The sequence below is a fragment of the Erwinia sp. HR93 genome, assembly GCF_034555055.1.
Classification (GTDB): Bacteria; Pseudomonadota; Gammaproteobacteria; order Enterobacterales; family Enterobacteriaceae; genus Apirhabdus; species Apirhabdus apintestini.
In genome coordinates this window covers 625,753-1,087,125 of record NZ_JAXUDP010000001.1, presented here as the reverse complement: position 1 = coordinate 1,087,125, position 461,373 = coordinate 625,753, and the positions used below count along the sequence as shown (strand labels likewise).

General features: G+C 51.1%; 398 protein-coding genes, 4 tRNA genes, 6 rRNA genes, 16 pseudogenes and 2 riboswitches (2 of these 426 cut by a window edge). Of the genes and pseudogenes, 163 read left to right on the top strand and 261 right to left on the bottom strand.

What is annotated here, in order from left to right; genetic code table 11:
* A protein-coding gene (gene alr, locus SFA31_RS05155) for an alanine racemase (RefSeq protein WP_322837009.1) crosses the window boundary here: on the bottom strand, nt 1-299 show its start. Its footprint begins 781 nt before the window's first position; only the first 299 of its 1,080 coding nucleotides appear in the window; the start codon lies at nt 297-299; its stop codon lies off the left edge, out of view.
* Between the two features lie 77 nt (nt 300-376).
* Nucleotides 377-1,783, bottom strand: coding sequence for a replicative DNA helicase (gene dnaB, locus SFA31_RS05150; protein ID WP_322837008.1), 1,407 nt, complete (start codon nt 1,781-1,783; stop codon nt 377-379).
* A 73-nt stretch (nt 1,784-1,856) separates the two neighbouring features.
* Between dnaB and SFA31_RS05145 the strand changes: the two genes are divergently transcribed.
* Entirely contained in the window at nt 1,857-2,840 is a 984-nt protein-coding gene (locus SFA31_RS05145; RefSeq protein ID WP_322837007.1) for a quinone oxidoreductase, read from the top strand.
* A gap of 306 nt (nt 2,841-3,146) precedes the next feature.
* Here the strand turns inward: SFA31_RS05145 and pspG are convergent, their stop codons facing one another.
* Together pspG and dusA are read right to left on the bottom strand one after the other, a co-directional pair.
* A complete protein-coding gene (gene pspG / locus SFA31_RS05140; protein ID WP_322837006.1) occupies nt 3,147-3,428 on the bottom strand; it encodes an envelope stress response protein PspG in 282 nt (93 codons plus the stop codon).
* A 129-nt stretch (nt 3,429-3,557) separates the two neighbouring features.
* Nucleotides 3,558-4,595 carry a tRNA dihydrouridine(20/20a) synthase DusA gene (gene dusA, locus SFA31_RS05135; protein WP_416208347.1) on the bottom strand — a complete coding sequence of 346 codons (1,038 nt, stop codon included), beginning with the start codon at nt 4,593-4,595 and terminating at the stop codon, nt 3,558-3,560.
* Nucleotides 4,596-5,561: 966 nt separating this feature from the next.
* On the opposite strand from dusA, the gene zur reads away from it, so the two are divergent.
* The gene (gene zur, locus SFA31_RS05130) at nt 5,562-6,083 is read left to right on the top strand and encodes a zinc uptake transcriptional repressor Zur (RefSeq protein ID WP_322837004.1); all 522 of its coding nucleotides are present in this window, start codon (nt 5,562-5,564) and stop codon (nt 6,081-6,083) included.
* Between the two features lie 77 nt (nt 6,084-6,160).
* Here the strand turns inward: zur and SFA31_RS05125 are convergent, their stop codons facing one another.
* Complete coding sequence (locus SFA31_RS05125; protein ID WP_322837003.1) at nt 6,161-6,370, bottom strand: CsbD family protein; 210 nt, start codon at nt 6,368-6,370, stop codon at nt 6,161-6,163.
* A 291-nt stretch (nt 6,371-6,661) separates the two neighbouring features.
* Nucleotides 6,662-7,990, bottom strand: a complete 1,329-nt coding sequence (dinF, locus tag SFA31_RS05120; RefSeq protein WP_322839296.1) for an MATE family efflux transporter DinF — start codon at nt 7,988-7,990, stop codon at nt 6,662-6,664.
* Nucleotides 7,991-8,536: 546 nt separating this feature from the next.
* Between dinF and SFA31_RS05115 the strand changes: the two genes are divergently transcribed.
* Complete coding sequence (locus SFA31_RS05115) at nt 8,537-8,752, top strand: hypothetical protein (protein WP_322837002.1); 216 nt, start codon at nt 8,537-8,539, stop codon at nt 8,750-8,752.
* A gap of 131 nt (nt 8,753-8,883) precedes the next feature.
* On the opposite strand, the gene lexA is transcribed toward SFA31_RS05115, so the two are convergent.
* Nucleotides 8,884-9,492: a transcriptional repressor LexA gene (gene lexA / locus SFA31_RS05110; protein ID WP_322837001.1), complete on the bottom strand. Its 609-nt coding sequence runs from the start codon at nt 9,490-9,492 to the stop codon at nt 8,884-8,886.
* Between the two features lie 108 nt (nt 9,493-9,600).
* A complete protein-coding gene (locus SFA31_RS05105) occupies nt 9,601-9,969 on the bottom strand; it encodes a diacylglycerol kinase (RefSeq protein ID WP_322837000.1) in 369 nt (122 codons plus the stop codon).
* Nucleotides 9,970-10,100: 131 nt separating this feature from the next.
* Between SFA31_RS05105 and plsB the strand changes: the two genes are divergently transcribed.
* A complete protein-coding gene (gene plsB / locus SFA31_RS05100) occupies nt 10,101-12,539 on the top strand; it encodes a glycerol-3-phosphate 1-O-acyltransferase PlsB (RefSeq protein WP_322836999.1) in 2,439 nt (812 codons plus the stop codon).
* A gap of 398 nt (nt 12,540-12,937) precedes the next feature.
* Here plsB and ubiA read toward each other — a convergent pair whose 3' ends face one another.
* The 3 genes from ubiA to SFA31_RS05085 form a co-directional block, all read right to left on the bottom strand.
* Complete coding sequence (gene ubiA, locus SFA31_RS05095; protein WP_322836998.1) at nt 12,938-13,810, bottom strand: 4-hydroxybenzoate octaprenyltransferase; 873 nt, start codon at nt 13,808-13,810, stop codon at nt 12,938-12,940.
* A gap of 11 nt (nt 13,811-13,821) precedes the next feature.
* On the bottom strand, nt 13,822-14,322 hold the full coding sequence (ubiC, locus tag SFA31_RS05090; RefSeq protein ID WP_322836997.1) for a chorismate lyase: 501 nt from the start codon (nt 14,320-14,322) through the stop codon (nt 13,822-13,824).
* A 266-nt stretch (nt 14,323-14,588) separates the two neighbouring features.
* Nucleotides 14,589-15,005, bottom strand: a complete 417-nt coding sequence (locus tag SFA31_RS05085; protein ID WP_322836996.1) for a hypothetical protein — start codon at nt 15,003-15,005, stop codon at nt 14,589-14,591.
* A gap of 70 nt (nt 15,006-15,075) precedes the next feature.
* Here SFA31_RS05085 and SFA31_RS05080 point away from each other — a divergent pair, with 70 nt between their 5' ends.
* Nucleotides 15,076-15,333, top strand: coding sequence for a hypothetical protein (locus SFA31_RS05080; protein ID WP_322836995.1), 258 nt, complete (start codon nt 15,076-15,078; stop codon nt 15,331-15,333).
* A gap of 572 nt (nt 15,334-15,905) precedes the next feature.
* Here the strand turns inward: SFA31_RS05080 and psiE are convergent.
* The 5 genes from psiE to yjbE form a co-directional block, all read right to left on the bottom strand.
* Nucleotides 15,906-16,319: a phosphate-starvation-inducible protein PsiE gene (gene psiE, locus SFA31_RS05075; protein WP_322836994.1), complete on the bottom strand. Its 414-nt coding sequence runs from the start codon at nt 16,317-16,319 to the stop codon at nt 15,906-15,908.
* A 265-nt stretch (nt 16,320-16,584) separates the two neighbouring features.
* Nucleotides 16,585-18,681: a YjbH domain-containing protein gene (locus SFA31_RS05070; RefSeq protein ID WP_322836993.1), complete on the bottom strand. Its 2,097-nt coding sequence runs from the start codon at nt 18,679-18,681 to the stop codon at nt 16,585-16,587.
* A complete protein-coding gene (locus SFA31_RS05065; protein WP_322836992.1) occupies nt 18,681-19,418 on the bottom strand; it encodes a capsule biosynthesis GfcC D2 domain-containing protein in 738 nt (245 codons plus the stop codon). The genes SFA31_RS05070 and SFA31_RS05065 overlap by 1 nt, the downstream gene beginning before the upstream one ends.
* Nucleotides 19,415-20,053, bottom strand: coding sequence for a YjbF family lipoprotein (locus tag SFA31_RS05060; protein WP_322836991.1), 639 nt, complete (start codon nt 20,051-20,053; stop codon nt 19,415-19,417). The genes SFA31_RS05065 and SFA31_RS05060 overlap by 4 nt, the downstream gene beginning before the upstream one ends.
* Nucleotides 20,054-20,117: 64 nt before the next feature.
* Nucleotides 20,118-20,369: an exopolysaccharide production protein YjbE gene (gene yjbE, locus SFA31_RS05055; RefSeq protein ID WP_322836990.1), complete on the bottom strand. Its 252-nt coding sequence runs from the start codon at nt 20,367-20,369 to the stop codon at nt 20,118-20,120.
* A 660-nt stretch (nt 20,370-21,029) separates the two neighbouring features.
* Here yjbE and SFA31_RS05050 point away from each other — a divergent pair.
* Nucleotides 21,030-22,451 carry an L-fucose/L-arabinose isomerase family protein gene (locus tag SFA31_RS05050; RefSeq protein WP_322836989.1) on the top strand — a complete coding sequence of 474 codons (1,422 nt, stop codon included), beginning with the start codon at nt 21,030-21,032 and terminating at the stop codon, nt 22,449-22,451.
* A gap of 117 nt (nt 22,452-22,568) precedes the next feature.
* On the opposite strand, the gene pgi is transcribed toward SFA31_RS05050, so the two are convergent.
* Both pgi and SFA31_RS05040 read right to left on the bottom strand, forming a co-directional pair.
* On the bottom strand, nt 22,569-24,224 hold the full coding sequence (gene pgi / locus SFA31_RS05045; protein WP_322836988.1) for a glucose-6-phosphate isomerase: 1,656 nt from the start codon (nt 24,222-24,224) through the stop codon (nt 22,569-22,571).
* 45 nt (nt 24,225-24,269) lie between these two features.
* Nucleotides 24,270-24,512, bottom strand: coding sequence for a hypothetical protein (locus SFA31_RS05040; protein WP_322836987.1), 243 nt, complete (start codon nt 24,510-24,512; stop codon nt 24,270-24,272).
* A 192-nt stretch (nt 24,513-24,704) separates the two neighbouring features.
* Nucleotides 24,705-24,897, top strand: a riboswitch (Lysine riboswitch).
* Between the two features lie 117 nt (nt 24,898-25,014).
* On the opposite strand from SFA31_RS05040, the gene lysC reads away from it, so the two are divergent.
* Together lysC and SFA31_RS05030 are read left to right on the top strand one after the other, a co-directional pair.
* Nucleotides 25,015-26,376 carry a lysine-sensitive aspartokinase 3 gene (lysC, locus tag SFA31_RS05035; RefSeq protein ID WP_322836986.1) on the top strand — a complete coding sequence of 454 codons (1,362 nt, stop codon included), beginning with the start codon at nt 25,015-25,017 and terminating at the stop codon, nt 26,374-26,376.
* Between the two features lie 248 nt (nt 26,377-26,624).
* Nucleotides 26,625-26,906: pseudogene (locus tag SFA31_RS05030) on the top strand (hypothetical protein); the annotation flags it as partial.
* Between the two features lie 253 nt (nt 26,907-27,159).
* Here the strand turns inward: SFA31_RS05030 and SFA31_RS05025 are convergent.
* The 8 genes from SFA31_RS05025 to SFA31_RS04990 form a co-directional block, all read right to left on the bottom strand.
* Complete coding sequence (locus tag SFA31_RS05025) at nt 27,160-28,791, bottom strand: Na/Pi cotransporter family protein (protein WP_322836985.1); 1,632 nt, start codon at nt 28,789-28,791, stop codon at nt 27,160-27,162.
* 234 nt (nt 28,792-29,025) lie between these two features.
* A complete protein-coding gene (locus tag SFA31_RS05020; protein WP_322836984.1) occupies nt 29,026-29,310 on the bottom strand; it encodes a hypothetical protein in 285 nt (94 codons plus the stop codon).
* A gap of 225 nt (nt 29,311-29,535) precedes the next feature.
* The gene (gene metH / locus SFA31_RS05015; protein WP_322836983.1) at nt 29,536-33,219 is read right to left on the bottom strand and encodes a methionine synthase; all 3,684 of its coding nucleotides are present in this window, start codon (nt 33,217-33,219) and stop codon (nt 29,536-29,538) included.
* Between the two features lie 285 nt (nt 33,220-33,504).
* Nucleotides 33,505-34,434 (bottom strand): homoserine O-acetyltransferase MetA, encoded by a 930-nt coding sequence (gene metA, locus SFA31_RS05010; protein ID WP_322836982.1) that lies wholly within the window; start codon nt 34,432-34,434, stop codon nt 33,505-33,507.
* A 736-nt stretch (nt 34,435-35,170) separates the two neighbouring features.
* Nucleotides 35,171-35,286, bottom strand: a 5S ribosomal RNA gene (gene rrf, locus SFA31_RS05005).
* Between the two features lie 99 nt (nt 35,287-35,385).
* Nucleotides 35,386-38,296 (bottom strand): 23S ribosomal RNA (locus SFA31_RS05000).
* Nucleotides 38,297-38,486: 190 nt separating this feature from the next.
* A tRNA-Glu gene (locus SFA31_RS04995) sits at nt 38,487-38,562 on the bottom strand.
* 171 nt (nt 38,563-38,733) lie between these two features.
* A 16S ribosomal RNA gene (locus SFA31_RS04990) occupies nt 38,734-40,275 on the bottom strand.
* 480 nt (nt 40,276-40,755) lie between these two features.
* On the opposite strand from SFA31_RS04990, the gene SFA31_RS04985 reads away from it, so the two are divergent.
* Complete coding sequence (locus SFA31_RS04985) at nt 40,756-41,322, top strand: gamma carbonic anhydrase family protein (RefSeq protein WP_322836981.1); 567 nt, start codon at nt 40,756-40,758, stop codon at nt 41,320-41,322.
* On the opposite strand, the gene SFA31_RS04980 is transcribed toward SFA31_RS04985, so the two are convergent.
* The 6 genes from SFA31_RS04980 to dprA are packed head-to-tail and all read right to left on the bottom strand — an operon-like array spanning nt 41,286 to nt 45,070.
* Nucleotides 41,286-41,534, bottom strand: coding sequence for a DUF1488 domain-containing protein (locus SFA31_RS04980; RefSeq protein WP_322836980.1), 249 nt, complete (start codon nt 41,532-41,534; stop codon nt 41,286-41,288). The two genes, SFA31_RS04985 and SFA31_RS04980, sit on opposite strands and share 37 nt — an antisense overlap.
* Complete coding sequence (gene aroE / locus SFA31_RS04975) at nt 41,531-42,349, bottom strand: shikimate dehydrogenase (RefSeq protein ID WP_322836979.1); 819 nt, start codon at nt 42,347-42,349, stop codon at nt 41,531-41,533. Before aroE ends, SFA31_RS04980 begins: the two co-directional genes overlap by 4 nt.
* An 8-nt stretch (nt 42,350-42,357) precedes the next feature.
* The gene (tsaC, locus tag SFA31_RS04970) at nt 42,358-42,930 is read right to left on the bottom strand and encodes an L-threonylcarbamoyladenylate synthase type 1 TsaC (RefSeq protein ID WP_322836978.1); all 573 of its coding nucleotides are present in this window, start codon (nt 42,928-42,930) and stop codon (nt 42,358-42,360) included.
* A gap of 7 nt (nt 42,931-42,937) precedes the next feature.
* Nucleotides 42,938-43,480, bottom strand: coding sequence for a topoisomerase DNA-binding C4 zinc finger domain-containing protein (locus SFA31_RS04965; protein WP_322836977.1), 543 nt, complete (start codon nt 43,478-43,480; stop codon nt 42,938-42,940).
* Between the two features lie 23 nt (nt 43,481-43,503).
* Nucleotides 43,504-43,977, bottom strand: coding sequence for a DUF494 family protein Smg (gene smg, locus SFA31_RS04960; RefSeq protein WP_322836976.1), 474 nt, complete (start codon nt 43,975-43,977; stop codon nt 43,504-43,506).
* Nucleotides 43,949-45,070 carry a DNA-protecting protein DprA gene (dprA, locus tag SFA31_RS04955; RefSeq protein ID WP_322836975.1) on the bottom strand — a complete coding sequence of 374 codons (1,122 nt, stop codon included), beginning with the start codon at nt 45,068-45,070 and terminating at the stop codon, nt 43,949-43,951. Before dprA ends, smg begins: the two co-directional genes overlap by 29 nt.
* Before the next feature lie 129 nt (nt 45,071-45,199).
* On the opposite strand from dprA, the gene def reads away from it, so the two are divergent.
* From def to mscL, 5 genes are all read left to right on the top strand, one after another.
* Complete coding sequence (gene def / locus SFA31_RS04950) at nt 45,200-45,709, top strand: peptide deformylase (RefSeq protein WP_322836974.1); 510 nt, start codon at nt 45,200-45,202, stop codon at nt 45,707-45,709.
* 13 nt (nt 45,710-45,722) lie between these two features.
* Nucleotides 45,723-46,670, top strand: a complete 948-nt coding sequence (gene fmt / locus SFA31_RS04945; protein ID WP_322836973.1) for a methionyl-tRNA formyltransferase — start codon at nt 45,723-45,725, stop codon at nt 46,668-46,670.
* Nucleotides 46,671-46,716: 46 nt separating this feature from the next.
* Nucleotides 46,717-47,994: a 16S rRNA (cytosine(967)-C(5))-methyltransferase RsmB gene (rsmB, locus tag SFA31_RS04940; RefSeq protein WP_322836972.1), complete on the top strand. Its 1,278-nt coding sequence runs from the start codon at nt 46,717-46,719 to the stop codon at nt 47,992-47,994.
* A gap of 21 nt (nt 47,995-48,015) precedes the next feature.
* On the top strand, nt 48,016-49,392 hold the full coding sequence (gene trkA / locus SFA31_RS04935) for a Trk system potassium transporter TrkA (RefSeq protein ID WP_322836971.1): 1,377 nt from the start codon (nt 48,016-48,018) through the stop codon (nt 49,390-49,392).
* 147 nt (nt 49,393-49,539) lie between these two features.
* Nucleotides 49,540-49,950 (top strand): large-conductance mechanosensitive channel protein MscL, encoded by a 411-nt coding sequence (gene mscL, locus SFA31_RS04930; RefSeq protein ID WP_322836970.1) that lies wholly within the window; start codon nt 49,540-49,542, stop codon nt 49,948-49,950.
* A gap of 239 nt (nt 49,951-50,189) precedes the next feature.
* On the opposite strand, the gene zntR is transcribed toward mscL, so the two are convergent.
* From zntR to fkpA, 41 genes are all read right to left on the bottom strand, one after another.
* Nucleotides 50,190-50,612: a Zn(2+)-responsive transcriptional regulator gene (zntR, locus tag SFA31_RS04925; protein ID WP_322836969.1), complete on the bottom strand. Its 423-nt coding sequence runs from the start codon at nt 50,610-50,612 to the stop codon at nt 50,190-50,192.
* Nucleotides 50,612-50,983 (bottom strand): DnaJ family domain-containing protein, encoded by a 372-nt coding sequence (locus SFA31_RS04920; protein WP_322836968.1) that lies wholly within the window; start codon nt 50,981-50,983, stop codon nt 50,612-50,614. The genes zntR and SFA31_RS04920 overlap by 1 nt, the downstream gene beginning before the upstream one ends.
* A gap of 87 nt (nt 50,984-51,070) precedes the next feature.
* On the bottom strand, nt 51,071-51,457 hold the full coding sequence (gene rplQ, locus SFA31_RS04915; RefSeq protein WP_322836967.1) for a 50S ribosomal protein L17: 387 nt from the start codon (nt 51,455-51,457) through the stop codon (nt 51,071-51,073).
* 40 nt (nt 51,458-51,497) lie between these two features.
* A complete protein-coding gene (locus tag SFA31_RS04910; protein WP_322836966.1) occupies nt 51,498-52,487 on the bottom strand; it encodes a DNA-directed RNA polymerase subunit alpha in 990 nt (329 codons plus the stop codon).
* 25 nt (nt 52,488-52,512) lie between these two features.
* Nucleotides 52,513-53,133 carry a 30S ribosomal protein S4 gene (gene rpsD / locus SFA31_RS04905; protein ID WP_322836965.1) on the bottom strand — a complete coding sequence of 207 codons (621 nt, stop codon included), beginning with the start codon at nt 53,131-53,133 and terminating at the stop codon, nt 52,513-52,515.
* A gap of 31 nt (nt 53,134-53,164) precedes the next feature.
* Entirely contained in the window at nt 53,165-53,554 is a 390-nt protein-coding gene (rpsK, locus tag SFA31_RS04900) for a 30S ribosomal protein S11 (RefSeq protein ID WP_025902031.1), read from the bottom strand.
* A gap of 16 nt (nt 53,555-53,570) precedes the next feature.
* Entirely contained in the window at nt 53,571-53,927 is a 357-nt protein-coding gene (gene rpsM, locus SFA31_RS04895) for a 30S ribosomal protein S13 (RefSeq protein WP_322836964.1), read from the bottom strand.
* Between the two features lie 146 nt (nt 53,928-54,073).
* Nucleotides 54,074-54,190 (bottom strand): 50S ribosomal protein L36, encoded by a 117-nt coding sequence (gene rpmJ, locus SFA31_RS04890; protein ID WP_000868187.1) that lies wholly within the window; start codon nt 54,188-54,190, stop codon nt 54,074-54,076.
* Between the two features lie 28 nt (nt 54,191-54,218).
* Complete coding sequence (secY, locus tag SFA31_RS04885) at nt 54,219-55,550, bottom strand: preprotein translocase subunit SecY (RefSeq protein ID WP_322836963.1); 1,332 nt, start codon at nt 55,548-55,550, stop codon at nt 54,219-54,221.
* Nucleotides 55,551-55,557: 7 nt separating this feature from the next.
* Nucleotides 55,558-55,992 carry a 50S ribosomal protein L15 gene (rplO, locus tag SFA31_RS04880; protein ID WP_322836962.1) on the bottom strand — a complete coding sequence of 145 codons (435 nt, stop codon included), beginning with the start codon at nt 55,990-55,992 and terminating at the stop codon, nt 55,558-55,560.
* A 3-nt stretch (nt 55,993-55,995) separates the two neighbouring features.
* The gene (rpmD, locus tag SFA31_RS04875) at nt 55,996-56,175 is read right to left on the bottom strand and encodes a 50S ribosomal protein L30 (RefSeq protein ID WP_004846568.1); all 180 of its coding nucleotides are present in this window, start codon (nt 56,173-56,175) and stop codon (nt 55,996-55,998) included.
* Between the two features lie 6 nt (nt 56,176-56,181).
* Nucleotides 56,182-56,682, bottom strand: coding sequence for a 30S ribosomal protein S5 (rpsE, locus tag SFA31_RS04870; protein ID WP_238715162.1), 501 nt, complete (start codon nt 56,680-56,682; stop codon nt 56,182-56,184).
* Between the two features lie 14 nt (nt 56,683-56,696).
* On the bottom strand, nt 56,697-57,050 hold the full coding sequence (rplR, locus tag SFA31_RS04865; RefSeq protein WP_322836961.1) for a 50S ribosomal protein L18: 354 nt from the start codon (nt 57,048-57,050) through the stop codon (nt 56,697-56,699).
* A gap of 9 nt (nt 57,051-57,059) precedes the next feature.
* On the bottom strand, nt 57,060-57,593 hold the full coding sequence (gene rplF / locus SFA31_RS04860; RefSeq protein ID WP_322836960.1) for a 50S ribosomal protein L6: 534 nt from the start codon (nt 57,591-57,593) through the stop codon (nt 57,060-57,062).
* A 12-nt stretch (nt 57,594-57,605) separates the two neighbouring features.
* Nucleotides 57,606-57,998: a 30S ribosomal protein S8 gene (gene rpsH / locus SFA31_RS04855; RefSeq protein ID WP_322836959.1), complete on the bottom strand. Its 393-nt coding sequence runs from the start codon at nt 57,996-57,998 to the stop codon at nt 57,606-57,608.
* Between the two features lie 33 nt (nt 57,999-58,031).
* The gene (rpsN, locus tag SFA31_RS04850) at nt 58,032-58,337 is read right to left on the bottom strand and encodes a 30S ribosomal protein S14 (RefSeq protein ID WP_322836958.1); all 306 of its coding nucleotides are present in this window, start codon (nt 58,335-58,337) and stop codon (nt 58,032-58,034) included.
* A 14-nt stretch (nt 58,338-58,351) separates the two neighbouring features.
* Nucleotides 58,352-58,891, bottom strand: a complete 540-nt coding sequence (rplE, locus tag SFA31_RS04845) for a 50S ribosomal protein L5 (protein WP_322836957.1) — start codon at nt 58,889-58,891, stop codon at nt 58,352-58,354.
* 14 nt (nt 58,892-58,905) lie between these two features.
* Nucleotides 58,906-59,220: a 50S ribosomal protein L24 gene (gene rplX, locus SFA31_RS04840; RefSeq protein WP_000729187.1), complete on the bottom strand. Its 315-nt coding sequence runs from the start codon at nt 59,218-59,220 to the stop codon at nt 58,906-58,908.
* Nucleotides 59,221-59,229: 9 nt separating this feature from the next.
* Nucleotides 59,230-59,601, bottom strand: a complete 372-nt coding sequence (gene rplN / locus SFA31_RS04835; protein WP_035344535.1) for a 50S ribosomal protein L14 — start codon at nt 59,599-59,601, stop codon at nt 59,230-59,232.
* 163 nt (nt 59,602-59,764) lie between these two features.
* Complete coding sequence (rpsQ, locus tag SFA31_RS04830; protein WP_322836956.1) at nt 59,765-60,019, bottom strand: 30S ribosomal protein S17; 255 nt, start codon at nt 60,017-60,019, stop codon at nt 59,765-59,767.
* Complete coding sequence (gene rpmC / locus SFA31_RS04825; protein ID WP_008457158.1) at nt 60,019-60,210, bottom strand: 50S ribosomal protein L29; 192 nt, start codon at nt 60,208-60,210, stop codon at nt 60,019-60,021. The genes rpsQ and rpmC overlap by 1 nt, the downstream gene beginning before the upstream one ends.
* Nucleotides 60,210-60,620: a 50S ribosomal protein L16 gene (rplP, locus tag SFA31_RS04820; protein WP_032116388.1), complete on the bottom strand. Its 411-nt coding sequence runs from the start codon at nt 60,618-60,620 to the stop codon at nt 60,210-60,212. The genes rpmC and rplP overlap by 1 nt, the downstream gene beginning before the upstream one ends.
* A 12-nt stretch (nt 60,621-60,632) precedes the next feature.
* A complete protein-coding gene (gene rpsC, locus SFA31_RS04815) occupies nt 60,633-61,334 on the bottom strand; it encodes a 30S ribosomal protein S3 (protein ID WP_322836955.1) in 702 nt (233 codons plus the stop codon).
* 17 nt (nt 61,335-61,351) lie between these two features.
* Entirely contained in the window at nt 61,352-61,684 is a 333-nt protein-coding gene (gene rplV, locus SFA31_RS04810; protein ID WP_000447529.1) for a 50S ribosomal protein L22, read from the bottom strand.
* 14 nt (nt 61,685-61,698) lie between these two features.
* A complete protein-coding gene (gene rpsS, locus SFA31_RS04805) occupies nt 61,699-61,977 on the bottom strand; it encodes a 30S ribosomal protein S19 (protein ID WP_004929772.1) in 279 nt (92 codons plus the stop codon).
* Nucleotides 61,978-61,993: 16 nt separating this feature from the next.
* Nucleotides 61,994-62,815 (bottom strand): 50S ribosomal protein L2, encoded by an 822-nt coding sequence (rplB, locus tag SFA31_RS04800; RefSeq protein WP_322836954.1) that lies wholly within the window; start codon nt 62,813-62,815, stop codon nt 61,994-61,996.
* Nucleotides 62,816-62,832: 17 nt separating this feature from the next.
* Nucleotides 62,833-63,135: a 50S ribosomal protein L23 gene (gene rplW, locus SFA31_RS04795; protein WP_322836953.1), complete on the bottom strand. Its 303-nt coding sequence runs from the start codon at nt 63,133-63,135 to the stop codon at nt 62,833-62,835.
* Nucleotides 63,132-63,737, bottom strand: coding sequence for a 50S ribosomal protein L4 (gene rplD, locus SFA31_RS04790; RefSeq protein ID WP_322836952.1), 606 nt, complete (start codon nt 63,735-63,737; stop codon nt 63,132-63,134). The genes rplW and rplD overlap by 4 nt, the downstream gene beginning before the upstream one ends.
* Before the next feature lie 10 nt (nt 63,738-63,747).
* Nucleotides 63,748-64,377, bottom strand: coding sequence for a 50S ribosomal protein L3 (rplC, locus tag SFA31_RS04785; protein WP_322836951.1), 630 nt, complete (start codon nt 64,375-64,377; stop codon nt 63,748-63,750).
* A gap of 32 nt (nt 64,378-64,409) precedes the next feature.
* Nucleotides 64,410-64,721 carry a 30S ribosomal protein S10 gene (gene rpsJ, locus SFA31_RS04780; RefSeq protein ID WP_001181005.1) on the bottom strand — a complete coding sequence of 104 codons (312 nt, stop codon included), beginning with the start codon at nt 64,719-64,721 and terminating at the stop codon, nt 64,410-64,412.
* Nucleotides 64,722-65,040: 319 nt separating this feature from the next.
* Nucleotides 65,041-65,520 (bottom strand): bacterioferritin, encoded by a 480-nt coding sequence (gene bfr / locus SFA31_RS04775; RefSeq protein WP_322836950.1) that lies wholly within the window; start codon nt 65,518-65,520, stop codon nt 65,041-65,043.
* A gap of 118 nt (nt 65,521-65,638) precedes the next feature.
* Entirely contained in the window at nt 65,639-65,833 is a 195-nt protein-coding gene (bfd, locus tag SFA31_RS04770) for a bacterioferritin-associated ferredoxin (protein WP_322836949.1), read from the bottom strand.
* Nucleotides 65,834-66,797: 964 nt separating this feature from the next.
* Nucleotides 66,798-67,982: an elongation factor Tu gene (gene tuf / locus SFA31_RS04765; protein WP_322836948.1), complete on the bottom strand. Its 1,185-nt coding sequence runs from the start codon at nt 67,980-67,982 to the stop codon at nt 66,798-66,800.
* A 73-nt stretch (nt 67,983-68,055) separates the two neighbouring features.
* Nucleotides 68,056-70,164: an elongation factor G gene (gene fusA / locus SFA31_RS04760; protein WP_322836947.1), complete on the bottom strand. Its 2,109-nt coding sequence runs from the start codon at nt 70,162-70,164 to the stop codon at nt 68,056-68,058.
* Nucleotides 70,165-70,260: 96 nt separating this feature from the next.
* A complete protein-coding gene (gene rpsG, locus SFA31_RS04755; protein WP_003861706.1) occupies nt 70,261-70,731 on the bottom strand; it encodes a 30S ribosomal protein S7 in 471 nt (156 codons plus the stop codon).
* A 96-nt stretch (nt 70,732-70,827) separates the two neighbouring features.
* Nucleotides 70,828-71,202: a 30S ribosomal protein S12 gene (rpsL, locus tag SFA31_RS04750; RefSeq protein ID WP_322836946.1), complete on the bottom strand. Its 375-nt coding sequence runs from the start codon at nt 71,200-71,202 to the stop codon at nt 70,828-70,830.
* Nucleotides 71,203-71,327: 125 nt separating this feature from the next.
* Nucleotides 71,328-71,615, bottom strand: a complete 288-nt coding sequence (tusB, locus tag SFA31_RS04745; RefSeq protein ID WP_322836945.1) for a sulfurtransferase complex subunit TusB — start codon at nt 71,613-71,615, stop codon at nt 71,328-71,330.
* Nucleotides 71,616-71,622: 7 nt separating this feature from the next.
* A complete protein-coding gene (gene tusC, locus SFA31_RS04740; RefSeq protein ID WP_322836944.1) occupies nt 71,623-71,982 on the bottom strand; it encodes a sulfurtransferase complex subunit TusC in 360 nt (119 codons plus the stop codon).
* Nucleotides 71,982-72,356 (bottom strand): sulfurtransferase complex subunit TusD, encoded by a 375-nt coding sequence (tusD, locus tag SFA31_RS04735; protein ID WP_322839295.1) that lies wholly within the window; start codon nt 72,354-72,356, stop codon nt 71,982-71,984. The genes tusC and tusD overlap by 1 nt, the downstream gene beginning before the upstream one ends.
* Before the next feature lie 11 nt (nt 72,357-72,367).
* A complete protein-coding gene (locus tag SFA31_RS04730) occupies nt 72,368-73,081 on the bottom strand; it encodes a transcriptional regulator (protein WP_322836943.1) in 714 nt (237 codons plus the stop codon).
* A 404-nt stretch (nt 73,082-73,485) separates the two neighbouring features.
* Nucleotides 73,486-74,316 (bottom strand): FKBP-type peptidyl-prolyl cis-trans isomerase, encoded by an 831-nt coding sequence (gene fkpA / locus SFA31_RS04725; RefSeq protein WP_322836942.1) that lies wholly within the window; start codon nt 74,314-74,316, stop codon nt 73,486-73,488.
* Between the two features lie 231 nt (nt 74,317-74,547).
* Here fkpA and SFA31_RS04720 point away from each other — a divergent pair, with 231 nt between their 5' ends.
* The gene (locus tag SFA31_RS04720; RefSeq protein ID WP_322836941.1) at nt 74,548-74,766 is read left to right on the top strand and encodes a SlyX family protein; all 219 of its coding nucleotides are present in this window, start codon (nt 74,548-74,550) and stop codon (nt 74,764-74,766) included.
* A 206-nt stretch (nt 74,767-74,972) separates the two neighbouring features.
* Here SFA31_RS04720 and slyD read toward each other — a convergent pair whose 3' ends face one another.
* From slyD to kefG, 4 genes are all read right to left on the bottom strand, one after another.
* The gene (slyD, locus tag SFA31_RS04715; RefSeq protein WP_322836940.1) at nt 74,973-75,551 is read right to left on the bottom strand and encodes a peptidylprolyl isomerase; all 579 of its coding nucleotides are present in this window, start codon (nt 75,549-75,551) and stop codon (nt 74,973-74,975) included.
* Between the two features lie 228 nt (nt 75,552-75,779).
* Complete coding sequence (locus tag SFA31_RS04710) at nt 75,780-75,980, bottom strand: YheV family putative zinc ribbon protein (protein WP_322836939.1); 201 nt, start codon at nt 75,978-75,980, stop codon at nt 75,780-75,782.
* Nucleotides 75,981-75,992: 12 nt separating this feature from the next.
* Nucleotides 75,993-77,801: a glutathione-regulated potassium-efflux system protein KefB gene (kefB, locus tag SFA31_RS04705; RefSeq protein ID WP_322836938.1), complete on the bottom strand. Its 1,809-nt coding sequence runs from the start codon at nt 77,799-77,801 to the stop codon at nt 75,993-75,995.
* A complete protein-coding gene (gene kefG, locus SFA31_RS04700) occupies nt 77,788-78,351 on the bottom strand; it encodes a glutathione-regulated potassium-efflux system ancillary protein KefG (RefSeq protein ID WP_322839294.1) in 564 nt (187 codons plus the stop codon). Before kefG ends, kefB begins: the two co-directional genes overlap by 14 nt.
* Nucleotides 78,352-78,487: 136 nt before the next feature.
* Between kefG and SFA31_RS04695 the strand changes: the two genes are divergently transcribed.
* The 7 genes from SFA31_RS04695 to SFA31_RS04665 all read left to right on the top strand — a co-directional run bounded on the left by SFA31_RS04695 (nt 78,488) and on the right by SFA31_RS04665 (nt 85,734).
* A complete protein-coding gene (locus SFA31_RS04695) occupies nt 78,488-80,407 on the top strand; it encodes an ABC transporter ATP-binding protein (protein ID WP_322836937.1) in 1,920 nt (639 codons plus the stop codon).
* Between the two features lie 556 nt (nt 80,408-80,963).
* A complete protein-coding gene (locus SFA31_RS04690; RefSeq protein WP_416208319.1) occupies nt 80,964-81,263 on the top strand; it encodes a 5-bromo-4-chloroindolyl phosphate hydrolysis family protein in 300 nt (99 codons plus the stop codon).
* Between the two features lie 50 nt (nt 81,264-81,313).
* Nucleotides 81,314-82,306 (top strand): 5-bromo-4-chloroindolyl phosphate hydrolysis family protein, encoded by a 993-nt coding sequence (locus SFA31_RS04685; protein ID WP_322836936.1) that lies wholly within the window; start codon nt 81,314-81,316, stop codon nt 82,304-82,306.
* A gap of 382 nt (nt 82,307-82,688) precedes the next feature.
* Nucleotides 82,689-82,916, top strand: coding sequence for a hypothetical protein (locus SFA31_RS04680; RefSeq protein ID WP_322836935.1), 228 nt, complete (start codon nt 82,689-82,691; stop codon nt 82,914-82,916).
* A gap of 607 nt (nt 82,917-83,523) precedes the next feature.
* The gene (locus SFA31_RS04675) at nt 83,524-84,546 is read left to right on the top strand and encodes a hydrolase (RefSeq protein WP_322839292.1); all 1,023 of its coding nucleotides are present in this window, start codon (nt 83,524-83,526) and stop codon (nt 84,544-84,546) included.
* The gene (locus SFA31_RS04670; protein ID WP_322836934.1) at nt 84,543-84,761 is read left to right on the top strand and encodes a YheU family protein; all 219 of its coding nucleotides are present in this window, start codon (nt 84,543-84,545) and stop codon (nt 84,759-84,761) included. Before SFA31_RS04675 ends, SFA31_RS04670 begins: the two co-directional genes overlap by 4 nt.
* A gap of 103 nt (nt 84,762-84,864) precedes the next feature.
* Nucleotides 84,865-85,734, top strand: a complete 870-nt coding sequence (locus SFA31_RS04665) for a phosphoribulokinase (RefSeq protein WP_322836933.1) — start codon at nt 84,865-84,867, stop codon at nt 85,732-85,734.
* Nucleotides 85,735-85,769: 35 nt separating this feature from the next.
* Here SFA31_RS04665 and SFA31_RS04660 read toward each other — a convergent pair whose 3' ends face one another.
* On the bottom strand, nt 85,770-86,174 hold the full coding sequence (locus SFA31_RS04660; RefSeq protein ID WP_322836932.1) for an OsmC family protein: 405 nt from the start codon (nt 86,172-86,174) through the stop codon (nt 85,770-85,772).
* 296 nt (nt 86,175-86,470) lie between these two features.
* Here SFA31_RS04660 and crp point away from each other — a divergent pair, with 296 nt between their 5' ends.
* Both crp and SFA31_RS04650 read left to right on the top strand, forming a co-directional pair.
* Nucleotides 86,471-87,103 carry a cAMP-activated global transcriptional regulator CRP gene (crp, locus tag SFA31_RS04655; RefSeq protein ID WP_322836931.1) on the top strand — a complete coding sequence of 211 codons (633 nt, stop codon included), beginning with the start codon at nt 86,471-86,473 and terminating at the stop codon, nt 87,101-87,103.
* Between the two features lie 57 nt (nt 87,104-87,160).
* Nucleotides 87,161-89,278, top strand: a complete 2,118-nt coding sequence (locus SFA31_RS04650; protein WP_322836930.1) for a YccS/YhfK family putative transporter — start codon at nt 87,161-87,163, stop codon at nt 89,276-89,278.
* On the opposite strand, the gene argD is transcribed toward SFA31_RS04650, so the two are convergent.
* The 5 genes and pseudogenes from argD to ppiA all read right to left on the bottom strand — a co-directional run bounded on the left by argD (nt 89,275) and on the right by ppiA (nt 92,532).
* Nucleotides 89,275-90,495 (bottom strand): bifunctional acetylornithine/succinyldiaminopimelate transaminase, encoded by a 1,221-nt coding sequence (gene argD / locus SFA31_RS04645; RefSeq protein ID WP_322839291.1) that lies wholly within the window; start codon nt 90,493-90,495, stop codon nt 89,275-89,277. The two genes, SFA31_RS04650 and argD, sit on opposite strands and share 4 nt — an antisense overlap.
* A gap of 86 nt (nt 90,496-90,581) precedes the next feature.
* On the bottom strand, nt 90,582-91,145 hold the full coding sequence (pabA, locus tag SFA31_RS04640; RefSeq protein ID WP_322836929.1) for an aminodeoxychorismate synthase component 2: 564 nt from the start codon (nt 91,143-91,145) through the stop codon (nt 90,582-90,584).
* Nucleotides 91,146-91,175: 30 nt separating this feature from the next.
* Nucleotides 91,176-91,695: pseudogene (locus SFA31_RS04635) on the bottom strand (putative adenosine monophosphate-protein transferase Fic).
* Nucleotides 91,685-91,855, bottom strand: a complete 171-nt coding sequence (locus tag SFA31_RS04630) for a YhfG family protein (RefSeq protein WP_322836928.1) — start codon at nt 91,853-91,855, stop codon at nt 91,685-91,687. Before SFA31_RS04630 ends, SFA31_RS04635 begins: the two are co-directional and overlap by 11 nt.
* A gap of 107 nt (nt 91,856-91,962) precedes the next feature.
* Nucleotides 91,963-92,532, bottom strand: a complete 570-nt coding sequence (gene ppiA / locus SFA31_RS04625; RefSeq protein ID WP_322836927.1) for a peptidylprolyl isomerase A — start codon at nt 92,530-92,532, stop codon at nt 91,963-91,965.
* Between the two features lie 325 nt (nt 92,533-92,857).
* Here ppiA and tsgA point away from each other — a divergent pair, with 325 nt between their 5' ends.
* The 4 genes from tsgA to cysG all read left to right on the top strand — a co-directional run bounded on the left by tsgA (nt 92,858) and on the right by cysG (nt 99,224).
* Entirely contained in the window at nt 92,858-94,045 is a 1,188-nt protein-coding gene (gene tsgA, locus SFA31_RS04620; protein WP_322839290.1) for an MFS transporter TsgA, read from the top strand.
* A 486-nt stretch (nt 94,046-94,531) separates the two neighbouring features.
* Complete coding sequence (gene nirB / locus SFA31_RS04615) at nt 94,532-97,075, top strand: nitrite reductase large subunit NirB (RefSeq protein ID WP_322836926.1); 2,544 nt, start codon at nt 94,532-94,534, stop codon at nt 97,073-97,075.
* Nucleotides 97,072-97,398, top strand: a complete 327-nt coding sequence (gene nirD, locus SFA31_RS04610) for a nitrite reductase small subunit NirD (RefSeq protein ID WP_322836925.1) — start codon at nt 97,072-97,074, stop codon at nt 97,396-97,398. The genes nirB and nirD overlap by 4 nt, the downstream gene beginning before the upstream one ends.
* A 452-nt stretch (nt 97,399-97,850) precedes the next feature.
* Entirely contained in the window at nt 97,851-99,224 is a 1,374-nt protein-coding gene (gene cysG, locus SFA31_RS04605; RefSeq protein WP_322836924.1) for a siroheme synthase CysG, read from the top strand.
* 86 nt (nt 99,225-99,310) lie between these two features.
* On the opposite strand, the pseudogene tnpA (SFA31_RS04600) reads toward cysG, so the two are convergent.
* Nucleotides 99,311-99,774: pseudogene (gene tnpA, locus SFA31_RS04600) on the bottom strand (IS200/IS605 family transposase).
* Nucleotides 99,775-99,928: 154 nt separating this feature from the next.
* Here tnpA (SFA31_RS04600) and SFA31_RS04595 point away from each other — a divergent pair.
* Nucleotides 99,929-100,054, top strand: a complete 126-nt coding sequence (locus SFA31_RS04595; protein ID WP_322836923.1) for a hypothetical protein — start codon at nt 99,929-99,931, stop codon at nt 100,052-100,054.
* Between the two features lie 253 nt (nt 100,055-100,307).
* A pseudogene (gene tnpA, locus SFA31_RS04590) lies at nt 100,308-100,696 on the top strand (IS200/IS605 family transposase).
* Nucleotides 100,697-100,808: 112 nt separating this feature from the next.
* Here the strand turns inward: tnpA (SFA31_RS04590) and trpS are convergent.
* The 12 genes from trpS to SFA31_RS04530 form a co-directional block, all read right to left on the bottom strand.
* Nucleotides 100,809-101,813, bottom strand: a complete 1,005-nt coding sequence (trpS, locus tag SFA31_RS04585; protein ID WP_322836922.1) for a tryptophan--tRNA ligase — start codon at nt 101,811-101,813, stop codon at nt 100,809-100,811.
* Entirely contained in the window at nt 101,810-102,535 is a 726-nt protein-coding gene (locus SFA31_RS04580; RefSeq protein ID WP_322836921.1) for a phosphoglycolate phosphatase, read from the bottom strand. The genes trpS and SFA31_RS04580 overlap by 4 nt, the downstream gene beginning before the upstream one ends.
* Nucleotides 102,528-103,205 (bottom strand): ribulose-phosphate 3-epimerase, encoded by a 678-nt coding sequence (gene rpe / locus SFA31_RS04575; protein WP_322836920.1) that lies wholly within the window; start codon nt 103,203-103,205, stop codon nt 102,528-102,530. Before rpe ends, SFA31_RS04580 begins: the two co-directional genes overlap by 8 nt.
* Before the next feature lie 46 nt (nt 103,206-103,251).
* Nucleotides 103,252-104,070, bottom strand: coding sequence for an adenine-specific DNA-methyltransferase (gene dam / locus SFA31_RS04570; protein WP_322836919.1), 819 nt, complete (start codon nt 104,068-104,070; stop codon nt 103,252-103,254).
* Between the two features lie 63 nt (nt 104,071-104,133).
* Entirely contained in the window at nt 104,134-105,372 is a 1,239-nt protein-coding gene (gene damX, locus SFA31_RS04565; protein WP_322836918.1) for a cell division protein DamX, read from the bottom strand.
* A gap of 90 nt (nt 105,373-105,462) precedes the next feature.
* Nucleotides 105,463-106,560: a 3-dehydroquinate synthase gene (gene aroB, locus SFA31_RS04560; protein WP_322836917.1), complete on the bottom strand. Its 1,098-nt coding sequence runs from the start codon at nt 106,558-106,560 to the stop codon at nt 105,463-105,465.
* 33 nt (nt 106,561-106,593) lie between these two features.
* Nucleotides 106,594-107,115 carry a shikimate kinase AroK gene (gene aroK, locus SFA31_RS04555; RefSeq protein WP_322836916.1) on the bottom strand — a complete coding sequence of 174 codons (522 nt, stop codon included), beginning with the start codon at nt 107,113-107,115 and terminating at the stop codon, nt 106,594-106,596.
* 337 nt (nt 107,116-107,452) lie between these two features.
* Nucleotides 107,453-108,706: a secretin N-terminal domain-containing protein gene (locus tag SFA31_RS04550; RefSeq protein WP_322836915.1), complete on the bottom strand. Its 1,254-nt coding sequence runs from the start codon at nt 108,704-108,706 to the stop codon at nt 107,453-107,455.
* Nucleotides 108,636-109,031: a HofP DNA utilization family protein gene (locus SFA31_RS04545; RefSeq protein WP_322836914.1), complete on the bottom strand. Its 396-nt coding sequence runs from the start codon at nt 109,029-109,031 to the stop codon at nt 108,636-108,638. The genes SFA31_RS04550 and SFA31_RS04545 overlap by 71 nt, the downstream gene beginning before the upstream one ends.
* Nucleotides 109,032-109,514: a hypothetical protein gene (locus SFA31_RS04540; protein ID WP_322836913.1), complete on the bottom strand. Its 483-nt coding sequence runs from the start codon at nt 109,512-109,514 to the stop codon at nt 109,032-109,034.
* On the bottom strand, nt 109,495-110,052 hold the full coding sequence (locus tag SFA31_RS04535) for a PilN domain-containing protein (protein WP_322836912.1): 558 nt from the start codon (nt 110,050-110,052) through the stop codon (nt 109,495-109,497). Before SFA31_RS04535 ends, SFA31_RS04540 begins: the two co-directional genes overlap by 20 nt.
* Nucleotides 110,049-110,840 (bottom strand): hypothetical protein, encoded by a 792-nt coding sequence (locus SFA31_RS04530; protein WP_322836911.1) that lies wholly within the window; start codon nt 110,838-110,840, stop codon nt 110,049-110,051. Before SFA31_RS04530 ends, SFA31_RS04535 begins: the two co-directional genes overlap by 4 nt.
* A gap of 119 nt (nt 110,841-110,959) precedes the next feature.
* On the opposite strand from SFA31_RS04530, the gene mrcA reads away from it, so the two are divergent.
* A complete protein-coding gene (gene mrcA / locus SFA31_RS04525; RefSeq protein WP_322836910.1) occupies nt 110,960-113,515 on the top strand; it encodes a peptidoglycan glycosyltransferase/peptidoglycan DD-transpeptidase MrcA in 2,556 nt (851 codons plus the stop codon).
* A gap of 37 nt (nt 113,516-113,552) precedes the next feature.
* Here mrcA and nudE read toward each other — a convergent pair whose 3' ends face one another.
* Complete coding sequence (gene nudE, locus SFA31_RS04520; protein ID WP_322836909.1) at nt 113,553-114,110, bottom strand: ADP compounds hydrolase NudE; 558 nt, start codon at nt 114,108-114,110, stop codon at nt 113,553-113,555.
* 327 nt (nt 114,111-114,437) lie between these two features.
* Here nudE and SFA31_RS04515 point away from each other — a divergent pair, with 327 nt between their 5' ends.
* The 4 genes from SFA31_RS04515 (at nt 114,438) to pckA (ending at nt 120,097) form a co-directional block, all read left to right on the top strand.
* Complete coding sequence (locus tag SFA31_RS04515; protein ID WP_322836908.1) at nt 114,438-116,576, top strand: IgaA/UmoB family intracellular growth attenuator; 2,139 nt, start codon at nt 114,438-114,440, stop codon at nt 116,574-116,576.
* 309 nt (nt 116,577-116,885) lie between these two features.
* Entirely contained in the window at nt 116,886-117,287 is a 402-nt protein-coding gene (hslR, locus tag SFA31_RS04510) for a ribosome-associated heat shock protein Hsp15 (RefSeq protein WP_322836907.1), read from the top strand.
* An 18-nt stretch (nt 117,288-117,305) separates the two neighbouring features.
* Nucleotides 117,306-118,184, top strand: coding sequence for an Hsp33 family molecular chaperone HslO (gene hslO / locus SFA31_RS04505; protein WP_322836906.1), 879 nt, complete (start codon nt 117,306-117,308; stop codon nt 118,182-118,184).
* Between the two features lie 293 nt (nt 118,185-118,477).
* Nucleotides 118,478-120,097: a phosphoenolpyruvate carboxykinase (ATP) gene (gene pckA, locus SFA31_RS04500; RefSeq protein WP_322836905.1), complete on the top strand. Its 1,620-nt coding sequence runs from the start codon at nt 118,478-118,480 to the stop codon at nt 120,095-120,097.
* 318 nt (nt 120,098-120,415) lie between these two features.
* Here pckA and envZ read toward each other — a convergent pair whose 3' ends face one another.
* The 4 genes from envZ to greB all read right to left on the bottom strand — a co-directional run bounded on the left by envZ (nt 120,416) and on the right by greB (nt 124,219).
* Nucleotides 120,416-121,786 (bottom strand): two-component system sensor histidine kinase EnvZ, encoded by a 1,371-nt coding sequence (gene envZ / locus SFA31_RS04495; protein ID WP_322836904.1) that lies wholly within the window; start codon nt 121,784-121,786, stop codon nt 120,416-120,418.
* Nucleotides 121,783-122,502, bottom strand: a complete 720-nt coding sequence (ompR, locus tag SFA31_RS04490; RefSeq protein WP_322836903.1) for a two-component system response regulator OmpR — start codon at nt 122,500-122,502, stop codon at nt 121,783-121,785. The genes envZ and ompR overlap by 4 nt, the downstream gene beginning before the upstream one ends.
* Nucleotides 122,503-122,817: 315 nt before the next feature.
* A complete protein-coding gene (gene bla, locus SFA31_RS04485; RefSeq protein WP_322839289.1) occupies nt 122,818-123,753 on the bottom strand; it encodes a class A beta-lactamase in 936 nt (311 codons plus the stop codon).
* Nucleotides 123,734-124,219 carry a transcription elongation factor GreB gene (gene greB, locus SFA31_RS04480; RefSeq protein ID WP_322836902.1) on the bottom strand — a complete coding sequence of 162 codons (486 nt, stop codon included), beginning with the start codon at nt 124,217-124,219 and terminating at the stop codon, nt 123,734-123,736. The genes bla and greB overlap by 20 nt, the downstream gene beginning before the upstream one ends.
* 311 nt (nt 124,220-124,530) lie before the next feature.
* Here greB and SFA31_RS04475 point away from each other — a divergent pair, with 311 nt between their 5' ends.
* The 3 genes from SFA31_RS04475 to SFA31_RS04465 all read left to right on the top strand — a co-directional run bounded on the left by SFA31_RS04475 (nt 124,531) and on the right by SFA31_RS04465 (nt 133,373).
* Nucleotides 124,531-126,858: a Tex family protein gene (locus tag SFA31_RS04475; protein ID WP_322836901.1), complete on the top strand. Its 2,328-nt coding sequence runs from the start codon at nt 124,531-124,533 to the stop codon at nt 126,856-126,858.
* An 827-nt stretch (nt 126,859-127,685) separates the two neighbouring features.
* Complete coding sequence (locus SFA31_RS04470; protein ID WP_322836900.1) at nt 127,686-132,146, top strand: autotransporter outer membrane beta-barrel domain-containing protein; 4,461 nt, start codon at nt 127,686-127,688, stop codon at nt 132,144-132,146.
* Nucleotides 132,147-132,479: 333 nt separating this feature from the next.
* Nucleotides 132,480-133,373 (top strand): SDR family oxidoreductase, encoded by an 894-nt coding sequence (locus SFA31_RS04465; RefSeq protein WP_322836899.1) that lies wholly within the window; start codon nt 132,480-132,482, stop codon nt 133,371-133,373.
* Nucleotides 133,374-133,714: 341 nt separating this feature from the next.
* Here the strand turns inward: SFA31_RS04465 and SFA31_RS04460 are convergent, their stop codons facing one another.
* The 5 genes and pseudogenes from SFA31_RS04460 to SFA31_RS19055 all read right to left on the bottom strand — a co-directional run.
* Nucleotides 133,715-133,879 carry a hypothetical protein gene (locus tag SFA31_RS04460; protein WP_322836898.1) on the bottom strand — a complete coding sequence of 55 codons (165 nt, stop codon included), beginning with the start codon at nt 133,877-133,879 and terminating at the stop codon, nt 133,715-133,717.
* A 107-nt stretch (nt 133,880-133,986) separates the two neighbouring features.
* Nucleotides 133,987-134,490, bottom strand: a complete 504-nt coding sequence (locus SFA31_RS04455; protein ID WP_322836897.1) for a hypothetical protein — start codon at nt 134,488-134,490, stop codon at nt 133,987-133,989.
* Between the two features lie 72 nt (nt 134,491-134,562).
* Nucleotides 134,563-134,871, bottom strand: a complete 309-nt coding sequence (locus SFA31_RS04450; protein WP_322836896.1) for a type II toxin-antitoxin system RelE/ParE family toxin — start codon at nt 134,869-134,871, stop codon at nt 134,563-134,565.
* Nucleotides 134,871-135,131, bottom strand: a complete 261-nt coding sequence (locus SFA31_RS04445) for a type II toxin-antitoxin system ParD family antitoxin (RefSeq protein ID WP_322836895.1) — start codon at nt 135,129-135,131, stop codon at nt 134,871-134,873. Before SFA31_RS04445 ends, SFA31_RS04450 begins: the two co-directional genes overlap by 1 nt.
* Before the next feature lie 127 nt (nt 135,132-135,258).
* Nucleotides 135,259-135,366 (bottom strand): annotated as a pseudogene (locus tag SFA31_RS19055) (hemolysin); the annotation flags it as partial.
* A 10-nt stretch (nt 135,367-135,376) separates the two neighbouring features.
* Here SFA31_RS19055 and SFA31_RS19050 point away from each other — a divergent pair.
* Nucleotides 135,377-135,457: a SymE family type I addiction module toxin gene (locus SFA31_RS19050; protein ID WP_416208346.1), complete on the top strand. Its 81-nt coding sequence runs from the start codon at nt 135,377-135,379 to the stop codon at nt 135,455-135,457.
* Nucleotides 135,458-135,523: 66 nt separating this feature from the next.
* Here the strand turns inward: SFA31_RS19050 and SFA31_RS04435 are convergent, their stop codons facing one another.
* The 3 genes from SFA31_RS04435 to SFA31_RS04425 are packed head-to-tail and all read right to left on the bottom strand — an operon-like array spanning nt 135,524 to nt 147,683.
* Complete coding sequence (locus SFA31_RS04435) at nt 135,524-135,895, bottom strand: immunity 8 family protein (RefSeq protein ID WP_322836894.1); 372 nt, start codon at nt 135,893-135,895, stop codon at nt 135,524-135,526.
* On the bottom strand, nt 135,892-145,953 hold the full coding sequence (locus SFA31_RS04430; protein ID WP_322836893.1) for a hemagglutinin repeat-containing protein: 10,062 nt from the start codon (nt 145,951-145,953) through the stop codon (nt 135,892-135,894). Before SFA31_RS04430 ends, SFA31_RS04435 begins: the two co-directional genes overlap by 4 nt.
* 59 nt (nt 145,954-146,012) lie before the next feature.
* Nucleotides 146,013-147,683 (bottom strand): ShlB/FhaC/HecB family hemolysin secretion/activation protein, encoded by a 1,671-nt coding sequence (locus SFA31_RS04425; protein WP_322836892.1) that lies wholly within the window; start codon nt 147,681-147,683, stop codon nt 146,013-146,015.
* Nucleotides 147,684-148,384: 701 nt separating this feature from the next.
* Between SFA31_RS04425 and feoA the strand changes: the two genes are divergently transcribed.
* The 3 genes from feoA to feoC all read left to right on the top strand — a co-directional run bounded on the left by feoA (nt 148,385) and on the right by feoC (nt 151,295).
* On the top strand, nt 148,385-148,609 hold the full coding sequence (gene feoA / locus SFA31_RS04420; RefSeq protein ID WP_322836891.1) for a ferrous iron transporter A: 225 nt from the start codon (nt 148,385-148,387) through the stop codon (nt 148,607-148,609).
* A 48-nt stretch (nt 148,610-148,657) separates the two neighbouring features.
* Nucleotides 148,658-150,979, top strand: coding sequence for a Fe(2+) transporter permease subunit FeoB (gene feoB / locus SFA31_RS04415; RefSeq protein ID WP_322836890.1), 2,322 nt, complete (start codon nt 148,658-148,660; stop codon nt 150,977-150,979).
* A gap of 79 nt (nt 150,980-151,058) precedes the next feature.
* On the top strand, nt 151,059-151,295 hold the full coding sequence (feoC, locus tag SFA31_RS04410) for a [Fe-S]-dependent transcriptional repressor FeoC (RefSeq protein WP_322836889.1): 237 nt from the start codon (nt 151,059-151,061) through the stop codon (nt 151,293-151,295).
* Between the two features lie 191 nt (nt 151,296-151,486).
* On the opposite strand, the gene bioH is transcribed toward feoC, so the two are convergent.
* A complete protein-coding gene (bioH, locus tag SFA31_RS04405; protein ID WP_322836888.1) occupies nt 151,487-152,263 on the bottom strand; it encodes a pimeloyl-ACP methyl ester esterase BioH in 777 nt (258 codons plus the stop codon).
* A gap of 35 nt (nt 152,264-152,298) precedes the next feature.
* Between bioH and SFA31_RS04400 the strand changes: the two genes are divergently transcribed.
* The 3 genes from SFA31_RS04400 to SFA31_RS04390 all read left to right on the top strand — a co-directional run bounded on the left by SFA31_RS04400 (nt 152,299) and on the right by SFA31_RS04390 (nt 154,451).
* Nucleotides 152,299-152,871 carry a phosphoribosyltransferase family protein gene (locus SFA31_RS04400; protein WP_322836887.1) on the top strand — a complete coding sequence of 191 codons (573 nt, stop codon included), beginning with the start codon at nt 152,299-152,301 and terminating at the stop codon, nt 152,869-152,871.
* A 58-nt stretch (nt 152,872-152,929) separates the two neighbouring features.
* The gene (nfuA, locus tag SFA31_RS04395) at nt 152,930-153,505 is read left to right on the top strand and encodes a Fe-S biogenesis protein NfuA (protein WP_322836886.1); all 576 of its coding nucleotides are present in this window, start codon (nt 152,930-152,932) and stop codon (nt 153,503-153,505) included.
* 64 nt (nt 153,506-153,569) lie between these two features.
* A complete protein-coding gene (locus SFA31_RS04390; RefSeq protein WP_322836885.1) occupies nt 153,570-154,451 on the top strand; it encodes a hypothetical protein in 882 nt (293 codons plus the stop codon).
* Nucleotides 154,452-154,480: 29 nt separating this feature from the next.
* Here the strand turns inward: SFA31_RS04390 and SFA31_RS04385 are convergent, their stop codons facing one another.
* The 3 genes from SFA31_RS04385 to glpE form a co-directional block, all read right to left on the bottom strand.
* Complete coding sequence (locus tag SFA31_RS04385; protein WP_322836884.1) at nt 154,481-155,239, bottom strand: DeoR/GlpR family transcriptional regulator; 759 nt, start codon at nt 155,237-155,239, stop codon at nt 154,481-154,483.
* A 108-nt stretch (nt 155,240-155,347) separates the two neighbouring features.
* On the bottom strand, nt 155,348-156,178 hold the full coding sequence (gene glpG, locus SFA31_RS04380) for a rhomboid family intramembrane serine protease GlpG (RefSeq protein ID WP_322836883.1): 831 nt from the start codon (nt 156,176-156,178) through the stop codon (nt 155,348-155,350).
* A gap of 76 nt (nt 156,179-156,254) precedes the next feature.
* The gene (gene glpE / locus SFA31_RS04375) at nt 156,255-156,587 is read right to left on the bottom strand and encodes a thiosulfate sulfurtransferase GlpE (protein WP_322836882.1); all 333 of its coding nucleotides are present in this window, start codon (nt 156,585-156,587) and stop codon (nt 156,255-156,257) included.
* Nucleotides 156,588-156,845: 258 nt separating this feature from the next.
* On the opposite strand from glpE, the gene glpD reads away from it, so the two are divergent.
* Nucleotides 156,846-158,351, top strand: a complete 1,506-nt coding sequence (glpD, locus tag SFA31_RS04370; protein ID WP_322836881.1) for a glycerol-3-phosphate dehydrogenase — start codon at nt 156,846-156,848, stop codon at nt 158,349-158,351.
* Between the two features lie 268 nt (nt 158,352-158,619).
* Here glpD and asd read toward each other — a convergent pair whose 3' ends face one another.
* Nucleotides 158,620-159,729 carry an aspartate-semialdehyde dehydrogenase gene (gene asd / locus SFA31_RS04365; protein ID WP_322836880.1) on the bottom strand — a complete coding sequence of 370 codons (1,110 nt, stop codon included), beginning with the start codon at nt 159,727-159,729 and terminating at the stop codon, nt 158,620-158,622.
* A gap of 292 nt (nt 159,730-160,021) precedes the next feature.
* Between asd and SFA31_RS04360 the strand changes: the two genes are divergently transcribed.
* Nucleotides 160,022-160,615 (top strand): YhgN family NAAT transporter, encoded by a 594-nt coding sequence (locus SFA31_RS04360; RefSeq protein ID WP_322836879.1) that lies wholly within the window; start codon nt 160,022-160,024, stop codon nt 160,613-160,615.
* Nucleotides 160,616-160,695: 80 nt separating this feature from the next.
* Here the strand turns inward: SFA31_RS04360 and gntU are convergent, their stop codons facing one another.
* From gntU to SFA31_RS04335, 5 genes and pseudogenes are all read right to left on the bottom strand, one after another.
* On the bottom strand, nt 160,696-162,036 hold the full coding sequence (gene gntU / locus SFA31_RS04355; RefSeq protein WP_322836878.1) for a gluconate transporter: 1,341 nt from the start codon (nt 162,034-162,036) through the stop codon (nt 160,696-160,698).
* Nucleotides 162,033-162,569: a gluconokinase gene (gene gntK, locus SFA31_RS04350; protein ID WP_322836877.1), complete on the bottom strand. Its 537-nt coding sequence runs from the start codon at nt 162,567-162,569 to the stop codon at nt 162,033-162,035. Before gntK ends, gntU begins: the two co-directional genes overlap by 4 nt.
* A 268-nt stretch (nt 162,570-162,837) precedes the next feature.
* Nucleotides 162,838-163,833 carry a gluconate operon transcriptional repressor GntR gene (gene gntR, locus SFA31_RS04345; protein WP_322836876.1) on the bottom strand — a complete coding sequence of 332 codons (996 nt, stop codon included), beginning with the start codon at nt 163,831-163,833 and terminating at the stop codon, nt 162,838-162,840.
* Between the two features lie 134 nt (nt 163,834-163,967).
* Nucleotides 163,968-164,663, bottom strand: coding sequence for a pirin family protein (locus SFA31_RS04340; protein WP_322836875.1), 696 nt, complete (start codon nt 164,661-164,663; stop codon nt 163,968-163,970).
* Nucleotides 164,664-165,256: 593 nt separating this feature from the next.
* A pseudogene (locus SFA31_RS04335) lies at nt 165,257-165,364 on the bottom strand (fimbria/pilus outer membrane usher protein); the annotation flags it as partial.
* A gap of 189 nt (nt 165,365-165,553) precedes the next feature.
* Between SFA31_RS04335 and SFA31_RS04330 the strand changes: the two are divergent.
* The gene (locus SFA31_RS04330; RefSeq protein ID WP_322836874.1) at nt 165,554-166,066 is read left to right on the top strand and encodes a GNAT family N-acetyltransferase; all 513 of its coding nucleotides are present in this window, start codon (nt 165,554-165,556) and stop codon (nt 166,064-166,066) included.
* 99 nt (nt 166,067-166,165) lie between these two features.
* Here SFA31_RS04330 and ggt read toward each other — a convergent pair whose 3' ends face one another.
* A complete protein-coding gene (gene ggt, locus SFA31_RS04325) occupies nt 166,166-167,884 on the bottom strand; it encodes a gamma-glutamyltransferase (protein WP_322836873.1) in 1,719 nt (572 codons plus the stop codon).
* A 179-nt stretch (nt 167,885-168,063) separates the two neighbouring features.
* On the opposite strand from ggt, the gene SFA31_RS04320 reads away from it, so the two are divergent.
* The gene (locus SFA31_RS04320; protein ID WP_322836872.1) at nt 168,064-168,396 is read left to right on the top strand and encodes a DUF2756 domain-containing protein; all 333 of its coding nucleotides are present in this window, start codon (nt 168,064-168,066) and stop codon (nt 168,394-168,396) included.
* 100 nt (nt 168,397-168,496) lie between these two features.
* Here SFA31_RS04320 and SFA31_RS04315 read toward each other — a convergent pair whose 3' ends face one another.
* Nucleotides 168,497-168,721, bottom strand: coding sequence for a hypothetical protein (locus SFA31_RS04315; RefSeq protein ID WP_322836871.1), 225 nt, complete (start codon nt 168,719-168,721; stop codon nt 168,497-168,499).
* A 46-nt stretch (nt 168,722-168,767) separates the two neighbouring features.
* Nucleotides 168,768-169,508 carry a glycerophosphodiester phosphodiesterase gene (ugpQ, locus tag SFA31_RS04310; RefSeq protein WP_322836870.1) on the bottom strand — a complete coding sequence of 247 codons (741 nt, stop codon included), beginning with the start codon at nt 169,506-169,508 and terminating at the stop codon, nt 168,768-168,770.
* 1,053 nt (nt 169,509-170,561) lie between these two features.
* Between ugpQ and SFA31_RS04305 the strand changes: the two genes are divergently transcribed.
* On the top strand, nt 170,562-172,190 hold the full coding sequence (locus SFA31_RS04305) for a methyl-accepting chemotaxis protein (RefSeq protein WP_322836869.1): 1,629 nt from the start codon (nt 170,562-170,564) through the stop codon (nt 172,188-172,190).
* Between the two features lie 421 nt (nt 172,191-172,611).
* Here SFA31_RS04305 and rpoH read toward each other — a convergent pair whose 3' ends face one another.
* The 4 genes from rpoH to ftsY all read right to left on the bottom strand — a co-directional run bounded on the left by rpoH (nt 172,612) and on the right by ftsY (nt 177,154).
* Nucleotides 172,612-173,469 (bottom strand): RNA polymerase sigma factor RpoH, encoded by an 858-nt coding sequence (gene rpoH / locus SFA31_RS04300; protein WP_322836868.1) that lies wholly within the window; start codon nt 173,467-173,469, stop codon nt 172,612-172,614.
* 262 nt (nt 173,470-173,731) lie between these two features.
* A complete protein-coding gene (gene ftsX / locus SFA31_RS04295) occupies nt 173,732-174,814 on the bottom strand; it encodes a permease-like cell division protein FtsX (protein ID WP_416208318.1) in 1,083 nt (360 codons plus the stop codon).
* On the bottom strand, nt 174,792-175,460 hold the full coding sequence (gene ftsE, locus SFA31_RS04290) for a cell division ATP-binding protein FtsE (protein WP_322836866.1): 669 nt from the start codon (nt 175,458-175,460) through the stop codon (nt 174,792-174,794). The genes ftsX and ftsE overlap by 23 nt, the downstream gene beginning before the upstream one ends.
* 2 nt (nt 175,461-175,462) lie before the next feature.
* Nucleotides 175,463-177,154: a signal recognition particle-docking protein FtsY gene (ftsY, locus tag SFA31_RS04285; protein WP_322836865.1), complete on the bottom strand. Its 1,692-nt coding sequence runs from the start codon at nt 177,152-177,154 to the stop codon at nt 175,463-175,465.
* 510 nt (nt 177,155-177,664) lie between these two features.
* On the opposite strand from ftsY, the gene rsmD reads away from it, so the two are divergent.
* Together rsmD and SFA31_RS04275 are read left to right on the top strand one after the other, a co-directional pair.
* Entirely contained in the window at nt 177,665-178,261 is a 597-nt protein-coding gene (gene rsmD / locus SFA31_RS04280) for a 16S rRNA (guanine(966)-N(2))-methyltransferase (protein WP_322836864.1), read from the top strand.
* A complete protein-coding gene (locus SFA31_RS04275; protein WP_322839287.1) occupies nt 178,251-178,514 on the top strand; it encodes a DUF1145 family protein in 264 nt (87 codons plus the stop codon). The genes rsmD and SFA31_RS04275 overlap by 11 nt, the downstream gene beginning before the upstream one ends.
* Here SFA31_RS04275 and SFA31_RS04270 read toward each other — a convergent pair.
* A complete protein-coding gene (locus SFA31_RS04270; RefSeq protein WP_322836863.1) occupies nt 178,511-178,861 on the bottom strand; it encodes a DUF2500 domain-containing protein in 351 nt (116 codons plus the stop codon). The two genes, SFA31_RS04275 and SFA31_RS04270, sit on opposite strands and share 4 nt — an antisense overlap.
* A gap of 138 nt (nt 178,862-178,999) precedes the next feature.
* Here SFA31_RS04270 and SFA31_RS04265 point away from each other — a divergent pair, with 138 nt between their 5' ends.
* Nucleotides 179,000-179,626, top strand: coding sequence for a lysoplasmalogenase (locus tag SFA31_RS04265; protein ID WP_322836862.1), 627 nt, complete (start codon nt 179,000-179,002; stop codon nt 179,624-179,626).
* 111 nt (nt 179,627-179,737) lie between these two features.
* Nucleotides 179,738-181,957: a zinc/cadmium/mercury/lead-transporting ATPase gene (locus SFA31_RS04260; RefSeq protein ID WP_322836861.1), complete on the top strand. Its 2,220-nt coding sequence runs from the start codon at nt 179,738-179,740 to the stop codon at nt 181,955-181,957.
* A 13-nt stretch (nt 181,958-181,970) separates the two neighbouring features.
* Here the strand turns inward: SFA31_RS04260 and tusA are convergent, their stop codons facing one another.
* Nucleotides 181,971-182,216, bottom strand: a complete 246-nt coding sequence (gene tusA, locus SFA31_RS04255; RefSeq protein WP_322836860.1) for a sulfurtransferase TusA — start codon at nt 182,214-182,216, stop codon at nt 181,971-181,973.
* 323 nt (nt 182,217-182,539) lie between these two features.
* On the opposite strand from tusA, the gene SFA31_RS04250 reads away from it, so the two are divergent.
* The 6 genes from SFA31_RS04250 (at nt 182,540) to SFA31_RS04225 (ending at nt 189,676) form a co-directional block, all read left to right on the top strand.
* On the top strand, nt 182,540-183,205 hold the full coding sequence (locus tag SFA31_RS04250) for a 7-cyano-7-deazaguanine/7-aminomethyl-7-deazaguanine transporter (protein ID WP_322836859.1): 666 nt from the start codon (nt 182,540-182,542) through the stop codon (nt 183,203-183,205).
* 69 nt (nt 183,206-183,274) lie between these two features.
* Complete coding sequence (locus SFA31_RS04245; RefSeq protein ID WP_322836858.1) at nt 183,275-183,841, top strand: DcrB family lipoprotein; 567 nt, start codon at nt 183,275-183,277, stop codon at nt 183,839-183,841.
* 198 nt (nt 183,842-184,039) lie between these two features.
* A complete protein-coding gene (locus SFA31_RS04240) occupies nt 184,040-185,089 on the top strand; it encodes an AI-2E family transporter (protein ID WP_322836857.1) in 1,050 nt (349 codons plus the stop codon).
* Nucleotides 185,090-185,204: 115 nt separating this feature from the next.
* The gene (locus SFA31_RS04235) at nt 185,205-186,233 is read left to right on the top strand and encodes a nitronate monooxygenase (RefSeq protein WP_322836856.1); all 1,029 of its coding nucleotides are present in this window, start codon (nt 185,205-185,207) and stop codon (nt 186,231-186,233) included.
* A gap of 123 nt (nt 186,234-186,356) precedes the next feature.
* Entirely contained in the window at nt 186,357-186,497 is a 141-nt protein-coding gene (locus SFA31_RS04230; protein WP_322836855.1) for a hypothetical protein, read from the top strand.
* A gap of 161 nt (nt 186,498-186,658) precedes the next feature.
* A complete protein-coding gene (locus SFA31_RS04225) occupies nt 186,659-189,676 on the top strand; it encodes an autotransporter outer membrane beta-barrel domain-containing protein (RefSeq protein WP_322836854.1) in 3,018 nt (1,005 codons plus the stop codon).
* Nucleotides 189,677-190,135: 459 nt separating this feature from the next.
* On the opposite strand, the gene SFA31_RS04220 is transcribed toward SFA31_RS04225, so the two are convergent.
* Nucleotides 190,136-191,332, bottom strand: coding sequence for an NAD(P)/FAD-dependent oxidoreductase (locus SFA31_RS04220; RefSeq protein WP_322836853.1), 1,197 nt, complete (start codon nt 191,330-191,332; stop codon nt 190,136-190,138).
* A 229-nt stretch (nt 191,333-191,561) separates the two neighbouring features.
* Here SFA31_RS04220 and pitA point away from each other — a divergent pair, with 229 nt between their 5' ends.
* Complete coding sequence (pitA, locus tag SFA31_RS04215) at nt 191,562-193,061, top strand: inorganic phosphate transporter PitA (RefSeq protein ID WP_322836852.1); 1,500 nt, start codon at nt 191,562-191,564, stop codon at nt 193,059-193,061.
* 388 nt (nt 193,062-193,449) lie between these two features.
* On the opposite strand, the gene uspB is transcribed toward pitA, so the two are convergent.
* Nucleotides 193,450-193,785: a universal stress protein UspB gene (uspB, locus tag SFA31_RS04210; protein WP_322836851.1), complete on the bottom strand. Its 336-nt coding sequence runs from the start codon at nt 193,783-193,785 to the stop codon at nt 193,450-193,452.
* 384 nt (nt 193,786-194,169) lie between these two features.
* Here uspB and uspA point away from each other — a divergent pair, with 384 nt between their 5' ends.
* Nucleotides 194,170-194,607, top strand: a complete 438-nt coding sequence (uspA, locus tag SFA31_RS04205) for a universal stress protein UspA (protein ID WP_322836850.1) — start codon at nt 194,170-194,172, stop codon at nt 194,605-194,607.
* 458 nt (nt 194,608-195,065) lie between these two features.
* Here uspA and rsmJ read toward each other — a convergent pair whose 3' ends face one another.
* Both rsmJ and prlC read right to left on the bottom strand, forming a co-directional pair.
* Nucleotides 195,066-195,818, bottom strand: coding sequence for a 16S rRNA (guanine(1516)-N(2))-methyltransferase RsmJ (gene rsmJ / locus SFA31_RS04200; RefSeq protein ID WP_322839286.1), 753 nt, complete (start codon nt 195,816-195,818; stop codon nt 195,066-195,068).
* Between the two features lie 7 nt (nt 195,819-195,825).
* Nucleotides 195,826-197,868, bottom strand: a complete 2,043-nt coding sequence (gene prlC / locus SFA31_RS04195; protein ID WP_322836849.1) for an oligopeptidase A — start codon at nt 197,866-197,868, stop codon at nt 195,826-195,828.
* A 178-nt stretch (nt 197,869-198,046) separates the two neighbouring features.
* Here prlC and SFA31_RS04190 point away from each other — a divergent pair, with 178 nt between their 5' ends.
* Both SFA31_RS04190 and gorA read left to right on the top strand, forming a co-directional pair.
* Complete coding sequence (locus SFA31_RS04190) at nt 198,047-198,889, top strand: 23S rRNA (adenine(2030)-N(6))-methyltransferase RlmJ (protein ID WP_322836848.1); 843 nt, start codon at nt 198,047-198,049, stop codon at nt 198,887-198,889.
* Between the two features lie 113 nt (nt 198,890-199,002).
* Nucleotides 199,003-200,355, top strand: coding sequence for a glutathione-disulfide reductase (gene gorA, locus SFA31_RS04185; protein WP_322839285.1), 1,353 nt, complete (start codon nt 199,003-199,005; stop codon nt 200,353-200,355).
* A gap of 219 nt (nt 200,356-200,574) precedes the next feature.
* On the opposite strand, the gene SFA31_RS04180 is transcribed toward gorA, so the two are convergent.
* Together SFA31_RS04180 and SFA31_RS04175 are read right to left on the bottom strand one after the other, a co-directional pair.
* A complete protein-coding gene (locus SFA31_RS04180) occupies nt 200,575-201,459 on the bottom strand; it encodes a siderophore-interacting protein (RefSeq protein WP_322836847.1) in 885 nt (294 codons plus the stop codon).
* Nucleotides 201,459-202,667, bottom strand: coding sequence for an MFS transporter (locus SFA31_RS04175; protein ID WP_322836846.1), 1,209 nt, complete (start codon nt 202,665-202,667; stop codon nt 201,459-201,461). The genes SFA31_RS04180 and SFA31_RS04175 overlap by 1 nt, the downstream gene beginning before the upstream one ends.
* Nucleotides 202,668-202,803: 136 nt before the next feature.
* On the opposite strand from SFA31_RS04175, the gene SFA31_RS04170 reads away from it, so the two are divergent.
* The 5 genes from SFA31_RS04170 to SFA31_RS04150 all read left to right on the top strand — a co-directional run bounded on the left by SFA31_RS04170 (nt 202,804) and on the right by SFA31_RS04150 (nt 211,034).
* Entirely contained in the window at nt 202,804-204,549 is a 1,746-nt protein-coding gene (locus SFA31_RS04170) for an IucA/IucC family protein (protein ID WP_322836845.1), read from the top strand.
* Entirely contained in the window at nt 204,549-205,496 is a 948-nt protein-coding gene (locus SFA31_RS04165) for a GNAT family N-acetyltransferase (RefSeq protein WP_322839284.1), read from the top strand. The genes SFA31_RS04170 and SFA31_RS04165 overlap by 1 nt, the downstream gene beginning before the upstream one ends.
* Nucleotides 205,496-207,238 (top strand): aerobactin synthase IucC, encoded by a 1,743-nt coding sequence (gene iucC / locus SFA31_RS04160; protein WP_322836844.1) that lies wholly within the window; start codon nt 205,496-205,498, stop codon nt 207,236-207,238. Before SFA31_RS04165 ends, iucC begins: the two co-directional genes overlap by 1 nt.
* The gene (locus SFA31_RS04155; RefSeq protein ID WP_322836843.1) at nt 207,235-208,611 is read left to right on the top strand and encodes a lysine N(6)-hydroxylase/L-ornithine N(5)-oxygenase family protein; all 1,377 of its coding nucleotides are present in this window, start codon (nt 207,235-207,237) and stop codon (nt 208,609-208,611) included. The genes iucC and SFA31_RS04155 overlap by 4 nt, the downstream gene beginning before the upstream one ends.
* Nucleotides 208,612-208,844: 233 nt before the next feature.
* The gene (locus tag SFA31_RS04150) at nt 208,845-211,034 is read left to right on the top strand and encodes a TonB-dependent siderophore receptor (protein ID WP_322836842.1); all 2,190 of its coding nucleotides are present in this window, start codon (nt 208,845-208,847) and stop codon (nt 211,032-211,034) included.
* 258 nt (nt 211,035-211,292) lie between these two features.
* Here SFA31_RS04150 and SFA31_RS04145 read toward each other — a convergent pair whose 3' ends face one another.
* The 3 genes and pseudogenes from SFA31_RS04145 to SFA31_RS04135 all read right to left on the bottom strand — a co-directional run bounded on the left by SFA31_RS04145 (nt 211,293) and on the right by SFA31_RS04135 (nt 214,797).
* On the bottom strand, nt 211,293-212,270 hold the full coding sequence (locus SFA31_RS04145; protein ID WP_322836841.1) for a nucleoside hydrolase: 978 nt from the start codon (nt 212,268-212,270) through the stop codon (nt 211,293-211,295).
* An 8-nt stretch (nt 212,271-212,278) separates the two neighbouring features.
* Nucleotides 212,279-213,286: pseudogene (locus SFA31_RS04140) on the bottom strand (LacI family DNA-binding transcriptional regulator); the annotation flags it as partial.
* Nucleotides 213,287-213,401: 115 nt separating this feature from the next.
* Nucleotides 213,402-214,797 (bottom strand): annotated as a pseudogene (locus tag SFA31_RS04135) (MFS transporter).
* A gap of 880 nt (nt 214,798-215,677) precedes the next feature.
* On the opposite strand from SFA31_RS04135, the gene SFA31_RS04130 reads away from it, so the two are divergent.
* A complete protein-coding gene (locus tag SFA31_RS04130; RefSeq protein WP_322836840.1) occupies nt 215,678-217,333 on the top strand; it encodes a methyl-accepting chemotaxis protein in 1,656 nt (551 codons plus the stop codon).
* A 221-nt stretch (nt 217,334-217,554) separates the two neighbouring features.
* On the opposite strand, the gene SFA31_RS04125 is transcribed toward SFA31_RS04130, so the two are convergent.
* Nucleotides 217,555-218,310 (bottom strand): SDR family NAD(P)-dependent oxidoreductase, encoded by a 756-nt coding sequence (locus SFA31_RS04125; RefSeq protein WP_322836839.1) that lies wholly within the window; start codon nt 218,308-218,310, stop codon nt 217,555-217,557.
* A 121-nt stretch (nt 218,311-218,431) separates the two neighbouring features.
* On the opposite strand from SFA31_RS04125, the gene SFA31_RS04120 reads away from it, so the two are divergent.
* The 3 genes from SFA31_RS04120 (at nt 218,432) to SFA31_RS04110 (ending at nt 222,003) form a co-directional block, all read left to right on the top strand.
* Complete coding sequence (locus tag SFA31_RS04120; RefSeq protein WP_322836838.1) at nt 218,432-219,331, top strand: LysR family transcriptional regulator; 900 nt, start codon at nt 218,432-218,434, stop codon at nt 219,329-219,331.
* Between the two features lie 59 nt (nt 219,332-219,390).
* A complete protein-coding gene (gene yhjD / locus SFA31_RS04115) occupies nt 219,391-220,422 on the top strand; it encodes an inner membrane protein YhjD (protein WP_322836837.1) in 1,032 nt (343 codons plus the stop codon).
* Between the two features lie 258 nt (nt 220,423-220,680).
* Nucleotides 220,681-222,003 carry an MFS transporter gene (locus SFA31_RS04110; RefSeq protein ID WP_322836836.1) on the top strand — a complete coding sequence of 441 codons (1,323 nt, stop codon included), beginning with the start codon at nt 220,681-220,683 and terminating at the stop codon, nt 222,001-222,003.
* A gap of 216 nt (nt 222,004-222,219) precedes the next feature.
* On the opposite strand, the gene SFA31_RS04105 is transcribed toward SFA31_RS04110, so the two are convergent.
* On the bottom strand, nt 222,220-224,262 hold the full coding sequence (locus tag SFA31_RS04105; protein ID WP_322836835.1) for an AsmA family protein: 2,043 nt from the start codon (nt 224,260-224,262) through the stop codon (nt 222,220-222,222).
* A 245-nt stretch (nt 224,263-224,507) separates the two neighbouring features.
* On the opposite strand from SFA31_RS04105, the gene SFA31_RS04100 reads away from it, so the two are divergent.
* Entirely contained in the window at nt 224,508-225,440 is a 933-nt protein-coding gene (locus tag SFA31_RS04100; RefSeq protein ID WP_322836834.1) for a sugar kinase, read from the top strand.
* A gap of 269 nt (nt 225,441-225,709) precedes the next feature.
* Here SFA31_RS04100 and SFA31_RS04095 read toward each other — a convergent pair whose 3' ends face one another.
* The 10 genes from SFA31_RS04095 to eptB all read right to left on the bottom strand — a co-directional run bounded on the left by SFA31_RS04095 (nt 225,710) and on the right by eptB (nt 239,272).
* Complete coding sequence (locus tag SFA31_RS04095) at nt 225,710-227,185, bottom strand: pitrilysin family protein (RefSeq protein ID WP_322836833.1); 1,476 nt, start codon at nt 227,183-227,185, stop codon at nt 225,710-225,712.
* Between the two features lie 172 nt (nt 227,186-227,357).
* Complete coding sequence (locus SFA31_RS04090; RefSeq protein WP_322836832.1) at nt 227,358-228,644, bottom strand: dicarboxylate/amino acid:cation symporter; 1,287 nt, start codon at nt 228,642-228,644, stop codon at nt 227,358-227,360.
* 152 nt (nt 228,645-228,796) lie between these two features.
* The gene (locus SFA31_RS04085) at nt 228,797-230,320 is read right to left on the bottom strand and encodes an EAL domain-containing protein (RefSeq protein ID WP_322836831.1); all 1,524 of its coding nucleotides are present in this window, start codon (nt 230,318-230,320) and stop codon (nt 228,797-228,799) included.
* Nucleotides 230,321-230,797: 477 nt separating this feature from the next.
* A complete protein-coding gene (dppF, locus tag SFA31_RS04080) occupies nt 230,798-231,826 on the bottom strand; it encodes a dipeptide ABC transporter ATP-binding subunit DppF (protein WP_322836830.1) in 1,029 nt (342 codons plus the stop codon).
* Nucleotides 231,823-232,806, bottom strand: a complete 984-nt coding sequence (dppD, locus tag SFA31_RS04075; RefSeq protein WP_322836829.1) for a dipeptide ABC transporter ATP-binding protein — start codon at nt 232,804-232,806, stop codon at nt 231,823-231,825. The genes dppF and dppD overlap by 4 nt, the downstream gene beginning before the upstream one ends.
* Nucleotides 232,807-232,816: 10 nt before the next feature.
* Nucleotides 232,817-233,725 carry a dipeptide ABC transporter permease DppC gene (gene dppC / locus SFA31_RS04070; protein WP_322836828.1) on the bottom strand — a complete coding sequence of 303 codons (909 nt, stop codon included), beginning with the start codon at nt 233,723-233,725 and terminating at the stop codon, nt 232,817-232,819.
* Nucleotides 233,726-233,735: 10 nt separating this feature from the next.
* Nucleotides 233,736-234,755 carry a dipeptide ABC transporter permease DppB gene (gene dppB / locus SFA31_RS04065; RefSeq protein WP_322836827.1) on the bottom strand — a complete coding sequence of 340 codons (1,020 nt, stop codon included), beginning with the start codon at nt 234,753-234,755 and terminating at the stop codon, nt 233,736-233,738.
* 213 nt (nt 234,756-234,968) lie between these two features.
* Nucleotides 234,969-236,558, bottom strand: a complete 1,590-nt coding sequence (dppA, locus tag SFA31_RS04060; RefSeq protein WP_322836826.1) for a dipeptide ABC transporter periplasmic-binding protein DppA — start codon at nt 236,556-236,558, stop codon at nt 234,969-234,971.
* Between the two features lie 867 nt (nt 236,559-237,425).
* Nucleotides 237,426-237,502: transfer RNA gene (locus SFA31_RS04055), tRNA-Pro, on the bottom strand.
* 93 nt (nt 237,503-237,595) lie between these two features.
* Entirely contained in the window at nt 237,596-239,272 is a 1,677-nt protein-coding gene (eptB, locus tag SFA31_RS04050; RefSeq protein ID WP_322836825.1) for a kdo(2)-lipid A phosphoethanolamine 7''-transferase, read from the bottom strand.
* A gap of 277 nt (nt 239,273-239,549) precedes the next feature.
* Between eptB and SFA31_RS04045 the strand changes: the two genes are divergently transcribed.
* Nucleotides 239,550-240,143, top strand: a complete 594-nt coding sequence (locus SFA31_RS04045; protein ID WP_322836824.1) for an HD domain-containing protein — start codon at nt 239,550-239,552, stop codon at nt 240,141-240,143.
* Here SFA31_RS04045 and SFA31_RS04040 read toward each other — a convergent pair.
* The 25 genes from SFA31_RS04040 to SFA31_RS03920 all read right to left on the bottom strand — a co-directional run bounded on the left by SFA31_RS04040 (nt 240,134) and on the right by SFA31_RS03920 (nt 262,447).
* Nucleotides 240,134-241,339, bottom strand: a complete 1,206-nt coding sequence (locus SFA31_RS04040; protein WP_322836823.1) for an MFS transporter — start codon at nt 241,337-241,339, stop codon at nt 240,134-240,136. The two genes, SFA31_RS04045 and SFA31_RS04040, sit on opposite strands and share 10 nt — an antisense overlap.
* Nucleotides 241,340-242,093: 754 nt before the next feature.
* Nucleotides 242,094-243,488: a YadA-like family protein gene (locus tag SFA31_RS04035; protein WP_322836822.1), complete on the bottom strand. Its 1,395-nt coding sequence runs from the start codon at nt 243,486-243,488 to the stop codon at nt 242,094-242,096.
* Nucleotides 243,489-243,773: 285 nt separating this feature from the next.
* Nucleotides 243,774-244,268: a response regulator transcription factor gene (locus SFA31_RS04030; RefSeq protein ID WP_322836821.1), complete on the bottom strand. Its 495-nt coding sequence runs from the start codon at nt 244,266-244,268 to the stop codon at nt 243,774-243,776.
* A 159-nt stretch (nt 244,269-244,427) separates the two neighbouring features.
* A complete protein-coding gene (locus SFA31_RS04025) occupies nt 244,428-244,934 on the bottom strand; it encodes a hypothetical protein (RefSeq protein ID WP_322836820.1) in 507 nt (168 codons plus the stop codon).
* Between the two features lie 15 nt (nt 244,935-244,949).
* The gene (locus SFA31_RS04020) at nt 244,950-245,870 is read right to left on the bottom strand and encodes a hypothetical protein (protein WP_322836819.1); all 921 of its coding nucleotides are present in this window, start codon (nt 245,868-245,870) and stop codon (nt 244,950-244,952) included.
* A gap of 3 nt (nt 245,871-245,873) precedes the next feature.
* Nucleotides 245,874-246,593, bottom strand: coding sequence for a hypothetical protein (locus SFA31_RS04015; RefSeq protein ID WP_322836818.1), 720 nt, complete (start codon nt 246,591-246,593; stop codon nt 245,874-245,876).
* Nucleotides 246,580-249,144, bottom strand: a complete 2,565-nt coding sequence (locus SFA31_RS04010) for a TcfC E-set like domain-containing protein (RefSeq protein ID WP_322836817.1) — start codon at nt 249,142-249,144, stop codon at nt 246,580-246,582. Before SFA31_RS04010 ends, SFA31_RS04015 begins: the two co-directional genes overlap by 14 nt.
* A gap of 25 nt (nt 249,145-249,169) precedes the next feature.
* Nucleotides 249,170-249,700: a hypothetical protein gene (locus SFA31_RS04005; RefSeq protein ID WP_322836816.1), complete on the bottom strand. Its 531-nt coding sequence runs from the start codon at nt 249,698-249,700 to the stop codon at nt 249,170-249,172.
* Between the two features lie 62 nt (nt 249,701-249,762).
* Nucleotides 249,763-250,311: a hypothetical protein gene (locus SFA31_RS04000; protein ID WP_322836815.1), complete on the bottom strand. Its 549-nt coding sequence runs from the start codon at nt 250,309-250,311 to the stop codon at nt 249,763-249,765.
* Nucleotides 250,312-250,576: 265 nt separating this feature from the next.
* Nucleotides 250,577-251,914: a TadE/TadG family type IV pilus assembly protein gene (locus SFA31_RS03995; protein WP_322836814.1), complete on the bottom strand. Its 1,338-nt coding sequence runs from the start codon at nt 251,912-251,914 to the stop codon at nt 250,577-250,579.
* A complete protein-coding gene (locus SFA31_RS03990; protein ID WP_322836813.1) occupies nt 251,890-252,276 on the bottom strand; it encodes a hypothetical protein in 387 nt (128 codons plus the stop codon). The genes SFA31_RS03995 and SFA31_RS03990 overlap by 25 nt, the downstream gene beginning before the upstream one ends.
* A gap of 8 nt (nt 252,277-252,284) precedes the next feature.
* The gene (tadF, locus tag SFA31_RS03985) at nt 252,285-252,866 is read right to left on the bottom strand and encodes a tight adherence pilus pseudopilin TadF (protein WP_322836812.1); all 582 of its coding nucleotides are present in this window, start codon (nt 252,864-252,866) and stop codon (nt 252,285-252,287) included.
* Nucleotides 252,829-253,314 (bottom strand): TadE family protein, encoded by a 486-nt coding sequence (locus SFA31_RS03980; RefSeq protein WP_322836811.1) that lies wholly within the window; start codon nt 253,312-253,314, stop codon nt 252,829-252,831. The genes tadF and SFA31_RS03980 overlap by 38 nt, the downstream gene beginning before the upstream one ends.
* 1 nt (nt 253,315) lies before the next feature.
* Entirely contained in the window at nt 253,316-254,056 is a 741-nt protein-coding gene (locus tag SFA31_RS03975; protein ID WP_322836810.1) for a tight adherance operon protein, read from the bottom strand.
* Nucleotides 254,043-254,876, bottom strand: a complete 834-nt coding sequence (locus SFA31_RS03970) for a type II secretion system F family protein (protein ID WP_322836809.1) — start codon at nt 254,874-254,876, stop codon at nt 254,043-254,045. The genes SFA31_RS03975 and SFA31_RS03970 overlap by 14 nt, the downstream gene beginning before the upstream one ends.
* Entirely contained in the window at nt 254,873-255,736 is an 864-nt protein-coding gene (locus SFA31_RS03965) for a type II secretion system F family protein (RefSeq protein ID WP_322836808.1), read from the bottom strand. The genes SFA31_RS03970 and SFA31_RS03965 overlap by 4 nt, the downstream gene beginning before the upstream one ends.
* 4 nt (nt 255,737-255,740) lie before the next feature.
* Complete coding sequence (locus tag SFA31_RS03960) at nt 255,741-257,021, bottom strand: CpaF family protein (protein WP_322836807.1); 1,281 nt, start codon at nt 257,019-257,021, stop codon at nt 255,741-255,743.
* Nucleotides 257,022-257,025: 4 nt separating this feature from the next.
* Nucleotides 257,026-258,138: a tight adherance operon protein gene (locus SFA31_RS03955; RefSeq protein WP_322836806.1), complete on the bottom strand. Its 1,113-nt coding sequence runs from the start codon at nt 258,136-258,138 to the stop codon at nt 257,026-257,028.
* Nucleotides 258,139-258,153: 15 nt separating this feature from the next.
* Complete coding sequence (locus tag SFA31_RS03950) at nt 258,154-258,624, bottom strand: hypothetical protein (protein WP_322836805.1); 471 nt, start codon at nt 258,622-258,624, stop codon at nt 258,154-258,156.
* Nucleotides 258,621-259,955 carry a type II and III secretion system protein family protein gene (locus SFA31_RS03945; RefSeq protein WP_322836804.1) on the bottom strand — a complete coding sequence of 445 codons (1,335 nt, stop codon included), beginning with the start codon at nt 259,953-259,955 and terminating at the stop codon, nt 258,621-258,623. Before SFA31_RS03945 ends, SFA31_RS03950 begins: the two co-directional genes overlap by 4 nt.
* 51 nt (nt 259,956-260,006) lie before the next feature.
* A complete protein-coding gene (locus SFA31_RS03940) occupies nt 260,007-260,882 on the bottom strand; it encodes a hypothetical protein (RefSeq protein WP_322836803.1) in 876 nt (291 codons plus the stop codon).
* A gap of 13 nt (nt 260,883-260,895) precedes the next feature.
* Nucleotides 260,896-261,366 (bottom strand): A24 family peptidase, encoded by a 471-nt coding sequence (locus SFA31_RS03935; protein ID WP_322836802.1) that lies wholly within the window; start codon nt 261,364-261,366, stop codon nt 260,896-260,898.
* A gap of 36 nt (nt 261,367-261,402) precedes the next feature.
* A complete protein-coding gene (locus tag SFA31_RS03930) occupies nt 261,403-261,636 on the bottom strand; it encodes a Flp family type IVb pilin (protein ID WP_322836801.1) in 234 nt (77 codons plus the stop codon).
* Nucleotides 261,637-261,808: 172 nt separating this feature from the next.
* On the bottom strand, nt 261,809-262,126 hold the full coding sequence (locus SFA31_RS03925; protein WP_322836800.1) for a hypothetical protein: 318 nt from the start codon (nt 262,124-262,126) through the stop codon (nt 261,809-261,811).
* Between the two features lie 75 nt (nt 262,127-262,201).
* Entirely contained in the window at nt 262,202-262,447 is a 246-nt protein-coding gene (locus tag SFA31_RS03920) for a hypothetical protein (protein ID WP_322836799.1), read from the bottom strand.
* Between the two features lie 998 nt (nt 262,448-263,445).
* Between SFA31_RS03920 and SFA31_RS03915 the strand changes: the two genes are divergently transcribed.
* The 6 genes from SFA31_RS03915 to ghrB all read left to right on the top strand — a co-directional run bounded on the left by SFA31_RS03915 (nt 263,446) and on the right by ghrB (nt 269,742).
* Nucleotides 263,446-264,009 carry a DNA-3-methyladenine glycosylase I gene (locus SFA31_RS03915; RefSeq protein WP_322836798.1) on the top strand — a complete coding sequence of 188 codons (564 nt, stop codon included), beginning with the start codon at nt 263,446-263,448 and terminating at the stop codon, nt 264,007-264,009.
* Between the two features lie 429 nt (nt 264,010-264,438).
* The gene (locus SFA31_RS03910) at nt 264,439-265,467 is read left to right on the top strand and encodes a LacI family DNA-binding transcriptional regulator (protein WP_416208317.1); all 1,029 of its coding nucleotides are present in this window, start codon (nt 264,439-264,441) and stop codon (nt 265,465-265,467) included.
* A gap of 125 nt (nt 265,468-265,592) precedes the next feature.
* Nucleotides 265,593-266,333, top strand: coding sequence for a sugar phosphate isomerase/epimerase (locus tag SFA31_RS03905; protein WP_322836796.1), 741 nt, complete (start codon nt 265,593-265,595; stop codon nt 266,331-266,333).
* Nucleotides 266,330-267,265 (top strand): sugar kinase, encoded by a 936-nt coding sequence (locus SFA31_RS03900; RefSeq protein WP_322839283.1) that lies wholly within the window; start codon nt 266,330-266,332, stop codon nt 267,263-267,265. Before SFA31_RS03905 ends, SFA31_RS03900 begins: the two co-directional genes overlap by 4 nt.
* Before the next feature lie 91 nt (nt 267,266-267,356).
* Nucleotides 267,357-268,646: an MFS transporter gene (locus tag SFA31_RS03895; RefSeq protein ID WP_322836795.1), complete on the top strand. Its 1,290-nt coding sequence runs from the start codon at nt 267,357-267,359 to the stop codon at nt 268,644-268,646.
* Nucleotides 268,647-268,764: 118 nt separating this feature from the next.
* Nucleotides 268,765-269,742, top strand: a complete 978-nt coding sequence (ghrB, locus tag SFA31_RS03890; protein WP_322836794.1) for a glyoxylate/hydroxypyruvate reductase GhrB — start codon at nt 268,765-268,767, stop codon at nt 269,740-269,742.
* A 106-nt stretch (nt 269,743-269,848) separates the two neighbouring features.
* On the opposite strand, the gene SFA31_RS03885 is transcribed toward ghrB, so the two are convergent.
* A complete protein-coding gene (locus tag SFA31_RS03885; RefSeq protein ID WP_322836793.1) occupies nt 269,849-270,559 on the bottom strand; it encodes a DUF3053 domain-containing protein in 711 nt (236 codons plus the stop codon).
* Nucleotides 270,560-270,762: 203 nt separating this feature from the next.
* Nucleotides 270,763-270,832: riboswitch (Fluoride riboswitch) on the top strand.
* A 194-nt stretch (nt 270,833-271,026) separates the two neighbouring features.
* On the opposite strand from SFA31_RS03885, the gene crcB reads away from it, so the two are divergent.
* Nucleotides 271,027-271,407: a fluoride efflux transporter CrcB gene (crcB, locus tag SFA31_RS03880; RefSeq protein ID WP_322836792.1), complete on the top strand. Its 381-nt coding sequence runs from the start codon at nt 271,027-271,029 to the stop codon at nt 271,405-271,407.
* 151 nt (nt 271,408-271,558) lie between these two features.
* Here the strand turns inward: crcB and glyS are convergent, their stop codons facing one another.
* Together glyS and glyQ are read right to left on the bottom strand one after the other, a co-directional pair.
* Entirely contained in the window at nt 271,559-273,628 is a 2,070-nt protein-coding gene (gene glyS, locus SFA31_RS03875) for a glycine--tRNA ligase subunit beta (RefSeq protein ID WP_322836791.1), read from the bottom strand.
* 9 nt (nt 273,629-273,637) lie between these two features.
* Nucleotides 273,638-274,549: a glycine--tRNA ligase subunit alpha gene (gene glyQ / locus SFA31_RS03870; RefSeq protein ID WP_322836790.1), complete on the bottom strand. Its 912-nt coding sequence runs from the start codon at nt 274,547-274,549 to the stop codon at nt 273,638-273,640.
* A 399-nt stretch (nt 274,550-274,948) separates the two neighbouring features.
* Between glyQ and SFA31_RS03865 the strand changes: the two genes are divergently transcribed.
* The gene (locus SFA31_RS03865) at nt 274,949-275,947 is read left to right on the top strand and encodes an acyltransferase (protein ID WP_322836789.1); all 999 of its coding nucleotides are present in this window, start codon (nt 274,949-274,951) and stop codon (nt 275,945-275,947) included.
* 545 nt (nt 275,948-276,492) lie between these two features.
* Nucleotides 276,493-277,410, top strand: coding sequence for an endonuclease/exonuclease/phosphatase family protein (locus SFA31_RS03860; RefSeq protein WP_322836788.1), 918 nt, complete (start codon nt 276,493-276,495; stop codon nt 277,408-277,410).
* 187 nt (nt 277,411-277,597) lie between these two features.
* On the opposite strand, the gene SFA31_RS03855 is transcribed toward SFA31_RS03860, so the two are convergent.
* Complete coding sequence (locus SFA31_RS03855; protein WP_322836787.1) at nt 277,598-278,428, bottom strand: protein bax; 831 nt, start codon at nt 278,426-278,428, stop codon at nt 277,598-277,600.
* Nucleotides 278,429-278,818: 390 nt separating this feature from the next.
* On the opposite strand from SFA31_RS03855, the gene avtA reads away from it, so the two are divergent.
* On the top strand, nt 278,819-280,072 hold the full coding sequence (gene avtA, locus SFA31_RS03850; protein WP_322839282.1) for a valine--pyruvate transaminase: 1,254 nt from the start codon (nt 278,819-278,821) through the stop codon (nt 280,070-280,072).
* Between the two features lie 373 nt (nt 280,073-280,445).
* On the opposite strand, the gene SFA31_RS03845 is transcribed toward avtA, so the two are convergent.
* From SFA31_RS03845 to SFA31_RS03825, 5 genes are all read right to left on the bottom strand, one after another.
* Nucleotides 280,446-281,987: an aldehyde dehydrogenase family protein gene (locus tag SFA31_RS03845; RefSeq protein WP_322836786.1), complete on the bottom strand. Its 1,542-nt coding sequence runs from the start codon at nt 281,985-281,987 to the stop codon at nt 280,446-280,448.
* A gap of 56 nt (nt 281,988-282,043) precedes the next feature.
* Complete coding sequence (gene yiaY, locus SFA31_RS03840) at nt 282,044-283,195, bottom strand: L-threonine dehydrogenase (protein WP_322836785.1); 1,152 nt, start codon at nt 283,193-283,195, stop codon at nt 282,044-282,046.
* 280 nt (nt 283,196-283,475) lie between these two features.
* Nucleotides 283,476-285,323, bottom strand: coding sequence for a selenocysteine-specific translation elongation factor (gene selB / locus SFA31_RS03835; RefSeq protein WP_322836784.1), 1,848 nt, complete (start codon nt 285,321-285,323; stop codon nt 283,476-283,478).
* Nucleotides 285,320-286,702, bottom strand: coding sequence for an L-seryl-tRNA(Sec) selenium transferase (gene selA, locus SFA31_RS03830; protein ID WP_322836783.1), 1,383 nt, complete (start codon nt 286,700-286,702; stop codon nt 285,320-285,322). Before selA ends, selB begins: the two co-directional genes overlap by 4 nt.
* Nucleotides 286,703-286,949: 247 nt before the next feature.
* A complete protein-coding gene (locus tag SFA31_RS03825; RefSeq protein ID WP_322836782.1) occupies nt 286,950-287,549 on the bottom strand; it encodes a glutathione S-transferase in 600 nt (199 codons plus the stop codon).
* 800 nt (nt 287,550-288,349) lie between these two features.
* Here SFA31_RS03825 and SFA31_RS03820 point away from each other — a divergent pair.
* The 4 genes from SFA31_RS03820 (at nt 288,350) to SFA31_RS03805 (ending at nt 292,621) form a co-directional block, all read left to right on the top strand.
* Nucleotides 288,350-290,263, top strand: a complete 1,914-nt coding sequence (locus tag SFA31_RS03820) for a PTS mannitol transporter subunit IICBA (RefSeq protein ID WP_322836781.1) — start codon at nt 288,350-288,352, stop codon at nt 290,261-290,263.
* Nucleotides 290,264-290,458: 195 nt separating this feature from the next.
* Nucleotides 290,459-291,604 (top strand): mannitol-1-phosphate 5-dehydrogenase, encoded by a 1,146-nt coding sequence (gene mtlD, locus SFA31_RS03815; protein ID WP_322836780.1) that lies wholly within the window; start codon nt 290,459-290,461, stop codon nt 291,602-291,604.
* A 50-nt stretch (nt 291,605-291,654) separates the two neighbouring features.
* Entirely contained in the window at nt 291,655-292,188 is a 534-nt protein-coding gene (mtlR, locus tag SFA31_RS03810; protein WP_322836779.1) for a mannitol operon repressor MtlR, read from the top strand.
* Nucleotides 292,189-292,258: 70 nt separating this feature from the next.
* Nucleotides 292,259-292,621 carry a YibL family ribosome-associated protein gene (locus tag SFA31_RS03805; RefSeq protein ID WP_322836778.1) on the top strand — a complete coding sequence of 121 codons (363 nt, stop codon included), beginning with the start codon at nt 292,259-292,261 and terminating at the stop codon, nt 292,619-292,621.
* A gap of 83 nt (nt 292,622-292,704) precedes the next feature.
* On the opposite strand, the pseudogene yiiM reads toward SFA31_RS03805, so the two are convergent.
* Nucleotides 292,705-293,387 (bottom strand): annotated as a pseudogene (gene yiiM, locus SFA31_RS03800) (6-hydroxyaminopurine reductase).
* A gap of 70 nt (nt 293,388-293,457) precedes the next feature.
* On the bottom strand, nt 293,458-294,078 hold the full coding sequence (gene sodA / locus SFA31_RS03795; RefSeq protein ID WP_322836777.1) for a superoxide dismutase [Mn]: 621 nt from the start codon (nt 294,076-294,078) through the stop codon (nt 293,458-293,460).
* 293 nt (nt 294,079-294,371) lie between these two features.
* Here sodA and rhaT point away from each other — a divergent pair, with 293 nt between their 5' ends.
* Nucleotides 294,372-295,406, top strand: coding sequence for an L-rhamnose/proton symporter RhaT (gene rhaT / locus SFA31_RS03790; protein WP_322836776.1), 1,035 nt, complete (start codon nt 294,372-294,374; stop codon nt 295,404-295,406).
* On the opposite strand, the gene rhaR is transcribed toward rhaT, so the two are convergent.
* Both rhaR and rhaS read right to left on the bottom strand, forming a co-directional pair.
* Nucleotides 295,403-296,254 (bottom strand): HTH-type transcriptional activator RhaR, encoded by an 852-nt coding sequence (rhaR, locus tag SFA31_RS03785; RefSeq protein WP_322836775.1) that lies wholly within the window; start codon nt 296,252-296,254, stop codon nt 295,403-295,405. The genes rhaT and rhaR overlap by 4 nt on opposite strands.
* A gap of 71 nt (nt 296,255-296,325) precedes the next feature.
* Nucleotides 296,326-297,162 carry an HTH-type transcriptional activator RhaS gene (gene rhaS / locus SFA31_RS03780; RefSeq protein WP_322836774.1) on the bottom strand — a complete coding sequence of 279 codons (837 nt, stop codon included), beginning with the start codon at nt 297,160-297,162 and terminating at the stop codon, nt 296,326-296,328.
* A 335-nt stretch (nt 297,163-297,497) separates the two neighbouring features.
* On the opposite strand from rhaS, the gene rhaB reads away from it, so the two are divergent.
* From rhaB to rhaM, 5 genes are all read left to right on the top strand, one after another.
* Entirely contained in the window at nt 297,498-298,967 is a 1,470-nt protein-coding gene (gene rhaB, locus SFA31_RS03775) for a rhamnulokinase (RefSeq protein ID WP_322836773.1), read from the top strand.
* Entirely contained in the window at nt 298,964-300,223 is a 1,260-nt protein-coding gene (rhaA, locus tag SFA31_RS03770) for an L-rhamnose isomerase (RefSeq protein WP_322836772.1), read from the top strand. Before rhaB ends, rhaA begins: the two co-directional genes overlap by 4 nt.
* A gap of 219 nt (nt 300,224-300,442) precedes the next feature.
* Nucleotides 300,443-301,267 (top strand): rhamnulose-1-phosphate aldolase, encoded by an 825-nt coding sequence (rhaD, locus tag SFA31_RS03765; RefSeq protein ID WP_322836771.1) that lies wholly within the window; start codon nt 300,443-300,445, stop codon nt 301,265-301,267.
* Nucleotides 301,268-301,328: 61 nt separating this feature from the next.
* The gene (gene fucO / locus SFA31_RS03760; RefSeq protein WP_322836770.1) at nt 301,329-302,477 is read left to right on the top strand and encodes a lactaldehyde reductase; all 1,149 of its coding nucleotides are present in this window, start codon (nt 301,329-301,331) and stop codon (nt 302,475-302,477) included.
* The gene (gene rhaM, locus SFA31_RS03755; protein ID WP_322836769.1) at nt 302,474-302,788 is read left to right on the top strand and encodes an L-rhamnose mutarotase; all 315 of its coding nucleotides are present in this window, start codon (nt 302,474-302,476) and stop codon (nt 302,786-302,788) included. Before fucO ends, rhaM begins: the two co-directional genes overlap by 4 nt.
* Before the next feature lie 125 nt (nt 302,789-302,913).
* Here rhaM and hha read toward each other — a convergent pair whose 3' ends face one another.
* From hha to fdhD, 5 genes are all read right to left on the bottom strand, one after another.
* A complete protein-coding gene (hha, locus tag SFA31_RS03750) occupies nt 302,914-303,117 on the bottom strand; it encodes a hemolysin expression modulator Hha (protein WP_322836768.1) in 204 nt (67 codons plus the stop codon).
* Between the two features lie 132 nt (nt 303,118-303,249).
* Nucleotides 303,250-303,762, bottom strand: a complete 513-nt coding sequence (locus SFA31_RS03745; RefSeq protein WP_322836767.1) for an OmpH family outer membrane protein — start codon at nt 303,760-303,762, stop codon at nt 303,250-303,252.
* A gap of 60 nt (nt 303,763-303,822) precedes the next feature.
* Nucleotides 303,823-310,848: an autotransporter outer membrane beta-barrel domain-containing protein gene (locus tag SFA31_RS03740; RefSeq protein WP_322836766.1), complete on the bottom strand. Its 7,026-nt coding sequence runs from the start codon at nt 310,846-310,848 to the stop codon at nt 303,823-303,825.
* 88 nt (nt 310,849-310,936) lie between these two features.
* The gene (locus SFA31_RS03735) at nt 310,937-311,530 is read right to left on the bottom strand and encodes a helix-turn-helix transcriptional regulator (RefSeq protein WP_322836765.1); all 594 of its coding nucleotides are present in this window, start codon (nt 311,528-311,530) and stop codon (nt 310,937-310,939) included.
* Between the two features lie 726 nt (nt 311,531-312,256).
* Complete coding sequence (gene fdhD / locus SFA31_RS03730) at nt 312,257-313,081, bottom strand: formate dehydrogenase accessory sulfurtransferase FdhD (RefSeq protein WP_416208316.1); 825 nt, start codon at nt 313,079-313,081, stop codon at nt 312,257-312,259.
* A 156-nt stretch (nt 313,082-313,237) separates the two neighbouring features.
* On the opposite strand from fdhD, the gene fdnG reads away from it, so the two are divergent.
* The 5 genes from fdnG to SFA31_RS03705 all read left to right on the top strand — a co-directional run bounded on the left by fdnG (nt 313,238) and on the right by SFA31_RS03705 (nt 319,499).
* Nucleotides 313,238-316,285 carry a formate dehydrogenase-N subunit alpha gene (gene fdnG, locus SFA31_RS03725; protein WP_322836763.1) on the top strand — a complete coding sequence of 1,016 codons (3,048 nt, stop codon included), beginning with the start codon at nt 313,238-313,240 and terminating at the stop codon, nt 316,283-316,285.
* 12 nt (nt 316,286-316,297) lie between these two features.
* The gene (gene fdxH, locus SFA31_RS03720; protein WP_322836762.1) at nt 316,298-317,200 is read left to right on the top strand and encodes a formate dehydrogenase subunit beta; all 903 of its coding nucleotides are present in this window, start codon (nt 316,298-316,300) and stop codon (nt 317,198-317,200) included.
* Entirely contained in the window at nt 317,197-317,832 is a 636-nt protein-coding gene (gene fdoI, locus SFA31_RS03715; RefSeq protein WP_322836761.1) for a formate dehydrogenase cytochrome b556 subunit, read from the top strand. The genes fdxH and fdoI overlap by 4 nt, the downstream gene beginning before the upstream one ends.
* Nucleotides 317,833-318,126: 294 nt before the next feature.
* The gene (gene fdhE, locus SFA31_RS03710) at nt 318,127-319,056 is read left to right on the top strand and encodes a formate dehydrogenase accessory protein FdhE (protein ID WP_322836760.1); all 930 of its coding nucleotides are present in this window, start codon (nt 318,127-318,129) and stop codon (nt 319,054-319,056) included.
* A 348-nt stretch (nt 319,057-319,404) separates the two neighbouring features.
* Nucleotides 319,405-319,499, top strand: a tRNA-Sec gene (locus tag SFA31_RS03705).
* Nucleotides 319,500-319,680: 181 nt separating this feature from the next.
* Here SFA31_RS03705 and ligB read toward each other — a convergent pair.
* On the bottom strand, nt 319,681-321,381 hold the full coding sequence (gene ligB, locus SFA31_RS03700) for an NAD-dependent DNA ligase LigB (RefSeq protein WP_322836759.1): 1,701 nt from the start codon (nt 321,379-321,381) through the stop codon (nt 319,681-319,683).
* A gap of 301 nt (nt 321,382-321,682) precedes the next feature.
* Between ligB and gmk the strand changes: the two genes are divergently transcribed.
* The 5 genes from gmk to recG are packed head-to-tail and all read left to right on the top strand — an operon-like array spanning nt 321,683 to nt 327,547.
* Nucleotides 321,683-322,306 (top strand): guanylate kinase, encoded by a 624-nt coding sequence (gene gmk / locus SFA31_RS03695; protein ID WP_322839281.1) that lies wholly within the window; start codon nt 321,683-321,685, stop codon nt 322,304-322,306.
* Between the two features lie 55 nt (nt 322,307-322,361).
* Nucleotides 322,362-322,637 carry a DNA-directed RNA polymerase subunit omega gene (gene rpoZ, locus SFA31_RS03690; RefSeq protein ID WP_322836758.1) on the top strand — a complete coding sequence of 92 codons (276 nt, stop codon included), beginning with the start codon at nt 322,362-322,364 and terminating at the stop codon, nt 322,635-322,637.
* A gap of 20 nt (nt 322,638-322,657) precedes the next feature.
* Nucleotides 322,658-324,769 carry a bifunctional GTP diphosphokinase/guanosine-3',5'-bis pyrophosphate 3'-pyrophosphohydrolase gene (gene spoT, locus SFA31_RS03685; protein WP_322836757.1) on the top strand — a complete coding sequence of 704 codons (2,112 nt, stop codon included), beginning with the start codon at nt 322,658-322,660 and terminating at the stop codon, nt 324,767-324,769.
* Between the two features lie 3 nt (nt 324,770-324,772).
* The gene (gene trmH / locus SFA31_RS03680) at nt 324,773-325,462 is read left to right on the top strand and encodes a tRNA (guanosine(18)-2'-O)-methyltransferase TrmH (protein ID WP_322836756.1); all 690 of its coding nucleotides are present in this window, start codon (nt 324,773-324,775) and stop codon (nt 325,460-325,462) included.
* A 3-nt stretch (nt 325,463-325,465) separates the two neighbouring features.
* A complete protein-coding gene (gene recG, locus SFA31_RS03675; protein ID WP_322836755.1) occupies nt 325,466-327,547 on the top strand; it encodes an ATP-dependent DNA helicase RecG in 2,082 nt (693 codons plus the stop codon).
* An 18-nt stretch (nt 327,548-327,565) separates the two neighbouring features.
* On the opposite strand, the gene SFA31_RS03670 is transcribed toward recG, so the two are convergent.
* Nucleotides 327,566-329,023, bottom strand: a complete 1,458-nt coding sequence (locus tag SFA31_RS03670) for a GGDEF domain-containing protein (protein WP_322836754.1) — start codon at nt 329,021-329,023, stop codon at nt 327,566-327,568.
* Nucleotides 329,024-329,492: 469 nt separating this feature from the next.
* On the opposite strand from SFA31_RS03670, the gene SFA31_RS03665 reads away from it, so the two are divergent.
* Nucleotides 329,493-330,884, top strand: a complete 1,392-nt coding sequence (locus SFA31_RS03665; protein ID WP_322836753.1) for a uracil-xanthine permease family protein — start codon at nt 329,493-329,495, stop codon at nt 330,882-330,884.
* A 111-nt stretch (nt 330,885-330,995) separates the two neighbouring features.
* Nucleotides 330,996-332,693 (top strand): AsmA family protein, encoded by a 1,698-nt coding sequence (locus SFA31_RS03660; RefSeq protein ID WP_322836752.1) that lies wholly within the window; start codon nt 330,996-330,998, stop codon nt 332,691-332,693.
* Between the two features lie 231 nt (nt 332,694-332,924).
* On the opposite strand, the gene fabY is transcribed toward SFA31_RS03660, so the two are convergent.
* From fabY to ibpA, 5 genes are all read right to left on the bottom strand, one after another.
* Nucleotides 332,925-333,866, bottom strand: a complete 942-nt coding sequence (gene fabY, locus SFA31_RS03655) for a fatty acid biosynthesis protein FabY (protein WP_322836751.1) — start codon at nt 333,864-333,866, stop codon at nt 332,925-332,927.
* A gap of 32 nt (nt 333,867-333,898) precedes the next feature.
* A complete protein-coding gene (gene dtd / locus SFA31_RS03650) occupies nt 333,899-334,336 on the bottom strand; it encodes a D-aminoacyl-tRNA deacylase (protein ID WP_322836750.1) in 438 nt (145 codons plus the stop codon).
* A gap of 54 nt (nt 334,337-334,390) precedes the next feature.
* Complete coding sequence (yihX, locus tag SFA31_RS03645) at nt 334,391-335,008, bottom strand: glucose-1-phosphatase (RefSeq protein ID WP_322836749.1); 618 nt, start codon at nt 335,006-335,008, stop codon at nt 334,391-334,393.
* A gap of 596 nt (nt 335,009-335,604) precedes the next feature.
* A complete protein-coding gene (ibpB, locus tag SFA31_RS03640; protein ID WP_322836748.1) occupies nt 335,605-336,030 on the bottom strand; it encodes a small heat shock chaperone IbpB in 426 nt (141 codons plus the stop codon).
* Nucleotides 336,031-336,175: 145 nt separating this feature from the next.
* Nucleotides 336,176-336,586: a small heat shock chaperone IbpA gene (ibpA, locus tag SFA31_RS03635; protein ID WP_322836747.1), complete on the bottom strand. Its 411-nt coding sequence runs from the start codon at nt 336,584-336,586 to the stop codon at nt 336,176-336,178.
* Between the two features lie 360 nt (nt 336,587-336,946).
* Here ibpA and SFA31_RS03630 point away from each other — a divergent pair, with 360 nt between their 5' ends.
* From SFA31_RS03630 to SFA31_RS03615, 4 genes are all read left to right on the top strand, one after another.
* Entirely contained in the window at nt 336,947-337,273 is a 327-nt protein-coding gene (locus tag SFA31_RS03630; RefSeq protein ID WP_322836746.1) for a YceK/YidQ family lipoprotein, read from the top strand.
* Nucleotides 337,274-337,602: 329 nt separating this feature from the next.
* Nucleotides 337,603-337,848: a YdgH/BhsA/McbA-like domain containing protein gene (locus SFA31_RS03625; protein ID WP_322836745.1), complete on the top strand. Its 246-nt coding sequence runs from the start codon at nt 337,603-337,605 to the stop codon at nt 337,846-337,848.
* 150 nt (nt 337,849-337,998) lie between these two features.
* On the top strand, nt 337,999-338,784 hold the full coding sequence (locus SFA31_RS03620) for a glucose-1-dehydrogenase (protein ID WP_322836744.1): 786 nt from the start codon (nt 337,999-338,001) through the stop codon (nt 338,782-338,784).
* A gap of 54 nt (nt 338,785-338,838) precedes the next feature.
* Nucleotides 338,839-339,696, top strand: a complete 858-nt coding sequence (locus tag SFA31_RS03615) for a GRP family sugar transporter (protein ID WP_322836743.1) — start codon at nt 338,839-338,841, stop codon at nt 339,694-339,696.
* An 8-nt stretch (nt 339,697-339,704) separates the two neighbouring features.
* Here the strand turns inward: SFA31_RS03615 and SFA31_RS03610 are convergent, their stop codons facing one another.
* Nucleotides 339,705-340,970, bottom strand: coding sequence for a DUF3748 domain-containing protein (locus tag SFA31_RS03610; RefSeq protein ID WP_322836742.1), 1,266 nt, complete (start codon nt 340,968-340,970; stop codon nt 339,705-339,707).
* A 296-nt stretch (nt 340,971-341,266) separates the two neighbouring features.
* Between SFA31_RS03610 and SFA31_RS03605 the strand changes: the two are divergent.
* Nucleotides 341,267-342,325, top strand: a pseudogene (locus tag SFA31_RS03605) (FAD-binding protein).
* Nucleotides 342,326-342,344: 19 nt separating this feature from the next.
* Here the strand turns inward: SFA31_RS03605 and yidA are convergent.
* Nucleotides 342,345-343,163: a sugar-phosphatase gene (gene yidA / locus SFA31_RS03600; RefSeq protein ID WP_322836741.1), complete on the bottom strand. Its 819-nt coding sequence runs from the start codon at nt 343,161-343,163 to the stop codon at nt 342,345-342,347.
* A 551-nt stretch (nt 343,164-343,714) separates the two neighbouring features.
* Here yidA and SFA31_RS03595 point away from each other — a divergent pair.
* From SFA31_RS03595 to SFA31_RS03585, 3 genes and pseudogenes are all read left to right on the top strand, one after another.
* Complete coding sequence (locus tag SFA31_RS03595) at nt 343,715-344,059, top strand: hypothetical protein (RefSeq protein WP_322836740.1); 345 nt, start codon at nt 343,715-343,717, stop codon at nt 344,057-344,059.
* An 80-nt stretch (nt 344,060-344,139) separates the two neighbouring features.
* Nucleotides 344,140-344,427, top strand: a complete 288-nt coding sequence (locus SFA31_RS03590) for a hypothetical protein (RefSeq protein WP_322836739.1) — start codon at nt 344,140-344,142, stop codon at nt 344,425-344,427.
* A 199-nt stretch (nt 344,428-344,626) separates the two neighbouring features.
* Nucleotides 344,627-345,121: pseudogene (locus SFA31_RS03585) on the top strand (Hcp family type VI secretion system effector).
* Nucleotides 345,122-345,231: 110 nt separating this feature from the next.
* Here SFA31_RS03585 and SFA31_RS03580 read toward each other — a convergent pair.
* From SFA31_RS03580 to dnaA, 6 genes are all read right to left on the bottom strand, one after another.
* Entirely contained in the window at nt 345,232-345,636 is a 405-nt protein-coding gene (locus SFA31_RS03580) for a YidB family protein (protein ID WP_416208315.1), read from the bottom strand.
* A 54-nt stretch (nt 345,637-345,690) separates the two neighbouring features.
* Nucleotides 345,691-345,978 (bottom strand): hypothetical protein, encoded by a 288-nt coding sequence (locus tag SFA31_RS03575; RefSeq protein WP_322836738.1) that lies wholly within the window; start codon nt 345,976-345,978, stop codon nt 345,691-345,693.
* Nucleotides 345,979-346,031: 53 nt separating this feature from the next.
* On the bottom strand, nt 346,032-348,446 hold the full coding sequence (gene gyrB, locus SFA31_RS03570) for a DNA topoisomerase (ATP-hydrolyzing) subunit B (RefSeq protein WP_322836737.1): 2,415 nt from the start codon (nt 348,444-348,446) through the stop codon (nt 346,032-346,034).
* Between the two features lie 27 nt (nt 348,447-348,473).
* Complete coding sequence (recF, locus tag SFA31_RS03565; RefSeq protein ID WP_322836736.1) at nt 348,474-349,547, bottom strand: DNA replication/repair protein RecF; 1,074 nt, start codon at nt 349,545-349,547, stop codon at nt 348,474-348,476.
* A 189-nt stretch (nt 349,548-349,736) separates the two neighbouring features.
* Nucleotides 349,737-350,837, bottom strand: a complete 1,101-nt coding sequence (dnaN, locus tag SFA31_RS03560) for a DNA polymerase III subunit beta (RefSeq protein ID WP_322836735.1) — start codon at nt 350,835-350,837, stop codon at nt 349,737-349,739.
* Nucleotides 350,838-350,841: 4 nt separating this feature from the next.
* Nucleotides 350,842-352,227 carry a chromosomal replication initiator protein DnaA gene (dnaA, locus tag SFA31_RS03555; RefSeq protein ID WP_322836734.1) on the bottom strand — a complete coding sequence of 462 codons (1,386 nt, stop codon included), beginning with the start codon at nt 352,225-352,227 and terminating at the stop codon, nt 350,842-350,844.
* Between the two features lie 609 nt (nt 352,228-352,836).
* Between dnaA and rpmH the strand changes: the two genes are divergently transcribed.
* From rpmH to tnpA (SFA31_RS03515), 8 genes and pseudogenes are all read left to right on the top strand, one after another.
* Complete coding sequence (gene rpmH, locus SFA31_RS03550; protein ID WP_004906236.1) at nt 352,837-352,980, top strand: 50S ribosomal protein L34; 144 nt, start codon at nt 352,837-352,839, stop codon at nt 352,978-352,980.
* Nucleotides 352,981-352,994: 14 nt separating this feature from the next.
* Complete coding sequence (gene rnpA / locus SFA31_RS03545) at nt 352,995-353,354, top strand: ribonuclease P protein component (protein ID WP_322836733.1); 360 nt, start codon at nt 352,995-352,997, stop codon at nt 353,352-353,354.
* The gene (yidD, locus tag SFA31_RS03540) at nt 353,318-353,569 is read left to right on the top strand and encodes a membrane protein insertion efficiency factor YidD (RefSeq protein WP_322836732.1); all 252 of its coding nucleotides are present in this window, start codon (nt 353,318-353,320) and stop codon (nt 353,567-353,569) included. The genes rnpA and yidD overlap by 37 nt, the downstream gene beginning before the upstream one ends.
* Nucleotides 353,570-353,571: 2 nt before the next feature.
* A complete protein-coding gene (yidC, locus tag SFA31_RS03535) occupies nt 353,572-355,215 on the top strand; it encodes a membrane protein insertase YidC (RefSeq protein WP_322836731.1) in 1,644 nt (547 codons plus the stop codon).
* Nucleotides 355,216-355,507: 292 nt separating this feature from the next.
* Entirely contained in the window at nt 355,508-356,872 is a 1,365-nt protein-coding gene (gene mnmE / locus SFA31_RS03530; protein WP_322836730.1) for a tRNA uridine-5-carboxymethylaminomethyl(34) synthesis GTPase MnmE, read from the top strand.
* Nucleotides 356,873-357,269: 397 nt separating this feature from the next.
* Nucleotides 357,270-358,538, top strand: a complete 1,269-nt coding sequence (locus SFA31_RS03525) for a hypothetical protein (RefSeq protein WP_322836729.1) — start codon at nt 357,270-357,272, stop codon at nt 358,536-358,538.
* A 191-nt stretch (nt 358,539-358,729) separates the two neighbouring features.
* Nucleotides 358,730-359,302, top strand: coding sequence for an NADPH-dependent FMN reductase (locus SFA31_RS03520; RefSeq protein WP_322836728.1), 573 nt, complete (start codon nt 358,730-358,732; stop codon nt 359,300-359,302).
* Between the two features lie 209 nt (nt 359,303-359,511).
* Nucleotides 359,512-359,867: pseudogene (gene tnpA / locus SFA31_RS03515) on the top strand (IS200/IS605 family transposase).
* A 276-nt stretch (nt 359,868-360,143) separates the two neighbouring features.
* Here the strand turns inward: tnpA (SFA31_RS03515) and SFA31_RS03510 are convergent.
* A complete protein-coding gene (locus SFA31_RS03510; protein ID WP_322836727.1) occupies nt 360,144-361,481 on the bottom strand; it encodes an NCS2 family permease in 1,338 nt (445 codons plus the stop codon).
* A 169-nt stretch (nt 361,482-361,650) separates the two neighbouring features.
* On the opposite strand from SFA31_RS03510, the gene yieH reads away from it, so the two are divergent.
* Nucleotides 361,651-362,316, top strand: coding sequence for a 6-phosphogluconate phosphatase (yieH, locus tag SFA31_RS03505; protein WP_322836726.1), 666 nt, complete (start codon nt 361,651-361,653; stop codon nt 362,314-362,316).
* A 105-nt stretch (nt 362,317-362,421) separates the two neighbouring features.
* Here the strand turns inward: yieH and SFA31_RS03500 are convergent, their stop codons facing one another.
* From SFA31_RS03500 to pstS, 9 genes are all read right to left on the bottom strand, one after another.
* A complete protein-coding gene (locus SFA31_RS03500; RefSeq protein WP_322839279.1) occupies nt 362,422-363,561 on the bottom strand; it encodes an ABC transporter permease in 1,140 nt (379 codons plus the stop codon).
* Nucleotides 363,542-364,465, bottom strand: a complete 924-nt coding sequence (locus SFA31_RS03495; RefSeq protein WP_322836725.1) for an ABC transporter ATP-binding protein — start codon at nt 364,463-364,465, stop codon at nt 363,542-363,544. Before SFA31_RS03495 ends, SFA31_RS03500 begins: the two co-directional genes overlap by 20 nt.
* Nucleotides 364,458-365,417, bottom strand: coding sequence for an HlyD family secretion protein (locus SFA31_RS03490; RefSeq protein ID WP_322836724.1), 960 nt, complete (start codon nt 365,415-365,417; stop codon nt 364,458-364,460). Before SFA31_RS03490 ends, SFA31_RS03495 begins: the two co-directional genes overlap by 8 nt.
* A 50-nt stretch (nt 365,418-365,467) precedes the next feature.
* On the bottom strand, nt 365,468-367,174 hold the full coding sequence (locus SFA31_RS03485; RefSeq protein WP_322836723.1) for a lysophospholipid acyltransferase family protein: 1,707 nt from the start codon (nt 367,172-367,174) through the stop codon (nt 365,468-365,470).
* 570 nt (nt 367,175-367,744) lie between these two features.
* Nucleotides 367,745-368,479, bottom strand: coding sequence for a phosphate signaling complex protein PhoU (gene phoU, locus SFA31_RS03480; protein ID WP_322836722.1), 735 nt, complete (start codon nt 368,477-368,479; stop codon nt 367,745-367,747).
* 44 nt (nt 368,480-368,523) lie between these two features.
* A complete protein-coding gene (gene pstB, locus SFA31_RS03475; protein ID WP_322836721.1) occupies nt 368,524-369,297 on the bottom strand; it encodes a phosphate ABC transporter ATP-binding protein PstB in 774 nt (257 codons plus the stop codon).
* A gap of 16 nt (nt 369,298-369,313) precedes the next feature.
* Complete coding sequence (gene pstA, locus SFA31_RS03470; RefSeq protein ID WP_322836720.1) at nt 369,314-370,198, bottom strand: phosphate ABC transporter permease PstA; 885 nt, start codon at nt 370,196-370,198, stop codon at nt 369,314-369,316.
* Nucleotides 370,195-371,145, bottom strand: coding sequence for a phosphate ABC transporter permease PstC (pstC, locus tag SFA31_RS03465; protein ID WP_322836719.1), 951 nt, complete (start codon nt 371,143-371,145; stop codon nt 370,195-370,197). The genes pstA and pstC overlap by 4 nt, the downstream gene beginning before the upstream one ends.
* 56 nt (nt 371,146-371,201) lie before the next feature.
* Nucleotides 371,202-372,242 carry a phosphate ABC transporter substrate-binding protein PstS gene (pstS, locus tag SFA31_RS03460; RefSeq protein WP_322836718.1) on the bottom strand — a complete coding sequence of 347 codons (1,041 nt, stop codon included), beginning with the start codon at nt 372,240-372,242 and terminating at the stop codon, nt 371,202-371,204.
* 215 nt (nt 372,243-372,457) lie between these two features.
* On the opposite strand from pstS, the gene SFA31_RS03455 reads away from it, so the two are divergent.
* Entirely contained in the window at nt 372,458-372,880 is a 423-nt protein-coding gene (locus SFA31_RS03455; protein WP_322836717.1) for a hypothetical protein, read from the top strand.
* A 280-nt stretch (nt 372,881-373,160) separates the two neighbouring features.
* On the opposite strand, the gene SFA31_RS03450 is transcribed toward SFA31_RS03455, so the two are convergent.
* From SFA31_RS03450 to SFA31_RS03435, 4 genes are all read right to left on the bottom strand, one after another.
* Complete coding sequence (locus SFA31_RS03450) at nt 373,161-373,943, bottom strand: YadA C-terminal domain-containing protein (RefSeq protein ID WP_322836716.1); 783 nt, start codon at nt 373,941-373,943, stop codon at nt 373,161-373,163.
* 1,150 nt (nt 373,944-375,093) lie between these two features.
* A complete protein-coding gene (gene glmS / locus SFA31_RS03445) occupies nt 375,094-376,923 on the bottom strand; it encodes a glutamine--fructose-6-phosphate transaminase (isomerizing) (RefSeq protein ID WP_322836715.1) in 1,830 nt (609 codons plus the stop codon).
* A 213-nt stretch (nt 376,924-377,136) separates the two neighbouring features.
* Nucleotides 377,137-378,507 carry a bifunctional UDP-N-acetylglucosamine diphosphorylase/glucosamine-1-phosphate N-acetyltransferase GlmU gene (glmU, locus tag SFA31_RS03440; RefSeq protein WP_322836714.1) on the bottom strand — a complete coding sequence of 457 codons (1,371 nt, stop codon included), beginning with the start codon at nt 378,505-378,507 and terminating at the stop codon, nt 377,137-377,139.
* A 54-nt stretch (nt 378,508-378,561) separates the two neighbouring features.
* Nucleotides 378,562-378,750, bottom strand: coding sequence for a hypothetical protein (locus SFA31_RS03435; RefSeq protein WP_322836713.1), 189 nt, complete (start codon nt 378,748-378,750; stop codon nt 378,562-378,564).
* A gap of 1,086 nt (nt 378,751-379,836) precedes the next feature.
* Between SFA31_RS03435 and SFA31_RS03430 the strand changes: the two genes are divergently transcribed.
* On the top strand, nt 379,837-381,822 hold the full coding sequence (locus SFA31_RS03430; RefSeq protein WP_322836712.1) for a methyl-accepting chemotaxis protein: 1,986 nt from the start codon (nt 379,837-379,839) through the stop codon (nt 381,820-381,822).
* A gap of 329 nt (nt 381,823-382,151) precedes the next feature.
* Here SFA31_RS03430 and SFA31_RS19045 read toward each other — a convergent pair.
* The 15 genes and pseudogenes from SFA31_RS19045 to asnC form a co-directional block, all read right to left on the bottom strand.
* Nucleotides 382,152-382,337: pseudogene (locus tag SFA31_RS19045) on the bottom strand (IS200/IS605 family transposase); the annotation flags it as partial.
* Nucleotides 382,338-382,381: 44 nt separating this feature from the next.
* Nucleotides 382,382-382,549: pseudogene (locus SFA31_RS19040) on the bottom strand (transposase); the annotation flags it as partial.
* Nucleotides 382,550-382,707: 158 nt separating this feature from the next.
* Entirely contained in the window at nt 382,708-383,127 is a 420-nt protein-coding gene (locus SFA31_RS03420; RefSeq protein ID WP_322836711.1) for a F0F1 ATP synthase subunit epsilon, read from the bottom strand.
* A 20-nt stretch (nt 383,128-383,147) separates the two neighbouring features.
* A complete protein-coding gene (atpD, locus tag SFA31_RS03415; protein WP_322836710.1) occupies nt 383,148-384,530 on the bottom strand; it encodes a F0F1 ATP synthase subunit beta in 1,383 nt (460 codons plus the stop codon).
* A 26-nt stretch (nt 384,531-384,556) separates the two neighbouring features.
* Nucleotides 384,557-385,420, bottom strand: coding sequence for a F0F1 ATP synthase subunit gamma (gene atpG / locus SFA31_RS03410; RefSeq protein ID WP_322836709.1), 864 nt, complete (start codon nt 385,418-385,420; stop codon nt 384,557-384,559).
* Between the two features lie 51 nt (nt 385,421-385,471).
* Nucleotides 385,472-387,013 carry a F0F1 ATP synthase subunit alpha gene (atpA, locus tag SFA31_RS03405; RefSeq protein ID WP_322836708.1) on the bottom strand — a complete coding sequence of 514 codons (1,542 nt, stop codon included), beginning with the start codon at nt 387,011-387,013 and terminating at the stop codon, nt 385,472-385,474.
* A gap of 12 nt (nt 387,014-387,025) precedes the next feature.
* Nucleotides 387,026-387,559, bottom strand: a complete 534-nt coding sequence (atpH, locus tag SFA31_RS03400) for a F0F1 ATP synthase subunit delta (protein WP_322836707.1) — start codon at nt 387,557-387,559, stop codon at nt 387,026-387,028.
* 14 nt (nt 387,560-387,573) lie between these two features.
* The gene (gene atpF / locus SFA31_RS03395; RefSeq protein WP_322836706.1) at nt 387,574-388,044 is read right to left on the bottom strand and encodes a F0F1 ATP synthase subunit B; all 471 of its coding nucleotides are present in this window, start codon (nt 388,042-388,044) and stop codon (nt 387,574-387,576) included.
* A 68-nt stretch (nt 388,045-388,112) separates the two neighbouring features.
* Entirely contained in the window at nt 388,113-388,352 is a 240-nt protein-coding gene (atpE, locus tag SFA31_RS03390) for a F0F1 ATP synthase subunit C (protein WP_000429386.1), read from the bottom strand.
* 48 nt (nt 388,353-388,400) lie between these two features.
* The gene (gene atpB, locus SFA31_RS03385; RefSeq protein ID WP_322836705.1) at nt 388,401-389,219 is read right to left on the bottom strand and encodes a F0F1 ATP synthase subunit A; all 819 of its coding nucleotides are present in this window, start codon (nt 389,217-389,219) and stop codon (nt 388,401-388,403) included.
* 8 nt (nt 389,220-389,227) lie between these two features.
* The gene (gene atpI, locus SFA31_RS03380; protein WP_322836704.1) at nt 389,228-389,608 is read right to left on the bottom strand and encodes a F0F1 ATP synthase subunit I; all 381 of its coding nucleotides are present in this window, start codon (nt 389,606-389,608) and stop codon (nt 389,228-389,230) included.
* A 612-nt stretch (nt 389,609-390,220) separates the two neighbouring features.
* Nucleotides 390,221-390,844 carry a 16S rRNA (guanine(527)-N(7))-methyltransferase RsmG gene (gene rsmG / locus SFA31_RS03375; RefSeq protein WP_322836703.1) on the bottom strand — a complete coding sequence of 208 codons (624 nt, stop codon included), beginning with the start codon at nt 390,842-390,844 and terminating at the stop codon, nt 390,221-390,223.
* 49 nt (nt 390,845-390,893) lie between these two features.
* Nucleotides 390,894-392,783 carry a tRNA uridine-5-carboxymethylaminomethyl(34) synthesis enzyme MnmG gene (mnmG, locus tag SFA31_RS03370; RefSeq protein WP_322836702.1) on the bottom strand — a complete coding sequence of 630 codons (1,890 nt, stop codon included), beginning with the start codon at nt 392,781-392,783 and terminating at the stop codon, nt 390,894-390,896.
* A gap of 376 nt (nt 392,784-393,159) precedes the next feature.
* Complete coding sequence (mioC, locus tag SFA31_RS03365; protein ID WP_322836701.1) at nt 393,160-393,609, bottom strand: FMN-binding protein MioC; 450 nt, start codon at nt 393,607-393,609, stop codon at nt 393,160-393,162.
* Between the two features lie 181 nt (nt 393,610-393,790).
* Nucleotides 393,791-394,249 carry a transcriptional regulator AsnC gene (gene asnC, locus SFA31_RS03360; protein ID WP_322836700.1) on the bottom strand — a complete coding sequence of 153 codons (459 nt, stop codon included), beginning with the start codon at nt 394,247-394,249 and terminating at the stop codon, nt 393,791-393,793.
* A gap of 149 nt (nt 394,250-394,398) precedes the next feature.
* Here asnC and asnA point away from each other — a divergent pair, with 149 nt between their 5' ends.
* On the top strand, nt 394,399-395,391 hold the full coding sequence (gene asnA, locus SFA31_RS03355) for an aspartate--ammonia ligase (RefSeq protein WP_322836699.1): 993 nt from the start codon (nt 394,399-394,401) through the stop codon (nt 395,389-395,391).
* 6 nt (nt 395,392-395,397) lie between these two features.
* Here asnA and viaA read toward each other — a convergent pair whose 3' ends face one another.
* Nucleotides 395,398-396,849: an ATPase RavA stimulator ViaA gene (gene viaA, locus SFA31_RS03350; protein ID WP_322836698.1), complete on the bottom strand. Its 1,452-nt coding sequence runs from the start codon at nt 396,847-396,849 to the stop codon at nt 395,398-395,400.
* Nucleotides 396,843-398,339, bottom strand: a complete 1,497-nt coding sequence (ravA, locus tag SFA31_RS03345; protein ID WP_322836697.1) for an ATPase RavA — start codon at nt 398,337-398,339, stop codon at nt 396,843-396,845. Before ravA ends, viaA begins: the two co-directional genes overlap by 7 nt.
* 228 nt (nt 398,340-398,567) lie before the next feature.
* Between ravA and kup the strand changes: the two genes are divergently transcribed.
* From kup to rbsR, 7 genes are all read left to right on the top strand, one after another.
* Nucleotides 398,568-400,436 (top strand): low affinity potassium transporter Kup, encoded by a 1,869-nt coding sequence (gene kup / locus SFA31_RS03340; RefSeq protein ID WP_322836696.1) that lies wholly within the window; start codon nt 398,568-398,570, stop codon nt 400,434-400,436.
* A gap of 677 nt (nt 400,437-401,113) precedes the next feature.
* Complete coding sequence (gene rbsD, locus SFA31_RS03335; protein ID WP_322836695.1) at nt 401,114-401,533, top strand: D-ribose pyranase; 420 nt, start codon at nt 401,114-401,116, stop codon at nt 401,531-401,533.
* Between the two features lie 7 nt (nt 401,534-401,540).
* Nucleotides 401,541-403,055 (top strand): ribose ABC transporter ATP-binding protein RbsA, encoded by a 1,515-nt coding sequence (gene rbsA, locus SFA31_RS03330; protein WP_322836694.1) that lies wholly within the window; start codon nt 401,541-401,543, stop codon nt 403,053-403,055.
* Nucleotides 403,052-404,020 carry a ribose ABC transporter permease gene (gene rbsC, locus SFA31_RS03325; RefSeq protein ID WP_322836693.1) on the top strand — a complete coding sequence of 323 codons (969 nt, stop codon included), beginning with the start codon at nt 403,052-403,054 and terminating at the stop codon, nt 404,018-404,020. Before rbsA ends, rbsC begins: the two co-directional genes overlap by 4 nt.
* Before the next feature lie 21 nt (nt 404,021-404,041).
* On the top strand, nt 404,042-404,932 hold the full coding sequence (gene rbsB, locus SFA31_RS03320; RefSeq protein ID WP_322836692.1) for a ribose ABC transporter substrate-binding protein RbsB: 891 nt from the start codon (nt 404,042-404,044) through the stop codon (nt 404,930-404,932).
* A gap of 56 nt (nt 404,933-404,988) precedes the next feature.
* Nucleotides 404,989-405,918 carry a ribokinase gene (gene rbsK / locus SFA31_RS03315; protein ID WP_322836691.1) on the top strand — a complete coding sequence of 310 codons (930 nt, stop codon included), beginning with the start codon at nt 404,989-404,991 and terminating at the stop codon, nt 405,916-405,918.
* A gap of 4 nt (nt 405,919-405,922) precedes the next feature.
* The gene (gene rbsR / locus SFA31_RS03310) at nt 405,923-406,915 is read left to right on the top strand and encodes a ribose operon transcriptional repressor RbsR (protein ID WP_322836690.1); all 993 of its coding nucleotides are present in this window, start codon (nt 405,923-405,925) and stop codon (nt 406,913-406,915) included.
* Here the strand turns inward: rbsR and mdtD are convergent.
* Together mdtD and SFA31_RS03300 are read right to left on the bottom strand one after the other, a co-directional pair.
* Nucleotides 406,912-408,306: a multidrug transporter subunit MdtD gene (mdtD, locus tag SFA31_RS03305; RefSeq protein ID WP_322836689.1), complete on the bottom strand. Its 1,395-nt coding sequence runs from the start codon at nt 408,304-408,306 to the stop codon at nt 406,912-406,914. The two genes, rbsR and mdtD, sit on opposite strands and share 4 nt — an antisense overlap.
* 17 nt (nt 408,307-408,323) lie before the next feature.
* Nucleotides 408,324-409,019 (bottom strand): FadR/GntR family transcriptional regulator, encoded by a 696-nt coding sequence (locus tag SFA31_RS03300; protein WP_322836688.1) that lies wholly within the window; start codon nt 409,017-409,019, stop codon nt 408,324-408,326.
* 461 nt (nt 409,020-409,480) lie between these two features.
* Here SFA31_RS03300 and SFA31_RS03295 point away from each other — a divergent pair.
* From SFA31_RS03295 to rrf (SFA31_RS03280), 4 genes are all read left to right on the top strand, one after another.
* Nucleotides 409,481-411,022 (top strand): 16S ribosomal RNA (locus SFA31_RS03295).
* Between the two features lie 171 nt (nt 411,023-411,193).
* Nucleotides 411,194-411,269 (top strand) — tRNA-Glu (locus SFA31_RS03290).
* 190 nt (nt 411,270-411,459) lie between these two features.
* Nucleotides 411,460-414,370: ribosomal RNA gene (locus SFA31_RS03285) — 23S ribosomal RNA — on the top strand.
* Nucleotides 414,371-414,469: 99 nt separating this feature from the next.
* Nucleotides 414,470-414,585: ribosomal RNA gene (gene rrf / locus SFA31_RS03280) — 5S ribosomal RNA — on the top strand.
* Between the two features lie 133 nt (nt 414,586-414,718).
* Here the strand turns inward: rrf (SFA31_RS03280) and SFA31_RS03275 are convergent.
* From SFA31_RS03275 to mobA, 3 genes and pseudogenes are all read right to left on the bottom strand, one after another.
* Complete coding sequence (locus tag SFA31_RS03275) at nt 414,719-415,138, bottom strand: hypothetical protein (protein WP_322836687.1); 420 nt, start codon at nt 415,136-415,138, stop codon at nt 414,719-414,721.
* A gap of 241 nt (nt 415,139-415,379) precedes the next feature.
* A pseudogene (gene mobB / locus SFA31_RS03270) lies at nt 415,380-415,889 on the bottom strand (molybdopterin-guanine dinucleotide biosynthesis protein MobB); the annotation flags it as partial.
* Nucleotides 415,890-415,904: 15 nt separating this feature from the next.
* Nucleotides 415,905-416,483: pseudogene (gene mobA, locus SFA31_RS03265) on the bottom strand (molybdenum cofactor guanylyltransferase MobA); the annotation flags it as partial.
* A gap of 69 nt (nt 416,484-416,552) precedes the next feature.
* On the opposite strand from mobA, the gene SFA31_RS03260 reads away from it, so the two are divergent.
* The 3 genes from SFA31_RS03260 to dsbA all read left to right on the top strand — a co-directional run bounded on the left by SFA31_RS03260 (nt 416,553) and on the right by dsbA (nt 418,533).
* Nucleotides 416,553-416,822 (top strand): YihD family protein, encoded by a 270-nt coding sequence (locus SFA31_RS03260; RefSeq protein ID WP_322836686.1) that lies wholly within the window; start codon nt 416,553-416,555, stop codon nt 416,820-416,822.
* A gap of 75 nt (nt 416,823-416,897) precedes the next feature.
* Entirely contained in the window at nt 416,898-417,884 is a 987-nt protein-coding gene (locus SFA31_RS03255; RefSeq protein WP_322836685.1) for a serine/threonine protein kinase, read from the top strand.
* Nucleotides 417,885-417,909: 25 nt separating this feature from the next.
* A complete protein-coding gene (gene dsbA / locus SFA31_RS03250; RefSeq protein ID WP_322839278.1) occupies nt 417,910-418,533 on the top strand; it encodes a thiol:disulfide interchange protein DsbA in 624 nt (207 codons plus the stop codon).
* Nucleotides 418,534-418,775: 242 nt separating this feature from the next.
* On the opposite strand, the gene SFA31_RS03245 is transcribed toward dsbA, so the two are convergent.
* Complete coding sequence (locus SFA31_RS03245; RefSeq protein WP_322836684.1) at nt 418,776-419,690, bottom strand: acyltransferase; 915 nt, start codon at nt 419,688-419,690, stop codon at nt 418,776-418,778.
* Nucleotides 419,691-420,122: 432 nt separating this feature from the next.
* Here SFA31_RS03245 and polA point away from each other — a divergent pair, with 432 nt between their 5' ends.
* On the top strand, nt 420,123-422,906 hold the full coding sequence (gene polA / locus SFA31_RS03240) for a DNA polymerase I (protein WP_322836683.1): 2,784 nt from the start codon (nt 420,123-420,125) through the stop codon (nt 422,904-422,906).
* A gap of 532 nt (nt 422,907-423,438) precedes the next feature.
* Here the strand turns inward: polA and yihA are convergent.
* On the bottom strand, nt 423,439-424,071 hold the full coding sequence (gene yihA, locus SFA31_RS03235) for a ribosome biogenesis GTP-binding protein YihA/YsxC (protein ID WP_322836682.1): 633 nt from the start codon (nt 424,069-424,071) through the stop codon (nt 423,439-423,441).
* Nucleotides 424,072-424,700: 629 nt separating this feature from the next.
* Between yihA and yihI the strand changes: the two genes are divergently transcribed.
* Nucleotides 424,701-425,207: a Der GTPase-activating protein YihI gene (yihI, locus tag SFA31_RS03230; RefSeq protein ID WP_322836681.1), complete on the top strand. Its 507-nt coding sequence runs from the start codon at nt 424,701-424,703 to the stop codon at nt 425,205-425,207.
* Between the two features lie 194 nt (nt 425,208-425,401).
* Nucleotides 425,402-426,775 (top strand): oxygen-independent coproporphyrinogen III oxidase, encoded by a 1,374-nt coding sequence (hemN, locus tag SFA31_RS03225; RefSeq protein ID WP_322836680.1) that lies wholly within the window; start codon nt 425,402-425,404, stop codon nt 426,773-426,775.
* A 45-nt stretch (nt 426,776-426,820) separates the two neighbouring features.
* Here the strand turns inward: hemN and SFA31_RS03220 are convergent, their stop codons facing one another.
* From SFA31_RS03220 to glnA, 4 genes are all read right to left on the bottom strand, one after another.
* Nucleotides 426,821-426,943, bottom strand: a complete 123-nt coding sequence (locus SFA31_RS03220) for a YshB family small membrane protein (protein WP_322836679.1) — start codon at nt 426,941-426,943, stop codon at nt 426,821-426,823.
* 113 nt (nt 426,944-427,056) lie between these two features.
* Entirely contained in the window at nt 427,057-428,469 is a 1,413-nt protein-coding gene (glnG, locus tag SFA31_RS03215) for a nitrogen regulation protein NR(I) (RefSeq protein ID WP_322836678.1), read from the bottom strand.
* Entirely contained in the window at nt 428,454-429,527 is a 1,074-nt protein-coding gene (gene glnL / locus SFA31_RS03210; protein ID WP_322836677.1) for a nitrogen regulation protein NR(II), read from the bottom strand. The genes glnG and glnL overlap by 16 nt, the downstream gene beginning before the upstream one ends.
* A gap of 208 nt (nt 429,528-429,735) precedes the next feature.
* On the bottom strand, nt 429,736-431,145 hold the full coding sequence (gene glnA, locus SFA31_RS03205) for a glutamate--ammonia ligase (protein ID WP_322836676.1): 1,410 nt from the start codon (nt 431,143-431,145) through the stop codon (nt 429,736-429,738).
* Between the two features lie 384 nt (nt 431,146-431,529).
* Between glnA and typA the strand changes: the two genes are divergently transcribed.
* Nucleotides 431,530-433,350, top strand: a complete 1,821-nt coding sequence (typA, locus tag SFA31_RS03200; protein ID WP_322836675.1) for a ribosome-dependent GTPase TypA — start codon at nt 431,530-431,532, stop codon at nt 433,348-433,350.
* A gap of 308 nt (nt 433,351-433,658) precedes the next feature.
* On the opposite strand, the gene SFA31_RS03195 is transcribed toward typA, so the two are convergent.
* Nucleotides 433,659-434,534 (bottom strand): helix-turn-helix transcriptional regulator, encoded by an 876-nt coding sequence (locus tag SFA31_RS03195; protein WP_322836674.1) that lies wholly within the window; start codon nt 434,532-434,534, stop codon nt 433,659-433,661.
* A 167-nt stretch (nt 434,535-434,701) separates the two neighbouring features.
* Here SFA31_RS03195 and SFA31_RS03190 point away from each other — a divergent pair, with 167 nt between their 5' ends.
* Genes SFA31_RS03190 through SFA31_RS03170 form a run of 5 tightly spaced genes read left to right on the top strand, consistent with a single transcriptional unit; the run spans nt 434,702 to nt 439,779 of the window.
* Nucleotides 434,702-436,414: a solute:sodium symporter family transporter gene (locus SFA31_RS03190; RefSeq protein WP_322836673.1), complete on the top strand. Its 1,713-nt coding sequence runs from the start codon at nt 434,702-434,704 to the stop codon at nt 436,412-436,414.
* Entirely contained in the window at nt 436,414-437,913 is a 1,500-nt protein-coding gene (locus SFA31_RS03185) for a sulfatase-like hydrolase/transferase (protein ID WP_322836672.1), read from the top strand. The genes SFA31_RS03190 and SFA31_RS03185 overlap by 1 nt, the downstream gene beginning before the upstream one ends.
* 48 nt (nt 437,914-437,961) lie before the next feature.
* The gene (locus SFA31_RS03180; protein WP_322836671.1) at nt 437,962-438,309 is read left to right on the top strand and encodes a YidH family protein; all 348 of its coding nucleotides are present in this window, start codon (nt 437,962-437,964) and stop codon (nt 438,307-438,309) included.
* On the top strand, nt 438,299-438,658 hold the full coding sequence (locus SFA31_RS03175; RefSeq protein WP_322836670.1) for a DUF202 domain-containing protein: 360 nt from the start codon (nt 438,299-438,301) through the stop codon (nt 438,656-438,658). Before SFA31_RS03180 ends, SFA31_RS03175 begins: the two co-directional genes overlap by 11 nt.
* A 17-nt stretch (nt 438,659-438,675) precedes the next feature.
* Complete coding sequence (locus SFA31_RS03170) at nt 438,676-439,779, top strand: anaerobic sulfatase maturase (RefSeq protein ID WP_322836669.1); 1,104 nt, start codon at nt 438,676-438,678, stop codon at nt 439,777-439,779.
* Here the strand turns inward: SFA31_RS03170 and emrD are convergent.
* From emrD to SFA31_RS03155, 3 genes are all read right to left on the bottom strand, one after another.
* Entirely contained in the window at nt 439,776-440,960 is a 1,185-nt protein-coding gene (gene emrD / locus SFA31_RS03165) for a multidrug efflux MFS transporter EmrD (RefSeq protein ID WP_322836668.1), read from the bottom strand. The genes SFA31_RS03170 and emrD overlap by 4 nt on opposite strands.
* A 1,250-nt stretch (nt 440,961-442,210) precedes the next feature.
* Nucleotides 442,211-442,603, bottom strand: a complete 393-nt coding sequence (locus SFA31_RS03160; RefSeq protein WP_322836667.1) for a type II toxin-antitoxin system death-on-curing family toxin — start codon at nt 442,601-442,603, stop codon at nt 442,211-442,213.
* Nucleotides 442,600-442,821: a type II toxin-antitoxin system Phd/YefM family antitoxin gene (locus SFA31_RS03155; RefSeq protein ID WP_322836666.1), complete on the bottom strand. Its 222-nt coding sequence runs from the start codon at nt 442,819-442,821 to the stop codon at nt 442,600-442,602. Before SFA31_RS03155 ends, SFA31_RS03160 begins: the two co-directional genes overlap by 4 nt.
* Nucleotides 442,822-443,052: 231 nt before the next feature.
* Between SFA31_RS03155 and SFA31_RS03150 the strand changes: the two genes are divergently transcribed.
* Nucleotides 443,053-443,664, top strand: a complete 612-nt coding sequence (locus SFA31_RS03150) for a hypothetical protein (RefSeq protein ID WP_322836665.1) — start codon at nt 443,053-443,055, stop codon at nt 443,662-443,664.
* 9 nt (nt 443,665-443,673) lie between these two features.
* Nucleotides 443,674-444,801 carry an XRE family transcriptional regulator gene (locus tag SFA31_RS03145; protein WP_322836664.1) on the top strand — a complete coding sequence of 376 codons (1,128 nt, stop codon included), beginning with the start codon at nt 443,674-443,676 and terminating at the stop codon, nt 444,799-444,801.
* A 49-nt stretch (nt 444,802-444,850) separates the two neighbouring features.
* Here SFA31_RS03145 and SFA31_RS03140 read toward each other — a convergent pair whose 3' ends face one another.
* From SFA31_RS03140 to SFA31_RS03130, 3 genes are all read right to left on the bottom strand, one after another.
* Entirely contained in the window at nt 444,851-445,585 is a 735-nt protein-coding gene (locus SFA31_RS03140; RefSeq protein ID WP_322836663.1) for a hypothetical protein, read from the bottom strand.
* Nucleotides 445,582-446,717 (bottom strand): IS3 family transposase gene (locus SFA31_RS03135; RefSeq protein WP_322836662.1). Its coding sequence is split into 2 segments (ribosomal slippage): nt 445,582-446,471 and nt 446,471-446,717, totalling 1,137 coding nucleotides; the frame shifts between segments, so codons are not numbered across the junction. Before SFA31_RS03135 ends, SFA31_RS03140 begins: the two co-directional genes overlap by 4 nt.
* Nucleotides 446,718-446,891: 174 nt before the next feature.
* The gene (locus SFA31_RS03130) at nt 446,892-447,755 is read right to left on the bottom strand and encodes a YicC/YloC family endoribonuclease (RefSeq protein WP_322836661.1); all 864 of its coding nucleotides are present in this window, start codon (nt 447,753-447,755) and stop codon (nt 446,892-446,894) included.
* Between the two features lie 125 nt (nt 447,756-447,880).
* On the opposite strand from SFA31_RS03130, the gene rph reads away from it, so the two are divergent.
* Together rph and pyrE are read left to right on the top strand one after the other, a co-directional pair.
* Nucleotides 447,881-448,597, top strand: coding sequence for a ribonuclease PH (rph, locus tag SFA31_RS03125; protein WP_322836660.1), 717 nt, complete (start codon nt 447,881-447,883; stop codon nt 448,595-448,597).
* A 91-nt stretch (nt 448,598-448,688) separates the two neighbouring features.
* Nucleotides 448,689-449,330, top strand: coding sequence for an orotate phosphoribosyltransferase (gene pyrE / locus SFA31_RS03120; protein ID WP_322836659.1), 642 nt, complete (start codon nt 448,689-448,691; stop codon nt 449,328-449,330).
* A 174-nt stretch (nt 449,331-449,504) separates the two neighbouring features.
* Here pyrE and slmA read toward each other — a convergent pair whose 3' ends face one another.
* The 3 genes from slmA to coaBC form a co-directional block, all read right to left on the bottom strand.
* Complete coding sequence (slmA, locus tag SFA31_RS03115) at nt 449,505-450,101, bottom strand: nucleoid occlusion factor SlmA (protein ID WP_322836658.1); 597 nt, start codon at nt 450,099-450,101, stop codon at nt 449,505-449,507.
* Between the two features lie 125 nt (nt 450,102-450,226).
* Entirely contained in the window at nt 450,227-450,685 is a 459-nt protein-coding gene (gene dut / locus SFA31_RS03110; RefSeq protein ID WP_322836657.1) for a dUTP diphosphatase, read from the bottom strand.
* Nucleotides 450,663-451,877: a bifunctional phosphopantothenoylcysteine decarboxylase/phosphopantothenate--cysteine ligase CoaBC gene (gene coaBC, locus SFA31_RS03105; protein ID WP_322836656.1), complete on the bottom strand. Its 1,215-nt coding sequence runs from the start codon at nt 451,875-451,877 to the stop codon at nt 450,663-450,665. The genes dut and coaBC overlap by 23 nt, the downstream gene beginning before the upstream one ends.
* A 164-nt stretch (nt 451,878-452,041) precedes the next feature.
* On the opposite strand from coaBC, the gene radC reads away from it, so the two are divergent.
* The 4 genes from radC to mutM all read left to right on the top strand — a co-directional run bounded on the left by radC (nt 452,042) and on the right by mutM (nt 454,847).
* Nucleotides 452,042-452,713, top strand: a complete 672-nt coding sequence (gene radC / locus SFA31_RS03100) for a RadC family protein (RefSeq protein WP_322836655.1) — start codon at nt 452,042-452,044, stop codon at nt 452,711-452,713.
* A gap of 214 nt (nt 452,714-452,927) precedes the next feature.
* The gene (gene rpmB / locus SFA31_RS03095; protein ID WP_322836654.1) at nt 452,928-453,164 is read left to right on the top strand and encodes a 50S ribosomal protein L28; all 237 of its coding nucleotides are present in this window, start codon (nt 452,928-452,930) and stop codon (nt 453,162-453,164) included.
* 13 nt (nt 453,165-453,177) lie between these two features.
* On the top strand, nt 453,178-453,345 hold the full coding sequence (rpmG, locus tag SFA31_RS03090; RefSeq protein WP_002436700.1) for a 50S ribosomal protein L33: 168 nt from the start codon (nt 453,178-453,180) through the stop codon (nt 453,343-453,345).
* Between the two features lie 692 nt (nt 453,346-454,037).
* The gene (gene mutM, locus SFA31_RS03085; protein ID WP_322836653.1) at nt 454,038-454,847 is read left to right on the top strand and encodes a bifunctional DNA-formamidopyrimidine glycosylase/DNA-(apurinic or apyrimidinic site) lyase; all 810 of its coding nucleotides are present in this window, start codon (nt 454,038-454,040) and stop codon (nt 454,845-454,847) included.
* Here mutM and coaD read toward each other — a convergent pair whose 3' ends face one another.
* Both coaD and waaA read right to left on the bottom strand, forming a co-directional pair.
* Nucleotides 454,848-455,330, bottom strand: coding sequence for a pantetheine-phosphate adenylyltransferase (gene coaD / locus SFA31_RS03080; protein ID WP_322836652.1), 483 nt, complete (start codon nt 455,328-455,330; stop codon nt 454,848-454,850).
* A gap of 8 nt (nt 455,331-455,338) precedes the next feature.
* On the bottom strand, nt 455,339-456,616 hold the full coding sequence (gene waaA, locus SFA31_RS03075) for a lipid IV(A) 3-deoxy-D-manno-octulosonic acid transferase (RefSeq protein WP_322836651.1): 1,278 nt from the start codon (nt 456,614-456,616) through the stop codon (nt 455,339-455,341).
* A 400-nt stretch (nt 456,617-457,016) separates the two neighbouring features.
* On the opposite strand from waaA, the gene rfaQ reads away from it, so the two are divergent.
* The 5 genes in view from rfaQ to SFA31_RS03050 are tightly spaced (at most 17 nt apart) and all read left to right on the top strand, a layout consistent with a single transcriptional unit that may run on beyond the window.
* Nucleotides 457,017-458,114: a lipopolysaccharide core heptosyltransferase RfaQ gene (gene rfaQ / locus SFA31_RS03070; protein WP_322836650.1), complete on the top strand. Its 1,098-nt coding sequence runs from the start codon at nt 457,017-457,019 to the stop codon at nt 458,112-458,114.
* Nucleotides 458,111-459,235: a glycosyltransferase family 4 protein gene (locus SFA31_RS03065; protein WP_322836649.1), complete on the top strand. Its 1,125-nt coding sequence runs from the start codon at nt 458,111-458,113 to the stop codon at nt 459,233-459,235. The genes rfaQ and SFA31_RS03065 overlap by 4 nt, the downstream gene beginning before the upstream one ends.
* The gene (gene rfaP, locus SFA31_RS03060; RefSeq protein ID WP_322836648.1) at nt 459,228-460,025 is read left to right on the top strand and encodes a lipopolysaccharide core heptose(I) kinase RfaP; all 798 of its coding nucleotides are present in this window, start codon (nt 459,228-459,230) and stop codon (nt 460,023-460,025) included. Before SFA31_RS03065 ends, rfaP begins: the two co-directional genes overlap by 8 nt.
* A 17-nt stretch (nt 460,026-460,042) precedes the next feature.
* Complete coding sequence (locus tag SFA31_RS03055; protein WP_322836647.1) at nt 460,043-461,065, top strand: glycosyltransferase; 1,023 nt, start codon at nt 460,043-460,045, stop codon at nt 461,063-461,065.
* 15 nt (nt 461,066-461,080) lie between these two features.
* Nucleotides 461,081-461,373 carry the beginning of a glycosyltransferase family 8 protein gene (locus SFA31_RS03050; protein ID WP_322836646.1) on the top strand. It continues 703 nt past the right edge of the window, so only the first 293 of its 996 coding nucleotides appear in the window; the start codon lies at nt 461,081-461,083; its stop codon lies off the right edge, out of view.

Here is a 461,373-nt window from a genome sequence, read left to right as displayed (position 1 = left end):
TGCACGGTGGTCTGAAGATTATCCGCTGCCAGCGCGCGCAGGCAGTTCGGGCTAAAAAATCCTTCCAGCAATAAAATAGGCTGGCTGATACCGCCTGCCCGCAGGCGCTGCGCTTCTTCCAGACGGGCCACGCCAAAGATATCGGCATCGCTTAAAGTACGCGCCGTTTCAAGTAAACCGTGGCCGTAGGCATTCGCCTTAACCACGGCCACGATCCGCGCGCCTGGCGCCAGCTCTCGCAGGCGCTGCAGATTGTGGCGCAGAGCGCCGCGGTGAATCACAGCGGTAGCCGCTTGCATGTCATTTCCTTGCATGAATGAGGTAGATGAATTACTGCAGTCAGATTCCAGCGCCGATAAGCGATGCCTGGCATAGTTTATTCTTCGTCATAAGCGGGGCCGGCATAGTTATCAAACCGCGACCACTGACCATTAAAGGTCAGCCGTACCGTGCCGATAGGCCCATTACGCTGTTTACCGATGATAATTTCCGCGATGCCTTTTAAATCGCTATTTTCGTGATACACCTCATCACGGTAGATAAACATAATCAGGTCGGCGTCCTGTTCGATAGAGCCAGATTCACGCAAATCCGAGTTGACCGGGCGTTTGTCCGCACGCTGCTCCAGCGAGCGGTTAAGCTGTGACAGCGCAACAACCGGCACCTGAAGCTCTTTCGCCAGCGCTTTCAGGGAGCGGGAGATTTCTGCAATTTCCAGCGTACGATTATCTGACAGCGACGGCACGCGCATCAGCTGCAGATAATCGACCATGATGAGGCTCAGGCCGCCGTGCTCGCGATAAATACGCCGGGCGCGGGAGCGGACTTCCGTCGGTGTCAGGCCAGAAGAGTCATCGATGTACATATTTTTCTTTTCCAGCAGGATGCCCATCGTGCCGGAAATCCGCGCCCAGTCTTCATCGTCCAACTGGCCGGTGCGAATGCGCGTTTGATCCACGCGCGAAAGCGAAGCCAGCATACGCATCATTATCTGTTCCGCGGGCATCTCAAGGGAAAAGATAAGCACGGGCATTTGCTGAAGCATGGCCGCGTTTTCACACAGGTTCATGGCAAAGGTGGTTTTCCCCATGGAAGGACGCGCTGCCACAATTATCAAATCAGAACGCTGTAATCCCGCCGTTTTCTTGTTCAGATCCTGATAGCCAGTATCCACGCCCGTGACGCCATCGTGCGGTTGCTGATACAGCGTTTCAATACGCGACACCGTCGCTTCCAGAATTTGATCGATACTTTTAGGGCCATCATCTTTATTAGCCCGCTTTTCGGCTATCTGAAACACGCGGGATTCAGCCAGGTCGAGAAGATCTTCGCTGGAACGCCCCTGCGGATCGAACCCCGCATCAGCGATTTCATTCGCCACGGAAATCATTTCACGTACTACGGCGCGCTCGCGCACGATATCCGCATAGGCGCTAATATTGGCGGCGCTCGGGGTATTTTTCGAAAGCTCAGCTAAATAGGCGAAACCGCCGGCGCTTTCAAGCTGCCCAAGTCGTTCCAGTGATTCTGATAATGTGATCAGATCAATGGGGTGCCCCGTTTCCTGGAGACGGTGCATTTCAGTGAAGATTAGACGGTGCGGACGCGTATAGAAATCTTCCGCGACCACGCGCTCTGCAACGTCATCCCAGCGCTCGTTATCCAGCATTAATCCGCCCAGCACCGACTGTTCAGCCTCCACCGAATGGGGCGGCATTTTCAGCGCATCAATCTGCGGGTCGCGGGACTCAGCGGATTTGTTGAAGGGGGTTTTTCCTGCCATAGTGAGTGGGGCACCAAATCATTAAAAGACGGGCCAGTATACCCTTCACGCTACTACGACAAAAGGAGTTCCCATGGCGACGCGTATCGAATTTAATCAGCCTGGCGGGCCGGAGGTGTTGCAAGCCACCACTTTTACGCCACGGCCTCCGGCAGAGAATGAAGTACAGGTCGAAAACAAAGCCATTGGCATCAATTATATCGATACTTATATCCGCAGCGGATTGTATCCCACCGCCTCGCTCCCCAGCGGACTGGGAACCGAAGCGGCCGGCGTGGTAGCTCAGGTGGGTAGCGCAGTAACGCACCTCAGGCCAGGCGATCGGGTCGTTTACGCGCAAGCCTCGCAGGGCGCATACAGCACCGTGCATAACGTCCTCGCTGATAAAGTCATCCGCCTCCCCAATGCTATCTCTTTCGAGCAGGCGGCCGCCTCTTTTTTGAAAGGGTTAACCGTTTTTTATCTGCTGAGAAAGACGTATGTTATCAAGCCGAATGAGCCGTTTTTGTTTCATGCCGCCGCGGGCGGCGTGGGGCTGATTGCCTGCCAGTGGGCAAAGGCTCTTGGCGCCAAACTGATTGGCACCGTTGGCTCAGACCAAAAGGCCGAGCGTGCCAGAGCCGCCGGTGCCTGGCAAACCATTAATTATCACCGTGAAGATATCGCTCAGCGCATAGAAGCGCTCACCGACGGGAAGAAAGTCTGCGTGGTATACGATTCCGTAGGAAAAGCGACCTGGGAAGCCTCGCTTGACTGCCTGCAACGCCGCGGGCTGATGGTCAGCTTCGGTAACGCATCCGGGCCGGTGACCGGCGTTGACCTTGGCATTTTGAATCAAAAAGGCTCGCTCTATGTGACTCGCCCTTCGCTCAACGGTTATATGACCACGCGCGAGGCGCTGGAAGAAGCGAGCAATGAACTATTTTCTTTGCTGGCGAGCGGGGTTATTCACGTCGACGTTCCCCCCGAACAGCAATTTCCGCTTAGTGAGGCAGTCCGCGCTCACCGAACGCTGGAGAGCCGCCAGACGCAGGGCTCTAGCCTGCTGATCCCTTAAAGCGCCGACAGGATTGCGCCCGGACGTGGCTCGCAATCTCAGGCAAATACCGGGCAGCGGTAAAACGCCAGGGCAGATTATATTTAGCGAGTGAGCAGGCGTGCGGCTATCACCGGAAATAATACGGGCTCCCCGCAGGGAGCCCGTTTTTTAGTTCGCGACGTAGTGTAGGGTACAGCGCGAAAACGTGTGCGTTAGCCTTCTTAAAACGCCTGTTTATTTTATATGACAAATAGAGAAAATGGCGCAAAAAAAACAGTATTACACTGCTTTTCGCATAATTTGGTAAACCCCGGCGGTTAGCAGTTAGAAACGCCGGCGCATACGCCGCCAGCGCGCGCGGTCCTGAATCAACTCCGCATAGAGCGGCTGCGCTACCGCGCGCTTTTTCTGTTTCCAGCTGCGAATCATCCAAACTGCAACAATCGCCAACAGCAGCCACGGCAGCATTTTAATCAGCATCACTAGCATGCCGCCAGCCAGCGCCAGGATAAAACCAACGGCCATTGCCGCCAGTATTCCCAGCACCGAGACTCCCATTACCATTAGGATACAAAAGAAGCTAAGTACAAAGAGTAATTCCAGCATGTTTCATTCCTCAGCAAGCAGATGCTTATTAATGCAAAGGATGTGCCAACACATAACGCATTGATCTTGTAAAATATCCGCCCAAACAAAGATTGGGGATTAGCGGAATTCACTATAAAGTGGTTAAATTCATCGGCGGCTGGCCACAAATTCCAGCGCCTTTTCAACCACAGCGGTATCCGCACCGGGACGATGGGCATTCTCACTTAAATGTCGTCGCCACTGTCGCGCGCCCGGGATCCCCTGAAACAACCCCAACATATGGCGCGTTATATGCCCAAGCCACGTGCCATGGCTCAGCGCATCCTCAATGTAAGGATACATCACGCGCACCACCTCTATCGGATCGCGGTCCTGCGTTTGCATATTAAAAACGAGCCTGTCTACGCCCGCCAGCAGACCGGGGCTTTGATAAGCTTCACGCCCGACCATTACGCCGTCCATATGCTGCAAATGCATCTGCACTTCTTCCAGCGTTTTTATCCCACCATTAATGGACATCGTAAGCTGCGGAAAATCGCGTTTTAACTGCCAGACACGCGGATAATCCAGCGGCGGAATTTCCCGGTTTTCTTTTGGACTTAGCCCGGAAAGCCAGGCTTTTCTGGCATGAATAATAAAGGTATCGCAGCCGCCCTCGTCAGAGACTCGCTCAATAAAATCGCACAGGAAACCGTAGCTATCGCGATCGTCGATGCCAATGCGCGTTTTTACCGTAACCGGAATAGAAACGGCGTCGCGCATAGCCTTAATGCAATCAGCCACTAGCTGCGCCTCGCCCATGAGACAAGCGCCAAAGCGTCCGTTTTGAACGCGATCTGACGGGCAGCCGACATTCAGGTTTACTTCATCGTATCCACGTTCCTGAGCAAGTTTCGCACAGTGAGCCAACTGCGCCGGGTCGCTGCCGCCAAGCTGCAAGGCAAGCGGGTGCTCTGCGTCATTAAATGCCAGATAATCCCCTTTGCCGTGAATAATTGCCCCCGTGGTGACCATTTCGGTATACAGCAGCGCGCGCTGGGAGAGCTGGCGGTGAAAATAACGGCAATGTCGATCGGTCCAGTCAAGCATCGGGGCAACGCTAAAACGTCCAGCCCAGTCATTATGAGATGTTGTACCCTGAGGACGGGTGTTATCAGTTTCAATCATTTCAGGGTTACCGTGAATCGTTGGAGAGCGGCCGGGCAAGACTGATAAGTAATGTGCCGGGCAATAGAGTAGTAATAAAGCGGCGCATTATAGCATCGCCTTGCATTAAGAAAACCAAACCACAGGGTTGTATCCTGAATAAGGTTTCGCATCACTGAAGGCACAGGCCGCGTATTTTAAGCACACAATGCGTTATTCACCGAGTTGCCTGCCCCGGCAAGTTAAACGCGCGGCTATTGCGCTTTTGTTTGCATCCAGCCTTTACGGTACATGCAACCCTTCACGAAAACCTGCCGTGCAAGTTCGTTCGCATTGCTGGTGGTATAGCTGCCATCTCCGCTTTTAGGCTCGCTAACGTACTTCTGCTTAGATTCTTTAGAGATATATTTCCGGCTCACAGCGTTAACTAACGGTAAAATTTGTAATACCCGTATCCGGCGCGCCGTTTGGATGATATCTTCCTGCCGGTTGGCTGCGCCAGATTTAACTCATTGTTCCTGGAAACATTCCGTTAGATCTAACGCGCGTTAAAAATAAGGATATCCTTCATATAGATAACCCCTATCTTAATATTATCGCCTGAATCTTAATATGCGCCTTAGCGACTCTATAACGCGAATATAGCGGCATTTAGCGTTAAGCAATGACCGTTATTAAGCGCGAGCTGGCTGCGGTTTAGGCAAATAATGGCGCCTTCACCTTCTTATTATCAGCCCTTTTTGATTCACACATAGCGGCTCACAAATATTCGCATGGAATATAAGCCGCGCGCGCCTTTCGTGAGCATCACCTACGGCAAAGCCGGGGAGCGCTCAGGTGATAAAAAGGAATGTCATCCCCATACGCCCTTTATCAATCATGATGAATCAGGATCCTTTTACCTTTCTAAACCGAGCCGCTGGATTCAGAATGCTGAACCCATATTTCAGCGTTGCGCGCAGATCGTGTTACAGTTTCTCCACCCCACTCTTTTAAAGGATGCAGATGGAGATGACTACCCCGCAGGACCTACTCGCTCGTGCAGAAAATCTCTGTCTGCAACGTAATGTACGTCTGACGCCGCAGCGGCTGGAAGTGCTACGCCTGATGGCGCAGCATAATAGTGCCATTAGCGCATATGATCTTCTCGATCTTCTAAAGGTCAGTGAACCGCAGGCCAAACCGCCAACAATATACCGAGCGCTGGATTTTTTACTGGAACAGGGATTTGTTCATAAAGTGGAATCCACCAATAGTTATGTGGTGTGCCATCATTTTGATGAGCCAACGCATACATCCGCAATGTTTATCTGCGATCGCTGTGGCCAGGTAAAAGAAGAGAGCGCCGAGGGAGTGGAAGATATTATGCATCTGCTGGCGGCAAAAAAAGGGTTTGCGCTTCACCATAATGTTATTGAAGCTCACGGGCTGTGTGTCTCATGCGCCGAGATTGAAGCCTGTCGTAACCAAAATACCTGCCGCCACGATCATAGCGCGATGCAAAAGAAGCGCGGGCGAAAAGGATAAATATAGCGCGGGGTAAGTGCGGTACGTCCTTGTACCTGAGGGTGCCTCATGATGAGGCCGCACATTGAGAGAAAAGGTTACCAGTGATAATCGTTACGCTTTTCCCAGTCAGAAACTTCTTTTTCTGCCTGATCTTTCTGATAGCCGTAACGCCCCTGGATTTTACCGACGAGCTGATCGCGTTTACCTTCCACCACGGTGAAATCGTCGTCTGTCAATTTGCCCCATTGTTCTTTCACTGAGCCTTTGAACTGCTTCCAGTTACCACCGATTTGATCTTTATTCATTACAAACTCCTTATCGTTCGGTTTATCAAGCCAGAAATTCAATACTCTGCAAAGTGGCATACTCTTTGTCGTACGGTAAAGCTGGCAATCGGTAACATAACGTCTGCTACACAGGCTCAACCGTCGCATTGAGCCTTAAGTTTAGACAAGGATTTTATATTCAGCGGTGTTTTAAGAGTTTTTACCTAAAAAATACTTGGCAGCCGACTATCCCGCTTCTGACGGAAAGATTTTCAGGATGGCGACGCATCAATAGTAAAGGCCGACTATTACGCTGCTGGGCAAGCACCGTCACTCTACATCCGCAAACCAGGAACGGTTGCGCCAATGCTGGCGCCAGAACCACCCCAGCGACAGGCCACGAAGCGCTAAAAAAACCGCCAGCGCCAGCCATAGGCCATGGTTGCCTAAAACAGGTACGGTTAACAGCGTAAGACCAAACCCGGCCGCCGCAATCGCCATACTGTTACGCATTTCAGCGCCACGGGTAGCACCTACAAACATACCATCCAGCAAATAGCACCAGACGCCAATCACCGGTAACAGAACCTGCCAGTACAGGTAGTGATCGGCCAGCGTTCGTAACTCAGGCAGCGAAGTTAACACTGCAATGATATAGCGCCCAAAGCAGGCATAAATAACGGCAAAGCACAGCGCGACAAGCCCCGCCTGCCGACAGGCAGCGTGCCACAGGTTAAGTAGCTGCCCACCGTTGCGCGCCCCGTAAGCCTGCCCGGAATACGCCTCCACCGCATAAGCAAAGCCGTCAAGCGCATAGGCCGTAAACGTCAGTAGCGTCATTAACACCGCATTGACCGCAACAATATCGTTCCCTAGCCTGGCACCATAGATGGTCAGCGACGCGAAACATATCTGTAATAGCAGCGAACGCAGCATGATATCGCGATTCAGCGCCAGTAAACGGCGCAGATTGCCGCGCCACGCGCCTTTGAGTAGCTGGATATCTATACCGCGCAGGCGCATCACTCGAAATACCATAATTAGTCCCACCAGCAGCGTGCCATATTCTGCTATTACCGTTGCCAGCGCTGCCCCCCGCACGTTCATGCCAAGTCCCATAACGAACCAAAGGTCGAGTGTGATATTCAACACATTCCCCACCACCAGCAAAATAACCGGAGCCCGCGCATACTGGACGCCCAATAACCAACCTAATAGCACCAAATTCGCCAGCGAGGCCGGCGTGCTAAGCCAGCGGATCTCCAGAAAACGACGCGCCTGATATAAAACATTTTCATTGCCGCCCACCGCATGCAAAGCCAGGTCAATCAGTGGAGTACGTAACGCAACGATAGCAACCCCTGCGCTTAACGCCAGCATCATAGGCTGAGCTAAAGCGCGCGCCAGCGCCGGGATATCTTTAGCCCCCCACGCCTGAGCGGTCAGCCCCGTCGTGCTCATACGTAAAAAAAGCAGCAGCATAAACAGGAAGCTGGTCGTGGTTGCTCCCACGGCTACGCCGGCCAAATAATCTGGCGAATCAAGATGGCCGATAACGGCGGTATCCACCAGCCCCAGCAGCGGTACAGTGATATTGGAAAAAATCATCGGCAGCGCCAGCCGCCACAGTGCTTTATCTGTTTTATGGAAAAAAGGCATCGTCCAGCCCATTTATAATGATTTATCTTCTCCTGCTGCGAACAGCAGGCTTCATGGTTCTAAACTACCCGATCGGGCGTAGCGCAGGCGTAACATGGCAAATGATTGCGCGCGCTTTAGTGCCCCTGCATTCAGCCAGATATTCACAAGTTAGCGTGGTGCTCTCAATAAAGCTAAATAGACCGGGCCGCAAAGTGTATCCAATTTAACGGCAAATAACGTTCTTAAGTTCAGGCAGCATTGTTGAGATGAATATTAAAAAGCTTAAATAGAGGTCAGTAACGCCTCGGACACTGAAACAACCTGTGAATAAGCGGGATAAGGTAAGTATGATGGCTCTATCAAATACATCACCAGCGCTTTCTTCCTGACAAGAAAAGCGACCGGCTAATAAGATAAGCATCTGGCAGGCACGGAAGATATACGCATCCGGAAGATATGTACATTAATCCCAGACGAATGCGTATATCAGAGCACCTTCCACCGTATAAGCTGGAGCGCAGGCTAAAACTATTGTGCAAAGGAATTACCGGGCGAAGGCCGTGCGTGCAGGCAAATAACCTGCCACACACCGCCATAATTTACCTGCTTCAGTTAACCCGCATCCCTTTGCTTATCGACTCTGCATCGGCCGGCTATGTTTCCCTTCCCCTGTCGTTTTCATCTCAGCGCAGCGCTGAAAAAGTAGAGTTCGCCGCGCAGCATCCTGCCCTGAAATTACGGTGCGCCTGGCAACGTCTGACGTTGAGGAAACTACTCTGATTGTAATAGCTGACACACTGCGCGCCGCCTGTGGGCTGGCAGCACGCGAATAAAAGCGCCGACAGGATGGCTGGCGCTTAATCCAAATATACCGCAGATAATAGCCAGGAAGGCTTAGTGTTTTAAAACGGTTAGAGCCATTCGCCGTTGCGAATAACGCCGACGGCCAAGCCCTCAATGCTAAAGTTTTGCGAACGCAAATCCACTTCAATCGGCTCGAAGTCACTGTTTTCTGGCAGTAGCCAGACAACATTTCCCTGTTTTTTTAACCGCTTCACCGTGACCTCGTCTTCAATACGAGCAACTACTACCTGACCATTGCGTGCTTCCTGGGTTTTATGTACGGCAAGTAAGTCACCGTCCATAATACCGATATCTTTCATCGACATACCGCTCACGCGCAGGAGAAAATCAGCGCCAGGCCTGAATAAAGAAGGATCAACCTGATAGTGCCCTTCAATATGCTGCTGCGCCAGCAGCGGCTCTCCGGCGGCAACGCGCCCTACCAGCGGAAGGCCTGCTTCTTCTTCCACCATCAGTCGAATACCACGGGAGGCACCAGAGACGATTTCAATTACGCCTTTCCGCGCCAGCGCCTTTAAATGCTCTTCCGCGGCATTCGGAGAACGAAATCCAAGCTGCTTAGCAATCTCTGCCCGCGTTGGCGGCATACCCGTCTGGCTAATATGCTCCCGGATGAGGTCAAAAACCTCCTGCTGTCTGGCCGTTAACGCTTTCATTTCGCCCCCTGGTTGTATATACAGTTATGCTGTGAGTATATACAGCGCAATACGTTAAGGGAACCATAATTCAGCAAAAACCAGCGACTTATCGCAATACCGGGCGAATCAATAAAAGCGTTGCCACAATAATGAGATCCAGACAAAAGCGGCGAGCAGCATCGCAATGAATACCGCCGCCGATCCCATATCCTTCGCGCGGCCAGAAAGTTCATGCTTTTCAGTACCGATACGATCAACCACTGCTTCAATGGCGCTATTAAGAATTTCAACGATCATAATAAGTACCACGGATCCAATAAGCAGCACGCGCGTTAACGCATCAATATCCAGCCAGCAGGCGATGATTATGCCCGCGACCGCCAGTAATGTTTCCTGACGAAAGGCCGCCTCATTGCGCCATGCGGCGCGAAGCCCCTTCCAGGAATAGCCGGCAGCCTTGATAATACGGGTAATACCGGTGGTACTATTAGCCATGAAAAAACCCTTTTTTAAAATTTGCGTCCTGGCGAAAAAGCCGTAAATACAGCAATGTCGCAGAATTTATATGCTATTTCTGGTATGCTGCGCCGTAATGACGCTCTTCACTCAGAGGCTTAACATTGTCTATGGTAGACTGGCCCCACTTTTTCTATAAGTTGCTTAATTTACCACTAAGTTTGCTGGTAAAAAGTAAATTAGTTCCTGAAGATCCCTGCGCTGAGCTGGGGCTCGATATCTCCAGACCGATAATTTATGTCTTACCGTACAATTCAAAAGCGGACATTCTGACGCTTCGTGAACAGTGTCTGGCGCACGATCTGCCCGATCCCTTCGATCCGCTTGAGGTTGATGGCATTGTTTTACCGCGCTACGTATTTGTCCACGACGGACCGCGCGTATTTACTTATTACACGCCAAAAGAAGAGTCGATAAAACTGTTTCATGATTATCTGGATCTTCACCGGCGCAACCCTAATCTGGATATCCAATTGGTGCCGGTTTCCGTTATGTTCGGGCGCTCGCCCGGGCGTGAAAAAGGAGAATCAAATCCTCCTTTACGCATGCTTAATGGTATTCAGAAATTTTTTGCGGTGCTGTGGCTGGGCCGCGATAGCTTTGTCCGTTTTTCCACGCCCGTCTCGCTGCGCTGGATGGCCACGGAACACGGCACCGATAAAAGCATCGCGCAGAAACTGCTGCGCGTTGCGCGTATGCACTTCGCCCGCCTCCGTTTAGCCGCCGTAGGGCCGCGCCTTCCTGCTCGCCAGGATCTGTTTAATAAACTCCTTTCATCCCGGGCTATCGCTCGGGCGGTCGAGGATGAAGCTCGCAGCAAAAAAATTTCGCATGAAAAAGCGCAGCAAAATGCCATTGCACTAATGGAAGAGATTGCCGCCAACTTCTCCTATGAGGCCATTCGCATTACCGACCGCGTACTTGGTTTCACCTGGAACCGGCTTTATCAGGGGATTAACGTTCATAATGCTGAACGGGTGCGCAAGCTGGCGCATGAAGGGCATGAGCTGGTGTACGTTCCCTGCCACCGCAGCCATATGGATTATTTATTGCTGTCGTACGTGTTATACCATCAGGGTTTAGTGCCACCGCACATTGCCGCCGGTATCAATCTGAACTTCTGGCCCGCCGGCCCAATATTCCGCCGCCTCGGCGCTTTCTTTATCCGCCGCACCTTCCGCGGAAACAAGCTTTACTCAACCGTGTTCCGTGAGTATTTAGGCGAACTTTTTAGCCGCGGCTATTCCGTGGAATATTTTGTTGAAGGCGGGCGCTCCCGCACCGGGCGCCTGCTAGAGCCGAAGACGGGTACGCTCTCGATGACACTACAGGCAATGCTGCGCGGCGGCTCCCGCCCGATAACCCTGGTGCCTATTTACATCGGCTATGAACACGTGATGGAAGTTGGCACCTATGCGAAAGAGCTGCGCGGGGCCACGAAAGAAAAAGAGAGCCTGCTTCAAATGCTGCGCGGCCTTAGCAAACTGCGCAATCTTGGCGAAGGCTACGTCAATTTCGGCGAACCCATTCCGCTGAACAATTGGCTGAATCAGCGCGTGCCTGAATGGCGCGAAGACATTGATCCTATTGAAGCCGTGCGTCCGGCCTGGCTAACGCCCGCCGTAAACGAAATCGCCGCCACGTTAATGGTGCGTATTAATAACGCCGCCGCCGCTAATGCCATGAACCTGTGCTGTACGGCGCTGCTGGCCTCACGCCAGCGCTCGCTTACCCGCGAGCAGCTTCTTGAACAGCTAGATTGCTATATAGATCTGCTGCGCAATGTGCCCTACGCGCCGGACACTACCGTGCCGTCCGCCAGCGCTAGCGAACTTATCGATCACGCATTACGCATGAATAAGTTTGAAGTTGAGCAGGACACCATCGGCGAGATTATTATCCTGCCGCGGGAACAGGCAATATTAATGACTTATTATCGCAACAATCTGATGCATATGCTGATTCTGCCATCCCTGCTGGCCCAGATGGTGACTCAGCGTCGGCATATTACTCGCGATGAACTACTGCGCCAGGTAACGCTACTGTATCCCATGCTGAAAGCTGAGCTTTTCCTGCACTGGGATACCCCGGCGCTGGCAGCCGAAGTCGATGCGTTACTGGCAGAGATGCAGCGCCAGGGCCTGTTGCTAATTAATGGTGATACGGTACAGCTTAACCCCACTCGTTCACGTACGCTGCAGCTACTGGCGGCCGGCGCGCGGGAAACTATTCAGCGCTATGCCATCACATTCTGGCTGTTGAGCAATAACCCCACCATGAACCGCGGCACGCTGGAGAAAGAAAGCCGCACTCTGGCCCAGCGCCTGTCGATGCTGCACGGCATTAATGCCCCGGAATTTTTCGACAAAGCGGTCTTCTCAACTCTGGTGCTGACGCTGCGCGATGAAGGCTACCTGAGCGACACCGACGATGCGGATCGGGAAAAAGCGCTGCTTGCATGGCGGCTGCTCTCCGATTTGCTGGCGCCGGATGTGCGTCTGACCATTGAAAGCTCCGTAGCACAAAGCGGCCTTCCGGAAAAAGCATAGCGGCCTGACGCCCGCCTGCAGCCCTCTTACCGCCTTGCAAAAGGCGGTAAATTTTCACCCTTCCCAAGCTCGTCATAAGGCGCCTAACGCCATGCCGTTTTACTGCCCCCGATGCCAGGGCTCCGACAAATCAAATGCAGCCCGTATCTATGTTCGTATTTTCCATAAGTAATCCACCACTGGCTGGCAAAAAGCGATACTAATTGATACTCAAATGGGCATTATAGCCGCGCATCTCACGCCCAGCCGGCGCGCTTTTTAACGCCTTCTCATCAAGAGTCGCCATATCTCACCTCAACCCTCGCCAATTACGCAGAAATAATAAGCTAGAGCTAAAGCGTAATAAAAAAATGCCCGCACGGGGCGGGCAGCGTTGAATACTGGCTATCTCGGCGAGATTAAAACGGCAGGAAACTCAGCATCAGACCGCCGAATAAAATCAGCCCGACATAATTATTATTCATAAAAGCGCGGAAACAGGCATCGCGATCGCGGCCAACCATCAGCTTTTGTTGATAGACAAACAGCCCACCCGCCAGCGCCAGAGCGCAATACCATGCCAGATTGAGGTGATTAAGCTCGCCAATCAGCGCCAATAGCGCCAGCATCGCCACCTGCAGCAGCCCGATAATCACCGTGTCGTAGCGCCCAAACAGAATCGCCGTTGATTTTACGCCAATCTTCAGATCATCATCCCGGTCTACCATAGCATATTCCGTATCGTATGCCACGGCCCAGACAATATTCACCAGAAACATCAGCCAGCAGGAAAGCGGCACGCTTTCACTCACCGCGGCGAACGCCATCGGAATGGACCAGCCAAACGCCGCGCCCAGCACCACCTGCGGCAGGTGGGTATAGCGCTTCATAAACGGATAGACCCACGCCAGCGCCAGCCCAATCACGGAAAGCAGGATGGTCATTGTATTGAGCGTTAACACCAGCAGGAACGAGAGCACCACCAGCACCACAAATAGCGTGCGCGCCTCTCTGCCGGTAACCGCGCCGCTGGGCAGCGGGCGATTAGCCGTGCGCTTAACGTGCCCGTCAAATTTCCTGTCGGCATAATCATTGACTACACATCCCGCCGCGCGCATTAACCAAACGCCGGCGATAAAAACGAGCAGAATGGAAAGCGGTGGCGCCCCCGGCGTTGCCAGCCACAAAGCCCACAGCGTGGGCCAAAGCAGCAATAGCGCGCCAATGGGTTTGTCAGTACGCATCAGGCGGTGATACGCCAGCAGTTTACTCTGCTTCAGACTCCACTCCATTTTTCATCCTCTCAATACAGCGGTGACGCAGGCAGGAATAGCTCCGTCAATAATAGTGGTTTTCCTGACAATTTCAGGCGGGAACGCCTTCCCCATAGCGCATCGTGCCGCCCTACTTCAATAAAGTCGCGCGTTAAATTTGAAGAGGTAAACAGATAACGCCCCAGCGGCGTCGTCCCGAGGTTACGCAGCGCCAGTTCAGGGCCATTCAGGGTGGATTCTGGCACCAGGGTGCGCCCGGCAAGCCAGGGGGCACCGTCCCCACACAGTAAAATTTCCCGCAGCCAGTAACGTTCATCTGCCGGGAGCAGCGCTGCTTCTTGCGGTAACAGCGCCTGCGCGGAGACAAAATCTTCAAATAGCAGCGTTACGCTTACCCGCTCGCAGCAGCCCTCAAAACGGCGGGTCATTGAATCCTCAAGAAGCAGCCATTCGCGCAGCGCGGGCGTAATCTCCGGCGGGCGCTGAAAGTAGCGAATGGCTCGCAGCTGCTTTAATGCGGGGTGAGACATAGCGCATTCTCCAAACCTGGCTCTGGACGCAGCATTGTACCCTGGAAGCCATGAGGCGTGGACGTTAACCTACAGATTCTCGATCGTTTGGATAACAAAGCTGCAACGACGGCCGCGCTCGCTTTGGCTGCCAGACAATACATACCCCTTTCAAGATTAGAGTTAATAATGCATAACGCACAATAAAATTGTGCATTAACCTGTAACGTCCGCACGCCCGCGCAGGGGCGGAGCCATACTCAGCGATAGAAGTGAAGGCGGGGGATTTACTCTTCTTCGTAATCCTCCATCATCAGCCTTTTATCCAGCTCTTCAGAGTGTTTTTTCATCCATGAAAGCGAGATAGGGCATGATGCAAAAGATATATATTTCAATTTCACAGTCTGTTTTTTATTTCCAAAGTCATCATGTTCCTGAATAACCACCAAATACCGTTTCAACACCTCAACTTTAGTGGTTGTGCGGGTGAGCTGTTTTTTTATCCTTTCAGTGACTGTGTCAATAAGCTCCCTGGGGGCATCGTAATCTTCCCCATCATTTTCCGGGTTAAAACGACTGTAACACCATTCCTCAGCCAGTTTGCCCCATGACCAGTTCAGCTCACCTAACGCTTTCTTTATCTCTACCTGTAATTGCTGCGTTTGTGCTTTTGCACTTTCCGATACCCGCTTTGATGTCCCCATTTGTCCCCATCACGGTTGATATAGTCATTCTCGCTCACAGTGAGCAAGCTAATTTAATAAGGAGTTTAAAATGAGTAATACACTTGAGAATGCCCCAAGTCAGCGGCCACACCACGAGTCAGGCAAGCGTCGTGGCAATAATCCCCCTAAAAAGATTAATGAGGAATTTAATGTGCATAACATTTTACTAGCTTCCCGAAAAATACAGGAAATTATCCTGCTAGTGACCGTGACAATAACTCTTATAAAGGAAAGTAAATTAAGTTGTGCCGTGGGTAATCTTCCCTCGGTGCTTTTTATCAGCATTATTTCAATAGGGTATAATTAACAACTTTTGATATTCTTACTGAACTCTCTCTTTAATGCTGCATCGTCGGATTCATCAAATTCTATATTCTTCATGGTTCTTTCCAGAGCACAGATACACTTCTCTCGTTTTTTATCGAGTAAACGATAGGTAATATCGTTCCCGGAAGAGGTTACGCAGGAATCAATGATTGCGTATTCGATATTTACAGGATACCGGGCTTCTTTCGCCTTATGAAATCCCATACCACCGCCCACCGCCCACCGCCCACCGCCCACCGCCCACCGCCATCACTACTGCCACTTTTAATAAAGTCGAACGGAACTTTATCTTATGAAACTCACTGTGACACTTACTGCATTTCAATGTTTCTTTATCAACATTGTCAGCAGCGCTTAAGCACTTAGGACATACAATTTCCATATTTATACGTCACCCCTTGGTATTGAAATTGTCGATTTATCTCCAGAAACCATTAATACTATAATAATCGTTGTATCAATATCATTAAGCCATCGACAAAAAGCACCGCATTAAGAAAAAAACCAAATAAAAATAAATACATCCGCTCTTATCCTATAATATACGGCTTATTACTCCCGCTTTAACAGGCTGGTATTACATAACCACAGGGTAATCACTAATAACAGAATTGCGCCGGAATAAATAAAAACATCCAGCGGCGATTTGTGATCGACAATAATCAGCCGCACAATGGCCGTGATGCCAATATAAACAAAATAGCGTAGCGGGAAGTGATAGCCGGTCTGGAAATACTTCACGATCAGGGCAATAAATTCAAAGTAGAGGAACCATACTAATAGCCCTTCTACCAGTTGATACTTGGTGACGGCTTCAGACTGGGTAAACAGAACGTGCGCTAAATGAAAGGTCTCTTTGCCCAGGAATACCACCAGAATCACTGCCAGCCCCAGCAGCCCCAGGTTTAAAACGCTCTGCAGCGCAGAAGCGACCAGCGCTGCGCGACGACGGACGGGTTCGGACATGGTTTTCTCTTCACGTTGCTTGCCTGTCGCCAGTTATAGTGCAAAAACGTGATATTGATCCAGTTTTTTACTTATTTGTTAACTTTTATCGGCTCAGATTCCATGCCCGCCACCGGCCAGGCGAACAAAAAATTCCACCGCGTTACAGCCGCCCGTTTAAAAGAAACGGGTAACAGGCTTAATGAACGCGGCGTCTCTCAGAAATTAAAATCGCCGCACAAAGCGCCGTGGCTCCGGGTAGCTATTAACTATGCGGCAAGCGGGATCAGCGAAAACGCACGTTGCGATCGCTGGTCATACCGTAAAGATCGAATTTTCTGCCCAGCATCTGGCCGCCGTCGCGGGTTAATGGCGTCCAGCCAACCTGCGCGCGGCTGCGCGTTGGGCCGGAAGAGAAGAGATCGAGCGGCACAGAAACGTATACGCCCTTGGTAAATTCACCTTCGCCATACTCTTCGGCAGAAACGTTGGTCAAGGTCGCATAGCCGCCGACCACAACGCCGCTGTCAAAGTGTTTCGAGATATCCAGCGTCCCGCCTTTATCGCCTGCCAGATACTGGCCCACGCTGGCCTTCACCAATACGCCGTGCGCAAACGGCGGCGTCCAGTAAGCGCTCAGATGCCCGGTTTTCACGCTGTAATCGGTGAACTTCATCATATCCTGCGCGCTGCGCCAGTCGCGCTGCTTCACGTAGTTAGCGTTCAGGCCGAACGCCCAGTTGCTGTCGAGCGGCCGATACAACACTTCACCGCCCACGCCGCCGAACATGGTTTCCAGATAGCCGCCATAAAGCTGGCCATACCAGCCTTTTCCTAAGTACTGGAAATAGTTCGCCTGAAGATTATTCACATACACATTATTCTTCACGTACTCACGCACTTGGGTACGCACGCGCGGCAGATGGGAGTCTTTTGGCGGATTGGTGTAGTTGAATTTATCGTAGTTATTCTTCAGGTTGGCAAAGACGCTGCCGGTAGTTAACAAACGATCCGTCAGCCATAAATCACCGGTGCCCATTACCCCAAGCTGATACATATAAAAACTTTCGGCACCGCCAAACGACTGATTCAGAACCGGATCGAGCGACACGCCGTAGCGGGGTTTATCGATATACCAGCCTTGCTCGGTAGTTTCCGGCGCCTCGGGGTTAATCCGCCTTTGCGCCAGCGGCGTTTCATGGCCGAGCGGCTCGCCCGCAAGGTGGCGACGCAGACTGTCCACCTCCGTTTCTGTGGTGACCTGCGGAATATGCAGGCGGTTTTCCGTAATACGTATTGTGCGCACGCCCTCGGGAAGATCGTTCATAATGATGCGATTTGCCCGCGCCACGCCCTCGCGGGAGTCCCGATATTTTATCTGCTCGCCGGAGACATAGAGCGTATCACCCTTAGTCTGGATCTTCGGCGCATCCAGCCCCGCATTATATTTCAGCGCCGTTAATTGGTTGGCCGCCACCGCGTGCTGCATAATGGCGTCCTGCGGCTGGGGTCGATAATCTGGTGCGCGGTTGTCCGCATAGGCAGGTTTCAAGTCATTAAAGTTGGTGCGCAGCGTAAAGCCGAAAGTAACGGTATTGCCGCGCTCATAGCCAAGGTTAATGTCCGCCCAGTCGGTAACGCGATAAATCGCTCCAACGTTAAATTTGCTCTTCTGGTCCAGCTTCCCGGCGAAATCACCGGTGTAGTCATTACCTTCGTACTCCAGCTTCAGGCGCAGCGGCTGCCATGGCGTCTGATATTCAATGCCGCCAAACAAAGATGTCGGCCCGTGAAACATATCCCCGGAATTAAACGAGCCCGCTTTCTTGTTGCTGTTATCGCGATAGCAATACTTATCGCTGGCACGGCACAGCGGATTGGTTACGTTGCCCGCGGTGCCTAAATATCCCCATCCCAGCCCCAGCGTGAAATCAAACGGTCCCCAGGCTTTGCTGGCAGTGAGGTATTCGCTATCGAACAGCCCGGTGCCGCCAAGATCGCGCAGCCCAAGCGCCACCTGCGGCGTCCAGTAGCCTTCCTGCAACAGACGTAGCTTGAGGTCGAAAGACTTATCTTTGTAGGTTTGATCGCCAGAGAAGGCTTCGACGCTGGAATAATTGCGGGTACGCACGTCGGTATAGCGTAATGTGGTCTCCAGCCACGGCATTAACTGCATGGATGCCGAGTAAAAACGATATTGATCGTTATCGCGATAGTTAAGGCTAAACTCACCGTCGCGCGCCATACGCGCGGTGGGCATTTGCAGTAATCCAGCGCCGCCAAAATCCGATTGGGAAGGCCCGATGGGTGCCGGATAGCTTTCGGCATGGCAGGCACCGGCAACGGCCAGCGCTAAAAAACTGTAGAAATAGCGTGTCTTCATCAATCCGGTATCCGATGGGTCAGGGAGTACAGAATCTGCTCGTTCAAGCCATCCCGGGCGGAAGAGAAGAGAGCGTCAGCAAAGCCGATGAAAATAAGACTTCCCGGCGTGGGTTCAATGTGTCGGTGGTTCCAGTACGCTATCGGCGCTTTGAGCGTGCGCCCGTCGGGATAAATGACCCAGGCGTAACTGCGCTCCGCGCCCCGAAGCCGGCTAATGCCATCCAGGTAGGCATCTACGCTGCGCCCAGGCACCCAGACTTTTTTCCCCGGCGCGCTCGTAAGCCCCAGTAGCGTCACGCTGGCAGGCTGCGCGCCCGCCCACAGCGTATAGTGACCGTCCAGCGGCAGATTATTTTCGGCGTGTACGCGCACCCAGTCAGGGTCGAGATTTACGCGCAGCCGGCCGGTTATTCGCATGTCCGCAAGCTGGCGGCGCAGTTGTTCAAACGCCGCGCCGGTCTCGCCGGGATTCTCTGAGGCCAGCGCCGCCAGGCGCTGCAGTAACGCCCGATGGCGCCGCTGCGCGACCGCGCTGGCATTGGGTTCAGCAATCACCGCACCGGGCCACCAGCTCTGCGCCAGCGCTGGCTGCGTCACCAAATCGGCAAGCCGTTCCACGCCGGAGAGTTTCAGCGGCGCAGCGCCGCCCGCCAAATGAACGGTCACATCGCCGGCGCCGTAGCTGATGCCGCTTAGCGCCAGAAGCAAAGAAAAGCAGGTCAGGATCGTTCTCATTCTTTCCCCGCTTTCAGCATCAATGTGGTGATGGGGTAGTAGTTCGGGCCGAGCAGCTGAGTTGATTTGCGAATTTGCCCTTCGTTATCCACCCAGTAGCGGTTTTCCCAGCGCCCACGCTCGCTAATAACGTTTTCTTTCAATACGCGAACCGCCGTGCTGGCAGGCCCGACGCTCAGCGTGTCTTTACCTTCCCAGTGAAAACTGGAGCGCAGCGTGGCAGCGCGAATTTGCTGATGTTCGGTCCACATCGCCTGGCGCGCCCACCGGGCACCATTGGTAATCTGCGCGGGCTGCCTGAGCGGGTCATCTTCGGTATCCGTCACGCTTATCAGGTTATCGCCAAGCCCAAGCGTCTTCACCAGGCGCCCTCGCTGTGTGATTAACATGGCTTCGTCCTGAGTCACCCATTTTTGGCGTCCGTTTTCCGCGTAGGCCAGTACCACGAAAATCTGCGGTCCGCCATTAAGCGTCACATACTGGCTGGCATACGGCATATTTTCGATTTCGTTATCCGTTAGCCTGACGCCTGAGGTCCCAAACAGGCTATTCCAGAGCGATTTCCCCGGCCCCGGCGTGTCCGAAGCACAGGCCTGCAAACACAGGCAAAGCATCACAATCGCAAGTCGCTGCACGACATATCCCCAAGGTCAAAATAACCACACCGCAGTGTGGTTATGGTTACAGCCCTCATCGCATTTACTGAGGGGTGGTGCTGGTCGTGGTGGTTGTGGTGGTTCCGGTATTTGAACCGTTACCACCGCCGGTGGCCGCAAGAGCAACCCCCACCGCAGACCCTACCGTGCTGGAACTGGTTGCCGTAGAGCTCCCTGTCGAAACAGAGGTCGCCGCGCTACCAGCCGCCTCTCCAACCGAAATCGGATCAGCATTTGCCGCACTAGCGGCAGCCAGCGTCAGTATGGCCATAGCGCCATAAAGCACTTTTTTCATAACAATTTCCCTTCAATGAATGAATGGAGATGTACCTGGAAAATTCCAGGCGCAGCGAGTATACACAACAAAAGAAAGCCCCTTACAGTGGGATATATATAAACTCAGACGAGGAGAAATATTAATGAAAGCAAATTCATCATTAAAAATAAGGATTAAAAATCATTAATAATTATCATGTTAGCAACACTCAATATAAAGATATTCTTAAATAAAAGACGATAACCAGAGAATATGAAAAATATTTTAGGATGAATCCCACAATCCTAAATAAATAGAATAACTCCACAGAAAAAGTAATCTTTTTAATAATTGTAAGAGGCCCTTATTTAATTTCCACGTTATTTCATGTATGAATAAAGCGATATATTTCCACACTCTTCCTGTAACAACTGTGCGCCGTGGGGAATTATTCCGGCAAACGCGATCGGCGCTGCCCGCAGGCGATTCACAGATCCTGCCGCTGCTTTAGCTCTTACCGGCAGCGCATATCCCCAGAACCAATAACGCGGCCCCGGTCGGGATAAATTCTAAATGTGAAGCTCGCAGCCCCAATCTCAGCGGCACTGCCAGAAAACGCCGACCCGTGTCACTTTACGGCAGGTTTTCCTGTTCTGAATCCTCTAAGGTTGTACATTCTCTGCGCAACAGGAGCGATGTATGTCTACGCTAACACTGGGCCTCTTTGGTATTGGACTGGATACCTACTGGCCGCAATTTCCCGCGCTGAAACCCCGGCTTGAAGGCTATCTGGAGCACGTCGCCGTGGGGCTAAGCCGCGATAATTACGCGATTATTAACGGCGGTTTAGTCGACAATGAAGAGGCGATGGAGCGCGCAATATCACGCTTTGAAACTGCGCGCGTCGACGCGCTGGTGCTCTACATTACCACCTATGCGCTTAGCGCTACGGTCCTGCCGCTGGTTCAAAAACTGAAAGTGCCGGTGTTAGTCCTCGCGCTGCAGCCAGAAGTCAGCATCCCCTGTGCCGCTATCAATCAACTTCCCGATCGCGGCGCCCGCACCGGCCAGTGGCTCGAACACTGCCAGGCCTGCAGCGCTCCGGAACTCATCAATGTATTTCAGCGCAGCGATATCGGGTATGAGCTTATTATCGGCCACCTGAAGGATGAGCAGGCCTGGCGAGAAATTCACCTTTGGCTGGCTGCAATGCATACGGCTAAAGCGCTGGCCGCAACCAATATCGGTATTTTGGGTCACTATTATGACGGCATGTACGATGTTTATTCGAATATAACCAATCTGTCGGCGCGGCTTGGAGTGCGCTTTAAAATCCTTGAAATGTGTGAACTGGCGACGATACGAGAAAAGGTAGAAACCGAACAGCTTGCCCGCAAATACGCTGAAGTTATCCACGCGCTGGACGTCGATAGCGCCTGCGAAGAAGCGGAGATAAAAAGGGCATTAACCACGGCCACCGCGCTGGACTCGCTGGTTGAAAAGCACCAGTTGGGAGGAATGGCTTACTACTATGAAGGCGCGCCCGGTTCCGCCCATGAAAACATTATTACCTCAGTGATCCTCGGCAATACGCTGCTCACCGCGCGCGGCATTCCCGTTGCCGGAGAGTGCGAAATAAAAAACGTCATCGCGATGAAAATACTTAGCCTGCTTGGCGCTGGCGGATCGTTCGCCGAGCCTTATGGTATTAACTTCACTGATGATACCGTGCAGTGGGGGCATGACGGTCCGGCGCATCTGCGGATGTCGGCAGAAAAAGTGAAACTGGTGCCGCTTCCGCTTTATCACGGTAAACCGGGAAAAGGCGTGTCGATTCAAATGACCGTCGCGCCCGGCCCGGTAACGTTCCTCTCCGTTATTGAGCATCGCGACGGCACTATCACATTGCAGTACGCGGAAGGTGAAGCGGTTAACGGAGAAACGCTGGATATCGGAAATACGAACAGCAACTACCGGTTCCCCGGCGGCGCAAAAGCGTTCACTCAGCGCTGGTGCGAGGGCGGCCCCGCGCATCACTGCGCCATCGCCACGGGCCACGTCGGCGATGCATTGCAAAAACTGGCTAAAATTCTAGGCGTGCGCAGCGCCAACATTTGTTAATTCACCGCCGCAGAGACAAAGGGCGTAAATATAACGGGGCGGAGAAACCAACGTTTCTCCGCCCCGGCTATTTTTGCCTTCAGGATAACCGCCCTGACGGGCCGGGATAACGCACCGTTAGTCCGCTTTTCGCCAGCTTTTATAGCGATTAATCAGCCCATTGGTGGAACTGTCGTGGCTGGTTACCGCGCTGTCATTGTTCAACTCCGGCAAAATACGGTTCGCCAGCTGTTTACCCAGTTCCACGCCCCACTGATCGAAGGTGAAGATATTCAGAATAGCGCCCTGGGTAAAGATTTTGTGCTCATAGAGCGCAATCAGTGCGCCAAGGCTAAACGGCGTTATTTCACGCAATAATATAGAGTTGGTTGGGCGGTTTCCTTCAAACACTTTGAACGGTATCACGTACTCCAGCGTCGCCGGATCTTTTCCCCGATCGCGATATTCCTGCTCAACCACCTCGCGGGATTTTCCGAATGCCAGCGCTTCAGTCTGGGCAAAAAAGTTAGACAGCAGTTTCGGGTGATGATCGGATAGCGGATTATGAGAAAGAGAAGGCGCGATAAAATCGCAGGGGACCAGCTTAGTACCCTGGTGAATTAATTGATAGAACGCGTGCTGCCCGTTAGTGCCCGGCTCGCCCCAAATGATTGGCCCGGTCTGGTAATCAACGGGATTACCGTTACGATCGACATACTTACCGTTCGACTCCATGTTTCCCTGCTGGAAATAGGCTGCAAAGCGGTGCATATATTGGTCATACGGCAGAATCGCTTCGGTTTCGGTGCCAAAGAAGTTGTTGTACCAAATTCCAATCAGCGCCAGCAGCACCGGCAGGTTTTTTTCAGGCGCGGTGGTCGAGAAGTGTTTATCCATCGCGTGGGCGCCGGAAAGCAGCTCGACGAAGTTATCAAACCCGACGGACAGAACAATCGACAGGCCAATCGCTGACCACAAAGAGTAACGGCCGCCAACCCAGTCCCAAAACTCAAACATGTTTGCCGTATCAATGCCAAACTCGCTCACCGCCCTCGCGTTGGTAGAAAGCGCCGCAAAATGTTTAGCAACGTGTTTTTCATCGCCAGCGGTTTCCAGGAACCAGTCGCGCGCGCTGTGGGCGTTGGTCATCGTTTCCTGGGTGGTGAAGGTTTTGGACGCCACCAGGAAAAGCGTGGTTTCCGGATCTACTTTTTTCAGGGTTTCGGCAATATGCGTGCCGTCGACATTAGAAACAAAATGCATATTGAGGTGATTTTTATACGGGCGCAGCGCCTCAGTCACCATAAACGGCCCAAGATCCGAGCCGCCAATCCCGATATTAACAACGTCCGTGATAGGTTTGCCGGTATAGCCTTTCCAGCTACCGGAAATAATAGCCTCGGAGAAATGCTTCATCTTCTCCAGCACGGCGTTAACTTCCGGCATGACATCCTTGCCATCAACCAAAATTGGCGTATTGCTGCGGTTACGCAGCGCCACGTGCAGCACCGCCCGATCCTCAGTACGGTTAATTTTTTCACCCGAAAACATTGCGCGGATAGCGCCGGTAAGATCGGCCTCTTTTGCCAGATCCTGCAGTTTCGCCAGGGTTTCTTCAGTAATGCGGTTCTTAGAAAAATCAACCAACATTAAATCGTCAAACGTCGCAGAAAACTTCTGAAAACGATCGCTATCATCGGCAAAAAGCTCAGAGATAGTGACATCTTTCATTGTATCGTAATGTTTTTGCAGCGCCTGCCAGGCGGCGGTACGCGTGGGATTAATATTTTTCATGGCAAATACTCTTATGATCTTGTGATAGGAGAACTGCAACTGGGGTCAATTGTAGCGCCACACGCGCTGAATCGTGATGATTTTTATGCCCTTTAAAATAACGTTTGTTCGGTAATCCTTGCCCTGCCCGACGTGCGATGCCTGAATCAGCGGCGTTAAGAAAGAGCGATAAGGCATTACGTTAAGGCGACTTTCTGGGATTGTTGCCGCCCAATTAACGGCAACAATCCGCTGCATAATTTTGCCCCCCTGCGCGCCACCACGGTTTTTTGTCGCGTTAAAAATCATGTCGTGCCCCAGATTTAGTAGTATGCCGCGCGCTTAAAAAAAGCGGTTTACAGGTGCGATTGAGTGCAGACTGCTGAGCGTAAAGCGTTATCGCCTAAAAAAATATGACGCGCGCACAGCATCGGCAAAGTGATTGACAGCCCCCCTGCCCGCGGGTTACACCTATCGGTGCAACTTATGCGCAATAGCGCGTAAGCCAGAAGAGGTGCGTCGCCCAGGTAGTGTGTCCGAGGAGCCTATCCAATGAAGACACAGGAGGGGGAGCAACGCCGAGGAAATTTGCGCGTCGGCCGCGAAAGTTTCCGACCGCAGGGGCTGAATCCCCTGGGTTGTCACCCGGAGCGCCGCAGTGCAGCGTTTCGCAAGGTGGAGCGCTTCTGGGTAAACCGTAGCGCATGCCTTATTCTCGCTTCTACGTCTGCCCCGTTTCCCGCTCTTACTTTGTACCAGGGTATTTCATGATGATGGCCATCCAGGATGGCTCCCTGACACGAGGTTATTCATGACGCAAGTTACTTTCCCTACCGTTGTCGCAAAGTTTGGCGGCACCAGCGTTGCTGATTTTGACGCCATGGACAGAAGCGCCGATGTCGTTTTATCTGATACTGATACCCGGCTGGTGGTGCTCTCCGCTTCCGCAGGCGTCACCAATTTGCTGGTCGCCCTGGCTGAAGGGTTGCAGGACGCGGAGCGCTACATAAAACTCGATGCCGTTCGCGCTATCCAGTACGCCATTCTTGACCGGCTAAGCGATCCCCATACGATTCGTGAAGAAATCGACCGCCTGCTGGATAATCTGACCACGCTGGCGGAAGCCGCCGCGCTGGCTCCTTCTCCCGCCCTTACCGATGAACTGGTCAGCCATGGCGAATTGATGTCCAGCCTGCTGTTTGTCGAAGTGCTACGTGACCGTGGCGCCGAGGCGCAGTGGTTTGATGCGCGTAAAATTATGCGCACCAGCAATCGCTTTGGACGCGCCGAGCCAGATATCAATGCGCTGGCCGAACTGGCGCAGCAGCAACTGGCTCCGCGCCTGGCGCAATCACTAATTATTACGCAAGGGTTTATCGGCAGCGACGTAAATGGCCGTACGACGACGCTCGGTCGTGGCGGAAGCGACTATACCGCAGCGCTGCTGGGCGAGGCGCTTAGCGCCTGCCGAGTCGATATCTGGACCGACGTGCCGGGTATTTATACCACCGATCCGCGCATCGTCCCGGCGGCGAAACGTATTGATCGCATCGCCTTTGAAGAAGCGGCGGAAATGGCGACATTTGGCGCCAAGGTGTTGCATCCGGCCACGCTTTTACCCGCCGTTCGCAGTGATATTCCGGTGTTTGTTGGCTCCAGCAAAGATGCGCGCGCGGGTGGAACGCTGGTGTGCAAAAAAACCGAACATCCGCCGCTATTTCGAGCGCTGGCGCTGCGTCGAAAACAAACGCTGTTAACGCTGCACAGCCTCAATATGCTGCATTCACGCGGTTTTCTGGCGGAAGTATTCAGCATTCTGGCTCGTAACAATATCTCGGTAGATTTAATCACTACGTCAGAGGTTAATGTAGCGCTCACGCTGGATACCACCGGCTCCACATCCACCGGCGATACCTTGCTCACCAGCGCGCTACTAACCGAGCTATCTTCTCTGTGCCGGGTCGAAGTGGAAGAAGACCTGGCGCTCATTGCGCTGATTGGTAATTCCCTTTGCGCCGCCAGCGGTGTAGGAAAAGAGGTGTTCGGCGTACTGGATCCATTTAATATTCGTATGATTTGTTACGGCGCTTCCAGTCACAACTTATGTTTTCTGGTGCCCGGCAGCGAGGCCGAACAGGTCGTGCAAAAGCTGCACCGCAATTTGTTTGAATAGCCTCTGGCGAAATCGCATTTTACTTCGCGCCCGGGCAACCGGGCGCTACGCTTCGGCAATAAGCGCTCCGCGCATCATAAAAGCCCCCACCAAAATACTGCGTATTAAAAGACCGCCCTGTTACCCCGGCTTTGCGGCAGGACGTGATTTACATCAGAGCAAAATATTTAGGCCCGCCCATTCTGGAGTGAGGTTACCATCAGTGTCTGATATACCAGCCGGTCGAGGTCTTCCTCTCAACCCCAAGGCTAGGTGGTTACCGGGGCGGGCGGCTGTTTGGGTTTGATGAGTCCACGCATCGAACGCCTGCGATTAAAGTCGGGATGCAAAATTCAGGGCTTGCCGCGACGCTGGGCAAACGCTATTTCTCACCGTTAACGGCGCTGCCGGGCGCGCTGTTTTCGGTGCGGCACAAGATAGCCGACTCATTACTGGCAGGATACCGGCCGGGGAAAGCCGTAGCGACCCAGTGCACTGTCGCGCGCGGCATACCGTTATCTTTCAGCCAGCCCCGGCCCCGTGCGAAGTAATTGCGGGCGACGCAAGATAATCCGTTACATTTTAGTGGCCTTCCGCCCGCGCGGGGTAAGAGCAGGCCGCTATTCTGACGAAAATAGCGTTTGGCCGATACTCGCGCGCTGCCGCGCAGCGGGCGAACGGTTTTAATCTCAAGGAATGGATTATCTCTGGCCGGACAGAAAAGTTTTTATGAAGGGAAACCGCTGGCGACCCGCTATTCCGTTTACAGAGAGGTATCTGGTCGCCAGCGCTGTTATTCAAACATCAATATTCATCACGCTCATCGTCGTCATTCGGCTGTTCCAGCACGCTGTAAGCCACGGCGCAAAACAGTGAATTTAACCGCTTCATATCGCCCAGCAGCCCAAGATGCAGCGAACTGGTTTCAATACTTTGCACGTTCTGCTGATGCAACCTGTCAACATGCGCGTGCGCGTAGCGCCGATCCAGAATACGAAAGCGGTGTTTACTGCGACGCAGGCGACGAGCGCTGGCAACATCGCTGGAAAAAAAGACCGACAGCGCCAGACGCAAATTACTGAGCAAGAGCTGCAGCAGATTATCCAACTCTTTCAACCCTTCCGGAGAAAACGCGCGCCGCGCCGCCAGCGATTTATGCGCGACTTCGCCTCCCATACGCTCAATGATATCCGCCGCCTGCTGGAGATTAAGCGACATTTCGATTATCTCCGCCCAGCGCCGGGACTCCTCTTCCGCCAGCTCTTCCTTCGGCATGCGCGCCAGGTAGAGCTTTATTGCGGTATGCAGCACGTCCACATCGTCTGCCAGCTTACGCAACTCTTTTGCCTGGCGCGGCTCACCGTGCATCACCTTATTCCAGATTTCCAGCATATGCTCCAGCACGTCGCCCATACGCAGTGCCTCCCGCGCCGCGTTCGCCAGCCCCAACGCTGGCGTATCCAGCGCGCTGGCGTCGAGATGCTTCGGCTTCATGCGGTTTCCCACTTCCGGCGCTTCCTGAATGATTCGCTGGCAAAAGCGCGCCATCACGCCGGCAAACGGCACCATTGCAAGGCAGCGGATCAGGTTATAGAACACGTGAAAATAGATAACCAGCTCAGATTCCGGGAGCGCCAGCCGACGCATTTCACCGGCCAGTAGATGCACGAAGGGTAATACCAGCAGGCTACCAATTAATTTAAATAGCAGACTGCCCAACGCCACGCGCCGGGCGGCGGCATTCGCTGCGCTGTTGTTTAACATCGCCAGCAATCCGGAGCCAAGATTGGCGCCAATGACCAGGCAAAGCGCCACATCGAAAGAGATAACTCCGGTGGACGTTAAAGTCGCCGTCAGTAGCACCGCCGCCAGGCTGGAATAGCTGATAATGGCGAACATAGCCCCAATCAGTGCATCCAGCATAATATCGCCGGTCAGCGAGGCAAAAATGACTTTTACACCGGCGGCCTGGGTGATGGGCGTGACGGCTTGCACAATCAGTTCCAGCGCCAATAATATTAGCCCAAGGCCAATGCCTACTCGCCCTAGCTGCCCGGCACGCGTCTGTTTACGCCCGAGGAAAAAAATCACGCCGATAAAAATTAGCAGCGGCGACACCCATGAGAGGTCAAAAGTTAATACGCGCGCCATTAACGCGGTGCCGACATCGGCTCCCAATACGATGACTAACGCAGGCGTTAATGCCACTAAATCCTGAGCGACAAAAGATGTCACTAGCATCGTCGTCGCATTACTGCTTTGTACCAGCGCGGTAACGCCAATGCCGGCGCAAAATGCGAGCGGTTTTTTTTCAACGCTGCCACTTAACACGCTGCGCAAACGCGCGCCAAATACGCGCATAACGCCGGTGCGCACAATGTGCGTTCCCCAAACCAGCATCGCCACCGCTGATAGCAGATGTAACAGAGTTAACACACCTTCTCCTTAATCTTTATTTTACGTTTCCCTGGTAGCAACCGTGATTGTTACCCAACTGGCCGCCGCGCCAGCGATAGAAAATTCAATTCTGCGCTCATTAGGCTGATAGTGCCGCACGCTGTGAAACGATAATGGTATCTGCCTGTCAGGATGTTCAGTCATACGCTCCGGGCGTCCAGGCAGCGCCGGTATGAGGTACGCCCACCGTCGGCATCGGCGTATTGAACGCACCTAAAGACGATAATGCTCAACGATCCCAACGGGCTTAAGTATAAGCACTCTCGCTAAATCTCCCCCGTTTTGGGAGCCGGAACAGATTTTATCGTAAGTCCCCCCCAGCCGCAGCGGCTGGGGCATGCACGGGTAACAATGATTTGAGCCATCGACGGTAACGCCGCTTTCCGCTTTCCGCTTTCCGCTTTCCGCTTTCCGCTTTCCGCTTTCCGCTTTCCGCTTTCCGCTTTCCGCTTTCCGCTTTCCGCTTTCCGCTTTCCGCTTTCCGCTTTCCAAAGCCATCTGACAGCCACCGCTGGAATTTAGCATCACCTTTTTAAGCAATAGTTTTGCGTTTACTCATTTTCAGAAGCGTCGACTCTGCCAAGAGACAGATTTTACGCTGCCCCATTAACGGCAATCGTTTACCTACGGCACACTCATCGGCGGAAGTGCTGCCTGCGCAGGCGTTTCACCGCTAATGCAAAATAGCAGCCCACCCGCAATCAAGCGTTACGGGTTAGTGCGTTACTCAGCATCATAGCCCAAATTCGGTGCCAGCCAGCGTTCTACGTCCTCTACAAGCATGCCTTTGCGGCTCGCATAATCTTCCACCTGATCGCGCTGAATTTGCGCTACGGCGAAATATTTACTGTCCGGGTGACTAAAATACCAGCCCGCAACCGATGCTCCCGGCCACATCGCGAACGACTCCGTTAGCGACATTCCGGTATTCTTTTCAACCTCCAGCAACCGCCAGATTACGCCCTTTTCCGTATGTTCAGGGCAAGCGGGATAGCCAGGCGCCGGGCGAATACCCTGATAATTTTCCCGGATCAGTTCCTCGTTACTGAGCGCCTCATCGGGCGCAAATCCCCAGAACGCTTTACGCACTCGCGCATGCAGGTATTCCGCAAACGCCTCTGCCAGCCGATCGGCCACGGCTTTTACCATTATTTTATTATAGTCGTCATGCTGTGCTTCCCAGGCGCTGGCCAGTGCGTCTTCTTCCAGCCCGCCGGTGACGGCAAAAGCGCCGATATAATCAGCTTTCTCGCTTTGTTTCGGTGCCACAAAATCCGCCAGGCAATAGTTGGCGAAACCCGATTTTTCCGTTTGCTGACGAAGATGATGACTGACGGCTATCACCTCAGAGCGCGATTCATCCCGATAAATTTCAATATCATCCCCTACCCGGTTAGCCGGAAACAGGCCGACTACGCCGCGCGGAGTCAGCGAACCTTGCGCATCTAAACGATCCAACATCGCGTTGGCGTCATCAAACAGACGGCGTGCTTCTTCACCGACGACGTCATCGGTGAGAATGCGCGGATGTTTTCCGGCAAGCGACCAGGTGAGAAAAAACGGCGTCCAGTCAATATAGTGACGCAGCGTTTCAATGCTGGCGCTAATCGCCTGAACTCCGAGCTGACGCGGTACCGGCGGCGTATAGTTCGCCCAGTCAAAAGACAATGCGTTTTGGCGCGCGGCTGCGAGCGTTACCGGCGGAGTGCGCGGTTTTTTCCGGGCGTGCTGCGTACGTACGGTGTGATACTCTTTACGCGTTTTTTCTACAAACGCCGGGCGCAGGGAGTCCGAGAGCAGCGAGGAGACCACGCCGACGGTGCGTGAAGCATTCTGCACGTAGACGGTTGGCGCGCTGTAATGCTGTTCGATTTTCACAGCCGTATGCGCTTTGGAGGTCGTGGCTCCGCCTATCAGCAGCGGCAAAGTGAAGCCCTGACGCTCCATTTCTTTAGCTACGTTCACCATCTCATCCAAAGAAGGCGTTATTAGCCCGGAAAGCCCGATGATATCAGCGTTAACTTCGCGCGCGGTTTTAAGGATTTTATCGCACGGCACCATCACGCCCAGATCGATAATTTCATAGTTATTACATTGCAATACAACGCCGACGATGTTTTTGCCGATGTCGTGGACATCACCTTTGACCGTCGCCAGAACAATTTTTCCGTTGCTGCGCCCGGCGCTGCGGCTTGCCTCGATATAGGGTTCCAGGTACGCTACCGCCTGCTTCATGACGCGCGCGGATTTTACTACCTGCGGCAGAAACATTTTCCCGTCACCGAATAAGTCGCCGACCACGTTCATGCCCGCCATTAACGGGCCTTCAATAACATCGATGGGTTTTGCAGCCTGTTGACGCGCTTCCTCGGTATCCTGCCTGATAAATTCGGTAATGCCTTTTACCAGCGAATATTCCAGCCGTTTATCCACCGCCCAGCCGCGCCACTCTGCCTGCTGAGGCTGATTGTCTTCACCGGCCTTGCTGGCGCGGTAGCGTTCCGCCAGTTCTAGAAGGCGCTCGGTGGCGTCATCGCGTCGATTCAGAATGACATCTTCCACCGCATCGCGCAGATCGGTTGGGAGATCGTCGTAGATAGCAAGCTGCCCGGCATTAACGATTCCCATATCCAGCCCGCTGCGGATGGCGTAATACAGGAATACAGCGTGGATTGCTTCACGCACCGCGTCATTACCCCGAAACGAAAAAGAAACGTTGGATACGCCGCCGGAAATCAGCGCATGCGGCAGTTCGCGCTTAATGTCTTCACAGGCACCGATAAAATCCTGCGCATAATTGTTATGTTCTTCAATGCCGGTAGCGACCGCAAAAATATTGGGATCAAAAATGATATCTTCCGGTGGGAATCCTACTTCCTGAGTCAGGATGTGATAGGCGCGCCGGCAAATTTCAATCTTACGCGCGCGGGTATCCGCCTGGCCCGTTTCATCAAAAGCCATTACCACCATCGCTGCACCGTAGCGCCGCACCAGTTTTGCGTGCTGGATAAACGCCCCAACCCCTTCTTTCATGGAAATAGAATTGACGATGCCTTTCCCCTGGATGCACTTGAGCCCTTGCTCAATAACCTCCCATTTAGAAGAGTCAATCATGATGGGAACGCGCGCAATATCCGGTTCGCCGGCAATTAAATTCAGGAAGCGCACCATCGCCGCCTCGGCGTCGAGCATCCCTTCATCCATATTGATATCAATAATCTGCGCGCCATTTTCTACCTGCTGACGTGCGACATCCAAAGCTTCGGCATAGTTTTCTTCTTTAATAAGCCGCTTGAATTTCGCCGAACCGGTCACGTTGGTGCGTTCACCGACATTCACGAACAAACTATTCTGCTCAATGGTCAGCGGCTCCAGCCCGGACAGACGGCAGGCTACCGGGATCTCAGGCAATGGACGCGGGGCAAGCCCTTCAACCGCCCGGCTGATAGCGGCAATATGCGCCGGTGTGGTACCGCAGCATCCACCAACGATATTGAGAAAACCCGCCTGCGCCCACTCGCGGATTTGGCTGGCCATCGCATCGGCGTCTAAATCATATTCGCCAAATGCGTTAGGCAATCCGGCATTGGGATGCGCACTGACATAACACGATGCCACGCGTGAAAGCTCAGCGACATACTGACGCAGTTCATCCGGCCCAAGCGCACAGTTGAGGCCAAATGCCAGCGCGTCCGCGTGGCGCAGGGAGTTATAGAATGCCTCGGTCGTCTGGCCGGATAAGGTGCGCCCTGAGGCATCGGTGATGGTCCCGGAAATCATGACCGGCAGCGTAACGCCCAGTGCTTCAAACTCCGTCTGCGCGGCAAAGAGCGCGGCTTTTGCATTCAGAGTGTCAAATACCGTTTCAATCAGGATAAGATCCGCGCCACCTTCAATGAGCGCGCGCGTAGATTCCCGGTAGGCGGCCACCAGACCATCAAAGGTAATATTACGGAATGCGGGATCGTTAACATCAGGTGAAATCGATGCCGTGCGGTTGGTGGGGCCGAGTACCCCCGCCACATAGCGCGGTTTATCCGGCGTTTTGGCGCTCCATATATCGGCACAGGCACGCGCCAGCCGGGCCGCCTCCCGGTTAATTTCAGCCGACAGCGATTCCATTTGATAATCCGCCATCGCAATCGGCGTAGAGTTAAATGTGTTGGTTTCGATGATGTCAGCGCCCGCTTCCAGGTAGGCATCATGAATGGCACTAATAATTTCCGGGCGCGTTAGAGACAGCAGATCGTTATTGCCTTTCACATCGCAGGGCCAGTCCGCAAAGCGCGCACCGCGGTAATCCGCCTCCTGTAAACGGTAGTTCTGGATCATCGTGCCCATGGCGCCATCCAGAATTAGAATTCGCTCAGCCATCTGCTGACGCAGTTTTTCAACGCCTTTACCCACGCTCGCCTCTCTGTTTTGTTATATTGCTGATAACACCCGCCGTGTTGGCCTTTTCGTTATTTTGCGGCTGGCCGTTAATCCTGACACAGGTTAATAAAAGGTTAAAGTTTACCGCCGTTAAAGCCCTTCAGTCTGAGTACCCGATGCGCGTCGAAGGATGAGTTATGCAATTTATCGCCTGAATGGCCATTAATGGCTATTTGGTTGCGCTATAGCGTATTGAATATCACGGCCTGCCAGTCTCCGGCGCGCGGGCACCTGAAATTGCCAGGCAAGCGGGCAGGGCTATTCCAGCGTAGGATTCATATGCCGCAGGTCGTACGGCGTTATCTGGTAAACGTAATAGTTGAGCCAGTTGCTAAACAGCAAATGCCCGTGGCTGCGCCAGCTCGCCCGCGGGGTTTGCGTTGGATCGTCCCGTGGGAAATAGTTTTCAGGAAGCACCGGGGATAGCCCGGCTTCTCTGTCACGAAAATATTCATTCGCAAGCGTGGAGGCATCATATTCCGGATGCCCGGAAACAAATGCGATGCGCTTATCTTTGCTGGCAAACAGATAGGCATCTCCCTGTACCGTTTCAGCTAAAATTTCCAGATCGGTATAGTCGCGGATTGTCGCCGCCGGAAAATCAGCGTTACGCGAGTGGGGTGCCAAAAATGTGTCATCGAAGCCCCGGGTGAGTAAAGCATGCGGCTGCGTCGTATGGTGCTCATATACCCCGGAAAGTTTCGTTCTACGCGTCTGGCGGGGAATGTTATACAAAATATTGAGCGCGGCCTGCACCGCCCAACACACGCACAGCGTTGAAGTAACATGAGCCTGCGCCCAAATAAGAACGCGTCGGATTTGCTCCCAATAGACGATATCGTTGAATTCCACTAACCCCAGCGGCGCGCCCGTGACGATAAGACCATCAAAGTTTTCCTCGCTGATATCAGCAAAATCGCAGTAAAAGTTGTTGAGATGCTGTGCGGGTGTATTGCGCGATTCGCGGCTGTCAATACGCAGAAGCTGGATATCGACCTGTAAAGCGGAGTTGGAAAGTAACCTGAGAAACTGGTTTTCCGTTTCAATTTTTTTCGGCATCAGGTTGAGGATGAGCACTTTTAAAGGGCGGATTTCCTGTACGCGCGCCCGGGAGCTTGTCATTACAAAGACATTTTCCTGACGCAAAAAACTCACGGCCGGTAACTCGTCGGGTACCCGAATTGGCATAACCTTCCATCCTCTCTATATACGTTTACACGTTTAGACATCCAGATGCCTGAAGATAGCGTGCCTGAGTACAAATGTCGAGGCGGGATCGGATAAGTGAAAAAGTTTCAGGCAGGTTAGCGGCATTTTGCTGCTGATACGGAGATACGCCATCGCTTTTGCACTGAGGGCTATGAAAAAGGGCTGCCTGCGCTGGCCGGACGGGATGGATGGCATGTGAGACGCGCGGCCGGGCGCGTGACGTTATGGTCCGGCATTCAGTAAAGGCCGCAGGGCCTGCGACAGCGGCCGTTCCGCTGGCGTGGCAGAATAGCCGCGCGTCCGCTGCGGGGAAATTGCCGGGATCACCGCCCCGCGGCGCCTCTCCCGCAGCCTGTAAACACTGCGCGGGCCGGCGGGCGGTTACCCAGGCAAAGCCGCGCCCGGCGCAAACACGCGATGATATTCTGGCTCATTGCGACAGCGCCAGGCTAAAGCATTACAGCGGCGGGCCGGCGCCGCAGGCGTCAGGGGGCAGATATTATTTTACCCTCAGACGCGGTCAGTGGCAGGGCAAACAGGATAAACAGGATAAACAGGATAAACATAATCCGGCGCGGTGATAACCGGCCAGTGCGGCTACCGGCCGCGGGGCTTACGGCGTGAGCCTGTCCGGATGTGGCCGGACCCGGTATCGCGCTGTTTTTCGCATAAAAAAAAAACCCGGCCAGATGACCGGGGTTCTTCCTGTATAAAAGCCTGGCAGTTCCCTACTCTCGCATGGGGAAGCCCCACACTACCATCGGCGCTACGGCGTTTCACTTCTGAGTTCGGCATGGGGTCAGGTGGGACCACCGCGCTGTCGCCGCCAGGCATATTCTGTCACCCGCCGCCGCACTCTCGCGCCGCCACGGGTCTTATCCGTCACAAACTGAAAATACTCTCAACCCCTCAAAACACCTTCGGCGTTGTAAGGTTAAGCCTCTCGGTTCATTAGTACCGGTTAGCTCAACGCATCGCTGCGCTTACACACCCGACCTATCAACGTCGTCGTCTTCAACGTTCCTTCAGGAGACTTTAAGTCTCAGGGAGAACTCATCTCGGGGCAAGTTTCGTGCTTAGATGCTTTCAGCACTTATCTCTTCCGCATTTAGCTACCGGGCAGTGCCATTGGCATGACAACCCGAACACCAGTGATGCGTCCACTCCGGTCCTCTCGTACTAGGAGCAGCCCCCCTCAGTTCTCCAGCGCCCACGGCAGATAGGGACCGAACTGTCTCACGACGTTCTAAACCCAGCTCGCGTACCACTTTAAATGGCGAACAGCCATACCCTTGGGACCTACTTCAGCCCCAGGATGTGATGAGCCGACATCGAGGTGCCAAACACCGCCGTCGATATGAACTCTTGGGCGGTATCAGCCTGTTATCCCCGGAGTACCTTTTATCCGTTGAGCGATGGCCCTTCCATTCAGAACCACCGGATCACTATGACCTGCTTTCGCACCTGCTCGAGCCGTCACTCTCGCAGTCAAGCGGGCTTATGCCATTGCACTAACCTCCTGATGTCCGACCAGGATTAGCCCACCTTCGTGCTCCTCCGTTACTCTTTGGGAGGAGACCGCCCCAGTCAAACTACCCACCAGACACTGTCCGCGACCCGGATTACGGGCCTGCGTTAGAACACCAGCCATTAAAGGGTGGTATTTCAAGGATGGCTCCGTGCAGACTGGCGTCCACACTTCAAAGCCTCCCACCTATCCTGCACATCAAGGACCAGTGTTCAGTGTCAAGCTATAGTAAAGGTTCACGGGGTCTTTCCGTCTTGCCGCGGGTACACTGCATCTTCACAGCGAGTTCAATTTCACTGAGTCCCGGGTGGAGACAGCCTGGCCATCATTACGCCATTCGTGCAGGTCGGAACTTACCCGACAAGGAATTTCGCTACCTTAGGACCGTTATAGTTACGGCCGCCGTTTACCGGGGCTTCGATCAGGAGCTTCTCGCAACGCGATAACCCCATCAATTAACCTTCCGGCACCGGGCAGGCGTCACACCCTATACGTCCACTTTCGTGTTTGCAGAGTGCTGTGTTTTTAATAAACAGTTGCAGCCAGCTGGTATCTTCGACTGGCTTCAGCTCCGTCAGCAAGTGACTTCACCTACGCACCAGCGTGCCTTCTCCCGAAGTTACGGCACCATTTTGCCTAGTTCCTTCACCCGGGTTCTCTCAAGCGCCTTGGTATTCTCTACCTGACCACCTGTGTCGGTTTGGGGTACGATTTGATGTTACCTGATGCTTAGAGGCTTTTCCTGGAAGCAGGGCATTTGTTACTTCATCACCGTAGTGACTCGTCATCGTGCCTCAGCGTTAAAGCAGACCGGATTTGCCTGGTCCACACGCCTACACACTTAAACCGGGACAACCGTCGCCCGGCTAACATAGCCTTCTCCGTCCCCCCTTCGCAGTAACACCGAGTACAGGAATATTAACCTGTTTCCCATCGACTACGCCTTTCGGCCTCGCCTTAGGGGTCGACTCACCCTGCCCCGATTAACGTTGGACAGGAACCCTTGGTCTTCCGGCGAGCGGGCTTTTCACCCGCTTTATCGTTACTCATGTCAGCATTCGCACTTCTGATACCTCCAGCAGACCTCACAGTCCACCTTCGACGGCTTACAGAACGCTCCCCTACCCAACAACACTTAGTGTCGCTGCCGCAGCTTCGGTGCATGGTTTAGCCCCGTTACATCTTCCGCGCAGGCCGACTCGACCAGTGAGCTATTACGCTTTCTTTAAATGATGGCTGCTTCTAAGCCAACATCCTGGCTGTCTGGGCCTTCCCACATCGTTTCCCACTTAACCATGACTTTGGGACCTTAGCTGGCGGTCTGGGTTGTTTCCCTCTTCACGACGGACGTTAGCACCCGCCGTGTGTCTCCCGTGATAACATTCTCCGGTATTCGTAGTTTGCATCGGGTTGGTAAGCCGGGATGGCCCCCTAGCCGAAACAGTGCTCTACCCCCGGAGATGAATTCACGAGGCGCTACCTAAATAGCTTTCGGGGAGAACCAGCTATCTCCCGGTTTGATTGGCCTTTCACCCCCAGCCACAGGTCATCCGCTAATTTTTCAACATTAGTCGGTTCGGTCCTCCAGTTAGTGTTACCCAACCTTCAACCTGCCCATGGCTAGATCACCGGGTTTCGGGTCTATACCCTGCAACTTAGCGCCCGGTTAAGACTCGGTTTCCCTTCGGCTCCCCTATTCGGTTAACCTTGCTACAGAATATAAGTCGCTGACCCATTATACAAAAGGTACGCAGTCACCCTCCATAAAGGAAGGCTCCCACTGCTTGTACGTACACGGTTTCAGGTTCTGTTTCACTCCCCTCGCCGGGGTTCTTTTCGCCTTTCCCTCACGGTACTGGTTCACTATCGGTCAGTCAGGAGTATTTAGCCTTGGAGGATGGTCCCCCCATATTCAGACAGGATACCACGTGTCCCGCCCTACTCATCGAGCTCACAACAGGTGCATTTTCATGTACGGGGCTGTCACCCTGTATCGCCGGACTTTCCAGACCGTTCCATTAACACACCCGCTGATTCAGACTCTGGGCTCTTCCCCGTTCGCTCGCCGCTACTCAGGGAATCTCGGTTGATTTCTTTTCCTCGGGGTACTTAGATGTTTCAGTTCTCCCGGTTCGCCTCATTAACCTATGGATTCAGTTAATGATAGTGCAACGAATTGCACTGGGTTTCCCCATTCGGACATCGTCGGTTATAACGCCTCATATCAGCTTACCGACGCTTTTCGCAGATTAGCACGTCCTTCATCGCCTCTGACTGCCAGGGCATCCACCGTGTACGCTTATTCGCTTAACCTCACAACCCGAAGATGTCTTCGGACTGCAGGCTTGAGAGACCCATTAAACGGTTATTCCGTTTATGGATTTTCAATTTTCAGCTTGTTCCGGATTGTTAAAGAGCAAATATCTCAGACCTGACTCCGCCTTCACGGCAAAATCAGCTTTGAGATACAGTGGCCGGTGACTTTCACTCACAAACCAGCAAGTGGCGTCCCCTAGGGGATTCGAACCCCTGTTACCGCCGTGAAAGGGCGGTGTCCTGGGCCTCTAGACGAAGGGGACACGAAAATTGTCTGTCACACATTGTGTGACATTTTCGTGTAGGGTGAGCTTTCGTTAACAGAAAGCGAACGGCTATATCCCGCCCTTACTCACGCCCAACGCGTAAACGCCTTGCTTCTTTTCTTTCATCAGACAATCTGTGTGAGCACTGCAAAAGACCGTATCTTCAGGTAAGGAGGTGATCCAACCGCAGGTTCCCCTACGGTTACCTTGTTACGACTTCACCCCAGTCATGAATCACAAAGTGGTAAGCGCCCTCCCGAAGGTTAAGCTACCTACTTCTTTTGCAACCCACTCCCATGGTGTGACGGGCGGTGTGTACAAGGCCCGGGAACGTATTCACCGTGGCATTCTGATCCACGATTACTAGCGATTCCGACTTCACGGAGTCGAGTTGCAGACTCCGATCCGGACTACGACGCACTTTATGAGGTCCGCTTGCTCTCGCGAGGTCGCTTCTCTTTGTATGCGCCATTGTAGCACGTGTGTAGCCCTGGTCGTAAGGGCCATGATGACTTGACGTCATCCCCACCTTCCTCCGGTTTATCACCGGCAGTCTCCTTTGAGTTCCCGACCGAATCGCTGGCAACAAAGGATAAGGGTTGCGCTCGTTGCGGGACTTAACCCAACATTTCACAACACGAGCTGACGACAGCCATGCAGCACCTGTCTCACAGTTCCCGAAGGCACTTCTCCGTCTCCGGAGAATTCTGTGGATGTCAAGACCAGGTAAGGTTCTTCGCGTTGCATCGAATTAAACCACATGCTCCACCGCTTGTGCGGGCCCCCGTCAATTCATTTGAGTTTTAACCTTGCGGCCGTACTCCCCAGGCGGTCTACTTAACGCGTTAGCTCCGGAAGCCACGGTTCATGACCACAGCCTCCAAGTAGACATCGTTTACGGCGTGGACTACCAGGGTATCTAATCCTGTTTGCTCCCCACGCTTTCGCACCTGAGCGTCAGTCTTCGTCCAGGGGGCCGCCTTCGCCACCGGTATTCCTCCAGATCTCTACGCATTTCACCGCTACACCTGGAATTCTACCCCCCTCTACGAGACTCAAGCCTGCCAGTTTCAAATGCAGTTCCCGGGTTGAGCCCGGGGATTTCACATCTGACTTAACAGACCGCCTGCGTGCGCTTTACGCCCAGTAATTCCGATTAACGCTTGCACCCTCCGTATTACCGCGGCTGCTGGCACGGAGTTAGCCGGTGCTTCTTCTGCGGGTAACGTCAATCTGATGGCGTATTAAGCCACCAGCCTTCCTCCCCGCTGAAAGTACTTTACAACCCGAAGGCCTTCTTCATACACGCGGCATGGCTGCATCAGGGTTTCCCCCATTGTGCAATATTCCCCACTGCTGCCTCCCGTAGGAGTCTGGACCGTGTCTCAGTTCCAGTGTGGCTGGTCATCCTCTCAGACCAGCTAGAGATCGTCGCCTAGGTGAGCCTTTACCCCACCTACTAGCTAATCCCATCTGGGTTCATCCTATGGCGTGAGGCCCGAAGGTCCCCCACTTTGGTCTTGCGACGTTATGCGGTATTAGCCACCGTTTCCAGTGGTTATCCCCCTCCATCGGGCAGATCCCCAGACATTACTCACCCGTCCGCCGCTCGCCGGCAAAGAAGCAAGCTTCTTTCCGCTGCCGCTCGACTTGCATGTGTTAGGCCTGCCGCCAGCGTTCAATCTGAGCCATGATCAAACTCTTCAATTAAAGTTTGATGCTCAAAGAATTAAACTGTTAGTTCGTAATGAATTAACTGTTGTTCACTCTTGAGACTTGATAATCATTTTTCGTCCGAAGACGTTGATATCAGTGCTTTCGAGTGCCCACACAGATTGTCTGATAAATTGTTAAAGAGCAGTTGCGCCGGGCTTTCGCCCCGGTCGCGAGGTGGCGTATATTACGCTTTCCTCTTTCAGAGTCAACCCCATTTTTCAGGCGTTTTCTCTATTTATTTCGTATCATCAACATCGCGAAATATTCGGATTGTTGTCTCAACGGAGGCGCATTATAGGGATCCGAAATTTTTGCACAAGGCTTTTTTTGATCTTTTTCTTCAAGTGTTGTTTTTTCACACTTTCCGCCGTAATTCTAATAGGATCCTTTCAATTCTTATTGCATTGCGAGCTGGATAGATTTTCTACCAGCACATCTTTTTATTGCCTATAACGCTACGAATTGGAGATAGCTATGCCAAATAACCTTCGCTCTTATCAAAACCATATTCCTAAACTCGGCAACAAGGTCATGGTAGATGAAGCAAGTGTAATTATCGGTAACGTGAGAATTGCTGATGACGTTGGGATTTGGCCGTTAGTTGTAATTCGCGGCGACGTAAATCTCATCACAATTGGGGCTCGCAGCAACATTCAAGATGGCAGTGTTTTGCATGTCACACATAAAACGGTGAATACTCCTGAGGGCCATCCACTGATCGTCGGCGAAGAGGTTACCGTAGGCCATAAAGTGATGCTGCATGGATGCACTATAGGCAATCGAGTTCTTGTTGGAATGGGATCAATTTTATTAGACGGTGCGATTATTGAAGATAACGTGGTTATTGGCGCAGGGAGTCTTGTTCCTCAGAATAAGCGCCTTACCAGCGGTTATCTTTATTTAGGCAGTCCGGTAAAACAAATACGCCCTTTAACTGAGATGGAAGTAGCGAATCTGAAATATTCAGCTGACAATTACGTGAAATGGAAAAATGATTATCTGGCTCAGGATAACCAAATCCAGCCTTGCTCATCTTCCTGACAGGAAAGGATCAGATCGCTGGCTTCCTCTTCCAGATCCCAGCGATTTGCGCAGAATACGGCAACAGGATCCGTTCCCCCAAAGCGTAAAAGCAAATTCTGACCTTTGATGGCACATACTAGCTGGACACCATTAACCAAAACGGGGAAGCAAACTGAAGAAGTATTAATATCCCAAGTCTGACGATCCGGGAAATGAATGGATTGATTCATGCTGAAAGTTCCTGCCTGAGTACCTCAATAACAGGTTCAATTTCCGGTAAAACATCGTGCCATAACTTCGCTGCGTGCGCAGCCTGCCCCACCAACATACCTAAGCCGTCAGCAATGCGCGTTGCGCCATGCGATTCGCACCAAAGGAGGAACGGTGTTTTCCCCGCCTGGTAAAATAAATCATAGCAACGGACTTGGGAATTAATAATAGAAGATGGGATCGCCGGAACTTCTCCAAATATTCCGCTGGAAGTGGCATTAATAATGAGATCAAACTTCATGCCTGTGAGATCGCTGAACTCTACGGCATTGATTATACCAGCATGCGAAAAAGATGTACTCAGGTCTTCTGCGCGTTTAAATGTGCGGTTCACAACTGTAACGCAACATCCTTTTGACAATAATGGGAGCAAGACACCACGCGATGCACCGCCAGCGCCGATGAGTAAAATACGATACGTCGGTTTAATAAAACACAATCGCTCTAAATCGCTTAATAAGCCTACGCCATCGGTGTTATCCCCCAGTAAACGTCCATCTTCCAGACGTTTAAACGTATTTACAGCTCCCGCCAGTTCTGCACGCTGCGTTAATTCATCCGCCCGCAAAAAGGCCTGCTCTTTGAAAGGCACAGTAATATTCGCGCCTTCTCCGCCTGAGCCAAAAAAATCATTTATCGTATTGATAAATTCGTCTTCAGGCGTAAGAACGCGCCCATATAAATAGTTCAGGTTTTCCTGCCGGGCGAATAACTGATGAATGCGTGGTGACTTACTATGTGCTATCGGATTACCAAAAACCGCATAGGTTTCCATATATTATTTTACCCTTGCCGAAAAAGTTCATCCGTTAATGCGTCTCGTATTTCGGATGGATTTAAACGCCCACTCGTGTAACCCTGAACGACCGGAAAATCATTGCCAAATTGCGACTTAACTTCATCGATTGAACGACAGGGAAGTTGCCCGCTTAAATTAGCGCTAGTTGAAACCAACGGTTTACCGAAAGCATTACATAACTCAATAACTTCTGGATGGTCAGACACACGCACTGCCAGAGAGGTAAACCGGCCAGTTAACCAACGCGGTGTTTCAGGACGCGCGGGAAATACAAAGGTTACCGGCCCAGGCCAACGGATAAAAATCCTCCGCCGCTGTTCTGCAGTAAGCGTACTATCGTCAATATATGGTTTAAGCTGCTCGAAACAAGAAGCTATCAGAATCAACCCTTTATCAATCGAACGCTGCTTAAGATGAAGTAGACACTGTACAGCAATTTCGCTATCCGGATCGCAACCAAGGCCAAAGACGGCCTCTGTAGGATACGCAACGACACATTGCTGACGAAGAAGGGAAACTATTTCAAAGAGCGGTTTCTCATACTGATGCTTTTTCACAAATATTTTACCCAGCTATTACCGGTTTTCCGCATTGCTTACTGGCACAAAATAATTTATTGCCTTGCGCCGTTTTCTTTTCAAGAAGCAGAGGATAATGGCATTCCGAACACTCACCAGCAACCGGCTTAAAATTCACCGCAAACTGACACCCTGGGTAGCGATCGCAGGCGTAGAAGATTTTGCCATATCTGGATCGGCGCTGTACCAGCCGTCCTCCTCCGCACTGTGGGCATGCGATATCCGATTCATCAGGTTTATCAATGAGCTCTGTATGCTCACAGGCCGGATATTGGCTGCAGCCAATAAACATGCCAAATCTTCCTTGTCTTAGTACTAATACACCGCCACATTCAGGGCATAATTGGCCATCCAGTTCCTTGACGATGTGACCATCAGCCTGCCCTTTAAGCGGTCGAATATATTCACAATCCGGGTAACGCGAACATCCTAAAAACGGGCCGTGTTTACCAGAACGGATTACCAACTCGGCCCCACAGTTAGGGCAGGGTTCATGCTTACGCATCTCAAATAGGGCTTCTTTCGCCATATAGATAACTTACGATGCACTGCTCAGTGCACTATGCCCTCATCAATTTCAAACAACAATTCTTCCATCTGCTGATATGCGTTTTCACAGCCGGGTATGTTAAATAACACCATCAGCACAACCCATTTAAGATCCTCAAGATCAAATTCATCGGTATCCAACGCCATCACGCGATCAATGATCATTTCCCGCGTTTCAAGGTTTAACACTTGGATTTGTTCAAGGAAGAGCAAAAAGCCCTGACAGCTAGTATCAAGACGAATGCGCTCTTCTTCCGTATAAATTCGCAGTGATAGCGGATCCGTAGCCAATTGCATCGGTACAATCTGCCCATCACGGTAATCAGCCAATTTTTCAAGCCATAACAACGCGCTGTGGATATCTGCTCGTTCAAATCCAGCTTCTGTTAAATCACGCGTCAATTTATCCTGATCGACGCGCATTTCCACCTCATTATGAATATAGGTTTCAAATAAATACATTAGTACGTCGAACATGGCTTGCCCTCCTCAACCGGACATAGCCGCCGGGTACAGCTGCGATCCATCCTGCTAACTCCAGTTCGAGTAGCTGCGCTACCGTCAATGGTACAGGTTGGCCGGCACGTTCAGCGACGACGTCAACAGGTGTAACCTCATCACCTACGTTAGCCAACAGGTGAGGAAATGGCAATGGCGCTTCTTCCAGTTCTACAAAAGAATTATTCGTTTCAGAAGTCAAAGGCGGTAAACCGGGAATATTTCCTAAGTGCTCAATAATATCTTCAGGTGACGTGACGGGAATAGCACCTTGTTTAATCAACCAATGAGGCCCTTCACTTCCGGGGCTCCCTATGGCGCCGGGCAAAGCAAAAACATCCCTTCCCTGCTCGATAGCGTATCGCGCCGTAACTAAAGATCCACTGCGTAGGCCTGCTTCCACTACTAAAACCCCTCGTGATAAACCGCTAATAATCCGATTCCGACGAGTAAAATTGCCGGGCCACGGCGGTGTCAGCAGGGGAAACTCCGAAACAATCGCTCCTCCCATCTCTATTATTTGATGCGCTAGCGCTTTATGTCGACGCGGATAAATATCACCAAGCCCATTCCCTAATACCGCAACCGTCTTACAACTGGCCTCCAGCGCAGCACGATGCGCTATCCCATCAATCCCTAATGCCAACCCACTGCTTATAGTCAACCCATGCTTAGCCATTAGATAAGAAAAATAATGTCCCCATCGTTTCCCATACCAGGAGTGACTACGACTTCCTACGACTGCAAGTTGAGGCGTTACCAGGGCTTCAGGATCTCCCCAAACGAATAATGCGCCAGGGAACCAAGATATTGCCCGAAGTAGCGGCGGATACCATGCCATATCTGCGGAAATAAGATACCGATGAGGCGCTTCCAGCCAACGCTGACTAAATGTCAGATCCTTGTGAGTTACGGAAAAAAATTGCTTTTGCTGTTTTTCTGCGATACCAGCCCTCTGTAACGCAGCGGATATTCCAACGCCCGAGTGATATAAACCTGCAGCTTTTAGCATCTTCTCGCCACTTAACCCGGTAACGGTCATTAAACGTAACCAAAGCTCGGTTGAATCCATGCAGAACCTCCCGTTCCCGATAGGAAAAGCAATCTTTGTGATTGGTCAACGATGCTGTCAATCAGGCGGGGAAATGTCTAGAATAGAGGCAATAGACCGATCAACATTTGAAGACAACTCTGGAACGCTATGGCTGTTTTACAGGTATTACATATTCCCGACGAGCGCCTTCGCAAAGTTGCGGAGCCGGTAATAGACGTTAATGATGATATACGGCGTATTGTCGACGATATGTTCGAGACAATGTACGTCGAAGAAGGTATTGGGCTTGCTGCAACGCAGGTAGATATCCATAAGCGCATTATCGTTATTGACGTCTCAGAAGATCGCGAGGGTCGTCTGGTTCTCATTAATCCAGAGCTGGTTGAAAAAAGCGGTGAGACCGGAATCGAAGAAGGATGTCTTTCTATTCCCGAGCAGCGGGCGCTTGTGCCTCGCGCAGAACGTATTAAAATCCGTGCGCTCAATCGTGAAGGCCAATCTTTTGAACTAGAAGCCGATGGATTGCTGGCTATCTGTATTCAACATGAAATGGATCATTTGGTTGGCAAACTGTTTATTGACTATCTATCTCCGCTTAAGCAGCAGCGTATCCGCCAAAAAGTTGAAAAGCTGGATCGTTTAAAAACGCGCACTTAAGAGTAAAACTAACGTGGCTCATTCACTCCGTATTGTTTTCGCCGGCACACCCGATTTCGCAGCGCGTCATCTTGACTCGCTTATAGCTTCTGAACATCAGGTTGTGGGCGTATTTACCCAGCCTGACCGCCCGGCCGGTCGGGGCAAAAAATTGATGCCCAGCCCGGTTAAGTTACTGGCGCAGGAAAATAATTTACCCGTTTTTCAGCCAGCCTCGCTGCGCGCGCCGGAGAATCAGGCAATGCTCGCTGAGCTTAACGCCGATATTATGGTTGTCGTTGCGTATGGGTTAATTCTTCCTAAAGCGGTATTAGATATGCCGCGCCTGGGTTGTATCAATGTTCATGGTTCTTTGCTGCCGCGCTGGCGTGGCGCAGCGCCGATTCAGCGCGCACTTTGGGCGGGCGATCAACAGACCGGAATCACAATCATGCAAATGGACGTTGGTCTGGATACAGGCGATATGCTGTATAAACTCTCCTGCCCCATTTGCGCAGACGATACCAGCGCAACGTTATATAGCAAACTGGCTGAATTAGGCCCTCAGGCCCTTCTTGAAACGTTAGCGATGATCGCTGAAGGTGAAGCGAAGCCCGAACAGCAAAGCGATCAACTCGTCACATACGCTGAAAAACTCAGTAAAGAAGAGGCGCGCGTTGACTGGACGCTATCTGCTATACAGTTAGAGCGCTGCATTCGCGCTTTCAACCCCTGGCCTATGAGTTGGCTGGAAATTGAACAACAACCGGTGAAAATTTGGAAGGCATCAGCAATGAGTCAAGGCTCATCGGCAGCGCCAGGCACTATCATTGCGGCAAATAAACGCGGTATTCAGGTAGCGACAGGTGACGGTGTCCTGAACCTGGAATCGCTACAGCCAGCGGGGAAAAAGGCCATGAGTATTCAAGACTTACTCAATTCTCGTAAAGAATGGTTTATCCCCGGCACTCGCCTTTCCTAACATAACTCGATTTTATAGCCCGGCGATGCCGGGCATTTTTATTTCTATGAAAAAACAAATTAATTTACGAGCTGTAGCAGCCCAGGCCATTGAGCAAGTCGTTGAACACGGCCAATCGCTGAGTCAAATATTGCCTCCCCTGCAGCATAAAGTCGGCGATAAAGATAAGGCGCTGCTACAGGAACTCTGTTTTGGCGCACTACGCGTATTGCCTCAGCTAGAATGGCTGATTAACAAGCTGATGGCGCGCCCAATGACGGGCAAACAGCGCACGGTTCACTATTTGATTATGGTTGGGCTTTACCAACTGTTACACACGCGTATCCCTCCACACGCGGCGCTGGCGGAAACCGTCGAAGGAACGGTCGCCATCAAACGCTCTCAGTTTAAAGGGCTGGTTAATGGCGTATTGCGTCAGTTTCAGCGGCAGCAGGAAACTTTACTCACCGCATTTGCGCAGTCGGAAGAGCGCTACCTTCATCCACAATGGTTAATCCAGCGAATTAAAAAGGCGTGGCCGCAGCAGTGGGAAGCCATTATTGATGCGAATAATCAGCGCCCGCCGATGTGGCTGCGAGTCAACCGTAACCATCATTCCCGGGATGCATGGCTGACACTGCTTCAGGAGGCGGGATTTACGGGATACACAGACAATCAATACCCGGATGCCATAAGAATGGCGGCTCCCGTCCCTGTACACGCCTTACCGGGTTTTGAATTAGGCTGGGTAACCGTGCAGGATGCCTCCGCACAGGGTTGCATATCCAGGCTAGAGCCCCAAAATGGCGAAAATATTTTAGACCTGTGTGCGGCACCCGGCGGGAAAACCACACATATTCTCGAAGCAGCACCGTTGGCAAATGTCACCGCTGTAGATATCGATCAACAGCGCCTCGCTAGAGTTCATGAAAATTTGAAGCGGCTGGGAATGTCAGCCAAAGTTATACAAGGGGACGGTCGATCGCCATCTCAATGGTGCGGCTCTGAAGCATTCGATCGCATACTCCTGGATGCCCCTTGCTCGGCTACCGGCGTCATTCGACGACACCCAGATATAAAATGGCTTCGCCGTGACCGGGATATCCCTGAACTGGTTAGGCTGCAGTCAGAAATACTTGATGCTATCTGGCCGCACTTAAAGCCGGGCGGCACGTTAGTTTACGCCACCTGTTCTATTTTGCCGGAAGAAAACAGTCTCCAAATCGCCAATTTTTTAAAACGGACGCCAGATGCAAAAATCAGCGCTCTCGATACAGGCGAGCAAAATTTCCCGGGCGCAGAAAAAGGCGATGGCTTCTTCTACGCAACATTAGTTAAACAGTAACAGTATGATGGACAGCTACGGATGAAAATTATCATTCTGGGTGCAGGGCAGGTTGGAGGCACGCTAGCCGAGAATTTAGTTGGAGAAAACAATGATATTACGATCGTGGATACTAACGGCGATCGTTTACGCATCCTTCAAGACAAATTTGATCTACGCGTTGTCCAGGGACACGGATCCCATCCACGTGTTCTTCGCGAAGCCGGAGCGGACGATGCCGATATGCTCGTCGCTGTAACCAGCTCCGATGAAACAAATATGATCGCCTGCCAGGTCGCTTACTCGCTGTTTACGACGCCAAACCGTATCGCGCGTATTCGCGCCCCAGAATACGTCCGCGATGCAGAGCGCCTGTTTATGCCTGATGCCGTGCCAATCGATCATCTTATCGCTCCAGAACAGCTTGTTATCGACAATATCTGGCGGCTGATTGAATATCCGGGAGCCTTACAAGTCGTCAATTTCGCGGAAGGTAAAGTCAGCCTCGCGGTAGTAAAAGCCTACTATGGGGGGCCGCTTGTAGGTAACTCACTGGCAACCATGCGTGAACATATGCCGCATATTGATACGCGAGTAGCGGCAATATTTCGCCACGATCGCCCCATTCGACCACAGGGTTCAACTATCGTAGAAGCCGGTGACGAGGTTTTCTTCATTGCCGCCTCTCAGCACATACGTGCCGTAATGAGTGAACTGCAGCGCCTTGAGAAGCCCTACAAGCGCATTATGCTGGTAGGTGGAGGTAACATTGGCGCTGGCCTGGCACAGCGGCTGGAGAAAAATTACAGCGTTAAACTCATTGAACGCAATCAACAACGCGCTGCTGAACTTGCTGAGATGCTGCAGGATACCATCGTATTTTATGGGGACGCATCCGATCAGGAGCTTTTAGCCGAAGAACACATTGAGCAAATTGATCTCTTCATTGCTGTCACAAACGATGATGAAGCGAATATTATGTCTGCCATGCTCGCTAAACGTATGGGTGCAAAAAAAGTGATGGTGCTTATTCAGCGCCGGGCGTATGTGGACTTAGTTCAAGGCAGTGTGATTGACATTGCTATCTCACCGCAGCAGGCGACAATTTCCGCCCTTTTAAGTCACGTGCGCAAAGCCGATATTGTTGGCGTCTCTTCGCTACGCCGTGGTGTGGCAGAAGCCATCGAAGCCGTCGCGCATGGTGATGAGACAACCTCACGCGTCGTTGGGCGCGTAATTAGTGAAATCAAACTTCCTCCCGGAACCATCATCGGTGCAATCGTCCGCGGTAATGATGTCATGATCGCCAATGACGATTTACGTATTGAGCAAGGCGATCATGTTGTTATGTTTTTAACGGATAAGAAATTTGTATCCGATGTGGAAAGGCTATTCCAGCCAAGTCCATTCTTCCTTTGATTTAAGTTGGGCGAAGTTGATTCGCCCTATTTACTTCGAAATGTATTAAAGCCTTATAGGTTCAATCAGATAAGAGTTATGTCATTTAATGGCAATCAGAGCATCATTTGTTAAACTTAGCCTATTAGCCTGCACAGGAGCATTTAAATGAGCTTTATTAAAGAATTTCGCGAATTCGCGATGCGTGGAAATGTCGTTGATCTGGCCGTGGGTGTCATCATCGGCGCAGCCTTCGGCAAAATTGTTTCATCTCTGGTTGCCGATATTATTATGCCACCGCTGGGGCTACTCATTGGCGGTATCGATTTCAAACAGTTTGCGTGGACAATGCGCCCTGCACAAGGCGATATTCCTGCGGTAGTGATGCATTATGGCGTTTTCATTCAGAATATCTTCGACTTTATTATTGTGGCTCTGGCTATTTTCCTCGCCATCAAATTAATGAATAAATTGCGCCGGAAAGAAGATGAACCCGAAGCAGTTGCAGAACCGACAAAAGAAGAAGTGCTTTTGAGTGAAATTAGAGATTTATTGAAAGAGCAAAATAATCGCCCTTAATTAGAAAAGGCAGTGGGAACAGTAGAGTTTCTCTCTTTTTCCACTGTCTTATCTTTCTCTAATACTCACATTTTTCTCCTCTAATTGCTTCCCTTTTTACTTCTCTATGCTAGCGAAATAACGAATCGTACGCTAATACGCATAGAGTATTATTAATAATCCACCTTTTTATGCCGATAATAACTCATGTATGCCTCCGCCCATTAGCCACCATTTCGTATTTCCATCCTTTACCAATATCAAGTTGATGTAATACCGCTCGCACCTTGCTCAAGGGCTTCGAGTATGGAACAAGACACGCTGCTATGTGCACTGCCACAACATGCCGCATGCAAGTTATCTAATGAATTTCGCATCATTTGTAGTTCTGCAATTTTAGCGTCAACCTCAGCCAACCGACTCTGCACTATATGTTTAGATTGCTGGCATGTATGGCGCTCCGGATCAATTCGGATAGACAAAAGTTCTTTAATAGCATCAAGCGTAAAACCTAATTTCTTCGCATATCGAATAAACCGCAGACGTTTCAGGTCATCATCATTGTAAAGACGAAACCCGCCTTCAGTTCTAATATCATGAGACATAAGCCCTTGCTTCTCGTAATACCGTACAGTGTCAGCTGTGACACCGGCTTGTTTAGCCAATTCTCCAATACGATACATTAGCGCCCATCTCCCATTTTCTTCACTAAATGACACCTGTATTCGCCGTGCAGGAAATCCGTATTTTGCCCAGAGAGCTTTAAACGTAGCTCTAGCAGTCGCAGTTGGCGAGTTAAGATCACATAATCAGGACCTTCTTTATGTATATTTTCTAATAAATCATTTAGCTCCACCGCTTGTTTACGTAGTTCTAATTCTGCCGGCAAGTAGCCTGTATTTTTTAGAATCCGATATGCAGTGCGCAGCTCTGAGGGTATATGTGAATCATCATCAAGGGTAATAGGCTGCCCTACACTAGGAAGATCATCAAACCCACCTTTGCGTTGAGCATCCAGGATGCGGCGCTCGGCTTTCCCGTCATAAAAACTCATATCGTTCTCTACAGGCTATACACGAAGCATCAAAAGCTATTGATATAAAAAAACCCGCCGAGGCGGGTTTTTCTACACTACTGCAGATTATTCTGCAGCGGCTTCTGCTTTCAGCTCAGGGCGATCAACGAGTTCGATGTATGCCATCGGCGCATTGTCACCTGCACGGAAACCACACTTCAGAATGCGAGTGTAGCCACCTGCGCGGCTCGCGAAACGCGGGCCAAGCTCATTAAACAGTTTTGCCACGATCTCATTATCACGAGTACGGGCGAATGCCAGACGACGATTAGCTACGCTGTCGGTCTTGGCAAGAGTAATCAGCGGCTCAACTACGCGACGCAGCTCTTTCGCTTTTGGCAGGGTCGTCTTGATTATCTCGTGACGAACCAGGGAGCCAGCCATGTTACGAAACATTGCCTGGCGATGGCTGCTGTTGCGGTTCAGTTGACGACCACTCTTACGATGGCGCATGACCTTATCCTTCTCAGTAAAACCTTAACCTGCGATCTGGTTACTCATCTGCAATACTAGCAGGCGGCCAGTTTTCCAGGCGCATACCCAGAGACAGACCGCGAGATGCCAGTACGTCTTTAATCTCAGTAAGAGATTTCTTACCCAAGTTAGGTGTTTTAAGTAGCTCAACTTCGGTACGCTGTACCAGATCACCGATGTAGTGGATAGCTTCTGCCTTGAGGCAGTTAGCAGAGCGGACAGTCAATTCCAGATCGTCAACAGGGCGCAGCAGGATCGCATCGAATTCTGGTTTCTCTTCTTTGACTTCCGGCTGACGCACATCACGCAGGTCAACGAAAGCTTCCAGTTGTTCAGCCAGAATGGTTGCCGCACGGCGAATCGCCTCTTCAGGATCGATTGTACCATTGGTTTCCATTTCGATGACCAGCTTGTCCAGGTCGGTACGCTGTTCTACACGCGCAGCTTCAACATTGTAGGCTATGCGCTCTACAGGGCTGTAGCAGGCGTCGACCAGCAGGCGGCCGATTGGGCGCTCATCTTCTTCCGAATGAATTCGGGCAGAAGCCGGCACATATCCACGACCGCGCTGAACTTTGATACGCATGCTAATAGACGCGTTCTCATCAGTCAGGTGGCAGATCACGTGCTGCGGCTTGACGATTTCGACATCACCATCATGGGTAATGTCGGCTGCAGTCACAGGGCCAATGCCAGATTTATTCAGAGTAAGAATAACTTCATCTTTGCCCTGAACTTTCACCGCCAGCCCTTTCAGGTTGAGCAGAATCTCCAGGATATCTTCCTGAACGCCTTCTTTGGTGCTGTACTCATGAAGTACACCATCAATCTCAACCTCAGTCACCGCGCAACCCGGCATCGATGAAAGCAGAATACGGCGCAGTGCGTTACCCAGAGTATGGCCAAAGCCACGCTCTAAAGGCTCAAGGGTCACCTTGGCGTGCGTCGAACTCACTTGCTCGATATCGACCAGGCGCGGTTTAAGAAACTCTGTCACAGAACCCTGCATTGTGTCCTCTCTTTGGTGCTAAGCTTTACTTAGAGTAAAGCTCGACGATCAGGTGTTCGTTAATGTCCGCAGACAGGTCAGAACGCTCCGGCTTACGCTTAAACGTACCTTCCATTTTGCCAGCATCAACTTCGAGCCAGGTTGGCTTTTCACGCTGTTCAGCCAGCTCCAGAGCGGCTTTCACGCGAGACTGCTTTTTGGCTTTCTCACGAACGCTGACAACGTCGTTCGGTTTAACCTGATAAGAAGCGATATTAACAACACGACCGTTTACCATAACCGCCTTATGGCTAACCAACTGACGTGCTTCTGCACGAGTGGCGCCAAAGCCCATACGGTATACAACGTTGTCCAGGCGGCCTTCCAGCAGAGCCAGCAGGTTTTCACCAGTGTTGCCTTTCAGACGCGCTGCTTCTTTATAGTAGTTACGGAACTGACGTTCCAGTACACCGTACATGCGACGTACTTTCTGTTTTTCACGTAACTGTACGCCATAGTCAGATAGGCGTGGCTTGCGCGCACCATGCTGACCAGGAGCTTGTTCAATTTTACACTTGGTATCAATCGCGCGAACGCCAGACTTAAGGAACAGGTCTGTACCCTCGCGACGGCTCAGCTTGAGCTTAGGACCCAAATATCTTGCCATTTTCTTTCTCCAACATTCCTAAAAACGAGCGTTATACGCGACGTTTTTTCGGCGGACGACAACCGTTGTGAGGGATCGGAGTCACATCAGTAATATTAGTGATGCGGAAACCAGCGGCGTTCAGAGCACGAATAGTAGATTCGCGGCCCGGACCCGGTCCCTTAACCATAACTTCCAGGTTCTTAATACCGTAGTCTTTCACGGCTTCAGCGCAGCGCTCTGCTGCAACCTGAGCTGCAAAAGGCGTGGATTTACGTGAACCACGGAAACCGGAACCACCGGCAGTTGCCCAACCCAAAGCGTTACCTTGTCTATCAGTAATGGTAACGATTGTGTTGTTGAAAGAAGCATGGATATGAGCCACGCCGTCAGAGACTTGTTTTCTTACACGCTTACGTGCACGAACTGGTGCCTTTGCCATTATTCAATCACCCCGATTATTTCTTGATCGGTTTGCGCGGACCCTTACGGGTACGGGCGTTGGTCTTGGTACGCTGACCGCGAACCGGCAGACCACGACGATGACGCAAACCACGATAGCAACCAAGGTCCATAAGGCGCTTGATGCTCAGGGTAACTTCACGGCGCAGATCACCTTCAACGACGAATTTACCAACTTCGTCACGCAGCGTCTCGATCTGTTCTTCAGACAGCTCACTGATCTTAACATTTTCAGCAATTCCCGCTGCGGCACAAATAGCCTGAGAACGAGTTTTGCCTACACCATAAATCGCGGTTAACGCGATAACAGCATGTTTATGATCAGGAATGTTAATGCCTGCTATACGGGCCACTATGCACTCCTATAAATTGATTATGTGCCCCATGCTGAAAAGCCCGTTTTCAGGATACTCAAATGGGAACACATAGGCATATAAAAGGTTGGCTGGCTAATCTAGCCAGCTCACCTCAACTTTGCAAGAAAAATATGCGAGATAAATCAGCCTTGACGCTGTTTATGCTTCGGCTCGGCACTGCAAATTACGCGGATGACGCCATCACGCTTAACAATTTTGCAATTACGGCATAATTTCTTGACGGAAGCACGAACTTTCATTTTTACTCTCCGTAACTTCTCAGGCGCCTTAACGGCCGTAGCCTTTCAGGTTCGCCTTCTTCAATGCAGACTCATACTGACTTGACATCATCAGAGTTTGCACTTGAGCCATAAAGTCCATGATAACGACAACGACAATCAATAGCGACGTTCCACCAAAGTAGAACGGTACTTTCATCGCATCACGCATGAACTCCGGGATCAGGCAAATAAAAGTAATATATAGGGCACCAACCAAAGTCAGGCGCGTCATTACTTTATCGATATACTTCGCCGTTTGTTCTCCCGGACGAATTCCTGGTACAAATGCACCGGACTTCTTCAGGTTATCTGCTGTTTCTCGCGGATTGAAAACCAATGCCGTATAAAAGAAACAGAAGAAAATGATTGCAGACGCATAGAGTAACACATAAAGCGGTTGCCCTGGCTGCAAATACAGCGAAATTGTTGTCAGCCAGTTCCAACCGGTACCACCCCCAAACCAGGATGCAATCGTGGCCGGGAATAGAATTATGCTGGAAGCGAAGATTGCTGGGATTACCCCGGCCATATTCACTTTCAACGGTAAATGTGTGCTCTGCGCAGCATATACACGACGTCCCTGTTGACGTTTAGCGTAGTTTACAACGATGCGACGTTGGCCACGTTCAACAAATACAACAAAAAAGGTAACGGCGAATACCAATACTGCAACCAATAGCAACAGAAGAAAGTGCAGGTCGCCCTGCCGAGCTTGCTCGATAGTGTGGGCAATTGCAGGGGGAAGCCCAGCAACGATCCCAGCAAAGATTATGATTGAGATACCGTTACCGATACCACGCTCAGTAATCTGCTCACCCAACCACATCAGGAACATAGTCCCGGTAACCAGGCTGACAACAGCAGTAAAGTAGAATGCAAAGCCTGGATTCATCACCAGTCCTTGCATTCCAGGCATATTCGGTAAACCAGTAGCTATACCAATCGACTGAAATATTGCCAATACCAAAGTGCCGTACCGGGTGTACTGGCTAATCTTACGACGGCCAGACTCCCCTTCTTTCTTCAATTCAGCTAACGCGGGGTGAACCACTGTCAGCAACTGGATAATAATAGATGCCGAGATATACGGCATAATACCCAATGCGAAAATTGAAGCACGGCTAAGAGCACCACCAGAGAACATATTAAACATTTCAATGATGGTGCCACGCTGTTGATCAAGCAACTTAGCAAGAACAGCGGCATCAATACCAGGGATTGGAATAAAAGAGCCAATGCGGAATACAATCAGCGCACCGATTACAAACAGCAGTCTGCGTTTCAGCTCGCCAAACCCGCCTTTAGCACTTTGAAAATCTAATCCCGGTTGTTTTGCCATCTGCTACTTATTCCTCGATTTTACCGCCAGCAGCTTCGATTGCAGCACGCGCGCCTTTCGTCACGCGTAAACCACGAATGGTCACAGGACGAGCGACTTCACCAGCGAGAATCACTTTCGCGAACTCCATCTGGATGCCGATAATATTAGCCGCTTTCAGCGTATTCAGGTCTACGACATCACCTTCAACTTTAGCCAGGTCAGAGAGGCGAACCTCTGCAGTGACCATAGCTTTACGAGAGGTGAAGCCAAATTTCGGCAGACGGCGATACAGAGGCATCTGACCGCCTTCGAAACCGCGACGCACGCCACCGCCAGAACGAGATTTCTGACCTTTGTGACCACGACCGCCGGTTTTGCCGAGGCCTGAACCGATACCACGTCCCAAACGCTTACCTTCACGTTTAGACCCTTCGGCCGGAGACAGAGTATTTAAACGCATCTCTTACTCCTCAACTTTAACCATGTAGGAAACCGCGTTGACCATACCGCGTACAGCAGGAGTATCCTCACGCTCTACGGTGTGACCAATACGACGCAGACCCAGGCCAAGCAGCGTTGCCTTATGTTTCGGCAGACGACCGATTGCACTGCGGGTTTGAGTAATTTTAATAGTCTTTGCCATGGTTAATTACCCCAGAATTTCTTCAACGGATTTACCACGCTTGGCAGCGACCATTTCCGGGGATTTCATGTTCTCAAGACCATCAATTGTTGCACGAACCACGTTAATTGGGTTAGTGGAACCATAAGCCTTGGCTAGAACGTTATGTACCCCAGCGACTTCAAGAACGGCGCGCATAGCACCACCGGCAATGATACCAGTACCTTCTGAAGCCGGCTGCATGAACACACGGGACCCTGTATGCACGCCTTTAACCGGGTGCTGCAGCGTGCCGTTATTCAGCGCGACGTTAATCATATTGCGACGAGCTTTTTCCATCGCTTTCTGGATCGCTGCTGGAACTTCGCGGGCTTTACCGTAACCAAAACCGACGCGACCATTACCATCACCAACTACAGTCAATGCTGTGAAGGAGAAAATACGGCCACCTTTAACGGTTTTCGATACGCGATTTACCGCGATCAGCTTTTCCTGCAGTTCGCCAGCTTGTTTTTCGATGTGAGCCATCTTACACCTCTACCTTAGAACTGAAGGCCAGCTTCACGGGCAGCATCTGCCAGTGCCTGGACACGACCATGATATTGGAAACCGGAACGGTCAAAAGAAACACCTTTGATGCCTTTTTCCAGAGCGCGTTCTGCTACAGCTTTACCCACTGCTGCAGCGGCGTCTTTGTTACCGGTATACTTCAGTTGTTCAGCAATAGCTTTTTCTACAGTAGAAGCGGCTACCAGAACTTCAGAACCGTTCGATGCGATTACCTGGGCGTATATATGACGCGGGGTACGATGTACCACCAGGCGAGTCGCACCCAGCTCCTGGAGCTTGCGACGTGCGCGGGTCGCACGACGGATACGAGCAGATTTCTTATCCATAGTGTTACCTTACTTCTTCTTAGCCTCTTTGGTACGCACGACTTCGTCGGCGTAACGAACACCCTTGCCTTTATAAGGCTCAGGACGACGGTAGGCGCGCACGTCAGCAGCAACCTGGCCGACCAGCTGTTTATCCGCGCTTTTCAACACGATTTCAGTCTGAGACGGACATTCAGCAGTAACGCCTGCCGGCAGCTGATGCTCAATAGGATGCGAAAAACCTAATGACAGGTTTAAAGCATTCCCCTTGACCGCTGCACGATAACCTACACCAACCAGCTGAAGCTTCTTAGTGAAGCCTTCGGTAACACCAATAACCATTGAATTCAGTAAAGCACGGGCGGTACCCGCCTGCGCCCAACCATCTGCATATCCGTCACGCGGACCGAAGTTCAGCGCATCGTCTGCATGTTTAACTTCAACAGCATTGTTGATAGTACGAGTCAGCTCGCCGTTTTTACCTTTGATCGTAATAACCTGACCGTTGAGTTTAACGTCAACGCCGGCAGGAATAACGACCGGTGCTTTAGCAACACGAGACATTTTTTCCTCCGATTAGGCTACGTAGCAGATAATTTCGCCACCAAGACCAGCCTGGCGCGCTGCACGATCGGTCATAACACCTTTTGAGGTAGAAACGACAGCAATACCCAGTCCGGCCATAACTTTCGGCAGCTCATCTTTTTTCTTATAGATGCGCAGACCAGGACGGCTGACACGCTGAATGCTTTCTACCACAGCTTTACCCTGGAAATACTTAAGCGTAACTTCCAGTTCCGGCTTAGTGTCGCCTTCAATTTTAAAATCTTCGATATAACCTTCTTCCTTCAGCACGTTGGCAATTGCCACTTTCAGCCTGGAGGAAGGCATGGTGACCGCAACTTTGTTCGCGGCCTGACCGTTACGGATACGGGTCAGCATATCCGCGATCGGATCTTGCATGCTCATCTGTCTTTACTCCCGTGATTCAATTGGTGACAATTACCAGCTAGCCTTTTTCAGACCCGGGATTTCACCGCGCATGGCGGCTTCACGGACCTTGATACGGCTCAACCCGAACTTCCGCAGGAAAGCATGCGGACGACCAGTTTGACGGCAGCGATTACGCTGACGGGACGGGCTGGAATCACGCGGCAGAGTCTGCAGCTTGAGAACAGCGTTCCAACGATCTTCGTCGGTTGCGTTCACATCAGAAATGATAGCTTTCAGTTCAGCGCGTTTAGCGAAGAACTTTTCAGCCAGAGCAGCGCGTTTTACTTCGCGTGCTTTCATTGATTGCTTAGCCATGAAGTAACCCTACCTTACTTGCGGAACGGGAAGTCAAAGGCAGCCAGCAGAGCACGGCCTTCATCATCAGATTTCGCAGTAGTGGTAATGGTAATATCCAAACCACGAACGCGATCGACTTTATCGTAATCGATTTCTGGGAAGATGATCTGCTCACGGACACCCATGCTGTAGTTACCACGACCGTCGAAAGACTTAGCGGACAAACCGCGGAAGTCACGGATACGCGGTACAGCAATAGCGATCAGACGCTCAAGAAACTCCCACATGCGTTCGCCACGCAGAGTTACTTTACAGCCGATCGGATAGCCCTGACGGATTTTGAAGCCTGCAACAGATTTGCGTGCTTTGGTGATGAGCGGTTTTTGACCGGAGATAGCTGCCAAATCAGCTGCTGCGTTATCCAGCAGTTTTTTGTCAGCGATCGCTTCACCAACACCCATATTCAGGGTGATCTTCTCGACCCGAGGGACTTGCATGACAGAATTGTAGTTAAACTCGGTCATGAGTTTCTTAACTACTTCGTCTTTGTAGTAATCATGCAGTTTCGCCATCGTACTACTCCAAATTACTTGATAGTTTCGCTATTAGACTTGAAGAAACGGACTTTTTTTCCATCTTCGAATCTAAAGCCTACACGGTCAGCCTTACCGGTTGCCGTATTGAAGATTGCAACGTTAGAAACCTGAATAGCTGCTTCTTTTTCAACGATGCCACCCGGTTGGTTCAGAGCCGGAACCGGCTTCTGGTGTTTCTTAACCAGGTTGATACCTTCAACAATGACCTTACCAGAAGACAGGACATTTTTTACTTTACCGCGCTTACCTTTATCTTTGCCGGTTAGCACGATAACTTCGTCATCACGACGGATTTTCGCTGCCATGTTCGCTCCTTAGAGTACTTCTGGTGCCAGGGAGATTATTTTCATAAACTTCTCAGAACGAAGTTCACGAGTAACCGGCCCAAAAATACGCGTACCGATGGGCTGCTCGCTGTTGTTGTTCAGAAGAACACAAGCATTGCCATCGAAGCGAACGACAGAACCGTCAGGGCGACGAACACCCTTCCTGGTGCGCACCACTACCGCCTTCAGCACATCACCTTTTTTGACCTTACCACGCGGAATTGCTTCTTTGATGGTGATCTTGATGATGTCGCCTACGCCTGCGTAGCGACGGTGCGAGCCACCCAGAACCTTGATACACATTACGCGACGCGCGCCGGAGTTGTCGGCGACGTTCAGCATAGTCTGTTCCTGGATCATTTAGTGCTCCGCTAATGTCAACTACTACTTCGGGACCCGATATACAGGTCGTTAGAAAACCCCATAAACGAGGGCGCGGCATTATAACACCGCTTACTGTTCATGGATAGAAAAATAAACGGCCCATCGCTGGGCCGTTTATTGGTCGAGAGGCAAGTCTGTATTACAGAACCGCTTTCTCTATAACGCGAACCAAAGCCCAAGACTTGGTCTTAGACAGCGGACGAGTTTCGCGGATTTCAACCACGTCACCGATGCCGCATTCATTGTTCTCGTCATGGATGTGCAGTTTCGTCGTACGTTTAATGAATTTACCGTAGATCGGGTGCTTCACGAAACGCTCGATAGCAACAACAGCAGATTTCTGCATTTTGTCACTAACAACACGACCCTGCAGAGTACGGATTTTATCGGTCATTACGCACCCGCCTTCTGAGTCAGTAAAGTCTTAACGCGTGCGACATCACGACGCACTTGCTTCAACAGGTGAGTCTGCTGTAGCTGACCACTTGCAGCCTGCATACGCAGGTTGAACTGCTCGCGCAGCAGATTAAGCAGCTCGGTGTTCAGCTCTTCAACACTCTTTTCACGCAGCTCTTTTGCTTTCATTACATCACCGTCTTAGTTACAAAGGTGGTTTTGATCGGCAGTTTCGCTGCTGCCAGCTTGAATGCTTCACGGGCCAGCTCTTCCGGTACACCGTCCATTTCATACAGGACTTTACCCGGCTGGATCAAGGCAACCCAATACTCCACGTTACCTTTACCTTTACCCATACGCACTTCAAGTGGCTTTTCGGTGATTGGTTTGTCCGGGAATACTCGGATCCAGATCTTACCCTGACGCTTAACTGCACGGGTCATTGCACGACGTGCTGCTTCGATCTGACGGGCAGTCAGACGACCACGACCAACAGCCTTCAGACCGAAGGTGCCGAAGCTGACATCCGTACCGGCAGCCAGACCACGGTTGCGGCCTTTGTGCATTTTACGGAATTTTGTACGCTTTGGTTGTAACATCAGCGACGCTCCTTATTTACGGCCTTTGCGCTGCTGCTTTTTAGGTTGCGCAGCCGGTTTTTCCGCCTGTTCAACAGCAGCCATACCACCCAGGATCTCACCTTTGAAGATCCACACTTTAACGCCGATTACACCATAAGTGGTGTGCGCTTCAGAGGTGTTATAATCGATGTCAGCACGCAGCGTATGCAGCGGTACACGGCCTTCACGGTACCATTCGGTACGTGCGATTTCCGCGCCGCCCAGACGGCCGCTAACTTCAACTTTAATACCTTTCGCGCCCAGACGCATTGCGTTCTGAACAGCACGCTTCATCGCACGACGGAACATCACACGACGCTCCAGCTGTGAAGTAATGCTGTCAGCTACCAATTTTGCGTCCAGTTCAGGCTTACGCACTTCGGCGATATTAATCTGTGCAGGTACGCCAGCGATATCCGCTACGACCTTACGCAGTTTTTCTACGTCTTCACCTTTTTTACCGATAACGATACCCGGGCGAGCGGTGTGAATAGTCACACGAATACTCTTGGCAGGACGCTCGATAACGATACGAGATACAGACGCTTTTGCCAGCTCTTTAGTCAAGAACTGACGCACTTTAAAATCGCTGTCCAGGTTGTCAGCGAATTCTTTGGTGTTCGCAAACCAGGTAGAGTTCCATGGTTTTACAATACCCAGGCGAATACCATTAGGATGTACTTTCTGACCCATTGCTAGTCTCCAGAGTCTCAGCGATCGGACACAACCACAGTAATGTGGCTGGTGCGCTTCAGGATGCGATCTGCACGACCTTTAGCACGCGGCATAATGCGCTTCATGCTAGGGCCTTCATCTACGAAAATTTTCGTAACTTTCAGATCGTCGATATCAGCGCCATCGTTGTGTTCAGCGTTAGCAATGGCAGATTCCAGAACCTTCTTGACCAGTACAGCCGCTTTCTTATTGGTGTAGGTCAGGATGTCCAGAGCCTGCGACACTTTCTTACCGCGAATCAGGTCAGCCACAAGGCGAACCTTCTGAGCAGAAGAACGAGCATGGCGATGTTTAGCGATAGTTTCCATCTCTTCCTCCTCTCTTAGCGTTTCTTGGCTTTTTTATCAGCCGCGTGGCCGCGGTAAGTACGGGTCGGCGCGAATTCACCTAATTTGTGACCGACCATTTCATCGGAAACAAAAACTGGAACGTGCTGACGACCATTATGGACAGCGATGGTCAAACCGATCATGTTAGGAAAGATCGTTGAACGACGGGACCAAGTGCGCAGGGGCTTCTTGTCTCCGCTTTCCACCGCTTTCTCTACCTTCTTCAGCAAGTGCAGGTCAATAAAAGGACCTTTCTTGAGAGAACGTGGCATGGCTTATCCTCTAAAATTATTTGCTACGGCGACGTACGATAAATTTATCAGTACGTTTGTTGCTGCGAGTCTTCTTACCTTTGGTCTGAACGCCCCATGGAGAAACCGGGTGCTTACCAAAGTTACGACCTTCACCACCACCATGTGGGTGGTCTACCGGGTTCATCGCAGTACCGCGAACGGTAGGGCGAACACCACGCCAGCGGCTGGCACCAGCTTTACCCAGAACGCGCAGCATATGCTCAGCATTGCCAACTTCGCCCAGAGTTGCACGGCATTCAGCCTCTATCTTACGCATCTCACCAGAGCGCAGGCGAAGGGTGACATAAGCACCATCACGCGCAACGATCTGTACATATGCGCCAGCAGAACGTGCAAGCTGACCGCCTTTACCCGGCTTCATTTCTACGTTATGCACAGTAGAACCTACCGGGATATTGCGCATCGGCAGGGTGTTACCCGCTTTGATTGCAGCATCAACGCCAGACTGAATCTGGTCGCCAGCTTTCAGGCCTTTCGGGGCTAGGATATAACGGCGCTCACCGTCTTTGTACAGAACCAGTGCGATATTCGCAGAACGGTTCGGATCGTACTCAAGACGCTCAACAACTGCCGGGATACCGTCTTTGTTGCGTTTAAAGTCAACAATACGATAAGCCTGCTTGTGGCCACCACCGATGTGACGCGTGGTGATACGGCCATTGTTGTTACGGCCACCGGATTTGCTGTTTTTTTCCAGCAACGGAGCAAAAGGTTTGCCCTTGTGCAGCTCAGGGTTAACCACTTTAACGACGTGGCGACGACCCGGAGATGTCGGTTTACACTTAACAACTGCCATTGTATTACTCCTCCGACTTACTCAGCGCCGCCAATGAAGTCCAGATTCTGGCCTTCCTTCAGGGTGACGTAAGCTTTTTTCCAGTCGCTACGACGACCGATACGCTGCCCATGACGCTTAACCTTACCCTTAACAATCAGAGTACGTACGTCATTGACTTCGACTTCAAACAGTTTCTGAACAGCAATTTTGATTTCTGCTTTAGTCGCGTCTTTAGCAACTTTGAGAACGATGGTGTTATTTTTTTCCATCGCAGTAGACGCTTTCTCAGAAACGTGTGGTGCATGCAGCACCTTCAGCAGACGTTCTTCACGAATCATGCCAGCATCTCCTCAACTTGCTTAACAGCGTCAGCCGTCATAACAACTTTATCGAAGGCGATCAGGCTTACCGGATCGATACCTGCTGCATCGCGAACATCAACCTTATGCAGGTTGCGTGCGGCCAGGAACAGATTTTCGTCCAACTCACCGGTAACGATCAGCACATCTTCCAACGCCATATCTTTCAGTTTCTGTGCCAGCATCTTAGTCTTCGGTGCTTCAACAGAGAACTTCTCAACGACAATCAGACGTTCCTGGCGAACCAGTTCGGACAGGATGCTTTTCAGCGCGCCGCGATACATCTTTTTGTTAACTTTCTGACTGTGGTCCTGCGGACGTGCAGCGAAGCTTACGCCACCTGAACGCCAGATCGGGCTCTTAATGGAGCCAGAACGTGCGCGACCGGTGCCTTTCTGGCGCCACGGTTTTTTACCGGAGCCAGTAACTTCAGCACGAGTCTTCTGAGCACGTGTACCCTGACGGGCACCTGCTGCATAAGCAACAACAACCTGGTGAACCAGCGCTTCGTTGAAATCACGACCGAAGGTAGTTTCGGAAACAGTCAGCGCGCTCTGCGCGTCTTTCAATACTAATTCCATTGCTATCTCCTCACGCCTTCACAGCCGGTTTAACGATCAGGTCGCTACCGGTTGCACCCGGAACCGCACCTTTAACCAGCAGCAGGTTACGCTCAGCGTCAACACGTACTACGTCCAGGCTCTGAACAGTAACGCGTTCGTTGCCTAGCTGGCCTGCCATTTTCTTGCCTTTAAATACCTTGCCCGGAGTCTGGTTCTGACCGATAGAACCCGGAACGCGGTGAGACAAGGAGTTACCGTGGGTAGCGTCTTGGGTACGGAAATTCCAGCGCTTAACGGTACCAGCGAAGCCTTTACCTTTTGAGGTGCCAGTTACGTCGACTTTCTTCACATCAGTGAAGAGTTCAACGTTAATGCTCTGACCTACGGTAAATTCTTCGCCTTCTGCCAGGCGGAATTCCCACAGACCGCGGCCTGCTTCAACACCAGCCTTAGCAAAATGACCCGCTTCAGGTTTCGTTACGCGGTTCGCTTTTTTCGCACCGGTAGTAACCTGGACTGCGCGATAGCCATCGTTCGCCAGGTCTTTAACCTGGGTAACGCGGTTTGCTTCAACTTCAATAACGGTTACAGGGATTGAAACGCCTTCTTCAGTGAAGATGCGAGTCATGCCCACTTTTTTACCGACTAAACCAATCATTGTTTCAACCTCTCAATCGTTCAATGACCTGATTAACCCAGGCTGATCTGCACGTCTACACCGGCAGCCAGATCCAGACGCATCAGAGCATCAACGGTTTTCTCGGTTGGCTCAACGATGTCAACCAGACGCTTATGAGTGCGGATTTCATACTGATCGCGCGCATCTTTATTGACGTGCGGAGAGATCAGAACGGTAAAGCGCTCTTTGCGGGTCGGCAGCGGGATTGGACCACGTACCTGCGCACCAGTGCGCTTAGCGGTCTCAACGATTTCCGCGGTTGATTGATCGATCAGGCGATGATCAAACGCTTTAAGACGGATACGGATTCTTTGGTTCTGCATGAGACCAGAGCTCCAAATTATTTATAGACAAAAAGAATTACTCCTCGAACCCATTACGATTGATGGGAGAGTGTAATCGTTTAGTTGCATAGCCCCGCAATTGGGGGCATTGTTCGGCGGCAAAATGCACCGCCCAGGATTCAGATGAACCCACCGTCAATACAGACAGCCCGCGCATTATACGGGAATCTCGCCACGAAGCAAGGGACGCCTATAATTTAATCAAAAGCGCAAGTTCTCAATATAAATCACCGCATGCAAGAAGGTATCGATAGCAGCCTAACTGCAACAACAATTTAGATAAGCTGCGCTCTGGCGTTTACTGTGCCGCTTCACGAAGCTGTGACTGGATATAGTTCTGTAGCCCTATTTTTGTTACAAGCTCCAGCTCTGTTTCCAGCCAGTCTATATGATGTTCTTCGTCGGCAAGGATAGTAATTAGCATATCGCGACTTACATAGTCATGTACGCTATCAGCATACGCAATAGCCTCACGGAGATCTTTGGCTCCGTCCAGTTCTAGCTGTAAATCAGATTGCAACATCTCTTCGACATCTTCACCAATACGCAACTTACCAAGATCCTGAAGGTTCGGAATTCCTTCAAGGAATAAAATACGTTCGATATATTTATCAGCGTGCTTCATTTCATCTATTGATTCATGATACTCAATATCATTCAATCGCATCAGCCCCCAGTTTTTAAACATGCGTGCATGTAAAAAGTACTGGTTAATCGCTACCAGCTCATTCCCCAATAATTTATTGAGGTAATTTATAATCTTCGGATCGCCCTTCATTATGTCTACCCTCCGCTTCATCTCATTAGAGAGTAGATGCGCTGGAGCGTAAGTCAAAAAAAGAGGCGCTTACTTGCCGGTTTATTATCTAAACCTCAATAGCCTCCCATCTGTGCATTCAGGCAATTTCTTTTAGCTCAGGGAGTTGAATCAACTCTTCCTGCATGATCTCACGCGCTGCGCGCACACATTTACCGCACTGGTTACCGATTAACACAAACTTGCGCAGTTGTTGAAAAGATTGTGGCTGAAACTGACGTACGGCCTGGCGCAGTTTTTTATCACTAATACCATTACACAGACAAACGTACATAATTTCTCCCGTTACTAAAAAGATGCTATTGAAGAATGATAACTATTATTATTACAATATAGTTTTACAGGAATTATCTCAACAATAGTAGAAAACATTAAATTGGCGGTTTTAACATTAAGAGTAACTAAATGATTAACTCTTTGAATTAGATAAATAATATCCTCTTCGTATGTGAATATATGCAGCTTTATTAATTAACCTGAATTCACACTCTTCTTTTTCTCTGATATGAAATAGTACTCCCTAAATAACTGCCGCAAATAATCTCCAGTTCATCGCTGTTTTCACACAATTATCTGTTTAAAAAGAATTTTCGAAGCGTCTTTTAAGTGCGTAACTTCCAGTATGACACTGACAATATGCCCTTTCCGAATATGCGGTTTTTCTGTGCCCTACACAGATGTATCTGACCAATCCATCGGCATCAAAAGATTCCTTTGAGATGGTAGTGTTTTGAGAAAAGCAATCGGTGTGGGCTTTCCAATATATCTTTAGATAAGTATTTAGGTTTTTATTACTGTGTGACACTCTGGCTGAGTACTTGAACCTAGCACTCAGCAATCTTTTATTGAGAGTAGAATTTGCACTACTCACCTAACCTTAAAGCTCTGTCTTAATTGTTTATAGGGGAATATTTACGGCACTGAGGCATAGGCCGAGGATGCCTTATTGCCCTAAGCATGTGTGCTTTTGAGGTGGGGTATACGCAGCATTTTTTCTGGCGGGCTCAATAAAGAGGGTAAAAATAAGGTCAAGAAAAGGAGTGGAAGTATGTTGAGAACTAAAATCTACCGCTTAATGAAGTTACCCTCCGAGGGATAAATAGCCTTCTCAATCAAGGTTGGAAATCATTAAAGTGAGTCACTGTTTGTAATGGTTACACCAACCAGATGAGAGCTTAAACCAGCAATAAGAAAGGGCGCCGCAGCGCCCTTTAAGATTACGAAAGTTTTAGCAATAATTAGCTAAGAACTTTAGCAACCACGCCCGCGCCAACGGTACGGCCGCCTTCGCGAATTGCGAAACGCAGACCGTCGTCCATCGCGATCGGGTGGATCAGGGTCACAACCATTTTGATGTTGTCGCCCGGCATTACCATCTCTACGCCTTCCGGCAGTTCGATGGTGCCCGTTACGTCCGTTGTACGGAAGTAGAACTGCGGACGGTACCCTTTGAAGAACGGAGTATGACGGCCGCCTTCGTCTTTAGACAGAATATACACTTCTGATTCGAATTTGGTGTGCGGCTTGATTGAACCCGGCTTCGCCAGTACCTGACCACGTTCGATTTCTTCACGTTTGATACCGCGCAGCAGTACGCCAACGTTCTCACCTGCCTGACCCTGGTCCAGCAGTTTGCGGAACATTTCAACGCCGGTACAGGTTGATTTCGCCGTATCTTTGATACCAACGATTTCTACTTCATCACCCACTTTGATGATCCCGCGCTCTACACGACCGGTAACAACGGTACCACGGCCTGAGATGGAGAATACGTCTTCGATTGGCAGCAGGAACGGCATGTCGATAGCACGCTCCGGCTCCGGGATATAGTTATCCAGGTGGCCTGCCAGCTCGATGATTTTCTCTTCCCACTGCGCGTCGCCTTCCAGCGCTTTCAGCGCAGAGCCGCGTACGATCGGCGTATCATCGCCCGGGAAATCATACTGAGTCAGCAGGTCGCGAACTTCCATCTCAACCAGTTCCAGCAGCTCTTCGTCATCAACCATGTCACATTTGTTCAGGAACACGATGATGTACGGAACGCCTACCTGACGACCCAGCAGGATGTGCTCACGCGTCTGAGGCATCGGGCCATCAGTCGCTGCAACAACCAGAATCGCGCCATCCATCTGAGCAGCACCGGTGATCATGTTTTTCACGTAGTCGGCGTGCCCTGGGCAGTCAACGTGCGCGTAGTGACGGGTCGGGGTTTCATACTCAACGTGTGACGTGTTGATGGTGATACCGCGCGCTTTTTCTTCCGGTGCGTTATCGATCTGATCGAATGCGCGAGCCGCGCCGCCGTAGGTTTTAGCCAGTACGGTGGTGATTGCTGCGGTCAGAGTGGTTTTACCGTGGTCAACGTGGCCGATAGTACCTACGTTTACGTGCGGTTTATTACGCTGAAATTGTTCTTTCGCCATGGCGATATTCCTTAACTGTAACTGTTATGCCCCCACTACACGCGGGGGCACTGATCACTATTATACCGTAGCCTTATTTGCCACGAGCTTCAATAACGGCTTGAGCGACGTTGTTCGGCGCTTCTGCGTACTTCAGGAACTCCATGGAGTAAGAAGCACGGCCCTGGGTCTGGGAACGCAGATCGGTCGCGTAACCAAACATTTCGGACAGAGGAACCTGCGCACGTACGGTTTTACCCGTTGCAGTATCATCCATACCTTCGATGATGCCGCGACGACGGTTCAGGTCACCAATAACATCACCCATGTTCTCTTCCGGCGTTTCAACTTCAACCTTCATGATAGGCTCAAGCAGAACAGGTTTTGCTTTCTTAAACCCATCTTTAAAGGCAAGAGAAGCAGCCAGTTTAAACGCCAGTTCAGAGGAGTCAACGTCATGGTAAGAACCGAAGTGCAAACGCACACCGAGATCAACTACCGGGTAACCAGCGAGCGGGCCTGATTTCAGCTGCTCCTGAATACCTTTATCAACGGCAGGGATGTATTCACCTGGGATTACACCGCCTTTGATTTCGTTGACAAACTCGTAGCCCACGCCGCCCGGCTCCAGCGGATACATGTCAATAACGACATGACCGTACTGACCGCGACCACCAGACTGTTTAGCGTGCTTACCTTCGACATCTTTAATGGTATCGCGGATAGTTTCACGATAAGCAACCTGAGGTTTACCGACGTTCGCTTCAACGTTGAATTCACGCTTCATACGGTCAACGATGATATCAAGGTGCAGCTCACCCATACCGGCGATAATGGTCTGGTTAGATTCTTCATCAGTCCATACGCGGAACGAGGGATCCTCTTTCGCCAAACGGCCCAGAGCCAGACCCATTTTTTCCTGGTCAGCTTTGGTTTTAGGTTCGACGGCGATAGAAATTACCGGCTCAGGGAATTCCATACGTTCCAGAATGATAGGCGCACTTTGATCGCACAGCGTATCACCCGTAGTTACGTCTTTCAGGCCGATAGCTGCTGCGATATCGCCTGCGCGAACTTCTTTAATCTCTTCACGTTTGTTAGCGTGCATCTGAACGATACGGCCAAAACGCTCACGAGCGGATTTAACGGAGTTCAGCACAGTATCCCCGGAGTTAACCACGCCAGAATACACGCGGAAGAACGTCAGGTTACCCACAAACGGGTCGGTAGCGATTTTAAACGCTAGTGCAGCAAATGGCTCGCTATCGTCAGAACGACGCTCTGCCGGGGTATCTTTACCATCATCCAGAATACCTTTAATAGAAGGTACATCTGTCGGAGACGGCAGATAATCGATAACCGCATCCAGCATCGCCTGTACGCCTTTGTTCTTAAATGCAGAACCACAGGTTACCAGAATGATTTCGTTGTTCAGAACGCGCTGACGCAGAGCCTTTTTAATCTCTTCTTCAGTCAGTTCTTCACCGCCGAGGTATTTCTCCATCAGCTCTTCAGAAGCTTCCGCCGCAGACTCGATCAGATTCTGGTGCCATTCTTCAGCCAGATCCTGCATATCTGCCGGGATATCTTCATACGTGAAGGTCACACCGTTATCAGCGTCATTCCAGTTGATAGCCTTCATTTTTACCAAGTCAACAACACCGGTAAATGCATCTTCGGCGCCAATTGCCAACTGCAGCGGAACCGGGTTCGCGCCAAGGCGGCTCTTGATCTGGCCAACAACTTTCAGGAAGTTCGCACCCATACGGTCCATTTTGTTAACGAACGCGATGCGCGGAACATGATATTTATTCGCCTGACGCCATACGGTTTCAGACTGCGGCTGAACACCGCCAACGGCACAGTAAACCATGACCGCGCCATCCAGCACACGCATAGAACGTTCTACTTCAATGGTGAAGTCAACGTGCCCTGGGGTGTCGATGATATTAATGCGATGCGGTTCATACTGCTTGGCCATGCCCTGCCAGAACGTGGTGGTCGCAGCAGAAGTAATGGTAATACCGCGTTCCTGCTCCTGCTCCATCCAGTCCATGGTTGCGGCGCCGTCGTGAACTTCACCGATCTTATGGTTTACACCGGTGTAGAACAAAATACGTTCGGTAGTCGTCGTTTTACCGGCGTCGATGTGCGCACTGATACCGATATTACGATAGCGTGCGATAGGGGTTGTACGAGCCATTTGATTCCTCGTTTATTTCTTTAGGCGTTCTAATTAAGAACCAGAGCGAACGCTTTATTTATTACGCTCGCCTGGTAGCTACTACTGCCGAAGGAATTACCAACGGTAGTGAGCGAACGCCTTGTTGGCTTCTGCCATACGGTGAACGTCTTCACGTTTCTTAACTGCAGTACCTTTGTTTTCTGCAGCATCAGAAAGTTCGTTCGCCAGGCGCAGAGCCATGGATTTATCACCGCGTTTACGAGCAGCTTCAACGATCCAACGCATTGCCAGAGCATTACGACGAACCGGACGAACTTCAACCGGAACCTGATAAGTCGAACCACCTACGCGGCGAGACTTAACTTCGACGGTCGGGCGCACGTTATCGAGCGCGACTTCGAAAGCTTCCAGTTCATTTTTACCAGAGCGCTGAGCCAGGGTCTCAAGCGCACTGTATACAATTGCTTCAGCGGTAGATTTTTTACCATCTACCATCAGGATATTTACAAACTTAGCCAGCAGTTCTGATCCGAACTTCGGATCCGGCAGAATTTTACGCTGACCAATGACGCGACGACGTGGCATGGAAATACTCCGTTGTTAATTCAGGATTGTCCAAAACTCTACGAGTTTAGTTTGACATTAAAGTTAAAATGTTTGGCCTTACTTAACGGAGAACCATTAAGCCTTAGGACGCTTCACGCCATACTTGGAGCGAGCCTGCTTACGGTCTTTAACACCAGAGCAGTCAAGCGCGCCGCGAACGGTATGATAACGAACACCCGGAAGGTCTTTAACACGACCGCCACGGATCAAAATAACGGAGTGTTCCTGCAGGTTATGGCCTTCACCGCCAATGTAGGAAGTCACTTCATAACCGTTAGTCAGACGCACACGGCAAACTTTACGCAGTGCGGAGTTCGGTTTTTTCGGAGTGGTGGTATATACACGAGTACATACGCCACGTTTTTGCGGGCATGCTTCCAGCGCCGGCACGTTGCTCTTTGCAACTTTGCGCGCGCGCGGTTTGCGTACCAGCTGGTTAACTGTTGCCATTAAATAGCTCCTGGTTTTTGCTTTTGCTTCGTAAACACGTAATAAAACGGCCTCATATAATATGAGGACGCGAAATTTTAGGGCCGGGCTGAAAGGGTGTCAAGAAATATACAGCATCCGGCGACCTACCAGGCCACCTGATTGCGCTGCTTTACCGTAAGATTAACGAAATCAGTATAATCTATCTGCGCTATTCTGCTCGAAATTTGCCCGCTAAGCCCACGCGCTTCAATATCATCACGCAGCGCGCTCACCGAGACCGGCAGTGCCAGCAGCAGCGCTAGCGCGGCAGTATCGGCAATACCGGCAATAACTCCGTCCTGTAATAATAGAATATCGTCACCGGGCGTTACGGTGCGTATCAGCGCGGTTAAATCGCACTGAAATGGAGAGTGCATCAGCGTGAATAGCATTGCGTCCTCAAAACGTCAAAATGACATCATAATCTTCAAGCCGGGCTCTTAATGCAGCCGGTTCGAGTAGCGTTGCATCAAGTACCAGCGGCTGTTGCATTGCAATCCCCCGCTCTTGCAGCGAGGCGGCACATACCCAAAGCTGGTCAATATCATAGAGAGGGAGTATGCCAAATGTTGAAATGTAGTCTCGCGCCAAAATTTTTTCTGGCCGTTGCTCGGGTAAAAGTTGAAAGATACCGTCACCAATAAAAAAAGCCGCAACGCTGTCTGTCAGCGCAGAGATGGCCAGTAGCGCATCCAGCCCTTCACGGCCACCGGCGCTGCCGTGCGGCGCATGCGTAAACACGATGGCAATTCGCTTCATCAGAACTGCACCACGCGATCGCAAGTTAACGCTGCTTCGGCGAGCGCACCTAATCCGCTCAGCGTGAACCCGGTTTGAATATTACCGATATTTCCCTCTGGGTCTGCGTCGCATAACCCGCGCCTCAGGCCAGCGGAAACACAAAGATGCAACGCTACGCCGCGTTCTTGATGTAATTGTTGCCACGCGCGCACAATATCAACCTCATCGCTCGCCGGTGCCGTTAGCCGGTTAGCGTTGTATACGCCTTCGCGATAAAAAAAGACGCTTTCTAGCAGATGCCCTTCCGCCAGGAGCGCCTGCGCGAACAGTAGCGCTGAACTTGCCTGCTGCGTGCCATACGCAGGCCCGGTTACCATCAACGCAAAGCGCAGTTTTGTTCCGGTCACGCCAGCTCACCGCTTTTAAACTGGCGGATATATAAATAAACCGTGTGTTTGGAAATATTCAATCTGTCAGCAACCTGATTAATCGCATCTTTGATATCGAAGATGCCTTTTTCATACAGATTCAGGACAATCTGGCGGTTTTTCGCATTATTCGAGACGGCCCGATCGGCATTCACTTCTTCAATAGTAAATTCAAGCGTTTGAGTCACCAAATCTTCCACTGAAGAAGCAAAATTCACCGACGGCGCGGCCTCATCCTGGGTTTCTGGCGGAATAAAAGTGCCCATTATTTGGGAAAAAGGCACATCAAGATTCATATTAATACACAGCAAGCCAATGACGCGCTGTTCACGATTACGAATGGCAATCGTCAGCGATTTCATTAATACGCCGCTCTTGGCACGCGTGAAATAACATTTTGAAACGCTGCTATCCGCACCGGTCATATCATGTAACATACGCAGCGCCAAATCCGTAATAGGGGAACCGATTTTACGCCCCGTGTGTTCGCCATTCGCGATACGAATAGCCGAACACTTTAAATCCTGCAAAGAGTGCAGCACTATCTCGCAGTATGGTCCTATCAGCATTGCAAGACCATCTACTACGGCTTCATAAGATTTCAAGATATCGAAGTCGGTCTGTTCAAAGGGGCGCTGGTCCAGCAAATCAAGTTCGCTGGTTTCGTTCGTTAAGAGCGACCTGGACATGAAAAAATACCACTCCTTTACACACGCCAGCCGAACAACATGTCTGGCTGGCAATGACATAAACCCATAAGGTAATACACCCGACGCCGCGCTTTCCAGTTTTATTATTAGAGCAGTCTAGCGATAACTTATTGAGATTCCTTCAACGTTATCGCTGAAATAGTATTTTTAGCGAATTCACTCCGCTACTTTTACGTCTCCCGAATCGCTGAAAACTCTGCTTTACGCCCTGGCAGATAACTGACTTATCATTGCACAGGGGAAAGACAGTTATCATTTATCGATAACGCTCCCACCGTATTAAACTCACGTTCAACGCTATAACAGGCGTGCAAAGAGTGATGCTAAATGTATAAAAAAAAGCCGCCCTGATGGACGGCGTTTTTTTATTAATCGCGAACTTGCTATTTAGTTTCCGCTTTTTTCTCGTCGGCTTGAGCCGCCGGTTTTACCGCTGCCGGCTTTTCTTCGCCCGCTTTCGGTGCAGATTTTATATCCAGAAGTTCCACATCGAAAACCAGCGTTGAATTAGCCGGGATCCCAGGTACACCCGTTTTGCCGTAAGCCAGCTCCGGTGGGATGACCAGCTTGATTTTCCCGCCTTTCTTCACATGCTTGAGGCCTTCGGTCCAACCGGGAATTACGCCATCAAGGCGGAAAGAAAGCGGTTCACCGCGCGAATAAGAGTTATCAAATTCTTTTCCGTCAGTCAGCGTACCTTTGTAATTCACAACAACCGTATCGCTATCCTGCGGCACTGCGCCAGTACCTTCTTTCTCTACTTTATACAGCAAACCGGTAGAGGTTTTTTTCACGTCCTGTTCTTTAGCAAAAGCGTCGCGATATTTCTGCCCTGCTTCTGCATTTTCTTTGGCGTCTTTTTCCATCTGGGCCTGCGCCGCCTGTTTCACGCGCGCTTCAAACCCCTGTAGCGTCTGCTCTATTTCTGTATCAGACAGTTTGCTTTTATCCGCAAATGCATCCTGGACGCCGGCAATCAGGTGGCTTTTATCCAGCTTGATACCTAACTTTTCCTGCTCTTTCAGGGAATTATCCATGTAACGGCCTAGAGATGCCCCCAGCGCGTAGGCCGCTTTCTGATCGTCATTCTTAAAAGATGACGCAGAGGCTTCGGTAGTTGCTGGTTTAGCAGCCTCGGCGGCAGAAGCCAGCGGGGCCTGAAAAGCGACAGCCATGGTAGTTGCAAGCAGCGTAAATTTAAACAGTGATTTCATCCATTATCTCCAGGACCGGGGCCTCACGCCCCTGATTTTTATATAGCAGACTTCGTACTATAACGTCAGCCGGGAAGGCTTCACAATCTTCAGCCAACGTATTACGTCAAATTAGGACTATGATTGCGCCAGAAAATTCATTCTTGAAAGAATAATGGGCTGTGCTCTGCGCCTTGTTTCAGTAGAATCAGATAAATGCAAACAGCCGCGCCCTGCCGCCCGGGAGAAAATATGCAACAGAAATCGACTGAAGAACGTCTGGCTGAGCTGGAAAGCCGACTGGCATTTCAGGAGTTAACCATCGAAGAGCTCAATCATACGGTCACCGCTCACGAACTGGAAATGGCGAAATTACGCGAACATTTACGCCTGCTGGTCGAGAAAATTAAGGCGAGTCAGCACTCGCTGCTTGCGCACCCCTCGGAAGAAACGCCACCGCCGCATTATTAATGCCTGGCGGTAGATTACCGACGGACGGGAAACGATAAACACAGCATTGGCGAGCCTGATATCTTTAAAACTAACGTGCCTTTGCTTACAGTTAAAGTCGCTGTTTAACCCGTGGCATTTTAAATGCGGGGCCGACGAAACACCTGCGGCAGGTAATGAAAAAACAAAGGCGGGCCTTAGCCCGCCTTAACGTTATAAAACGCGAATCAGTGGCAGCCGCAACCGCCATTACCGCCGCAGCCGCCTTTACCGTGTTCATGATCGTGGCCGTGACCATGACCACCACAGCAGCCTTCACCGTGATCGTGATGATGATCGTCAGCGCCGTGAACATGACCATGCTCCAGCTCTTCCGCCGTCGCTTCACGAATCGCGATAACTTCAACGTGGAAGTTCAGGTTCTGGCCAGCCAGCATATGGTTACCATCAACCACAACGTGCTCATCGCCCACTTCGGTAATTTCTACCGGAACAGGTCCCTGATCGGTTTCAGCCAGGAAACGCATCCCAACCTGAAGTTCATCAACGCCCATAAACACATCTTTGGGAACGCGTTGCACCAGGTTCTCATCATACTGACCATAAGCGTCGTTTGAAGCTACGTTGACATCAAACTTATCGCCCACCTCGTGACCTTCCAGCGCCTTTTCCAGGCCTGAAATCAGCGAGCCGTGACCATGCAGATAGTCAAGCGGCGCACTCACCGGAGACTCATCAACCAATACACCGTCTTCTGTACGTACCTGATAGGCCAGGCTAACCACCAGGTCTTTTGCTACTTTCATGATATCTCCTGCGCGAGGTAAAAAGACTGGCGTCGATTGTAGCGGAATTCAACGCCGGTGTCCCTTCGACGCATAAGCGCCGAAGCCACGCCCCACGCATGACGATATCGTGGATGGAAAAGTTTCACATCCCGCGGGGCCGAACGGGCATTTTAGCACATCACATCATTGTCACGCTGCCCCGGTAGAAGCAAAAATACAACGTAGCGCAAAACCGCATCGCTTCGCTTACTCAGGTGAAAAGAGGCCAATCAACTGCTCGCGACTGCGAATATGTTCGTTTGACACTTTATCCGCTTCACGCATGTGATAACCGCACTTCACGCATACCACAATATCGACGCCGTTTTCCTGCCACATCGCCAGCGCATCCTCGCTCTGGCATTCGGGGCAAACCGCTCCGGCAATGAATCGTTTACGCTCTGCCATAACAACCCGCCTTTATTCAAATTCATCCCAGCCGTTAGGCTGGCTTCTTTCCAGCTGCATTTCCCGCTCGAAAATTTCTTCCAGCTCGCGTCTCGCCTCACGGACGCGCGACACTTGTTCACTATCAGTATAAGTTGGCATCAACTCCCGCAGCATTCGCATATCCAGCCGCCGAAAATGCTGCTGCGCTCGATATGCCTGATGGGGATGCATCCCCAGGGACATTAGCGCTTTGCGTCCCAGCTCCAGCGCGCTGGAAAACGTCTCACGGCTGAATTGTTGCACGCCGGCCTGCAATAATTCATGCGCCTCTACGCGGCCGCGCGCGCGCGCCAGAATATGTAAACGGGGAAAATGCTGCTGGCATAGCCGGACTATTTTCATAGTATCTTCCGGCTCATTACAGGTAATAATGATGGATTGCGCCGTTTCCGCGCCAGCGGAGCGCAGCAGCTCCAGCTCGGCGGCATCGCCGTAATACACTTTATAACCATACTGGCGCATTAGATTAACGGCACTGATATCCCGTTCCAGCACCGTAATTCGCTTTTTATTTGCCATCAGCAGGCGCCCAATCACCTGCCCAAAGCGCCCGAATCCCACGATGATAACCTGCGGACTATCATCCTCAACCCAGGGCGCTTCCTGCTGCGCCTCGCCGGTCTGTTGCGTGCGCCTTATTAATAGCGTATCCACCGCCTTCATCAGTAGCGGCGTTGTCATCATCGATAGCGTCACGGTAACCAGCAAAAGCGCCATTTGATCGTTATGAAACAGTTTTTGAGACGACGCGGTTGAGAACAGCACAAAGGCAAATTCACCGCCCTGGCTTAATACGGCGGCAAACTGTAGCCGCTCAGAGCGAGGAACGCCGTGCAAACGCGCCAGGGTATACAGAACCAGCGTTTTTACTGCCACCAGCACCATAACGCTTGCGATAACCCAGGCTATATGGGAATACAGAATGCCAAGGTTTAATGCCATACCCACCGAAATAAAAAACAGCCCCAGAAGCAGCCCTTTAAAAGGTTCAATGGCAATCTCAAGCTCATGACGATACTCACTTTCAGCCAGCAGCACGCCCGCCATAAATGTTCCCAGCGCCATCGAAAGCCCTAATGCATCCATCAACAGTGCAGAACCCAAAACCAGCAGCAGAGCGGCGGCGGTAAAAATTTCCCGCACGCCGGAGGCAGCAATAAAGCGAAATAATGGGCGTAGCAGGTAACGACCGCCGAGCAGCATGATAGCGAATGCCAGCACTTTAAATCCCACTTTAATCCAGTCGAAGTGCTCGTCACCATTGCCAGCGAGCAGCGGCACCAGCGCCAGCGCCGGGATCACGGCTAAATCCTGAAATAGAAGCACCGAGAATCCCAGCTGCCCGGCCTCATTGCGGTTCATGCCTTTATCGCGCATAAGCTGGAGAGCCATTGCGGTTGAGGACATCGCCATCCCGATTCCGCCTACCAGCGCGGCCTGCCAGCTAAAATCCGTTTGCATCAATAAAATTGCCAGAATCAGCGCACTTACCAGCACCTGGCCGGTTCCAACGCCGAAAATCGAACGACGTAATTGCCAAAGCTTGGCAGGATTAAGTTCGAGACCAATAATAAACATCAAAAATACAACGCCCATCTCCGAAAAATGGAGAATCTCATCAACGTCGCTAATAAAACCGAGTCCCCATGGGCCAATGGAAATGCCCGCCAGTAAATAGCCTAAAACAGCTCCGATGCCGAGACGCGCGGCTATCGGCACCGCCACAACGGCAGCAATCAGGAACAGCACCCCCGCCAGCAAAAAATCATAGCCTTCCATCTGCGCCTCCTAATGACAGCGGTGATGATAGCCAGTCGCCGTAGGCGCTGGCATAATGCGCCAGCGCCTGAGGCTTTTGCCTGCGCGCCCAGTAAATAATCATCGGTGACAGCCAGTGCATATTGCACATCGCCGCCGTTAACTCAAAAGGGCGCAATAGCTCCGTCATGGGATAACGGTTTAATCCGTCGTGGCGATAAGCCCCTTCCGGCTCACCTGTGGTTATCACACTGCGCCAGTATTTCCCCGCTAGCGCCATTCCGCCAGCTCCGCTGGCAAATTCACGGCTTAGCACTCTGTCCAGCCACTCTTTTAACAATGCCGGGCAGCTATAGGTAAAAAGCGGATGCTGGAAAACAATAACTTCATGCTCCCTCAGCAGCGCCTGCTCATGATTGATATCGATAAAAAAATCGGGATAGTGCGCATATAAATCATGCACTGTTACATTTTGTAGCTGCCGGGCCGGTTGCAGCAGAACCCGGTTCGCCACCGAGTCTTGCGATTCCGGATGGGCAAACAGCAGCAAAACTTTGGGCGGCTGCGGCATCATTCCCCTCCAGGGCGTCGTCATAGAGTGTAAATTGGGCTACCATGCACCCCGGTTCAGGCTTCCTGGCAGTACGCTGAGGCAACGTTACCTGAACGTCATCACAATTTAACATATTCTGAACATATGGCGCCTTATGATTGTCTTTTCTTCATTACAAATTCGCCGTGGCACTAATGTACTGCTGGACAACGCCACCGCCTCCATTAACCCCGGCCAAAAAGTCGGGCTGGTGGGGAAAAACGGCTGCGGGAAATCCACGCTACTGGCGCTATTAAAAGGCGAACTCACGAGCGACGGCGGCAATGTTAACTGGCCCGGCACCTGGCGTATGGCGTGGGTAAACCAGGAAACCCCAGCGCTGGCAATGCCGGCTATAGAATATGTTATTGACGGGGATCGGGAATTTCGCCAGCTTGAAAATGCGCTGGCTGATGCTAATGCGCGCGATGACGGCAACGCTATCGCCAGCGTTCACGGCAAGCTGGACGCCATCGACGCATGGACTATCCGCGCCCGCGCCGCCAGTCTGCTCCACGGGCTTGGTTTCAGCAATGAGAGTCTGGAACAGCCGGTCAGCAGTTTTTCCGGCGGCTGGCGTATGCGCCTCAATCTGGCCCAGGCGCTGGTCTGTCGCTCCGATCTTCTGCTCCTTGATGAACCCACTAACCACCTCGATCTGGATGCCGTTATTTGGCTGGAAAAGTGGCTCAAAAGCTATTCCGGTACGCTGATTTTGATTTCCCATGACCGGGATTTTCTCGATCCGGTAGTAAACAAAATTATCCACATCGAGCAGCAGGCGCTGTTCGAATACACCGGCAACTACAGCGATTTTGAACGTCAGCGCGCCACGCGCCTGGCACAGCAGCAATCGCTTTACGCAAGCCAGCAGGAACGTATCGCACACCTGCAAAGTTATATCGACCGTTTTAAAGCCAAAGCCTCGAAGGCAAAACAGGCGCAAAGCCGCGTAAAAATGCTGGAGCGCATGGAGTTAATTGCGCCTGCCCACGTCGATAATCCTTTCCATTTTCACTTTCGGGCACCCGAAAGCTTACCAAACCCACTGCTGCGTATGGAAAAAGTCAGCGCAGGCTACGGCGATCGCATTGTGCTGGATTCCATAAAACTGAATCTGGTGCCCGGTTCACGCATCGGCCTGCTGGGCCGTAACGGCGCGGGTAAATCTACGCTGATAAAACTGCTCGCGGGAGAGTTAGCGCCGTTTAGCGGCGAAGCGACGCTGGCAAAAGGTATCCGCCTTGGGTATTTCGCTCAGCATCAACTGGAGTACCTGCGCGCGGATGAATCCCCGCTACAGCATTTATCCCGGCTGGCGCCTAAAGAATCAGAACAGACGCTGCGCGATTATTTGGGCGGCTTCGATTTTCGCGGCGATAAAGTCACCTCCCCTACCGGCCGCTTTTCCGGCGGTGAGAAAGCGCGCCTGGTACTGGCGCTCATTGTCTGGCAGCGCCCTAACCTGCTGCTGCTCGACGAACCGACCAACCACCTGGATCTGGATATGCGCCAGGCGCTCACCGAAGCATTAATTGAATTTGAAGGCGCGCTGGTGGTGGTTTCGCACGACAGGCACCTGCTGCGCTCGACGACAGATGACCTGTATCTGGTGGATGATGGGCAGGTCGCCGCCTTCGATGGCAGCCTGGACGATTATCAACAGTGGCTCAGCGATCGGCAAAAACAGAGCGTTCAGTCAAATGACGCGGCGCCTAAAGAGAGCACAAATAGCGCTCAGGCGCGTAAAGACCAAAAACGCCGCGAAGCAGAATTCCGTTCGCAAACTCAGCCGCTGCGTAAACAGATAGCCAAGCTGGAAATAGAAATGGATGCGCTGAATGCCAGGCTGACGGATGCGGAAACGCAGCTTAGCGATACCGCACTTTATGACGCCGCGCGTAAAGCGGATCTGAATGCCTGTTTACAGCAGCAAAGCCAGGCAAAAAGCGCCCTGGAAGAAACTGAACTCGCGTGGTTAAGCGCTCAGGAAGAGCTGGAACAACTCATTCAGGCCTTTGAAGGCGGCGAATAGTAGCGCTGAGCATTTTTCAAAAGCTTAAATAAACAAACCGGTAGCGGGATTATCACCCGCTGCTGTCTTCCCCCGATACCGTTTCTGTTCGGTTAATACCATATTCATCCTTTCTCCTCACATTTACTGGCAGAATAGCGGCGTTCATACCGCCATTAGCGCATACAGGGCAGTACAGTATTGCTATAGCCGCCTTCACCGGCGGTCTAATACTCGCGTAGCCCGACGACTATAAACGAAGAAAAAAGAATGACGGATGTTTCCGCGATGAGGCGCCGGTTCCGGCGCAGGCAATCGACAGATTACCAATGCCCGCGCTTACTCAAAAAGAGCAGAATGAAGTTCAGCGGCTGATTGAGCAAAATTAAGCGCACGCAGCCTGCAGAACCCACGGCTCGGGTCACAAACCGTGCGGCTAAACGCAAGTCCGAAAATGAAGCAGCGCCGCTGCCGTTTGATGAAATATGCTGCAGCTTGAAAAAAGAAAGGGCTTCTCCCCGATGTACAGCGCGAGCTGACCGGGATTATTAAATACGCCCGGCTTATCCGGCAGTGTATGCAAACCGATCCGCGCGACGTGGAGCCGGCCACCCGATTTTTACAGCGCTACCTGCCAGCGGTTGAGGAAATTATCTCTAAAGCGCAGTCGTTATCTCAACAGCTTGCAAAACACGGCACCGATCAGAAGGTTCAAAAACAAAGCCTGCGTATTTTGCAGGCTCTGCACTCGGCTTTTCGCCAAAAACATGCGCAACGACTGGAAAACGATGAAACCGAATTCAATACCGAAGTCAGCACACTGGAAAAATTGCTCAAGACCGATGGATTCCTCTGGCGCAATGCCGCTGAAAGTTAATAATGCTTGATTCAACGCGCCGGCACAGAGCGCCATCAAGGATAGGAAAAATGAACAATAGCGCCCTACCACAACAGAAGAAACTTAGCGAAAACAGATGGCTACGCGGTGCCATCGTTTTCGTTATGCTGGTATTAGCCGATGCCTTCCAACAAAAGTTCCTGCCGCTGGCGGACCACTTAACCGTGCTGGCGGTGGTAGATGACTTACTGGATGGCGTGGTGTTGATATATTGCTGGATAGCAGGCATAACGCTGGCCCGCACGCTGCTGGAAGACAGAGCCGCATTTTTAGCAGGATGCATAACCGGCCTGCTGTGGCTCCCGTTTGGCGATACGCTGGCGCTGCCTTTTTGGGCCGGCGCGGGTGCCATGCTGGCCCATGTATTTAATCGCCGACGCTCGCTGAGCAAAATGTTTATCCTGTATGCCCTATTGTGGATTATCGCGATCATTTATTACCTGAGCGCCTACTCCTTCTCCGATAGCGTGGGCTACCTGTTTCTCTTCATGGGCATACTCATCGGTTATATTATTTATCGTAAAAATGTAGAGGCAGGCCTGCAAAATTCGCCGGGGTTTCGCGCCACGGCGCCGCAACCGCAGCGCCAAACGGCGGCCTCATTACCAACGCCACCGGCGCCCGATCAAATCGCCCCGTTCGAGGCTGAAATCCTGCGTCTGGAAGCCTTAAATCTGCGCCCGGAATCCATAGCGCGCGAAGTCGCTATCATTCTCCGCTATGCCAGGCTCATACAGCAGTGTATGCAAACCGACCCTCGCGATGAGGAGCCTGCCACCCAATTTCTGCGCCGTTATCTGCCTGCGTTAGAAGATATTGTAATTAAAAGCCAGCGTCTTTCGCACCAGCTTGAGGAACGCTATGCAGGGCAGCAGCATCAGGAAAACAGCCTCGCGATTCTTCAGGCGCTGCGCTCTGCATTCCGCCAGAAACACGCGCAGTTACTGGAAAACGATGAAACTGAATTCAGTAGTGAAATCAGCACGCTGGAAAAATTACTCAAATCCGATGGGTTTCTTTAGCGCCACGCGGCGGGGCGCCCGGTGTGCCCCGCAGCGTTTGCTACCTTCTCGTTTTATTATCCGCCGCCCGCTCTGCGCGCAGACGCAATAATACCCGGCAGCGCTACCGGATACGTTTACCTTGCTGCCAGCCCGCGCCTGTAAACGCATTGGGGAATTAGCCTTTAATGCTTTAAAACGGTTTTCCGCCTCTACCCGCAAACCCTGGTTTTGCCGATAAGTTTACAGGCCACTCCTCCACGCCGTGGGTAACAGCATGAGCGAGATTATTAGGTGCTGTCTGAGAAACCCATGGGCCTGGAAACAGGCTTCTATTGGCCTGCGTGCGGGGCGATGCGGCCATCCTCTGGAAAAAGGTATAAAGAGGAGCGTACCGCGCTATATGTTTCAGAGTCATAATATCGTCATGATGCACGGCTTCAAAACGGATTGCGCTGTACTGTTTTTTAAGGAAGCACTGCTTAATGATGAACTGCATCCGTTGGTGCGGCAAACCGCTAACCCCCAGACAGCGCGTCAACGTCACTTTACCCATGCCGTTCAGATTAACGCCCAAACTCACATTATCGATAACCACATTGAAATCGCCACTGCCGCGGGGAAAGCGTAGTCTATAAAGCAACGGATGATTAAGTCATCACCGATAAGCGAATGCACCAATTCCAACGCCCGCCCTGCGCCAGGGATTTTACGGCTGGCATCGGGTCGCCAGCGTGCCTGGCCGCTGTATTGCTCCACGTCAAAGCGGGCCATAACGCGCAGGGCCAGAATTGAAAAATACCTCGCACCTAGTCCGGCAGGAAAAGGACCGCGCGATCGTTAAACCCGCCGCTGTTGGCGGTGCCGGGCATAATCTGAGACAAAATGTCGGGATAAGCTCCCGGAATTAGCGGCAGTGGCATTGCCCCGCTCGCGTCGAGTGACCGTTTACAAGAAGCAGCAAAATTTTCATCCTATTTACCATCGGCGTGAAACATTATTGGCAGGGCAAGACACTGAGACTCAGAAAATGCGCCGCAAAGGGGGCCAGGATGACGCTTCGCAACGTGGCTCTCACCTCACGCAATAGGCGAATACCGTAATGCAAATGCTTGCTCCTGCAGCCATTAAAATAGTGGCTCAGGCGTCACAGCATGCGGTAAACACAGTAAAGGCATAAACATAATGCGCATCACAAGGTATAGTAGGGCGCGTTTTTATTGAATAACTCAATCACTATGGCAGATATCACACCGGTGGAACTGACAATGCCGCAGTTTCACACCCAAACGTTTACTCCGATGTCAGGCGCAGGCAATCCCCATCTTCAAACTATGCTGCCGCGCCTGATACGGCGCAAACTGGCGTTTAAACCGCACTGGCAGCGTCTCGATATGCCGGACGGAGACTTTGTTGACCTGGCGTGGAGCGAAGATCCGGCTCAGGCCACCCACAAGCCGCGCCTGGTGGTATTTCACGGTCTTGAAGGCAGCCTGCATAGCCCTTACGCGCACGGGCTCATTCATGCCGCCGCGCAGCGCGGCTGGCTGGGCGTAGTGATGCATTTCCGCGGCTGTAGCGGCGTGCCAAACCGTAAACAGCGCATCTATCATTCAGGCGAAACGGAAGATGCCTCCTATTTCCTGCACTGGCTCTCAATGCGCTACGGCGAAGCGCCTACCGCTGCCGTAGGCTTTTCGCTTGGTGGTAATATGCTGGCCTGCCTGCTGGCGCGCCAGGGCGAGGCGTGCCGCCTGAAAGCCAGTGCGATCGTTTCCGCACCGCTCATGCTGGAGCCGTGCTGCCACCATATGGAAAAAGGGTTTTCCCGGTTCTATCAACGCTATTTGCTAAATTTATTAAAAGGCAACGCGCGCCGGAAACTTCAGACCTGGCCGGGCTCTCTGCCGGTGGAACTTCCCCAACTGCGCCGCATCCGTCGCATCCGTGAATTTGACGATCTCATTACCGCGAAAATCCACGGTTTCCAGGATGCGCTGGATTACTATCGCCAGTGCAGCGCACTGCCAATGCTGCCAAAAATCACCGCACCTACGCTCATCATCCATGCGAAGGACGATCCTTTCATGGATAACCAGGTCATTCCCGATATCACACAATTGCCTGCTAATATTGAATATCAACTTACCGAGCACGGCGGCCACGTCGGCTTTGTCAGCGGTACACTGCGCAGGCCGCAGATGTGGCTGGAAGAGCGTATCCCCGCCTGGCTAGCGCGCTATTTGGAACACGAAGTATGATAATTCCCTGGCAAGATATCGCGCCGGAAATGCTGGACAGTCTGATTGAGGCTTTTGTTCTGCGCGAAGGAACGGATTATGGCGAACAGGAGCTCACGCTGGAGCAAAAAACCGCAGACGTTAAGCGCCAGCTCCAGTGCGGCGAGGCGCTCATTGTTTGGTCTGAATTACATGAAACAGTCAATATCATGCCGCGTACGCAATTTCGTGGGTAACATCATGTCTCAGAAAAACTTATCTTAACGCCGCGCGCCTGGCGTCTATACTGCCCGTAAACGCAGCGCATTCGCGCCTTAGCCAGGCAGGAGTCATGACGCTATGTCCTCCAGATATCCCATTATTGCCGTAACCGGCTCCAGCGGCGCTGGTACCACCACAACCAGCCTCGCGTTTCGTAAAATTTTTGCCCAGCTCGGATTACGCGCGGCGGAAGTCGAAGGCGATAGTTTTCATCGATACACCCGCCCGGAAATGGACCAGGAAATCCGTAAGGCCCGCGACTTAGGCCGCCATATCAGCTATTTTGGCCCCGATGCGAACGATTTTTCCCTGCTGGAAAACACCTTTATGGAATACGGGCGCAGCGGCCACGGGGAATCCCGGAAATATTTACACACCTACGACGAGGCGGTGCCCTGGAATCAGGTTCCCGGTACATTTACCCCCTGGCAGCCGCTGCCTGCGGACACGGACATCCTGTTTTACGAAGGTCTACACGGCGGGGTGGTCACGCCGCAGATAGACGTGGCGCAGCACGTAGATTTGTTGGTCGGCGTAGTGCCTATTGTAAACCTAGAGTGGATACAAAAACTGGTGCGGGATATGAGCGAGCGCGGTCATTCCCGCGAGGCCGTGATGGACTCGGTCGTGCGTTCAATGGAAGACTATATTAACTACATTACCCCTCAGTTTTCGCGCACGCACATTAATTTCCAGCGCGTGCCCACCGTCGATACGTCAAATCCCTTCGCAGCCCGGGCGATCCCCTCACTGGACGAAAGTTTGGTGGTGATTCATTTTCGTAACCTGGAGCAGATCGATTTCCCCTGGCTGCTGGCTATGCTGCAAGGCTCGTTCATTTCTCACATGAATACGCTGGTAGTGCCGGGAGGGAAAATGGGGCTTGCAATGGAGCTTATCATGACACCGCTGGTGAAACGGTTAATTGAAGACCGGGGAATCAACTAAAATCGCGCGCCTTATTAAAGACGCGCAGCGTCTAATCAGGCTTCAATCACTTCCCATGAATGGGTAATATTGGCCGCCTTTTCCAGCATCAACGCAACCGAACAGTATTTTTCGGCTGACAGTTCAACCGCACGTGCAACCGCGTTATCCCTCAGCCCGCGCCCGGTAACAATAAAGTGCAGATTAATATGCGTGAAAAGCCGCGGCGCTTCTTCACGGCGCTCGGACGTAAGTTTAACCTCACAATCGGTTACGTCATGGCGCCCTTTTTGCAAGATAGAAACCACATCTATCGCGCTGCAACTTCCGGCCGCCATTAATACCATTTCCATCGGGCTTGGCGCCTTGTCTCCTGAATTACCGTCCATCAAAACCTGATGACCAGAGGCGGATTCGGCGAGGAATGTTAGCCCTTCTACCCATTTAACTCGTGCCTGCATTTTGTACGCTCCGTTAGATTACGCTTCCCCACAGAGTAAGCGTCAGGGGCGAAACTGGCAACAGAAGGCGACCTGCGTCAAGCTGAAACGAGACAAGAAGAGACACTGGTGAAAAGCTATGTTAAAACAGACCGGATACTGCTGCGTCGTAGTGAAGGTCATTCAGGTAAAAACTTTACTGATAACAGGCTGTTCTGATCCCCTTCCCATTTAAAACGCAGAACTCGTTTACCACGTTTGGGAGAAGCATAAGCGCCTCTTCCAGATGCCAGTTTATAATCAGAGGATAACCGCACATGGTGCTTGGCAAACCGCAAACAGACCCGACTCTCGAATGGTTTTTGTCTCATTGCCACATTCATAAGTATCCCTCCAAAAGCACGCTCATCCATCAGGGTGAAAAAGCCGAAACGCTTTACTACATCGTGAAAGGCTCCGTGGCCGTACTGATTAAAGATGAAGAGGGCAAAGAAATGATCCTCTCATACCTTAATCAGGGCGATTTTATCGGCGAACTGGGCCTCTTTGAGGAAGGGCAGGAGCGTAGCGCCTGGGTTCGGGCCAAAAGTGCCTGCGAGGTCGCGGAAATCTCCTATAAAAATTTTCGTCAGTTAATCCAGGTTAATCCGGATATTCTAATGCGCCTCTCATCACAAATGGCGCGTCGCCTGCAGGTCACCTCTGAAAAAGTCGGTAACCTTGCTTTCCTGGACGTTACCGGCCGCATTGCTCAAACCCTACTAAACCTGGCGAAGCAGCCTGATGCCATGACGCATCCTGACGGCATGCAGATAAAAATTACCCGCCAGGAAATCGGGCAAATCGTGGGCTGCTCCCGTGAAACCGTCGGCCGCATTTTAAAAATGCTCGAAGATCAGAACCTGATATCCGCGCACGGCAAAACTATCGTCGTCTACGGCACGCGCTAAACGCGGCGGCGCGGCGTGTTATCACGCACACCGCGCCGATACCTCAGGTCGTTATATATGTGGCGCCGACTGATTTATCACCCTGAAGTCAATTACGCGCTGCGTCAGACGCTGGTGCTATGTCTGCCGGTTGCCGTCGGCCTGGCGCTGGGTAACCTTCGTCTTGGTCTACTTTTTTCATTAGTTCCCGCCTGCTGCAATATGGCCGGGCTGGATACCCCTCATAAACGCTTTTTTAAACGACTTATCGTTGGCGGCTGCCTATTCGCCTCTTGCAGTCTGATCGTGCAATTATTGATGCGAGAAAATGTGCCGCTGCCGGCCATCTTCTTCGGCATGGCGCTGCTTCTGGGCGTAACGGCGGAAATCAGCTCACTGCATGCAAGGCTATTTCCTGCCTCAATGGTGGCCGCTATTTTTACGCTCAGCCTCGCGGGAAACATGCCGGTTTGGCAACCCATGCTGCTGTACGCGCTTGGTACCACCTGGTACGGACTGTTTAATCGCTTTTGGCTTTGGCTGTGGCGTGAACAGCCGCTGCGTGAAACGCTCAGTTTGCTGTATCGCGAGCTGGCTAATTACTGTGAAGCGAAATATAGCCTGCTGACGCAGCACACCTGTCCTGAGAAAGCGCTGCCGCCGTTGCTGACGCGCCAGCAGAAAGTCGTTGACCTGATAAGCCAGTGCTACCAGCAGCTTCATATGCTTTCCACCGGCAGCCAGCAAAGTGACTACAAGCGCCTGCTGCGCATCTTCCAGGTCGGGCTCGATTTGCAGGAGCACATCTCTGTCAGTCTGCATCAACCGGAAGAAGTGCAAAAGTTAATCGAGAAGAGCCACGCTGAGGCGGTCATTCGCTGGAACGCTCAAATCGTCGCCTCCCGGCTGCGAGTGCTGGCGGATGACATTCTTTATCATCGCTATCCCCGCCGCTTTAGCATGGAAAAACCGCTATCTGCGCTGGCCAAAATCGCCCGACAACACCCGGATAATCCGGTTGGGCAATTTTGCCACTACCACTTCAGCCGCATCGCCCGCGTGCTGCGCACCCAGCGCCCGCTATACGCACGTAATCTTATGGCCGACAGAGAGCGCCGCCTGCCGCTCTTCCCCGCGCTAAAAAATTATCTATCGCTAAAATCTACGGCATTGCGCAGCGCGGCCCGCACCGGCGTTATGCTGGCAATAGGCAGTCTGCTCGGCAGCGCGCTGCATCTGCCTAAACCCTGGTGGATTTTAATGACGATTATGTTTGTCACCCAAAACGGTTACGGAGCGACCCGGGTGCGTATTTTTCACCGGGCGGGCGGAACTATGGCCGGGCTGCTGGTAGCCGCCGTCACGCTGCATTTCCATGTGCCGGAGGGCTATATGCTATTGGGCATGCTACTCATTACCCTGATTGGCTACCTGATTATTCGCAAGCAGTACGGGCTGGCAACGGTAGGTTTTACCTTGACGGCGGTGTATACGCTTCAACTTCTCTCGCTGAACGGCGATCGGTTTATTATGACGCGGCTGGTGGATACGCTTATCGGCTGTCTCATCGCCTTCGGTGGCATGGTATGGCTGTGGCCGCAGTGGCAAAGCGGCCTGCTGCGCCAGAACGCACACGACACGCTGGAGGAAGACCAGCAGGCTATCCGCCTGATTTTAAGCGTCAACCCACAGCCAGGGCCGCTGGCATACGAACGTATGCGGGTAAACCAGGCGCATAATGCGCTATATAATTCGCTCAATCAGGCAATGCAGGAACCCGGATTCAATACCCGCTACCTGACCGATATGAAACTTTGGGTGACCCACAGTCAATTTATCGTCGAGCATATTAATGCGATGACGACGCTGGCGCGCGAACATACTTTGCTAGAGCCCGCGCTTGCCCAGCGCTATCTGGAATCCTGCGAGATTGCGATTCAGCGCTGCCAGCAGCGCCTGGAGTACGACGAACCAGGTGAAACCGACAGCGCCAATATTCTGGAATCAATGGATATGCTTAACAGTGGACCGCTCAGCACGCTGGAGCAGCATCTTCAGCGCGTGCTAGGCCATTTAAATGCGATGCACACAATTTCATCTATCGCGTGGCGCCAGCGCCCCCACCACGGCATATGGTTAAAGCGGCGCCTGGGGGGCGAAAACCCGTCCGTACGAAGTCTAAGCCAGGCCGATTAGCCCTGAATAAACCGTTCTATCGCCTGCGCGAAACGGCGCATCCCCTCTTCAATCTCATCGTCGCTAATGATTAAAGAAGGCGCGAAGCGCAATACGTCTGAGCCAGCGCTCAGGATAGCGACGCCGGACTCAGCGGCGATATTCACTAACTCGCCCGCGCGCCCGCGATACGGCGAACTCAGCACCGCCCCGACCAATAACCCCATACCACGCATCTCACAGAAAACATCAAACTGCTCCCCAATTTGCTGAAGATGCGCAATAAAGCGCTGGCGCTTACGCTGGACGCCCTGTAGCACTTGCGGAGTATTAATTATCTCCAGCGCCTTTAACGCTACGGCGCAGGCCAGTGGATTACCGCCATAGGTGGAACCGTGCGATCCCACGTGAAACGATGAGGCGATATCGGCGGTTGTCAGCACCGCGCTCACCGGAAAACCGCCGCCCAGCGCTTTGGCACTGGTGAGAATATCCGGCGTTACGCCATAATGCATATAAGCGAATAACTCCCCAGTGCGCCCCATCCCGCACTGTACTTCATCAAATACCAGCAGAGCCTGATGTTTGTCACACAGCGCGCGCAGGCCGCGCAGGAAATCAGCCTCAGCGGCGGTTAACCCTCCTTCGCCCTGAATCGGCTCAACCACTACCGCACACGTGTGTGAGTCCATAACCGCCTGCACGGCATGGAGATCGTTAAAAGGAACGTGCACGATATCGGCAGGCTTCGGCCCAAATCCATCCGAATATTTCGACTGTCCGCCTACCGAGACCGTAAACAGCGAACGTCCATGAAACGCATTGTGAAACGCAATAATTTTGGTTTTATAAGGATTATGGCGCGTAATCGCCCAGCGGCGCGCCAGCTTAAACGCCGTTTCATTCGCTTCGGTACCGGAATTCATAAACAGCACGCGCTCTGCAAACGTCGCGGCAATCAGTTGGCGAGCCAGAAGCAGGGCCGGCTCGTTGGTGAAGACATTGCTGACGTGCCACAGCCTTTCGCACTGGTTTTTCAGCACCGAGACCAGCGCAGGATGGCAATGCCCCAGCGCCGTAACCGCGATACCGCCTGCAAAATCAATATACATGTTACCCTGGCGATCCCAGACGCGGCTGCCCTCCCCGGTTACCGGAATAAACGGCGCCGGTGCATAAACCGACATAATGACTTCGTCAAACACTTCCCTTCCCGGGTAGTATTCCCCAGTTTCCATCGCGGACTCACTCATTACCGCCACCTCAGCAATATGAAAATATAATCATAAAATATGAATAAATTATCAAAAAAGGGCAAATGAAATTAACGTTGCAGAAAATTATTAAGCAGTAAATGGCCCTGCTCGCTCATGATGCTCTCAGGATGAAACTGCACGCCTTCAAGATCCCAATGCTTATGGCGCAGCCCCATAATTTCCCGATCCTCGCTCCAGGCGGTAACCTCAAGCACAGGCGGCAGCGTCGCCGGTTCAACAATCAGTGAATGATAACGAGTTACCGTCAGTGGATTATTCAGCCCGGTAAAAACGCCTTTTCCGGAGTGATTAATGGCAGACGTTTTTCCGTGCATCACCCGCTGCGCCCGCACAACTTGGGCGCCGAGAGCCTGCGCAATAGCCTGATGTCCAAGACAAACGCCGAGGATGGGGAGCTTTCCCGCAAAATGTTGAATAATTGGCAGCGAAATACCCGCTTCAGTGGGCGAACAAGGGCCGGGAGAAATAACAATTTTTGCCGGCGCTATGCTCTTAACATCCTCAATACCAATCGCGTCATTACGTTTTACGACGACATCGGCACCCAGCTCGCAAAAATACTGGTATAAATTCCAGGTAAACGAATCGTAATTATCTATCAGCAATAACATAGCGGCTCCGCAATAATGCTTTGCGCCATTTTACCTGTTTTCAGTTATCCCGCTGACAACCTTGCTGAAAATCTCCGTTAACGGCGCCAGTTCGCCCAGCGCCGCGCGCTGATTGGCGCTGCGCCATGACTCAACCTCTATATCGCGCCAGTCGAGATGGTACCCTGCATGAATGGCGAGCTGCTCAAAGAAAATTCGGGGCGGGCAGAGCATCAAGCCAGTTTTCTTCCTCCAGCGCTTCCATAAGCGCATTACCTTCCTTCTCAATATATTCAAAGTGGCAAAAACGCGTCTCATCCTGGTAAATATCGACTTCCCGCACCTCACCGGCCCAGTCATATATATCCTGGAATAGATGGCGATGAATGGCGCACAGGTGCGGCAGCCCCCGGCGCTGCGGACCTAACTCCAGCGTGGCGACGCGCAGCGGCGTGATTTCACGTTCGGCCTGCGCCAGGCGCCGGCTTTCACGAATATCCAGCCGGTTGCGTAATACGTGAATACCGGGCCAGTAATAAGGATCGCCGCCATCACCAAATTTATCGCTCATAGTGTCTCCTTAACCTGTCCAGCGCGCTCTGTACCGTATTCTCATCAGGGCAACCTTCAGGCAGCACAATACCTTCCAGCAGGCAACTCGCGCGGAAATTCCGGCCGCGCTCGCGCATCCAGATTAGGGACTTTTGTTTATCGGTCGGCTTTTTCGTCATTTTCCCCCCATGTGCACAAAAGTATGCAACCTGCCTGAAGTATAAGCAGCAATGGGGGAAAATGCCGGAGAGGCGCGCGTAAGCGAAATAAGCCTACGCGCTAAAAATCAGGGGAGTACTTTAGCGGATAGGATAACGATAGGCTTGCTGGGAACGTTCTGATACGGGCCGACATCGTGGGTCGCAACCTGAGAAATCTTATCCGCCACATCCATTCCTTTAACTACTTTGCCGAAAACCGCATAACCGAAATCGCGCTGGCCGTGATCGAGGAACGCATTGTCCGCTACGTTAATGAAAAACTGGCTGGTAGCGCTATCCTGCTCCGCCGTTCGCGCCATCGCGATCGTGCCGCGAATGTTACGCAGGCCATTATCGGCCTCATTTTTGATAGGCGGGTTAGGTTGTTTTTGCTGCATTTGAGCGTTAAAGCCGCCGCCCTGAATCATAAAACCTGGAATAACGCGATGGAAGGTTGTGTTGTTATAAAACCCGTTATTCACATAATCGACAAAATTTTTCACCGAACCAGGCGCTTTCTGGCTCTCCAGTTCCAGCTCAATATTTCCCGCAGACGTAGTTAGCAAAACGTGTGGGTTCGCGTTTGCCGCCAGCGCGCCGGTAGAAAATAAAGAGAGGGTCAACATAGCGGTAGCGGCCAGAGTTGATTTCAGCATGGACAGGCTTCCTTAACATGAACGAGCGAATCGATTGATTCTAAAGATAGCGATCGAAGCGCGCCAGACTTTTACCATTATTTACGCAAAGTTAAGCGAACCAATACTTCATTACCTCATTTCCATAAGAACAATACGAGATATACCTCACGATACATCTCATCAGTTGCATTGTAAGGGCATTAAAACATTTAAACAGATCACTTTAATGTCTAAAATCAGCGCGCAGAATTCATGGTCTCAGCGTTTTAGAACGTTTCCACTCTCTCTGGATGACGGAGCCTCGCGCTACCGCCCCTATATACGCGTCACAAACGGGATTTTTATGACCAACAACAACCGTATTAGGCTTACCTGGATCAGCTTCTTTTCGTACGGGTTAACCGGCGCGCTGGTGATTATCACCGGTATGGTAATGGGAAATATCGCAGAGGCCTTTGGGCTGCCGGTATCAAGCATGAGTAACACCTTTACTTTTCTAAACACCGGTATTCTCATTTCTATCTTTTTAAACGCATGGCTGATGGAAATCGTGCCGTTAAGAACGCAGCTACGTTTCGGCTTTTTATTAATGCTACTCGCGCTGGTAGCGCTTATCTTTGGCCGTAACCTGGCGATTTTTTCCGCGGCAATGTTCATTTTGGGCGTGGTAAGCGGTATTACGATGTCTATTGGGACGTTTTTAATTACGCATCTTTATGAGGGGCGCCAGCGCGGACAGCGCCTGCTGTTTACCGATTCATTCTTTAGCATGGCCGGCATGGTCTTCCCGATAATCGCGGCTTATTTGCTGGCCAGACATATCGAATGGTACTGGGTCTATGTCTGCATCGGCCTGCTGTATGTGGCTATCTTCTTACTCACCTTCGGCTGCGAGTTTCCCGCACTGGGTCGGTGCACAGAGGGCGATGCACAGCCGATCGCCAAAGAAAAATGGGGGCCGGGCGTTCTGTTTCTTTCTATCGCCGCGCTCTGCTATATCCTGGGGCAACTGGGCTTTATCTCATGGGTGCCGGAGTACGCCAAAGGGCTGGGGATGGACTTACATGAAGCCGGTAGACTGGTGAGTAACTTCTGGATGTCATACATGATTGGCATGTGGGCCTTCAGCATAATCCTGCGCTTTTTCGATCTGCAGCGAATTCTTACCGTCCTCGCGGCTCTGGCAACGCTATTCATGTATTGCTTTATTATAGGCACCGCGCCGCATATGGCGTGGTATATCCTTGCTCTGGGCTTTTTCTCCAGCGCTATCTATACCTCTATTATTACGCTCGGCTCACAGCAAACGCGTGTACCATCGCCAAAGCTGGTTAATTTTATACTGACCTGCGGCACCGTCGGTACCATGCTGACATTTATCGTTACTGGCCCTATCGTCGCACACTACGGCCCGCATGCGGCGCTGCTAACGGCTAACGGGCTGTACGCCGTAGTCTTTATTATGTGTCTGCTTCTTGGCCTTGTTTCTCGCCATCGCGTTAACGCCGTGACGTCATCCGAGCCGCAGTAAAAATTCGCTCTGAGAGAAGACCGCGTGAATTTCCCCTTTTCGGGGATACCCAAGTTCACACTAAGACCATTACCTGCCTTTGGCATTTACCTCCAAAGGCAGTAAATCAAAGCGAGAGCCGAGTGAAAACCGCGCCCGTAGAGCGAGTTCCCGTTAGCGATAACACCGCCTCGCTGGCCCACTGCGCAATCGAAACGCCCCTTTCCTTCATAACTGCATTTACCAATTAACCGCCCATATAAATAAGCCAGCCTTATCGTAATACCCTGAGTTTCATTCATGGGGGCCCAATCCTGGGCAACCGCGTAATAAATTCAAAATATTACCATAAGGTTAAAAATCAACCTTTTCCGTTGGTTACATAATGTCAGTGAAATCAAATGCATACTCATTAGGGAGTATGTAAAGTCGTATTTGATCTAAATCAATAATCACTAAGGCTGAATCGTTAAGGTAGGCAGTAATAAAAAAGAAATCGAGGCAAAAATGAGCAAAATGAGACTCGCTATTATCGGTAACGGCATGGTCGGCCATCGCTTTATCGAAGAGCTCCTTGATAAAGCCGAACCGGGGCAGTTTGAGATAACTGTCTTTTGCGAAGAACCTCGCGTAGCCTATGACCGCGTACACCTCTCCTCCTACTTCTCTCATCACACCGCTGAAGAATTAACGCTGGTTCGTGAAGGCTTTTACGCTAAACATGACGTACAGGTGCTGGTAGGTGAGCGGGCGATTACTATTAATCGCCAGGAAAAAGTCATTCATTCCAGCGCGGGGCGGACGGTCTTTTACGATAAGCTTATTATGGCGACCGGCTCCTATCCCTGGATCCCGCCGATTAAAGGCTCGGATACTCAGGATTGCTTCGTTTACCGCACAATCGAAGATCTTAACGCCATCGAAGCCTGCGCCCGGCGCAGTAAGCGCGGCGCCGTTGTCGGCGGTGGCCTACTCGGCCTGGAAGCCGCAGGCGCCCTGAAGAATTTAGGCGTCGAAACTCATGTCATCGAATTCGCACCAATGCTGATGGCCGAGCAGCTCGATCGCATGGGCGGCGAGCAGCTACGCAGCAAGATTGAGCGTATGGGCGTGAAAGTTCATACCAGTAAAAACACGCAGGAAATCGTCCAGCAAGGCCGCGAGGCGCGGAAAACCATGCGCTTTGCCGATGGCAGCGAACTGGAAATCGATTTTATCGTTTTCTCCACCGGTATTCGCCCACGCGATAAACTGGCGACGCAATGCGGCCTGGCCGTTGCTCAGCGCGGCGGTATTGTGATTAACGATAACTGCCAAACTTCCGATCCGGATATTTACGCTATCGGTGAATGCGCAAGCTGGCATAACCGCATGTTCGGCCTGGTCGCACCGGGCTATAAAATGGCGCAGGTCACCGTTGATCACCTTCTTGGTAACAGCAATGCCTTTGAAGGCGCAGACCTGAGCGCCAAATTAAAACTGCTGGGCGTAGACGTTGGCGGTATTGGCGACGCGCACGGCCGCACGCCGGGCTGCCGCAGTTATATTTATCTGGATGAGAATAAAGAAGTTTATAAGCGTCTCATCGTCAGTGAAGACAATAAAACTCTGCTCGGCGCGGTATTAGTCGGCGATACCAGCGACTATGGCAACCTGCTGCAGCTTATGCTCAACGCCATTGAGTTGCCGGAAAACCCTGATTCGTTGATTCTGCCATCTCATTCCGGCAGCGGTAAGCCCGCCATCGGCGTTGATAAACTGCCAGACAGCGCGCAAATTTGTTCCTGCTTTGACGTCTCTAAAGGCGATCTCATCGCAGCAATTAATAAAGGCTGCCACACCGTCGCGGCGCTAAAAGCAGAAACCAAAGCCGGCACCGGCTGCGGCGGCTGTATTCCACTGGTTACGCAGGTTCTGAATGCCGAACTGGCAAAACAGGGTATTGAAGTTAACCATAACCTGTGCGAACACTTCGCGTTCTCCCGCCAGGAGCTGTACCACCTGATCCGCGTTGAAGGCATTAAAACGTTCGACGAACTGCTGACCAAATACGGTACCGGCTACGGCTGTGAAGTGTGTAAACCGACGGTAGGATCGCTACTGGCCTCCTGCTGGAACGAATACGTATTGTCGCCTCAAAACACGCCGTTACAGGACACCAACGATAACTTCCTTGCCAACCTACAAAAGGACGGTACTTATTCGGTTATCCCACGCTCCGCTGGCGGAGAAATTACTCCGGAAGGGCTGATGGCGGTAGGGCGCGTTGCGCGGGAATTTAATCTGTACACCAAAATTACCGGCTCCCAGCGTATTGGCCTGTTCGGCGCCCAAAAAGACGATCTGCCAGAAATCTGGCGCCAGCTTATCGAGGCCGGCTTTGAAACCGGCCACGCCTATGCGAAGGCGCTTCGCATGGCGAAAACCTGCGTGGGCAGCACCTGGTGCCGCTATGGCGTTGGCGATAGCGTCGGCTTTGGCGTTGAACTGGAAAATCGCTACAAAGGCATCCGCACGCCGCATAAAATGAAATTTGGCGTCTCCGGCTGTACGCGCGAATGCGCCGAGGCTCAAAGTAAAGATGTCGGCATTATCGCAACGGAAAAAGGCTGGAATCTTTATGTATGCGGCAACGGCGGTATGAAACCTCGCCACGCTGATTTACTGGCAGCCGACCTCGACAGTGAAACGCTGATCCACTACCTCGATCGTTTTATGATGTTTTACATCCGCACTGCAGACAAACTCCAGCGCACGTCCGTTTGGCTGGAAAACCTGGAAGGCGGTATCGACTATCTCAGAAGCGTAGTCATCGACGATAAACTGGGGCTGGATGCACATCTTGAAGCAGAAATGACGCGGCTGCGCGAAGCGTTCGCCTGTGAATGGACGGAAACGGTTAATAATCCACAGGCACAGCAGCGCTTTAAGCACTTTATCAACAGCCCGCAGCGCGATCCGAACGTGCAGGTCGTGCCAGAACGTCAGCAGCACCGTCCCGCAACGCCGTATGAACGTATTCCCGTGACTCTCGTGGAGGATAACCTATGAGCCAGTGGACGACAGTCTGTCAGCTAAACGATATCTTACCTGCTACCGGCGTTTGCGCCCTGCTGGGCCAGCAGCAGGTTGCCATCTTCCGCCCACGGGCAGACGAACAGGTGTTTGCTATCAGCAATATCGATCCCTTTTTCCAGGCGAGCGTGCTATCGCGCGGGCTTATCGCTGAACATGATGGCGACCTTTGGGTCGCCAGCCCGTTGAAAAAGCAGCGTTTCCGCCTGCGAGACGGGGCATGTATGGAAGATGAAACCCAGGCCGTCGCACACTATGAAGCGCGCGTTGTTGAAGGCCAGGTACAAATAAAAGCCTGATAGTCAAAGGCGCTCTGTTGAATTATAAAGACAAAGCGCCTTCGCACAGGCTTACGGCAATCCCCCCGTCATGCCTTAAGCCTGCATATTATTCATAAAGTAATGTCTTTAACCGCAACGAAGGCCCGGCTTTGGTAAAGCAGCGAGTATTTTCGGCACTACCAATAATCCGAAAATCCGAACTACGACTGCCCGTTAACCCCATAAAAGGCCGCCATGGCCTGCGCGTCAGGGCTGCTATCCTGCGAAATACCATACGGCACCGTTTACTCTCAGCCAGGCTCTCAACAGTTAATGTTCCTTTAGAATGAATAATCCCCACAGCGTTTACCGGGAAAAGGCCGCCGTATTCACGCTCTCACCTTACTGCTATGCTACCCGGATAAAGAGCACCCCCAATAATAGAGCGCTCTCGTTACGCGCATCGCCAATAACCCAATGAGGTAAATACCGTGGATCACCTGCCTATTTTTTGCCAGTTACGCGATCGCGCCTGCCTGCTGGTAGGCGGAGGAGACGTGGCGGAGCGTAAAGCGCGTCTACTGCTGGAGGCTGGCGCCCTGCTCACCGTCAATGCGCGGGAATTTGTACCGCAATTCCACGCCTGGGAAAAAGCCGGTAAATTACACCTGGTCCAGGGCGATTTTAATGAAGCGCTGCTGGAGCCGTGCTGGCTGGCCATTGCAGCCACGAATGACGATAGTGTCAATCAGCGCGTCAGCGCCGCTGCCGAAACCAGACGTATCTTTTGCAACCTAGTCGATGCGCCTAAGCAGGCCAGTTTTATTATGCCTTCCATCATCGATCGCGCACCGCTCACTATCGCTATTTCATCCGGCGGCACCTCGCCCGTTCTGGCGCGCCTGTTGCGCGAAAGACTGGAGTCACTGCTGCCACTGCATTTGGGCAAAGTTGCTCACTATGCCGGCCAGTTACGTCAGCGCGTAAAACAGACTTTTGGCAGCATGGGCGAACGCCGCCGCTTCTGGGAAAAATTCTTCACCAATGACCGGCTGGCGCAGTCGCTGGCTAACCAGGACTCGCCGGCAGTCAGCGCGATTACCGAAACGTTATTTAGCGAACCTCTTGAGCATCGCGGAGAAGTGGTTTTGGTTGGTGCTGGCCCGGGCGATGCCGGCTTGCTGACGCTTAAGGGGCTACAGCAAATTCAGCAGGCAGATATTGTGGTTTACGATCGGCTGGTTTCAGACGACATAATGAATCTTGTACGTCGGGATGCCGACCGTATTTTTGTAGGAAAGCGCGCTGGCTATCACTGCGTGCCTCAGGAAGAAATTAACCAAATATTGTTACGCGAAGCCCGGCACGGCAAGCGCGTAGTCCGTCTGAAAGGCGGCGACCCGTTTATTTTCGGGCGCGGAGGCGAAGAACTGGAAGTGTTATGCGAAGCCGGTATCCCGTTTTCCGTGGTCCCGGGTATCACCGCCGCTTCCGGGTGTTCCGCCTATGCCGGGATACCGCTCACGCACCGTGATTATGCACAAAGCGTACGCCTGATTACCGGCCACCTGAAAACCGGCCGTGAACTGGGCTGGGCCAGCCTGGCTGGCGAAAATCAGACGCTGGTATTTTATATGGGGCTAAATCAGGCGCCGGCTATCCAACAACACCTTACCAAGCACGGCGTGGCGGCGGATACACCTGTCGCGCTGGTTGAGAATGGCACCGCGGTCACACAGCGCGTCGTTACCGGCACCCTGGCGCAGCTTGGGGTATTAGCGCAGCAGGTCGTTAGCCCCAGCCTGATAATCGTCGGCAGCGTAGTCGCACTGCGTGATAAATTAAACTGGTTTTCATCCCACTAATATCAGTAAAAATCCGCCTTCTTAGAAGGCGGCTTTGATTACGCCCCAGAGCGGCGTTCTAAGTTCGGGCTCATAGAGCCCTCCCTTCACACTTCATGTAGCGATAGCTGTTTAACATCCACTTCATGCTTTTCCTGATACTTGACGTATTTACGGATCATTTCTGCATTCACACCTACGCTGTCTACGCAGTATCCCTTTGCCCGGAAGTTATTTCCCCATAGCTTATGCTTACGTAAGTAGGGAAACTTACTGAAGAGCCTTATTGCTGTCCTGCTCTTCAGATGGCCCATCACTTCTGATACTGACAGTCTCGGCGGTATTTTCATCAGAAGATGCACATGCTCTAATTGGACATTTAATTCAATAATTTGGCTCTTCAACTGCTCACTGAGTATCCCTATCTGTCGGTACACTTCCTCTTCCCAACATTGCCTTTGAGTATTCCGAAACGGCACTCAGGCGCCCAGACTATATGATATTGACAATGCCACAGTAGGTGGGAAGCGCTTTGGAACCTGCTCCTGTTTAATTTCCCTACAAGTTGCACGGACAACAGACAGAGATTTTGGCATGGGGAGGTTTTTACAGGCAGAGCCAAAACCGGGACGATAACCACGTCCACAGGACGTGATTTTTAGTTAAGAATAAAAGACCACCTTCTGAGAAGGTGGTCTTTTACGAATGCCCTGTAAGAGGGGCTAATGGCGCTTTCCGCATATGACACCGGCATGCCGTCTGCGATTCACGTCGTTATTCTGACCAAAGTTTCACACTTTCCCGCTGGCGAGCGACATTTCGACGAGAAACGCGATTACGCTTCACAATAGTAAATCGTAGCCTGGGGCCGGAAAGCGATAGCCCTTCCGCCAGCTGCTGCGTGCGGCTACAAAGTGAGAGGTATGGCGAGGATGGCCGAAGCAAAACTGTAGGCGTGCGGATACAGTTAGAATAATAAAGCCGACGCATTGCACCGGCTTTATGCGCTATCAAACTTACCCCTCTGGGGAGGCGGCGCTCGTTCATATCTGGCCATGTCCGGGAAATGCTTTGCTAAATACTGCCCCGGTTTGTTACCTGCAAATCAAGGGGATAATAGCATCCGCTTGCCGCGTATTCTATCGCTGTCAGTCCCATCTCGAATGGACGCCGAAGTACAGATACAAAATCCTCAAAGATAGCCTTGGTAAAGAGCTTTACCGCAGCATCTATATCTACAGCAATACGAAAAGTGCACAGTCGTTGAGATAAACGTGCAGGTAAATCGTAATCAGAGCACCGCCGGGTTTAAGTGCCCGGGAACTCACGGGATTTATGAAAGTGCGAACGGCTATCGGACTGTTTGCGAAGTTTCCTTATCTCAGAAAGCGCAAACGTTGGGACAATTATTCCGGTAAAGAGGGTATTTTGCGGACTCAGCGAGCGCACACGAAGAAATACTTCGCAGATATGTGCACTACCAGACAGGGTAGCCAAAGGGGAAGCAGAAAGATAAATATAGCCAGAAGTTGAAGGGGCGTTTTTTAGGGGGCTGCGTCAAAGCCACCTGTTATGCAGGCGGCTTTGACATTCCTTTATCACAACTTACGGCTGTGCCACAAAGCCTATTGCCTCATAGACTTTACGCAGCGTGTCAGACGCGCGAGCGCGCGCCTTTTCTGCTCCGTCTTTCATTACTTTTTGTAAAAACGCCTCATCGTTGCGATAACGATGATATCGCTCCTGCAATTCACTCAGCATGGCTGAGACGGCATCGGCGACCTCGCCTTTCAGATGGCCGTACATTTTGCCTTCAAACCGCTGTTCCAGTGCGGAGATAGGCTCTCCCGTGACGCCTGAAAGGATATCCAACAAATTGGAGACGCCTGCTTTATTGGCAATATCGTAACGGACGACCGGCGGCTCATCCGAATCCGTTACCGCGCGTTTCAGCTTTTTAACTACCGACTTCGGATCTTCCAGTAAACCAATCACGTTATTACGATTCTCATCCGATTTGGACATTTTCTTCGTCGGCTCCAGCAGCGACATAACGCGCGCCCCGGACTTAGGAATAAATGGCTGAGGGATTGTGAAAATTTCACCGTATAGCGCATTAAAACGCTGGGCGACATCTCGACTCAGCTCCAGATGCTGTTTCTGATCTTCGCCAACCGGTACCTGATTTGTCTGGTAAATCAAAATATCTGCGGCCATTAATACCGGATAATCAAACAACCCTGCGTTAATATTTTCCGCATAGCGCGCTGATTTATCCTTAAACTGCGTCATGCGGCTCAGTTCGCCGAAATAGGCATAGCAGTTCAGTACCCAACCCAACTGCGCATGTTCCGGAACGTGCGACTGTACGAATATCGTGCTTTTAGCAGGATCGATGCCGCAGGCTAAGTACAGCGCCAGTGTGTCCAGCGTGGCTGAACGCAGCTTTGCTGCGTCCTGGCGCACGGTGATCGCATGTTGATCGACAATACAGTAGATGCACTCATACTCATCCTGCATGTTCACCCACTGACGCAGCGCCCCCATGTAATTCCCGATGGTTAACTCTCCCGACGGCTGCGCGCCGCTAAAGACGATGGGCTTAGTCATTGGTTTATTCCTGATTCTTCGAGTAGTTGAAGCCCAACAATGGGCAATAATTCATGGAGTCTATCGATAATATAATCTGGCTGACTCAGCGCTATCGACTCTCCGTAATTGTAACCGTACGTCAGGCCTGCGGAACGACACCCCGCCGCCTGCGCGGCCTGAATATCATTGCGCGAATCCCCTACAAAGAGCAAGTCTTCAGGCGAGAGATTTAACGCATCCATTACCCGCAATATTGGCTCGGGATGCGGTTTTTTATGCTCAACGTCATCGCCGCCGATAATAAGACTGAAGGTGTCTATTAGCCCGAGCGATGCCAGCATCGGCGCGACAAAGGGCGTAGGTTTATTGGTCACCAGCGCCAGCGCAATATCCTGCAGACGAAGCGCGGTAAGCGTTTCGATGACGCCAGGAAACAAAAAACTACCGTCATCGGCGTCCTGCGCATAATAGCCATCGAACAGCTTGCGCATGATACGGCACTGCTCGGGGTCTGGCTCTGCGCCAGAGGCGGTTTTCTCGTTGATTGCCCAACGCAGCGCGCGCTCGATTAAAATATCTGCGCCATTGCCAATCCAGGTCACCACGCGATCTTCACCGGCGGCTGGCAGCTCCAGCGCATATAACGCTTTATCTACCGCACTGGTCAAGCCTGGGGCACTATCAACCAAGGTGCCATCAAGATCAAAAGCAATGCCGCGAAAAAATAGGGAATTATTCATTGCCTGCCTTTGCCAGTTCATGTCGCATATCATTAATCACTTTACGGTAATCGGGTTGCCCGAATATCGCAGAGCCTGCAACAAACATATCGGCCCCTGCGGCTGCAATCTCTTTAATATTATCGACTTTTACCCCGCCATCCACTTCCAGCCGGATATCATAGCCAGACGCATCGATACGCTGGCGAACCTGGCGCAGTTTTTCGAGCGTGTGCGGCAAAAACGATTGGCCGCCAAACCCTGGGTTAACCGACATCAGCAAAATAACATCGAGCTTGTCCATCACGTAATCCAGCCAGCTTAGCGAAGTCGCCGGGTTGAACACCAGCCCTGCTTTACATCCGCTATCTTTAATGAGCTGCAGCGAACGGTCGACATGCTCTGATGCTTCCGGATGGAAAGTGATAATGCTGGCACCGGCTGCTGCAAAATCGGGGATGATACGGTCGACGGGCTTTACCATAAGATGCACATCAATGGGCGCGCTAATACCGTAATCGCGCAGGGCTTTTAACACCATCGGCCCCATTGTCAAATTAGGCACATAGTGGTTATCCATCACATCAAAATGGACAACATCGGCACCGGCATCAAGAGCGCGGGCGGTGTCTTCTCCCAGGCGCGCAAAATTAGCTGAAAGAATCGAAGGGGCAATCAAAAATTGTTTCATCTGCTTCTCCAGTCGAAGATGTATTTGCGCCGGTAAAGCGCTTCGCTTATTTCACGGCCTGGTAAAGCGCCAGCAGCTCATCCACCTTTTTACGCGCCCCACCTTTGCTGCTTATGCTGCGCCTGACGTGCACCGTGTGTAGCTGTGCCTGTCGGTACCATATGCGAGTCAGCTCTGTATCATGGTTAGAGATCAGCACCGGAATCCGGCTATCCGCCAGGGTTTCAGCCAGACGTGCTAAATGCTGCTGCTGCTCCATACTAAAGCTGTTGGTATGATAAGCGGTAAAATTGGCCGTTGCTGAAAGCGGCGCGTACGGCGGATCGCAATACACAACCGATCCCGAACCCGCACTGTGCATACTCACATCATACGACTGGCACACAAACGTGGCGTTCTGCGCGCGCTCAGCAAAATTGTACAATTCATATTCAGGAAAATAGGGGCGACTATAGCGCCCAAAAGGTACATTAAACTCGCCGCTAAGGTTATACCGGCATAACCCATTGTAACCATGACGATTTAGATAAAGAAATAATAGCGCCCGGCGAAACTTATCCCGGCATAGATTAAACTCAGTTCGCAGACGATAGTACACCTCCGGCTGATTCGTGGCGTCAGTAAACAGCGCCCTCGCCTCAAGAACATAGGCTTCGGGCTGCTGTTTCACAATATTGTAAAGGTCAATAAGGTCGCTATTGATATCCGCAAGGAGGTAGCGGCGATAGTTTGTATTGAGGAATACCGAACCTGCTCCCACAAAGGGTTCGATCAAACACTCGCCATGCGGCAGATGATACTTAATCTCATCCAGCAGGGGGTACTTGCCCCCCGCCCATTTCAGAAAAGCGCGATTTTTTTTCATGCCGTCTGACTATTTATACCTTCTCCAGCTGTGGAGAAGCTCCGACAGCGTACTGCGCTTTCGTCATTGTTTTAAGTCGGACTGCACCTGAGAGACAGGTTTCGTCCACGGATTTTTAGCCTGCACATCCGCAGGTAAGCTAGAAACAGCGCGCTTCGCTTCATCTTTTGATGCATAAACCCCGTGCACTAAAACATACCAGGGCTTTCCATTACGAACCGTTTGATAAATAACGTAATCCTGTAAATTCTCTTTTTTCGCCCACGCATTCAAATTGCTGTAATTCGATGAACTACTTAACTGAAGCGTATAGTGTCCGGAAGGCGCTGCTTTTAGCGCGCTAACATTACCCGAAGCGCCTTTACCGATAGACGCCGATACACTGTTCGCCTTAGGTGCTGCTTTTTCTGGTGCTTGTTTTGCTGGCGCGACCTTTTCCGGTGCAGCGTTCGCCGCCGGCGCTGCCTGGCGAGAAGGTGCCGTATGCGCTGGCGTTGAGTGCGCGCGTTCAGACCTGCGCGGCGGCTCAATAACGGCCTGTTTCCGCGCCGGACGCTGAGGCGAAGTAGTATGACGCGGAGTCTCAGCCGCATCCGGTGAAAGCGGTTGAGATTTTCCCCCAACCGGCGCTACCGTTGCCGGCTGCGTCGGCAGCATCGATCCTGACGCACTGCCCTGCGAAGAAGCTGACGACGAATTAACCGCATTCTGTTCCCCTGTCAGCGCACTATTTAAATCACCTGGTACTTCAACGCGCTGCTGGCCATCAATTTGCTGCTGGGGCTGTGACTGAGTGGGAGTGGAAGAAATCGGCGGAAGAGAAATATCCTGCCCGGAGCCTGACTGAGCGCCACTGTTTATCGGTTGCTGCCCGGCAATCGTGCCGCCATTAACGCCGGCATCATTACCTTTATTATCGCCATTTGAGAGATCAATATTGCGTTCATTACTCTCATGCGAGGCATCATTACCAGACGATGGTGCAGGCCCTTTTAGCGCAGATCCAATTCCGATGATAATAAGCAAAAGCACCAAAATCCCCAGCCCCATCATCATATGCTGGCGCGAAACGGGATTACGCGGAGGCGCTGATGCGCGCCGACGCGCCGCTATCCCCGCGGCCTCATCATGCTCAGCGCTGCCTGCTCGCATACGCTCGGCGTGAGGATCGTCGGCGTCGATATCCATATCATCAACATTAAAGCGTGGTTCGTTGTCATCATAGGCACCGTGACGCGCTCGGCCTGACGCTCGATCGCTGGGATCGGGTTTCAGTTCGTCTTCTGGTTTAAACTCATCCATCTAACCCCCCACTGCAGGCTTTCCGCCCGCAAAACTATGTTAGCGCTCTACCCTAATTTGCCAGATAACCCGATCAATCGGTTATTTCAATTACGCGTGCGTCGTGCCGATACTGGCAGCTATCGCACTTAATACCACGTCATGCGCAACGCCTGCCCGCACTTCGCTTTTTCCTATACCCACGGGCAATACTAAACGCAGCGTGCCGCCCTGCACTTTTTTATCACGCAGCATGTGCGGTAAATAACGCTCAACCAACATCGCCTGCGGCCCCTCAACGGGTAAAGAAGCGCGCCGCAATAACGCTATCAGACGCTGCAATTCAGCTTCGCTAAACTGCCCTAAATGCAGGGACGTACGCGCTGCCATCACCATACCCGCAGCAACCGCTTCACCATGAAGCCAGTTGCCATAGCCCATTTCAGCTTCAATAGCATGGCCGAAAGTATGGCCCAGATTCAGTAAAGCACGTAAACCGCTTTCCCGCTCATCAGCCGCAACGACTTCGGCTTTAAGCTCACAGCAGCGGCGAATACAATACGCCATTGCTGCAGGCTCCAGAGCCAGTAACGCATCTAAATGCTCTTCAAGCCAGGCGAAGAATTGCGCATCAAGGATAATGCCGTACTTGATGACCTCTGCGAGGCCGGAAGCCAGCTCCCGGGCGGGCAGCGTATTCAGGCAATCCAAATCGATGACAACCGATGCTGGCTGCCAAAACGCGCCAATCATATTCTTGCCCAGCGCGTGATTTACGCCAGTTTTCCCCCCTACAGAGGAGTCAACCTGCGACAAAAGCGTGGTAGGAACCTGGAGGAAACGAATGCCGCGCTGATAGCTGGCGGCAGCAAAGCCAGTTATATCGCCAATAACGCCGCCGCCCAGCGCGATTAACGTGGTATCTCGCCCGTGCGGTTTTTGCAGTAACGCGGTAAAAACCGTTTCCAGCGTTGCCAGGCTTTTATAGCTTTCACCGTCGGGAAGAATAACGGTATCGACGCCAACGCCGATTTGCGCCAGCGTAGCGCTGACGCGAGCGAGATAAAGAGGAGCAAGCGTTTCATTGGTAACTATCATCACCTGCTCGCCAGGCTTTAAAGGCCAAAAAGCCGCCGGATCGCTGAACAAACCGGCTGCAATGGCGATCGGGTAACTACGCTCCCCCAGAGTAACGCTTAGCCTCTCCATAAACGCTCAGTACCTTTTATGACGAAATCAAAATTAGTTATTTTCCAACGTGTGAATAATCTGGTTGGCAACAACTTTAGCGCTTTGGTCGTCGGTACGGATGGTCACATCGGCGATCTCTTCATACAGCGGATTACGTTCATCAGCCAGCGCTTCCAGAACTTCACGCGGCGGCGCATCTACCTGCAATAAAGGACGCTTTTTGTCACGTTGCGTACGAGCCAACTGTTTTTCAATTGTCGTTTCCAGATAAACAACTACGCCGCGAGCGGAAAGACGATTACGGGTCTCACGCGATTTTACAGAACCTCCCCCGGTAGCCAGTACAATGCCCTGCTTTTCGGTGAGTTCGTTGATAATTTTCTCTTCGCGCTGGCGAAAGCCTTCTTCGCCTTCCACGTCGAAAACCCAACCCACATCTGCGCCGGTACGTTTCTCAATCTCTTGATCAGAATCGTAAAATTCCATATTGAGTTGTTGAGCTAACTGACGCCCAATAGTGCTTTTGCCGGCACCCATAGGCCCAACCAGAAAGATATTGCGTTTCTCTGCCATTTTTTTGGTACTACGTAAGACTATTCGTTGATGATAAACCCGCTTCTTTCAAAGCCTGCGAAGCGAGACATGAACTGAAACCTCATTATCGTGAGTTCGAGAATCAGACTGAAAATTATCTCAACACTCAAGGCAGTTTGGCAACCGAATAAATTACCGCAGCTAGCCTGGGGACAAAGCCCGGCCAACATCCTATACGTGCTGCCAGCAGAGGCTACCCATAGCTGGAATGGGTACACCTTGTATGATAATTCACTGCCGCCGTCAAACTCTTGCGCTATTCAGAATAAGAAAATAACGTGCCCCTAAGCAAAAATCGCCCGATAACTAATACAATTTACCCGGCATCGATTAAACGCGGCGTAATAAAAACCACCAGCTCACGGCGCGACTCATCGCGGCCATCGTGTCGGAATAGCGGGCCAACCACCGGTAGGCTTCCCAGTAACGGCACGCGATCGCTTTCCATGCGGCGACTATGTTGAAAGATTCCCCCAAGAGCCAATGTTTCCCCCTCGCGCACTTCAACCTGCGTCTCAATCTCCTGTTTTTCGATAATTAGCGCCTCGCCCTCCGCCTGCTGCAGTTTCTGTCCGGGCATATTCTGACTGATGCGCAATTTCAAGCGAATACGTCGCTGCGGTAATACAGTCGGCATAACTTCCATTCCCAGAACGGCTTCTCTAAAGGCGACCTGCCCGCGCCCTCTATCGCTATCGCCGGACTGATACGGAATTTCACTGCCCTGCTTTATACTCGCCGTCTGTCGATGCGCCGCCAACAGGCGGGGGCTGGCGACAAAAGCAAGCTGTTGTTTGCGCTCAAGAGCAGAGAGCTCAAGCTCTAGCATTCGGCCACCAATGCGCCCAATATTGAAGCCAGCCAGGCTCGTACCCGCCGTCGCTGGCAGGTTCACCAACTCCCCCGTTTTTTCTGCTCGCCCTTTACGCGACCATTTAACCCCAAGCTCATTCAATCCCTCCCGAGTCATAGTTACAATATGTGCCGACAGCTCGACTTGCCCGACGGGACGATCCATCTCGACAACCCAGGAACGAAGCGCGCGCAGCGCGCTTCGTGTATCATCCACCAGCAGGCGATTAGTGCGTTCATCAACGGTGACGCGCCCCGCCGTGCTCAATAATCCCCCCTCACTCGCTTTTAGAGCACTCCCCAGATCTACCGCTGACGCATGGCTCAAGGCAAAAACTTCGCGCTGCGTCTTTACGCCGCTCTTTATAGCGTTTATTGAAGCAGGAGGCTTGCCCAATACCGAGGCCGCAGGGCTATCTCCGGGCCAGACGTTTAATACCGCCCCGCGCTTCTCCCAGCGCAAATTCGCCGCGTGCGCGACGCTTTCCAGCGCCTGCTGCCAGGGAATATTGGTTAAATGGAGAGAAAGCCGCTGTGCAATACCCGGCGCCATGACCAAATTAACCTGTTTTTGCTCGGCCAGCGCCTGTAAAATCTGCGTTACCGGCACATCATCAACCGCAAGAGAGATGCCAGTCTCATGATTATTAGTCGCGGCGAATAGCGGCACCGGCCCGACTATTAGCAGTAGTAGAAGTAAACATCCTGTCACGTTCATCTCCCTTTGGATAAATAGCGCCTTCTCCCGTAATGACGACCGAAGGACATTTTTGAGTTGAATCCAATACCAGCGAACCCGCTGATAGAACGGCGCGCCATCCCGGCGCAGCTTCATCCCCCGGCTTCAGACGCCGCCATCCTTGCGGCGTATTCACCACCGCTACAGCGGCATCGGCTCCGGAACCCACGACCCCACGTAAACGCCAGGCGCTAAAAGGCGAAGCGCACGGGTTTTCTACCGGGATGAACGGATTACGCACCAGGGTTTCCGCTGCCCCAACTGCGCTGCAGCAACCAATAAGCAGAAACGCTATTTTTCGCATTTAGGGCGCCTCCTGTAGCCAGACCGTGACCTTTATCGCCCCGGATGCCTCTGCAATGTTAAAGGCATGAATCAATACCGCACGCTGTGCCATAATGCCGAAAAACGCTGGCAGCTTGTCCCAGCCTAATAAGAGTGTCATATCTGCGCGATCGCCCTCCACCGCCCAGTGGATTAAGCGCCCGCCCACATGATGTGAGACTTGCAGGATAGAAAAGGGATTCCTTGTGGGCGATGCCCGCGCAGCGATCTTTTGGCTTTGTGCATCAATGATGGCAACCCGCGGCAGCCGCTTTAACTGCGTGCGCAAAGAGCGCTGAACATCATGCTGTTGTTGCAGCGCCTGCAAAAATACGCGCGTCTCGCGTTCGGCCGGCCACACAATGAACCCTTCTGTAATTATTAGCGGCAGGCATAGCAATAACCCACCACCGATAATCCAGCGCCCACGCCCACGTACCAACTTAAAGGCTCTCTTCGTCATCGCGGTCCGCCTCCAGTGCTATCTGAAAGCGCCAGACGCGCTCCTCCGCAAGTAACTCCACGCGTTTTAGGCGAATAAAACGCAGCGGCGGTGACCGCCGTAATCGTTGTTCAAGCTCTGTAAGATAAGCGGCGCTATGAGTATGGCCTTCAATATGCAGATGCTGCTCACGCATAGTCATACGCGTTAACCAAACCTGCTCAGGCAGCGCCTGAGCCACCAGAGTAATCGCGCGTCGCCAGCGTAGGGTATCCGCCATTTGCTGCCGCAGTTTCTCAGCGTCAGCCCGCTGCAACTCATAGTCACGCTGCCTGGCCTGGCGCTGCTGTACCTGCTCTTTTAGCGCATGAGTTTGTCTCTGGGAATGCTCCAGCAGCAAATGATGTTCAATTCGATGACTGGCAAAAGGCAGAGCGCGAAAGATGCCAATCGCTGATGCAAGCAGGAGTAAACCGCATAGCAGAATGCCTACTCTCCGCAGCCGAATACGATAAGCTCGGCGGCGCCATGGCAGGAAATTGGTAAAATAAAGCGTCATGTCAGGCTCGCCAGCGCCAGCCCCAAAGGAACGGCATAGCGTGCATTATCAGCGGGTACAGGCGGTTGAATCTGGCGCAGCGTTCGCCAGGGGTCGAAAACAAACGCTGAATCACCAGCCGCCGCGGTGGCAAATGCCGCGCACTCAGAGTCTATGCCAAGTGAGGTGCATAGCGCTTCAGAAGTCTCTGCCTCCTGAACGCTCACCGCTCCCCAGAGCTTTTCATCGGCCCACACCCATACCGATTGCTCGCGCGCAATATAAGTACGTCTCTTGGCATCCACCGCGGCAAGATAGGGTAGAAAACTTGTCAACGCGCAGGCATCGGGAATTATTGCCCAGACGTGCAGGCGCGCCCGATATAAAATTTGTCGAAGTTCTTCTATCTCGGTCTTTTTTGCGGCCACCACGGAAAAACTCCCCTCTTCGCGCAGACAGTAATCCAGCGTCAGTTCCTCAGCGGCCATCCTTAATCGCTCCCCGGTGGCTGCCGAGAGATACTGCATACACTGCGTCTCAGTCAGTGCGCTCACGGGAGCCGGGATCTCCCGGGTCAGTGTACGCCCGCTGGGAAACGCAACCCGTAGCTGATAGCCGAGCGGCAACGTGCGCTGCCATGCACGCAGTGTATCCGTAAGATTGCGCATCGATCCGGTAGCGGTCTCTAATGAAGGCGCTAAAAACCACCAGCGCCGTAGTCGCCATCCCTGCCGCCCACGCGATATTGCGATGGCGCGTACGCCATCATCTTGAATTGCCAGTCCGATTTGCCAGCGGCTGAAAACCATTATTTCCATCCTCCCTGAGGCTTGTTATGAAAATGGCGTATCAAAGCGCCTGGCTTGCCTTTATACTACCGCGCGTTTGTTTATAAACTGCCCAGCCGAAACGAAATGGGAAATGCAGAGTGAAGTTCGTAAAGTATTTATTGATTCTTGCAGTGTGTTGCATCCTGCTGGGGGCAGGTTCGATATACGGGTTGTATAAATTTGTCGAACCGCAGCTACCCGACGTAGCCACCCTTAAAGATGTTCGCCTTCAGATCCCCATGCAGGTATTTAGCGCGGACGGCGAGCTTATGGCCCAATATGGGGAAAAGCGGCGCATTCCGCTTAAGCTCGATAAAATCCCGCCAGAAATGGTGAAAGCCTTCATTGCCACGGAAGACAGCCGTTTTTATGAGCATCACGGCGTCGATCCTATCGGTATTTTCCGTGCGGCCAGTATTGCCCTGTTTTCCGGCCATGCCTCTCAGGGAGCCAGCACAATTACTCAGCAGCTCGCCCGTAACTTTTTCCTCAGCCCGGAAAGAACCCTGATACGGAAAATAAAGGAAGCGTTTCTGGCTATCCGCATTGAGCAATTGCTTAATAAAGATGAAATTATGGAGCTGTACCTGAACAAAATCTATCTCGGCTACCGCGCTTACGGCGTGGGCGCTGCCGCGCAGGTTTATTTCGGGAAAAGCCCGGACAACCTCACTCTGTCTGAAATAGCGATGATTGCGGGGCTGCCTAAAGCGCCTTCCACATTTAATCCGCTCTATTCGCCAGAGCGTGCGACGGCGCGACGCAACGTGGTACTTACCCGCATGTTAAATGAAGGGTATATCACGCAGGCACAGTACGAAATGGCGCGATCGGAGTCCATAAATGCTAATTATCACGCGCCTGAAATTGCCTTCTCGGCACCTTATCTGACCGAAATGGTGCGCCAGGAAATGGTCAAGCGCTATGGCGAAGATGCCTATAATGATGGCTATCGGGTTTATACCACCGTTACGCGCAAGGTTCAGGAAGCTGCGCAAAATGCATTACACAATAATGTGCTGGCCTACGATATGCGCCACGGCTACCGCGGGCCGGCTGGCCACTTCTGGGAAGCTGGCGATTTACCGCTCACCCAAGAGCAGCTCATTGAAGCGCTGAAGAAATTGCCCACCTATGGGCCGCTATTACCCGCCGCAGTTATTTCGGCAAACGCCAGTGAGAGTACTGCGCTGTTGGCCAATGGCGATAGTATTACGCTGAATATGCAAAGCGTGCGCTGGGCCAGACCCTATAGATCCGATACTCAGCAAGGCCCCACGCCGCGTAAAGTGACGGATGTCCTACAGCGCGGGCAGCAAATCTGGGTGCGTAAAGCAGACAGCGCCTGGCTACTGGGGCAAGTGCCTAACGTTAATTCAGCGCTGGTCTCATTAAACCCACACGATGGCTCGCTCATTGCGCTCGTCGGCGGGTTCGATTTTAATTTGAGTAAGTTCAACCGCGCCACCCAGGCATTGCGTCAGGTAGGCTCAAATATCAAACCGTTCCTGTACACTGCGGCGATGGATAAAGGCCTCACGCTCTCCAGTATCCTTAATGATGCGCCTATTTCACGCTGGGATGCGGGGTCGGGCACGGACTGGCGACCCAAAAACTCGCCGCCGCAATATGCCGGGCCTATCCGCCTGCGCCAGGGGCTGGGGCAATCCAAAAACGTGGTTATGGTACGAGCTATGCGCTCAATGGGCGTTGACTACGCCGCGGAATACCTTCAGCGCTTTGGTTTCCCGGCACAGAACATTGTTCGCACTGAATCGCTGGCGCTGGGCTCAGCGTCATTTACGCCGCTTCAGGTAGCGCGAGGCTATGCCGTGATAGCAAACGGCGGCTTCCTGGTCGATCCCTGGTTTATTCAGCGAATTGTGAATGAGCAAGGGGAAACCATCTTTGAAGAGCGCCCGAAAATCGCCTGCACGGAATGTAATATTCCTGTGATTTATGGCGATACACAAAAATCGGCCACGCTTGATAGTCAGAGTCTGGAAGACGTCACAACCTCAGACGATGGGCGTAATTTTGGCGTGCCGCAGCCTCAGTTGCAGCAGGCGAATCAAAACCTGGTGGCTCAAAGCCCTGCGCCGCAATATGCGCCCCATGTTATCAATACGCCGCTGACCTTCCTGATGAAAAGCGCGCTAAACACCAATGTATATGGCGAACCAGGCTGGCAGGGCACGGGCTGGCGCGCGGCGCGCGACGTTAAACGCCGCGATATCGGCGGCAAAACCGGCACCACCAATAGCTCTAAAGATGCCTGGTTTTCCGGGTATGGGCCGGGCGTCGTCGCATCTGTCTGGATAGGGTTTGACGACCACAGACGCAATCTTGGCCGCACAACGGCTTCTGGCGCTATTAAGGATCAGATTTCGGGCTATGAAGGCGGGGCCAAAAGCGCGCAGCCGGCATGGGATAGCTTTATGGCAGCCGTACTGCAGGGCGTTCCTGAAGAGGCGTTAACGCCGCCGCCGGGCGTTATTACCGTCAAAATAGATCGTTCAACGGGCCAGCTGGCCGGCGGCGGAAACAGTCAGGATGAGTATTTTATTGAAGGAACGCAGCCCACGCATCAGGCCATACGCGAAGTGGGCACCACCATTATGAATAATGACGGCGAAGCTCAGGAATTATTTTAACGTCGCAGGCGCTCTTAATCAGAGCGCCTTTTTTTATTTAGAGCCGCCCCTGCTGCCTGAGCCACTCTCTGGCAAGGAACAGTGCGCTAATATTGCGCCCTTCTGAAAAATCAGCGTCTTCCAGCAGTGCCATCATATTTTCCAGCGGCCAGCGAAGCTGGGGCAAAGGTTCAGGCTCATCGCCTTGCAAAGATTCGGGATATAGCCCTTCGCCGATGACAATATTCATTTGGCTTGAGAAATAAGAAGGCGCCATTCCTACTTTCTTCAAAAAAGTAAACCGCTGGGCGCCAAACCCCACCTCTTCTTTTAATTCCCGATTTGCCGCTTCATTCACGGTCTCTCCGGCATCCATTAACCCTTTGGGAAAACCCAATTCATAGCTCTCTGTGCCAACCGTATATTCGCGGATCAGTATGAGATGGTCGTCCACAATCGGTACAATCATCACCGCTTCTCTTCCCGAGGGGCGCATACGTTCGTAGACGCGGCGCGCGCCGTTGCTGAACTCAAGGCTTACGGATTCGATGGTAAAGAGCTGAGAGCGGGCGACAGTGTCAACGCTGAGGAGTTTTGGTTTTTGCAAATTCGTCATTTAAGTACGGCCCAAAGGGTGAAACAGGCAATATTGTGCGGCATGGCGCACGCTTTGAGCAATGCAAATCGCTTTTTCTTTACATTTGCATAACCTAAAGGGTATTCATTCCGCGTAAAAAGCAATCTTGTCAAGTAGTTGCATTCAGTTTGAGAATCTGCTGATATTTCAGCATATCGAAGTTTGCTAGCATCGGGCTACCGTCTGTGTGCCAGAAATATACCTGCGTGTAATGCGACGTGCTGCCGCTGGTTTATAACGCTGACATTTTACAAAGGGTTATCATTTGCTGCGCGTGAAAAAAAATGACACTTGGGCAGGAAAAACATGAGCATGATTACTCTGTTTGCCGCAGCGATGCTCGCCTGCCTTGCTATCGCCGGGGGAGTGATGTGGCGGCGTCTGCGCATTCGCGCCAGCCAGGGATTACAAACGCTCACCGGCGCGTCTACCCGCAAGTTATCTCCTGAAGAGCGTGCAGAAGTCGAACACTATCTGGCAGCACTGGCCAGCGCGCATCAGAACATTCCCCCATCGGGCTCCAGCCCGGCGTCGGCGCCTCTCACGTTATGCACAGAAAGCAGCAATGTAATATGCGTGTCTCGCGCTATCACGCGCTATGGGCTTTCAACCGACGCGCCGCATAAATGGCGTTATTATCTGGACGCGCTTGAAGTTCATCTGCCGCCGTTCTGGGAACCCTACATTACCAGCGATAATCAGGTTGAATTGATCCCAACTAGCGGAATGCCGCTGGTTATTTCGCTTAACGGCCACACGCTGCCGGAGTATCGCAATCGGTCGGAGACGCTCGAACTGGAGCACAGCAATGGGCTCAGCGCCTCTATGCGCGGCGAAGAAAGCGAACAAATAGAATTACTGAATATTCGCCAGGAAAGCCGCGAAGAATACGCCCTCAGTCGCCCGAACGGGCTGCGTGAGGCCTTCCTTATTGTAGCCGCGATGGCGCTATTCTTTCTTTGCCTGGTTGGTCCGGATATTATTTTGCCGTGGCTTCTTGGGGGCGCTATCGCCCTGCTGGCCGCCGGCGTGTGGGGGTTAGTTGCCTCACCGGCAAAGAACACGCTGCGGGAGATCCACTGCCTGCACGGCACGCCAAAACGCTGGGATTTATTCGGCGAATCGGACAAAGATGAAGTCAATAATATTTCTTTAGGCATCATAGACTTATTGTATCCCCGCCACTGGCAGCCTTTTATCGTGCACGACCTCGGCCATAAAACGGATATCGATATTTATCTCGATCGCCACGTGGTGCGACAGGGGAAGTTTTTATCACTACGCGATGAAGTGAAAAACTTTCCGCTGCAATACTGGCTACGTAGTCTGGTTATCGCCTGTGGCGCACTGCTAGTACTGATTATGCTGATTATCTGGGCACCGCTGGATATGCCGTTAAAAATGACGCTGTCGTGGCTTAAGGGTGCACAAACCGTAACGGCAACCAGCGTTTCGCAGCTAGAAAAGGTGCACCTGCGCGTCGGCGACACACTGCGGGTGAACGGCAACGGCACTTGCCGCATTCATATGGGTGTTTCCTACACCTTTCGTCAAACCTCCCCTTTTATGCCTTTCGATTGCTCGCAAATTATTTGGAATACGGCGCGCCCTATGCCGCTACCAGAATCGGACATCGTCGATAAAGCTATGGCGCTTAGCGATACCGTTAACATGCAGCTTCACCCACAAAACCATGCAGACAGCAAAGTGAACCCACAGCTAGCCACCGCGATTCAGAAATCCGGAATGGTATTACTGGATAATTTTGCCGACATTGTGCAAAAAACACAGGCGCTGTGTATCGGGAAGGAGGACTGTGCGCGGCTGAAAAAAGCGCTGGTCAATTTGGGAAGTAAAGACGACTGGGACAGCCTGACGCGCAGCGCGCGCAGCGGGAGGCTATCTGGCATTAATGTGCTGATGCGCCCGAGCAGCGCAGAGTTACTGGACACGCTGGTCAATAGCGCCACCCGCCAGTTTTTTATGGATGAAACCCTGCGCGCAGCAAAATCTCTCGACAGCCCGGCTCCGGGTGGCTTTGTCATCATTAGCGATGAGGGCACCGATCTGGTAGATCAGCCTTTACCACCGATGGCGCTTTACGATTATCCACCACCTGAGCAGTGGCGCGAGTTTCGTCGGCTGGCCGAAATACTTATGAATACCCCGTTTAATGCGGAAGGTGTTATCACCAGTATCCAGCTTGATGCAAACGGCACGCACCATATCACTATGCACAGCATTCCGGACAGTATGAGTCTGTGGCGCTATGCGGGCACTTCACTGCTCCTGCTGGCGCTTATCATAACACTACTCTACAACGCGTTAATGGCCGTCAAGCGCTACCGTCTCAGCAATCGGCGCCTGACGGCAATTCAGCAATACTATGAACACTGTTTTAACCCACAGCTGCTGCCGCCGGCGGAACCGCCAGCCGGACTATAAACGCGCGTCTGCTTTACGTCCGGCAGCGCGCCTGCCCTGCAGGCGGTATCAGCCCGCCATTAGCAAAATGCGCTACACTGCCTGTATCGGCTACCACCAGCCAGCGGCTAATTTCCAGCGCGGCTTGATTTATGAAATTCCACCCATACATTGTTTTATCCAAAAGAGAGGCAGGCAGCCGCTCGCCAGCAGCGCGTTTTCTGTAACGCACCGGTGATAAGCGGCTGCTGCATACCCACTTTACAGTATTGAAGCAGGGTTAGGATTGGCACGTGAACCGGTGCCGCATTCTGCCAGGTCGGAGCCAGCATGAAAGAAACATCTACCGACGCAGTACGCCTGGATAAGTGGCTATGGGCCGCGCGCATTTACAAAACGCGCGCACTGGCCAGGGAAATGATTGAAGGCGGCAAAGTGCACTACAACGGCCAGCGCAGTAAGCCTGGGAAAATCGTCGAACTGAATGCCGTCCTCACCCTGCGTCAGGGCAATGACGTGCGGGAAATCGTCATTAAAGCGTTTAATAGCCAGCGCCGCCCGGCCAGCGAAGCGGCGCTATTGTATGAAGAAACGCCGCAGAGTATCGAAAATCGCGAAAAAATCACCCTGGCGCGCAAACTCAATGCGTTGAGCATGCCTAATCCGGAGCGACGTCCGGATAAAAAGGAGCGCCGCAGCCTAATAAAATTTAAGTACGGCGAGCGCGAATAGCTCGCCTGGAGAGAGAAAATGGCTCAAAACGACCAACTACATCGCTATCTGTTTAAAAACCACGCCGTGCGCGGCGAGCTGGTTACCGTTTCCGACACCTGGCAGCAGATAATCGAAAACCACGATTACCCGCTACCGGTGCGCAATATTCTCGGCGAACTGCTGGTAGCAACCAGCCTGCTGACCGCAACGTTGAAATTCGCAGGCGATATTACCGTTCAACTCCAGGGCGACGGCCCGCTCACGATGGCGGTCATCAATGGCAATAACCTGCAGCAAATGCGCGGAGTCGCCCGTTTCAAAGACACCGTGCCAGAAAACGCCACGCTGAAACAGCTTGTCGGCAACGGTTATCTGGTAATAACCATCACCCCCAGCGAAGGCGAGCGCTACCAGGGCGTTGTTGGGCTGGAAGGTGAAACGCTGGCGGAGTGTCTGGAAGATTACTTTATGCGTTCTGAGCAATTGCCAACCCGCATGTTCATCCGGCTGGGCGAAGCCGACGGTAAGCCTGCAGCAGGCGGTATGCTGCTACAGGTCATGCCTGCGCAGGAAACCAACGCCGATGATTTCTCACATCTGGCGACGCTAACCGAAACAATAAAAGCGGAAGAGCTGCTCACCCTGCCCGCCAACGATGTGTTATGGCGCCTCTATCATGAAGAAGAGGTTGTCATTTACGAACCTCAGGCGGTTGAATTTAAGTGCACCTGCTCAAGGGAACGCTGCGCGAGCGTACTACAAACACTTGACCAGAGCGAAGTAGATACCATCCTGGCTGAGGACGGAGAAATCGATATGCACTGCGATTATTGCGGCAGCCATTACCGTTTTTCACCGCAGGATATCCTGGATATTCGCAGCAACAATGCCGATCCGGCGCCGAATATTCACTGACTGATAGCCCTACCCCGCGCCCGATCGCGGGGTATTTTCTCTCATAAAAATAAAGAAAGCGCTTACCCTCACAAAATTACACTTCAAATCACTTCTCGTTAACATATTCGACGTTCTTTGCGTAATCTGGTGCAAAACACTGGCATACTTACAGATACCGCGTACAGGCGCTTAACAACGCTTTTGGCGTGAAATATTCTGCCGTAATGCACGTTTTTGAGGCTCGTCGCGGTTAACAATCTATAAACAACCCTACACTCTTTATAAGTATTGATAAGCTAAGGAGCAGTGGTATGCGCGGTACAGGTTTACTCCCGCAGGATCTCGCTCAATACGGTATTCAAGACGTTACCGACATTGTGCATAACCCCGATTACGACACTTTGTATCAGGAAGAACTCAATCCCGAACTGAGCGGTTTTGAGCGCGGCACGCTAACCAATCTCGGTGCCGTCGCGGTGGATACCGGCATTTTTACCGGCCGTTCCCCGAAAGATAAATACATCGTTCGCGACGATACCACGCGTGAGACTTTATGGTGGGCGGATAAAGGCAAAGGGAAAAATGATAATAAACCCCTGTCCCCGGAAACCTGGCATCATCTGAAAGGGTTAGTCACCCAAGAGCTTTCTGGCAAGCGCCTGTTTGTGATAGATGCCTACTGCGGCGCGAATGCCGATACCCGGCTTGCGGTTCGCTTTATTACCGAAGTCGCCTGGCAGGCGCATTTCGTCAAAAACATGTTTATCCGCCCTTCGACAGAGGAGCTTGCAAGCTTCGAGCCTGACTTCATCGTGATTAACGGCGCAAAATGCACTAACCCCCAGTGGCGGGAACAGGGCATGAACTCAGAGAACTTCGTCGCCTTTAATCTGACCGAGCGCATGCAGCTTATCGGCGGCACCTGGTACGGCGGTGAAATGAAAAAAGGCATGTTCTCTATCATGAACTACCTGCTGCCGCTGCGCGGTATCGCGGCTATGCACTGCTCCGCCAACGTGGGAGAAAAAGGCGATGTCGCGGTGTTCTTCGGGCTGTCCGGAACCGGCAAAACAACGCTTTCTACCGATCCGAAACGGCGCCTTATCGGTGACGATGAACACGGCTGGGACGATGACGGCGTCTTCAATTTTGAAGGCGGCTGCTACGCGAAAACTATCCGACTATCAGAAACCGCAGAGCCAGAAATTTACCACGCGATCCGCCGCGACGCGCTGCTGGAGAACGTGACCGTGCGCGCAGATGGCAGCATAGACTTTGACGACGCCACGAAAACGGAAAACACCCGCGTTTCTTATCCCATCTACCATATAGAAAATATCATTAAACCGGTTTCCAAAGCCGGCCACGCAACCAAAGTCATCTTTCTGACCGCAGATGCCTTCGGCGTGCTGCCGCCGGTGTCCCGCCTGACCGCCAGCCAGACGCAGTATCACTTTTTATCCGGCTTCACGGCTAAACTCGCAGGCACCGAGCGGGGAATTACCGAGCCAACGCCAACGTTCTCCGCCTGCTTTGGCGCGGCGTTTTTAACGCTGCACCCCACGCAATACGCTGAAGTGCTGATAAAACGCATGCAGGCCGCAGGCGCGCAGGCATGGCTGGTGAACACCGGCTGGAACGGCACCGGTAAACGCATTTCAATTAAAGATACGCGTACCATTATTAACGCAATTCTGGATGGCTCGCTGGATAACGCCGAAACCTTCACGCTGCCCATTTTTAATCTGGCGGTACCGGTGGAACTCCCCGGCGTTGACGCGCGAATTCTCGACCCTCGCCTGACGTGGTCCTCTCAGGAACAGTGGCAGGAAAAAGCGGAAAGACTGGCAGGGCTGTTTATCGAAAACTTCGCGAAATATACCGATACGCCCGCAGGCGCCGCGCTGGTGAGCGCCGGGCCTCAGCGCTAATGCTATTTTCCACGTGGCCTGCTGGTCACGTGGAAAATCGCCACGCCAGATAATACGCTCTGGTATTTTGAAAAGTTCAAACCCCACGCGCCTCAACCCAAAAAACGAATCGCAACCAGCGCAATAAAGCTATCACCCATGGTTAACCCCCCCGGTTCCGGCGGGCGTTGAAACGCAGTAGATAACGGCCGGTAACATCGCTGAGAACCCCAGGATTTCGCAGCAAATAAAAGCTATATCGCACCAATAAAGCGCAGAATGCGACATGAGGCGCCCGATACTATTAGCAGGCGCTATTTTAGGGTGCAACCGCGGAGCCTAACTCTCTTTCGGCAGCGCGTTAGTTTTGGTCATCTGCCCGCTGCGGCCAGGCAGCATGGGGAGCCATGCGCGAATTCGCAGGCCGCCTCGTTCGCTAGCGCCAACGTCCAGCGCGCCATTATGGTTATCGATAATTCGCTGCACAATCGCCAGCCCTAACCCGGTACCGCTGGTACTGCGCGCGCTATCGCCGCGCACAAACGGCTGGAACAGATGCTTTAACTGTGCGGGTGCAATGCCAGGGCCGTCATCCTCCACCTGGAACCAGGCACGATTTAACTCTGTACCGCTGCTAACTTTTATCCATCCATTACCGTATCGCGCCGCATTAACCACCATATTAGCCGCCGCGCGCTTAATCGACAGAGGATGAATCTGCAGCGTAATTTCACCGGCCTGCAGGTCGGTATCAATTTCACGCTCGTAACCGCTTTCCGATGCAATGACTTCTCCCAGCACCCCGTTCAGATCGGCGCTCTCCAGCGGCATTTCCTGACCGGTACGCAGGAAATCAATAAACTGCTCAATGATGGCATTACATTCTTCAATATCTTTATTTATCGATTCTGCCAGATAGCCGTCCTGCTCTCCCATCATCTCCGTCGCCAGGCGGATCCGCGTTAATGGGGTGCGCAAGTCGTGGCTCACCCCCGCCATCAAAAGCGTGCGGTCGTCAGCAAGCTGCTTCACGCCGGACGCCATATGGTTAAAGGCGCGCGTCACTGAGCGAACCTCAGAGGCACCGTACTCGCGCAGCGGCGGCGGAATAATACCTTTACCTACCTGCATCGCCGCGTGTTCAAGCTCTACCAGCGGCCGGTTCTGAATACGAATAAATAGCCATGCACCGCCTATCGCCAGCAGCATAATCGCCAGCGTATAGCGAAACAGCGGCGAAAAATCATCCTGATGGATTTCGGTCAGCGGCACGCGCACCCAAATATTCGGCGAGAGCCACGTTTTAAGCCAGACCACCGGGGAGCTTTTATTAACCTCAACGCGCACCTCGGTCGGCCCACCCAACTGCTGCCCCATCTGGTGACTCAGAAACTCATAGTGCTGCGCCCAGCGCAAACCAGACTCTTCCGCCGCTTCAGTAGTGTAAAGTGAAATGCCCAGCTCACGATAAATCTCCCGACGAAACGCAGGCGGCACCGTTAGCTGCGTGCCGTCCTCAAGCTGGAGCTTATCGGTCATCAGCATACGCACTTCGTATGCCAACACCTTATTAAACTGCTGAAGGCTGGGTAGAATCGCGAAGTTCAGAACCACCAGGTACGTCGTCACCAGGCTGACGAACAGCAGCGTGACAATCAGCAGCAGCGTGCGGGCGAACGAACTTCGCGGCGAGAAGCGCAGTCGCCTCATGCCTTAGCGCCGTCCGGCACAAAAACGTAGCCAAGCCCCCATACGGTCTGAATATAGCGGGGATGCGCCGGATCTTCCTCCACCATACGGCGCAGGCGCGAGATCTGTACGTCGATGGAGCGCTCCATCGCGCTATATTCACGGCCACGCGCCAGGTTCATCAGCTTATCACGCGACAGGGGTTCACGCGGGTGGCTCACCAGCGCCTTTAACACCGCGAACTCGCCGCTGGTCAATGGCATCGGCTCATCTTCCCGGAACATCTCACGCGTGCCGAGGTTGAGTTTAAATTTACCGAAGGCAATCACCGCCTCTTCCTGAGAAGGCGCGCCGGGCAGTTCGCTCGCCTGGCGGCGCAGCACGGCGCGAATACGAGCCAGTAGCTCGCGCGGGTTAAATGGCTTAGGAATATAATCATCAGCGCCAATTTCCAGCCCGACAATTCTGTCTACTTCCTCACCTTTTGCCGTCACCATAATGATAGGCATCGGGTTACTCTGGCTGCGCAATCGGCGACAAATGGACAATCCGTCTTCGCCGGGCAGCATTAAATCCAGCACCATTAAATGAAACGACTCGCGGGTTAGCAGGCGGTCCATCTGCTCCGCGTTAGCAACACTGCGAACCTGAAAGCCCTGCTCCGTCAAATAGCGCTCCAGCAGCGCACGCAGACGCATATCATCATCGACAACCAGAATCTTATAATTCTCTTGCATCGTAATACTCCCAAAGGTTCAGACTGATTGAAGCAGCGTGCATTAACATTGGACATAGCGGCTACGCCAAAATAAGCGGAGCGTATAAGCGGCACGATAATCTCGCACAGACAGGGTATCGAAGCGAAGTGCCGCCTTCCGTCCCTGAGCGTTAAATAAAACGCGATAAACGTATTCTAAAAAAGCGCGCCGCTGCCACCAGTGAAAACTGGTATATATTCTAAGCGAAATTGTTACAAAGCATATTTAACAGCGGGTTATACCGCATTTTTGTGCGCAAATGGCTCAACGCGCGCACCTATAATCGCATGCCCGCTATTTTTCTAACCCCTGCACTACGATGCGCGCGGCCTCGGCGAGCACATCGCGCCGGGCAAGCGCAGAAGGCTGCGTCTGGGTAAAATACGTCACTAGCACCAGCGGCGCACGCCCTGGCGGCCAAATAACCGCGATATCGTTAGTGGTACCGTAATCGCCGCTGCCGGTTTTATCGCCCACCGCCCAACCGGCGGGTATTCCCGCGCGGATACTGGCATCACCGGTAGTATTCGCACGCAGCCAGTTCACTAACTGATGGCGCTGGGATGCGCCGAGCGCGTCTCCCAGCGTCAGTTTTTGCAGGCTGGTCGCCATCGCTCGCGGCGTAGTCGTGTCCCGCACATCGCCCGGCAGCGCCGTATTTAGCGCGGGCTCACGGCGATCCAGACGAAACGCCGCGTCGCCCAGCGTACGAGCAAACACCGTTACTGCAGCCGGACCGCCCAGTGCATCAAGGATAAGGTTCATGGCGGCGTTATCGCTATAGCGCAGCGCCGCTTCACTTAGCGCCGCCAGCGTCATCGTCTTACCCACCGCCGGTTCGGTAACCGGGTTATAGTTTACCAGCGCCGCGCGCGTAATCGCTTTTGGCGTCGACATCAGCCCCGGCTCCCGCTCGCTGCGCTTTAATAATGCGGCAACCGCCATCGCTTTACTGGTACTGCACAGCGGAAAACGCTCATCCATGCGCCAGCCGCTAATTTCACCCTGCGCGGTATCGATAACCGCCGCACCCAGGCGCCCCCCAGAGCGCTGTTCCAGCTCTGCCAGGCGCTGGCCCAGGGTAGAGCGCGCGTGCGCATGGGATTCAGACAGTATGGTTTGCGCCGCAGTGGGATGGCTGAACACTATCAGGCCACATAGCGCCAGCGCGAAATGGTGCATTATGCTATCCGTTCGTTTCGTTTTCGTTTCACTCGCCCGGTTTTTCATAGTCAATCGCATTAATAAACCACAGTTTCTCGCCGTCTGGAGTGGGGACAATCACATCCTCATCAACCTGCTTTTTCAGCAGCGCGCGCGCCATCGGCGAATCAATGGAGATATAGTCTTTTCTGCCGCCGTAAATTTCTTCCGGCCCGACAATACGCAAGCGCTTCACATCGCCCTCTTCATTTTCAATCTCGACCCACGCCCCGAAAAAAACGCGCCCGTCCTGCTGGGGCGAATAGTCCACAATTTGCAGCGCGGGCAACAGTTTTCTTAAAAAACGCACGCGCCGGTCTATCTGGCGCAGCAGCCGTTTATTGTAGGTGTAATCGGCATTTTCAGAACGATCGCCCAGGCTCGCCGCCCATGAAACAATTTTCGTGATCTCCGGGCGCTTCTCATTCCACAGGTAATCATGCTCCTGTTTAAGCGCGTTGAACCCTTCACGGGTAATCAGTTTGGTGCCCATATCCCGTTCGACAATCCTAAAGTTGCATTACGCCCTGACTTTCAGGCGGCGCAGTAAATCGTGATAACTTTCCGGTTTTTGTCCGTCAGACGCCCGCGCAGATAGCCTGACGATACGCGGCTGGCCAACGAAGCGCTACCGGCAGACCGGAAATTTACGTTAAGAATACCAGCTTTCACCGAAAGCCAGTTACGTGCCTGCGAACCAGAGCGAAATTCACGCGCCGGGCGCCGGGCGGCTGGCATTTTAGGCTGCCAATCCGTATAACTGTCCTCTGACTTTTTCGCACTGTTTAAGATGACAATTTAGCCATGATGAATGATTCACTCTGTCGCATTATTGCCGGTGAGCTTCAGGCGCGCACCGAACAGGTCGACGCCGCCGTGCGCCTGCTGGATGAAGGGAATACCGTGCCGTTTATTGCACGTTACCGAAAAGAGGTCACCGGCGGGCTGGATGATACGCAGCTGCGTCAGCTTGAAACGCGCCTTGGTTATCTGCGCGAACTGGAAGACAGGCGCCAGGCCATCCTGAAATCCATCGGCGAGCAGGGAAAACTCAGCGACGCGCTGGCGGCAGAAATTAACGCCACGCTCAGTAAAACCGAGCTTGAAGATCTCTACCTGCCCTACAAACCAAAACGCCGCACGCGCGGCCAGATAGCCATTGAAGCCGGGCTGGAGCCGCTCGCCGATACGCTGTGGAACGAACCGCAGCATACTCCGGAGCAGGAAGCCGAACGCTATGTCGACGCCGATAAAGGCGTTGCTGATGTCAAAGCCGCGCTGGATGGCGCACGCTACATTCTCATGGAGCGCTTCGCCGAGGACGCCGCGCTGCTGGCAAAAGTGCGCCACTACCTCTGGAACAACGCGCATCTGGTTTCTGCCGTGGTCAGCGGCAAAGAAGCTGAAGGCGCGAAGTTTCGCGATTACTTCGATCACCATGAGCCGATTGCCAACGTGCCATCGCACCGCGCGCTGGCGATGTTCCGCGGGCGCAACGAAGGCATTTTACAACTCTCATTAAACGCCGATCCGCAATTTGATGAACCGCCTAAAGAGAGCCGCGGCGAACAAATCATCACCGAGCATCTCAATCTGCGTGTTAACGGCGCTCCGGCGGACAGCTGGCGCAAAGGAGTTGTGAGCTGGACCTGGCGCATCAAAGTGCTGATGCACCTGGAAACAGAATTAATGGGCACTCTGCGCGAGCGCGCGGAAGACGAAGCCATTAATGTGTTCGCCCGTAATCTGCACGATTTACTGATGGCCGCCCCTGCCGGGCTGCGCGCTACTATGGGCCTCGATCCCGGCCTGCGCACCGGCGTGAAAGTCGCCGTAGTGGATGCCACCGGGAAACTGGTCGCCACGGATACGATCTACCCGCATACCGGCCAGGCGGCCAAAGCCGCCGTCACCGTCGCCGCCCTGTGCGAAAAATACCGCGTCGAGCTGGTCGCCATCGGCAACGGGACTGCTTCGCGTGAAACCGAGCGTTTCTTCCTTGATGTACAGAAACAATTCCCCAATGTTACAGCGCAAAAAGTGATTGTCAGCGAGGCGGGCGCCTCGGTGTATTCAGCATCTGAGCTGGCGGCGCAGGAGTTTCCGGATCTCGACGTCTCGCTGCGCGGCGCGGTTTCTATCGCCCGGCGCCTGCAAGACCCGCTGGCGGAACTGGTGAAGATTGACCCCAAATCTATCGGCGTTGGTCAGTATCAGCACGATGTAAGCCAAAACCAGCTTGCGCGCAAATTGGATGCGGTGGTGGAAGACTGCGTTAACGCCGTTGGCGTCGATCTCAATACCGCCTCAGTGCCGCTGCTTACGCGCGTTGCCGGACTGACCCGTATGATGGCGCAAAACATCGTGACGTGGCGCGACACGCACGGCCAGTTCCGTAACCGCCAGCAGCTTCTGGATGTTAGCCGGTTAGGCCCGAAAGCGTTTGAGCAATGCGCTGGCTTCCTGCGCATTAACCACGGCGACAATCCTCTTGATGCCTCAACCGTACACCCGGAGGCCTATCCGGTAGTCGAGCGCATCCTGGCTGCCACGCAGCAGGCGCTGCGCGATGTGATGGGCAACGGAAGCGCGCTGCGCAATTTAAAAGCGGCAGAGTTTACCGATGAGAAATTCGGCGTGCCGACGGTAACCGATATTATTAAAGAGCTGGAAAAACCGGGCCGCGATCCGCGCCCGGAGTTTAAGACGGCTAAATTTGCCGACGGCGTGGAAACCCTGAACGACCTGCTTCCCGGCATGATACTGGAAGGCGCAGTAACGAACGTGACTAACTTCGGCGCGTTCGTGGATATCGGCGTCCATCAGGACGGGCTGGTGCACATTTCCTCACTTTCCAACAAGTTCGTCGAAGATCCGCATACCGTGGTGAAGGCCGGCGATATCGTGAAAGTGAAAGTGCTGGAGGTCGACCAGGCGCGCAAACGCATTGCGCTCACCATGCGCCTTGATGAGCAACCGGGTGAAAGCGGCAGTCGCCGCGCCGCCGCACCTACGAGCCCAGCCCGCGATAAGCCTCGTTCTACAGCCAAACCGCGCGGGCGCGATAATGCCTCATCAGGCAATAGCGCCATGAGCGATGCGCTGGCGGCAGCTTTCGGGAAAAAGCGCTAACCCATTATGCGGCGAAAGCAATTTTCGCCGCGTTTCCAATGAGTCCTCATCAATCGGCAACTCGTTTTCCTGCGGTCACATACGCTCTTTGAAGACAGCCATCCACGCCATCTAAAGCAGGCCTGGTATTAACGAAGATATTAACACCGCTACTTAAAACCTTATATCCCTAAACCGGGATAGGCAGGTTCTCACCAAGACGAGAAGATAGACTGCGTCACAAAGCGCTATGCTTCTGTATAGCGGGATGCATCAGGCCAACGCCTCGTTATAAAACGCTATTTACACATCTCACTATCAGCATGATTTTTCTCTCAGAAATAGATTCCCACCGCGGCAGGATATAACTGTACATTTCTATTTACAGTTATACGCAAGTTGCAATACCGATAGTTTACTTATACCGCCGGCCGGTCCATACTAATACGTGAAACTGACATAACTTTACGAATGACATTAGATAAGCCGACATACCGTATCATTTACATACAAGCACACTCTCCTGACTGCCGTCGTATTGCGCGCTGTGTATCACACGATATGAAAAATTTTGACACATCACCTGGCATGTTTGCCACGCCTTCTATACTCAATGAAACCCAGGTAAACGTTCATCCTGAGCATTCATGAGCAATAAGCGAGTTTTATACCCTGGTGGTAATCGGAACAAGGATTTATCTTCCCACCAGCCCGCAGCCATCCGCCGGATACCTGATATTGACGGGATAGACCGCAATTAAAGGGCAAGGACGTCAACAGCCTATGGATAGATTATTTTCAGCCTTCGGGAAATGAAGCCCGGACGATTAAGAACCATGAGGATTTATATGACGCTGCCGAGAAAGCTTTCTTTCCTTGCCACGTGCGTGTATGTGGCTATCTCATCCGGCCAGCAGGCAAAGGCCGCCTGCGATAATTATCAGCCGGGTACCGGGCAAACCGTACAGTGCGGCACCGGCACACCAAATCCGGATACCACCGGGGTCGTTAGCGCAAACGGAGTGACTAACGTCACCGTTAACATCGATCAAGGCAGTGTATTGAATATCAGTAATGGCCCCGCACTTTCACTGGGAGACGGCAGTAAAGTTGTGAACGCTGGCGCACTTACCGGTTCAACGTCTGGAGTACTTCTGCGCACAGGCAGCAGTACGCTGACCAACGCGGGCACCATTACGGGCACTTCCGGCCCTGGCATAGTATTCCAGGGTAACGGTAGCAATACGCTAAACAACAGCGGCAATATTACTCCCGGTAGCGGCAATGCCGTCACTTTCGGCAGCGGTAACGATACTCTGCTGGTGACCGACGGAACTATCAATGGCGACATCGCACAGGGCGACGGCGTGGACAAAGCCGACATTCGTAACGGTCGCATTACCGGAACACTCTCCCAGGGGAATGGGATTGATGACTTTATAATGAGCGGCGGAACGCTCGGTGCCCTCGAACAAGGCGACGGTCGCGATACCTTTACAATGAGCGGTGGCACCATTACCGGCGCGTTTGAAGACGGCGATGTTGCCAAAATGACCGGCGGTAAAATCGGCCGCGTCAACATGAAACTCGAAAATAATATTTTCGATATGTCCGGCGGCGAAATCGTCGGTAACCTTGTTACCGGCTTTGGCGACGATACCATTATCATCAGCGGTAACAGTACTATTGGCGGTAATATCAGCGTCAGCGGCGGCACCGACAGCGTGACTATTACCGGCGGTACCGTTAAAGGTGATATTAAAATGAGCAACGGTGACGACCTTTTCCACTGGGAAAATGGCGGCACTATTCAAGGCGCAATTCAGATGGAGGGCGATAACGATCTTATCGAACTTAAAAATCTGGATGCGACTACCACCGCTTCATCACCTACGATTGACGGGGGAGCCGGCAACGACACCCTGAATATGGACAACAGCGAATATGTTCATAGCGATGCTAATCTTCTGGCTGGCCTTGAACATATCAACCTAACTAACGGTTCCACCCTGACGCTTGACCACAATTTACTGGCGCTCGGTGACGCGAAAAACGACAACGCCAATACGGGTTATAACATCGACGCCAACAGTACTCTGGCGATAAAAAACGACGACGCAGTCGCCTTTAAGAGCCATCTGAGCGGCACCGGCACACTCAGTACCGACACCGGTGGCAAAGCATTCAACTTTACTGATAACAACGCTGGAGATAAATTTGCCGGCACCCTGGCGCTGGGCAACGGTACGCTCGACCTGAGCGGACGTAATACTCAGGCGCTCACCGATGCAACGCTACAAGCAGGAAAAGACAGTATTACCACCGTCGGCTCAGGCGAACAGCATATCGGCGGCCTGGCATTCGATGGCGGAACCGTTGATTTTGGCAGCGTCGCACCGGGCAATACTCGGGCCAGCAATACCCTTCAAACCGCTAAAAATCTGGATTTAAGCGGCAGTGGCACGGTCAAAGTAAACGTCGGCAATGCTCTGAACGATAGACCTACGCCAGCTGGCGATGTCCCGCTACTTTCCCAGGACGATGCCAACACTACGATTAAACTGGCCGGCACGGACGACAAAGTCACCGGCGGCGGCGGCAGCCTGACGCTGGTGGACGGCGATGGCAGCGTTATCAGCAATGGCGTAACTAAAGATATTATTCAGGACGGAAATTCCGTCGCCGAAGGTACCTGGGACTGGCGTCTCTCCTCTGGCGAAAATCAGGATGGCTTATATGTTGCCTATGCCCTTAAACAGGTTGACCTGAAAGGCAGCGATGATAACGCCCTGCGCCTGAGCGCCGATGGCACAGCCAGCGGCGCTGCGGCAGATCTCAGCGCGAAAGTCACAGGCAGCGGCGATCTCGCTATCGACAGCACCGGCAATACGGTATCACTCTCAAACAAAGATAATGATTATACTGGCGTAACCATTGTACGCAGCGGCAACCTGCTGATGAGCAACGATCGTGTCCTTGGTAATACATCACTGCTCAAAATGGCCAGTGATACAACGCTGGATATGAACGGTCATACCCAAAGCGTAGGACGCGTTGAAACCGCAGAAAAATCCAAAATTGATATTCATGGCGGTAGTCTGACCGTAGACCGGGGTGGGGTTATAAACGGAGGCCTGACCGGCGCCGGTCAGCTCACGCTCAATACGGGAACGTTGGATATCAACGGGGAAAATCAGACACTTAAGGCAAACACTGCCATTCATGACGGCGCTATCATTAATTTGGACAGCGCGTCCGGTCTGGGAAGCGGCGGTATCGACAACGCCGGGCAGCTTAACTTAAATCAGGCAAGCGGTATCCTTAATAATCGTTTGAGTAACAGCGGCGAAGTTAATCTTAACGCCACACAAACAACGCTTGCAGGCGATAACAGCCAGTTCAGCGGTACATTCAATATTGATAAAGACAGTAAGCTGACGGCCAGGGAAGCAAAACATCTTGGAACTTCTACAATCCACGACGAAGGTACGTTAGTGCTTTCCACCTACGGCGACTGGGCGTTAAAAAATAGCGTTACTGGCACAGGAAACCTCTGGAAAGAAGGCGCGGGCATCGTGACACTCAGCGACGCCAATGTTGGCTACACAGGTCGCACAGATATCTATCAGGGCGGGCTGATTTTCGGTAGCCGCGACAATCCGCTAACGCTCGCCACCTCATTAGTCAATATTGATGACGGCGTACTGGCGGGTAATGGTACTGTCACCGGCGACGTAGACAACAAAAGCATGCTGCAGGTCGGTAGCCAGAACCTGCAGGATCCTTCAATACCACCATCTGCGGTTGCCAGGATAACACCGCTCGCAGTAGCCTCCCACGATACGCTCACTATTGGCGGCAACCTGACAAATAGCGGACGCATTCAGGTCGGCCAGGTCGGCGAAAATACCCTGCCAGGCAACACGCTCACCGTTAACGGCAACTACGCCGGGAACGGTGGAAAAATCGCGTTCAACACCGCGTTAGGCGATGATAATTCAGCCACCGACCACATGACGGTCAAAGGCGACACTAGCGGTACCACTTATGTCAGCGTGACTAACGCAGGCGGCAGTGGCGCCAGAACGCTCAACGGCATAGAACTGATTAATATCGCCGGCAACTCCGCAGGCAACTTTCTTCAGGATGGCCGTATTGTCGCAGGCGCATATGATTACCGGTTGGGGCGCGGCACGGGCGATAATAGCAGCAACTGGTATTTAACTAATCGAAGAGTCGCTCCCGTCGATCCTACAGACCCAACCGATCCTACAGACCCGACGGACCCCACGGACCCAGATACACCGCCTAACCCGAGCGATGTAATGATTCGCCCGGAATCTGCAAGTTATATCGCAAACCTGGCGGCGGCTAATTCAATGTTTATCACGCGCCTGCATGACAGACTTGGCGAAACACAATATACGGACGCACTGACCGGGGAACGTAGAGCCACCTCACTGTGGTTACGCCAGGTTGGCACTCATAACGGCTGGCGCGATGGAAGCGGCGCGCTGAAAACAACCAGTAATCAATATGTCGTCATGCTGGGCGGCGATATCGCCCAGTGGAGCAGCAATGGCCTCAATCGTGGGCACTTGGGCATTATGGGCGGTTATGGTAATAACCACAGCCACACCCGCTCCAGCACAACGGGCTATTCATCGAAAGGCGAGGTTAATGGCTATAGCGCAGGTCTGTATGGCACCTGGTACGCCAACGACGCTGAAAAAACCGGCCTCTATGTAGACGGTTGGGCACAGTACAATTGGTTTAAAAATCACGTTAATGGCGAAGGTTTGTCTGAAGAAACGTATGACGCAAAAGGCTTTATCGCCTCGCTGGAAAGCGGATATACTTGGAAAGTGGGCGAATTTAACGGCAGCAAACAAACGTTAAATTCGGTATACATCCAGCCGCAGGGCCAGGTAACCTGGATGGGTGTAAAGGCAGATAATCACACCGAGCGAAACGGCACCCGGGTAAGCAGCGACGGCGACGGTAATATCCAGACTCGCCTTGGCGCCCGCCTGTTCCTGAAAGGCCATAGCGCACTGGATAACGGTAAGGTACGGGAATTTCAACCCTTTATTGAAGCTAACTGGCTTCATAACACCCGTAACTGGAGCGCACAACTCAACGAAGTACGCCAGGTGCAGGATGGCGCACGCAATATAGGCGAAATTAAAACCGGCGTGGAAGGACAGCTATCGCGCAATCTTACGGCGTGGGGCAATGTCGGGCAGCAAATAGGGGATAAAGGCTACAGCAATACGGAAGCAATGCTGGGCATTAAATATAGCTGGTAACCCTGCAAGATAGCGCCTGTCCAATCAGGCGCTCTTCTGTTTTTGGCGGCATCGCGGCAGTTCTGAGAACGTTCTTTATACTGGCCCAATTAAGCGATTATTCTGCTCAGGAGTGGCGTTTCGCTTAGCCGCCTATTCCTGGTTAACCCCCTCTGTACTCCACCATCGCCATGGCCTTTTGAGTAATGCCATCGCCCTGGCCACCTGCGCACTTTTATCCTTTTTAATCCCGCCCGCCAACCGCCGTCATTAGATTTTCTCACCGGCATTGCGCGACAAACAGCGCATTTATGCCAGGCTTAACCGTGTCATTAATGCAAAAAAGGAGCTTTCATGTCAGATTCACAGAAGAAGGGCATCCTCTCCACAAATTACCCCATGCCGCCATTTTCAGAACAATTGCAGCCCTGGCCCGGTCTTGCCAGCAAAATGCAGCCGGTGCCCGATCACGGGGAAAGCAGCTACCGGGGTTCAGGCCGCCTGGCTGGTCGCAAAGCGCTGATTACCGGCGGAGACTCTGGTATAGGCCGCGCAGTGGCCATAGCGTACGCACGTGAAGGCGCAGACATCGCGATTAACTATTTGCCGGAAGAAGAGCGCGACGCAGCGGAAGTGATAAAACTTATCGAAGCTGAAGGCCGGAAAGCGGTCGCATTGCCAGGGGACATCCGCTCAGAATCCTTTTGTCAGCAGCTTGTTAATAATGCCGCACACCAGCTAAATGGCTTAGATATTCTGGTCAATAATGCGGGCCGGCAACAGTTTAACAAATCCATTCGCACCCTCAGCACCGAGGATTTCGATGCGACGTTTAAAACCAACGTCTATGCAATGTTCTGGATAACCCGCACCGCAATGGAATATTTGCCGCGCGGCGCTTCGATAATTAATACCACCTCGGTACAGGCCTATAACCCCAGCGCCATCCTACTGGATTACGCCCAGACCAAAGCCAGCATTGTCGCTTTCACTAAAGCGCTGGCAAAACAGTTGGGCGAAGAGGGTATCCGCGTTAATGCCATCGCGCCCGGCCCCTACTGGACAGCGCTACAAACCAGCGGCGGCCAGCCTCAGGAAAAAGTCATGCAATTTGGCGCCTCTGCACCGCTTGGTCGCCCGGGCCAGCCTGCGGAAATCGCGGCAATCTATGTCACCATGGCTTCCAGCGAAAATAGTTATTCCTCCGGCCAGGTATGGTGCTCCGACGGAGGCACCGGCACTCTGTAGTCAGCAATCAACGGCCCCTGGTGTGTTTATGTAGCCAGGGGCAAGGTTGCTTAATAAATAATGTGAAACAATGTGATGACGTAAAAAATCCCGGATTTTGAGGGCCGGGATTAACAGATTACTTTGGATCGGAAGGGGGAGATTTGCGGGCTTTACGCTTATCTATCAGATTGAAAACTATTGTTGCCAAGGTTATGGCTACGCTTGCTATGCAGCTAAATACAATCAACCTTTTTACGTGATAAGCCGGAAAAAAGAAGTAGCCTTTTGTCAGAAAAATAAATAATGCACCGGCCCCTAAAAGAATAAAGCCTAACATCACGCAGAAAAAAATGAATATATCAGTAGCTTAAAATAACTTTTCGTTTAGCATCCTTTTTCTGTTCTTTAGGGAGCGATTTATTATTAACTCCATCTTTTATATATCCACCTAAAATCTCACTGCCAAATGAACCTGTAACATCAAATATAAAACCAGGTATTTCTTTTCCTGTTGCTGAGTTCACAATGCCCGGCACATACTTGCCAAATATTCCGCCAGCCCAGGCACCTGCTGCCGCACCACCTATCGACCCAATATCCGGCCCGTCATTGAATATGGCTCCACCTGCTGCTATACCCAGACGCCACGTCCCGGTGCCAGTGCACCCGTTACACCGGCGACTGCGCTTCCTTTATAATCCCAGCCCTTGTTTTCATTACCCGGTTTGCTCAGGTCAAACCACTGATAGGAACCGTTTGCGATTTCTGCAATGATTGCTCCACCCACTACCTTACCCGCTGTTGCTGCCGGGCCTATATACCAGGCGCCGGTTATTAATGCTCCATCCACTGAGCCATTTACTATTACTTTTGTAATATTGACTCCGTCCGGCATATCGCCCTTCGCCAGTTTATCCAGCCCCGCCTGTTTCTGCTCTGCCGTCAGTCCTTCTGTTTCTGCATACTGATTCCAGGAAGCTGCTGCACCGTAATCAATCATTCCCTTCGGCAGGCTCAGCGCATTATTCTCAACGACGATGGCCCTGCGACCCGATTTACATGCGGCACACCGCTGAACGCCGGGGCAGCGGCATTTACCGCCGCACACGCCAACGGCAGAGGGCAGGGGGTACACAGGGATGTGCGCCTTCTGCCTGCACTCCCCTGCCACCTTACACACGGCCGGCTAACTTCTTTGCCTCTCCGGCTACTCCGGTGCTACGCCCGGCTCCGGGAACAGCCCGATGATATCCCTTGAGCCATGAAGGACACGTTCGACTCGTACTTCCGTGTCCAGCACCCTGAACACGATGAGATAGCGGCCATAAGCACAGCTTCTGATGTTTTGTCCCAGCTCGGGCCTTTGCCGGTAGATAACCGGTGACTCTGCAACCCGCAGACACTGCTGGTACAGATCTTCAATGAAGCTTACCGCCCGCAGCGGATTATCCTGTGCGATATAGTCGCCGATAGCCTCCATGTCCTGCTCTGCCAGTGGCGATATACCCAGCTTCACTACTCTTTATCGCCTTCTGCCATATTCCGGTATTTGCGCGACAGACGCCCGAACACCGCTTTTGCACTGCGGCTTTCTCCGCTGTTGATACCCGCACTGACCGCCTGTTGTAGCGAGTCAAGTTTCATCTGTTGCTCCCGTTCTTCCAGAGCACGCAGCCCCGCGCGGATAACTTCGCTGGTATTGTTGTAACGCCCGCTTTCTATCTGTTCACGGATGAACGCTTCGAAGTAGGGGCTCAGGGCTACGCTGGTTGGCATGATGTTTTCTCCATCCGGATTACTATCAGTTAATAACTGTTAGTATACTGCTTCAGTTTTTATCAGCAACATCCGGCCCGTCATCTTTCCCCTGCTCCGCCGGATGTGTACTCGCATGCACCGCCTGTAGCGCCCCCGTATCCAGCCGGTTTTTCCCCGCGTCCGCCGTCGACCCTATCACCGCTCCGTCAAGCTGCGTATGCCCGCCGACCTTCACCTCAAATCCGCCGCTACCCCCTCTTAACCTGAAGGGCAACTGGCTGGAAGAGGCGGGCTTTGCGAGCAACACGCCGGTTACCGTGACCGTTGACACGGGCAACTGGTGATACGGCTGGCGGCTGAAGGGTAACTGACAGGTAAAAAAATCCCGGCAGTTAAGGGCGGGATCAACTCTACCGAGTTTGATAAAACTGATAATCTTCATATTCCCAAAAACTAATACGACTTAGCTTTTGAGCTATGCTGGACCAGCTATCTGCATGACAAGCAATAATTTGTTTTTCTATAAAGGCCCGGATTTTATCGTAGTCGTATTCATCCATAATGATCATTCCTTTACCTAAAAGAACATCATTTTTTACGAGTTCACCCTGCAACCATTTTGGAGTACAAATTAGCATGTCAAAATACTCAGCGCCCTCTTCATCATCAGGTCCAATCATTGCTCTAACCCAGCTTCCAAAAAACTCAGGATTTTCAGGCCAATAACTATTTAAATCATCTTCTATTTCCAAAGAACGCAGTTCTTTTAATAAGGCTTTCATTTAGTTATATCCAAATGTCCATTGCTAATTGGTCGCCCACCAGGTGTTAACTTTTGCTCAAAGTTAGCCTGTACACCTGTTGTAGCATACGTACTATTTGGTTTAGCTGAAGGTGGTCGATAAACTCTTAAGCCATCAGCACTTACCCATGATGTTCCGTCTTTAGATATTCTGTAACCCGGCCCAACCCATGCTTCTCCTAATACATTAGCTTCATTAGCAGTGGCCTTTCCTAAACCAAAGTATCCTTTATTACCCTTGGCTGCATCACGTAGTATTCCTATCTGTTCGGCAACATTTAAAGAACTGGAATTATTGATTGTCTGACCATTTTTCGCCGCATTAGCCGCCGCTGCTTCCGCTTTTGCTGCCGCTGCCTCTGATGCCGTCTTACCTATACCTACTGCACCTCCGGCTCCCACTCCTCCCGGGACTATCGCCTCCGACACCTGGATACCCGCATTATTCAGACACAGTACAACATTCCCTGCACAGGCCTCTATCGCTGCTCTCGCTGCCACCGCGATTTCCGGCGAGGCCGCCGCAAGTACACCACCACCAAGCCCGGCCGGAAGTGCCACCGACAGCGCATCGTTCATTGCCATACCGCGCCGACACGCTGCACCACCCGGATTAGCTGAACAGGAGGCTATATCTTTCCCGTGCTCCTGCACGAACTTCGTCTGGGTCTCTTCATTCCCGCCCAGAAGATTATTCTCAACCGTCGTCTTTCCGGCCTGCGCGCCTGTCGCTGCGTCCACCGCGCTGTTTCCCGCCAGCCCGCCTGCCAGCCCCGCTGCCAGCGTCGCAAGTGCACTTACCGTCGCCCTTTCCGATTCCGTCAGCTCTGACGCGCTCTTTCCGTACAGCCTCTCCGACAGCAGCCCCATCGCTTCCCCTGCCGCCGCTCCCGCCGCTCCCGACAGCGCATTATTTCCCTGCGCCAGCGCCAGCGCCACGTTCACCACCGCGTGCGCCAGCACCTTCTCCTGCGAACTCATCCCGCTTCTGCCAATGATATTCGCTATCTCCGGTGCCGCTCCGCCCGCTATCGCCTTCCTCAGGTCGCCGCCTGCCAGCCCCTGCACCACCGCCGTTGCGCCCTGCACCACGCGCTGGATTGTGCTGCCCGTCCCTGTCCCCGTTTTATCAAAGGCATCCTTATAAAAATTCTCGTATACCTGCCCCTCAATATCCTTGTCTGTGGCCGTCTTTCCCGGATGCGCTGTCTCCCAGTCGGCTTTCGCCTTCGCCCGGTCTGCATCCGTGGCACCGGCCATTTTATCCCGGGCTTTCCGGGTGGCAATTATCTCACCCTGGGTCCGGATAATATCCCCTGTCTGGCTCCCAATCTCTCCTATTACCTGCGCCTCACGCAGCCGCTTCTGCTCCTTCTCCTTGTCGAATATCGGGCTCAGCGTCTCATTTGCATGCGCTACGTCACGGTTCAGCTCTCCCGTATCCTGCTTCTGGTTCGCCACGTCGCGCACCGTTATCGTGCCGTCACTCACCGCCGAACGCGTCGTGCTGTGCGCGCTGTCTCCGCTGTTCAGCCCCGCCAGCATATTATTCGCCGCGTTGCCCACAAACTGGTTACCGATATTGCCGCCGCCGGTGCTCATCCCCGCTCCCGCATGCGACACCTCATACTCCGCACGGTTATGAATATCGCTCCACCCCAGCGTCCCCGTATCCAGCCGGTTTTTCCCCGCCTCCGCCGTCGACCCTATCACCGCACCGTCAAGCTGCGTATGCCCGCCGACCTTCACGTCAAACCCGCCGCTGCCCGCAAATATCCCCGTCTGCTCCTGCACCGAATCATACGTACTGTGCATCTTATCCTGCGAAACGCTCACGCTCGCCGAACCGCCCGCGCCGAGTACCGCCACGCTGCCTCCCGCGCTCACGCTGCTCTGCCGGCTGTCGTAGCGGTCACTGTCCTGCTCGCTGCCCAGCGTCAGGTTGCGGCCCACATCCGCCGTCACCTGCCTGCCGCTCACCTGCGCGCCCGTCAGCGTCGTGTCACGGCCGCTCTCTATCGTCACCTGGTTGCCCGCCCTGAGCTGCGTCTCATTGTGCGTCACGCCGCTGCCGCGCTCACGCCCGTGGCTGCTGTTTGCGCTCGCTGACACGCTCAGCCCCATTCCACCCTGGCCCGCACCCACGCTCACGCCCAGACTGCCGCCGCTGCTCTTGTTTTTACCCGACATCTCCCGCGTGTCCGCCGATGACGTCAGCGTCACGTCACGCTTCGCGTTCAGCGCCATATCCCGGCCCGCCTGAAGCTCACTGCCCTCCACCCGGATATCTCCGCCGCCCTGTCTGCCCGTCGCCGTGATACTCAGGTTATCTCCCGCCGTCAGGCTGCTCCCCTGATGATAATGCTCCTCACTCCGGCTTTCACTGCGCGAACGCTGACTCCCGTAACCCGCAGACACCCCTATCGTATTATTATTCCCCGGGTCGTCCTTGCCCCGGGCGAGGTCCTTGTCTATCACCTGCCCCGCCTGCACCCCGGACAGCACGCTCTGCACCCCTTCCAGCGCCGCCAGTCGTCCGCTGCTTTCTTCCTTCGCTGCTCTCGACTGACTTATCGCCGTATTCAGCGCGCTCCCCGCCGCGCCCGACAGCGACAGCGTTAATCCGCTGTTGCTCTGCTCCACCACGCGCTGCGACGTATGGCTGTTCTCCGCCGCCGTGATACTCACGTCGCTGCCCGACAGGGCCATGTCCTTACCCGCTATCAGGTCGCTGCCGTGCACGTTAAGCTGGTTGCCCGCACTCAGCGTCAGGTTACCCTGGCTGCTGCCCACGATACTCCCTTTCTTCAGGTTACTGTCATCACTCTGCGACACTTTCTCCTGCGCGCTGCCCACCGTAAATCCCAGGCCGCCCGTGCCCATCACCCCGGACTTTTTCTTCCGGCTCATATGGCTTTCGTGCTGCGCCTCATCCGCCGTGGTGATATTCAGGTTATTGCCTGCCGCCAGCAGGACGTCGCCGGTGCCCGCTACGGACGAACCGCGCACCGTCAGGTCGCGCCCGGCGCCTATCTGCACCGTATCGCCGCTGAAATTGCTGCCCTGCGCGGTGCGCTCGTGCAGTTCATCGTGCGTTTCATGCTTCGTTTTCGACAGGAAACCTGAGGTGGTCCATTTATCGTTGGTTACGTGGTCATAGGTGCGCTCACCGCTCTCAATAGTGACATCGCGCCCCGCGGTCGCGCTCAGCGCCCCGCCCGCCGTGACGTCCGCCGCGCGGGCGTTCAGGTCGTTCCCCGCGTGCAGCGTCAGCGTCCCCCCGCTGCTTACCTGGCTGCCGGCCTCCTGCGTTTCACGCGTCAGGTCGTACTGTTTATCACTGCGGCGGTAGCTGGTTTCGCGCGACGTTTTCACCGTATCCAGCGTCAGGTTATTGCCGGCGACGATAGTGGTACTGCTGCCTTCGCCGTGCGTGCCCGTCACGCTGCCGGTCAGCGTTACGTCGCGCATGCCCTGTAGCGTCAGGCTGCCGCCCGGGTTCTGAACCCACACGGTAGCCGGTGCCGAGATATCCCGCGCCCCGTCGCTGCCGCGCTTGAGGCTTTCGCTGACCAGGTCGCGCCCGGCCTTTAGGCTGACGCTGTTATCGCCGAGGATAGCACCACCCCGGTTGTGAATATCCAGCCGCGAGGTGATATCCACCGCCCCGCCCTGAATAAAGCCGGTGTTAGTCAGGTTGTTGGCATCCAGCCGCGTCACGTCGCGCCCGGCTATCGTCCCACTGTTGTTCACATCACCCGAGGTTTCAGAGAAGACGCGGTTACCGGCGATTAACGCGCCATTGCCGTTGACACTGTTTTGATTCACCTTCAGGTAGACCTGAGGCACCAGCACCTGCTCCACGCTGCCGTCCGGCAGCCGCACCTGCTGAGTCACCAGCCAGACAATTGAGCTGGTCAACTGCGCCATTTGTTCCGGGCTTAGTGCCACACCCGGCGTTAGCCCCAGTTTTTTCGCAAAGGCAATACCGTTGTCCATCAACATACGGTACTGCGCTTCATCGCTGCTTTGCCCGTCCAGATAGCGCTGGCCGGTAGCGCGCGTAATTTGATCGCGGATCAGAGTTTGCTCGTAATAGCCATCGCCCAACCGCTTCAGCAGGTTATTCGGATCGTTGGCGAGCGCCTTTTGCATATAGTCACTACCGAGCCATTTTTTCTCCTGGGTAAAGCGCGGATCGGTTTCCACCAGGTAGTCTGACGAAGCACCGGGGTGAGTGTGATACAGGCTGTTATCCGGCAGGCGGGTCGACGGCGCCGCCACGCGGATCTCTTTATCCACCGGTTTACCGTCTACTTCTTCCGGCGGTAGCGGCAGCGTAATGCTTTCGCCCGGCGGGATCTCCAGCGGCCGGTCGGTCACGCCGTCTACTTTTCCGCCGGTAAGTAAATCTGGCATATCGAGGGCATCGTCCCACGAGAGCGCGCCATCGCGGCCCGGGGCAGCGCGATCGCTGACGACACCGCCTTGGCCGTCGACGATAACTCCGTCGCGGCGATCGACGGCATAACCGGTATCGCCGGTGTCCGCGTGGCTCTCAAAACGCATTAGCCCCAGCGACAGATCGCTGCTGGCGTTTTCGCCCTGGTACTCCATCTCATTACGCGCGGTGTGCCAGTCGCCTTTTTTGTAATAGGAGATACGCTTGCCCACATCGACCACGGTGCGCGTGCCTTTGGTTTCCCGGTTGTCCAGACTGGCACCGCGATTAATAAAATCGCGCCCGGCCACGATGCGGCTGTCCTGGTTCACCAGCGCGCCGCCGGTGACCGTCATATTGCCGCCGCTGGTAATAGATGCACCATCGCGCTGCAGGATTTTGGTTTCAGAGATGATTCTGTCGTAGATATATTCAATAAAGTGCTTGCTGGCGCCGAAGCCGGGAATAGTAAACCGCATGCGGTTGCTGGCATGATTTTCCCGTAGCAGAAGTTCCACACTGGTATTTTTGCTGCCGTCGGGATTCAGACCATAGCGTTTTTTGCCACCTGGCTCTACCGGCCCCAAAATATAGCGCTTACCGTCACCGCCGTTACAGGCGACGCTTTGCTTGTCGCCCTGGCAATACTGCCATTCATCAAACGATTCGCGCGACACCTCTTCCGGCGTGTCACTCAGCCGCAGGTGAATATCGCGGTTATCCACGCGCCCCATACTCAGGCTTAAATCGCCAGCGGCTTCAATTTGCGCGCTGTGGTTGCTCAGCGTGCCGCCCTGCCCGGTGGCGTTGAGCGCATCATTGAGCTGGCCGCCTATGCTCATGTTTCCACCGCTGTACAGCAGCGCGTGATCGCGGTTAAGAAGGGTGCCCGCTCCGATATCCAGCCGATCGCGGGCGGCGATCACCGCTGCTTTTCCGCTGGCCGCATCTTTATCATTGGTCAGGCTGGCCGTTTGCAGGGCAATATGGTCGCCATAGATACGCCCGGTGCCGAGGTTTTCCAGCGCGTTGGCGATGATGTACGTTAAGCCGCCGTCAATAAGCCCAAGGTTATGCAGGATAGTCGCGATGTTTAACCGCGTTTGTCCGGCGCTAATTTCACCGCCCGCGCCGTTATTGAGCGCCACCGCTTTCAGATCCAGTGTTTTCCCGGCGCCCAGCATACCGTCGTTGCTTATCTGCCCGCCGCTATTTAGCGCCAGGTTACCGCCCGCCGCCAGCACGCCGGTGTTATGCAGCGCTTCGCGCAGCGTCAGCGCGACATCTTTAGCGCCCTGTACGCTGCCATCGCCGCCCAGCAGCGCCGCCACGAGTTTTAGTGTGTCGTCCGCATATACCGTGCCCGCCCGGTTTGCGATGTTCAGCGCGTCGCCCTGTAGCGTCAGCGCGCCGCCGCTCACCAGCAGCCCGTCGTCATTGATAAACTGGCGTTTAACGTCTGCCTGCAGCCCCTGTGCGCTCTGAATACGCCCACGGCGGTTATCCACATCTCCGGCGTTCAACTGAATGCTCTGCGCCTCAACGCCGCGCGCGCCGCTGCGGGTGTCGCTATTACGCAGAGTTCCCGCTTTTAGCACGAGCGCATCGTTCGCTTTTAGGGTGCCGCCGCTGTTATCCAGCAGGCCCGTAACGCCAAGATGTACGTCGCCAAAGGCAAAGAGTTCGCCGCTGCGGTTATCCAGCGAACCGGCATTCAGCGCAAGGTCGCCACCGGACAGCAGTTTACCGCCCTGGTTATTGACGGTGGATAGCTTCGTCAGGCGCACGCCTTTGCCACCCTGTAGCTGCCCCTGTGCGTTATTTATCGCACCGCCGGTTATTGTTAGCGTGCCATCGGCCAGCGCGATCCCGCCGCCGTTTTCCAGCCCCTGTTTGCTGTCTATCTGGATATCGCCCGCGCTTTGCAGGCGACCGCGCGCGTTATTGACGCCCGCGCCGCTGAAGCGTAAACCGCCGTTGCCGCCAAAAGTACCGCCGCTATTGTTCAGCGTACCGGCATTGACAATAGCGCGCCCGCTGCCGATAAAGCCGGACTGATTATCGATATCACCGCTGCTGATAGTCAGCGTTCCCTGAGCGCGAATACCTTCGCTATCGCCCGCGGTGCTGGCGTTGATCAGGCTGCTGCCCTGGGTATCGAGGCTGGCGTCTCCGGCGGCCAGCAGCAGGCCGTGGGTGTTATTTAGCCCCTGCGCAAGGATATCGACCCGCGCGCCGGACAGGATCCCCCGCTGGTTATCCAGCGCTCCGCTGCGAACGATCAGCGTTCCGCCGCTGAAGATGCCGCCGTTACTGCCGCTGTCGCCGTTGAACAGCGCGCCATTGTTGGTATTTAACGCCACATTGCCTTTGCCCTGAATCAGGCCGCTGCGGTTATCCAGCGCGCTGCCCACCAGCGTAATGTCGCCCAGTTCACTGCCAAGCGTGCCGCCCCGGTTGTCGAGGCCGCCGGAAATAATATCAACGCCGCCGTCGCCCAATAGCGCTCCGCTGCGGTTATCGATATTTCCGCTACGCAGCGTCAGATTTCCTCCGCTTATCAGCCCGTGTTCTGCGTTGATAAGTCGTGCACCCTGGGTATCGAGGTTCAGCGTACCGTTGGCCTGTACACGCCCGGCGCTGTTATCCAGCGCGCCGCTGCGCAGGATAAGTTCGCCGCCAGACAGCAATTTACCGCCTCGGTTGTTTAACGCGCCGCTATCCAGCGTTAGGGCTTTTCCGCCGGTTATCTCACCGCCCTCGTTGTTCAGCGGCGTGCCCTGCGTCGCCAGCGCGACGCGCTGGCCGATAATCGCGCCTGCCTGGTTATTCAGCGCGCCGCTGCGGATGTTCAGGGTGCCGGAAGCAATAATGCCGCCGTCCGTTCCGCTGTTTTGGTTGCTGAGCGCGGCGTTTCCGGTGTCGATATCCAGGCTATCCCCCTGGATCAGTCCGCCGTTATTATTCAGCGCCCCGGTATGCAGATTCAGCGCACCTTTTCCCGTTAGCGTACCGCCGCCGTTGTCCAGTGAACTTGCCGCCAGCGATAAGCCGCGGCCTGCGGAAAGCGTACCGCCCGCATTATTAAGCGCACCGCTGCGCAGGGTTAGCGTACCGCCACTCAGGATACCGCCGCTGCGCTGCGGCTGGGCGTTATTGAGCGTTTTGCCGCGGGTGTCCAGCGCCATGTCGCCGTTGCTCTGAATAATTCCGCCGCCGTTTTGCAGCTCGCCGCTATTTAACGCCATGTTCCCGCTGGAAAGCAGGCGCCCGCGCGCATTGTTAAGCAGGCTGTCACCCAAATTAAGCGTGACGCCGTTGCCCTGCAGCGCGCCATCGTTATTGTTCATGCCCTGAGAGGTTAGCGCCAGCGCACCGCCCGCTGCCAGTACGCCCTGGGTATTTACAACCCCGGTAACCGTAGCCTGAAGGTTCCCCGCCGCATTGAGGGTTCCGCGCAGGTTATCCAGCAGCCGTGCGGTAAGCGTGAGCGCCCCGCCGCTGTTAAGCACGCCGCCCTGATTATGCAGGTCGTCACGCAGGGCAATGCGCAGCGGTCCCTGCACTGCGGTCATTTCACCTTGGTTGTTGGTCAGCGAGCCCGCCTGCAGCCCTACGCCGCCCTGGCTCGCGATATAACCGCCGGTGTTATCCAGCGCGCCGCGCACATTGAGATCCATGGGGCCGTCTGCAGCGGTTTGCACCAGCTTGCCGTCGCGGTTTGAAAGCGTATCGCCGGTCAGCGACAGGTGCCGGGCGATAGTTTGCCCGTGGTCCAGGTTGAGGCTAGCGCCGTGAATAGCCAGTGCGCCTTCGCTGCTTATGGTGCCGCCGCTGCCGTTAAGGGTATTGGCATCAATGTTCAGCCGCCCATTGTCCTGATGCAAAATAGCGCCGCGCTGGTTATTCAGCACCCCGGTAGCAACGGAAAGATCGCTGCCCCGGCTGGCAATCGTCCCGCCCTGGTTGTTTATTGACTCCGCCATGCCTAACCGCAGCGCGTTTGTTCCGGTGTGATTAACGGTTCCGTCAGTGTTATTCAGCGTGCGAGCGTTTAGCGCCATGGCCTGCGCCTGTATGCCGCCTTTGGCGTTATTAATAGCCGCCGCAGTGACCGAAAGCGCGCCGGCCTGCAGCGCCCCGCCCTGATTGTTCAACTGGCCGCTGGCCTGCAGTGACATTGCGCCCTGCGCCTGGGTTTTACTTTGCACCAGCGAGATATCCCCGGCGCGCGCCTGGGCGCGTAAATCGCCGCTAGCGAAGTTTTGCCCGCCGCTGAGATCGACGGCGTTACCGGCAATATCAATATGTCGCCCGGAGAGCATCTGCCCCTGAGACTGCGCCTTGCCCGCAGTTTTTATGGTTAAATCGCCCGCCTGCCCGACGCGGCCATCGGCGCGCATGCCCGCGGCCAGCGCACCGCCCGCCTGGTTATTAAGCGATGCGCCGGTAAGCCCGATGCTGCGCCCGGCGGCCAGCGTGCCGCGGTTCACCAGCGCCCCGGAGGCGGTGACTACGCTGTCTTGCTTCGCGTAGACCGTGCCTTGGTTATCAATGGCTGCCCGGCTACTAAGCTGAATATCTTTCGCGGCGTTCATCGTGCCGCTGTTGCTGATGGTTCCGTCTGTGTTTAGCGTCACGTTGCCAACGCTGGCGCCAATTTCCCCGGCGTTGCGCACGCCCACGCCTTTCTCGGTGCCGGTGAGTCTGATTTTCCCGGCATACATGCCACCGAGCGAAGAGACGTCCAGCGCAAAGCCGGGGCGCGTTTTGTCATCCGCTGTACGCGCCTGGACGCTGCTGCCATCGGCGCTAACGCGGTTGGCGCCGGTGGTTACGTTTAATTCGTTGGCCCACAGCCCCGCGTTGACTTTTACGGAGCGGGCGATGATATCGGTATAGTCGGTCTTCGAGGCGTCCATGCCGCGCCCCTGCACCACTATTTCACCGCGCGAAACGTCGTAGCCGGTTATCGCGCCATTTTGCATCAGCGCCTGGCCGGTGGTGAGCGTGGCGCGGTTGGCGTTAATAAATCCGCAGCCGTCACAGGATATCCCCGCCGGGTTGGCAATAATCACCTGCGCTTTTTGCCCGGCGACTTCGATATAGCCGTTGAGTTTACTGGGGTCGCGCGCGTTCACCTCGTTCAGGATAACTTTTGCACTGCCGCGCGCCAGATTAGGGTTTGCAGCAATCATACCGCCCAGCTCTGTGCGCGCGTTTTTATTCGCGTTATTGAGGATCACGCCCTTGTGGTCAACGTCGAAGCGGCTATAGACATTCCGGGAGACGCCGCCCGCGCTTGGGGCCTGGATATTTACCTGTGGGGTGCCGTTAGCGCTGTTGGTCACATTAGGGCGCAGTTTGCCAGCCGCGCCGGCATCGGCAACGATCGCCGCCTGGGCAAAATGCACAGATCCCAGCGATAGCCAAAGCGCGAACGGCAGCGCGGCCAGGCGGCCCGTCATCCGCATAAGCGTGCGCCCGCGCCCGCCAGCGGCACTGCTATTCCCCTGCCCGGAACCGGCAATTTCCGCCACCACGACCAGCATGCCGCGCGCGCGGTTGAAAATAATGCGATAGAGATTCTTATTCATGTAACGACTTCCTTGCGTCCGGTTCCTGTCATCGGGGCGCCCGCGCCCCGAAGCGTTATTCAGTAATTCCAGTTGAGGCTAAAGCCCAGCGTAACGCCGCTGGTTTGAAATCCTTTCGGCTTTGAGAAAGGAATGCCGGCGAATAGGTCATAGCCGGTATTAAAGGCGCTGCCGCGCAGACCCAGCGCACCGCCGGCCAGGCGATCGCCGATGCGCATGGAAGAGCTACTGCCTCCCACTTCGCCGTAGTCGGCGCCGATATATAGCTCAGAGCCGGGCAGCGGCGTGCTCCAGCCGAGATCGTTACGCACAAACCAGCCGCGCGCGGCGCTCAGGGAGCGTTCGCCGTCAAAGCCGCGCACCGTCCAGCGGTTGCCGATAGAGAATTCATCCTGCGGCGTCAGGCGCGTTTCGTTGATCTGCCGCGAATACTGCACGCTGTAGCGAAAATTTTGTGATGCCAGCGCAAACGGTAGCGTCAGGCTGGCGTCAAGCCGTAATATTTTCCCCAGCGCCGTGGCATCACCGGTATATTCTTCCGGCGCTTTCATCGCTCCAAACCAGCGGGTACCGCGCTGCCAGCTTGCCCCCGCGTCTAGCGTCGCAGCGCCGATATAGTGACGATGCTGCAGGCCCAGCCGCCAGGCCGAGGTCTGACGGCGCTGAACTTCGATTTCCGTATCATTGATAAAGTTACGCGACTGGCGCGTCGTAACATCAAAATTGAGCGTGGTTTTTTGCGTGCCGCTGCGATGAATAATGCGACTCGCCTGCGCCGTGAGGCTTTTACTCTTTCCGCTATAGCGGTTATCACCGTTCGGCCCGGCCAGTAATTGGTGGTAGCTGTAATCGTTAGCGGTTACGCCAAACTGCCAGTAGCCGAAAGGAACAGAGTAATTCAGCGTCAGGTTTTTATTGCCTTTATCGCCGGTGCTATTCAGATCGTGGCTGCCGGAGACATAAAACATGTCGCTCAGCGACAGCGGGTTGTTCAGGTAAACCGTCATGCCGCCCTGATAGCGCCCGGTGCTTTTCGTCCCCGAGTCATCAAGATAGGCGCCCAGCCGCCACATGCGGTCCTGTTTCCAGCTTAATGCGATATCGCTCTCACCGGGTTTGTCGCCGGGCACGATTTCCATGCTAGCCTCAACGCCGGTCAGGCGCTGCAGATTTTCCAACCCCTGCTCAATGTCGCGCAAATCCAGTAGCGCGCCTTCATGCGCGGGAAAAGCGGAGTAGAGTTGGATGTAATGACCGCTCTCCGGCGTTAATACTACGTGGCGAATCGTACCCGGCAACACCGTCAGGCGCAGGGTGCCGCTTTTTAAATCCTGCGCCGGCGCCAGCACGCGCGTGGTGACATAGCCGTGATATATCAGCCGGTTTTGCAGCGAGCTCATGAGCAGGTTGATGCCCTTAGTGCCAAGGCACTGCCCCACGCCCCAGTTGGCAATGCGCTGAAGCGGCAGCCAGTGAGGCAGAGATTCCGTTCCACTGAGTACGACGCGGGAAAGGGGAAAACAGGGCGTTTCCTCAGGGAACTCGGGGCGGGAAATACTGTTAACCGGCGCGGGCAGTCGCACATCCGGCTTTTCCGGCGCTAACTGTTGTTCCAGCGCTTTTTGCTGCTCTTGCTGATAAAGAAATTGATTATCCTGCGGCGCCGCCAGCGCCGAATTCGCCAGCAGAAATAAGGCGCTCCCCGCCTTAGATGAATATCGTTTTATCATTACACGTGCTTTCCCTGTCGCGTACGGTATTATCACCGGCGGTATTGATGAGAATTATGCAAATAAAATAAAGAAATGAAACATACTTTTGAACTTAAGTAGATTCAGCTGAATATAATAAAAATAGAGAAATAAAAAATTGGCTATTCCGACTCACACTGGTCAATAGATTCAGGAGCAGGCTTCAACTAAAAACAAAAAACCAATTAAATCCCATTAACTTTAATTACCTAAGCATATAATAGAAACACCTAATATCAGCGCCAATAATATTAATTCCGATAGCTTATGAAAACCCCAAGCCCGAATATATGAAAATTCTTAACTAATATATTCATTACGATATTTTGATTTTAATAGAAAAATTACCGCTATCAATGGAAATGCGCGCGTGAGGCTGGTTTGCATATTTAAGTTATTACTTAAAGCCGGGCAAAAGTCTTATCTACGATCATCCAGGCTGAAAGAATCACTTTTTTTACCTTAGATTAACGCCATTAACTCTTTGTTATCTTGCTCTATTTGGGTTTCATGACCCAAATCAGGAAAATCATCGTTAACGCGATTTTATTCATTGAAGATAGAAACCATTCTCATTATCATTGAATTATACTTCTGGTTAACTCTGCTCAACCTGCCGCCCGCGTGGCTGAAAGGCAGCGCGACATATCACGATCCAGAAAATCCAACGGGTGGGTGCTATGCGTTTATTACCAAATAGTACGTGGAAAATTATTAGCTTCGCACGGGAAATTAGCCCGGCGTATCGCCAAAAGCTGCTCTCTCTTGGGATACTGCCCGGCTCGGCGTTTCGCGTGGTACGCGTGGCGCCTTTCGGCGATCCTGTGCATATTGAAACGCGGCGCGTAAATCTGGTGCTGCGTAAAAAAGATCTGGCGTTGCTGAACCTTGAGCAGGTCTCCTGAGTCTGCCGCAGCGCTGCCGCTTCCGCTATTTTATCGTTCACGCTCATCATGAAAAAATTAACTATTGGCCTTATCGGTAACCCTAACTCCGGGAAAACCACGCTTTTCAATCAGCTTACCGGCGCTCGCCAGCGCGTGGGGAATTGGGCTGGCGTTACGGTAGAACGCAAAGAAGGGCAGTTCAGTACTACCGATAACCAGGTGACGCTGGTGGATTTGCCAGGTACGTATTCGCTGACCACGATTTCTGCTCAAACGTCGCTGGATGAACAGATTGCCTGCCACTACATTCTCAGTGGCAACGCCGACATGCTGATAAATGTGGTCGACGCCGCGAACCTGGAGCGCAACCTCTATTTGACGCTGCAGCTGCTGGAATTAGGCATTCCCTGCATTATCGCGCTTAATATGCTCGATATTGCAGAGAAACAGCGCATCCACATTAATACCGACGCGCTTTCTGCGCGCCTTGGTTGCCCGGTCATCCCCATGGTTTCTACGCGCGGGCGCGGCATCGAAGGACTGAAACTCGCCATTGATCGCCATAGCAGCAATCAGGATGTAGAACTGGCGCACTACCCGCATCCGCTGCTGGCTGAAGCAGAAACGCTGGCCGAAGCCATGCCCGTCACGCTGCCGCACCGTCAGCGTCGCTGGCTGGCGATTCAAATGCTGGAAGGCGATATCTACAGCCACCAGCACGCGGGCCATGCGGGGCCGCTGCTGGAGAGCGCGTTCGCACGGCTGAGCACTCAACTGGACGACCCGGCGCTTAGCATTGCCGATGCGCGCTATCAGAGCATTGCTGCAATTTGCGATGAAGCCAGCAATAGCCTGACCGCTGAACCCAACCACCTCACGGTAATGCTGGATAAAATCGTGATTAACCGTGTACTTGGGCTGCCGGTCTTTCTGCTGGTGATGTATGTAATGTTCCTGCTGGCTATTAATATCGGTGGCGCGCTGCAGCCTATTTTTGACGCGGGTTCGGTCGCCATCTTTGTGCACGGCATGCAGTGGCTGGGAGCAACGCTCCATTTCCCTACGTGGCTTACGGTATTCCTTGCCCAAGGGATAGGCGGCGGGATCAATACCGTTTTGCCGCTGGTGCCGCAAATCGGCATGATGTATTTGTTTCTCTCTTTCCTTGAAGACTCTGGCTATATGGCGCGCGCCGCATTTGTGATGGATCGCCTGATGCAGGCGCTGGGATTGCCCGGGAAATCGTTTGTGCCTTTGATTGTCGGGTTCGGCTGCAATGTGCCTTCCGTTATGGGCGCACGCACGCTGGACGCCCCGCGCGAGCGCCTGATGACGATTATGATGGCGCCGTTTATGTCGTGCGGCGCGCGTCTCGCCATTTTTGCCGTCTTTTCCGCTGCGTTTTTCGGCAAGCAGGGCGCGCTGGTGGTTTTTTCGCTGTATATCCTGGGTATCGTTATGGCGATTCTCACCGGCCTGATGCTCAAACATACTTTGATGCGCGGCGAAGCCACGCCGTTTGTCATGGAACTGCCGGTCTATCACGTCCCGCATATCCGCAGTCTGCTGCTCCAAACCTGGCAGCGTCTGAAAGGTTTCGTGTTACGCGCGGGGAAAGTAATTATTATTGTCAGCGTATTTATCGGCGCGCTTAATAGCTTTTCATTCAGCGGCAATGCGGTAAACAGTATTAATGACTCGGCGCTGGCAACGGTCAGTAAAACGCTCACTCCGCTGCTCAGGCCCATCGGAGTGACGGATGATAACTGGCAGGCGACGGTTGGGTTATTCACCGGAGCCATGGCGAAAGAGGTTGTTGTCGGCACGCTGAATACGCTCTACACGGCGGAAGATATTCACAGCGAAGCGTTTGATCCTGCCAGTTTTAGCCTGAAGGGCGAACTTATCGATGCCCTGAGCGAAACCTGGCAAAGCCTGAGAGAGACGTTTAGCCTGAGCGTACTCGCTAACCCCATTGAGGCCAGTAAAGGCGACGGGGATATGGAAAATGGCGCAATGGGAATGATGAGCAGCAAATTTGGCAGCGATGCGGCGGCCTATAGCTACCTGATTTTCGTCCTGCTATATGTACCCTGCATTTCAGTGATGGGGGCCATTGCCCGTGAGTCCAGCCGCGGATGGATGACTTTTTCGGTGCTATGGGGGCTTAATGTCGGCTATTCTCTGGCGGCGCTATGGTATCAGTGCGCCACGTTTAGCGCCCATCCGCGCTTTAGCAGCATCACTATTGCGATCGTTCTCCTGTTCAACCTCGCGCTGATCGCCGGGCTGCGCCGCACGCGGAGCCGGGTCGAAATACGCCTGACCGGCATTGGCGAGACGGCGAGCGCCTGTTGCTGTGACGACCGCTCAGGCAAATGCCATTAAAAAACGCCGCGTGATGCGGGTATTGTCTTACGCCCGCTTCGCTAACGATGTAAGCCAACGCTGACTCAGGAGGCACCGCATGGCCGGTTTACGTGAGGTCCGCGATTTACTGGCGCTCCAGGGGAGAATGGAAGCGCGCAGTATTAGCGCGCAGCTTAACGTCCCGCTGCCGCGCATTGAAGCGCTGCTCAACCACCTGGAGATGATGGGGAAAGCTCAGCGTACAGAGATGGACTCATCATCGTGCCTCACCGGAAGCTGCCGCCGCTGCCCTGAAGCCACGCGCTGCACGCGGGAGTACTGGTCCCTGCGTTAATCTTTCCCGCCTGTTAACCGCCTGCGCCATTCGGCTATCAACAGATAGCGTGCCTTCACAATTTCACTTCAAAGCGATGTTCCTGACGCGAATGCGCGGGCAGCGGGCGATCAATAGCCTTATTTCCACGCGATATTTACGCGCCTCATGACCCGCACGAAATCGCTGAGCGCGTGCTGGCAATCAGGAAATCAAACATCGTGTCGACGGCAGAAATCTTCCACGGCCTGGCAGAACCCAAGCGGGTGAGAAATGAAAGGCGCGTGAGCCGCCTTGGGGAAAATAACCGTTTCACTGTGCGGCCAGCGCCCGTCGAGAAGCCCGGCGATGCGCCGCGGCACCAGCCCGTCCAGATAACCATACAGGCGCAAAAACGGTATTTTGATGCCCTCTAGCGAGGCGCGCAAATCCACCTGTTTAAGGATTTCCAGGCCGCCGTTTAATACCTCCACCGGCGGCGCGGGTAAATTCAAAACGACATCTTTTAAATGCCTGGCGTCCTGACGTGCACTTTCCGTTCCCAGGGTTTGCAACGCCAAAAAGCGCTCTACGGTTCTCTGGAAATCATCCCGTAATTGATGCTGAAACCCGGCCAGTATTTCCGGTTTGATTCCCGGCCAATCATCGCGGGCGCAAAAGCAGGGGGACGAAGCAACGGTCACCAGCGCGGTCACGTTTTCCGGATGCACAAGCGCCACCTGGCTCGCAACCAATCCGCCCAGGCTCCAGCCTAACCAGATGGCCTGCTCTGGGGCGCGCAGATAAACTTCATCAGCCATCTCAGCCAACGTTAATGAACCGTATCCCGCACTGCGCCCAAACCCGGGAAGGTCGACCAAATGCACCGTAAACTGCGAGGCAAGCCGCTCGCGAATGCAATACCATACTTCCGCGTTCAGTCCCCAGCCGTGCAGCAGCACAAGATGACGATTTCCTGAGCCTACGGTTTGCCACCAGATTTCCTTCATCGGTTATGATTCTCTTTATCAATCAGGAGGAGCCAATGCTAACAATCTCCGCCCAATGTTGGCTATGTAGAATGCCGCTGGCACTGATATCGCATGGAATGTGTAGCCGCTGTACCAGCGCGTTATTATCTGAACGCCCATGCTGCCCGCGATGCGCGCTTCCGGCGCTTAGCGGGCGTCAGGCATGTGGCCGCTGTCTGCAAAAAATGCCGCCGTGGTCATCACTACTGGCGGCAAGGCGTGCAGGCCTTATCAGATATCCTGATGTATTAGTGAGCGTGCCCTTACATCGCGGTCGGCAGTGGCGGCGCGGATTTAATCAAAGTGCATTGCTGGCAGAATCACTGGCACACTGGCTGCCGTGCACCCATCACCCGGGGCAATTAATCCGCACGCAGCCAGCGCGGATCCAGCACCGCCTCAACGCACGCCAGCGGGCGCGTAACTTAAAAAATGCGTTCCGCCTTGAATTCCCGGTCGAAGGGTGTCATATCGCTATCGTAGACGATATCGTCACTACTGGCAGCACGGTCTCAGAAATAGCGCGCGTACTAAAACAGGGCGGCGCAGCGTCTCTGCAGGTCTGGTGTCTGTGTCGCACCTTGTAGCGTATGCGCAATGGGCGTATTATAACCAGGTAAATAAGTCAACTATTAGGCCGATGCTATGATCCGTATTTCCGATGCTGCACAAGCACACTTCGCCAAACTGCTGGCTAATCAGGAAGAAGGCACGCAAATTCGCGTGTTTGTGATTAATCCTGGCACCCCTAACGCGGAGTGCGGCGTCTCTTACTGCCCGCCGGATGCCGTAGAGGCAACGGATACGGCGCTGGAATTCAATACGCTGGTAGCCTATGTGGATGAAATCAGCGCGCCTTTTCTGGAAGACGCTGAAATAGATTTTGTCACCGATCAGCTTGGCTCGCAGCTTACGCTGAAAGCGCCTAACGCGAAGATGCGCAAAGTAGCGGATGACGCGCCGCTCATCGAACGCGTGGAATATATGCTGCAGTCGCAGGTTAATCCTCAGTTAGCTGGCCACGGTGGACGCGTATCATTAATGGAAATTACCGATGACGGTTACGCCATATTGCAATTCGGCGGCGGCTGCAACGGATGTTCGATGGTCGACTATACCCTGAAGGAAGGCATTGAGAAGCAGCTTCTGGCTGAGTTCCCTGAGCTGAAAGGGGTGCGCGATTTAACGGAGCACCAGCGCGGCGAGCACTCCTATTATTAAAATACCGGGCGCTGAACGCAGCGCCCGGGCATCAAACATAAAAGGCGAGTTTCAGGGAAGAAATATGCTTTTTGCAATCACTCTTGCCGGCGTTATAGCACTTCCATTTGTTTTCCCGCATTTTTACCTGACGCTTATTACCTTTAGCGCTTTATCTTTCATAACTATATTGGCCAGGTATAAATGGAAGCGGCTACATTCGGCCTTTATATTGCCTCACTTCTTCTGTTTCCTGGGTTTTGCCGCCGGGAGTTTTATTTATCATGGAGCACTTACCGGTATTGTTATAAGTATTATCGGATATTTGTTGTGTGCATGGTCGAGTTCAAAGGTTAGTAATACGCAGGAACAAAACATTGGGAAAGAGACAGATTTGATACCTGATTCAAGACCGCGTGAGCTATCTGAAGAATTATTTCAAGTCACGCGAAAAGATATTAATAGCCCTATATATTTTCAAAAAACTTACTCTGATTATCAACAGGTTAAGTTCTGGCGGCTTCCTAGTTTTTTTTCAACAGATTTTATTCGTCAACACGATAATTTCGAAAAATTTACTCAACGCTGGAATGAAAGCATTATTCGTCAACTGGGTAATATACTGCCTGGCACCACGTGGCTTCCTGCTATCAAAGGTGACAAAAATACCCCGTTTCATAACACGCTTTATGCCACGCGTAATTTGCAGCGCCAGCCCGGATTACAGTATAACGATCTCTATTTCGTACTACCGTCCCAAACTATTACCATCATTCGCCTGACGGAATACACTTGTAGAGGCGCATACTGGTATACCTTAAGCCTGGAAAATAAGGCATTATGCTACGAATTGAAAGAGGCGCTTAATAACGGAGAAACCGATCTCCATGAGCTTTACCATTTTATGATCCTTCTGGCGACAGCCTGGGCGCTGCAAATCGAACTGTCATTTATAAATATGAACTAATCACGCGGGATTATTCCGCGTAAGAAAAATTAACACAGTTCCAGATGCACATTATTCGCTTTAATCACCTGCATTACGCTTTCTGGCGGCATCGCATCCGTATAAACCGCATTTACCAGGCTGATACTCCCCATATTCACCATTGCGTTACGCCCAAATTTAGAACTGTCCGTCACCAGTAATACCTGCCTGGAGTTTTCAATAATCGCCTTTTTGGTGCGCACTTCATGATAGTCAAACTCAAGTAAAGAGCCGTCCATATCCACGCCGCTGATCCCCAAAATGCCGTAATCCAGGCGAAACTGAGAGATAAAATCCAGCGTCGCTTCACCGATAATTCCGCCATCGCGGCTGCGTAGTTCCCCACCGGCGAGAATAATGCGAAAGTCCTCCCGCGCCATAAGCGTATTCGCAACATTCAGGTTATTCGTGACGATGCGCAAATGACTATGCCCGAGCAATGCATGCGCTACCGCTTCCGGCGTAGTGCCTATATCGATAAATAGCGTCGCGCCGTCGGGGATTTGGCTGGCAACTTTGTGCGCAATACGCTCTTTTTCTGCGGTCTGTGTCGCCTTGCGGTCGTGCCATGAAGTATTCACGGAGCTAGACGGTAGCGCCGCGCCGCCGTGATGGCGCATAATGAGGTTCTGTTCTGCCAGCTCGTTTAGGTCACGGCGTATCGTCTGCGGGCTGACGTCAAACTGATCGACTAACTCTTCGGTGCTGACATATCCCTGCTTTTTAACCAATTCAACAATGGCATCGTGGCGCTGCGTTTGCTTCACATCGACTCCCCAAATTTGTACTCAATTGTGTGTTTGCGGCGCAAAAACGTCGCTTTTTGCGTGTTTTGCAGGGAGCGTCTCTCAGCGAGTGGGCTCTCTTTTCGGCGTTTATGTTCGTTTACGCGCGTGGCGCGTATCAACCAGCGCCATCGCAAGGCCAATCACCAGCCCAGCAGCGTGCGCACCATTAGCAATGGACATGCCGAACCAGTCAAACCAGCCGACAATTAGCCACAGCACGGCGAATACCATAATCCCGCGCTCCAGATACAACCCGCCTTCCGGCTGACGCTCACCGTATAGCCACACATAGCCCATCAGGGCATACACCACGCCAGAAAGGCCGCCAAACCAAGCGCCGCTGAAAGCGTGCTGTACAAAACCGCTAAATAGGGCGGATACCAGCGTCAGCACCAATAGCTTGCCGCTGCCCAGCGTTTTTTCCATCGCTCCGCCGAGGTACCACCACCATATCAGGTTAAACAGAATGTGCAGCAGCGAAAAATGAAGCAGCGCATGTGTAAAATAACGCCATATTTCAAAGGATTGTGAATCATCGCTGGGCCAGGCCAGCCAAATCATAACCGCCCGATCCCCCACTAATTGCATCGCTATAAAAACGAAAATGCACGCTATCGCAATCGCGATAGTCAAGGCACCGGCGCGCTCGCGCAGTGCTTTAAAAAAAGGATAACCTTGATAGCGCAGCCCGCTGCCCGTGTCGCCCGCCTGCCAGCTTGCCGCCAAATAGCGTGGGTTATCAGGCTGCGCCAGAAAAGCGGCGAGCTCAGCGCGCACATAGTCTTCTTTACCGTCATCCACCAGCCATACGTCGCTTTGTTCATGGCGCTGAAGCGTCAACACGACGCCCTGCGTCGCCATATAATCGACAAATGCCTGCGCCACGCGTGGGTTCGCGAAGGAAGTGATCATTTTCATGGGCGATTCGCTACCCTTATTAAGAAAAGGGGCAGTATATACCATCGCATAGCGTGAAGCGGGTGGTTTTGCCTTACTACTCTTCCAGGCCGCTGGCCACATCTTCCGGGAAACGCCGCTGCCAGGTCTCAAAACCGCCTTCAACACTATAAACGTGCTCGAATCCTTGCTGCAGCAGATACTGCGCAGCGCCCTGGCTGCTGATCCCGTGATAGCACATGACGAAAACGGGAGTTTCAAACTCGGTATGCTGCATAAAAGCGACAAGGGTGTCATTCGTCAGGTGAAAAGCGCCTTTGGCATGCCCTACGGCATAACTTTGCGGATCGCGGATATCCACCAGTACGGCGTCGCCCTGACGCAAGCGCTGGTAGGCCTCATCGGGAGTGATATGTTCAAAATTCTCCATAGTGTTCTCATTATTTTGATGAATGCAGGTGAGTGTTGCGGCGCGCTTCGCGAGAACGTACTTACCGCTTCGCCCACGGTAGCACACCTTAAACCAGCGTATCGTAACGTGCGTTTTCCCGCACTCGGATAATGAGACGCTTTTTCTGTTAGCACCGTCACGTGGAAATGCTTTTTTATGGTTACCTGAGGCGCGTTTCCCTGCTATTATGAGCGATAACGAACATTTATGAACTTTAACGAAACTCACGAGGCCAGCATGGAAACCAAAGATCTGATTGTGATAGGTGGCGGGATTAACGGTGCCGGTATCGCGGCAGACGCCGCCGGGCGCGGTTTATCCGTGCTGATGCTTGAGGCCAACGATTTGGCCTGCGCAACCTCATCCGCCAGTTCAAAACTTATTCACGGCGGTTTACGCTATCTTGAGCACTATGAGTTTCGTCTGGTCAGTGAAGCTCTGGCTGAACGCGAGGTGCTGCTTGGGCTGGCGCCACACATTGCTTTCCCTATGCGTTTTCGTCTTCCCCATCGCCCGCATCTGCGTCCGGCGTGGATGATCCGCATCGGCATGTTCCTGTACGATCATTTGGGTAAGCGCACCAGCCTGCCACGTTCGACCAGCCTGCGCTTTGGCCCGGATTCCGTCCTCAAACCTGAAATGAAACGTGGCTTCGAATATTCCGACTGCTGGGTAGACGATGCGCGCCTGGTGCTGGCGAACGCGCAGATGGTGGCGCGTAAAGGCGGTGAAGTAATGACCCGAACCCGCGCGGTCTCCGCGCGCCGCGAAAATGGGCTATGGGTCGTGGAAGCCGAAGATGCCGATACGGGCAAACGCTATACCTGGCAGGCGCGCGGGCTAGTGAATGCCACTGGCCCCTGGGTGAAACATTTCTTCGATGAAGGGCTGCATTTACCTTCACCGTACGGTATCCGCCTTATCAAAGGCAGCCATATTGTAGTGCCGCGCGCGCATACGGAAAAGCAGGCCTATATTCTGCAAAATGAAGATAAGCGCATCGTATTTGTGATCCCATGGCTGAATGAATTCTCGATAATTGGCACCACCGACGTGGAATATCACGGCGATCCCCAGCAGGTTAAAATCGATGACAACGAGATTGATTACCTGCTTCAGGTGTACAACAAGCACTTTAAAAAACAGCTGGCCAGGCAAGATATCGTCTGGACGTATTCCGGCGTGCGCCCACTTTGCGACGATGAATCCGATTCGCCGCAGGCCATCACCCGCGATTATACGCTGGATGTGCATGATGATAACGGGCAGGCACCGCTGCTTTCCGTGTTTGGCGGGAAGCTAACTACTTACCGTAAATTGGCCGAACACGCTCTGGAAAAGCTGACCGCCTATTACAGTAATATCGGTCCGGCGTGGACCAAGACAGGCGTGCTGCCCGGCGGCGATATTCACGGCTCGCGTGAACAATATGCGCAGCGTTTGCATAGCCGTTATCCGTTTATGGGCGAGGCTATGGCGCACCGTTATGCCTGTACTTACGGAAGTAATAGCGAACTCATCCTTAAAGACGCACAGGCGCTGGACCAGCTAGGTGAAAATTTTGGTCACGATCTGTATGAGGCCGAGCTGCGTTATTTGGTTGAACACGAATGGGTTCGCCGACTGGAAGATGCTATCTGGCGTCGCACGAAGCTGGGCATGTGGCTGAATGATGAACAACAGACTCGGGTTAGCGAGTGGCTAAAACAGGCGACTGAACAGCGTTTATCCCAGGCTTCCTGACTCCGTTTTCACGCCAGCGCTATGGCTCTACGTCATGTCATCCAGCCGGGAATACACAGGCCGGGTGATATGAATTAATGTCTTTTCCACCAACACGCAAGGCCGCGCTGTATTTCACGCAGCGCGGCATTATTTAGAAAACATTCGCCGCTGCAGCCCGCCAAAGCCAGGACATAGCGATTTCGCTGCAGAGCAGTTTATAACCCTCACCTGCTTCAGCTCAGCAACCATGCCGCTCCGCTCTCGGGCCACATTAATAATGGAAAGTTTAGGCAAGCTGACGCAGCATACGTCGCAGCGGCTCGGCGGCTCCCCACAAAAGCTGATCGCCGACCGTAAACGCGGATAAATACTCTGGGCCCATATTCAGCTTACGCAGACGCCCAACGGGCGCGTTGAGGGTACCGGTGACTGCCGCCGGCGTAAGTTCACGCATCGTGATTTCACGCTCATTCGGCACCACTTTTACCCATTCATTATGATCAGCCAGCATGGCTTCTATGGTGGGCAGCGACACCTCTTTTTTCAGTTTCAGCGTAAATGCCTGGCTATGGCAACGCAGCGCTCCCACGCGAACGCACAGGCCGTCAACGGGGATAGTGTTTGACGTGGCTAGAATTTTGTTGGTTTCCGCCTGCCCTTTCCACTCTTCGCGGCTTTGCCCGTTATCCAACTGCTTATCAATCCAGGGAATAAGGCTGCCGGCCAGCGGCACGCCAAAGTTATCCACCGGTAATTCACCGCTGCGGGTTAACTGCGTAACGCGGCGCTCAATATCCAGAATGGCGGAGGCAGGATTGGCGAGCGCTTCGGCTACGTCGTCGTGCAGCATACCCATTTGCGTAATCAACTCGCGCATATGGCGCGCGCCGCCGCCAGAGGCCGCCTGATACGTAGCCACAGAGGCCCACTCTACCAGCCCATTCGCGAATAATCCTCCCAGCGACATTAGCATCAGGCTCACGGTACAGTTGCCGCCGACAAACGTTTTGCCGCCGCGATTCAGAGCTTCATCTATTACGCGTTGATTGACCGGATCGAGTACGATCGTCGCGTCTTCCCGCATCCGCAGCGTGGACGCAGCGTCTATCCAGTAACCCTGCCAGCCACTTTCCCGAAGCGCCGGATAGATTTCGTTGGTATAATAGCCGCCCTGGCAGGTCACGATAATATCCAGCGCCTTTAGCGAATCCAGACAGTAGGCATTCTGAAGCACATTTTCAGCAGGCTGTCCGGCGAACGAAGGCGCCGGCTGACCGACCTGCGACGTAGAAAAGAAAATCGGGCGAATAGCCGCAAAGTCGTGCTCCTGCGTCATGCGCTGCATCAGCACAGACCCAACCATGCCGCGCCAGCCGATAAAACCAACATTTTTCATAGCGAATAATTCCTGAGAGGTCAGAGCGAATTGTGCATCCCAGCAGTAAGACTGGTACAGTCATCCACCTTACAAAATGCTGCCAAAGTCGCAAGTGAAAATAATCGATGATAGCCCCGCCCTGAGTAATAACGCTTATCGCCAGGGGCAAAGCGCAACGGACTGGCCACCGCCGCAGGCGGGCCGCAAAGGATAAAATAGCGTTAAGAAAATCAATACATTGATATTTATTTGATTAATAACGAGAAAGCGCCCATTTTTTCTCGTCATCTGTTATTTGAGAAAGCCATTTATGAGTGATATTTTTTCCGCCACCGTTTTGCTGCTACTGATTATGGATCCGCTGGGTAATCTACCGATTTTTATGTCGGTGCTAAAGCATACCGAGCCAAAGCGCCGCCGGGCGATTATGATCCGCGAACTGCTTATTGCGCTGCTTATCATGCTGATTTTTCTGTTCGCTGGCGAACGTATCCTGGCATTTTTGAATCTGCGCGCCGAAACCGTCTCGATTTCCGGCGGCATTATCTTATTTCTGATTGCGATTAAAATGATTTTCCCCAGCCATGAAGGCAATGCCAGCGGCCTGCCCGCCGGCGAAGAACCTTTTATCGTGCCGCTGGCGATCCCGCTGGTAGCCGGACCTACGCTTCTTGCCACGCTGATGCTGCTATCGCACCAGTATCCCGGCAACATCAGCGCGCTGGTTATTGCGTTACTGCTGGCCTGGGGCGGCACGGTATTTATCCTGCTTCAGTCATCGCTGTTCCTGAGGCTGCTGGGCGAAAAAGGCGTAAATGCGCTGGAACGTCTCATGGGGCTGATTCTGGTGATGCTGGCCACGCAGATGTTCCTTGACGGAATCCGCGCCTGGATGAAAGGATAAAAGTAGGCCACCGGAACGGGTGGTCTAAATACTAAAATTGAGGAAAGGCGCAGAGCCGCCCACCGGGCGGCCCTGCTGCATTAGGAAAGGAGCTCGAAGGCTATCATTCCAACGATTGCACCCACCGTGCCAAGGATAGTCTCCATCAGCGTCCAGGTCTTCAGGGTTTGCGCTTCGGTAGCGCCGGTGAAGCGCCCATATAGCCAGAATCCGGCATCATTTACGTGGCTGACCACAATAGAACCGCCGGCAATGCAGATTGACAGCGCCGCCAGTTGGGCACCTGAATAGTGCAACTGCTCAATTACCGGCATGACCAGGCCCACGGCCGTCAGACAGGCCACGGTCGCGGACCCCTGAATAATACGCACCGCCGCCGCCAGCACAAAACAGGTAACCGCAATCGGCAACCCAACGCCGGTTAGCGCCTCACCTAACGCAGGGCCGACGCCAGAATCCACCAGTACCTGCTTGAACACGCCGCCGGCACCAATAACCAGTAGGATAATCCCGGCGGGCTGAAGGGCATGTCCACAAATTTCCATCACCCGCTCTTTATCCATACCCTGGCGCATCGCCAGGCCATAGATAGCCACCAGACAGGCAACCAAGATGGCGGTAAACGGATGGCCGATAAACTCAAACCACTCATAGAGCGTGGAGCCTTCGGCGGTAAAACGCGCGGCGATGGTTTTCAGCCCCACCAGAATTAAAGGCAGCAGAATAAGCGACAGACTAAATCCAAAAGAGGGCAATTTTCCTTCGCCCAAATGGGGTTCTGTAACGTCATCCGGAATAGACAATTGAACATAACGGCTAATAAAGTTACCGAATAGCGGCCCGGCGATAATCATACCCGGCACCGCTGCGCACAGGCCAATAAGGATCATCCAGCCAAAGTCCGCGTGCATTTGCGAAGCCAGTAGCATCGGCGCCGGACCGGGCAGCAGGAAAGCCGCCGCCGCCGCGACCCCGGCAAAAAGCGGGATCACCAGTTTTATCAAGTTAGTGCCGGTATGGCGTGCCATTGAAAACGCGACGCTAATCAGCAGGACGATTGCGACTTCAAAAAACAGCGGCAGCGCGCAAATCAGCCCGGCCAGCCCGATAGCGTAGTGCGCCCGGCTATGGCCAAATGACTTCAGCATTTTTACGGCTATCTGATCTACCGCACCGGTTTCGTGCAGGATTTTGCCAAACATCGCTCCCAGCGCCACTACCACGGCCAGGAACCCGAGCGTGCCGCCCATACCTTTTTCCATCGTGGCGGCGATTTTATCCAGCGGCATCCCGGAAAACAGCCCCGCGCCAACAGAAACGACCATCAGTGCGACAAACGCGTGCATTCGCGCCTTCATCACCAACAGCAATAGCAGCAGGACAGAGCCTACCGCGGTTAATACCAGCGTTAATGTACTCACGATCCCGCCTCATTTTGCTTAATCATAGAAATAGCATTTGCTACCACGCCATCCAGCGGCTGGTCGATATCGACAACCAGAACGTCGCCTTCGTCAGCCTGCGGCTCTTCCAACGCATCGAATTGGGTCACCAGCATTTGCGGTTTAAAGAAATGGCCCTTCCGGGCTTTAAGCCGGCTTTCAATCAGCGCGTAATCTCCTTTCAGGTAGATAAACGCTAAATTAGGATTTCCTTCACGCAGGAGATCTCGATAACTTTTTTTCAAGGCAGAACAGACAATTAACGAGATTTTATTGGTGCGCTGCATAGCAAATGCAGCATCATTCAGCGCTTTTAGCCACGGAATGCGGTCGTCATCGTTCAGCGGCTCTCCGGAAGCCATCTTGAGGATATTACGGCGAGGATGCAGGAAATCACCGTCCAGAAAAGCGGCATGAAGTTTGTGGGCCATTTCACCGGCAACGGCGGATTTACCGCTACCGGAAACGCCCATCAGGACATAAACGTGATGGTCGTGATTAATAGTGCTCATAGCGCGACTCCGACTGACACAAAGTAACATCGGCATAGTGATGTTACGGGTAACTGTTATCGGTAACATTGTCGAACGCCGCGTGTAGAGAAGCAACGTCCGTTTTCAGGAATTGCCTGTAATTGTGAACCTTGTCAAATAATAGGGTGACTCAGCGTCTCGCCCTGCCCGCCACCACCGGCAGGTGCACGGCGTATTACCGGGCGCTTTCCCAAATAGGAATGAGTAGCCCTGTATTGACGCTCCCGAGTTTCCCAATGAATTGCCGCTAGACAGAGCCGCCGGGGAATAATGTAAACCCCAGATCGCACTGCGCTGGCACCACATTTTCACCGCGGATGCGCGCCAGTAAACGTTCAGCGCCGATACGCCCCATCCGTTCGCGCGGAGTCAAAACGCTGGCCAGCGGCGGCTCCATAACTTGCCCGATATCATGCCCATGAAAACCCGCAATCGCGATATCGTCCGGGATGCGCAGCCCTAATCGCTGACATTCAAACGCCGCGCCCACCGCAAGATCATCGTTAGTACAAAAAATACCGTCAAGCTCCGGATATTCGCGTTTAGCCCGACGAAAAAGCGCAATACCGGCGGAATAAGAAGACGATTGTTCATCCATTACGCTGTAAGGCGTCACCCCGGCGTCGCGCATTGCCTGCTCATAGCCGCGCTGCTTCATGATTGTGCGTTCATCGAGACGCGCGCCGAGATAGGCGATATGCCGATGCCCGCGCTGGAGCATTAGCTCGGTCATTTGGCGCGCCGCTTCGACGTTATCAAACCCCACCGCAATATCAAGACACGGAGAGACGCTATCCATCAATTCCACCACCGGGATTCCGGCGGTTTCTATCATACGCACCGTGCGCGGCGTGTGTGCGCGTTCGGAGAGAATTAAGCCGTCAATGTTCCAGGAGAGCATCGACATAATACGTTCTTCTTCCAGCTCTGGACGATAACCATAGTGCGCCAGCATCGTCTGATAACCGTGCGCATCAATCACACTTTCAATGCCGCGTAATACTTCAGCGAATACCTGGTTGGTTAAAGACGGGAGTAGAACGCCAATTGCCCGACTGGTGGCATTAGATAGAATATCCGGCGCACGATTGGGGATATACCCCAGTTCGTCCAGCGCGACGGCGATTTTTTCACGCAACGCCACCGAGACCTGTTCAGGGTTACGTAAAAAACGACTCACCGTCATTTTTGTTACGCCGACGCGATCGGCAACATCCTGCAATATCGGTCTTTTCTTTTTCATTGTCCTGAAGCAGTTATCAATAACGGTCCGGCTCAGTGTAGCACGGTCCTGCCGCAGGCTTCCCGTGTTATGGGGCGAAGACGCTTATACTCAAAAAAAGGGCCGCCCGGCGGGCGACCCTGGATATTCCCGGTTTATACCGGAGATAAATCGAACAGCAGGATTTCACTGGCGCTATCGGCATGGATTGAAATAGCCTGTTCATCCCAAATAGCAATACCGTCGCTGGTCGTCGCTTTTTGCCCATTAATAGACACATCGCCTTTAACAACCTGTATCCAGACGCGGCGATCGGCGGCAATTTGCCAAATTGACTGTTCATCTTTCGCCAGCACCCAGCGATACAGCTCCATATCCTGATAAACCCTGAGCGAACCCTCACGCGCATCCGGCGACAGCACCAATTGCCGGCCCTGCGGCGCATCAAATCGACGCTGCTCATAGCGCGGCTCAATCCCCGTTTTTTCGGGAATGATCCAGATCTGATACAGGCGCAGGCGCTCATCCGCCTTCGGGTTGTATTCAGAATGGCGCACGCCGGTCCCGGCGCTCATTATTTGGAATTCACCGGCTGGCACCTGTTCTTTGTTGCCCATGCTATCCTGGTGCTCAACCGCCCCTTCCAGCACATAAGTCAGGATTTCCATATCTTTATGCGGATGGGTGCCAAACCCCTGCCCGGCCTCTATTACATCTTCATTTATAACGCGAAGCGCAGAAAACCCCATAAAATTAGGATCATAATAGTCCGCAAACGAAAATGAATGCCATGAATCCAGCCAACCGTGATTAGCATGGCCGCGCTCATTGGCTTTACGTGTATAAATCATATTAACCCCCTGCACAATCTCGATAACAATAGTGTGGACCTGAAACCCCGGCGATGATAGAGGGGGAAAATTGATACCTACATTCAAAAAATATGAATAATAAAACACCGGCATGTATATTCTATCCAGCGATGACCAGTCGTGATTAACCGGCCCGTTCGCGCTATTCGCTATTGTACATCGGGTTAAACATTCAAAAATATTCACATTTATGAACAGGCAACTGGCCTGTGTGCAATCGGGCTAATCGCCCGTCTTTTTTGTATACGATACGGACAGGCCTGTTTCGGGTTTGTCACAGACTGATATAGACATTAGCACTGCCTTCATCGGGGAAGTAACAGCGGGGTGACATTCCGGCCCTGTATAGCAGAGCAATTAAGGCGACTGTTTACGGTAATGCAGTCCCCGGTATCACCCGTTTCCTACAGATAAAAAAAAGCCAGCGCATGGCTGGCTAAAAAATACTGGAAGCAATGTGAGCAATGTCGTGCCTTCAGGTTTCACCGCAAAGTCTCCCCTGAACGCAGTGCAATAATAATCATTATCATTCTCATGTGTCCAGCGATTTCGAAAATTTTTTGGCATTTCCTCTAATGCAAATCACCGCCATACCCCATGGCCCCAACGTCGCTTAAGGCATACGGCTCCGGCGGAACGGTAGTTTCATAAACCGTTTGCCCGCACTGGGTAACGCGAACCCGAGCATTCTTATTTCCGTTATCTAACGGCGAAAATTAAAGGCAACGATTGCCAGATACGGCTCCACTTAGGCGAGATGAGGCGTTTGTCCGGCTTCCCCAAATAAAGCCCTACGCCAGACTTGGGACTTGCCCATCAATAAATTCAGTGGTATCCAGAAAACTACCACATCATTTAGGAATCATTGGATGCCTCATATCACTCTACGCCACGCAGCGCCGGAAGACGCCGAGGCATTACTGCGTATCAACGCTCATCCTGATGTACTGCGCAATACACTGCAATTCCCCTACCCTGCGCCCGATACCTGGCTGACGAGGCTCACGCAAAAACAGGCCGGGCAGCACCATCTGGTAGCCTGTATTGATACAAACGTTGCAGGGCATCTGCATCTCCAGGTTGAACAAAATCCGCGGCGTAGCCACGTGGCAAGCTTCGGTATCAGCGTCGATCCTCACTGGCAGGGTCAGGGTGTCGCCTCTACGTTATTACAAAGCGCCATCGACCTCTGTGATAACTGGCTGCGCGTCGAGCGCCTTGAATTAAGCGTCTATGTCGATAACGCACCGGCTCTGGCGCTGTATCAAAAATATGATTTCGCTATAGAAGGCACCGGACGCCAATACGCCCTGCGCAACGGAGAATATACGGATGTCTACTTTATGGCACGGTTAAAGAACGAGCATCGGACTGCGGAATAACGCGCCGGTTTACCCGGCCATCGGGATCTTCGTAAGCCTGCCAGTAACATTACTTCACAATAAAATACGCCGCCCCGCACCAGCGAAGCGGCATTAAAATTAATAGCCGGCCGCCAGATCGTCTGGCGTCCGGGGATCGGCCGCGCCGTAAAGCGTCCCGTCGGGCGCTGCCATAATGCTTTGTGTACTGCCCATCGCCGGTTTCACCGCAATATGCTGTCCTTTTGCTTCAAGCAGACGCAGCGTGTCCGGGCTAAACCCTTTTTCAACGCGCAGTTCATCCGGCAACCACTGGTGATGAAAGCGCGGCGCATTGGTCGCCTCCGCAACGTTCATACCAAAATCAATGGTATTCACCAGCATTTGCAGCACCGTTGTAATAATACGGCTCCCGCCGGGGCTGCCCGTCACCAGCCAGACTTTCCCATCTTTCAGCACCAGCGTCGGCGACATTGATGACAGCGGGCGTTTACGCGGCGCCACGGCGTTCGCTTCACCGCCAACAAGACCATACACATTCGGCGTTCCCGGCTTCGCAGAAAAGTCATCCATCTCATTATTCATTAAAATACCGGTATTACCGGCGACAATGCCGCTGCCAAACGTCGTGTTTAGCGTATAAGTGACCGCTACGGCGTTACCTTCTTTGTCGACCACGGAGAAATGGGTAGTCTGGTCGCTTTCATAAGGTGCCAGCTTGCCAGGTTTAATGTCGCTCGAAGGCCGCGCTTTATTAAGATGGATTTGCTGCGCCAAAGATTTAGCGTAGGCCTTACTGGTTAAAGCCTGAATCGGTACTTTTACAAAATCCGGATCGCCCAAATATTCCGAGCGATCGGCATAAGCGTACTTCTCAGCTTCCGCCATCGTATGCATTGCATCCGCGCTGCCAAATCCGTACTTCGCCAGGTCGCTATTCTCCAGGATGTTCAATATCTGTACGATATGAATTCCTCCGGAGGATGGTGGGGGCATCGAATAAATTTGATAACCGCGATAATCGCCGCGAACTGGCTCGCGTTCCACGGCGCGATAAGCGCCAAGATCGGCTTTCGTGATAAGACCGCCGTGCTTCGCCATCTCCTGGGCAATTTGCGTCGCGATAGCGCCTTTATAAAAAGCATCTGGTCCAGATTGTGCAATTAACGCCAGGCTATGGGCCAAATGACGCTGCACCAGCCGTTCGCCCTTTGCCCAGGGTTTACCGTTCAGCTTCCAGAAAATCGCCTTGCTATTCGCATGCTGAGGCAAAACCTCGCTTCCGTACTGCTTCAGATCGTCCGCCAGCGCATCATTTACCACAATACCTTCTTTAGCCAGGCGAATAGCGGGCTGCAGCACGCGGCTAAGCGGCAGCGTGCCATATTTTTCAAGAGCCAGCGCAAACCCGGCAACGGTGCCAGGCGTACCGGAAGCCAGATGCGACGTGAGAGACTTTTTACTGTCCGCCTCCCCTTTTTCATCCAGGAACATATCGCGGCTAGCGGAAGCTGGAGCCATCTCACGGAAATCTATTGCGATATTTTTCCCCTCTGCGGTATGTAACATCATAAATCCACCGCCTCCCAGGTTCCCTGCCTGAGGATGCGTGACCGCCAGAGCAAACCCAACGGCGACGGCCGCGTCTACCGCATTTCCCCCGCGCTTTAAAATATCAACGCCAACTCGGGTTGCCGTCGCATCCACCGATGACACCATACCGTGGCGTGCCACTGTCGGATGAAAAACATCTTCTTCTACGCCATATGAAACCGGCGGCGGAGCCGCCACGGCCTGAAACGCCAGCGCCAGCCCGCACGCAATTAACCACTGCTTCATCGTTATATTCTCCCGTCTGGAAGGAAATGGCTCACAGAAACACCCAAAATCAGATAGACCTGGCAGGTATGCGACGCGCCGTAGCTTACGGATGCGGCTGAACGTATCGCCAAGCCTGCGGTAAAGCCTGGTTGAGAATGTTTGAAAAAACATCGCCAGGTGGAGAAAAGGCGTACAATATGAGAAACCTTCACGAAGAGGAGCGTAACGTGAAAGCGATATTCGTCATAGGAATGGGGTTATTTTCGCTATATGCCAGCGCAAAGCCGCTCACGGCGCAGCAAATGCGTAATGAACCACTATTGCAAAACTCCAGTCAGCAAAGAACGCAGCAGGAAATGCGTATTCAGCAAAACCAGCAGCAAAATAATCTGCAGCAGGCGTTACGCAGTCAGCAACAGCGCCAGGAGCAGCGGCTACAGAACCAGATGCAAACCGATCGCGACCGCATTCGTCAGTCACAGCCCGGCGCGGTAACCTCGCAGCAGCGGATAATGCCGCGCGCGCAATAATGATCCGTGGCGTTAAATACCCGTGCTTAAGGCGCCTTCGCAGGCGCTTTTTTATCGCCCGTTAACGCCGATAAATAGGTAAATTTGCGGCATAAGTGCCCTACCAAAGCCAAAACGAAGCAGAAAACCATATCAAGATACGCTCCGTATCAAAAGCAGCGTTTAACAGAGTCCCGCATTGTGGAAATGCCGAAGTGAACCCTGCCAGCAAAGCAACGGCACCCACTTTTACCGCAAACTTATCAAGGCGCAGGAAAACCTGCCCAATAATGAACTGGGAGTGATTATTCATAGTGCGATAAAAAACGCCCGCCAGCTTCGACATTGCCGCCTGGCCCTCACGCCTTTCAAGCGGTGGCCAGGGTTCTAAATCAGGAGCCAAAGTCCGGACCAATGATATCAATGCGATCGGTGCACAGCGTATCTACGCCAAGTCGCAGTAGTTCCCGCGCCCGGTGCGGGGAGTTAACGGTATACGCCAGAATTCGCAGTCCTTCTCGTTTAATCGCCGTAATACGGTCCGGCGTTAACAGGCGATGGTTGAGATGCAAAGAGACGCACTCCAGCGAACGTGCCTGCTGACGCCAGTCTTCGCGCCAGCGATCCATTAATAGCCCGCGCGGCAGCTCCGGTACGGCGCACCGTGCCGCAGCCAGCGCCTGCGGAGAAAAAGACGATAGCAAGGGTGCCTTCATGCCCTGCCATAGCGTTTGCGCTGCACGCGCCACTGCTGCACCCGTTTCGACGTCCAGCCCGGTAGTGGGCTTAATTTCAATATTGGCCTCCATGCCATAGCGGCGGCAGCGCTCCGCTACTTCAGATAATAGCGGCAAAGGTTCCCCGTCAAAGTCGCGGCCAAACCAGCTTCCTGCATCAACCCGCTTTAGCTGTAACCAGTCCAGGCAGCCTGCTACGCCCCACGCATTACTGGTGCGGTCGAGCGTATCATCGTGCAGCAAAAAAGGTTGCCCATCTCGCGATAGCTTTACATCAAACTCAATCATCCGGTGCCCAAAACGCGCCCCGGCATCGATACCTGCCAGCGTATTCTCTGGCGCCAACCGCCCGCCGCCGCGATGGGCGGCGATCCTTGCATAACTCCACTCGATCACACGTTTTTCCACTCTTTTTGCGAATACGTCTGGTTCCTTGCGGGCCAGCCCGGCGCGCGCTTTCCCACAATTTTAACGCCCCGGCTCTGCCGGCTATTTTATTCATTGTGATAACGCGCGTTGCAGGAAAGCAGAATAATCTACCCGGCCCCATTTTTCACGCACTCACCGCGTCTGTGGCAAAAACAGGGCATATTTTTTAGAATGAAAAATACTTTCCCCCTCATACAATACGGATCACGGTTATTTTCAGTGAGGCTGAATATATAAAGGTTGCTAAATTAGATCTCCGGATATATAGAGGAACCATGAATGAAAAATGAAGTAATAACCACTGCGGTAAATACCAATTTAAATAACCAGCCTCATAAAGTGGTTACTTCCAGGAGAACTCACTTGGTACTTCAAAACATAAAAAGTAGCAGAGTGGATAATTAGAGTGGCGCATCCCTGCGCGCGTTTTCCCCAGGCTGGCACCAGTAAATTTTTAGCATAAAATAGAGTCAATCTTTGAATTGAGAGTACCGATCATTCAGGCATTAGTTTTCCTATATCCATTTATCAGCTTACGGGAGTTACATTAACCTATCCGAACAAAAAGATTTCCAGATGCCCCGTCAGCTTCATTATTAATATCCCGTTTACTTACAATTCTATACGCCTAAGCTAACGCATAATGAAAATAACTCAGTGGTATCGAACTGAGAGTTCGCTTTCATAAACAACTGGCTACATTATAGCCATAAGTTTCCCTACCATCAGCCTCTCACAATATTATTTTTAACCAAAGTCTCATACTCGACAGAAAGAGCGCTAATTGCCCGAAAGAATCCCCCCTCTAACGGCAGGTAGCCAAAAGATTATTTTTATTAACCAGCCAGACCAATTGAGAGTAACAAAAATTCGATTATTACCATAATTACCAGCCTTTTCTGGCTATTCCATTTTGGAAAAATATTATCAAATATAATGTTATAGAATTTACAATCGATATACATAATTGTCTTATATAGAAAATAACGATCAATGTTATAAAAATGATCGTTAATTACCATGGTGTTGATTGCTTTGTCAGTTAAAGTCAATAAGCTCCAGGCCGATAGTAATCTTTGTCTAACCTCACAAAGCGGACATCGTATGCCTAAAATAAAATTAAGTTTCTCACATAAAATCTGGATCCCTTTAATACTATGCCTGCTAACGCTTTGCGCAGTCATTTTTACCGGATATTCTTTATTTAAGTCATCACTTCTTGAGGAAAGAAGAGCCAAAATCTCTGCAATCGTTGATACGGCAGAAAATATCGCTAAGAAGTATGCTGAGCTAGAAAAAAAAGGGGTATTAACCCGATCGCAGGCTCAAGAAGAAGCGCGCAATGAAATCACGATGCTGGAATATGAAAATGGGAAAGGCTATGTGTTTATCACTAATAAAAATGGCATATTTATTTACAATAAAACTAAAAGCATTATAGGTAAAAACTTCAATGACATAGTGCCAGGTTTCATTGAACAGACCTATTCCAAAAAAGGTGGATTTATCCATTATCTGTGGGAAGTTCCAGGTAAAGGAAAGATAGAAAAAATCACGTATGGGCGAAGCTTCCCGTTCTGGGAATGGGATCTTGCCAGTGGTGTTTATATGGATGACATCCAGGATTCTCTAAATGATATTTTACATAAACTGATCCTGACGTCCCTACTGATTATTATTCCTTGCTTAATTATTGCGTTATCTATCAATCGCAATATTATCGGCGAAATCCGTAAAATTGGTGAGGAGCCAGGAGTTGTACAAAAAATTGCGCTTGCTATTGCAAATAATGATCTCACGACCCCAATTAGCATAAGTAATAAAAAACAGAATACCATTATTTATGCTCTCAATGACATGCAGGAAAACCTGAAAAAACTGATTGGGAGCATATATGAATCATCTCAGCACGTGCGCCATGTTGCGGATGAACTTGCCCGCGGAAATACTGAACTATCGTCACGCACAGAAGAACAGGCTGCGGCCGTACAGCAAACGGCGGCCAGTCTTGAAGAGATCACATCCACCATCAAAATGAATGCTGAAAACGCTCAGCAGGCTGCGGAAGATGCAACCCGCGCCAATAACACGGCCTCTAAAGGCCATGAAGCCGCCAGCAGTATGCTCGCAGCGATGGAAAAAATTGCCTCCAGCTCCAGCAAAATTGTCGATATTATCTCCGTTATAGAAGGCATTGCCTTTCAAACCAATATTCTTGCACTTAATGCCGCCGTTGAAGCAGCTCGGGCGGGTGAACGCGGACGCGGCTTCGCCGTCGTCGCCAGCGAAGTGCGCGTATTGGCCCAGCGCAGCGCTACGGCGTCGAAAGAAATTCAAGCGCTCATTAATGAATCGACAAAACACGTTACGGAAGGACGCCGCCTTGCAGGCATGACCCAGCAAACAATGGATGAGATTGTGCAATCGAATCGTTCCGTAGCGGCAATGATGCAAGAAGTTTCAATGGCATCAGAAGAGCAAAGTAAAGGTATTTCGCAAATTGCAGTCGCGGTAGGCCAGATGGATAGTGTAACTCAGCAGAATGCGGCGCTGGTTGAAGAGTCTACAAATGCCACCAATCGCATGGAAGAGCAAACGACGCTGCTGCATCACCAGGTGAGTCGTTTCCGCCTGGAAGATAAAGCGTAATCAAAATCAACGAAAGGGTGCGGCAGGGAAGCCGATCTTTTCTTTCGTCATCGCTAGCGCGTCTCGGCCCCATCTTTCCTAAAATGATTTGTCCCGCCACTTTCAGTTTTAGCCGCATCAGTTTTAGCCGCGATATAGATATCCTGCCTTAATGCATAGTATTTCTGATGCCCCCCGGACGCGGGTATTATTAGATTCACTAAGGTCCGCTGGCGTAAGCGTGAGAATAGCTATCCCTTGATGGGATGCAGGCAGCGAATTGAAAGGGGATTTCGGCGTGGGCAAGTTGCTGACTAAAAATAGTCTCACCAAAAACGATTAGTTTTAGCAGCAAAAAGCCGCCTTCACGCATCGGGCGGCTTGAGTATATTATAGAAAACCCGGCGCCAGGCCGGGTTCTTTGGTGCGGCTACCGGACCATTTAAGCTTCGATAGCGGCACGCAGTTTCTTCATTGCATTCTTCTCAAGCTGGCGCACTCGCTCTGCGGATACGCCATAACGATCGGCTAATTCCTGCAACGTCGTTTTGTTGTCCTCATCCAGCCAGCGGGCGCGGATGATATGCTGGCTACGCTCATCTAACCCCTGCATAGCATCGGATAACTTATCGGCAGCGTGGGCCTCCCAGTTATCGTCTTCGATTCCATCAGCGAAATTAGAGGTTTTGTCCTGTAAAAACAGTACCGGCGCCATCGGCTGATGATCATTCGCATCATCGTCGGATGACATATCAAACGTCATGTCCTGGGCCGCCATTCGCGACTCCATCTCACGCACGTCTTTACTGGATACGCCAAGCTCCCGGGCTACCATTTCGACTTCATCCTGATTGAACCAGCCTAACCGCTGCTTGGTTTTGCGCAGGTTGAAGAACAGCTTACGCTGAGCCTTGGTCGTGGCTACTTTAACAATGCGCCAGTTGCGTAGCACATACTCGTGAATTTCTGCCTTGATCCAGTGAACGGCAAAAGAAACCAGACGCACGCCGACTTCAGGGTTAAAGCGACGTACCGCTTTCATCAAACCAATGTTACCTTCCTGGATCAGGTCTGCCTGCGGCAAACCGTAACCGGCATAATTACGGGCGATATGAACAACAAAGCGCAGGTGAGAAAGGATCAGCCTTTTTGCTGCTTCCAGACTACCCTGGTAATGCAGCTCTTCAGCCAGCGCCTTCTCTTCCTCAGCCGATAACATCGGCCAGGCGTTAGCGGCCCGGATATAAGATTCCAGGTTACCAACAGGGGCTAAAGCTAAATTTTGCATTTCTTTGGTCATTCAAATCCTCACAATTCTTTTGGCTTCAGGCTCATACTTTGTAAACCATGCGCCCTAAAAACCGCTGTTACGCGCCAGGGGCGACGCGCTTTATCTGTTTATCAGACAGTAATGTTATCCACAAGTTCAAATATCTCTGTGAATAAAATTGCACACAAAATGCGATACCAACATTCGTGTGAGTGAGCGCTAAAATGACAGCGAGCAACTTCCCTGCTCGCGACAAATCGCGACGCAGGGACATAAGTATACCAGAGAATGATTAGTCCGGAGTAAAGTGGCGTAAATGCTGCACCGTGGCAAGCCAGGCCGCCACCCAGCCAATCATCGAAGCGACTAATAATAGCAATAAACACTCTTCAAAAGAGAGGCCGCTTATCTCAAATTTGGTTCCGAATACGCGGGCCACATCACTTACCGCTGAGGAAAGCCGCATCACTAATATCTCTGAAAGGATCAAAGATAAAAACGCGCCGCTAAACCCTAACAGCGCTCCGCCGTATAAAAATGGGCGTAGGATAAAACCGTCTGTTGCACCGATTAGCTTTTGTACGTTAATGGTATCCCGACGAGCAAAAATACTCAGGCGCACGCTATTGCCGATAACCAAAAAAACGGCGGCAATCATTAATATTCCAATCATCGCGGCCACGCGTCCCACAAGCCCGGTTAAAGCAGAAAGACGCGCACACCAGCTATCGTCCATGCGCACTTCATCAATACCGTGGAGACGCGAAACGCGATCGCGTAAAGAAGTAAGCGACTGAGTTCCCTGGAAATCAATTTTAGGTTCAATAACCGCTACGGCGGGCAGGGGATTTTCTTCCAGCATATCCAGCGCACCGCCGAATCCAGACCAGTTACGAAACTCGCCTAGCGCCTCATCGCGGGATAAATAATCCACTTTGGCAACGCCTTCCGTCGCCTTAAGCTCACCGACAACTCGCTGAGCGCCGTCATCATCAAGCGTTTTATCCAGATAGACCGTAATTTGCGGCGTAGGATAATACTGCGTTGCTGCCTGGCTTACGTTCTTATAAACCATGTAGCACACGCTAGGCAGCGTCAGCGAAATGGCTATCACCATGATGGTTAGAAACGTTGCCAAAGGTTTACTGCGCAGATCGTACAGCGCGCCCTGCCAGGCATAGCGCATCTGCTCATTAACCTTACCGCTACGTGGCTTACTGCTATTCGTCGCGGCTTTTCCTCGCCCGCTAACACGCTGTGCAAGAGTTCGCCCGGCGCCGCTCAATCGTTCTTTCTTGCCCACAGGATTCCGGCGAGCCCCAAACTGTTTTTTCCTCATAAGCAGGCTGCGATTATTCACTGGCATGCCCCCCATGTAAGTGCCCGCCGCTTAAATTTAAGACCCGATAAGGCCGGCGCGAAATCAAAGCCAGATCGTGCGTCGCCATCAATACGGTCACGCCGACCTGATTAAACTCTTCGAACAAGCGCAAAATCCCTTCTGACAGCGCATTATCCAGGTTCCCGGTGGGTTCATCCGCCAGCAGTACCGCAGGCTTATTCACTACGGCGCGTGCGATTCCAACGCGCTGCTGCTCCCCACCCGACAGTTGAATAGGGAAGCTTTTCGCTTTATCCAGCAGGCCTACTTTATCCAGCGCAGCGGAAACACGCCTGCGAATATCTTCGCTACTGGCGCCGGCAATGATCAGCGGTATCGCCACATTATCGTACACGGTGCGGTCCATCAGCAGATGGTGATCCTGAAAGATCATGCCAATCTGCCGACGTAAGAACGGCACTTCACGCGCCCGAAGCCGGCTAATATCATGCCCGCCAAAGTAGATTTGGCCAGCGCTGGGCCGTTCAATGCCGCAAATCAGTTTAAGTAGCGTACTTTTACCCGCGCCGGAATGGCCGGTTAAAAACGCCATCTCGCCCTGACGCAGATGAAAAGAGACCCCTTGCAGCGCCTGCCTCCCGCCGCGATAGGCTTTGCTGACTTGTTCAAAGCGAATCATTGTCAATCCTCTCGGGCAAACAGTGCCTCAATAAAATCATCCGCGTTAAAGGGACGCAAATCTTCTATGCGCTCACCTACGCCAATATAGCGAATCGGTATTCCAAAGCGGTCGGCAACAGAGAAAATAACGCCGCCCTTTGCTGTACCATCAAGCTTCGTCAGAGTTATCCCCGTCAAACCAACGGCTTCATTGAATAGCTGCGTCTGGCTGACGGCATTTTGCCCGGTACTGGCATCAATGGTTAGCATCACCTCGTGCGGCGCCGCTTCGTCCAGTTTCTTCATGACGCGCACAATTTTCTTCAATTCTTCCATTAAATGCGCTTTGTTCTGCAGGCGACCCGCCGTATCGGCAATCAGCACGTCAATATTACGAGCCTTTGCGGCCTGAATCGCATCAAAAATTACCGAAGCGGAGTCCGCGCCCGTATGCTGAGCGACCACCGGAATATTATTACGCTGACCCCAAACCTGAAGCTGCTCAACCGCAGCCGCGCGGAAGGTATCTCCGGCGGCCAGCATTACACTCTTACCTTCCTGCTGGAACTGACGGGCCAGTTTACCGATCGTCGTCGTTTTGCCAACGCCGTTCACGCCAACCATGAGAATGACAAAAGGCGTATGACCTTCAATGTTTAACGGCCCATCCACTTTCTCCAGGATGCCGCTCATTTCATCTTTCAATAGCCCATATAGCGCTTCGGCATCGCGTAACTGTTTGCGCGATGCGCCTTCCGTCAGATGAGTGATAATTTTGCGGGTGGTTTCCACACCAACATCGGCAATCAGTAACTGCTCTTCCAGCTCTTCAAACAAATCATCATCGATTTTTTTACCACGGAACAGCCCGATAAATCCGGAACCAAGATTTTGTTTGGTTTTCACCAGACTGCGCTTGAGTCGGGCAAAGAACCCCTCTTTCGTGGGTTTATCCTGCTCCTGCTGTCCATCCTGGGCGCGGGCCGCTTCTTCGGCGCGTTTCACCTCTTCCGCCGCGCGGGCCGCTTCTTCGGCGCGCTTCGCCTCTTCCGCCGCGCGGACCGCTTCTTCGGCGCGCTTCGCCTCTTCCGCCGCGCGGGCAGATTCTTCGGCGCGCTTCGCCTCTTCCGCCGCGCGGGCCGCTTCTTCGGTGCGTTTCGCCTCTTCCGCCGCGCGGGCCGCTTCTTCGGCGCGTTTCACCTCTTCCGCCGCGCGGGCAGATTCTTCGGCGCGCTTCGCCTCTTCCGCCGCGCGGGCCGCTTCTTCGGCGCGTTTCACCTCTTCCGCCGCGCGGGCCACTTCTTCGGCGCGCTTCGCCTCTTCCGCCGCGCGGGCCGCTTCTTCGGCGCGTTTCGCCTCTTCCGCCGCGCGGGCCGCTTCTTCGGCGCGCTTCGCCTCTTCCACTTGTTTATTAAGGTCGGCTCGCGTAATTTCCGCTTCTTCACGCACGATACGCTCTTGTTCCGCCTGCCACTCATCCTGCAGCGGCGCCTCTGGCGCTTTTGTAACGTCTGCGTCTAAAGCCCGCGGTTTATCGTCTTCCGTCAGTTTTTCACTAACATCAACCACCTCCCGCGCGAATGCCTCCGACTTTGCGTCGGTGTGAAGCTCCGGAGTCTGCTCGTCTACGGCATGATTCGTCTGTTCTGCTTCCTGCTTCTTCTGGCCAAACCCCAGCCAGGAAAAAAGGCCCCGTTTTTTCTCTTTTGCCATTGGCGATCCCGCTCCCCGCTATTCATTCCCGGCATCTCTTCGCCGCTTTATCGGGCGAAGACTAAAATTAATGACTAATACGCGCGTAAAAGCCTATCCCATTAGGCGCTATTGTTGAAACTTGTTTGACGTTAGTTAGCGAATTGAAACCGGAGCGTACATACAGTACGTGAGGATTTCGAGCGCTGCCCAACGTCAGAATGGCGAATAAAATAGCCTAATAAGCCAGACTATTAACTTTTTCCTGCCAGCCTGATATGAACGCCTCATAAAAATCATTGCAATCAAATAAAAACAAGTAAAAACAATGAGATATCAATCATTATTTCGCGTTCAAAATAATGAAGACGCGCATCTCAATATCTATTAATCGCAACGCCGTTAGTTTAACACTTAACTTGGGCGCCATCACTTCACGGGATGCGCCGAAAATGCCCACGCTTCTCGGGTTTCCCCGCCTGCCACTCGCCGTTAGAATAGCAGGCAAAATGACAGGTTCAGATGAGGCTCATGAAAAAACCACACAGCGCTGGCAGCGGCCAAATTCGTATCATTGCAGGCCAGTGGCGCGGTCGTAAACTCCCCGTGCCCGATAGCCCGGGCCTGCGTCCAACCACGGATCGCATTCGTGAGACGCTATTCAACTGGCTGGCGCCTTATATCGTTGATGCACGCTGTCTGGATTGCTTTGCTGGCAGCGGTGCTCTTGCGATCGAAGCGCTCTCTCGCTACGCGGCAAGTGCCACGTTACTGGAAAAAGATCGTGCGGTCGCCCACCAATTACAAAAAAATATCGCGACATTACAGGCGCGTCAGGGGACAGTAATGCATACCGATACGCTGAGCTTTTTAGCCCAGCCGGGTACGCCATTTGATATTGTGTTTATCGATCCACCTTTTCGTCAGGGCCTGCTGGATAACACATTAGAACTGTTGGCGAGCAATGGCTGGCTGGCGCAAAACGCCTGCGTTTATGTCGAAAGTGAGGCCGAAGGCGCAGCGCCAACGGTGCCGCCAGACTGGCATTTACATCGGGAAAAAATCGCGGGCCAGGTTGCCTGGCGGTTATATATTCGGGACGGTGGAGAAAGCAATGATGCTAATTAACATAGGGCGCCTGCTGATGCTGGCCGTATGGGCTTTTATGGTGTTCAACCTGTTCATGCCCTTTCCGCGCCCGCTGAATATCTTCGTCAATGTCGCAATGGTATTTACTATAATGATGCACGGTTTGCAGCTCACGCTGCTTAAAGCCACGCAATCAGAAACCAGTAAACCGCTCACTAACCTGCAGCAGATCCGCATTTTTATTTTTGGCGTCTTTGAGCTGCTCGCCTGGCAGAAAAAACAAATGGGTTAAGGGCGAAAAGTTTCATAGCGAGTTCCTCGCCAGAAAAGCGTTCCCGTAGCGCCTTCTTTTAACTGCTGAAACTGGGGCCTACTGACCCGGAACTGTAGCTCACGCCCATCCGTCAATCGAAACGCGGCGCTATAGCGCATCGATGCTCCCGCAGGCACCACCTGCTGCTGGCGGGAGCGGCTACCCTGTGCTGGCGCCTCGCGCGTCTCTATAACCGTTGCCGCCTGGCTAAGCAGCGGCGCCCGGTCATTTTCCGCCTCCTGACGACGCTGATGCAAAAACCGAAATGACGCGGTAACAATAATTAATCCAATGATAATGATAAAAAAAACCGGGATTTTGCTCATAAAGAAACGTCCTTACATCAGAGCTTCCCAGCATAGCGCGAGAGAAGAAGCATTGTCATCTACCGACGTTGCCCACTAGACTGGAGACAGGCCGCGCGCCGCGCGCGTGCGAAATAATCACTGATTCAGGGATTTATCATGCTGTGGTCGTTTATTGCTGTCTTATTCTCCGGCTGGCTTTACGTTGATGCGTCCTATCGGGGGCCAGCCTGGCAACGCTGGATTTTCAAACCCGTGACGCTATTGCTCCTTCTTATGCTGGCCTGGCAGGCACCCATGTTTAGCGCCACCGGCTACCTGGTGGTAGCGGGGCTATTCGCAAGTCTGGTCGGCGATGCGCTCACGCTGCTTCCCACCCAGCGCATCATGTATGCCGTCGGCGCCTTTTTTCTGTCCCACCTGCTTTACACTATTTGGTTCGCCAGCGAGATGACGCTGAGCTTTTTTTGGCCGTTGCCGCTTACACTGCTTATCATTGGCGCCGTTCTCATCGCTATCGTCTGGAGCCGCTTAGAAGAACTGCGCTGGCCGGTGTGCACTTTTATTGGCATGACGCTGGTCATGGTCTGGCTTGCCGGTGAGCGCTGGTTTATGCGCCCGACGGACACGGCGTTTTCCGGATTTATTGGCGCAGGGTTGCTGCTAATGGCCTACATCATCTGGCTTATTAGCCACTATCGACGCCGTTTCACCGCAGACAATGCCCTGATCGCTGCCTGTTACTTCATCGGGCACTTTCTTATCGTCCGCGCGTTATATCTGTAATTCCCGACCGGGCGCACTGTCGCCCGATCGCTAGAGAAAATCATCTTGACTCTGGAGCTGGCTCTAGGGTGTAACTTCGCTAATGAGAAATTTATCATTATCGGAGATGAGATGAATCGGCCCACCGCTCCTTCCGGGAAAAAGGCGCCCAACTTCGCGCAAGCGTCCCTACTCCCGCTGCAAAAAGCTGAAGATTGCTGCCATCAGGCTGAGCCCGTAGCCGAGCCATCCGCCGCAGCGCGGCCGGCAGGCAACGCGCGCTATAGCTGGAAGGTTCAGGGAATGGACTGCCCGGCCTGCGCGCGCAAAGTTGAAGTTGCCGTACAGCAGGTCGCAGGCGTCACACAAACTCAGGTGGTTTTTGCCACCGAAAAGCTGGTGGTTGACGCATCGGAAGACATCAGGCGTGCCGTTGAGGATGCGGTGCATAAGGCAGGCTATGCGCTGTCCGTCGACGGCGCCGCACCGCAGCCGCATACCGCCTGGCGCGAATATTTCCCGCTCGCGCTAATCACCGCGCTGATGGGGTTAAGTTGGGGCATCGCACTATTTTCACCCGTGGGCGGAAAAGCCGCATTCACTATCACAACGCTGGCCGGCCTGTGGCCCGTCGCGCGCCAGGCGCTGCGCCAAATCCGCGCCGGCAGCCCTTTCGCCATTGAGACATTAATGTGCGTCGCGGCCGTCGGTGCGCTATTCATCGGTGCCACGGCCGAAGCAGCCATGGTGCTCCTGTTATTTCAACTGGGAGAACGCCTCGAAGCTTTCGCCGCGGCGCGCGCCCGTCGCGGCGTGACCGCGCTAATGGCGCTGCGCCCGGAAACCGCGATTCGGCTACGTGACGGAGCGATGGAAACCGTGCCCGTGGCCGCGCTGCGTCCCGGCGACTGTATTGAAGTCGCCGCCGGCGCGCGCCTGCCTGCCGACGGTCGATTACTGAACGACAGCGCAAGTTTCGACGAAAGCGCGCTGACCGGAGAATCGCTGCCGGTAGAGAAATCGCGCGGGGATGGCATTGCCGCAGGCGCAACCAGCCTCGACAGTAAAGCGCTCCTTGAAGTAACGTCGCAGCCGGGCGATAGCGCTATTGACCGCATTTTACGTCTGATTGAAGAAGCCGATGCGCGCCGGGCGCCTATTGAGCGCTTTATCGATCGTTTTAGCCGCAGCTACACGCCCGCGATAATGGCGCTGGCATTGCTCACGGCGACGGTGCCCCCTCTGTTATTCGGCGCGGCGTGGAGCGTCTGGATTTATAAAGCCCTGGCGTTATTGCTGATAGGCTGCCCCTGCGCGCTGGTCATTTCAACGCCAGCCGCGATAACCTCCGCCCTAGCGAGCGCAGCCCAGCGCGGTATCTTAATTAAAGGCGGTGCCGCGCTGGAAAGTTTAGGGCGGATACGTCAAATCGCATTTGATAAAACCGGTACGCTGACCACGGGACAGCCCCAGGTTACCGCAATCCGTACCTTCAGCACCTATAGTGAAGCGCAGGTTTTAACGCTATCGGCAGCCATTGAACGCGGCTCAACGCACCCGCTGGCGCAGGCGATCGTCAGGACAGCCGAAGAACGGCAGCTTGTGTTACCAAACGCAGAGCAGCAGCGAACTCTCGCAGGTATTGGCATAGAGGCGACGGTTAACGGTGAGCGGCTGCGGCTGATTTCCCCCGCCAGAGTGCCGGTAACGCTACTGCGCGCAGAGGAGCAGGCTTTGGTGCAGAGCCTGGAAGCAGAGGGGCATACGCTGGTTATCCTGCTTACCGGCGAGACGGCGCTGGGCGCCGTTGCGCTGCGCGATACATTACGCTCCGAAGCGCCCGCAGCGCTGGCCGAGCTGGGAGAGTTGGGCATCCAGTGTATTATGCTAACCGGTGATAACCCTCGCGCGGCGGCGGCCATCGCCGATACATTGCATACACAATTTCAGGCAGGCCTGCTCCCGGCGGATAAAGTCGATGCGGTTCGCAAGCTTAGCGCAGCTTCTCCGCTTGCTATGGTGGGCGATGGCATCAATGACGCCCCGGCGATGAAAGCCGCAACGATAGGCATCGCGATGGGCGGTGGAACCGATGTCGCCCTCGAAGCCGCCGACGCGGCGCTTTCTCACAATCGTCTGAATGAATTACCGGCGCTCATTCGCCTGGCGCGCGCTACGCATAATAATGTGCGACAGAATATTGCCATCGCGCTGGGGCTGAAGGCCGTTTTTCTGGTCACCACGCTTATCGGCTTTACCGGATTATGGCTGGCAGTGCTCGCCGATTCAGGCGCCACCGCGCTGGTGACGGCAAATGCGCTGAGGCTATTGCGTAGAAAAAAGCAGGGATAATTGTCTGATACAATCAATGGCGCTTACGTAGCAAATAGCGATACGGCAGTGTATCCGCCTGCTGCGCCAGTAAATCATGTTCCATGAAGCGACAAAACCCGGGGATATCCCGCGTAGTCGCCGGATCGTCGGCGATAATCAGCAAGGTTTCTCCGGCCTGCATATTACGCACCGTCTTGCGCACCATCATTACCGGCTCAGGGCACCGCAGGCCCTGGGCATCCAGAATGTGGTCCGCCTCATTAAACACATCGGTCATACTGTTCTCTGAATAAATAGAAATAGAAGCGCCGCTCTCTTACACTGCGGCGTGAAAAACACCCGCGCCGAATCGGCCTCTGGTTACGAAGCAGCCCAACAGCAAACTGACGCTATGCCCGCTCGCCCCGGCCACAGCGGGCATTTCCGCTGGGGTTAAAACCGCGCTAGTTTACGCCGGGGATTCAACAACGCAAGCGGGGTTAACGATTGCGCAGAAAACACGCATTGCAAATTTGAGCCAGCGCAGTATTATGCTGCGCTTTTCAACGGCAAAACGCCGCCTGGGTTCCCTCACCCCAGTGCAGTTTAAAAAGGTACATTATGCTTACTTTAACCGCGCATCAGCGCCAGCGGGCGCTTATCTGGCTATCGCTATTTCATTTAGCAGTCATTATTTCCAGTAACTATCTGGTTCAACTTCCCATCTCTGTGTTTGGGTATCACACTACGTGGGGGGCGTTTAGTTTCCCGTTTATTTTTCTGGCCACTGATTTAACGGTGCGTATCTTCGGCGCGCAGCTTGCCAGGAGAATTATTTTTGCGGTGATGATCCCAGCTTTAGCCGCATCCTACATTATCTCCGCACTATTCTTTATGGGCCACTGGCAGGGGATTTCCGCATTAACGACCTTCAATGTCTTTGTCGCGCGCATCGCGTGCGCCAGTTTTATGGCCTATGCGCTGGGGCAAATTCTCGACGTCCACGTATTTAATCGACTGCGTCAAAGCAGGCGCTGGTGGCTAGCGCCAGCGGCATCAGCGCTATTTGGCAATGTCAGCGATACGCTGGCGTTCTTTTTCATCGCCTTTTGGCGCAGCACGGATATTTTTATGGCACAGCATTGGGTAGAAATCGCCGTTGTTGACTACTGTTTTAAGATACTTATCAGCATAATCTTCTTCCTTCCCGCCTACGGCATGCTGTTGAATACAATTCTGAAGCGGCTGGCGAAGATGCACCAACGTGAAGCCTTACAGCCAGTCTGAGACGGTATACATCTTGTGATAAGATGCATGAAGCGGCCAAAAAGGCTGAATAATCTGAGGGAAAAATCAATGCGCAACCTGATAAAATATGTCGGAATCGGCCTGCTCGCATTAGGTCTTGCAGCCTGCGACAATAGCGACAACGATGGCCGCGCGCCTGCTCAGGGCAGCGAAGCGCAAAGCAGCGATGCTGGCAACACGATTACCTTGCTTGACGGTAAGTTAAATTTTTCCCTGCCTGCCGATATGACCGATCAAAGCGGGAAAGTTGGCACGCAGGCTAACAATATGCACGTTTATTCAGATTCTACCGGGCAAAAAGCGGTGATTGTCATCCTTGGCGATACCACCAGCGAAACGCTTGACGTTCTGGCTAAGCGGCTGGAAGACCAGCAGCGTAGCCGCGACCCTCAGCTACAGGTGGTCACAAATAAAGCTATTCAGGTTGACGGCCAAAAGCTGCAGCAGTTAGACAGTATTATTTCGGCACGCGGCCAAAGCGCCTGGTCATCGGTTATCCTTGGGAAAGTGGACGGCAAACTACTCACCATGCAAATAACGCTGCCAGCAGACGATCAACAAAAAGCGCAGACCGAAGCGGAAAGCATCGTCAATACGCTCACGCTGAAACCGTAAATAGCCGTATCGCATACTTGATATCTTTGAGCACTTCCCGCCAGGGCGCGCAGATGCCGCTCTGGCAGGGTAGTGCTTTGTCTTCTACTCTCTGGCTTATCACGCCATACGCGCAGCTCCCTTTTTTGCAACCATTGCAGCAAGCCGACAGCGGCACGCTACACTTTGAAAACTCACCTTTTCTGCTCAGGAGCGCCAATGGCGACGCCCGACCCCCAAACCACCGGCCTGCATATTCTACTTAAACTGGCCGCACTGGTGATTATTCTTGCCGGTATACACAATGCCTCCGACATCATTGTCTCACTGCTGCTGGCCATTTTTTTTGTCATTGTATTGAACCCGCTGGTTGTCATGCTTATTCACCGCGGGCTAAACCGCACGCTTGCTATCACACTGGTTATGATTGGTATGCTGATCGTCCTATCTTCTATCCTCGGCATACTTGCTTCCTCGATGAATGAGTTTATTGCCACGCTGCCTCAGTACAACCAAATGCTGACCCATAAGATAATCGAACTGGAGCGGCAGGCTCCTTTCTTACATCTGCGACTTTCCCCCGCTCGCCTTCTGGAACATATCGACACCGAACATATGATGACCTTCGCGACCACATTTATGACACAAATTTCCGGCGCAATGGCAAGCGTGCTGGTACTCATCATGACGGTCATCTTTATGCTGTTTGAAGTGCGCCATATTCCTTACAAACTCCGTTTCGCGCTCAATCAGCCTCGGCTGCACATCGCCGGCCTGCATCAGGCCCTCAGAAACGTCAGCCGTTATCTGGCATTAAAAACGCTGATAAGCCTAATGACCGGACTGGTGCTTTGGCTGGGGCTGACATTGCTGCACGTACAGTTCGCGCTCATGTGGGGCGTGCTGGGATTTTTACTGAATTACATTCCGAATATCGGTTCCATTATTTCGGCTATCCCGCCGGTAATTCAGGCACTGTTATTTAATGGGATGTATGAAGCGCTGCTAGTTATCGCGCTTTTCGGTATCGTGCATATGGTGCTTGGAAATATTATGGAACCGCGCTTGATGGGGCATCATCTCGGCATGTCAACGCTGGTGGTATTTTTGTCCTTACTTTTCTGGGGCTGGCTGCTGGGGCCGGTAGGAATGCTATTGGCCGTCCCACTCACCAGCATCTGTAAGATTTGGATGGAAACAACAACCGGAGGCCGACGGCTGGCGGTTTTGCTTGGAACCGGGCGTCCGAAAGCCCCGGCGATTCGTTAATTCATCTGGATTTACGCCGCACCTGCTGGCGCGGCGCTATCAGGAACTGAGTAACGTGGCTGATGGGCAACCCCGATTTGCGATAAACATACCCGATTAACATACAGGTAGCCGTATGGCATTCACTCTGACCGATCTTCCTTTTATCCAGGCACCGATGGCCGGGGTGTCAACGCCGCAACTGGCGGCCGCCGTCAGCAACGCGGGCGCGCTCGGATCAATAAGCCTTGGTGCGGCATCGCTAAGCCAGGCGCGCGATCTGCTGCTGGAAACACAAACGCTCACCGCTCGCCCGGTGAATATAAATTTATTTTGTCACGCACCGGCACGCCGTAACCCACAGCGCGAAAGCGCATGGATCGATCGCCTGCGCCCTACCTTTGCCCGATTTGGCGCCGCTGCGCCAGAGCACCTTACGGAGCTTTATCGCACTTTTATCAATAACGCGCCTATGCTGGAGCTACTTCTTGCAGCGCGTCCGGCAATTGTCAGTTTTCACTTTGGATTACCGGACTCGGCTGCAATCCGCGCGTTTAAACGGGCAGGAATTACTATGCTGGCCTGTGCGACAAGCGTTGATGAGGCAAAACGCATTGCCGCAGTCGGTATCGATATGGTGGTTGCTCAAGGCATTGAGGCTGGCGGCCACCGGGGCATATTCAACCCCAGGGCGCCGGATGAACGTCTCCCAACGCTGGCACTGGTTCGGGCGATTAAAGCCGCCACTCAATTACCGATTATCGCCGCAGGCGGCATTATGAACGGGGCGGATATCACCGAAGCGTTAAAAGCAGGTGCCGTAGCGGCACAGCTCGGTACCGCGTTCATTCTGTGCCCGGAATCTTCCGCCGATGCCGGGTGGCGAGAGCGCCTGCGCCACAGCAAGGCGCACGCCACTGCGTTAACCTGCACGATTTCAGGACGACCGGCGCGGGGCATCATCAATTCGCTTTACCTGCGGGCTAATAAAGAAGAGATAGCAGACTACCCGCTGGCCTACGACGCAGCAAAAGCGCTTCACCGCGCGGCGGTGGCTCAGGGTTGCCATGATTATGGCGCTTACTGGGCCGGTTGCGGTTGCCACCGCTCACGAGAAATGCCTGCCGCTCGTCTGGTTGATTTGCTGGCGAACGAACTTCAATAGCCCTGTAATTGTTTGATTGTTATTTAATGAATTGAATCAATTCAGCCACATACTTACGTACAGCAAATAAAATACGGGATTCGATAGTAAGTACATACTTACATAATCTCATTATTGATCGCATTGTCAGATAATAGATACGGCAACGGCAACGGCAACGGCAACGGCAACGGCAACGGCAACGGCAACGGCAACGGCAACGGCAATACGATGATTCTGAAAACGCGTCTCGCAAACCTATTTCCCTTTCCGAAAACACATTAGAAACAGCAATAACTTACTGATTATCCACGCTAAGGAAAGTTTACCCCCCGCTAAATAACCTCGCTTTTATGGAATTTTTTAAGAATTTTCATGCCATTACCCCATGTTAGAGTGTTTCAGAAACACCTGTATTCATCGCTCTATTCAGTGGAAGAATCATCATGACACACAGGACACGAACCTCTCCTTTTCTGCGCCGCACGCTCATTCAGCACGCGATTATGCTGGCGCTAGGATCTGGCTGTATAACGGCTCAGGCTGCAGCAACAATCGACGTTGGCTCAGGCGCGACGCAAACCCTCACCAATGATGTTAACGCGACAGGTTTTCTGGAAGATGCGTTAAATGTCCATAACGGCGGCTCAGTCACCGGCAGCGGCATTACAGTCTCCAGTAAAACCGGCTCAATCATGAATGTTGACGGCGGCCAGGTCACACTTAGCGATGTCACGCTGGGTAACAGCTCCCGCGCGACAGGAACAATTACCAACGGCGGGCAGGTGCGTTTAACAAATGCTACGCTTATCGCCAAACGCAGCTTCACGGTTATCGGCGCGGGTAGCCTGTTGGAAATCAATCACGCCCCGCTATCTTCTACGGGCATGGATTTTGCGCTAAGTGACGGCGCTGCGCTTACGCTCAATGACGTACAGATCGATGCGCCTCCGTCCGGTAGCGGCGCAGCGCTCATTCGCGGCAGCAACGGCGTTCAGGTCAAGCTTCAGGATTCCAGGCTTTCCGCCCAGGACAGCGCGGTTTTAAAACTGACTAACGGCAGCCGCGCGGAAATTACCGGAAGCGAACTGCGCACCTCACCGCTACATTCAGAAGATATTGGCTACTACCCCGTCATCCAGCTTGAGGATGATTCACACGTTATCGCTAACGACACGCACCTGATACTGGATAAAGAAGGTGCAGGGTTTTCAATCATTGGCGCCAGCAGCGCCGAAATGAACAACGGGCTGATTGAAGCGCGCGATATCTCACTGGAAGGCTCGGGAATCTATTTGTTTGGTGCTGGCAGCAGCGCTACGCTGCAAAATACGCAGATAAACGTGACCGGAAATGATGCGTTGCAACCCGGGATGTTTTCCGGGGTCGAAGCAGGTGCTGGCAGCGTTTTCACCATGACCGGCGGTGGTATTCAGACTGATGGCAATGGCGCGACGGGGCTGATTGCCGATCGCAGCCGGGTCACTCTCACCGATACAAAAATAAACACCCTACAAGATAACGCCGATGCAATGCAGGTTTACCGCAGCTCCGGTACCTTTAACAATGCCGTCTTTCAGACCCAGGGCCAGAACGCCTCTGCGCTGAAAGTTGGGGATGGGGGCGATCTGGCGTTTACCGGGAGCGAGTTATCCGCCCAAAATGCCGCCGCCGTTGTGTTGGATGCCAACGCGCGCTCGGTAATAAACCTTTCGCTGACAAATACCGGCGTAAGTAGTAACAATCGTGATGCCATCCTGATCGCGAACAGCGCTGGTCCCCTGCCGCCGGGGAGCAGATACGCGGATATTAATATCTCGGCATCGGGAGGCAGCGTCATTAATGGCGATATCAGCATGATGCGCCACGACCCTTCTGCGCGCGCTAACGTAAATTTGCATAATCAAAGTGTATTACTCGGCGGGGTGCATACGCAGGGCGGCACCAGCCTGGTTAACGTCGACGCCGGCGGCACCTGGATTATGACTAATGACTCCACCATTACCCACATGAACCATTCGGGGTTGCTTCAGTTAGACGGCAGCAGGCCCGGAGTCCAACTGCATGTTACCGGCGATTATATCGGTAACGGCGGTACTATCGATTTTAACGCCATTTTGGGCGGTGATGATTCACCCACCGACCATATCACTATTGACGGCGATACTTCTGGTGCGACTTCGGTACGCGTCACCAACGCCGGCGGCACCGGGGCGAAAACCCTTAACGGTATCGAACTGATCCACGTCGGCGGCGATTCTGCCGGTGAATTCACCCAGGCAGGCCGTATCGCAGCAGGCGCCTACGATTACACCCTGACCCGCGGCGCGGGCGGCAATGTGGGCAACTGGTACCTGGTCAGCGGCGAAGTTACGCCAACCCCGGATCCCGGCCCCGATCCTAACCCCGATCCGAAGCCGGATCCCAAACCCGATCCCAAACCCGATCCCAAACCCGACCCGAAACCCAATCCGGCCCCTACCCCGGAACCCTGGGTACGCCCGGAAGCAGGTGCTTATACTGCCAACATCGCCGCTGCCAACACGCTGTTCGTCAACCGCCTGCACGACCGCCTGGGCGAGACCCACTACGTGGATGCCCTTACCGGTGAAGCGCGCGTCACCAGCCTCTGGCTGCGTAACGTCGGCGGCCATAACCGCTTTAAAGACGCCAGCGGACAGCTCAGCACCCAGGCTAACCGCTACGTCATGCAGCTCGGCGGTGACATCGCCCAGTGGAGCAGCAGCGCCCGCGACCGCTTCCACCTCGGCGTGATGGGCGGCTACGCAAATCAGAAAAGTCATACCCGCAACCAGCGCAACGGTTATCGCGCCGACGGCAGTATTGACGGCTACAGCGTGGGGCTGTACGGTACCTGGCTGCAGGATAACGATGAAAAAACCGGTGCTTACGTCGATACCTGGTTACAATACGGGTGGTTTAACAACCACATCAACAGCGACGTAACGCAGGAAAGCTACAAATCCCGCGGCCTGACCGGCTCAGTGGAAACCGGGTATACCTGGAAGCTGGGCGAGCGCGATACGCGCACGGCGTTTTATATTCAGCCGAAAGCGCAGGCCGTATGGATGGGCGTGAAGTCGGACGATGTAAAAGAGAAGGGCACCGGCACCCGGGTGAGCAGTGAAGGCGACGGCAACCTGCAGACCCGGCTTGGGGTGCGCGGCTTTATCAAAGGGCACAGCGGGCTGGATGACGGAAAACAGCGGACTTTCGAGCCGTTTGTTGAGGCGAACTGGCTACACAACACGCGGGCGTTTGGCGTCAGGATGAACGGCGTGCGGGTGGACCAGGCGGGCAGCCTCAACATAGGGGAAGTGAAAGTGGGCGTGGAAGGTCAGCTAAACCCGCAGGTTAATCTGTGGGGCAATGTGGCCCAGCAGGTGGGTGACAAGGGTTACAGCGATACCAGCGCGATGTTTGGCGTTAAGGTCAATTTCTAATCCACCCCTTCAAAATAACCGCCCCTTTTGCTACAGGGGCGGTATCCCGCAGGCATTCAGGTTTTCCAAATAGTTAACGCCCCGCAAACTATTCTAAAAGCTCACTCTGATAACGTGCCCAACGCAATTCAACGCGCGACTTCAGCGCCTCAAAATGACATAAATGTGTCCGTTTAAATGGGGTTCCACCTTTCATTCACAGTAAATTACCGCTTTTAACTGCAATTCATACCAAGACCAGCACCGATAAAGCACTGAAGACTTCCAGAGATCCATCCCCTTCTGCCGCCAGATATCTACCATGCTGGCTGAAATAACCGGCGCAACCACTCAAGAACCGAACCGCAGCAGATCCCACCCTTTCCCCGTCATCTGTGCGGTGAAGAACCGCGCCGGGCAGAATCGCTAACCGTGTAACCGACATCAACAGAAACCAGCTGAGTACGATACAACGCCTATTCAGAGCGATGCTTCCAGCGCCTGGGCGCACGCCCAGGCAGAACTCCAGGCCCACTGAAAGTTATAGCCCCCCAGCCAGCCGGTCACATCAACCACTTCACCGATAAAATACAGCCCGGGAACCTGTCGCGCCTCCATAGTGCGGGACGAGAGCGCATGGGTATCGACGCCGCCCAGCGTTACCTCTGCGGTACGATAACCTTCAGTTCCATTCGGCTGCACGCGCCAGCCGTGCAAAAGCTGCACCAGCGCCTGCTGCTGCCGGGGCATTAGCTGCTTCAATGCGACGTCGGGCACGTCTCCGCTGGCCTGCAGGACTTCCACCAGCCTTTTCGGCAAGAGGCGCGCCAGCGTATTTTTCAGGCTCTGATTGGGATGCGCCGCGCGCTGGGCGTCCAGTTCCGCCGCAACATCGCAGTCCGGCAGCAAATTCACCGTGACCCACTCCCCGGGCCGCCAGTAGCTGGATATTTGCAAAATTGCCGGGCCGGAAAGCCCGCGATGCGTAAACAGCACATTTTCACGAAACAGCGTGCCGTCTTCCGCGCTGACGGTAGCGGCAACGGAAACGCCGGCCAGCGTCTGCAGCTGCGTCAGTTGCGGTTTATGCAGTGTAAAGGGCACCAGACCGGCCCGGGTGGGTATTACAGGAATGCCGAACTGTTCCGCCACCTGATAACCAAATGGCGTCGCGCCAAGGCCGGGCATCGACAGCCCACCGCTAGCGATAACAAGTGAGCGAGCGCTTACTTCATCGCCATTTAATGTGAGCGTATAGCCCTCATCCGCACGCGTTACCGCGATAATTTCACTGCGCAGGCGCAGCTCAACGCCACCGACCTCACACTCCGCCAATAGCATATCCACGATTTGCTGGGCGGAATCATCGCAAAAAAGCTGCCCAAGCGTCTTTTCATGCCAGGCTATCTGGTAACGCCCGACCAGGTCGAGAAAATCCCACTGGGTATAGCGCGCGAGCGCAGATTTGCAAAAATGAGGATTACCGCTCAGGTATGCCGCGGGTTCAACGTGCATATTGGTAAAATTACAGCGCCCGCCGCCCGACATAAGAATCTTACGCCCCGGCTTTTTACCGTTATCCACCACCAACACCCGCAGCCCGCGCTGCCCCGCCTGAGCGGCGCAAAACAACCCGGCTGCGCCGGCCCCGATAATCACCGCATCAAACGTCTTCACGCCGCTTTCTCCATTCTTTCAATACGCACAGATTGTAAAGATTGCACTCTGGTCACACCAGAAGGAAAATCAAATAGATGACTAATAAACTGAAAAATAAAGAATAAATAGGCAGGCATAATTAAAAAGCGCCAACTAAAGTTAAAAAAGTAAACATTTCACTTTGCCCGCGCCGCGAAAGTCCCCGATAATGCGCCGCGTTCATGTCCAAACAAATGGCGTAACGTCTATGCTACATCTATTTACCGGCCTGGATTTTCATACCGGATTGTTGTTGTTACTCGCACTGGGATTTGTTTTATTCTATGAAGCCATTAATGGCTTTCACGATACGGCAAACGCAGTAGCGACGGTTATCTACACCCGTGCGATGAAATCGCAGTTAGCGGTGGCGATGGCTGCGGCATTTAACTTTTTTGGCGTATTGCTGGGGGGTTTAAGCGTCGCCTATACCATTGTGCATATGCTGCCCACGGATCTGCTGCTCAACGTGGGGTCTGCGCACGGCCTCGCCATGGTGTTTTCTATGCTACTGGCGGCTATCATCTGGAACCTCGGCACTTGGTATTTTGGCCTGCCGGCCTCCAGTTCTCACACGCTTATCGGCGCAATTATCGGGATTGGGCTTACCAATGCTTTGATGACCGGCACCTCCGTTATTGAGGCACTGAACATCCCGAAAGTTATTAATATTTTCCTCTCTCTGATTATTTCACCTATCGTAGGCCTGGCTATCGCAGGCGGTGTAATTTTCTTGCTGCGGCGTTACTGGAGCGGCACCAAAAAACGCCGTCGCATTCATCTCACGCCCGCTGAACGCGAAAAGAAAGATGGTAAGAAAAAACCGCCGTTTTGGACGCGTATCGCGCTGATCGTTTCGGCGATCGGCGTCAGTTTCTCGCACGGCGCCAATGACGGGCAAAAAGGCATTGGTCTCATCATGCTGGTACTGATTGGCGTAGCGCCTGCAGGTTTCGTCGTGAATATGAACGCAACGGGCTATGACATTGCGCGTACCCGCGACGCAATCAATCACATTGAGCAATATTTCCAGCAGCACAGCGATGCGCTCAAACACGTGGTTGATATCGCTTCAGGCATTCCAACGCCTGAAGAAAACGATGCGAACAAGCCGAAAGAGTTCCACTGCGATGCCAGCCGCGCCGCAATGGCACTCAATAGCGCAAAACAGATGCTGGCTGGCCTCAATAACTACAATGCATTGTCGTCCGATCAGCGTGCGCACATGCGCCGTTTGTTACTGTGTATCTCTGATACCGCAGATAAAGCGGCCAGCCTTCCGGAAACGAAATCGGAAGATAAACGCTACCTGAAAGAGCTGAAAAGCGACCTGTTATTTACCATCGAATACGCGCCTGTCTGGATAATTATGGCCGTTGCACTTGCACTCGGCGTAGGCACCATGATTGGCTGGCGCCGCGTGGCGACAACCATTGGCGAGAAGATTGGTAAAAAAGGAATGACTTATGCGCAAGGGATGTCCGCACAAATGACGGCTGCCGTCTCGATAGGCATCGCCAGCTACACCGGAATGCCGGTTTCTACTACGCACGTACTTTCATCGTCCGTGGCGGGAACCATGCTGGTAGATGGCGGTGGGCTACAGCGGAAAACCGTGACCAATATTTTAATGGCCTGGGTGTTTACATTACCGGCGGCTATCGCGCTATCCGGCGGGCTGTATTGGCTGACGCTGCAGTTTATTTAACGGCGTTTCTGTGCTTACTCTGTCTAAAACGGGCCGCTCTGCGGCCCGTTTTTTTATTGCCAACTGGAAACCACATTCTACGGGCGTGGTCATCAACAGGTTTTGACTCTGCCCTGTTGTTTTGGGGTTTAAATCTCATAAGACTGGCAGAGACTTTTTTAAAGGATCTGGTACGCCCCCAGGGGGCTCTAAAAACCGCCTGCTATGCAGGTGGTTTTTTATTGTTAGCGTCAAACCCGTTTGGACCATTTTCTCCCGGGGACAGGAGACTGGTGCTTTCAGCGCGGCAAACTTAACGACAGAAGCAGCGCGCTTTCCTGACACCGGAAGCAGGATATCGACGGCACGATAATTTACGCAGCGTGCATCCATGGCAGAGACGCGTCGGTTAATGCCAGACAAGTAGCGCAATCAGACTCACTATCACCAGCCCGCACAGCGCGCTGGACAAAATAAACTGACGCCTAACCCGCTCACAGCGGCGAATAAACTCATCATCATGATGGCTACGATAGCGCTGCGCGTAGATATAGCGTACCAGGCGCATCTGTTTGACGGGCTGACCGTGTGAGGTGAAAAAACCGCCACCGTCCACGTACTGGTACAAAAGCGGGTCGCAGCCTCGCAGCACGACCAGCAGCGCCCGCAGTGAGGAGAAATAACGCGCCATATTAATGACACAGACAATACATAAAGCCCAAAACAGCGCAGTGGTGCTAATCATGTCTATTCCCCTATAAGCCTGCCCAGAAAGCCATGTCCGGGCCATTCACATGCAGCCCGGGTTCGGTTGAGCAAAAGGCAATACCTGAATATGTCGCGTTTATCGCCCTTCACAAGGGATATTTTAAGAGTGTAGGAGATTTCACTCTTTTTTTACCACATCGTTAAATACGATGCCGGGATCGCGCGTGATATCAACGGTATTAAAGGGCGAAAACATTGACCCTGGTAACGTCGCAGAGTACAAATACCATCTATAATTTAAGTCCTTACGCTGGACCAGGCTCTCCTGCATGCCACACGCAGGATGCGGATATACAGAGAGCGGCAGATAGTTACGCTCTCCCATATCCGATACCAGACATCTTATGGAAGGAGTAACACTATGGCTTATCAACACATTTTGATCGCAGTCGATTTATCCCCGGAAAGTAAAACCCTGGTCGATAAAGCAGTTTCAATGGCGCGTCCTTACAACGCGAAAATTTCGCTGATCCATGTTGATGTCAATTACTCCGATCTCTATACCGGGCTTATTGACGTTAACCTGGGCGACATGCAAAAGCGCATCTCTGAGGAAACCCACAGCGCGCTCAGCGAGCTGTCAACCAACGCGGGCTATCCCATCGCTGAAACGCTTAGCGGCAGCGGTGATTTGGGCCAGGTACTGGTCGATGCGATTAAAAAATACGATATGGATCTCGTGGTGTGCGGCCACCATCAGGATTTCTGGAGCAAATTGATGTCTTCCGCCCGACAGCTTATCAATACCGTCCACGTCGACATGCTAATTGTCCCACTGCGCGATGAAGAAGAAGAGTAATCCTGCACCTCATGAATAAGCACCTAGCTCTTTTTTACAAAAAGGGCCAAACTCCATCCATCCCGCACCTCTTCAACGCGCCTGGCTACGTATGGCAGTTTTCAATTCGCTAATCGCGGCGTGAATACAATGGGCTCCTGATGCACTCTTTCCACGGTGGCTAACCACCGAATCCCATCAGCAGTAAGCGCCCTGTCGCCAACCCGATCGGTACCGAACGTTGCCTTTGGTCGCTTAACACGGTCTGCAAGCTGGCAGAAATCATTCCCTTACCACTGCACGGCTATTTTTTAACAAATGCGTGATGCTTAATGCCAGCCAAAAGCCTGCCCGGCAGCCTGTCGATTTATTGTATTCAGGCAGGGGCCCTGCTGCGATGCGGGCAGCGATAATAACGAAAGGAGAAAAACGAACGCCGCAAGAATTATTGGTGCGGCGTCGTATCACAAATAAATCGACTACGCCGGCGTCCCCGGATAAATATCAAAGCGATGGCTTTTGGTAACAATCGCCGACTGCGTTTCTATGCCAGCCAGCGGCGGCGCATAATCAGGGCGCTTCACCACAACGCGCTTCGTGGCTAAACGCCGCGCCGGTGCCAGCAAACCGTCAGCATCTTCATCCGCGCCAACCAGCGCCTGAAACACCCGCATCTCTTTTTTCACTAACGCGCTTTTCTGACGATGGGGAAACATGGGGTCGAGATAGACCACCTGCGGGCGCGGGCGTAGTTCATCCAGCGCGATCAGGCTGGAAGCCTGCACCAGCGTTAGCCGCTCCCGCAGCCAGCCACCGATATCCACATCGTCATAGGCACGCCGCAGCCCGTCTTCCAACAGCATCGCCACCACGGGATGGCGCTCAATCATCCGAACCCGGCAGCCAATGGAAGCCAGCACAAATGCATCGCGCCCCAGTCCGGCAGTGGCATCGACCACGTCCGGCAAATAGCCGCTCTTAACCCCCACCGCCTTTGCCACCGCCTCGCCGCGACCGCCGCCAAATTTGCGCCGGTGCGCCATCGCTCCGCCGACAAAATCGACAAAGATTCCGCCCAGTTTCGGCTCATCGCGCTTGCGCAGCTCAAGGTGCCGCTCAGTGCGCACCAACGCCAGCGGCGCATCCAACGCATGCTCCAGCCCCTGGCGCTGCGCCAGAACGGATAAGGCTCCGTTACCGGCGCCTGATTCATCGATAAGACAGATTTTCACCCGGGCGTTAACCCTTAATGCCATAGTGCGCCAGCATTGCATCCAGCTTCGGCTCGCGGCCACGGAAACGTTTAAACAGCGTCATCGGTTCTTCGGAACCGCCGCGGCTTAGAATATTATCCAGGAACGACAGGCCGGTTTCCCGGTTGAATATGCCTTCTTCTTCGAAGCGCGAATAGGCATCTGCCGCCAGAACATCGGCCCACAGGTAGCTGTAATAACCCGCCGCATAGCCGCCTGCGAAAATATGACTGAAAGCGTGCGGGAAACGGCCCCAGGACGGCCCGGGGATCACGGCGACCTGGCTTTTCACTTCGCGCAGCGTCTCCAGAATCTTCACATCCTGAGCCGGATCGAACTCCGCATGCAGGCGGAAGTCGAACAGACCGAATTCCAGCTGACGCAGAATAAACATGGCCGCCTGATAATTCTTCGCTGCCAGCATTTTATCTAACAGCGCCTGCGGCAGCGGCTCACCGGTTTCATAATGGCCGGAGATAAACGCCAGCGCTTCTGGCTCCCAGCACCAGTTTTCCATAAATTGGCTCGGCAGCTCCACCGCGTCCCACGGTACCCCGTTAATGCCCGTTACGCCCGCTGCCTCAATGCGCGTCAGCATATGATGCAGCCCGTGTCCAAACTCATGGAATAGCGTGGTGACTTCATCGTGCGTGAACAGCGCCGGTTTACCGTTAACCGGGCGGTTAAAGTTACAGGTCAGGTAAGCGACCGGCTTTTGCAACGAGCCGTCCGCCCGGCGCATTTGCCCTACGCAGTCATCCATCCACGCGCCGCCGCGCTTGTGCTCACGCGCATACAGATCGAGATAAAAACTGCCGCGCAGCGAGCCGTCGGCATCAAATAGCTCAAAGAAACGCACCTCTGGATGCCAGACGTCAATATCGCGACGCTCTTTTGCCGTAATACCGTAGATACGATTTACGACTTCAAACAGCCCGCCGACAACGCGGTCTTCCGGGAAATAAGGGCGAAGCTGTTCATCACTAATGCTGTAAAGATGCTGCTTTTGTTTTTCGCTATACCAGGCGATATCCCAAGGCTGCAGTTCGCTCACACCGTACTCGGCCTGAGCGAAAGCGCGCAGTGCCGCCAGCTCTTCTTCACCCTGAGGACGAGCGCGCTTTGCAAGATCGGTTAAGAAATCGAGCACCTGACCGCTGTTTTCCGCCATTTTGGTCGCCAGCGACTGCTCGGCATAATTGCCAAAGCCCAGCAGTTGGGCCAGTTCATGACGCAGCGCCAGAATCTCTGCCATTACCGGGCTATTGTCCCATTTACCGGCGTTCGGCCCCTGATCGGAAGCGCGGGTGCTGTAAGCGCGATACATTTCTTCACGCAGCGCCTGATTATCGCAATAGGTCATGACCGGCAAATAGCTTGGAATATCCAGCGTCAGCAGCCAGCCCGTTTGCTGTTTGGCCTCGGCCTGCGCTTTAGCCGCGGCCAGCGCGCTTTCCGGCATGCCGGACAGTTCCGACTCATCGGTAATTAATTTCGACCAGCCCATGGTAGCGTCCAGCACGTGATTGCTAAACGTTGAACCAAGCTCAGACAGGCGAGCGGCAATTTCGCCATAGCGCTTCTGCTTTTCCGGCGCCAGGCCAATCCCGGACAGATCAAAATCACGCAGAGCGTTATCTACCGCCTTTTTCTGTGCGGTATCCAGCGTGGAATAGGCTTCACCGTCGCGCAGGCTGCGATACGCCTGATACAGCCCGGCGTGCTGGCCAACCCACGTGCTGTATTCTGATAATAGCGGCAGCGTCTGTTCATAGGCCTCGCGCAGTTCTGGGCTATTTTTCACGGAATTCAGGTGGCTTATTGGGGAAAAAATACGCCCCAGACGGTCATCGACCTCCGCCAGCGGCTGGCACAGATTTTCCCATGTATAAGGGCCACCCTGCGCCACTACGCGTTCCACCGCCTCCCGACACGCCTGCAGCGCCTCGGTCATCGCGGGTACCACGTGCTCAGGCTTAATTGCAGAAAATGGCGGCAGCGTAAATGAAGACAGTAATGGATTTGTCATAGGTTCGGTCCTGAAGAGTTATGGGTTTAGCGCATCATGCAAGCGACAATACCCTGTAGCATGAGGGCGGATACGCCAGATTTCAATGCCCGGACGCCATACATGCCGTAAACCGTGACTTTACGATATACTGGCGGCATACGTTGTTTGATCTTCACTATTGGGAAATCCAGCCCGCATGCTCAGTTATCGCCACAGCTTCCACGCCGGCAACCACGCCGATGTTCTGAAACATACCGTCCAGAGCCTGATCATTGAAGCGCTCAAAGAGAAAGAAAAACCCTTTCTGTATATGGATACTCACGCAGGCGCCGGACGTTACCAGCTTACCAGCCCGCATGCGGAGCGCACCGGCGAATATCTGGAAGGCATTGCCAGGATTTGGCAGCAGGATGATACGCCAGCGGAGCTGGAACCGTACCTTAGCGCCGTCGCGGCCTACAATCGTCAGTCTCAACTGCTGTACTATCCCGGTTCACCGCTCATTGCGCGCCATCTACTGCGCCCGCACGACAAATTACAGCTTACGGAACTGCATTCCAGCGATTTCCCGCTGCTGCGCGCCGAGTTCCAGAAAGACGAGCGCGCCCGGATAGAGCGCGCTGACGGCTATCAACAACTTAAAGCCAAACTGCCGCCGCCATCGCGCCGCGGTTTAATTCTGATAGACCCACCCTATGAAATGAAAACTGACTACCAGGCGGTGGCGGACGGTATTCATGAAGGATATAAGCGCTTTGCGACCGGCGTTTACGCGCTGTGGTACCCGGTGGTGATGCGCCAGCAAATCAAACGCACGCTTCACGCGCTGGAAGCCACCGGCATTCGTCGCATCCTGCAAATCGAACTGGCGGTGCGCCCCGACAGCGATCGGCGCGGCATGACCGCCTCCGGCATGATAGTCATTAATCCGCCGTGGAAGCTGGAACAGCAGATGGCAAACGTACTGCCCTGGCTACACCGCAAGCTGGTGCCCACCGGCACCGGCCACGCCACGCTTTCGTGGCTAGTTCCGGAATAATATAGCCACAGCAAACATTAAATTTCTTTGCATTGCACGGCGCGCTGCGGGTGCGCCATACATTAACCACCGGCGGCGCACGCGCTATCGGCGAAACACACAAGGTAACGGCCATGACGAAACATTACGACTATATTGCGATAGGCGGCGGCAGCGGCGGTATCGCATCCATCAATCGCGCGGCGATGTACGGTAAGAAATGCGCCCTGATAGAAGCCAGTGCGCTAGGCGGCACCTGTGTCAACGTCGGCTGCGTGCCGAAAAAAGTGATGTGGTATGCGGCGCAGATTTCAGAAGCCATTCGTCACTACGGACCAGACTACGGGTTTGACGTCACGCTTAACCGCCTGGACTGGGCGCGCCTGGTCGCCAGCCGCACCGCCTACATTGACCGCATCCACACCTCTTACAACAATGTGCTGGGCAAAAATAGCGTCGACGTTATCCACGGCTTCGCGCGTTTTATCGATGCCCATACCGTTGAGGTGAACGGCGAGTCCATCAGCGCCGATCACATCCTGATAGCCACCGGCGGGCGCCCCAGCCATCCACACATTCCCGGCGCAGAATATGGCATCGATTCCGATGGTTTCTTCGCACTGCCGAACCTGCCGCAGCGCGTCGCGGTTGTCGGCGCGGGCTATATCGCCGTCGAACTGGCGGGCGTCATTCACGGCCTTGGCGCCGAAGCGCATCTCTTCGTACGTAAACACGCGCCGCTGCGCAGTTTTGACCCGCTATTGGTCGATACTCTGGTGGAAGTGATGAATGCAGAAGGGCCGCATCTTCATACCCACGCGGTGCCCCAATCAGTAACCAAAAATGACGATGGCAGCCTGACGCTAACGCTGGAAGATGGCCGCACGCAAACCGTGGACTGCCTGATTTGGGCCATTGGGCGCGAACCGGCCACCGACAACCTGAATCTGGAAGCAACGGGCGTCGAGCGGGATGAAAAAGGCTATATCATCGTCGATAAGTGGCAAAATACCGGCGTTAAGGGGCTGTACGCGGTAGGCGATAACACCGGCCATATCGAACTGACGCCGGTCGCCGTCGCCGCCGGTCGCCGCCTCTCGGAGCGCCTGTTTAACAATAAGCCGGATGAACGTCTTGATTACAGCAACGTGCCCACCGTGGTCTTCAGCCATCCGCCGATTGGCACCGTCGGCCTGAGCGAACCGCAGGCCAGGGAAAAATTCGGCGACGATGCGGTAAAAGTTTATACCTCGTCATTCACGGCAATGTATACCGCCGTAACGTCCCATCGCCAGCCGTGCCGCATGAAGCTGGTCTGCGTCGGTAAAGAAGAGAAGATAGTCGGGATCCACGGCATCGGTTTTGGCGTAGATGAAATGCTGCAGGGTTTTGCCGTGGCGCTGAAAATGGGGGCCACGAAGCAGGATTTCGATAATACGGTTGCCATCCACCCAACCGGCGCGGAAGAGTTCGTCACCATGCGCTAACGCGCGGTATTTCTCAGGCCGACGCCGTCGGCCTGAGAATTTATCTTATTCGCCCGCCGCTCATGGCTTCACCGCTAACGCGTCGCCTCAAACATAACCAGACAGGCGCATCTCCCCTCTCTCACCCCGTTAAACCTCTCGCCAGGATTTATCACTCTTTGGCTCAGCGGGTATTATAGTCCGGTGTACGGCGCCGTCAGGTAATGAGATAACTGCGCATTACCCCGCTTTCCCCTGCGCCCAGTACGCCATGAAACTGGCCGCCGAACTGTCCAGATGATACTCATCCAGCAGGCAGCGACGCAGGCGCTTCACGGTGGAGGATTCTCCCGCCACCCAGGCGCTAAATTCGCGCGGATGCCCGGCACGCGTCCAAAGTCGCGTCTCTTCATCGAAAGACTCACTGATTTGCTGGCCGTCTCTACGCGCACAGGCGGGGATATCCACGTGGCGCCGCACCGCGTTCAGTAATCCTTCGCCGCGCACGGTGTCGCGTTCCCGGTGAATCCAGTGAACCTGCGCGCCGGCGCAGCCTGTCGGCTGTTCATCCGCCCGCAGCGGCACGTCAAAAAACGCCTGAACCGAAGGCGGCTGCGCGCAGCGCGCCAGTTGTTCGAGAATGCCCATCGCCGCCGGCAGCGCCGTCTCATCGGCAATCAGTAATACGCGCCGGGGCGACAGCGCTTCGGGCCATTCATAGCCGCCGCTATCCTGTTCCACCAGCCCGTTTGGTGCCACAATCTGCAGGCGGCTGCCCGGCCGGGCGGTCTGCGCCCAGCGCGAAGCCGGGCCGGTCATGCCGTGTAGCGCAAACTCCACATCTATTTCCTGCTCGCGCGGGCGCAGCGCGCGCAGCGTATAAGTGCGCATTATCGGCCGAATGTCCTTCGATAGCGCCCGATATTGCTGATACCAGTCATCGCTCACTGGCATAGCGGTCTCTGTCCCTTCACGGGCGGGAAAAAGTAATTTAATCCGCTGATCCGGCGCTTCTCGCTTCATCAATGCCACCTCTTCGCCGCTAAATACGCAGCGTAAGAGCGAAGGTGTGATGGCAACGCGGCGCGCCAGCGTTACATTAAAAATCCGATAGCCCGTTGCCATTATTGCCTCTCCTGCCGCGGGCTTTGCAGCCATAATCCGCCGCACAGCGCCAGGAAACAGAGCGCAATAACCAGTGCGGCACTTAGTAAATACTGCTCCCCGTAATAACCGGTAATAACCGGCACCAGCAGCGCGCTGGCACCATAGCCAAGCGTGTGGCTGGTCGCAATAGCGCCCGCGCCTTTCCCCGTCGTTAACCGGTCGTTTAGCAGTAACTGATAGCCCGGCGTCGCCATTGCCGCACCAAAGGTCGTTATTGCGATACCGGCATACATCATTGCCGGACTGTCGCCGTTCATCACCGCAAGCCCGCCCGCCATCGCCAGCGCGGCCACGCAGACCAGCGCCTGCGCGCCGAGCCGCTGCGGACGCACTACCACAAACTGCGCTAACAGCGTGCTGGCGGCAGCCAGACTTAATAACAGCGCAACGTGATGGCTCACCTGCGTTGGGTGCTGCGCCAGCATCGGCTTCAGCGCCGGCGCCAGCCCTAACTGCATCAGGCTGATGCAGGCCGCCAGTAGCAGAGCCAGCAGTAAATAAGGCAGCATGGATAGCTGCAGGCGCACCGCCTGCGTCGCCGTCGGGGGCAGCGGCGCAGCGTCGGGTTGACGCACAATCAGCAGCAGGGCCAGCAGCGGCGCGCAGGCCATGAGCCACAGCGGGGCCAGCGGGTTCAGGCTTAGCGCCGCCGCCGCCAGCGGCGGCCCCAGCAGGCGCCCGCAGCTTAAGCCAGTGCTTATCGTCGCCAGCGCCGCCATACGATGCGCCGCACCGGCGCGCTGCATGGCCCAGGTTTGCGCGGCAGGCACCATTCCGGAAACGGTGAGTCCATACAGCAGCCGTGAGGCAATGAGCCCGGCGAATCCCCACGAAACCGGCAGGTAGCCGCCCGCCACGCCCCATACGGCGAGCGCCATTATGGCAAAGCTACTCAGATAACCGCCTAGCGCCGCCAGCACGACAAATTTGCCGCCGCGCACTTCTATCTGCCGCCCCCACCACGGCGAAGCGGGCAAAAACAGCATGGAACCAAGTGTCAGCAATCCGGCCCACACTGAAAGCGATAAGTGGGTGGCAGTAACGAGCTGCGGCAGCATTACCAGCAGGCCATTTTGCCCGACGCCCATCAATCCAGCGCACAGCGCCAGCGTCCAGCTTGATTTAACCGGTTGTACAACGCGCGCTGTTTCAGAGGAAATGCCCATAAATCGTGAATATACCGTCAATAAATGTGGGGAAATATTAATTTAGTGAAAATTAATATCGCAAAAAGTATTGCCAGTGTAAATGAAATCTCTATCATAACGATAATCATTATCAATTATGGATAAGCTTTGCTCTATGAGTATTCCAACCCCTACTGCAAACGTGGACGTCGCGGCCCAGTGTTTCCTCAACGCCCTGCTGCGTGAAACCCATGACTGGCAATATATTCCCGCCACCGCCGATAATTCCATCGCTGAAATCCATATTCCCTTACCTGCCAACGGCGCGCTGCGTATTGGTGTACGCTATTTTTCCCCCACCGGGCACCATCACTATCACTTTCCCGCACGCGCGATCGGCGCCCGGGCAGACCGCAGCGAAACGCTGGATTTCCAGCGTATGACGGCGCTGATTCTGACTAAGCCCAATGTTCGAATGAATCTACCCGATGACGTTATCGCCCGCTTCACACAGCGGGTTTATCAAAGTCACGCCCATACCTGGCAGGCGATATCTCTGCGCCACCGCTGGCACGAGCTGCGCACGCACGCACTCAATTTCGCTGAAGCGGAACAGGCGCTGCTGGTCGGGCACGCCTTTCACCCGGCGCCGAAATCTCACGAACCGTTCAGCGACGCCGAAGCGCGGCGCTACCTGCCGGACTTCGCCTCTCGCTTTCCCCTGCGCTGGTTTGCCGTCGATAAACAGTACATTGCCGGAGAAAGCCTGCAGCTACCGCTGCGCGCGCGCTTACTGCGCTTTGCCGCCCAGAGCGCTCCCGGCTTACTGGAGCACTTTACCGATCGGCGCTGGCTGATACCGATGCATCCCTGGCAGGCGCAATATCTGCTCGCACAGCCGTGGTGTCAGGCGCTGGAGCAGCGCGGCATGCTCGCCTGTCTTGGCGAAGCCGGCGCCGCCTGGCTGCCTACCAGCTCTTCACGTTCTCTCTACTGCGAATGCAGCGACGATATGATCAAATTTTCGCTCAGCGTTCGCCTGACCAATTCCGTGCGCACGCTGTCCGTCAAAGAAGTGAAGCGCGGCATCCGCCTGGCGAAGATGGCGCAAACGCCCACGTGGCAAACCCTGCAGGCGCAGCATCCGACGCTGCGCGTGATGCAGGAAGATGGCTGGGTGGCGCTGCGCAATCTGAACGGCGATATAGAAGAAGAGAGTCTGATGGCGCTGCGCGTCAATCTCCTGCATGCCACCCCGGATACCCAAACCAACGTGCTGGTGAGCCTGACTCAGGCAGCGCCGGACGGCGGCGACAGCCTGCTGGCGGCGGCGGTAAGGCGCCTCAGCCAGCGCCTGAATCTGCCTCTCGCTCAGGCGGCGCGCTGCTGGGTGCAGGCCTATTGCCAGCGCGTACTACTGCCGCTGTTCAGCGCCGAGGCCGATTACGGGCTGGTCCTGCTGGCGCATCAGCAGAATATCCTGGTGGAAATGCATGAAGATCTGCCGGTGGGCATGCTGTATCGCGACTGCCAGGGCAGCGCCTTTACCGATACGGCGCACGACTGGCTGGCGCAGCAGGGTGAGCAGGAAGCGGAGAACCGCTTTACGGAAAACCAGCTACTGCGCTACTTCCCCTACTATCTACTGGTGAATTCAACACTTGCAGTCACCGCCGCCCTCGGCGCAGCGGGGTTTGCGCAGGAAGACGCGCTGATAGCGCAGGTGCGCGATGCCCTCATACAGTTGCGCCTGCGGGTGCGCAACACGCGCTGCCTCGATTACGTACTCGACAGCCCGAGCTGGAACTGCAAAGGCAATTTCTTTTGTTACCTCAACGACTGTAACGAAAACACCCTTGCCGATCCGGCCACCATTTACTTCGATTTTGCTAACCCCTTTTATCAGGAGGCTGACGCATGATGCCCGTCGCTTCTATTGTTCATGATGCCGGCGGCTTTCGCTGCGCACGCCTTAACGCGCCGCTGCCGCTACGGCTGGGCCTGGACGGCAGCGCCATCCTGCCGCCGCTAACCGCCCTGCCCGACGGCTGGCTGGTTGAAGCACTGGATCAACTGTTCATTGCGGCCCCCGCGCTTACCGGCATAACGCTTCCCTGGCGGCTCTGGCAGGATAACGCCCAGGCGCAGCCGTTATTTACCCTGGCGCAAAGCGATTATCTGGCGCGCGAAACCTTCTGGCAGCTACCGCTTTGGCTACGCGGCGGGCGCACCGCCGCCGGCGAAACGATGGTTTGGGAAGCCGAACGCCAGCTTTATCATCCCCGCCGCCCTCCGCGCCCGGAGGGCGAGGTTTATCGTCGCTACGATGCGCGAATTAAACGCACGTTCAGTCTGCGCGTAGTGGACCTCCGCCAGGACGCGGAGCGCTTTACCCGCTGGATGAATACGCCGCGCGTTAACGCCTTTTGGGAAATGGCCGGACCGCAGGAAGCACAGGAAAACTACCTGCGGCGACAATTGGATCTCGCCCATGCGTATCCGCTCATCGGCTGTTTCGACAATGAACCGTTCGGCTATTTTGAAGTGTACTGGACGGCGGAAGACAGAATTGGCCGCCACTATCGCTGGCAGCCTTTCGATCGCGGGCTGCATATGCTGGTAGGCGAAGAACGCTGGCGCGGCGCGCCGTATATTCGTAGCTGGCTGCGCGGCCTGAGCCATTATCTGTGGCTGGACGAACCGCGCACCGGGCGCCTGGTCGCCGAGCCGTGCTTCGATAATCAGCGGCTGTTCCGCCATTTACCGGAAGCCGGTTTTAGCACAGAAAAAGAGTTCGACTTTCCCCATAAGCGCTCGCGGCTGGTTATCAGCCAGCGCGATCGTTTCTTCCGTGAGGTGGCGCTGTGATGTCGCAATACTGGAGTCGGGTTAATCGTGAGATGGTGGCTAAAATCCTTGCCGAGCTGGAATACGAGCGGGCGCTCACGGCCCGGGAAACCGCCGCCGGGCGCTGGCAAATCGCACTGGGATCAACGGTCTGGCGCTTCACGGCCCGGCGCGGGATTTGGGGTTGGCTGCATATCGAGCCTGATAGCATCGCTGCCGACGATGGTCGCGCACCGGAAGCGGAGTGCGTGCTGCGCCAGTTAGCCTCAGTGCTGGAAATGACGGACGCGCAAACCGCAGAGCACCTTGAAGATTTGTACGCCACGCTGCGCGGAGATATCCGGCTATTGGAAGCTCGGGAAGGCCTGGCCGCAGAGGCGCTTATCGCGCTGGATCCGGACGAACTGCAGTGTCTGTTAAGCGGGCACCCCAAATTTATCTTCAATAAAGGGCGCCGCGGCTGGGGTCTGGACGCGCTGCGCCAGTATGCCCCGGAATACCGGGGCCGCTTTCGCCTGCGCTGGGTGGCGGTGCGGCGCGAAATAATGACCTGGCGCTGTGACCCATCGTGCACGATAGAAACGCTGCTGTTGAGCGCGCTGGACGCCGATGAATATCGCCGTTTCCAGCAGCACTGGCAGGCGCTCAACCTGGACGATGGCTGGATCCCGGTGCCGCTGCATCCGTGGCAGTGGCAGCAGAAAATTGCGATACACTTTTTCCCGCAGCTCGCGCGCGCAGACATTGTCGATATGGGTGAATTTGGCGACGCCTGGCTGGCGCAGCAGTCGCTGCGCACCCTGACCAACGCCAGCCGCCGGGCAGATTTTGATATTAAACTGCCGCTCACCATTTATAACACCTCGTGCTATCGCGGGATCCCCGGGAAATATATTGCCGCCGGGCCGCTGGCTTCCCGCTGGCTGCAGCAGCAGTTCGCGCAGGACGATACGCTGCGGCGCTGCGGCGCGCAGATCCTGGGCGAGCCGGCAGCGGGTTATGTGACGCATACCGGCTACGCGGCGCTACCCTCTGCCCCGTACCGCTTTCAGGAAATGTTCGGCGTCATTTGGCGTGAAAGTCCCGCCCGCTATTTACGACAAGGCGAGCAGGCGATACTGATGGCGGCACTGATGGAATGTGATAACGACGGCGTACCGCTGATTGCGGCCTGGATCGCACGCTCAGGGCTGGAAGCATCGGTCTGGCTGACGCGCCTGTTTCAGGCGGTGGTTATCCCGTTTTATCACCTGCTGTGCCGCTACGGCGTGGCGTTAATTGCCCACGGTCAGAACATTACGCTGGTGATGAAAGACGGCGTGCCGCAGCGCATTCTGATGAAAGATTTTCAGGGCGATATGCGGCTGATCGACAGTGATTTCCCGGAGACGGCCACGCTGCCCGATGAAGTGAAGGCGGTCACCGCGCGCCTGAGCGCCGATTACTTGATTCACGACTTGCAAACCGGGCATTTCGTCACGGTACTGCGGTTTATTTCACGCCTGACCCTGCAGTGCGGTATTGATGAAACCCAGTTTTACCAGCTGCTGGCGGCGGTATTGCGCGACTATATGGCACAGCATCCCCAAATGGCCCGGCGTTTTGCTCTTTTCGACCTGTTTAAGCCACAGATTATTCGCGTGATCTTAAACCCGGTCAAACTGACCTTTTCTGAACAGGATGGCGGCAGCCGCATGCTGCCCAACTATCTTACCGATCTCGACAACCCGCTCTATCTGGCGACCCGGGAGTCCGCTCAATGAAAACTTACGATTTTATCGGCATTGGTATTGGCCCGTTTAACCTGAGTATTGCCGCGCTGGCCGAAGGACTGCCCGGCTTTAGTACGCTGTTTCTTGAACGTAAGCCTCGATTTTCCTGGCATCCGGGCATGATGGTGCCTGACTGCGCTATGCAAACCTGTTTTTTAAAAGACCTGGTAAGCGCGGTGGCCCCCACCAGCCGCCACAGTTTTTTAAATTATCTGGTGCAGCATAAAAAGTTTTACCGCTTTCTCACCACCGAGCAGCGCGCCGTCTCGCGCGAAGAATTTGCCGACTACCTTGGCTGGGCCGCAGAGCGCCTGGATAATCTGGCGTTTAATAGCGCAGTGCAGCGGGTCAGCTTTAATGACGAGGCGGGGGTATTTGATATCGAGACCCAGCGCGCCCGTTTTCGCGCCCGCCATTTATGTATTGGTATCGGCAAACAGATAAACCTGCCCGCCTGCGTTATGCAGCAGAGCGATAGCTGCTTCCATGCCAGCGAAATGGCGCTGCGCGCGCCGTCGCTAGAAGGCAAGCGCGTTACAGTGGTTGGCGGTGGCCAGAGCGGTGCCGACCTGTTTCTAAATATTTTCCGCAGCGAATGGGGGCAGCCTGCCCGCCTGGACTGGGTATCGCGCCGTAATAATTACAACGCGCTGGATGAGGCAGCCTTCGCCAATGAATATTTTACCCCTGATTATTTGGAAAGCTTCGCCACGCTGAATGCCGACGCGCGCCGACGCCTGCTGGCTGAACAGAAAATGACCTCGGACGGGATTACCGCCGAAGCGCTGCTGACGATTTATCGCGAGCTGTATCACCGTTTTGACGTACTGCGTGAAACGCCCTGGGCGCAGCTTATGCCCTCGCGCTCGGTAACGCATCTGCGCAACGTCGGCAGCTCACAGCGCCTAACGCTGCAACACCATCTCGACGGCGGAGAAGAGCACCTGGAGAGCGACATTGTGATATTTGCCACCGGCTATCGCACATCGCAACCTGAGTTTCTCGCGCCGCTTGCAGCCCGAATCAGGTCTGAGGAAAACGGTGAGTTCAGTATGAATACTGATTTCACGCTCGCGTGGGACGGCCCGGCGGCAAACCGCCTGTTCGCCGTCAATGCGGGTATGCACAGCCTGGGAATAGCCGAGCCGCAGCTTAGTTTAATGGCGTGGCGCGCGGCGCGGATCCTCAATGCCGCGCATCCCGATAAGCCGTTCGATATCGCGACTACGCCCGGCATTATTCACTGGCGTAGCTGTCCGGAACAGAACGCCGCGCCTGCCCGCCCAGCGGAGCCAAACGCGCCAGCTCTCTCCGGCGATACGCGCAGCGGAGTTTCACGCCCGGAATGGACGCGCACAACATAGCAAAGACGGGCTGCCCCGTAAAAGCGTCTTATCACCAAACGCGGCGGTGAATACTGGCGTCAACGAAAAGCCGTAGCACATCGCCCGTTACTGAAGTGCAGCGCGATGCGTGGGAATGCGACATATAGCCTTTTATGCACACCGGCCAGCGTGCGGCCCTAAATCACGCGCCTTCGCCGATGGAGCGCGCGCCAAACTGATAGCAACCATTAGATACTGGAAACATAACAACAATGAAACGTTCTTATTTTTGGGTTTTAAATCCGTGCTTACTGGCAATGCTCTCTTCCGGCGCATGGGCGAATGATGGAAAAGAAGAACAGCTGGTGGTCTCCGCGAGCCGCGCCCACCGCAGCGTGGCGGATATGGCCCAAACCACGTGGGTGATTGAACAGCAGGAAATCGAACAGCAGGTTCAGGGTGGGAAAGAGTTAAAAGACGTACTGGCGCAACTGATCCCCGGGATGGATGTCAGCAGCCAGGGTCGCACCAACTACGGGATGAACATGCGTGGCCGTTCGATGATGGTCATGGTCGACGGCGTGCGCCTGAATTCATCGCGCAGCGATAGCCGCCAGCTTGACGCTATCGATCCCTTTAATATCGAGCGGGTCGAGGTAATTTCCGGCGCGACCTCTCTGTACGGCGGCGGCAGCACCGGTGGGCTTATCAATATTGTCACGAAGAAAGGGCACCCTGAGCGCGAAGTTGAATTTCAACTCGGCGGTAAAAGCGGGTTCAACAACAGCGACGATCGCGATGAAAATGTCGCGGCAGCGATCGGCGGCGGCAATGACACCGCATCCGGGCGGCTGTCGGTAGCCTATCAGCGCTATGGCGGCTGGTACGACGGCAACGGTGACGCTTCAATTATTGATAACACTCAGACCGGCCTACAGTACTCTGACCGTATCGACGTGATGGGTACCGGCACGCTGAATATCGACGCACATCAGCAACTTCAGCTTACCGCACAGTATTACAATAGTGAATCTGATGGCCGGCACGGCCTGTATCTCGGCAAGGACTTCTCGGCGGTAACCGGCGCAGGCCGCGCCAGAAACCAGGGCAACCTGGACGCAGACAGACTGCCCGGCACCCGCCGCCATCTGCTCAATTTGCAGTATTCGAATACGGATTTCTGGGGCCAGGATCTGGTAGCTCAAATTTACTACCGCGACGAGAGCCTCTCTTTTTACCCCTTCCCGACGCTGTCGAAAGGCGTTGTCACCAGCATCGGTGCCTCGCAGCAAAAGACCGACTTTTACGGCGGTAAACTCACGCTTAATAGCAAGCCGCTCGATAATCTCGGCCTGACCTGGGGCGTTGATGTCGATCATGAAAAGTTTGACGCTAACCAGCAATTTTTCGATTTGGATAATGCGGCGCAAAGCGGCGGCATGCAGCTCGATAACGCATATAAAGTGGGACGCTATCCCGGCTATAGCGTTACCAATCTCGCCCCATTCTTACAGGCGAGCTACGATCTCGATGCAATAACGTTTAGCGGCGGCGTGCGCTATCAGTATACGGAAAATAAGGTCGAGGATTTTGTAGGCTATGCGCAACAGCAGGGAATTGCCACCGGGAAAGCGACTTCAGCGGATGCGGTACCGGGTGGGAAAACGGATTACCGTAACTTCCTGTTCAACGCGGGAGTACTGGGGCGATTGACCGAGCGCCAGCAGCTGTGGTTTAACTTTTCACAGGGATTCGAAATTCCTGATTTAGCCAAATATTACGGCGCGGGCAACTACCAGCTTGAAAATGGACATTACCGGCTGGTTGACAGCGTGAATGTCAATGACTCCAGACTCGACGGGATCAAAGTTAACTCATGGGAGCTGGGGTGGCGCTATACCGGCGATAACTTACGTACCCAACTGGCGGCCTACTATTCGTTATCGGACAAGACCATCAATATCAATAAAAGCGATATGACCATTGCGCTGGATGACGATAAGCGGCGTATTTACGGGCTGGAAGGCCAGGTTGACTATTTCTTCAGCGACAGCGACTGGAGCGCCGGTGCCAACCTGAATTTAATTAAGTCCCAGACCCGGCAGGACGGCAAGTGGGAAAAGCTGACCGTGGATAGCGCCAGCCCGTCCAAAACCAGCGCCTGGGTAGCCTGGGCGCCCGGCAACTGGAACCTGCGGGTACAAAGTACCCAAACCTTTGATGTATCCGATGCTGATGGTAAAAAAATTAGCGGCTATAACACCGTCGACGTGCTGGGAAGCTATGCGCTGCCGGTGGGTAAATTAAGCCTCAGCGTGGAAAACGTGCTGGATAAAGAGTACACCACAGTATGGGGGCAGCGGGCGCCGGGGCTGTATAGCCCGACCTACGGCTCGCCGGATTTATATACTTATAAAGGCCGCGGGCGCACCTTTGGCGTTAATTACTCGGTGCTGTTCTAACCCGTATGCGCCAGCCGCTATCGCATGCTGGCGCATTACTTGATGAGCATTCGAAAAGACCCGGCCTTTTTTTGTCGCTCTGCCACGGTATAGAGCAAAGGCTCCGTAGCAGGCATCCGCCGACGGTGGTTGATGCGTGCATTCATCCATTAAAGCTGCCTTTTAACGCGGCGGCGCATGCCCCAGAGTAAAAAGAGTTACTCGCCTCTGCTGACGTATTGCGCCAGCGCGCGATACGTCATTACACGGCCTCACCGCTTATTGCCCGGGGTTTTGCAAATATCGCGTTAACAAAGCCAGCAGCCGCGCATTATCAACGCGGGTCAAAATTTGCACCGGCGCGCCGTGCGGCTGTTTAATGCCGATATCGAGTCGCAGATGCCCGTACCGGCAGGTCATCCCGCGCGCGATGCCTTCCAGCGCGACATCGAGATAGTCTTCTTCGCTTTCACATAATGAGGGTTCGAGAAGCCAGGCTACGGTCAGCGCATCATGGATCCAGCATCCCGGTAATTTGCGGGTGCGCATCGAGTAATTGAGCCACGGGCGCATCGTCTGCTCCAGATAGCGGGTATACGGCGTTTCTACCGCAGCAAGCGCGTCCAGATCGGCATGCACCAGCTGCGTGCGAGTGGTGACATCCAGCGGCGCCAGCGTTACCGGAGCACCACTGGTTAATACAATATGCGCCGCCTCTGGGTCTAACCCAAAGTTGGTGTCTTTCAGATAGCCCGGCACATTAAATACACCGCCCATAATCACAATACGTTTTACGGCGCTCGCCATTTCAGGAAATAGCCGCATCGCCATCGCTACGTTGGTCAGAGGCCCAATCGCGATCAGAGTTATTTCCCCGGGATTCTGGCAAATGAGCTCGCCCATCGCATAAGGCGCCAGCGGCGATGGCATCGCCACGCGCTTCGGCTCACGCACCCCTTGCCACAATTCGCGCAGCCCTTTGGCATCAACCGCGCTGTCCAGACGCGTGCGCCACACGGAGGAGGGTTCCAGCAATGCGCTGGAGGCTCCGCGAGCCACTGGCACCTTAGCCCCCAAGCGGCGAACTAAATCGCAGGCCACGGTATAACCCACATCGCAGGATGTATTCCCGGCAACGGTGGTAATCAGTTCAAGGTTAATTTGCGGAGCCGCCAGCGCTAACGCTAGCGCGAGACCGTCATCTACATTTGCTCCGGGAATTCCGTTGCCCGGATCGCAATCAATAATTACACGCATAATCCACTTCAGCTTTTAGCGCCGCGAGTGCCGCAACCACAGGATTCTCCCGGTTGCAGCTCAAAGGCAAATTCATCGTGACGTACATCGCCATTCCATGTTCTCAGCATCGCTATCGCCGCTTTCGCCATGCGCTCCACCGGCTGACGCACCGCCGTTAATGACGGGACGCTGAAATGCGATGCCTGAGTACCGTTAAAACACACCAGCGCGACATCTTCCGGCACGCGCAGGCCGTGCTCGGACAGCGCGCGAATACAGCCCAATGCCTGTTGTTCATTGGTGGCAAAAAGGGCGCGCGGCAGAGGCCCTTGCAGCATTTGTAGCGCGGCGGCATAGCCACCGGCACGGGTATAATCGGTTGAAAAAACCCATTCATCCTTAACGTTCAGTGCGGCTTCCTGTAATGCACGCCGCCATCCGCACAAACGGTCCAGCGTATTCAACATGGTCAGCGGACCGCAAATCACCGCGATATCCCGATAGCCATGCTCCACTAAATGCCGCGTCGCCTGATAAGCCGCCTGCTGTTCGTTAACCTGAATCGAGCATACGTTTAAAGAGTCCGGTACGTTATCTATCATCACGCAGGGCGTAGCGCTGGCCTGAATTAAATCGAGATGGGGCCGCCTGTCTACGCTGGTGTAAATCAGCCCATCCACCTGACGAAGCAGGAGATTATTAATCAGTTCCCGCTCGCGGTTGCGATCGTCGCCGGCGTCGCCCAGAAGCAGCACTTTTCCATCGGCAAACGCTTCCTGTTGTAAAGCACGCGCCATTGAGGAAATAAAAGGATTAGAGATGTCCGGCACCACCAGCCCATAGGTTTGGGTCGATCCTGATGCCAGGGCACGTGCTATGCCGTTAGGGCGATAACCGGTCTTTTCAATTGCAGCCAGCACTCGCTCCCGCGTAGCTGGTGCCACGGGTCTCGGCCCGTTATTGATAACATAGCTGACTACCGCCACCGATGTGCCGGCTTCGCGCGCGACATCAGTGCGAGTGACGCGCCGTGAGCGGAATTAAGACACTACTTATTACCTGCCTGGCTGATACATAACAAAGAAGGGATTTTTGCTCTTTAGCGTAGCGCGCTACGTCGCAAAAATCCCTCAAACAATCCAAATAACGTTAAACGGCGTCTTCAGGAAGGTTTAGATCGCGCCCGCGCGTTTCCGGAGCGAAGAAGGTAGTTATCAGGCCAATACCGGCCATCAAAGCGAAATAAAGCGCAATTGGCCACCAGTGCCCGGCAAAAGAGAGTAACGCGGCGGCCACAAGCGGCGCGGTGCCGCCGGACAGTATAGACCCCAGCTCCTTCGCGAACGCCATTTTCGTGTAGCGGTTCGTCACGCCGAACAGTTCAACGCCCCAGGCCGCCTGTACGCCGAAAATACCGAGGGACGCCAGCGACATTCCCACCACAATGGTCGAAATCACAATCCACGGCTCGCGCGAATCCAGCAGCATAAATGCAGGGAACGCATAGATTATTAACAGCAGGCAAAACCAGCGATAGGTGATGCGCCTTCCGAAACGATCTGATAACCAACCTGCTAATGGGATCACCGCAAAACCCAGCAGCGATGCGATAAATACCGCGGTCGTTGGCACGGATTTGTCGACCATTAGCACTTTTGCTACATAGCCGATGATAAAACCCTGGGCCAAATAAGACGGTCCGTTTTCACCAATACGCAGCCCCACCATGGTCCAGAAAGCGCGAGTACGGCGCCAGAAGCTGCGGGTATCCCGCTGCTGCTGTGCCAGCCCGCGCTGCATAGCCTCCTGGCGCTGGGCTTCAACAAGGGCTTTCTGGCGCTCAAAGACCGGCGTTTCACGAATATGTCGACGGATAATCAGTGCGGCAAACGCTATCAGACAGCTACAGAGGAACGGAATGCGCCAGCCCCAGCTCATCAGGCTTTCTTTATCCAGTTGTAGCACCAGTAGCCATACCAGCGATGCCAGAAGCGTGCCGCTGTTAGAGCCAAGCGCGATAACGGACGAAACCAGCCCACGACGTTTTACCGGTGCATATTCCCCCAGCATAACGGTACCGCCTGAAAGCTCCGCGCCCGCGCCAAGCCCCTGCGAAAAGCGCAGGATTACCAGGCAGGCCGGCGCCCAAACGCCAATTGTCGCATAGCCGGGAATTAAGCCAATAAGCGTGGTGGAAAGCCCCATTAGCGCTACGGTAATGACCATGACGACTTTGCGCCCATAGCGATCGCCAATGCGGCCAAATAGCAACGCGCCGATAGGACGGGCGATAAACCCGACAGACCAGGCGGCAAAACTAGAAAGCAACGCCATAACCGGCGTTGCTTCCGGAAAAAAAAACATCGCCAAAGATAATACCGGCGGCCAGGCCATACAGCGCAAAGTCTGCATATTCCATTGTCGTCCCAAGCCAGCAGGAGACAGTGGCACGCCAGAATTCTCGTTTCCCTTCCTCGGTAGTCAGACGTTCCTGCGCCGCTTGCGACGCGTTGCCCACCGATTCTGGAGAATTATCGATGCTCATAAGGAGAAGCTCCCTAGTGTTGAACACTACTAAAAAAAATCGAACGCTAATTATCTACACGCGTAGAACACGCTTTTTTATGGCGGATAACTTTATCTACTCGCGTAGAATGCGCAACTTTGATCGCTAAATTATGTGTCCGGGATCACATTGTGATATTCACACGTCACATAAATTGCGGCGCGTATAATGCCTCAGAGATAAGAGAAAATCATATGTTTCCGTATAAAAGTGAGAGTTTCAGCAACCCAGGATGTAAGCGCCGGTGAAACGCCGTTTTTTTGCATAAGGGAAACCAAAGGAATTTTACGCTGCACAATGCGCTAGCGCGTTTTCTGATTACCCCCCCCCTCCCCTGAGCCTGCCGGGCGCACTGTTTACTCCCTGGATAATTCATCGCCGTACCGTTCCCGATAATCGCGACGCGATGAGCCTAAACCCCCACCCTGAATCTTCTGCAGTTATAAATCGGTGAGGTAAAGTAAACCGGTTATAAATAAACCGCTAATGTTTATTTATTACTCATACCCTCGCTTTTCTGTTTAATTTTTATGCTCAATTAAGATGATAAAAATAAATACGGCATTGGTTTTGCTCTCTCCGCGCAAAATTGGAAAAAGCGATCAATAAAAACAAATTGATTGTCATAACCTAATAAAGTCAAATTAATCGATCGGTTTAAACAATTAATTATTTATCATTTCGTGCCGAAGTAATTTTGTCTATGAATTGTAATTACGCTGTTTAAACGCGCAGTTATGAACTTTTAATTCACGCATTTTTAACATACATAACTATCAGCGTCAGATGAAATATTAAGAACAGCGCTGACTATAATTTCTTCATTTTTCTTTCAGGGAAAAGACTTAAAGGCGGGTAAATGAGAATTTCCAATATGCGAGTAGGCATGCGTCTGGCGTATGCCTTTTCTATTATATTAGTAATAATGATTATAATGAGCAGCAGCGTTTTTCTGTTCACCCAAAAAATACAGACCAACGTAGATGAAATACTCAGCCAATATCTGGTAAAAGAAAGGCTGGTCGAGGAATGGACCGAGCTGCTTTACCAGTCCAGCGGTAAATCAACCTCTGCTATCACCACTAACGATGCCGAGTTGCGAAAAAATCTTTTAGCGGCTGTAAAGCAGATTGGCGTTAGGGTCAGTGAGATACAGTCAACCGTCACCCCCATGATTCACCTTGGAGCCGGGAAACAATATTTAGCCAATATCGACTCTGCCCGAGCTAATTATTACGCCAAACTGAAACAAGGCATGGCTATTGCGGACAGCGGTGAATATGAGAAAGCAAATGACTTTGTGCAGGCGGAATTTCTTCCGGCAACCAATGAATATTGTCGCGCATTAACACAACTGCTTAATTTCCAAAAAGGGTTGATTGATGATGCCCACGAAAAATTGAATGCGTCGACGTATAAAATCATATTCACTATGCTGATTTTAAGTCTGGCGGGCATTGTATTCAGCGCACTCACGGCCTGGTTTGTTACAGGTACTATTACACATCCATTAAAGAAAACGGTCACTTTGATAGAAAGTATCGCGAATGGTGACCTGACGGCTGATATCGATCACAATTCAAAAGATGAAATCGGTTTATTAATCACCGCTATCCGCACTATGGTAGCTAAAATCGGTACCACCCTACATAAAGTCAGAACCGGTGCGACTCATATCGCACGGGCGGCAAATGAAATTGATAGCGGAAACCAGGATTTATCTTCACGCACGGAAGAGCAGGCCGCTGCGTTGCAGCAAACTGCCGCCAGCATGGAAGAAATTAAAATTACCGTCAGACAAAATGCCGATAACGCCGGTCAGGAAAACGATCTGGCACAAAATGCCCGGCTTCTGGCGCTGGAAGGCGGAAAGGCCGCAGAGTCAACGCGCGTTATTATGAACGCTATCCAGGAAAGCTCGCGCGCTATTTCTGAAATCAACAGCGTTATTACCAGCATTGCCAGCCAGACCAATATTCTGGCGCTTAATGCCGCCGTTGAAGCTGCCCGGGCGGGCGAGCAGGGCCGTGGGTTCGCTGTGGTCGCCGGCGAGGTTCGTAATCTGGCCCAGCGCAGTTCTTCTGCAGCCCAGGAAATTCGCAGCCTTATAGAAGAAACGACGGCCAAAGTCGCCAGCGGCGCCAATTTGGTGATGGAAACTAACCGCAAGATTGAGAACACCATCGATTCCGTTACCAAAGTGTCCGATTTAATGGAAGAAATTAAAACCGCCGCTGAAGAGCAAAATATTGGTATTGCCCAGATTTCTCAGGCGATTACCGAGATGGATACCGTCACTCAGCAAAATGCCGCGCTGGTCGAAGAGGCCGCCGCCGGGTCTTCCAACCTGAACGAACAGGCGAAACAATTATCCGGTGAAGTTGAGTTCTTTAAAATCCAGGCGGCAAAAGACGGTGTAAGCTTGTCGGCTCCGTTAGCCGAAGCACGCATAAGCGCGCCGGTTAATGCGCGGGTGAATTTATCAGCGCGGGAAGATAGCTGGGAATCCTTTTAAACGTTTTCATCAGAGATTCAGGTTCTGATGGCATTGCGCCAGTGCATACACGGCGGCGGAAAATCCGCCGCCGCTACCGGGCGTGTAGTGCGGAGAAAGGTACGCCTTGCGGCTTTTCTCCGTTTTCTGCGGTCCCCGCCCCGGACGGGCGGGGACAACAGGTTCACCGGCAACACCGCGAAACGGTATATGGCCGGATTAGCATCACCGGCTGGCACCGCTTATAAGAACATACCGCCGGACACCTCAACGCGCTGCGCATTCATCCACGCAAGCTCATCGCTCAGTAAAGCGGCTATCGCATCGCCAATATCATCCGGCTGCCCAACGCGCCCCAGCGCAGTTTGCGCTGCAATATGCCCGGCAATATGCGCATTATCTCTCACTTCACCGTCGCCAAAATCGGTGGCAATCGCGCCCGGCGCAATACAATTCGCCGTAATTTTACGCTCACTCAACTCCTTCGCCAGATAGCGGGTGAACACTTCAACGGCACCTTTCATTGCGGCATAGGCCGCTTTTCCCGGTAATGCAAAGCGCGTCAGGCCGCTGGAAACATTCAGAATTCGTCCACCATCCTCAATCAGCGGCAACAGCGTCTGGGTTAAGAAAAACGGCCCTTTAAGATGAATATTCACCATCTCATCAAACTGTGTTTCGCTGGTGTGCGCAATTAGCGTGTTCATGCCCGTACCGGCATTATTGAGCAAATAGTCAAAACGTTCACGCTGCCACGTCGCACGTAATAGGCGCGCAACGTCCTGCGCAAATGCCGGAAAGCTCGCACAATCAGAAACATCTAACCGAAGGGACACCGCTCGCGCGCCGCGCTTAGCCACTTCACGTACAACTTCCTCAGCCTCTCGTTGGCCGTGGCGCCAGGTGAAAATAACGTCTATGCCCCGCTCTGCCAGTTTCAGTACGGCATTTTTCCCCAATCCGCGGCTACCGCCGGTAACTAATACGATTCGTTGCATCGTCCTTTACCTCATTTCAAACAGTGTGAATATGACAATCAGCGTAATTGACGCCATCAAAATAATAAATACGCTAAAATACGCTTCATTAACTCGTTTATAACAACAATCACGCGTAAAGATGGATAAAATTCATGCAATGCGGCTTTTTGTTCGGGTCGCAGAAATGGCCAGTTTTACCCAGGCGGCACATACGTTGGGGCTACCTCGCGGCAGCGTATCACGCCAAATTCAGGCGCTGGAAAACACCGTGGGGACGCGGCTGCTGCATCGCACAACGCGGCGGGTTCAGCTCACGCAGGATGGGATTGTTTACTATGAGCGCTGTCGCGATCTGCTGGCAAACCTTGAGGAGCTTGACGGATTATTTTCACGCAGCGCGGCAAATTTGAGCGGCCGCCTGCGCGTTGATATGCCGGTCGGGCTGGCGAAAAATGTCATCATCCCCCGGCTGCCAGAATTTTTACAGCAGCATCCCGGTATAGAGCTGGAACTGAGCAGTAGCGATCGGTTGGTTGACGTAATTCAGGAGGGTTTCGACTGTGTGATACGCGTCGGTCAGCTTAAGGATTCCGGCCTGGTAGCCCGCAGGCTGGGCCAGTTAAGCATCATCAACTGCGCCAGCCCGGATTATCTCGCCCGCTTCGGTTATCCAGAAAGGCCCGATTGCCTGGCCTCGCACGCCGTGGTCCACTATGCAACAATACTGGGCGCACGCCCGGCAGGTTTTGAAATCTGTGAAAATAGTGAAACACGCTGGGTACAGACCGGCGGTATGCTGACCGTGAACAGCACAGAGACCTACTACGCCGCCTGTATCGCAGGGTTGGGCATCATCCAGGTTCCGCGCGTCGGGGTGCGCGATGCGTTACGCAATGGCACGCTGGTGGAGATTTTGCCCCAGTACCGCGCGGCACCGATGCCGGTTTCACTCATCTGGCCACACCGCCGAAACCTGTCACGCCGCGTCCACGCGTTTATGGAGTGGTTGAATATCGTACTGCAAGGCTATGTGGATTAGCATCGCAGCCATATTTTTCCTATGATCAGACTGACATTGTCTAAAGGATTACGGAGCTAATGGGTAACTCTGAGCATACAAAACGCCCCACGCGGGATCTCGATTATACGCCGGTTGTGCCGTTGAACGCACAGGAAGAGGCCAATGCTACGCCCGAAGACCAGGTGCTTAATGGCACGCTGGAAAACGTGAATAACACGGTAAAACGCATTGAGCGCAATCCTATTGTGGCGCATATGCTGCGCGCCGCCGAACGTTTTAACGACAGAATGGGCAATCAGTTTGGCGCAGCAATTACCTATTTTTCTTTTTTATCACTGATCCCCATGCTGATGGTGAGCTTTGCCGCAGGCGGTTATATCCTGGCTGCGCATCCCACCCTGCTAAAAGATATTTTCGAGAAAATTCTGGAGAACGTGAGCGATCCGACGCTTGCGCAAACGCTCAAAAGTACGATCAATACTGCGGTTCAACAGCGTACTACCGTGGGGCTGGTCGGTCTGCTTATTGCGCTTTATTCCGGGGTTAACTGGATGGGGAACCTGCGAGAAGCGGTACGCGCGCAGTCGCGCGACGTCTGGGAGCGCACGCCGCAGGATAAAGAGAAATTCTGGCTGAAATACCTGCGCGATTTGATATCGCTCATTGGCCTGCTGATTGCGCTTATCGTCACGCTGTCGATTACTTCCGCCGCCGGCTCCGCGCAGGAGACCATTATCAACCTGCTGCACCTTGGCGCCATTGAATGGCTGAAACCCGCCTGGCAGCTTATCGGGCTGGCCATCTCGATTTTTGCCAACTATCTATTATTTTTCTGGATATTCTGGCGTCTTCCGCGTCACCGGCCGCGTAAAAAAGCGCTGGCGCGCGGCACGCTGCTGGCCGCGATTGGCTTTGAGATTATTAAAATTATTATGACCTGGACGCTCCCGTCGCTGGTAAAATCCCCTTCGGGTGCGGCGTTTGGTTCTGTTCTCGGGCTGATGGCGTTTTTCTATTTCTTTGCGCGCCTGACGCTATTCTGCGCCGCGTGGATAGCCACCGCTGAATATAAAGACGATAAACCTATTCCGGGGCGTCGCCCTCACTAAACCTCAGGCGCCGGCCGGCCCGGCGCTCCTTTCCAGCACACAACGCCATGCATTAACTTTTATTTAACCTATTTCTGGTTTAATTATCTGTCTGGTGAAGAATCTCTGGGTTTATATGCACGCCAATCCCAACGCATAACTATTATTCGCTTTTTGCCGATTTCTTGCACAAAACCCTCGCTGGCAGTGCGTTGAAATGGCGCTTTTGCTGTGCGTAATATGGACTTTCGTTCCGCAAAAATAAAAAGAATGGTTTATATGCAAGCATCTATCGCCACGGCCCCCAACCCTGCGTCCACCGCGCCGGTGAATTCACGCGGGAAGGTGGTCATCGCCTCGTTAATCGGCACCGCTATCGAATTCTTTGACTTCTATATTTACGCTACTGCCGCCGTCATCGTCTTTCCACATATTTTCTTCCCGCAGGGCGATGCCGCCGCCGCGACGCTGCAGTCGCTGGCAACCTTTGCCATCGCGTTTGTCGCCCGCCCTATCGGCTCCGCGCTATTCGGTCACTTCGGTGACCGAGTTGGACGCAAAGCGACGCTGGTTGCCTCCCTGTTGACGATGGGGCTTTCTACCGTCGTTATTGGCCTGCTACCGGGCTATCAAAGTATTGGGATTATGGCACCCGCGCTGCTGGCGCTGGCGCGCTTCGGGCAAGGGCTTGGGCTGGGCGGCGAATGGGGAGGCGCGGCGCTGCTGGCGACGGAAAACGCGCCGGCGCATAAGCGAGCGCTGTACGGTTCCTTCCCTCAGCTCGGCGCACCTATTGGCTTTTTCTTTGCTAACGCAACCTTTCTACTGCTGTCCTGGCTACTAACGGACCAGCAATTTATGGACTGGGGCTGGCGCATTCCGTTTATTTTTTCTGCGGTGCTGGTGTTGATTGGGCTGTATGTTCGCGTCTCGCTACACGAATCGCCGGTATTCGCTAAAGCCGCGCAGGAAGGGAAACGGGTTAAGATTCCGCTCGGTACTTTATTGACAAAACACCTGCGGGCCACGCTGCTGGGCACATTTATTATGCTCGCCACTTACACACTGTTTTACATTACTACCGTCTATTCGATGAGCTATAGCACTTCACTGCCGCCTGCCGGGCTGGGGCTGCCGCGCAATAGCGTGCTGTGGATGCTGATGATCGCCGTTATCGGTTTTGGCGTGATGGTGCCGGTGGCCGGAATGCTGGCCGACCGCGTTGGTCGGCGTAGCAGTATGATAGCCATTACTCTGCTGATTCTGGCTTTTGCCACATTCCTGTTCGAGCCACTGCTCGGTTCGGGCAGCATCTCCGGGATGTTAGCGTTTTTGCTTATCGGGCTGAGCCTGATGGGGCTGACCTTCGGCCCGATGGGCGCGCTGCTTCCGGAGCTATTTCCGACGGAGGTGCGCTATACCGGCGCTTCATTCTCTTATAATTTGGCATCGATTCTCGGCGCATCTGTCGCACCGTGGATAGCCGCGTGGCTGCAGACGCATTACGGTTTGTTCTGGGTGGGCATCTATTTGGCCGCAATGGCCACGCTAACTCTGATAGCCCTGCTATGCACGCGTGAAACGCGCCATCAGTCACTGTAATACACTATTTCCGCCCCTGTATCCGCCCCATTCGGCCAGATAAGCGGCTAAGTTTAGGCGGTTGCTGCCCGACGCAGACGCGCCAATAAAAGCGTGACAGCAACGGGGGCAACAAAAACAGGAACATTAAATCACTTTCCTCAGGAGGTGGTTTAGGAATGACAATGAAGAGGCGAAACGCCCGCCCTGAGAGGGCGAGCGTATTCTATACCACGCTTAATGTTTCATTTGAGACAGGATATTCCGGCACTGGTTGCTATCCCCCTCAGAGGGGGAGATGAGCGCCAGCAGTGCGGCGGCAGGTGTTACCAGCGCGCCGAGCGCGGCAGCCACGGCGCCGCGAGCGATAAGCGGGCCAGGCTTAACGCCCGCGCTGGGATTTTTAAAGGTGCCACGCACATACAGCGGCGAACGCAGCGTGATAATACGCAGCCCTTTACTCTCTGGATCGATGGTTAAATCCAGTTGCTCACTGCCAAAATTTGCGTTTCCGGTCACATTAATCAGCGCATTCTCGGTATCAAAGGCGAAAATCTGCGGCCGGGCCAACCCGTTGCGCATATCGATATTTACCCCGGCGCAGTTCACCTGAACCTCATCATCACCAAAAATTTGGCCAACGATGTAATTACCGACATTTAGCCCCAAAATTTCCATCAGATTGCGGCTGATTAAACCGTTATTCATCAGTAATTTCAGATTGCCGTCACTGGAGCCCAGCAGCGCCGCCACTGAATTACCGGTGCCGCGTATATCCGCATCGCCGTTCAGTTCCCCCAGCGTTTTTTGCATTGATTGCACATTGGGCATGAGCTGCTTTAACTGCAAACGCCGGGCGTTAAGCTCAACGCGCCCCTGCATCGGCTTTTTATCCCCTTCCAGCCGTACATGAGCATCGATGCTGCCGCCTGCCAGCCCAAAACGCAGCGGCGTCAGGCGCAAATCGCCCTTGTTCAGAATAAGGTGGGTATCGAGATCGCTAATTGGCAGGGAACTACCATGCTCAATGCGACGGCCTTTAAAACGCACATCGGCATCCATCACATCCCACTTATCCGTCTCAAAGCGATCGTAAGGCAGTACTTTACCCAGCGGCTGAGAGGTATTGGTGCGCTGGCTTTTTTTGCTCTGGTTGCCCTTGCCAGAATCGACGCCAATCAACGGCCCGAGATCCGCCAGCCGTAACTGCCGGGACAGCAACTCGCCCTGCAGCATGGGGCGGGGCTTCGTCTGGCTATATTTCAGCGATCCGTGAATATCGCTGTCGCCAATCCGCCCGTTAAAATCTCGATACCGGAACACGTTGCCTTTGTTTTCATCTAACCGCGCCGTGAGATGGCCATCGGTTTCAAACGGCGGCGTATCCGGCAATAAAACGCCGGTGAGATCGTAAAGATCGCCCAGCGAATCGCCAGAAAAACGCAGTCGGAGATCGGCGCCCCCGAGCGTCAAGGGATGAATTATCGTTCCATTAAACGCGACGCGCGTTGCGCCTGAGCGTACATCAGCCTGTACGGGAAAAGGCGTGTCGTCGCTGCGCAGCGCCAACATACCGCCGATTTTTCCGCTACCGGAAATCGGTTCGCCTTTATAGCGGCCTTTTACCTTTAACCCGAATACATAGTCGCCGACTTTCTGGCCTTTTTTTGCATTAGTGCCGGTTAGCTGGCTAAAAGGCAGCGGTTTACCGAGGGGGTCGACCAGGATCTCCATTACCGCCCGGCTTACCCGATCGTCGATAGCGATACGCCCGCGATCGAACAGGACTTTATCCAGCCGGAATGACCATGCGGAAGGCTCACTTTCTTTTGTTTTATCACCATCGCCTATCTTGAAGGTCCAGTTATCTTTATGCTCCGCCAGCCGGGTCAGATGAATATCCGGACGCTCCAGTTTTATCCAGGGAAGCCAAACGGTTTTACCCAGCAGCGCGGGCGGCGAGAGGGTCGCCTCTACGCGCGGTAAATGCACCATATTGTCGCCGGGGATATTCGGCGGGTTGCCCAGCACAATATCCTGAGCCGTAACGTGCGGCCAGGGAACCCAGCGTCGCCAGCCGGTTTCCTGCGGGTTGCGCGCCCAGGCCACGCGCAAATCACCGCGAATAGCAAACGGCCTGTGCAGCTCCGTGGACACTTTTTCATTGATGGTCGGCTTGAGACGGTTCCAGTCAAACGTGGCGACAAATATCACCACGCCGACAATAAGAAGCGCTACAACCCCGAAAGTAATACCGATAGCTTTACCCGTTCTCGTCATCTTCGCCCTGCTTCCTGTCGATGGCCTAAGCCATAAAGATAGCTGAGGACCGCATAAAACGGATCGCTTAACGCGCGATTGGCTTCTCGTGCGATACAAATACCGCCGCTTACCGGGCGAAAATATCGCTAGTTCGCACAGCAAAATCCATGCGATCTTTATCAAAACGCCGTTTTAAAAATATTGACGCTGTACCCACAGCGCAAGACACTACCCGTACTTTCTGCCGAATTCGGATAGTCACTATGCCCACGCCCAAAATCGCCGTCATTGGCGAATGTATGATCGAAATGTCAGAAAAAGCGTCGCACGTCAGCCGAGGGTTTGGCGGCGATACACTGAATACTGCCGTCTACATTGCTCGCCTGGTCGATGCGCAGGCGCTCGCGGTACATTACGTTACCGCGCTCGGAGAAGATAATTTCAGCCAGCAAATGCTGGAAGCCTGGCAGCAGGAAAAGGTACACACCGAGCTGGTGCAGCGTATGCCTGACCGGCTGCCAGGGCTGTATTATATTCAGACGGACGAGCGCGGAGAGCGATCGTTTCTTTACTGGCGCAGCGAAGCGGCGGCCCGCTACTGGCTAACGGGCGCTGAAGCCGCCGGGATAACCACGCAGCTGGAAGGTTTTGATTATCTTTATCTCAGCGGGATTAGTCTCGCTATTCTGCCGCCGGAGAGCCGGGAGCGGCTGTTTACGCTGCTGGAAGCCTGCCGCCGTCGCGGCGGCAAAATCATTTTTGATAATAATTACCGGCCTCGCTTGTGGAGCAATCGACAGGAAACTCAGCGGGTTTACCGGCGTATGCTGGCCTGCACGGATATCGCCTTTTTAACCCTGGACGATGAAGACGCGCTGTGGGGTCCCGGTTTGCCGGATGAGGTTATCGCACGGACTCACGCCGCCGGGGTGCAGGAAGTGATAATAAAACGCGGTGCGGAAAGCTGCCTGGTGGCACGGCAGGCAGAGCCACCGCTCACCGTTCCGGCAATTACGCTTCCTAAAGAGCGCGTGGTAGACACCACCGCCGCAGGCGATTCATTTAGCGCAGGCTATCTCTCCGTGCGCCTGACCGGAGGAACACCGCAGGCCGCCGCAGAGTGTGGACACAGAACGGCCAGCGCTGTCATTCAGCACCGCGGCGCGATTATTCCCCGCGAACTGATGCCGAAATAGGCAAAAAGAGGTTCAAGAATAGGGCAGGTCTCTGGAAAACCCGCCCTGTTGATTGAGATACCGTAGTGAAAACACCACTCGCGCTAGCGCCCGCTTTGCAGGAATGCATCCAGCAGGATTAGGGCCTCTGGCTAGGTATTTGCTCAGCGCAACAGGGCGCTCTGCTGGTCAGAATACCGGCTTGAAACCGGCTAAATGCGCTAGCGCCCGCTTTGCGCCACTGCTATATGGCCGCGTCCGGCGCTGACCACACAGCAGAAAAGGGGGGTTTAATGCGACACCGGCCCGCTAGCCTCGCCGCGCGTTTCCGGCTTATCTGCTACCGGAGACTGCGCCGGCGCCATAATTTTATTCCACGTATTTTGCAACTCACCCATCGCAAACTCTGGCTCTCCCTGAGGCTGTAACAAAATGAGCGCCATATCCTGAGCGAGTAGCTGATGTAAATCACTGTTGATGGCGTCCGGCGTAGCACCTTGCAAAAAGCGCTGGCGCAGCTGCTGATATTGCTCCGGCGCGATATCTACCACGTGATTTTGCAGCGCTCGCAGGCGCTGCCCCATTAATATGCCGGTATTGGTGCGGGCATAGGTGGCGAAAAGGGTTTCCAGTTCCTGTTTCTTCTGCGCGATCAGCGTATCCAGCTCCGCCTTCGGCAGCCCTTCTTCACGCAGCGCGCGCAGATTGTGCGCCACCAGCGCCAAATGGTTATTCAGCTTGCCGTTTGGCGTATCGAGGTTAATGCTGCACTGAGCGCGCTGGAACAGTACGTGGCAGTCAAAACTAAGCTGTAAATCGCGGATATTATTCTTTGCCAGACTTTGCTGAACGTGTAAGAACAGCGCTTCACGCGCTAAATCCGCCCGCCAGTATTGCAATAACGTATTAGCGTTTCTGATAGGCTGCCACGCCTGATCCCACATAATGGTCAGCCTGTCTTCCTGCACGGCGCGCGTCATAATAGTCACAGGCTCACGTCGCAGCGGCGATACCGTCGGCACCGGCGCCGGCATCTGCCGTTTTCCGTCAAGCTCGCCAAACTGCTTTTCAATTTGCTCTATCATGCTGCGGGCATCAACGTTACCCACCACTAATAGCGTCATCGCATCCGGGGTGTACCATTTTTGATACCAGTTTTTCAGGCTTTCCGCCTCAACCGGCTGCTGTACATCCGCTGAGGGATCGTGCCCCAGCAGCGTCGACCCTTTAAGCCGATATCGCCACCAGCCGTCGCGCGGATTATCCGGCCACGTGGTTATCGCATTCCGCTGCGCCAGCGCGCTGTCGACATTTTTCTGTGAAATATCCAGCTTGCCAGCGGTATTCGCCAGCCAGCCTAGCGCCTCTTTGAGTAGGTCATTGCGATTGTTCGGCAGACTTAACGCGTACTGCGTCACGTTATAGGTTACCGTCGCGGGCGATTGCGGATAACCGGGGTCCGTGGCCTGCTGCCAAAGGTTAACGGTATCCGTATCAGGGTTTTGCGTTAAAGCGAAATGAGGAATGAAACGGCTGTAGCCCGCTTGCTGCGCGCTCTCTTCCAGCGAACCGGTGTTAACCACCAGCCGGACTTCGATGCGGTCGTTAGGGCGATGCGGCGTAGAGAGCATCTGCCAGCGTAACCCATTATCTAGCGTACCCTGCTGCCAGGCGGGATCGGGTTTTAACGCTTCAGCCTGTGTCTGAGCTGCGAAGGCCGCCAGAAAAAATCCCCCCGCCAAAAGCGCCAATGTTTTGCCCTGCATGTCTACCCCTGATCAACATTCCTGGTAATAAAGAAAAGCGCGGCGCGCCCCCGCTGCAATGCTTTCCTTTGGACCACCGGTTACTAAAAACATCGCATCATAATGCGAAATAAAAACCAATTATGCGCAGGTGCCCACGGCCAGGGCAAGCGACCGTGGGAAAATGAGGGAATCAGGAAGGTATTTCACCGGCTTTTACATCACCAGGATTATTATTTAAGGCTGCTTTCAGCTGCGTTTCATCCAATTCCTTAACCCACTTCGCGACAAAAATAGTGGCTACCCCGTTACCTACCAGGTTAGTCAAGGCGCGCGCTTCAGACATAAACCGATCGATGCCTAAAATGAGCGCCAGCCCCGCCACGGGGAGGTGGCCTACCGCCGATAGCGTCGCCGCCAATACGATAAAACCACTGCCCGTCACGCCTGCCGCGCCTTTAGACGATAGCAACAGCACCACCAGCAATGTTATCTGATGCACAATATCCATATGACTATTTGTCGCCTGCGCAATAAAAACGGCAGCCATGGTCAGATAAATAGAGGTGCCATCAAGGTTAAATGAGTATCCCGTAGGAATCACCAGACCCACAACGGATTTTCGACAGCCCAGCCTTTCCATTTTATCAAGCATACGCGGTAACACTGACTCTGAAGATGAGGTGCCGAGAACAATCAGCAGTTCTTCTTTGATATAGCGAATAAATTTAAAGATATTGAAACCCGTTGCGCGTGCGATAGCGCCCAATACCACCACCACGAATAAAACACAGGTCAAATAAAAGCAGAGTATTAGCTGCCCAAGCTGCACCAGCGAGCCAACGCCGTACTTGCCGATAGTAAACGCCATGGCACCAAAGGCACCCAGCGGAGCCAGGCGCATAATCATATTGATGATGCCAAAAATAACTGTTGAGAAGCTCTCAATAACATTAAAAATCAGCAGGCCTTTATCGCCCAGCCGGTGCAGCGCGAACCCAAACAGCACCGCAAATAACAGAACCTGTAAAATATTGCCGCTGGCGAAGGCACCAATCACGCTAGCCGGGATCGCATCCAGCAGAAAAGCGACCACGCCCTGTTGCTGCGCCTGCTGAGCGTAAGCCGCGACCGCATTCGCATCCAGCGCCGCAGGGTCAACGTTCATTCCCGCTCCGGGCTGGACCACATTGACAATAATCAGGCCAATAATTAACGCAATCGTGCTAACGATTTCAAAATAGAGCAGCGCAACCGCGCCGGTCCTTCCCACGGCTTTCATACTCTCCATGCCGGCTATGCCGGTAACAACGGTACAAAAAATAACCGGCGCAATAATCATTTTGATGAGTTTGACGAAGCCATCGCCAAGGGGCTTCATTTGAGCGCCCAGATCCGGCCAAAAATGGCCCAGCGCGACGCCGAGGGCGATTGCCACCAGCACCTGAAAATAGAGGCTTTTGTAGAGGGCTGTTTTCATAGGGTGTCCTTTGGCTAAGTGAGCTAAGGCGTACATATCGCCGCGCGGCGCTCAAAATAACACCCTCAAATCCTGACACCTATGATTATGCTGCGAAAATGAAACGGGAAGGTTAATAAATTAGAACTGAAACGCTTCGTATACCGTTTATTTTACAATCGCACACTGTCTGATGCGGACAAATAACGCTCGGCGAAAAGCGCAGGCGGCAGAGCCGCATCAAATAAAAAACCCTGCCCAATATGCGCCCCCGCCTGGCATAACCATTCCCGCTGGGTCTGGGTTTCGATGCCTTCCGCCACAACCTCAAGCCCCAGCCTGCGAGCCAGGGTCAAAATCACACTGGCCATACTGTCATCGACCGGCAGAGGATCGATAAAGGCTTTATCGATTTTCAGGATATCCATTGGCACCGCACGCATGCGATAAAGCTGATGCAGGCTGGCATAGCCTTTGCCGAAATCATCCAGCGCAATGCGCACGCCCGCCTGGTGTAAAGGGCGCAAAATGTTTAGCGCCAATTGCCCTTCATCCAGCGGACGGCTTTCTGTGATTTCCAGAGTTAGCGAGCCGGCGGAAAGGCGATATCGGGAAAGCATCTCTAACAATACCGGCGCCAGTTCCGGATGCAGCAGCTGCAAAGCGGATAAATTTACGCTCAGGGTTAACGCAATGCCCCGACGCTGCCATTCGGCCAAGGTGCGGCAGGCCTCTTCAAGGATCCAGTTCACCACGGGCACCATTAACCCACAGCGTTCAATGCGCTCAATAAGGCCGTCCGGTAACGCCCAGTCGCCGCTCACCTGCCGCTGGCGCAGCAGTGCTTCAGCTCCGGTTACTTTACCGGTGCGTAAATCGACCTGCGGCTGTAGCCAAAGCGCAAAATCGCCGCGCTCCAGAGACCTTGCAATCTCGCGCTCCTCCTGCAACCGCCGTTCGGCCAGCGCTCTCTGGGCGGATGGAACGCAGGCGGACGTACTGTTTAAGCGTTGCCAGGCACGGTTATAGTGACGAATTAAGATGCCTATCTCATCGTCCTTATGCAGACGTGAGACGCTGAGCGGCTGTTCTACCGCGGCCTGGGGTTCCAGCGCCTCTATTTCACGGATGATTCTGCGCAGCGGATGCACCATCAGGCGATTCACGCACCAACTGATCGCCACCGTTAACACCAGCGCCATCAATAGCCACGTGGTTACCAGCGTGGAAATAGTGCTAACCACATATTTATACATGCGCCATGAGTCGGCCTGTAATACCAGATACGCCAGCGGCTGAGGGTTTGCAGGGCGCTCCAGCGAATAAAGCGGTAGCGTAATTTGTACCGGGATCTCAAATAATCGCGCCATCAGCACGGGCACCGGCCGCTCCGACATAAAACTGACGCGTAGCGCCTGAAACTGGTTAGGCAGCACCACGTCGGCACGGCTAATCACGCCGCCGGGCTGAATGCTTTTAAGAATGGCTTCCGCCTGGGGGATGTCCGCTTTTAAAATCGCGGTTGATAAGGGGTTGCGCACCGAACGCGCCACGCTTTCCATTTGCATTGCGGTGAAATAGCGATTCTGCTGCACAAAATGGAAAAGCTGGATAACGATAAAAACAAAAATAAATGCCACGCATACCGCCGCGACCATCGCCATTTGTTTAATCGTTAAAGATCGCCTTACTCGCAAAACCGCTCTCCGCCGAATGGTGTATAGAAAATATCTTGTCGGATGGAAGCAGAGTATACTTCATTTCATGAGGTAACAGATTCGGAATTTCCCATCAACGCTTCAGGATTTCCCCGAATTATACGGATATTCTCCTTCAGATATCGCTCCGGCAATTCTCTTCCAAAACCGTGCTCAAATTGATACGCACACCCCTGTAAAGGTACGGAAATTTTCATTGATTACTCAACGGCGCGGCGCAGTGCCTTTTAATGAAACGCCTGGCCACAGAACGTGGGAAACCTGAAACAGCCGGTGATAGCAAGTGGGGAATTTACGCCTGCGTTAATCTCGCGCGTCAAAGAATACGCGGCGCTGGCTGGCGCACCGGCACAGTCTGCCCCACTCATCATATTAAGTCGTTAGCCGCCCGAATCCAGTAATTATCGGGCGGCTAACTGATACCTGTTATCTCCCCACGCGCCGCTTAGCGAGCGCTTACGGCTGCACCAGCACGTACGGTATCTCTCTTCCTTCTTCCAGGTCCACGGCAAAGCAGGCGGCCTGCTGCCCTTCCCCGCATGGGTTAAGCCGCGGTGTTACCTGCGTGCAGGGTTCAAACCGTCGCCAACAGCGGGCGCTAAAGGCGCATCCCGGCGGTGGGTTCAGCGGGCTGGGCAATTCGCCGGTGAGCTTGATACGCTCACGCCTCGCCTCGGGGTTCAAGCGCGGCGTCGCAGACAGTAGCGCCTGCGTGTAGGGATGGCGCGGACTGGAAAATATCTGCGCCTTCGGCCCTTTCTCAACGCAGCTTCCCAGGTACATCACCATCACATCATCGGCGATGTGTTCCACAACGGAAAGATCGTGAGAGATAAATACGTATGACAGCCCCATTTCCTGCTGCAAATCCATCATCAGGTTCAGCACCTGGGCCCGCACGGAAACATCCAGAGCCGAGACCGGTTCGTCGGCAATGACCACGTCCGGATCGAGCATTAATCCGCGCGCTATCGCAATGCGCTGGCGCTGACCGCCTGAGAACATATGCGGGTAGCGATCGTAATGCTCGGTCTTTAACCCCACTTTCGCCATCATAGCCAGCGCTTTCTCACGCCGGGCCGCCGCGTTAAGGCGCGTATTAATCAATAACGGCTCCTCCAGAATTTGCCCAACTTTTTTACGCGGGTTTAAAGACGCATAAGGGTTCTGGAATACGATTTGGATCTTCTGGCGGCGCAGCTTTTGCGCCTGAGGATCGTGTTTCAGTAGATCCTGCCCGTGCCAGTACAACTCGCCGGCGGTAGGCGTTTCAATCATCGTCAACAAACGTCCCAGCGTTGATTTTCCACACCCGGACTCCCCAACGACGGCCAGCGTTTTACCCCGCTCCAGCGTAAAAGAGACGCCATCCAGCGCTTTTACCTGTCGCTCTTCCCCAAACAGCCCCTTTTTCACCGCATAGTGCTTTTTTAAATCTATTGCCTGCAGCAGCGGCTGCGCGGCGGCATCCTGTACCTGGCTCATCGCGTCGGCCTCCCGGCATCATCAAGCGGATAATGGCATTTTGACTGGCGCCCGCCGCTTAGCGTCACCAGTTCCGGCTCCTGCATACGACAGGTGTCCGTAGCATACGGGCAGCGTGGATTTAGCAAGCAGCCGTGCGGACGGTCATATTTCCCCGGCACCACGCCCGGCAATGACGTCAGGCGCGCTTTATCCGAAGAGAACTCCGGCAGCGCCCGCAGCAAGGCCTGGGTGTAAGGGTGGCGCGGCGCCCGGAAGATATCCCGCGCCTCGCCGGTTTCCACGACCTGCCCGGCATACATAACGATGATTTTTTGTGCGGCTTCCGCCACCAGCGCCAAATCATGCGTAATCAAGATTAGCGCCATGTTTTCCTGGCGCTGTAGTGCCAGCAAAAGCTCAATAATTTGCGCCTGAATGGTCACATCAAGCGCGGTGGTCGGCTCATCGGCAATCAGCAGTTTCGGGCGACAGGCAATCGCCATGGCAATCATTACGCGCTGGCTCATCCCCCCGGAAAGCTGATGAGGATAAATATCCAGCCGGGATGACGGATCGGGAATACCTACCTGAGTCAGCAGGTCGATAGCCCGCTGGCGGCGCGTCTGTCGGCTGCCTCCCTGGTGGACTTTGATAGCTTCCATAATTTGAAAGCCGACCGTGTAGCACGGGTTCAGGCTGGTCATCGGGTCCTGGAAAATCATCGCCACTTCGGCACCGACTAAATTGCGCCGCTCCTGCGCGGAAATGCGCTGAAGATCCTGCTGGTTGAAGATCATCTTCTGCGCCATGACGCGTCCGGGATAATCTATCAGCCCCATAATCGCCAGCGAACTCACGGATTTCCCTGAACCTGACTCGCCGACAATCCCAACGACCTGCCCCTGCTCTACGGAATAACTTATGCGGTCAACCGCGCGAAACGGCGCCTCTTTTTCACCAAAGTGCACCGACAACGACTCTATTTCTAATAACGCCATCGCAAACCTCTTACTGCTTGAGTTTGGGATCGAGCGCGTCACGCAAACCGTCGCCCATTAAATTAAACGCCAGTACCGTTAGCAGGATGGCAACCCCAGGAAAAGTGACCACCCACCAGGCGCTTTGCGCAAACTGCAGAACGTCTGACAGCATCGTGCCCCATTCCGGCGTTGGCGGCTGCGCCCCCATGCCGAGGAAACCGAGCGCCGCCATGTCCAGAATGGCGTTAGAGAACCCCAGCGAGGCCTGAACAATGAGCGGTGCCAGGCAATTAGGCAGAATATTGATAAACATCTGGCGCAGCGCGCCGGCACCCGCGACGCGGGAGGCGATAACATAATCCCGATGAATTTCCACCAGCACCGCCGCTCGCGTCAGGCGCACGTAATGCGGCAGAGCGACAAATGTCAGCGCCAGCGAGGCATTGACGATAGACGGGCCAAAAATAGCCACTAACACCAGCGCCAACAGCAGGCTCGGCAGCGCCAGCATAATATCGACGACGCGCATAATCAGCGTATCCACAATTCCGCCGAAATAACCCGCAATCAGGCCAAGTATCACGCCCATAACCAGCGATAAAGCCACCACCAGGCACCCAACCAGCAGCGATAGCCGCGCGCCGTACATCAGACGCGATAAAATATCGCGCCCTACGTCATCGGTACCCAGCACAAACTGCCAGCTTCCGCCTGCATGCCACACCGGCGGCATCAGCAGCGTGTCCCGAAATTGATCTGATGGATTATGGGGCGCGATAGCGCTTGCGAACGCCGCTATCAGGATCATCAGCACAACGTAGGTCAGCCCTAACACCGCGCCTTTATTGCGCCGAAAGTAATGCCAAAACTCACGCATCGGCGTCATTGGCGCCGGTGCCTTTACCGCTATTTCTGTCGGTTCCACGATGTGCGCCATGGGGCCCCCATTATTTGTGATGCCGGATACGCGGGTTCACCACGCCATAAAGTAAATCGACCAGTAGATTTACCAGGATGATAAGAGTTGCAACCAGTAGGACTCCGCCCTGTACCACGGGATAGTCCCGGCGCTGCAAAGCTTCAATTAGCCAGCGCCCCAGCCCCGGCCAGGAGAAGATAGTTTCGGTCAGAATCGCGCCTGCCAGCAGCGTGCCTACCTGCAAACCAATGACGGTGACTACCGGTAACATCGCATTGCGCAATGCATGAACCACAATGACGCGCATCCGCGTTAACCCTTTAGCGCGCGCGGTGCGAATATAGTCTTCCCCGAGGACTTCCAGCATGGCGGAACGCGTCATACGCACAATGACCGCCAGCGGGATGGTACCGAGTACAATGGCCGGAAGTAATATATGCCCTGCCGCATCGATAAAGTCGCCCTGCTCGCCCCAAATCGCGGTGTCTATCAACATAAAGCCGGTGAGCGGCAGCGTATCATCTAAAAATACGGTATCGCTGATGCGCCCGGAGACCGGCGTCAGGTTAAGCTGCACCGACACCAGCATGATGAGCATCATGCCCCACCAGAAAATGGGCATGGAATAGCCGGTCAGCGCCAGCCCAACCGCCGTATGGTCGAAAATAGAGCCTCGCTTTACCGCCGCCATAACGCCCACGGGAATGCCGACGGCGATGGCAAACAGCATGCCGCAGACGCCCAGCTCCAGCGTGGCTTTAAAACGCGGCACGAATTCTTCCCACACCGGTAGGCGGCTTTTAAGCGATATGCCTAAATCACCGTGTAGCACGCCCCAAATATAATTGAGATATTGCTGCCATAAGGGTTTGTTCAGCCCCATTGCCGCCAGTAGCTGAGCGTGGCGCTCGGGAGACATGCCCCGCTCGCCCGCCATAATCATTACCGGGTCGCCGGGGATCATATGTACGAAGGCAAAAGTTAGTAGCGTAATACCGATAAACGTCGGAATGACGACGCCCAACCGCCGAAGGATAAACTGCAACATATCCCACACTCTCTGTCTTATCCCGCCGTTTCGCCGCTGCGCCAAAAGTTGGATATAACGACGCTGGCACCAATTCCGCAATTGCGGAGCAGAGCATCAGAGAGGTCATTCCGGGTTGTGGCGAACGGTTGATAGTTACCGGCGGGAAGTTATGGCTCTGTTGCGCCCGCCGGATGCAGGCGGGCGCGCTTTCCTTTACGTGAACTGCCAGGATTATTCGAGCGATACATTCTCAAAATTATGTTTGCCCAGCGGGTCCACAATGTAGCCTTTCACCTCTTTACGCACCGGCTCATACACCGTGGAATGCGCGATGATGATTGCAGGCACCTGGTCGTGCATGACGACCTGCGCCTGTTTATAAAGCTCGATACGCTTATTGTGATCTTCACTGGCGCGCGCGGGCTGGATCAGATCTTCAAACGGTTTATAGCACCAGCGTGAATAGTTGGAGCCTTCTTTCGCCGCCGCGCAGCTAAATAGCGTCGCGAAGAAGTTATCCGGATCGCCATTATCGCCGGTCCATCCCATCATCACCGTCTGATGCTCGCCGTCTTTCGCGCGTTTGAGATACTCGCCCCATTCATAGGAGACAATTTTCGCCTTCACGCCGATTTTCGCCCAGTCCGACTGAATTATCTCAGCCATACGGCGCGCATTCGGGTTATACGGACGCTGAACCGGCATAGCCCACAGATCGATAGCGAATCCCTGCGCCATTCCTGCCTCTTTCAGCAGTTGCTTAGCTTTCTCCGGATCGTAGGGATAATCTTTAATCTCGTCGTTATAGGACCACATTGTCGGCGGGATCAGGTTCTTCGCCGCCTGACCGGCGCCCTGATAAACCGCTTTAATAATGGCATCTTTATTTACCGCATAGGCCAGCGCCTGGCGCACCTTGACATTATCCAGCGGTTTCTTTTCCACGTTAAAAGCGAGATAGCCCGCGTTCAGCCCCGGCTGTTCCATAACGGTGATATTTTTATCTTTCTTCATGCCGGCAATGTCCGCAGGGTTAGGATACGGCATGACCTGACACTCATTCTTTTGCAGTTTTGCATAACGCACGGAGGCATCCGGCGTGATGGAAAACACCAGCCGGTCGATTTTTGGCTTCTCACCCCAGTAACCGTCGAACGCTTTGTACAGAATACGTGAATCTTTCTGGTACTTAACGAGCTGGAACGGGCCGGTACCAATAGGATTTAAATCGACTTTTTCAGGCGTGCCGGCTTTGAGCATATTATCGGCATACTCTTTAGAGAGAATTGACGCAAAGTCCATCGCCAAATCCGCCAGGAACGGGGCTTCCGGGCGTGTGAGCGTTATCTGAACGGTGTTATCGTCCACTTTTTTCACATCTTTAATCAGCGCGGGAAAGCCCATTCCCTCAAAATACTCATAGTTCCCGCCGGAAACGTCGTGATACGGGTTCTTTTTGTCGCGCTGACGATCGAAGGTAAATACCACGTCATCGGCGTTGAAATCGCGATTGGTATGCCACTTAACCCCTTTACGCAGGTGAAAGGTATACGTTTTCCCGTCTTCACTCACATCCCATTTTTCCGCCAGGCCGGGAATAACTTCAGTGGTGCCTAATTTGAATTGCACCAGGCGGTTATAAACGGGCACCGAACTGGCATCGTAGGTGGTACCGGAGGTGAATAGCTGGGGGTTGAAGCCTTCTGGCGAGCCTTCAGAACAGTAAACCAACGTTTTGGCCTGCACGCCGGCGGCAACGGAAAGCGCCGCCAGGCTTAGAGCAAGCTTTACAATCCCTGATGGTTTGAAGGAAATCATCATTATTCTGCTCCAGTGTGTGATGTGTTATCGAAAGCGCGGGCTTTTTTATTGTGTATCCGGCCCATCGGCTGCGCCCTGAAGCGCAGTAGAAGCAGTAAAGTAGCGCAGGAATGGCATCCTCCTGCGCGGCCCTTTCATTGCTTCGCTCTACAATCTGTCAACCGGGAGAGAAAAGGTCAATATTGTTAATAATATTTTGCTGAATTTGTGATTATAGGTAAATAAAATTTAAAAAAGAGGATACAAAAAATGCCGGAACAGAAATTTATGCTATACAAGATAGCCCAGCATAATCCTCTGGTAATTACGTAGAAGTTACGATAAACGTTGGTTAATCGATTGCGCTTTTTTTAGACACTCGAGTACGTATTAAGGCTTCTCTCAAACGGATATTTGTACAGGCTGAGGTAAGCCACAAAGAAAATGATGTACACCGGCAAAGCAGCGCCGTTTATCCGAGAGAATAAAGCAATAAGAGGCAGTAATGAATGCTACTTACTCTATGCAAATTATGTTCGCGGGGAAGATATCTAGCGCTGCGCTTTATTTCACCGAGTTCCTTTACGCACCACCGTCACTATTTACTTTCGCTGCGCCCGCTTATTAGCACATGAAAATAGCAGCGAACCGCTGCCTTTTATCCGCCATTACATTAGGCGAGGAAATAACCGCCAATAGCAAAGATGCAAAAATGATCCATAGCGCAAAGGCAGCCGCGACCGTATGAAGGCATACCCGACCTGGCTCACCAGCGGGCTAAACGACCGCCGGATATCGCCAAATACGAGGCGAAAAAAAACCGCATCGGTAAAGGATGCGGTCTGATTTGCTTTTCTGATCTGAACCTGGTCAAATCATACTAAAATTTGGTCGGTGATAGAGGATTCGAACCTCCGACCCCTTCGTCCCGAACGAAGTGCGCTACCAGGCTGCGCCAATCACCGAATTGCGGGGCGCATATTACTGCCACCCTGCGGTAACGTCAATCCTTTCTTGCCAAAAGCCCGGCGATCGGGTGAAAACCCGACGGCGCTAATTTACCGCTTCCCGGCGGCAGGATTATGGCACCAGTTGTTACTCTCATTAATACCGCCGTCCGGCGACGTATAGCCAAGACATCCTAAAACGGTGTCGTAAAGCTCTACCTGGCGGTGCGTCACTTTTTTACGCGCCTGGGATTGCATATAGGCGAACGCTTTTGCATGCGCAGGCTCTTCCAGATACTTATCCGATGCCCAGACCAGCAGCGGTACGCGGAATTGTTCCGGCGGTGCCATCTGGCGAGGTGTACCGTGCAGGCGGTCGTGTTCATTAATAGATTCACCGTGATCGGCCGCGTAGAAAACAATCGCTTTCTTATCCCGCAATTGGTCGATGGTCTTATCAATAAAGGAATCGACGTACAGCACCGTATTGTCAAACGAATTGATTAACTGCTCCCGGCTGCACTCTTTATCCACGCTGACGCACTCCGGCTGCCATTTCGCATAATCACGGGTATAGCGCTGAACGTACGAAAAGTGGGAGCCTTTGGTGTGCATAATCACCAAATGCTTGCCCTGAGGATGCGCGGCCAGCGAGTCGCGAAACTCTTCCAGCAACAGCATATCATCCACGCGTTTTCCCTGGTGCCGCGCGCCAATAGTTTCCCGATAGCCGATATTGTCCGCCATCGTATTACTGTAAAACCACAGCTCGCTTTGCATCGCGAATAGGTCGCTACTGAAACCCAATTGCTTCAGTACAGCAAAGACATTCTGTTCCAACAGAGTGCGCTGGGGGTTATCTTTAGCCCCGCCTTCGCGAACAAACATACAGCGCAGTGAAAGTTTGGTTGCGGTATCGCAAGACTCACCGCGAAATGCCACCAGATTTTTCTCCTGAGACAATTTCGGCGTGGTATTACGCTGATAGCCAAACAGCCCCATATGGTCCCAGCGCGTGGTCTCACCAATGATAAACACCACGTAGGTGTCATCTAAATCTTGAGGGGCGACATAAGTGAATTTTTTAACAGGATTAATCAGTGAACGATTATCAGAAGATTCATCGACCTGTGCCCAGGCATAAAGCCCCAGCGCAGCAACCCAATTTGAAGGCAAATAAGAGTTCGCCACTACGCCGCCATAGCTTGGCATATCGACGATAGCGTGTTTTTCAGCCTGCTTCATCTGCTTATCCATCACGCGCAGCGGCACCCAAACCAGCAGGCCGGCCAAAGCCAGCACCGCGAGATTGCGCAAACGCATGCCCGGCGTGCGTAGCTGGCGCAGCAGGGTATAGCAGCAATTATTACTCCAGATAAGCAGCAGCGGCAGTGCGCTCACCGCAACCATCCAAATAATAAAATTACGTCCGATAACTTCTTTGGAGAGATCGATATCCGTAGTCATGACCGAGGCGATAATGCCGTAGCCTATCACCACATTCAGGAAGGTCATGTAATAGCTGGCGCCTACCGAACACAGCACGATAAACGAAGCCAGTATTTGCCATAACCGACGCCCCAGCAAAGAAATCAGCCGGAATAAAAAGAAGGTAACCAGTACCGTCGCCGTTAGTTCCACTACGGCAGCAAGGATCATCCATGGGCTGAAATGGCTGAAGAAGGCCTCAAAACGCCTGTAAAATATGGCGGCGTTAAGAAATAAGCCAATATAGATAGCGAGTAGAAAGCAAAGCTTCTGCTGCGTTATCGTCTTTATGTATTTCATGCAAAAGCCCCGGAAAAGAAAAAGCGAAAGTAAAGCAACTCTCAGACCTCATAATCTGAATCAGGTTCGCTGCCGGGGAGAAAAAACCGAAAAAAGATAATCCTTAAGCTCACTGAATACGCTGCCAACACTAAATAAGCTTCCGAGGTATTCATATCGCACGCGCATTATTTAAATGGTCCTTCCATCTTTCTTATAGCAGGCAATAAAAAGATAGACGCCACAAAGCGGTTATGGGAAAAGAAACATTATCTTAAAACAGTGGCATAAATAACCAATGCAAACTCTGGAACAACGTGCCCGCAGCTATGCTCAGGCCGCTCATGCGGCCCGACATCAGCGCCGTAAATACACTAACGAGCCGTATATCGTGCACCCTGCCGCCGTTGTAGAACTGGTGCGTAGTGTGTCTGAGGGTGATGAGACAATGCTGGCCGCAGCCTGGCTGCACGACACGGTGGAAGATACGCAAAGCACGCTGGCAGACATCACGGCCCGCTTTGGGCCAGAGGTTGCTAGCCTGGTAGCAATGATAACGAATCCTTCCTTCCCCGAGGCGCTTAACCGCACGCAGCGTAAGGCATTTACTTTTGCCCATACGGCCAGAGCGAATGCTCGGGCGCAAACAATAAAGCTTGCCGATATTATCGATAACACCCGGGGAATCATTCGCTACGATCCTGATTTTGCGCGCCTTTACTTACTTGAGAAACGGCTTCAACTGGCGGGTTTAACACAGGGGAACAAAGAATTAAGGGAACAGGCTAACTTCATTATTGAAAGCGGTATTGCCCGGTTAATGCAGCCGCCGTATAACGTCACGGCGGCCTGGTTTATCCAAAAAGCGCAGGCCTATCAGCCTCAGGCGTGAGCCGCATTTAGCCGCTCATTTCGCGCAGGCTGGCGAATCGTGGTAGAAAACGCCAGGGAGACTACAAGCAGCACAAAGATAACGCAGAAGGTCACATAAAATCCGCCAAACAGAGAGGCGATAATTGACCCGCAGATGCTGCCAATACCAAAGCCGAGATAGATAACGCCGTAATTCTTCGCCAGGTTATTTAACCCGAAGAACTCACTTACCAGCGACGGGTAGACGGTGATAGTCCCGCCAAAATTAAAGGCCACGCAGGCAATAGCGGCAAAGAAGGTCACGGCGTTAAGCGGTGCAAATAGCAGGGCGGCCATTCCGACTAAAGAGATAACCTGGCCCAGCGTAATCACACGGATACGCGCGATTTTATCCGACAGGATACCCAGCACCAGGCGCCCGCCCAAGTTTGCGACGGCGATAACGGTGACCGCATTTGCCGCAGAAAGCGCATCCAGATGTACCATACCCTGAGCAATATCTTTCGCTACACCAATCACATACAAACCGCTCATACACGCCGTCAGGAACATTACCGCCAGCATCCAATATTGCGGTTTACGCATGGATTCCGCCAGCGTGAAGTCCTGTGCGGTCTTGCCGTTCGCGGTGATTTCTTTTTGCAGCGGCGCATCGCGCATCAGACTGGCACCCAGCAGTACCATGCCCATCGCCAGCGCACCCCAGATAATGAATGTTTTTTCCAGGCCGTAGCTGGCCAGAAGCTGAGTATCAATAAATTTAAAACCGAGGCTGCCTAACCCATATGCACCAATAGCGAATGCGGAGATAAGCCCTTTACGCTCCGGAAACCACTTCACGCAGTTCGACAGCGTGAGCAAATAACCGGCGCCGTCGGCCAGGCCAACCAGAATGCCTGCGCTGAACCACAGCATCAATAAATTATGGGACCAGGAGGTCATCACCAGACCAAAGCCCAGCAGTAGCCCGGAAGCCATTGTCACTTTACGAACGCCAAAGCGCTCCTGTAATTTTCCGGCAACGGAAGAAGAGATTGCCAGCCCAAGGCTCAACAAACCAAATGAAAAAGCGACCTGACTTATTGATTCACCCAGCTTCTGGGCCAAAGCGCCGTTAAACAGGCTCCAGGTATAGACTGAGCCCAATGCGAACTGCGTAATAACGGTTCCGACAAGAGTTAACCAGCGGGTGCGGTTATAAAGTGCCGTATTCATGGTGTGGTCCTTCCAAAGAGAAATACTATCTGCGGATGAACATACTGGAAACTCGGGTTCTGAAGGGGAAAAATGGAATGAATAGCGCGTAACGGGGAATGAAATGCCATAAATCAGGCATGAACGGCAGCGGCGCCTTATGGAGTGAGAAAAAATACGCCGGAACAGACGCGCTTTACAGTACGAGAGGGAAATCAACTATAGAGTTGGACCCTACCGTACCAGCAAGCCTGAACCGACGTCAATATTGCAGTGCCTTCTCAATTTAATTACTGCTTTTTTTATCAATGCGTAATTAATTTACGCCCTGTGCCAGGCAGAATGCCTTTATTCACGACTCAGTGATTAAAATCATCTAGCCGTGAGAATAACCGTCAGGCATTCCTATTGCCCTGTGTCACGGTTACCTAAGTTGCTCAACCGTTCCCTGGCAGGGATAATATTACCGTAGCGCCGTTATCTTTATCTCATGGCAAAGCGCATATCAATAAATTCAGCGCTATCCGGCGTTTACATTGCGAATAAAATAATCTAGCGGGATAACCGTTAAGTGGTTTAAACACGCTGTCAGCTTACGCACGGGAAATAACTATTTTCCATGCGCTGCATGGGCTAACAAATAAATATTCCTAAAAACGAAATATCGACCTAAATAGATTCACAGGGAAAATGTCTATTACCCGTGCCTATAACACTTCAGTGAATAAAAATTATCACGTTGCTATCTGTGTATAAAGATAGCAACGTACCGTGTTTACCAGCCAATCGCAAAGCCGGCGGCAATACCAACGCTTTGCTGGGAATCCCAGGAAGTATTCAGTTTAATCACGGCATTTTCTGCCGCTCTTACACCGACGCCAGCGGCAATCGCACCCTGTTCGCGGTAGCCGGAGGCTGCCATTCCCAAACTGAAGTCATGACCCGGCACTAATGGAACGGCGGTCATCGCCATCGCGCCAGCAATACCGGCTTCCGCCCGGCGCTGATTACGATTGATTTTTTTATCCAGCTTATTGATATTGCGTCCCCATTCGGCAAATTTGCTGTCGGTATATTCATTTGCCCGGGTCAGCGTCTCGCGGTCACCTGCGCGACTATAATCCTGCGATTTTTTTAACGTTTCCTCGTCGCCTTTTTTGCGCGCGTTTGCTTCTTTCCCAACTTCCTGATCGGTATAGCGATTCGCTTCATCCAGCAACCCGTCCGTCAGACCATCAACCCGAGAGTCGGTATAGCGATTCGCTTCATCCAGCGTTTCAGATGATTTTTGATCGGTATAATTATTGGAAATATTAATCGCGTCGTTAACGCGCACATCCGTGTAATTATTCGCCTGGTTTAGCGTTTCCGTAGCGCGCTTATCAGTGTACGAGTTTGCAGCGTCCAGCGTGTCCTGATCGCCTTTTTTCATCTGGGCGACATTGACGCCGTCTGTATCTGCGGTACCCTCTGCCACATTAGTGATTTGGCGCTCATTGCCTGCCGCCCCTACTGAAACGCTGCTGTCGCGGTCGGCAACTGAATTATCGCCTAACGCCGTCGCATTATTGCCTGACGCCTGTGAGTTGTAACCCAACGCCGTAGAGTGATCGCCGGTAGCGTGAGAGTTAAAACCAATGGACACGGAGTGATAGCCGCCGGAAACGGCCCGGCTACCCAATGCCGTACTGGAATCACCCAGCGCATCGGACAGGCGCCCCAGTGCCACGCCGCCATCGCTGGAGTGCGCCTCGCTGCCGATCGCCGTACCGCCGGTAGTCGTATCGGCCTGATACCCTATTGCAACGCCTTGCCCTGCTGCGCAGGCGGCATCACCTACCGCGACCCCCCTCGAGTCCGCGCAGCTTTCGGTTCCTAACGCTACTGCGCTTTTTGTCGCCCGTGAATCCAGCCCTACCGCAAGGGAACGATCGCTGGCCTTGGCGCGGATACCGATAGCGGTCCCACGGCTGCCGCTAACTGACGCACCGTCGCCCCACTCCATGATCAAGTCATAGGTTGGCAATGTCGCGGCCTCTTTTTCTTCCGTTGCGGGTTTATTCTTTGTAAGGAAGGGTTTTGGCGTCGCCAACGCCTCGGTTGCCGCCGAAGCATTGGCTGTGAATGCGGTAATGGCCACCATCGCTAACGCTGAAAGCGTAAACTTCATCTACATCTCTCCATGATGAATAAAAGAATTCGGGATAAGTCCGATATACTCATCAATATAACTAATACAATTTTTCTTAGAAGATGGTTATCTTCCTAATTGACAATAGTGAAGAGAGTTAAAAATAAGAATAATTTCAATATATCACCGAGGATTGAGTGATTATTCCTAGATACAAAATGGCTTATTCCGAACCATAAACACATAAGCAAATCTGATAAAAAACAGGCGTATTATGGGGCGCACCAGGGAGCTAACCCGCATGCGGCTGGTACTTATAGCTGGCTAACGCCGCGATATCAGATCGCCGAGTGAACGCACGCCCAGCTTTTTCATCGCGTTGCGTTTGTGCACATTCACCGTTTTCGCGCTAATAAATAGCATCGACGCTACATCCGTCACGGAACGTCCCTGCACCAGGTTACTGATCACCGCCATTTCCCGGCGCGTTAGATGTCCGCGCACGGTAAATGGAAGCGGATTAGTAAAATCTGCAGCGTCATGCAAAAAAATATCGCTGAAATTCTGTCGAAGCTGTTCCAGCCGACTATTTTTATTAATAAAACAGACACCCTTCATTAATTCTTTCGGGCAACTGTGTAACAGCGTCGGTGAATCGCCCCAATAAATTAATTTCTTTTGACGATGATAATAATGAAACGCATCCAGAAAACTAATATTTGGAACGAGTCTGTTCCTGGGATTACACAAATCGGTAATCACCAGGTCAAAATCAACGGACAATATCGTATTATAAAGTTCATCCACCGTATCAGGCATACTAACAATCACCAGATTCGGAAAATGCTCCTCTAGGAACATCCTTAAGCTGAACCTGATAAACATACAGGGTTCATGAAGAACAACTGCAAGCGAATCCCGCATCTTCAAGTCCTTTATAGAGAATACGATGTCCGAAAGCTATCTATCCCACAATCCTTATGGAATAGGCGTTACCAGTATACTATACATACCGGTGTAAGTTCCTAACGGATAGAACTCCACCCGCTTTTCAGACTTAAATGACACACGCGGGCCTTTATTAAGGTCCGTCACTGCACTGATATCTGGATAAATAGTCCTATAGGTCATTGGTAAATTTGTGGTGGCAGTACCATTATTCTCATCAAGCCACAGCGTGGTGAGTGTCATCAAATCGCCATTACTATTCGCTAATGATTTCGGCGCTAAGTTTTTATCTTCCAGCTTCAGGCGTACGCCGCTAACGTTCCCTACGAAGATAAACGGTGGCGTTGTCGCCGTCATATAACCACCGCTTTCCGCCATCGGAACATCTATTTCGGAACCCGTGACTTCTTTAGTCCCTATATACACACGGACACTATTTTCAATTTTCGCCGTTAATTTCAGGTCCGTACGAATCTCGGCCGCATGCACATTTGCGCCCAGTAATACCAGTGCATAAAAAAAGTATTTTTTTAACATCGGTTAATTTCCTTATTATACTTCAGGCGTAATAACGGCCGTTAATGTGTCGTTTAAACGGGCGCCGGCCTTCATTCCTCTGGTGTTTTTCCCGGCAATACTCAACTTAATATCCAGCGCTGATGAAGTCGCGCTTCCCGCAGGCAGCGTACCGTGATAAATATCCGCCGGGCCGATATTCTTGCCCTGTACTGCCACCAGATACGGAATCCACGCCTCTTCCAGTGAAGATTTTAATAAATATTGATCGCCGCCTTTCTGTAAAGATTCAAAACGCAGCGTGTAATTAAGCGCATCTACGGAGGCGTACTTCGTTTTGGTCACTGTTAGCTGCAGGTTATTACTCGCATCCATAAATGGACCAACGTCGCCAATGGTAAATATCGATGTCGTTGAAAACGCGGCACTAAGCACCGGCTGATCGACCAGCGCCGGCGCGGTATCAAGATAAATTGAGTTCGACGTCTGCTCTTTTCCATCGGCAAAGAAAGTAACATTACCGATTAATACGCGCCGTGCTGCGGATCTGTAAAACGCGGGCGACAGCTTTTCAGGCGCCAGATGCATAACCGGCACTTTATTTTTCAGGGCGATATAATCAGCGTCCGTCGTTTCATAAATATCACCGCACTGAACGTCCGTACCATGGGCGCCAATTTTAGTCATCGCGCTTAACTGGATTTTTAAAGCATCCAAATCCGGGCCGCCGGTAAGCATGCCGTTATTACACTGGCCAACGCCAGCGGGAGTTATCCGTACTCCCAGCGTTTTAGCACTATCGTCCCGAAATGAAAGTACGCCCTGACCAAATTCGGAACTGCCGCCTTCCTGAACCACTTTCACTGAGTAGTCAGACTGAAGCTGGAAAACCCAGTCCCCCGCCAGAGCGGAAGTCGATACGCTCAAAAGCAGCGCCGTATATATGGCCGCTTTCATAGGTTACTCCTTAACTCTGCAGCTATTGTAGTTCTGCACTTTTCCATTCATTTCAAAAGCCAGTGTGTTATTCACGGTCAGCACCCGCGGATGATCCGGATATACATTAAAGGCCTTCTGATCTTTACGTCCGTCGATAACCAGGTTGCGCATTTCACTACGTACATTCCCCGTCGCCCACACAGTCCATTTATTGCCCTGGCACTTCATTTCAATGCTCTGGGTATGCGTGCCTGCGGGTAAATAACGCAGCAGTACATCATATCCAACGGCAAAGCGGACTTTCCCGGGGTTTAAAGAGTCTTCCGGATAGCTTGGGCGCACCCGCAGGCGGAAAAGCTGCTCTTTCTCTACCGGCTTCATCGGCATAATGCGAACTTTCCGCATTTCGCCATAAGGCACCACCAGGCGCGTTGGTGAGAACACCAGCCAGGGTGAATCTTTACCTAACTCTTTGGTTAATTTTTCTTTCTCATCACCCGGGTTATTAATTGAGAATAACTCGAGAGTCACAAACTCATATTGCTGCTTCGCTGATTTATCATCGGTATCAGTATCTACCGGGCGGAATGCAGATTTAATAGTAATAAAGTTATCTCTTGGAGTACTTTCCTGGATCTCTTTAACTATTGGAAATACTTCAATAGCATGAGCAAAGCTTGCACCAATAATAGAAGTACATAGCACCGCTAATTTTAAAAATGTCTTTTTATTTGATTTCACAATTAACCTCTCTAACCTGCATTACACCGTGTGTTTGAATCGAATTTTTGTCGTTTAAAGGGCAAACATAATCAACGCCGTCTTGCTTCACGGATAATTGAGTAAGTTTTTCCCCAGTTGCTAAACTGAAGTCACCCACAAACAGTCCTTCTTCATCCGTAACTGTATTGCCGCCGACGACGCGTGCGTTGGTCAACGGGCGCCCATCAAAATAGATGCGTCCGGTAACCGTTTGATTACGCTTGCCTTCCAGTTTCACCGTGTAAACCTGTCCCGGTTTTATCCACGTTGAGGTTGATTTGGTCGATAGCGTAAAGAATTCGTTCTCTTTACCCGTATAGACCTGTTCCGCTTCCGGCACTATCTTCTGATACGGCATAATACTTAGCGTCGTTTTTTCACCGCCTTCAACCACCGCAGTACTGCCGGAACGGTTACGCACGTTGAAATACTGACCCTTCGGCAGGTCCGTTGCATCAACAATTAATGCGCTTTGCGTATCCACTCTACCCATACTGATATTGCCATCACCAATCGCGAAACCACCGCGCTGAGAGAGGTATTTCTGCGAGTAGTTACCGTGGCCAAAACTCTTGCTATAGCTCGCCGACGTTAACCCATAGTTATTGTCGACTGAAATGTTAGCACTGCCGTCTTTATGTCCATGACCGCTGCCGTTAAGCGTGGTCCTGAGCGTATATTTACCGGCTCTGTCAAATTCAGGGTTCAGGAAATCAACGTTATAATCAGCGCCGTAGGTATTGCCTTCTTTGCTGTTGTCCGTCATCCGACCGCGTAAAAATAGCGTTTGGCTATGGTTATAACTGCGCTCACGGAAGCTAAAACTTAACTGTGCGTAGACGCGACGATCTTTTTCCGACTCACTGGTGTTATAACCGCGCGTATTGTATCGGTAATCGTTTATGCCCTGGTGGTAGCCCACATCAGTACGCATGGTGATATCATCGAATAGATTGAAATCACGGCTTAAGTTAACGTCCCACGACTCATAGCGGGATTTATCCTGGCGCCCGTAAGAGTGATAAAACGTATTCAGGCCATAGGAGAGAGATAGCCCAACGTTCCACGGCAACATAGCGCTACTGGTTAGCTGCCACGTATCGTAATCGTAAGAAGGAACTATCCCGAAGCGCTGGTATTCTTTCTCCGGCCCCTGATACCGATTAGAGCGGTAGTTTAGATAGAAGCTATAGCGCCCATAACTTTTGTTAAAACCGGCCAGCCAGGCGTAACTTTTATCTTTACTGGCCAGCCCTTCCAGATAAAAACGCTCGGCGAAAATAAAGTTAAGCGGCGTATCAAGGCTTGCGGAAAGATAGGCCAGATCGTCATCTAACAGCAGGCCGCTGCCTAATGAGGTCGCTGATTCTGTGGTATAGCCCAGCATCGCGGCGGCCATATAGTTATCATCAACGCGTCGCGGATCGTTTGGATCTGCCCAGTGCTGTTTATTCGAAAACTCGGCACGCCGCTGATCGTAGCGCCCTAACTGGACGGAATATTCCACATCTCCGGCGCGGAAGGAACCGCTGCGCTTGTAAAACGGCTGTACTTTCCGCTGCTGCGTACCGCTAACAAGTTTTACTATTATTTCAATATCATAGCCGCCAGAAGGCCAGGCATCGGTATTAAGTTGATGCAGACCAGAGGAAAACTGCTCCATGTCGATGAGTCGGCCATTACGGTATACCTCTACCGAACCATCTTCCGGCAGATACACATTAACCGGTGAAGCCGCGCCGATATTCTGTTGAATATAGTTATCAGACATATAGCCCAGCGATACGCCATCAAGGCTCACCGGGCTAAAAAAGCTGTAATTCGCAGAAGGCGTGGAGGCTAATAAATTCTCACTTAACCGCTGACGGCCAAATTTATAATGAACCGTATTTTGTTCAATATTCAGTGCCAGCTCGTCAATGGTCGCATTATAATCTTTTGAATAGTTCCAGTTACCGGAAATATAGCTATTCTTAGTAATTCCCAGCGTATCATTAGACGTCACGGAAAGGCTGTCCCCGTAACTGTCAGAGAGATAGCTTACGTAATGGTTATGGACAAAACCGGGCGTAGACTTGGCGACAATGAATTTTTTGTCATCACCACTTCCTTTTGGCGCCAAATATTTTTCAGGGAGTATTAACTCGACGATCGCATTTGATTCATTAATATAAATTGTAATTGCGTCATCGTCATAGCCAACTTTGCTTACGCGCCTAATAGGGTGAGAAAGCTGCTCCGCCATTTTTTCACGGGGAATAGTCAGCGAAGGCATTTCCGGGTCATATAACTTTTCGACAAGAGTTTGCACGGAAGTTAACCATACCTGCTGCCTGTCATATTCAACGGTTAAAGAACCTAATGAATTATTACCCTGGACAATCTCAAAAATACCGGCGTTTTTTTGGTTAAAGATATCTTCAAAACCTTTTGGTAAAGATACCGATTCGCTGGCCGCGGGGAACGGAATCATAAACGCAGACACACATCCCGCAATAATAAAAGAATCAGAAGTCAGTTTCCTGCTCATGCATCCATTCCCTGGTTATCCCTAATTAAAGCGCTGGCGTAATAATTATGCTAAGGACGTGAGTATAATTCCCTGACGGATAGTTTCTTGCCAGTTCTTTTGATTTAAGATGAAATTTAAAACCGTTTTTATCATTACCCTGTGAAATGTCTCTTAATACCGGCATAGTCAGGCTGGCGCTGGCATCCGTGGGTACATTATTCACAACAAAATAACCGTTAAGAGGAATTGCTACGCTATCTGCATCCTGTTTCCCTTTTTCAGGGTCGAGCTCAATATCTTTCTCATTAAGCATGACATTAGCCCGGTCAATATTCCCAACGATGTATAAATAGTCACTCATATTTTCAAAGTAACCATTAGCATCATTGACGGTTAACGGAAATACTATGGTTTTATCGGTAACACGCTCGCCCTTATAATAAAGCGCAATTCTCGGCTCCATTACCACGCCAATTTTAACGCCTACCAGAGAATCACGTGCGGCATTTACCGTAACAGGATAAATAAACAGTAAGGAAATAAACGAGCAAAACAGTAAGTTCTTTTTGAGCATAAGAATATCCTACAAATGGCCAGCATTACGCTGGCCATTACTTACTGGTAAGTCAGTAATAATTAAGGTTTAGCGGCAACGTTAGCGTATACAACGCCTTTGTAGTTACCCTGCGCCAGGTTTACTGATTTTTCGTCAGACACGAAGTGGAAAATTACCGGGCTCTGAGAGTAAGATTTACCGGCATCGTTAGCCAGCGTAAAGTCATGAACATCACCAGAAGCAGCGTACAGAGCGCCTGCTGCGCTACCGCCTGCATTAGCAGTGATTTTATAAGACATTTCCTGAAGACCGTTGTCTGAACTCCACAGTTTGAACGGCTCGTTCTTACCCTGAACGCTATCGTCCAGCGTCATGGTCACGTTAGCAGCTTTATCGTTGCTGCGCATAAACAGAGTATCAGTTTTAGCTTCCATGAAGCCGCTAGATACCGCTTCCAGAACAACGTCAACTTCCGTTACCGGATTACCGTCACCATCAGAGATATAGGTGCTGTCCGGTACATTAGCGCTAACGTTGAATTTGGTGTCATAGCTGGTAGGAGTTACAGCCAGTGCTGAAGCAGAGAAAACCAGTCCAGCCAGAGTCGCGATCGCAAAAGTTGCTTTCATGTTAAATATCATTCCTGTGACATATTTCAAACTCGCGGGGGCAGGTATGCACCCCACATCCTTAAGTAATACTAACCATTTATAGGATTGCCTGTTATGCAAACTTCTGTTCAGAGTTACCCTCACGTTATTTGCGCAAACGCTAAAAATGGTCATTTGTAAGCACTAACGAACCCATATGAACACTATGTGCTGTACGGGTCCATTCTAGAGAAATGAGATAAAATTAAGCTAATCAATAAGTCTTACTAATCCTTATTAATACTCAATCCTTTATGGCGTTATGACCAACCTCTTCAAAGACGGCGTTGTGAAGTGCTTCCTGTAGCTGATCAAAATTTTGCGGGCTGTACATATTGTTTTTCCCAACACAGGAAGACCAATCCGTTGTTGGAAAGTAGTTAATAGCAATAAATGCCAGCTTAGCCTCACTTCTTCCTTGTGATAAAACACTGCGGATTTTTTCGCATAACCCATGCTCTACCAATTCCTTTGACACATCTCTTACTGGTATCGGTGTACCCACGGGGTGATCCGTGCCATCACTCACAATAATAAGAATCTTTTTAGTTGCATCACCAGTAGCTAATTTTTGAGCGCCAGCAATAACGCCAGAAGAGACCAGCGTAGCTCCCTGAGACAAAGGGAGATTAGTCAGATGATTGTGAACCTCATCCCTGTTGCTGGTTAACGGAAGGTTATATCTCCCCACATAAGGAGGGTTACTTCCCTTTGTTAGTTTTGAAAGACATTGCCCATTCCCGCTATCCGTTTTATCAATAGGAATTCGATAGTCCCTTGACTCCCTGGGAAACATATCTGCTGTTCTTCGAATATCAACGGTATTCATAAGGCGTCGATATCCTGCCCACTTATCCTCATCAACCTTAAGATCTACCGTCATAATATCGTCACTGATGACGGCATTTGGATATTTATAATACTGATAACTACAATAAGGGCCATCATCCGCATGGGTGCCGTGATCGAAAGGAACAAACCCAATCTTATTACTGATATCATCCTGAAAAATTTGATCGGTAAGTTCACTTATAATACTTTTTAATGCCTCTATTCGCGTGCCTCCACCGTCATATTCCCACCCCATAGATCCTGAAAAGTCAGCTACGAACATTACGTCCATGTGCGAACGGTAGTTTCTGGCCACACCATTATCACCAACATTAACCAATTCACCAAAATTGGGATATAGCCCGGTAAACCAGCTTTTTTCGGATAAAGTAGAGCTAACGTGGTATTCGTTATAAATTAATCCGGTGGATTTATCTTTTATATTCTCAATTTTCTTTATTTTCACATCATCAATGCGCTTGGCGTGCCGCATATAAGCCTTAATGTAATTATTTACAAGGTCTTTATTACGGACACTCTGCTCAGGGTTATTTTCTGACGTTAATGCTAAAGCCGCCTGCTCTAATGCATCAGATAAACGAGCGCGTTCAGTAATAAATCGGGCGCCATCAAGAGCAAGGGCCAACATCCCCATCAAAAAACCAGCAGAAAGTACAAACGTGACAGCCATAGCGCCACGCTGATTATCAATAAATTTAGAAGGCGTTAACTTCCTGTGGCTTCCATGCATAATTTAATTTCCTCTTTATTCGTAAGGGTAATTTCCCTTTTCTCTCGCTCTTTACTATCCATGCAGAAAAGATAAGGTAATTTCCCAGGACGCATTTTAGCAACCGCAGCTCCATTAAAGTCTTTCTGATAATTCACTGCGCCAGAGAAAGGTCGCTCATCATTTCTGTTACCCACATTGATATCGTAAACGGTAATACTTAATCCCTCGCGTAGATGCGCACTATAATAGAGGTCATCGTTTAAGGCAGAAACTAGGGCAGCCTGGGATACATCAGAAGAATCAATAAAGATAACTGCTGATGCCGCCATTAATGAAGGGCTTGTAAAGAGCATTGCCGCTAAAATAACTATCTGACGCATAGACTGAATTACCTCGCAACAGCAATGGCATGCGCGGTTAACATTCCCTTTGCGGGCTTAAACCAGGACAGAATAGAGTGGTCTCGTAAACAGACAGTCACTCGATATACCGTCACCCACCGGTTATAGGTACTATAAGGAGATAGCTCCTCCATTGGTACGGGAAGATCTGAAGCCGCACATCCTGGATAGTACCAAGTGTGAAGATGGCCCACTCTCTGAGCCTTATTATTCGTTTCGGCGTAATCAAATGTCATCCTCTGGAGATTTATCTTTAAATTGCCTTCATCCGTAGCATAAGGATATCCGGTATCTTTAAGAATTCGCTCTGCTATATTGCGCATATAGCCCAGATCGTGCTGCGAACGTATATCATCTTCTATGCCATTAAAAAACTGCGTTCGTTCGCGCATTATTCCTGCCAGAGAGTATGCGATACGATCAAGTTTCCCGATCATAGACTGTCGATAGGCTAATTCACTGGTAAAAGCGATAAACCCAGCAAGAAAAATTGCGATTAATGCAAACTCAACGGCAACGGCACCGTCTTGCCTAGTCCATAAATTGTGAACGTTCGTATTCCTGAACAAAGATCACCTCCCTGGTTAATAGATTTGAAGCATAAGATCTAGGGAATGGGAAAAACATGGGTTTGTAATTATAATTTATCCAATAGCGGGCAAGGGCTGAATCCTTCGTTAAATTTTCAACACCACCGGTCTCAAACATATCCGGGATAGAATTACTGTAGAAAATCTTCATGCTGACGGCATTGTTATAAGTTAAAAAACTCCATATAGCGCCGCCGTGCTTAAACCTGCTTCGAAAACGGTCCTCATATTTAGTTTCATAATCAGGTGCATTCTTTGCTTCTTTTGCCGCTTCTGAAACTGCAAGATCCAATACCGCAGAGATATAAGATATGCGCGCTATTTCAGCGACAAAAAACAGCATAATAACGAAGGTAAAAATAGAGAAAACGAACTCTACCGTCGCCACGCCTCTATTATCACGGATAAACCCGAAATTGGGCTTCATTTTATTTTACCTCATTTTTGATTGGGCCAAGTCGGCTTAATGAGTCAACCAGCTCATCCGGGTATTCACTCATATTCTCGGCCTTTACAATTTGCTGGGCATAACGCATATCCCCAACCTTCACTAAGCCAATCACCAGGTTGCGTAACATACGATCCTGCTTTCTGCCACGCAGATACTGCGGTAATAAAACGCCGACGGCATCCTGGTAACGCTGGTCGAGTAAATAGACCATCGCCATATTATTTAGCGCAACGTCATCCTCAATAAACAGATCGCGGGATTTCTGGAATGCCGCCGTCGCATCAGCATATTTCCCCATCATTGCCAGCGTAATGCCCTTTAGGTTGTAAGCTTCGGCGTACTGATTATCCTTCGTCAACATCCGCTCCGTAGTGCGCAATGCCTGAGGATAATCCCCTAACGAAATCATATTTTTGGCCTGTAGCGCATAAATATTAAGATCGGGCTGCTGCATTAGCGGCTGGAGGTAATATAGTGAGGATTTATAATCACCGTCCTGATAGTAATAACTTGCCAGCTTGAAGCGGACTTTAGCGTCTTCTTTATTCTTAAGAAAACTGCGGTACATATTAATCAGCCCGGTATAGTTCTTAGACTTCAGATAAATATCTTCCTGAACCTCAGGATTCGTTGAATTGCTGGCGTTCTGCCCAATGCTGGAACAGGCAGTTAATGAAATAAGCGAGAGTACAACGATCGCCTTTTTAAAAAATTCCATTTTTTATAATCCTCAAAATCCCTGGTGCGGTAATCAATACTGTGATGGGGAACATAATAAAAAGTATCAAAGGGATACTCATTTTGGCTGACAGTTTCCCAATTTTCTCTTCCATATTTAATAATTGCAGTTCACGGATATCCTGCGATAACTGAAGTAAGTTGTCATAAAGCGAGGTTCCGTAGTGAACGCTTTGCTGCAGGTTAGAGCAAAACATCTTCATTTCTGCTAAATCGATTGACTCATAAAGCTCGGTAAGCGCATCCTCCATTCCGGATACTTCCGCTTTCCGGGCCACCAGGTCCATAATCGACGCCAGGCTCTTGTCCATATGGCCGAACCGCTGGGCTACATATTTAATTGCGCTTTCAACCGTCATCCCGGTTTGAATACAAACGGCGACTAGCTCAATAAAGTAGGGAAGCGTGTCACCAATGCTGCGCATTCCTTTCTTAATATTGATGCTAATAAGAATTGATGGGATAACAATCACCCCAATAAAGATGAGCACTGTCACCATCAGACAGTCCTGGTAGCTCAATCCAATCACGTTTAAAGAAGTCAGTAGAAAAATCGGCGCCGCAATACAGGCCACTAACTTAATTTTGGTGGTCAGATCGTCATCTATTTTTTTGATAAAGGTTAACGTTGGGCTACCTTCGATGATGATTGTCGGAATATCAATCGGCGCTCCATCTTTTACCTTACGCTGAGTGGTATGAGAGTTTAAGATGCTGTCGACGCGATTAGACGATACCGACTTTTTCAGGCCAAAAATAAAGAAGATAGCGCCAGTAAATAACATCGCCATATAAATCATGTCGCTCTCCTTACCAGAAGATTGATAATCATGATACCGATCACTTCACTGGCAATGACATAGTAGAGTATGATGCGCCCCGTCCCATCCGTCATGATGAAATTAAAGTTTTCTGGGCTCAGATATTTCATACCAATGAAAAACAAAATGGGTATCGCCGCGACGATTTTTGCCGAGGCCCTGGCCTCTGACGTCATCGCTTTTTTGCGCCGCTCCAGCGTTTTATTGACGTTGATAATCCGAGACAGGCGATTAATCAGTAAACGTAACTGACCGCCCCGCTGCATGCTCACCAACATAACGACGAAGAAAAAATAGAAATCTCTGAAACAAAAAGCCCGCCACGCATCAATAAACACGCGTTCCGGGTCTTCGCCAAGGTTAAGTCTTCGGTTAATCATGTTAAACAGAGACCCCATTTCTCCCTCAACGTTTTCACCACAGCGCGCCAGCGCCTGATTAATACTGCTGCCGGCCGCCACCGCAGAGTTAACAACGCCCAGAACTTCAGGGAATTTTTCGTCAAATACCTTCCTGTGCAGCGATCTGCCAAGGCGAATTTGACCGATAAAAAGCGCTGCGCAGATTGTAGGAAGAAAAAATAGAAACGGAAACTGCAGCCAATAGCTATTGATAGTTAATGAGAAGAAAACCAGGCCTAATGAGATCATATATCCATTGAGTACGCCGTAGTTTTTGGCTGAGTATTGTTTCCACTCATTGATAATATTACTCATTGACGACTGGAGTAGCACCGGCCGCTGCGGTGACTGCCCGGAGAGTACTTTATTCAGTCTGCGATTTTTCAGGTAGCTCCATGCCAGGATTGCGATACCTAACATTGCAATAACGATATACATGGCATTAACTCATATTAAATATTTGTTTTAATTCTTTAGAGAGATTAAACAGAGCAGCATTCTTCATCACCGCAGAGCGAACTAACAATCCATGGTTGATGAACTCTCCCTGAATTTTTCCGTCAGCGTCGCGCTCGTCTTCACCTGAAAATGAGAAGATATCCTGAAGAATAATTTTATCGCCTTCAATTCCCATAATTTCACTGATATTCATCACTTTCCTGGAACCGTCATTTAAGCGAGAAGCCTGAATAATTAAGTTAATTGCTGAGGCGATATTGCGGCGAATCGATTCGATGGGAATTCCCATACCTGCCATCATCACCATATTTTCAAGGCGCGCCACCGCATCTCGCGGTGAGTTGGCGTGTAATGTCGACATAGAACCATCGTGGCCGGTGTTCATCGCCTGGAGCATTTCAAATGCTTCTTCGCCACGGCACTCCCCCACAATTATGCGATCGGGTCGCATCCTGAGTGAGTTGATTAATAGTGCACGCATAGGAATTTTACCGGTATTTTCCACACCGGCCATGCGCGTTTCCATACGCAGTACATGAGGCTGCATCAGCCTGAGTTCTGCTGCATCCTCCATAGTGATGATACGTTCATTCTCATCAATAAATTCAGAAATCGCATTTAGCAGCGTGGTTTTACCTGAACCGGTACCGCCGGAAATAATGATATTCGCGCGGCAGCGTGCGGCAATGACAATAAAATCCGCCATTGCGTTACTCATAGCGCCTTTATCGATTAAATCCTGCAGCCCCATATTACGTTTAGAGAATTTACGAATGGAAATAGCCGTACCATCCAGTGAGATAGGCTGAATAGCGACATTAAGACGGCTGCCGTCTTCCAGACGAGCATCAACCAGCGGCTGGCCGTCGTCAAGGCGACGCCCAACTTTTTGCACCAGTCGGCGCGCGATATCCGTAAGCTGTACGTTATCAATAAACTGTTTATCGGTTCTTTCCAGCTTACCAAAGCGCTCAATAAAGATTTTCTCCGGCCCATTCACAAGGATATCGGATACGGTCTCATCTTCGATTAGCGCCTGCAGTGGGCCAAAACCCATAATTTCATCGGCCATAATATTGGCCATTTCACGCTGGTCCTGCGCGGATAAATAAACGTTTTCTTTCTCAATAGCTCGCTCAACGATATTGCTAATTTCCGTAACCAGTAGAGCTTTATCGTCGATCAGTTTTTCAATCTTTTCTATTTCAATATTTTTTAATATGCTTTCGCGTAATGATTTTTGCAGATCCTTATTGATGCTCATAACGCTATTTCCTTATTAGAGTTTTCAGGAATGCAAATTTCTCTGGCGCTACATCAATACCCAAGATCTTTTTCGTTAATGCATCAATTCCTTTTTGCATCGCACTCAGGGTGGGGCCTTTAACGGAGACTTTTTCCAGCCCACCGCGAACATAAGGCAATTCAACATCGAAGGGGCGCCCTAAAACTCTTTCTAAATCGGTTACCACAATATCGCTATGCTTGTAGGGATGCAGATCGTTAAAGCAAACAAAAACCCGCCGCGTAATTCGGTTGATTTTGTGCAACACCTCAACCTGTTCCAACATCATTTTTGCCACCCGCACGGATGCATAACTGCGGTTAACTACTAAAATAATGCACAGCGATTCTTCGACCAGCGAACGCATCATCTCTTTGGAAATAGACTGGATTGCCTGTTCAAAAACGATAAACTCGAAGCGTTGATGGACCTCTTCCGTTAACTCAGAATGGAGTGTCGGTGAAGTAGAGCAAGCATCTAGGTTTTTTCTTACCGGCGTAAATTCCTGCAGCATTTTTTTGCCAAGAATAAAATCCAGATCTTCAGACCCTCGGTCACCAGAGACAAGTAAGGTCGATGCGTTGCGTTCATCAACGATATGGTTTGCAATATGATAGGCCAGTAACGTATTTCCAACACCCCCCTTGCACCCTAATACGGCAATAGAGATTGCATTTTTCTTACGAGTAGAATGTTCGGATTTATCGCTTACGGCCGCCTGTACAATAAGTCCTTTCTGAGCAGAAGAATTAAAATAACTAATATTATAGTCAGCAAACTGCTGCGCCAGAGAAATAGAGTCGCTATTCCCTACCAGACAAAACCATACGCCACCCGGAAGTTTAATTTGCAGGGACTGCACGATGTTATCCACATCCGTTCGGCTCCCGACATCGATTATCGCCCCCTTCATATCGTCCGGGGTTTGAAACGCACCACTGGCCAGGACATCTGTATCAATACCGCTGACCTTCGTCATCCCCGCTAATCGCAATTCGCTGACAAGTTCCTCCGCTAAAGAGGTCGACAGCGAAAAGACATACAGCGCATCTTCTTCTTTTTTGCTTTTATTATCATTCTTAGAGAACAGCAACATTTAGCCTACGCCTCTTTATAACTGATAGGAAAACGGATTAACCAGGCTATTTTCCAGCGTAGTACGCTCCGCACAGCCATAATCGTTTTTAACATGATCTTTATAATTCAGAGTGCGGCCTTTACATTCCGACGAGCGACGAATGACATTATGTAAATAGACTTTAATGCCTCGATAGCTGTTATTTGTAAAACCGCCTTTCTCCTGCTTAAAGATAATCTGGTATGGTGTCATCCCTCTTTGTATCAGTTGATTACGCAGTTTCTTAGCTGTGTCCGTATATTTCTCATTGTTCCAGTATACGTACAGCTCACCGCCAAATTTTGCGCCAGCATCATTGATAATTTTCCCTGCTACTACCTCAACCGAAACTACGTCCGTGGCTTCAAGACTATACTGCCTGATGTCCTGAAAGCTTGCCGCCGCGCTGGCGCAATAGAAAAATATGCCAGCAAGCAAGAACAAAAAGTTATTTACCGTTTTCATTTAATAAAACCTCCCTGTTCAATAAAGTTAACGGCTCTCTCTTTATCTCTGCTGCCGGTAATACCGTCTATATTGAACAGGCGGGCCCAGGTGGATGTTGCGCGATATTCCGGATACACCACGTCCCTTTGCGTAATAGGTTTCACCAAATGTACCGTGGCAATCACCACCAGTTCAGTATTCTTCTTCTTTGTTGCCGAGTTTCTGAACAAAGCCCCGAGGATAGGGATGTCGCCAATAAATGGAATACGTGATAACAGCTCCTGCTCATTTTTATTTATTAAGCCGCCCAATAAGAAGCTCTCACCATCGGCCAGCTCGACGGTAGTTTTAGCTCGCCGGACCTGAATTGTAGGAAAGCTGCTATTGCCCTCCACTGACTTATCTAAATTACTCACTTCCTGGCCCAGGATAATACGAATTTTCTTGTTGCTATTAACCTTCGCGCCGATATTTAACTTAATGCCGTACTCTTTATAAGATATCGTACTACCGTTTATATTGGAGGTGACAATTGGCACCTCTCCGCCCACTAAAAACTCTGCGGTTTCACCGGAAAGTACGGATAAATTAGGTTCCGCCAGGATGTGAGCTACCGATTCATTGCCGATAGCATGAATCAAATTAGTTATTGAACCCGCGTTAAATTTCACCAGTCGGAATAGTCCAGGTGCAATGTCACCCCCACTGCTAATATTGCTCCAATCGACCCCAATGTTCTCAGTGAACTCCCTGGTAACCTCAACGACAGAAAGTTTTACGTTCACCTGATTAGTAATGGGCAACTGTAGCTTATTAATTACCCCTTCATAATAGGTTTGGCTAAGCCAGGGCAGTTTCTCATCATCAGAATCCGAATCTTTGCCTTTAGATTTAACTTTACGGGTATATTCTTTAGCCTTTGCGCCAACACCCACGCCCACGATTTGATAAATCTGGTCTTTATCTTCTTCTTTAGCGACGGTACCTGAAATGATATAAGTCTCGCCCACCTTTTGGATAGCGACGTTGCTGTCCGGGAACTGTTCTGATATTTGCTTATTAACATGTCCTAATACCGGATCGACAATAATAATACTTTTTAAAACCTGCTCGCCCGCCTTATTGAAGGCCGCGATTTCAGACCGGCCTTTGCTTTTAGCATAGATAACCATGCTTTTGTCGCCAATAATCTCATAGTCCACCACAGCCTGAGCGGAGACAAATACCGTATCGACGTTCTCCTGAAACTGAACGACCTTACTGTCTCCCGGCTGAAGCCAGATTTCTGCGGCCAGAGCAGTAGAGCTAGCCAGCAGCGATAATGCCAGCAATGCAATTCTTTTTATCATCAGGAAATCTCCCCAATACGCAGAGCGTTCAGATACATGAAAGTTGTTATTTTATTTTTCATTTCCATTGCTATTACCATTACTATTACCGCGCAGCTCCTTAATGGCCTTAAACTGAGGTAATACTTCATCTTGATGAATATCTTCCCTCAGATAATCTTCTGCTTTCACTTCCGGTGTGATAACAATGTCCCCGATATTTTCAATAGTCTTAATCTCAACGAACTGTTTATTATTCAACCTAACTGCAACATTACCGACTATAGGTTCTTTATTAGACCAACTCGATTTTTCATTGGTTTTTTCTTTATCAAGCTTAGAGACATCCATCACAACGACATTATTAAAAATACGTTTCAGGAAATATTTATTATCTTCATTTTTTTGCGATCCAGGCGGTGTTCCATCAGATGAAACCTCCGGTGTTGATGAAACCACTTTTTCTTTCTTAATGGCTCTTAAATAAATAGCAACTCTAGATCCTGCAGTTAATGAGGTCAGAAGATATTCATCACTACCTTTTCTAATTGGCACTCCATATAGCGAATATTCGCTATTAAGGCCATGCTTTAAATAGCCAGGTGTACCGGGTTTTTCCAGCACGGCAGGCAAAATGGCTTCCCCTTGTGCTACTTTAGTGCGAATCAAAAATCCTGACAAATCGCTGCCTAATGCAGAAAGATCTTTCGCATCTTTATAATCTCCATTATCAACCGTAACCGTCTGGGATTTAATCACATATGAATTACTGTTAATAATATCCCCTGGATACAAATCGTTAACCGCTTCAGCATAAATAATACTTTTTGATATACTTTGAGGTGCAGCTTTAGCCACAGCCCCATCCCCAGACTTTTGTCTAATAATGCCGACAATGCCTACCGCAATTATTACCACTGATAAGATCAGTATAATCCGTTGATTCATTATCAACTTCCTGTCACAGTAAAATTAAATGAAAAAAATAAGATAACGAGATTGCGACGCCGTAAGGCACGCCAAATTTTTTAATTTTCTCTCTGTAAAAAATAAGGCCAAAAAAAACGATGGCAACGCCAAATACCGTTGTCATAAACAGAAAAGAAAAAAATAGGTTAGCAGGAATCATCAGGCTCAGGCAGCAGAACAGCTTAACATCACCGGCACCCATAACGCGAAGATGAAAAAGCGCATAGCCAACAATGAACGAAATAAGGGCGGGAACGAGACTAATGCTCTGGTTTACCGCACAGTAAACCAGAGCAAGAGAAAGAATAACAATGACTTTGCTGTTTTTAATCGTGCGATGATAAATATCATCAAAGCATACAGACAGGCATATTAAAGCTATCACTAACAGCGTAACAATCTTTAGATAACTTTCCATGTCACCTTCTCCATAAAAACACCTGAGTGCTGCCAGGAAATCCACTTTCCTAACAGCACTCTGGTAAAAACTACTCTCTTATCATGACTTCGCTGATACGGTAACGCTCTGAATGGCAGCAGCGATTGCCTCAAACGTATCATTTAATGCTCCCAGGAAGCCTTTGTCCTGGTTACCCAGAACGGCTGCCAGCAGCGTCGCCATCGCAACAGCGATCAGCGCATATTCAATAGCAGTTACGCCATCTTGATTATTTTTGAAAGTACCCAGACGGCATTTAGCATATTCGTAGCAATTAGAAATAACGTTTAGCATCAGACTATTCCTTGTGTTGATTATATTTTCTCTATGATACCAGTTTAAAATACCGCACATTAGTAATGAGTTGTAATGAACAATATTGCGATCGCGCAGTGCTGGTAAAGCAAAATATAGGCAACCGCACTGAATAAATCCTCATAACTGCCTTACAAATTATTTTTTTTCCTCATTTCACCATAAATAACAGTGCAAAAATCAAGGTCGTTATCCAGCAAACGGCAATAATCGCCATCGTGGTAACAAATACATTCCAGCTTTTACTCTGATACCATTCTTTTCCCGACTGGTCATCGCCTATATTTGCAGAAACAGGTACACCGGTTGCTTTCGATAACTTATTTTCTGTCACCATTAACGCCGATTCCGAATCAGATTTTTCCCCTTGGAAAATCTCTTCCTCGCTTTGTTGCGAAGTATTTTCTTTCGGTGTTAACGTTTCCTCTTTTTCAAGTGCCAGCTCTTCGATCTGCCCGGTATAACGCACACCTTTCCGTGGTATCGTTTTAATCAATGACTCAGCTAATCCACATGCGTTTAACGCTTTACGTAATAGATAAAGCTACCCATAATAGCTGCTTTCACTAACGGAACCATTTTGTTCCTGCCAGACAAAGTCAATAATCTTTTGTTTATCAGTCTCGCCGGCTAATAGCAAAGAAAGAAAACGATAACTATTCTCGGAAAGCTCAACGATATTATTACTCTTCGTGACCAGACATCTTTTAGCTGGAAGAAAAGTTACATTGTTATCCAGACGGAATATCTTCGCTTCATTATTCCTTAAGCCATCCATTAACTTATCCATCCACATCCATTTTATGATAGTCTGTCAACATCGGTAAGCTTATATCGTGAAAAAATCTCACCCGCAAGTTCATTTTTAGCATTAATTCTTATTTTCCACTGTGCCTTATAGCGTCATCATGAAATAATCTGAACTTTATTTTTATTACCTTTATACAAACTGATATACTTCATAAATTCTAATAAGATCTTTCGCATTTGGTAAATTCAATCACCCTCCAAAATCCTCACTTATACTCACGAAGGCTGTTTCTTCTGCTTTCTATTTCTATATCTCTTTGCTATCTCTGAATCTCTTCAATGCGACCTTCTGCACTCGGATAGCCGCCATCGTTACCTCATATGTTAATAAAACTTACTAATGACCTCTGACAATATATGGTCCATAAGACTATTTGTGAATAGTGAACTCCATTTCTTCCCTCTTTATCCGATAGGGATATGAATTTTCTTATCTTTGCTTTTAAGAATTTGTTATTGGCTTTATTTTAATAAAAAATAATAACTGACAGGTTAAATGCATCTTTACATAATATCATTCAACCTCATACCACAATTTCAATAATATCTTTTATCCGGCTTTCTCTCATACACACCCTATAAATCGCACCTAACTTCATTTCCCCTCGATCCTATAATGATATTTCTTATCACTGCGATGCTAATTACAGCACTGTAATTAATTGTAATTGCTTTATTTTTACAGGGGAATGTTTACCAACATTAATATCGCCCTTGATACCACAGGAAAACTCTCTATTCTTTTTGCATAGTGGCCAGGTAAAACCAAGATTAATTGATAATCAATAACACTGGTCATTCATAGGGTGACCATCAGATAAAGTACACGTTTTCGGTATTGCGCCTTACCTGCGTATTTAAAGTTGGATGAAAGTAGGCGCAAAGCGGTTTGCGTATATAATTTCACATGCAGAGGCGCCCGTTTTACCGTAACCTGCTCCATTAAATAGCTTAGGTTTTGTTATACAGGAGCAACTTATGCAGCGCTGTGGATGGGTCACACAGGATCCGCTTTATATCGCCTATCATGACGATGAGTGGGGAAAGCCAATCACCGATCGTCAAAGACTATTCGAAATGATTTGCCTTGAAGGTCAGCAGGCCGGGTTATCGTGGATTACTGTGTTAAAGAAAAGAGCGCATTATCGCCACTGTTTTCATCAATTCGTACCGGAGTTAGTTGCAAAGATGACGCCGGAAACGCGCGATTTACTTCTGCAGGACGCCGGGCTTATCCGCCATAGCGGAAAGCTGGATGCGATTATCCATAATGCGAACGCGTTACTCGCTATGGAAGAAAACGGCGAAGACTTCTCACAATTCATTTGGTCATTCGTCGATGGTAAGCCGCAAATCAATTTTCCCACCTCATTGAGCGACATCCCTACGAATACCCCGGCCTCAGATGCCCTTTCGAAAGCGCTCAAAAAACGCGGGTTTAAATTCGTCGGCTCAACCATCTGTTATGCATTTATGCAATCCTGCGGGTTGGTTAACGATCACGTGACGGACTGTTTTTGTGCGCCAAACGGCTCAGATTGACCATAATCGGCAGCGGGCGGGCGATGATAATGGAACCTTTATTCTCCTGCGGCTTTCATTATCATTGCTGGCGAATGGCTTTTCACAAAGCCCGTTTTATTAAGCGTTCTATTTGCAGTGGTAATAAATGTGCTTACACAAGCGCCCGGCATTAAGCATTTATTGTAGCCTCACGGCGGAACATTTTTATCACGCACAGCGTTTTCAAGAACGCTATCAACTCGATAAATCCGCCTTATATCCGTGGCATCACATTCTCAAAAAACCTGTAATATAGCTGCTTTCTGAACCGCTATTCACAATCATGATATGCGATTTATATCTAAAACCGCTTCACCCGAAGGTACTTTCTGCCCCGCTATCGGCACCCGATGGCGCAACTCATCCCTGATAATCTGTGAATATGTTAATCTCGCTCCGCATCCAAGGATGCCAGCCATGAAAAATAGCGCCACTATCAGCGATGTCGCTCGTGCAGCAAAAACGGGCAAGACCAGCGTTTCCCGCTATTTAAATGGCGAACAGCACCGATTATCCGACGCGCTGCGCCTGCGAATTGAGCAGGCAATTCGCGGGTTAAACTATCGGCCAAATCAAATGGCGCGCGGCCTTAAGCGCGGGCGAACGCGCCTCATAGGCGTTATTATTGCCGATATCACTAACCCCTATTCGATTGAAATACTCGGAGGGATTGAATCTACCTGCCGCGAGCACGGCTATACGCTTCTGGTATGCAACGCCAATAATGAAACCGAGCTGGAAGCACATTATCTTAAACTACTGTATAGCTATCAGGTTGAAGGCATTATTATTAATGCCGTTGGGATTCGTGAGTTCAGTTTCGGGCAACACCCTCACCCCACGATACCCACCGTGTTGATCGATCGTAAAATCACAGGGCAGGCTCTGGATATGGTTGGGCTGGACAACCATCAGGCAACGCAACTTTGCGTTCAGCATCTGTTGCATCAAGGGTTTCAGGCGCTCCTTTTCCTCAGTGAGCCAGTGGCTTGCGTCAATACACGACGCGAGCGGCAGCACGTTTTCCATACTCTCCTGCAGAAACATCCCGACATTGCGGCAGAGAGCCGACAAATCGCGTTAACTGCTCCGTCCGGAGAGCTGGATGCCCTCATCAATACCTTCCAGCATCGTTATAAAAAGAGTCCCTGCGCGATAGTCTCCGCCAACGGCGCGATTGCGCTGCATATTGCACGCGCTTTAAAGCGCCTCAGCTTGGTACCCGGTAAAGATATTGGCCTGCTGAGCTTTGATGAACTGCCGTGGGCGGATCTCGTCAGCCCTGGCATTACCACATTACAGCAGCCGACGACGCTTATCGGCCAGGCCGCGCTGGAGCGTTTGATTCTGCGCATTCAGGGCAGTGCGGATGCGCCAGCCGATAAATTATTTCCCGGCAGGCTTAACTTTCGCGGCTCCACCCAAATTTCAAATTAACGCATTCCTCATTTACTCTCTTAGCGTGACAGCGATCATAGATTATTGCCTCAGTGCTTTTATATGGAACCGGTTCCATTTACCGTAAATCAATTGTGTCATTATTGTTAATAATTGAGACGGTAATGAGAAGAGACATTTTTGTAGTTACCGCCGCCTATGGTCGGGAGCGCCTCGCCAAACTGGGAGGACAAATGAATATCCTGCCGCTCATTGCCGCCGCAGGGGCGGATGGGGTTGAAATTCGGCGGGAACTTTTAGGCGGCCGGCGCCTCTCCGCGCTGGCAAAGACCATTGCGGATAACAACCTGAAAGCCTGTTATTCCGCACCGGAACCGCTCTTCACAGAGCAGGGGCGCGTGAATCCTCTACTGCCGTCGCTGCTGCAGGAAACCCGCGAACTAAACGCTCGCTGGATAAAGCTCCCGTCTGGAAATTATCACTCTCCGTCGCAGCTTGCAGCGCTACGGGAAATCATCACGCCGAATGCGCCCGCGTTAGTCATCGAAAACGATCAAACTCCTTACAGCCGTCTTGCTAACATCATTCGCCTGCGCGACGCGCTACAAAAGCAGCGGCTATCTTATGCCTTGGCCTTTGATATGGCGAACTGGTTATGGGTCGATGAATCGCCGGAGCTGGCGGCAGAAAACCTGCGTCAGGACATTGGCTATATTCATGTGAAAGCCGCTACCGCATACCCAGGCGGCTATCGCGCCATTGCGCTGGATGAGGCGGAACCGCGCTGGCTGCAATTGTTTAAGCAACTCCCCGCCACTTCCCCGTGCGGTATTGAATTTCCACTGGAAGGGCACGACTTACTGGCCGTTACCCGCCACTATATTCGCGTACTCCGCGAGGTATAACCATGCTTGATGTCATTACAATCGGCGAGGCCATGGCGATGTTTATTGCCTGTGAAACCGGCAGTCTCGCCCACTGCGAACACTTTATTAAACGCGCAGCAGGCGCCGAACTCAATGTCGCAACCGGGCTGGCGCGCCTGGGGTTAAACGTCGGCTGGGTTAGCCGCGTAGGAAACGACAGCTTCGGCCACTTTATTTTGCAGCAGTTACAAAAAGAGGGTATCGACAGCCGGGGCGTCGTAATTGATAACGCGCACTCTACCGGTTTCCAGCTTAAATCCAAAGTGGATGACGGCAGCGATCCCGTCGTGGAATATTTCCGGCAGGGATCGGCGGCCAGCTATCTATCTCCTGATGATTTCCAGGCCGCCTATTTTTATCAGGCGCGCCATCTCCACATAACCGGCGTCGCCGCCGCGCTCTCTGAAAGCTCGCTGGCATTGCTGTACCACGCGGCAAGAAATATGAAGGCACAGGGGAAAACGCTGTCATTTGATCCCAATCTGCGCCCGGTATTGTGGAAAAGCGAAGCAGAAATGGTAAGAAAATTAAACGCGCTGGCCTGCCAGGCAGACTGGGTAATGCCCGGTCTGAAAGAAGGCATGATTTTAACTGGCCGCAGCGAACCTGACGCCATCGCCGATTTTTGGCTTGAGCGCGGCGTTCAGGCAGTTTTAATTAAAACCGGCGCAGATGGCGCCTGGTTTAAATCCGCAGACGGCGTATCCGGAGCCGTACCGGCAGAGCGCGTAGAACATATTGTAGATACCGTCGGCGCGGGCGACGGCTTTGCCGTTGGCGCGATCAGCGCCCTGCTGGAAGGACATACCTATTCGCAGGCGCTGGTGCGCGGCAACCGTATTGGCGCCCGCGCAATACAGGTTTCTGGCGATAGCGAAGGCCTGCCAACCCGGGCTGAGCTGGGCGAATAGCCGCGGCGCACAAATCCAATAGCACTGGCGCATTAGCCGTTAACTCTCATAACGTCGCCTGATACGCCGGACCAATCAGAGAGGCCGCCCAATGAATAGCTCAACCAATGCCCGTAAACGCTGGTGGTATATCATGCCCATCGTGTTTATCACCTACAGTCTGGCGTACCTCGACCGCGCTAACTTTAGCTTTGCCTCTGCGGCGGGTATCAATGAAGATCTGGGGATTACTAAAGGGATCTCCTCACTTCTCGGCGCCCTCTTTTTCCTCGGCTATTTTTTCTTCCAGATCCCCGGCGCCCTGTACGCGGAAAAGCGCAGCGTAAAAAAACTGATTTTTATCTGCCTGATATTGTGGGGCGGCTGCGCGTCATTAACCGGCGTGATTAGCAATATCCCGGCGCTGGCGGCAATTCGCTTCATTCTCGGCGTGGTCGAAGCCGCGGTTATGCCCGCTATGCTCATCTATATCAGCAACTGGTTTACTCAATCTGAGCGCTCTCGGGCAAACACCTTCCTTATACTTGGTAATCCGGTAACCGTATTATGGATGTCCGTGGTTTCCGGCTATCTGATTCAGTCATTTGGCTGGCGCGAAATGTTTATCTTAGAGGGGATCCCCGCCGTCATTTGGGCCTGCTGCTGGTGGGTACTGGTAAAAGACAAACCCGCTCAGGCGCGCTGGCTCAGCGCCGATGAGAAGCAGGCGCTACAGGACAAACTCGACAGGGAACAAATGGGCATCCAGGCCGTGCGCAATTACGGTGAGGCTTTTCGCTCGCGTAACGTTATCCTGCTGTGCCTGCAATACTTTGCCTGGAGCATCGGCGTTTACGGCTTTGTGCTGTGGCTTCCTTCAATTATCCGCAGCGCCGGGGCTGCGGATATGGGTATGGTCGAAGTCGGCTGGCTTTCCGCCGTACCTTATCTGGCCGCCACGGTAGCGATGATTGTCGTTTCCTGGGCCTCGGATAAACTTCAGCGCCGCCGGCTATTTGTCTGGCCACTATTGCTCGTCGGCGGGCTGGCTTTTATCGGCTCCTGGGCCGTGGGTGCCAATCACTTCTGGAGTTCCTACACGCTACTCGTGATAGCGGGCGCGGCGATGTATGCCCCGTATGGACCGTTTTTCGCGATTATCCCGGAAATGCTGCCAAGGAATGTCGCCGGGGGAGCCATGGCACTCATTAATAGCATGGGCGCGCTCGGCTCTTTTTTCGGCTCCTGGTTTGTCGGTTACCTGAACGGTTTGACGGGCTCGCCGGCGGCCTCATACATTTTTATGGGCGCCGCGCTTTTTGTCGCCGTCTGGCTCACACTTATTGTGCGCCCCGCCGCCAGCCAAAAGCCGGTGCCACCGAAGGCCCACAGTCACGCATGAACGCCATCGTCCCAATAACCGAAGCGATGGCTCGCCGGCCATCGCAAATAACTCACTCGCGGTCGCGCTATAGGCGATACTGCCATTCATTGACTCAATTTGGTTCCCGGAGCTTGCTATGAAGCCTTCCATTATTCTCTATAAAACTTTAACGGATAATCTTATCGACCGCCTGAAGCAGCGGGTCAACATTATTCAGGTGCCGGATTTAAGCCCGGATACGCTTAAAAAGCACGCCGACGACTTTGCCCGGGCCGAAGGATTACTCGGTTCCGGCGGTAAAGTAGATAGCGCGTTACTGGAAAATATGCCCGCGCTGCGCGCTGTCTCCACTATCTCCGTGGGCTATAACAATTTTGACGTCAATGCGCTGACCGAACGCGGTATCGCGCTTATGCACACGCCAACGGTGCTCACTGATACCGTCGCCGATACGCTCATGGCATTGGTGCTGTCCACCGCGCGTCGCATCAACGAGGTAGCAGAGCGCGTAAAACGCGGTGAATGGACACACAGTATTGGGCCAGACTGGTTTGGCGTAGATGTACATCATAAAACGCTGGGCATTATCGGGATGGGGCGTATCGGTATGGCACTGGCGCAGCGCGCCCACTGCGGTTTTAGCATGCCGGTGCTGTATCACGCGCGCAGCCAACATGCGCAGGCGGAAGAGCGTTTTAACGCCCGGCGCTGTAATCTCAACACCCTATTGTCAGAAGCTGATTTTGTGTGCCTGATTCTACCGCTGAGCGCGGAAACGCATCATATGATAGGCGCGGAACAGCTGGCCGCAATGAAACCGACCGCCATTTTCATTAACGCCGCGCGCGGCCAGATAGTTGACGAACAGGCGCTAATTAACGCGCTGCGTGAGAAGCGCATCCGCGCTGCCGGGTTAGATGTATTTGAACAGGAGCCAATAGATCCACAATCGCCATTGCTGCAGATGCCTAACGTGGTCGCAACGCCGCATATCGGCTCTGCGACGGCAGAAACGCGCGATGCAATGGCGCACAACGCCGTGGATAATTTACTGGCTGCCCTGCAGGGCAACGTAACCAAAAACTGCGTCAATCCCGAGGTTTTATCGCGCTAAACGCCGCGCGGAAGCGCTATTTACGGCGCCGTACCTCACAGTAACGGCGCCGCCAAACGTCGATATATCATCCCCACCGGGTAGCGCGACGAAAATGTCAGACGGCCTACTGTGTTACGCGGTTAAGCGAATCCCAGGCCTGACTAAAGGCCTGGTGCTGCGAGGCTAATGGCCCAATCAGGCTGTTATACTGGCTCGCCTGCTGACTGGTGGGGAACTGAATACCGCCATTAGCAAAACCGACTTTGTCACCCTGCTGCTGAATAAAATCACCCACCAGCACCAGTTGCTGCGTCAGCGTTTGCGCCGCCGGAATGACCGGTTCAAACGCCGCCGCCGGATCGGCGACCACTTTCTGCCAGGCATTATCAAACACGGCTTTTAAATCATCCGGCTGACGCAGTTCATTACGCGCGTTATCGGCCTGCGCCTTCGCGTTTTGCACCTGCTGGCTGAGCACGCCGAGCGCGCCGTTAGCCTGGCGTAGCATATCCCGCTGCGTCATATAATCCTGCGGCGCACGAATATGATTGACGCTGTCAACGACGGGCCTGATGCCGTTATCAATCGCCTGGTCCATCTGATGAGCGAAACCATACAAAATAGCGTAATCCGAGACAAAGGGGCCAAACTGTTTTTTCTGATCGGCCGTTAACGTGGGGAGCCTTTCGCCACTGCGCATTACCGTATGCTGCAGAAAATCGATAAACGCTTTACGCTGATCGCCTTCTTTATCAAAACAGCCGCTCAGGCTGACAATCATAAGCAAAGCCATAAATGGCGCTAACCAGCGGGAGCAGGACTTACCTGTCACCATATTTTCTACTCCTTCCAACGAGATACATAGAATGTTATGTCTTGCAGACAAGAATAGTCCAACATGCCGTTGCAGGATACCGTCTGCGGTGAATTTCTGATAGTCGCCCGGGAGTAACGCATTGGGTCGCTCAGTTATCGGCGACGATTTAACCCCTTGCCTGTAAGCCTTAACCCTGAGAAAATAGCGCGGTTGCTTTGTTCACAAAGCGGGGTGATGGCGTTCCACCTCGACCAACCGCTACCTGATGTAGCTGATGACGCCTGACATAGCGCTTTTTGCGGAGTTTTTCTGTGTCAGGATCGCGGCATCACGACATCTTTTCTTATGCAGTAACTCCTTTATCATTAGCGCAGATATTTCTCACCCTATGTTCGATAAAATTGGCGCCCATCCGCCAGCGCGAATAGCGTTGCCGCGCTTCTCTGATGTTCATAGCGCCACGTAAACGATAAAGGCTAAACAACATGTTAAAATCTCTTTTTGCCGTGCTCATCGGCGGTGCTCTCGGCAGCGCCTTGCGCTGGGCGCTGTCTAATCGATTAAACGCGCTTTTTCCTTCCCTGCCGCCGGGCACTTTAGTCGCTAATATTCTGGCCGGTTTGATTATTGGCGCCGCGCTGCCGGCCTTTATCCGCTACCCGGGAATCGATCCTGCGCTTCGCCTTCTTATTACCACGGGGATTTGCGGTGGCTTATCCACTTTTTCGACCTTCTCACTGGAAATATTTGTGCAGCTGCAGAGCGGCAACTGGCTGTGGGCCATTGGCGGGATAGCCGCCCACGTTGCGCTTTCACTTCTTGCGGTTGGCGTCGGCTTCGCGCTGGCGAATCTGATTATTTCGTAAATCCGCCGCCGCACAGCCATTCTCCGCCAGGCGCGCCCGGTTGAATTCATAGTGCCAGGCCGTAGCTGACAACCCCGCTCTCTTAACAGGCCACAAAAAAGCCGGCCCGCGCTTTCACGCGGGCCGGCTATTGCGAATAACGCGTCGTAATTTACTGCAGCAGAGAAATATCCGCCGCCTGTAAGAACAAATCACGCAAATTCGCTAGCAAAGTCAGTCGGTTAACTCGCAGAGCTTTATCGTCTGCCATGACCATAACCTTTTCGAAGAACTCATCTACCGGCTCACGCAGTGCGGCCAGTTCCACCAGCGCCTCCTGGTAACGCCCCTGCGCATAGTACGGTGCCAGTTTATCGCGCAGCACCGTGACCTGCATAGCAAGCCGGATTTCAGCGTCCTCTTTCAATACCGATGCCTGCACCTGCCCGTTGGGGGTTTCATCCGACTTCGCCAGGATATTGGAAACGCGCTTATTCGCCGCAGCCAGCGCGGCCGCCGCGTCCAGAGTACGGAAGTGCGAGACGGCCTTAACGCGCGCGTCAAAATCGGCGGGGCGCGTAGGGCGGCGCGCCAGCACGGCCTGAATAGTATCCACCGCGTGGCCTTCTTCCTGATACCAGGCGCGGAATCGGCCCAGCATAAAGTCGATAACGTCATTGAGCGCATTTGGATTAGTCAGTTTGTCGCCGTACAAACGTATTGCTTCAGCGGTCAGCGTTTGTAAATCCAGCGGCAAATTCTTCTCAACGATAATGCGCAATACGCCCAGCGCGGCGCGGCGTAGCGCGAACGGATCTTTATCGCCTTTCGGATGCTGCCCAATGCCAAAAATCCCTGCCAGAGTATCCATTTTATCGGCAATCGCCACCGCGCAGGAAACCAGCCCGGAAGGCAGCGCATCCCCGGCAAAGCGCGGCATGTACTGTTCATTCAGCGCCAGCGCCACATCTTCAGCCTCACCGTCATGCCGCGCATAGTGCATACCCATAACGCCCTGGGTATCGGTAAATTCAAACACCATGTTGGTCATCAGGTCGCACTTCGATAACAGGCCTGCGCGCGTCGCATGATTTACATCAGCGCCAATCTGGCGGGCAATCCAACCCGAGAGGGCTTCAATTCTGTCAGTTTTATCGCGCAGCGAACCCAACTGCTTCTGGAACAGCACGGTTTCCAGACGCGGAAGATTGTCTTCCAGACGCTTTTTACGATCGGTATTAAAGAAAAATTCGGCGTCCGCCAGGCGGGGGCGCACCACTTTTTCATTCCCCGCGATAATCTGCTGGGGATCGCTGGAGGCAATATTCGCAACGAAGATAAAATGCGGCAGTAAGTTGCCGTCGTTATCGTATACCGGGAAGTATTTCTGATCGCCTTTCATGGTGTATACCAGCGCTTCTGCCGGCACCGCGAGAAACTTCTCTTCAAATTTCGCGGTTAACACTTCCGGCCATTCCACCAGCGAGGTAACTTCTTCCAGCAGGCTTTCACTTAAATCTGCGTTACCGCCAATTTTACGCGCCGCGGCTTCAGCATCCGCTTTAATTTTGGCTTTACGCGCGTGGTAATCGGCCATCACCTTGCCGCGTTCCAACAAAATTTGCGGGTAATTATCGGCGCCGTCGAGGGGGAATTCAGCCTCGCCCATAAAGCGATGCCCGCGGATCACGCGATCGGAATTAACGCCGAGAATGGTCGCCGGAATGACATCGCTGCCCAATAGCAGCGTCACCGTATGCACCGGACGCACAAAGTGCACGTCAGAAGCGCCCCAGCGCATCAGTTTTGGGATCGGCAGTTTGGATAAGGCAACGCTGACCATATCCGGCAGCAGCGCCTGCGCGCTTTCGCCTTTTACATGCGCACGGTACAGCAGCCATTCGCCTTTATCCGTAGTTAAACGCTCAGCCTGCTCAACGGTAATACCGCAGCCACGCGCCCAGCCTTCTGCCGCTTTACTCGGTTTACCTTCTGCATCAAAGGCCTGAGCGATAGCCGGCCCGCGCTTTTCTACTTCGCGATCCGGCTGTGAAGCCGCCATATTTGCGACTTTCAGCGCCAGGCGGCGCGGTGCCGCAAACCACTCAACGCTTCCGTGCGCGAGACCCGCGTTATCGAGTTCCGCAGTAAAGTTCGCAGCAAAAGATTCCGCCAGGCTGCGCAGGGCTTTTGGTGGCAGCTCTTCAGTACCGATTTCCACCAGAAAAGTTTTTTCAGACATGGCCGCCTCTTATTTATTCTTGTTGCACATTGGGAAGCCCAGCGCCTCGCGGGAGGCATAGTAGGCTTCTGCCACCGCTTTGGTCAGCGTACGAATGCGCAGGATATAACGCTGGCGCTCGGTCACGGAGATGGCCTTACGCGCATCCAGCAGGTTAAAACTGTGCGCCGCTTTTAAAATTCGCTCATAGGCCGGCAGCGGCAGCGGCTTTTCCAGCGCCAGAAGCTGCTGCGCCTCTTTTTCATACTGCTCAAAGCAGGCAAATAAGAAATCGACGTCAGCGTATTCAAAGTTATAGGTGGACTGCTCCACTTCGTTCTGATGGAACACATCGCCATACGTCGTTTTCCCCAGCGGGCCATCGCTCCATACCAGGTCATAAACACTATCAACGCCCTGAATGTACATTGCCAGGCGCTCCAGACCGTATGTGATTTCCCCGGTAACGGGTTTGCACTCAAGGCCGCCTACCTGCTGGAAGTAGGTGAACTGAGTCACTTCCATCCCGTTAAGCCAGACTTCCCAGCCTAGCCCCCACGCACCGAGCGTCGGATTCTCCCAGTTATCTTCAACGAAGCGAATATCGTGCACCGTCGGGTCCAGCCCAAGTTCCCTGAGCGACCCGAGATATAATTCCTGAATGTTTTCCGGCGACGGCTTTATCACAACCTGAAACTGATAATAATGCTGCAGGCGGTTTGGGTTTTCCCCGTAGCGCCCATCGGTGGGACGGCGAGAAGGCTGGACGTAGGCGGTAGCCATTGGCTCCGGCCCCAGCGCCCGCAGGCAGGTCATCGGGTGAGAGGTGCCAGCGCCAACTTCCATATCCAGCGGCTGAACGATGGTGCAACCCTGGCGCGCCCAGTAATCCTGTAAGGTCAGGATCAGCCCCTGAAAGGTCCGGGTATCAAACTTTTGCATAATATTCGTGTGCGATACGCATATGTGTATTTTAGGAAACGGCCAGTATACCCTTTGACCGCCAGATATACAGCCAGAATTCAGGGTTTACTACCGCCCTCGGAGGATTTTCAGTGCGTTGATAATAGCGCTGTAACGCCCGGCAAAACGTATTTAAGGACTATCTCATTCGGCTTTTTACTGCGAATAATGCACAGAATGAAAAATGTCCATTCAATACGACGGCCGACGCGCGTGCAGTAACGCAATATGCTTTCATCGCCTGGCCGACAATAACTCGCCCCTGATACACTTTTCTGGCGCGTTCAGCGCGCGCGGTGAAAACTCGGACAGTTCCCGAAAGCCATGCGCCGGGAATAAACGGCACACTGTGCAGAGTGCCACACTTTAGAGGAACCGATGCAGCGACATACAATACACTGGATTGATAATTTACGAGGCATTGCCTGCCTGATGGTGGTCCTTATTCATACCACCACCTGGTATTTAACCTCTCCCGATGAAATCAGTATGCCAGCCTGGCTATTCGCCAATGCGTTAAACTCTGCTTCACGCGTCTGCGTTCCCCTGTTTTTTATGATTTCCGGTTACCTGTTTTTTGGCGCACGCAGCGCGGGTCGCCGTCATTTCACGCGATTAGGCCTGTGCCTGCTTTTTTACAGCGCTGTCGCACTGATCTATATCGCCGTACTCACTCCGATAAGCCTTACGTTATCCTTTGAAAATTTGCTGCAAAAACCGGTGTTCTATCACCTCTGGTTTTTCTTTGCGCTGTGGATCGTCTATCTGTTATCACCGCTGATTGAAGTAAAGCGCGTGCGACCGGCGTCTATAGCCGCGCTTATTGTCTTAATAGGCATTATCGCGAATCCAAACCTCGTGCCGCTCTCCGGCGGGAGAATACACTGGCTGCCAATAAATCTTTTTATTAGCGGCGATACGTTTTACTACGTGCTCTATGGGCTGCTGGGGCGCGCTTTAGGAACGATGAAAACGGATTACCCCGGCGTCGGTACGCTCAGCGCCGCGCTATTTTTACTGTGTATTACCGGTATAAGCTGGGGAACGTGGCACGAATTAAAAGTGCGCGGCGATTTTGCCGATACCTGGTATCAATACGCCGGCCCGCTGGTGTTTATCGGCGCTATCGCACTATTCCTGTTCGCCAAAAGCGGGATTAATCGCCGCACGCTGCCCGGGCTGCGCGTAATATCACGCAATTCGCTGGCCATTTACGGGTTTCACGCGCTTTTTATCCACTTTTTACGTACCCACGGGCTGGATATTAAACAGATACCCGCGCTGGATATTCTGTGGGTATTTGCCATAGCGTTAGGCGGCAGTACGCTACTCTCTCTCGCTTTACGGCGTATTGATAGCCGGCGCTTAGTCAGTTAGCGCCCGGCTCCAGCAGCGAAACTTGTCATCGTGTGTTCCCGTCAGGCTGCACCTCAGGAATGCCAGGGAACCCCGTTTAGCGATGGCAGCGTGCAACCCACTATATTAGTGAAAGATTTGAATACGAATCGGCGCGGGCAATATTACCTGTGCTGTTCTATTTCAGCTCGCCAAATACGCCCCACGGCTTTGCTTTATATTCCCTAAAACAGCTAACAAATAAAGATTCTTTATACGCGCCGTCCCTGTTACTCAATCATTATAAAAAACAGAGAGAATTCCAGTAATCAGGCTGCGGAATACGTCTTTATCTTATCGGATTAAAACAATATTAACGGAACGTAATACATTAATTGTTTTTATAATGAGTGAGGGAAATAAACAATAAGCCCTGTCTACCCGCTTCTTTATTCAACTTATTCACTGCGCAGGTAAACAATACGTATTGCGCCTAACATCACAAAATCGCCGCGCAAAGGTGCCGGCGATATCTCTATGATCTATGCTGCCCGGCCGAATAATCATTCATAACGAGAAGCAATACCATGAAAAATATTATCGTCATCTCCGCGCGCTTGCTGGCAGCCCTTGCGCTGTCAGGCTTAATGCAGGCGCACGCCGACCCTTTATCCGGGAAAACCGTGCTTTCCGTTCAAAAGGCAGGGGCGGGTACGCCAAACAGGCTGTGGAATACCAATAACCCAACGTTAAAATTCGCGACATATAATATTGGTAAAAATGAAGCCTCAAATAATGTTAATGATTTCGGTAAACTCATCGATGCCATTGGCAAACTGGACGCCGATGTTATCTCTGTTACTGAAATCGATAAAAATACCCGCCGCAGCGGCAATATCGACCAGCTTAAAACTCTCGCTGATGCTTTAAAATTACATTATGCCTTCGGCGATGTACTGGAATTCGACGGTGGGCAGTACGGCATAGGGCTACTCTCTAAATACCCCATTGCAAAATCGCAATTGGTTAAATTGCCTTCCGGCGATGCAGAGCAGCGCGGCGTATTGATCGCCGAAGTACATAAACCCGGCTTCGAGCACCCGATTATCGTCATGACTACGCATCTGGACTGGCAAAAAGACCCTACCATTCGCCTGATGCAGGTGCGCCGCATTATGGACCTGGCCATCGGCGATGCGCCCAGCGACTTCCCGGATATTGCATCAGCGGTAAAAATTCTCGCCGGTGATTTTAATTCTACGGCGCGCGAACAGCCGATGCAGGAGCTGAAAGCGATGTGGAATATCGTGGATGACGACCTCGAAGACCATCGCTCCTGGCCGGCCATTAACCCCGCACTCGACCTCGATCATATCCTCACCTGGCGCGGCCAAAAATGGCACGCGAAAAGCATCAGCGTAATGAACGATTCTGTGAGCTACAAATGGTCGGCCGTCAGCGATCATCTACCGGTGGTGGCGGAACTAAAACTGTTGGAACAATAACCTTTTGGTAACCGGCCAAGAGGGCTGCGTGACGGGCGAATGCCATTCACTTAAGCCTCAAGATCTTATTTGAAGGTTCCCATACAGAGTAATTAACGGGATGTAAAATGTAAAAAGAGCGGCCTTAAGCCGCTCTTTTTCTGTCTCGCAAATCACTGATTACCGCCCGCTGCGGCTACGCCCGATGTTAATTAGTCGCAACCATCAAATGCTGATTACTTTGATACATCGCTAACAGGAAATTATTGTAACTCACGCCCCGGGTCGAATATCCCTTCAGCTTATGGATCATATTCTTTGCGGTAAGCGTAGTATCGGTTTTACGCAACTGCGCCCGTGAAGAGCGAAACGACTTATAGGCCGGATGCGTATTCAGGTTATATACATAAGCGCTAACCGACTCTTTCACGGAGGCAAAATGCAAATACCCCTTCACTTTACCCGGCCCGCTATTACAGGACGAGCTTGAGCATTTCATACCAAATAAATTGGTATTCACACGCGCAAGTTTAGATGTCCCCCACCCGCTTTCTACTGCCGCCATTGTGGCAATCATGCTGCCAGGAATGATGTCCACGCGATCTAATAGCGTTTTCCACGGAATAGCGCGCAGATTACCGTTCCAGGCAATTTTATAGCGCGTCACAATTTCCTTTAGACGCGCGCGTTCGCTAGGCGCCCAGCGGCCATCATATTGCTTCGAAACCAGCCAGTTGCGCTCTGAAGTAATCGCAGCATTTTGATGCGCGATATACGGCATGATGGTCCGAAGAAATGCTTTTTTCCTTTTGATTCCGGAAGGGTATTTTCGCAAATCAGGAAGTGGACTGCTTTCACTATTGCGAGAATACTCTTTTCTGGTTTTCGCCAGTAATTTACCGTTACTTACCTGCGATATTTGGGCTTTATGACTCTTTTTGTGTGTCTCGTGCTTTTGTGCCAGCACCTCACCTGATAATCCCAGCGTGAGCGACATGAGTATCACAGCCCCGATGCGTCGGTAGCATGTCGATATCACATTGTGTCTCCAGGTCGTAGGCAGCCTCATTGGGCGGCCACTCATTATGATGTGTGTAACCTCTATCCTCAGAGATAAGCCGGGGATCCTATCAAAAAATGGGCAATCCGCATACAGATTGCGTTACCTCGATTCCGAATTTATGGAAAATTGGCTCTCTTTATTAGGGAAAGTCTTAATGTTCGGGCCGCACATTCTGCTCTGGGGTGGGGACTTCCCGCTTAAATTAACAGCGCCCCGCTCATGTCGACAACAGACAGCACAGGGTGCTTTATTGCGTCGATTTTCCAGCATAAACAAGAAATTCCCCCTCAGAATGTGCATTTGCGCCTCGTTCAGGCAAGCGCTATGGTGGATACCTTTCCATTCACACTCAATACAGTTACCGCGATGACTTTTTCACTTTTCGGCGATAAATTTACGCGTCATTCGGGTATTACCCGCCTGATGGAAGATCTCAACGATGGGCTGCGCACACCGGGCGCCATTATGCTGGGCGGTGGTAATCCGGCGCAAATTCCAGCCATGACGCAGTACTTCCAGTCGCTGCTCGGGGAAATGCTCGCCAGCGGTAAACTCATCGATACTCTCTGCAACTATGACGGCCCACAGGGTAAAGATACGCTGCTTCACGAACTGGCAAAGCTGTTACATTCCCACTTTGGCTGGGATATTGGGCCACAAAATATTGCGCTGACAAACGGCAGCCAGAGCGCATTTTTCTACTTATTTAACCTGTTCGCCGGGCGCGCCGCCGATGGCCGCATTAAAAAGGTGCTTTTCCCACTGGCACCGGAATATATCGGCTATGCCGATGCCGGGCTGGAAGATGACCTTTTCACCTCCACGCGCCCCAATATTGAACTGTTACCTGACGGGCAATTTAAGTACCACGTTGATTTTGAAAGGCTGCATATCGGCAGCGATACGGGCATGATTTGCGTTTCCCGCCCAACGAATCCAACCGGAAACGTTATCACCGATAAAGAATTGCAGAAACTGGACGCTCTGGCGCGTAAACACGACGTACCGCTGGTTATCGATAACGCTTATGGCCTCCCCTTCCCTGGCATCATTTTTAGCGATGCCACGGCCATGTGGAATCCAAATACCGTGTTATGCATGAGTTTGTCTAAGCTTGGATTACCGGGCAGCCGATGCGGCATTATCGTTGCAAATGAGCGCATTATTACCGCTATTCGCAACATGAATGGCATAATCAGCCTGGCACCCGGCGGAATTGGCCCGACCATCGCCTGCGAAATGCTACAGCGCCAGGATATGCTGCGCCTGTCGGAAACGGTTATCAGGCCGTTTTATCAACAGCGGGTACAGCAAACTATCGCGATTCTTCGGCGCTATCTATCACCAGAGCGCTGCCTTATTCATAAGCCCGAAGGCGCCATTTTCCTGTGGCTTTGGTTTAAGGATTTACCGATAACCACCGAGCAGCTTTATCAGCGCCTGAAACAGCGCGGCGTGCTGATGGTGCCGGGCGACCACTTCTTCCCCGGGCTGGATAACCCCTGGCCACACACCCGGCAGTGTATGCGCATGAACTATGTTCCGGAGCCGGATAAAATTGAAGCCGGTATTCGCGTGCTGGCAGAGGAAATTGAACGCGCATGGCGTGAAGCCAGCTAACCAGGCACGGCATGACAGGCGGGCAGGCATCACCCGCTTTCAACGCTTATTCCTTGCGCCACTTCTCCTTTTGCACCCATGCAATACGCCTGCGCGTAAGGATAACCGCCTTGTAAAACATCGTGACACAACATCTGTAGATGCCCGGAGGCTCCGGCAGTAATAACCCGCCTTTATAGAGGGTGGCATTGATTTCGACTTTCGTGCCATGGAGACGTACCAATCCCCTTAAAAAGAAGCTTCTGCCAATACTGTAAGTTTTAAATCGCTGGACAATAAATAAGGCTGAGCCAAAACCCGGTCGATAACCACGTCCAAAGGGCGTGGTTTGCAGTTAGCCATAACATCGGGGGCGCACAAAGCGCCCCTTCCATCAGAACAGCCCCTGTGGCCTGTCGGAATAACTCACCAGTAAACATTTCGTTCGCTGATAATGATCCAGCATCATCTTGTGCGTTTCACGCCCAATCCCCGATAGCTTATAGCCCCCAAATGCGGCATGCGCCGGATAAACGTGATAGCAGTTGGTCCACACGCGTCCAGCCTGAATACCCCGCCCCATTTTATAGGCAAGGCTGCCGTTACGGCTCCACACCCCGGCTCCCAGGCCAAATAGCGTATCGTTGGCTATCTCAAGCGCCTCCTCCGGCGTTTTGAAGGTTGTGACCGCTAACACCGGCCCAAAGATTTCCTCCTGGAATACGCGCATTTTATTGTCGCCGCGCAAAATAGTCGGCTCCATGTAAAAACCGCCTTTCAAATCGCCGTCCAGTTTACGCAACTGCCCGCCGGTCAGTACTTCCGCGCCTTCTTTACGCCCAATATTGATATAATCCATGATAGTTTCCAGCTGCCCTGCGGAAACCTGAGCGCCCATTTGCGTTTTTGGGTCCAGCGGGTGCCCGGCGCGAATCGACTCTACGCGCCGCAGCGCACGTTCCATAAAACGCTCATAAATCGATTCGTGGATAAGCGCCCGGCTGGGGCAGGTGCAGACTTCTCCCTGGTTAAACGCAAAAAGCGTAAATCCCTCGATAGCTTTATCCAGCCAGGAATCATCGTGATCCATCACATCGGCCATAAAGATATTCGGCGATTTACCACCCAACTCCAGCGTCACGGGAATAATATTGCGCGTCGCGGACTGCATTATCTCGCGGCCTACTTCCGTGGAACCGGTGAACGCAATTTTGGCAATGCGCGGCGATGTCGCCATATATTCCCCAATCTCGCCGCCCGCACCGTTTACCACATTAACCACGCCCGGCGGCAGCAAGTCCCCAATAATTTCCATTAAAACCAGCACCGACAGCGGCGTGAGGCGCGCCGGTTTCAGGACAATCGCATTCCCCGCCGCCAGCGCGGGCGCCATCTTCCAGCTTGCCATCAATAGCGGGAAGTTCCACGGAATAATCTGCCCAACCACCCCTAACGGCTCGTGGAAATGGTAGGCCACCGTCTCGCTGTCTATCTCGCTAATGCCCCCTTCCTGAGCGCGAATACAGGAAGCAAAATAGCGGAAGTGATCGATGGCCAGCGGGACATCCGCCGCCAGCGTTTCACGAATAGGTTTACCGTTATCCCACGACTCAGCCGCAGCCAGCAGCGTTAAATTTTGCTCCATGCGATCGGCTATCTTTAACAAAACCGCAGCGCGCTGCTGAGCCGCCGTTTTCCCCCACGCTTCTTTTATGGCATGCGCAGCGTCCAGCGCCTTATCAATATCTGCCGTGCTGGAACTTGCCACTTCACACAGCGCTTCTCCCGTCACTGGTGTCAGGTTTTGATAGTATTTCCCGGATGTCGGCGCAACCCATTCGCCGCCGATAAAATTGTCATAGCGCGCCTTAAGGCGCAAAGAATAAGGCGGGGTTTCAGAGGCCAGTTGAGTATTATTGGTTGATTGCGTAGCCATGTTTTTCTCCTTGTCCCACCGCGCCGCTGCGCGCGTGAGAACACTGTTATATCGACTTACAGCGCATTACGGTAAATGGTCATAATCTCTTCATGCGTCGCCTGCACGGGGTTGGTCAGCCCGCAGGCATCCTTAAGCGCATTGTCCGCCAGCACGGGGATGTCCGCCTCTTTAACCCCAAGCTGGCGCAGCCCGTCAGGAATATTGACGCGACGCGAAAGCGCCTGGATGGCCTCAATACACGCCCGCGCCCCGCATTCCGCGTTCATCCCGTCAACATTCACGCCAAGCGCGGCGGCGCAGTCGCGCAGCCTCTCAGCGGCAACCCGGCTGTTAAATATTTGAACGTGCGGAAGTAGCACCGCATTGCAAACGCCGTGCGGTAAGTCATAGAAGCCCCCTAACTGATGCGCCATTGCGTGAACATAGCCCAGCGACGCGTTATTAAACGCCATGCCGGCCATGAATTGCGCCCAGGCCATGTCTTCCCGCGCGGCCATATCATCGCCACGCGCAACGGCCGCAGGCAGGGCGCGATGGATGATGGCGATCGCTTTAAGGGCGCAGGCGTCGGTTATCGGATTCGCCGCCGTGGAAACATACGCTTCAATCGCATGCGTCAGCGCATCCATGCCGGTAGCCGCAGTCAGCGAGGCAGGCATCGCCCGCATCAGTAATGGATCGTTAACGGAAAGAAGCGGCGTAACGTGTTTATCAACGATAGCCATTTTGATATGACGGACTTCATCCGTAATAATACAAAACCGCGTCATTTCAGAAGCCGTTCCCGCCGTGGTGTTTATCGCCACCATCGGCAATTGCGGTGCGGCGGAGCGGTCAACGCCTTCATAATCGCGAATATCGCCGCCATTCGCGGCAACCAGCGCAATCGCCTTCGCGCAGTCATGCGGGCTACCGCCACCGAGAGAAATAACGCATTCGCTATCGTGCCGCCTGAGCAATGCCAGCCCGGCCTCAACGTTGGTCGTTGTCGGGTTTGGGTGCGTCTCATCATAGATAACGGCATTAATATCACGCCGGGCCAGCGCATCGCTGAGCGTTTGCGCAACGCCCATACGAACCAGTCCCTGGTCGGTGACAATTAAAGCCCGCCGAAACCCACGTTCCTGTAAAAAATTCAGCGCCTCATCCAGGGCGTGCTGACCGATAACATTCACGGAAGGGATGTAAAAGCAGGATATTGCCATTGTTCATCTCCGGTTATAAATAACCCTTCGAACATAACGGCTATCCCCCTTCAAACTGTGAAGCAGACAACGTTTTAAAAGCCTCTCTCAATATGCGGCGGCTATTTTTAATAAATATTCGTCCAGGATCGAGACAGCTCTGGCGCTCTTCTGTAACCCAACAGGGGAATATGCAATAGCGATCACAAAACAACCGGATTCACCAGCGTTCAATTCAATAAAAATGGGAGGGACGGCAATGAAAAACGCCCCGAGCGGGGCGGTGCAAGAGAAGAAAATATTAATGTTCGAACAGGCGGGAATCACGCAGCACATGATCGTTCCCGCGGCGGCGGGTAAAGCCAATGCGATCGAAATATTCGAGAATTTGAATCGCCAACTTCCGTCCGGTTCCCAAACGATCGCGAAAATCAGCGGCGCAGGTAGAACCGCGCTCCTGGTCCAGGCTGCGAATAAGATCGGCGAACGCCAGAATACTCTGGCGACGGTAATAGCGATCTTTTACGATGGCGGTGATTAGCCCCTGCTGGGCTGCAAGCCTTAGCAGCTGCCGCATCCGCTGTTCATCCTGCCCGGTTTCGCGCGCCAAATCGCGCACCCACCAGGGAGCATCGCCGAATAACGCTTCCACCTGCAGCCATAGCGCGAGCTGCTCACCCGAAAAACCGGGCTGATGCCCGGGTAAATGCAGCCAGCCCTGGCGTGATTCAAGCTCGCCTTGCTGGCGTAATCGTTCAATGAGTTCCAGCACCAACCCTTCATTTTCCGAAGGCAGCGCCATGCGCCTCAGCCTCTCGCGACCGGGTCCAGGCTGATCGTCATGTTGCTCGTGATAGCGTGTCAAAGCCTGTAAAAGTGTGTGCTGCCAGTCAGCCGCCACCTCCTGGCTTAGGATATGTTCACTCGCCTTGAGTAAACCAGGGCGCTCCGAAAGCAGGTTTTCGAGACCGGCCGGCGTTAACTGGCGCGCCCAGGCGAATTCTGCCAGCGACACCGCACCGCGCTGCAGCCAGGTATCCAGCGCCTGCGCATCGTCCGGAGCCTCACTCAGCGCCGCCAGCCAATCCAAATAAGGGCGCCGACGCTTGCCCCGGCGCGGCGGCGTGGTGCTAACGACGCGCCCGCCCGCCAGCGTGGTGCGCGCGCTGATATCACGCAACACCAGCCGATCGCCATCCACCAGCCACAGAGGCGTATCCAGCACCAGCTCCGCCAGAGAATTTTCCAACAGCGAAACCCGCCCGGTAATATGGCGCGCCGCATGATAAATATGCACCGGCTGCCACTGCGTTAGCGCAACATGGGTTTCCAGCTCGACAATCACGCGCTCTGAGGCGGGCTGCGAAGGGCTGGCGCTAAGTAACCAGTCGCCGCGCTGAAGCTCCGCCTTTTGCACATTGCCGGCAATATTGAGCGCAATGCGCTGCCCGGCGCAGGCGCTCTCTGTCGCCTGATTCTGCGCATGCAATCCGCGCACGCGCACCGGCGTATCCGCACCGGTCAGCCACAGTGAATCGCCCACGCGAACATCCCCACTGAGCGCGGTTCCGGTCACCACCAGCCCTGCACCTTTGACCGTAAACGCGCGATCGATGGCCAGCCGAAAGCGTTTTTTTTCCGGATGTGAGCGCTCGGGCAACTGAGACAAATGCGCGCGCAGCGCGTCGATGCCGACGCCGCCAGTGGCCGCGGTGACAAAAAGCGTCACCTCTGCCCAGCGCTGTTCTTCAAGCACTTGCGCCACTTCGGCTTTAACCTGCTCAATGCGCGCTTCATCAACTTTATCCGCTTTCGTCAGCGCCACGGTCAGGGCCGGTTTGCCGGTAAGCGCCAGGATAGCAAGATGCTCCAGGGTTTGGGCCATCACGCCGTCATCGCAGGCCACTACCAGCAATGCGCGATCGATACCTCCAATCCCTGCCAGCATATTTGCTAAAAACTTTTCATGCCCGGGAACGTCGATAAACCCCAGAATACGTCCATCGGGCTGAGGCCAATAGGCATAACCTAAATCAATGGTCATACCGCGCTTTTTCTCTTCCGGCAGCCGATCGGCATTCACGCCGGTCAGGCACTCAAGAAGCGTCGTTTTTCCGTGGTCGACGTGACCCGCAGTCGCGATAATCATTTCAACAGCATCTCCAACAGCCCCGTTTCATCCTCCAGGCAGCGCATATCCAGCCACAGCCGCCCGTCGGTGATACGCCCAATCACCGGTACCGGCAGGCTGCGCCATTTTTGCGCCAGCGCTTCCAGCGTGCCTCCCCGGCCGTCAAGAGGTGCCAGCGTTAGCGCCGCGGCTGGCAGCCTGTCCACCGGCAGCGAACCGCTGCCTATTTGCGACAGACACGGCTCAACGCGGAACGTAAATTCCGGATAATGCGGCATCAATGCCGCCATCAGGCGTTGCGCTAACGCCGTACACTCCTGAGCGGTTCGCGTCAGCAAACGCAGCGTCGGTAAGCGCTCGCGCAGTGTTTCAGGATGGCGATATAACCGTAATGTCGCCTCCAGCGCCGCCAGCGTCATTTTATCCACGCGTAGCGCACGCTTCAGCGGATGACTTTGCAGCCGCTCTATCAGCGCTCTTTTACCCACGATGATCCCCGCCTGCGGGCCGCCAAGCAGCTTATCGCCTGAAAAACTGACCAAGCTAACGCCCGCACCAATCAGCCGCTGAGGCATCGGTTCGGCGGGCAGGCCATACTGGGTTAAATCCACCAGCGAGCCGCTGCCTAAATCCACCACCACGGGAATATTGTATTCGTTGCCAAGCTCTGCCAGCTCTGCCTCATCTATCGCCTTCGTGAAACCGGCTATCTGATAATTGCTGGTATGTACCTTCATCAACAGCGCCGTTTTCTCATTGATGGCGCTGCGATAATCCTTCAGGTGCGTGCGATTAGTTGTGCCTACTTCCTGTAGTATGCACCCGGCCTGGCGCATGACATCCGGGATGCGAAACGCGCCGCCAATTTCAACCAGTTCGCCGCGCGACACTATCACCTCTTCCCCGCTGGCACAGGCAGCAAGCATCAATAACACGGCCGCCGCGTTGTTATTCACGATACAGGCATCTTCCGCACCGGTTAGCTCGCACAGCAGCCGGGCGATAGCGCTATCCCGATGCCCGCGACCGGCACCGTCCAAATCGTACTCCACCGTCACCGGCGCCCGCATCGCCTGGCTTACCGCCTCCACGGCGGCGTCCGCCTGAATGGCGCGCCCTAAGTTGGTATGCAGCACGGTGCCGGTTAAGTTAAAAACCGGACGTAGCGCGCTGGTATCTTCACGATGCAGGCGAGTTTCCGCCTCCACGGCCCAGGCCTGCGCCCAGTCTGGAAGCGCCCCTTCCTTGCGAATAACCGAGCGTGCTTCCGTCAGCATCAGGCGCAGCGTTTCAACCAGCCGTGAGTGACCGTATTTCGTTAACAACGGGGCAAACGTTGCATCATGCAACAGGCGATCGAGGGCAGGAAGCTGGCTGAACAAATCGTGTTGAGTCATGGCTAAATATCGTTCGGGGGAAAGATAGCGAGTGTAACAGGTGCCGCTTCGCTCTGTCATATACCCTGAGTCATTGCATGGCGTACCGCACGTCAGTGAGACACAAACCCAAAGCCAGCGCGAAGCTAACCCGCACGCGCTTAAGCTTTAGTTAAATCCCGGCGGCTGTAGATAAACATTAAATAATCGACGGATAAACGGGCGCCCTAAATCCGGCTTAAATAGCCAAATGACCCCGCCCAGGGGTTTACCCCGGCAGCCCGGTGCGGGCGAAGCTATTTCGTTCGAACAGGGCACCCACCATATTCACCAGCAGCGGGCGCGAAGCGCACCAGCCCGGAGCGATGCGCTGTGCATTGAGATAGCCAATAGCGCAGCCCACGGCAATTGCGCCTAAGCGTAGCGGCTGCGTCGTAATGCGACCCTGCGAAAGTTGGTGTTCCAGCCAGTCCAGACAGCCGCCCAATTCATCCCGCAACTGCAATAGCAGAACGTCTAATTGTTGCCCCGGCGAGCGCTGACGCTCACTGACCAGCCGCTCCGCCACGTTAATAATACCGTCGGCAAGCGCCTCTATCTGGCTTTCCCATCGCCTTCCAGCGCAATCGCCGGGAAGTAACGACGGCGTAGGATAAATTTCTTCCAGATAATCGCTAATTACCGCAGAGCCAAACCAGCGCTCACCGCTGTCGGTGCACAATAATGGCATATGGCTCAGAGGATTCATTGCTGATATTTTCCCACCGGCGCGCTGTATATCAATCAACTCAAAAGGCATTTCTTTTTCAAGAAGCATTATTGAGATTTTACGCACGTGCGGACAAGTATAACGACCCACAAGCTTCATAATAACGGCGCCTCCCGATTTAATACTACTTCACAAACCATGAATGTTGACGCCAGCCAGCGCCCGATTACCGACACACACTTAATTGTTAGTGAGGATTGCTGGCTCTGCCCGATATCGCAATAGTGGCTGAGCGACCTGCGCGCGCGCCCGGAAAGTATGGCGTATAACCCGAGATATCGCCCACGGCGGCGGTTTACAGGTTGAAAAACCATGCTATCAAGCTTTAAACGCCGGGATAGCTCGCGGATGACGCGTTACCATTCTGCGGATACCTCGCCGCGCGCCGTTGAGCACGGCCGTGAATAGATAATATTGACATGAACTCTCTCAGTGATAGGCACACCGTCAGGAGCAACGCTTTGCCAACCCTGCAGATATAACCATCGCCTGGCGAGGCATTCATATTAAGCATATGACTGGAAACGGTGCCTGCCTCCATCGGCGTTTATCACCCGTACCGATGATATTTTTATAGGTACTTAGGTGATTCATCTCACATAAGTGACATAAACTCGATCAGCACAAATGTGACTCAAGTCACATTGAGTGTCATGAAATGACAAATATTTCATCAGAATCGAGGGGATTGGCTATTTTTTTGTGACCAAAATCACATCAATGCCCCCATTACCCCCTAATGTTTAGTGATTCATGTCACACAAAATGGCACCATCTGGACAGTTTGCGTTTTCAGTGCCAGATTTCGCATCACGGACATCAGGCTGGCTTACCTGCCGCCTCATTAACAAAAAAAGAAACGGGCTATTCCCGGCACGTACTCACATAAGGGGTGTTTTATGTCATCCGATATCAAGATCAAAGTGCAGAGCTTTGGTCGTTTTCTTAGCAATATGGTGATGCCGAATATCGGCGCCTTTATCGCCTGGGGGATTATCACCGCACTCTTTATCCCTACCGGCTGGTTCCCGAACGAGACGATGGCAAAACTCGTAGGCCCGATGATCACGTATCTTCTGCCACTGCTTATCGGCTACACCGGCGGACGCCTGATTGGCGGCGAGCGCGGCGGCGTTGTCGGCGCTATCACAACCATGGGTGTTATCGTCGGCGCGGATATGCCCATGTTCCTCGGCTCAATGATTGCCGGCCCGCTGGGTGGATGGTGTATCAAGCGTTTCGATGCGCTAATTGACGGTAAAATTAAGTCCGGCTTTGAAATGCTGGTGAATAACTTCTCCGCCGGTATCATCGGGATGATCCTCGCCATTCTGGCTTTCATGGGTATCGGCCCGGCGGTTGAAGTGCTGTCGAAGATTTTGGCGGCTGGCGTTAGCTTTATGGTGGCGCACGATATGCTGCCTCTGGCGTCTATCTTCGTTGAACCAGCGAAGATTCTGTTCCTTAATAACGCGATCAACCACGGTATTTTCTCGCCGTTGGGTATCCAGCAGTCGCATGATATCGGCAAATCTATCTTCTTCCTGATTGAAGCAAACCCAGGTCCGGGCCTGGGCGTATTACTGGCCTACATGTTTTTTGGCCGCGGTAGCGCCAAACAATCAGCCGGGGGTGCCGCAATTATTCACTTCCTTGGCGGTATCCACGAAATTTACTTCCCCTACGTATTGATGAATCCTCGTCTGATTATCGCCGTTATTCTGGGCGGAATGAGCGGTGTATTCACTCTGAGCGTTCTGAACGGCGGCTTAGTTTCTCCGGCATCTCCGGGTTCTATTCTGGCAGTACTGGCCATGACGCCAAAAGGGGCTTACTTCGCCAATATTGCCGCTATTGCGGTGGCTCTGGTGGTTTCTTTCGTTGTTTCCGCTATTTTGCTGAAAACCAGTAAGGTTAAAGAAGAAGACGATATTGATGCCGCAACTCGCCGCATGCAGGCGATGAAAGCGCAATCAAAAGGCGGCACAGCCACTGCTGAGACTGCAGCAGGCGATTTGAGCCACGTGCGTAAAATTATCGTGGCCTGCGATGCGGGCATGGGATCCAGCGCCATGGGCGCCGGCGTACTGCGCAAAAAAGTGCAGGATGCAGGGTTGACCGCGATTTCTGTAACTAACTGCGCGATTAATAACCTGCCTGGCGACGTTGACCTGGTCATTACGCACCGCGATCTCACCGAGCGCGCAATGCGTCAGGCGCCGCACGCACAGCACATTTCCCTTAATAACTTCCTCGACAGCGGGCTGTATAACGATTTGACCGAACGTCTGGTCGCCGCGCAGCATCCGGCAACGCAGGAAGCCCCCGCGATTGCCAGCGCTCCTCAACAAACCGAGGTCAACGCAGAAGCTGGCAATCTGTTTACGCTGGGCGCGAACAATGTCTTCCTCGGTCGCCAGGCAGCCACTAAAGAAGAGGCTATCCGCTTCGCCGGCGAACAACTGGTGAAAGGCGGCTACGTGGAGCCGGAATACGTTGATGCCATGCTGGAGCGTGAGAAATTAACCCCGACCTATCTCGGTGAATCCATCGCCGTTCCACACGGTACGATAGAAGCGAAAGATAAGGTGCTTAAAACCGGCGTTGTTTTCTGCCAGTATCCGCAGGGTGTAAGGTTTGGTGAAGAAGAAGACGAGATTGCCCGGCTGGTTATTGGTATCGCCGCCCGCAATAACGAACATATCCAGGTGATTACCAGCCTGACTAATGCACTGGATGATGACACAGTGATCGAACGCCTGGCGAACACCACCAGCGTGGACGAAGTACTCGCGCTGCTGTCTGGAAAATAAGACCGTGCAGGCAGATCCGTTAACCCGGTTCTGCCTCACTGGCCGACGGTTCACAAAACGCTGATACCGTCGCAATGATTTTGGCGGTACCGGAGATAAATTCGGTACCGCGACTCTCCCTAAGGAGAGGGTTAGGGTGAGGGAAACGCCTCATCCCAGCCCTCTCGGGTAACAACATTGATGAAGGTGAATCATATGCAAGCATTACATTTTGGCGCAGGAAATATTGGCCGCGGATTTATCGGTAAATTACTGGCAGACGCGGGAGCCAGCCTCACCTTTGCGGACGTTAACCCAACGGTGCTGGACGCGCTAAATGCCCGCCACAGCTATCAAGTCCACGTCGTCGGTGAGCAGGAGCAGGTGGATACCGTTTCCGACGTTAATGCAGTCAGCAGCATCGGCGACGATGTTGTGGCGCTCATTGCCGAGGTAGATTTAATTACCACCGCCGTTGGGCCCGTGGTACTGGAGCGCATCGCACCGACTATCGCTAAAGGCCTGGAAAAACGCCGCGCGGCCGGAAATGAACGCCCTCTGAATATCATCGCCTGTGAAAATATGGTGCGTGGCACCACCCAGCTTAAAGGGCACGTCCTGAATGCGCTCAGCGCGGAAGGTAAAAGTTGGGCCGAAGCGCACGTAGGTTTCGTCGACTCCGCCGTCGATCGTATCGTTCCGCCTTCAGAATCCGCAGACAGCGATCCGCTGGCCGTCACGGTTGAAACATTCAGCGAATGGATTGTTGATAAAACGCAGTTTAAAGGCGCGCTACCGACGATTGCAGGCATGGAGCCGACCGATAATCTGATGGCGTTCGTAGAGCGTAAATTATTTACGCTCAATACCGGGCACGCGATTACCGCCTGGCTGGGACAGCAGGCCGGGCACCGCACCATTCGCGACGCCATTCTGGATGAATCAATCCGTGCCGTGGTGAAAGGCGCGATGGAAGAAAGCGGCGCGGTGCTAATTAAACGCTATGGGTTTGAACCAGCAAAACATGCGGCTTATATTCAAAAAATTCTGGGGCGCTTCGAAAACCCATACCTGAAAGACGACGTAGAACGCGTGGGCCGTCAGCCGCTGCGTAAACTGAGCGCCGGCGACCGTCTGATTAAACCGCTCCTCGGTACTCTGGAATACGGTCTGCCTCATAAAAACCTGGTAAAAGGCATTGCAGCCGGGCTGCGTTTCCACTGCGATCAGGATCCTCAGGCGCAGGAACTGGCGCAGCTTCTGGCGGAAAAAGGCCCGCGTGACGCGCTTGCGCAGATCTCCGGTCTGGATGCCCAGAGCGACGTCGTTAATGACGTAGTCGCGTGCTATAACGCACAGTAATACCCTCATCAGGCGCGGCGGTCACGCCGCGCCCGGAGCTGATTGCTTACATGCAGGCACAAATGGAAGAAGTCCAGGCCTTTGAAAACCGCATTCTAGAGCGGCTTAACGCGGGCAGCAGCGTCAGGAGTTTGCTTATTGCCTCAGTTGATCTGCTGGCCGAGGCGGTTAATCTACTGGTCACGCAGGTATTTCGTAAAGATGACTATGCGGTGAAGTACGCCGTAGAACCGCTTTTAAGCGGCAGCGGACCGCTGGGCAATCTTTCCGTGCGTCTAAAGTTAATCTATGGTTTAGGCATGATAAGCCGCCGGGAATATGAAGACTGCGAGCTGTTAATGGCCCTGCGTGAAGAGCTAAATTATGACGGCAGCGACTACGCGTTTACCGACGACGAAATCCTGGGGCCGTTTGGCGAACTTCACTGCGTAACCACATTACCGCCAGCGCCTGCTATTGGCGACGATCCCGCACTGCTTGCGCTTCAACAGCAGCGTTATCAGCAGATAGTTCGCTCAACCATGGTGCTATCTCTCACCGAGCTGATTTCACACATCAGTATGAAAAAAGCATTCCAAAAATAATCGTTTTTCCCACGGCGCTTCGTCTGGTGTATCCTTATTCGCCCTGTTTACCTCACGTCGGCATATACCCATGAAAGAGATTGAAAAAAACGAAATTAAACGCCTGAGCGACCGTCTGGACGCGATTCGACACCAGCAGGCTGCGATGTCTCTGGTTGAAAATGCGGATAAATACGCGGAACTGGAAAAAGAAAAAGAGACGCTGGAGCAAGAAATCGCGCGCCTGCATGAAGTACGCACTCAAAAGCTCAGCAAAGAAGCACAAAAACTCATGCAAATGCCTCATCGCCGCGCCATCACAAAGAAAGAGCAGGCGGATATGGGGAAACTGAAAAAGAGCGTGCGTGGGCTTGTTGTCGTGCATCCAATGACCGCGCTGGGCCGTGAAATGGGATTAGAAGAGATGACTGGTTTCGCCCGCACGCCTTTTTAAGCCCGCTGAGCGCGTAATCAGGCGCTTTTTTCGCCGCAGATGCCGCAGATTGCGCTGGCTCACTCATCCGAAGGCTTGCGCTCTCAGCGCCGGCCAAAAAGCCGGTGGGAAAAGCTTTCTATCTCGCCAGAAATTCGCCGCGTCTGAATGGTCTTTGTCCAGCTCGCGGATAACCCCGCTGCGCTTAGCAGGCGCTGGTATTGCTCATCGTCAAAAGGAAATGCCAGGCGATGGCTCCCGCTTCGTATACGCTGACATCGCTAACGCGAGAAACGCGTTCCAGCGGCGCATCTGCGCTCACGCCTCCACCGGCGATCGTCCGATAAAGCCAGCCGGTTCTGACAGTGTCTTGCATAAGCTGCGAGATATCATCAATGTCGAAATGAAAGTTCAGTTTATAGCAGGGGGAACGCGGCTGAGTAACCTGAATCAGCGTCTTTCCCCAGCGGAAAATATCGCCGATATTGACATTGTGCTCATCCAGCCCTTCGGTAGAAAGATTCTCACCAAATGCCGGGGCCGTAAAATGCTCAGCCAAAAGCGGGAAATCCCTGGCCCAGCGCTGATAGTGCTCACGGGGATAATGACACAATGCACGGTCAATACCACCGTGTATGCCGCGCGCGGCCTCGGCCTGCTGATCGCCCTCCAGCCCAAGCGGCGTCAGCATTACTTCGCCATCAACCAGCCGCTTATCTATCGCGCTGGGATGGCTACCGGGGTAATCACAAATCTGACCGAGATAAACTTGCACTGGATAACGCATTGCCACTCCTCTATTGCGAACACAAAAAAGCGAGCCAATAGGCTCGCTTGTTGAATGTAAGATTGCAACGTTATTTTTTTGCTGCAAAGCGCGCTGCGGCTTCATCCCAGTTCACGACATTCCAGAATTCTTTGATGTAATCCGGACGACGGTTCTGGTATTTCAGGTAGTAGGCGTGCTCCCACACATCTAGCGTCAGAATGGGATAGCCGGAAACTCCGGCAATCGCCTCACCCATCAGCGGGCTATCCTGGTTCGGGGTAGAAGCCACAACCAGTTTGCCATCTTTCAGCACCAGCCACGCCCAGCCAGAGCCAAAGCGGGTTGTAGCTGCTTTCTCAAATTCTTCTTTGAATTTCTCCACGCTGCCGAAATCGCGCTCGATGGCAGCTTTTAGGTCGCCCTGCAGGGTGGTGCCTTTTTTCAGGCCTTTCCAGAACAGGCTGTGGTTAGCGTGACCACCCGCGTTATTACGCAGCGCCGTTTTTTTGTCTGCCGGAACCTGGTCCAGTTTGGTGATAAGTTCATCAATCGGCAGATTAGCCAGCTCGGGCAAGCTTTCCAGCGCGGCATTGGTGTTATTAACGTAAGTCTGGTGGTGCTTAGAATGGTGGATTTCCATCGTCTGCTTATCAAAATGCGGTTCCAGAGCATCGTAAGCGTAGGGTAGCGACGGCAATGTATAACTCATAGTCTCATCTCCATTATTGAGCGGCCGAATATTGTTAATGCCGCGTGAGCAATCGGTTTATTATAGTTAATTAAATGATATTGAAAATGTTTATCAGTGCCTTACTCTTCGTCCGGTTATTTACTGTGCGACAGAATGACAAAAATGTGAAGGCAGGCAATTGATTCCTGCGCATTTTGCCAGTTCGCCCATGAAGGCGGCAGCGGTATAAAGGTTATCCATCCCGTCACTTTTTAGACTCCTGCTATAAGCGGCGTTTTCTCCGCTAACCCGCAAACCAGGGAGTACAAATAATGAGTGACGCAATAACAATGGGGATCGTCTGGCATCTGGTCGGCGCGGCAAGCGCGGCCTGTTTCTACGCCCCGTTTAAACGAGTCAAGGAATGGTCATGGGAGACTATGTGGTCCATCGGCGGTATCGTCTCATGGGTCATTTTGCCTTCCGCGATAAGCCTGGCGCTATTGCCGCATTTCTGGGATTACTACAGCGCCTTTGGGGCATCAACATTACTGCCGGTCTTTTTATTTGGCGCGATGTGGGGCATCGGCAACATCAACTACGGGCTGACCATGCGCTATCTGGGTATGTCGATGGGAATCGGCATCGCGATCGGCATTACGCTTATCGTCGGTACCCTCATGACGCCTATATTGGGCGGAAAGTTTTCCGTTCTGATTGGCACTACCGGCGGACGTATGACACTGCTGGGCGTTTTTGTCGCACTAATTGGCGTCGCTATTGTGACTCGCGCAGGTCAGCTTAAAGAGCGGCAAATGGGAATTCGGGCCGAAGAGTTTAACCTGAAAAAAGGGCTGGTTCTGGCAGTCATTTGCGGTATTTTTTCCGCCGGTATGTCGTTTGCCATGGATGCCGCAAGGCCCATGCATGAAGCCGCAGCGGCGCTGGGTGTCAACGCTATGTATGTAGCGCTGCCTAGCTATGTGATTATCATGGGCGGCGGCGCACTGGTAAACCTTGGTTTCTGTTTCATACGCTTAGCGAAAGTCCCCGAACTATCGATAAAACGCGATTTCTCACAGGCAAAATCGCTTATCATCAGCAATATTCTGCTCTCCGCACTTGGAGGCACGATGTGGTATCTGCAATTCTTCTTCTATGCCTGGGGCCACGCCAGCATTCCTGCGAAGTATGACTATATGAGCTGGATGCTGCACATGAGCTTCTACGTACTCTGCGGCGGTCTGGTGGGTTTAATTCTGCGGGAGTGGAACAACGCGGGGCGGCGGCCAGTAGGCGTGCTCAGCGTAGGCTGCGTGGTGATTATTATTGCCGCCAATATTGTCGGCCTGGGAATGGCAAGCTAACTTGCCCCCGCCCCTGCATGATGCTGACGCCACTGCCGGGGCGTCAGCCCCGTTTCACGCGCAAAAACCACGGAAAAGTAATTACTGTCCTCAAAGCCACATCGCATCGCGACCTCGCTCACCCGCAGCGCAGACTGCTGTAACAGATGCTGCGCATGGCAAATGCGTAACTGACGTAAATAATGGTTAATCGACATTCCGGTCTGCTGTCGAAACTGCTGGCGCAGTACCCGTTCGCTACAGCGATTTTCAGCGCAGAAAGCATCCAAATCAAACGCGCAATCAAGACTGGCGGAGAGATGCGCAATCAAGAGATCTAATACGCTCTCTTCCTTATCCCGCGCCCGGTCAGGACGGTAACGATAGCGCCGTAATGCTATAAGCAACTGTAAAAATAACGTTTCGGATAACGTATGTGAGAACGCATCGGGGCAATGATTTTCATGCTCAAGCTGATTAATGATACTACGCGCCTGCGTCATCCCCTGGCTGCTCAGGCGCCAGGCGCGCGACATTGCGGCCCCGGGCGCTTCGGCAGGAATTACGGCAGGCCAGTCAAACGCTAGCTGAAAACGCTTTGGGCACCAGATAATATTTTGCAGCACCAAATCATTAACGGACGCGTAGCTATGAACATCTTCTGCGCGGATGTAAAACAGGTCTCCCCGAGTAATACGATATGCCCGACCGTTAAGTTTATGCAGGCCATTCCCACGCCAGACCAGAATCAGCTCGCAAAAATCGTGGGAATGCTCCGCAAACGCGGGTTGTGGATAACGGCCAGCGACAGCAACCGACTGCTGTGGAGATATGAAAAACTCAGATTTACGAAGAACCAGCCCGCTCAATAGATATCCTCAACGTTCAGGGATCGTCCATTATCCTGATTCCGGGCCAGAATACGATAATGCGGCTGGTATTAAAGAAACTGTTGATCGCGTCCGTGACGGACATCACGGGGCGACCAGCCAAACTCACGCCGAAACAGCGTTGAGAAATGATTGCTGTCACCAAAACCACACTGAAACGCGACGTCGGTAACGCTTGTCTCTCCGTATCGCAATAAGTGATGCGCCTTCACTAAACGCAGCCGATTCAGATAGCGCTGCGGCGTCAGGCCGGTTCGCTGTTTTAGCTGCCGGTGCAGCGTGCGTAAAGACAGAGAAAAGCGTGCCGCTATAGCCTCCCAACATACTTCTTCTGCAACATGCTCTTCCAGCCAGCTCAGTAAGCGATTCAGCCGCCCGTCGTGTTCGCTCACGTCATCTACCGGGCTTCCCTGGCTGAGCAGCACCAGTAATTGCATAAAGAGAATTTCCCGGCCCGCTACCGCCTGTGGCACATCGGTATCATCCTGCTCTTCCAGGCGTTCAATAATGCGCCGGGCCTGCTGAAGACGGCTTTGGTTTATCCGCCAGTGGGAGGGATAGCGCCCCTCTCTCTCCTGCGGTAAAAGCGTGTCCAGCCCGGACAAAAATTTGAACGCGTCCGGCGCGCGGTACAATACATTTGTCAGACACAGATTTTCGGTGTGCTCGAATAGGTGGCGATCGTGATCGCGCACGAAACACACGGAACCTCCGCTAAGAGTATAGGGCTGTCCATTAAAAACATGGGTACCGGTGCCCTGCTCAACGATAATAATTTCATAAAAATCATGATGATGCTCAGGAAAAGCCGACTGCGGCACGCGCGGTTCGATCGTAACAGACACTTTGCCGGACTGAAAAAAATCCACCCCATGTAGTACCGTCATATGCACCCCCATTCCCGCTCATTATTTGTCCGATAGTATGCAACGCGAGTCATTCTCACCTTAAATTTCCGACGTTAATGCGGTGGAAATCGCGTTCAATATTCAAGAAAAGCAGCACCATCACGCGAATTTGCGGCGAGTATCACATCGTCGTAAAACCAAATGCGCAGTGGAACCCGCGCGGGTCATTTCATGGCTCTCCCCAAAATGTGATTTTCCTCACGCTTAGTTTTGCTTTCTTGCCAGCGCGCTACCGGCGCTGTCACTGGTAAGAAGGTGGGTAACGCCGTGCCTGATTAGACTGGCGAACAACGATTATCAGAAGGACCTCAGTTATGACTGTTCGCCACTGTGTGGCCGTGGACCTGGGCGCATCGAGCGGCCGCGTCATGCTGGCCACGTATCACCGTAACGCTCATCGCCTGACGCTTCAGGAAATCCATCGCTTCACCAACAATCTTATTCGTCAAAAAGACCATGATTGCTGGGACGTGGACGCGCTGGAGGCGGAAATACGTCAGGGGCTGCAAAAAGTCTGCGATCTACAGATAAAACCTGACAGCATCGGGATTGATACCTGGGGCGTGGACTATGTACTGATTAATAAAGCAGGCGAACGCGTGGGGCTACCAGTCTCCTATCGCGATGCGCGTACTGATGGAATTATGCCACGCGCTATTGCTGCGCTGGGCCGCGAAAATATCTACCGCCGTTCTGGCATCCAGTTCCTGCCTTTTAATACGTTATATCAGTTCAAGGCGCTATCAGAACAAGCTCCACAGGCGCTGGCGCAGGCAGAACGTGCGCTGATGATGCCCGATTATTTCTGCTTTCGCCTCACCGGTGAGCTTAACTGGGAATACACCAACGCCACCACTACCCAGCTTGTTAATATTAATACCGATAACTGGGACCCCGCGTTACTGGAGTGGGCGGGTATCCCCGCACGGTTACTGGGAACGCCGACGCATCCGGGAAATATTATCGGCCACTGGATTTGCCCATTAAACAATCGCATCCCCGTGGTTTCTGTCGCCACGCACGATACGGCGAGCGCCGTTATCGCCGCGCCGCTGGAAAGCACCAATGCTGCCTGGCTATCTTCAGGCACGTGGTCGCTGATGGGGTTTGAAAGCACCACGCCTTACACCAGCGATGCGGCGCTGGCGGCAAATATCACCAATGAAGGTGGTGCAGAAGGGCGCTACCGGGTACTTAAAAATATCATGGGATTATGGCTGCTCCAGCGAGTCCTGAAAGAGCAGAACGTTAGCGATCTTCCCGATCTGATAGCCCGCACGCAGCGGATCCCAACCTGCCGCTTTACGATCAATCCTAATGACGATCGTTTTATCAACCCGGCCAATATGAGCCAGGAAATTCAGGCGGCCTGCCGCGAGCAGGGTCAACCCGAACCGCAAAACGACGCGGAGCTGGCGCGCTGCATTTTCGACAGTCTGGCATTGCTGTACGCCGAAGTGTTGCATGAACTTGCCGCCCTGCGCGGGCGCCCCTTCGAGCGCCTGCACATTGTGGGCGGCGGTTGCCAAAACCAATTGCTGAATCAGCTTTGCGCCGACGCCTGCGGCATCCCGGTTCTGGTCGGGCCGATTGAGGCATCAACGCTTGGCAATATAGGCTGCCAGCTTATGGCACTGGATGAAATCGCTGACGTCGACGCTTTTCGCCGCGTCGTCGCGGCCAACCACACCTTAATTTCTTATACCCCTGACTCAAGCAGTGAAATTGCACGCTACGCGTCGCAGTTTTTGCGCTCACGTCAAACCAAGGAGCTTTGCGCATGACTACTCAACTCGAACAAGCCTGGAGCCTCGCTAAAGAGCGTTTCGCCGCCGTCGGCGTGGATGCCGAAGCGGCGTTAAAGCAGCTCGACCGCCTGCCGGTTTCTATGCACTGCTGGCAGGGCGACGACGTTGCCGGCTTTGAGAACCCGGAAGGCCAGCTTACCGGCGGCATTCAGGCGACGGGCAACTATCCGGGTAAAGCGCGCACGGCAAAAGAACTACGCGCCGACCTGGAACAGGCGCTGCGCCTGATTCCTGGTCCTAAGCGTTTAAACTTACACGCTATTTATCTGGAAGCCGATGGCCACGTCGAGCGTGACCAAATCAAACCTGAGCATTTTAAAAATTGGGTTGAGTGGGCAAGACAGCACAAGCTGGGACTGGACTTTAACCCTTCCTGCTTCTCGCATCCGCTCAGCGCCGATGGTTTTACCCTGTCCCACGCCGATGACAAAATCCGCCAGTTCTGGATAGACCACTGCAAAGCCAGCCGCCGCGTTTCCGCCTGGTTTGGTGAACAGCTTGGCACACCTTCTGTAATGAACATTTGGGTGCCGGACGGCATGAAGGACATCACCGTCGATCGCTTTGCGCCGCGTCAGCGCCTGATGGAAGCGCTGGACGAGGTTATCAGTGAGAAACTGAACCCGGCGCATCACATTGATGCGGTAGAAAGCAAACTCTTCGGGATTGGTACCGAAAGCTATAACGTCGGCTCTAACGAATTCTACATGGGCTATGCCACCAGCCGTCAAACCGCCCTCTGTCTGGACGCCGGCCACTTCCACCCAACGGAAGTTATCTCTGACAAGATCTCCAGCGCCATGCTGTACATCCCACATTTGCTGCTGCACGTTAGCCGCCCGGTGCGCTGGGATAGCGATCACGTGGTACTGCTGGACGATGAGACGCAGGCTATCGCCAGCGAAATCATCCGCCACAACTTATTCGATCGCGTACATATCGGCCTCGATTTCTTTGATGCGTCGATTAACCGTATCGCCGCCTGGGTTATCGGGACGCGTAACGTGAAAAAAGCGCTGCTGCGCGCGCTACTGGAGCCAACGGAACATCTGCGTCAGTTAGAACTGGCGGGCAACTACACCGAGCGCCTGGCACTATTGGAAGAACAAAAAACGCTGCCCTGGCAGGCAGTGTGGGAGATGTATTGCCAGCGTCACGATACGCCGGCAGATAGCCGCTGGCTGACAGATATTAAGGCGTATGAAAAAGATGTGCTGAGCCTGCGTAAATAGTGATTGTCAGGCGATCTGCCCGGCTAGCCGCCGGGCAAGGTTCGTCAGCGCCGTTGTTGAGTGATGACAGCGGCGCTTAGAGACAGGCAATACGTCGTAGCACGCGTTTAAAAACCCAATATATCCCGACCTCTCGCCAGGGAAGCTGACATAGGGCTATCCCCTGTAGCGGGAAGTAAAGATGAGGCCTTCGCCTCCACCTAACGGAACCATAAGACTATGCAGAACATTATCGACGCCTGGTTTGTCCAGGGCATGATTAAAGCCACTTCTGATGCCTGGTTAAAAGGCTGGGATGAGCGAAATGGCGGAAACCTGACGCTGCGCCTGGACGCGGACGACATCGCCCCCTGGCGCGCGAGTTTCCACGCTCATCCGCGCTATATCTCCCTTAGCCAGCCAATGCCTGACCTGGCCGGTATACCCTTTATTGTCACCGGTTCCGGGAAATTTTTCCGTAATGTACAACTCTCTCCGGCGGCTAATCTCGGCATTGTTCAAATCGATAATGACGGCGCGGGATATCATATCCTGTGGGGGTTGGAGAATGACGCGGTACCGACATCTGAGCTTCCGGCGCACTTTTTATCTCACTGCGCGCGTATGAAGGCCAGCGGCGGTAAAGATAGGGTCATCATGCACTGCCACGCCACTAATCTTATCGCCCTGACCTATGTGCTGGAAAACAATAGCGATATCTTCACCCGTAAATTATGGGAAGGCAGTACCGAGTGTCTGGTGGTGTTTCCTGAAGGCGTTGGTATTTTACCGTGGATGGTGCCGGGAACAGACGAAATCGGCGCCGCAACGGCTCTGGAAATGGAGAAACGCGCGCTGGTGCTCTGGCCATTCCACGGCGTATTTGGCAGCGGCCCAACTCTGGATGAAGCCTTTGGGCTGATTGACACCGCAGAGAAATCCGCCGAAGTATTAGTAAAAGTCATTTCGATGGGTGGGATGAAACAAACCATCAGCCGCGAGCAACTTATCGCGCTGGCGCAGCGTTTTGGCGTTACGCCGCTACAAAGCGCGCTGGATTGCTGATAACCCGGCGGCAGCGCCTGCGCCGCCAAAGTAACCGTATGCGGTATACAAGGAGACATACATGAGCTTTATGCTGGCATTGCCTAAAATTAGCCTGCACGGCGCAGGCGCCATCGGCGATATGGTAAAACTCATCGCTCAAAAGCGCTGGGGAAAAGCGCTTATCGTAACCGACGCCCAGTTAGTAAAACTCGGCCTGCTCGATAGCCTGTTTACAGCGCTGGAAGCACATCAATTACCCTATCATTTATTTGACGGCGTATTTCCCAATCCTACTGAAACGCTGGTGCAAAGCGGGCTGGAAGCCTATCAGAGCGCAAACTGCGATTATTTAATCGCTTTTGGCGGGGGCAGCCCTATCGATACTGCCAAAGCGATAAAAATACTTACCGCCAACCCACCGCCTTCAGTGACCTATGCGGGCGTTGGTCACGTAACGCATCCCGGCGTGCCGCTTGTTGCAATCAATACTACGGCGGGTACCGCAGCGGAAATGACCAGTAACGCCGTTATTATCGATCCTGTTCGTCATATTAAAGCCGTGATTATCGATACTAATATCATCCCGGATATCGCCGTCGACGATGCCAGCGTAATGCTGAATATACCTGCAGATGTCACCGCCGCCACGGGCATGGATGCGCTAACTCACGCCATTGAAGCTTTTGTCTCGACCGGCGCGCATCCACTAACGGATGCCAGCGCGCTGGAGGCCATTCGAATTATTAGCGCCTGGCTGGGTAAAGCGGTTGATAACGGCCAGGACATACAGGCACGCGAAATGATGGCCTATGGACAGTATCTTGCCGGCATGGCGTTTAACAGCGCCGGTTTGGGGCTGGTACACGCCTTGGCTCACCAGCCGGGGGCAACGCATAATTTGCCGCACGGTGTTTGTAACGCGATTTTGCTACCGGTCGTTGAGAACTTTAATCGTCCTCAGGCCATCGCGCGCTTTGCACAAATCGCGCAGGCAATGGGTGTAGATACACATGCGATGAGCGTGGAACAGGCGAGCGAAGCCGCCATCACCGCGATTCGTCAGCTTTCGACGCGGGTCGGTATCCCTGCAGGCTTTTCTCAGCTTGGAATTACCCAAAATGACATCGAAGGCTGGCTGGATAGCGCCCTGGCCGATCCCTGCGCCCCGTGCAATCCGCGCAGCGCTAACCGCGATGAAATCCGGGCGCTTTATCTGGAGGCGTTATGATCCGCAAAGCCTTTGTTATGCAGGTCAACCCGGAGGCCCATGACGAATATCAGCGCCGTCATTCTCCTATTTGGCCCGAACTAGAATGTGTTTTAAAAGAACACGGCGCTCACAATTACGCGATTTATCTGGATACCCAACGCCATTTACTTTTCGCCAGCGTGGAAATTGAATCTGAAGCACGGTGGGACGCCGTGGCGCAAACGGAGGTGTGTCAACGCTGGTGGAAGCATATGCGGGATATTATGCCGACAAATCCAGATAACAGCCCGTTAAGTGAAGAGCTTAAGCCGGTATTTTTTCTTAAATAAATATTCTTCGCCCGCGAATGCGGGCGCAAGACATTACGCATTCACTTTTAATTCAATACAAACACTTTTCTGATAAACGCATTTTCAGAATTGAGCATATAATGCCGCAATTTTGAGTTCGTTGATTAACGCACATATTTCCAAATTTCCGTGGGAACTTTATCGTATAAGCGCCCGGTAATTAATTCTGCTAATCGATGATCTGCCGCACCCCAAAAAACGGAGAGTTCCCGATCGGTCAATTCGTAGTTTTTCTTATCAATTACCTTTTCCAGCGTTTCAATATTATTGCACCTTCGCAAAATCCTTAGCCAGTTATCTTTACTCATCCATGCCTCTTTTAAAGATCGTTTTGTTTATTTCGTAGAATACGTTGATTTTATCGCTTTGTAATTAATGAGAAAAGACACCGGGTTTAGCCGGTGCCTTCTCAATGCTCTGAAATAGTGTTGCTGCGTATCTTAATTTTCCGCCTTCGCTTTAACGGAAATTTCTGGCAACTTACCAAAATTCAGTTTTGTATCCTTTAAAAGCGTTACTACTTCATCGGTAACATCACTGCCATCAGCGGCGGATAACACCGCATTTCGATTAATAATAATGGCATATTTCTTTTTCTGGCGAAGGTCATTAATAGCGCTTTCTAATTTTTTCAATACGATGCCACGAGTCGCGCGTTGTTCCAGCACCCACTGCCGGTTTAATACCTCAGTATCTGCAACTCTGGCCTGCTCGGCTTTATTCTTATCCATGCCTTTATAATTTTTTGCGGCATCATCGCCGGCATTTATCAGAATCTTTCGCACCTGATCGAGGCGGGCTTTCTCCTGCGTGGCAAGCGGAGAATCAATGATAGCTTTTGCGACATCAATATAAACGACCTCGCTCTTTTGTGCCCCTTTGTTATCACAGCCTGCTGTAATGGCAGTCAGTGAAAAAATAAAAAAAGCGGTTAGTAAATTATGCAGTTTCATAAATAGTTAATTACCGTTATTGAGAGAACAGGCCTCTTTAATAAGAGGCCCTGATGATTCTCAGAAATTGACCTTAACGCCAAACATCGCGCTGGTATCGCTGTAACCCTTGTCACCCACCTGCTGGGCCACATTGCCCCACAGATTAACCTGCGGGTTTAGCTGACCTTCCACGCCCACTTTCACTTCCCCTATGTTGAGGCTGCCCGCCTGGTCCACCCGCACGCCGTTCATCCTGACGCCAAACGCCCGCGTGTTGTGTAGCCAGTTCGCCTCAACAAACGGCTCGAAAGTCCGCTGTTTTCCGTCATCCAGCCCGCTGTGCCCTTTGATAAAGCCGCGCACCCCAAGCCGGGTCTGCAGGTTGCCGTCGCCTTCACTGCTCACCCGGGTGCCGGTGCCCTTCTCTTTTACATCGTCCGACTTCACGCCCATCCATACGGCCTGCGCTTTCGGCTGAATATAAAACGCCGTGCGCGTATCGCGCTCGCCCAGCTTCCAGGTATACCCGGTTTCCACTGAGCCGGTCAGGCCGCGGGATTTGTAGCTTTCCTGCGTTACGTCGCTGTTGATGTGGTTGTTAAACCACCCGTATTGTAACCAGGTATCGACGTAAGCACCGGTTTTTTCATCGTTATCCTGCAGCCAGGTACCGTACAGCCCCACGCTGTAGCCGTCAATACTGCCGTCGGCGCGATAACCGTTGCGCTGGTTGCGGGTATGACTTTTCTGATTTGCGTAGCCGCCCATCACGCCGAGGTGGAAGCGGTCGCGGGCGCTGCTGCTCCACTGGGCGATGTCACCGCCGAGCTGCATGACGTAGCGGTTAGCCTGGGTGCTGAGCTGTCCGCTGGCGTCTTTAAAGCGGTTATGGCCGCCGACGTTACGCAGCCAGAGGCTGGTGACGCGCGCTTCACCGGTAAGGGCATCCACGTAGTGGGTCTCGCCCAGGCGGTCGTGCAGGCGGTTGACGAACAGCGTGTTGGCAGCGGCGATGTTGGCAGTATAAGCACCTGCTTCCGGGCGCGTATCCGGCACCGGCTGCGGTTTAGGACCCGGTCCAGGATCGGGAACCGGAGTAGGATCGGATTTTCCGCTGACCAGGTACCAGTTGCCTGCGTTGCTGCCCGTACCGCGAATCAGGGTGTAATCATAGGCACCGGCTGCGATACGTCCGGCCTGAGTGAATTCACCGGCAGAGTCACCGCCGACGTGGATCAGCTCAATGCCGTTGAGGGTTTTTGCCCCTGAGCCGCCGGCGTTAGCGACGCTTACCGCCGATGTCCCCGAAGTGGCGCCATCAATAATCATTCGGTCCGTCGCAGAATTATCGCCCCCGAGCGCCGTGTTGAAATAGATATGTCCGCCATTGCCCTGATAATCCCCCGCTACGTGCAGTTGATTACCCACGCGGGAGCTGCCCGGGTGGCCTATCACCAGCGCGTTACTATTAACCAGATTACCGCCGACGGTAAATACCGCAGGCTGTTCGGCTGCGGCCAGCAACCGGGCCTTCATAGCGGCGGATTGTCCCACGGTTAACGTACCGCGGTTATTTACATCACCGGCCGTACCGCCAAAGCCGCCAAAAACGGCGCCTTCAGACACCTCAACCCGGGAAGAGGCCAGCGTGGTTTCCGCACTCGCGCTGCCGAGCATCAGTGCGCCCTGCTGTACATCTGTGACGCCGGTAAACTGCGCCGCATTTTGCAGGAGAGTGACCGTTCCTCCCCCCGTTTTCTGAACGTCGCCCGCGCCGGTAATGTGGTTATTAAGCTGCCAGGTATCCGCCGCAGCGAGCGTTAACAGGCCCGCATCGGAAAGAGAAGACGCGCCTAACGCCGCCTGAGAAGCCGCCGTTAAATGGCTGCCTTTTTCAATGGCAAACTGACCGCTAAAGCCGGAGTTTTGGCCGGTAAGCGCCACATCACTGGCCTGCTGTACACTCACTAAACCATTGCCACTCAGATTATTGGCTATTTGCCCTTTTGCGCTCGTTACTGTCAATGTGCCAGCATTGGCTATCGCGCCATTACCCAGGCCGGCACCGCTGTTGATTACCGCCTGCGCGCCGGATGCTATACGGGTTGTTGCCGTTAATTCCGCGTTTGCGCCGGTGAGCCTCAATACGCCACCGGCGATGTTCAGCTCACCGGCGCCGCGCAGAAAACCGTCAACCGTTCCGCCGTGCGAGAGCGTTAACTCGCCGCCATTGATATCAGTCACCGCTGCTGCTGCGGTATTCAGCGCACCCACCGTTTGACGATGACCGTTCATATCCACGCGCGTCTCGCCCGCCTGGCGCAATTCGCTGCTGTTCCCCAGCACGTTATCATTCGCCAGACGCAGCGCCCCACTGCGCACATCGGTAACACCCGTGTAGTCATTATCAAGATTGGACAAAGAAACCGTGCTTCCTTTTTCTGTCGCAATGGCCAAATCGCCGCTTCCCGTTACCCGGGCGCTGAGGTCGGCGCCGGCTCCGCTTTGGCCGCTCGCGTTCAGCGCCAGCGCATTTGCGCCCTGTGTCAATAAATCCAGCGTTTTTAAGCCGTAATTGATATACAGTCCATCGCTGCGTTCACCGCCGGTCAGCCGATAATCATACGTCGCCTGCGCCGCCGTTATACCACCCTGCTCGACGCTTGCGCTAACCGCGCTGGTAATCACCTTGCCTTGTTGATCGATAAGCGTCAGGTTGCCAGCGCTGCCCTGCGCCTGGCCATTTACTCCCGCCAGTTTCAGGCCTGTCTGCATATCGTCCTGTGCCAGAAGGTTAAGCGCGTTATTCGGCAGCACTGGCGCGTTTAAAACCGGGTTAATTTGCACTTGTACGGTGCCTTTACCGGCAATATCCAGCGTTTTTTCCGCCTGTATGAAAGAGTCCGCCGTCGCCTGCCCCAGCGTCTTGGTTTCAAATTTTATTGTGCCACCATCAAACGCCAGCCCACCAATGCGCTGCGCGCCTTTAGCAACCGTCGTGATGTTTCCAGCACCGGTTTTCAGCGTTGCAGCAGCTAAAGCCCGCGTATTGTCTGCGGACAGCAGGAAACGGCTATTCGTTAGCGCCACTGTGCCGGCAAAACCATCCCCGGCGTTATTGGCGGTGAAATTAAACGCATTATTCTCACTGCCCAGATCTGCGCTCAACACCCCGGTACCTGAGAGATGACTGGCAAAATTGTGTTCGCTATTCGCCCGAACAGCTAGCTGGCTGTGGGCATCAATGCGATACCCCGTTCCCGCCACATCATTTTTCTCATCCCCCAGCGCCAGGCCGACATTATCCAGCGTCAGGGTTGAGCTATTGGTTAACTGAATATGTTCAAAACCGTTCAGCGCCGCGGCGTCATGCAGTATGTATTTTGCGTTATCAAACAATAAGGTATCATCGCCATGCCCGGCATTGAGTGACGTAAATAGCGCGCTATCTTTTTCATCGATATTCTGTAAACGATAAAGATCGTTGCCCGCAAGGGTAAAGATATCCGTCGCCTGGCTTTCACGCTGCAGCGTGATCCGATTATTCCCCGCTTCCAGGTTAACCTTGCCGCGTATGACACCGCCCGCCTCGTTAGTGAAATCTATGCCACCAGCGTTTGCATCTGCCTGAATCGCTACCTGCTGCGCATCACGGGCAAGGATTGCCCCGCTGTTGGTCAGCGTCTTCAGCGAAGCGGCGTGCTGGAGATCGACCACGGCACTGCGCATGGATGTGGACGTTAAGATTCCACTTTGGATGACGCTGGCCGTGCCACCCTGCACCTCCAGCGCGGCGGCGCCGTCATCATGTTTAACATTGACGCTAACGCCGTTTTTTACCGCACCCTGAGTATGCGTCACCACCCCTTTACCCTGCGCAGAATTTACGTTAACCACCAGCGCCTGTGAGGCAGATAAATCAAAGTCGCCGTTGGTTTCCGCGCCGTTAGCGCGCTGAAACAAAATACCGGTACCGCTGCCATCTACATTGATGGTTCCACTGTTTTGCGCAGCAAGCGTTGCGCCAGTGCGCACGCCGGCACCGCCGCCCACGTTAATCGTGGTGTCCGTTAATTGAATGCCTGAAATTTCGGCGGTATTTTCAATCGCGTTTCCGCTACCGTTCGCCGCCATGGTAATAGTTGCATTGCTGATATTTAATGCTTTAGCGCCTGCCGCAAGCTGAATGCCATGCGCCGAGCCCTGCGCCGTGGTGGTGCCTGCACCGCCAAGCGTCAGTGATGCACCATTTCCCACTCGATATGCCGCCGTGCCATCCGTCGCAGTTACCGTTCCCGTATTGGTTACGGCAGAACCAGCACCCTGAATATCTACCGCAACGCCGTTCGCCACGATAGTTTTCTGATTTTCCAGCGTACCACCATCGACCAACACGCCCGTGCTGCCAGCCTGGGTAAAATTAATTTCTCCGCGATGGATTAGCGTGCCTCCGGCCAGCACTTTATAACCCAGCGCATTGCGAGCTGTATTCGCCGTCGTTAATGTTGCCTCGCTCAGCAAACCAGACTCGCCTTTTTTCCCGGTGTCTTCAGTGCCATCTGCTTTAAAGTAGCGGCCATCGACGATACCTGCGGTGGCGCCGTTCCCGGAAATATCGATTTGCGTTGCCGCATCAATGGTGCCGGTAGCGCCGCCCTCCACGCGAACGCCGGTCGCTCCTGAGCCAGCCACATTCAATGTTAGCGCCCCGGTGTGCATCGAACTGCCGGTGCCGGTGGTACGAATAAGCGTTGAATCAGTGCCGGACGCTTTTAGTGAAGCGCTCTTCAACAGAGAGGCATTAAACGTCGCACCGCCGTCGATGCGATACAGTGTGGAATTCGCCGTTGCGACATCCTGGCTACGGGTGGCACCATTGTTGACGATAGAGTCCTGCCCGAAGATGAAATACCCGGTTTGTTTTTGCCCTTCGACAAAATTAACCGCCCCCGTATCCAGGATATCAACCTGACCCTTGTTTTTTACATATACGCCAATCGCGCCATCGCCTTTCAGATTAATACCACCGGAAACGATAGCCCTGGCGGATTGCCCTGAAGCACGGATACCGTAATTCGCATAACCGCTTTGCGGATCGAGGCCGCCGTTAACATCAATCGTTCCGGCGTGGGTGATGTTGCCACCCTCTTCCACAACGATAGCCGTTGCATTTAGGCCATTCAGTTCAATAGTGCCATAATTAACCACTTTGCTTGCCTGAGTGCCACTACGAGCCACAATGCCAATATTTTCCGCCACTTCTTTACCCGGAATGTTGCCATTGATACGAATGAGCCCGCGCTGGTTAAGCGACGCATTACCACCTATATCTATCGCCACCGCATTTTGCGTTTTACTGCCAATAACAATCGAGGAGTCATCAAATCCGTTATAGGTAGCGCTGCCGTAGATATGCACGCCGATGGAAGGCTGTTTGATATCGAGATCGGCAACCGCTTCATCGGGCGTTCTTTGCGCAGCGCGACCAATATATACGGTGCCCCGATTATTCATCACGGTGCTGTGCTGTGCTTCGATGCCAATATTGCTGTAATCGCTAAAAATCTGTGCGGCTTCCTGGCTGGCGGCGATATTGATAACACCATCGTTATTTAATACCGCGTTGCCTTTCAGCCAAATGCCCAGGTTGCCCTGATAATTGCCGCGGGACGCAAGGTTAAGTACGCCGTCGCTGTGGTTGTTCACCACCGCGCTGCCGTCCGCCATTACGCCACTCTGGTGTCCCAACGCTACACCTTTCGCGCCATCCACGAAGAAGTCCACCATATCGGGGTTGGTTCCCGCATCAATAACCCCGTGGTTTTCTACAACAGAATTATGATGCGCAGTAATAACATAGGCCTCATGGAAGGTATTCCCGGCGGTGCCCAGCGTCCCTTCATTTATCAGCGTGGCGCCGTTCTCCAGATTCACCAGGGTAGCGTCCGAATCCACCATCTGAATATTCGCGCCGGATTGAACGGTCACAGTCGCGGCATCGCCGTCGGCATGGATATAAGATACGGCGCGGCTGTTTACAAACGCGCGCGTAGCGTCATCATCAGCAATGCTATCCATGTTGGCGTAAATTGGATGCATTAGGCTGCCACGGGCTTTATTCAGTTCATTGACGTACTCTTGTTCTGTGAGCCGCACTCCGCCCTGAGACTCGGGCGTCTGCAGCGCTTTTATAAGCGCATTGTTATACGCTTTAAAATCATCAAGCGTTTTGACGTTTTGTTTACCAATAACACTATTAAATTCGCCGACAAAATCGTCCACGCCCATCCAAGTCGTTGGGTTATTCACATTCTTAATATTACTTTCCGTATTACCAAGGCTAACAATAGTTTTAGAACGATAATTTAGAGCCGCCGCCTGGCTTGCTGAAGATAATACGTGAAATATGGATGCCTTATTCTGAGTCTGATCGCTGCTTTTCAGTATGGCATTTAATAAATTATCAGAAGACTTTGCCCAGCCGGCCCCCTGCTGACCTACATTAACGTCCAGTGAGCTTCCTGGACCAATCTCATAAAAGTTTTTATCAACGTACTGACCATTTTTCCCTACCGCGACGGATATTGTTGTTTTAAAATCTTTCGCTGGTTCGGATTGCATATCATTACTGTCATAGACCCGCATGCTTTCCGTATTTCCAGTGACGGGATCAATATAGTTAATTGAGCGGGTCTGAGAGCCAATGCGCACAATATTATAGTCAATCCACTTTGCGCTCTCTGCGGTAAGCAAGCCTTTATCCCGGGCCTCACCTAGTGCCATTTTTACATAGCCTAAACCACCACGCTGAATAGAAGTAAAACTGCCGGTAAGCAGGTTGTCGGTACCTGTCACTACCTGCTGAAAGTCGGATTCAGGCGAAAAAGTATGGACCGTTATTTCCTCGGCAAAAGCCGCAGGCAGAGTAGCGCTGATGATAAAGGCCAGAGCGCTTACGGGAAATTTCCCCATTTCAGAAAAGGCAGTGACACGATTCGTACGGGGTGATGAAGAAGATGTTTTACAAAAGCCGCGGGCTAACTCAGATACAACAACAAAGCGGGCAAGCTGTTTGTTCCAAATCACTTTAAAAATATTATTCATAATACATCCTGTATTTTATATTCAGCTACGGATGCCGTTATCCCTGATAAAGGTATCCAATATGAAATATTCGCCAGCGTTTAAAACATTAGCGACCTGTAAAACTAAATTCGCCATCCAAACCCAAAGCCCATGCTTTAACCACCAATTCAGGAAGGCTCACAACATTTAATTCACTCATGGCAATACGCTTATGTAAACTCACTGTTTTGATATCAATATTGCGAACATGAGAAATTCTTTTAGGCGGCATTCCGGACAACAATAACGCCAGCGTACGGGTAATTGTCTCAGGGATTTTTTCTTGTTTTGAATTTGTAGCAGAAAAACCCAATTCCTTACGCTCAACAAAGAAGGAAAACAATAACGCATTAACCAATTTGACTGTCGCATAAATTGGTACAAATATAATTTCACCTAATGAGCGCAAGTTGGACAAAATGCGCATATGTGACTCAAGACAAAAGATGATGCTTTTTTTGTTCTTATCGGCTTTCTGAACAAAGAAACACACGTCCAGCAGCCTGGGCAAAACCCAAAAATCGGGGAGAGAGGAATTGTCGTTTTTTAAGGGAGTAAATACGGCAAAAAAGTCAGTCAGTAGTTCCTGAACACCGCATATATAGAACCTATCTTGTCCATATATATTTACTACCGTATCGTGACAAACAATACTTGCCATCTTCGCCTCCATGCGCTGCTAATATAAATGTTTCTTAGCAGTCATCACATTTAACTCTTCGACAACAAGTATCCTAATGTTGTCATTCAAATACAGAATAACCGCTGTATTTTTTACAGAGCAAGATAAATTCCAGTGGGTGTGGATAATTCTTAGTTCATTTTCCTAGGCAATAATCTTAGCAAGATCATTAAAAAAATAAACACGATTTGAACAATAAATAGTAGTTTTATTGATAGGTGTCAGCTATCGTGTTTATGAATTTATTCGAAAAAACCAATGAAGCATACCGAGAGTAATTTATATAATTATCAATAAATTATATTATCCACCTCTCATCTGCGGCTATAATTTCGACAGGCAAACAAACGAAATGCGTGGAGCTGAATGCAAAACCAGGTGAAAAACTGATTACGGACAAATCCATCAGAAAATGTTTACATCTCCAGACAGTGAATATCATGTTAAGTAAAAAACACTTTTCTTTAAATCATCACAACAAAACAGGGTGCTATTTCCCTCATATATAAATAAAGTGTTGTAATGTACTAAATGCGAAAGTAAATCATTAATTACTGCAGCATTTTAAATATCCGTAAAAGAAAGAGTTTTTCTGTAAAAATGATACGCTATTCTCAATAAATGCGAAAAATTGTCATGTATGGCGCTTTACCCGCAATAAATGAGGCTACTTGTGTATTTAAATCCCAATAACAATAATAACTATCAGTACAGCCGCTGAGGGTGAGTATATACAATTGCCCGCCCCGGCCGACTAAAACCGACTAGCGTCAGGTTATAGCGCTGTGCCATGTCCACGGCCATGGCCGTTGCCGCAGAAACGGCAAATAGAATTTCAACGCCACACATGGCCGCTTTCTGTACCATCTCATAGCTCGCCCGGCTAGAAACCAGCGCGGCACCATGTCGCCATGATTCGCGGCAGCGGCGCCCTAAAAGTTTATCCAGCGCGACGTGCCGACCAACGTCTTCATGTCCCCCCAGAACATCACCCTGCGGCGAGACCCAGACGGCAGCATGCGTACAGCCAGTCAGCCGCCCAACCGGTTGAAAACGCTTAAGCTGAGTCAGACTGTTATCGAGCATCGCTAATTCAAAACGCTGAGTAAATGCCAGCGGCGTAACCGCTCTTCCTATATCGCTAAGCTGCTCAACGCCGCACACGCCACAGCCGGTACGGCCGGCTAACTGACGACGTCGCTCTTTTAACCCCATAAAACGGCGGCTGGAAAGTTCAATTTGCACTTCAAAACCGTTGCAACGCTGAATGACATCCATGCCGTAAATATCGCTCGGAGCGTCGATAATACCTTCCGATAATGAGAAACCAAGCGCGAAAAGCTCCAAATCTTTCGGCGTCGTCATCATCACCACATGAGAAATGCCGTTATATACCAGCGCAACCGGCGCTTCTTCAGCTAACCAGTCTTCTCCTTCATGCAGAAAATCCGCGCGCGACCATATGGTGGCAGAACGATAACATGTGAAATCCATCACATCTTCCGCCTTATTATTGAGCGTTTTATTCACTTTGTTTTAACCGTATTAGAACAACATTCACTGCATTATGATATTCTGTAACCATTACCCCTCATCTAAAGGGGGGAATAGGTCAATATTGAACCTTTGTGGCGCAGACCGCAAAAAAACTACACATGTGACAATGTCGAGAACAAGGAGCACACCATGCAGGTCAGCAGAAGGCAGTTCTTTAAGATCTGCGCTGGCGGTATGGCGGGCACAACGGCCGCCGCGCTGGGCTTTGCGCCCGCAATTGCGCTGGCGGAAACGCGGCAATATAAATTATTGCGCACCCGTGAAACCCGCCAGACATGTACATACTGTTCCGTTGGCTGCGGGCTGTTAATGTACAGCCAGGGCGACGGCGCAAAAAATGCAAAAGCATCCATTTTTCATATCGAAGGCGATCCGGATCATCCCGTAAATCGCGGTGCATTGTGCCCGAAAGGGGCGGGTCTGGTGGACTTTATACATAGCGAAAGCCGTCTGAAATACCCTGAATATCGCGCCCCCGGCTCCGATAAATGGCAGCAAATAAGCTGGGATGATGCCTTTGAGCGAATCGCGGCCCTCATGAAAAAGGATCGCGATGCGAATTTCATCGCTCAAAACACCAAGGGCACAACGGTAAACCGCTGGCTCTCTACCGGCATGCTATGCGCATCTGCTTCCAGCAACGAAACCGGCTATTTAACGCAAAAATTTACGCGCGCGCTCGGCATGCTCGCGGTGGATAACCAGGCACGCGTTTGACACGGACCTACGGTAGCAAGTCTTGCTCCAACGTTCGGTCGCGGCGCGATGACCAACCACTGGGTTGACATTAAGAACGCCAATCTTGTTGTCGTCATGGGCGGAAACGCGGCTGAAGCACATCCGGTGGGATTCCGTTGGGCAATGGAGGCCAAAATCCATAACGGTGCGAAGCTCATTGTTATCGATCCAAGGTTTACCCGAACGGCATCTGTTGCCGATTTTTACACGCCTATTCGCTCAGGCACCGATATCGCCTTCCTGTCGGGCGTATTGTTGTATCTCATTAATAACAACAAAGTTAACCGCGAATACGTTGAGGCTTACACTAACGCCAGCCTGATTGTGCGGGAAGATTACGGTTTTGATGACGGCCTGTTTACCGGCTACGATGCCGAAAAACGCCAATATGACAAAACAAGCTGGCATTATGAGCTGGACGAAAACGGGTTTGCCAAACGCGACGTCACGCTCAAAAACCCACGCTGCGTATGGAATTTACTTAAAGCTCACGTCGCGCGCTATACCCCAGAAATGGTAGAGACTATCTGCGGCACACCGAAAGCCGACTTCCTGAAGGTCTGTGAATATATTGCGGAAACCAGCGCGAAGGACAGAACTGCCTCTTTCCTTTATGCGCTCGGCTGGACCCAGCACTCAATCGGTGCACAAAATATTCGCACGATGGCAATGGTGCAGCTCCTGCTCGGCAATATGGGCATGGCAGGCGGTGGGGTTAACGCGCTGCGCGGCCACTCCAATATCCAGGGTCTGACAGATATTGGCCTGTTATCAACCAGCCTGCCGGGATATATGTCGCTGCCAAGCGAAAATCAAACGGATCTCGCCACTTATCTTGCAGCCAATACCCCGCAACCGCTGCTCAAAGGGCAGGTCAATTACTGGGGCAATTATCCAAAATTCTTTGTCTCTATGATGAAGGCGTTCTTTGGTGATAAAGCCACTAAGGATAACGCGTGGGGATTTGACTGGTTGCCGAAATGGGACAAAAGCTACGATGTCCTGCAATATTTCGAGATGATGCACCAGGGCAAGGTCAATGGTTATATTTGCCAGGGCTTCAATCCAGTCGCTTCCTTCCCTGACAAAAATAAAGTGGTCGCATCGCTCAGTAAGCTGAAGTTCCTGGTGACAATTGATCCACTAACCACCGAAACATCTACCTTCTGGCAGAATCACGGTGAATCCAATGACGTGGACCCGGCGTCGATTCAAACCGAAGTATTCCGGCTACCCTCTACCTGTTTCGCGGAAGAAAACGGTTCTATCGTTAACTCCGGACGCTGGCTTCAGTGGCACTGGAAAGGTGCCGACGCTCCAGGCATCGCCCTGAATGACGGCGAAATTCTGGCCGGAATATTCATGCGCCTGCGCAATATGTATCAGCGTGACGGCGGTGCTACCCCAGAGCCAGTGCTCAATATGACCTGGAATTATCGCACGCCGCAAGCGCCTGCATCAGAAGAGGTCGCTCAGGAAAGCAACGGGAAAGCACTGGCAGACATCCTCGATGACAAAGGCAATACGCTGGCGAAAAAAGGCGAGCAGCTTTCCACCTTTGCGCATTTGCGCGACGATGGCACTACCGCCAGCGGCTGCTGGATCTTCGCCGGTAGCTGGACACCGGAAGGCAATCAAATGGCGCGGCGCGACAACGCAGATCCATCCGGCCTTGGCAACACGCTCGGCTGGTCTTGGGCCTGGCCGCTCAATCGCCGCATTCTATATAACCGCGCCTCGGCGGACCCCCAGGGAAAACCGTGGGATCCCAAACGCAAACTGTTGGAATGGACCGGCGACAAATGGAGCGGCATCGATATTCCGGATTACAGCACCGCCGCGCCGGACAGCGACGTCGGGCCGTTTATTATGCAGCCGGAAGGTATGGGGCGTTTATTCGCTATCGACAAAATGGCAGAAGGCCCATTCCCGGAACACTATGAGCCGTTTGAAACGCCTCTGGGTACCAATCCATTGCATCCGAACGTCATTTCTAACCCGGCAGCTCGCGTGTTCCAACACGATCTCGACGCAATGGGGAAAGCCGATAAATACCCTTATGTGGGTACCACGTACCGCTTAACCGAGCATTTCCATTTCTGGACCAAACACGCTCTGCTGAACGCTATCGCACAGCCGGAACAGTTTGTGGAGATTGGCGAAACGCTGGCGGGCAAGCTGGGCATCGCGCAGGGAGATACGGTCAAAGTCTCCTCAAATCGCGGCTACATTAAAGCGAAAGCGGTAGTTACCAAGCGTATTCGTACGCTGAAGGTGCACGATCGAGAGGTAGATACCATCGGTATTCCGATTCACTGGGGATATGAAGGCGTCGCGAAAAAAGGCTTTATAGCTAACACGCTTACGCCGTTTGTCGGTGATGCCAATACACAAACGCCTGAATTTAAAGCATTCCTGGTGAATGTAGAAAAGGTGTAACGGAGACGAACTATGGCTTATCAATCTCAGGATGTCATTCGCCGCTCCGCCACAAACGGATTTACACCGGCACCCCAGGCGCGCAGCCATCAGGAACCGGTTGCGAAGCTTATCGACGTTACGACCTGTATCGGCTGCAAGGCCTGCCAGGTCGCGTGCTCTGAGTGGAACGACATCCGCGATCGGGTAGGACACAACGTGGGGGTATATGATAACCCGGCGGATCTTACTGCCCAATCCTGGACCATCATGCGTTTTTCCGAGGTTGAGGAGAACGGCAAGCTGGAATGGCTGATTCGTAAAGATGGGTGCATGCACTGCGCTGACCCGGGCTGTTTAAAGGCGTGTCCTTCATCTGGCGCTATCATTCAATATGCTAACGGCATAGTAGATTTCCAGTCAGAGCACTGCATCGGCTGCGGATACTGCATCGCGGGCTGCCCGTTTGACGTACCGCGTCTTAACCCGGAAGATAATCGCGTCTATAAATGCACACTGTGTGTCGATCGCGTTAATGTTGGTCAAGAACCGGCCTGCGTGAAAACTTGCCCTACCGGTGCCATTCACTTTGGCACTAAAGAGGACATGACTACGCTCGCCGGCGAGCGGGTGGCGGAGCTAAAAACCCGCGGCTACGATAACGCAGGCTTGTACGACCCGGCGGGCGTAGGAGGAACGCATGTCATGTACGTATTGCATCATGCCGATAAACCAACGCTGTATCACGGCTTGCCGGAGAACCCGGAAATTAGCCAAACGGTAAAATTCTGGAAAGGTATCTGGAAGCCGCTTGCCGCCGTAGGTTTTGCCGCAACCTTTGCTGCCAGCATCTTCCACTATGTTGGCATTGGGCCTAACCGACCGGATGAAGAAGACGATAATCTCCACAATGAAAGAGACGAGGTGCGTAAATGAAACGTCGTGATACCCTCGTGCGCTATACCGCGCCGGAACGTATTAACCACTGGGTTACCGCGTTCTGCTTTTTGCTCGTTGCCGTCAGCGGGTTGGGGTTCTTTTTCCCTTCATTTAACTGGCTGATGTATATCTTAGGCACACCGCAGCTTGCCCGCATTCTTCATCCATTCATCGGTGTGGCGATGTTCGCCTCTTTCATCATCATGTTCTTTCACTACTGGCGTCATAACTTGCCCAATCGCGAAGATATTGTGTGGGCAAAAAACATCCGCAAAATAGTGACGAATAAAGACGTCGGCGATATTGGGCGCTATAACCTTGGGCAGAAATTTATCTTCTGGAGCGCTATTTTGCTACTGGCATTGTTGCTTATCAGCGGCATCATTATCTGGCGCCCTTGGTTTGCCCCTGCGTTCTCCATTCCAGTTGTCCGTTTTGGGCTTATGCTGCACTCCTTTGCAGGCGTGGGATTAATTATCATTATCATGATACATATCTATGCCGCACTGTGGGTTAAGGGCTCGGTTACCGCCATGGTTGAGGGCTGGGTTACCCGCCCATGGGCTAAAAAACATCATCCACGCTGGTACCGGGAAACGCAGGAAAAAGCGCAGAAACCGACAGACTGATCCACTGGTAGCATTTTGACTTCTCAGGACGGGGGAAACCCCGCCTGTATTCAGCCACGCACTATCCATCTGATTCCCCGTATTTTGACAAAGAAGCACCCGCCTCTCTTCTATCAAATAGGCTGCTTTATTGCCCTTGATTAGCGGTTTTCCTGCGATTCTTGTTATTATGGGCGCATCATGTGCCACACTTCGGATAATGTGGAGGCGGTTATTCGGGCGATAACTCCCGGACACAATATCCTATAATCCGCCTTTCGTTATGCTAACGCCCGGAGTTAAAAGGAAAACAGAATGAGTATTCGCATCATCCCGCAAGATAAGCTGACGAAGGGCGAAAAACAGGCTGGCGATACAATTCCGCCGCTGTTATTTCCTCGCTTAAAAAATCTTTATAACCGCCGTGCAGAGCGCCTGCGCGAACTCGCGAATAATAATCCGCTGGGCGAATACCTGCGCTTTGCTGCACAAATCACCCATGCGCAAGAAGTCGTACTTTACGATCACCCACTAGAGATAGATTTGACGGCCCGCTTACAAGAAGCAGCTGAGCAGGGTAAGCCGCCGCTTGATATCCACGTAATACCACGCGATAAGCACTGGCACCGCCTGCTACATTCGCTTATCGCAGAATTGAAACCTGAAATGAGCGGCCCCGCGCTGGCTGTGATTGAAAATCTGGAAAAAGCCTCTGACCAGGAGCTGGAAGAGATGGCTGATACGCTTTTTAACGGAGATTTCAATCAGGTTAGTAGCGACAAAGCGCCTTTCATTTGGGCCGCGCTCTCTCTGTACTGGGCGCAAATGGCCAGTAAAATTCCCGGCAAAGCTCGCGCTGAATACGGTGAGCAGCGCCAATTCTGCCCGGTGTGCGGCAGTATGCCGGTTTCAAGCATGGTGCATATAGGCACAACTAATGGCCTTCGTTATCTGCACTGTAATTTGTGTGAAACCGAATGGCACGTCGTGCGCGTGAAATGCAGCAATTGCGAACAAACGCGCGATCTTCATTACTGGTCACTAGAAAGTGAAGCCTCCGCCATTAAGGCCGAAAGCTGTGGCGACTGCGGTACGTATCTAAAAATCCTCTATCAGGAAAAGGATGCCGGTGTCGAAGCCGTCGCTGATGACCTGGCCTCACTGATGCTGGATGCCCGCATGGAGCAAGAAGGCTTTGCCCGTAGTAGCATCAACCCCTTCCTATTCCCAGGCGAAGGGGAGTAAATGTAAGCATCCACCCGCGCATGCGGGTGGAATTTACACCGACGATCGTAATACTCACATTGTCAGCCTCCTGGCCTGCCAGCGTACAAAACTCTGACACATACCGTTATCGCTAAATGCACTTAATGCACTTAATGCACTGCAATAATAACGACCATAATTTGAGTACAAAGTGATTAAAAGCGCCTTATGCCCAGTTCTTTTGGCTATCTGAGTCCGTATCACCGACAGTGAGTTAAAGCAACGCACGTGCTGGTGTCGCTTTATTTATAATAAACCGACACGATTATTTGGTTGTAGGGCGAAACCCGGTATAATGCGGCCGCCTCCATGTAGCAATGAAGGTATGGAAGATCGTCGTCTCCGGTGAGGCGGCTGGACTTCAAATCCAGTTGGGGCCGCCAGCGGTCCCGGGCAGGTTCGACTCCTGTGATCTTCCGCCACTTCGTTAATACTTACTTCTAATGATCCTTCTAACTTCATGAGTGACCATACTCATTTTTAAATAGCAGCGAACATCAGATTACCTTCAGTTTCTGCCTGCCAGGACAATTTGCGCTTCACGCCTACAGCTTTATAACCCATGACTGAACAAATTATCTTCACGGCTTGTAAGATCGATTTTTACTTCCCTGCCCGTTGAAATACCTCCACGCCCTGCGCCGATAACCAGTCAGCCAATGCAGTAATCTGCGGGTGCTTAAGTATTTCTACAATCTGTCTTGCCCGTACGGTGCCAATACCCGGCAATAGCGCCCAGTCTCGTTTATTACGCGCCAGCAGCTCCCCCCAACGCACATCTGATATCGTCGCAAGCGTCGCTTCTGGCAGAGGTATGCCAAGCGCTTTAACCCAGCGCTTCAATGGCATCCGGCGCGTTAAATTAAAGCGATGCCAGATTTGGCGCGCACGCTGCGGTGTAAACCCCGGCACCAGTGCTAAATCCTGCGGCGACAGCGTTAGCCAGGAAAAAATATGTTCAAAGTGAAACGCCTGAGACATAACCTGCCATCTGGCAGGGCCGATACCCGCCAGATCTAATACCTCCCTGTGACTAAGACGATTTAATCGCCCTTGAAACTGAGCGTGGCAGGGAGCAGTGAGCCAAAGGCAACCCATGAGCTGCCCACGGGACGGCGCATTAGGTAGCTCCCGATGCACCGCTCTCCACACTACGCGTTCCAGCCGCGGTATACCCTGGCCCGCCAGCGCAACGCTTACTAAATCCCCCGGTGCAACATCATGTTCCCGCAAACGCTCAGGGGAGCCGACGTTCACGCGCATCACACGCTTATCGTCAATCATCACCGGTTCCAGCACTAATATTGCAGTCACTTTCCCGGTTCGCCCGGTCCGAAACACCACCTGACGCACCTGCGTCACTTTCTCTGCAGCAGAATATTTCCACGCTGCCAGCCAGTCGCCCGTCCCGGGACGCCAGAGATGTCCTGCAGGCTCGTGCTCCTGGCGTATCACAATGCCGTCTGTCACAAACGGCAACGCAGAGGTAAACCAGTGTTCGCGCAGCGATGCAACTTCACGAATATCCCGAACGGGGACGCTCCATTGATGTACATATTCAAACCCCGCCAGCTGCAATGCGCTCAGGCGTGCCTTCATCGTTCCGGGGCCATTAGGCCACGCCCAAATAAATACACCGATATCTTTATTAGGTGCACCGGAGTCCATTTTACGACGCATTAATGTTCCAGCCACTAGTGCGCGTGCATTCACGCCACCATCCTTACGTTGAATGTGTCCCTCACGCCTTAAAAACAATTCTCCCTGTAGTACGCTGTTCTTTAGCTCACCGGACACACGCTGTGGGATAGAAGCCAGCCGCCGGATATTTTCAGTCCAGTCTTCACCGTACAATCCATCGCCACGGCTTATCGCACGTGCCAGTTCACCGTTGTGATAAACGAGTGTTACCGCCACGCCGTCTACTTTTGGTTGCGCCCATAATCTCTGCTTACCCGTTATCCATGCCGAGACCGCCTGTTCATCGTGTAGTTTATTCACACCGGTATGCGCAACCGGATGAGCGATTTTTCCGCGCCCGGGAAAGTACTTATTTTCTTCAGAAACGCCAGGTTTAAAACAGCGCCGCCAGTGCGCTAACCGAGCCTGTACACTATCGTAGAGCGAATCGTCTATCAGGCTTTCCCCTTGCTGAAAATATGCTTTATCCCAGCGTGCTATTTGAGCGGCCAAACGATCGATTTCCTGCGCTGCCGCTGCCGGTGACCAGGCAGGACACATTCCTGATGCGCCAGCGCAGAAGGTCCCTATCCATAAACACAGCGCACCTACGACACCTCTCATTATGTCCTCACTCATCATCCCGTACTCTCGCATCGAGAAGACTACCTAACGCTATCTTACCGAAACAGTATCGCCTTTCAGTTTTCCGCTCCTGATTCCAGGCTTATTGATGATATTGCATGCATAATGTAAAAAAATGCGCGCAAGATAGAACGAAGCCGTCACGTTATCGCTATCGGGTTTAAAAGCTTTGCCTTATAAAGTTCGAGTGTTTAAGGTAACAAACGCGACGCACGGCCAGTGCTCTGTGTATAATCAGGGCTATTAATGTTCTCGTTAATTCATGCGAAATATATTATTCATGGCATACGGCACGCTTTATATCGTTTCAGCCCCCAGCGGCGCGGGGAAATCCAGCCTGATTCAGGCTTTACTAAAAACTCAGCCTCTGTATGACACTCAGGTTTCTGTTTCACATACCACGCGCCAGCCGCGGCCAGGCGAGTCACACGGCGAACACTATTACTTTGTCGATCGCGATGAGTTTGAGGCAATGATTGCCCGGGATGCTTTCCTTGAACACGCCGAGGTTTTCGGCAACTTTTATGGAACCTCGCGCGAAACTATCGAACAGGTGCTGGCCACCGGAGTCGATATTTTTCTGGATATTGACTGGCAGGGCGCTCAGCAAATTCGGCAAAAAATGCCCCATTCGCGCAGTATTTTTATTTTGCCGCCGTCTAAAGATGAGCTAAATCGCCGCCTGCGTGGTCGCGGGCAAGACAGTGAAGAAGTTATCGCACGTCGTATGGCGCAGGCCGTGACAGAAATGAGTCATTATGCGGAATATGATTATCTCATCGTCAATGACGACTTTGATACGGCATTGGGGGATTTAAAAACTATCATTCGCGCCGAGCGTCTGCGCATGGAGCGTCAAAAACAGCGTCATGACGCTTTAATCAGCAAATTAATGGCGGACTAAGGCAATATTCGGGTATTATTCCCAGTCATTTCTTCATCTGTGGAGCACTTTTATTATGGCACGCGTAACTGTTCAGGACGCTGTAGAAAAAATTGGTAATCGTTTTGACCTGGTACTGGTCGCCGCACGTCGCGCTCGTCAGATGCAGGTGGGCGGTAAAGATCCGCTGGTACCGGAAGAAAACGATAAATCCACCGTTATTGCGCTCCGAGAAATCGAAGATGGGTTAATTAACAACCAGATTCTCGATGTGCGCGAACGTCAGGAACAGCAAGAGCAGGAAGCCGCTGAATTACAGGCCGTTACCGCAATTGCTGAAGGTCGTCGTTAATTACAGTTTGCGGGTAGCCCTTGTATCTGTTTGAAAGCCTGAATCAGCTGATTCAATCCTATTTGCCTGCGGACCAAATAAAACGGCTTCAGCAGGCTTATTTAGTCGCACGTGACGCTCACGAGGGCCAAGCACGTTCAAGCGGTGAACCCTATATTACACACCCGGTAGCGGTGGCCTGTATTCTGGCCGAGATGAAGCTCGACTATGAAACGCTGATGGCCGCGCTACTGCACGATGTTATCGAAGATACTCCGGCCACCTATCAGGATATGGAACAACTGTTTGGCAAAAGCGTCGCCGAACTGGTTGAAGGCGTATCCAAGCTGGATAAATTGAAGTTTCGCGATAAGAAAGAGGCGCAGGCCGAAAACTTTCGCAAAATGATTATGGCGATGGTGCAGGACATTCGTGTCATCCTGATTAAGCTCGCCGATCGTACACATAACATGCGTACCTTGGGCGCTCTGCGCCCGGACAAACGTCGCCGTATTGCCAAAGAAACGCTGGAAATCTACAGTCCTTTGGCCCATCGTCTGGGTATCCATAATTTAAAAACCGAGCTTGAAGAACTGGGTTTTGAAGCGCTTTATCCAAACCGCTACCGCGTTATTAGAAAAGTAGTCAAAGCCGCGCGCGGTAACCGGAAAGAGATGATTCAAAAAATCCTCTCGGAAATCGACGGGCGTCTTCAGGAGGCCGGGATTTCCTGCCGGGTCAGCGGTCGCGAAAAGCATCTCTACTCCATTTATTGCAAGATGGTGCTGAAAGAGCAGCGCTTCCATTCCATTATGGATATTTATGCATTTCGCGTGGTCGTGAAAGACGTCGATACTTGCTACCGCGTACTCGGCCAAATGCACAACCTGTATAAACCCCGCCCCGGGCGCGTGAAAGACTATATTGCCATTCCCAAAGCGAACGGTTATCAGTCGCTGCATACTTCGATGATCGGCCCGCACGGGGTTCCGGTTGAAGTTCAGATCCGAACCGAAGATATGGATCAGATGGCAGAAATGGGTGTTGCTGCCCACTGGGCCTATAAAGAGCACGGGGAAAGCAGCACCACGGCGCAAATCCGCGCTCAGCGCTGGATGCAAAGCCTGCTTGAATTACAGCAAAGTGCGGGCAGTTCCTTTGAATTTATCGAGAGCGTAAAATCCGATCTATTTCCGGATGAGATTTATGTTTTCACCCCTGAAGGGCGTATTGTTGAATTACCTGCTGGCGCCACGCCGGTTGATTTTGCCTACGCGGTACATACCGATATCGGCCATGCCTGCGTCGGGGCCCGGGTGGACAGACAGCCTTATCCGCTTTCTCAGCCGCTTTCCAGCGGCCAAACCATTGAAATTATTACTGCACCTGGCGCACGCCCGAATGCGGCATGGCTTAATTTCGTGGTCAGTTCAAAAGCACGCGCGCGCATCCGCCAGATGTTGAAAAACCTAAAGCGCGATGACTCCATCAGCCTGGGCCGGCGCCTGCTCAATCATGCATTAGGCGGCAGTCGTAAACTGGCTGAAATCCCTCAAGAGAATATTCTGCGCGAACTTGAGCGTATGAAACTGGCAACTCTCGACGACCTGCTGGCCGAAATCGGGCTTGGCAATGCGATGAGCGTCGTGGTTGCGCGTAATCTTTTCCAAAGCGCGTCGGGCGCACCGGAGAGTAATTCCGGTAACGGCCATCATTTGCCGATAAAAGGCGCCGATGGCGTATTGATTACTTTTGCGAAGTGTTGCCGTCCGATACCCGGCGATCCTATCATCGCGCACGTTAGCCCGGGGAAAGGGTTGGTTATCCACCATGAGTCTTGCCGTAATATTCGGGGTTACCAAAAAGAACCCGAGAAGTTTATGGGCGTCGAATGGGATAAAGGTATTGAGCAAGAATTTATTACTGAAATTAAGGTGGATATGTTTAACCACCAGGGCGCTCTGGCCAACCTGACCGCGTCTATCAATACCGCTGGCTCCAATATTCAAAGCCTGAACACAGAAGAAAAAGATGGCCGGGTTTACACTACTTTTATTCGCCTGACGGCGAGAGACAGAGTACATCTGGCTAACGTCATGCGCAAAATCCGCGTAATGCCGGACGTTATTAAAGTTAATCGCAACCGAAATTAACCCATGAACCCGAGACGCTACGCACGTATTCGCGAAATGCTCGCCCTGCGCCAGCCAGATTTAACGGTGTGCATGGAGCAGGTGCATAAGCCGCATAATGTCTCGGCAATTATTCGCACGGCGGATGCCGTGGGCGTCCATCAAGTTCACGCGGTATGGCCAGGCAGCCGGATGCGAACCATGTATTCTTCCGCTGCAGGCAGTAACAGTTGGGTGCAGGTGAAAACCCATCCGAACATTACGCAGGCCGTAACCCAACTCAAAGCGCAAGGCATGCAAATCCTCGCTACGCATCTTTCTGATAGCGCCGTCGATTTCCGCGAGATTGATTATACACGCCCGACCTGCATCTTAATGGGTCAAGAGAAAACCGGGATAACGCCTGAAGCGCTGGAGCTGGCCGATCGGGATATCATTATTCCTATGATAGGGATGGTGCAATCTCTAAACGTTTCCGTCGCCTCCGCGCTGATCCTCTATGAAGCTCAGCGGCAGCGCCAAAATGCCGGAATGTATTGTAGGGAAAATAGTTCGCTGCCGTTGGAAGAACAGCAGCGTCTGTTATTCGAGGGGGGCTACCCGGTGCTGGCCAAAGTGGCAAAACGCAAGGGTTTGCCATATCCCCACGTTAACGATATCGGAGACGTTGAGGCTTCTCCGGAATGGTGGACCGCAATGCAAGCGGCAGGTTAACGCATGAAAGGCCAGCTTCTTGACGCCATCCCACTCCAGTCGCTAACCGGCGTCGGTGCCAGTCAAAGTGGAAAACTGGCAAAAATCGGCTTGCACACCGTTCAGGACCTACTGTTACACCTTCCCCTACGCTACGAAGATCGCACCCGTTTATACGCAATAGCCGAGCTCCTGCCGGGCGTACATGCTACCGTGGAAGGCGAAGTCCTGAATAGTAACATCCTCTTCGGACGCCGCCGTATGCTGGTCTGTCAGATAAGCGATGGCAGCGGCATCCTGACCATGCGCTTCTTCAATTTTAACGCTGCGATGAAAAACAGCCTGTTCCCGGGTCGCCGCGTTCAGGCCTGGGGAGAAGCCAGGCGCGGTCAACACGGGCCAGAGATGGCACATCCGGAATACCGTTTGCAGGGTGAAAGTGCGTCTCCGGAGCTTCAGGAGACGCTAACGCCGGTTTATCCAACGACGGAAGGCGTGCGTCAGGCAACGCTTCGGAAGCTTACCGATCGGGCACTGGAGCTACTGGAAAGCTGTGCTATCGCTGAACTACTCCCCGCCGAACTGGCACAAGGGATGATGAGCCTGCCGGAAGCCCTGCGCACACTTCACCGGCCACCACCAACGCTGCAATTGGCGGATTTGGAGAGCGGGCAGCATCCGGCACAGCGCCGCTTAATTATGGAAGAGTTGTTAGCGCATAACTTGAGTATGCTGGCTTTGCGCGCTGGCGCTCGCCGTTATCACACGCAGTCATTGCTCGCAAAAGACGAACTTAAAGCGCAACTTCTGAAAAATTTACCTTTCGAGTCTACCGCCGCCCAGCGGCGCGTCGTCGCAGAGATTGAACGCGATATGGGGCATAACGCGCCAATGATGCGGCTGGTTCAAGGCGATGTCGGTTCAGGGAAAACATTGGTTGCTGCGCTCGCTGCGCTGCGCGCAATCGCTAACGGCCAACAGGTTGCGCTAATGGCCCCAACCGAACTGCTGGCCGAACAACACGCAAATAATTTTCGCGACTGGTTTACTCCACTCGGTATTAACGTTGGCTGGCTGGCGGGTAAGCAAAAAGGGAAGGCGCGTCAGGCACAGCAGGAAGCTATCGCCAGCGGGCAAATCTCTATGATAGTCGGCACGCACGCTATTTTTCAGGAACAAGTCCAGTTTCACGCGTTAGCGCTGGTCATTATCGATGAACAGCATCGCTTCGGAGTACATCAGCGCCTCGCGCTATGGGAAAAAGGCGAACGGCAGGGTTTTCATCCTCATCAATTAATTATGACCGCTACGCCAATACCACGTACGCTGGCAATGACTGCCTATGCCGATCTTGATACTTCAATAATTGACGAGCTTCCCCCGGGCAGAACGCCTGTCACTACCGTTGCAATTGCGGATACTCGCCGCGCTGAGATTATTGCGCGCGTGCAACACGCCTGTCTTAGCGAAGGCCGGCAGTCTTACTGGGTATGTACGCTGATTGAAGAGTCTGATTTGCTCGAAGCGCAGGCCGCTGAAGCTACCTGGCAAGAATTGAAAATCGCGCTGCCGGAGCTTAATGTCGGTCTCGTACACGGTCGAATGAAACCTGCCGAAAAACAGTCGGTTATGCAGGCATTTAAACTTGGCGAGCTGCATTTATTAGTCGCCACTACCGTTATAGAGGTCGGCGTGGATGTTCCCAATGCCAGCCTGATGATTATCGAAAACCCAGAACGTCTTGGCCTGGCTCAGTTGCATCAGTTACGCGGGCGCGTTGGCCGTGGCTCCATCGCCTCTCACTGCGTCCTGCTCTATAAATCTCCGCTCTCCAGAACCGCGCAAAAACGCCTTCAGGTACTGCGCGATAGCAACGACGGCTTTGTTATCGCGCAAAAAGATCTCGAAATTCGCGGCCCTGGCGAACTGCTGGGCGTCCGCCAAACCGGCAACGCCGAATTTAAGGTCGCGGATTTACTGCGCGACGGGGCGCTGATTCCTGAAGTACAGCGCATCGCGCGCCACATTCATGAACGCTATCCGCAGCAGGCTCAGGCGCTGATTGAGCGCTGGATGCCTGAAACCGAGCGCTATTCGAATGCCTGATGCGCTCCCTATACCGCATTAGTTATCGCGGTTGGTATTTCTTTTCATATGATACATATATATATCCGCTTGCTGGAGGCTTTGTTCAATATTCCCTTTTAAAGTAGTAATGCCGTAAGAGAGCGAGACATCTAAACGCTCACTATCAAAAATAAATTCTGTATTTTCTACTTCATGAGAAATCCTGGTGACGACTTTTTCGGCCACAGAAATATCATTCGTATTAAAAATGATAAGAAACTCGTCACCGCCGGTTCTTATAATATAATCGTTATTAACCCTGACCGAACTTTTCATAATAGAGGCGATTTTTTTAAGCACATAGTCTCCGACGCTATGCCCATAATTATCATTTATAATTTTAAATTTATTACAATCAAATACTGCAATAACAACGCGATCTTCAACTAAGTTCAAATGATCAAGAATCCTTCGATTATAAACACCAGTCAGTGGATCAGTGATAATATCACGTACATTGCTATTAATATATTTCCTAATATAGGTATAAGCCATCCCCATAAAGAAAACCACAATTAACATAGGTATAATAAAATAGACGCTTTTCACTACAGTCCCAAAATAAATTCCTGATATTATTGTATGGTTTTCTGATAGTTTAACAATGTATTGTTTAAATAAATGCTTACAATCCCCGTAAATACATATTGCCTTACCCTTACTATCTGTCAACTGCATACTGAAGTCATTCTCCAGGCGCTTGTCGATAAATGGGGTAAGTAAATTTTTCAATTCTGACTGGTTATGGTCATACATCAGCATCGCAATAGGCATATTATTATTAGTAAGAGAATAAACGAAACTCGTGATGCTATACGCATCTTCATTCGACAGGACGTCATGATAAATATTGGTCGAAGTCATACCTTTATAACGTAGTTCCTTCTCGATCTTTCGTTTATAATAATCCGGTGGAGAGGTAAAGTAACGACCTGCGTGAGTTAACATGGCAAGATTATCAATGCTATAATCCTTGAGTGATATCTTTGCAAGGGTATAAATGAAGCCCCTTTCAACTGATAACAAATAACGATTATTTTTTTCAGAGTAACCGGCTATTTGATTAACCTCAGACATCACTTCATCTGTCGATTTTATAAGAATAATAATACTATCACTTATAGGTGTATCAGATTGCAGAGTCCCCATATATGATGCAGTCATATGATCTTTACGTAAATTGAAACCATATATATCTTTAACATGATCATAGTTTCTATTTATTTTCACCTTATCTATTTTATTAATGTTTTCAAAATACCTAACTGTAATAGCATCGGCTATCCTTTCATTATCCATAAAAGTTTGTAGCAGTAGATTATCAAACTTCATGCTCATATTTTTTATAATATCTATATTCTTTGCTAGCGAAAAATAAAAAGCCATTAATAAAAAAAACACAAATATCAAAGAGGTTATTGTATTAAGGATGATATTTTTAGACTTAATCTTCATGCACGATATCCTGGCATCGCTTCATTTTCTGAATAGTATAGTAAAAATTAGCACCATTGTATTTCAGGGCAGCGCCGTACATTACCGCTTATATATTGCGATTTATCTGCTACCGCGACTTTTCCAGGCAGCCATGAAAGGCCTCCGTACTAATACATTTGCATATTAAATGGCACGAAAATGAAAACTATCATATACTTAAGTGTAAGTGCTCCCACCAAGATTGGCAAATCTATTATCTTGCTCTGCATTGCATCGATTTTTCACTCAATAATACCATTTTAAATATGATCGGTAATAATCCAGCCCGGATCGAGCAGAACTTGCCCTTTTAGCAAAGCGCCGGATTGGGCATAGCGGCAATAGTTATCAATCGCGCCCAGATTACTGCCAACACAAAAGCAAACGTTTGCTTTTACATAGGTATCTTAGATAAAATGCCCTTTTTCCACTACGAGATTTCTCAGTAATGTCCGCGAATGTCGCCAGGCCCGATGCTAAAACTCCGTCATCATCAAGCGAACTGATTTATCGACTGGAAGACCGACCACCGCTACCGCAAACATTATTCGCTGCATTACAGCATCTGCTGGCGATGTTTGTTGCTGTAATCACTCCTGCACTATTGATTTGTCAGTCGCTGGGACTACCTGCCGCAGACACCCAGCATATTCTTAGCATGTCCCTGTTCGCCTCCGGTGTGGCATCAATCATCCAAATTAAAGCCTGGGGACCCGTTGGTTCGGGGTTGCTTTCAATCCAGGGCACCAGTTTTAATTTTGTCTCGCCGCTGATTATGGGCGGAATGGCGTTGAAAAATGGCGGCGCGGACACTCCCACGATGATGGCTGCGCTATTTGGCACGCTAATGCTGGCAAGCTGCACGGAAATGATTATCTCGCGAGTATTGCACCTGGCCCGCCGCATTATTACTCCGCTGGTATCCGGCGTGGTGGTCATGATTATCGGGCTTTCGCTCATTCAAACCGGGCTGGTTTCCATCGGCGGGGGCTATGCCGCTATAAACGATCATACGTTTGGCGCGCCTAAAAATCTGTTACTCGCGGGCGTGGTGCTTCTGAGCATTATTTTATTGAATCGCCAGCGTAATCCTTATTTGCGGATTGCATCGCTGGTTATCGCTATGGGGCTGGGTTATTTACTGGCGTGGGTGCTGGATATGCTGCCCACCACACCCACCCACAATGCCGCGTCACCTCTGATAGCGATACCTACACCGCTTTATTATGGCCTTGGCATCGACTGGAATCTGTTACTGCCGCTAATGCTGGTCTTCATGATTACATCGCTGGAAACGATTGGCGATATCACCGCAACGTCCGACGTTTCCGAACAGCCCGTTGCCGGCCCCATATATATGCAGCGCCTGAAAGGCGGCGTGCTGGCAAATGGATTTAACTCTTTTGTCTCCGCCATCTTCAATACGTTTCCCAATTCCTGCTTTGGACAAAACAACGGCGTTATCCAACTGACCGGCGTAGCCAGCCGTCACGTGGGGTTTGTTGTCGCACTAATGTTGATGCTGCTGGGGTTATTTCCTGCCGTAGGCGGATTTGTTCAGCATATTCCGGAACCCGTTCTGGGCGGCGCTACGCTCGTGATGTTTGGCACTATTGCCGCCTCTGGCGTGCGCATTGTATCGCGCGAACCGCTAAACCGGCGCGGCATTATGATCTTAGCGCTGTCGCTTGCTGTAGGGCTTGGCGTTTCACAGCAGCCGCAAATCCTGCAGTTTGCCCCGGAGTGGCTACGGAATCTATTTTCTTCCGGCATCGCCGCCGGGGGAATTACCGCCATTATTTTAAATCTTATCTTCCCAATAGAAACTGAGGAAAAATAATAGCAATTAAACCCGTTGACAGGGAGCTGCAATGGGGATTTTAGAAACGCCGCCTTGAGTTCACACAAATAATTAGGCATAACATCCCCTCAACCAGGATAAGGGATAGCAATGATGAAACGGCTTGCAGCTTGGGGTCTGACGATAATTATTATCGTAATTCTGGCCATCACTATCATCTATACATTGCTGCAAACACGCTGGGGCGCCGTTTCTCTAAGCCGCTGGGTTAATAACACCACGCCTTATCACATTACTATTGATAAAATTGAACATCGCTGGTCTTCCCCCGGTAACCTGACTTTACGTAACGTTAGCCTCGGCGCGAAAGGCAAGCCGACGATACTTACCACTCAACGCGTTGATATTGAATTAGGGTTAAGCCAATTATTCTCGCCCTTCCATACCACTATGTTAACCCTGAGCAATGGCACGCTCACCGTTGCCGCAGCGACACCTTCGTTTCCTGTACGGGCGGATGTGTTAAAACTGAAAAACGTCGATATTCACCGGGCAGACGATTCATGGCCAATCGAAGCTATTCAGATTAGCGGCGATATCCGCCACTGGCACCCAAATGCCAGACAGCTTCCCGGCTCTTCAGCGCAATTTCAATTACGCGCGCAAAGCGTCACGTTGAAAGGGGTTACGAGCAAAGAGGTGCAATTACAGGGCGAAACGCATGATGGAATACTGACTATCTCCAGCCTGCACGCTCAGGTGGCGCGCGGAGCGCTTAACCTTAGCGCACAGCGCTATCAGGATGGTAGCTGGCAAATTCAACAGTTCGCTTTGCAGGGGTTACGCGCACAAAGTAACGCCCCTTTGAACTCTCTATTACAGTCTCTTTCCACCCTCCCCAACCTCACCCTGCAGCGGCTAATCATTGAAGACGCTACGCTTGAGGGCAAAAATTGGGCGACAACCGGGCTTCATATCCGTGCGAATAATCTCATACATGACGAAAAAGGCTGGCATAGCACTAACGGCGCGCTCAATTTACACGCCGGTAATCTGTTATACGGCAGCCTGCAATTAAACGCTCCGCGGCTTTCCGCGCGGTTCTCATCAGATGGTGTGAAAATTCAGGAAAGCGCGGCGCAGTGGGAGCGTGGCGAAGTACGCGTGTCTGGCGAATGGCAGCGTGCGACGCGCGCCCTGGCGCTCGACACGCTGTCTATTAGCGATACAGAATATACGTTGCCATCGGCGTGGCGCGCACAATTAAGCACACCTCTCCCCGCCTGGTTGAATACGTTGAGCATAAAAAACCTCACGCTCAACCGTAATTTACTTATCGATATTACCCCGGATTTTCCTTTTCAGCTCACTGGCCTGAGTGGTGAAGGTCAGGGGATCGAGCTGGTTCGTAATGGGCGCTGGCGCTTCGATGCAGAGCATCTGCGGCTAAACGCGCTTGCCGCCACCTTCAATCGCACTGACTTAAATCATCCGATGCTGGAACTGCAAACCCGTGATGCTCTCATCACGGGCAATGCTCAGGCATCTTTACCCGATGCGGGAACATTAAAAGCAAGCGTGGAAGCCGCATCGATATCACCGCTGGCGTTTACGCTCAGGCTCCACGGCGAGCGCGTTCCGCTTAATATGCTTGATAACTGGGGATGGCGCAGCGCGTTTTCGGGGCAAGGCAACCTTGAGTTGAAGCTTCAGGGCAATCTCGCTCATCCGCCGTTACGTCATACGCTTAACGGTGAGCTGCGGGCGCAGCGGCAGGACGGTCATAGTGAAACACAGCGCCTGGTCAACGGTGAAATGGCTCCAGCCCCGGCGCTACATGCGCAATAGCACCCCGGGAGCGGGCTAAAGGTGAGCATTGCTGGCAGTTAGCGGAAAGCGATGCCTTGCAGGCATGCTTATTAACACCTATAGCTCTGCATCACGGTATTTGATTTTAAAGTGGCGGAAAAAGAAACTTCATGCCCGGCTGTGGCATGATCTTTACCGGGTTTAAGCAAAACAGCCTGCTATGAAAATACCTTTTGCCTAATCGCACATGCACTTATAAAAGACGGCGCTTTACTCTTCTTCGTTACCGCCTTCTTCCAGCGCGCCAAAAGGCTTTGCCGGTAATACCAGAAAAACGCCTTCAAACAGCGCGCCGGGCACCTCATCCCCATACAGGGCGACGTTAAGCTGTACCCGAGCCTTACGCCCGCGCGCCAGCCTATCTAAATCGCCGCTCAAAGAACCAAGGTCAGCAACAGCACCGGGGCGGCCGCTAATCGGTTTACTATAACGAATATGCGCATCGGCCAGGATAATCGTACCGCCCAAGTGGCGCTCTCTTAACATTAGCCAAATCAAGCCCCAACCAGTCAGCGTAGCAATTGAAAACAGGCTACCGGCAAACAGCGTATTATTGGGGTTTTGATTGCCGCTTTCCGGCATCGTGGTAATAAATTTCTGGCCGGTATATTGAAGGATTCGCACACCCATTTTTTCGCTCAGCGGAATGTGCTGGTACCAGGCCTGCTGAAGCTGCCCGCACCAGTCGGCGCGATGCAATATATCATCCAGTGTTTGTATTGGCTTCACCATTAAAAAATGGCGTATTGGCGTGGTTTGCGGCGTGGCAATGGCGCTCTGGCTAACAAAACCGAGCTTGGTAAAAAAGGGAACCGCATCTTCGCGCGCGCTGCAGGTGACGCGCTTTACGCCCTCCTGGCGCGCAACCGATTCAAGCGTCATCGCGACTAACGTTCCCAGCCCCTTTTTCTGCACGGAAGGATGCACCGCAAGGAACCGAATTGAGGCTTCATTCTCAGCGTTAACATACAGGCGTCCAATCGCCACAATATTCCCGTCTTCGTCTTCCACCATCTGATGATGCGCCATGGCATCCCAGGCGTCTCTTTCAGATCCATTAGGCTGACGCAGCGGTTTTCGCAGCATTTCCCAGCGGAACCGATAGTAACGCGCCAGTTCCGCCTCCGTTTGTGGTACGCGAAGGTGATACATTACTCGCCTCCTTCAACTTGCTTTGCGGAGCGTTAGACCTGTAGCCAGAACGTCACCGGACCATCATTGACCAGCGCAACCTGCATATCTGCGGCAAAACGGCCGCTTGCGGTCTCGACATTCTGACTGCGGCAATACGCAGTGAAATAGGTATATAGCGCCTGCGCCTGCTCGGGCGGCGCACCCCGGGAAAACCCCGGGCGCATGCCGCGGGCGGTGTCCGCCGCTAGCGTAAACTGTGAAACCACCAGCACGCTGCCGCCAGCCTGCCGCACGTTGAGGTTCATCTTTCCCTGCTCATCGCTAAAGATTCGATAACCCAGCGCTTTATCGCACAGCCTTCGAGCCAGCGCTTCGTCATCGTTCTTTTCAACGCCGAGGAAAACTAAAAGCCCATGTCCGATTTCCCCGATAATTTCATCACCCACCGTCACGCTGGCATGCGTGACGCGCTGGATTAACGCTATCATTTTAGCTCCCTGTATTATGATGACCGGGCCGCCCCCCGAGTAGATAGCTTACTTTCAGGCTTGCGCTACCGCGCTCAATAAATGAGAGGAAAAATAATCCGGAACGGTTTGGCTGTCCGTAACTAATATGCTGGTAATCCCACACTGTTCGGCGCCGCGAATATTCTCCAGGTTATCATCGAAAAACAGCGCATCAGAGGCGCTATATCCCTCTTCGCTCAGCACTTTTTGATAGATAGCTGGCTCGGGTTTACGCATGCCCATTTCTTGTGAAAGCCAGATTCTATCTGAGGTCTCGCGTATTTCCGGGTATTTTTCCAGCCAGAATGTAGTATGCAGATGATTGGTATTAGATAGAACCACAACGCGGTGCCCCTGTTCACGCAGGCGCTGCATAATCGCAAGCGTTTCCGGGCGCAATGCTACAAATACCGCCTGCCATCCGGCTGAAAACTGTTCAAAACTTAGCGGTATCGCCATCTCTTCACATAACTGTCGCGCAAAATCCTCATCGTTTATTTCACCACGCTCATGCCGCTGGAACGCCTCACCCATTGTAAAATTTTTCTTCAGTCGCGCCAGCGGGATCCGGCTAAAATCGCTCCACACGCCAAGTGTCCGTCCAAAATCGATATCAACAATGACATTCCCCAAATCAAAGATATAAAGCATCCTTTACTCCTTTGCGCCATGGACAATTAACTGTAGCGGGTATGGGCCGCTTTGACTATCTGCGGAGCAGAGCAACGCTGGAAGCTCATCCATTATTCCTTGTTGCACTTCCGTCTGATACCGCCAGACCATCATGCCACAAAGCATATCGGACTAAGTGAGGCAACAGTCTGTATTTATTGCCTTGCTGTAATGAGATAAAGGAAGCGATGAATTACCGGTAGCACCGCCAAACAAAGTATGTGCCGATAAGGATGAGGGCGCAGACGAGAGCGATAAAAGCGTGCGTTGACGGCCCGCTGGATTTAAATAAGGCATAGATAAACCCTGGCTCAGGCTAGCGTTTGCAGCCAATTAATCATTCCCTACAGGCCATGGCCAATGAAAAACCGCCCTTATAGAGAGCAGATTTGATTTCGCCCCACACGGGCGTACCAACCCCTTAAAAAGACGTCTCTGCCCGGCCCTGTAAGTTTTAAATCCCTGGGTAATAATAAGGCACAGCCAAAATCTGTTGATAGCCCCGCCTATAGGGCGCGGTTTTCAGTTAGTAATAAAAAAGGCCCAGCGGGCCTTTTTTATCAATAGGATATAGATTAGCTTTGCGTCGACTGTTGGTTGATAGCGATACGCTGCGGCTGCACGGGCTCAGGCACATTTCGTGTTAAATCAATATGCAGCAACCCATTAGTGAAAGCAGCGCCAGAGACTTCCATATTTTCAGCCAGCGTAAAGCTTAGATTAAACGGCTGGAGCGTTAGCCCTCGATGCAGCCATTTTGCCTCATTCTGCGGTATCACCGGCGATCCTTTGACGCTTAAACGCGTGCCTTCAAGTTCAATATTTAAATCTTCCTGGCGAAACCCCGCCAGCGCCAGCGTAATGCGATAGTGATTATCATCGCTTTTTTCAATGTTATAAGGCGGGAAGTTTTGCGTTTCAGCGGCGCTTTGTAGCGCGTTAGCCAGTTTATCAAAGCCAATCCACTGACGCAGTAAGGGGGATACATCTAAATTACGCATAGTTTTATCTCCTTCAATGAAGCGAGGTCTGCCGTGCGCGCAGCGCATGCAGTGTATTGCCGGTGCATGACCGACGTTATTGCTCCCGATAATCGGCAAGCATTTGGGTATTGCGGACTTCTAAAAGAACGGGCCGCTAATCAAATTAATTAATTTCGATACGGCGCGGTTTCATTGCTTCTGGTATTACGCGCTCAAGATCGATATACAGCAGGCCATTGACCAGGTTAGCGCCGCGAACATGAATATTTTCTGCTAGCTGGAATTTACGCTCAAAATTACGCTCAGCGATCCCCTGATAAAGATAGGTTCGCTCCGTCTGCTCACCTTCGTGCGCCCCCTTTACCAGCAACAAATTATCCTGTGCGGTAATTTCCAGTTCGCTCTCGGCAAAACCGGCGACGGCAATCGCGATTCGATAATGGTTTTCATCTACCAGTTCGACGTTATATGGCGGATAACCACTGCCCTGACTCTGATTGCTTTCCAGTAAATTAAACAAGCGATCAAAACCAATAGCAGAACGATAAAGCGGAGAAAGGTCAAAGTTACGCATAAGTTATAGCTCCTGAAATCAGCGAGAATTTATATCACCCTCCAAAGCAGGACGGGCAAAGCGGACAACGTTTCCAGTCGGCAAACGTTTTACTGACCGCCAAAATAAAATGGCGCCGATCGACTGATTTTCAAGACTTACCGATGGATTTTTTTGTCCCGGGCGTTATCTTTGCTTACACTGAAACCGAAAGTAGCCTCAGGAACCCTGTCGAATAGCTTTATTGGACGAGCGCTACACAAAGCAGAAGAATCTGCGACCGCTGCCACAAAGTAGCCTTCTAAGACTATTCAATACGGAATCGGGTACTTATATACCCTTTATAAAAATGCATTACATGATGCTACCTAATGGAAGAGTATGAAGATGAGACGCTATTTGCTAAAAACTGCATTATGCAGCACGATGCTGACGCTAGGGGGATGCTCCAGCGTCATGAGCCATACGGGTGGCAGCGAGCAAGGCTACTACCCCGGTACACGCTCCAGTTATAATATGCTGACCAGTAATGGGCCGGGTTGGGGAATGAAATCTTTCGTTGCTGTAGATATGCCGTTCACCGCTATTCTGGATACCCTTCTTCTTCCATGGGATGCTTTTCGCAACGATAAGTCGGTTAAATCCCGCGTTGAAGAAAGTGAGCGCAGTAATGACGCTGTAAATAACGCTATCCCACCAGCTTCTTAATCGCCTATCTTATCCCCAGATTCGACAACGGACGGCTGTCTGTCGTCTGTCGTCTGTCGTCTGTCGTCTGTCGTCTGTCGTCTGTCGTCTGTCGTCTGTCGTCTGTCGTCTGTCGTCTGTCGTCTGTCGTCTGTCGTCTGTCGTCTGTCGTCTGTCGTCTGTCGTCTGTCGTCTGTCGTCTGTTAATATTGTCTTCATTTTTGCCAAATAAGCAAAAATATATTCATATTCTGCCTGTTTTTAGAAAAAACTATCCAGCGCATAATGCCTGCCATCCGATAAACGTGTCGATGAAAGCGACATGTAATAGTTAATTCTGAGGACTTAATATGAACAAATTTATCTTAACGGCTCTGGTCTTAAGCACCACGCTGACAGCATTTATTACTCCCGCACAGGCAACCCAAACTCACACTGATGCCGTTATCGGTACCGTTTCCGCCACCGCCAGCACTCTAACCGAGCTGGAAAATCTGCTACAGGATAAAGCGATTCGTCTGGGCGGTAATCATTACACCATTACCTCTGCGCGTATGGGGAATCGCACTACTGGCACGGCGATTGTTTATAAATAAGCGCCTCCCTGACGGGAAACTCGCCTTATCACTCTGGATGCTCCTAAGAATACGCATATCAGCCCGGTGGGCTTTTCATAACGCGTCTATTTTTAGAACAGTGTCTGCATCCTTTCCAGATAACAGCCATACGGCTAAGGTTAAACAAATATGTATAAAGATCTCGCAGGAAAAGCGGCCATTGTTACCGGGGCATCCAAGGGCATTGGCGCGGAGATAGCCCACCGTTTCGGGCGTGAAGGTATCAACGTTATCGTAAACTATCACAGCGATAAATCCGGTGCCCAGCGCGTAGTGGAGGACATTATCGCTTACGGCAGCAAAGCTATTGCCGTGCAGGGAGATATGTCGCAAGAAGCCAGCGCTCAGGCGCTGGTCGATGCAGCCATCCATCACTTTGGCCGACTTGATATCTTCGTTAATAACGCTGGAATGGAAATGCCTGCGCCCTCTCACGAAATGACGCTGGAAAACTGGCAACGGGTAATAGACGTCAACCTCACAGGCTACTTTCTGGGCTCACGCGCAGCGCTAAAATATTTCGTTGATAACGGTATTAAAGGCAATTTGATTAATCTGTCTTCCGTACACGAACAGATACCCTGGCCAACGTTTGCCCATTATGCCGCCAGTAAAGGAGGTATTAAATTACTGAACCAGACGCTAGCACTGGAATATGCTCCCTCAGGCATTCGCGTCAATGCGATTGGGCCTGGCGCTATTAATACGCCAATCAATAAAGAGAAAATGAACGACCCTGAGAAAAAAGCTGCGCTCGAAAAAATCATCCCCATGGGATATGCCGCAGAACCTTGCGTCGTGGCGAACGCGGCCGCCTGGCTTGCCTCAGAGCAATCATCCTACGTCACAGGCATTACGCTATTTGTCGATGGCGGTATGACGCTTTACCCCGCTTTCATGAACGGCAACGGCTAAACAAAATCACTTTAATAGCTGTGCGGAGGCTCTCTCTGCACAGCGGAAATCAATATGAATATATTTATCGCATTACTCCCTGCGTTGTTTTGGGGCGTTCTTCCCGTGGTTGTTACCCGGGCCGGCGGCAAACCCATACAACAAATTATTGGCACTACTGCGGGTACCTTCCTGGTCTCCCTGATTTTTTTAGGTATCTATCATCCGCATATTAGCGCCACGGCTTTTCTATTCAGCTTTATTTCCGGCGCTTTTTGGGCCTTCGGGCAGATAAATCAATATAAGGCGTTCGCTGTCATTGGCGTATCACGCGCCATGCCAATCTCCACTGGGTTACAGCTTGCGTCGACATCCCTGCTGGGTGTGCTGGCATTTGGAGAATGGCCTGCAACAGTCACTCGTTATATCGGGCTACTGGCGGTCACCATCATTATTGTTGGTATTATTCTGACTACCTGGCAGCAGAAAAAAAACCAGACCCCGGTTAATATAAAGAAGGGACTGAGCATACTGCTGATATCTACGATTGGCTATCTTGGGTTTTCTGCATTCCCGCGTATGGCTGGCGTTAGCGGATGGGAGGCGTTCATGCCCCAAGCCGTAGGAATGTTTAGTGCAGCGCTAATTATGGCAAGCCTTTCACGCCAAACGCCGCTCATGCGCCCGGCGACCGCACGTAATCTCCTGTCCGGCGTTATTTTTGCGTTCGCCGCCTTCAGCTATCTTATTTCGGCACAGCGCAACGGCATCGCCACCGGATTTACGCTATCGCAAATGAACGTTGTTATCGCAACGCTCCTGAGCATCTGGCTACTGGGCGAACGTAAAACACCCAAAGAAATGGCATACGTCGTCACTGGGCTGCTCTTTGTCGCTGGCGGCGGCGTTATGATTGGCCTTTTATCAGCATGAGTATTCAGCTACTGGCCGGTTTGCGTAATAAAAAGCTGGCGGAAGCCGTCAACCTCCTGCATCCATGCGATATGTTTACCATCTGGCGAAAACACAACGGCATCCGCAGAAGGCGCATCCGGCAGTATCTCGGTAAGCGCTTTTATGCCACCGCTGGAAGCATCGCACATAACAATTTGCTTTCCCTGAACAAACCCCAGCCAATGGCCGGAGGGATGCCAGTTAAACGCGGATGCAACGCCCGAAATGCTATGCGTTAACTGGTGCGGTTCCCCCCCTGCGGGTGATATCAGCCATATTTGCGCAAGCCCGTTGTCGTCACGCATTAAAAACGCCAGATGTTCGCCCCCGGGATCGCTGCGAATCCAATGACGCGGCATTGTAGCCAGCCCAGGATAGCGGCGCCCATGCGTAAATGTCAGTCGCCGTTGCTTAACCCCCAGCGGCGGCGCAGGCATTTGCGTTGCGGCTCCCTGTAACGGCACTGCCCCAGCGCGCTTCCAGTCAGCCTCATTCTCTGGCAAATCAACGATAAACAGTTCTGGCACTTCAGCACCGCTTTGCGCCAGCGTATTGCCGATAAACGCCAGCGCCCAGCGTTGATGAGCGCCATCAGCTTTCAAATATCCGTTATTTCCGACCCATCCTTCTTCATAGGCGCGATTTATATCGTCACTGCCCGGGCGCGGCACTGGCGTAGTTTGGCTTACTAACGCACACCAGTGGCTACCAGAATATTCCCGAGGATGGTGGCAAGGAGGGTGTACCGGCCCCCACGGGAGTGCTACCCCAACGTTTCGTAAATCAAGCACCGGATTGTACTCATGCAAAACATGGTCGTTGTAAGTAAAGCTCAGGCGGTTGCCATCAGGGCTCCAGACGTGTACGTGACTGCCACCGCGCAATGCCCCCGGCGTACCGGGCGGCGTAATATCCATTGCATCCAGATTTTCGGCCTGTCCCCCACTAACCACAACCCCACGACGATGATGAAAATCATAGTGCCATTGCGCATCGGGGTTTTCTGGGCCATGAATAAACACATAGCGAGCAGGCGGGCACGGATTAACCGTGACAACCCCCACGTGTGCCTCGTGATGCGCCTGATAGATAACCTCCAGCTCCCCACTTTCGATATTCACCCGCTCGATGGTTTTGCCGGTAAAGGAAGCACCTGACGGGCGAACATCAAAGACCAGCCAGCGGCTATCCGGTGTCCAGGTATTAATGTTGGTTAACTGATGGTTGCGCGGCGCAAAAGTAAGTTGTTTCACGTGTTTTATGCCCTATGAAAACCCGGACGCCAGAGTAAAAGATTTACCCATAAAAACCCACTGCTCGTGCATAATTTCACGAGCGATAGCGAAGTTTTCGCCATGATTTACACACTTTTCGCAGCGCTATCTGGATCAGATTCGAAATAAATGTTTTTAGCCACGTAGTTGCATTGGAAAAGACCATTCCCTGATTTACAGTTCGGCTCTCAATGCCGGTGAATTTTCAGATAATGCAAAGCGCTCAACGTGATATTTTCCTGCTGTTAGTAACCACTTTTCAGGGATGTTTAAAAATGGAACGTTACGATCTGGCTACTATTGGATTAGGCCTGGCGGGCACCACTCTGGCACGACTGGCTGCCCCCCATTTACGCGTTATTGCCCTGGATAAAAAAACAGAGTAGCGGTAATCAGGGATTTCAAAAGCCCTGCGGTGGGTTGTTAGCATCTGACGCTCAGCGCGCATTTATTCGGTTCGGCCCAACCTGCCGGTCAGCGTTATCGCAAACCCACAAATATTTAGCGTTAAAACTTACGATCTCGCTGCGAATTATATCCGTAATTACCAGCGCAGCTACGTTAATATCAATCGTCATGCCTTTGACTTATGGCTAAAAAGCCTGATCCCTGCTCATGTCGACGTGCGACACAACGCTCGCTGCCGACAAATTGAGGAGAGTGATAAGGGCTACCAACTGCTTATTGATGGCCCTGCGGGCGAGGAAACCGTAGTTATCCGATATCTCGTAGGAGCAGACGGCGCCAGTTCACTGGTTCGGCGTCATTTATATCCCAGCCATAAAATTTGAACTTACCTGGCAATTCAGCAATGATTTACCGATAAACATCCGGTGCCGTTTTATTCCTGTCTGTTTGATAACACGATTACGGATTGCTACTCGTGGAGCATTAGCAAAGACGGTTATTTTATTTTTGGCGGCGCGTTCCCTATGAAAAGCGCCCGCGAATGCTATCAGAAACTAAAAACGCAAATGACCGATCGCGGATTTGTATTTGGTGACGCCGTTAAAACAGAAAAATGCACTGTGTTATACCCATCCCGATGGCAGGATTTTTTGTGTGGTCGGGATAATGCGTTTCTTATTGGCGAAGCCGCCGGGTTTATCAGCGCCAGTTCGCTGGAAGGCATTAGCTATGCGCTGGACAGCGCGGATATGCTAAGCCGCATCCTGAATGAAAGGCACAACGATCCGATGCAGGCATATCGGAAAGCCACGCGTGGCCTGCGGCTTAAATTAATAGGCAAGATAATAAAAGCACGACTGCTGACCTCGCCCGGAGTGCGTCAGTGCGTTATGAAAAGTAAAATCGCCCACATTCCATCACGATAACATGCCGATATTTCGCATATCACAATACCGTCAAAGCGTACTTTTCTATGGCCCAGGCTACGCCGTCTTCCAGATTGGAGCGTGTAATAACATCAGCTTCTGCTTTCACGGCGTCGGTGGCATTCCCCATAGCAACGCCTACGCCAGCGTAGCGAATCATGGCAATATCATTTTCCTGATCGCCAATAGCCATGACTTCGTCCTGCCGAATACCTAACGCCTCGGCTAAAGAATGTACGCCAGTGCTCTTGTTAACGCGTTTGTCCAGAATTTCAAGATAGTACGGCGCGCTCTTGAGCAGGGTGTAACGCGCTTTCACATCCTCAGGGATGCGCGCTATGGCTTTATCCAGTACGTCTGGTTCATCAATCATCATCACTTTCAGATAGCGCGCATCAGGATCCATATTTTCCGCCTCGCAAAAGACCAGCGGAATAGTCGCAACATAAGATTCATGTACGGTATAGCGGCTTATATCACGATTTGCGGTATATAACGTGTGGCGGTCCAAAGCGTGAAAATGCGATCCGATATCGCGTGATAATTTTTCCAGAAAGCGATAATCATCATAACTGAGGCTGGTTTGAGCCACCGTACTGCCATCTTTTGCTTTTTGTACCAGCGCACCGTTATAGGTGATGCAGAAGTCGCCATCCTGAACCATCCCCAGTTCATGAAGGTAGCGGTGTACACCAGCGTGGGGGCGTCCCGTTGTCAGTACCACATTGATGCCGCGCTGACGCGCTGCCGCGATAGCGGCTTTGACACCCGGAGATATTGTGTGATCCGGCAGCAGTAAAGTGCCATCCATATCAATCGCAATCAGTTTTATCGTCATAATTGTCTGTCTGATGCCATAAGAGTTCCTGCATTGTAACGAGATTATGCTCACATAACAGCCCAGCAGGCTGTACCTGATGGCCGTTACCCTGGCGGGATCGCTTCTATGGGTGCCGCAGCGCGGTATAAAACGTGTGTTTACTTATTGATATTTCAGTTTTTATGGGATTTGCGATACATGTAGGATGCAATCACTGCGTAGTGAAGGGAGTATTACGGCTGATAACCAGTAATGGTCCAGTAAAAATAGCTCCGGTTTTACAGCAAAAGCGGTATCTATGCTCCACCAGGCAGTAACCTCGATTAGAAGTCTGCCATGACTATCAAACCTTCGAAAAATCACGTGCCGGGAGTTTTTTCGTTAACTGAGTCAAAGATGACGTGCGGAGGTAAATTATCTCAGGAAGTTGCTTCAACATCCCTCCCAAAATTATATCAACGCAGGTCTATTCACTGATTAGCCTCAAATAATTTTGAAATTACAATGCCTGGAATTACCAACTCTTTCACTATATATTCCTATAACAACAGTTAACGTAAGGATACGTTATGCAGGCTTCAGACTATTTAAAAATGAAGTTCCAGAGTGACAGGCAGTTAGCTGTTTATAGTCAGCAAGGTGTAACCTCAACGTGGAAAGCCATGCAGGGGATCGGAACAGATATATATTCTGGCGTGGAGTGTGCGAGCTGGTATTCATCATGTCTTATTCCCTTATATCATGACGTATGCAAACAGCTACTATCCGAAGAAAAAAGAACGCTGCTTTTCATTCGTTCTATTTATCGATATAAAGATGTTATCGCCCATATGTTTTACCTGTATTTCCAAACAGTCACAGATGACACAAAAATGGAAACACCCAAAAAAAGGTGCGATCAACTAATTCAATGATAGCCAAAGTCATAACCACCATACCAATAAGCAAAGTCACTCGCCTAGGGCTTGCCACTGCGTTATCGGAATCACTGTCAATGGCAAATCTGGTATCAAAGACGGTTATAGAAAAACTTGCAGCAAGAATTCCTAATGTAATTTGGTTATTTCAGTTATTTGGCACCGATCAGCAATGTGCTCTTGCCGCTCGCAGATTAAAAACATTAGACCCCAAATATTACGCCATCCTTTATAAAAATGAATTAGAAATGGTTTATTATTTCATCGAACCTGTAATGACTAATATAATAAAAAATGTTCAAATGAATCTAGGTCGAGAATTTGATGAAATCTACAACATTATAAAGAGGGAATACTATGTTTAAAAGATTCCTATCTCTTATATTAAACGAAGGGATTATATTTATCTGTCTTATACTATTTTGTTTTTTATCTTGAATTTTTTCCTGAATACTGGTTTCCATTAACAATAATTTCAATTATAGCACTTATTATTATACCCCCTAAATTCACTGCAAGATTTGACAAATACAAAAAATAACCTCAATTAAAAAAGGAAGTTTTATGTCTAACCCCGTTTATTTATGGTTAACCGATGAAAACGGCTCTCCGATGGTTGGGTCATCGCTCATTTTGGGCCGCGAGGGAGCAATTGAGCTGAACTCATTCACTCATAACATTAATGTACCAGTAGATGGTAATACGGGAAGACTAACGGGTACGCGCATACACACGCCTGTCATGTTTCAGAAGGAGTTTGACCGTATCACCCCTCTTTTATTCAGAGCGTTAAGCACGGGTAAAACGCTGCAAACGGCAACGTTTAAAATGTATCAAATTAATGAGGCAGGATAAGAACAGGAATATTTCAATATTATTCTTGAAGGTGTAAAACTAACCTCAATTACGCCCAATATCTATCCGGGATCAAATACTGGCACCTATCTTGAAACCATTCTGCTGCAATACGAGAAAATCACATGGAAACAACACTGTGATGAAAATATCATATTCAACGACTCATGGAATGAACGGGCTACATCCTGGGGTAAAGATTAAAAATAACGTCCGTACATGCTAAGTATGGGATAGCTACTTGATTGCATTTTGTCTATATAAACCCATTCAGAAAACCACCGGCGAAGGCCGGCGGTTTAATGCCTGAACGCTTAGGAGAAAAGTTTTCCCTTGAGCAGGTCCAGCCCTTTTGCCATCAAATCATTGCCGCTATCGGCTTTCACTTCGCCTTCTGGTGAAAGTTTGTCAACGATTTGCGGGAGATATTCAGCCAGTAAAGAAGAGGCTTTACCCGCGTCAATACCGAGTTTACCCGCCAGTTCGCTTATCGCCGGGGAACCCAGCACGGATTCAATTTGCTCACCGCTAATGCTCTGGTTGGTCATTGAGCTACTAATCCATGATTCAACTACGCCGGCCAGCCCGCCCTGACGAAACTTATCAAGAATGGCCTGAACACCGCCCTGCTGATTCACCCACTGTAAAATGGACTGGAATTTACCCAGATCGCCACCCTGACCACCCAGCATGCCGGTTACCTGATCTAAAAGTCCCATTCTATCCTCCGTAAATTTACCGATTGTTCCTTAATTTTATGCCAGACCCGGGGTTTATCCATATTCCCGAGATACAAATCCAAATTCGTCTTTCTCAAGCGAAATGTTGTCTTCTACCAACGGGCACAACATGCCAGGCGATTGCACCCACAGAGCGCGCACCACAGCCGAAAATAAAAACCCGCCTTCATAGAAGGCGGTTTTGATTACGCCCCAGAGGGGCGTACCAAATTCCTTAAAAAAAGCCTCTGCCAGTTTTGTGAGATTTAAATCCCAAAACAACAAGGCAGAGCCAAAACCCGTTGATGACCACGCCCCCAGGACGTGGTTTTCAGTTGGCAATAAAAACGCCGCACGATACACGATAACCGCGCGGCGTAATTACCAGACCAGCCTTAGATATCGATATTTGCAGCCTTGAGGGCATTCTCTTCAATAAAGGCGCGGCGCGGCTCCACCGCATCGCCCATCAGCGTTGTGAATAACTGATCGGCGGCGATAGCGTCTTTTACCGTTACACGCAGCATACGGCGGCTTTCAGGATCCATTGTAGTTTCCCATAGCTGCTCCGGGTTCATTTCACCCAGCCCTTTATAGCGCTGCACTGACAGACCGCGGCGTGACTCTTTTACCAGCCATTCCAGCGCCTGTTCAAAGCTGTCTACCGGCTGACGGCGCTCACCGCGCTCTATATACGCATCCTCTTCAATGAGGCCGCGCAGTTTTTCGCCCAGCGTACAAAGACGGCGGTATTCACCCCCCATCACAAACTCACGGTCCAGCAAATAGTCGGTATCCACACCGTGGGTGCGCACGCGCACTATTGGCTCTTTGATATTCAGCTCGCTGTTGTCGTGGATGGCGAATTTCCACTGGCTGGCGTGCTGCTCTTTTTCATTCAGCGACGTAATTAGCGTTGAAATCCACTGCGTGACTTTTGCCTCGTCGGCCAGATCAGCTTCGCTTAAGGTAGATTGATAAACCAGTTCATTTAGTAATGCGCGCGGATAACGGCGCTCCATGCGAGCGATCATCTTGCGCGTACTATTGTGCTCTGCCACCAGTTTTTCCAGCGACTCACCCGCAAGCGCCGGTGCACTGGAGTTGGTATGGAGTGTGGCTCCATCCAGCGCAATGGCAATCTGATACTGGTCCATAGCATCGTCATCTTTAATGTACTGTTCCTGCTTACCTTTCTTCACCTTGTATAGCGGCGGCTGGGCGATATAAACGTGCCCACGCTCAATGATTTCCGGCATCTGACGATAGAAAAACGTTAATAACAGCGTGCGAATGTGCGAACCATCTACGTCAGCATCGGTCATGATAATAATGCTGTGGTAGCGCAGTTTGTCCGGGTTGTATTCGTCACGCCCGATACCGCAGCCCAGCGCGGTAATGAGTGTCGCAACTTCCTGCGAGGAGAGCATTTTGTCGAAACGCGCTTTTTCGACGTTCAGGATTTTACCTTTCAGCGGCAAAATAGCCTGATTTTTGCGGTTGCGCCCCTGTTTTGCAGAGCCGCCCGCGGAGTCCCCTTCCACCAGGTAAAGTTCAGAAAGCGCAGGATCGCGCTCCTGGCAGTCAGCCAGTTTCCCCGGCAGGCCGGCAAGATCGAGCGCGCCTTTACGCCGCGTCATTTCACGTGCGCGCCGCGCCGCTTCGCGCGCGCGCGCCGCATCGATAATCTTACCAACCACAATCTTCGCATCTGATGGATGTTCCAACAGATATTCACTCAGCAGTTCGTTCATCTGCTGTTCTACCGCTGATTTCACTTCAGAAGAGACCAACTTGTCTTTCGTCTGGGAGGAAAATTTGGGATCCGGCACTTTAACCGACACCACAGCAATCAGGCCTTCGCGCGCATCATCACCGGTAGCGCTAACCTTCGCTTTTTTGCTGTAGCCTTCTTTATCCATATACGCGTTCAGCGTACGCGTCATTGCCGCACGGAAGCCAGCAAGGTGCGTACCACCGTCGCGCTGCGGAATGTTGTTAGTGAAACAGTAGATATTTTCCTGGAAACCATCGTTCCACTGGAGTGCAACTTCAACGCCGATACCGTCTTTTTCGGTAGAGAAGTAGAAGATATTAGGATGGATCGGCGTTTTATTCTTATTCAGATATTCAACAAACGCTTTAATCCCGCCTTCGTAATGAAAATGGTCCTGCTTGCCGTCTCGTTTATCCATCAGGCGGATTGATACGCCGGAATTCAGGAAGGAAAGTTCGCGCAGGCGCTTAGCCAGAATGTCATATTCAAATTCGGTAACATTGGTAAAGGTTTCCAGGCTTGGCCAGAAACGCACCATGGTGCCGGTTTGCTCAGTATCGCCGACAACGTTCAACGGCGCCTGCGGTACACCGTGCTCATAAATTTGCTGATGCACTTTGCTGTCCCGCCGAATCACCAGTTCCAGCTTCTGAGACAGCGCATTCACCACCGACACCCCTACGCCGTGTAAACCGCCGGAAACTTTATAGGAGTTATCGTCAAACTTACCGCCCGCGTGCAGCACGGTCATAATCACTTCTGCCGCAGAAACGCCTTCTTCCGGGTGAATGCCGGTGGGAATGCCGCGCCCGTCATCCTGAACAGAGACGGAATTATCGGCATGAATGGTGACTACGATATCTTTACAGTGACCGGCGAGCGCCTCGTCGATAGCGTTATCCACGACCTCAAATACCATATGGTGCAGACCGGTGCCGTCATCCGTGTCGCCGATATACATACCCGGGCGCTTACGCACCGCATCCAGCCCTTTTAGGACTTTGATACTGGAGGAGTCATAAGAATTCGACATCAACGTTTCTCGCTCATTTAAACTGGGTTAATCGGTTATTTTACCTTGTTCCACGGCGAACATCTTCGAATTTTTATCCGCCATATCCATCACATGTTCTGCGCTAATCGCGCTAACAAAAACCTGCGACTGCGTTGCTTTTAGCCGGCTGGCCAGCAGCCCGCGACGATGGTCGTCAAGTTCAGAGGCAAAATCATCTATCAGGTACATGCAACGCCGCCCGTTGCGGCGTGTAAGAAACTCACCCTGCGCCAGGCGCAGCGCGCACATTAATAATTTTAACTGTCCACGCGACAGCGTATCTTCTACCGGGGCGCCGTCGGCGCGCATGCGCAAATCTGCTTTATGTGGCCCGTGCGCGGTATACGTTAACATGCGGTCACGCTCAAAATTACGCGCCAGCGCTTCGGCATAATCCGTCTCTTTTTCCCAGCCGCGCTGAAATGCAAAGGTCAAATCGAATTCAGGGAGAAACTGTTTACAGGTATCCGCCATATCTTCAGCAATGGCGGCGCTATAGTCAGCGCGCCAGCGGCTAATCTGCTCGGCCAGTGGGATCAGTTCGGTATCCCAGGGGCGTATCTGGCTATAATGATTAACTTGGCGAAGGGCCGCATTACGCTGTTTTAGCAGGCGCTTTAGGTTACTCCATGCGGTGAAAAAACCCGGTTCGTTGTGAAAACATCCCCAGTCTAAAAAGGCCCTTCTGTATTTTGGGCCGCCGCTGAGTAGGGTAAAGCCCTCCGGCGTAATGAGCTGCATCGGCATCATTAAGGCCAGCTCGGCGATTTTATGCCCATCGGTGCCGTCAATACGTACCTTGCTGTCGCCGTGTCGGTCTTTACTTAATCCGAGAGAAATTTCCCGCTCTTCCTCCTGTAATCGGCCGTGAAGTACAAATGTTTCTTGTTCGTGGCGGATTACGCGCCCCACCTGTAAGCTACGAAAGGCACGCCCGTGCCCCAGAGTGTAAATAGCTTCCAGGACGCTGGTTTTTCCGCTGCCATTCGCGCCAACCAGAAAGTTAAAGCCGGATGAAAGAGAAAGATCCGCATTCTCAATATTACGGAAATCTTTAATAAGCAGGCGCGTCAGGGACATAGATAAGAGTTGACTCTTTAGGGACGTGGAGGCAAAAGGGCTAACAGAATCCCACCGACACGCAAAAAAAGGTTTCTGGATAAATAAGACACGTTCTGCAGGCAACCTGCAGAACGTTCAATACGCGCCGCTTTACCTCGCAGCGCCACAAAACACAGTCGCAAATCAGTTAGCTCTGTAATTCGCGGGCTACAGACGCATAGGCATAACAACGTAAGCCGCCGACTGTGATGCAGCATCTTCGATTTGTACGCTCGAAACGGAATCCGTTAAAAGAATACGCACATTCTCGCATTTAAGCGCATTCAATACATCCAGCACGTAGCTAACGTTGAAACCGATTTCCATTTCGGCACCGCCGTAATTAACGTCGAGGATTTCTTCTGCTTCTTCCTGCTCTGGGTTATTCGCCGTAATTTTGAGCTGGCCATCGGCAACATACAGCCGCACGCCGCGAAATTTTTCGTTAGATAAAATCGCTGCCCGGGCGAAGGCCTGTTTAAGCAGGTCACAGCCGGCTTCCAGGGTTTTATCCGGATTCTTGGGTAGCACGCGGCGGTAGTCAGGAAAACGCCCGTCTACCAGCTTGGAAGTAAAGATAAAATCGCCAACGTGGGCGCGAATGTTATTACTGCCAATTTGAACGCGCAGCGGCGTATCGCCGCCGTCCAACATGCGCATCAGCTCAATCACACCTTTTCGCGGAACGATGACGGAATGTTCCGGCAGCGTTTCACCAATCGGCATCGCACAGACAGCCAGACGATGCCCGTCTGTTGCAACGGTACGCAGCTCTTCGCCCGCGGTTTCAAACAGCATACCATTGAGATAATAGCGAACATCCTGATGCGCCATTGAGAACTGGGTGGCTTCAATCAGGCGCTTCATCGTGGCCTGCGGCAGCGTAAATTCCACTTCGCTTTGCCAGTCGTCCAGGTTAGGAAAGTCCGCCGCCGGCAGCGTAGAGAGCGAAAAACGGCTGCGCCCCGAACGCACCAGCATACGATCGCCCTCAAGCTGGACGGAAATTTCGGCGCCTTCGGGAAGCCCGCGACAGATATCAAAAAACTTACGGGCCGGCACCGTGGTCGCGCCAGCTTCATGAGGCTGCGCCAGCGCTAGTCGCGCAATCATTTCCATTTCCAGATCGGTACCGGTCAAAGACAGCGCGCCGTCTGACACCTGTAGCAGCAAATTGCCAAGAATAGGCAGGGTCGGGCGCCCGCCAAGCGGACCACTCACTTGCTGCAGCGGTTTTAATAAATATTCACGTTCTACAGTAAATTTCATAGCGTCACGAAGATAATGTTCTGATTAAATTGGAGAAATCTTCTTTAATGTCGTGGCTTTCTTCACGCAATTGTTCAATTTTACGGCAGGCGTGCAGCACGGTGGTATGGTCCCTGCCGCCAAATGCATCGCCGATTTCAGGCAAACTGTGGTTAGTTAACTCTTTTGCCAGCGCCATCGCCATCTGGCGTGGACGCGCCACTGAGCGAGAACGGCGCTTAGAAAGTAAGTCAGCAACCTTAATTTTATAGTATTCAGCCACCGTTTTTTGGATGTTATCAATAGTGACCAGCTTTTCCTGAAGCGCCAGCAAATCCCTTAGCGCCTCGCGAACAAAATCGATAGTTATCGCGCGCCCGGTAAAGTTCGCATTGGCAATCACGCGATTCAGCGCACCTTCCAGCTCTCGTACATTTGAACGCAGGCGTTTAGCGATAAAAAACGCCACTTCGCCTGGCAGGCGAATATCGTTTTCATCCGCCTTTTTCATCAATATCGCAACGCGAGTTTCCAGCTCAGGCGGCTCAATGGCCACGGTTAATCCCCAGCCAAAGCGTGATTTGAGCCTGTCTTCCACCCCATTAATCTCTTTGGGATAGCGATCTGAGGTAAGGATTATCTGCTGATTGCCTTCGAGTAGGGCATTAAAGGTATGAAAAAACTCTTCCTGGGAGCGCTCTTTATTAGCAAAGAACTGAATATCATCGATAAGCAGTGCGTCAACCGAGCGGTAATAACGCTTAAATTCTTCAATTGCGTTATTTTGTAGCGCTTTTACCATGTCCTGCACAAAGCGCTCTGAATGCATGTAAACCACTTTCGCGTTGGCTTTGCGCGCCATAATACCGTTGCCAACGGCGTGTAATAAGTGGGTTTTACCAAGCCCGGTTCCACCGTAAAGAAACAGCGGGTTATAAGCCCCTCCGGGGTTATCTGCCACCTGCCGCGCCGCCGCGCGAGCCAGTTGGTTCGATTTACCTTCAACAAAATTATCAAAAGTATGTTTTGGATTTACATTCGAGCGGTAAGAAGGCTCTGCCGGTGCTGGAACGTTATCCCAGCTTGGAGGCCTGGGTGCTGCCGGGCGCGCAATTTGTTCAGTAGCAACCGCCACACTCACAGGCGCAGGCCTCACCTGAGCCGCAGGTTTGGCGCCCACTTCAAAACGCAACAGTGGCGCGTCCGTCCCACAGAAATCGTTTAACAGACCATTAATGTTGTTGAGGTATTTATCTCTTACCCAGTCAAGCACAAAACGATTTGGCGCGTACAGGGCCAGCGTGTTATCGCTCAGTTCCGCCTGTAGGGGACGTATCCACATACTGAATTCTGTGGCGGGTAACTCATCCTGCAATCGGGCAAGACACTGCTGCCAAAGCGAAAGTGACACGGCGGACTCCACTCGAACAAAGTCGATCAAAAGACGAAGACTGTTACATTCATGATTGTTGACACACGCCGACAAACCCGGTGCGGGCAGCGTGCGAACCGCTATCTGCAGTTTCCCCAACGTTATTTTCGATCTCAGGATCGCGCCGGGACCGCGGATCATAACGTAAAGCGCGACAGAGATCTTCTGTTTCTCACAGATTCTTCCCGATTTATCCACAGGGAACTTCTGGCGGGATCAAGTGTAATCGATCCTTGAATAGGTGCGGCAGAATTTCTGCCCTGAATCTGCCACTAATCAGAAAATTCGGTCCTTCTTTCCCCGCAGCGCCCGGCGGATCGCCGAAAGATCCGGTGCGATCCTTGCGCTTTATTCGCAACGCCGTATAATCCACCACCCGGTGCGTCTGCCCCCGTTTTTTTCGCTGGCTTCTGAACTGAAAACTTGCGAGAACGCGCCTGAAATACAAGGAAAGTGAATTGACTCTGGAGTGTACAATTATTACAATCCGGCCTCTTTATAAGCTGTGCTGAGGCTCAGGTCATTTCTCCTTAACCGGCCGGGCATACGCAAAGTCAGTGAAAATTAATCGATTAGGTAGAATTCGCCATGAAACGCACTTTTCAACCGTCTGTACTGAAGCGCAACCGTTCTCACGGTTTCCGTGCTCGTATGGCAACTAAAAATGGTCGTCAGGTTCTGGCACGTCGTCGTGCTAAAGGCCGCGCTCGTCTGACCGTTTCTTCTAAGTAATAGCTAACCCCTGAGTGGTTAAGCTCGCTTTTCCCAGGGAGTTACGTTTGCTAACTCCCGGTAATTTCACTTACGTCTTCCAGCAACCCTTTCGCGCAGGCTCGCCGCAAATTACCATTCTCGGCCGCCCGAATTCGCTGGGGCATCCCCGTATCGGTCTTACCGTCGCTAAGAAAAACGTCAAGCGCGCCCATGAACGCAATCGGATTAAACGTCTGACGCGTGAAAGTTTTCGCTTACGTCAGCATACGCTGCCAGCCATGGATTTTGTCGTGGTAGCGAAAAAAGGTATTGCCGACCTCGATAACCGGACGCTTTCAGACGTTCTGGAAAAGTTATGGCGCCGCCATTGTCGCCTGGCTCGCGAATCCTGATTGCCCTGATTAGGGTCTATCAGCGCCTGATTAGTCCGCTTCTCGGGCCGCACTGCCGTTTTACTCCAACCTGCTCTCATTACGGCGTTGAAGCGCTGCGCAGGTTTGGTGTAATAAAAGGCAGTTGGTTGACGATAAAACGCGTATTAAAATGCCACCCTTTGAACCCGGGGGGAGACGATCCCGTCCCACCCCTTGATACCAGAGAACACTAACGATGGATTCGCAACGCAATCTTCTTATCATCGCTTTGTTGTTCGTGTCTTTTATGATCTGGCAGGCCTGGGAACAGGATAACAATCCTCAACCTCAGCAGCAGACTACGCAGACGACGACAACTTCAGCGGGCAATGCCGTAGACCAAAGCGTACCGGCCAGTGGCCAGGGAAAACTGATTACCGTAAAAACGGATGTCCTTTCGCTGACGCTTAACACCCGTGGTGGCGATGTTGAGCAAGCGCTGCTGACTACTTATCCAAAAACGCTGGGTTCCAGTGAACCATTCCAGTTACTGGAAACAACCCCAGAGTTCCTGTATCAAGCGCAAAGTGGACTGACGGGGCGCGATGGCCCGGATAACCCGGCTAACGGCTCGCGTCCGCTCTATAATACCGAAAAAGACAGCTATACGCTGGCAGACGGCCAGGACACGCTGACGATTCCGATGACCTGGACCGACGCGGCGGGTAATACGTTTACCAAAACATTTACGCTTAAACGCGGCGAATACGCGGTTAACGTTGACTATAACGTGAAAAATGCGGGCGCCAAACCGCTGGAACTCACCACGTTTGGCCAGTTAAAGCAAACGTTCGATTTGCCAAAACACCGTGATACCGGTAGCAGTAATTTTGCATTACACACCTTCCGCGGTGCGGCTTACTCGACGTCCGATGAGAAATACACTAAATATAAATTTGATGACATTTCCGATAACGACAACCTGAGTAAAGATTCCAAAGGCGGCTGGGTTGCCATGCTGCAGCAGTATTTCGCCACGGCCTGGGTGCCGCGCAGTGCAGGTGAAAATCACTTTTACACCAACAACCTAGGTAATGGGATTGCGGCCGTCGGCTATCGATCGGCGCCGGTGCTTATTCAGCCAGGGCAAACAGGCACGTTGGGCAGTACGTTATGGGTGGGTCCGGAAATTCAGGACAAAATGGCGGCAGTCGCGCCGCACCTTGATTTAACCGTAGACTACGGCTGGCTGTGGTTCATCTCCCAACCGCTGTTTAAATTGCTGAAATGGATCCACAGTTTCTTGGGCAACTGGGGCTTCTCGATCATCGTTATCACCTTTATTGTGCGCGGTATCATGTACCCGCTAACCAAAGCACAATATACGTCGATGGCGAAGATGCGCATGCTTCAGCCGAAAATTCAGGCTATGCGTGAACGCCTTGGTGAAGACAAGCAGCGCATAAGTCAGGAAATGATGGCGCTGTATAAAACGGAGAAGGTGAATCCACTGGGTGGCTGTTTCCCGCTGCTTATTCAGATGCCAATCTTCCTTGCGCTCTATTACATGCTGATGGGCTCCGTTGAACTACGCCATGCGCCATTCGCACTGTGGATCCACGATCTCTCCGCGCAGGACCCGTACTATATTCTGCCAATCCTGATGGGTCTGACGATGTTCTTCATTCAGAAAATGTCGCCGACGACCGTAACCGACCCGATGCAGCAGAAGATTATGACCTTTATGCCGGTCATTTTTACCGTCTTCTTCCTGTGGTTCCCGTCCGGCCTGGTGCTGTACTACATCGTTAGTAACCTGGTTACCATCATCCAACAGCAGCTTATTTATCGCGGGCTGGAAAAACGCGGCCTGCATAGCCGCGATAAGAAAAAGTCCTGATAGCGTGCTAACGCTGTGATGGAAAGGCGGTCGAAAGACCGCCTTTTTGCTAATTAAAAAACGCGGGCCGATAACACAATTCTTTTGGCTAACGTTATTTTAGCGACGACAGCCGGGCGCTATTATTAACCAGTGTGCGCCAATAGCGCATGCTCGCTCTAACCAGAGTGTGATTGCTAAATTAAAGGCACTCAATTCACTTTAAAAATCCGGCGTATATTCTCTGCGTAATATTCATCGGTAACGTTTTTATCAATGCCTTATCACAGGCTGGCCAGAACAGAGAAAATTTATGAGCCACAGCGATACTATCATTGCTCAGGCAACGCCGCCCGGACGCGGCGGCGTCGGTATTTTACGTATTTCCGGCACTCAGGCACGCCACGTTGCACAAGCGGTATTAGGAAAGTTGCCTAAACCCCGCTACGCAGATTACCTGGCGTTTAACGACGCTCACGGGAATGCGCTCGATCAGGGGATTGCCCTTTGGTTTCCGGCACCGAATTCGTTTACCGGTGAGGATGTGCTGGAGCTTCAGGGGCACGGCGGCCCGGTTATTCTGGATATACTACTCAAGCGCATATTAACTCTGCCAGGCGTACGCATCGCGCGACCGGGAGAGTTCTCCGAACGGGCATTTCTTAACGACAAGCTGGATCTCGCCCAAGCCGAGGCCATTGCTGATTTAATTGACGCCAGCTCTGAACAGGCGGCGCGTTCGGCTTTAAGCTCGCTGCAGGGCGCGTTTTCCACGCGCGTTCATACACTGGTGGAAGCACTTACTCACCTGCGAATCTTTGTAGAGGCAGCCATTGATTTTCCAGACGAAGAAATTGATTTTCTGTCAGACGGGAAAATAGAGGCCCAGCTCAATGAAGTGATTGCCAGTCTGGAAGCCGTTCGCGCCGAAGCGCGCCAGGGCAGCTTGCTCCGTGAAGGGATGAAAGTCGTGATTGCCGGGCGGCCCAACGCCGGTAAATCAAGCCTGTTAAACGCGCTGGCAGGAAGAGAAGCGGCCATTGTAACTGATATTGCCGGCACCACGCGCGACGTCCTGCGCGAGCATATTCATATCGATGGAATGCCACTGCATATTATCGATACCGCAGGTCTGCGCACGGCCAGCGATGAAGTGGAGCGTATCGGGATTGAACGCGCATGGCAGGAGATTGAACAGGCTGACAGAGTGCTGTTTATGGTGGACGCCACGACAACCCCCGCCACTGACCCGCTAGAAATCTGGCCAGATTTTATCGCACGCCTGCCGCCGCACCTACCCATTACCGTTGTACGTAATAAAGTGGATATCGCGGATGAAAAACCGGGGCTACGTGAAGTTAATGGTCACTCACTTGCCTGCATCTCTGCCCGCACGGGTGATGGAATAGAAGCCCTGCGCGAGCACCTGAAGCATTGCATGGGCTTTGATACACAACTGGAGGGTGGTTTTCTGGCACGCCGCCGCCATCTGCAGGCGCTGGAACTGGCCGCTGCACACCTTGAGCAGGGAAAAGAGCAGCTTATTGGCGCGCGCGCCGGTGAACTGCTGGCTGAAGAGCTACGTCTCGCCCAGCAGAGCCTGAGCGAGATTACCGGCGAATTCTCCTCAGACGATCTGCTGGGCCGCATTTTCTCAAGCTTCTGTATCGGTAAGTAAACCGCACCCTGGCCGCAATCGCGGCCAGGGATTGTTAGTGGGTATTTACTTAAACTTGTTTAATTTTAATCCAAAATTCCTTTCAAATTAAAATAGTCATCGTAATAACAGCAAGAAAATCTTGCTACTACTAGCACACGCCTGACAATGTGGATTATCATTAATAAATATGTTTAGCAGCTGGTCTATATTTGCTTCCCATACAAGCCAACTAGGCTATTTCAGCCTAGAAAAATAAACATATTCTCACCGGCAAACATACTGATGAACGTTATGTATATGAAGATAGCTGACTTTTAAAATTGACTTTATTATTAACTATGACTATAACTAAAACTAAAAAAACATTACGCAATATGTCATCATATAATAGTACCTCTAATGGTTGAGAGTAATCATGAACTACATTAACCTTATAATATACTTACTACTAATATCGCTACCAACCTATGCTGAAGAGAGCAAAGGTATAAAAGAAATATCAGCAAACGGACATCAATTTTTACCTGATGAGCATTTCCCCACAACAGGATTTAGTAATGCATCTTTTAATATTCTCCTTTATGAGAATAATTCTATAACCGATTACACATGGCATTCAAATAAAAGCTGGGCTTCTATAGATCAGAACGGAAAAGTTATATTAGATACCCCCCCCACAGAAGATGATGGAAGTGTCATCATAAAAGGTGAATCAAAGAAGGGAGATGAAACTATAACATATCCGTTTACTATAACCACATGGTTTATAAATGGAGGAAATGTACGCTATCCTATAAATAAATTACAATCAACTTGTGCTGCTAAAAAATATGATGTACCACCTTTTAAAATCATTACTAATGCAACCGTTGGAAATACAGGCTCGCGTAATGCAGGTACACTTTGGGGAGAGTGGGGAAATCTCGCAGCATATGGATGGCCTACAGATATAACATACTGGACTAATGATGTTGGCCCTGAAGGTTATCATTATCTTTCAAGTCTAAAAAATGGATATCTGTATAACGATTACAAAGTAGGCAATGATACTGGAAGTGTATTTATTGTTTGCAGTAAAAAAATGGCTTCCGCATCAAAAATCAAAAGTATTACGGCAAACAACTTTACTTACTCCATTGATGACAACTTTCCTAACACAGGTTTTATAGGTGCTAACTTTAAAATAAACATCGATAATGATAAAAATGTAATCTGGAAAACGGACAGTAATTGGATAAAAGTAGATAACAACGGGATAGTGACTATTTTAGAAAAACCTTCACCTGAAAAAAACAAAGCAACCATTACAATAAATTTTAATGGTACAGAAGAGGAATACGCCTTCACCATTAAAAAGTGGTTTATCAATGCAGGGAAAACAAAATATTCAATTTCTAATGCCGTTAACTATTGTAAGAATAAAGGATATAGCCTTACCAGTTACAAAAATATAACTAATGCGATAGTCGGCGGTTCCGGTACCAGAGGTGTGGGTAACCTCTGGAGCGAATGGGGGAATCTAGCAACCTATAATTGGGCCACAGATATTACTTACTGGACTAATGATATAGGACAACAAGGTTATCATTATCTTGTAAATCTGAGTAGTGGGTATTTATATAATGACTATAACGTAGGCCAAGATAAGGGAAGTGTTTATGTAGTTTGCTCATTAGATATATAATTTTATAAGGTGAAAATCACTCCCAGTATTCATATAAGGAGACTTTATCTACCTTAATGAGCTGGCGCCCGAATAACAAAATGCCAACCATTAACGCCCCCACCGCGCCAGCGTGCGGTATGATAACCGGACTCATCTGCCCGTATCGTGCTGTCACACGGCGGCATGACAGACCTTCATAAGGAGTCAGCATGTCCGAGAGTTTGAATGTTGTTACGCTGTTGGGGAGCTTACGCAAAGGCTCATTTAACGGCATGGTTGCCCGCACATTGCCCAAAATTGCTCCTGCAGGCATGCACATTGACGCGCTTCCCTCGATTGGGGATATTCCACTCTACGATGCAGATATGCAGGAAGAGTCGGAGTTTCCCCCACAAATAGAGGCAATAGCAACGCAAATTCAGGCGGCTGATGGCGTGGTTATCGTTACTCCAGAATACAATTATTCCGTGCCCGGCGGCCTGAAAAACACTATCGACTGGCTTTCCCGCCTGCCTCAGCAACCGCTTGCCGGTAAACCCGTGCTTATCCAAACCAGCTCCATGGGGGCGATAGGCGGCGCGCGCTGCCAGTATCATTTGCGCCAGATCCTGGTCTTTTTAGACGCGCAGGTAATGAATAAGCCCGAGTTTATGGGCGGTGTAATTCAGAATAAAGTGGATACAAACAGCGGTGAGGTCATCGATCAAGGTACTCTGGATCACCTTTCAGGGCAGCTTAGCGCATTCGCGGCGTATATACAGCGCGTGCGTATACGGCCTTAAATACGCTCCCATCGCGATAAAAGGCCCGCTCACGGCGGGCCTTTTCATTGCCGCCCCTAAACCCCCTCCCGGGGAGGCGGTGATTGATCCTGTAAAACTATAGCCTGAAGAATGCCCATGGCGGAATATCTCTGCTTACTCACCGCAGGTAGACCAACACGGGGCTTTACAGGCGTTCATCACAGGTATATTGGCGTTGCAAATAGCATATAGTTTGGACGCCAAAGTATCGATTCAGGAGCCTTAAAGACAGGCCGGGCAAGGAGCTTTACCGGACAATCTACATTCTATGCGGAATAAAGGATTGTGAAGTTCCGGAGGTAAATGTTCAGCCAGCTCATATACATCTGTGGTCATCGTCCCACCTAAAACCTCAATATCAACGCTAACGGGTCATTTGAAAGGTCGCAGTACCATCAGGCTCTGTAATCGTTTTCCACCCATCGGGAAGAAGCTCCGGGGAAACCATTTTTGGCGCCGTGGGTACTTTAGATACGGCAGGTGTGAACGAAGAAATACTCAGAAGATATGTGCGACATCAGGAGAAAACGGAACAAACACATGAACAGCAGATGGAATTGCCAGAGCAATAAGCGGAAGGTGACAATAGCTCACCTTACAGGGGGCATCTCAAAAGCCTCTTTCTATAAGTAAGGTGGTCTTTTATTGCCGACTGAAAATCACTTCCTGTGGGCGTGGTCATCAACAGGTTTTGGCTCTGCCCTGCTGTTTTGGGACTTAAATCTTACAAGACTGGCAGAGGCTTTTTTAAGGGATTTGGTGCGCCCCTGAGGGGCATCAAAGCAATGCCGCCTTCTATGAAGGCGGATTTTTACTTAGTTTAGTGGCTATCGATAAATGCGATTTTTAATATAAACAGTAGCGCGACCACAACCACGCACAGACTAAGATCGCGAAAGCGCCCGGTGAATATTTTCATGATGCAATAGGAAATGAACCCCATCGCAATACCTTCAGTAATAGAGAAACTAAAAGGCATCATTACTGCGGTAATAAAAGCGGGCACCGCTTCAGTTAAATCCTGCCACTGAACGCGCGCCAGACTTGACGTCATGAGTACGCCCACATAAATAAGCGCTCCGGCCGCCGCATAGGGGGGTACCATTCCAGCCAGTGGAGCCAGGAAAATAACCAGTAAAAACAATAGGCCAACGACAACGGCCGTTAACCCGGTACGCCCGCCTACCGACACGCCCGACGTAGACTCCACAAATGCCGTCACTGAAGAGGTGCCAATAAAAGAGCCGGCAACGGACGAAAGGCTATCGACAAATAGCGCCTGTTTCATACGCGGAAAAGTGCCCTTCTCATCGGTTAACCCGGCTTTATCCGTAACTCCAATCAGGGTTCCGGAAGAATCAAACAGGTTGACCAACATAAAAGAAAAAATCACGCCCGCCAGCCCCAGATTCAAAGACCCCGCCAAATCAACGTGCCCTACAACGGAAGTTATATCGGGCGGAAGCGACACGACACCGCCATAGTGCACATCGCCAAACAGCAACCCAAGAACGGTCGTAACAACAATTGAGACAAGCACGGCTGCATGAATATTACGCGAAGCGAGGATAGCAATAATAAAAAAGCCCAGAATCCCCAGCAACACACTATGAGACGCCAGCGACCCCACTGAGACCAAGGTTTCCGGGCTGGCGACAATCACTCCGGCATTTTTTAGCCCCATCATGCCAATAAACAGGCCAATTCCACTGGTGATGCCTACGCGTAAACTCAGCGGAATATTGGCTATCATCCAGTAGCGAATACGGAAAACGGTGAGTAATAGCAAACCGACTGCGCCCCAAAAAATCGCGCCCATGCCAACCTGCCAGGAAAGCCCCATCGCGCCCACCACTACAAACGCAAAAAAAGCATTCAACCCCATCGCCGGTGCCAGCGCGACTGGCAGGTTCGCGATAAAGCCCATCAAAATACTGCCCAATGCAGCAATCAGGCAGGTGGTAACAAACACCGCCTGAGTATCCATGCCCGCAGCGCCTAAAATTTGCGGGTTAACGAATACGATATAGACCATCGTCAGGAAGGTCGTAAAACCGGCGATTACCTCTGTACGCGCCGTAGTACCGTGGCTGCGCAATTTGAACACGCGTTCAAGCAGCCCGGAGGGTGCATCCCGGCGTATCTGTTGTTGGCTCATGTTTGTTTCCGAACGTTTAAGGAGGTCGACCAGGCCGCTATCCTATACCAAAACGAATGTGAATTAATGCCGAATTAGCAAATTTTTAGGGCTTATTTCCTATACGGCATCGATTGCGTAGCGCAAACATCGTAAAGTAAACGCCTAATATTCAAAAACAGGAAAAGGTATGTCTCAGATTGATGCAGTATTTTTCGATTGCGACGGTACCCTGGTGGACAGTGAAGTCATTTGCTCTCGCGCCTATGTTCATATGTTCGCCGAAAGCGGCATACATCTGGAACTGGAAGAGGTTTTCAAACGCTTTAAGGGCGTAAAGCTCTACGAAATCATCAATACTATCAGCAAAGAATATGGCGCTCAGCTTTCACCCTCTACGCTGGAACCCGTATATCGTGCTGAAGTCGCGCGGCTCTTCGAGAGTGAATTGCAGGTAATTCCCGGAGCGCCAGAGCTGCTTAACCAAATTACGGTGCCTATGTGCGTAGTATCCAATGGCCCTGTCAGCAAAATGCAGCACTCGCTTGGCAACACCAATATGCTGCACCATTTTCCAAATAAATTGTTTAGCGGTTATGACATTCAGGCGTGGAAGCCCGATCCGGCGCTTATGTATCATGCGGCGGCGGCAATGGATGTTGCCACCGAACGCTGCATACTGGTTGATGACTCTGTCGCCGGTGCGCAGTCGGGAATAGCCGCCGGAATGTCGGTGTTCTATTTCTGCGCCGATCCGCATAATAAACCGATAAACCACCCTAATGTGACGACATTTAAGCATCTTAGTGAGCTGCCTGCACTATGGCAGGCCCGCGGCTGGTCGTTAACGCGATAGGCAAAATACGGTTCGAAGTAATGCTTTAATTTTATTTAAAAGCTCCCCTTATTAAAATAATAAGGGGAGCTTTTGTAATTAATTTTTTTATTAACTGAATTGCTATTAATCCAGGGTTTTACGGTAGGTTTTCAATCCAATAAAAATAACAACGGCGGATAAGATAAATAAAGGCAGTAAATCAGGTAACAGCTCAATGAGTGTGTAGCCTTTCAGCATAATCCCTTTAATCAACCGGATAAAATAAGTTAGCGGGAGGCATGAACCTATCGCCTGCGCCCAAACAGGCATACTGATAAAAGGGCTGATAAACCCAGACAACATCACCGACGGAATAAAATAGAAAGAGGACATTTGTAAAGCCTGCAACTGACTTTGCGCCACGCCAGAGATAGTAATCCCTAGCGACAGACATAAAAAAATATACATAATTAAGACTGAGAACAACAGAAAAACATTTCCCATTAGAGGAATTTTAAATAAGTAAACTGCAAAAACAAGTATCAGTACAGACTGGAAAATACCAATAAGAATATAAGGTGTTATTTTACCCAAAACGACTTCCAGCCCGGTGACAGGTGAAACCAATAAGTTTTCAATGGCGCCGCTTTCTCTCTCCCTGGTAATAGCAAGAGCCGTCATCAAAATAAGTGTAGTGCTCAATATCGAACCAATAATTCCTGGGATCGTATTATATTGAGTAATACCTTCCGGATTAAACATTTTATGGATAACTAACTCAAAAACATCCTCACCCTGATTGGTAGTTAATGCATCGGGTAAATCATGCTGAAAAGCATTTTTGGATACCTGTACAATAGCGCTCAATGCATTGCCTATCGCCATTGGATCGATAGCATCGCCCTGAATAAGTAATTTTGGTTTCTCTCCTTTTAATATCCTTTCTGAGAACCCTTCCGGGATAGTGAGAATAAAAATAACATCGCCATTAATGAATGCTTTTTTAGCCTCCGGCTCGGATGAGAAAGGAATCATTGAGAAGTAGTCAGTATTTTGGGTCGCACTGATAAATACCTGGCTAAATCGCCCTGTATCATAGTTAAGCAACGCGGTAGGAACCCTGTGTGGATCCATATTCACAGCATACCCCAAAATAATAAGTTGAAATAATGGCGTAAGAAAAATCATACCAATGCTGATTTTATCTCTTCTCAATTCATGTAGTTCTTTAATAACAATACCGATCCAGCGTGTTATAGAAAAATTAAGTTTCATTTTTTTCATCATTCGATTTCATTAACCAAGTGAAGGCATCTTCCAGATTCGTATCGACTTTACTGAACTGATATTCTCGGGTTAAGTTTTGGGAGATAATTTCTCCCAATTTTCTTTCATCGCGTGAGGTAACAAACAATTTATTTCCAAAAATTACGGTTTGTTCTATTGAAGGAAATTCCAAGAGTCGGCTTTCTATTTCACTCAAGTTTGTTCCAGTTATCTGTATTGTCGTTAGATTCTGCGCTTTAATAATATCCTGAATTGTTCCACTGGCGAGTAATTGTCCATAAGATAGGTATGCTACTTTATGGCATCGCTCCGCTTCATCCATATAATGCGTACTCACAAGAATGGAAATACCTTCATCGGATAAACGATGTAACGTTTGCCAAAATTCACGTCTTGCTTTTGGATCGACCCCAGCCGTAGGTTCATCTAAAAATAATAGTGAAGGCTGGTGTAACATGCAGGCAGCTAACGCCATTCTTTGTTTCCAGCCTCCGGAAAGGTATTTTGCCAATTGATCCTGGCGAGCCGTTAAACCTAAATCAGTCAGCGTTTTCTCAACTCGCTGTTTTCTCTGATCCAAGTTATGAAGCCTGGCGACAAAAAGCAGATTTTCTTTAATGGTCAAATTTCCCCACATTGAAAAATGCTGTGTCATATAACCAATGCGCTTTTTTATGTCATCGCTTTGGGTAAATATATCCATATCAAGACAGCGCCCGCTACCCGAATCCGGTGTAATAAGCCCACACATCATGCGTATTGATGTCGTTTTTCCACTGCCATTAGGCCCTAAAAAGCCATAGATCTCGCCTTTATGTACCTGGAGCGAAAAATCTTTAACCACATGATTTTTAGCAAAATGTTTATTTAGCTTTCGGACATCGATACACAAATCACTCATGAGGAACTGGCTCCACGCGCACAGGTTGGCCAATTCTTATATTCATAGCCTGATTTATATCAGGAATAGCCTCTACCATAAAAATAAGCTTCTCTCTGCGGGAGGTACTATAAATTACGGGCGGTGTATACTCAGCCTGAGGGCTAATGTAGTTTATTTTCCCGGATACGGTTTTATGAACCCCATCGCTGTAAATTTTGACCTTCATACCCACATGGAATTTTGCTAATGTTGATTCTGGAACAAAAAAACGTATTTTTATATTTTCAGGGGGAAGCAGACTAATTATAGGTCGCCCTGCAACAGGACGTTCACCAGGTCGATATATAACATCGTATATCAATGCATCCTGAGGCGCAGAAATAAAGGTTTGCTGAAGATCCCATTCTGCTTTATCTAACTGTAATTTAGCTGATTCTACGCGTGATCTTTGATTACGAATCTGTTCATCGCGCGCAGGCAGGTTTTTAGCCACCAATTGCCTGGATAATTCTTTAACTTGCGCCGATTTCTGCGCAAAATCATTATTAAAATTATCCCATTCCGCTTCAGAAACAACCCGCTTAGAATACAGTGGTCGATACCTCTCTAGCTGACTCTTGGCAAGTTTAAGCGCCGCTTTAGCCCTTTCAAGTTGGGCTCGAATAATATCTAATTCTTCTGGGCGCTCACCAGACTGCATATTATGAAGAGATGAAACTTCAGCTCGATAATTCTTTTCAGCTATTTTTTTTGCATTTTCACTCGGGAAATCATCCATTTTAACTAAACGCTCCCCTTTCTTTACAGTTTCACCTTTTTCTACGTAGATCTGGGAAACTTTCTCTGACATGTTGTAAGACAGATAAACAAAGTCTCCATAAGAATAGCCAGGAAAAAGCTGGCTATTAGTATCCTTACATCCTATGAGTAAGGTTGTTAATATAGTTAATATCCCTATCACAAATCGCATAACTATTTTCTCTAATTCAATTACGTAAGTCTTAATAGATACAAAGTTAGTTAATTATTGCCATCTACACTGTAAACAAAGTGTTTGATATATATTTCTTTCAACTTCGAAAGTTCATAGGTATTAAGCGCTGCAATTGAATTAAAGTGGTCATCTTTTACAAAAGCATGTATTTTAGAACCACCTGGTTGAAACCACCTAGCCGCTTGTTTGTATGGCCATGGAAGATCTTTTCCATGTTTTTTTATTTCTTCATTTAGTTTTTTCCAATCAGCATCAAAATTATCACCGCTGAAAATATTATCAATACTACTACAATCAAATCCATATGAGCCATTAATGGAACATAACAAGTTCCCTTCTGAAAAATACTTCTGATAAAAAGAAACAATTAACTTCTGAGCATCAGTTGGGTAAGACTGAGATATGGATAATACACCTAATAGGTTCTTGCACCGTGGGTACTTTGCAATAAAGCAAAAGATTCCTTTCCATAGTACATCAATAGCATTTGTTTTTTGGTATTGATGTTGGACAAACCCACGGCCAATTTCGATACTTGACTCTAAATTTGGAATTAGGCCTTCTTGATAATTAAATAAAGAGTAGCTATAAAGACCAGCAAACCCTTTGTTTTTAATTTGCTCATCTATATATATTACCCTGTATGCTCCCGCAATTTCTAACGTATTTGGATCCCACAAAATAATATGATAATAATCTCTATCATAGATATCGTTATCACGAAGCGCACCTGTGCCAGCACCAATAGATCGATAAGAAATTTCTCTAAGTCGCCCAATTTCCCGCAATACTGCTGAATAAGATGACCCATTATAATGATAAAGATAAACAATTTTACCATCTGACATTCTTTTTAGAATTTCGCATTCATTCAATTCTGAAATTAAAAAAGAGCGTTTTTCCGGTATCGCAACTGGGGGAAGCTCGGGCACTATGCCTTTTTTCCCATTTCCGGATAGAAATAAATGTCGCTGTATTTTTGCTGCTATATCAGAATAATCATTATCGGATTTCTTAATCTTCGATAAATCGATTTGTTTACACACGGTGATCCGCAGACGATTGCCGCGTTGCCTCAATGCCTCTCTCATTATCGTCAGATTAGATAATGGGCGATAAATTAATGCCGTAATATAATACCGGATACTATTTCGACCATGGATATGTATTGGTACTATCGCCGCTTTTGCCTTAATAGCTAGCTGAATAAAGCCCGCATGCCACGGAGATTCACGCAGCCCGGTTAACCCCGCACTTGCCAGACGCCCAGAAGGACATATAATAAGAACACCACCATTTTTAAGATGATCATTCATCTCTTTATATTCTTTTCTCCCCATGCTTCCATTCATATTATGAATGCCAATTGTCAGCTCTTTAACCTGAGGAAAAATAATCGTCAGTAAATGATTAGCGATAAATTTAATATCAGTACGCACTTTAGAGATCGTTTTTATAAGAGAAATACCATCAGCTAAAGTTGGGTGGTTAGAAACTACAATGACTGGGCCAGTAGCTGGTATTTTATTATATGCATCGCTATTTATATCAATATTTAATTCAAAGGTATCAATAACAGACTCTACCCAAGTAATACCTGTCGCTGCTTCATTTTTTTCAAGTAAATGAGTTACAGATTTCTCTGAGAAAATCCATGTTATCAACTTATGTTGCCAGGGAGACAACTTCTTACCAGGTAAAAACTCATTAATTATTTTATTTATAATTTCCATTTAAAAATCCTGACATCCCTATTCAATGTTAAAATTACTAACCATTCAATTTTTACGATAATATCGAAAGCATGTGTGTATTCTATTTTTATGGATTCACATAAATAGCCACCCGTATAAGTCGAAATGAAAATCAAATTGTACAGAGATACTATATATCAGAAGGAGGGATTTCTCATTCGTTATTCCAGGTAGATATATTTATGATTTAATAATATTTTTAATCATTTTATAAAATACCCACTTAGAAAAATTTATTTATATTAGATATTCATTGAGAGGTAACAATAATATAAAAATATCGACAATCGAGATAGGGGCTGCAATAATAATCTTTAAAAACAACAAGTTAATATATAAAACACATCCTTTAGCATCACTTTTTTATTAAGTATTGTTATAAATTAATAACAATTTTTTATTAATAACCTATTTTCCCATATAGCGTCTTACGCATTATCGCTCGTAATTTTATTTAACCGATTACTTTCTCAGGTGAAACTAAACGATAACTTTCATTATTAATGCTATTAATTTTTAATAAATAATCGTCATGGATAGTACTTGCTATTAATAATTATTGTCTACAAAATCATTCCCGGAGAGTCGCCGCTCTATTTCATCACCATTGATATGTCTGAAATCATGCCCTTTTACAAAATAGAATATAAACTCACAGATGTTTTGACAGCGATCGCCAATGCGTTCAATCGAGCGCGCGCAAAACAAAGCAGTTAATACATTGGGAATGGTTCGGGGATCTTCCATCATGTATGTCATAAGCTCACGAACAATACTTTCATATTCACGATCGATTTTTTGATCTTCATGGTAGATTCGAATAGCGTCTTCGATATCCATTCTTGCAAACGCATCCAGAACATCGTGTAGCATCTGTATTGCATGTCGGCCTAAGGATTCCAGGCTTACAATTAATGGCCGATGCTGCTGCGTAAAACTTTCCAGCGCGGTACGGCATATCTTATCTGCCACATCGCCAATTCGCTCGAGTTCAGAGGTAGTTTTAATGATTGCCATTATCAGCCGTAAATCACCGGCCGCTGGCTGTCGCCTGGCAATGATACGTACACAGGCTTCATCAATACTCACCTCCAGCAAATTAACTTCTTTATCACCATCGATAACACGCAGCGCCTGCTGACTATCCTGATTAAGCATCGCCGTAATCGCATCGGTTAGCTGTTGTTCAACCAGCCCACCCATACTCATTACCTGCGTGCGGATATGCGCCAATTCGGCATTGAATTGACCAGAGATGTGGTTATGCAAATTAAGATTATCCATTGGGTTTTCCAGGTACAGTTGTCGTAAAAATGGCCCAAATATTATTAACCGTAGCGGCCGGTAATATAATCTTCAGTTTTCTTATGCGCCGGTCGAGTAAAAAGAGTATCGGTATCACTAAATTCAATTAATTCACCAAGGTACATAAAAGCGGTTTTATCGGAACAGCGTGCCGCCTGCTGCATATTGTGTGTTACTATGACAACGGCATAATCCTTTTTCAACTCAGTAATTAATTCTTCAATGCGCCCGGTAGAGATAGGGTCGAGTGCAGAACAGGGCTCATCTAAAAGTAATACCTCCGGTTGTATTGCTATTGCACGCGCAATACATAATCGCTGCTGCTGACCTCCAGAAAGCGAATATCCGCTTTGATGAATTTTGTCTTTTGTTTCGTTCCACAATGCGGCTTGCGTTAATGCCCATTGCACGCGTTCATCCATATCCGCGCGCGATAATTTTTCAAATAACCTTACTCCAAAGGCGATATTGTCATAAATAGACATGGGAAACGGCGTTGGTTTTTGAAACACCATCCCCACTCTGGCTCGTAATAAAGAAATATCTTGCTGTTGAGTAAGTATATTTTCTCTATCCAGAAATATATCACCTTCAGCCCGCTGCTCAGGGTATAACGCGTACATTTTATTTAGAGTACGCAGTAAAGTAGATTTACCACACCCTGAAGGCCCAATAAAAGCCGTTACCTGTTGTGATGAAATATCCATGCTGATGTTTTTCAGAGCCTGATATTTTCCATACCAAAAATTTAGATTTCTAATCCTTATTTTTTCACAATACGTGGACTCAACATGCATATCTATCGCCCTGTATTTATCCGGAATTATTTTTAGTAAAAAGAACCCGCGCAAGAATATTCAGTAGTAGTACACATAGCGTAATAATAAGTACGCCAGCCCATGCCAGTTGCTGCCAGCCGGTAAACGGACTCATTGCGAATTTAAATATTGTCACCGGTAAATTCGCCAGCGGCTGCATCATATCGGTGCTCCAGAACTGATTTGACAGCGAAGTAAAAAGTAGCGGGGCGGTCTCACCGGCAATACGAGCAATCGCCAGCATAACTCCCGTCACAACGCCAGGTACAGCGGCTTTAAGGGTAATAGCGGTAACTATTTTCCACTTTGGTGCTCCCAGCGCATAAGCCGCTTCACGTAAACTATCTGGCACCAGTTTCAACATATTTTCCGTGGTTCGTATAACAATCGGTACCTGTAACAACGCCAGCGCTACTACCCCAGCCCATCCCGAAAAATGCTGCATACGGGCAACCATGATGGTGTAAACAAATAACCCAACTACGATTGAAGGCGCAGACAGTAAGATATCGTTAATAAAACGAATCGTCCCCGCCAGCGCTGAACTACGCCCGTATTCAGCCAGATATATGCCGGCTAAAATACCCACCGGGGTGCCGGCTATCGTTGCCCATAAAAGCAGAAGCCCGCTGCCAGCCAGCGCATTCGCAAGTCCCCCTTGTTCGCTATTGGGTGGGGGTGTCATGTTGGTAAAAACACTCAGTGATAAACCTTCAACGCCCCGCGTCACTGTGGAAAATAAAATCCAGCATAGCCAGAACAGGCCAAATATCATTGCAGCCATAGATAATGTAAGCGCTATTCCATTTTTTACACGCCTGCGGGACTGCATTCGCTGCCGCGTAGCCAATAACTGAACTCGTGTTTCTGGCTTATTCATGTCTGCCGACCTTCATTTCTGCCTAAGCGCGCGACCAGGAGCCGGGAAAGAACCAGCACAATAAACGTAATTACAAACAAAATAAGCCCAAGTTCCATGAGCGCAGAGGAATGTAATCCCGACTCTGCTTCAGCAAATTCGTTCGCCAGCGCCGATGTAATGCTGTTGCCCGGCATATATAAGGAAGCGCTGTCCAGTTGCCAGGTGTTACCGATAATAAATGTGACTGCCATGGTTTCTCCCAGCGCCCGCCCCAGACCCAGCATCACGCCGCCGATAACGCCATTTTTGGTATAAGGCAAAACGATATGCCAAATAACCTCCCACGTTGTGCAGCCAACGCCATACGCGGATTCTTTCATCATGGCAGGGGTTTGTTCGAAAACATCGCGCATCACTGAGGCAATATACGGCACTATCATAATCGCCAGGATGATACCGGCGGCCAGTAATCCAATACCAAAAGCCGGACCAGAAAAAAGCGCACCAATAAACGGAACCGTAGATACAATCTGCCCTAGAGGCGCCTGAAACCAGGTAGCAAATAGCGGGGCAAAAATAAATAGTCCCCACATTCCGTAAACGATACTGGGAATAGCGGCAAGCAGCTCAATGGCGATGCCTAAAGGCCGACGTAGCCAGCGCGGCGCAAGTTCAGTCAAAAATAATGCGATGCCAAAGCTTACGGGAACCGCAATAATCAATGCGATAAAAGAGGTTACCAGCGTGCCGTAAACCGGCACCAGTGCGCCAAATATTTCATTCGGCGCATCCCACTCTTTCGACCAGAGAAATGCAATGCCGAACTTTTCCATACTCGGCACCGAAGCTACGATTAGCGAAACAATGATACCGCCCATAAATAGCAATATGACCAGCGCTGCCAGTCTGACCAGGGTGCCAAATACTAGGTCCGCTCGCTTCCCCGAAAATTTCCGCGCACGCATTATTGTCACCATAACGTTATCTTTTCAGGTTGTGATAGGAATACTGACGAATGGGCTTAATAAAGCGACTTCCCGTGCTCGTCTTTTAATGCGGTTTTCCATACCAGACGAATTTGCTGAACAACCTCATCTGGCAGCGTGGCATAATCCAGCGCTTTAGCGTCTTTACCACCGGTTTTCCACGCCCAGTCAAAGAATTTTAATACTTCGCGGGTCTGGCCCGGGCGCTGCGTTTTTTTGGGTAAAAGAATAAATGTCGTTGAGGTTATCGGCCACGCATCCGCACCATTTTGATTAGTGAGATCCTGAGCAAATGAAGTTTCCCAGTCCGCGCCTTTTGCCGCATTTGAGAAATTCGTTTCGGTCGGGCTAACGGGTTTCCCATCTGCAGATATCAGGCGCGTCCAGGCCAGGCGATTTTGTTTCGCATATGCGTATTCCACATAGCCTATTGCGCCAGGTAAACGCTGTACGAACGCCGCAATACCATCATTTCCTTTACCGCCCAGTCCCACGGGCCATTTAACCGTAGTTCCTGAACCCACTTGTTTTTGCCAGGTCTCATTTACTTTTGATAGATAGCGGGTAAACACGTAAGAGGTGCCTGAACCATCTGCACATCGAACTACGGCGATATTAATCGCCGGCAGGTTAACGCCCGGGTTGAGCGCTTTAATAGCCGGATCGTCCCATTTTTTTATTTTCCCAAGGTAAATATCACCAACCGCCGCGCCGTCTAACACCAGTTGGTCGCTTTTTATCCCGGGTATATTTACCGCCAGAACGACGCCACCGATAACCGTAGGGAATTGAAACAGACCATTTTCTTCAAGGTTTGCTTCCGAAAGCGGCGCATCTGAAGCACCAAAATCAACGGTATTAGCGATAATTTGCTTTACGCCCCCCGAAGAACCTATTCCCTGATAATTCACTTTTCCGCCCGTTGCTTTTTGGTAGCTATCGGCCCAGCGGGCGTAGACCGGCGCAGGAAACGTAGCCCCGGCTCCGGTGAGATTTACAGCAGCATAAGAAGAAAAGGCGGGTAACGAAAGGAGTGCGACAAAGGCAGTAAAAACTGGATAACGCAGCACATTCATAATATCTCCAGAATTGTCTGTTTTATTAGACCCAGGGAGCCACTTAATTACGCGAATGGCTTTATGTAGCAGGTATTAAAGGCCCGCTGCCATAAAAGAAAATAGGCCCTAAACATGACAGAGAAATGTCCGCAATATGACAGTTTTATGACAAAAAAGTACGCTCACCCAAGAGCAAAAATACCATATATAAATGATAAATAAGGAAATTCAGTATGATTAAGCCTCTTCTTTTTATTAGCACTTTACTTTGTACAACCTTTATTCTGCAGGCCACCGCAGCAGATAACATAAGGTTCTATAATTACGACTCTGGCTCAACGATACTAACAGGATCAGGCAGTCAAGATCATAACGGTTACTATAATATTTCTGTCTCAAATCTCAGTATCGATGCGGTCAATACAGCTGTGCAAAACGTCAATGCTCAACAAAAAACGATCGATGAGCTTAAAAATAAAAATGCCGCTCTGGAGAGTAATATTAAAGAAATAAGTAATGAGAATAGCAAGTTAAAAGGGGAGCTTGATAATATGAAGCGTGAAAGTGACACCTTAAAGCGCGATATAGAAAATAATAAACGCGATTATAGTGCGCTAAAAAATGAAATATCTCAGCTTAGCAGTAAGATAAAGTAGAGTTATAACGGTCTCTAAATTTATTGTATCCATTACTATGAATAATTAGCGGCTGTAACCTGAACCGTCACTAATCATATTTAATCCTAAAAAAACCGCCACATAAGTGGCGGCCAACAAGAAATAATAGTGATACACCATATCATTTACACACGCATAGTTCCTGTTATGATGTATCAACGCCAGGAGGAAAACAAATAACAGCAAACACCTTATAATTATATTGTTTATTTTATAATTATTTTTACTATTGCCATGTGTATAAAACCAATTAAATTTCTTACCACTCAAAGTTTATCGCAGCGTTATAAGTAACGCCTTTAAAATCCTCGGTATTAGTAGACACACCGGCTTTTGCTGCGACATTATCATTAAAACGATAACCAGAGCCTACCGCAAGAGCATTCGTAGATTCATATCCACCAACCGACGTAGAGAGATTAAACCGGCCTACGCTGTATGGCTGGAATAAGCCAGATAAAGCGGCCTGTGAGGCAAATCCACGCTTCATTTTATTATCCAGGTTATCTACCCTATTATGCAAACTATTAATATCATTACGCATTTGGGCATTCTGTTGCGTTAGCGTACGATTGACAATCTGCTGCTGAGTATTAACCCCTTCCTGTTGATGATTCCACTGATCCTGCCGCTGGTTAACCGTCGATTGCTGCTGATTAACCGAGGCTTGTTGGTTGTTTATCGATTCCTGACTTTTGTTCCATGTAGACTGATTCGCATTGGTATCAGCCTGCTTCTGATTAATATCACGCTGCTGATTGTTCAGACCTTCCTGGGCCTTATTCCACGCTGATTGGCTATCATTAATAGCGGACTGTTTCTTATTTACAGCCTCCTGATCCTTAACATGCTGAGTCAGCGTCGAATCAATACTATCGACATTATTTTTTATATCAGAGAAATTTCCATTAGTAGCAGCCGATCCAGCATGACCATTGCTACTATCCACATTTGATGTCCAGTTGTTCCAGTCATTAGCATTCGCCACACTACTAACCATTACCCCTGACATAATTAAAGACAGCAATGATAATCTTTTCATAGTTATTTCCATTTTAAATGACATCCATAAGAACCACATAAAAGGAATTAAGATACAGCCTACAAATCAATTCCCATGCATTGAGATTATTCACAAAGAAGATTTAAACACAATACCAAAAACGAAAAAATAAAATGTATATGAATAGGTTAATGTAAATAATCTCAATATACACAATATAACAAAAACACAATAACTAATTGATTTTATTGTAAAAATCAAATCCATGTAACATTAAAATAAATTAAAATAATGTCTTTTCTTTAAGAAAAAAGGCCGGGCAAAATGATGATCTTTAGTTAAAGGTATAATAAACATTAAAAAGTTATTTTATATTATTAAACATTACCCCACTATCAGAGACGACATCCCGTTGTTTCTGCATTGATATTTTATTGTTGTCATCTCATTACCATGGTTACATGACAGCCGTGCTGCTTATGCTATATTCAGAAAAATGTTCATTACAATAGGAATAAAGCCATAAGAATGTATTCGGAGACATTAGTTCGTTATTCAAGAAATATGATAAAGAGAAATTATTCACAATTATCAATGTAGAAAATCGAGCAATAACTAACAATATCGCTTCATGCCGTGCAGGCTCGCATACAGATAGCTATTCTTATCCAGTATTAACTTGGTTGGTTATAGTGTCGGAGATTGCTATTACCTAATGGGAAGAAAACATGATATTGCCGAACAATGAATTTAGAACCATAGCTAATATTGAAACTCTGCTCAGTTTTGAGCGGAACTTCCCTACATTTCGAATAAAATTGCCGGGAGCACTTTAGGCCCTCTTCAGTCTTTCTCCCTTTAAACGGCGTGGAAACCCCGGAACGTTTTAGCATAAGCCAGTTTTTATAGGTTCCGCCAAAACTTCTGTTAATAACCCTGTATCCAGGGTTCGACTTTTCGCTAACAGTAAAAATCTTCCTTCATAGAAATAGAAGGCGGCACTGCTTTGATACCCGGGGGGGCATACCAAATTCTTTAAAAAAAGCCTCTGCCAGTCTTGTGAGATTTAAATCCCAAAACAACAGGGCAAAGCCAAAACCTGTTGATGACCACGCCCCCAGGACGCGGTTTTCAGTTGGCAATAAAAAACCCCGGATTTTATTCCGGGGTTTTTTAATACAATATTAACTCACTCAACCGTAACTGATTTCGCCAGATTGCGCGGCTGGTCTACATCAGTGCCTTTAATTAAAGCAACGTGATAAGACAGCAGTTGTAGCGGCACGGTATAAAATATCGGTGCAATCACCTCTTCAACGTGTGGCAATGAAATAACGTGCATTGTTTCACTATCAGTGAAACCTGCATTTTCATCGGCAAACACGTACAGGTGACCACCTCGCGCGCGAACCTCTTCAATATTCGACTTCAGCTTTTCCAGCAACTCATTGTTAGGCGCGACGACAATGACGGGCATATTGGCATCAATTAGCGCCAGCGGGCCGTGTTTGAGTTCACCAGCCGCATAGGCTTCTGCATGAATATAAGAAATTTCCTTCAGCTTGAGCGCGCCTTCCAGAGCGATGGGATACTGATCGCCACGCCCAAGAAACAGCGCATGCTGCTTATCAGAAAAATCCTCAGCCAATGTTTCAATTAGCTTGTCCTGAGAAAGCATTTGCTCAATACGGCTAGGTAAGGCCTGCAGAGCATGGACAATATCCTGCTCGATAGCGGCATCTACACCTTTCAGGCGCCCTATTTTTGCCACCAGCATCAATAGTACCGTTAACTGGGTAGTAAACGCCTTGGTAGAAGCCACGCCGATTTCCGTTCCCGCTTTAGTCATTAGCGCCAAATCAGACTCTCGCACCAGCGACGATCCGGCAACGTTACATATGGCAAGCGATCCTAAATATCCCAGCTCTTTAGACAAACGCAGTGCGGCCAGCGTATCTGCGGTTTCTCCCGACTGAGAAAGCGTTATCATTAGGCTATTGCGCCGCACGGCGGATTTGCGATAGCGAAACTCCGATGCGATTTCGACATCGCACGGTACGCCAGCCAGAGCTTCAAACCAGTAGCGCGACACCATTCCGGAGTTATAAGACGTGCCGCAGGCAACGATTTGGATATGTTCAACCTGAGAGAGCAGCTCATCCGCCTGTGGGCCAATTTCACTAAGATCGACGGAGCCATGATTAATTCGCCCGACCAGGGTATTTTTTATCGCGTTTGGCTGTTCGTAAATTTCTTTTTGCATGTAGTGGCGATAGATCCCTTTATCACCCGCATCATATTGAAGGTTTGACTCCACTTCAGGGCGCGTTACCGCTTCCCCGGTGCGTGAAAAAATAGTCACGCTACGGCGAGTAACTTCTGCAATATCGCCTTCTTCAAGGAAGATAAACCGCCGGGTTACCGGTAGCAGAGCCAACTGATCGGAAGCAATAAAGTTCTCTCCCACCCCAAGGCCAATAACCAGTGGACTACCTGAGCGCGCGGCTAATAAAACATCGGGGTTGCGAGTATCTATAATTACAGTCCCGTATGCGCCACGTAATTGCGGGATTGCGCGCAGCACGGCATCGCGCAGCGATCCGCCCTGTTCCATTTCCCAGTGCACCAAGTGAGCAATCACTTCAGTATCGGTTTCTGAAGCAAAAACATACCCGCGAGACTTTAACTCGTTGCGCAGTGGCTCGTAGTTTTCAATGATACCGTTATGCACTACTGCGATATGACCAGAAACATGAGGATGCGCGTTCGATTCTGAAGGCTCACCGTGCGTCGCCCAGCGCGTATGCGCTATACCAGTTCCACCGTGCAACGGCTGCGACTCCACCGCGCTAGCCAGCGCCTGCACTTTGCCGACACGTCGCAAACGGGACATATTTCCTTTATCATCAACAACTGCCAGACCCGCTGAGTCATAGCCGCGATATTCCAGACGGCGTAATCCTTCCAGCAGAATTTCTGCGATATCGCGTTGCGCTACTGCGCCAACAATTCCACACATAATATGAGTTCCTGATAACGGCGTTTCCGCCAGCGTTGTCGCTAACCTGTCATACCGGAATACCGGCTCCCCGAGCCTTGTAGAGATTGGGGTTTTTTATAGGAAGTACCTGGGGGAGAATTTATATGATTCCCTTCCCCGGGCCTCTTTATGAAAAAGAGACCGAAAAGCGCCTTGGCACCCCCTCGGACATGAGAGGATGCCAAATAAATACTATTTTTTCTTCGCCGGACGCTGCCAGCCTTGTTTGTGTACCTGAGGCACGCGGCTTAACACTAATTCGTTTTCCTGAATATCTCGCGTAACCGTAGTGCCAGCGGCTATCGTCGCCCCTGCGCCAACGGTAACCGGCGCGACCAGTTGCGTATCTGATCCTACAAAAACACCATCACCGATAATGGTTTTGAACTTATTAACACCATCATAGTTACAGGTGATGGTTCCTGCGCCAATATTCACGTTATCGCCAATATCTGCATCACCTAAATAGCTTAAATGCCCGGCTTTTGACCCCTTCCCGAGCCGCGCCTTTTTCATTTCAACAAAATTGCCTACGTGCGCACCAGTAGCAAGCTCAGCGCCCGGACGCAGACGGGCAAAAGGCCCGATCGAGCAATCAGACTCAAGCCTGGCGTCTTCAACAACGGAATAGGGGCTGATTTCGCAGTCATCAGCAATCACACTGTTTTTGATTACACATCCGGTGCCAATTTTAACGCGATGCCCGAGCGTAACGCTGCCTTCAATAATGACATTGGTATCAATCTCTACATCGCGCCCGTGAGCTAGCGTCCCACGTAAATCGAAACGAGCGGGATCGCGCAGCATAACGCCAGCCAGCAAAAGTTTCTCTCCCTGCTCGCGTTGATATTCTCTTTCAAGGCGAGATAACTGCAGGCGATTATTCACGCCTTCTACTTCGCTCAAACGCTCTGGCTGCACCGCAGAAATTTCCCGACCTTCTTGCCAGGCCATACCAATGACATCAGTAATATAATATTCGCCCTGCGCATTATTATTATCCAGACTGGCGAGCCAGCGTTTTAAATCCGCCCCGTTCGCAACCAAAATGCCGGTATTGATTTCCCTGATTTGGCGCTGCGTATCATTGGCGTCTTTATGCTCAACGATACCGCTAACTTTACCGTTATCCCGCGTAATACGGCCATAACCGGTAGGATTGTCTAGCTCAACGGTCAATAATCCAATTCCACCCTCAGGCTTCGCGGCACAAAGGCGCGTTAACGTTTCAGCGGAGATTAGCGGTACATCACCGTAAAGCATGAGTATGTCTTCGTCATCAGCAAAAAAAGGCGCGGCTTGCTGCATGGCATGCCCGGTACCCAACTGCTCACGCTGTTCCACCCAATTGAGAGATTCAGTTTTTAACGTTTGCTTGAGCAATTCTCCACCATGCCCGTAGACCAGATGAATATTGCGCGCCCCTAATTCTTCAGCTGTATCAATAACGTGCTGCACCATAGGCTTCCCCGCCAGAGTATGCAGTACCTTAGGTAAATCGGAGTACATGCGCGTTCCTTTACCAGCGGCAAGGATAACTACGCTTAAAATACTGTTTAACATATGCGTCCTGATTCTAACTTGTATGGAAAGTAAAACGACTTCACCCTAAAACTTCTACATATTTTTCATGTAAAAATGGTTTGCTGAAAAAGCAATCACTAAACCTGTCTCTACGGCTTTGCATTTCAGGCCTTCACTCAAAATAGAGCAAACAAAGCGCGGGAAAAATGCGCTGTAAGCAGCAAACATACCGGATATTGCAAGAATAACGCTTTTTTTTAACAGTAAAAGAAAACCTTTCATTGCTCGGCATCGCCAGGGGGGTACTTTACGTTTCTTTCGATGCCAATGGTGAAAGATGCAGACGAAAAAAACCTTCTTCATAGCAATTATTTTACAGAAAAAATACATATACCAATATAAAAGGCATGCTGAAATTCAGGAAAATAGCTCTATTATCTCTGCGTTGAGAAGCCAACATATATTCGGAAATTGCGTTACTTCTAGAGTAAAGATAATAATAGAATAAAATTAAACACAATCAACATTAATGCAACAATTATGAAAAATAAAAAATAACATCTATCTTTTCAATAACTGAAGAAAACAAATTAAATTATTAAATAATAAACACTTCAATAAAAAACTGCGTTCATAATCAATCGAAAATTAATAATAAGAAATAAGCGGTAAAAATAAATCACTAACAAAATGACGATGCATTGATGATATTGCTCGTCAGGAAATAATAAGCAGCATAAAAGCAGCTGCAGGTGAAATTACATACAGGCTATCAGGAAGGTAGCATTTCAAACGACTTCAGGCATAAATAGCAACAATCAATTCAAGAGAACAAAATACGTCGCCTCAGTAAGGCTATTTACTTCTTTTGCCTGTTAAACCAAACATCGGACGGTCAGACAATGGCACGAATCAGGGATAAGATACACTACCCAATTAAAAACAATCTGTTAAAAGCAAAGTTACATCATATAAAAACCATTACAAACAATGAGTTATTTTTAATTCATAACACTAATTCAACGGCCGTCGGTAAAAGAGATTACTATGGATATTTTGCTGACTTCCAGAATGTAGTACTTCAATACGTATCAAAGTAGCGATAATTACATATCTGGATATACAAAAATAGTTCCACTCATTAGCTTCATATTTGTATAAGTCATAAACTGTAAATTATTATTTACCGACACACAGTGTTCTTGAAGGAAAACAGACAAAAGGAATATTGCTCATGTTAAGTAAAATGATAAAGAACTACTAATATAAGGTTGATAGCCACCTCATTGGCTGTTATCAAGAATGTTTCTCTATTGGGTAATGCTTTCGGCACACCATATTATTAACAGATTAACGAAATATAATAAAATGAAAGAGTTATTAAATATAAAATCTATCATCCCCCCCGTATTTAACCGAAACAGACATAGTTTAAATAACGGGACTTTTAATTGTCATACCCCACCGGGATCGCTATCAGCATTGGGATTATCTAAACACGCTGCCGGTATTTTGATGGTATTTATTCCTCCCAATACTCAATTTTCTTCAGTAAGCCGTAGCTTTCAACAATTTACGACAAACCGATTAACTGTCTTAACATTGTCTTCCAGCGGTGCACTAAGTAGTAGCGGCGAGCGCACCACTTATTGCGATAGCACTAGCCAGGAAGGGAGCTGGATTTATCTTCCACAAAAATTAATTTCACATCATGAATCACATATTGTTGATTTACATACTAAAGACACACAAAATGCCGCAGATCGCATTCAGGCAATTCAACGCGAATTAGAATCATTACGGGTAAATACGCCTTTATCTTCCGATCGTACTTTCGCCCTTATCTATTGCGATGGACTTTCAGCATCGGAAGGCTTTCTGATGCAGGCCTGGTATAATAGCGGGCGTTTTCCTTGCCTGGCTATTGGTGGCTCAGCAGGAGGGAGAATTGAATTTGATGGAACCTGGATAGGTATCGATAACCACGTACTTCAAGGTAAAGCCGTGATTGTTTTTTGCCAAATCGCGGAAGGGAAATCATTTGCGCCTTTTAAAAGCCAGAACTTCAAGCCAACGGCTAAAAGCTGGCTTATTGCCGAAGCCGATCCTATTGCTCGCACCGTCACATCAGTACTCGACGATAATGGGCAACAATATCCGTTCACCCATGCCCTGGCCGACCATTTAAATTGTTCTATTCACCAGCTTAGTGAACGACTTGAATCACTGACTTTTGGAGTTAAGGTCGGCAATGAATATTTCATTCGCTCCATCGCCAGCATTGAAGAAACCTGTATTCATTTCTTTTGCGATCTTGAATTTGGCGACAAACTTTACCTGCTTGAAAAGACCGATTTTAAACAAACTACGCGTAACGACTGGAAGACTTTCATTAAAAGCCGGGGTAAACCAGCGGCCATTCTGATGAACGATTGCGTATTAAGGCGGCTTGGAAATCAACCGCAGCTTTCCGATGCCCATTTTTTTAAAGGAATAATTGCCGCTGGTTTTTCCAGCTTTGGTGAAATTCTTGGCGTACCCATGAATCAAACTCTATCTGCGTTGGTCTTCTTTGATAGAGATGTAAAAAGTATGACCCACTTCCCTGTGCAATACGCCAGCTACGCGGGACATTATGCTCAGCGCGAACTGTCACGCTGGGAAACATTGCATGATATTCAAAACCGTGTACTTCAGAGCATGATTTCACATCAGCGGGGTTTTGAACCGCTGATTGAACTACTACCTATTCTCGAATCAGCGACGCAGCATCAACACAAAACATTGAACCTTGCAGAAAGCGGTATTCGGGCTATCAGTAATGTGGCGCAGGAAAGCCAGCAGGCCCAGCATCGGCTAGAAAGCGAGTTAACTGAACTTGAAAAGATATCGAATAGCATTACTGAAATTACGGACATCATCAGCAACATGGCCTTTCAGATTAATATACTGGCGCTTAATGCTGCGGTAGAGTCCGCGCGCGTGGGGCAGGCGGGCAGGGGATTTGCCGTCGTCGCTAATGAAGTGCGTCGTCTGGCTCACTCATCTAAAGAGCAGGCGGATGCCACCACCAGCAACATACGGAAGGCCGTCGAAACTATTACCCGTATCCGCGCTGTCGCTGACCTTACCATGAAAACAGCGACCGACATGGCGCAGCGTAGTCTCAGCGCTGCGGATAGCCTTTCGTCAATGGAAAGTAAAACCATAAATGATCAGAAGAGCATATCTCAACATCTTCACAGCCTGCATACATTAACCGACAGAATTGATTCTATGCAGGAGTCTTTGAATCAGTTAGCAGTGTTACAGCAGCTTTCTGAATCACGCTCTAACGGGCACGGCCCAGCGTAACTGCCTTTTATGGCATCAGAAGATGGCCTCTAACTAGCAAAGGCCATCTTCTGTAAATTTCGATAATTCCACACTCTGTATATACAGGCACTTTAACAAAAGCATTAATATAATCAGAGCAATAACCCAAGTGGCTCAATAAAAATTGGGGAGCGGGTTCAAGCCAAAACTGTGCGGTAAAGAAAGGAATTATGGCGAAGGTAAGTTTTACCGGCAGAGCTAAAGTAAAACGGAGAGTCATATTTTATGGGCATAGCATTTGCCAATAAAAATTCGCCTGCATAACAGGTGGCTTTGACGCAGCCCCCTAAAAGCAGGCTTAAACACTCCCCTTCCACACCAGGCTGGATTTGCCGTTCTTCTTCCTCTTTCGCTATCTTTCCTGGTACCGGACATTTTCTTCGTGTGCGCTCGCTGAGTCCGCAAAATATCTCTTTCCCGGAATAATTGTTCCAACGTTTGCGCTTTCTGAGATAAGGAAACGTCGCAAACAGTCTGATAGCCGTTCGCATCCTGTGAGTTCCTGGGCACCTAAACCTGGCGGCGTTCTGGCTATGACCTACCGGCACATTTAGCTCAACGACCGTGCGCTTTTCGTATTGCTGTAGATATAGACGCTGCGATAAAGCTCTTTATCGAGGCTACCTTTGAGGATTTTGTATCCGTACTTCGGCGCCCATACGAGATGATATTGACAGCGATAGAATACGCGGCAAGCGGATGCTATTGACTCCTTGATTTGCAGGTAGCAAACCGGGGCAGTATTTAGCAAAGCATTCCCCGGGCACAGCCCTACATGAACGATCGCCACCTCCCCAGAAGATGGTTTAATATTGGCAATAAAAATGCCAGCCCCGGGGCTGGCATTTATGCTTCAAGCCTGTATTACATCGCTTTTTTAGTCAGTTCAATCACGCGCAGTTTGGCGATAGCTTTCGATAGTTCTGCAGAAGCCTGAGCGTAATCCACATCGCCGTGGGAGCTGCGAATGTGTTCTTCCGCTTTGCGCTTAGATTCCTGAGCGCGAGCTTCATCGAGATCCTGACCACGAATTGCTGTATCAGCCAAAACCGTTACGGTTCCTGGCTGCACTTCCAGCACGCCGCCAGAGAGATATATAAACTCTTCAGCGCCGTTATCTTTTACGATGCGGATCATACCAGGCTTAATGGCGGTGAGGAGCGGAGCGTGGCCGGGGAAAATACCCAGTTCACCTTCGCTACCCGTAACCTGGATTTTTTCGACCAGACCAGAAAACATTTGTTGTTCTGCACTGACGACATCCAGATGATAAGTCGTTGCCATGTCACCCTCCTGTCAAGGCGTTACAGTTTTTTGGCTTTTTCCACTGCTTCTTCAATGGTGCCAACCATGTAGAACGCCTGCTCCGGCAGGTGATCGTACTCACCGTCCATAATGCCTTTAAAGCCGCGGATAGTATCTTTCAGAGAAACGAATTTACCCGGCGAACCTGTAAAGACTTCTGCTACGAAGAATGGCTGCGACAGGAAGCGCTGAATTTTACGGGCGCGAGCAACCACCAGCTTATCTTCTTCGGACAGTTCATCCATCCCCAGAATAGCAATGATGTCTTTCAACTCCTGGTAGCGCTGCAAAATTGACTGCACGCCACGCGCGACATCGTAATGCTCCTGGCCAACCACTAATGGGTCTAGCTGGCGGCTGGTGGAATCCAGCGGGTCAACGGCCGGATAAATCCCCAAAGAGGCAATCTGGCGGCTCAGAACCACGGTAGCATCAAGGTGCGCAAAGGTGGTTGCCGGCGACGGGTCAGTCAAGTCATCCGCAGGGACATATACCGCCTGCACGGAGGTGATAGAACCTGTTTTCGTTGAGGTAATACGCTCCTGCAGAACGCCCATTTCTTCCGCCAGCGTCGGCTGATAACCTACCGCAGACGGCATACGTCCTAACAGCGCGGAAACTTCTGTACCAGCCAGCGTATAACGATAGATGTTATCGACGAACAAAAGAACGTCACGCCCTTCGTCACGGAATTTTTCCGCCATGGTCAGGCCAGTTAGCGCAACGCGCAGACGGTTTCCCGGCGGCTCGTTCATCTGCCCGTATACCAGCGATACTTTATCCAGTACGTTAGATTCGGTCATTTCATGGTAGAAGTCGTTACCCTCACGAGTACGCTCACCCACGCCTGCAAACACAGAGTAACCGGAGTGCTCGATCGCAATATTACGGATAAGCTCCATCATATTTACGGTTTTACCTACGCCCGCACCGCCGAACAGACCAACTTTACCGCCTTTAGCAAATGGGCAAATCAAGTCCATTACTTTAATACCGGTTTCCAGCAGCTCCTGAGAGTTTGACAACTCTTCATAGGTTGGCGCTTCGCGGTGAATTGCCCAGCGCTCTTCTGCACCGATATCACCTTTCATATCGACCGGATCGCCGAGTACGTTCATGATACGCCCCAGCGTTGCTTTACCAACCGGTACTTCAATAGGATGTTCGAGATCTTTGACGTCCAGCCCACGGCGCAGACCATCAGAAGAACCCATGGCAATGGTACGCACCACGCCACCGCCTAATTGCTGTTGAACTTCCAGCACCAGGCGCTCATTACCATTCATCACCTCAAGAGCGTCGTACACTTTTGGTACGGCATCCTGAGGAAACTCGACGTCCACCACGGCGCCGATTACCTGGATAATCTTTCCAGTTGCCATCTTGAATCCTCTACGTATTAACCTGGTTAAACCGCGGCGGCCCCCGAGACTATCTCGGTGAGTTCCTGAGTAATGCTGGCCTGACGAGCCTTGTTGTACACCAGTTGCAGCTCTTTAATCAGGTTTCCGCCGTTATCGGTCGCGGCTTTCATCGCCACCATTCGTGCGGCCTGCTCGCTGGCCAGGTTTTCCACCACACCCTGATAAACCTGTGACTCCACATAGCGACGCAGCAGCGTGTCCAGCAGCGCTTTAGGGTCTGGTTCATACAGGTAATCCCAGGTTTTACTTTTCAACTCCTCATCTTCCGCCGCTGGCAGCGGCAGCAATTGAGTAATCGTCGGTTCCTGAGACATGGTGTTAATAAATTTATTGCTGACAATATAAAGCTTATCCAGACGACCTTCGTCATAGGCCTGCAGCATGACTTTCACCGGGCCAATCAGTTCGGACAAAGAGGGGTTATCACCCATCCCTGTCACCTGCGCCACAACGTTACCGCCAACTGAGTTAAAGAATGAAACCCCTTTAGATCCAATAAGTGCCATATCACACTGCACGCCTTTATCGGACCAGGCTTTCATTTCATTCAGCAGTTTTTTAAACAGATTAATGTTCAAACCACCGCACAGGCCGCGGTCGGTAGATACCACCAGGTAACCGACACGCTTAACGTCGCGCTCTTCCAGGTAAGGATGCTTATATTCCAGATTACCGTTTGCAAGGTGCCCAATCACGTTGCGCATGGTTTCAGCGTAAGGACGGCTGGCCGCCATGCGTTCCTGCGATTTACGCATTTTGGAAGCGGCGACCATTTCCATCGCTTTCGTGATCTTCTGCGTATTCTGGACGCTTGCGATCTTACTACGTATCTCTTTTGCGCCGGCCATGAGCTTCTCCTCAAAGCCTGGCGGTCCATTCAACAACGGACCGCCAGAACATTACCAGGACTGGGTTGCTTTGAAGGTATCGAGCACGCCTTTCAGCTTGCCTTCGATCTCATCGTTATAGCCGCCCGTCTTGTCGATTTCCTGCATTAGCGCAGCATGATCGCGATCGACATACGCCAGTAATGCCGCTTCGAAGCTGCCAACTTTAGCAATCTCAACGTCTTCCAGATAACCACGCTCTGCTGCAAACAGTACCAACGACTGCTGTGCTACAGACATCGGCGCATACTGTTTCTGTTTCAGAAGTTCGGTCACTTTCTGGCCGTGATTCAACTGTTTACGAGTTGCATCATCCAGATCGGATGCAAACTGAGAAAACGCCGCCAGCTCACGATACTGCGCCAGGGCAGTACGAATACCACCAGAAAGCTTTTTCATGATTTTGGTTTGCGCCGCGCCACCAACGCGGGATACGGAAATCCCCGGGTTAACCGCAGGGCGAATACCGGCGTTAAACAGACTGGACTCAAGGAAGATCTGACCATCAGTGATTGAAATCACGTTAGTCGGAACAAACGCAGATACGTCGCCGGCCTGAGTCTCAATGATAGGCAATGCCGTCAGAGAACCCGTCTGACCTTTCACTTCGCCTTTGGTAAACGTTTCAACATATTCAGCATTAACGCGCGCAGCACGCTCCAGCAGGCGAGAGTGGAGATAGAAAACATCGCCCGGGAAGGCTTCACGTCCAGGTGGACGGCGTAACAGCAGAGAGATCTGACGATACGCTACGGCCTGCTTAGAGAGGTCATCATAGATGATTAATGCATCTTCCCCGCGATCGCGGAAATATTCGCCCATCGCACAGCCAGCGTACGGCGCCAGATACTGCAGCGCAGCCGATTCAGAGGCTGTAGCCACCACAACAATCGTGTTAGCCAGTGCGCCGTGTTCTTCCAGCTTGCGTACTACATTTGAAATGGTCGAGGCTTTCTGACCAATCGCCACATAGATACATTTAATGCCGGAATCACGCTGGTTAATAATGGCATCGACGGCGAGCGCCGTTTTACCGGTCTGACGGTCACCGATAATCAGCTCACGCTGACCACGGCCAATTGGAATCATCGCATCGACAGATTTGTAGCCAGTTTGCACCGGCTGATCGACAGACTGCCTGTCGATAACGCCAGGTGCGATGGCTTCTACCGCAGAGAACCCGTCATGCTCAACGGGGCCTTTACCGTCAATCGGCGCACCCAATGTATTCACGACGCGCCCGAGCAGGCCACGTCCGACCGGAACTTCCAGAATACGGCCGGTACATTTTACTTTCATGCCTTCAGCGAGGTCGGCGTATGGCCCCATAACTACTGCACCTACAGAGTCGCGCTCAAGGTTCAGTGCAATAGCATAACGGTTACCAGGCAAAGAGATCATTTCCCCTTGCATCACATCGGCCAGGCCGTGTACGCGGATGATACCGTCACTGACGGAAACAATAGTACCTTCATTGTGAGCTTCGCTCACAACATTGAACTGATCGATACGCTGCTTAATCAGTTCGCTGATTTCGGTGGAATTCAGTTGCATGCTCCAGTCCCCTTAAGACTGCAAGACGTCTGCCAGGCGTTCAAGGCGGCCGCGTACGCTACCGTCAATGACCATATCACCCGCACGGATGACGACTCCTGCCATTACAGACTTATCAATTTTGCAATTCAGCTTCACTTTGCGTGACAGACGTTTTTCCATTGCGGCGCCAATTTTCGAAAGCTGCTCTTCATTCAGTGTGTTGGCAGAAGTTACATCAACTTCAACGGTCGCCTCTTGGGCGGCGCGCAGGTTAATGAACTGCTCAAGAACATCAGGAAGCACCTTCAGACGCCCATTTTCAGCCATAACCTTAATCAGGTTTTGACCATGAACATCAAGCTGGTCACCACAAATTGTGATAAACGATTCGGCGAGCGTTTCCGGCGCCAGTGCGCCGGAGAGAAGCTCTGTCATTTGTTCGTTTTTAGTCACCTCGGCGGCAAATGCCAGCATATTTTGCCAGCGGTCAACGCTCTGGTGTTCGACGGCAAAGTCAAAAGCTGCTTTGGCGTAGGGGCGAGCTACCGTAATAAATTCAGACATCAGCCCCTCCCTCCTTACAGTTCAGCGACCAGTTTATCTACGATGTCGCTGTTTGCAGCTTCATCCACGGAACGTTCGATAATCTTCTCGGCGCCGGCAACCGCCAGCGAGGCAACCTGCTTACGCAGTTCTTCACGAGCGCGTTTGCGTTCAGCTTCTATCTCAGCCTGAGCCTGCGCTACGATTTTTTCACGTTCCTGCTCTGCTTCAGCTTTCGCATCGTCCAGCATCTGTGTGCGGCGTTTATTTGCCTGCTCGATAATGACCTGGGCTTCTGCTTTCGCTTTTTTCAGCTGGTCGTTCGCATTAGCCTGTGCAAGGTCTAAATCCTTTTTCGCACGCTCTGCTGAAGCCAGTCCGTCAGCAATTTCCTTCTGACGTTTTTCAATAGCAGCCATAATCGGCGGCCATACATACTTCATGCAGAACAGGACAAACAGGACAAACGCGATGGCCTGGCCGAGGATTGTTGCGTTAAGATTCACAGCACAATGCCTCTTATTTAGTTAACGTTTTCATATCGCTATCTTTAATTTAAAGAAAGCAACACGTACTACGCGACGGCAAACATCACGTACAGCCCCAGACCAACAGCGATCATCGGGATAGCATCCACCAGACCCATAACGATAAAGAACTGAGTACGCAGCAGAGGAATCAGATCTGGCTGACGCGCAGCGCCTTCCAGGAATTTCCCCCCGAGGATGCCGATACCGATCGCAGCACCGATTGCCGCCAGGCCCATCATTACAGCGGCAGCCATGTACAGCAGATCCATATTCAGGTTTTCCATGACAGTCTCCAGTTTGTTTCAGTTTAAACGCAGTAGTGTTATATAAAATTAATGTTCTTCAGACGCCATCGACAGATAGACAATCGTCAGAACCATGAAGATGAAGGCTTGCAGCGTGATAATCAGAATGTGGAAAATCGCCCACGGCACATTCAGCACCCATTGAGACCACCACGGCAACAGACCCGCAATCAGAATGAAAATCAGCTCACCGGCATACATGTTGCCGAACAGTCGCAGCCCGAGAGAAACAGGTTTAGACAGTAGACTTACGCCTTCGAGGATCAGGTTTACTGGAATGAAAATCCAGTGGTTAAACGGCTGAAGCGTCAGCTCTTTCGTGAAGCCACCAACGCCTTTCATTTTGATGCTGTAAAAAAGAATGAGGATAAATACGCCAAGCGCCATCGACAGCGTGATATTAACATCCGCTGAAGGCACCACGCGTAAAGCAGGCAGGCCTAATACATGCTCACCGATGTATGGCAGCAAATCGATAGGCAGTAAGTCCATCAGGTTCATCAGGAAAACCCAAACAAAGATAGTCAGCGCCAGCGGTGCAATAACCTTACTTTTGCCGTGATACATATCTTTTACGCTGCCATGAACAAAGCCAATCACCAGTTCAATAGCCGTCTGAAATTTTCCAGGCACGCCGCTAGTGGCGCCTTTAGCCACTTTACGGAACAGGAATAAAAACAATATCCCCAAAACCACTGAGAAGAACATGGAGTCAATATTAAGCGTCCAGAATGTGGCCGGGGGGTTGTGCGGATCCACCAGCGAGAACGTACGAAGGTCAATCTGAAGATTATTCAGATGGTGTCCAATGTAGTCCTGCGGGGTTGAGATTTCTCCTGCAGACATGATGCCTCTTACCCTTGGTTGTTAATTACAGCAGACGCCAGTATCTGTACCACCAGCGCCGATATCCAGGTCACTATCAGCGGTAAGAACACCGCTTTAAAGCACGCTAACGCCACCACCAGTAGGATAAATGTCACTATCACCTTTACCGCTTCGCCTAACGCAAATGACCACGCTAAGCGCCCTTTGGCCGGTATCTGAGCCTGGTGACGCCAGGCAAAATTCATAAAGAATGCATTTGGCAGTAAGGCTGCCAGACCACCTCCAATTGCGGAAGCGCCCCATTCCAGGCTTTTAAGGCTAAACAACAGTCCAATCACGATTACTGTCAGTAGCTGAATAACCAACAGCCTGTTTGCCACATTTTTGCCCGAAAGTGATGCTGACATAATGTTTCGCTTCTGCTCCCTTCGGGGTACATCAAGTGTCGTATAAAACTGCCTTTAGGACTCTGAGTCAAGCGCCAAAAAGCGCTCAAATTATACGGGCCGGCCCCGTGATTTCAAACGATAAGTAGCAAAAAGGTGAATAAATATTTAATTTTTTTTCAAACACCCTATTTTCTCATTTTAAAAAAAACTTGAGCAAGCTCTCATAATCACAATAAGTACGAAATCGACTAGTTATAAAGCGTGCTGTGAGTCACAAAACGAATAATCATAATAAGGCGTTTTTAGGTTTATTTCGCAAAAAACAAAATTTATCCTAATGATTTAAAAAACAATTACAAAATATTCTTATTAAAAGCCATGTAAACACGATAAATACAACTCATTGACATTTGGCAGACATTTTTTATGTAAAAAAATTATTCATTGCTCGATTTTTATTGTTTCTATTTTCTACTTTGTCGATAAAAGTGGATTAGCAAAAAAAGTTACGTTAAACGAAGGAGATTAAACAGTTAGTGTAAGGTTAAATGTCATGTCATTTAACTCTAAGACTTATCATGTTATTACCCGGTTTTTATCAGATAAAAATGCGACTTTTTTTGATAAAAATTAATTTTTATTCGGGCAAATAATCACCAGATGTCGCTCACCTTCAAGTGAAGGAACATGTAAACGCACAACATCTTTTACAGCTACCGTAGGGGGTAATGCCGTTAATTCATCTTCAGATTTGACGCCTTTAAGTGCATAAAAACTCCCCGTATTTCCAGGCAAATGGTTACACCATGAAATCATATCGTTGAGAGAGGCGAAAGCTCGGCTAATTACGCCGTCAAACGGCTGTACGGCTGAAAACGCCTCTACGCGACTCTGTACCGGCGTGATATTTTCCAGGCCCAGTTCATGCTGCACCTGCCGTAAAAACCGGATGCGTTTTCCCAGGCTATCCAGCAGAGTAAAGTGAGAATCAGGCCGTACAATAGCCAGCGGGATGCCTGGAAGCCCGGGGCCAGTGCCTACGTCAATAAAACGCGTCCCCTGCAAATATGGCTCAACCACAATGCTGTCCATAATATGGCGAACCAGCATCTCTTCAGGATCGCGAATAGAAGTAAGGTTGTAGGCTTTATTCCACTTGTGCAACAGTCCGACATAATCGACCAATTGCTGTTTTTGACGTTCAGACAGCGTAATGGCGGCTGCCTCAAGAAGTGAATTTAGTTTATTCAGCACGGTATTCTCCGAAAAAGCCGGGATTCCCCGGCCCTATGCATTGGCTTAATCAGGCGCTGCGGCGCAGCATACCTTGCTTTTTCAACCAGACAAGTAAAATGGAAATAGCCGCAGGCGTTACGCCAGATATGCGCGATGCCTGTCCAATAGAGGTCGGTTTATGATCGTTCAGCTTTGCGATGACCTCGTTAGATAGCCCGGAGACCTGCCGGTAATCTAGCGTTGCGGGCAATAACGCATTTTCATTACGCTGCTGTTTCTCTATTTCATCCTGCTGACGCGCAATATATCCTTCATACTTCACCTGAATTTCAACTTGCTCAGCGGCCTGTTCGTCTTCAAGCATGGGTGCAAACGGCGCCAGTGCGGTTAAACTCCGGTAAGTTATTTCAGGCCGGCGTAACAGCTCTTCACCGCTGGCTTCCCGGGATAACGGCGATTTTAAGAGTGCATTGATTGCCGGCGCAGCCTCTGAGGAAGGATGAACCCATAGCGATTTCAAGCGCTGTCGTTCCTGTTCAATATTTTCCAGTTTTTCATTAAATCGCGCCCAGCGCTCATCGCTTATCAGACCGAGCTCACGCCCAGCAGCCGTAAGCCTTAAGTCGGCGTTATCTTCCCGCAGCATGAGCCGATACTCAGCCCGTGAAGTAAACATTCGGTAAGGCTCTTTAGTTCCCAGTGTACAAAGATCGTCAACCAGTACGCCCAGGTATGCTTCATCCCGACGCGGCGCCCATCCCTCTTTTTCACAGGAGTAACGAGCTGCGTTCAGGCCGGCAAGTAAGCCCTGCGCTGCAGCTTCTTCGTAACCGGTTGTGCCATTAATTTGTCCGGCAAAGAACAGGCCGTGAATGTGCTTACTTTCAAGCGTAAGTTTCAGATCGCGAGGATCGAAGAAATCATATTCAATCGCATAACCGGGGCGAACGATCAGTGCGTTTTCTAAACCACGCATAGAGCGGACTATTTGCATTTGGACATCAAACGGCAGGCTCGTTGATATCCCGTTTGGATAAATTTCGTTACTGGTCAGCCCCTCAGGCTCCAGGAAAATCTGGTGCGCATTACGATCGGCAAAGCGCATCACTTTATCTTCAATTGACGGGCAATAACGTGGGCCGATGCCTTCGATCACTCCCGCGTACATCGGGCTGCGATCGAGATTATTTCGGATAACCTCATGCGTTTTCTCATTGGTGTGAGTGATGTAGCACGGCACCTGCCGAGGATGCCAGTCAGCGCTCCCCAAAAATGAGAAAACGGGGAGCGGAGTATCTCCGAACTGTGGCGCAAGGACTGAAAAATCAATGGTTCGGGCATCGATGCGCGGCGGGGTTCCCGTTTTCAGGCGGTTAACGCGTAACGGCAATTCTCGTAGACGCCGGGCTAGCGGGATAGAGGGCGGATCGCCTGCACGCCCGCCGCTATAGTTGTCCAAACCGATATGAATTTTCCCGTCCAGAAAAGTGCCAACGGTGAGTACGACAGCACTGGCGCGGAATTTTAGGCCCATCTGCGTAACGACGCCGATGACCTTTCCTTTTTCAACTAATAGATCGTCCACCGCCTGCTGGAAGATCATTAAATTAGGTTGGTTTTCAAGGGCTGTGCGTACTGCCTGTCGATAAAGCACGCGATCGGCTTGGGCACGAGTGGCGCGCACCGCAGGGCCTTTACTGGCGTTTAGTATCCTAAACTGGATACCCGCTTTGTCTATCGCTTCCGCCATCAGTCCGCCAAGCGCGTCCACTTCTTTGACCAGATGTCCTTTTCCGATGCCGCCTATTGCAGGATTACAGGACATTTGACCTAGTGTGTCGATGTTGTGCGTCAACAATAGGGTTTTTTGACCTGTACGCGCTGAAGCCATAGCTGCTTCTGTGCCTGCATGACCCCCGCCGATGATGATGACGTCAAAAGGATCCGGATAAAACATGGTGACTGCCTCGCGCTTGTGCGAATGATGAAGTTGGGGAAGTTCCCGGGTTGGGGATTCTACTCAACTTTGGATGCGGGAGAAACCCCGGGGATCGCGGCTATTAAATAGAAGATCTTTATATATTGAGGATCTGTTCTGTTATGATCTCTTATTACGATCGCACTCTTCGGTGGATAACTCCGCTTTCGGCATAATGATCAATTAATTAGAGACGATCGTTTGCTGTGAACGACTGGTGATCCTTTTCCGTATAAGCTGGGATCAAAACGTCAACTTATGCACAGATCAAAAACTATTCTGGTCTTATACCTTGGATAACTACCGCTTATTACAAGCTTTTAGCCATAGTTATCCACAGAAAAAAGAGCGATCTTTACAATTCTTTCAGCAATTTGGCCCACGAATGTAGCCACTCTTCTGCCGGATCCTCTGGAATTTCATGCTCCAGCACGTTGATCTTTAATGTTTCGCCAATGCGCTGTGCGCCGAGTTCATTTAACAAAAGATCGCACTTCTCAATGGCACCACAGAAAGTGTCATACTCACGGCTACCAATACCTACTGCACCATATTTGACTGCGCTAAGATTAGGGCGCTGCTTATTAAGCGCATCAAACCAGGGCTGAAGATTATCAGGAAGATCGCCCGCACCGTGCGTTGATGTGATAATAAGCCATGTGCCTTCAGCGGTTAGTTCATCCAGCGTTGGGCCATGCCGTATATCGCTGGTATAACCCATTTCATCGAGTTTTTCCGCCAAATGCTCGGCGACATATTCCGCATTGCCTAAAGTACTGCCGCTGATGAGCGTAATATCCGCCATACAATACCTGCTTCTTACATAATTTGCCTTTTATTGTACGCGGTGAACGAGCTGGGATCTACTTGTGGATAAGCTGGGCGTGTTATGGGAAATAAATTGATCGCGACCAACTAAAAAAACAGATCCGGATTATCCGCTGGTTAATTTCACAGGTGTTACTGTCTGATAATACTCGCAGTTCTTAAGGGGCAATGGTACGCATGATAGGGTTTTGTAGTGAAATTAACGTCTCTGTTGACTGAATTTCATCAATGGTCTGGATCTTGTTGATAAGTACTTGTTGCAGAGCATCAATCGACCGGCACATCACTTTAATAAAGATACTGTAGTGGCCCGTGGTGTAATACGCCTCGGTTACTTCTTTCAGGCTGTCCAGTTTTGCCAGCGCAGTCGGGTAATCACGCGCACTTTTCAGGATGATGCCGATAAAACAACAAACATCGTAGCCAAGCTGTTTTGGGCTGATATCAATGTGCGCGCCGGTAATGATTCCAGCCTGTTTCATTTTCTCTACCCGAACATGGATAGTTCCTGGGCTAACGGAAAAATTTTTTGCCAGCTCTGCATACGGGGTGCGGGCATTTTCCATTAACGCTGAAAGGATGCCGCGATCCAGATTATCGATCTGATAATTTTCCACGGTTTTCTCCTGTAAAAAATGAAGAATAATTAAATTTTCGCCGTATATATTACATGAATAAAACATGATAAGGCTTTTTTATTGATAGATATTGAATATGGAGGCTTTTATGTTGCTTAATCACTTCATCACAGACTGGAGTGCACAGAATGAAAACGACATACATCACAACGCAGCGTCAGATTAGTTTTGTTAAATCTTATTTTTCTCGCCAGTTAGAGAGTGAGCTTGGTCTCATTGAGGTACAGGCGCCGATACTAAGCCGGGTTGGCGATGGAACGCAGGACAACCTTTCTGGGCATGAAAAGGCGGTACAGGTGCGGGTTAAGGCCTTGCCTGAAGCGCAGTTTGAAGTTGTTCATTCTCTGGCAAAATGGAAGCGAAAAACGCTCGGTCAATATGATTTCAGCGCGGGAGAAGGTATTTACACGCATATGAAAGCCCTGCGTCCGGATGAAGATCGTTTGTCGCCGATACATTCAGTTTATGTCGACCAGTGGGACTGGGAACGCGTGATGAGCGATGGTGAGCGGCATCTGGCATCTCTTAAAAGCACGGTCAAAAGCCTCTGGAAAGCCATTAAAGCGACGGAACAGGCCGTGGCTGAGGAGTATGGGCTGACCCCTTTCCTGCCCGAGCAAATTCATTTTGTACAAAGTGAAGATTTACGTAGCCGCTTTCCTGATCTGGATGCGAAAGCGCGTGAACGGGCGATTGCCAAAGAGCTTGGCGCCGTCTTTTTAATTGGTATTGGCGGTAAATTAGGTGATGGCGAATATCACGACGTGCGTGCGCCTGATTACGATGACTGGAGTACGCCTTGCGATGACGGCTACTGCGGTTTAAACGGCGATATTCTGGTATGGAACCCGGCCCTTGAAGATGCTCTGGAGCTTTCTTCTATGGGGATTCGCGTGGATGCCTCTACCCTGAAGCGCCAGTTAGCGCTTACCGGTGATGAAGATCGAATGAAACTGGAGTGGCATCAAAGCCTGATTAACGGTGAAATGCCGCAAACTATCGGCGGGGGAATTGGGCAATCTCGCCTGACCATGCTTTTGCTTCAATTACCGCACATTGGGCAGGTTCAGTGTGGCGTTTGGCCAGCCTCTGTCAGCCAGAGCGTAGGGCATCTGCTGTAATTATCTTTAACGCCGCCAGCGCCTTAGCAGGCGGCTACGCATTCCGGTATCAAAGCGCCAGATGTGATCGAAAATACGTAAGATACCGGGTTTGCCGTGTTGTGACATAGCGACAGCGTGAAAGCGGTGCGCTTCACGCTGCTGGAGCCGCTTGATTTGTTCAATGGTTTCATCCGGCAGGCGCTGCCCAATAAAATCTGAAATCACGACGGTATCCGCGTCGCGCCAGTCGACTTCCTGTAATTTTTCAGCCACGTGGCGCAAACAGCCAGCGATGTCAGTACCGCCGCGGAAACGTTGACTCAAAAAACGCACTGCCGCTTCTAAACCGCCATTACTGCTAACGTCATAGCGTATAACTTCGCTGGAAAACAGCATAATAAAGCAGCGGCGATTATCTGCCAGCGCTACCCGTAAGAGTGCCAGACAAAATGCCTTCGCACAGCGTTCGTTAAATCCCCCCATTGAGCCGGAAGTATCCACGCAAACGACGAAAGGCCCGCGAGGCTGCTCTTCAACATCCTGATGAACGATGGGGCGTTCGCTGATTTTTTCCCGCCAGGCCTCTCCGTGCAGACGATAAGTTAACAGCTGCTTCTCCGCCAGGCGGCGATAAAATTCATATTCCAGATCATCGATTCCGAGCGCTGCCAGTTCGGTTGGCAACAGGCGAAGGATGTCATCCCCATGCTGCAGGCCATCAACCTGTTCAGGCACGCTTTCTGGTTCGCGCACTAACTGACGCCATAATTCGGTTGGTGCATCCTTTTTAGGGATTGATTTTGCGGCTCTCGAACGCCCCAGTTGTTCCGCTAACTGCATTAATTCAGGCTGTGCCTGTAAAAATTCACCGTATTTAACGATGAGCTGGTAGTCTCCGCGCTGCAAATGGCCAGCGCTCATATCCCACAGGCGCCCCGCTGCGTTTTCGTTACTGATAAATACCGGTTCTAGCTGACCGCCAATTTCCATACGCTGCTGGATATCCGCCATAAGCTGTTCGCGTTCATCTTCCAGCAGCTGTTGGTTCAGCGTGGTAGCCTGCACGATTAAACTCAGGCGCCAGCGTTGAAGAAATAAAGTGTGCAAGGCAGCGGTAAACTGCGGGTTTTCAGCCACTAGCACATTAGCCTGCGGGAAGAAGGGGGAGCGAGTTTCCTCCAGCAGCGCCAGCGTATTAGACAGGCGTGAAATAAAAGCCGATTCCGGGAGGATTTGGCACGCCTGGTATTCGCGAATTTCTCGCTCCAGTTCTGGCGGTATGTGGATATCGCGCCTGCGTTGTTGAAGCTTTTCGCGCCAGCGTGGAATGTCGCGCATCATTGCCTGTTTAAGGCGGGGATATTTTTCAAAAAACACCACTAACTGAGGGGCAGCCATTAGCGTGACAAGAATATCTTCGATTAGCTTACCTTCGCTAATCCCTAATATTGAGTCGAGCGCGGCGAGACTTAACATTGCCTCGCCTGCTTTATTTGAGCGGCTACCGCCTGAAGGCTTTCCTCAATGCGTCCCAGCCATTCATTTTCAACGAACAGACACTTTTGTTGTTCGCTGAAGCGCTGATGCTGCTGGCGCCAGTCGTTATTCAGAGTTTCTAGCTGGTGGGCTATTTCAACCGGCATGGCACTCTGGCGGGTGCCGGGAAGCGCCAGTAACGTGCCCTGCAGGCTGACGTCTCGAATAACCAGGTGCTGGCCGCCGTCAACTTCCATATTTAGCGGTTGCGCGTAGCCAATACCGTTTAATTTACCGCGGATTTCGCCGCCTTTTTGCAACCACTGTTCAAGGGAGGTTCGCGCTATTTCGATATGAATTACTTCTATATCATGCAGAATAAGCGGTTTTAATAGCAATAATGTTAGATTATCACCCTGCAGCGAGTCTGGCAGCGTATAGTGCGGCCTGCGGCTAAACATGCTGCCCAGACGCTCGACGCGTAATGCGTCGCGATCGCTTTGTTGTTGCAGTAATTGAAGCTTTCTTTGTTGTATAACACCGAGTTGCATCACCATCGCTTTTTGTTGCCAGGCATACTCGGTCATCAAAATACCCATCTGTTCAGCCAAAACTTGCATGGCGTTAATGTCATGCCACAAACAGTCTTTTAATAGAATTAAATCAATTGGCTCTACGGTATCACGGCCGCAAAAAAAGGCGCTCGCCTGCAGCAGGCGTACCGCCTTTTTCCACCGTCTGTCGGAAATATACGGAGCCTGCTGCTGCTCATCTAACATCTCTCGTAACCTGAAGATAAGTTCAAATACCGCCTGAGGAAGAGTGATTCGGCTAATCTCACTTTGCCAGCGCTGATATTCTTCATCGCTAATTTGCAGTGCGCCAGGAACCGGGTTTTCGTTTTCATCTCGCTGGTTAGTGAGCATGGCGTGAAAATTATGTTTTTCCTGAACGCGCTCCAGCCAAAGGCGAATAAGCATGCGGTCGTAAAGCGCTTCCAGGCTGCTGTCTGCTTCTGGTAGTTCATTTGAGGCAGTAACCAGAAGGCGCATTGGTATCGTTTCTTCACGCGCACCATTTCTGAAGCGGCGTTCATTGATGGCGGTGAGAAGCGTATTTAATATTGCGGGACCGGCTTTCCAGACTTCATCTAAAAAAACGATTTCTGCTTCCGGAAGATAACCTGCCGTCAGGCGTTCATATCGGCCTTCGTCCTTTAATGCCTGAATAGAAAGCGGGCCAAACACCTCTTCCGGAGTGGAAAATCGCGTCATCAGGTATTCAAATGCGCGGGCGTTGCTAAAAGCGAATTTTAACCGGCGCGCGATCAGGCTTTTGGCAATCCCTGGCGGGCCTAGCAGAAAAACGCTTTCTCCGCACAAAGCGGCCAGAAGGCACAGGCGTACGACATGGCTTCGTTCGAATAGCCCTGCCTCTAGCGCCTGGCTGAGACGAGAGATTCTTTCTGCCAGTAAAGCGGATTGCGCCATAATGAATCTGTATCCTTACCTGGTTGAATGTACGCTAAAAAGGCGAGTATAAAGGTTTCCTTCGTCTGGCGATAATGGCCTGAGGTGCGGTCTTCGTTTCCTTGATGCAGGTTAACTCTGCTGGCGCCAGGAGTATGTTTTTTTTCCTAATCGTGCATACTGTGCGCTTTTCGTGGCTGTATAAGCAGGCGCGTAATCGATAATCAGTATCTAAATAAATATTAGCCTATGAGCACTGACAATAAACAACCATTGGCCGCAGTCACGCTGGCGGCGATTGGCGTTGTATACGGGGATATTGGCACTAGTCCGCTATATACCCTGCGTGAATGTTTATCTGGCCAGTTTGGTTTTGGCGTTGGACGAGATGCGGTGTTTGGTTTTTTGTCGCTGATTTTCTGGCTACAAATCCTGGTGGTTTCCGCAAAGTATCTCTCTTTTGTTATGCGTGCGGATAACGCCGGTGAAGGAGGGATCCTCACGCTTATGTCTTTGGCTGGAAGAAATACGCCGGCCAGGGTAACTTCTATTCTTGTCATTATGGGGCTTATTGGCGGCAGCTTTTTTTATGGTGAAGTGGTCATTACACCCGCTATTTCGGTGATGTCTGCTATCGAGGGGCTGGAGATTGCCGCTCCGGCGCTGGATGCATACATTGTTCCTCTATCTATTGCTGTCTTAACGCTGCTGTTTGTTATTCAAAAACACGGTACAGGCATGGTCAGTAAGCTTTTTGCGCCAATAATGTTGTTATGGTTCCTGTCGCTGGCGGTTCTGGGGATCCGCAGTATTATGGGAAACCCTGACGTTTTGCGGGCGCTGAATCCAGTCTGGGCCGTTCATTTTTTTATTGAGTACAAATCAATTTCTTTTGTCGCGCTCGGCGCTGTCGTGTTGTCGATTACCGGCGTAGAGGCGCTATATGCTGATATGGGGCATTTTGGTAAATTGCCTATTCGCGTCGCCTGGTTTTCCGTCGTGCTGCCTTCGCTGGCGCTAAATTACTTCGGGCAAGGGGCTCTGTTATTAAAAAATCCGGAGGCGATTAAAAACCCCTTCTTTTTGCTGGCGCCAGACTGGGCATTAATCCCTCTGTTGATTTTGGCGACGCTGGCGACCGTTATTGCGTCTCAGGCCGTGATTTCTGGCGTATTTTCATTGACCCGACAGGCTGTCAGGCTTGGTTATCTGTCGCCAATGCGGATAATTCATACTTCTGAGCGAGAGTCCGGGCAGATTTATATACCGATGGTTAACTGGTTGCTTTACGCAGCCGTTGTCATGGTTATCGTCAGTTTTGAGCATTCCAGTAACCTTGCCGCCGCTTATGGTATTGCCGTAACGGGAACGATGGTGTTGACGTCAATATTGTCATGTACCGTTGCGAGAAAAAATTGGCACTGGAATAAATATCTGGTTCTGCTTATTTGTATTGGTTTCTTATTCATTGATATTCCATTGTTTTTGGCTAATGTCCAGAAAATATTCTCCGGTGGTTGGCTGCCGCTATGCCTGGGTTTTATCATGTTTATTATTATGACGACCTGGAAAAGTGAACGGTTTCGCCTGTTGCGCCGTATGCATGAGCACGGAAATTCACTGGAGGCGATGATTGCGTCGCTGGAAAAATCGCCGCCGGTACGGGTATCCGGTACCGCGGTATATATGTCACGTGCGCTGAATGTCATACCTTTTGCCTTGCTACACAACCTTAAACATAACAAGGTGTTGCATGAGCGGGTCATTTTGTTAACGCTACGCACTGAAGATGCACCTTACGTGCATAATGTTCGTCGCGTATCTATTGAACAACTTTCTCCTACATTCTGGCGCGTCGTTGCCAGATACGGCTGGCGTGAAACGCCGAATGTTGAAGAGGTATTTCATCGCTGTGGGCTGGAGGGGCTTAATTGCCGCATGATGGAGACCTCTTTCTTTATGTCTCATGAATCGTTAATTATTGGCAAACGGCCATGGTATCTTCGTTTGCGTGGCAAGCTTTTTATGCTGTTGCAACGAAATGCGTTACGGGCGCCGGATCAGTTTGAGATCCCGCCTAATCGCGTAATTGAACTGGGAACCCAAGTAGAGATTTAATGCCTGCAAGGGACAGACTTATATAAAAAAGGCGCGAAATGAGCGCCTTTTTTCTTATGACGATACCTCATGTTCCATGGATGTAGTAAACGTCAGGTATTTATGCCATATCATTTTATAAATGTTCCCGTGCACTCTAAAAAAATATTTTTTAGAGAATAGAATTATTATATTTCTTAGGGTGAATGTGTGATTTTAAGACTGAAGAGTTCTAAAATAAAAATGTAGAAATAATTACTACATTACTATTTTTATATAGCATAAATTCAGATTGGTTATATCGGTTGTCATAATATTTTATGAGACAGTGTTTTCGTTTAAAAGCTGATTATGTTAAGTGATGCCGTAATATTAATATACTCGATTAAAAATAGCATCGATGTTTAAACTATTCCCATTATGGGGATTTATAAAAACTATGTTATCGCTTTTAAAAAATTACGTCATTATGATATTTAACGCTGCCTCAAAACAGGAGGTTCTTTAGTGAGCCTTTAAAGGGTTCGCTAACTGCTGTGATTACTTATAGCTGAATCGATAAGGCTTGATTTACGTTGTTATTGCTGTGCGAAACGTTTCGATGGCGATCACATTTCTATGCCGTTCTGATTGTTTCCGTAATCTTTAGGCGCCTAAACTTGCCAATAGCGAAACGTTTCGCTATTGGAGTATATATAATGAAAAAAGGTGCTTTACTTAATGCGGACATATCCTCCGCCATTTCGCGACTAGGCCATACGGATACCCTGGTTGTGTGCGATGCGGGGCTTCCTATACCTTCCGGGCCGCAGCGTATTGATATTGCGCTTACTCAGGGGATCCCCGCATTTATGCAGGTCCTAAACGTGGTTACCCAAGAAATGCAGGTTGAAGCAGCCATTCTGGCATCAGAAATAAAACAACATAACTCAGATTTACATGATGCTATTTTATCGCATATCGATGCTCTACAGCGGCATCAGGGGAATATTATTAAGGTAAGTTATATCTCGCATACTCAATTTAAACAGCAAACGGCGTGCAGTCGGGCGATTGTACGTAGCGGTGAATGCACACCATTTGCAAATATTATTTTGTGTGCAGGCGTAACTTTTTGAGGTTGTTATGAATGCTCTATTACAACTCAAAGGTATAGATAAAGCTTTTCCAGGAGTAAAAGCGCTTTCCGGCGCATCGCTAAATGTCTATCCTGGACGAGTAATGGCGCTGGTGGGTGAAAACGGTGCCGGAAAATCGACCATGATGAAAGTACTGACCGGCATTTATAATAAAGATGCGGGATCGCTGCTTTGGTTAGGTAATGAAACGCAATTTTCTGGCCCTAAATCCTCGCAGGAAGCGGGGATCGGTATTATTCATCAGGAACTCAATCTTATTCCTGAACTCACTATCGCAGAAAATATCTTTTTGGGGCGCGAGTTTGTTAATCGTTTTGGTCGTATTGTCTGGAAAAAAATGTATGCGGAAGCCGACAGGCTTCTGAAAAAATTAAATCTTCGTTTTTCAAGCCATCGTCTGGTTGGTGAGCTTTCTATTGGCGATCAGCAAATGGTTGAAATTGCCCGCGTGCTGAGCTTTGAATCTAAAGTCATTATTATGGATGAGCCGACGGATGCGCTTACGGATACCGAAACGGCCTCGTTATTTCGTACTATCCATGAACTAAAAGCTCAGGGCTGCGGTATTGTCTATATCTCGCATCGTATGAAAGAAATTTTTGATATTTGCGATGACGTAACGATATTTCGCGACGGGCAGTTTATAGCTGAGCGCGCGGTCTCCGATCTCACGGAAGATTCCCTGATTGAAATGATGGTAGGACGCAAACTGGAAGACCAATATCCCCATTTGGATAAAGCGCCCGGTAAGGTGCGGCTTAAGGTTGAGCGTATATCTGGCCCCGGTATTGATGAGATTAGCTTTACCTTAAAAGAAGGTGAAATACTGGGTGTGTCCGGGCTTATGGGAGCAGGACGCACCGAGCTGATGAAAGTGCTTTACGGCGCGTTGCCACGCTCGGCGGGATATGTAGCGCTTAATGGGCGGGAGGTTGTGACGCTTTCTCCTCAGGATGGGCTAGCGAACGGTATTGTTTATATCTCTGAAGATCGAAAACGCGATGGGCTGGTGCTGGGCATGTCGGTGAAGGATAATATGTCACTCACGGCATTGCGCTATTTCAGCCATGCAGGCGGCAGGTTAAAGCAAAAAGAAGAGGCGCAGGCAGTACAGGATTTTATTCGTTTATTTAACGTGAAAACGCCGTCAATGGAGCAGCCCATCGGGTTGCTTTCCGGCGGCAATCAGCAAAAAGTCGCGATTGCTCGCGGGTTAATGACACGACCACAGGTATTAATCCTCGATGAGCCGACCCGCGGCGTTGATGTGGGAGCGAAAAAAGAGATTTACCAGCTTATTAATCAGTTCAAGGCTGAAGGTTTAAGCATCATCCTGGTCTCCAGTGAAATGCCAGAGGTATTAGGGATGAGCGATCGCATTATTGTAATGCATGAAGGCCGTATCAGCGGCGAATTTACTCGCGAACAAGCAACCCAGGAAGCGCTAATGGCGGCGGCCGTGGGGAAACTACATCGTGTGGAGCAGGAGCGACAAGAATGAGTACTAATGCCCAAACCCTCCCGAGCCGTCGCTGGTTCAGTAAAGCGTGGTTGATGGAACAAAAATCGCTAATAGCGCTATTAGTGCTAATTGTGATTGTCTCAACGCTTAGTCCCAACTTTTTTACTCTTAATAATCTGTTCAATATTCTCCAGCAAACATCGGTCAACGCCATCATGGCCGTTGGGATGACGTTAGTTATTTTAACGTCTGGTATCGATTTATCGGTAGGCTCATTACTGGCATTAACCGGCGCGGTCGCTGCGTCTATCGTTGGATTTGAAGTTAATGCGCTGGTAGCCGTTGTCGGCGCGCTGGCGCTGGGTGCTGCAATCGGGGGCGTAACGGGAGTCATCATCGCTAAAGGCCGCGTCCAGGCGTTTATTGCAACGCTGGTAATGATGCTCCTGCTGCGCGGCGTGACCATGGTTTATACCGATGGTAGCCCTATTAGTACGGGATTTACTGATAATGCAGACCTGTTTGGCTGGTTTGGTATCGGGCGTCCTCTAGGGATACCAACGCCGGTGTGGATTATGGCGCTGGTATTTCTGACGGCGTGGTATGTGCTGCATCACACTCGGCTGGGGCGCTATATCTATGCGCTGGGCGGAAATGAAGCCGCCACCCGCCTGTCAGGCATCAGCGTAGATAAAATCAAAATTATCGTTTATTCATTGTGTGGGCTGCTTGCGGCGCTGGCGGGCGTGATTGAAGTTGCCAGGCTTTCGTCCGCTCAGCCTACGGCGGGCACCGGCTATGAGCTGGATGCGATAGCGGCCGTAGTTCTCGGCGGTACCAGCCTGTCTGGCGGTAAAGGCCGCGTCATTGGCACACTTATCGGCGCGCTGATTCTGGGTTTTTTAAACAATGGCCTGAATTTATTAGGCGTTTCCTCCTACTATCAGATGATCGTAAAAGCAGTCGTTATACTGCTGGCGGTACTGGTAGATAACAAAAAGTAGTGATTACAGGACTCCTTACCTATGAATATGAAGAAACTGGCTACCTTAATATCTGCCGTTGCGCTGAGCGCGACGGTAAGTGCAAACGCGATGGCGAAAGAAACGATCGCGCTGGTTATCTCGACGTTGAATAACCCCTTCTTCGTTACATTAAAAGATGGCGCACAAAAAGAGGCCAATAAGCTGGGTTATAACCTGGTTGTTCTGGACTCACAAAATAACCCGGCGAAAGAGCTGGCGAACGTACAAGATTTAACCGTACGTGGCGCTAAACTGATGCTGATTAACCCCACCGATTCCGACGCTGTCGGCAATGCGGTTAAAATGGCCAATCAGGCTAATATTCCTGTGATTACCCTGGATCGCCAAGCCGCTAAAGGCGAAGTAGTTAGCCATATCGCCTCGGACAACGTGGCCGGCGGGAAAATGGCCGGAGATTTCATTGCTAATAAACTGGGCGAGGGCGCGAAAGTCATCGAACTGCAGGGGATCGCAGGAACCTCCGCCGCGCGCGAACGCGGTGCCGGCTTCAAACAGGCCGTCACAGCGCATAAATTCAGTATTTTAGGTAGCCAGCCTGCGGACTTTGATCGCACTAAAGGGTTGAATGTGATGCAGAATTTAATGACAGCGCATTCTGATGTACAGGCTGTATTTGCGCAAAATGATGAAATGGCGCTGGGCGCACTGCGTGCGCTGCAAACGGCGGGCAAAGGCGATGTGATTGTGGTTGGATTTGATGGTACTGCGGACGGCATTAAAGCCGTGCAGAGCGGTAAAATGGCGGCCACTGTTGCTCAACAGCCCGATCAGATAGGCGTCATTGGCATAGAAACGGCGGATAAAGTCCTCAAAGGGCAGAAAGTGGATGCTAAAATCCCCGTCGATCTGAAACTGATAACAAAAGAGTAACCTCGATTTTATGCTTTTTGCGCCGCCGCGGGCGGCGCTACCAACGGATATTCCTTATGAAAACCTCAGGCCAACTTGTTGTGCTCGGTAGTATCAATGCCGACCATATTCTTAATCTCGATCGCTTTCCTGCTCCGGGAGAGACCTTAACCGGACGTCGCTATAAAATCGCTTTTGGCGGTAAAGGGGCAAATCAGGCCGTAGCCGCAGGGCGCAGCGGAGCGGATATCGCGTTTATTGCCTGCGTCGGTGATGACGATACGGGGGAAAGAATACGTCAACAACTGGCCGATGATCGTATTGATACCGCTCCGGTAAGCGTGATCCCCGGTGAAGCGACCGGTGTGGCGCTCATTTTTGTTAATGCGAGCGGCGAGAACTTTATTGGGATCCACGCGGGAGCGAATAGCCGCTTAACGCCGGATTTGGTTGAAGCTAACAGCGAGAGTATTGCCCGGGCGGAAGTATTATTAATGCAGTTAGAAACGCCTATTGAAAGCGTACTATGCGCTGCGCGCATTGCGCGAATGCATAATACGCGAATTGTGTTAAATCCTGCACCAGCCTGTGCCTTACGCGATGAAATGCTGTCACTTATCGATATCATCACGCCTAATGAAACTGAAGCCGGGGTACTAACGGGAATTAACGTTAGCGATGATGAAAGCGCGGCTCGCGCAGCGCAAATATTACATGAAAAGGGCATTTCGACGGTGCTTATCACCTTAGGGCGTCGAGGCGTCTGGCTCAGTGAACGCGGACAGGGGTTGCGCATTCCGGGGTTTACTGTGGATGCCGTTGATACAATTGCCGCAGGGGATACCTTTAATGGTGTGCTGGTTACCGCGCTCCTGGAAGGCAAAGAGATGCCTGACGCCATACGCTTTGCGCATGCGGCGGCGGCGATTGCCGTAACGCGAGAAGGGGCGCAGCCTTCGGTGCCGTGGCGTGAAGAAATTGAGGCGTTTCTAAAGCGTCAGGAATAGCTACATGGCTACTATGAAAGATGTCGCCCGGCTGGCGGGAGTTTCAACCTCGACGGTGTCGCATGTAATTAACAACGACCGCTATGTCAGCGATGCAATACGTGAAAAAGTAGAGGCGGCAATAGTCACGCTAAATTATGCGCCTTCTGCTGTAGCCCGAAGCCTGAAAATTAATCAAACGCATACGATAGGGATGCTGATCACGGCCAGCACAAATCCCTTTTATTCTGAGTTAGTGCGCGGCGTTGAGCGCAGTTGTTTTAATCGCGGCTATAGCCTGGTTTTATGCAATACCGAGGGCGATGAACAGCGTATGAATCGCAGTCTGGAAACGCTGTTGCAGAAGCGAGTAGATGGTGTTTTATTGCTGTGTACTGAAAACCATCGGCCGTCGCCGTTGATGATAAAACGTTACCCTGCTATCCCGACGGTAATGATGGACTGGGCACCTTTTGACGGCAATTGCGATCTTATTCAGGATAATTCGCTGTTAGGGGGCGATATCGCAACCCGGTATCTCATTGAGAAAGGGTATACCCGAATAGCCTGTATCACCGGGCCTTTGGATAAAACGCCCTCGCGCTTGCGGCTGGAAGGATATCGAAAGGCGATGGCGCGCGCAAAGCTTCCTATTCTCTCTGGCTATGAAATTGTCGGTGATTTCGAATTTGCCGGTGGAGAAGCTGCAATGCAGGCGCTTCTGGCGCTAGATTCGCCGCCACAGGCGGTGTTTAGCAGTAATGATGCAATGGCGCTAGGCGCTTATCAGGCTCTGTGGCGCGCCGGGCTTCGTGTGCCGCAGGATATGGCGGTTGTAGGGTATGACGATATTGAACTGGCGCGTTATATGACGCCGCCGCTTACAACCGTACACCAGCCTAAGGATGAATTAGGCGAACTGGCGCTGGAAGTGCTTATTCAACGTATGGCCTGCCGGGATTTAGGCCAGCAGCGCCTGCAACTATCGCCAGCGCTGGTGGTCCGAGACTCAGCTTAACCTTTTTGACGGTCAGATATCAGATGATGGCCATCTTTTGGTCGTAATAATAAATAAACCATCGCGGAGAGGGCGGTGACAACCCCCATCGTAATGAACGTATGATGAAATTGCGCCACCATCGCGTTAGGTTCTATGCTTTCATAAAACCGCAGTACGGCTGCGCTAACGGCGACTCCGAGACTAATAGAAAGCTGTTGTGTAACGGCCAAAACGCTATTGCCGCCGCTGGCATGTTCATCGGTTAAATCAGCCAGCGTAATCGTATTCATGGCCGTAAATTGGGTAGACATGGCCATGCCGAGAATAAATAGTGGAATAAGAAGTAGCCAGAATTCAGTATGTGCCGTTTGCAAAGCAAACTGCGCGATCATTATCCCAATGAAAAGCGTTATACCAATAAGCGTGCGACGATAACCAAACTGGCGCAGAACTTGAGTAACCGTTGATTTGGCAATAATTGAACCAAGAGCCGTTGGCGCCATCATGCACCCTGCGATAATTGCACTATAACCAAAACCGACCTGTAGCATGAGCGGCATAAGAAAAGGAACGCAGCCGGTACCTAAACGCGAAGCGATGTTCCCAAGGATACCAACTGAAAAGGTGCGAGTTTTAAATAGCGGTAATGCAATCAGCGGATTTGGATTACGGTGAGCGTGTCGAACATATAACAATAATAAAATAATCCCGGCCACAATCACGGATAGCGCAATTCCTGTGGTAACAATGTGTTCGCCAAAAAGCTCCATGCCGCAGGATATCAGCACCAGACTTAAGCCAAATAGCGTAAACCCACGCATATCAAATTTGCGGCGAGGCGTAGTGAAATTTGGCATATATTTTCGTGCGTACAGAAGCCCGAATAGACCAATCGGAATATTAATTAGGAATATCCAGTGCCAGCTAGCCCAGGTGACTAAAATACCGCCTAGCAGCGGCCCTAAAATTGGCCCTACCAATCCTGGCATTGTGACGAAGTTCAAAACGGGAAGTAGCTCGCTACGAGGGTAAGCGCGTAGTAAAGCCAGTCGGGCTACGGGCATCATCATTGCGCCGCCAATGCCTTGCACAATGCGAAAAAGCACTAACTCTCCGAGCGTACTTGAAAGCGCACAGGCCAGGGAGCCTAAAGTAAAAAGCGCGACGGCAAGCATAAACACGCGTCTTGTTCCGTATCTGTCCGCTAGCCAACCGCTTGCAGGGATAAGCATAGCAACTGTGAGCGTGTAGCTAATAATTGCTGATTGCATAGCCAGCGGTGAGCGTTGAAGGCTATGTGCTATAGCAGGTAACGCCGTGTTTAAAATAGTGGCGTCCAAAGCTTGCATAAAAAAAGCCATGGCTGCTATCCATGGCAAACCAGACATACTACGGGCTGTTCGGGTCATACTTATCCGTTTATCGATTAGGAAGGTATTGGGGCATTTAGTAATGCCTCGCAGGCTTTTTGCGCTGCTTTACTTTTTCCCTGCATGATAGCGTCCACTACTTGCTGGTGAAGGTCGAGTTTAATAACTTCGTTATGAGTAATAGAAGAAAAGTAGCTGTAATAAATAGAGCGCAGTAAATTAGCAAATGATGAAAGAAAAGGGTTATTACTCATTGTGTATATTTGTTCATGGAAGGCCATATCATTTTCGACCCACGCTTCGCGATCAAAATGTCGAGCAAGTTCATGCATTTGCACCATGATTTTATTTAATTCATTTTTTTGGTCCTGAGATGCATTAGCTGCGGCCAGAGCACATGCCTGGGGTTCTAAAGCGTGGCGCAACACCAGGAAGGAATCAACAATGTCATTAAAATTCTCTACGCTTAGCCACCAGGATAACAATTCCTGATCGAGAAAATTCCAGTTACTTTGTGGCATTACACGTGTGCCTATACGAGGGCGAGGCAGTAACATTCCTTTTGCCGCTAGCGTCTTCACGGCTTCCCTAACGGCGGTACGGCTAACGCTAAATTGCTCACATAGCTCAATTTCACCAGGTAAAATACTGCCGGGAGCATACTCGCCCTGAAAAATTTGTCGGGCTAGCTTTTCAGCCAGAACCCATGAGAGATTCTTTTGGGCGGCAAGTTGTTGAGCGGATAATGACATTGACAGGATTCCTTAGCGCAGTCTGTGCATAGCGTAGTATGCCATTCGTTTAGAGTATGTGATGAATAAAACGGCAAATTTTGGCAGAACTGATGCTTTTTTCCGTAGTGCGTTCTAAAAATAACCAGTTAAGATTTTTTTTGAAATAAGGGCTTGCCAGCGGCTCAATAGTCCCTATAATGCGCCTCCACTGACACGGCACAGAGGCTGAAAAGTCGCCGGCTCAGGCGGGATAAAGCATAAATAATTGCTTGACTCCAAAGCGGAAAAGCGTAACATACGCAGCCCGCGCCGCAGAGAACTTGCGGCACTGCTCTTTAACAATTTATCAGACAATCTGTGTGGGCACTCGAAAGCACTGATATCAACGTCTTCGGACGAAAAATGATTATCAAGTCTCAAGAGTGAACAACAGTTAATTCATTACGAACTAACAGTTTAATTCTTTGAGCATCAAACTTTAATTGAAGAGTTTGATCATGGCTCAGATTGAACGCTGGCGGCAGGCCTAACACATGCAAGTCGAGCGGCAGCGGAAAGAAGCTTGCTTCTTTGCCGGCGAGCGGCGGACGGGTGAGTAATGTCTGGGGATCTGCCCGATGGAGGGGGATAACCACTGGAAACGGTGGCTAATACCGCATAACGTCGCAAGACCAAAGTGGGGGACCTTCGGGCCTCACGCCATAGGATGAACCCAGATGGGATTAGCTAGTAGGTGGGGTAAAGGCTCACCTAGGCGACGATCTCTAGCTGGTCTGAGAGGATGACCAGCCACACTGGAACTGAGACACGGTCCAGACTCCTACGGGAGGCAGCAGTGGGGAATATTGCACAATGGGGGAAACCCTGATGCAGCCATGTCGCGTGTATGAAGAAGGCCTTCGGGTTGTAAAGTACTTTCAGCGGGGAGGAAGGCTGATGGCTTAATACGCCATCAGATTGACGTTACCCGCAGAAGAAGCACCGGCTAACTCCGTGCCAGCAGCCGCGGTAATACGGAGGGTGCAAGCGTTAATCGGAATTACTGGGCGTAAAGCGCACGCAGGCGGTCTGTTAAGTCAGATGTGAAATCCCCGGGCTCAACCCGGGAACTGCATTTGAAACTGGCAGGCTTGAGTCTCGTAGAGGGGGGTAGAATTCCAGGTGTAGCGGTGAAATGCGTAGAGATCTGGAGGAATACCGGTGGCGAAGGCGGCCCCCTGGACGAAGACTGACGCTCAGGTGCGAAAGCGTGGGGAGCAAACAGGATTAGATACCCTGGTAGTCCACGCCGTAAACGATGTCTACTTGGAGGCTGTGGTCATGAACCGTGGCTTCGGGAGCTAACGCGTTAAGTAGACCGCCTGGGGAGTACGGCCGCAAGGTTAAAACTCAAATGAATTGACGGGGGCCCGCACAAGCGGTGGAGCATGTGGTTTAATTCGATGCAACGCGAAGAACCTTACCTGGTCTTGACATCCACAGAATTCTCCGGAGACGGAGAAGTGCCTTCGGGAACTGTGAGACAGGTGCTGCATGGCTGTCGTCAGCTCGTGTTGTGAAATGTTGGGTTAAGTCCCGCAACGAGCGCAACCCTTATCCTTTGTTGCCAGCGATTCGGTCGGGAACTCAAAGGAGACTGCCGGTGATAAACCGGAGGAAGGTGGGGATGACGTCAAGTCATCATGGCCCTTACGACCAGGGCTACACACGTGCTACAATGGCGCATACAAAGAGAAGCGACCTCGCGAGAGCAAGCGGACCTCATAAAGTGCGTCGTAGTCCGGATCGGAGTCTGCAACTCGACTCCGTGAAGTCGGAATCGCTAGTAATCGTGGATCAGAATGCCACGGTGAATACGTTCCCGGGCCTTGTACACACCGCCCGTCACACCATGGGAGTGGGTTGCAAAAGAAGTAGGTAGCTTAACCTTCGGGAGGGCGCTTACCACTTTGTGATTCATGACTGGGGTGAAGTCGTAACAAGGTAACTGTAGGGGAACCTGCGGTTGGATCACCTCCTTACCTGAAGATACGGTCTTTTGCAGTGCTCACACAGATTGTCTGATGAAAGAAAAGAAGCAAGGCGTTTACGCGTTGGGCGTGAGTAAGGGCGGGATATAGCCGTTCGCTTTCTGTTAACGAAAGCTCACCCTACACGAAAATGTCACACAATGTGTGGCAGACAATTTTCGTGTCCCCTTCGTCTAGAGGCCCAGGACACCGCCCTTTCACGGCGGTAACAGGGGTTCGAATCCCCTAGGGGACGCCACTTGCTGGTTTGTGAGTGAAAGTCACCGGCCACTGTATCTCAAAGCTGATTTTGCCGTGAAGGCGGAGTCAGGTCTGAGATATTTGCTCTTTAACAATCCGGAACAAGCTGAAAATTGAAAATCCATAAACGGAATAACCGTTTAATGGGTCTCTCAAGCCTGCAGTCCGAAGACATCTTCGGGTTGTGAGGTTAAGCGAATAAGCGTACACGGTGGATGCCCTGGCAGTCAGAGGCGATGAAGGACGTGCTAATCTGCGAAAAGCGTCGGTAAGCTGATATGAGGCGTTATAACCGACGATGTCCGAATGGGGAAACCCAGTGCAATTCGTTGCACTATCATTAACTGAATCCATAGGTTAATGAGGCGAACCGGGAGAACTGAAACATCTAAGTACCCCGAGGAAAAGAAATCAACCGAGATTCCCTGAGTAGCGGCGAGCGAACGGGGAAGAGCCCAGAGTCTGAATCAGCGGGTGTGTTAATGGAACGGTCTGGAAAGTCCGGCGATACAGGGTGACAGCCCCGTACATGAAAATGCACCTGTTGTGAGCTCGATGAGTAGGGCGGGACACGTGGTATCCTGTCTGAATATGGGGGGACCATCCTCCAAGGCTAAATACTCCTGACTGACCGATAGTGAACCAGTACCGTGAGGGAAAGGCGAAAAGAACCCCGGCGAGGGGAGTGAAACAGAACCTGAAACCGTGTACGTACAAGCAGTGGGAGCCTTCCTTTATGGAGGGTGACTGCGTACCTTTTGTATAATGGGTCAGCGACTTATATTCTGTAGCAAGGTTAACCGAATAGGGGAGCCGAAGGGAAACCGAGTCTTAACCGGGCGCTAAGTTGCAGGGTATAGACCCGAAACCCGGTGATCTAGCCATGGGCAGGTTGAAGGTTGGGTAACACTAACTGGAGGACCGAACCGACTAATGTTGAAAAATTAGCGGATGACCTGTGGCTGGGGGTGAAAGGCCAATCAAACCGGGAGATAGCTGGTTCTCCCCGAAAGCTATTTAGGTAGCGCCTCGTGAATTCATCTCCGGGGGTAGAGCACTGTTTCGGCTAGGGGGCCATCCCGGCTTACCAACCCGATGCAAACTACGAATACCGGAGAATGTTATCACGGGAGACACACGGCGGGTGCTAACGTCCGTCGTGAAGAGGGAAACAACCCAGACCGCCAGCTAAGGTCCCAAAGTCATGGTTAAGTGGGAAACGATGTGGGAAGGCCCAGACAGCCAGGATGTTGGCTTAGAAGCAGCCATCATTTAAAGAAAGCGTAATAGCTCACTGGTCGAGTCGGCCTGCGCGGAAGATGTAACGGGGCTAAACCATGCACCGAAGCTGCGGCAGCGACACTATGTGTTGTTGGGTAGGGGAGCGTTCTGTAAGCCGTCGAAGGTGGACTGTGAGGTCTGCTGGAGGTATCAGAAGTGCGAATGCTGACATGAGTAACGATAAAGCGGGTGAAAAGCCCGCTCGCCGGAAGACCAAGGGTTCCTGTCCAACGTTAATCGGGGCAGGGTGAGTCGACCCCTAAGGCGAGGCCGAAAGGCGTAGTCGATGGGAAACAGGTTAATATTCCTGTACTCGGTGTTACTGCGAAGGGGGGACGGAGAAGGCTATGTTAGCCGGGCGACGGTTGTCCCGGTTTAAGTGTGTAGGTGTGTGGACCAGGCAAATCCGGTCTGCTTTAACGCTGAGGCACGATGACGAGTCACTACGGTGATGAAGTAACAAATGCCCTGCTTCCAGGAAAAGCCTCTAAGCATCAGGTAACATCAAATCGTACCCCAAACCGACACAGGTGGTCAGGTAGAGAATACCAAGGCGCTTGAGAGAACCCGGGTGAAGGAACTAGGCAAAATGGTGCCGTAACTTCGGGAGAAGGCACGCTGGCGCGTAGGTGAAGTCACTTGCTGACGGAGCTGAAGCCAGTCGAAGATACCAGCTGGCTGCAACTGTTTATTAAAAACACAGCACTCTGCAAACACGAAAGTGGACGTATAGGGTGTGACGCCTGCCCGGTGCCGGAAGGTTAATTGATGGGGTTATCGCGTTGCGAGAAGCTCCTGATCGAAGCCCCGGTAAACGGCGGCCGTAACTATAACGGTCCTAAGGTAGCGAAATTCCTTGTCGGGTAAGTTCCGACCTGCACGAATGGCGTAATGATGGCCAGGCTGTCTCCACCCGGGACTCAGTGAAATTGAACTCGCTGTGAAGATGCAGTGTACCCGCGGCAAGACGGAAAGACCCCGTGAACCTTTACTATAGCTTGACACTGAACACTGGTCCTTGATGTGCAGGATAGGTGGGAGGCTTTGAAGTGTGGACGCCAGTCTGCACGGAGCCATCCTTGAAATACCACCCTTTAATGGCTGGTGTTCTAACGCAGGCCCGTAATCCGGGTCGCGGACAGTGTCTGGTGGGTAGTTTGACTGGGGCGGTCTCCTCCCAAAGAGTAACGGAGGAGCACGAAGGTGGGCTAATCCTGGTCGGACATCAGGAGGTTAGTGCAATGGCATAAGCCCGCTTGACTGCGAGAGTGACGGCTCGAGCAGGTGCGAAAGCAGGTCATAGTGATCCGGTGGTTCTGAATGGAAGGGCCATCGCTCAACGGATAAAAGGTACTCCGGGGATAACAGGCTGATACCGCCCAAGAGTTCATATCGACGGCGGTGTTTGGCACCTCGATGTCGGCTCATCACATCCTGGGGCTGAAGTAGGTCCCAAGGGTATGGCTGTTCGCCATTTAAAGTGGTACGCGAGCTGGGTTTAGAACGTCGTGAGACAGTTCGGTCCCTATCTGCCGTGGGCGCTGGAGAACTGAGGGGGGCTGCTCCTAGTACGAGAGGACCGGAGTGGACGCATCACTGGTGTTCGGGTTGTCATGCCAATGGCACTGCCCGGTAGCTAAATGCGGAAGAGATAAGTGCTGAAAGCATCTAAGCACGAAACTTGCCCCGAGATGAGTTCTCCCTGAGACTTAAAGTCTCCTGAAGGAACGTTGAAGACGACGACGTTGATAGGCCGGGTGTGTAAGCGCAGCGATGCGTTGAGCTAACCGGTACTAATGAACCGAGAGGCTTAACCTTACAACGCCGAAGGTGTTTTGAGGGGTTGAGAGTATTTTCAGTTTGTGACGGATAAGACCCGTGGCGGCGCGAGAGTGCGGCGGCGGGTGACAGAATATGCCTGGCGGCGACAGCGCGGTGGTCCCACCTGACCCCATGCCGAACTCAGAAGTGAAACGCCGTAGCGCCGATGGTAGTGTGGGGCTTCCCCATGCGAGAGTAGGGAACTGCCAGGCTTTTATACAGGAAGAACCCCGGTCATCTGGCCGGGGTTTTTTTTATGCGAAAAACAGCGCGATACCGGGCCCGGCCACATCCGGACAGGCTCACGCCGTAAGCCCCGCGGCCGGTAGCCGCACTGGCCGGTTATCACTGCGCCGGATTATGTTTATCCTGTTTATCCTGTTTATCCTGTTTATCCTGTTTATCCTGTTTATCCTGTTTGCCCTGCCACTGACCGCGTCTGAGGGTAAAATAATATCTGCCCCCTGACGCCTGCGGCGCCGGCCCGCCGCCGTAATGCTTTAGCCTGACGCCGTCGCAATGAGCCAGAATATCACCGCGTGTTTGCGCCGGGCGCGGCTTTGCCTGGGTAACCGCCCGCCGGCCCGCGCAGTGTTTACCGGCTGCGGGAGAGGCGCCGCGGGGCGGTGATCCCGGCAATTTCCCCGCAGCGGACGCGCGGCTATTCTGCCACGCCAGCGGAACGGCCGCTGTCGCAGGCCCTGCGGCCTTTACTGAATGCCGGACCATAACGTCACGCGCCCGGCCGCGCATCTCACATGCCATCCATCCCGTCCGGCCAGCGCAGGCAGCCCTTTTTCATAACCCTCAGCGCAAAAGCGATGGCGTATCTCCGTATCAGCAGCAAAATGCCGCTAACCTGCCTGAAACTTTTTCACTTATCCGATCCCGCCTGCGCTATCTGGTATCTAGATGGGCTCTTAGAGACCATTTATTCTGCTGGTAATAAATAGATATCACCTGTTAATAAAATACGCTGATGGCATCTGGGTTCAGATTGATTTCATTATGACGGTACTTTCAGTTGTTTCTCTAGCCAGGATAAAATGAAACGGGCAATTTCTGCAGGCGCATTTAAATCCAGCAGCGGGACTGGGCTTTCGAAATACGTATCGCTGGCGATGGCGATAGTATATTGATCAATAGGTAAATCCCTGCTGTCGTATCTATGCGCTGCCCGATAAAGAAGAATTTTTGGGATAGTTTCTTGCTTAAAGCCTTCTACAAGTATGAGATCGAGAAAGCGATGATCCATCCTTTGAGATAAGTAATGCAAATTCAGGGCCGGGATATCCGGTGTTTCAGTCATCAAAGCCCAGCGTTTATCACTCGCAACCAAAGTTTGATGTGCCCCGGCGTGCCGCAATTCATAACTGTCTTTTCCCGGTGTATCGACGTCCATATCATGATGCGTATGTTTTATTAAACCTGCCCGGACACCAGCCTGTTGTAATAATGGTATTAACTGTTTTAGTAGCGTTGTTTTTCCTGTGCCGCTCCAGGCAGCAATGGCTAATAAAGGAGCGTAACAACGCTTCTCTCTGCATTGAAGATCGTCTGGCGTATTAATATTGATAAAGCAGATTGCGCTATCCTGGAAGGTTACTGCATGGCCTCCCGCTTTGCGTAAAAAATCCATAACCCGACGCTCATCTGCTGCCAGGTATTGATGTAATGCCGGGGCTAACCGCCGATGCATAAGTACAATAGCTGGATGATCTTTATTGCCATCATGTACCCAAACGGCGGGGGCTTTGTTGCGCTCCCGCCATAAAGTTGCTGCGAGGGAGTTTGGAATAGCGGGCGTATCGCAGGGGCAAAATAAAAACCATTCATGCTCTAATTGCTGCATCACACTGAGCATGCCGGCAAGCGGCCCCGGATAATCGGGTAAAGAATCAGCTACTACTTTTAGGCCACTTTTCGCATACTCAGCAAAATTACGATTTGCACTAATGACTACCTGCTCGACCTGTGGATATAATTTTTCATAAACGCAGTTCCATAACGGTTTGCCATTGAGTAGAAGCAGCCCTTTATCTTTGCCTCCCATGCGTGTAGCACGCCCCCCAGCTAAAATAACGCCGCATGCGGATATCTGCTTTGTCATGATTATCGCCTCTTTTAATGTGGGTTTGAGCCTGTTAACGTGTCTACATCGAGATAAAGGAGCTCAACTATGAAATGTAAACGTCTTAATGAGGTTATTGAACTTCTTCAGCCAGCCTGGCAGAAGGACCCCGATCTTAATCTCATGCAATTTTTGCAGAAACTGGCGCAGGAGTCAGGCTTTAAAGGCGAGCTCACAGATTTGACGGATGATATTCTAATTTATCACCTTAAAATGCGCGGCTCTGCAAAAGACGCAGTCATACCAGGCTTGCAAAAAGACTATGAAGATGACTTTAAAACAGCATTACTTAAAGCCCGCGGCGTCATTAAAGAGTAAAACCTTGTAAGCGAATCAACGCAAAAGCATATGAAATGTTATCCTAAGTAGCTATTACCGTTAGCGGATATTGTTATGACGGATAGCGCGTTTCACTTTCAGACATTAAAACCGGAAACCATACTGGATGCTCTTTTTGAGCAGGGAATTCGTGTGGAATCCGGTTTAACCCCACTCAATAGCTTCGAAAATCGTGTCTATCAGTTTCAGGATGAAGAGCGTCAACGTTATGTAGTGAAATTCTATCGCCCTGAACGCTGGCATGCTGATCAAATTGAAGAAGAACATCAATTTACACTTAATTTGCAGAAAAATAATGTTCCTGTTGCTGCTCCTATTGTGTTGAGCCAGCAGACGTTGTTTAACTATCAGGGGTTTTTATTTGCTGTTTTTCCGAGTCTTGGCGGTCGGCAATATGAAACAGACAACATTATACATATGGAGTCCGTTGGACATATTTTGGGGCAGATCCATCAAATTGGTCGCCAGCAACTTTATCAGCAGCGGCCAAACATGGGGATGCAGGAATATCTGTACCAGCCACGTGAATTATTTGATGCATCGGCCTTGATTCCTTCAGTGCTTAAGACGGATTTTCTAAATAGTGTGGATAAGCTGACTCAGATAGTTGAGGAACGCTGGAAGGATTTGCCTGGCTTTTTGCGGCTGCATGGTGACTGCCATCCCGGTAACATACTGTGGCGTGATGGGCCGCTTTTTGTTGATTTTGATGATTCCAGAAATGGCCCAGCGGTACAGGATCTCTGGATGCTGCTTAATGGCGATAAGGCCGAACAGCGGATGCAACTGGAAGCGATTATTGAGGCTTATGAAGATTTTACGCCATTCAATATTAAAGAGCTGGCTTTGATTGAGCCTCTTCGCGCTATGCGAATGGTTTGGTACCTTGGCTGGATTTTACGACGCTGGAGCGATGCCGCTTTTCCTGGCAGTTTTCCCTGGATTAAGGATGAAGATTTCTGGCGAAGACAAACGGCTACCTTCAACGAACAGATTAGAGTTTTACAGGAACCCCCTTTACAACTAACACCGATGTATTAATGCAATATTCAGGAGAGAATGAGTGATGAAAAAAATTTTGATGGCGCTGGCTGGTATGATTCTGGCATTTAGTGCTTCTGCAGCGCAAATCACCAATGGCAAACAATATACAAGTTTGGATAAACCTGTAGCAGGAGAGCCTCAGGTATTGGAGTTTTTCTCTTTTTATTGCCCGCACTGTTATCAGTTTGAGGAAATGTTGCATGTTTCTGACAACGTAAAAAAGAAACTGCCGCAGGGTGTGAAAATGACCAAATATCACGTTGAGTTCCTTGGTCCTTTAGGGAAACAGTTAACTCAGGCGTGGGCGGTAGCCATGGCGCTGGGTGTTGAAGATAAGATTACCGCCCCGATGTTTGAAGCTATTCAAAAAACACAGACGGTCAACAACGTTGCGGATATTCGTAAAGTCTTTATTGATGCGGGTGTTAAAGCGGAAGAATATGATGCGGCCTGGAATAGCTTTGTGGTTAAGTCACTCGTTGCACAGCAGGAAAAAGCGGCTTCCGATCTGCAGTTACAGGGCGTGCCGGCCATGTTCGTTAATGGCAAATATATGCTAAACCCGCAGGGTATGAATACTGATGATATGGACAGTTTCCTGCAGGAATACGCTAATACCGTAAAATACCTGGTTGAGAAAAAATAATTAAAACCTGAGGTCGATGAAAAAATCGTCTCTTTTCGACTGCATCCTAAAAGTTGGCTACCCAGCGATTAGAGGTGCAGTTTTTTATTGCCCGCTAAAAACAATAGTTCATTAACATCGGCTTTAATTATAAAATCTATCTAAAATATATGGATTATTAATGCATATGCTTTTTATTATTTTCAGGAATACATCTGTGGATACGTTTGTGAAGAGTTATCTAAAATAAGAACATCCTCTAACTACCTGTTATCTTCTGTTATTCCATATTCCTTATATATAGCGGTAATAACATCGTCTTTATCGTGCCAGATAGTATTGAGCCAAAGCTGAAACTGGCGTTTGAAGTTCTTATCCTTCACGTAATCACCGTGTAAGCCTTTATCCACAGGAATAAGATTGATGCGAACGACAATGCAGGTCAGTTTACCGCTTAGCATGGCATAGAAAGGATTTTGGTTATTTTCCGGGTAGCACAGCGTTACATTCAGCATTTTATCAAACTGTTTACCCAAAACATTCAGTGCCATTGCAATTCCTGCGGCTTTAGGTGGCAGCAAATTTTGATAAGGCGATCGACTTTGTTGACGCTTCTCTTTCGTAAGTCTGGACCCTTCAACAAAATTAACGATGGTGGTCGGCCACAAGCGGAATTTTTCACATGAGCGACGGGTTGTTTCCACGTCTTTCCCGCGCTTTTCTGGATGGCGAATCAAATAACTGCGGGAATAACGCCGCATAAAAGGCATATCCAGTGCCCAGCAGGCCAGACCAAGAAACGGAACCCAGGCAAGTTGCTGTTTAAGAAAATATTTATTTACGGGAATGTGTTTACGGAACAAAACACATAATACGACGATATCTGCCCAACTGCGGTGGTTACAAATTAATAAGTACCAATTTTTTTTACTAAGCCCTTCGAGCCCCTGGACATCCCATTTTAAAAATGGATTGAGTCGTAACAAAACTGCCAGTCCGCAACTCCAGCAATACATCATGACATTACAAAAACGTGAAATAGAGCGCCACACAACTGGTATCGGGAGCAGTAGTTTTATTACCCCGGCAATAATCATGGGGATGGAGCAGACAATAGTTACCAGGCAGGCAAGTATGACGCTTAAAAATAAAGTTATTGGGGCGAGAAGTCTCGACATGGTTTTTTCTGTTTTATAGGTAAAAGAATCGCCGGCAAAATTTCGCCAGCTACAAATACTATCAGAAACGCGGAATGAAGATGAGCGCAAAAGCGGTGGCAGAGGGGATTGATGATTATTAACTATAAAATAAGGGAAAATGGAGTAATAAAATCATTTATATCCACAATAGCAATGATCGGGTAAATTAATACGCAATTAAAGAGTGTGCTCATTAACTTATTGAAAAATAATAATTTTTGTCTTTTTTTCTTCTATTGTGATTTTGAGGGGGAAATCTTGCACCTTTTTGTTCACAAAGTTATCCACAGAGAAGGCGTTGGTCGAGAGCTGTGATCGAATGCTTTGCTGTGATTTAGGGAAAACGTCGAGTTTACCTGCTGCATGTGGCATCCTTTAGGTAACAGTTAGATAATGCAGGCGCGAACGATCATGGCTCAGATCCCAGAAAATCCTCTTATTTTAGTTGATGGCTCTTCCTATCTTTATCGGGCGTACCACGCCTTTCCACCGCTAACCAATAGTGAAAACGAGCCTACAGGGGCGATGTATGGTGTGCTGAATATGCTGCGCAGCCTGCTGATGCAGTTTCAGCCTACGCATGCGGCCGTGGTTTTTGACGCTAAGGGAAAAACGTTTCGCGACGAGCTATTTGAAAGCTACAAGTCTCATCGGCCACCAATGCCGGAGGATTTACGTGCTCAAATTGAGCCGCTTCATGCAATGGTCAAAGCAATGGGCCTCCCTTTATTGGTTGTTCCTGGCGTTGAGGCTGATGATGTTATTGGTACACTTGCCCGGGAAGCTGAGCAAGCTGGCCGCCACGTGCTAATAAGCACGGGTGATAAAGATATGGCGCAGCTGGTAACGCCATCGATTACGCTTATCAATACCATGAATAATACGGTGTTGGGGCCCGATGAAGTCGTTTCTAAATACGGCGTTCCTCCCGAGCTTATTATTGATTTCCTGGCACTCATGGGCGATTCATCCGATAACATTCCCGGCGTTCCTGGCGTGGGTGAGAAAACGGCACAGGCACTATTGCAGGGGCTGGGCGGTCTGGATGTACTGTATGCAAATCCTGAAAAAATAGCCGAACTTAGCTTCCGTGGTGCCAAAACAATGGCAGCAAAATTGCAGGCCAATGAAGATATGGCGCGGCTTTCTTATCAGTTGGCGACAATCAAAATTGATGTTGATCTGGCGCTAAACTGCGATAGCCTTGCGCTTCAACCGCCAGAAACAGAAGCGTTGCTGGCACTATTTAAAAAATATGAATTTAAACGCTGGACGGCTGATGTGGCGTCGGGCGTGTGGCTGAATGCGAAGGTAAAAAAGGCACCGGCGTCTTCGGTGCCAGTGTCAGAAACAGCAGCAAAAGTAGAAGTTGGTCGCGTACTGGCGGATGAACATTACGTCACGATTCTGGATGAAGAAACGCTAAACGCGTGGATAAAACAACTGGAAAAGGCACCGTTTTTTGCTTTCGATACTGAAACCGATAGCCTGGACAATGTGAGTGCGAACCTTATTGGGCTATCTTTTGCTATTGAACCAGGGCAGGCAGCCTATGTACCCGTTGCTCACGATTATCCCGATGCTCCAGAGCAGCTCGATCGCGACCGTGTTTTGGCGTTGTTGAAGCCGCTTTTAGAAAATGAGAGCGCCCTAAAAGTAGGCCAGAACCTTAAATACGATCGCGGCATTCTGGATAATTACGATATTGAATTACGCGGTATAGCTTTCGATACGATGCTGGAATCCTATCTGCTTAATAGCGTCGTTGGTCGTCATGATATGGATAGTCTGGCAAGCCGCTGGCTAAATCATAAGACCATCACTTTTGAGGAAATTGCCGGTAAGGGCAAAAAGCAGCTTACTTTTAATCAAATCGACCTTGAGCAGGCGGGCCGCTATGCGGCTGAAGATGCGGATGTTACGCTACAGCTTCATCTGAAAATGTGGCCGGAATTAGAGAAAGAGCCTGGCCCGTTAAATATTTTCAATGAATTAGAAATCCCGCTGGTGCCTGTACTTTCACGCATTGAGCGTAACGGTGTGAAAATTGATCCTGCCGTACTGCATGCGCACTCACAGGAACTGGCGCAGCGTTTAGTTGAGCTGGAACAGCAGGCGCATGAAATTGCGGGTGAGCCCTTTAATCTATCTTCCCCGAAACAGTTGCAGACTATCCTGTTTGAAAAGCAGGGGATAAAGCCGTTAAAGAAAACGCCAGGAGGGGCGCCATCTACGTCAGAAGAGGTGCTGGAAGAGCTTGCGCTGGACCACCCGCTGCCTAAAGTTATTCTGCAATATCGTGGATTGTCGAAACTAAAGTCGACCTATACCGATAAATTGCCGTTAATGATCAGTGCTAAAACAGGACGTGTTCATACGTCCTATCATCAGGCGGTTACCGCAACCGGGCGTCTCTCTTCGTCGGATCCTAATTTGCAAAACATTCCCGTGCGCAGTGAAGAGGGAAGACGTATTCGTCAGGCATTTATCGCCTCCAAAGATTGTCTGATTGTCTCTGCAGATTACTCACAAATTGAACTGCGCATTATGGCGCACTTATCCCGCGATAAAGGGCTACTGGATGCATTCGCGCAGGGTAAGGATATTCATCAGGCTACAGCAGCTGAAGTATTTAGTTTGCCACTTGAAGAGGTTACTGCAGAACAGCGGCGGCGCGCCAAAGCGATAAACTTTGGGCTTATTTATGGGATGAGCGCGTTTGGATTATCGCGTCAATTGAATATTCCGCGCAAAGAGTCGCAAAAATACATGGATCTTTATTTTGAACGCTATCCTGGCGTTCGTGAATACATGGAGCGCACTCGCGAGCAGGCAAAAGAAAAAGGCTATGTTGAAACACTGGACGGGCGTCGCCTTTGGTTACCTGATATTAATGCGACGAACGGCGCGCGGCGCGCGGCGGCTGAGAGAGCGGCAATCAATGCGCCAATGCAGGGTACGGCTGCAGATATTATTAAAAAAGCGATGATAGCCGTTGATCAATGGCTTGAAGATGAACGCCCGCCGGTAAAAATGATTATGCAGGTTCATGATGAATTAGTATTTGAAGTTCATAAAGACAGCCTGGATGGGGTAGTTAAAAAACTCCATTTATTAATGGAAAATAGTATGCGTCTGGATGTGCCATTGTTGGTTGAAGTTGGCAGTGGTAATAACTGGGATGAAGCGCATTAAAAGTGAATAAAAATTAAGCAAAAGGCCTTTTTAGACGCAAATTTTTGTGAAGTTGATAGGGTTTTGAAATGCAAAAAATGCAATAAATTACAAAAAGTGCTTTTTCGCGCCTAAAAAAAAGAGTACATTACTTGGCGTAGGGTACAGAGGTAAGATGTTCTATCTTTCAGACCTTTTACTTCACGTAATCGGATTTGGCTGAATAGTTTAGCCGCCCCGGTCAGAAATGGCCGGGGCGTTTTTTTTTGGCAGCTTAAAGCCACATTCTGTAAGCGTAGAGATTCACGGCGTTGCGTTATTATCTTTGATTTTGAACCAAGCAATGGGCCATGGTTTTTTAGAACTTTTGGGCTCATTCTGACGTGCGAAACCGGTGGTCCTTCTTTGGAAAACCGGGTGTTTGCAGCCCTTAAGCAATAAAAATACACGCAGTGGGATTGCTGGTAACGTTACAGGAGAATAAAACGCTCCCAGCGGGATTATGTAACAATAAAGCAAACATGTTTCATACTGCGAAAAAAGCCTGGTAGCCTTATTCTTCAGCAATATTTTCTTCGCTAACGACGCGCTCAGTAAACCAGGTATCCAGCTTCTGACGTAAATTATCGATACCCATTTTCTTCAGCGAAGAGAACATTTCAATCTGTACATCTCCATTAAACGCGATTGCCGCCTCACGCACTTGGTTGAGCTGCGCTTTTCGTGCACCGGATGCCAGTTTGTCGGCTTTTGTAAGCAATACCAGCACCGGAATTTGGCTCTCAACCGCCCAGAAAATCATCTGCTGATCGAGATCTTTCATTGGATGGCGAATATCCATTAGCACCACCAGCCCCTGCAAAGAGCGGCGCTTTTGTAAGTATTCACCGAGCGCCCGCTGCCACTTTCGCTTTACCTCTTCAGGAACTTCGGCGTAGCCATAGCCCGGTAAATCAACCAGCCTCTTACCCTCAGCAACTTCGAAGAGGTTGATTAATTGTGTGCGTCCCGGTGTTTTACTGGTGCGAGCAAGGTTTTTTTGATTGGTTAATGTATTCAGCGCGCTGGATTTACCAGCGTTTGAACGCCCGGCAAATGCGACTTCTGTACCAATATCGGCAGGCAAATGGCGGATGTCTGGCGCGCTAGTCACAAAATGCGTGAGATGGTAATTCCAGGTGGTCAAAATGATTGTCTCCAAATTAAGGATGTGCACTGCTGGTGATTATACCTGAATTACAGGGAAAACCTGGCGATTCATCCTGAGGGATAAGTGAGGCGGAATCGCAAGGCGCTGTGAGACATTTGCTATAGCAGTCGGTGGAGATTGCGGTTATCGCACGGGATTGAACATTATTACCTATTGTATTTATAAGGATTAATTTAGATATGCTGCCGGCTGTCATAAATAAACAGCGGAAGATGGCCTTGTGAACGTAAGGGATAAGCGTAAAGTACGTGTCACAGGCAGGAAGCCACAAACGGTGCTCAGGAGCGACTGGATGTCGAGGAGCAGGGAAGAAAGCCAGGATGGCGGGCGTTTGGATACGCATAAAAAGGAAAAGGACATAACCAGGACGTGTTACTGCTAAGGGATAGACAGGGGTGTCGATAGCGTACATGGATTGTCTGACTCGTTTGAGTAATGAGTCTAATAAAGGCGACAGTTAATCTGTCGCCTTTTTTCTTTATGCGCTTTCTGCTAGATTTCGCGCCAGTGGGCTGCCTGGGGCAGCTACATTGGCCGCCACGCTGTAGACTGGCGCCCAATCGGTATATACTGTTCAAAATGGCAACGCCTTAAGATGACATCTCATGACGCAACAATATTCTCCTCGCGGTAGAACCCCCACAAAAGCTCGTCGTCGCCCAACGCGCGAAGAACTTAATCAGGAAGGGCGTGAACGTAAACGCCAAAAAAAACGTAGCGGAAATCGCGCGGGCAGTCGTGCTGAGGGGGCTGCGCAGAAAGGTAATAGTAATCGCGCAGCGTCGGTTGCGGATCCGCGCATCGGAAGTAAAAAACCGATTGCCCTGGGCAATGATAACGCTGTAGCACCTTCTCGCCCTAAATCCACCACACCCGCCTTGTCGCCGCGTGAGGAGCTGGACAAGCTGGAGAGCGATGAACGCCTGGATGCGCTGCTGGAGCGCATTGAGGGCGGTGAAGCTATCTCTGAAGAAGAACAACGCTGGTTAGATAAGCAGCTCGATAGAATTGATGCGCTTATGCAGCAGCTTGGTATCTCCTGGGATGACGATGAAGAAGGTGAAGAGACCACGCAGCAGGGCGATGACATTTTCCGTCTGCTCAAGGGATAAGTCTGACTAAAAGCTATGCCAGGAGTCGTGATTATTGTCGTGCCGGTGACATGTTATCTGGCGTGGTTACTAATAAAATTACAGCGCCTGTCGCGCCGAAAGCACAGGCTGCTTAATCGCTTTTTTGTTCGAGCTTCGGGCGCTACGCCGCCGATGCGCTTTACGGCAAAACGGCGTCGCAGTAAGGAGTAAATATGTCTGAACAACTCATCGATTGGGATTTAGCGCTGATCCAAAAATATAATTATTCCGGCCCTCGCTATACCTCTTATCCCACAGCTCTTGAATTCTCAGAAGATTTTGGTGACGCTGAATTCGCACAGGCTGCCGCGCGGTATCCTTCCCGGCCGTTATCGTTATATGTGCACATCCCTTTTTGCCATAAGCTTTGCTACTTTTGCGGCTGCAATAAGCAGGTAACGCGCCAGCAGCATAAAGCCGATCGCTATCTGGACGTGCTGGAACAGGAAATTGTCCAGCGGGCGAAGCTGTTTACCGATCGCCACGTTAGCCAGATGCACTGGGGTGGGGGCACCCCCACCTATTTAAGCAAAGCGCAAATTACGCGCCTGATGAAACTCCTGCGCACGTATTTCAACTTTAATGATGACGCCGAGCTTTCTATTGAAATCGATCCGCGTGAAATTGAACTGGATGTTTTGGATCTCCTCAAGCAGGAAGGCTTTACGCGTATCAGTATGGGCGTTCAGGATTTTAATAAAGAAGTTCAGCGCCTGGTTAACCGCGAGCAGGATGAAGCCTTCATTTTTGCGCTGATCGAGCGGGCGCGGCAATTAGGCTTTACCTCCACCAATATCGACCTGATTTACGGTCTGCCAAAGCAGACGCCCGAAAGCTTTGCTTTTACACTAAGCCGGGTTGCGCAACTCAGCCCCGATCGGCTTAGCGTTTTCAATTACGCCCATTTACCGAATCTGTTCGCCGCGCAAAGAAAAATCAAAGATGAAGATTTGCCGTCGGCTGCGCAAAAACTGGATATTCTTCAAAATACCATTTCATCGCTGACCGGTGCGGGCTATCAGTTTATTGGGATGGATCATTTTGCCCGGCCGGACGATGAATTAGCCGTGGCTCAGCGCAATGGCGTATTGCATCGTAATTTCCAGGGTTATACCACGCAGGGCGATACCGATCTCCTTGGATTAGGCGTCTCGGCCATTAGCATGCTGGGCGATAGTTATGCGCAAAACCAGAAGGAACTGAATTCCTATTATCAGCAAGTTGAAGATAACGGGAATGCGCTATGGCGTGGCTTAACGCTTACGCGTGATGATTGTATTCGTCGCGATGTTATCAAAGCGCTTATTTGTAATTTCAGCCTTGATTATGCGGAGATTGAAGCGCCGTGGGCATTAGATTTCCAGCGCTATTTCGCGGAAGATATGGCGCTGCTGGCCCCACTGGCGCAGGATGGGCTGGTGGAATTAAGCGACCAGGCAATACGCGTTACGCCAAAAGGGCGGCTGCTGATCCGCAATATCTGTATGTGTTTTGATATTTATCTGCGGCGTAAAGCGCAGCTACAAAAATATTCGCGCGTAATTTAAACGTGACCGGGCCAGGATTTAGTTTTGGCCCGGTTCTCAATACGGTTAACTAAAAAAGTTAACCAGCGCCGCGCAAAGTAGTGCGGCAATAGCGGCCTGTGGCGAATGACCGGCCGCTGCACCGACATCTGCGCCGCCTGCCGCCAAGTGTATTAGTGATTCCAGCATAGCGTCTCTCCTGCATTAACGCGCCCGATCATACTTCACCCCTTACTTGTGTAAAGCGCAAAATAGCAGCAATTTTTATAAGGTGGACGTTTTTTTATACAGAATTGCGAGGGCTATTCCATTCCTAATTCTTTTAGCTTACGCGTTAAAGTATTACGCCCCCAGCCCAACAGGCGTGCGGCTTCCTGTTTATGGCCGCCCGTATGACGTAACGCGGTAGTGAGTAATGTACGCTCCATTTCCGGCAGAGCGTCCGCCAGTAAATCCTGATGACCGTTGTGCAGCGCCTGCTCTGCCCAGCGGGCCAATAATGTAGGCCAGCTTTCAGATAATGAGGGTACAGAAGAGGCCGTTGCCGGTACGCTACTAAAAAGCTCTGGTGGTAAATCCTGCACCAGTACTTCCTGGCTGGCGGCCATTACCGTTAGCCAGCGACACGTATTTTCAAGCTGGCGGACATTACCCGGCCAACAAAGCTGCGTTAGCGCCACTTCTGTATCCGGATGCAGTTGTTTCGTCTCAACTCCCAGTTCCTGAGCGGTGATTTGTAAAAAATGCCGCGCCAGACGCGGTATATCCTCCCGGCGCTCGCGCAATGGCGGCAATTGAATGCGAATAACATTCAGACGATGAAAAAGATCTTCCCGAAACTGGCCCTCTCTAACGCGCTGTTCAAGGTTCTGGTGCGTGGCCGCGATGATGCGTACGTCAACATTTACCGGTGCGTAGCCGCCTATGCGATAAAATTGCCCATCCGCCAGAACGCGAAGTAAACGCGTTTGCACGTCTAATGGCATATCGCCGATTTCATCCAGAAATAAAGTGCCGCCGTTCGCCTGTTCGAACCGACCATGGCGAATCTGGCTGGCTCCGGTAAAAGCGCCCTTCTCGTGACCAAAAAGCTCTGATTCAATCAATTCTTTCGGGATAGCCGCCATATTGAGTGCGATAAACGGCGCACTCGCGCGCGGGCTATGGCGATGCAGCGCGTGCGCGACCAGTTCTTTTCCGGTTCCGGACTCTCCGTTAATTAATACGCTGATGGATGAATGAGATAATCGGCCAATAATACGAAATACGTCCTGCATTGCGGGTGCTTCGCCAATGATATCCGTCGTTGGATCGCTGACGGGCGGCGTTCTGGGCTGCTGTTGATCTTGATAGTGGCTCATTGCACGTTCTACCAGCGCGATAGCATCATCAATATCAAACGGTTTTGGCAGGTAGTCGAATGCTCCCTGCTGATAAGCGCTGACTGCGGCATCTAAATCTGAGTGCGCAGTCATTATGATGACCGGTAGCATCGGATGCCGTTGCTTAATGTGCGTGAGGAGCGTCAGGCCATCCATTCCTGGCATCCGTATATCCGTAAGCAGCGCGTCGGGCGTTTGTGTCGCCAGGGCCTCAAGCACATCAGCGGCGTTTTCAAAAGTGACGCTGCGTATATTTGCGCCGTCGAGTGCGCGCTCCAGTACCCAGCGGATGGAACTGTCATCGTCAACGACCCAGACTATTCCTCGTTGCATAAAAACCTCGTTTTACGGATGGGTAAAAATACTGAAAAGGCGGTATGCCCCGGCCAGCTTGAAAACTCAATTTTCCCGGCGTGTCTATCGATCAGACTGCGTGCGATGGAAAGCCCCAGCCCGGTGCCGCCCTCGCGGCCACTGACCATGGGATAAAATAGCGTGTCCTGAAGCGACGGCGGAATGCCAGGCCCGGTATCTTCGACATCAATGCGGGCTGCTAAACGGTGGCGTTCTCCGTGTAGTGTTATCTGAAAGGCGGTACGGGTACGGAGTGTAATGGTACCGCCATCTGGCGTAAGAGCCTGTAATGCATTGCGTACAATATTCAGCATCACTTGTTCTATCTGGTCGGGATCGTGCGCCAATTCAGGCATACTCGGATCGTAATCGCGCACTAATGTGATATTGGTCGGCAATTCCAGTGATACCAGTTTAACCACGCGCTCCAGTACTTTGTGAATGCTGTCAGTGATGTGCTGCCCCGGCCGCTGGGGGCCAAGTAGACGATCGACAAGGCTACGCAATCGGTCCGCCTGCTCGATAATCACATTCGTGTATTCACGCAGCGAAGGATCGGGGAGTGCTTTACTTAGAAGCTGAGCCGCGCCGCGTAAGCCCCCGAGCGGGTTTTTAATTTCGTGCGCCAGCCCGCGCACTAAATCGCGGGCCGCCAGTTGCTGAGCCTGTTGTAACTGTTCCTGGCTAAGTCGCCGCTGATTATCCATCGACGCCAGCTCAAGTAAAATAAGGCCGTCCTGCATGCGCTGGGCCGTGAGCGAGAGGATATGAGAACGACCATCTATCGCCAGCGTGACTTCATTATCTGTAAATCCCTGGCCCTGCTTTAGAGTGCCCTGCATGAGAGCAATATCCAGTGAGAAGTAGTTCAATAGCTCTGGAAGCGGTGTGCCGTAAATTTTACGCGTACTTTGGGCCAGCATTTGCTGCGCAGCGGGATTAGCATAATGAATCACCAATGCGTCATCGACCAGCAAGATACTGTTTAACAAAGTATTTAGGATCTGCCCCGCGTCGGGCTGGACGCCGTTTGCCATTGCGTCTCTCCGGTTGCACTAAAAGAGTGCATTATAAGTGATTGCTGCGTCGTCGTAACGGGTACGAACAGCCTTCATACCCTGTTGCTGAGTCATTCTGCGGTAGCACAGAGAAAAAAGCCCATCAAAAGATGGGCCAATACTTCCACGGCATCGAAAACGGCGCAGCGGGCAATTATATAAGGAGAGCCGCTGCGCTAAAAAGTGATTAAACGCTGTAGTAAAGCTCGAATTCAGCCGGATGCGGCGTCATACGAACGCGATCGTTTTCTTCAAGCCGAAGTGCGATATAGGCATCAATGGCATCGTTAGTAAAGACGCCACCGGCGGTCAAAAATTCGCGGTCATTATCGAGCGCATGGAGCGCTTCTTCCAATGAGCCTGCCACCTGAGGGATCTCTTTGGCTTCTTCTGGCGGCAGATCATACAGGTTTTTGTCCATCGCATCCCCTGGGTGGATACGGTTTTTAATGCCGTCCAGCCCTGCCATCAGCAGCGCGGCAAATGCCAGATAAGGGTTAGCGGCCGGGTCCGGGAAACGAACCTCGATGCGACGCGCTTTTGGCGACGCGACGACCGGAATACGAATTGATGCGGAGCGGTTACGCGCAGAGTAGGCGAGCATCACCGGTGCTTCGTAGCCTGGCACCAGGCGTTTATACGAGTTGGTCGTCGGATTCGTCAGGGCATTAATCGCCTTTGCGTGTTTAATAATCCCGCCAATATAGAAGAGTGCGTCTTCAGAAAGGCCTGCGTATTTATCGCCCGCGAACAAATTATTGCCGTTACGGGAAAGAGACATATGGCAGTGCATCCCGGAGCCATTATCGCCAAACATCGGTTTTGGCATGAAAGTAGCCGTTTTGCCAAAGCGATGCGCCACGTTATGCACCACATATTTGTAAATCTGAATTTCGTCCGCTTTTTTGGTCATCGTGTTAAAACGCGTCGCGACTTCATTCTGGCCTGCGGTGGCGACTTCATGGTGATGAGCCTCAACCACCAGTCCCATCTCTTCCATCGTTAAACACATAACTGAGCGGATATCCTGCGCAGAATCGACTGGCGGCACGGGGAAGTAGCCGCCTTTCACCGCCGGGCGATGGCCTTTGTTGCCGCCTTCATATTGGGTACTGCTGTTCCAGGCACCCTCAATATCGTCAATTGCAACGTGGGAGCCGGAAATCGAAGTGCCAAAACGAATATCGTCGAACAGAAAGAACTCAGGCTCTGGCCCAAAGAGGACGGTATCGGCGATGCCTGAGCTGCGCAGGTAATCTTCCGCGCGTTTGGCGATTGAGCGCGGGTCGCGATCGTAACCCTGCAGCGTACCCGGTTCGAGAATATCGCAGCGTAGGATTAGCGTAGAATCTTTGTAGAATGGATCGATAACCGCGGTAGAGGTATCCGGCATCAGCACCATATCGGACTCATTAATGCCTTTCCAGCCGCCGATAGAGGAGCCGTCAAACATTTTCCCTTCTTCAAAGAAGTCCGCATCAACCTGATGCGCGGGGATCGTCACGTGCTGTTCTTTTCCTTTCGTATCAGTGAAGCGCAGATCGATAAATTTAACTTCATGTTCATTCAGCAGCGTCAGGACATGTTCAACGGACATAAATTACTCTCCCGGATTTGTTATTGTCTCGCGGTAGCGAGGGAGCCAAACCCTGTTAGCCAGGAGTTCTCCCGGGCTGGGTTTATAGAAAAATAGAAGCGAAAACTATGCCAACTTTTAATATTCCCTAAAAAAGCGCTATTATGCGCGTCATCGTGCAAGAGAAACGCCCTGCGTTAGCGTTTTGCACCAACATGGTGCGCAACGCTAACGGTGTAGCACCAATTTGGTGCGATTCGGCAGTTCGGTGTCTCTTGACGCTTCGTGAAAGCGATCACAAACCCTAAACTGTCATCTTGTTGGTAAAGGTTTTCTGTGATCTGTTCAGTCCTTCGATTAATACGTGTACAATAACGCGCTATTTCTAATGCCTGAGGCAAAGTTGTGATCGAAAATCTGCGTAACATCGCCATTATTGCGCACGTTGACCATGGTAAAACCACCCTGGTTGATAAGCTGCTGCAACAATCTGGCACCTTCGGTGAGCGTAATGAGCTTACCGAGCGAGTCATGGACTCCAACGATCTGGAAAAAGAGCGTGGGATTACCATTCTCGCAAAAAATACGGCAATTAACTGGCGTGACTACCGCATTAACATTGTAGACACCCCAGGGCACGCCGACTTCGGTGGTGAAGTAGAACGTGTCATGTCGATGGTCGACTCTGTGCTGCTGCTTGTTGATGCAATGGATGGCCCGATGCCGCAGACTCGCTTCGTAACCCAGAAAGCGTTTGCTAACGGGTTGAAGCCTATTGTCGTTATCAATAAAGTCGATCGCCCCGGCGCGCGTCCTGACTGGGTTGTGGATCAGGTCTTCGATCTGTTCGTGAACCTGGGTGCAACGGACGAACAGCTGGACTTCCCGATTGTTTATGCCTCTGCGCTGAACGGTATCGCTGGTCTTGACCATGAAAACATGGCCGATGATATGACACCGCTGTTTGAAACCATCGTTAAGCACGTTGAAGCGCCTAACGTTGACCCGAACGGCCCGTTCCAGATGCAAATTTCCCAGCTGGATTATAACAACTACGTTGGCGTAATCGGCATTGGCCGTATCAAGCGCGGTGTGGTGAAACCTAACCAGCAGGTGACGATTATTGATGCTGAAGGCAAGCGTCGTAACGGGAAAGTCACTCAGGTATTAGGCCATATGGGCCTGCAGCGTATTGAATCTGCTTCTGCAGAAGCAGGAGACATTATCGCGATTACCGGGCTGGGCGAGCTGAATATCTCAGACACGCTGTGCGATCCGGCGACGGTTGAAGCATTGCCTCCGCTGTCCGTTGATGAGCCGACGGTCTCTATGTATTTCTGCGTGAACACCTCGCCATTCTGCGGTAAAGAAGGAAAGTTTGTGACGTCTCGTCAGATTCTGGACCGTCTGAACAAAGAACTGGTGCATAACGTAGCGCTGCGCGTAGAAGAGACGGAAGATCCGGATGCATTCCGCGTATCTGGCCGCGGTGAACTGCACCTGTCGGTTCTTATCGAGAATATGCGCCGTGAAGGCTTTGAGCTGGCAGTGTCCCGCCCGAAAGTTATCTTCCGCGAAATCGATGGCCGTAAGCAGGAGCCGTTCGAGCAGGTGACGCTGGATATCGAAGAGCAGCATCAGGGTTCCGTGATGGAAGCTCTGGGTCTGCGTAAAGGCGAAATGCGCGACATGCTGCCGGATGGCAAAGGCCGCGTTCGTCTTGACTACATTATTCCAAGCCGTGGGCTTATCGGCTTCCGTACCGATTTCATGACGATGACCTCGGGTACCGGCCTCCTGTACTCTACTTTCAGCCATTATGACGATGTGCGTCCGGGTGAAATTGGTCAGCGCCAGAACGGCGTACTGATTTCGAACGGTCAGGGTAAAGCGGTCGCTTACGCTCTGTATAGCCTGCAGGATCGGGGTAAGCTGTTCCTCGGTCACGGCGCTGAAGTTTACGAAGGCCAGGTTATCGGTATTCACAGCCGTTCTAATGACCTCACCGTTAACTGCCTGACCGGTAAGAAGCTGACTAACATGCGTGCATCCGGTACGGATGAAGCGACTACGCTGTCTCCGCCGATTAAAATGACGCTGGAGCAGGCGCTGGAGTTTATCGATGACGATGAGCTGGTGGAAGTTACGCCGACGTCCATACGTTTGCGTAAACGCCATCTGACGGAAAACGATCGTCGTCGCGCTAACCGTGGCCCTAAAGAGTAAACGGTACTGCGTAAATGAAAAAAACCCTGCTTCGGCAGGGTTTTTTTATGGGTGAGCCCCTTATAAATAATGATGCTGCCATTCATAGGTGCGAATGAGGGGGGCCAGCGGCACGACTAGCGTCGCGCTAATCGCTCTTGCTCAACGCGTGTACAGAACTGCAAAAGAAAAGTGGGGAGGTTGGGCGGTAACCGGCAGTAAGCAGCGGCGTAATAGCAGGAAGCGATTGCGAATTTTGCATTGGTAACCCGGCTATGCCGGAGACATCATGTCTGAAAAGCGCGGCGCGCGTTTTACCGTTCTTTATATCAGATTAGATCGGGGCCAGCCCGGCGCCGTGCTTGGGAGGGCGAAAACCCAAATTTTTGTTTAAACGCTTTACTGAAGTGAAACGTGTCAAAAAAATTCAGCATATCAGCAACCTGGCTTACACTGTGACTTTCCTGGCGCAGCAGCGACAGCGCCAGCTCAAGTCTGGCATCTAAATAGTATTCTTTTGGCGATTTCCCCGTATAGCGTAAAAACAGGCGGCGTAAATATTGCTCACTACACTGTAAAGCGCCCGCCATTTCTTTTACCGTCCAGCGGCGCTGTAAGTCTGCATGCAATGTGGAGAGCAGTTTCTCCAGTTGAATCAACCGCGGTTCCCGGGTGCCGTGTCGCGTAATCAGACATACCCACTGGTAAATCATATGCGTGAGCGATGCGACCGCCAGATTATTTTCCATCGGGATTGGGCTACGGATTAACGCTTCGACGTGCTCCAGTTCGCGGTTAAACGTATCGCCGTTATAAATTATCGTCGGTTGCGAAAGGGGAATTTCCATAAAACCCGTCGGCACAAACTCCATCCAGTACTGCTCCCAAATAAGGCCGACACAGTGGTAGGATTTAATATCAGTAGGCTTAAGGAAGATAACGCAGTTACCGTTCAGCGTGATGACGGCATCGTCCTGTAGCGTAATATTTCCCACGCCCTGGACCGTATAAATAGCCACCCATGAATTGGCGATAAGCGGTTTCTTTTTATCACGCGGCCAGATGACATGATATTGATTATCCGCCCGGGTATGCCACAGGGAGATAAGCGCTAACCCGCTTGAGATCACACTTTCTTCAAGAACCAGCGGAATATTGTATGTGGTTTCGTTTTTTACATCTAAAACCCTGGTTTTTCCATTCATTTCATTCCTCCACCGGAGAATGATGCAATCCATCCTGAAGAGAAATCTAACAGACTTCGTTTTCGGGGAAACCTCTATTTGAATAAAAGTCACAGCCAGAGGGCCGGCCGCACTATTTTCTGTATCTGATTCAGGCCGGGGCAAAAGAATACCTAAGGGACAATAAAATGAATGTTCAACAAATAGTGAGCTTTATCGCCTTTACATTGCTGGTGGCTGTGATTACCTGGTGGAAATTACGAAAACAGGATACCGCGTCTCAGCAGGGGTACTTTTTAGCAGGACGCTCTTTGAAAGCACCGGTAATCGCGGCTTCATTAATGTTAACCAACCTATCAACGGAACAGCTTGTTGGGCTGACCGGGCAGGCCTACCGTAGCGGCATGTCCGTTATGGCCTGGGAGGTCATTTCCGCTATCCCGCTGATTTTTTTGGCGCTGATTTTTTTACCCCGCTATTTGCAGCGCGGTATCGCCACCATTCCTGATTTTATTGAAGAGCGCTATGACAAAACGACGCGCATCATTGTTGACTGCTGTTTTCTGATAGCCACGGGAATTTGTTTCCTGCCAATCGTGCTGTATTCCGGTTCTCTGGCTTTTAACAGTATGTTTCATGTGACGGAAGCTTTCGGTATTTCTCAAAATGCGGCGATTTGGGCAATGGTCATTGTCCTTGGGATTTCTGGCATTCTGTACGCCGTGGTCGGGGGCATGCGTGCAATCGCCATTGCCGATGTCATTAACGGTATTGGGCTTGTGATCGGCGGGTTGATGGTACCGCTGTTTGGCTTGATGGCGATGGGGCACGGTAGCCTGTCGGCGGGCATTGATAAACTAACCACCAGCCACAGCGAAATGTTGAACTCCGTGGGGGGAGCTAACGATCCCGTTCCGTTGGGCGCTGCGCTTACCGGTTTGATTTTAGTCAACACGTTTTACTGGTGTACCAATCAGGGCATTGTACAGCGTACGCTGGCTTCAAAGAGCCTGGCTGAAGGGCAGAAGGGCGCGTTGATGACTGCGGTGCTTAAGATGCTTGACCCCTTAATTTTAGTGCTGCCGGGCGTCATCGCGTTCCATCTGTTTAAGGATCTTCCGTCAGCGGATATGGCCTATCCCGCCTTAATCAATAAAGTGATGCCGCTGCCGCTGGTCGGTTTCTTTAGCGCCGTGCTGTTTGGCGCGATTATCAGTGCGTTTTGTGGATTTCTGAATAGCGCTTGTACGCTGTTTAGCCTGGGTATTTACAACCGGATCATTAACCAGAATGCCTCTTCCACGCAGCTTGTTCGTGTAGGGCGCCTATTTGGTCTGGTTGTTGCGGTAGTTTCTGTGCTGGTGGCGCCGTGGATAGCAAACGCGCCGGATGGGCTTTATTCATGGATGAAACAGCTTAATGGTATCTACAACGTACCGTTAGTGACCATTGTCATTATGGGGTTCTTCTTCCCGCGCATCCCGGCTATTGCGGCCAAAGCAGCGCTGCTATTCGGGATTGTTAGCTATATCGTGATTAACTATCTGGTAAATATCCACATTCACTTCCTGTATGTCTTGTTTATTACTTTCTGTATAAATGTGGCGCTAATGCTGCTTATAGGCTGGTTAAAGCCTCGGGACACTGCGTTCCGCTTCCAGGATGCGTTCGCTGTCGATATGAATCCCTGGCGTCATACTAAAATCGCCTCACTGGGCGTGCTGTTCGCCATGATTGGCGTGTATGCAGGTCTGGCACAGTTCGGGGGTTACCCAACGCATATGCTGACAATTATTTGTTATCTCATTGTGGCCGCTGTAGTGGTTTATCTCATTTATAGCGGTATTCGCGCCAAACGCGCAGCGCCCATCGTTTACGCCTCAGACGTTAAGGAGAAATAATGGCTCGCCCTAACTTCCTGTTTATTATGACCGATACTCAGGCCACTAATATGGTGGGCTGCTACAGCGGTAAGCCCCTTAACACCGATCATATCGATGCGCTGGCGGAAGAAGGTATTCGTTTTAATTCAGCCTATACCTGCACGCCAGTCTGCACCCCCGCTCGCGCGGGGCTGTTTACCGGGATCTATGCGAATCAATCTGGACCGTGGACCAATAATGTCGCACCGGGGAAAAATATCTCAACCATGGGGCGCTATTTTAAGGATGCAGGCTATCACACGGGCTATATCGGAAAATGGCATCTCGACGGACATGATTATTTCGGCACCGGCGTTTGCCCGGAAGAGTGGGACCCTGATTACTGGTATGACGGCGCGAATTATCTGGCAGAACTCAGCGAGCGTGAAATTGGGCTATGGCGCAACGGCCTGAATACCATTGAAGATTTGCGTGAAAATCATATCGATAAAACTTTTACCTGGGCGCATCGCATCAGTAATCGCGCGGTAGATTTCCTGGCGCAGCGTAACAATCAGGACTCTCCGTTCCTGCTGGTGGTTTCTTATGATGAACCGCATCATCCGTTTACCTGCCCGCCGGAGTATCTTGAAAAATATCAGGATTTCCGCTACGACCTAGGTGAGAAAGCGCGCGATAGCCTGGAAGATAAACCAGAACATCACCGCTTATGGGCGCAGGCGATGCCTTCTCCGGTTGGTGAGGACGGCCATTATCACCACCCGCTCTATTTCGCCTGTAATGACTTTGTGGATGACGAAATTGGGCGCGTCGTTGCGGCGCTGACGCCAGAACAGCGTGAAAATACCTGGGTAATTTATACCTCCGATCACGGTGAAATGATGGGGGCACATCGCCTCATCAGCAAAGGTGCTGCGATGTACGACGATATTACGCGTATTCCGCTTATTTTCCGCCCGCCGCTGGGGCAGGAGGCGCCGAAGCAGGTCGATACGCCGGTCAGCCATATTGATGTACTGCCAACGATGATGCAGCTTGCCGGTATTACGCCACCGGATATCCTGCCGGGCGGAAATATTGTCGACATTAGCGGCGATCGCGGGGTGATGGTGGAGTTTAACCGCTATGAAATCGAACATGACAGCTTTGGCGGTTTTATTCCGGTACGCTGCTGGGTGACGGATCGTTTCAAACTGGTGCTAAATCTGTTTACCAGCGATGAGCTATATGACCGTCACGAAGATCCGCAGGAAATGCGTAATTTGATTGATGACCCGCACTATGCGGCGCAGCGCGACGCGCTGCATGATGAACTGTTAAATTATATGGATTATATTCGCGATCCGTTCCGTACTTATCAATGGTCGTGTCGCCCGTGGCGCTTGAATGCGCAGCCGCGCTGGATGGGATCTTTCCGGCCGCGTCCGGAAGATGGCTACTCGCCGGTAGTTCGCGATTATGATACCGGCTTGCCGACCCAGGGTGTAAAAGTGGAAGATAAGAAACAAAAATTTTGATGGGCAGGCGCTTTCGAAAGAAAGCGCTAAATCCGCTGAGGAGAAGGCATGAAAATATCCCGGCTTGGCGAAGCACCGGACTACCGTTTTTCGCTGGCGAATGAGCGTACTTTTCTCGCCTGGATACGCACCGCGTTAGGTTTTTTAGCCGCTGGTGTTGGGCTGGACCAGCTCGCGCCAAACCTGGCGACGCCGATAGTGCGGGAAAGCGTTTCTCTGCTGCTGTGCTTATTTGCCGGGATGCTGGCAATTTATGGTTATTTGCGCTGGCTGCGTAATGAAAAGGCGATGCGCCTGAAACAAGACCTGCCCTATACGTGGACGCTGCTGTTTATCAGCGTGGCCATGGCGGCTGCGGTAGCCGTAGTGATTATGCTGGTTGTTTATGGCGGATAGCCGTCGGGCTCGTCGTCTCGCCGATCCGGGTCTACAGCCTGAACGTACTTCTCTCGCCTGGCTGCGCACCTTAATGGGATATGGCGCGCTGCTGGCGCTGGCGCTGCGTCACGCCTGGTATCAGGCGGGAGCGTTATTTTGGGTCTCCGTGGTGATTTTAGCGCTGGTGGTGCCGCTGGTTTATAGCTATGCGCGCCAGCGCAATCTCATGGATATTGTGATTGAGGATTTCGCCCTGCCGCGCGTTGTGAGGGCGAAATTATTGATTGCGCTGGCGGTGCTGTTTTTAGCGCTGCTGTTTGCCGTTTCACATATCCAACGGCTCATTTTGTTAGGGGGAATGACATAGTGACCGGTTGCCATGTTATGGCGAAACCCGCCAGCTCGCGCTGTAATCTGGATTGCCGTTACTGTTTTTATATTGAAAAACCGCGCCAGCCGAGGATGGATGAGAAGACGCTGGAGGCCTTTATCCGGCAGCATATATCCGCCCAACCCGGCAATGAGGTGGAATTTGCCTGGCAGGGCGGTGAGCCAACGCTGGCGGGGCTTTCGTTCTTTCAGCGCGCTGTTGCGCTACAAAAGCGCTATGCCGGCGGTAAAACTATTCGCAACAGCCTGCAAACCAACGGAACGCTGCTGGATGAGGCCTGGTGTCGCTTTTTACGTCAGGAGAACTGGCTGGTCGGCGTATCTCTGGATGGACCCGCCGAGTTACACGATAGATACAGACTCAGTCGCTCCGGGAAGCCCACTCACGAGCGCGTGGTGCGGGTGCTGGCCAGACTTAAAGAATACGGCGTAGCGTTTAATCTACTCACGGTTGTCAGCGCAGCGAATGTGCATGAGCCTGAGCGAGTCTGGCGCTATCTACGAGGGTTAGGTACGCCGTTTTTGCAGTTCATTCCCTTAGTTGAGCGAGACGAGCAGGGCCAGTTAACCGTGGAGTCGGTTGATGCTATTGCGTGGGGACATTTCTTAACGCGTATTTTCGATATCTGGGTACGGGAAGATATCGGTCGCATCTTTGTACAGCAGTTTGATTCTACGCTGGGCGTGTGGTGCGGCCAGCCATCGCAAATGTGCGTTTTTAGTGAAAATTGCGGACATGCTTTCGCACTGGAGGCTGATGGCTCACTGTATCAGTGCGATCACTATGTTTATCCTGAATATCGGTTGGGGAACCTGAATACAACGCCGCTGATAGCGTTAAATGCAGGCCAGCAGGCGCGGGCATTTGGTGAAGCGAAAAGTAAGACGCTTAGCGAGGAATGCCAGGGTTGCGATGTGCTGCGTTTTTGCGGCGGCGACTGTCCAAAACATCGTGATAAAAACGCGAAAAGCGCGCTGTGCGAAGGCTATCGCGCTTTTTTCAACCACAGCGCGCCCGCCATGCGCGTTATGCGTGATTTAATTCGCCAGCGGCGCTCGCCGGCTCTGCTGATGAGGATGCTGGCGCAGCAGGATTAAATCGCCTGCTTAAGACGCTGTTCCCGGCGGAATAGCGGCAGCCAGCAGACCAGAATAAGTAGCCCCATCAGGGTCATCAACATACCCAGACTGTTTTGCCCGCTTTGTGGCAGCGCTGCGGAAAAGGACGCCAGCGTACCGGAGCCAATATTTTGCAGGCCACCGATAAGCGCCCCCGCAGTGCCTGCCAGGAAAGGAAAGGGTTCCATCGCGCCGCTGGTGGCCAGCGGAAATAGCATACCTGCACCGAAGAAAAACAGCGCAGCAGGCACAAGCAGCGTCCAGACGTTCATCACCCCCAGCCATCCCGGTATCCACATCATTAAGCCAGCAGCGACGCAGCTCACTACCGCCTGCCACATCATAGTGGTAAAGCGCTTGTTTTGTCTCCCGGCGACCCATGCGCCGAGAAATGCAGCGGGTATAGGTAAAATAAATAAAATACTGACGGAGAAACTATCCAGCCCAAGCCCGCTACCAAGCAGGACGCCGGAGCAGGCCTCAAAGGCAGCCACTCCAGCCAGACCACCAATCAGCATAAGAACGTAGCAATTGAACGGCAGTGTTCCCAGCAGCGTGCGGTAGCTGGAAATCAAGCGGGTGCGTGGCGCATCTTTAGGCCGCGTCTCAGGCATCCAGAGCAGCATGCTGATACCGACGCCGCCGCATAATAGCAGCAGGAAAATAAAGCAGGCGCGCCAGTTCCAGAGTGTATCCAGCATGCCGCCAATAAGAGGTGCCAGTAATGGGCTGACCAGAATTCCCATATTGAGCAAACTGTTTGCATGGCGCAGAGGCTGGCCTTCATACAGATCGCGCGGTAACGTACGTGCCATAACGCCGGCAACCCCTGTGCCCGCGCCTTGTAACGCGCCCGCGATGACTAAAATGTGCAGGTTTTGAGCAAAGATGGCGAGTATCGTTGCCAGCATGAAAATAGCCATACCGAGTAAAATCACCGGGCGGCGCCCGACTCTGTCGGAGATAGGGCCGTAGATGAGCTGAGAGCCGCCATAGGTCAGTAAATAGGCCGCCATTACACCCTGAACGGCGCCTTCACGTACATTGAGCGCAATCGCCATATCAGCGATTGCCGGGATATAAATGGTTTGTGCCATCTGACCGACGGCTACCAGTAAAATTAGCATCAATAGCAGATGGTGATTTGCAATGGATTTCATGACAGTCCGTACGGAGTGTGGAATAAGTGGCTGTATTTTGATTTTTGAATAGGTGAATCTACCACATGGAGGCTAAATGTGTATGCAATTAGCCTGAATAAAAGCGCTACTGTCGAGGATTTGTATCGCAGATTTATGGCAACCTTAGTTGCCAGTATGGTGCGACTTGTTTGCAGCTAATGTAATTATGCAAAGCAATAAATATTACTGGGAAAGTTATGATAAAGAATTTTATATTTCCTAATTATTTTAGGAATAGTGAACGCTGTGATTAATCCTTTTCTTAAAATATCGCTTAATTTACCCTATTAAATGAAATATTAAGATACACTTTGCTTTTTCGGGGTTCTATAATATAGAAATTTACGTGTTATTATTTTATTAGGAATAAATTTGTTGTAGACGGAATTACAATGTTAGGCAAATTATCTCTTGTAGTTATTATTCTCGGTATTTATGGGGTTAGTCCAACTATCCATATTTATACAGCGAGCCTTACTCTGTGGTTTGTTATCTCAGCCTGTGGGCTTTGTTCTCTGTGGGTTCTTAAGGGGGTATGTGCGAATGTGGCTGCCTCGCTGTCACAGCATCATCTTTTAACCGCATGGGGTATGGCATTGAGTATTTTGGGATTATTCTTTTTTTTGACGATGACAGTGCATTAATTTCTATTATAAAATATAACCGTATATAACATATTCATCACATCCATATTGCTAATTGCTTCTCTCAGAACGTAGGCGTTATCTTCGAGTTTTATTATTAATTATGTGATAAGTAATAATCGTGATTTTATGATTTACCTCCCCGTATCATTTTTATTCTGGCCGCTTAATTGCTATTTACACGATAAATTGAAATTGGTTTTGCGTAGCCGTTGTATATCGCTTTCCCCTCTTAAAAGAGGCCTAACGGTGGTAGATATTCAACAATAGATGACGCGCTTTTAATGCGCTAACTTCATTTATTTTCCAGTATAATCATGTGGTTATCGATGATTGTGTCATTAAATTGACGGTGAGATCCAGACATGGGGCATTTAGCCTCTGGCTGCATAAAGTGAAGGACGGGATCTTTTCTTAACGGGCTTACCGTATTGCTACGGTGTTATTTATGAAAAAGCCCGCAATGAGCGGGCCGGGATTGAATCTGAATGTTGAGTGATGACATATATGCATTGATTTTATTGTGTTTTTATTAATCTATCTTTGGGGTAAGTACACACTTAAGTACACGGAATGCGAGGGTGCTCAACGAATTGGGCTGGAATTGTCTACTAAATCCCGTAAATGCTGCGCTAACTGGTTTACGGTCTTCTCACCTGTGGCTGCCTCTACCGTTAAATTTTCCAGCATATTATCGTTATCACGGATCTTGATACCGTTGCGATAGAGAAAGGTCATGGTAACAAAAAATGCGGTGCGCTTATTGCCGTCATTAAATATATGCCCTCGAGCGATAGCCACCCAATAAGTTGCAGCCAGCTCAAATACATCCATAACACCTTCATAATGTGTACGGTTTTGCACCCGATAGATGAGTGCTTCGGCTCTACCGGGATCGGACATGCCAGCAACGCCGGGAAGCCGCTGCAATATACGATCATGGAAAGCGATAACTTCCTGTGCGCTAATCCATATCATCGATTTGTCAGCGCTTCTACAGTATGCCCATGACGTTGCATAATCACATCAAACTCTGCATCCAACTTAGCATTCTGATATGACTCAAATTCGGCCTTGCTGATAACTACCGCTGAACTGCCGTCTCTGCGGGTGATTTCAATCGGTTCGCCGTGGGTTGCTGCATCCAACACTTCTGAGATATTGGCACGAGCTTGAGTTGAGGTGTATGTACGCATAATGTGCCTCCTAAAATGTACATTTGAATTGTACTTTTAATATTGTTTTTATTCAAATTTAATAATTTTTGATTATTAATCAGCATATTAAATTTTTATTTACATTTCGTTGTTTGGGTTACTTTTTTAATTCAGCTTGACAAATAATAAAAAAATGCAGGATTATTGGCAGATATTTCACCGAACCCCTTTAAGGGCTACATAACTCTACGCATGAGGACAGCTGTTATAATGAAGCAACCTTGGGAATTAAACCCTGCTCTAACATTAGAGCGACTTAAACAACTTGCGTCTCTGATTCGAAATGTCAGGGATGATGTAATTGATTTACATAATGAAGATCTCGGCGATTCTGCTCGTTCCACGGGATTGAGGGCTTATGAGTGCTGCCGGACGAGGATAATTCGTGCTGCCACTCAACACGAAGAATGGCCTTGGCTGGGCATAGTAAAAGACGATGGTAAGTTCACTTTTTCTATTGATTCAGTACCTGTTCGTTTATATCGTGGAGGGCCTAATCGTCCGGAAGAGCGTAGGCTGATACCTTGTGTGGAAGCACTGAGTCAGATGAGCTTATTACCTGTAGAAGTAGGTAATGCTGCTTCTGTACTTTGGTTTTTTGCTGTTGAAGTTGATGATTTTCGTTATGTAGAGCGTGTAACATTTACTGGCTTTTTAGAGGGTGTGCAGGTTTCATGCTGGGAAATTCCTCTGGATGAGAGAGTTCCTGCTTTCAGTTCAATTGATGCTGAATTACCTGAGCCAGTCAAAACTCAGAAAGCACCAATCTCTGTTAAAAGGAAAGACAAAAAGGCGGAGAATGATGATTCGAATAATGGTTAGTAATAAGTTATGGCTATAGCATTTTATGGCGAGCGGCTTCGGCTCGCTCGTTTGTTAAAAGGGTATACTCTACAAGAGCTCGGTGATGCAGTTTCTGTGACCCGGCAAAGCATACATCAATATGAAAGTGATGTCAGAGCACCTGCAAATGATGTTCGGAATGCATTGGCTGAATTTTTACAGGTGTCTTCTGCGTTTTTTGGTTTACCTCTCTCTGGTGATGTTAAACCTGAGCAATGCCATTTTCGTAAGAGACAGACAACCCCTGCGGGAGTGAAAGAACGGGTTCAGGCATACAGTACCATTCTTGAACAGCTTGTTACTGAGCTACATGAGCATTTAGATATGCCCGAAAACGGTTTTAATTTGATAGATAACAGTAAAATTGTAGAACTAACACCTCCATTGATTGAGAAGATTGCTGAAGGTGCTCGTGTTCGCTGGGGATTAACACCTGATGCACCCATAGATAATATGGTTAATGTTGTCGAAAATCAGGGGGCTATCGTTACCTGTTTTGACGGTGTTTCTGAAAAAGTAGATGCTTTATCAGTTAATAGAAAATTTCCAATAATAATCCGCAATACAGCGAAAGAAAGTGCATGTCGAATGCGTTTTGACTTGGCTCATGAATGCGGCCACTTAATCATGCACGATGGTATTGAAACTGGATGTAAACAAACAGAGAGAGAAGCGGATGCTTTTGCGAGTGCTTTTCTATTCCCTCGCAAATCATTTGCAAGAGAGTTTCCTGTTTGCTTAGGTGCTGGTGGTGCAATTGACTGGAAGAAGGTTTATAACTTAAAAGTTCGCTGGAAAGTAAGCGCTAGAGCGATTATTTATAGGGCACATTTTTTAGGCTTCATTAATGCTCAGCAATATAGAAATGCTAATGTTTGGTTTAGTCAAACGAGACAAACTAAAAAAGAGAAACTCGACGACCAAATTCCTTTAGAAGAACCTCATGTGCTTGAGGAGAGTTTAATAATTTTGAAAGAACAGCTGGGTATATCTTTTGAAATGTTAGCCGAGAAATTTAAAGTCAAACCTGAATTATTATCAGATATATCAGGCATCAAGTATGCTCCTGATATTGATGATGGCTATGACGATATTGTTGTTCCTTTTAAGTTCTAACTTTATGTATAAGAATATAGGCCCTTTTTTTGAAGGGCCTATATGTTTTTTACTTGCTAAAATAACATTTTAATTTGGTTTCAGTCATTTCTACAATAGTTGCATAAATTGAACCCAAGAAATTTCTCATATCTATTGGCAAATTCGACTTTTCTACGCCAGGCTGAGCAATTGCAAATTCGAATTTTACATTCGAATATTTTAATGCCTTTTTTATATTATCCAAATCATCAAGACTACCATGGTAGAACCGTTTATTTTTTAACACACCCATGCTATTACGTCTTTCCATGTGTTTTAGTAGCTCTTCTGGTTTCCATTTATAACGTAAAGAAACTACTGCTTGGCCGCAAACTTCATAAAGATCCGCTAATCTAGCCCCTGATGTTTCTTTTGAGTATTTACAATGGATCATCTCAAATTTTATTAAATCTTCTTCGACGAAGATTGCTACAATGTCGGATGATTCACCAGAATTATCGTCATTAAAAACAATCTGGGCTCCATTTTTTTTGAGATGCATCATCATATATTCTTGTATTGAGTTATTTCGAATTTGATCTCCTTTATATAATGATTCTATTGTGAATTTTACATTCTTCCATTCAAGTACTTTGATTCTATCTTCAGGAATCTGTACCTCAAATGCCTCACCATAGTTAGTGTGAATGCATCCAGCTATAGTGCACCCATCTAATAAAAACATAGTCGGCGGATTTTCTTCAAAAAACTGTTTTAAAGGAATTGGACTGACCCCGTGACAGTAGACAAATTCTGTCCTCACGACGAGGCCTGTTCAAAGGCCTCCGGACTGACGCCGCTGAGATGGCTGTGGCGTCGGACCCGGTTGTAGAACACTTCAATGTAATCGAAGATATCCGCCCGGGCCAGAGCCCGGGTTTTGTATATTCTCTTCCTGATACGCTCTTTTTTCAGTGAACTGAAGAACGATTCCGCTACTGCATTATCCCAGCAGTTGCCACGCCGGCTCATACTGGGCGCCAGATTATTGGCCCGGCAGAAGCGCCGCCAGTCCTCGCTGCCGTACTGGCTGCCCTGATCGCTATGTACTATTACCTCTCTGTCCGGTTTTCGACGCCATACTGCCATCATCAGCGCATCCAGCGCCAGTTCACGTGACAGCGTCGGTTTCATCGACCAGCCCACCACGTTACGGGCGAAGAGATCAATGACCACCGCCAGATACAGCCAGCCCTGCCAGGTGCGGATATAGGTAATATCGGTCACCCAGACCTGATTAGCCCGGACAACGGTAAACTGCCGCTGCACGCGATTAGGCGCAACCACTGAAGGCCTGCCGGCGATACGACGTGGCGCTTTATAGCCGCGCACCGCTTTGATCCGGTTCAGTTGCATAATACGGCTCACCCGGTTTTTACCGCAGGTTTCCCCGATTTCATTCAGATCGCCATGAACCCGGCGATAGCCATATACGCCACCGCTGAGGGAATACGAATCACGGATAAGCGCCAGCAGACGCTGGTTATCTTTATCGCGGGCGGAAACTGGATTATGCAGCCACGCATAGAACCCGGCCCGGGCGACATTCAGTACCCGACACATTGTCATGACACCCCATACGGAGCGGTGTTCATTGATAAAGCGGTACTTCAGTCGGGCTCCCTTGCAAAGTACCGCGCGGCCTTTTTCAGGATGTCCCGCTCTTCTTCGGTGCGCTTCAGCTGAGACCGAAGCTTGAGGATCTCGCTTTTGGCTTCCAGTAAATCACGCGCATGCTGCTCGCTGTTATCGGGTTTGATGGCCCGCAGCCATTTGTAAAGACTATGCGCAGAGACACCCAGTCGGTCGGAAACTTCTGCGACGGAATAACCGCGTTCCGTAATTTGACGGACGGCTTCTTCCTTAAATTCAGGGGTAAATCGTGGTGTGCCCATACGGTCCTCCTATGCTCAAACTATACATCAGGATCGTCTACCGGGGTGGGGTCAGTCCAATGTGCGCTTTAGTGGTATTATATGAGACTTTGTGGAATTAAAAAAAGCCAGCATTTACACTGGGTTATAGATGTTGGTGGGGTATCGTGAGACTTAGTGAGTTTAAGTGAAACCCTACTCGATGTTTTGAATCTGCTCACGCATTTGCTCAATCAGCACCTTCAGCTCAATGGCCGAATTTGTAATATCCGCATTGATTGATTTTGAGGCGAGCGTGTTCGACTCACGGTTAAATTCCTGCATCATAAAATCCAGGCGCCGGCCAACGGCTTCTTTCTTCTTCAGGATGTTATAGGTTTCTTTTACGTGCGCATCCAGCCTGTCCAGCTCTTCAGCAACGTCAAGGCGCTGGGCCATCAGCACCAACTCTTGCTCCAGGCGATTATTTTCCAGCTGCACGTCTGCTTCTTCGAGTTTTGCAACCAGCCGCTCACGCTGCCACTTTATAATATCCGGCATCTGCGCGCGTACGCTGGCGACTTCCGCGCTGACGGATTCCAGCCGCTGCTCAATGAGCGTTTTCAACGCCTGGCCCTCAGTTTCGCGCGCGGTGATGAAATCATCCAGCACGCTTTCCAGCGCGGCCAGAATATCGCGGTTGATGACATCAAGATCCTGCTCCTGCGCTGCCATAACACCGGGCCAGCGCAGGATATCTACCGGATCAATTTCACCTTCGTCGCTCTGCATTTTTACCCAGTTTGCTGCCTGAACCAGCTGCTTTGCCAGCGCTTCATTTAATTGCAGAGATGAACTGGCGCGGGGATCGGCTTCAAAACGCAGAGTACATTCTACTTTACCGCGCGTGAGTCGATTGCGAATGCGTTCGCGGGCGACGGGCTCCAGGCCGCGAAATTGCTCCGGCATACGGAACCAGGTTTCCAGGTAACGTTGGTTTACCGAACGCAGCTCCCAGGAGGCGCTACCCCAATCACCCTTAATCTCTCGTCGGGCATAGGCGGTCATACTGCGAATCATAAGTCATACCTGCTTTTTAAACGTGGATGGAGGGATTATAGCTACAGGGGCCCCGGCAGGATAGGAATAAGCGCCCGAAGTCCGTATAATGCGCAGCCACACTCGTTGCAAGCAGGAGCTTACCTATGCGTCCATCCGGTCGTAGCGCCGAACAGGTGCGTCCTATTACCCTGACCCGCCATTATACAAAACACGCAGAAGGCTCCGTGCTGGTCGAGTTTGGTGAAACCAAAGTGTTGTGTACCGCTAGCGTGGAAGAGGGCGTACCGCGCTTTCTGAAAGGCCAGGGCCAGGGCTGGATCACCGCTGAGTATGGAATGTTGCCGCGGGCGACCCATACGCGTAATGCACGTGAGGCTGCCAGAGGCAAACAGGGCGGCCGCACCATGGAAATTCAACGCCTTATCGCACGCGCGCTGCGCGCTGCCGTTGATTTAACCGTATTAGGCGAATATACCGTAACCCTGGACTGCGACGTGATTCAGGCAGATGGCGGAACGCGCACGGCCTCGATCACCGGCGCCTGCGTTGCGCTGGCGGATGCACTGAATGGCCTTGTCTCCAGCGGTAAATTAAAGCGTAACCCGCTTAGAGGGATGGTTGCTGCCGTGTCTGTCGGTATTGTTAACGGTGAAGCGCTGTGCGATCTCGAATATATTGAGGATTCCTCGGCGGAAACCGATATGAACGTTGTGATGACCGAAGATGGCCGGATGATTGAAGTGCAGGGTACCGCGGAGGGTGAGCCGTTCTCGCATGAGGAGCTGCTGTCCCTGCTGGCGTTGGCCAGAGGGGGAATAGAATCGATAATCGCGTCGCAGAAGGCGGCGCTGGCAGAATAGTTTTTCAGGCGGCCTTCGGGTCGCCTTTTTTGTGCCCGTAGGTTCACCGTGCAGGCGGGCAAAGGTGCACCATTATCTGAGGAGTCAGCCCATGAAACCGTATCAGCGCCAGTTTATTGAATTTGCGCTCAGCAAACAGGTACTGAAATTCGGCGAGTTCACGCTTAAGTCCGGGCGGGTCAGCCCTTATTTCTTTAACGCCGGATTATTTAATACCGGCCGTGATTTAGCGCTATTAGGCCAGTTCTATGCCGATGCGCTGATGGATGCCGATATTGCTTTTGATGTGCTATTCGGCCCGGCTTATAAGGGCATCCCTATTGCAACTACTACGGCAGTCGCTCTGGCACAGCGCCATAACAGGGATGTGCCGTATTGCTTCAATCGTAAAGAGGCAAAAGATCACGGTGAAGGCGGCTCTCTGGTTGGCAGCCCGTTAATAGGGCGGATTATGTTGGTTGATGATGTGATTACCGCAGGTACGGCGATCCGTGAATCAATGGACATTATTCAGGCAAACGACGCGACGCTGGCTGGCGTACTAATTTCACTGAATCGCCAGGAAAGAGGGCAGGGAACGCTGTCTGCCATTCAGGAGGTAGAGCGTGATTATGGCTGTAAGGTCACCTCAATTATCTCGCTGGATGACGTGGTCTCGTGGCTGGAAGAGCAGGAAGGCATGTCGACGCACCTGGTTTCCGTGCGGGCTTATCGTGAAATGTACGGTGTGTAAGTGCGATAAAGCGTGATTCGGTGAGTCAGCGTTTAAAACCCATATTGCTGACTCACCCCTTAGATTCCAGGTTAGATTATTCAGTAACGCGAATTTTAGCCGGGTATGTAATAAAAAAACGCCCGGGTTGAGATACAGGCGTTTTTTATTGGAGGTGAAAGCGTTTTACAACGCTTAACGAAGCTGGGCGGCAATCAGCGGCCAGCGAGCATCGAAGTCATCGGTAGGAAGGTAGCGAAATTCGCTGCGCACAAACCGGGATAACATTCCTTCACAGAAAGCGAGTAACTGGCTGGCAAGCAGCGCTTCATCGGTAATAAAACCCTCACCTTCACGCATTTTTCGTTCACGTAGCACTTGGCGAATTTGTGCCTCGATGCGTTCAAAAAGTTGATTAATGCGCCCCTGAAGCCTGTCTTGTTCGAACATGAGCGCATGTCCCGTCATGATACGCGTAAGGCCGGGATTGCGTTCCCCAAAGCCTAACAGAAGTAAAACAATGAGACGTAAACGCTGCGTAGTATCTTTTTCGTCTTTAAGAATAAGATTGATACGTGTTATCAGGCTGTCTTCAATGAACTCAATCAGACTGTCAAACATCTTAGTTTTACTGGGAAAGTGGCGATAAAGCGCAGCTTCCGAAACGCCGATGGATGCGGCCAATTTTGCTGTGGTAATACGCTGGCTGCCGTCGCTTGATTCAAGCATCTGCGCCAAAGACTGAAGTATTTCTTCGCGACGATTCCTTTTCGCAGTCTGTTTTTCTGCCATGTTTTAAAATACCCCTGAAAAGAACATCCCACGGTCATCGCTCACATAGCGACCACAAGCGAAGGGCGCCTGTGGAATAAGGAATATCTTATTAAAGCTATTGGCGTGCTTAAAATATCGGCCGCTTATTGTCGACCTGAATGCCCAAAACCGCCTTCGCCACGTTCTGTTGCAGAAAAGTCTTCTACGACATTAAATTCTGCCTGTACCACCGGGACAAAGATCATTTGTGCGATGCGCTCGCCTGGTTCGATGGTAAAGCTCTCCTGGGCGCGGTTCCATACAGAAACCATTAATTGTCCCTGGTAGTCGGAATCAATAAGACCGACTAAATTGCCAAGAACAACTCCGTGTTTATGACCAAGCCCGGAACGCGGCAGCACCATGGCAGCCAGCGATGGATCGGCAATATGTATCGCAAGCCCCGTCGGCAGTAATACTGTCGCTCCTGGTGCTAGTTCTATGGCGTCGTCCAGGCAAGCGCGCAAATCGAGCCCGGCAGATCCTGATGTTGCGTGCGTCGGCAAAGGAAATTGATTGCCGACGCGGGGATCTAAAATTTTAACGTCGATTTTTTTCATCATAACGGGTCATAATCTCATCGAGTAAATGATGGCCAAGAAGCGCCTTACGCATATGCGGAAGTACTTTATCGCCTTCCTGCCAGAATAAATGCAATGCGTTGTTATCGCTATTAAACCCCTGATTTAAAAGCGATACGTCATTGGCGCAAATAAGGTCTAGATTTTTCTGTGTGCGTTTTTTCCGAGCGTATTCTTCCACATTATTTGTTTCCGCAGCAAACCCAACAACATAAGGTCGATGCGTTTTAAGCGCGGCGACGCCTGCAACGATATCCGGGTTTTTCACCATTTTTATTGTTAATTCATCGCCTTGCTTTTTAATTTTTTCATCAAAGATATGCATTGCCCGGTAATCTGCGACCGCGGCGCAGCCAATAAAGATATTTTGTTGCGGCGCATGCTGCTGCACTACGGATTCCATTTCCAGCGCGGTGGTGATGTCGATACGTTTTACATTAGGGGGTGTAGGTAGCGAAACCGGCCCGCAGACAAGAGTGACTTCGGCGCCACGCTGCGCGGCGGCGGCGGCAATGGCAAACCCCATTTTTCCGGAACTGTGGTTGCTGATGTAACGCACCGGGTCCAGCGGTTCACGTGTTGGGCCGGCGGTAATCATTATTTTAAGCTGTTTTAAATCACTAGCCTGTAAAAAATGCTGCTCAGCGAAATCAACCAGTGCAAGGGGATCGAGCATTCTGCCCGGGCCTATATCGCCGCAGGCCTGGCTGCCGCTATCCGGCCCCCAAATGAAAAAGCTCCGCGCGGTCAGGCGCGCCAGGTTGTCCTGCGTGGCGGTAGCACGAAACATTTGCTGGTTCATCGCCGGGGCCAGTGCAATAGGCGCGGCGGTAGCAAGGCAAAGCGTCGTTACTAAATCGTTTGCCATACCGGCGGCAAGGCGTGCGATAAGATCCGCCGTCGCCGGAGCCAGGATGACTAAATCCGCCCACTTACCCAGTTCAATATGTCCCATCGCCGCCTCGGCGGCCGGATCTAACAGGCTTTCCGATACCGGATGCCCGGACACAGCCTGCAGGCTTAGCGGCGTAATAAACGCACGCGCTGCTTCAGTCATTGCAACCCGTACTTCTGCGCCGCGTTCGCGCAGGCGTCGAACCAATTCCGGCGCTTTATAAGCGGCGATGCCGCCGCTGACGCCCAGAACGATTTTTTTGCCGGAAAGCCCCGTCATTTTATATTCCTGTGATGGCCGCGGTGAGTAGGATATTTTATCACAACCCGATAAAGGTCGGACGTATCTGCTTTTACGAGGAGCGCCGCATTCTATCCGTTTTTTTCTCGCTCGTCTGAATAACGCCTGATATTTTTACTGTATTAATATACAGGAGTATGGCAATGAAAGATGAACAGGATGTGCTGATGCCGCCTCGGGAGAAGTTGCTTAAGTATGGCGCGCGCGTACTCACGGATGTTGAACTGCTGGCAATTTTTTTGCGTACCGGAAAACCTGGGGTGCATGTTTTAGTGCTGGCTAACAGGCTGCTGCGCCATTTTCCTTCTTTGCGGCATCTTCTCACCGCTGAACTGACGGAGTTTCGTCAGGTTGGCGGAATCGGTATGGCCAAATACGCGCAATTGCATGCGATTGCTGAGCTAGCGCGGCGCTATTATTCAGCGTGCATCGAGGAAGAAAAGGCGCTCCTCAGCCCGGAGATGACGCGGATTTTTTTGCAAAGTCAGCTTTCTGATGAAGAGCGGGAAATTTTTATGGTTATATTTTTGGATAACCAAAATCGGGTAATAAAATGCAGCCGAATGTTTATGGGGACGCTGGGACACGTTGAGGTCCACCCGAGAGAAATTGTGCGCGAAGGGATGAAAGTGAATGCCGCCGCTGTTATTCTGGCACACAATCATCCTTCCGGGCGGGCTGAACCCAGCCGGGCAGACAAAATGATTACTGAACGTATCATAAAAACATGTACGTTTATGGATATTCGCGTACTTGACCACTTGGTTATTGGGCGTGGAGAGTACGTTTCATTCGCTGAACGCGGTTGGATTTAAACCAGAGCGCCCGATCCTTCGGGATCTTTCTCCGTTCTGGGCTTGAGCACATCCCTTACACAGCGTATACTACGCCACCTTTGAGAATCTCGGGTTTGGCATTTGGGCCTGGCATCACGAGTTCAAATGAACCGCAGGACCAGGCCAGCAGGCCTGACGAGGCTGCCAATACCCTATACGAAGCTCGAGCTAATTTGATTTTTGGAGAATAGACATGTCCCGAATCTGCCAAGTTACTGGCAAGCGTCCGGTGACCGGTAATAACCGTTCCCACGCACTGAACGCGACTAAACGCCGTTTTCTGCCGAACCTGCACTCTCACCGTTTTTGGGTTGAGAGCGAAAAGCGTTTCGTTACCCTGCGTGTATCTGCTAAAGGTATGCGTGTAATCGACAAAAAAGGCATCGATGCGGTTCTGGCCGATATGCGTGCCCGCGGCGAGAAGTACTAAGAGGAACTAAGTCATGGCTAAAGGTATTCGCGAGAAGATCAAGCTGGTTTCTTCTGCCGGTACTGGTCACTTTTACACGACCACGAAGAACAAACGCACCAAACCTGAAAAACTGGAACTGAAGAAATTCGATCCGGTTGTTCGCCAGCACGTTGTATACAAAGAAGCTAAAATTAAATAATTTCAGCGGTTTGTATTTTAAAAACCCGGCTTAGGCCGGGTTTTTTATTGTCATCCGTAAACTCCCTTCCTGGCAGGTGGTATTGCTTGCCGACTAAAAATCATGGCCTGCAAACGAATCCTTAAATCCGTTGGCTCTGCCTTATTGTTTTGCATAAAACATAGCGGAATGGGCAAAAAATTCCTTGGGCGGTATTTGGTTATTTCGCAGGGGGGAATACTTAACCCTATCTTCTGCTATAGCAATGTTGATACGCCTATAACTATGGAAGATAGGCTGAATCTGTTTCTTTCAATTCCTTCAATCATCCAGAAATTTTCCATAATGGATGCTGGTGCTAACAGTGCCGTTTACTGCGCAGAGGCCTTTCTCCATTAAGTGGGTTGAGATAATGTGGATATGGCAAACGTTCTGCTTACGTATCGCCAGTGGCACTAAGTGTGACTAATAAAAGTGGCCTGAAGTTTCCCTTTCTTTATTGCTATAGCTGGCGCTTCGCTTTTTCACACTGCGCCAGTGAACACGGTTTGATAATTCCACTACCGAGTAAAAATGTATCGTCGCGGGTGATTGTTTTAAGCCGTGATGAAAATAGCGGGAGACAGGCGGTAATATGTAGATACCGCTTTTTCAGTGCGTAATGACAACCAACTTTTTATCCGTGGACTGTGCTTGTTCCGGGAGGAAATACGATGCCGGAATTACCGGAAGTAGAAACAACGCGGCGAGGCATTGAGCCGCATCTGGTAGGTGAGACGATACTTCATGCCATAGTGCGTAATGGCCGCCTACGCTGGCCTGTATCCAGTGAGATACATTCGCTAAGCGACAGGCGTGTAATAAGCGTTCAGCGGCGTGCAAAATACCTTTTACTGGAGCTGGAAAGCGGCTGGATTATTATCCACCTTGGCATGTCCGGTAGCCTACGAATTCTTCCAAACGAGCGTGCGGCTGAGAAGCACGATCACGTTGATTTGGTGATGAGCAATGGGAAAATATTGCGTTATACCGATCCGCGGCGATTTGGGGCATGGCTTTGGGCTACGCATTTGGAAGGGCACCGCGTTTTGGCTCACCTGGGGCCAGAACCGTTAAGCGAGGCGTTTAATGGTGAATGGCTACGGGCCAAAAGCATTCGAAAAAAAAGTGCGATTAAGCCCTGGCTTATGGATAACCAACTGGTTGTGGGAGTCGGGAATATTTATGCCAGCGAATCGCTCTTTGCCGCCGGGATTCACCCCGATCGGCAGGCCAGCTCTCTCTCGCCTGAAGAGTATTCGCGCCTGGCTGAGTCTATTAAAGCTGTGCTGCTGCGTTCTATCGAGCAGGGCGGAACTACGCTGCGCGACTTTTTACAAAGTGATGGTAAACCCGGCTATTTTGCCCAAGAGCTTCAGGTATATGGGCGGCAGGGAGAGCCTTGTCGTACATGCGGTTCGCTAATTATGATGGGTAAGCACGGGCAGCGGAGCACGTGGTGGTGTCCTGACTGTCAGCATTAATTATTGATGCAGTTTAGCCAGGAGCGCATGGCGTACATGAGGTGCTAAAAAATCATCGACATTGCCGCCATGGCGCGCCACTTCTTTTACTAAAGAGGATGAGATGAAAGACCATTCCTTTCCTGGCATAAGAAATACGCTTTCCAGCTCGGGCATCAGGTGTCGGTTCATTTGAGCCAGCTGCGTTTCATACTCAAAATCGGCGACAGCGCGTAGCCCCCGAATCAAGATATTGGCATGCTGCGCGCGCGCGAAGTCTGCCATAAGATTACTGAAGCCGATGACCGACACGCCGGTAAGATGCGCGGTGGCCTGTACAACCAGCGCGACGCGCTCATCTAAAGAAAATAACGTTTTTTTATGCGGGCTGGCGGCAACAGCGATAACCAGTTCATCAAACATCACCGCGGCGCGTTGAATAATATCGAGATGACCATTCGTTATCGGATCAAACGTACCGGGGTAAATAGCGCGAGTTTGCATGGCGATCCCTAGTGCATTCTTGGTGGCAAATATGGTTCGAGCAGTTGTAGAAGACGCTGTAATGCGCCCTGATTCTGATATAACACCTCTACCGCGTGGCGACCGTAGTAGCTACGGTAATCCGCATCAGAAAGTAGTTGGGCAATTTCATTAATCAGCGATGTTTCATCGGTAATTGTAATAAGCCCGTTAGCCTGGGTTAGGCGGGCACAGATATCTTTAAAATTAAAGGAATGTGGCCCCATAATTACAGGCAGGGCGTGCGCCGCTGGCTCTAGCGGGTTATGACCGCCGCGCTCAATCAACGATCCCCCCACAAAAGCTAAATCTGAGATGCCGTACAGCAGCATCAATTCTCCCATTGTATCGCCGATAACAACCTGCGTTGTGGCAGAAGGCACTTCTCCTGAAGAGCGGGTAACGTATTCTAACCCGGCATCGCGCGTTAATGTGATGGCTTCAGGGAAACGCTCAGGATGGCGCGGGACTAAAATTAATAATAAATCGGGAAATTGCTTTAATAGCGCTTTGTGCGCAGATAGTAATATTTTTTCTTCGCCTTCGTGGGTGCTGGCGGCTATCCAGACCGGGCGATGGGGCGCCCATTGGCGGCGGAGCGTGACAGATTTTGATGCCATTTGCGGTGTTACTGAAATATCAAATTTAAGGCTACCAGTTACGGTAAGCTGCGATCGTCTGGCACCTAGTTGAATGAAGCGTTCGCCATCCTCTTCATTTTGAGCGGCAATGAGCGTAATGCGGCGCAGGAGGTTACGTACGAATTTGCCAACTTTTGCATACCCTTTTGCCGAGCGGGCGGAAAGCCGCGCATTGGCAATTACTAATGGAATACTACGTTGATGCAGTGCCGAAATCAGGTTTGGCCACAGCTCCGTTTCCATGATGAGCACAAGTTTTGGTTCAATAGCATCCAGAAAACGCCCGATGGCGTCTGGAAGATCGTAGGGTAAATAAATGTGCTGTACGTCATCGCCAAAGGCAGACAGTACTCGCTCTGAGCCGGTAGGCGTCATTGTGGTGACTGTAATAGGTAATGTAGGATAACGATGGCGTAAAGCTCTTACTAACGGGATAGCGGCCAGTGTTTCTCCAACCGAAACCGAGTGGAGCATAATTCCGCCTGGTTGTAACTTTTGGCGATAAAAGCCGTACCGTTCTCCCCAGCGCTTACGATAGGCTGGCGCCTTACGACCGCGCAGCCATAGTCGTAGCCATATGAGCGGCTGAATAAGATAAAGGAGTATGGTGTAGAGCAATTGCAGCATGGCGTATCGTTATCCGGGGAATGTGAGGGGATTCTATGTATTTCACTGGGATATTGCTATTCATTTCCCTGAGATGAACGCTCATGCCAGAAAAATAGTATTTATTTTATTGAATTTCAATAAAAAGCATGAATTCATTCGCTAGAGTGAGTATAGCGGAAAGGTGAAAAAGAGAGCGCAAAAAACGCAATATTAAAGTCAAAGTATAAACATATCTTATTGATATTTATATCAAATGGCTGGCTTTGAGCAAAAAGATTCATTTCGGATTGTTTACAAGGAAGTGATATACTACTTCATAAATTTGAGAAGTATGGACAGTTTACGGGTAGCTATGAGCCTGGGGCGGTAGCGTGCCTATTTCATTACTTCCATTCATTACATATCTGGTGAGGGATTTGTGGAAGAGCCGGTTAATAAGATCCTCGTTATAAAAATGCGTTTTCATGGCGATATGTTACTGACAACGCCGGTAATTAGTTCATTGAAGCAACATTATCCAAATGCCCAAATCGACGTCTTATTGTATGAAGATACCATTCCTATTCTTTCTGAGAATGTACAAATTGGTTCATTATATGGTGTTGCGAAAAAGAGTGCGGGTGTGTTGGAAAAAGTCAGTAACTTTTTAGACCTTCTCCAGCAATTAAGCGCTAATCGCTACAATATCATTCTTAACCTCACCGATCAGTGGATGGTGGCACTACTCATGCGACTCATTCCTGCAGAGATAAAAATTTCTCAGGATTATGCGCATCGTCAAACCACCTTTTGGAAAAATAGCTTCACTTGCCTGGCACCGATAACAGGGGAGCATATTGTCGAGCGTAATTTATCAATACTGTCAGCGCTGGGTATTAAGGATTTTTATACCAAAACGACGATGAGTTATAAGCCTGAACACTGGCATGAAATGGAAATCATATTAAATGAAGCCGGTGTTCACGGGCAGTATGTTGTCATACAGCCAACCGCCCGCCAAATATTTAAATGTTGGGATGAGGACAAATTTTCAGTAGTCACAGATGCTCTCCAGGCTCAGGGATATAAAGTAGTGTTAACCTGCGGGCCGGGAGATGATGACTTAGTGTGCGTAAATCGTATTGCTGATGAATGCGAGCAGCGCCCCATCACTGCGTTGGCAGGAAAAACGCAGCTGCCAGAGCTGGCGGCGCTTATCGATCATGCTGCGCTTTTTATTGGAGTTGATTCTGCTCCTATGCACATGGCTGCCGCGCTCGATACGCCCATCGTGTGTCTATTTGGTGCGACCGACCGCGTATTTTGGCGTCCATGGACGGATAACGCGATTCAGTTGTGGGCTGGAGATTATGCGGAAATGCCAGAACGCGAAGAGTTGGATCGGAGCCAAAAATATCTGTCAGTTATTCCTGCAGAGGATGTTATTGCGGCGGCGAATCAGATGTTAAATTCGAATAAAGCCGAAGACGAAGTTGAGGGATCTGAACCTATCCGTGAGTCTGGAAGTGCAACATGATAATCGCGTTTTGCCTGTATAAGTATTTTCCGTTTGGCGGCCTGCAACGTGATTTTATACGTATTGCTAAAACGGTAGCGGCCCGAGGGCATAGCGTTCGCGTGTATACCCAATCCTGGCAAGGGGAGTGCCCTGCAGAATTCGAACTCATCGTAGTACCGGTTCATGCGCGAACAAACCACGGGCGAAACGCGGAATATTATGCATGGGTACAGGCACATTTGCATAAGCATCCTGTCGAACGGATTGTTGGATTTAATAAAATGCCCGGCCTGGACGTTTATTATGCAGCCGATGTGTGCTACGCCGAAAAAGTAGCACGCGAAAAAGGGTACTTGTATCGCCTGACTCCACGCTATAAACACTTTTCTGCCTTTGAGCGCTGTGTATTTGAGCCTGGTGCGAAGACCCAGCTTCTCATGTTAACTGAAAATCAGATCACGGATTTTCAGCGTCACTATAAGACCGAATCAGGGCGTTTTCATTTGCTCCCCCCCGGAATTTATCCCGATCGTAAATATGACCATCAAATACCTAATGCCAGGGCTATTTATCGGCAGAAAAATGGGATAGACGACAAGCAATTATTAGTATTACAGGTAGGGTCCGATTTTAAACGTAAAGGTGTTGATCGCAGCATTGAAGCTGTTTCGGCCCTACCAGAGAAGATACGTTCGCGCACGCAACTCATGGTTGTTGGCCAGGATAAACCGGACCGTTATATAGCTCTGGCGCGTAAGCACGGCATAGCCGGCCAGGTCAGTTTTTTTGCCGGGCGTAACGATATTGCTGAGCTTATGGCATCCGCTGATTTATTGATTCATCCCGCCCGACAGGAGGCTGCAGGGATCGTGCTTTTGGAAGCGATCGTTGCCGGGTTGCCGGTAATTGTGACTGAAATATGCGGCTATGCGCCCTACATCGTCGCTGCACAATGTGGCAGGGTTATCGCCTCGCCTTTCCAGCAAAGCAAATTAAATGAAATACTTGGCCAGGCATTAATGCAGGATACCCGCCGAGGTGAGTGGGCGGCTGCTGCGCGCCATTATGCTGATACCGAAGATTTATATAGCCTACCTGAAAAAGCGGCAGACTTGATAATAGGTGAGCCTAATGCTTGATTTAAAAGAGCCATTTTCCACTCTCTGGCGTAATAAAGATGCGTTTAGAGAGGTTGAGCTTCTAAAGGGTGAGATCTTCCGCGAACTGGAAACGCGGCGCACTCTGCGTTTTGAGTGTGAAGAGAAAAGCTATTTCCTGAAGCTACATAAAGGTACGACATTAAAAGAAGTTATTAAAAATCTCATTTCTCTTCGCCTGCCTGTATTGGGTGCGGACAGAGAATGGAAGGCTATCCATCGTTTAGAAAGACTGGGCGTAGACACGATGGTTGGCGTGGCGTTTGGGCAAAAAGGATTAAACCCTTTACGTCGTACTTCTTTTATTATTACCGAAGATCTTACTCCAACAGTTAGCCTGGAAGAGTATTGTGCTGATTGGGTGCTACATCCGCCGAAACCTCACATTAAACGTATGCTAATAAAGCGCGTCGCTGAAATGGTGCGAGATATGCACTATGGCGGAGTTAATCATCGCGATTGCTATATCTGTCATTTTCTTTTACATCTACCTTTTGATGGAGAAGAGGAAGACCTGAAGATATCGATAATAGATTTACATCGTGCCCAAATTCGGCATCGAGTACCGAAACGATGGCGAGATAAAGATCTTATCGGATTGTATTTTTCCACGTTAAATATTGGACTGACGCAAAGAGATATTTATCGTTTCCTTCGGGTTTATTTTCAAATCGACCTCCGAAAAATTTTAACGTTAGAAAGTAATTTCATAAAAAAAGCTCAAGTCAAAGCACAATATATTCATGATAGAACCAGAAGAAAATCCCTTTAATAGTCTTGATAACATAGATGTCTACTGGAGGAGTTATGTATTTTAATAGGCATGAGATTATCAAAGAGATCATAGCATTTGGTTCGCACTCTAATAAGATAGAAAGTGTTAAGCACATCGCCTATGGCACTGACGCTAGATTTCTGGTTGGTTGCAAAATCTCAATATCCTCGATATTACAACAAAATAAAGAACATGATTTTTGTTTTCATATTTTTACAGATAGCATTGATAAAAATGATTTAATAAAAATCAAAGAGATGGTTGAGACAAGCTCTACAGTTATCAAAATATATTTTATTAAAACAGATAAATTAGAAAATCTCCCCAAAAATAAACTATGGTCAATTGCTATATATTATCGTTTGTTAATTGCGGATTTTTTCTATGGAGAAGTAAATCGTATACTTTATCTTGATTCGGATATTATTTGTAAAGGTGATATCTCAGAACTATTTTCGCTCAATATCAATAATAATTATGTTGCAGCTGTAGCAGAGCGTAATAATGAATGGTGGGCGAAAAGATCTCACGATCTGGGTGTAAGTAAGATTAAAGATGGTTATTTTAATAGTGGTGTTTTAGTTATTAATATTAATGAATGGAAAAAAGGAGATATTACAGGAAAGGCTATTTTGACATTAAATAATATAAAAGATTTTAAAGGAATTATTTACTATGACCAGGATGTGTTAAATATATTGACTGCTGGCAGCGTAGTTTTTATAGATAAAATATTTAATACGCAATATAGTCTAAATTATGAATTAAAAACTGAATCAGTTTGTCCGATAAATGAGAATACTCGACTTATTCATTATATAGGTCCATGCAAGCCATGGCATAGTTGGGTTGCTATGTATGATGCTGCTCAATTTTATAGAGACGCTAAAGAAGTATCGGTTTGGGAAAATGATAGATATATTTCTCCTAAAAATAGTATGCAATATCGTTATGCCGCAAAACATAATTTTCATCAAAATAAATATGTTCATGGATTATTTTTATATTTAAAGTATTTTATCTCAAAATTAATATAATAATTAGGATGTAAAATGAAAAATTTTATCAAAGATACATTTACCTTAGGCGATACAAAAGTAAGGAACCAACAAATCGCTTTAAATATCGCGTATGGCGTGGATAAGAATTTTATATTTGGAACAGCAATCTCAATTACGTCAGTACTTATAAATAACGAAGATATACCTCTGGCATTTCATATATTCACTGATTCTATTGATAGCGACAATCTGGATAAATTTAACCAGTTAGCGAAATTATATAATACAATGATAACTGTTTATATAATTGACCCTATGACTTTGAGTTACTTACCTGTTTCTGA

What these genes read in the sequence shown, in the direction of transcription:
- dnaB (WP_322837008.1), bottom strand. Translation starts at nt 1,783, where the DNA reads ATGGCAGGAAAAACCCCCTTCAACAAATCCGCTGAGTCCCGCGACCCG.
- SFA31_RS05145 (WP_322837007.1), top strand. Translation starts at nt 1,857, where the DNA reads ATGGCGACGCGTATCGAATTTAATCAGCCTGGCGGGCCGGAGGTGTTG.
- pspG (WP_322837006.1), bottom strand. Translation starts at nt 3,428, where the DNA reads ATGCTGGAATTACTCTTTGTACTTAGCTTCTTTTGTATCCTAATGGTA.
- zur (WP_322837004.1), top strand. Translation starts at nt 5,562, where the DNA reads ATGGAGATGACTACCCCGCAGGACCTACTCGCTCGTGCAGAAAATCTC.
- SFA31_RS05125 (WP_322837003.1), bottom strand. Translation starts at nt 6,370, where the DNA reads ATGAATAAAGATCAAATCGGTGGTAACTGGAAGCAGTTCAAAGGCTCA.
- dinF (WP_322839296.1), bottom strand. Translation starts at nt 7,990, where the DNA reads ATGCCTTTTTTCCATAAAACAGATAAAGCACTGTGGCGGCTGGCGCTG.
- lexA (WP_322837001.1), bottom strand. Translation starts at nt 9,492, where the DNA reads ATGAAAGCGTTAACGGCCAGACAGCAGGAGGTTTTTGACCTCATCCGG.
- SFA31_RS05105 (WP_322837000.1), bottom strand. Translation starts at nt 9,969, where the DNA reads ATGGCTAATAGTACCACCGGTATTACCCGTATTATCAAGGCTGCCGGC.
- plsB (WP_322836999.1), top strand. Translation starts at nt 10,101, where the DNA reads ATGGTAGACTGGCCCCACTTTTTCTATAAGTTGCTTAATTTACCACTA.
- ubiA (WP_322836998.1), bottom strand. Translation starts at nt 13,810, where the DNA reads ATGGAGTGGAGTCTGAAGCAGAGTAAACTGCTGGCGTATCACCGCCTG.
- ubiC (WP_322836997.1), bottom strand. Translation starts at nt 14,322, where the DNA reads ATGTCTCACCCCGCATTAAAGCAGCTGCGAGCCATTCGCTACTTTCAG.
- SFA31_RS05085 (WP_322836996.1), bottom strand. Translation starts at nt 15,005, where the DNA reads ATGGGGACATCAAAGCGGGTATCGGAAAGTGCAAAAGCACAAACGCAG.
- SFA31_RS05080 (WP_322836995.1), top strand. Translation starts at nt 15,076, where the DNA reads ATGAGTAATACACTTGAGAATGCCCCAAGTCAGCGGCCACACCACGAG.
- psiE (WP_322836994.1), bottom strand. Translation starts at nt 16,319, where the DNA reads ATGTCCGAACCCGTCCGTCGTCGCGCAGCGCTGGTCGCTTCTGCGCTG.
- SFA31_RS05070 (WP_322836993.1), bottom strand. Translation starts at nt 18,681, where the DNA reads ATGAAGACACGCTATTTCTACAGTTTTTTAGCGCTGGCCGTTGCCGGT.
- SFA31_RS05065 (WP_322836992.1), bottom strand. Translation starts at nt 19,418, where the DNA reads ATGAGAACGATCCTGACCTGCTTTTCTTTGCTTCTGGCGCTAAGCGGC.
- yjbE (WP_322836990.1), bottom strand. Translation starts at nt 20,369, where the DNA reads ATGAAAAAAGTGCTTTATGGCGCTATGGCCATACTGACGCTGGCTGCC.
- SFA31_RS05050 (WP_322836989.1), top strand. Translation starts at nt 21,030, where the DNA reads ATGTCTACGCTAACACTGGGCCTCTTTGGTATTGGACTGGATACCTAC.
- pgi (WP_322836988.1), bottom strand. Translation starts at nt 24,224, where the DNA reads ATGAAAAATATTAATCCCACGCGTACCGCCGCCTGGCAGGCGCTGCAA.
- SFA31_RS05040 (WP_322836987.1), bottom strand. Translation starts at nt 24,512, where the DNA reads ATGATTTTTAACGCGACAAAAAACCGTGGTGGCGCGCAGGGGGGCAAA.
- lysC (WP_322836986.1), top strand. Translation starts at nt 25,015, where the DNA reads ATGACGCAAGTTACTTTCCCTACCGTTGTCGCAAAGTTTGGCGGCACC.
- SFA31_RS05020 (WP_322836984.1), bottom strand. Translation starts at nt 29,310, where the DNA reads ATGGCTTTGGAAAGCGGAAAGCGGAAAGCGGAAAGCGGAAAGCGGAAA.
- metA (WP_322836982.1), bottom strand. Translation starts at nt 34,434, where the DNA reads ATGCCAATTCGGGTACCCGACGAGTTACCGGCCGTGAGTTTTTTGCGT.
- SFA31_RS04985 (WP_322836981.1), top strand. Translation starts at nt 40,756, where the DNA reads ATGCCAAATAACCTTCGCTCTTATCAAAACCATATTCCTAAACTCGGC.
- SFA31_RS04980 (WP_322836980.1), bottom strand. Translation starts at nt 41,534, where the DNA reads ATGAATCAATCCATTCATTTCCCGGATCGTCAGACTTGGGATATTAAT.
- aroE (WP_322836979.1), bottom strand. Translation starts at nt 42,349, where the DNA reads ATGGAAACCTATGCGGTTTTTGGTAATCCGATAGCACATAGTAAGTCA.
- SFA31_RS04965 (WP_322836977.1), bottom strand. Translation starts at nt 43,480, where the DNA reads ATGGCGAAAGAAGCCCTATTTGAGATGCGTAAGCATGAACCCTGCCCT.
- smg (WP_322836976.1), bottom strand. Translation starts at nt 43,977, where the DNA reads ATGTTCGACGTACTAATGTATTTATTTGAAACCTATATTCATAATGAG.
- dprA (WP_322836975.1), bottom strand. Translation starts at nt 45,070, where the DNA reads ATGGATTCAACCGAGCTTTGGTTACGTTTAATGACCGTTACCGGGTTA.
- def (WP_322836974.1), top strand. Translation starts at nt 45,200, where the DNA reads ATGGCTGTTTTACAGGTATTACATATTCCCGACGAGCGCCTTCGCAAA.
- rsmB (WP_322836972.1), top strand. Translation starts at nt 46,717, where the DNA reads ATGAAAAAACAAATTAATTTACGAGCTGTAGCAGCCCAGGCCATTGAG.
- trkA (WP_322836971.1), top strand. Translation starts at nt 48,016, where the DNA reads ATGAAAATTATCATTCTGGGTGCAGGGCAGGTTGGAGGCACGCTAGCC.
- mscL (WP_322836970.1), top strand. Translation starts at nt 49,540, where the DNA reads ATGAGCTTTATTAAAGAATTTCGCGAATTCGCGATGCGTGGAAATGTC.
- zntR (WP_322836969.1), bottom strand. Translation starts at nt 50,612, where the DNA reads ATGTATCGTATTGGAGAATTGGCTAAACAAGCCGGTGTCACAGCTGAC.
- SFA31_RS04920 (WP_322836968.1), bottom strand. Translation starts at nt 50,983, where the DNA reads ATGAGTTTTTATGACGGGAAAGCCGAGCGCCGCATCCTGGATGCTCAA.
- rplQ (WP_322836967.1), bottom strand. Translation starts at nt 51,457, where the DNA reads ATGCGCCATCGTAAGAGTGGTCGTCAACTGAACCGCAACAGCAGCCAT.
- SFA31_RS04910 (WP_322836966.1), bottom strand. Translation starts at nt 52,487, where the DNA reads ATGCAGGGTTCTGTGACAGAGTTTCTTAAACCGCGCCTGGTCGATATC.
- rpsD (WP_322836965.1), bottom strand. Translation starts at nt 53,133, where the DNA reads ATGGCAAGATATTTGGGTCCTAAGCTCAAGCTGAGCCGTCGCGAGGGT.
- rpsK (WP_025902031.1), bottom strand. Translation starts at nt 53,554, where the DNA reads ATGGCAAAGGCACCAGTTCGTGCACGTAAGCGTGTAAGAAAACAAGTC.
- rpmJ (WP_000868187.1), bottom strand. Translation starts at nt 54,190, where the DNA reads ATGAAAGTTCGTGCTTCCGTCAAGAAATTATGCCGTAATTGCAAAATT.
- secY (WP_322836963.1), bottom strand. Translation starts at nt 55,550, where the DNA reads ATGGCAAAACAACCGGGATTAGATTTTCAAAGTGCTAAAGGCGGGTTT.
- rplO (WP_322836962.1), bottom strand. Translation starts at nt 55,992, where the DNA reads ATGCGTTTAAATACTCTGTCTCCGGCCGAAGGGTCTAAACGTGAAGGT.
- rpmD (WP_004846568.1), bottom strand. Translation starts at nt 56,175, where the DNA reads ATGGCAAAGACTATTAAAATTACTCAAACCCGCAGTGCAATCGGTCGT.
- rpsE (WP_238715162.1), bottom strand. Translation starts at nt 56,682, where the DNA reads ATGGCTCACATCGAAAAACAAGCTGGCGAACTGCAGGAAAAGCTGATC.
- rplR (WP_322836961.1), bottom strand. Translation starts at nt 57,050, where the DNA reads ATGGATAAGAAATCTGCTCGTATCCGTCGTGCGACCCGCGCACGTCGC.
- rplF (WP_322836960.1), bottom strand. Translation starts at nt 57,593, where the DNA reads ATGTCTCGTGTTGCTAAAGCACCGGTCGTTATTCCTGCCGGCGTTGAC.
- rpsH (WP_322836959.1), bottom strand. Translation starts at nt 57,998, where the DNA reads ATGAGCATGCAAGATCCGATCGCGGATATGCTGACCCGTATCCGTAAC.
- rpsN (WP_322836958.1), bottom strand. Translation starts at nt 58,337, where the DNA reads ATGGCTAAGCAATCAATGAAAGCACGCGAAGTAAAACGCGCTGCTCTG.
- rplE (WP_322836957.1), bottom strand. Translation starts at nt 58,891, where the DNA reads ATGGCGAAACTGCATGATTACTACAAAGACGAAGTAGTTAAGAAACTC.
- rplX (WP_000729187.1), bottom strand. Translation starts at nt 59,220, where the DNA reads ATGGCAGCGAAAATCCGTCGTGATGACGAAGTTATCGTGCTAACCGGC.
- rplN (WP_035344535.1), bottom strand. Translation starts at nt 59,601, where the DNA reads ATGATCCAGGAACAGACTATGCTGAACGTCGCCGACAACTCCGGCGCG.
- rpsQ (WP_322836956.1), bottom strand. Translation starts at nt 60,019, where the DNA reads ATGACCGATAAAATCCGTACTCTGCAGGGTCGTGTTGTTAGTGACAAA.
- rpmC (WP_008457158.1), bottom strand. Translation starts at nt 60,210, where the DNA reads ATGAAAGCAAAAGAGCTGCGTGAAAAGAGTGTTGAAGAGCTGAACACC.
- rplP (WP_032116388.1), bottom strand. Translation starts at nt 60,620, where the DNA reads ATGTTACAACCAAAGCGTACAAAATTCCGTAAAATGCACAAAGGCCGC.
- rpsC (WP_322836955.1), bottom strand. Translation starts at nt 61,334, where the DNA reads ATGGGTCAGAAAGTACATCCTAATGGTATTCGCCTGGGTATTGTAAAA.
- rplV (WP_000447529.1), bottom strand. Translation starts at nt 61,684, where the DNA reads ATGGAAACTATCGCTAAACATCGCCATGCTCGTTCTTCTGCTCAGAAG.
- rpsS (WP_004929772.1), bottom strand. Translation starts at nt 61,977, where the DNA reads ATGCCACGTTCTCTCAAGAAAGGTCCTTTTATTGACCTGCACTTGCTG.
- rplB (WP_322836954.1), bottom strand. Translation starts at nt 62,815, where the DNA reads ATGGCAGTTGTTAAGTGTAAACCGACATCTCCGGGTCGTCGCCACGTC.
- rplW (WP_322836953.1), bottom strand. Translation starts at nt 63,135, where the DNA reads ATGATTCGTGAAGAACGTCTGCTGAAGGTGCTGCATGCACCACACGTT.
- rplD (WP_322836952.1), bottom strand. Translation starts at nt 63,737, where the DNA reads ATGGAATTAGTATTGAAAGACGCGCAGAGCGCGCTGACTGTTTCCGAA.
- rplC (WP_322836951.1), bottom strand. Translation starts at nt 64,377, where the DNA reads ATGATTGGTTTAGTCGGTAAAAAAGTGGGCATGACTCGCATCTTCACT.
- rpsJ (WP_001181005.1), bottom strand. Translation starts at nt 64,721, where the DNA reads ATGCAGAACCAAAGAATCCGTATCCGTCTTAAAGCGTTTGATCATCGC.
- bfr (WP_322836950.1), bottom strand. Translation starts at nt 65,520, where the DNA reads ATGAAGGGCGATCCGAAGATTATAAATTACCTCAATAAATTATTGGGG.
- bfd (WP_322836949.1), bottom strand. Translation starts at nt 65,833, where the DNA reads ATGTACGTTTGTCTGTGTAATGGTATTAGTGATAAAAAACTGCGCCAG.
- tuf (WP_322836948.1), bottom strand. Translation starts at nt 67,982, where the DNA reads ATGGCGAAAGAACAATTTCAGCGTAATAAACCGCACGTAAACGTAGGT.
- fusA (WP_322836947.1), bottom strand. Translation starts at nt 70,164, where the DNA reads ATGGCTCGTACAACCCCTATCGCACGCTATCGTAATATCGGTATCAGT.
- rpsG (WP_003861706.1), bottom strand. Translation starts at nt 70,731, where the DNA reads ATGCCACGTCGTCGCGTCATTGGTCAGCGTAAAATTCTGCCGGATCCG.
- rpsL (WP_322836946.1), bottom strand. Translation starts at nt 71,202, where the DNA reads ATGGCAACAGTTAACCAGCTGGTACGCAAACCGCGCGCGCGCAAAGTT.
- tusB (WP_322836945.1), bottom strand. Translation starts at nt 71,615, where the DNA reads ATGCTATTCACGCTGATGCACTCTCCATTTCAGTGCGATTTAACCGCG.
- tusC (WP_322836944.1), bottom strand. Translation starts at nt 71,982, where the DNA reads ATGAAGCGAATTGCCATCGTGTTTACGCATGCGCCGCACGGCAGCGCC.
- SFA31_RS04730 (WP_322836943.1), bottom strand. Translation starts at nt 73,081, where the DNA reads ATGTCCAGGTCGCTCTTAACGAACGAAACCAGCGAACTTGATTTGCTG.
- fkpA (WP_322836942.1), bottom strand. Translation starts at nt 74,316, where the DNA reads ATGAAATCACTGTTTAAATTTACGCTGCTTGCAACTACCATGGCTGTC.
- SFA31_RS04720 (WP_322836941.1), top strand. Translation starts at nt 74,548, where the DNA reads ATGCAACAGAAATCGACTGAAGAACGTCTGGCTGAGCTGGAAAGCCGA.
- slyD (WP_322836940.1), bottom strand. Translation starts at nt 75,551, where the DNA reads ATGAAAGTAGCAAAAGACCTGGTGGTTAGCCTGGCCTATCAGGTACGT.
- SFA31_RS04710 (WP_322836939.1), bottom strand. Translation starts at nt 75,980, where the DNA reads ATGGCAGAGCGTAAACGATTCATTGCCGGAGCGGTTTGCCCCGAATGC.
- kefB (WP_322836938.1), bottom strand. Translation starts at nt 77,801, where the DNA reads ATGGAAGGCTATGATTTTTTGCTGGCGGGGGTGCTGTTCCTGATTGCT.
- kefG (WP_322839294.1), bottom strand. Translation starts at nt 78,351, where the DNA reads ATGCCGCAGCCGCCCAAAGTTTTGCTGCTGTTTGCCCATCCGGAATCG.
- SFA31_RS04695 (WP_322836937.1), top strand. Translation starts at nt 78,488, where the DNA reads ATGATTGTCTTTTCTTCATTACAAATTCGCCGTGGCACTAATGTACTG.
- SFA31_RS04690 (WP_416208319.1), top strand. Translation starts at nt 80,964, where the DNA reads ATGCAAACCGATCCGCGCGACGTGGAGCCGGCCACCCGATTTTTACAG.
- SFA31_RS04685 (WP_322836936.1), top strand. Translation starts at nt 81,314, where the DNA reads ATGAACAATAGCGCCCTACCACAACAGAAGAAACTTAGCGAAAACAGA.
- SFA31_RS04680 (WP_322836935.1), top strand. Translation starts at nt 82,689, where the DNA reads ATGTTTCAGAGTCATAATATCGTCATGATGCACGGCTTCAAAACGGAT.
- SFA31_RS04675 (WP_322839292.1), top strand. Translation starts at nt 83,524, where the DNA reads ATGGCAGATATCACACCGGTGGAACTGACAATGCCGCAGTTTCACACC.
- SFA31_RS04670 (WP_322836934.1), top strand. Translation starts at nt 84,543, where the DNA reads ATGATAATTCCCTGGCAAGATATCGCGCCGGAAATGCTGGACAGTCTG.
- SFA31_RS04665 (WP_322836933.1), top strand. Translation starts at nt 84,865, where the DNA reads ATGTCCTCCAGATATCCCATTATTGCCGTAACCGGCTCCAGCGGCGCT.
- SFA31_RS04660 (WP_322836932.1), bottom strand. Translation starts at nt 86,174, where the DNA reads ATGCAGGCACGAGTTAAATGGGTAGAAGGGCTAACATTCCTCGCCGAA.
- crp (WP_322836931.1), top strand. Translation starts at nt 86,471, where the DNA reads ATGGTGCTTGGCAAACCGCAAACAGACCCGACTCTCGAATGGTTTTTG.
- SFA31_RS04650 (WP_322836930.1), top strand. Translation starts at nt 87,161, where the DNA reads ATGTGGCGCCGACTGATTTATCACCCTGAAGTCAATTACGCGCTGCGT.
- argD (WP_322839291.1), bottom strand. Translation starts at nt 90,495, where the DNA reads ATGGAAACTGGGGAATACTACCCGGGAAGGGAAGTGTTTGACGAAGTC.
- pabA (WP_322836929.1), bottom strand. Translation starts at nt 91,145, where the DNA reads ATGTTATTGCTGATAGATAATTACGATTCGTTTACCTGGAATTTATAC.
- SFA31_RS04630 (WP_322836928.1), bottom strand. Translation starts at nt 91,855, where the DNA reads ATGACGAAAAAGCCGACCGATAAACAAAAGTCCCTAATCTGGATGCGC.
- ppiA (WP_322836927.1), bottom strand. Translation starts at nt 92,532, where the DNA reads ATGCTGAAATCAACTCTGGCCGCTACCGCTATGTTGACCCTCTCTTTA.
- tsgA (WP_322839290.1), top strand. Translation starts at nt 92,858, where the DNA reads ATGACCAACAACAACCGTATTAGGCTTACCTGGATCAGCTTCTTTTCG.
- nirB (WP_322836926.1), top strand. Translation starts at nt 94,532, where the DNA reads ATGAGCAAAATGAGACTCGCTATTATCGGTAACGGCATGGTCGGCCAT.
- nirD (WP_322836925.1), top strand. Translation starts at nt 97,072, where the DNA reads ATGAGCCAGTGGACGACAGTCTGTCAGCTAAACGATATCTTACCTGCT.
- SFA31_RS04595 (WP_322836923.1), top strand. Translation starts at nt 99,929, where the DNA reads ATGGCGCTTTCCGCATATGACACCGGCATGCCGTCTGCGATTCACGTC.
- trpS (WP_322836922.1), bottom strand. Translation starts at nt 101,813, where the DNA reads ATGACTAAGCCCATCGTCTTTAGCGGCGCGCAGCCGTCGGGAGAGTTA.
- SFA31_RS04580 (WP_322836921.1), bottom strand. Translation starts at nt 102,535, where the DNA reads ATGAATAATTCCCTATTTTTTCGCGGCATTGCTTTTGATCTTGATGGC.
- rpe (WP_322836920.1), bottom strand. Translation starts at nt 103,205, where the DNA reads ATGAAACAATTTTTGATTGCCCCTTCGATTCTTTCAGCTAATTTTGCG.
- dam (WP_322836919.1), bottom strand. Translation starts at nt 104,070, where the DNA reads ATGAAAAAAAATCGCGCTTTTCTGAAATGGGCGGGGGGCAAGTACCCC.
- damX (WP_322836918.1), bottom strand. Translation starts at nt 105,372, where the DNA reads ATGGATGAGTTTAAACCAGAAGACGAACTGAAACCCGATCCCAGCGAT.
- aroB (WP_322836917.1), bottom strand. Translation starts at nt 106,560, where the DNA reads ATGGAGAGGCTAAGCGTTACTCTGGGGGAGCGTAGTTACCCGATCGCC.
- aroK (WP_322836916.1), bottom strand. Translation starts at nt 107,115, where the DNA reads ATGGCAGAGAAACGCAATATCTTTCTGGTTGGGCCTATGGGTGCCGGC.
- SFA31_RS04550 (WP_322836915.1), bottom strand. Translation starts at nt 108,706, where the DNA reads ATGAACGTGACAGGATGTTTACTTCTACTACTGCTAATAGTCGGGCCG.
- SFA31_RS04545 (WP_322836914.1), bottom strand. Translation starts at nt 109,031, where the DNA reads ATGCGAAAAATAGCGTTTCTGCTTATTGGTTGCTGCAGCGCAGTTGGG.
- SFA31_RS04540 (WP_322836913.1), bottom strand. Translation starts at nt 109,514, where the DNA reads ATGACGAAGAGAGCCTTTAAGTTGGTACGTGGGCGTGGGCGCTGGATT.
- SFA31_RS04535 (WP_322836912.1), bottom strand. Translation starts at nt 110,052, where the DNA reads ATGACGCTTTATTTTACCAATTTCCTGCCATGGCGCCGCCGAGCTTAT.
- SFA31_RS04530 (WP_322836911.1), bottom strand. Translation starts at nt 110,840, where the DNA reads ATGGTTTTCAGCCGCTGGCAAATCGGACTGGCAATTCAAGATGATGGC.
- nudE (WP_322836909.1), bottom strand. Translation starts at nt 114,110, where the DNA reads ATGACGAATTTGCAAAAACCAAAACTCCTCAGCGTTGACACTGTCGCC.
- SFA31_RS04515 (WP_322836908.1), top strand. Translation starts at nt 114,438, where the DNA reads ATGAGCATGATTACTCTGTTTGCCGCAGCGATGCTCGCCTGCCTTGCT.
- hslR (WP_322836907.1), top strand. Translation starts at nt 116,886, where the DNA reads ATGAAAGAAACATCTACCGACGCAGTACGCCTGGATAAGTGGCTATGG.
- hslO (WP_322836906.1), top strand. Translation starts at nt 117,306, where the DNA reads ATGGCTCAAAACGACCAACTACATCGCTATCTGTTTAAAAACCACGCC.
- pckA (WP_322836905.1), top strand. Translation starts at nt 118,478, where the DNA reads ATGCGCGGTACAGGTTTACTCCCGCAGGATCTCGCTCAATACGGTATT.
- envZ (WP_322836904.1), bottom strand. Translation starts at nt 121,786, where the DNA reads ATGAGGCGACTGCGCTTCTCGCCGCGAAGTTCGTTCGCCCGCACGCTG.
- ompR (WP_322836903.1), bottom strand. Translation starts at nt 122,502, where the DNA reads ATGCAAGAGAATTATAAGATTCTGGTTGTCGATGATGATATGCGTCTG.
- bla (WP_322839289.1), bottom strand. Translation starts at nt 123,753, where the DNA reads ATGAAAAACCGGGCGAGTGAAACGAAAACGAAACGAACGGATAGCATA.
- greB (WP_322836902.1), bottom strand. Translation starts at nt 124,219, where the DNA reads ATGGGCACCAAACTGATTACCCGTGAAGGGTTCAACGCGCTTAAACAG.
- SFA31_RS04475 (WP_322836901.1), top strand. Translation starts at nt 124,531, where the DNA reads ATGATGAATGATTCACTCTGTCGCATTATTGCCGGTGAGCTTCAGGCG.
- SFA31_RS04470 (WP_322836900.1), top strand. Translation starts at nt 127,686, where the DNA reads ATGACGCTGCCGAGAAAGCTTTCTTTCCTTGCCACGTGCGTGTATGTG.
- SFA31_RS04465 (WP_322836899.1), top strand. Translation starts at nt 132,480, where the DNA reads ATGTCAGATTCACAGAAGAAGGGCATCCTCTCCACAAATTACCCCATG.
- SFA31_RS04445 (WP_322836895.1), bottom strand. Translation starts at nt 135,131, where the DNA reads ATGCCAACCAGCGTAGCCCTGAGCCCCTACTTCGAAGCGTTCATCCGT.
- SFA31_RS04435 (WP_322836894.1), bottom strand. Translation starts at nt 135,895, where the DNA reads ATGAAAGCCTTATTAAAAGAACTGCGTTCTTTGGAAATAGAAGATGAT.
- SFA31_RS04430 (WP_322836893.1), bottom strand. Translation starts at nt 145,953, where the DNA reads ATGAATAAGAATCTCTATCGCATTATTTTCAACCGCGCGCGCGGCATG.
- SFA31_RS04425 (WP_322836892.1), bottom strand. Translation starts at nt 147,683, where the DNA reads ATGATAAAACGATATTCATCTAAGGCGGGGAGCGCCTTATTTCTGCTG.
- feoA (WP_322836891.1), top strand. Translation starts at nt 148,385, where the DNA reads ATGCGTTTATTACCAAATAGTACGTGGAAAATTATTAGCTTCGCACGG.
- feoB (WP_322836890.1), top strand. Translation starts at nt 148,658, where the DNA reads ATGAAAAAATTAACTATTGGCCTTATCGGTAACCCTAACTCCGGGAAA.
- feoC (WP_322836889.1), top strand. Translation starts at nt 151,059, where the DNA reads ATGGCCGGTTTACGTGAGGTCCGCGATTTACTGGCGCTCCAGGGGAGA.
- bioH (WP_322836888.1), bottom strand. Translation starts at nt 152,263, where the DNA reads ATGAAGGAAATCTGGTGGCAAACCGTAGGCTCAGGAAATCGTCATCTT.
- SFA31_RS04400 (WP_322836887.1), top strand. Translation starts at nt 152,299, where the DNA reads ATGCTAACAATCTCCGCCCAATGTTGGCTATGTAGAATGCCGCTGGCA.
- nfuA (WP_322836886.1), top strand. Translation starts at nt 152,930, where the DNA reads ATGATCCGTATTTCCGATGCTGCACAAGCACACTTCGCCAAACTGCTG.
- SFA31_RS04390 (WP_322836885.1), top strand. Translation starts at nt 153,570, where the DNA reads ATGCTTTTTGCAATCACTCTTGCCGGCGTTATAGCACTTCCATTTGTT.
- glpG (WP_322836883.1), bottom strand. Translation starts at nt 156,178, where the DNA reads ATGAAAATGATCACTTCCTTCGCGAACCCACGCGTGGCGCAGGCATTT.
- glpE (WP_322836882.1), bottom strand. Translation starts at nt 156,587, where the DNA reads ATGGAGAATTTTGAACATATCACTCCCGATGAGGCCTACCAGCGCTTG.
- glpD (WP_322836881.1), top strand. Translation starts at nt 156,846, where the DNA reads ATGGAAACCAAAGATCTGATTGTGATAGGTGGCGGGATTAACGGTGCC.
- asd (WP_322836880.1), bottom strand. Translation starts at nt 159,729, where the DNA reads ATGAAAAATGTTGGTTTTATCGGCTGGCGCGGCATGGTTGGGTCTGTG.
- SFA31_RS04360 (WP_322836879.1), top strand. Translation starts at nt 160,022, where the DNA reads ATGAGTGATATTTTTTCCGCCACCGTTTTGCTGCTACTGATTATGGAT.
- gntK (WP_322836877.1), bottom strand. Translation starts at nt 162,569, where the DNA reads ATGAGCACTATTAATCACGACCATCACGTTTATGTCCTGATGGGCGTT.
- gntR (WP_322836876.1), bottom strand. Translation starts at nt 163,833, where the DNA reads ATGAAAAAGAAAAGACCGATATTGCAGGATGTTGCCGATCGCGTCGGC.
- SFA31_RS04340 (WP_322836875.1), bottom strand. Translation starts at nt 164,663, where the DNA reads ATGATTTATACACGTAAAGCCAATGAGCGCGGCCATGCTAATCACGGT.
- SFA31_RS04330 (WP_322836874.1), top strand. Translation starts at nt 165,554, where the DNA reads ATGCCTCATATCACTCTACGCCACGCAGCGCCGGAAGACGCCGAGGCA.
- ggt (WP_322836873.1), bottom strand. Translation starts at nt 167,884, where the DNA reads ATGAAGCAGTGGTTAATTGCGTGCGGGCTGGCGCTGGCGTTTCAGGCC.
- SFA31_RS04320 (WP_322836872.1), top strand. Translation starts at nt 168,064, where the DNA reads ATGAGAAACCTTCACGAAGAGGAGCGTAACGTGAAAGCGATATTCGTC.
- SFA31_RS04315 (WP_322836871.1), bottom strand. Translation starts at nt 168,721, where the DNA reads ATGTCGAAGCTGGCGGGCGTTTTTTATCGCACTATGAATAATCACTCC.
- SFA31_RS04305 (WP_322836869.1), top strand. Translation starts at nt 170,562, where the DNA reads ATGGTGTTGATTGCTTTGTCAGTTAAAGTCAATAAGCTCCAGGCCGAT.
- rpoH (WP_322836868.1), bottom strand. Translation starts at nt 173,469, where the DNA reads ATGACCAAAGAAATGCAAAATTTAGCTTTAGCCCCTGTTGGTAACCTG.
- ftsX (WP_416208318.1), bottom strand. Translation starts at nt 174,814, where the DNA reads ATGGGGGGCATGCCAGTGAATAATCGCAGCCTGCTTATGAGGAAAAAA.
- ftsE (WP_322836866.1), bottom strand. Translation starts at nt 175,460, where the DNA reads ATGATTCGCTTTGAACAAGTCAGCAAAGCCTATCGCGGCGGGAGGCAG.
- ftsY (WP_322836865.1), bottom strand. Translation starts at nt 177,154, where the DNA reads ATGGCAAAAGAGAAAAAACGGGGCCTTTTTTCCTGGCTGGGGTTTGGC.
- rsmD (WP_322836864.1), top strand. Translation starts at nt 177,665, where the DNA reads ATGAAAAAACCACACAGCGCTGGCAGCGGCCAAATTCGTATCATTGCA.
- SFA31_RS04275 (WP_322839287.1), top strand. Translation starts at nt 178,251, where the DNA reads ATGCTAATTAACATAGGGCGCCTGCTGATGCTGGCCGTATGGGCTTTT.
- SFA31_RS04270 (WP_322836863.1), bottom strand. Translation starts at nt 178,861, where the DNA reads ATGAGCAAAATCCCGGTTTTTTTTATCATTATCATTGGATTAATTATT.
- SFA31_RS04265 (WP_322836862.1), top strand. Translation starts at nt 179,000, where the DNA reads ATGCTGTGGTCGTTTATTGCTGTCTTATTCTCCGGCTGGCTTTACGTT.
- SFA31_RS04260 (WP_322836861.1), top strand. Translation starts at nt 179,738, where the DNA reads ATGAATCGGCCCACCGCTCCTTCCGGGAAAAAGGCGCCCAACTTCGCG.
- tusA (WP_322836860.1), bottom strand. Translation starts at nt 182,216, where the DNA reads ATGACCGATGTGTTTAATGAGGCGGACCACATTCTGGATGCCCAGGGC.
- SFA31_RS04250 (WP_322836859.1), top strand. Translation starts at nt 182,540, where the DNA reads ATGCTTACTTTAACCGCGCATCAGCGCCAGCGGGCGCTTATCTGGCTA.
- SFA31_RS04245 (WP_322836858.1), top strand. Translation starts at nt 183,275, where the DNA reads ATGCGCAACCTGATAAAATATGTCGGAATCGGCCTGCTCGCATTAGGT.
- SFA31_RS04240 (WP_322836857.1), top strand. Translation starts at nt 184,040, where the DNA reads ATGGCGACGCCCGACCCCCAAACCACCGGCCTGCATATTCTACTTAAA.
- SFA31_RS04235 (WP_322836856.1), top strand. Translation starts at nt 185,205, where the DNA reads ATGGCATTCACTCTGACCGATCTTCCTTTTATCCAGGCACCGATGGCC.
- SFA31_RS04225 (WP_322836854.1), top strand. Translation starts at nt 186,659, where the DNA reads ATGACACACAGGACACGAACCTCTCCTTTTCTGCGCCGCACGCTCATT.
- pitA (WP_322836852.1), top strand. Translation starts at nt 191,562, where the DNA reads ATGCTACATCTATTTACCGGCCTGGATTTTCATACCGGATTGTTGTTG.
- uspB (WP_322836851.1), bottom strand. Translation starts at nt 193,785, where the DNA reads ATGATTAGCACCACTGCGCTGTTTTGGGCTTTATGTATTGTCTGTGTC.
- uspA (WP_322836850.1), top strand. Translation starts at nt 194,170, where the DNA reads ATGGCTTATCAACACATTTTGATCGCAGTCGATTTATCCCCGGAAAGT.
- prlC (WP_322836849.1), bottom strand. Translation starts at nt 197,868, where the DNA reads ATGACAAATCCATTACTGTCTTCATTTACGCTGCCGCCATTTTCTGCA.
- SFA31_RS04190 (WP_322836848.1), top strand. Translation starts at nt 198,047, where the DNA reads ATGCTCAGTTATCGCCACAGCTTCCACGCCGGCAACCACGCCGATGTT.
- gorA (WP_322839285.1), top strand. Translation starts at nt 199,003, where the DNA reads ATGACGAAACATTACGACTATATTGCGATAGGCGGCGGCAGCGGCGGT.
- SFA31_RS04180 (WP_322836847.1), bottom strand. Translation starts at nt 201,459, where the DNA reads ATGGCAACGGGCTATCGGATTTTTAATGTAACGCTGGCGCGCCGCGTT.
- SFA31_RS04175 (WP_322836846.1), bottom strand. Translation starts at nt 202,667, where the DNA reads ATGGGCATTTCCTCTGAAACAGCGCGCGTTGTACAACCGGTTAAATCA.
- SFA31_RS04170 (WP_322836845.1), top strand. Translation starts at nt 202,804, where the DNA reads ATGAGTATTCCAACCCCTACTGCAAACGTGGACGTCGCGGCCCAGTGT.
- SFA31_RS04165 (WP_322839284.1), top strand. Translation starts at nt 204,549, where the DNA reads ATGCCCGTCGCTTCTATTGTTCATGATGCCGGCGGCTTTCGCTGCGCA.
- iucC (WP_322836844.1), top strand. Translation starts at nt 205,496, where the DNA reads ATGTCGCAATACTGGAGTCGGGTTAATCGTGAGATGGTGGCTAAAATC.
- SFA31_RS04155 (WP_322836843.1), top strand. Translation starts at nt 207,235, where the DNA reads ATGAAAACTTACGATTTTATCGGCATTGGTATTGGCCCGTTTAACCTG.
- SFA31_RS04150 (WP_322836842.1), top strand. Translation starts at nt 208,845, where the DNA reads ATGAAACGTTCTTATTTTTGGGTTTTAAATCCGTGCTTACTGGCAATG.
- SFA31_RS04145 (WP_322836841.1), bottom strand. Translation starts at nt 212,270, where the DNA reads ATGCGTGTAATTATTGATTGCGATCCGGGCAACGGAATTCCCGGAGCA.
- SFA31_RS04130 (WP_322836840.1), top strand. Translation starts at nt 215,678, where the DNA reads ATGAGAATTTCCAATATGCGAGTAGGCATGCGTCTGGCGTATGCCTTT.
- SFA31_RS04125 (WP_322836839.1), bottom strand. Translation starts at nt 218,310, where the DNA reads ATGCAACGAATCGTATTAGTTACCGGCGGTAGCCGCGGATTGGGGAAA.
- SFA31_RS04120 (WP_322836838.1), top strand. Translation starts at nt 218,432, where the DNA reads ATGGATAAAATTCATGCAATGCGGCTTTTTGTTCGGGTCGCAGAAATG.
- yhjD (WP_322836837.1), top strand. Translation starts at nt 219,391, where the DNA reads ATGGGTAACTCTGAGCATACAAAACGCCCCACGCGGGATCTCGATTAT.
- SFA31_RS04110 (WP_322836836.1), top strand. Translation starts at nt 220,681, where the DNA reads ATGCAAGCATCTATCGCCACGGCCCCCAACCCTGCGTCCACCGCGCCG.
- SFA31_RS04105 (WP_322836835.1), bottom strand. Translation starts at nt 224,262, where the DNA reads ATGACGAGAACGGGTAAAGCTATCGGTATTACTTTCGGGGTTGTAGCG.
- SFA31_RS04100 (WP_322836834.1), top strand. Translation starts at nt 224,508, where the DNA reads ATGCCCACGCCCAAAATCGCCGTCATTGGCGAATGTATGATCGAAATG.
- SFA31_RS04095 (WP_322836833.1), bottom strand. Translation starts at nt 227,185, where the DNA reads ATGCAGGGCAAAACATTGGCGCTTTTGGCGGGGGGATTTTTTCTGGCG.
- SFA31_RS04090 (WP_322836832.1), bottom strand. Translation starts at nt 228,644, where the DNA reads ATGAAAACAGCCCTCTACAAAAGCCTCTATTTTCAGGTGCTGGTGGCA.
- dppF (WP_322836830.1), bottom strand. Translation starts at nt 231,826, where the DNA reads ATGAGCCAGGTACAGGATGCCGCCGCGCAGCCGCTGCTGCAGGCAATA.
- dppD (WP_322836829.1), bottom strand. Translation starts at nt 232,806, where the DNA reads ATGGCGTTATTAGAAATAGAGTCGTTGTCGGTGCACTTTGGTGAAAAA.
- dppC (WP_322836828.1), bottom strand. Translation starts at nt 233,725, where the DNA reads ATGGCGCACATCGTGGAACCGACAGAAATAGCGGTAAAGGCACCGGCG.
- dppB (WP_322836827.1), bottom strand. Translation starts at nt 234,755, where the DNA reads ATGTTGCAGTTTATCCTTCGGCGGTTGGGCGTCGTCATTCCGACGTTT.
- dppA (WP_322836826.1), bottom strand. Translation starts at nt 236,558, where the DNA reads ATGATGATTTCCTTCAAACCATCAGGGATTGTAAAGCTTGCTCTAAGC.
- eptB (WP_322836825.1), bottom strand. Translation starts at nt 239,272, where the DNA reads ATGAAATACATAAAGACGATAACGCAGCAGAAGCTTTGCTTTCTACTC.
- SFA31_RS04045 (WP_322836824.1), top strand. Translation starts at nt 239,550, where the DNA reads ATGCAAACTCTGGAACAACGTGCCCGCAGCTATGCTCAGGCCGCTCAT.
- SFA31_RS04040 (WP_322836823.1), bottom strand. Translation starts at nt 241,339, where the DNA reads ATGAATACGGCACTTTATAACCGCACCCGCTGGTTAACTCTTGTCGGA.
- SFA31_RS04035 (WP_322836822.1), bottom strand. Translation starts at nt 243,488, where the DNA reads ATGAAGTTTACGCTTTCAGCGTTAGCGATGGTGGCCATTACCGCATTC.
- SFA31_RS04030 (WP_322836821.1), bottom strand. Translation starts at nt 244,268, where the DNA reads ATGCCTGATACGGTGGATGAACTTTATAATACGATATTGTCCGTTGAT.
- SFA31_RS04025 (WP_322836820.1), bottom strand. Translation starts at nt 244,934, where the DNA reads ATGTTAAAAAAATACTTTTTTTATGCACTGGTATTACTGGGCGCAAAT.
- SFA31_RS04020 (WP_322836819.1), bottom strand. Translation starts at nt 245,870, where the DNA reads ATGAAAGCGGCCATATATACGGCGCTGCTTTTGAGCGTATCGACTTCC.
- SFA31_RS04010 (WP_322836817.1), bottom strand. Translation starts at nt 249,144, where the DNA reads ATGAGCAGGAAACTGACTTCTGATTCTTTTATTATTGCGGGATGTGTG.
- SFA31_RS04005 (WP_322836816.1), bottom strand. Translation starts at nt 249,700, where the DNA reads ATGCTCAAAAAGAACTTACTGTTTTGCTCGTTTATTTCCTTACTGTTT.
- SFA31_RS04000 (WP_322836815.1), bottom strand. Translation starts at nt 250,311, where the DNA reads ATGAAAGCAACTTTTGCGATCGCGACTCTGGCTGGACTGGTTTTCTCT.
- SFA31_RS03995 (WP_322836814.1), bottom strand. Translation starts at nt 251,914, where the DNA reads ATGCATGGAAGCCACAGGAAGTTAACGCCTTCTAAATTTATTGATAAT.
- SFA31_RS03990 (WP_322836813.1), bottom strand. Translation starts at nt 252,276, where the DNA reads ATGCGTCAGATAGTTATTTTAGCGGCAATGCTCTTTACAAGCCCTTCA.
- SFA31_RS03980 (WP_322836811.1), bottom strand. Translation starts at nt 253,314, where the DNA reads ATGAAGCCCAATTTCGGGTTTATCCGTGATAATAGAGGCGTGGCGACG.
- SFA31_RS03975 (WP_322836810.1), bottom strand. Translation starts at nt 254,056, where the DNA reads ATGGAATTTTTTAAAAAGGCGATCGTTGTACTCTCGCTTATTTCATTA.
- SFA31_RS03970 (WP_322836809.1), bottom strand. Translation starts at nt 254,876, where the DNA reads ATGATTTATATGGCGATGTTATTTACTGGCGCTATCTTCTTTATTTTT.
- SFA31_RS03965 (WP_322836808.1), bottom strand. Translation starts at nt 255,736, where the DNA reads ATGTATATCGTTATTGCAATGTTAGGTATCGCAATCCTGGCATGGAGC.
- SFA31_RS03960 (WP_322836807.1), bottom strand. Translation starts at nt 257,021, where the DNA reads ATGAGCATCAATAAGGATCTGCAAAAATCATTACGCGAAAGCATATTA.
- SFA31_RS03955 (WP_322836806.1), bottom strand. Translation starts at nt 258,138, where the DNA reads ATGTTGCTGTTCTCTAAGAATGATAATAAAAGCAAAAAAGAAGAAGAT.
- SFA31_RS03950 (WP_322836805.1), bottom strand. Translation starts at nt 258,624, where the DNA reads ATGAAAACGGTAAATAACTTTTTGTTCTTGCTTGCTGGCATATTTTTC.
- SFA31_RS03945 (WP_322836804.1), bottom strand. Translation starts at nt 259,955, where the DNA reads ATGATAAAAAGAATTGCATTGCTGGCATTATCGCTGCTGGCTAGCTCT.
- SFA31_RS03940 (WP_322836803.1), bottom strand. Translation starts at nt 260,882, where the DNA reads ATGAATCAACGGATTATACTGATCTTATCAGTGGTAATAATTGCGGTA.
- SFA31_RS03930 (WP_322836801.1), bottom strand. Translation starts at nt 261,636, where the DNA reads ATGCTAAACGTTATTTCTAATTGCTACGAATATGCTAAATGCCGTCTG.
- SFA31_RS03920 (WP_322836799.1), bottom strand. Translation starts at nt 262,447, where the DNA reads ATGGATAAGTTAATGGATGGCTTAAGGAATAATGAAGCGAAGATATTC.
- SFA31_RS03915 (WP_322836798.1), top strand. Translation starts at nt 263,446, where the DNA reads ATGCAGCGCTGTGGATGGGTCACACAGGATCCGCTTTATATCGCCTAT.
- SFA31_RS03910 (WP_416208317.1), top strand. Translation starts at nt 264,439, where the DNA reads ATGCCAGCCATGAAAAATAGCGCCACTATCAGCGATGTCGCTCGTGCA.
- SFA31_RS03905 (WP_322836796.1), top strand. Translation starts at nt 265,593, where the DNA reads ATGAGAAGAGACATTTTTGTAGTTACCGCCGCCTATGGTCGGGAGCGC.
- SFA31_RS03895 (WP_322836795.1), top strand. Translation starts at nt 267,357, where the DNA reads ATGAATAGCTCAACCAATGCCCGTAAACGCTGGTGGTATATCATGCCC.
- ghrB (WP_322836794.1), top strand. Translation starts at nt 268,765, where the DNA reads ATGAAGCCTTCCATTATTCTCTATAAAACTTTAACGGATAATCTTATC.
- SFA31_RS03885 (WP_322836793.1), bottom strand. Translation starts at nt 270,559, where the DNA reads ATGGTGACAGGTAAGTCCTGCTCCCGCTGGTTAGCGCCATTTATGGCT.
- crcB (WP_322836792.1), top strand. Translation starts at nt 271,027, where the DNA reads ATGTTAAAATCTCTTTTTGCCGTGCTCATCGGCGGTGCTCTCGGCAGC.
- glyS (WP_322836791.1), bottom strand. Translation starts at nt 273,628, where the DNA reads ATGTCTGAAAAAACTTTTCTGGTGGAAATCGGTACTGAAGAGCTGCCA.
- glyQ (WP_322836790.1), bottom strand. Translation starts at nt 274,549, where the DNA reads ATGCAAAAGTTTGATACCCGGACCTTTCAGGGGCTGATCCTGACCTTA.
- SFA31_RS03865 (WP_322836789.1), top strand. Translation starts at nt 274,949, where the DNA reads ATGCAGCGACATACAATACACTGGATTGATAATTTACGAGGCATTGCC.
- SFA31_RS03860 (WP_322836788.1), top strand. Translation starts at nt 276,493, where the DNA reads ATGAAAAATATTATCGTCATCTCCGCGCGCTTGCTGGCAGCCCTTGCG.
- avtA (WP_322839282.1), top strand. Translation starts at nt 278,819, where the DNA reads ATGACTTTTTCACTTTTCGGCGATAAATTTACGCGTCATTCGGGTATT.
- SFA31_RS03845 (WP_322836786.1), bottom strand. Translation starts at nt 281,987, where the DNA reads ATGGCTACGCAATCAACCAATAATACTCAACTGGCCTCTGAAACCCCG.
- yiaY (WP_322836785.1), bottom strand. Translation starts at nt 283,195, where the DNA reads ATGGCAATATCCTGCTTTTACATCCCTTCCGTGAATGTTATCGGTCAG.
- selB (WP_322836784.1), bottom strand. Translation starts at nt 285,323, where the DNA reads ATGATTATCGCGACTGCGGGTCACGTCGACCACGGAAAAACGACGCTT.
- selA (WP_322836783.1), bottom strand. Translation starts at nt 286,702, where the DNA reads ATGACTCAACACGATTTGTTCAGCCAGCTTCCTGCCCTCGATCGCCTG.
- SFA31_RS03825 (WP_322836782.1), bottom strand. Translation starts at nt 287,549, where the DNA reads ATGAAGCTTGTGGGTCGTTATACTTGTCCGCACGTGCGTAAAATCTCA.
- SFA31_RS03820 (WP_322836781.1), top strand. Translation starts at nt 288,350, where the DNA reads ATGTCATCCGATATCAAGATCAAAGTGCAGAGCTTTGGTCGTTTTCTT.
- mtlD (WP_322836780.1), top strand. Translation starts at nt 290,459, where the DNA reads ATGCAAGCATTACATTTTGGCGCAGGAAATATTGGCCGCGGATTTATC.
- mtlR (WP_322836779.1), top strand. Translation starts at nt 291,655, where the DNA reads ATGCAGGCACAAATGGAAGAAGTCCAGGCCTTTGAAAACCGCATTCTA.
- SFA31_RS03805 (WP_322836778.1), top strand. Translation starts at nt 292,259, where the DNA reads ATGAAAGAGATTGAAAAAAACGAAATTAAACGCCTGAGCGACCGTCTG.
- sodA (WP_322836777.1), bottom strand. Translation starts at nt 294,078, where the DNA reads ATGAGTTATACATTGCCGTCGCTACCCTACGCTTACGATGCTCTGGAA.
- rhaT (WP_322836776.1), top strand. Translation starts at nt 294,372, where the DNA reads ATGAGTGACGCAATAACAATGGGGATCGTCTGGCATCTGGTCGGCGCG.
- rhaS (WP_322836774.1), bottom strand. Translation starts at nt 297,162, where the DNA reads ATGACGGTACTACATGGGGTGGATTTTTTTCAGTCCGGCAAAGTGTCT.
- rhaB (WP_322836773.1), top strand. Translation starts at nt 297,498, where the DNA reads ATGACTGTTCGCCACTGTGTGGCCGTGGACCTGGGCGCATCGAGCGGC.
- rhaA (WP_322836772.1), top strand. Translation starts at nt 298,964, where the DNA reads ATGACTACTCAACTCGAACAAGCCTGGAGCCTCGCTAAAGAGCGTTTC.
- rhaD (WP_322836771.1), top strand. Translation starts at nt 300,443, where the DNA reads ATGCAGAACATTATCGACGCCTGGTTTGTCCAGGGCATGATTAAAGCC.
- fucO (WP_322836770.1), top strand. Translation starts at nt 301,329, where the DNA reads ATGAGCTTTATGCTGGCATTGCCTAAAATTAGCCTGCACGGCGCAGGC.
- rhaM (WP_322836769.1), top strand. Translation starts at nt 302,474, where the DNA reads ATGATCCGCAAAGCCTTTGTTATGCAGGTCAACCCGGAGGCCCATGAC.
- hha (WP_322836768.1), bottom strand. Translation starts at nt 303,117, where the DNA reads ATGAGTAAAGATAACTGGCTAAGGATTTTGCGAAGGTGCAATAATATT.
- SFA31_RS03745 (WP_322836767.1), bottom strand. Translation starts at nt 303,762, where the DNA reads ATGAAACTGCATAATTTACTAACCGCTTTTTTTATTTTTTCACTGACT.
- SFA31_RS03740 (WP_322836766.1), bottom strand. Translation starts at nt 310,848, where the DNA reads ATGAATAATATTTTTAAAGTGATTTGGAACAAACAGCTTGCCCGCTTT.
- SFA31_RS03735 (WP_322836765.1), bottom strand. Translation starts at nt 311,530, where the DNA reads ATGGCAAGTATTGTTTGTCACGATACGGTAGTAAATATATATGGACAA.
- fdxH (WP_322836762.1), top strand. Translation starts at nt 316,298, where the DNA reads ATGGCTTATCAATCTCAGGATGTCATTCGCCGCTCCGCCACAAACGGA.
- fdoI (WP_322836761.1), top strand. Translation starts at nt 317,197, where the DNA reads ATGAAACGTCGTGATACCCTCGTGCGCTATACCGCGCCGGAACGTATT.
- fdhE (WP_322836760.1), top strand. Translation starts at nt 318,127, where the DNA reads ATGAGTATTCGCATCATCCCGCAAGATAAGCTGACGAAGGGCGAAAAA.
- ligB (WP_322836759.1), bottom strand. Translation starts at nt 321,381, where the DNA reads ATGAGAGGTGTCGTAGGTGCGCTGTGTTTATGGATAGGGACCTTCTGC.
- gmk (WP_322839281.1), top strand. Translation starts at nt 321,683, where the DNA reads ATGGCATACGGCACGCTTTATATCGTTTCAGCCCCCAGCGGCGCGGGG.
- rpoZ (WP_322836758.1), top strand. Translation starts at nt 322,362, where the DNA reads ATGGCACGCGTAACTGTTCAGGACGCTGTAGAAAAAATTGGTAATCGT.
- trmH (WP_322836756.1), top strand. Translation starts at nt 324,773, where the DNA reads ATGAACCCGAGACGCTACGCACGTATTCGCGAAATGCTCGCCCTGCGC.
- recG (WP_322836755.1), top strand. Translation starts at nt 325,466, where the DNA reads ATGAAAGGCCAGCTTCTTGACGCCATCCCACTCCAGTCGCTAACCGGC.
- SFA31_RS03670 (WP_322836754.1), bottom strand. Translation starts at nt 329,023, where the DNA reads ATGAAGATTAAGTCTAAAAATATCATCCTTAATACAATAACCTCTTTG.
- SFA31_RS03665 (WP_322836753.1), top strand. Translation starts at nt 329,493, where the DNA reads ATGTCCGCGAATGTCGCCAGGCCCGATGCTAAAACTCCGTCATCATCA.
- SFA31_RS03660 (WP_322836752.1), top strand. Translation starts at nt 330,996, where the DNA reads ATGATGAAACGGCTTGCAGCTTGGGGTCTGACGATAATTATTATCGTA.
- fabY (WP_322836751.1), bottom strand. Translation starts at nt 333,866, where the DNA reads ATGTATCACCTTCGCGTACCACAAACGGAGGCGGAACTGGCGCGTTAC.
- dtd (WP_322836750.1), bottom strand. Translation starts at nt 334,336, where the DNA reads ATGATAGCGTTAATCCAGCGCGTCACGCATGCCAGCGTGACGGTGGGT.
- yihX (WP_322836749.1), bottom strand. Translation starts at nt 335,008, where the DNA reads ATGCTTTATATCTTTGATTTGGGGAATGTCATTGTTGATATCGATTTT.
- ibpB (WP_322836748.1), bottom strand. Translation starts at nt 336,030, where the DNA reads ATGCGTAATTTAGATGTATCCCCCTTACTGCGTCAGTGGATTGGCTTT.
- ibpA (WP_322836747.1), bottom strand. Translation starts at nt 336,586, where the DNA reads ATGCGTAACTTTGACCTTTCTCCGCTTTATCGTTCTGCTATTGGTTTT.
- SFA31_RS03630 (WP_322836746.1), top strand. Translation starts at nt 336,947, where the DNA reads ATGAAGATGAGACGCTATTTGCTAAAAACTGCATTATGCAGCACGATG.
- SFA31_RS03625 (WP_322836745.1), top strand. Translation starts at nt 337,603, where the DNA reads ATGAACAAATTTATCTTAACGGCTCTGGTCTTAAGCACCACGCTGACA.
- SFA31_RS03620 (WP_322836744.1), top strand. Translation starts at nt 337,999, where the DNA reads ATGTATAAAGATCTCGCAGGAAAAGCGGCCATTGTTACCGGGGCATCC.
- SFA31_RS03615 (WP_322836743.1), top strand. Translation starts at nt 338,839, where the DNA reads ATGAATATATTTATCGCATTACTCCCTGCGTTGTTTTGGGGCGTTCTT.
- yidA (WP_322836741.1), bottom strand. Translation starts at nt 343,163, where the DNA reads ATGACGATAAAACTGATTGCGATTGATATGGATGGCACTTTACTGCTG.
- SFA31_RS03595 (WP_322836740.1), top strand. Translation starts at nt 343,715, where the DNA reads ATGCAGGCTTCAGACTATTTAAAAATGAAGTTCCAGAGTGACAGGCAG.
- SFA31_RS03590 (WP_322836739.1), top strand. Translation starts at nt 344,140, where the DNA reads ATGGCAAATCTGGTATCAAAGACGGTTATAGAAAAACTTGCAGCAAGA.
- SFA31_RS03580 (WP_416208315.1), bottom strand. Translation starts at nt 345,636, where the DNA reads ATGGGACTTTTAGATCAGGTAACCGGCATGCTGGGTGGTCAGGGTGGC.
- gyrB (WP_322836737.1), bottom strand. Translation starts at nt 348,446, where the DNA reads ATGTCGAATTCTTATGACTCCTCCAGTATCAAAGTCCTAAAAGGGCTG.
- recF (WP_322836736.1), bottom strand. Translation starts at nt 349,547, where the DNA reads ATGTCCCTGACGCGCCTGCTTATTAAAGATTTCCGTAATATTGAGAAT.
- dnaN (WP_322836735.1), bottom strand. Translation starts at nt 350,837, where the DNA reads ATGAAATTTACTGTAGAACGTGAATATTTATTAAAACCGCTGCAGCAA.
- rpmH (WP_004906236.1), top strand. Translation starts at nt 352,837, where the DNA reads ATGAAACGCACTTTTCAACCGTCTGTACTGAAGCGCAACCGTTCTCAC.
- yidD (WP_322836732.1), top strand. Translation starts at nt 353,318, where the DNA reads ATGGCGCCGCCATTGTCGCCTGGCTCGCGAATCCTGATTGCCCTGATT.
- yidC (WP_322836731.1), top strand. Translation starts at nt 353,572, where the DNA reads ATGGATTCGCAACGCAATCTTCTTATCATCGCTTTGTTGTTCGTGTCT.
- mnmE (WP_322836730.1), top strand. Translation starts at nt 355,508, where the DNA reads ATGAGCCACAGCGATACTATCATTGCTCAGGCAACGCCGCCCGGACGC.
- SFA31_RS03525 (WP_322836729.1), top strand. Translation starts at nt 357,270, where the DNA reads ATGAACTACATTAACCTTATAATATACTTACTACTAATATCGCTACCA.
- SFA31_RS03520 (WP_322836728.1), top strand. Translation starts at nt 358,730, where the DNA reads ATGTCCGAGAGTTTGAATGTTGTTACGCTGTTGGGGAGCTTACGCAAA.
- SFA31_RS03510 (WP_322836727.1), bottom strand. Translation starts at nt 361,481, where the DNA reads ATGAGCCAACAACAGATACGCCGGGATGCACCCTCCGGGCTGCTTGAA.
- yieH (WP_322836726.1), top strand. Translation starts at nt 361,651, where the DNA reads ATGTCTCAGATTGATGCAGTATTTTTCGATTGCGACGGTACCCTGGTG.
- SFA31_RS03500 (WP_322839279.1), bottom strand. Translation starts at nt 363,561, where the DNA reads ATGAAAAAAATGAAACTTAATTTTTCTATAACACGCTGGATCGGTATT.
- SFA31_RS03495 (WP_322836725.1), bottom strand. Translation starts at nt 364,465, where the DNA reads ATGAGTGATTTGTGTATCGATGTCCGAAAGCTAAATAAACATTTTGCT.
- SFA31_RS03490 (WP_322836724.1), bottom strand. Translation starts at nt 365,417, where the DNA reads ATGCGATTTGTGATAGGGATATTAACTATATTAACAACCTTACTCATA.
- SFA31_RS03485 (WP_322836723.1), bottom strand. Translation starts at nt 367,174, where the DNA reads ATGGAAATTATAAATAAAATAATTAATGAGTTTTTACCTGGTAAGAAG.
- phoU (WP_322836722.1), bottom strand. Translation starts at nt 368,479, where the DNA reads ATGGATAATCTTAATTTGCATAACCACATCTCTGGTCAATTCAATGCC.
- pstB (WP_322836721.1), bottom strand. Translation starts at nt 369,297, where the DNA reads ATGCATGTTGAGTCCACGTATTGTGAAAAAATAAGGATTAGAAATCTA.
- pstA (WP_322836720.1), bottom strand. Translation starts at nt 370,198, where the DNA reads ATGAATAAGCCAGAAACACGAGTTCAGTTATTGGCTACGCGGCAGCGA.
- pstC (WP_322836719.1), bottom strand. Translation starts at nt 371,145, where the DNA reads ATGCGTGCGCGGAAATTTTCGGGGAAGCGAGCGGACCTAGTATTTGGC.
- pstS (WP_322836718.1), bottom strand. Translation starts at nt 372,242, where the DNA reads ATGAATGTGCTGCGTTATCCAGTTTTTACTGCCTTTGTCGCACTCCTT.
- SFA31_RS03455 (WP_322836717.1), top strand. Translation starts at nt 372,458, where the DNA reads ATGATTAAGCCTCTTCTTTTTATTAGCACTTTACTTTGTACAACCTTT.
- SFA31_RS03450 (WP_322836716.1), bottom strand. Translation starts at nt 373,943, where the DNA reads ATGAAAAGATTATCATTGCTGTCTTTAATTATGTCAGGGGTAATGGTT.
- glmS (WP_322836715.1), bottom strand. Translation starts at nt 376,923, where the DNA reads ATGTGTGGAATTGTTGGCGCAGTAGCGCAACGCGATATCGCAGAAATT.
- glmU (WP_322836714.1), bottom strand. Translation starts at nt 378,507, where the DNA reads ATGTTAAACAGTATTTTAAGCGTAGTTATCCTTGCCGCTGGTAAAGGA.
- SFA31_RS03435 (WP_322836713.1), bottom strand. Translation starts at nt 378,750, where the DNA reads ATGAAAGGTTTTCTTTTACTGTTAAAAAAAAGCGTTATTCTTGCAATA.
- SFA31_RS03430 (WP_322836712.1), top strand. Translation starts at nt 379,837, where the DNA reads ATGAAAGAGTTATTAAATATAAAATCTATCATCCCCCCCGTATTTAAC.
- SFA31_RS03420 (WP_322836711.1), bottom strand. Translation starts at nt 383,127, where the DNA reads ATGGCAACGACTTATCATCTGGATGTCGTCAGTGCAGAACAACAAATG.
- atpD (WP_322836710.1), bottom strand. Translation starts at nt 384,530, where the DNA reads ATGGCAACTGGAAAGATTATCCAGGTAATCGGCGCCGTGGTGGACGTC.
- atpG (WP_322836709.1), bottom strand. Translation starts at nt 385,420, where the DNA reads ATGGCCGGCGCAAAAGAGATACGTAGTAAGATCGCAAGCGTCCAGAAT.
- atpA (WP_322836708.1), bottom strand. Translation starts at nt 387,013, where the DNA reads ATGCAACTGAATTCCACCGAAATCAGCGAACTGATTAAGCAGCGTATC.
- atpH (WP_322836707.1), bottom strand. Translation starts at nt 387,559, where the DNA reads ATGTCTGAATTTATTACGGTAGCTCGCCCCTACGCCAAAGCAGCTTTT.
- atpE (WP_000429386.1), bottom strand. Translation starts at nt 388,352, where the DNA reads ATGGAAAACCTGAATATGGATCTGCTGTACATGGCTGCCGCTGTAATG.
- atpB (WP_322836705.1), bottom strand. Translation starts at nt 389,219, where the DNA reads ATGTCTGCAGGAGAAATCTCAACCCCGCAGGACTACATTGGACACCAT.
- atpI (WP_322836704.1), bottom strand. Translation starts at nt 389,608, where the DNA reads ATGTCAGCATCACTTTCGGGCAAAAATGTGGCAAACAGGCTGTTGGTT.
- mnmG (WP_322836702.1), bottom strand. Translation starts at nt 392,783, where the DNA reads ATGTTTTATCCGGATCCTTTTGACGTCATCATCATCGGCGGGGGTCAT.
- mioC (WP_322836701.1), bottom strand. Translation starts at nt 393,609, where the DNA reads ATGGCGGATATTACGCTCATCAGCGGCAGTACTTTAGGCAATGCGGAA.
- asnA (WP_322836699.1), top strand. Translation starts at nt 394,399, where the DNA reads ATGAAAACGACATACATCACAACGCAGCGTCAGATTAGTTTTGTTAAA.
- viaA (WP_322836698.1), bottom strand. Translation starts at nt 396,849, where the DNA reads ATGTTAAGTCTCGCCGCGCTCGACTCAATATTAGGGATTAGCGAAGGT.
- ravA (WP_322836697.1), bottom strand. Translation starts at nt 398,339, where the DNA reads ATGGCGCAATCCGCTTTACTGGCAGAAAGAATCTCTCGTCTCAGCCAG.
- kup (WP_322836696.1), top strand. Translation starts at nt 398,568, where the DNA reads ATGAGCACTGACAATAAACAACCATTGGCCGCAGTCACGCTGGCGGCG.
- rbsD (WP_322836695.1), top strand. Translation starts at nt 401,114, where the DNA reads ATGAAAAAAGGTGCTTTACTTAATGCGGACATATCCTCCGCCATTTCG.
- rbsA (WP_322836694.1), top strand. Translation starts at nt 401,541, where the DNA reads ATGAATGCTCTATTACAACTCAAAGGTATAGATAAAGCTTTTCCAGGA.
- rbsC (WP_322836693.1), top strand. Translation starts at nt 403,052, where the DNA reads ATGAGTACTAATGCCCAAACCCTCCCGAGCCGTCGCTGGTTCAGTAAA.
- rbsB (WP_322836692.1), top strand. Translation starts at nt 404,042, where the DNA reads ATGAATATGAAGAAACTGGCTACCTTAATATCTGCCGTTGCGCTGAGC.
- rbsK (WP_322836691.1), top strand. Translation starts at nt 404,989, where the DNA reads ATGAAAACCTCAGGCCAACTTGTTGTGCTCGGTAGTATCAATGCCGAC.
- rbsR (WP_322836690.1), top strand. Translation starts at nt 405,923, where the DNA reads ATGGCTACTATGAAAGATGTCGCCCGGCTGGCGGGAGTTTCAACCTCG.
- mdtD (WP_322836689.1), bottom strand. Translation starts at nt 408,306, where the DNA reads ATGACCCGAACAGCCCGTAGTATGTCTGGTTTGCCATGGATAGCAGCC.
- SFA31_RS03300 (WP_322836688.1), bottom strand. Translation starts at nt 409,019, where the DNA reads ATGTCATTATCCGCTCAACAACTTGCCGCCCAAAAGAATCTCTCATGG.
- SFA31_RS03275 (WP_322836687.1), bottom strand. Translation starts at nt 415,138, where the DNA reads ATGGCATGTGAGATGCGCGGCCGGGCGCGTGACGTTATGGTCCGGCAT.
- SFA31_RS03260 (WP_322836686.1), top strand. Translation starts at nt 416,553, where the DNA reads ATGAAATGTAAACGTCTTAATGAGGTTATTGAACTTCTTCAGCCAGCC.
- SFA31_RS03255 (WP_322836685.1), top strand. Translation starts at nt 416,898, where the DNA reads ATGACGGATAGCGCGTTTCACTTTCAGACATTAAAACCGGAAACCATA.
- dsbA (WP_322839278.1), top strand. Translation starts at nt 417,910, where the DNA reads ATGAAAAAAATTTTGATGGCGCTGGCTGGTATGATTCTGGCATTTAGT.
- SFA31_RS03245 (WP_322836684.1), bottom strand. Translation starts at nt 419,690, where the DNA reads ATGTCGAGACTTCTCGCCCCAATAACTTTATTTTTAAGCGTCATACTT.
- polA (WP_322836683.1), top strand. Translation starts at nt 420,123, where the DNA reads ATGGCTCAGATCCCAGAAAATCCTCTTATTTTAGTTGATGGCTCTTCC.
- yihI (WP_322836681.1), top strand. Translation starts at nt 424,701, where the DNA reads ATGACGCAACAATATTCTCCTCGCGGTAGAACCCCCACAAAAGCTCGT.
- hemN (WP_322836680.1), top strand. Translation starts at nt 425,402, where the DNA reads ATGTCTGAACAACTCATCGATTGGGATTTAGCGCTGATCCAAAAATAT.
- SFA31_RS03220 (WP_322836679.1), bottom strand. Translation starts at nt 426,943, where the DNA reads ATGCTGGAATCACTAATACACTTGGCGGCAGGCGGCGCAGATGTCGGT.
- glnG (WP_322836678.1), bottom strand. Translation starts at nt 428,469, where the DNA reads ATGCAACGAGGAATAGTCTGGGTCGTTGACGATGACAGTTCCATCCGC.
- glnL (WP_322836677.1), bottom strand. Translation starts at nt 429,527, where the DNA reads ATGGCAAACGGCGTCCAGCCCGACGCGGGGCAGATCCTAAATACTTTG.
- glnA (WP_322836676.1), bottom strand. Translation starts at nt 431,145, where the DNA reads ATGTCCGTTGAACATGTCCTGACGCTGCTGAATGAACATGAAGTTAAA.
- SFA31_RS03195 (WP_322836674.1), bottom strand. Translation starts at nt 434,534, where the DNA reads ATGAATGGAAAAACCAGGGTTTTAGATGTAAAAAACGAAACCACATAC.
- SFA31_RS03190 (WP_322836673.1), top strand. Translation starts at nt 434,702, where the DNA reads ATGAATGTTCAACAAATAGTGAGCTTTATCGCCTTTACATTGCTGGTG.
- SFA31_RS03185 (WP_322836672.1), top strand. Translation starts at nt 436,414, where the DNA reads ATGGCTCGCCCTAACTTCCTGTTTATTATGACCGATACTCAGGCCACT.
- SFA31_RS03180 (WP_322836671.1), top strand. Translation starts at nt 437,962, where the DNA reads ATGAAAATATCCCGGCTTGGCGAAGCACCGGACTACCGTTTTTCGCTG.
- SFA31_RS03175 (WP_322836670.1), top strand. Translation starts at nt 438,299, where the DNA reads ATGGCGGATAGCCGTCGGGCTCGTCGTCTCGCCGATCCGGGTCTACAG.
- SFA31_RS03170 (WP_322836669.1), top strand. Translation starts at nt 438,676, where the DNA reads ATGGCGAAACCCGCCAGCTCGCGCTGTAATCTGGATTGCCGTTACTGT.
- emrD (WP_322836668.1), bottom strand. Translation starts at nt 440,960, where the DNA reads ATGAAATCCATTGCAAATCACCATCTGCTATTGATGCTAATTTTACTG.
- SFA31_RS03160 (WP_322836667.1), bottom strand. Translation starts at nt 442,603, where the DNA reads ATGATATGGATTAGCGCACAGGAAGTTATCGCTTTCCATGATCGTATA.
- SFA31_RS03155 (WP_322836666.1), bottom strand. Translation starts at nt 442,821, where the DNA reads ATGCGTACATACACCTCAACTCAAGCTCGTGCCAATATCTCAGAAGTG.
- SFA31_RS03150 (WP_322836665.1), top strand. Translation starts at nt 443,053, where the DNA reads ATGAAGCAACCTTGGGAATTAAACCCTGCTCTAACATTAGAGCGACTT.
- SFA31_RS03145 (WP_322836664.1), top strand. Translation starts at nt 443,674, where the DNA reads ATGGCTATAGCATTTTATGGCGAGCGGCTTCGGCTCGCTCGTTTGTTA.
- SFA31_RS03130 (WP_322836661.1), bottom strand. Translation starts at nt 447,755, where the DNA reads ATGATTCGCAGTATGACCGCCTATGCCCGACGAGAGATTAAGGGTGAT.
- rph (WP_322836660.1), top strand. Translation starts at nt 447,881, where the DNA reads ATGCGTCCATCCGGTCGTAGCGCCGAACAGGTGCGTCCTATTACCCTG.
- pyrE (WP_322836659.1), top strand. Translation starts at nt 448,689, where the DNA reads ATGAAACCGTATCAGCGCCAGTTTATTGAATTTGCGCTCAGCAAACAG.
- slmA (WP_322836658.1), bottom strand. Translation starts at nt 450,101, where the DNA reads ATGGCAGAAAAACAGACTGCGAAAAGGAATCGTCGCGAAGAAATACTT.
- dut (WP_322836657.1), bottom strand. Translation starts at nt 450,685, where the DNA reads ATGATGAAAAAAATCGACGTTAAAATTTTAGATCCCCGCGTCGGCAAT.
- coaBC (WP_322836656.1), bottom strand. Translation starts at nt 451,877, where the DNA reads ATGACGGGGCTTTCCGGCAAAAAAATCGTTCTGGGCGTCAGCGGCGGC.
- radC (WP_322836655.1), top strand. Translation starts at nt 452,042, where the DNA reads ATGAAAGATGAACAGGATGTGCTGATGCCGCCTCGGGAGAAGTTGCTT.
- rpmB (WP_322836654.1), top strand. Translation starts at nt 452,928, where the DNA reads ATGTCCCGAATCTGCCAAGTTACTGGCAAGCGTCCGGTGACCGGTAAT.
- rpmG (WP_002436700.1), top strand. Translation starts at nt 453,178, where the DNA reads ATGGCTAAAGGTATTCGCGAGAAGATCAAGCTGGTTTCTTCTGCCGGT.
- mutM (WP_322836653.1), top strand. Translation starts at nt 454,038, where the DNA reads ATGCCGGAATTACCGGAAGTAGAAACAACGCGGCGAGGCATTGAGCCG.
- coaD (WP_322836652.1), bottom strand. Translation starts at nt 455,330, where the DNA reads ATGCAAACTCGCGCTATTTACCCCGGTACGTTTGATCCGATAACGAAT.
- waaA (WP_322836651.1), bottom strand. Translation starts at nt 456,616, where the DNA reads ATGCTGCAATTGCTCTACACCATACTCCTTTATCTTATTCAGCCGCTC.
- SFA31_RS03065 (WP_322836649.1), top strand. Translation starts at nt 458,111, where the DNA reads ATGATAATCGCGTTTTGCCTGTATAAGTATTTTCCGTTTGGCGGCCTG.
- rfaP (WP_322836648.1), top strand. Translation starts at nt 459,228, where the DNA reads ATGCTTGATTTAAAAGAGCCATTTTCCACTCTCTGGCGTAATAAAGAT.
- SFA31_RS03055 (WP_322836647.1), top strand. Translation starts at nt 460,043, where the DNA reads ATGTCTACTGGAGGAGTTATGTATTTTAATAGGCATGAGATTATCAAA.